377 protein-coding genes and 6 pseudogenes are annotated in these 461373 nt (G+C 61.7%); 284 read left to right on the top strand and 99 right to left on the bottom strand.

The genetic code is table 11. The annotated features are described in order from the left end of the window. Positions 1-152: 152 nt before the first annotated feature. The 10 genes and pseudogenes from JQ617_RS25155 to JQ617_RS40470 form a co-directional block, all read left to right on the top strand. Positions 153-1412, top strand: coding sequence for an extracellular solute-binding protein (locus tag JQ617_RS25155; RefSeq protein WP_212028626.1), 1260 nt, complete (start codon positions 153-155; stop codon positions 1410-1412). A gap of 2 nt (positions 1413-1414) precedes the next feature. Continuing rightward, complete coding sequence (locus JQ617_RS25150) at positions 1415-2356, top strand: carbohydrate ABC transporter permease (RefSeq protein WP_212028625.1); 942 nt, start codon at positions 1415-1417, stop codon at positions 2354-2356. Beyond that, entirely contained in the window at positions 2349-3197 is an 849-nt protein-coding gene (locus tag JQ617_RS25145) for a carbohydrate ABC transporter permease (protein ID WP_212028624.1), read from the top strand. The genes JQ617_RS25150 and JQ617_RS25145 overlap by 8 nt, the downstream gene beginning before the upstream one ends. A gap of 22 nt (positions 3198-3219) precedes the next feature. After that, positions 3220-4317 carry a Gfo/Idh/MocA family protein gene (locus JQ617_RS25140; RefSeq protein ID WP_212028623.1) on the top strand — a complete coding sequence of 366 codons (1098 nt, stop codon included), beginning with the start codon at positions 3220-3222 and terminating at the stop codon, positions 4315-4317. A gap of 10 nt (positions 4318-4327) precedes the next feature. After that, entirely contained in the window at positions 4328-4972 is a 645-nt protein-coding gene (locus JQ617_RS25135; RefSeq protein ID WP_145662537.1) for a ThuA domain-containing protein, read from the top strand. Continuing rightward, a complete protein-coding gene (locus tag JQ617_RS25130) occupies positions 4969-6018 on the top strand; it encodes a LacI family DNA-binding transcriptional regulator (protein WP_212028622.1) in 1050 nt (349 codons plus the stop codon). Before JQ617_RS25135 ends, JQ617_RS25130 begins: the two co-directional genes overlap by 4 nt. 793 nt (positions 6019-6811) lie before the next feature. Further along, the gene (locus tag JQ617_RS25125; protein WP_212028621.1) at positions 6812-8938 is read left to right on the top strand and encodes a type I secretion system permease/ATPase; all 2127 of its coding nucleotides are present in this window, start codon (positions 6812-6814) and stop codon (positions 8936-8938) included. Beyond that, entirely contained in the window at positions 8925-10364 is a 1440-nt protein-coding gene (locus JQ617_RS25120; RefSeq protein ID WP_212028620.1) for an HlyD family type I secretion periplasmic adaptor subunit, read from the top strand. Before JQ617_RS25125 ends, JQ617_RS25120 begins: the two co-directional genes overlap by 14 nt. A gap of 49 nt (positions 10365-10413) precedes the next feature. Further along, positions 10414-11127, top strand: a complete 714-nt coding sequence (locus JQ617_RS25115) for a hypothetical protein (RefSeq protein ID WP_212028619.1) — start codon at positions 10414-10416, stop codon at positions 11125-11127. Continuing rightward, positions 11127-11726 (top strand): annotated as a pseudogene (locus tag JQ617_RS40470) (Tle-like phospholipase domain-containing protein); the annotation flags it as partial. The gene JQ617_RS25115 and the pseudogene JQ617_RS40470, both read left to right, overlap by 1 nt. Before the next feature lie 690 nt (positions 11727-12416). Here the strand turns inward: JQ617_RS40470 and JQ617_RS40265 are convergent. Beyond that, positions 12417-12539 (bottom strand): hypothetical protein, encoded by a 123-nt coding sequence (locus JQ617_RS40265; RefSeq protein WP_283842083.1) that lies wholly within the window; start codon positions 12537-12539, stop codon positions 12417-12419. A gap of 30 nt (positions 12540-12569) precedes the next feature. Here JQ617_RS40265 and JQ617_RS25110 point away from each other — a divergent pair, with 30 nt between their 5' ends. Then, the gene (locus JQ617_RS25110) at positions 12570-22280 is read left to right on the top strand and encodes a calcium-binding protein (protein WP_249157470.1); all 9711 of its coding nucleotides are present in this window, start codon (positions 12570-12572) and stop codon (positions 22278-22280) included. Positions 22281-22432: 152 nt separating this feature from the next. Here JQ617_RS25110 and JQ617_RS25105 read toward each other — a convergent pair whose 3' ends face one another. The 3 genes from JQ617_RS25105 to JQ617_RS25095 form a co-directional block, all read right to left on the bottom strand. Continuing rightward, positions 22433-22786, bottom strand: coding sequence for a hypothetical protein (locus JQ617_RS25105; protein WP_212028617.1), 354 nt, complete (start codon positions 22784-22786; stop codon positions 22433-22435). 218 nt (positions 22787-23004) lie between these two features. Next, positions 23005-23934 (bottom strand): response regulator transcription factor, encoded by a 930-nt coding sequence (locus JQ617_RS25100; RefSeq protein WP_212028616.1) that lies wholly within the window; start codon positions 23932-23934, stop codon positions 23005-23007. Next, a complete protein-coding gene (locus JQ617_RS25095) occupies positions 23924-27292 on the bottom strand; it encodes a hybrid sensor histidine kinase/response regulator (RefSeq protein WP_212028615.1) in 3369 nt (1122 codons plus the stop codon). The genes JQ617_RS25100 and JQ617_RS25095 overlap by 11 nt, the downstream gene beginning before the upstream one ends. Positions 27293-27463: 171 nt before the next feature. Here JQ617_RS25095 and urtA point away from each other — a divergent pair, with 171 nt between their 5' ends. The 8 genes from urtA (at position 27464) to JQ617_RS25055 (ending at position 35208) form a co-directional block, all read left to right on the top strand. Further along, complete coding sequence (urtA, locus tag JQ617_RS25090) at positions 27464-28723, top strand: urea ABC transporter substrate-binding protein (protein ID WP_212028614.1); 1260 nt, start codon at positions 27464-27466, stop codon at positions 28721-28723. Positions 28724-28888: 165 nt separating this feature from the next. Further along, positions 28889-29815: an urea ABC transporter permease subunit UrtB gene (urtB, locus tag JQ617_RS25085; protein ID WP_027557089.1), complete on the top strand. Its 927-nt coding sequence runs from the start codon at positions 28889-28891 to the stop codon at positions 29813-29815. 23 nt (positions 29816-29838) lie between these two features. Further along, positions 29839-30978, top strand: a complete 1140-nt coding sequence (gene urtC, locus JQ617_RS25080; RefSeq protein ID WP_212028613.1) for an urea ABC transporter permease subunit UrtC — start codon at positions 29839-29841, stop codon at positions 30976-30978. Between the two features lie 10 nt (positions 30979-30988). Continuing rightward, complete coding sequence (gene urtD, locus JQ617_RS25075; RefSeq protein WP_063694890.1) at positions 30989-31744, top strand: urea ABC transporter ATP-binding protein UrtD; 756 nt, start codon at positions 30989-30991, stop codon at positions 31742-31744. Between the two features lie 12 nt (positions 31745-31756). Further along, positions 31757-32446 (top strand): urea ABC transporter ATP-binding subunit UrtE, encoded by a 690-nt coding sequence (gene urtE, locus JQ617_RS25070; protein WP_145670025.1) that lies wholly within the window; start codon positions 31757-31759, stop codon positions 32444-32446. A gap of 26 nt (positions 32447-32472) precedes the next feature. Next, positions 32473-33702, top strand: a complete 1230-nt coding sequence (gene fmdA / locus JQ617_RS25065) for a formamidase (RefSeq protein WP_063694888.1) — start codon at positions 32473-32475, stop codon at positions 33700-33702. 67 nt (positions 33703-33769) lie between these two features. After that, complete coding sequence (locus JQ617_RS25060) at positions 33770-34120, top strand: FmdB family zinc ribbon protein (RefSeq protein ID WP_212028612.1); 351 nt, start codon at positions 33770-33772, stop codon at positions 34118-34120. 47 nt (positions 34121-34167) lie between these two features. Continuing rightward, the gene (locus JQ617_RS25055) at positions 34168-35208 is read left to right on the top strand and encodes an aliphatic amidase (RefSeq protein ID WP_063694886.1); all 1041 of its coding nucleotides are present in this window, start codon (positions 34168-34170) and stop codon (positions 35206-35208) included. A 97-nt stretch (positions 35209-35305) separates the two neighbouring features. Here the strand turns inward: JQ617_RS25055 and JQ617_RS25050 are convergent, their stop codons facing one another. Then, a complete protein-coding gene (locus tag JQ617_RS25050; RefSeq protein WP_212028611.1) occupies positions 35306-36820 on the bottom strand; it encodes an ATP-binding cassette domain-containing protein in 1515 nt (504 codons plus the stop codon). Positions 36821-37901: 1081 nt separating this feature from the next. Between JQ617_RS25050 and JQ617_RS25045 the strand changes: the two genes are divergently transcribed. The 15 genes from JQ617_RS25045 to JQ617_RS24975 all read left to right on the top strand — a co-directional run bounded on the left by JQ617_RS25045 (position 37902) and on the right by JQ617_RS24975 (position 64538). Further along, a complete protein-coding gene (locus JQ617_RS25045) occupies positions 37902-39887 on the top strand; it encodes a tetratricopeptide repeat protein (RefSeq protein ID WP_212028610.1) in 1986 nt (661 codons plus the stop codon). A 40-nt stretch (positions 39888-39927) separates the two neighbouring features. After that, on the top strand, positions 39928-49809 hold the full coding sequence (locus tag JQ617_RS25040; RefSeq protein ID WP_212028609.1) for a beta strand repeat-containing protein: 9882 nt from the start codon (positions 39928-39930) through the stop codon (positions 49807-49809). A gap of 17 nt (positions 49810-49826) precedes the next feature. Continuing rightward, on the top strand, positions 49827-51269 hold the full coding sequence (locus JQ617_RS25035; protein WP_212028608.1) for a tetratricopeptide repeat protein: 1443 nt from the start codon (positions 49827-49829) through the stop codon (positions 51267-51269). A 272-nt stretch (positions 51270-51541) separates the two neighbouring features. Continuing rightward, complete coding sequence (gene otnK, locus JQ617_RS25030) at positions 51542-52828, top strand: 3-oxo-tetronate kinase (protein ID WP_249157468.1); 1287 nt, start codon at positions 51542-51544, stop codon at positions 52826-52828. Then, positions 52825-53472, top strand: coding sequence for a class II aldolase/adducin family protein (locus JQ617_RS25025; protein WP_212028607.1), 648 nt, complete (start codon positions 52825-52827; stop codon positions 53470-53472). The genes otnK and JQ617_RS25025 overlap by 4 nt, the downstream gene beginning before the upstream one ends. A gap of 11 nt (positions 53473-53483) precedes the next feature. Further along, positions 53484-54272 (top strand): shikimate dehydrogenase family protein, encoded by a 789-nt coding sequence (locus JQ617_RS25020; protein WP_212028606.1) that lies wholly within the window; start codon positions 53484-53486, stop codon positions 54270-54272. Between the two features lie 110 nt (positions 54273-54382). Beyond that, positions 54383-55486 (top strand): ABC transporter ATP-binding protein, encoded by a 1104-nt coding sequence (locus JQ617_RS25015; RefSeq protein WP_212028732.1) that lies wholly within the window; start codon positions 54383-54385, stop codon positions 55484-55486. Next, positions 55486-56361 (top strand): ABC transporter permease, encoded by an 876-nt coding sequence (locus JQ617_RS25010; RefSeq protein WP_249157536.1) that lies wholly within the window; start codon positions 55486-55488, stop codon positions 56359-56361. The genes JQ617_RS25015 and JQ617_RS25010 overlap by 1 nt, the downstream gene beginning before the upstream one ends. Then, positions 56358-57152: an ABC transporter permease gene (locus JQ617_RS25005; RefSeq protein WP_063694879.1), complete on the top strand. Its 795-nt coding sequence runs from the start codon at positions 56358-56360 to the stop codon at positions 57150-57152. Before JQ617_RS25010 ends, JQ617_RS25005 begins: the two co-directional genes overlap by 4 nt. 29 nt (positions 57153-57181) lie before the next feature. Further along, a complete protein-coding gene (locus JQ617_RS25000; protein ID WP_502754892.1) occupies positions 57182-58249 on the top strand; it encodes an extracellular solute-binding protein in 1068 nt (355 codons plus the stop codon). A 45-nt stretch (positions 58250-58294) separates the two neighbouring features. After that, on the top strand, positions 58295-58639 hold the full coding sequence (locus tag JQ617_RS24995) for a N,N-dimethylformamidase alpha subunit family protein (RefSeq protein ID WP_212028605.1): 345 nt from the start codon (positions 58295-58297) through the stop codon (positions 58637-58639). A gap of 107 nt (positions 58640-58746) precedes the next feature. After that, on the top strand, positions 58747-60897 hold the full coding sequence (locus tag JQ617_RS24990; RefSeq protein WP_349630648.1) for a N,N-dimethylformamidase beta subunit family domain-containing protein: 2151 nt from the start codon (positions 58747-58749) through the stop codon (positions 60895-60897). Positions 60898-61005: 108 nt separating this feature from the next. Further along, positions 61006-62649, top strand: a complete 1644-nt coding sequence (locus JQ617_RS24985) for a N,N-dimethylformamidase beta subunit family domain-containing protein (RefSeq protein WP_212028729.1) — start codon at positions 61006-61008, stop codon at positions 62647-62649. 21 nt (positions 62650-62670) lie between these two features. After that, entirely contained in the window at positions 62671-63543 is an 873-nt protein-coding gene (locus JQ617_RS24980; RefSeq protein ID WP_212028603.1) for a transketolase, read from the top strand. Continuing rightward, the gene (locus JQ617_RS24975; RefSeq protein ID WP_212028602.1) at positions 63540-64538 is read left to right on the top strand and encodes a transketolase family protein; all 999 of its coding nucleotides are present in this window, start codon (positions 63540-63542) and stop codon (positions 64536-64538) included. Before JQ617_RS24980 ends, JQ617_RS24975 begins: the two co-directional genes overlap by 4 nt. Before the next feature lie 11 nt (positions 64539-64549). Here the strand turns inward: JQ617_RS24975 and JQ617_RS24970 are convergent, their stop codons facing one another. Then, positions 64550-65272: a GntR family transcriptional regulator gene (locus JQ617_RS24970; protein ID WP_212028601.1), complete on the bottom strand. Its 723-nt coding sequence runs from the start codon at positions 65270-65272 to the stop codon at positions 64550-64552. Between the two features lie 258 nt (positions 65273-65530). Between JQ617_RS24970 and JQ617_RS24965 the strand changes: the two genes are divergently transcribed. Then, positions 65531-66790, top strand: coding sequence for an aminotransferase class III-fold pyridoxal phosphate-dependent enzyme (locus JQ617_RS24965; protein ID WP_212028600.1), 1260 nt, complete (start codon positions 65531-65533; stop codon positions 66788-66790). Between the two features lie 47 nt (positions 66791-66837). Here JQ617_RS24965 and JQ617_RS40040 read toward each other — a convergent pair. The 3 genes and pseudogenes from JQ617_RS40040 to cysD all read right to left on the bottom strand — a co-directional run. Next, positions 66838-66995 (bottom strand): annotated as a pseudogene (locus JQ617_RS40040) (L-serine ammonia-lyase, iron-sulfur-dependent, subunit alpha); the annotation flags it as partial. A gap of 198 nt (positions 66996-67193) precedes the next feature. After that, on the bottom strand, positions 67194-69077 hold the full coding sequence (gene cysN, locus JQ617_RS24960) for a sulfate adenylyltransferase subunit CysN (RefSeq protein WP_212028599.1): 1884 nt from the start codon (positions 69075-69077) through the stop codon (positions 67194-67196). Continuing rightward, positions 69077-70015, bottom strand: coding sequence for a sulfate adenylyltransferase subunit CysD (gene cysD / locus JQ617_RS24955; protein ID WP_212028728.1), 939 nt, complete (start codon positions 70013-70015; stop codon positions 69077-69079). The genes cysN and cysD overlap by 1 nt, the downstream gene beginning before the upstream one ends. Positions 70016-70245: 230 nt before the next feature. Between cysD and JQ617_RS24950 the strand changes: the two genes are divergently transcribed. The 3 genes from JQ617_RS24950 to JQ617_RS24940 all read left to right on the top strand — a co-directional run bounded on the left by JQ617_RS24950 (position 70246) and on the right by JQ617_RS24940 (position 89689). Then, positions 70246-71118 carry a hypothetical protein gene (locus JQ617_RS24950; protein ID WP_212028598.1) on the top strand — a complete coding sequence of 291 codons (873 nt, stop codon included), beginning with the start codon at positions 70246-70248 and terminating at the stop codon, positions 71116-71118. 499 nt (positions 71119-71617) lie between these two features. Further along, positions 71618-88843 (top strand): VCBS domain-containing protein, encoded by a 17226-nt coding sequence (locus tag JQ617_RS24945; protein ID WP_212028597.1) that lies wholly within the window; start codon positions 71618-71620, stop codon positions 88841-88843. 30 nt (positions 88844-88873) lie between these two features. Further along, entirely contained in the window at positions 88874-89689 is an 816-nt protein-coding gene (locus JQ617_RS24940; RefSeq protein ID WP_212028596.1) for a sulfotransferase family protein, read from the top strand. Between the two features lie 734 nt (positions 89690-90423). On the opposite strand, the gene JQ617_RS24935 is transcribed toward JQ617_RS24940, so the two are convergent. The 3 genes from JQ617_RS24935 to JQ617_RS24925 all read right to left on the bottom strand — a co-directional run bounded on the left by JQ617_RS24935 (position 90424) and on the right by JQ617_RS24925 (position 93694). Continuing rightward, positions 90424-91248, bottom strand: coding sequence for an HNH endonuclease signature motif containing protein (locus JQ617_RS24935; RefSeq protein WP_212028595.1), 825 nt, complete (start codon positions 91246-91248; stop codon positions 90424-90426). A gap of 386 nt (positions 91249-91634) precedes the next feature. Beyond that, positions 91635-92606, bottom strand: a complete 972-nt coding sequence (locus tag JQ617_RS24930; RefSeq protein WP_212028594.1) for a Bug family tripartite tricarboxylate transporter substrate binding protein — start codon at positions 92604-92606, stop codon at positions 91635-91637. A gap of 80 nt (positions 92607-92686) precedes the next feature. Beyond that, on the bottom strand, positions 92687-93694 hold the full coding sequence (locus JQ617_RS24925) for an ABC transporter substrate-binding protein (protein WP_212028593.1): 1008 nt from the start codon (positions 93692-93694) through the stop codon (positions 92687-92689). Between the two features lie 206 nt (positions 93695-93900). Here JQ617_RS24925 and JQ617_RS24920 point away from each other — a divergent pair, with 206 nt between their 5' ends. The 29 genes and pseudogenes from JQ617_RS24920 to JQ617_RS24780 all read left to right on the top strand — a co-directional run bounded on the left by JQ617_RS24920 (position 93901) and on the right by JQ617_RS24780 (position 123044). Beyond that, positions 93901-94698 carry an ABC transporter ATP-binding protein gene (locus JQ617_RS24920; protein WP_212028592.1) on the top strand — a complete coding sequence of 266 codons (798 nt, stop codon included), beginning with the start codon at positions 93901-93903 and terminating at the stop codon, positions 94696-94698. Further along, positions 94695-95465, top strand: coding sequence for an ABC transporter permease (locus tag JQ617_RS24915; RefSeq protein ID WP_212028591.1), 771 nt, complete (start codon positions 94695-94697; stop codon positions 95463-95465). The genes JQ617_RS24920 and JQ617_RS24915 overlap by 4 nt, the downstream gene beginning before the upstream one ends. A gap of 10 nt (positions 95466-95475) precedes the next feature. Then, the gene (locus JQ617_RS24910; RefSeq protein ID WP_212028590.1) at positions 95476-96252 is read left to right on the top strand and encodes a GntR family transcriptional regulator; all 777 of its coding nucleotides are present in this window, start codon (positions 95476-95478) and stop codon (positions 96250-96252) included. A 24-nt stretch (positions 96253-96276) separates the two neighbouring features. Then, entirely contained in the window at positions 96277-96678 is a 402-nt protein-coding gene (locus tag JQ617_RS24905; protein ID WP_249157525.1) for a cupin domain-containing protein, read from the top strand. Beyond that, on the top strand, positions 96678-97760 hold the full coding sequence (locus tag JQ617_RS24900) for an Ldh family oxidoreductase (protein ID WP_212028589.1): 1083 nt from the start codon (positions 96678-96680) through the stop codon (positions 97758-97760). Before JQ617_RS24905 ends, JQ617_RS24900 begins: the two co-directional genes overlap by 1 nt. A 4-nt stretch (positions 97761-97764) precedes the next feature. Beyond that, positions 97765-98163: a RidA family protein gene (locus JQ617_RS24895; protein WP_212028588.1), complete on the top strand. Its 399-nt coding sequence runs from the start codon at positions 97765-97767 to the stop codon at positions 98161-98163. Positions 98164-98221: 58 nt separating this feature from the next. After that, positions 98222-99091 (top strand): fumarylacetoacetate hydrolase family protein, encoded by an 870-nt coding sequence (locus JQ617_RS24890; protein ID WP_349630647.1) that lies wholly within the window; start codon positions 98222-98224, stop codon positions 99089-99091. Next, positions 99091-99828, top strand: a complete 738-nt coding sequence (locus JQ617_RS24885) for an SDR family NAD(P)-dependent oxidoreductase (protein WP_212028586.1) — start codon at positions 99091-99093, stop codon at positions 99826-99828. Before JQ617_RS24890 ends, JQ617_RS24885 begins: the two co-directional genes overlap by 1 nt. 14 nt (positions 99829-99842) lie before the next feature. Next, on the top strand, positions 99843-101420 hold the full coding sequence (locus tag JQ617_RS24880) for an FAD-dependent monooxygenase (protein WP_212028585.1): 1578 nt from the start codon (positions 99843-99845) through the stop codon (positions 101418-101420). Next, a complete protein-coding gene (locus tag JQ617_RS24875) occupies positions 101417-102391 on the top strand; it encodes an amidohydrolase family protein (protein ID WP_212028584.1) in 975 nt (324 codons plus the stop codon). The genes JQ617_RS24880 and JQ617_RS24875 overlap by 4 nt, the downstream gene beginning before the upstream one ends. Before the next feature lies 1 nt (position 102392). Next, complete coding sequence (locus JQ617_RS24870; protein ID WP_212028583.1) at positions 102393-102740, top strand: AraC family ligand binding domain-containing protein; 348 nt, start codon at positions 102393-102395, stop codon at positions 102738-102740. Positions 102741-102994: 254 nt separating this feature from the next. Next, positions 102995-103261 (top strand): annotated as a pseudogene (locus JQ617_RS24865) (bifunctional methylenetetrahydrofolate dehydrogenase/methenyltetrahydrofolate cyclohydrolase); the annotation flags it as partial. A 317-nt stretch (positions 103262-103578) separates the two neighbouring features. Beyond that, positions 103579-104538, top strand: coding sequence for a helix-turn-helix domain-containing protein (locus tag JQ617_RS24860; RefSeq protein WP_212028582.1), 960 nt, complete (start codon positions 103579-103581; stop codon positions 104536-104538). A gap of 205 nt (positions 104539-104743) precedes the next feature. Continuing rightward, a complete protein-coding gene (locus JQ617_RS24855; RefSeq protein WP_212028581.1) occupies positions 104744-105739 on the top strand; it encodes a SphA family protein in 996 nt (331 codons plus the stop codon). A gap of 205 nt (positions 105740-105944) precedes the next feature. Continuing rightward, positions 105945-107624, top strand: coding sequence for an amidohydrolase (locus tag JQ617_RS24850; protein ID WP_212028580.1), 1680 nt, complete (start codon positions 105945-105947; stop codon positions 107622-107624). Continuing rightward, positions 107621-108727 (top strand): CobW family GTP-binding protein, encoded by a 1107-nt coding sequence (locus JQ617_RS24845; protein ID WP_212028579.1) that lies wholly within the window; start codon positions 107621-107623, stop codon positions 108725-108727. Before JQ617_RS24850 ends, JQ617_RS24845 begins: the two co-directional genes overlap by 4 nt. 34 nt (positions 108728-108761) lie before the next feature. Continuing rightward, the gene (locus tag JQ617_RS24840; protein WP_249157464.1) at positions 108762-110081 is read left to right on the top strand and encodes an ABC transporter substrate-binding protein; all 1320 of its coding nucleotides are present in this window, start codon (positions 108762-108764) and stop codon (positions 110079-110081) included. Positions 110082-110114: 33 nt separating this feature from the next. Next, complete coding sequence (locus JQ617_RS24835) at positions 110115-110843, top strand: ABC transporter ATP-binding protein (protein ID WP_212028578.1); 729 nt, start codon at positions 110115-110117, stop codon at positions 110841-110843. After that, positions 110830-111528, top strand: a complete 699-nt coding sequence (locus JQ617_RS24830) for an ABC transporter ATP-binding protein (protein WP_212028577.1) — start codon at positions 110830-110832, stop codon at positions 111526-111528. Before JQ617_RS24835 ends, JQ617_RS24830 begins: the two co-directional genes overlap by 14 nt. Before the next feature lie 17 nt (positions 111529-111545). Next, positions 111546-112412: a branched-chain amino acid ABC transporter permease gene (locus JQ617_RS24825; protein WP_212028576.1), complete on the top strand. Its 867-nt coding sequence runs from the start codon at positions 111546-111548 to the stop codon at positions 112410-112412. Positions 112413-112417: 5 nt separating this feature from the next. Continuing rightward, entirely contained in the window at positions 112418-113434 is a 1017-nt protein-coding gene (locus JQ617_RS24820) for a branched-chain amino acid ABC transporter permease (RefSeq protein WP_212028575.1), read from the top strand. Next, positions 113427-114902, top strand: coding sequence for an amidase (locus JQ617_RS24815; RefSeq protein WP_212028574.1), 1476 nt, complete (start codon positions 113427-113429; stop codon positions 114900-114902). The genes JQ617_RS24820 and JQ617_RS24815 overlap by 8 nt, the downstream gene beginning before the upstream one ends. Positions 114903-115110: 208 nt before the next feature. Further along, positions 115111-115782, top strand: coding sequence for a helix-turn-helix transcriptional regulator (locus tag JQ617_RS24810; RefSeq protein ID WP_212028573.1), 672 nt, complete (start codon positions 115111-115113; stop codon positions 115780-115782). 273 nt (positions 115783-116055) lie between these two features. After that, positions 116056-117012, top strand: a complete 957-nt coding sequence (locus JQ617_RS24805; protein WP_249157523.1) for an ABC transporter ATP-binding protein — start codon at positions 116056-116058, stop codon at positions 117010-117012. After that, a complete protein-coding gene (locus JQ617_RS24800; RefSeq protein ID WP_212028572.1) occupies positions 117009-118085 on the top strand; it encodes an ABC transporter ATP-binding protein in 1077 nt (358 codons plus the stop codon). The genes JQ617_RS24805 and JQ617_RS24800 overlap by 4 nt, the downstream gene beginning before the upstream one ends. A 4-nt stretch (positions 118086-118089) precedes the next feature. After that, the gene (locus tag JQ617_RS24795) at positions 118090-119589 is read left to right on the top strand and encodes an ABC transporter substrate-binding protein (RefSeq protein ID WP_212028571.1); all 1500 of its coding nucleotides are present in this window, start codon (positions 118090-118092) and stop codon (positions 119587-119589) included. A 12-nt stretch (positions 119590-119601) separates the two neighbouring features. Continuing rightward, complete coding sequence (locus tag JQ617_RS24790; protein ID WP_212028570.1) at positions 119602-120549, top strand: ABC transporter permease; 948 nt, start codon at positions 119602-119604, stop codon at positions 120547-120549. Then, a complete protein-coding gene (locus tag JQ617_RS24785) occupies positions 120546-121445 on the top strand; it encodes an ABC transporter permease (RefSeq protein WP_212028569.1) in 900 nt (299 codons plus the stop codon). The genes JQ617_RS24790 and JQ617_RS24785 overlap by 4 nt, the downstream gene beginning before the upstream one ends. 21 nt (positions 121446-121466) lie before the next feature. Continuing rightward, complete coding sequence (locus JQ617_RS24780; protein WP_212028568.1) at positions 121467-123044, top strand: gamma-glutamyltransferase family protein; 1578 nt, start codon at positions 121467-121469, stop codon at positions 123042-123044. 25 nt (positions 123045-123069) lie between these two features. Here the strand turns inward: JQ617_RS24780 and JQ617_RS24775 are convergent, their stop codons facing one another. From JQ617_RS24775 to JQ617_RS24765, 3 genes are read right to left on the bottom strand one after another with little or no spacing between them, the layout of a single operon-like run. After that, the gene (locus JQ617_RS24775; RefSeq protein ID WP_212028567.1) at positions 123070-124422 is read right to left on the bottom strand and encodes an aminotransferase class III-fold pyridoxal phosphate-dependent enzyme; all 1353 of its coding nucleotides are present in this window, start codon (positions 124420-124422) and stop codon (positions 123070-123072) included. Between the two features lie 18 nt (positions 124423-124440). Next, on the bottom strand, positions 124441-125106 hold the full coding sequence (locus JQ617_RS24770) for an HAD-IA family hydrolase (RefSeq protein WP_349630646.1): 666 nt from the start codon (positions 125104-125106) through the stop codon (positions 124441-124443). Next, on the bottom strand, positions 125103-126365 hold the full coding sequence (locus tag JQ617_RS24765) for a Tm-1-like ATP-binding domain-containing protein (RefSeq protein ID WP_212028565.1): 1263 nt from the start codon (positions 126363-126365) through the stop codon (positions 125103-125105). The genes JQ617_RS24770 and JQ617_RS24765 overlap by 4 nt, the downstream gene beginning before the upstream one ends. 260 nt (positions 126366-126625) lie before the next feature. On the opposite strand from JQ617_RS24765, the gene JQ617_RS24760 reads away from it, so the two are divergent. The 4 genes from JQ617_RS24760 to JQ617_RS24745 are packed head-to-tail and all read left to right on the top strand — an operon-like array spanning position 126626 to position 131089. Then, positions 126626-128110, top strand: coding sequence for an aldehyde dehydrogenase (locus tag JQ617_RS24760; RefSeq protein WP_212028564.1), 1485 nt, complete (start codon positions 126626-126628; stop codon positions 128108-128110). A 15-nt stretch (positions 128111-128125) separates the two neighbouring features. Continuing rightward, a complete protein-coding gene (locus JQ617_RS24755) occupies positions 128126-129496 on the top strand; it encodes a transaminase (protein ID WP_212028563.1) in 1371 nt (456 codons plus the stop codon). A gap of 22 nt (positions 129497-129518) precedes the next feature. Then, positions 129519-130319, top strand: a complete 801-nt coding sequence (locus tag JQ617_RS24750) for an SDR family oxidoreductase (protein WP_212028562.1) — start codon at positions 129519-129521, stop codon at positions 130317-130319. Further along, positions 130316-131089 carry an SDR family NAD(P)-dependent oxidoreductase gene (locus JQ617_RS24745; protein ID WP_212028561.1) on the top strand — a complete coding sequence of 258 codons (774 nt, stop codon included), beginning with the start codon at positions 130316-130318 and terminating at the stop codon, positions 131087-131089. Before JQ617_RS24750 ends, JQ617_RS24745 begins: the two co-directional genes overlap by 4 nt. Positions 131090-131124: 35 nt before the next feature. On the opposite strand, the gene JQ617_RS24740 is transcribed toward JQ617_RS24745, so the two are convergent. Continuing rightward, positions 131125-131607, bottom strand: a complete 483-nt coding sequence (locus tag JQ617_RS24740; protein ID WP_212028560.1) for an SgcJ/EcaC family oxidoreductase — start codon at positions 131605-131607, stop codon at positions 131125-131127. Positions 131608-132245: 638 nt separating this feature from the next. Here JQ617_RS24740 and JQ617_RS24735 point away from each other — a divergent pair. After that, positions 132246-133250, top strand: coding sequence for a helix-turn-helix domain-containing protein (locus tag JQ617_RS24735; RefSeq protein WP_212028559.1), 1005 nt, complete (start codon positions 132246-132248; stop codon positions 133248-133250). 157 nt (positions 133251-133407) lie between these two features. Here JQ617_RS24735 and JQ617_RS24730 read toward each other — a convergent pair whose 3' ends face one another. Beyond that, positions 133408-134409 carry a helix-turn-helix domain-containing protein gene (locus tag JQ617_RS24730; protein ID WP_212028558.1) on the bottom strand — a complete coding sequence of 334 codons (1002 nt, stop codon included), beginning with the start codon at positions 134407-134409 and terminating at the stop codon, positions 133408-133410. 225 nt (positions 134410-134634) lie between these two features. On the opposite strand from JQ617_RS24730, the gene JQ617_RS24725 reads away from it, so the two are divergent. Further along, positions 134635-135297, top strand: a complete 663-nt coding sequence (locus JQ617_RS24725) for a cysteine hydrolase family protein (RefSeq protein WP_212028557.1) — start codon at positions 134635-134637, stop codon at positions 135295-135297. Between the two features lie 25 nt (positions 135298-135322). Here the strand turns inward: JQ617_RS24725 and JQ617_RS24720 are convergent, their stop codons facing one another. The 5 genes from JQ617_RS24720 to JQ617_RS24700 form a co-directional block, all read right to left on the bottom strand. After that, on the bottom strand, positions 135323-136027 hold the full coding sequence (locus JQ617_RS24720) for a fumarylacetoacetate hydrolase family protein (protein ID WP_212028556.1): 705 nt from the start codon (positions 136025-136027) through the stop codon (positions 135323-135325). Next, on the bottom strand, positions 136020-137096 hold the full coding sequence (gene gtdA / locus JQ617_RS24715; protein ID WP_212028555.1) for a gentisate 1,2-dioxygenase: 1077 nt from the start codon (positions 137094-137096) through the stop codon (positions 136020-136022). The genes JQ617_RS24720 and gtdA overlap by 8 nt, the downstream gene beginning before the upstream one ends. Positions 137097-137126: 30 nt before the next feature. Continuing rightward, a complete protein-coding gene (locus JQ617_RS24710; RefSeq protein WP_212028554.1) occupies positions 137127-138482 on the bottom strand; it encodes an MFS transporter in 1356 nt (451 codons plus the stop codon). A 91-nt stretch (positions 138483-138573) separates the two neighbouring features. Beyond that, positions 138574-138975, bottom strand: a complete 402-nt coding sequence (locus JQ617_RS24705) for a DoxX family protein (RefSeq protein ID WP_212028553.1) — start codon at positions 138973-138975, stop codon at positions 138574-138576. 34 nt (positions 138976-139009) lie between these two features. Then, positions 139010-139624, bottom strand: a complete 615-nt coding sequence (locus tag JQ617_RS24700; RefSeq protein WP_212028552.1) for an FMN-dependent NADH-azoreductase — start codon at positions 139622-139624, stop codon at positions 139010-139012. Positions 139625-139775: 151 nt separating this feature from the next. Here JQ617_RS24700 and JQ617_RS24695 point away from each other — a divergent pair, with 151 nt between their 5' ends. From JQ617_RS24695 to JQ617_RS24645, 11 genes are all read left to right on the top strand, one after another. Then, positions 139776-140705, top strand: coding sequence for a LysR family transcriptional regulator (locus JQ617_RS24695; RefSeq protein WP_212028551.1), 930 nt, complete (start codon positions 139776-139778; stop codon positions 140703-140705). Between the two features lie 85 nt (positions 140706-140790). After that, positions 140791-141681, top strand: a complete 891-nt coding sequence (locus tag JQ617_RS24690; protein ID WP_212028550.1) for a LysR family transcriptional regulator — start codon at positions 140791-140793, stop codon at positions 141679-141681. 306 nt (positions 141682-141987) lie between these two features. Beyond that, on the top strand, positions 141988-142209 hold the full coding sequence (locus JQ617_RS24685) for a hypothetical protein (protein WP_212028549.1): 222 nt from the start codon (positions 141988-141990) through the stop codon (positions 142207-142209). Then, positions 142209-143876 carry an amidohydrolase gene (locus JQ617_RS24680; protein WP_212028548.1) on the top strand — a complete coding sequence of 556 codons (1668 nt, stop codon included), beginning with the start codon at positions 142209-142211 and terminating at the stop codon, positions 143874-143876. The genes JQ617_RS24685 and JQ617_RS24680 overlap by 1 nt, the downstream gene beginning before the upstream one ends. Beyond that, positions 143863-144972: a CobW family GTP-binding protein gene (locus JQ617_RS24675; protein ID WP_212028547.1), complete on the top strand. Its 1110-nt coding sequence runs from the start codon at positions 143863-143865 to the stop codon at positions 144970-144972. The genes JQ617_RS24680 and JQ617_RS24675 overlap by 14 nt, the downstream gene beginning before the upstream one ends. Before the next feature lie 27 nt (positions 144973-144999). Beyond that, positions 145000-146175 (top strand): ABC transporter substrate-binding protein, encoded by a 1176-nt coding sequence (locus tag JQ617_RS24670; protein ID WP_212028546.1) that lies wholly within the window; start codon positions 145000-145002, stop codon positions 146173-146175. Positions 146176-146233: 58 nt separating this feature from the next. Further along, positions 146234-147103: a branched-chain amino acid ABC transporter permease gene (locus tag JQ617_RS24665; protein WP_212028545.1), complete on the top strand. Its 870-nt coding sequence runs from the start codon at positions 146234-146236 to the stop codon at positions 147101-147103. Then, positions 147090-148802 carry an ABC transporter permease subunit gene (locus JQ617_RS24660; protein ID WP_212028723.1) on the top strand — a complete coding sequence of 571 codons (1713 nt, stop codon included), beginning with the start codon at positions 147090-147092 and terminating at the stop codon, positions 148800-148802. Before JQ617_RS24665 ends, JQ617_RS24660 begins: the two co-directional genes overlap by 14 nt. Further along, a complete protein-coding gene (locus JQ617_RS24655) occupies positions 148799-149500 on the top strand; it encodes an ABC transporter ATP-binding protein (protein ID WP_212028544.1) in 702 nt (233 codons plus the stop codon). The genes JQ617_RS24660 and JQ617_RS24655 overlap by 4 nt, the downstream gene beginning before the upstream one ends. 253 nt (positions 149501-149753) lie before the next feature. After that, entirely contained in the window at positions 149754-151466 is a 1713-nt protein-coding gene (locus tag JQ617_RS24650) for an amidohydrolase (RefSeq protein ID WP_212028543.1), read from the top strand. A 55-nt stretch (positions 151467-151521) separates the two neighbouring features. Then, the gene (locus JQ617_RS24645; protein WP_212028542.1) at positions 151522-153534 is read left to right on the top strand and encodes a copper amine oxidase; all 2013 of its coding nucleotides are present in this window, start codon (positions 151522-151524) and stop codon (positions 153532-153534) included. Positions 153535-154077: 543 nt separating this feature from the next. Here JQ617_RS24645 and JQ617_RS24640 read toward each other — a convergent pair. Further along, complete coding sequence (locus tag JQ617_RS24640; RefSeq protein WP_212028722.1) at positions 154078-155082, bottom strand: LysR family transcriptional regulator; 1005 nt, start codon at positions 155080-155082, stop codon at positions 154078-154080. A gap of 227 nt (positions 155083-155309) precedes the next feature. On the opposite strand from JQ617_RS24640, the gene purU reads away from it, so the two are divergent. The 5 genes from purU to JQ617_RS24615 all read left to right on the top strand — a co-directional run bounded on the left by purU (position 155310) and on the right by JQ617_RS24615 (position 161796). Continuing rightward, entirely contained in the window at positions 155310-156182 is an 873-nt protein-coding gene (gene purU / locus JQ617_RS24635) for a formyltetrahydrofolate deformylase (protein ID WP_212028721.1), read from the top strand. 18 nt (positions 156183-156200) lie between these two features. After that, complete coding sequence (locus JQ617_RS24630) at positions 156201-157481, top strand: glycine cleavage T C-terminal barrel domain-containing protein (RefSeq protein WP_249157462.1); 1281 nt, start codon at positions 156201-156203, stop codon at positions 157479-157481. A gap of 8 nt (positions 157482-157489) precedes the next feature. Then, positions 157490-158467 carry a bifunctional methylenetetrahydrofolate dehydrogenase/methenyltetrahydrofolate cyclohydrolase FolD gene (gene folD, locus JQ617_RS24625; protein ID WP_212028541.1) on the top strand — a complete coding sequence of 326 codons (978 nt, stop codon included), beginning with the start codon at positions 157490-157492 and terminating at the stop codon, positions 158465-158467. Positions 158468-158480: 13 nt separating this feature from the next. After that, the gene (locus JQ617_RS24620) at positions 158481-159836 is read left to right on the top strand and encodes an MFS transporter (protein WP_212028540.1); all 1356 of its coding nucleotides are present in this window, start codon (positions 158481-158483) and stop codon (positions 159834-159836) included. Between the two features lie 538 nt (positions 159837-160374). Next, positions 160375-161796: an amidohydrolase family protein gene (locus JQ617_RS24615; protein ID WP_212028539.1), complete on the top strand. Its 1422-nt coding sequence runs from the start codon at positions 160375-160377 to the stop codon at positions 161794-161796. Between the two features lie 206 nt (positions 161797-162002). On the opposite strand, the gene JQ617_RS24610 is transcribed toward JQ617_RS24615, so the two are convergent. Beyond that, a complete protein-coding gene (locus tag JQ617_RS24610; RefSeq protein WP_212028740.1) occupies positions 162003-162209 on the bottom strand; it encodes a hypothetical protein in 207 nt (68 codons plus the stop codon). A 427-nt stretch (positions 162210-162636) separates the two neighbouring features. Between JQ617_RS24610 and JQ617_RS24605 the strand changes: the two genes are divergently transcribed. The 9 genes from JQ617_RS24605 (at position 162637) to JQ617_RS24565 (ending at position 174809) form a co-directional block, all read left to right on the top strand. Continuing rightward, on the top strand, positions 162637-164229 hold the full coding sequence (locus JQ617_RS24605) for an ABC transporter substrate-binding protein (protein ID WP_212028538.1): 1593 nt from the start codon (positions 162637-162639) through the stop codon (positions 164227-164229). A 153-nt stretch (positions 164230-164382) separates the two neighbouring features. Then, on the top strand, positions 164383-165324 hold the full coding sequence (locus tag JQ617_RS24600) for an ABC transporter permease (protein ID WP_212028537.1): 942 nt from the start codon (positions 164383-164385) through the stop codon (positions 165322-165324). 2 nt (positions 165325-165326) lie between these two features. Further along, positions 165327-166178: an ABC transporter permease gene (locus tag JQ617_RS24595; RefSeq protein WP_212028536.1), complete on the top strand. Its 852-nt coding sequence runs from the start codon at positions 165327-165329 to the stop codon at positions 166176-166178. Then, positions 166175-167815 carry a dipeptide ABC transporter ATP-binding protein gene (locus JQ617_RS24590; protein WP_249157460.1) on the top strand — a complete coding sequence of 547 codons (1641 nt, stop codon included), beginning with the start codon at positions 166175-166177 and terminating at the stop codon, positions 167813-167815. Before JQ617_RS24595 ends, JQ617_RS24590 begins: the two co-directional genes overlap by 4 nt. An 18-nt stretch (positions 167816-167833) precedes the next feature. Further along, positions 167834-169255 (top strand): amidase, encoded by a 1422-nt coding sequence (locus JQ617_RS24585; protein WP_212028535.1) that lies wholly within the window; start codon positions 167834-167836, stop codon positions 169253-169255. Between the two features lie 60 nt (positions 169256-169315). Further along, positions 169316-170596 (top strand): 4-aminobutyrate--2-oxoglutarate transaminase, encoded by a 1281-nt coding sequence (gene gabT / locus JQ617_RS24580; protein ID WP_212028534.1) that lies wholly within the window; start codon positions 169316-169318, stop codon positions 170594-170596. 40 nt (positions 170597-170636) lie between these two features. Then, positions 170637-172070: an NAD-dependent succinate-semialdehyde dehydrogenase gene (locus JQ617_RS24575; protein WP_212028533.1), complete on the top strand. Its 1434-nt coding sequence runs from the start codon at positions 170637-170639 to the stop codon at positions 172068-172070. Between the two features lie 454 nt (positions 172071-172524). Beyond that, entirely contained in the window at positions 172525-173388 is an 864-nt protein-coding gene (locus tag JQ617_RS24570; protein ID WP_212028532.1) for a PAS domain-containing protein, read from the top strand. After that, positions 173388-174809: a sigma 54-interacting transcriptional regulator gene (locus tag JQ617_RS24565; protein WP_212028531.1), complete on the top strand. Its 1422-nt coding sequence runs from the start codon at positions 173388-173390 to the stop codon at positions 174807-174809. Before JQ617_RS24570 ends, JQ617_RS24565 begins: the two co-directional genes overlap by 1 nt. A gap of 54 nt (positions 174810-174863) precedes the next feature. Here the strand turns inward: JQ617_RS24565 and JQ617_RS24560 are convergent, their stop codons facing one another. Then, positions 174864-175811 (bottom strand): LysR family transcriptional regulator, encoded by a 948-nt coding sequence (locus JQ617_RS24560; protein ID WP_249157458.1) that lies wholly within the window; start codon positions 175809-175811, stop codon positions 174864-174866. A gap of 126 nt (positions 175812-175937) precedes the next feature. On the opposite strand from JQ617_RS24560, the gene ggt reads away from it, so the two are divergent. The 5 genes from ggt to JQ617_RS24535 all read left to right on the top strand — a co-directional run bounded on the left by ggt (position 175938) and on the right by JQ617_RS24535 (position 183066). Further along, positions 175938-177551, top strand: a complete 1614-nt coding sequence (gene ggt, locus JQ617_RS24555) for a gamma-glutamyltransferase (RefSeq protein WP_212028530.1) — start codon at positions 175938-175940, stop codon at positions 177549-177551. 36 nt (positions 177552-177587) lie between these two features. Beyond that, positions 177588-178802 (top strand): ABC transporter substrate-binding protein, encoded by a 1215-nt coding sequence (locus tag JQ617_RS24550; RefSeq protein ID WP_212028529.1) that lies wholly within the window; start codon positions 177588-177590, stop codon positions 178800-178802. A 164-nt stretch (positions 178803-178966) separates the two neighbouring features. Next, a complete protein-coding gene (locus tag JQ617_RS24545; RefSeq protein WP_212028528.1) occupies positions 178967-179668 on the top strand; it encodes a TetR/AcrR family transcriptional regulator in 702 nt (233 codons plus the stop codon). Next, positions 179583-180959, top strand: a complete 1377-nt coding sequence (locus JQ617_RS24540) for an amidohydrolase family protein (RefSeq protein ID WP_212028527.1) — start codon at positions 179583-179585, stop codon at positions 180957-180959. Before JQ617_RS24545 ends, JQ617_RS24540 begins: the two co-directional genes overlap by 86 nt. Positions 180960-181287: 328 nt before the next feature. Continuing rightward, positions 181288-183066 (top strand): AMP-binding protein, encoded by a 1779-nt coding sequence (locus tag JQ617_RS24535; protein WP_212028526.1) that lies wholly within the window; start codon positions 181288-181290, stop codon positions 183064-183066. A gap of 23 nt (positions 183067-183089) precedes the next feature. Here the strand turns inward: JQ617_RS24535 and JQ617_RS24530 are convergent, their stop codons facing one another. Then, positions 183090-184346: a methyl-accepting chemotaxis protein gene (locus JQ617_RS24530; protein ID WP_212028525.1), complete on the bottom strand. Its 1257-nt coding sequence runs from the start codon at positions 184344-184346 to the stop codon at positions 183090-183092. An 88-nt stretch (positions 184347-184434) separates the two neighbouring features. Beyond that, positions 184435-185034, bottom strand: coding sequence for a TetR/AcrR family transcriptional regulator (locus JQ617_RS24525; protein ID WP_212028524.1), 600 nt, complete (start codon positions 185032-185034; stop codon positions 184435-184437). Positions 185035-185258: 224 nt separating this feature from the next. Here JQ617_RS24525 and JQ617_RS24520 point away from each other — a divergent pair, with 224 nt between their 5' ends. The 9 genes from JQ617_RS24520 to JQ617_RS24480 all read left to right on the top strand — a co-directional run bounded on the left by JQ617_RS24520 (position 185259) and on the right by JQ617_RS24480 (position 198037). After that, positions 185259-186407, top strand: coding sequence for an ABC transporter substrate-binding protein (locus JQ617_RS24520; protein WP_212028523.1), 1149 nt, complete (start codon positions 185259-185261; stop codon positions 186405-186407). Positions 186408-186439: 32 nt separating this feature from the next. After that, positions 186440-187774 (top strand): aminomethyl transferase family protein, encoded by a 1335-nt coding sequence (locus JQ617_RS24515; protein WP_249157454.1) that lies wholly within the window; start codon positions 186440-186442, stop codon positions 187772-187774. Between the two features lie 78 nt (positions 187775-187852). Then, positions 187853-189415, top strand: coding sequence for an acyl-CoA synthetase (locus JQ617_RS24510; protein WP_249157452.1), 1563 nt, complete (start codon positions 187853-187855; stop codon positions 189413-189415). Between the two features lie 294 nt (positions 189416-189709). Next, entirely contained in the window at positions 189710-190861 is a 1152-nt protein-coding gene (locus tag JQ617_RS24505) for a serine hydrolase domain-containing protein (protein ID WP_212028522.1), read from the top strand. A 167-nt stretch (positions 190862-191028) separates the two neighbouring features. Then, entirely contained in the window at positions 191029-192237 is a 1209-nt protein-coding gene (locus JQ617_RS24500) for a serine hydrolase domain-containing protein (RefSeq protein WP_249157451.1), read from the top strand. Between the two features lie 56 nt (positions 192238-192293). Then, on the top strand, positions 192294-192992 hold the full coding sequence (locus JQ617_RS24495; protein ID WP_212028521.1) for a sulfite exporter TauE/SafE family protein: 699 nt from the start codon (positions 192294-192296) through the stop codon (positions 192990-192992). A 251-nt stretch (positions 192993-193243) separates the two neighbouring features. Next, positions 193244-195196: a primary-amine oxidase gene (locus JQ617_RS24490; protein WP_212028520.1), complete on the top strand. Its 1953-nt coding sequence runs from the start codon at positions 193244-193246 to the stop codon at positions 195194-195196. Between the two features lie 309 nt (positions 195197-195505). Continuing rightward, positions 195506-196615, top strand: coding sequence for an AraC family transcriptional regulator (locus tag JQ617_RS24485; protein ID WP_212028519.1), 1110 nt, complete (start codon positions 195506-195508; stop codon positions 196613-196615). A 222-nt stretch (positions 196616-196837) separates the two neighbouring features. After that, positions 196838-198037, top strand: coding sequence for an ABC transporter substrate-binding protein (locus JQ617_RS24480; protein ID WP_212028714.1), 1200 nt, complete (start codon positions 196838-196840; stop codon positions 198035-198037). Positions 198038-198157: 120 nt separating this feature from the next. Here JQ617_RS24480 and JQ617_RS24475 read toward each other — a convergent pair whose 3' ends face one another. Next, positions 198158-199585 carry a gamma-aminobutyraldehyde dehydrogenase gene (locus JQ617_RS24475; RefSeq protein ID WP_212028518.1) on the bottom strand — a complete coding sequence of 476 codons (1428 nt, stop codon included), beginning with the start codon at positions 199583-199585 and terminating at the stop codon, positions 198158-198160. An 88-nt stretch (positions 199586-199673) separates the two neighbouring features. After that, complete coding sequence (locus tag JQ617_RS24470) at positions 199674-201137, bottom strand: APC family permease (RefSeq protein WP_212028517.1); 1464 nt, start codon at positions 201135-201137, stop codon at positions 199674-199676. A 786-nt stretch (positions 201138-201923) separates the two neighbouring features. On the opposite strand from JQ617_RS24470, the gene JQ617_RS24465 reads away from it, so the two are divergent. From JQ617_RS24465 to rlxS, 16 genes and pseudogenes are all read left to right on the top strand, one after another. Next, on the top strand, positions 201924-204128 hold the full coding sequence (locus tag JQ617_RS24465) for an oxidoreductase (RefSeq protein WP_212028516.1): 2205 nt from the start codon (positions 201924-201926) through the stop codon (positions 204126-204128). A 150-nt stretch (positions 204129-204278) separates the two neighbouring features. Continuing rightward, complete coding sequence (locus tag JQ617_RS24460) at positions 204279-207359, top strand: heterodisulfide reductase-related iron-sulfur binding cluster (RefSeq protein WP_212028515.1); 3081 nt, start codon at positions 204279-204281, stop codon at positions 207357-207359. Position 207360: 1 nt separating this feature from the next. Continuing rightward, positions 207361-208332: an electron transfer flavoprotein subunit alpha/FixB family protein gene (locus JQ617_RS24455; protein WP_212028514.1), complete on the top strand. Its 972-nt coding sequence runs from the start codon at positions 207361-207363 to the stop codon at positions 208330-208332. A gap of 113 nt (positions 208333-208445) precedes the next feature. Beyond that, positions 208446-209174: an autoinducer binding domain-containing protein gene (locus JQ617_RS24450; RefSeq protein WP_212028513.1), complete on the top strand. Its 729-nt coding sequence runs from the start codon at positions 208446-208448 to the stop codon at positions 209172-209174. Between the two features lie 181 nt (positions 209175-209355). Then, complete coding sequence (locus tag JQ617_RS24445; protein ID WP_212028512.1) at positions 209356-209994, top strand: acyl-homoserine-lactone synthase; 639 nt, start codon at positions 209356-209358, stop codon at positions 209992-209994. Between the two features lie 132 nt (positions 209995-210126). Continuing rightward, positions 210127-210561 carry a cysteine hydrolase family protein gene (locus tag JQ617_RS24440; RefSeq protein ID WP_212028511.1) on the top strand — a complete coding sequence of 145 codons (435 nt, stop codon included), beginning with the start codon at positions 210127-210129 and terminating at the stop codon, positions 210559-210561. Between the two features lie 468 nt (positions 210562-211029). Further along, positions 211030-211989 (top strand): ArdC family protein, encoded by a 960-nt coding sequence (locus tag JQ617_RS24435; RefSeq protein WP_212028510.1) that lies wholly within the window; start codon positions 211030-211032, stop codon positions 211987-211989. A gap of 140 nt (positions 211990-212129) precedes the next feature. Next, entirely contained in the window at positions 212130-213863 is a 1734-nt protein-coding gene (locus tag JQ617_RS24430; protein ID WP_212028509.1) for a ParB/RepB/Spo0J family partition protein, read from the top strand. Positions 213864-214029: 166 nt separating this feature from the next. Then, positions 214030-214176 (top strand): hypothetical protein, encoded by a 147-nt coding sequence (locus tag JQ617_RS24425; protein WP_212028508.1) that lies wholly within the window; start codon positions 214030-214032, stop codon positions 214174-214176. Positions 214177-215380: 1204 nt separating this feature from the next. Continuing rightward, complete coding sequence (locus JQ617_RS24420) at positions 215381-215704, top strand: DUF736 domain-containing protein (protein WP_212028507.1); 324 nt, start codon at positions 215381-215383, stop codon at positions 215702-215704. A gap of 88 nt (positions 215705-215792) precedes the next feature. Beyond that, positions 215793-216617: a DUF2285 domain-containing protein gene (locus JQ617_RS24415; protein ID WP_349630650.1), complete on the top strand. Its 825-nt coding sequence runs from the start codon at positions 215793-215795 to the stop codon at positions 216615-216617. 155 nt (positions 216618-216772) lie between these two features. Beyond that, the gene (locus tag JQ617_RS24410; RefSeq protein WP_212028505.1) at positions 216773-216991 is read left to right on the top strand and encodes a helix-turn-helix domain-containing protein; all 219 of its coding nucleotides are present in this window, start codon (positions 216773-216775) and stop codon (positions 216989-216991) included. Then, on the top strand, positions 216981-217520 hold the full coding sequence (locus JQ617_RS24405; protein WP_212028504.1) for a S26 family signal peptidase: 540 nt from the start codon (positions 216981-216983) through the stop codon (positions 217518-217520). Before JQ617_RS24410 ends, JQ617_RS24405 begins: the two co-directional genes overlap by 11 nt. A gap of 125 nt (positions 217521-217645) precedes the next feature. After that, positions 217646-218827 (top strand): pentapeptide repeat-containing protein, encoded by a 1182-nt coding sequence (locus JQ617_RS24400; RefSeq protein WP_212028503.1) that lies wholly within the window; start codon positions 217646-217648, stop codon positions 218825-218827. A 458-nt stretch (positions 218828-219285) separates the two neighbouring features. After that, a pseudogene (locus tag JQ617_RS24395) lies at positions 219286-220133 on the top strand (IS110 family transposase). A gap of 586 nt (positions 220134-220719) precedes the next feature. After that, entirely contained in the window at positions 220720-222687 is a 1968-nt protein-coding gene (gene rlxS / locus JQ617_RS24390; protein WP_212028502.1) for a relaxase/mobilization nuclease RlxS, read from the top strand. 8 nt (positions 222688-222695) lie between these two features. On the opposite strand, the gene JQ617_RS24385 is transcribed toward rlxS, so the two are convergent. Continuing rightward, complete coding sequence (locus JQ617_RS24385) at positions 222696-224291, bottom strand: GSU2403 family nucleotidyltransferase fold protein (RefSeq protein WP_212028501.1); 1596 nt, start codon at positions 224289-224291, stop codon at positions 222696-222698. A gap of 179 nt (positions 224292-224470) precedes the next feature. On the opposite strand from JQ617_RS24385, the gene JQ617_RS24380 reads away from it, so the two are divergent. The 13 genes from JQ617_RS24380 (at position 224471) to JQ617_RS24320 (ending at position 237246) form a co-directional block, all read left to right on the top strand. Further along, a complete protein-coding gene (locus tag JQ617_RS24380) occupies positions 224471-226498 on the top strand; it encodes a conjugal transfer protein TraG (RefSeq protein ID WP_212028500.1) in 2028 nt (675 codons plus the stop codon). 11 nt (positions 226499-226509) lie between these two features. Next, a complete protein-coding gene (locus tag JQ617_RS24375) occupies positions 226510-227061 on the top strand; it encodes a CopG family transcriptional regulator (protein WP_212028499.1) in 552 nt (183 codons plus the stop codon). Further along, on the top strand, positions 227054-228037 hold the full coding sequence (trbB, locus tag JQ617_RS24370) for a P-type conjugative transfer ATPase TrbB (RefSeq protein WP_249157450.1): 984 nt from the start codon (positions 227054-227056) through the stop codon (positions 228035-228037). The genes JQ617_RS24375 and trbB (JQ617_RS24370) overlap by 8 nt, the downstream gene beginning before the upstream one ends. A gap of 18 nt (positions 228038-228055) precedes the next feature. Then, positions 228056-228424: a TrbC/VirB2 family type IV secretion system protein gene (locus tag JQ617_RS24365; protein ID WP_249157449.1), complete on the top strand. Its 369-nt coding sequence runs from the start codon at positions 228056-228058 to the stop codon at positions 228422-228424. After that, the gene (locus JQ617_RS24360; protein WP_171711385.1) at positions 228424-228681 is read left to right on the top strand and encodes a VirB3 family type IV secretion system protein; all 258 of its coding nucleotides are present in this window, start codon (positions 228424-228426) and stop codon (positions 228679-228681) included. The genes JQ617_RS24365 and JQ617_RS24360 overlap by 1 nt, the downstream gene beginning before the upstream one ends. Next, positions 228675-231245 carry a conjugal transfer protein TrbE gene (gene trbE / locus JQ617_RS24355; RefSeq protein WP_212028498.1) on the top strand — a complete coding sequence of 857 codons (2571 nt, stop codon included), beginning with the start codon at positions 228675-228677 and terminating at the stop codon, positions 231243-231245. The genes JQ617_RS24360 and trbE (JQ617_RS24355) overlap by 7 nt, the downstream gene beginning before the upstream one ends. 30 nt (positions 231246-231275) lie before the next feature. Next, a complete protein-coding gene (trbJ, locus tag JQ617_RS24350; RefSeq protein WP_249157448.1) occupies positions 231276-232028 on the top strand; it encodes a P-type conjugative transfer protein TrbJ in 753 nt (250 codons plus the stop codon). Between the two features lie 11 nt (positions 232029-232039). Continuing rightward, positions 232040-233203, top strand: a complete 1164-nt coding sequence (trbL, locus tag JQ617_RS24345) for a P-type conjugative transfer protein TrbL (RefSeq protein WP_212028497.1) — start codon at positions 232040-232042, stop codon at positions 233201-233203. Between the two features lie 3 nt (positions 233204-233206). Then, a complete protein-coding gene (gene trbF / locus JQ617_RS24340; protein ID WP_212028496.1) occupies positions 233207-233911 on the top strand; it encodes a conjugal transfer protein TrbF in 705 nt (234 codons plus the stop codon). After that, complete coding sequence (trbG, locus tag JQ617_RS24335; RefSeq protein WP_212028495.1) at positions 233908-234933, top strand: P-type conjugative transfer protein TrbG; 1026 nt, start codon at positions 233908-233910, stop codon at positions 234931-234933. The genes trbF (JQ617_RS24340) and trbG (JQ617_RS24335) overlap by 4 nt, the downstream gene beginning before the upstream one ends. Then, a complete protein-coding gene (locus JQ617_RS40035; protein ID WP_249157447.1) occupies positions 234930-236207 on the top strand; it encodes a TraB/TrbI/VirB10 family type IV secretion system protein in 1278 nt (425 codons plus the stop codon). The genes trbG (JQ617_RS24335) and JQ617_RS40035 overlap by 4 nt, the downstream gene beginning before the upstream one ends. Positions 236208-236210: 3 nt before the next feature. Further along, positions 236211-236465: a DUF2274 domain-containing protein gene (locus tag JQ617_RS24325; protein WP_176530551.1), complete on the top strand. Its 255-nt coding sequence runs from the start codon at positions 236211-236213 to the stop codon at positions 236463-236465. Between the two features lie 601 nt (positions 236466-237066). Next, positions 237067-237246: a helix-turn-helix domain-containing protein gene (locus JQ617_RS24320; protein WP_210284462.1), complete on the top strand. Its 180-nt coding sequence runs from the start codon at positions 237067-237069 to the stop codon at positions 237244-237246. A gap of 287 nt (positions 237247-237533) precedes the next feature. On the opposite strand, the gene JQ617_RS24315 is transcribed toward JQ617_RS24320, so the two are convergent. The 6 genes from JQ617_RS24315 to JQ617_RS24290 all read right to left on the bottom strand — a co-directional run bounded on the left by JQ617_RS24315 (position 237534) and on the right by JQ617_RS24290 (position 245881). After that, positions 237534-238736 (bottom strand): patatin-like phospholipase family protein, encoded by a 1203-nt coding sequence (locus JQ617_RS24315; RefSeq protein WP_212028494.1) that lies wholly within the window; start codon positions 238734-238736, stop codon positions 237534-237536. After that, on the bottom strand, positions 238711-240954 hold the full coding sequence (gene cap2-3, locus JQ617_RS24310) for an anti-phage 6A-MBL system cap2_3 protein (protein WP_212028493.1): 2244 nt from the start codon (positions 240952-240954) through the stop codon (positions 238711-238713). The genes JQ617_RS24315 and cap2-3 overlap by 26 nt, the downstream gene beginning before the upstream one ends. After that, a complete protein-coding gene (mblB, locus tag JQ617_RS24305) occupies positions 240951-242111 on the bottom strand; it encodes an anti-phage 6A-MBL system MBL-fold protein (RefSeq protein ID WP_212028492.1) in 1161 nt (386 codons plus the stop codon). The genes cap2-3 and mblB overlap by 4 nt, the downstream gene beginning before the upstream one ends. Positions 242112-242478: 367 nt before the next feature. After that, entirely contained in the window at positions 242479-243549 is a 1071-nt protein-coding gene (locus JQ617_RS24300; RefSeq protein WP_212028491.1) for a ComEC/Rec2 family competence protein, read from the bottom strand. Further along, the gene (locus JQ617_RS24295) at positions 243549-245033 is read right to left on the bottom strand and encodes a hypothetical protein (RefSeq protein ID WP_212028490.1); all 1485 of its coding nucleotides are present in this window, start codon (positions 245031-245033) and stop codon (positions 243549-243551) included. The genes JQ617_RS24300 and JQ617_RS24295 overlap by 1 nt, the downstream gene beginning before the upstream one ends. Continuing rightward, positions 245033-245881, bottom strand: coding sequence for a caspase family protein (locus JQ617_RS24290; protein WP_248882576.1), 849 nt, complete (start codon positions 245879-245881; stop codon positions 245033-245035). Before JQ617_RS24290 ends, JQ617_RS24295 begins: the two co-directional genes overlap by 1 nt. A gap of 1188 nt (positions 245882-247069) precedes the next feature. Between JQ617_RS24290 and JQ617_RS24285 the strand changes: the two genes are divergently transcribed. From JQ617_RS24285 to JQ617_RS24265, 5 genes are read left to right on the top strand one after another with little or no spacing between them, the layout of a single operon-like run. Next, on the top strand, positions 247070-248281 hold the full coding sequence (locus JQ617_RS24285) for a patatin-like phospholipase family protein (protein WP_212028488.1): 1212 nt from the start codon (positions 247070-247072) through the stop codon (positions 248279-248281). Further along, on the top strand, positions 248263-249231 hold the full coding sequence (locus tag JQ617_RS24280) for a ComEC/Rec2 family competence protein (protein WP_212028487.1): 969 nt from the start codon (positions 248263-248265) through the stop codon (positions 249229-249231). The genes JQ617_RS24285 and JQ617_RS24280 overlap by 19 nt, the downstream gene beginning before the upstream one ends. 20 nt (positions 249232-249251) lie before the next feature. Further along, on the top strand, positions 249252-250388 hold the full coding sequence (locus JQ617_RS24275) for a T6SS phospholipase effector Tle1-like catalytic domain-containing protein (protein ID WP_212028486.1): 1137 nt from the start codon (positions 249252-249254) through the stop codon (positions 250386-250388). Positions 250389-250423: 35 nt separating this feature from the next. Further along, entirely contained in the window at positions 250424-251317 is an 894-nt protein-coding gene (locus JQ617_RS24270) for an AbiTii domain-containing protein (RefSeq protein WP_212028485.1), read from the top strand. 36 nt (positions 251318-251353) lie between these two features. Next, positions 251354-251956, top strand: a complete 603-nt coding sequence (locus JQ617_RS24265) for a hypothetical protein (protein WP_212028484.1) — start codon at positions 251354-251356, stop codon at positions 251954-251956. Between the two features lie 350 nt (positions 251957-252306). Here the strand turns inward: JQ617_RS24265 and JQ617_RS24260 are convergent, their stop codons facing one another. Beyond that, a complete protein-coding gene (locus JQ617_RS24260; protein ID WP_212028483.1) occupies positions 252307-253401 on the bottom strand; it encodes a site-specific integrase in 1095 nt (364 codons plus the stop codon). A 578-nt stretch (positions 253402-253979) separates the two neighbouring features. On the opposite strand from JQ617_RS24260, the gene JQ617_RS24255 reads away from it, so the two are divergent. The 5 genes from JQ617_RS24255 to JQ617_RS24235 all read left to right on the top strand — a co-directional run bounded on the left by JQ617_RS24255 (position 253980) and on the right by JQ617_RS24235 (position 258957). Next, positions 253980-254243, top strand: coding sequence for a hypothetical protein (locus tag JQ617_RS24255; RefSeq protein ID WP_212028482.1), 264 nt, complete (start codon positions 253980-253982; stop codon positions 254241-254243). After that, complete coding sequence (locus tag JQ617_RS24250; RefSeq protein ID WP_212028481.1) at positions 254243-254926, top strand: helix-turn-helix domain-containing protein; 684 nt, start codon at positions 254243-254245, stop codon at positions 254924-254926. The genes JQ617_RS24255 and JQ617_RS24250 overlap by 1 nt, the downstream gene beginning before the upstream one ends. A 100-nt stretch (positions 254927-255026) precedes the next feature. Continuing rightward, the gene (locus tag JQ617_RS24245; RefSeq protein WP_212028480.1) at positions 255027-256133 is read left to right on the top strand and encodes a DUF3800 domain-containing protein; all 1107 of its coding nucleotides are present in this window, start codon (positions 255027-255029) and stop codon (positions 256131-256133) included. A gap of 156 nt (positions 256134-256289) precedes the next feature. Continuing rightward, entirely contained in the window at positions 256290-257882 is a 1593-nt protein-coding gene (locus JQ617_RS24240) for an ATP-dependent nuclease (protein ID WP_212028479.1), read from the top strand. Beyond that, positions 257869-258957, top strand: coding sequence for a UvrD-helicase domain-containing protein (locus JQ617_RS24235; RefSeq protein ID WP_212028478.1), 1089 nt, complete (start codon positions 257869-257871; stop codon positions 258955-258957). Before JQ617_RS24240 ends, JQ617_RS24235 begins: the two co-directional genes overlap by 14 nt. A gap of 121 nt (positions 258958-259078) precedes the next feature. Here the strand turns inward: JQ617_RS24235 and JQ617_RS24230 are convergent, their stop codons facing one another. From JQ617_RS24230 to JQ617_RS24220, 3 genes are all read right to left on the bottom strand, one after another. Then, positions 259079-260512, bottom strand: coding sequence for a hypothetical protein (locus tag JQ617_RS24230; RefSeq protein WP_212028477.1), 1434 nt, complete (start codon positions 260510-260512; stop codon positions 259079-259081). Beyond that, a complete protein-coding gene (locus JQ617_RS24225; RefSeq protein ID WP_212028476.1) occupies positions 260509-265206 on the bottom strand; it encodes an AAA domain-containing protein in 4698 nt (1565 codons plus the stop codon). Before JQ617_RS24225 ends, JQ617_RS24230 begins: the two co-directional genes overlap by 4 nt. A 183-nt stretch (positions 265207-265389) precedes the next feature. Further along, positions 265390-265650, bottom strand: coding sequence for a pyocin activator PrtN family protein (locus JQ617_RS24220; RefSeq protein ID WP_212028475.1), 261 nt, complete (start codon positions 265648-265650; stop codon positions 265390-265392). Between the two features lie 269 nt (positions 265651-265919). Here JQ617_RS24220 and JQ617_RS40030 point away from each other — a divergent pair, with 269 nt between their 5' ends. Beyond that, positions 265920-266363 (top strand): DUF2384 domain-containing protein, encoded by a 444-nt coding sequence (locus tag JQ617_RS40030; RefSeq protein WP_249157445.1) that lies wholly within the window; start codon positions 265920-265922, stop codon positions 266361-266363. After that, a complete protein-coding gene (locus JQ617_RS24210; RefSeq protein ID WP_212028474.1) occupies positions 266364-267056 on the top strand; it encodes an RES family NAD+ phosphorylase in 693 nt (230 codons plus the stop codon). It begins immediately after the preceding gene. 55 nt (positions 267057-267111) lie between these two features. Here JQ617_RS24210 and JQ617_RS24205 read toward each other — a convergent pair whose 3' ends face one another. The 3 genes from JQ617_RS24205 to JQ617_RS24195 all read right to left on the bottom strand — a co-directional run bounded on the left by JQ617_RS24205 (position 267112) and on the right by JQ617_RS24195 (position 269397). Further along, positions 267112-267774 (bottom strand): SOS response-associated peptidase, encoded by a 663-nt coding sequence (locus tag JQ617_RS24205; RefSeq protein ID WP_212028473.1) that lies wholly within the window; start codon positions 267772-267774, stop codon positions 267112-267114. 56 nt (positions 267775-267830) lie between these two features. Next, positions 267831-268724, bottom strand: a complete 894-nt coding sequence (locus JQ617_RS24200; protein WP_212028472.1) for a 3'-5' exonuclease — start codon at positions 268722-268724, stop codon at positions 267831-267833. A gap of 97 nt (positions 268725-268821) precedes the next feature. Beyond that, a complete protein-coding gene (locus JQ617_RS24195) occupies positions 268822-269397 on the bottom strand; it encodes a hypothetical protein (protein ID WP_249157443.1) in 576 nt (191 codons plus the stop codon). Positions 269398-269717: 320 nt separating this feature from the next. Between JQ617_RS24195 and JQ617_RS24190 the strand changes: the two genes are divergently transcribed. Beyond that, the gene (locus tag JQ617_RS24190) at positions 269718-269966 is read left to right on the top strand and encodes a hypothetical protein (RefSeq protein ID WP_212028471.1); all 249 of its coding nucleotides are present in this window, start codon (positions 269718-269720) and stop codon (positions 269964-269966) included. 36 nt (positions 269967-270002) lie between these two features. On the opposite strand, the gene JQ617_RS24185 is transcribed toward JQ617_RS24190, so the two are convergent. Further along, on the bottom strand, positions 270003-271715 hold the full coding sequence (locus tag JQ617_RS24185; protein ID WP_212028470.1) for a helix-turn-helix domain-containing protein: 1713 nt from the start codon (positions 271713-271715) through the stop codon (positions 270003-270005). Between the two features lie 606 nt (positions 271716-272321). Between JQ617_RS24185 and JQ617_RS24180 the strand changes: the two genes are divergently transcribed. The 6 genes from JQ617_RS24180 to JQ617_RS24155 all read left to right on the top strand — a co-directional run bounded on the left by JQ617_RS24180 (position 272322) and on the right by JQ617_RS24155 (position 282944). Next, on the top strand, positions 272322-273275 hold the full coding sequence (locus tag JQ617_RS24180; RefSeq protein ID WP_212028469.1) for an ArdC family protein: 954 nt from the start codon (positions 272322-272324) through the stop codon (positions 273273-273275). A 107-nt stretch (positions 273276-273382) separates the two neighbouring features. Then, complete coding sequence (locus tag JQ617_RS24175; protein WP_212028468.1) at positions 273383-275497, top strand: ParB/RepB/Spo0J family partition protein; 2115 nt, start codon at positions 273383-273385, stop codon at positions 275495-275497. Positions 275498-275681: 184 nt separating this feature from the next. Further along, positions 275682-280004: a bifunctional class I SAM-dependent methyltransferase/DEAD/DEAH box helicase gene (locus tag JQ617_RS24170; RefSeq protein ID WP_212028467.1), complete on the top strand. Its 4323-nt coding sequence runs from the start codon at positions 275682-275684 to the stop codon at positions 280002-280004. Beyond that, positions 280004-281065, top strand: coding sequence for a DUF7146 domain-containing protein (locus JQ617_RS24165; RefSeq protein ID WP_212028466.1), 1062 nt, complete (start codon positions 280004-280006; stop codon positions 281063-281065). The genes JQ617_RS24170 and JQ617_RS24165 overlap by 1 nt, the downstream gene beginning before the upstream one ends. Before the next feature lie 333 nt (positions 281066-281398). Next, positions 281399-282322, top strand: a complete 924-nt coding sequence (locus JQ617_RS24160) for a DUF2493 domain-containing protein (protein ID WP_212028465.1) — start codon at positions 281399-281401, stop codon at positions 282320-282322. Between the two features lie 139 nt (positions 282323-282461). Then, positions 282462-282944, top strand: a complete 483-nt coding sequence (locus JQ617_RS24155; protein WP_212028464.1) for a hypothetical protein — start codon at positions 282462-282464, stop codon at positions 282942-282944. On the opposite strand, the pseudogene JQ617_RS40020 reads toward JQ617_RS24155, so the two are convergent. After that, a pseudogene (locus tag JQ617_RS40020) lies at positions 282912-283078 on the bottom strand (DUF736 family protein); the annotation flags it as partial. The gene JQ617_RS24155 and the pseudogene JQ617_RS40020 overlap by 33 nt on opposite strands. Positions 283079-283492: 414 nt before the next feature. On the opposite strand from JQ617_RS40020, the gene JQ617_RS24150 reads away from it, so the two are divergent. Then, positions 283493-283813 carry a DUF736 domain-containing protein gene (locus JQ617_RS24150; RefSeq protein WP_027562526.1) on the top strand — a complete coding sequence of 107 codons (321 nt, stop codon included), beginning with the start codon at positions 283493-283495 and terminating at the stop codon, positions 283811-283813. Positions 283814-283907: 94 nt separating this feature from the next. Here the strand turns inward: JQ617_RS24150 and JQ617_RS24145 are convergent, their stop codons facing one another. Further along, on the bottom strand, positions 283908-284159 hold the full coding sequence (locus JQ617_RS24145; RefSeq protein WP_212028463.1) for a helix-turn-helix domain-containing protein: 252 nt from the start codon (positions 284157-284159) through the stop codon (positions 283908-283910). Between the two features lie 147 nt (positions 284160-284306). Here JQ617_RS24145 and JQ617_RS24140 point away from each other — a divergent pair, with 147 nt between their 5' ends. From JQ617_RS24140 to JQ617_RS24030, 23 genes are all read left to right on the top strand, one after another. Beyond that, positions 284307-284573 (top strand): DUF2285 domain-containing protein, encoded by a 267-nt coding sequence (locus JQ617_RS24140; protein WP_212028462.1) that lies wholly within the window; start codon positions 284307-284309, stop codon positions 284571-284573. Between the two features lie 171 nt (positions 284574-284744). Then, positions 284745-284939, top strand: coding sequence for a transcriptional regulator domain-containing protein (locus JQ617_RS24135; protein ID WP_212028461.1), 195 nt, complete (start codon positions 284745-284747; stop codon positions 284937-284939). Between the two features lie 67 nt (positions 284940-285006). Beyond that, positions 285007-285516 (top strand): DUF2285 domain-containing protein, encoded by a 510-nt coding sequence (locus JQ617_RS24130; protein WP_349630644.1) that lies wholly within the window; start codon positions 285007-285009, stop codon positions 285514-285516. A 133-nt stretch (positions 285517-285649) separates the two neighbouring features. Continuing rightward, positions 285650-285931 carry a helix-turn-helix transcriptional regulator gene (locus JQ617_RS24125; protein WP_212028460.1) on the top strand — a complete coding sequence of 94 codons (282 nt, stop codon included), beginning with the start codon at positions 285650-285652 and terminating at the stop codon, positions 285929-285931. A gap of 22 nt (positions 285932-285953) precedes the next feature. Then, the gene (locus JQ617_RS24120) at positions 285954-286835 is read left to right on the top strand and encodes a replication initiator protein A (RefSeq protein WP_212028459.1); all 882 of its coding nucleotides are present in this window, start codon (positions 285954-285956) and stop codon (positions 286833-286835) included. Positions 286836-287123: 288 nt separating this feature from the next. Beyond that, positions 287124-287588, top strand: a complete 465-nt coding sequence (locus JQ617_RS24115; RefSeq protein WP_212028458.1) for a DUF2840 domain-containing protein — start codon at positions 287124-287126, stop codon at positions 287586-287588. Then, positions 287585-288097, top strand: coding sequence for a S26 family signal peptidase (locus tag JQ617_RS24110; RefSeq protein WP_212028457.1), 513 nt, complete (start codon positions 287585-287587; stop codon positions 288095-288097). Before JQ617_RS24115 ends, JQ617_RS24110 begins: the two co-directional genes overlap by 4 nt. Continuing rightward, the gene (locus tag JQ617_RS24105) at positions 288094-288930 is read left to right on the top strand and encodes a lytic transglycosylase domain-containing protein (RefSeq protein ID WP_502754891.1); all 837 of its coding nucleotides are present in this window, start codon (positions 288094-288096) and stop codon (positions 288928-288930) included. Before JQ617_RS24110 ends, JQ617_RS24105 begins: the two co-directional genes overlap by 4 nt. A gap of 508 nt (positions 288931-289438) precedes the next feature. Continuing rightward, positions 289439-291202 carry a relaxase/mobilization nuclease domain-containing protein gene (locus JQ617_RS24100; RefSeq protein WP_212028456.1) on the top strand — a complete coding sequence of 588 codons (1764 nt, stop codon included), beginning with the start codon at positions 289439-289441 and terminating at the stop codon, positions 291200-291202. Between the two features lie 36 nt (positions 291203-291238). After that, complete coding sequence (locus JQ617_RS24095) at positions 291239-293227, top strand: conjugal transfer protein TraG (RefSeq protein WP_212028455.1); 1989 nt, start codon at positions 291239-291241, stop codon at positions 293225-293227. Between the two features lie 6 nt (positions 293228-293233). Further along, on the top strand, positions 293234-293659 hold the full coding sequence (locus tag JQ617_RS24090; RefSeq protein ID WP_212028454.1) for a CopG family transcriptional regulator: 426 nt from the start codon (positions 293234-293236) through the stop codon (positions 293657-293659). A 134-nt stretch (positions 293660-293793) separates the two neighbouring features. Next, positions 293794-295122, top strand: a complete 1329-nt coding sequence (locus JQ617_RS24085) for an MFS transporter (protein WP_212028453.1) — start codon at positions 293794-293796, stop codon at positions 295120-295122. 228 nt (positions 295123-295350) lie between these two features. Then, positions 295351-296265 carry a P-type conjugative transfer ATPase TrbB gene (gene trbB, locus JQ617_RS24080; RefSeq protein ID WP_212028452.1) on the top strand — a complete coding sequence of 305 codons (915 nt, stop codon included), beginning with the start codon at positions 295351-295353 and terminating at the stop codon, positions 296263-296265. Between the two features lies 1 nt (position 296266). After that, complete coding sequence (locus JQ617_RS24075; RefSeq protein ID WP_212028451.1) at positions 296267-296593, top strand: TrbC/VirB2 family type IV secretion system protein; 327 nt, start codon at positions 296267-296269, stop codon at positions 296591-296593. Further along, positions 296593-296856: a VirB3 family type IV secretion system protein gene (locus tag JQ617_RS24070; protein WP_172789584.1), complete on the top strand. Its 264-nt coding sequence runs from the start codon at positions 296593-296595 to the stop codon at positions 296854-296856. The genes JQ617_RS24075 and JQ617_RS24070 overlap by 1 nt, the downstream gene beginning before the upstream one ends. Positions 296857-296866: 10 nt before the next feature. Then, positions 296867-299308: a conjugal transfer protein TrbE gene (gene trbE, locus JQ617_RS24065; RefSeq protein WP_212028450.1), complete on the top strand. Its 2442-nt coding sequence runs from the start codon at positions 296867-296869 to the stop codon at positions 299306-299308. Then, positions 299305-300036 (top strand): P-type conjugative transfer protein TrbJ, encoded by a 732-nt coding sequence (gene trbJ / locus JQ617_RS24060; protein WP_212028449.1) that lies wholly within the window; start codon positions 299305-299307, stop codon positions 300034-300036. Before trbE (JQ617_RS24065) ends, trbJ (JQ617_RS24060) begins: the two co-directional genes overlap by 4 nt. Further along, positions 300036-300407, top strand: a complete 372-nt coding sequence (gene trbK-alt, locus JQ617_RS24055) for a putative entry exclusion protein TrbK-alt (protein WP_212028448.1) — start codon at positions 300036-300038, stop codon at positions 300405-300407. The genes trbJ (JQ617_RS24060) and trbK-alt overlap by 1 nt, the downstream gene beginning before the upstream one ends. Further along, positions 300404-301633 carry a P-type conjugative transfer protein TrbL gene (gene trbL / locus JQ617_RS24050; RefSeq protein WP_212028447.1) on the top strand — a complete coding sequence of 410 codons (1230 nt, stop codon included), beginning with the start codon at positions 300404-300406 and terminating at the stop codon, positions 301631-301633. Before trbK-alt ends, trbL (JQ617_RS24050) begins: the two co-directional genes overlap by 4 nt. Before the next feature lie 101 nt (positions 301634-301734). Further along, entirely contained in the window at positions 301735-302418 is a 684-nt protein-coding gene (trbF, locus tag JQ617_RS24045; protein WP_212028446.1) for a conjugal transfer protein TrbF, read from the top strand. Beyond that, positions 302415-303449, top strand: a complete 1035-nt coding sequence (trbG, locus tag JQ617_RS24040) for a P-type conjugative transfer protein TrbG (RefSeq protein WP_212028445.1) — start codon at positions 302415-302417, stop codon at positions 303447-303449. The genes trbF (JQ617_RS24045) and trbG (JQ617_RS24040) overlap by 4 nt, the downstream gene beginning before the upstream one ends. Next, on the top strand, positions 303446-304657 hold the full coding sequence (locus tag JQ617_RS24035) for a TraB/TrbI/VirB10 family type IV secretion system protein (protein ID WP_212028444.1): 1212 nt from the start codon (positions 303446-303448) through the stop codon (positions 304655-304657). The genes trbG (JQ617_RS24040) and JQ617_RS24035 overlap by 4 nt, the downstream gene beginning before the upstream one ends. Positions 304658-304661: 4 nt before the next feature. Then, positions 304662-304901, top strand: a complete 240-nt coding sequence (locus JQ617_RS24030) for a DUF2274 domain-containing protein (RefSeq protein WP_212028443.1) — start codon at positions 304662-304664, stop codon at positions 304899-304901. On the opposite strand, the gene JQ617_RS24025 is transcribed toward JQ617_RS24030, so the two are convergent. From JQ617_RS24025 to JQ617_RS24010, 4 genes are all read right to left on the bottom strand, one after another. Beyond that, the gene (locus JQ617_RS24025; RefSeq protein WP_249157432.1) at positions 304874-305833 is read right to left on the bottom strand and encodes a LysR family transcriptional regulator; all 960 of its coding nucleotides are present in this window, start codon (positions 305831-305833) and stop codon (positions 304874-304876) included. The two genes, JQ617_RS24030 and JQ617_RS24025, sit on opposite strands and share 28 nt — an antisense overlap. A gap of 58 nt (positions 305834-305891) precedes the next feature. Further along, positions 305892-306524, bottom strand: coding sequence for an acyl-homoserine-lactone synthase (locus JQ617_RS24020; RefSeq protein WP_212028442.1), 633 nt, complete (start codon positions 306522-306524; stop codon positions 305892-305894). Positions 306525-306611: 87 nt separating this feature from the next. Continuing rightward, positions 306612-307340, bottom strand: a complete 729-nt coding sequence (locus tag JQ617_RS24015) for a LuxR family transcriptional regulator (RefSeq protein WP_212028441.1) — start codon at positions 307338-307340, stop codon at positions 306612-306614. Positions 307341-307988: 648 nt separating this feature from the next. Next, the gene (locus tag JQ617_RS24010) at positions 307989-308651 is read right to left on the bottom strand and encodes a TetR/AcrR family transcriptional regulator (RefSeq protein WP_212028440.1); all 663 of its coding nucleotides are present in this window, start codon (positions 308649-308651) and stop codon (positions 307989-307991) included. A gap of 243 nt (positions 308652-308894) precedes the next feature. On the opposite strand from JQ617_RS24010, the pseudogene JQ617_RS40015 reads away from it, so the two are divergent. From JQ617_RS40015 to JQ617_RS24000, 3 genes and pseudogenes are all read left to right on the top strand, one after another. Further along, a pseudogene (locus JQ617_RS40015) lies at positions 308895-309180 on the top strand (OsmC family protein); the annotation flags it as partial. Between the two features lie 50 nt (positions 309181-309230). Continuing rightward, entirely contained in the window at positions 309231-309725 is a 495-nt protein-coding gene (locus JQ617_RS24005; protein ID WP_212028439.1) for an OsmC family protein, read from the top strand. A 98-nt stretch (positions 309726-309823) separates the two neighbouring features. Continuing rightward, positions 309824-310177 carry a cupin domain-containing protein gene (locus JQ617_RS24000; protein WP_212028438.1) on the top strand — a complete coding sequence of 118 codons (354 nt, stop codon included), beginning with the start codon at positions 309824-309826 and terminating at the stop codon, positions 310175-310177. Positions 310178-310424: 247 nt separating this feature from the next. Here JQ617_RS24000 and JQ617_RS23995 read toward each other — a convergent pair whose 3' ends face one another. Further along, entirely contained in the window at positions 310425-311384 is a 960-nt protein-coding gene (locus JQ617_RS23995) for an AraC-like ligand-binding domain-containing protein (protein ID WP_212028437.1), read from the bottom strand. Between the two features lie 297 nt (positions 311385-311681). Between JQ617_RS23995 and JQ617_RS23990 the strand changes: the two genes are divergently transcribed. The 26 genes from JQ617_RS23990 to JQ617_RS23865 all read left to right on the top strand — a co-directional run bounded on the left by JQ617_RS23990 (position 311682) and on the right by JQ617_RS23865 (position 339110). Continuing rightward, entirely contained in the window at positions 311682-312452 is a 771-nt protein-coding gene (locus JQ617_RS23990) for an MBL fold metallo-hydrolase (protein WP_212028436.1), read from the top strand. Between the two features lie 149 nt (positions 312453-312601). Further along, complete coding sequence (locus JQ617_RS23985) at positions 312602-313006, top strand: ester cyclase (RefSeq protein WP_212028435.1); 405 nt, start codon at positions 312602-312604, stop codon at positions 313004-313006. A 190-nt stretch (positions 313007-313196) separates the two neighbouring features. Then, the gene (locus JQ617_RS23980) at positions 313197-314321 is read left to right on the top strand and encodes an amine dehydrogenase large subunit (protein ID WP_212028434.1); all 1125 of its coding nucleotides are present in this window, start codon (positions 313197-313199) and stop codon (positions 314319-314321) included. Between the two features lies 1 nt (position 314322). Continuing rightward, entirely contained in the window at positions 314323-314850 is a 528-nt protein-coding gene (locus JQ617_RS23975; protein WP_212028433.1) for a MauE/DoxX family redox-associated membrane protein, read from the top strand. Beyond that, positions 314847-315449 (top strand): redoxin domain-containing protein, encoded by a 603-nt coding sequence (locus JQ617_RS23970; protein ID WP_212028432.1) that lies wholly within the window; start codon positions 314847-314849, stop codon positions 315447-315449. The genes JQ617_RS23975 and JQ617_RS23970 overlap by 4 nt, the downstream gene beginning before the upstream one ends. Positions 315450-315466: 17 nt before the next feature. Then, positions 315467-316009 carry a methylamine dehydrogenase light chain gene (locus JQ617_RS23965; protein WP_212028431.1) on the top strand — a complete coding sequence of 181 codons (543 nt, stop codon included), beginning with the start codon at positions 315467-315469 and terminating at the stop codon, positions 316007-316009. Then, positions 316006-316488, top strand: a complete 483-nt coding sequence (locus JQ617_RS23960) for a c-type cytochrome (protein WP_212028430.1) — start codon at positions 316006-316008, stop codon at positions 316486-316488. The genes JQ617_RS23965 and JQ617_RS23960 overlap by 4 nt, the downstream gene beginning before the upstream one ends. A gap of 35 nt (positions 316489-316523) precedes the next feature. Beyond that, positions 316524-316931 (top strand): c-type cytochrome, encoded by a 408-nt coding sequence (locus JQ617_RS23955; protein ID WP_212028429.1) that lies wholly within the window; start codon positions 316524-316526, stop codon positions 316929-316931. Positions 316932-316986: 55 nt separating this feature from the next. Next, entirely contained in the window at positions 316987-318240 is a 1254-nt protein-coding gene (locus JQ617_RS23950; protein WP_212028428.1) for an amidohydrolase family protein, read from the top strand. 350 nt (positions 318241-318590) lie between these two features. Continuing rightward, positions 318591-320279, top strand: coding sequence for a 2,3-epoxybenzoyl-CoA dihydrolase (gene boxC / locus JQ617_RS23945; RefSeq protein ID WP_212028427.1), 1689 nt, complete (start codon positions 318591-318593; stop codon positions 320277-320279). A 42-nt stretch (positions 320280-320321) separates the two neighbouring features. After that, complete coding sequence (gene boxB / locus JQ617_RS23940) at positions 320322-321767, top strand: benzoyl-CoA 2,3-epoxidase subunit BoxB (RefSeq protein WP_212028426.1); 1446 nt, start codon at positions 320322-320324, stop codon at positions 321765-321767. Between the two features lie 59 nt (positions 321768-321826). Continuing rightward, positions 321827-323008 (top strand): benzoyl-CoA 2,3-epoxidase subunit BoxA, encoded by a 1182-nt coding sequence (gene boxA / locus JQ617_RS23935; protein WP_212028425.1) that lies wholly within the window; start codon positions 321827-321829, stop codon positions 323006-323008. A 74-nt stretch (positions 323009-323082) separates the two neighbouring features. Then, complete coding sequence (locus JQ617_RS23930; RefSeq protein ID WP_212028424.1) at positions 323083-324633, top strand: 3,4-dehydroadipyl-CoA semialdehyde dehydrogenase; 1551 nt, start codon at positions 323083-323085, stop codon at positions 324631-324633. A 31-nt stretch (positions 324634-324664) separates the two neighbouring features. Then, positions 324665-326272 (top strand): benzoate-CoA ligase family protein, encoded by a 1608-nt coding sequence (locus tag JQ617_RS23925; protein ID WP_212028705.1) that lies wholly within the window; start codon positions 324665-324667, stop codon positions 326270-326272. Positions 326273-326416: 144 nt separating this feature from the next. Further along, positions 326417-327349 (top strand): helix-turn-helix domain-containing protein, encoded by a 933-nt coding sequence (locus tag JQ617_RS23920; protein ID WP_249157430.1) that lies wholly within the window; start codon positions 326417-326419, stop codon positions 327347-327349. A 73-nt stretch (positions 327350-327422) separates the two neighbouring features. Then, entirely contained in the window at positions 327423-328919 is a 1497-nt protein-coding gene (locus tag JQ617_RS23915) for an aldehyde dehydrogenase family protein (RefSeq protein ID WP_212028423.1), read from the top strand. Between the two features lie 337 nt (positions 328920-329256). After that, positions 329257-330984 carry a GMC family oxidoreductase gene (locus tag JQ617_RS23910; RefSeq protein ID WP_212028422.1) on the top strand — a complete coding sequence of 576 codons (1728 nt, stop codon included), beginning with the start codon at positions 329257-329259 and terminating at the stop codon, positions 330982-330984. A gap of 818 nt (positions 330985-331802) precedes the next feature. Beyond that, the gene (locus tag JQ617_RS23905) at positions 331803-332549 is read left to right on the top strand and encodes an alpha/beta fold hydrolase (RefSeq protein WP_212028421.1); all 747 of its coding nucleotides are present in this window, start codon (positions 331803-331805) and stop codon (positions 332547-332549) included. Between the two features lie 59 nt (positions 332550-332608). Continuing rightward, positions 332609-332986, top strand: a complete 378-nt coding sequence (locus tag JQ617_RS23900; protein WP_349630642.1) for a Rieske (2Fe-2S) protein — start codon at positions 332609-332611, stop codon at positions 332984-332986. Further along, positions 332973-333332 carry a hypothetical protein gene (locus tag JQ617_RS23895; protein WP_212028420.1) on the top strand — a complete coding sequence of 120 codons (360 nt, stop codon included), beginning with the start codon at positions 332973-332975 and terminating at the stop codon, positions 333330-333332. Before JQ617_RS23900 ends, JQ617_RS23895 begins: the two co-directional genes overlap by 14 nt. Beyond that, positions 333329-334564, top strand: a complete 1236-nt coding sequence (locus tag JQ617_RS23890; RefSeq protein WP_212028419.1) for an amidohydrolase family protein — start codon at positions 333329-333331, stop codon at positions 334562-334564. Before JQ617_RS23895 ends, JQ617_RS23890 begins: the two co-directional genes overlap by 4 nt. Before the next feature lie 86 nt (positions 334565-334650). After that, on the top strand, positions 334651-334857 hold the full coding sequence (locus JQ617_RS23885; protein ID WP_212028418.1) for a hypothetical protein: 207 nt from the start codon (positions 334651-334653) through the stop codon (positions 334855-334857). A 216-nt stretch (positions 334858-335073) separates the two neighbouring features. After that, positions 335074-335892, top strand: a complete 819-nt coding sequence (locus JQ617_RS23880; RefSeq protein WP_249157496.1) for an aspartate dehydrogenase — start codon at positions 335074-335076, stop codon at positions 335890-335892. Positions 335893-335901: 9 nt separating this feature from the next. Next, a complete protein-coding gene (locus tag JQ617_RS23875) occupies positions 335902-336882 on the top strand; it encodes a cupin domain-containing protein (protein ID WP_212028416.1) in 981 nt (326 codons plus the stop codon). 28 nt (positions 336883-336910) lie between these two features. Next, on the top strand, positions 336911-338287 hold the full coding sequence (locus tag JQ617_RS23870; RefSeq protein ID WP_212028415.1) for an FAD-dependent oxidoreductase: 1377 nt from the start codon (positions 336911-336913) through the stop codon (positions 338285-338287). 10 nt (positions 338288-338297) lie between these two features. Further along, positions 338298-339110 (top strand): alpha/beta fold hydrolase, encoded by an 813-nt coding sequence (locus tag JQ617_RS23865; RefSeq protein WP_212028414.1) that lies wholly within the window; start codon positions 338298-338300, stop codon positions 339108-339110. Between the two features lie 17 nt (positions 339111-339127). Here the strand turns inward: JQ617_RS23865 and JQ617_RS23860 are convergent, their stop codons facing one another. Then, entirely contained in the window at positions 339128-340018 is an 891-nt protein-coding gene (locus JQ617_RS23860) for a LysR family transcriptional regulator (protein ID WP_212028413.1), read from the bottom strand. A gap of 140 nt (positions 340019-340158) precedes the next feature. On the opposite strand from JQ617_RS23860, the gene JQ617_RS23855 reads away from it, so the two are divergent. From JQ617_RS23855 to JQ617_RS23830, 6 genes are all read left to right on the top strand, one after another. Next, on the top strand, positions 340159-340941 hold the full coding sequence (locus JQ617_RS23855; RefSeq protein ID WP_212028412.1) for a crotonase/enoyl-CoA hydratase family protein: 783 nt from the start codon (positions 340159-340161) through the stop codon (positions 340939-340941). A gap of 50 nt (positions 340942-340991) precedes the next feature. Then, complete coding sequence (locus tag JQ617_RS23850) at positions 340992-342185, top strand: ABC transporter substrate-binding protein (RefSeq protein WP_212028411.1); 1194 nt, start codon at positions 340992-340994, stop codon at positions 342183-342185. Between the two features lie 70 nt (positions 342186-342255). Continuing rightward, a complete protein-coding gene (locus JQ617_RS23845; protein WP_212028410.1) occupies positions 342256-343128 on the top strand; it encodes a branched-chain amino acid ABC transporter permease in 873 nt (290 codons plus the stop codon). Positions 343129-343130: 2 nt separating this feature from the next. After that, positions 343131-344078: a branched-chain amino acid ABC transporter permease gene (locus tag JQ617_RS23840; RefSeq protein WP_212028409.1), complete on the top strand. Its 948-nt coding sequence runs from the start codon at positions 343131-343133 to the stop codon at positions 344076-344078. Next, positions 344075-344836, top strand: coding sequence for an ABC transporter ATP-binding protein (locus tag JQ617_RS23835; protein WP_212028702.1), 762 nt, complete (start codon positions 344075-344077; stop codon positions 344834-344836). Before JQ617_RS23840 ends, JQ617_RS23835 begins: the two co-directional genes overlap by 4 nt. Positions 344837-344838: 2 nt before the next feature. Continuing rightward, positions 344839-345543, top strand: a complete 705-nt coding sequence (locus tag JQ617_RS23830; RefSeq protein WP_212028408.1) for an ABC transporter ATP-binding protein — start codon at positions 344839-344841, stop codon at positions 345541-345543. A gap of 73 nt (positions 345544-345616) precedes the next feature. Here JQ617_RS23830 and JQ617_RS23825 read toward each other — a convergent pair whose 3' ends face one another. Genes JQ617_RS23825 through JQ617_RS23815 form a run of 3 tightly spaced genes read right to left on the bottom strand, consistent with a single transcriptional unit; the run spans position 345617 to position 348840 of the window. Then, positions 345617-346792 (bottom strand): acetyl-CoA acetyltransferase, encoded by a 1176-nt coding sequence (locus tag JQ617_RS23825; RefSeq protein WP_212028407.1) that lies wholly within the window; start codon positions 346790-346792, stop codon positions 345617-345619. 6 nt (positions 346793-346798) lie between these two features. Then, positions 346799-347179, bottom strand: a complete 381-nt coding sequence (locus JQ617_RS23820; RefSeq protein WP_212028406.1) for a Zn-ribbon domain-containing OB-fold protein — start codon at positions 347177-347179, stop codon at positions 346799-346801. Beyond that, positions 347176-348840 carry a long-chain-fatty-acid--CoA ligase gene (locus JQ617_RS23815; RefSeq protein WP_212028405.1) on the bottom strand — a complete coding sequence of 555 codons (1665 nt, stop codon included), beginning with the start codon at positions 348838-348840 and terminating at the stop codon, positions 347176-347178. Before JQ617_RS23815 ends, JQ617_RS23820 begins: the two co-directional genes overlap by 4 nt. Before the next feature lie 187 nt (positions 348841-349027). Between JQ617_RS23815 and JQ617_RS23810 the strand changes: the two genes are divergently transcribed. The 7 genes from JQ617_RS23810 to JQ617_RS23785 all read left to right on the top strand — a co-directional run bounded on the left by JQ617_RS23810 (position 349028) and on the right by JQ617_RS23785 (position 356360). Further along, positions 349028-350236, top strand: coding sequence for an FAD-dependent oxidoreductase (locus JQ617_RS23810; RefSeq protein ID WP_212028404.1), 1209 nt, complete (start codon positions 349028-349030; stop codon positions 350234-350236). Continuing rightward, on the top strand, positions 350233-350961 hold the full coding sequence (locus JQ617_RS23805) for a DUF2848 domain-containing protein (RefSeq protein ID WP_212028403.1): 729 nt from the start codon (positions 350233-350235) through the stop codon (positions 350959-350961). The genes JQ617_RS23810 and JQ617_RS23805 overlap by 4 nt, the downstream gene beginning before the upstream one ends. Positions 350962-350992: 31 nt before the next feature. Further along, positions 350993-351373 carry a cupin domain-containing protein gene (locus JQ617_RS23800; RefSeq protein WP_212028402.1) on the top strand — a complete coding sequence of 127 codons (381 nt, stop codon included), beginning with the start codon at positions 350993-350995 and terminating at the stop codon, positions 351371-351373. A 152-nt stretch (positions 351374-351525) separates the two neighbouring features. Further along, entirely contained in the window at positions 351526-351774 is a 249-nt protein-coding gene (locus tag JQ617_RS40370) for a helix-turn-helix domain-containing protein (protein ID WP_349630641.1), read from the top strand. A gap of 87 nt (positions 351775-351861) precedes the next feature. After that, positions 351862-353847, top strand: a complete 1986-nt coding sequence (locus tag JQ617_RS23795; RefSeq protein WP_212028401.1) for a flavin-containing monooxygenase — start codon at positions 351862-351864, stop codon at positions 353845-353847. A gap of 613 nt (positions 353848-354460) precedes the next feature. Then, positions 354461-355426, top strand: coding sequence for a SphA family protein (locus JQ617_RS23790; RefSeq protein ID WP_212028400.1), 966 nt, complete (start codon positions 354461-354463; stop codon positions 355424-355426). Between the two features lie 115 nt (positions 355427-355541). Beyond that, positions 355542-356360, top strand: coding sequence for an alpha/beta hydrolase (locus tag JQ617_RS23785; RefSeq protein ID WP_212028399.1), 819 nt, complete (start codon positions 355542-355544; stop codon positions 356358-356360). A gap of 93 nt (positions 356361-356453) precedes the next feature. Here the strand turns inward: JQ617_RS23785 and JQ617_RS23780 are convergent, their stop codons facing one another. Beyond that, on the bottom strand, positions 356454-357215 hold the full coding sequence (locus tag JQ617_RS23780) for an SDR family NAD(P)-dependent oxidoreductase (RefSeq protein WP_212028398.1): 762 nt from the start codon (positions 357213-357215) through the stop codon (positions 356454-356456). A 281-nt stretch (positions 357216-357496) separates the two neighbouring features. Between JQ617_RS23780 and JQ617_RS23775 the strand changes: the two genes are divergently transcribed. Further along, positions 357497-358822 carry an amidase gene (locus tag JQ617_RS23775; RefSeq protein ID WP_212028397.1) on the top strand — a complete coding sequence of 442 codons (1326 nt, stop codon included), beginning with the start codon at positions 357497-357499 and terminating at the stop codon, positions 358820-358822. A 459-nt stretch (positions 358823-359281) separates the two neighbouring features. Continuing rightward, positions 359282-360283, top strand: coding sequence for a Bug family tripartite tricarboxylate transporter substrate binding protein (locus tag JQ617_RS23770; RefSeq protein ID WP_349630640.1), 1002 nt, complete (start codon positions 359282-359284; stop codon positions 360281-360283). A 158-nt stretch (positions 360284-360441) separates the two neighbouring features. Here JQ617_RS23770 and JQ617_RS23765 read toward each other — a convergent pair whose 3' ends face one another. After that, the gene (locus JQ617_RS23765) at positions 360442-360846 is read right to left on the bottom strand and encodes a MerR family transcriptional regulator (protein ID WP_212028395.1); all 405 of its coding nucleotides are present in this window, start codon (positions 360844-360846) and stop codon (positions 360442-360444) included. A gap of 77 nt (positions 360847-360923) precedes the next feature. On the opposite strand from JQ617_RS23765, the gene JQ617_RS23760 reads away from it, so the two are divergent. Further along, complete coding sequence (locus tag JQ617_RS23760) at positions 360924-361694, top strand: MauE/DoxX family redox-associated membrane protein (RefSeq protein ID WP_212028701.1); 771 nt, start codon at positions 360924-360926, stop codon at positions 361692-361694. A gap of 40 nt (positions 361695-361734) precedes the next feature. Beyond that, positions 361735-363231, top strand: coding sequence for an MFS transporter (locus JQ617_RS23755; protein WP_212028394.1), 1497 nt, complete (start codon positions 361735-361737; stop codon positions 363229-363231). A 36-nt stretch (positions 363232-363267) separates the two neighbouring features. Here the strand turns inward: JQ617_RS23755 and JQ617_RS23750 are convergent, their stop codons facing one another. Further along, complete coding sequence (locus JQ617_RS23750; RefSeq protein ID WP_212028393.1) at positions 363268-364260, bottom strand: AraC-like ligand-binding domain-containing protein; 993 nt, start codon at positions 364258-364260, stop codon at positions 363268-363270. 219 nt (positions 364261-364479) lie between these two features. Between JQ617_RS23750 and JQ617_RS23745 the strand changes: the two genes are divergently transcribed. The 4 genes from JQ617_RS23745 to JQ617_RS23730 all read left to right on the top strand — a co-directional run bounded on the left by JQ617_RS23745 (position 364480) and on the right by JQ617_RS23730 (position 366737). Beyond that, positions 364480-365544, top strand: coding sequence for a carbon-nitrogen hydrolase family protein (locus JQ617_RS23745; protein WP_212028392.1), 1065 nt, complete (start codon positions 364480-364482; stop codon positions 365542-365544). Between the two features lie 59 nt (positions 365545-365603). Beyond that, positions 365604-366005: a cupin domain-containing protein gene (locus JQ617_RS23740; protein ID WP_212028391.1), complete on the top strand. Its 402-nt coding sequence runs from the start codon at positions 365604-365606 to the stop codon at positions 366003-366005. A 1-nt stretch (position 366006) separates the two neighbouring features. After that, on the top strand, positions 366007-366270 hold the full coding sequence (locus JQ617_RS23735) for a hypothetical protein (protein ID WP_212028390.1): 264 nt from the start codon (positions 366007-366009) through the stop codon (positions 366268-366270). 326 nt (positions 366271-366596) lie between these two features. After that, positions 366597-366737, top strand: coding sequence for a hypothetical protein (locus JQ617_RS23730; RefSeq protein ID WP_212028389.1), 141 nt, complete (start codon positions 366597-366599; stop codon positions 366735-366737). A gap of 483 nt (positions 366738-367220) precedes the next feature. On the opposite strand, the gene JQ617_RS23725 is transcribed toward JQ617_RS23730, so the two are convergent. From JQ617_RS23725 to JQ617_RS23700, 6 genes are all read right to left on the bottom strand, one after another. After that, a complete protein-coding gene (locus tag JQ617_RS23725) occupies positions 367221-368351 on the bottom strand; it encodes a DUF4238 domain-containing protein (protein WP_212028388.1) in 1131 nt (376 codons plus the stop codon). A 7-nt stretch (positions 368352-368358) separates the two neighbouring features. Next, positions 368359-371880 (bottom strand): DEAD/DEAH box helicase, encoded by a 3522-nt coding sequence (locus JQ617_RS23720; RefSeq protein WP_212028387.1) that lies wholly within the window; start codon positions 371878-371880, stop codon positions 368359-368361. Continuing rightward, complete coding sequence (locus tag JQ617_RS23715; RefSeq protein WP_212028386.1) at positions 371864-372643, bottom strand: Hachiman antiphage defense system protein HamA; 780 nt, start codon at positions 372641-372643, stop codon at positions 371864-371866. Before JQ617_RS23715 ends, JQ617_RS23720 begins: the two co-directional genes overlap by 17 nt. Positions 372644-372654: 11 nt before the next feature. After that, the gene (locus JQ617_RS23710) at positions 372655-373455 is read right to left on the bottom strand and encodes a restriction endonuclease (protein ID WP_212028385.1); all 801 of its coding nucleotides are present in this window, start codon (positions 373453-373455) and stop codon (positions 372655-372657) included. A 121-nt stretch (positions 373456-373576) separates the two neighbouring features. Next, the gene (locus tag JQ617_RS23705; protein WP_212028384.1) at positions 373577-373993 is read right to left on the bottom strand and encodes a hypothetical protein; all 417 of its coding nucleotides are present in this window, start codon (positions 373991-373993) and stop codon (positions 373577-373579) included. 49 nt (positions 373994-374042) lie between these two features. Further along, positions 374043-375140 (bottom strand): tyrosine-type recombinase/integrase, encoded by a 1098-nt coding sequence (locus tag JQ617_RS23700; RefSeq protein WP_212028383.1) that lies wholly within the window; start codon positions 375138-375140, stop codon positions 374043-374045. A gap of 145 nt (positions 375141-375285) precedes the next feature. On the opposite strand from JQ617_RS23700, the gene dusA reads away from it, so the two are divergent. Beyond that, positions 375286-376305: a tRNA dihydrouridine(20/20a) synthase DusA gene (gene dusA / locus JQ617_RS23695; protein WP_212028382.1), complete on the top strand. Its 1020-nt coding sequence runs from the start codon at positions 375286-375288 to the stop codon at positions 376303-376305. Positions 376306-376359: 54 nt separating this feature from the next. Here the strand turns inward: dusA and JQ617_RS23690 are convergent, their stop codons facing one another. From JQ617_RS23690 to JQ617_RS23665, 6 genes are all read right to left on the bottom strand, one after another. Continuing rightward, positions 376360-377028: an outer membrane protein gene (locus JQ617_RS23690; RefSeq protein WP_212028381.1), complete on the bottom strand. Its 669-nt coding sequence runs from the start codon at positions 377026-377028 to the stop codon at positions 376360-376362. Between the two features lie 168 nt (positions 377029-377196). After that, positions 377197-377751, bottom strand: a complete 555-nt coding sequence (locus JQ617_RS23685) for a TIGR02281 family clan AA aspartic protease (protein WP_212028380.1) — start codon at positions 377749-377751, stop codon at positions 377197-377199. A gap of 28 nt (positions 377752-377779) precedes the next feature. Further along, positions 377780-377983 (bottom strand): DUF1289 domain-containing protein, encoded by a 204-nt coding sequence (locus JQ617_RS23680; protein ID WP_063684657.1) that lies wholly within the window; start codon positions 377981-377983, stop codon positions 377780-377782. 44 nt (positions 377984-378027) lie between these two features. Next, the gene (locus JQ617_RS23675) at positions 378028-379623 is read right to left on the bottom strand and encodes a sensor histidine kinase (RefSeq protein WP_063684656.1); all 1596 of its coding nucleotides are present in this window, start codon (positions 379621-379623) and stop codon (positions 378028-378030) included. Positions 379624-379760: 137 nt separating this feature from the next. Continuing rightward, entirely contained in the window at positions 379761-381038 is a 1278-nt protein-coding gene (gene nhaD, locus JQ617_RS23670) for a sodium:proton antiporter NhaD (RefSeq protein WP_212028379.1), read from the bottom strand. 22 nt (positions 381039-381060) lie between these two features. Beyond that, positions 381061-381933 (bottom strand): NAD(P)-dependent oxidoreductase, encoded by an 873-nt coding sequence (locus JQ617_RS23665; protein WP_212028378.1) that lies wholly within the window; start codon positions 381931-381933, stop codon positions 381061-381063. 197 nt (positions 381934-382130) lie between these two features. Between JQ617_RS23665 and JQ617_RS23660 the strand changes: the two genes are divergently transcribed. The 5 genes from JQ617_RS23660 to JQ617_RS23640 all read left to right on the top strand — a co-directional run bounded on the left by JQ617_RS23660 (position 382131) and on the right by JQ617_RS23640 (position 386538). Beyond that, on the top strand, positions 382131-382568 hold the full coding sequence (locus JQ617_RS23660; RefSeq protein WP_212028377.1) for a VOC family protein: 438 nt from the start codon (positions 382131-382133) through the stop codon (positions 382566-382568). A 108-nt stretch (positions 382569-382676) separates the two neighbouring features. After that, positions 382677-383819 carry an Mrp/NBP35 family ATP-binding protein gene (locus JQ617_RS23655; protein WP_212028376.1) on the top strand — a complete coding sequence of 381 codons (1143 nt, stop codon included), beginning with the start codon at positions 382677-382679 and terminating at the stop codon, positions 383817-383819. Positions 383820-384022: 203 nt separating this feature from the next. Continuing rightward, on the top strand, positions 384023-385114 hold the full coding sequence (locus JQ617_RS23650) for a TRAP transporter substrate-binding protein (RefSeq protein WP_063684651.1): 1092 nt from the start codon (positions 384023-384025) through the stop codon (positions 385112-385114). A gap of 511 nt (positions 385115-385625) precedes the next feature. After that, positions 385626-385976: a YunG family protein gene (locus JQ617_RS23645; protein WP_212028375.1), complete on the top strand. Its 351-nt coding sequence runs from the start codon at positions 385626-385628 to the stop codon at positions 385974-385976. Between the two features lie 100 nt (positions 385977-386076). Then, complete coding sequence (locus tag JQ617_RS23640; protein WP_212028374.1) at positions 386077-386538, top strand: hypothetical protein; 462 nt, start codon at positions 386077-386079, stop codon at positions 386536-386538. A gap of 151 nt (positions 386539-386689) precedes the next feature. On the opposite strand, the gene JQ617_RS23635 is transcribed toward JQ617_RS23640, so the two are convergent. The 3 genes from JQ617_RS23635 to JQ617_RS23625 all read right to left on the bottom strand — a co-directional run bounded on the left by JQ617_RS23635 (position 386690) and on the right by JQ617_RS23625 (position 390128). After that, complete coding sequence (locus tag JQ617_RS23635) at positions 386690-387850, bottom strand: acyl-CoA dehydrogenase family protein (protein ID WP_212028373.1); 1161 nt, start codon at positions 387848-387850, stop codon at positions 386690-386692. Between the two features lie 179 nt (positions 387851-388029). Beyond that, on the bottom strand, positions 388030-389007 hold the full coding sequence (locus JQ617_RS23630) for an ABC transporter substrate-binding protein (RefSeq protein ID WP_212028372.1): 978 nt from the start codon (positions 389005-389007) through the stop codon (positions 388030-388032). Positions 389008-389165: 158 nt separating this feature from the next. Continuing rightward, the gene (locus JQ617_RS23625) at positions 389166-390128 is read right to left on the bottom strand and encodes an AraC family transcriptional regulator (protein WP_212028371.1); all 963 of its coding nucleotides are present in this window, start codon (positions 390126-390128) and stop codon (positions 389166-389168) included. Positions 390129-390344: 216 nt separating this feature from the next. On the opposite strand from JQ617_RS23625, the gene JQ617_RS23620 reads away from it, so the two are divergent. The 5 genes from JQ617_RS23620 to JQ617_RS23600 all read left to right on the top strand — a co-directional run bounded on the left by JQ617_RS23620 (position 390345) and on the right by JQ617_RS23600 (position 395515). Then, positions 390345-391115 (top strand): alpha/beta hydrolase, encoded by a 771-nt coding sequence (locus JQ617_RS23620; RefSeq protein WP_212028370.1) that lies wholly within the window; start codon positions 390345-390347, stop codon positions 391113-391115. A 510-nt stretch (positions 391116-391625) separates the two neighbouring features. Then, complete coding sequence (locus JQ617_RS23615; RefSeq protein WP_212028369.1) at positions 391626-392384, top strand: sulfite exporter TauE/SafE family protein; 759 nt, start codon at positions 391626-391628, stop codon at positions 392382-392384. A gap of 149 nt (positions 392385-392533) precedes the next feature. Next, a complete protein-coding gene (locus JQ617_RS23610; RefSeq protein ID WP_212028368.1) occupies positions 392534-393307 on the top strand; it encodes an SDR family NAD(P)-dependent oxidoreductase in 774 nt (257 codons plus the stop codon). Between the two features lie 143 nt (positions 393308-393450). Beyond that, on the top strand, positions 393451-394125 hold the full coding sequence (locus JQ617_RS23605) for a response regulator transcription factor (RefSeq protein ID WP_212028367.1): 675 nt from the start codon (positions 393451-393453) through the stop codon (positions 394123-394125). Between the two features lies 1 nt (position 394126). After that, on the top strand, positions 394127-395515 hold the full coding sequence (locus JQ617_RS23600) for a sensor histidine kinase (protein WP_212028366.1): 1389 nt from the start codon (positions 394127-394129) through the stop codon (positions 395513-395515). Between the two features lie 199 nt (positions 395516-395714). On the opposite strand, the gene JQ617_RS23595 is transcribed toward JQ617_RS23600, so the two are convergent. The 3 genes from JQ617_RS23595 to JQ617_RS23585 form a co-directional block, all read right to left on the bottom strand. Further along, the gene (locus tag JQ617_RS23595; protein WP_063684641.1) at positions 395715-397316 is read right to left on the bottom strand and encodes a TRAP transporter large permease; all 1602 of its coding nucleotides are present in this window, start codon (positions 397314-397316) and stop codon (positions 395715-395717) included. Next, a complete protein-coding gene (locus JQ617_RS23590) occupies positions 397313-397852 on the bottom strand; it encodes a TRAP transporter small permease subunit (protein ID WP_063684640.1) in 540 nt (179 codons plus the stop codon). The genes JQ617_RS23595 and JQ617_RS23590 overlap by 4 nt, the downstream gene beginning before the upstream one ends. Positions 397853-398125: 273 nt before the next feature. Next, positions 398126-399049, bottom strand: coding sequence for a LysR family transcriptional regulator (locus JQ617_RS23585; protein WP_212028365.1), 924 nt, complete (start codon positions 399047-399049; stop codon positions 398126-398128). Positions 399050-399154: 105 nt separating this feature from the next. On the opposite strand from JQ617_RS23585, the gene JQ617_RS23580 reads away from it, so the two are divergent. The 3 genes from JQ617_RS23580 (at position 399155) to JQ617_RS23570 (ending at position 402969) form a co-directional block, all read left to right on the top strand. Further along, entirely contained in the window at positions 399155-400027 is an 873-nt protein-coding gene (locus JQ617_RS23580) for an NAD(P)-dependent oxidoreductase (RefSeq protein WP_212028364.1), read from the top strand. 8 nt (positions 400028-400035) lie between these two features. Further along, a complete protein-coding gene (locus JQ617_RS23575) occupies positions 400036-401565 on the top strand; it encodes an aldehyde dehydrogenase family protein (RefSeq protein WP_212028363.1) in 1530 nt (509 codons plus the stop codon). Positions 401566-401655: 90 nt separating this feature from the next. Next, complete coding sequence (locus tag JQ617_RS23570; protein ID WP_502754895.1) at positions 401656-402969, top strand: DUF3100 domain-containing protein; 1314 nt, start codon at positions 401656-401658, stop codon at positions 402967-402969. 14 nt (positions 402970-402983) lie between these two features. On the opposite strand, the gene moaA is transcribed toward JQ617_RS23570, so the two are convergent. The 3 genes from moaA to JQ617_RS23555 form a co-directional block, all read right to left on the bottom strand. Next, positions 402984-404018 carry a GTP 3',8-cyclase MoaA gene (gene moaA, locus JQ617_RS23565; RefSeq protein WP_212028361.1) on the bottom strand — a complete coding sequence of 345 codons (1035 nt, stop codon included), beginning with the start codon at positions 404016-404018 and terminating at the stop codon, positions 402984-402986. A gap of 120 nt (positions 404019-404138) precedes the next feature. Further along, positions 404139-404618 (bottom strand): hypothetical protein, encoded by a 480-nt coding sequence (locus JQ617_RS23560; protein ID WP_212028360.1) that lies wholly within the window; start codon positions 404616-404618, stop codon positions 404139-404141. 152 nt (positions 404619-404770) lie between these two features. After that, complete coding sequence (locus JQ617_RS23555; protein ID WP_212028359.1) at positions 404771-405445, bottom strand: HAD-IA family hydrolase; 675 nt, start codon at positions 405443-405445, stop codon at positions 404771-404773. Between the two features lie 164 nt (positions 405446-405609). Between JQ617_RS23555 and rpiA the strand changes: the two genes are divergently transcribed. The 3 genes from rpiA (at position 405610) to gor (ending at position 408412) form a co-directional block, all read left to right on the top strand. Then, positions 405610-406323, top strand: a complete 714-nt coding sequence (gene rpiA / locus JQ617_RS23550) for a ribose-5-phosphate isomerase RpiA (protein ID WP_212028358.1) — start codon at positions 405610-405612, stop codon at positions 406321-406323. A gap of 2 nt (positions 406324-406325) precedes the next feature. Further along, entirely contained in the window at positions 406326-406874 is a 549-nt protein-coding gene (locus JQ617_RS23545) for a DUF2059 domain-containing protein (RefSeq protein ID WP_212028357.1), read from the top strand. A gap of 149 nt (positions 406875-407023) precedes the next feature. Further along, entirely contained in the window at positions 407024-408412 is a 1389-nt protein-coding gene (gene gor, locus JQ617_RS23540; protein ID WP_212028356.1) for a glutathione-disulfide reductase, read from the top strand. A 3-nt stretch (positions 408413-408415) separates the two neighbouring features. On the opposite strand, the gene JQ617_RS23535 is transcribed toward gor, so the two are convergent. From JQ617_RS23535 to JQ617_RS23495, 9 genes are all read right to left on the bottom strand, one after another. Then, positions 408416-409555, bottom strand: a complete 1140-nt coding sequence (locus JQ617_RS23535) for a hypothetical protein (RefSeq protein ID WP_212028355.1) — start codon at positions 409553-409555, stop codon at positions 408416-408418. Positions 409556-409903: 348 nt separating this feature from the next. Then, positions 409904-410089 (bottom strand): hypothetical protein, encoded by a 186-nt coding sequence (locus JQ617_RS23530; RefSeq protein ID WP_212028354.1) that lies wholly within the window; start codon positions 410087-410089, stop codon positions 409904-409906. A 62-nt stretch (positions 410090-410151) separates the two neighbouring features. Then, positions 410152-411381: a carboxylate-amine ligase gene (locus tag JQ617_RS23525; RefSeq protein ID WP_212028353.1), complete on the bottom strand. Its 1230-nt coding sequence runs from the start codon at positions 411379-411381 to the stop codon at positions 410152-410154. 19 nt (positions 411382-411400) lie between these two features. Further along, positions 411401-412228 carry a class II glutamine amidotransferase gene (locus JQ617_RS23520; protein ID WP_212028352.1) on the bottom strand — a complete coding sequence of 276 codons (828 nt, stop codon included), beginning with the start codon at positions 412226-412228 and terminating at the stop codon, positions 411401-411403. Positions 412229-412299: 71 nt separating this feature from the next. Beyond that, positions 412300-412746: a DMT family transporter gene (locus tag JQ617_RS23515; RefSeq protein WP_212028351.1), complete on the bottom strand. Its 447-nt coding sequence runs from the start codon at positions 412744-412746 to the stop codon at positions 412300-412302. Between the two features lie 49 nt (positions 412747-412795). Then, complete coding sequence (locus JQ617_RS23510) at positions 412796-413425, bottom strand: FMN-binding negative transcriptional regulator (RefSeq protein ID WP_212028350.1); 630 nt, start codon at positions 413423-413425, stop codon at positions 412796-412798. Between the two features lie 74 nt (positions 413426-413499). Beyond that, on the bottom strand, positions 413500-414963 hold the full coding sequence (pdxR, locus tag JQ617_RS23505; RefSeq protein WP_212028349.1) for a MocR-like pyridoxine biosynthesis transcription factor PdxR: 1464 nt from the start codon (positions 414961-414963) through the stop codon (positions 413500-413502). Positions 414964-415012: 49 nt separating this feature from the next. After that, complete coding sequence (locus JQ617_RS23500) at positions 415013-415609, bottom strand: redoxin domain-containing protein (protein WP_212028348.1); 597 nt, start codon at positions 415607-415609, stop codon at positions 415013-415015. 23 nt (positions 415610-415632) lie between these two features. Then, on the bottom strand, positions 415633-417390 hold the full coding sequence (locus JQ617_RS23495; protein ID WP_212028347.1) for an MOSC and FAD-binding oxidoreductase domain-containing protein: 1758 nt from the start codon (positions 417388-417390) through the stop codon (positions 415633-415635). A gap of 187 nt (positions 417391-417577) precedes the next feature. On the opposite strand from JQ617_RS23495, the gene JQ617_RS23490 reads away from it, so the two are divergent. From JQ617_RS23490 to JQ617_RS23470, 5 genes are all read left to right on the top strand, one after another. Further along, on the top strand, positions 417578-417943 hold the full coding sequence (locus tag JQ617_RS23490) for a nuclear transport factor 2 family protein (protein ID WP_212028346.1): 366 nt from the start codon (positions 417578-417580) through the stop codon (positions 417941-417943). A gap of 399 nt (positions 417944-418342) precedes the next feature. Continuing rightward, entirely contained in the window at positions 418343-418798 is a 456-nt protein-coding gene (locus JQ617_RS23485; protein ID WP_063684622.1) for a tellurite resistance TerB family protein, read from the top strand. A 2-nt stretch (positions 418799-418800) separates the two neighbouring features. Continuing rightward, positions 418801-419163 (top strand): hypothetical protein, encoded by a 363-nt coding sequence (locus tag JQ617_RS23480; protein ID WP_212028345.1) that lies wholly within the window; start codon positions 418801-418803, stop codon positions 419161-419163. Then, entirely contained in the window at positions 419160-419795 is a 636-nt protein-coding gene (locus JQ617_RS23475) for a TerC family protein (protein ID WP_212028344.1), read from the top strand. The genes JQ617_RS23480 and JQ617_RS23475 overlap by 4 nt, the downstream gene beginning before the upstream one ends. A 34-nt stretch (positions 419796-419829) precedes the next feature. Beyond that, the gene (locus tag JQ617_RS23470; RefSeq protein ID WP_212028343.1) at positions 419830-420411 is read left to right on the top strand and encodes a TIGR00645 family protein; all 582 of its coding nucleotides are present in this window, start codon (positions 419830-419832) and stop codon (positions 420409-420411) included. 8 nt (positions 420412-420419) lie between these two features. Here JQ617_RS23470 and JQ617_RS23465 read toward each other — a convergent pair whose 3' ends face one another. After that, positions 420420-421358 carry a LysR family transcriptional regulator gene (locus JQ617_RS23465; protein ID WP_212028342.1) on the bottom strand — a complete coding sequence of 313 codons (939 nt, stop codon included), beginning with the start codon at positions 421356-421358 and terminating at the stop codon, positions 420420-420422. Between the two features lie 160 nt (positions 421359-421518). On the opposite strand from JQ617_RS23465, the gene JQ617_RS23460 reads away from it, so the two are divergent. After that, on the top strand, positions 421519-422100 hold the full coding sequence (locus JQ617_RS23460; protein WP_212028341.1) for a hypothetical protein: 582 nt from the start codon (positions 421519-421521) through the stop codon (positions 422098-422100). Between the two features lie 4 nt (positions 422101-422104). On the opposite strand, the gene JQ617_RS23455 is transcribed toward JQ617_RS23460, so the two are convergent. Together JQ617_RS23455 and JQ617_RS23450 are read right to left on the bottom strand one after the other, a co-directional pair. Further along, a complete protein-coding gene (locus JQ617_RS23455) occupies positions 422105-422665 on the bottom strand; it encodes a DUF2478 domain-containing protein (protein WP_212028340.1) in 561 nt (186 codons plus the stop codon). Positions 422666-422733: 68 nt separating this feature from the next. Then, the gene (locus JQ617_RS23450) at positions 422734-424143 is read right to left on the bottom strand and encodes an aldehyde dehydrogenase family protein (protein WP_212028339.1); all 1410 of its coding nucleotides are present in this window, start codon (positions 424141-424143) and stop codon (positions 422734-422736) included. A gap of 182 nt (positions 424144-424325) precedes the next feature. On the opposite strand from JQ617_RS23450, the gene JQ617_RS23445 reads away from it, so the two are divergent. Next, positions 424326-424703, top strand: a complete 378-nt coding sequence (locus JQ617_RS23445) for a hypothetical protein (protein ID WP_212028338.1) — start codon at positions 424326-424328, stop codon at positions 424701-424703. Positions 424704-424707: 4 nt separating this feature from the next. Here JQ617_RS23445 and JQ617_RS23440 read toward each other — a convergent pair whose 3' ends face one another. From JQ617_RS23440 to JQ617_RS23430, 3 genes are all read right to left on the bottom strand, one after another. Beyond that, complete coding sequence (locus JQ617_RS23440) at positions 424708-425154, bottom strand: hypothetical protein (RefSeq protein WP_212028337.1); 447 nt, start codon at positions 425152-425154, stop codon at positions 424708-424710. A 12-nt stretch (positions 425155-425166) separates the two neighbouring features. Next, complete coding sequence (locus tag JQ617_RS23435; RefSeq protein ID WP_212028336.1) at positions 425167-425541, bottom strand: winged helix-turn-helix domain-containing protein; 375 nt, start codon at positions 425539-425541, stop codon at positions 425167-425169. 77 nt (positions 425542-425618) lie between these two features. Then, positions 425619-426701 carry a substrate-binding domain-containing protein gene (locus JQ617_RS23430; RefSeq protein ID WP_212028335.1) on the bottom strand — a complete coding sequence of 361 codons (1083 nt, stop codon included), beginning with the start codon at positions 426699-426701 and terminating at the stop codon, positions 425619-425621. A 113-nt stretch (positions 426702-426814) separates the two neighbouring features. Between JQ617_RS23430 and JQ617_RS23425 the strand changes: the two genes are divergently transcribed. Both JQ617_RS23425 and JQ617_RS23420 read left to right on the top strand, forming a co-directional pair. After that, entirely contained in the window at positions 426815-428299 is a 1485-nt protein-coding gene (locus JQ617_RS23425; RefSeq protein ID WP_212028700.1) for an aldehyde dehydrogenase family protein, read from the top strand. 188 nt (positions 428300-428487) lie between these two features. Beyond that, entirely contained in the window at positions 428488-428751 is a 264-nt protein-coding gene (locus tag JQ617_RS23420) for a hypothetical protein (RefSeq protein ID WP_212028334.1), read from the top strand. 7 nt (positions 428752-428758) lie between these two features. On the opposite strand, the gene JQ617_RS23415 is transcribed toward JQ617_RS23420, so the two are convergent. Beyond that, a complete protein-coding gene (locus JQ617_RS23415; RefSeq protein ID WP_212028333.1) occupies positions 428759-429655 on the bottom strand; it encodes an alpha/beta hydrolase family protein in 897 nt (298 codons plus the stop codon). A 180-nt stretch (positions 429656-429835) separates the two neighbouring features. On the opposite strand from JQ617_RS23415, the gene JQ617_RS23410 reads away from it, so the two are divergent. The 4 genes from JQ617_RS23410 (at position 429836) to JQ617_RS23395 (ending at position 433996) form a co-directional block, all read left to right on the top strand. Further along, a complete protein-coding gene (locus JQ617_RS23410; RefSeq protein WP_212028332.1) occupies positions 429836-431224 on the top strand; it encodes a class II 3-deoxy-7-phosphoheptulonate synthase in 1389 nt (462 codons plus the stop codon). A 4-nt stretch (positions 431225-431228) separates the two neighbouring features. Further along, positions 431229-431582 carry a diacylglycerol kinase gene (locus JQ617_RS23405; RefSeq protein ID WP_063684612.1) on the top strand — a complete coding sequence of 118 codons (354 nt, stop codon included), beginning with the start codon at positions 431229-431231 and terminating at the stop codon, positions 431580-431582. A gap of 26 nt (positions 431583-431608) precedes the next feature. Then, positions 431609-433366: an NAD+ synthase gene (locus tag JQ617_RS23400; RefSeq protein ID WP_212028331.1), complete on the top strand. Its 1758-nt coding sequence runs from the start codon at positions 431609-431611 to the stop codon at positions 433364-433366. 96 nt (positions 433367-433462) lie between these two features. Further along, the gene (locus JQ617_RS23395; protein ID WP_212028330.1) at positions 433463-433996 is read left to right on the top strand and encodes a putative immunity protein; all 534 of its coding nucleotides are present in this window, start codon (positions 433463-433465) and stop codon (positions 433994-433996) included. Between the two features lie 150 nt (positions 433997-434146). On the opposite strand, the gene JQ617_RS23390 is transcribed toward JQ617_RS23395, so the two are convergent. Then, positions 434147-435340, bottom strand: a complete 1194-nt coding sequence (locus tag JQ617_RS23390; RefSeq protein WP_212028329.1) for a DUF2865 domain-containing protein — start codon at positions 435338-435340, stop codon at positions 434147-434149. Between the two features lie 142 nt (positions 435341-435482). Beyond that, entirely contained in the window at positions 435483-435788 is a 306-nt protein-coding gene (locus JQ617_RS23385) for a hypothetical protein (protein WP_212028328.1), read from the bottom strand. A 447-nt stretch (positions 435789-436235) separates the two neighbouring features. Here JQ617_RS23385 and cysS point away from each other — a divergent pair, with 447 nt between their 5' ends. The 4 genes from cysS (at position 436236) to JQ617_RS23365 (ending at position 440333) form a co-directional block, all read left to right on the top strand. After that, positions 436236-437615: a cysteine--tRNA ligase gene (cysS, locus tag JQ617_RS23380; protein WP_212028327.1), complete on the top strand. Its 1380-nt coding sequence runs from the start codon at positions 436236-436238 to the stop codon at positions 437613-437615. 115 nt (positions 437616-437730) lie between these two features. Then, positions 437731-438222: a GNAT family N-acetyltransferase gene (locus JQ617_RS23375; RefSeq protein WP_212028326.1), complete on the top strand. Its 492-nt coding sequence runs from the start codon at positions 437731-437733 to the stop codon at positions 438220-438222. Beyond that, a complete protein-coding gene (gene cimA, locus JQ617_RS23370) occupies positions 438219-439817 on the top strand; it encodes a citramalate synthase (RefSeq protein ID WP_212028325.1) in 1599 nt (532 codons plus the stop codon). Before JQ617_RS23375 ends, cimA begins: the two co-directional genes overlap by 4 nt. Before the next feature lie 138 nt (positions 439818-439955). Then, the gene (locus JQ617_RS23365) at positions 439956-440333 is read left to right on the top strand and encodes a VOC family protein (protein ID WP_212028324.1); all 378 of its coding nucleotides are present in this window, start codon (positions 439956-439958) and stop codon (positions 440331-440333) included. Between the two features lie 61 nt (positions 440334-440394). On the opposite strand, the gene JQ617_RS23360 is transcribed toward JQ617_RS23365, so the two are convergent. Beyond that, positions 440395-441000, bottom strand: coding sequence for an LOG family protein (locus JQ617_RS23360; RefSeq protein ID WP_063684604.1), 606 nt, complete (start codon positions 440998-441000; stop codon positions 440395-440397). Positions 441001-441202: 202 nt separating this feature from the next. Here JQ617_RS23360 and JQ617_RS23355 point away from each other — a divergent pair, with 202 nt between their 5' ends. The 4 genes from JQ617_RS23355 to JQ617_RS23340 all read left to right on the top strand — a co-directional run bounded on the left by JQ617_RS23355 (position 441203) and on the right by JQ617_RS23340 (position 445755). Next, positions 441203-443161 (top strand): ABCB family ABC transporter ATP-binding protein/permease, encoded by a 1959-nt coding sequence (locus tag JQ617_RS23355; protein WP_212028323.1) that lies wholly within the window; start codon positions 441203-441205, stop codon positions 443159-443161. Positions 443162-443242: 81 nt separating this feature from the next. Beyond that, entirely contained in the window at positions 443243-443947 is a 705-nt protein-coding gene (locus JQ617_RS23350) for a phosphatidylserine decarboxylase (protein WP_283806145.1), read from the top strand. Positions 443948-444032: 85 nt separating this feature from the next. Next, positions 444033-444914, top strand: a complete 882-nt coding sequence (locus JQ617_RS23345) for a CDP-alcohol phosphatidyltransferase family protein (RefSeq protein ID WP_063684601.1) — start codon at positions 444033-444035, stop codon at positions 444912-444914. Between the two features lie 121 nt (positions 444915-445035). Then, entirely contained in the window at positions 445036-445755 is a 720-nt protein-coding gene (locus tag JQ617_RS23340; RefSeq protein WP_212028322.1) for an RraA family protein, read from the top strand. Positions 445756-445771: 16 nt separating this feature from the next. Here the strand turns inward: JQ617_RS23340 and JQ617_RS23335 are convergent, their stop codons facing one another. After that, complete coding sequence (locus JQ617_RS23335; RefSeq protein ID WP_145658518.1) at positions 445772-446065, bottom strand: hypothetical protein; 294 nt, start codon at positions 446063-446065, stop codon at positions 445772-445774. Between the two features lie 419 nt (positions 446066-446484). Between JQ617_RS23335 and JQ617_RS23330 the strand changes: the two genes are divergently transcribed. The 12 genes from JQ617_RS23330 to JQ617_RS23275 all read left to right on the top strand — a co-directional run bounded on the left by JQ617_RS23330 (position 446485) and on the right by JQ617_RS23275 (position 461096). Beyond that, positions 446485-447393, top strand: coding sequence for a C1 family peptidase (locus JQ617_RS23330; RefSeq protein ID WP_212028321.1), 909 nt, complete (start codon positions 446485-446487; stop codon positions 447391-447393). Next, on the top strand, positions 447390-448469 hold the full coding sequence (locus tag JQ617_RS23325) for a hypothetical protein (RefSeq protein WP_212028320.1): 1080 nt from the start codon (positions 447390-447392) through the stop codon (positions 448467-448469). The genes JQ617_RS23330 and JQ617_RS23325 overlap by 4 nt, the downstream gene beginning before the upstream one ends. 134 nt (positions 448470-448603) lie before the next feature. Next, positions 448604-449788: a phosphotransferase gene (locus tag JQ617_RS23320; protein WP_212028319.1), complete on the top strand. Its 1185-nt coding sequence runs from the start codon at positions 448604-448606 to the stop codon at positions 449786-449788. Then, a complete protein-coding gene (locus JQ617_RS23315; protein WP_212028318.1) occupies positions 449781-450734 on the top strand; it encodes a T3SS effector HopA1 family protein in 954 nt (317 codons plus the stop codon). Before JQ617_RS23320 ends, JQ617_RS23315 begins: the two co-directional genes overlap by 8 nt. Beyond that, on the top strand, positions 450731-452104 hold the full coding sequence (locus JQ617_RS23310; RefSeq protein WP_212028317.1) for a lanthionine synthetase LanC family protein: 1374 nt from the start codon (positions 450731-450733) through the stop codon (positions 452102-452104). The genes JQ617_RS23315 and JQ617_RS23310 overlap by 4 nt, the downstream gene beginning before the upstream one ends. 193 nt (positions 452105-452297) lie before the next feature. Further along, positions 452298-453071: a motility protein A gene (locus JQ617_RS23305; protein WP_014496127.1), complete on the top strand. Its 774-nt coding sequence runs from the start codon at positions 452298-452300 to the stop codon at positions 453069-453071. A gap of 24 nt (positions 453072-453095) precedes the next feature. Continuing rightward, positions 453096-453926, top strand: a complete 831-nt coding sequence (locus tag JQ617_RS23300) for an OmpA/MotB family protein (RefSeq protein WP_212028316.1) — start codon at positions 453096-453098, stop codon at positions 453924-453926. A gap of 213 nt (positions 453927-454139) precedes the next feature. Next, positions 454140-456044 carry a potassium transporter Kup gene (locus tag JQ617_RS23295; RefSeq protein ID WP_212028315.1) on the top strand — a complete coding sequence of 635 codons (1905 nt, stop codon included), beginning with the start codon at positions 454140-454142 and terminating at the stop codon, positions 456042-456044. 143 nt (positions 456045-456187) lie between these two features. Continuing rightward, the gene (locus JQ617_RS23290; protein ID WP_212028314.1) at positions 456188-458116 is read left to right on the top strand and encodes a potassium transporter Kup; all 1929 of its coding nucleotides are present in this window, start codon (positions 456188-456190) and stop codon (positions 458114-458116) included. A 325-nt stretch (positions 458117-458441) separates the two neighbouring features. Beyond that, the gene (locus JQ617_RS23285) at positions 458442-458768 is read left to right on the top strand and encodes a rhodanese-like domain-containing protein (RefSeq protein ID WP_212028313.1); all 327 of its coding nucleotides are present in this window, start codon (positions 458442-458444) and stop codon (positions 458766-458768) included. A 21-nt stretch (positions 458769-458789) separates the two neighbouring features. Beyond that, the gene (locus JQ617_RS23280; protein ID WP_063684590.1) at positions 458790-459968 is read left to right on the top strand and encodes an aminotransferase; all 1179 of its coding nucleotides are present in this window, start codon (positions 458790-458792) and stop codon (positions 459966-459968) included. A gap of 6 nt (positions 459969-459974) precedes the next feature. Then, positions 459975-461096, top strand: coding sequence for a polyamine ABC transporter substrate-binding protein (locus tag JQ617_RS23275; protein WP_212028312.1), 1122 nt, complete (start codon positions 459975-459977; stop codon positions 461094-461096). Positions 461097-461373 lie beyond the last annotated feature (277 nt).

The following is a 461373-nucleotide window of genomic DNA, read 5'->3' as shown; positions in this document are numbered from 1 at the left end:
GCTTGCGGACGGCGTGGGGTGCCGCCTGTTTCCTCTGCAAACCTTAGTCATTTCCATGGTGAGGTTCATAGGTCAGAATTTTAGTTGCGCACCTCAAAAATTGAAGGCAGGATTGCAGCCAAAGAATAGAAGAACCGGTTGGGAGGAATGTGATGAGGCTGCTCGGGAAGCTGGGACTCGCCGCTGCCGCATGCCTGCTTGGGGCCAATTGGGCCGCAGCCGACACAACGGTGAAATGGCTTCACATCGAGGCCAATCCGGCCCAGGTGAAGATCTGGGAGGAGGTCGCGCGCAGCTACGAGGCGTCGCATCCCGGCACCAAGGTCGAGATGCAGTTCCTCGAGAACGAGGCCTACAAGGCCAAGCTGCCGACCATCCTGCAATCCAAGGACCGGCCGAACATCATCTATAGCTGGGCCGGCGGCGTCCTGAAGACGCAGATCGAGGCCGGCGTCCTCGACGACATCACCGACCAGGTCAAGGGTTACAGCGACAGCCTCACGCCGGCCGCGCTCGCCGCCTTCAGCAGCAACGGGCGCATCTATGGATTGCCGACCGCGCTGTCGCAGGTCGGTTTTCTCTGCAACAAGGAGCTGATGGCCAAGGCCAAGGTCGATCCTGCCAGCATCAAGAGCTGGGACGATCTGCTCACTGCTGTGAAGACGTTGAAGGCCGCCGGCGTGACGCCGATCGTGGTCGGCGGCGCCGACAAATGGCCGCTGCACTTCTATTGGACGCATCTTGCCGTGCGCATCGGCGGCAAGCCGGCGTTCGATGCTGCACTCCGCGGCGAGAATGGCGGTTTCGCAGGCGAGACCTTCCAGAAGTCGGGCGAGTTGTTCAAGCAGCTCGTCGATCTCCAGCCGTTCCAGAACGGCTTCCTCGGTTTCAAGAATCCGCAGGCCGTCGGCTATTTCGGCGACGGCAAGGCGGCGATGACGCTCGCGATCTCGACGGTCTATCACCTGCAGCGTGCGCTCGCCGCGGACAAGGCCGGCCTCTCCGAGGACAAGATCTGCTGGTTCGATTTCCCGGTGGTGGCAGGCGGCAAGGGCGCGGCGACGGATACGCTCGGCGGCATCACCGGCTGGCTGGTCACCAAGGGTTCGCCGAAAGAGGCAGTCGATTTCCTGAAATACTTCGTCTCGAAGGACGTGCAGACGAAGCTTGCGGCGGGCAACTTCATCATCCCTGTGGTGCAGGGCGCCGACGCCGGACTCAACAATTCCTTCATGAAGCTGATCGCGGCCAATCTGGCGAAGTCGAACTATCACCAGAACTTCTATGACCAGAGCCTCGGTCCCTCCGTCGGCCGCGTCGTGAACGACGTCACCGCCGAGATCGCCGGCGGCAGCATGAGCCCGCAGGACGCTGCCAAGGCGATCGAGGCAGCCTGGAAGCAGGGCAACTGACGGTGGCGCGGCGGATCGCGTTCGCATCGGCGATGGACGTTGCGACCGAGACGGCTCCGCAGGCCGCGGTCCGCGGCCCGCGCTGGGACGGCCGCTTCACGGTTCTGATCCTGTTCCTGCCGCCGGCCTTGCTGCTGTTCACGCTGTTCGTGGTGGTGCCGATCGGCGAAGCCGCGTGGTACTCGGCCTTCAACTGGAACGGCTTCGGCAGGCCGACTAATTGGATCGGCTTCGACAACTACCGTTTCGTGCTGGAAACGCGCGCGTTCTGGCTCGCGTTGCGCAATAACGGCCTGATCATCGCGGTCTCGCTCGCGATCCAGCTGCCGCTTGCGCTTGCTCTCGCCCTGATGCTCGCCGAGCGCTTTCGTGGCGCGGTGGCGCTGCGCATGCTGTTCTTCATGCCCTATATCCTGGCCGAGATCGCGACCGGGCTGATCTTCAGCTTCGTCTACGACGGCGATTACGGCCTCGTCGCCTCGATCTGGCGCACCTTCGGGGCCGAGCCGCCGCATCTGCTCGCCTCGACCGACACGGCGATGCTGGCGGTGCTGATCGTGATCGTGTGGAAGTATTTCGGCTTCCACATGATGCTGTTCATCGCGGCGCTGCAGGGCCTCGACAAGAGCCTCGTCGAGGCCGCGCGCATCGATGGTGCGACGCGGATGCAGACCCTGCGCCACGTCGTCGTCCCCTTGCTCTATCCGACCATCCGCCTCTCGGTGTTCTTCGCCATCATCGGCTCGCTGCAGCTGTTCGATCTCGTCATGCCGCTGACGCGCGGAGGCCCTGCGGACTCTTCCAACACGATGGTGAGCTTCCTCTACAACAACGGCATCTCGCGCATGCGGGTCGGCTATGGCAGCGCCATCGGCGTCATCCTGTTCGTGATCTGCGTGACCTTTGCCTTCACCTACAAGCGATGGTTCATGCGCGATGAGTAGCACCGAGACCTCCCGCGCCCCGTTCGATCCCGCTGCGCTGTTCAAGGCGCTGTTCCTCGCCGCCATCGCCATCTTCGTGCTGGTGCCGCTGCTCGCCACCGTGCTCGGCGGCTTCAAATCGCTCGGCGAGCTCCGGGTCAATCCGTTCGGCCTGCCGCAGCACTGGGAGTGGCAGAACTATGCCGACATCCTGTTCTCCGCGCGCTACTGGCAACTCCTGCGCAACTCGCTGATCATCTCGGCGCTCGCGGTTACGCTGACGCTGATCGTGGCTTCGATGGCGGCGTTCGCCTTCGCCCATGTCAGGTTCTACGGCAGCTCGATGCTGCTGAGCTATCTCACGCTCGGTCTGCTGTTTCCCGCCGCGACCGCGGTGCTGCCGCTGTTCATCAAGGTGCGCGATCTCGGGCTGCTCGACACCTATTTCGGTGTCGCGCTGCCGCAGGTGGCCTTCAGCCTCGCCATGAGCGTGCTGTTGCTGCGCCGTTTCTTCAAGGACATCCCCTACGAGCTGCTGGAGGCCGCGCTGGTCGACGGCTGCAGCTACATCAAGTTCTTCCGCTACGTGACCTTGCCGCTGTCGCGGCCGATCCTGGCGACCGTTGGCACCATCACCTTCGTCAACAGCTGGAACGCCTATCTGCTGCCGCTGGTGATGCTCAACACCGACGCGCTGTATCCCTGGCCGCTCGGCATCATGGTCTATCAGGGCGAATATTCCTCGGAGTGGCACCTGATCCTGGCCTTCATCACGCTGACCATCCTGCCCACGGTCATTCTCTTCCTTCTGGCGCAGAAACACATCGTCGCCGGCCTGACCGCGGGCGCGGTCAAGGGATGAGCGGCATCTCACGGAGATCGTAATGAGAAAAATAGGCATCGGAATCATCGGCTGCGGCAATATCAGTACGGCGTACCTCAAGGCGGCCCAGCGCTTCCCCGTCCTTGAGATCAAGGCGCTCGCCGACATGCGCAGCGAGGCTGCCGAGCGGCAGGGCGCAGCCTTCGGCCTGCCGGCGATGCGGGTCGATCAATTGCTGAAGCGGGACGACGTCGAGATCGTCGTCAATCTCACGGTGCCGCTCGCCCACACCGACGTCAGCCTCGCGGTGCTGAACGCCGGCAAGCACGTTCATTCCGAGAAGCCGCTCGGCATCAACGTCACCGAAGCGCGCAAGGTGATGGAGCTTGCCGCGCAGAAGAACCTTCTCGTCGGCTCCGCGCCGGACACGTTCCTCGGCGGCGGGCACCAGACCGCGCGCAAGCTGATCGATGACGGCGCGATCGGCACGCCCGTTGCGGGCAGCGCCTTCTTCGGCTGCCCCGGTCACGAGCGCTGGCACCCGGCACCGGGCTTCTATTATCTGCGCGGTGGCGGGCCGATGCTCGACATGGGGCCGTACTACATCACCGATCTCGTGCAGTTGCTGGGTCCCGTCGCGAGCGTGATGGGATCGACCGCACGCCCGAGGTCCGAGCGGCTGGTCACCAGCCAACCCATGAACGGCGCGATGATCCCGGTCGAAGTGTCGACCCACGTCGCGGGCACGCTTGAATTCGAGAGCGGGGCAGTCGTCTCGATCGCGATGAGCTTCGATGTCCCGAAGCACCGGCATGCGCCGATCGAAATCTATGGCGACAAGGGCAGCATGCTGGTGCCGGATCCGAACCGCTTCGGCGGCGAGGTGCAGATCGCAAAGACCGGCGGCGAGTGGGAGGCCGCACCGCTCACGCACGGCCACGTCGAGGGCGAGTTCCGCTCCATCGGTGTCGCCGATATGGCCACCGCGATCCTGGGCAACCGGCCGCACCGGGCCAGCGGCGCGCTCGCCTTCCATGTGCTGGAGGTGATGGAGGCGTTCCAGACCTCCGCCGACGAGGGGCGGCGCGTCAGGATCGAGAGCCGCGTCGAGCGGCCGGCGATGCTGCCGGCCGGACGCGAAACCGGGCAGATCGATTGAGGATTGAGACATGCGCAAGGCAATGATTGTTTGGGGCGGCTGGCCGGGACACGATCCCGATCTCTGTGCGTCGATGATCCGCGGCTGGCTCAAGGCCGAGGGCTTCGAGGTGCGGGTCGAGACCACGACGGCGGCGTTCGCCGATCCTGGGATCCACGATCTGTCGCTGATCATCCCTATCTATACGATGTCGAAGATCGAGAAGGCGGAAGCGCTCAATCTCTGCGCGGCCGTGCGCAGCGGGGTCGGGCTCGCCGGCCATCATGGCGGGATGTGCGATGCGTTCCGCGATTCGGTCGACTACCAGTTCCTGTGCGGCGGGCAGTGGGTTGCCCATCCCGGCAACATCATCGACTACAAGGTCGACTTGACGAAGCCGGAAGACCCCATCATGAAGGGTCTCAGCAGTTTCGAGCATCGTTCCGAGCAGTACTACATGCATGTCGACCCCGCCAACGAGGTGTTGGCGACGACGACCTTCACCGGAGAGCACGCGCCCTGGATCGAGGGCGTGGTGATGCCCGTGGTGTGGAAGAAGCGCTACGGCGCGGGCAGGGTGTTCTATTCCTCGCTCGGCCACCGCGCCTATGAGCTCGACGTGCCCGAGATCCGGACGCTGATGACCCGCGGCATGCTGTGGGCCGCGCGCGAATGACGGCCGGCGCGGCCCAGCCGCTCGTTCGCGCCACGCTCGAGGACGTCGCACGTGCGGCCGGCGTTTCGCTCGCCACGGTGGACCGCGTCGTCAACCGGCGCGAAGGCGTACGCGCCAAGACGGTCGCGCGTGTCGAGGCTGCGGTAGCGAAGCTCGGCTATCGCGCCGACGTCGCGGCGGCGCGGCTCGCGCGCGGGCAGAGCTTTCGCTTTGCCTTCGTGCTGCCGACCGGCAGCAACAGCTTCATGACCAATTTGACCGAGCAGGTCCAGCGCACCGCGGAGTGGCTTGCCGGTCAGCGCGGCTTCATCGATATCCTCCATGTCGACGTGTTCGATCCCGACGTGCTCGCCGGCGCCCTGGAGAATCTGTCGCCGGCCTATCAGGGAGTGGCCGTCATCGCGCTCGACCATCCCAGGGTGCGCGCCGCGATCGACGAACTCGCATCGCGCGGGGTGGCCGTCGTGACCCTCGTGTCGGACGCGCCGAGCGCGCGACGCCTGCATTATGTCGGCATCGACAATCCGGCGGCGGGACGGACCGCGGCAACGCTGATGGGCCGTTTCCTCGCCGGCAAGGAGGGCACGGTTGCCGTGATCGCGGGCTCGTTGTCGCTGCGCGACCACACCGAGCGGCAGTTCGGCTTCCACCAGATCCTGTCGAGCGAGTATCCGAACCTGCGCGCGCTGCCTGTCATCGAAGGCCGCGACGACAGCGACCGCACGCGCAAGCTCACGGCCGCGCTGCTCGCGCGCCATGCCGACCTCCGCGGCATCTATTGCTGCGGCGCCGGGAACCGTGGCATCGCCGATGCACTCGAAGCCTCGGGTCGCGCGCGCGAGGTGGTCTGGATCACCCATGAGCTGACCCAGCACACGCGGCGCTTCCTGGTCCGCGGCACGCTGGATGCGATCATCAACCAGGATCCCGGCCACGAGGCGCGCTCGGCGGCGCGCGTCCTGCTCGCGCATTGTTCGGGTGAGCCGATCAGCCCCGACCAGGAGCGTATCCGCATCGACATTTTCCTGCGGGACAATTTGCCGTAACAGCTGCAAGCTATCGCGCGTCAGGTGACGACGTCTTGACGGAATTTGTCCGCGAACAAACATATTGCAGATTTGTTCCCGAACCAGATGCGTCTCCCCAAAATTATTTCCGATCGCGTCTTGCTCTTTTCCGACGGTTGCGACATTATGTCTATGCACATAAGGGTAGTGCAGGGGAATAGAGGGAAGTTGGCTGGCGAATGTGAATGACGTCCCTCTATCATCTCGCGCTCGTCACGAACTTGGCTGAGTAGCAGCTACTCGCCGCAGTTCGCGCAGCGGTCCGCCCAGACAGTCCATAGATATTCATCACAAGAAGTTCGGCTGGATGGCCTCGCGTCGTCGGTGGCAGCTGTCTGCGTTCGAGCCTCTGTGAGGTAGTCCGGAAATCCTAGCGGGGCGTGATCGACGATAGCGCGTGAAGCGCGAAGACGGCTCTCCATGAGCCGGTCGACGACTGAGCTACATGTCGTTGTCTTTGTTGAGTCCAGCGTGATCTGAACGATCGGCTGTCGATTGCAGAGGAGACGCGCGTGGCCAATTCGACAAACGTCAGCACGATCCAATTCTGCCGCCAGGTTCCGCGTTGCTCAGCGGAGCGGGCGTCCAATGCAGAGCGTGGAATCGAACCCGTTGCGATCTCGGCGGCAGAATAGTGCAGCGTGCGAAACTGAGTTCGATAAGACTTTAGGAAAGTTCCATCTCCACAGGTTGCGCATCGATCTTTGACGACCTGAGGAAACGTGCAATAGTCGGTAACGCGATCTAAGGTAGTGGGTTGGCTGGGGTGGGTGTGGAAGCCGTAAAACAGGATACGGGGCTGCAGTGCCTTGCGCTGCTGTTGCGATTTCATCAGGTGTCGGTGGATCCGGCGCAGATCGCTCACCAGTTTTCCGGCGGCGCTGTCGGCGTGCTGGAGATGCTCCGCTGCGCCAAGCAGCTCAAGCTGAAGGCGAGGGTGGTTCGCGAAAGCTGGACGGGCCTTGCCAAGCTTTCCTTGCCCGGCATCATCGAGCGGCGCGACGGATCGTTTGCCATTCTCGGCAAGGTCGGCACGGACGACGCGCTCCTTCACGATCCCGCCGTCAATCGTCCGCAGGTGGTCAAGCGTGCCGAGTTCGAGGAAAGCTGGACCGGCCGCATCGTGCTGATGACGCGGCGGGCGTCGCTGTCCGACCTCGCACGCCGCTTCGACGTCACCTGGTTCCTCCAGGCCATGCACAAATATCGCCGGCTGCTCGGCGAGGTGCTGATCGCCTCGTTCTTCCTGCAGCTGTTTGCACTGGTGACGCCGTTGTTCTTCCAGGTCGTCACCGACAAGGTGCTGGCGCATCGTGGCTACACCACGCTCGACGTTCTGGTGTTCGGTTTGATCACGGTCTCGATCTTCGAGACCGTGCTCGGGGCCTTGCGAACCTATGTCTTCTCCCACACCACCAACCGGATCGACGTCGAGCTCGGCGCGCGCCTGTTCCGCCATTTGATCGCGCTGCCGATCGCCTATTTCGAGGCGCGGCGGGCCGGCGATTCCGTCGCGCGGGTCCGCGAACTCGAGAACATCCGTAATTTCCTCACCAGCTCGGCGCTGACGCTGGTGATCGATCTCGGCTTCACCTTCGTCTTCCTGGCGGTGATGTTCTACTACTCGCCGTTCCTGACCTGGATCGTGGTCGGCTCGTTCCCGTTCTATGTCGCGATATCGGCCGGCGTGACGCCGATCTTCCGCGAACGTCTCGACAAGAAGTTCGACCGCGGCGCGGAGAACCAGGCTTTCCTGGTCGAGAGCGTCAGCGCGATCCAGACGCTGAAGGCGATGGCGATCGAGCCGCAGATGCAGCGGCGCTGGGAGGAGCAGCTCGCAGGCTATGTCAGCGCCAGCTTCGATGTGCTCTCGCTCGGCAATTGGGCGAGCCAGTCGGTACAGTTCATCAGCAAGCTGGTCACCGCGCTGACACTCTATTTCGGCGCGCACCTCGTCATCGAGGGCGGTCTCTCGGTCGGCGAGCTCATCGCCTTCAACATGCTGGCCGGAAGGGTGGCGCAGCCGGTGCTGCGGCTGGCCCAGCTCTGGCAGGATTTCCACCAGGCGCGGGTCTCGATCGCCCGGCTCGGCGACATCCTGAACGCCGCGCCCGAGCCGATGTTCGATCCCTCGCGCGCGACGCTGCCGCCGATCAAGGGCGAGGTGACCTTCGATCATGTCAACTTCCGCTACCGGCCCGACACCTCGCTGGCGCTGCAGGATATCTCGCTGAAGGTGACGCCCGGACAGGTGATCGGCATCGTCGGTCCCTCCGGCTCCGGCAAATCGACGCTGACCAAGCTGATCCAGCGGCTCTACGTGCCGGAGGCCGGCCGCATCCTGATCGACGGCATTGACCTCACGGTCGCCGACGTCGCCTGGCTCAGGCGCCAGATCGGCACGGTGCTGCAGGAGAACGTGCTGTTCAATCGCACCATCCGCGACAACATTGCGCTGGCCGACCCAGGCATGGCGATGGAGCGGGTGATCGCCGCGGCGGAGCTTGCCGGCGCCCACGAATTCATCCTGGCGCTGCCGGACGGCTACAACACCGTGGTCGGCGAGCGCGGTGCCAGTCTGTCGGGCGGCCAGCGCCAGCGCATCGCGATCGCGCGGGCGCTCGTGACCAACCCGCGCGTCCTGATCTTCGACGAAGCCACCAGCGCGCTGGACTACGAGAGCGAGAACATCATCCAGCGCAACATGCGCAAGATCTGCGCTGGGCGGACCGTCTTCATCATCGCACATCGGCTCTCGGCGGTGCGTCACGCCGATCGCATCCTCACGATCGAGGCCGGCCGTCTGGTCGAGGACGGCAGCCATGACGAGCTGATCAAGAAGGCGGGGCGCTACGCGATGTTGCACCAGATCCAGGCGGGTCTCCATGTCGTCGGCTGATGTGATCGAGCGCAAGAGCCGCACGTTCTGGCGCCGCCAGCGCGACGCGCGCGAGTTCCTGCCCGCGGCGCTGGAGATCCTGGAAACACCGGCTTCGCCGGTCGGGCGGGCGGTGGGCCTCACCATCATCCTGTTCTTCGCGCTGGCGATCGGGTGGGCGACCTTCGGCCATGTCGACATCATCGCCACCGCTACCGGCAAGGTGGTGCCGACCGGCCGCACCAAGACGATCCAGCCGCTGGAGACCGGCATCGTCTCGGCGATCCATGTGCACGACGGCGACAAGGTGACGGCCGGTCAGGTGCTGGTCGAGCTCGACCGCACGGTGACCCAGGCCGAGCGCAAGCGAGTGGGGCAGGACCTCGTCGCGAGCATGCTCGACGTCGCGCGCCTGTCGGCGCTGCGCCGCAGCTTTGGCGACCTTGCCGCACCCCATGACCTCGAGGAGCCATCGGGCGCATCCGAGGTCGAGATCGCCCGGGCCCGCTCCGCCATGCTGGCGCAGGCTGCGGAGCAGCAAGCAAAGCTCGCCTCCGTGGTGCAGCAGATCGACCAGAAGCGCGCGGAGGCGCAGTCGGTCACGGCGGCGATCGCCAAGATCGATGCGACGCTACCGCTGCTCGAGGAGACGCTGACCATCCGCAAGAAGGCGATGGATATCCAGTACGGCAACCGCATTGCCTGGATCGACGCCCAGACCCGCCTGATCGACCAGCAGAACGAGCGCATCGTGCAGGAGCGCAAGCTTGTCGAGATCGAGGCGGCGCGCCGCGCGCTGGAGCAGCAGCTCGCCCAGACCAGGTCCGGCTTCGAGCGACAGGTCCTGAGCGACCTCTCCGATGCCCAGAAGAAGGCCGACGAGTTCCGTCAGGACGCCATCAAGGCCCAGCAGAAGACCGACGAGCAGCTCTTGCGCGCGCCGATCGACGGCACGGTGCAGCAGCTCGCGATCCACACCGTCGGCGGCGTGGTCTCGCCGGCGCAGCAGCTGATGATGATCGTGCCGCGCGGCTCCAGCATCGAGGTCGAGGCGATGATCTCCAACCGCGACATCGGCTTCGTCGAGCATGGCCAGGACGCCGAGATCAAGATCGACACCTTCAACTTCACCCGCTACGGCCTGCTGCACGGCAAGGTCATCAGCGTCTCGGGCGACGCCATCGTCAAGGACAAGCCGCCGGAGCGAAATGGCGCTGCGAAGCAGGGCGGCGCACTCGCCGAATCGAGCGAGCCCGCCGGCCAGGAGCTGCTCTACGCCGCGCGCGTGTCGCTCGAAGGCACGCAGATGCAGGTCGAGGACAAGATGGTCAACCTCGCACCCGGCATGGCGGTGACGGTGGAGATCAAGACGGGACGGCGAAGGATCATCGAATACGTGATGTCGCCGTTGTTGCGGTATCGGCAGGAGAGCTTGAGGGAGCGATGATGGGATATCGTTTTGTGGACTTCGATGCGCCGACGGAGACTAGCTAATCGTGGCTGTCACTCGTTGTCCTCGAAGGCAAATCATCGTCGGCATTCTTGCTGCTCTCGCGGGAAGTTATGTCGCCCCTTCGCATGCGGCATTCCTAAGCGAAACCGTCAGGTATCGATTGACGTTCGAGGTTGATCTTGACGGCAGCTCCGTGAGCGCCTCTGGCGTCATTCAGGTCAAGCAATCGGACACAAGGCCGGTGCTGAGAAGCATGGGTGGGTTCGGAAACGAGGTGACAGGTGAGGCAGTCGTGGTGGACTTGGGTCCTAGAGGGACCTTCTTCTCCTTGCTGCGTGGACCGAAGGTTGGTTTTGGAAGCCTCGGGGCTCCCGCATGGCTACTGTTCCATGCCTTTGCCGACCTATTGAAATCAGAGACTGATCCGCTCCCGAAGGTGCGACTTCTAAAGGAGCTGCGGCCGCGGCGCACGCTGCATGCTGATGAAATTCCGATGTTGGTCCGCTTTCGTGATCTCAATGATCCAAAGTCCGTCGAACAGGTCGATCCCGCAAACCTGGTCAGGACGTTTGGTTCCGGAATCGTGCTTCGCGAGGTTGTCATCGAGGTGACGAACGATCCCATCACGGTCGGCATCGACACGAAGTTACCGTGGCTAAAGACGATAAAGACGCAGCTGGACGGCGATCGGTTGTACTCCGGCGCCACGCTAGCCAACGAATTGAATGCGCAAGACTTCGATCGAAGGAGCAGATAATGTTTGATCAGACGCTGTTGAATGCGATCCTTTCGTTAGATGCCTACAATCGAGGTTACGGCGAGGGAGTGTATGGCCTCGCCAGCGCGGCTGGTACGCAGATCGGTTCGCTATCGATACTGAGGGCTTCGGCTGACCCGGCTAGCGGCTTCTATGCGATCGCGTATAAGGCGGCTGACGGCCAGACAATCATATCTTACCGAGGCACGAACGCCGACACTGCGGGCGAATTTTGGAAAGACGCAAGCAATGGCTATCTCATCGGTGCTGGCCTTCCGCTCGGCTCGCAAGGCGAGGAAGCTATCAGGTTTTATCAGGATGTACTGGCCTTAGGTGTCGATCCGCAAAAGCTTTCGCTTACGGGGCACTCGCTGGGTGGAGGCTTGGCAGGATACGTAGCGGGACTCTACGGAAAGAGTGGTGTCCTTTTTGACAATATGACTTTCAACAACGGGGTCGTTAACGCATACCAAGCCGCGATTGCGAGCTACTTGCCGCCGATCAATCTAGTGGCGGAGTCGACGCGCAGATTGATCTATGGTGACCAGACACCGTGGGCGTACGATTTCTCGAAGCTTTCTGCCTACGCTGTCACGGGCGAGCTCCTGGCGGAAGTGCTGCCGCTCAGATTTTCTCAGACTCCGGGCGTAAACTACATCGACTCTTTCGGAGGAGCGCGAAGCATCCTCGATCTGCATAGCCAAGCGTTGCTCACGATTCTCTTGTGGGCAAATACAAGCCCCAATGGGCTAGGAAATTCCGCGGGCACTTGGCACAGCATCGGAGCGCCGTTGCTCGATTCGCTTTACGATGACCGGCTTGGAGATGCTCTCGGCCTGTCATCGTCTACCGGCACCGCGGGCCCCGCCGATCAGATGATGCGCATGATTGCTTACTCGGCGCTCTACAATCCGGGGGTGCAGAATTGGGGTCTCGTGTTCGGGGACGCTGCGATCCGTGCACTGTTCGATGATGCGGACATGTTGGGTGTTCTCAACGACAAGCCTGGTATTGCATCGTATTTGAAGGACAGTGGAGTTCAAAAGGCTCTTGCCGAAATTGCTGTGGAATATGCGGGCTTACTCGCAGCCAATAAGATCACGCACGATCAGGACACGACCGGCGATACCGGATATCAGAAGGGTGCGCTTCACTACGACGGCGACAAAAATCAGCTCGTAGGAGACTTTAGCCGAGCGCTTTGGACGAAGGGCGGCGCGCAAGTCGATGTACTGGGAAAGAAGGATCTGACGACGGCGGCCGCGCAGTTTGGCGGAATAGACGCAGCGTCAACCGAGTTGGCCCTTTCGACGATCTGGAACGGGAATACCGATCAAATCGTCAAACTCATCGCGGCGACGACGGATGGTGGCGCGGATATCAAAGCAGTCGAGGATGGAAAAATCGGCCAAGGAGAGGGCGCTCTTCCAGCCGACGGAGCTATGTTGGTCGGCGGAGGTGGCAGTAATCATCTCTATGGTGCTTCGGGCAACGATCTTCTTGTCGGCGGCAAAGGCAACGACACGCTTGACGGCAAGGGTGGTAGTGATCTGCTGTTCGGCGGTGCCGACGACGACACGTTCTTGCTCGGCTATGGTGGCACTGATTGGGTGGATGGCGGTTCAGGTAAGGACACGGCGCGTTTCGAGCAGTCCGAGCACAGCCATACGGTGATGGTCTCATCAGCCAATGGCAAGACCCCGAACGGAGACAATATTTTCGTCGTTCTGGATGATTCGACAGAAGGCGTCGACTACCTGACCTCTGTCGAGCACATCAATCTGACCGGACCGAACAACACGCTGATCGTCAAGCAGTTTGATACGCGCGGCATTCCGGTGGCGGTGACCGTGGACCTCGGTTCGGCCGCAAACGATACGGCGGACTTCTCGCAGTATGGCGGACCGGTCTATCTGAATTCGGGTAGCGAAGGCAGTCTCGCTCTTTACTCGGATCCAAATTTCGGGGTGCGTACAGGACTTCAGGTTAAGGGTGCCAGCACGATCCTGCTGACGAACAGCAGTGATAAGGTCAAGGGAACAGGCCCAGGGACGGTTGTTCACACCGGTGGAGGTCAGGACCAGATTGAAGCATCTCACAATGGTCAACTCCTGATCGAAGATGCGAGCACGGACGATCGTATTACCTTCTATGGAATGACCCTGACCGGCGGCGTGCAATGGGGCACGGAAAGCAAGTACGCCGTTGGCAGCTTCGGTGAGAGGTACGGCCGCAATGCGCAAGGCGATCTTGTTGTCGTCGATGCTGAGGGCAACGAAACCTTCATCCCAAAATTCAACTTCACGACCGACGCTTCAAGTGGCCTCACCGCGGGATTGTTCGTCATCCAGGTGACATACCTGATCGAGCGCAGCAACGGCTGGACCGCCGGGTTCGAGACGGCGGCCTCGGCCCTCAAGGCCATGAAGAAGATCGGCCAGGCGCTGACTGGTAAAATGCGGAACTGGACCGATCCGCTGGTGCTCGACCTCGACGGTGGTGGGGTGAATCTGTCATCCATGGCCGGCAACAACGCCTCGTTCGACGTCGACAAGGATGGCTTCGCCGAGCGGGTCGGCTGGGTGCGCGGCGGCGACGGCATGCTGGTGCGCGATCTCAACGGCAACGGCAAGATCGACGACATCGGCGAGATGTTCGGCAACGATCAGACGCCGGGCTTCACGCAGCTCGCGAGCCTCGACGGCAATCACGACGGCAAGATCAGCGCGCTGGACGACGGCCTTGCCGATTTCAACGGCGACGGCGTCGTCGATGCGGCCGACACCTTCGCCACCCTGAAGGTCTGGGTCGACGCCAACGAGGACGGCAAGACCGATGCCGGCGAATTGAAGTCGTTGGCCTCGCTCGACATCGTCTCGATCTCGACCGGATCGACCGTGACCAACACCACCGACAGCGGCAATATCATTGCCGCCACCGGCACTTTCGTGCGAGGTGACGGCACCACCGGCACGATCGGCGAGGTGCAGTTCGACACCGACAACACCCACACGACCTGGCAGGGTGACAGCTCCGTCAGCCCCGACGCCGCAAGCCGGCCCGACCTCAAGGGGTTTGGCACGCTGACCGACCTGCATGTGGCGATGACGCTCGATGCGGATCTGGTGCAGACGGTCGACGCGGCGCTGCCGTCGCTGAACACGCTGTCGCTCGCAAGCTTGCGCGAGGCCGCCCGGACTATCCTCTATGCCTGGACGGGCGCCGTGCCGGTGCCGGCAGGCACACCGGGCACCGAGGCGACGCAGGATTTCTGGTTCGTCGGCGACGTCACCAGGACCGGCGGCATCGCCTACGACTTCCTGGTCAAGAAGGGCGAGTACGGGGCTCCGAGTGGGGAGAACCTGCCTTACTACGGCTATGCGAGCGGGCAGCCCGTCTACAATGCCGACAAGACCCTCGTCTATGGTCATCCGACTATCGACATGGTCCTGGCAAGTCCCCCGGCGCAGGGTAGTTGGAACAAGCTGACGGCGCAGGACATCGCCTTCCTCGAGCGCTACACAGGCCTCGATCTCGGCTTCGTCATGAGCGAGAATCCGAGTTCCGACGCGGTTCACGTGGTTGCGGACGGTCTCACGGCTTCGTGGAACACCCTGAACAAGCTCGCCGTCCGCCTTGCGGCGCAAGGTCCTCTGGCGCCGTTCTTCGCCGGGATCACCTACGATGTTGCGAGCGACACGTTCCGCCCGAGCACGGACCATCAACTGGTGCCGATGCTGGAGGCGATCTTCCACGCCGCCCCCGCGACGGCCAGCGGCGCGCAGGATTTCCTTGCGCAGTGGCACGACATCATCAACGTCGTGCTGCCCGACTTTCAGCGCGACAACGAGGGCCATCAGCTTACCGACGCGTTCCTGTTCCAGAACCTGGTCGGTGCCTATGAGGACGTGCCGCTTGCGATTTCGCTGCAGCAGGCGGCCGCGATCTTCGATATCCCGGCCTCCGAGATCAAGACCGGCAGCGGGACGATCGCCGGCAACGACACCAAGACCGACCTGTTCTACCTCGACTCCACTAACCAGTTGGCGCAAGGGCAGGGTGGCTCTGATGCCTATATCGTCGGGTACAATTTCGGCCACGACGTCATCCAGGACGTCTGGCAGGGATTGGGGCAGAACCAGGAAGACAGCATCTGGTTCTCCCACCTCAACGTCTCGGACCTGACCTTCACCCGCGACGGCTTCGATCTCCTGATCACCCAGAACGGCACCAACAACCAGATCCGTGTGGTCGACGAATTCGCCGGCCGCAGGCCTGGCCTCGTCACCGCGTTCCAGGATTTCGACAAGCAGATCGAGATCATCAAATTCGCCGATGGCACTACCTGGGACCAGCTCGACATCGCCAAGGCGATCGGCATGCCGTCCTATGCGACCGACGACAATCTGATCGGAACGCCCGACGTCGATTTCCTCAATGGTGGCGCCGGGACCGACTTCATGTCCGGTGGCGATTCCGGTGACCACTACTTCTTCGGCCTCGGCTATGGCCACGACTCCATCGAGGACAGGGAAGTCTGGGTCTGGCAGGCCTCGAACGACTATGTGCATTTCGGCGCCGGCATCAGCGAGGACGACGTGACGTTCCAGCGCGTGGGCGTCAGCGACGATCTCCAGGTCTCGATCAACGGCACCAGCGACGTTCTGACCGTCACGGGCCAGTTCAGCGTTGCCTACGGCCTGCTCAACACGCAGCAGGATCGTATCGAGATCTTCACCTTTGATGACGGCAGCTACATCGGCTGGGAAGACATCATCAAGGCGCTGGATGCCGCCGCCGGCACCGACGGCAACGACACCATCACCGGATTTAATTACGACGATCTGCTCGATGGCGGCGCCGGCAACGATTTCATGACCGGCGGAAACGGCAACGACACCTATGTGTTCGGCCGGGGCTATGGCTCGGACACGATCGAGGACCGTGTCAACTACATCCTGAGTGGCACCGACGATACCGTAAAGTTCAAGGAAGGCATCTCCCGGAGCGACCTGACCTTCCACCACGACGGCAACACCAGCGATATCAGGATCACGATCAACGGCACCGACGACAGCCTGACCGTCCGCGGCGAGTTCTCCATCATCTATGGCCTGATCGCGACGATGGACGACCGGATCGAGAACTTTACTTTCGCCGACGGCACCGTGCTCGGATGGCACGACATCTTGCTGCAGGTCGATGACGAGGCCGGAACCAGCGGCAACGACACGATCTACGGCTTCGGCTACAATGACACGCTGCAGGGCCGGGCAGGGGACGATTATCTCTACGGCGGCCAGGGTGACGATACCTACGTCTATTCCCGCGGCGACGGGCACGATACGATCTACGACCTCGCCGATGCGCAAGGGCCGGAGTTCGACACGCTGGTGCTGCACGGCATCAACCCGGCCGACGTCTCGTTCACCCGCGTCAACTACAGCGACGTCGCGCTGGTCTTCGCCGAAAGCGCGCCGGGCGCCGGCGATAGTGGTTCCGTGGTGCTGCAGGGCGAGCTCGACAATTGGTTCGCCCAGGGCGTCGAGCAGGTCGTGTTCGACGACGGCACCGTCTGGACCCAGAGCGATCTGCGCGTGAAGGTGCTGGCGCAGGCCTCGACGCCGGGCAACGACACCATCGTCGCCTTCAACACCAACGATGTTATCGAGGGCGGCAAGGGCGATGATACCATCAGCGGCGGCGCCGGAGACGACACCTATATCTACACGCGCGGCGACGGAAACGATTCCATCGCCGAGGTTGGAAACGGCAACTACAGCAGCTTCGATACGCTAAGGCTCCACAACATCGCCCCTGGCGCGGTCAGCCTGGCCCGGAACGGTAATGATTTGACACTGGTGATTGCCGAGAGCGCGCCGGGCGCGGGCGATGGTGGGTCCGTGCTGCTCTATGATGACCTCAAGGGCTGGACTGCCTCGGGCGTCGAGCAGATCGTCTTCGATGACGGGACGATCTGGGGACAGGACTATCTGCGTGCGCGTGTTCTGGTGGAGCTTACGACAGACGGCAACGACACGATTTACGGATTTAATACCAATGACACGCTACGCGGCGGCAAGGGTGACGACATCCTGTACGGCGGGACGGGCGACGACACCTACGTCTATTCGCGCGGTGACGGTAACGACACCATCTACGAGGTCTGGCTCGGTAACTACAGCAGCTTCGATACCCTGAGGCTGCAGAACATCGCGCCATCGGCCGTTCACCTGACGCGGAACGGGGCCGACATGACGCTCGTCATTGCCGAAAGCGCACCCGGCGCCGGCGACGGCGGCTCGATCCTGCTCACGGACGAGGAGACCGGAAACCAGACCTCGGGCGTCGAGCAGATCGTGTTCGACGACGGCACGGTGTGGACCCAGGCCGATCTGCGCGCGATGTGGCTGGTGCAGGAGACCGCGTCGACGGATACGTCGATCACCGGCTTCAGGACCGACGATACCATCGTCGCCGGCACGGTGGACCGCTCCCTGCATGGTGCGGGCGGACGGGATACCTATGTTTACAGTGCCTCCGGCGGCAATGTGGTGATCGACGATCCCGGTCATCTTCAGTCCGAGCTCGATTTCACCGACATCGCCTCGACGGATGTCAGCCTGCTGCGGCCGGTGGCTAATAGCGGCGCCAATCTGGTGATCACGGTCAACAGCACCGGCAAGACGATCACCGTCCTGAACGAGTTCACGGCGAACGGAGGCTTGCGCGCGATCTCGTTCTCGGACGGGGTGATCTGGAACCCGGACCAGGTCAAGGCCGTTCTCGCGGGCGGCAGCGGGGAGATTTATGTGTTCAACCGCGGCGACGGTGCGGTGACCATGGACCAGACGGTCACCAGCGTCCGTCTCGGCAGCGGCATCTCGCCCGATGACATCATCCTTCAGGCCAACGGCCGTGATCTCGTCGTCAAGCTGCGGGGAAGCACCGACAGCCTCACGGTCTTCGGCGCACTGACCGCCAATGCATGGGGCATCTCGAGCACGCTGTCCACGCTGAAGTTCAGCGACGGCACGTCGCTGGCCCTCGGACAGCCCAGCGCCGGCCATGGCCTGCCGCTGACGTTCACTTGGGTGCTCAACACCGCCAATTTCGACATGGTCGGTTCGGTCTACGGCACCAACGTGTATGAGGTGACGGCGCCCGGCAAACTGAACTTCGCCAATGTCAGCGCGATCGGCGGCACCAACATCGTCAAGTTCGACAAGGGCGCTCAGAACCTTATCGTCGACACCCACAATCTCCCCGGCAGCCTTGTACTCGGCCCGCAGATCGCGGCGCAGGACGTGTACTGGCAGACCGACTCCTGGGGCAATTTGTTCCTGAAGCTTCGGGGGGACGCCGCCGACAGCATTGCCATTTGGGGCGACCTGCAGCTCGCGAACGGCGTCGTGACCAGCGCGATCAAGTCCGTGACATTCAGCGACGGGACAGTTCTGGACACGAGCCACGGTCCGGCCGCCTTCACCTGGCTCGGGAACACGGCAAACTTCAACATCACCGGCACGAATCTCGGTACCAACATCTATGAGGTGACGATCGCCGGAAAGATCAACTTTGCCGATGCGGCTGCGGCGGGCGGCACGAATATCGTGAAGTTCGACAGGGGCGGGCAGGCGCTCAACGTCGTGGCCAACAATTTCGGCGGCGAGCTCGATCTCGGCCCGAACATCTCGGTGCAGGACGTGTATTGGCAGAGTAACGGCTACGGCGACCTCATCATGAGGCTCCGTGGTGATGATGCCGATAGCATCAACGTTTGGGGCGACCTGCGCATCCTCAATGGCAGTCTCACCGGCGCGATCAAGACCGTCAAATTCGGGGACGGTACTGTTCTCGACATGAGCCACGGTCCGTCCAATTTCACCTGGCTCGGCAATACCGCTGGCTTCAACATCACTGGCACGACGTTCGGGACCAACGTCTACGAAGTCATCGCGGCGAACGGCAAGATCAACTTTGCCGATGGTGGTTCGGTCGGCGGCATCAATATCGTCAAGTACGACAAGGGCGGGCAGGCGCTCAACGTCGTGGCCAACAATTTCGGCGGCGAGCTCGATCTCGGCCCGAACATCTCGGCACAGGACGTGTATTGGCAGAGCAACGGCTATGGCGACCTCATCATGAGGCTCCGCGGCGATGATGCCGACAGCATCAACGTGTGGGGCGACATGCATGTCACGAACGGCGTCGTCACGAGCGCGATCAAGACAGTGAAGTTCAGCAACGGAACCGTTCTCGACATGAGCCACGGTCCCTCGAATTTCACCTGGCTCGGAAACACCGCGAACTTCAACATCACCGGCACGACGTTCGGGACCAACATCTACGAGGTCACGGCGGCGAACGGGAAGATCAACTTTGCCGACGGCGGCGCGGTCGGCGGCATCAATATCGTCAAGTACGACAAGGGCGGTCTTGCGCTGAACGTGCAGGCCAACAATTTCAGCGGCGAGCTGGACCTTGGTCCGACCATCTCGGCGCAGGACGTGTATTGGCAGAGCAACGGCTACGGCGATCTCATCATGAGGCTCCGTGGCGACGATGCCGACAGCGTCAATTTCTGGGGCGACCTGCATGTCGTCAATGGAGTCCGCACCAGCGCGGTCAAGACCGTCAAGTTCAGCGACGGAACCGTGCTGGACATGAGCCATGGTCCTTCGAATTTCAATTGGCTCGGCAATACCGCGAACTTCAACATCACCGGCACGACGTTCGGGACCAACATCTACGAGGTCACGGCGGTGAACGGGAAGATCAACTTCGCCGATGCCGGCGCGGTCGGCGGCATCAATATCGTCAAGTTCGACAAGGGCGGCCAGGCGCTGAACGTTCAGGCTAACAATTTCACCGGTGAGCTGAATCTCGGTCCGACCATCTCGGCGCAGGACGTCTATTGGCAGACCAATGGCTACGGCGACCTGATCCTCAAGCTGCGCGGCGATGATGCCGACAGCATCAATGTCTGGGGCGACCTGCATTTTACCAACGGCGTCGTCACCAGCGCGATCAAGAACGTGAAGTTCAGTGACGGCACCGTTCTGGACATGAGCCAGGGACCGTCCGCGTTCACCTGGATCGGGACCGCCAACAACTACAATCTCGTCGGCAGCAACATGCGCTCGAACGTATTCGAGATCACGCAGGGGAACGGCGCGATCAAGTTCGGGAATGCCAGCGCGGGCGGGGATGGCAACAACACGATCAAGTACGACAAGGGCGACGGGCTGGCCGACGTTCAACTCAATGGCGGCAAGGGAATAGTGGCGCTCGGCAGCAACGTTTCGGCGCAGGACGTCATCCTGGGCTCGAACAGTGCCGGCGACCTGATCGTCAAGTTCCGCAACGACACCACCGACGCGATCACGATCCACAACGACCTCGTCTTCGGCAACGTCAATTCCTACGGAATCAGCGCCATCAAGTTCGCCGACGGGACGACGTGGGACTACACGTTCATCGCGTCGAACGCCTGGATCAGGGGGACGGCGGGCAACGACTCGATCAGCCTACCGGTGAACGCTGCCACGGTCGACGCCGGTGCCGGCGATGACACATTCAGTGTCTCGGGCAACGGCTCCGACCGCATCGTGTTCGGGGTCGGCAACGGTCACGACGTGCTGGACAACCCCGGCAACGGCTACCAACGTACCGACGTCCTGGATCTCGCGGGACTTCTGCCGTCGGATGTCGTGCTGTCGAGGTCGGGAAACCAGCTGATCGCGAAGATCACCGCGACCGGTGAGACGTTCACGGCGCTCTGGCAGTTCTATGCCGATGGCCTGACTTACGGCATTGGCTCTATCAAGTTTGCAGACGGGACTGTCTGGGATCGGACGGCGATTGCCGCGAACGCCTGGGTTCGAGGAACGTCAGGCAACGATTCCATAGGTTTGCCCTCGACGGGTATCGTCGTCGACGGTGGGGCGGGCGATGACACGCTCAGTGTCAGCGGTACCGGCGCAGATCAGATCATTTTCGCCAAGGGCCGCGGCCACGATACGTTGGACAATCCGAACTCGGGCTACCAGCGCAACGACACTCTCGTGCTGACAGATATTCTTCCGTCGGAGGTCCAGCTGACCCGTTCGGGCAACCAGCTGATCGTCAAGGTGCCTTCGACCGGGGATACCTTCACGGCCTTGTGGCAGTTCCTGGATGGAGGCACGTCCATCTACGGCCTCAACTACATCAGATTTGCTGACGGTACTGTTTGGGATCGTACGGGTATCGCCGCGAAGGCCTGGGTCCGCGGCACGTCGGGTAATGATTCCATCACCCTGCCGGCGACCAACGTCACGGCCGACGCGGGCGCGGGCGACGATACGATCACCGTCTCCGGCAACGGCTCCGACCGCATCGTCTTCGCCAAGGGATACGGTCACGACACGCTGACCAATCCCGGCTCGGGCTACAGCCGCGACGACACGCTGGTGCTGAGCGACATCAACCCGTGGGAGGTGCAGTTCAGCCGCAGTGGCGATGCCATGACGCTGAGCGTGCCGATGACGGGGGATTCCTTCCGCGTGAACTTCCAGTACTGGGGCGACGGCAGCCAGATCCAGGGGCTCACGCACATTCAGTTCGCAAACGGCAGCAACTGGAGCAGGTCGAACCTCGTGGATGCCACGTCGACCTTCACCTGGACGGGAAGCGCGGCGAACGCCACGCTCACCGGAAACGACTACGGCGCGAACGTCTTCCAGTTCGGCTCGGGGGCGGAGACGGCCTATGGCGGCGCCAGAAGCAATGTGTACCAGGTCACCACGAGCACCGGGCAGGCGCAGATCAATCTGTCGGCCGCGACCGGTTCCAAGAACGAGATCGACTTCCTCAGCGGCATAACCGATCAGAACCTGTGGTTCGAGCAGGCCGGCAATGATCTCAAGATCGATCTGCTTGGCTCCAATACAAGCACGACGATCAGCAACTGGTTCTCGGGCAGCGCAGGTTCGATGCAGGCGATCACGGCTGGCGGTCTCAAGATCGACAGCCAGATATCGCAGCTGGTGCAGGCGATGGCGACCTATTCGGCGAATAACGCCGGATTTGATCCAACCAGCGCGAGCATTCATACGTTGCCGAACGATACGGCCCTTCAGGGCGCGGTCACTGCGGCCTGGCACGCATGATAGGACGAAGGCACCGCGCCCCTTGGGTGTGGTGCCTTCCAGCACCTTGTGAGTGCTGCTGCAGCGGCGAATGCGTGGCGCGATGCACAGGTCGCGGTCGGTTGGCGTCAACAGGCCGGAGCTATATGGTGACCGGCTGACAGTTCGACAGTTTACACTGCGTCTGCCGGCACAAAACAGCTGATGATGATGTTGCCGCGGTGATGCACGTACCACACGACGGCCTGACCGACCGGATTGCCGCGATCGCGAATGATGGCCCGCTCGGGTACGGCCATCCATTCTCCTTCAATCGGCACCCAATAGGTACCGTCACGATAATCATATTCGGTACGGTGACCATCCGAGATGTCGCAGCATGGTACGCCGTTCGGCGCGGTCACGGACTTGAACCATGCGCGGATGTCAGGCGGGACGTTGTCGTATTGTCCGCGGTCGAACGCGAGCGCCGTGCCATTTAGCGTAGAGACGAACACCCAGAGAGCGACCTGCACGAGCTGTCGCATCCGATCCTCCACTCCTGTCGTATGTCTTGCCCACCTCTTGGTGAGCACGACTCGACGTTGGCGTGATTAAGCCTGAGCTCAGCCGCCGTTGCATGCTCAAAAAGTGAGCGTTCCAAGGGGCCGGGGGATGGTGCGGCGCAAAACTGGCGCTTGGTTGCGCTTCGCAGTCAGGCAGTGCGCCCGACGACCTCTCAGATCAGGTTCGACGAGATGCGCTTCTACGAATTGCGCCGGTTTGCGTTGACCGCGATCGCCGCCGCCGCTGTGCGGTTCTCGACGCCGAGCTTGGCATAGATCTGCTCGAGATGCTTGTCGACGGTGCGTGGCGAGAGGCCAAGGATCTGCGCGATGTCGCGATTGGTTTTGCCTTTCGCCAGCCAGGACAGCACCTCGCTCTCACGTGTCGTCAACCCGAGCTCACGAGGGAATTCCGCCGGCGAGTCTGTGCCTGTATCCTTTGCCAGCCGCAGCAGCAATTCGTTCGGGCCGAGCTTGCCTACATATTGCAGCCGAAGCTGCTCGCTGCCGGTAGACGATGCCATCGCGGCAGTCTTCGAGGCGGCTTTGCCTTTCTGGATCTGATCGATCCATTGCGGTATCGGGTCGGGCAGCACCAAGTTATCGTCGGCATCGACTGCGAGGGCATCCGCCAGCAGCTTCTGCGCCTGCGGCGTGGCCCACTTGATCTTGCCGGCGTCGTTCACCGCGAGCAGATAGCGGCCGGAGACGTCGTGCGCTGCGCGCGCACTCTGGGTCAGCCGCGCGTTGGCAAGATGGACGCGAATGCGTGCCAGTATCTCCTCAATCGCGATCGGCTTGGTGACATAGTCGACGCCGCCGGCTTCGAGCCCGCGCACGATGTGCTCGGTCTCGGCAAGGCCCGTCATGAAGATGATCGGCACACCGTCGAGGCCGGCATCGCGCTTCAGCCGTTTGCAGGTCTCGAACCCGTCCATGCCTGGCATCACCGCATCGAGCAGCACGATGTCTGGCGTGATCTGGTCGACGATCCGCATCGCGGACAAGCCATCGAGTGCGACCATCACGGTCATGCCTGCGCCATCGAGCGCGTCGGTCAGGAGACGGAGCGTCTCGGGAGAATCGTCGACGACGAGGGCGACGTCGCGCTTTTTGGGGTCAGTGATCATAGCTGTGCAGGGTTTTCAGCGTCGCCATGTATTGATCGAGATCGAAACGGTCGAGCAGTGCGCGCATATGGGTGACGAAGTCGGCGTGCTCCGGCAGCTCGGTGCCGATTTCGTCGAGCTTGAGCTGGATCGCCCGGACGTAGCCGAGACGGCCAAGATCGATCAGCTCCTCGACATATTTCCCCGGGGGTCGCGAGCCGCTCTCCGGTTTCCACAGCGGCGCGGGGGCCTGTTCGGCGTCGTATTGCCAGTCGAGCTTGAGCAATTGGCGGATGGTTTCCAGCAGCCGCGGGATGTCGATCGGCTTCATCAGATAGCCGTCGTGGAACGGCTGCGCCAGCGGCGCGCCATGCGCTTCGAGCGCGCTTGCCGACACCATCAGGATGCGCGCGGTGTGATGGCCGTTGGCGCGCAAGGTCTCTGCCACCGTCCAGCCGTCCATGCCGGCCATGGAGATATCGAGCAGGAACAGGTCGGGCCGGCAGTGCTGCGCCAGCGCGAGGCAGCCGGGACCATCGGGGGCGCTGAGCAGGATGAAGCCGAGCGGCGCCAGCACCTCGCGCAGGAGATCGCGATGCGTCGGGTCATCGTCGGTGATCAGGATCGTCTTGCGCGGGCCGAGATAGCCGTAGATCGGCGCCTCCACCGGTGCATCGCGCCGGGGATTGGTGACCTCGGAGAGCAGGAGCTTCACGCGGAAGGTCGCGCCGGTCCCGACCGTGCTCGTCACCTTGATGTCGCCGCCCATCACGCCTGCGAGCAGGCGGCTGATCGTGAGACCCAGGCCGGTCCCGGTCTGCGGCTGCGCCACGCCGAGCGCGCCGCGCTCGAATGGGGCGAAGATGCGTTCGAGATCGTCCTGCCGGATGCCGGGGCCGGTATCGACGACCTCGAATTCGGCGACGGGGCTGCGATAATGCACGACGAACTTGACGCTGCCGGTCTGCGTGAACTTGATCGCGTTCGACAGCAGATTGATCAGGATCTGCCGCAACCGCTTTTCATCCGCATAGACCACGACCGGCAGAATCGCCGGCCGCTTGAACATGAAGTCGATGCCCTTGGCGGCAGCTTGCAGGCGGAACATGCCGACGAGCTGATCGAGGAAGTCGTTGAGGCGAACCTCGTCGCGGGAGAGGTAGAGCCGTCCGGCTTCGATCTTGGAGATGTCGAGGATGCCGTCGATCAACCCCGACAGATGATCGGCGCTGCGGCGGACTACCCGCACCTGATCCCGGGGCCGCGCCTGCAGACTGTTGTCCTGCTCGAGCAATTGCGCATAGCCGGAGATCGCGTTCAGCGGGGAGCGCAGCTCGTGGCTCAGTCCGACCACATAACGGCTCTTGGCGAGGTTGGCGGACTCCGCGACCTCCTTGGCGCGCTGCAATTCGGCGTCGGTGCGCTTGTGCGCGTCGATCTCCTGGATCAGGAGCGTGGTCTGCCGCCGGGTTTCCTCCTCCGCTGCGCGACGGCTCTGCTGCGCCAGCACGAACAGCCAGGCAACGACGCCGATGATGATGATCAGCGAGAAGAACACTTTCCATAGCACGTCAGCCAGCAGCGCGTCGGCATGCACGGTTGCCGAGGTCTGCAGGTAGACCAGTCCGAGCACGAGCCCTACGAGCCCGGCCGAGACAGCGAATACGCCGATATACTGACCGAACTGCGAGTTGAGCCGGGTATGGATCGTCTCGGGCAGCATCTTGCCGAGCGCTTCCGACACCTGTGCACCGGCCCGTGCGTGCGGCTTGCAGAGGTCATGACAGCGGGCGTCGAGCGAGCAACACAGCGAGCAGATTGGTCCGGCATAGGCGGGGCATGATGCCATGTCCTCCGGCTCGAACGAATGCTCGCAGATACAGCATTGGATGGCCTCGACGTTCTGCCAGCCCCGCTTCGGCTTCCGGGCGATGTAGTACTTGCCGCCGGTGGCCCACGCGATCAGCGGCGCCGAGACGAAGGCGGCTGCGAGAGCGACGAAGGCCGACAGGGCCTTGGCTGTCGGGCCAAACACGCCATAGAACGCGCTGATCGAGGCAATGGTCGCGATCGTCATGGCGCCGACGCCGACCGGGTTGATGTCGTAGAGATGGGCGCGCTTGAACTCGATCTGCGGTGGACGCAGGCCAAGCGGCTTGTTGATGACGAGATCGGCGACCAGAGCGCCGACCCATGCGATCGCGACGTTGGAGTAGAGCGCCAGCGTCTGCTCCAGCGCCTTGTAGACACCGATTTCCATCAGGAGCAGCGCCACCACGACGTTGAACACCAGCCAGACCACGCGACCGGGATGGCTGTGCGTCAATCGCGAGAAGAAGTTCGACCAGGCGATCGAGCCGGCATAGGCGTTGGTGACGTTGATCTTGACTTGCGACAGGATCACGAAAGTGCCGGTCAGCGCCAGCGCGAGGTCCGGCTGCGACAGCACATAGCGAAAAGCTTCGAGATACATGTTGGCCGGCTCGGCAGCCTGCTCGAGCCCGACGCCATGGCTCAGCGCGAAATAGGCCAGGAAGGAGCCGACCAGCAATTTGAGCGCGCCGAAAATGATCCAGCCGGGGCCGGCGCTGAGCAGGGCGATCCACCAGGAGGTTCGAGAGGTACGGCGGTCGCGCGGCAGGAAACGCAGGAAGTCGACCTGTTCGCCGATCTGCGCCACCAGCGAGAACACCACCGACGCGGCGGTGCCGAACAGCAGGAGATCGAGATGCCCGTTGGGATCGCCATGCTCGCCGGCGAACGTCCGCCACTCCGTGAACGAATGGGGATTGGCCCAGGCGATCGCCAGGAAGGGGAGCACGTGCAGGACGATCCAGATCGGCTGTGTCCACAGCTGGAAGCGGCTGATCAGGGTAATCCCGTGGGTCACGAGGGGGATGATGACGATGGCGCTGACGAGATAGCCGAGCGGGCGGGGGATTCCGAAGCACAGCTCCAGCGCCGCGGCCAGAATGACCGCCTCAAACGCGAAGAAGATGAACGTGAAGGACGCGTAGATCAGCGAGGTGATGGTCGAGCCGATATAACCGAAACCGGCGCCTCTGGTCAGCAGGTCGATATCGGTGCCGCATTTTGCGGCATAGTAGGCAATCGGCAGGCCACAGAGGAAGATGATGACGCTGACCACCAGAATGGCGGCGATCGCGTTGGAGGCGCCGTAGTTCAGCGTGATGGTGCCGCCGATCGCTTCCAGCGCCAGAAATGAGATCGCACCAAGCGCGGTGTTGGCGACACGGGCGGCGGACCAGCGCCGTGCGCTCTTGGCGGTGAAGCGCAGCGCGTAGTCTTCCAGCGTCTGGTTGGCGACCCATTGGTTGTACTGGCGCCTGACGCGGTCTATTCGCTGCCGCCCTGCCACTCGAACCCCACTTCCGAAACTGTCGCCGGATCCCTCGCAAATCCCGTACCAAAAGCCTACGTCGGTATTTTGCGGTGCAGTATACGCGATCTTGCGTATGCTTGCGCTGCACAAATTCGAGCCATCCTCACGGCACCAATCGCGTGTCCTCGAACAAAAAGTGGGGTGCTCATGTCAGACGAAGCCAACAAGGGCCTGTTCTCGCCGCTCCGGCGCAAATTATTGATGGGAATGGCGGCCGTGCCGGCCATCACCATGCTGCCGCGGGCGTCCTTCGCCCAGGCCCCGGCGACCTCGGCGGTCAACACCACGGGTCTTGCGGTCACCGACACCGAAGTGACGGTCGGTATCCTGCATTCGGCGACCGGTACCATGGCGATCTCCGAGACCGGGTCGATCGAGGCCGAAAAGCTCGCCATCGAGCAGATCAACGCCGCCGGCGGCGTGCTCGGGCGCAAGATCAAGTTCATCCAGGAAGACGGCGCCTCCGATTGGCCGACCTTTGCGGAAAAGGCCAAGAAGCTCCTCGTCAACGACAAGGTCGCGGCGATTATGGGTTGCTGGACCTCGGCCTCGCGCAAGGCGGTGCTGCCCGTGATGGAGCAGTACAACGGCATGCTCTACTACCCGACCTTCTATGAAGGTCTCGAGCAGTCCAAGAACGTGATCTACACCGGCCAGGAAGCCACCCAGCAGATCCTCGCCGGCCTGAACTGGATCGCCAAGGAGAAGGGCGCCAAATCGTTCTTCTTCATCGGCTCCGACTACATCTGGCCGCGCACCTCGAACAAGATCGCGCGCAAGCATGTCGAGAACGTGCTGAAAGGCAAGGTCGTCGGCGAGGAGTATTACGCGCTCGGCTCGACACAGTTCAACTCGGTCATCAACAAGATCAAGCTGACCAAGCCTGACGTGATCTTCACCGACGTTGTCGGCGGCTCCAACGTCGCCTTCTACAAGCAGCTGAAGGCTGCCGGCATCGACCTCTCCAAACAGCCGCTGCTGACGATCTCGGTGACCGAGGACGAGATCGACGGTATCGGCGGCGAGAACATTGCGGGCGCCTATGCCTGCATGAAGTACTTCCAGTCGCTCGACAATCCCAACAACAAGGCGTTCGTGCCGGCCTTCAAGAAGGCGTGGGGCGAAAAGACCGTGATCGGAGACGTCACCCAGGCTGCCTATCTCGGCCCTTGGCTGTGGAAGCTGACGGTCGAGAAGGCCGGCTCGTTCGACGTCGACAAGATCGCGGCGGCCTCGCCCGGCGTCGAGTTCAAGGGCGCGCCGGAAGGCTATGTGCGCATCCACGAGAACCATCATCTCTGGTCGAAGACCCGTGTCGGTCGCGCCAAGCTCGATGGTCAGTTCGAGCTGATCTACGAGACCGCAGATCTGGTCGAGCCGGATCCGTTCCCGAAGGGTTACCAGTAAGCGCGCGGATTTCCCCGCAAGCTTCCCCACCAAGAGCTCCCTGGCGTGGATTGCAAGTCCATGCCCACGACCCCCGCGTCGCGATGTCAATCGCGACGCGGGACCCTCGGACGCGGGACGCTGTTCCCCGGACGCGGGACGCTGTCCCCTCGACGGAGAAATCAGATGTTCGGCGACTATTCGATTGGCGACCTCGGCTCGATCTTCGTCATGCAGGGCTTTGCCGGCCTGATCCTGTTTTCCGTCTACGTGCTCATGGCGCTCGGGCTCGCGATCATCTTCGGCCAGATGGGCGTCATCAACATGGCCCATGGCGAGTTCATGATCCTGGGCGCCTACGTCACCTGGATGACGTCGAACTTCTTCCAGTCCTATCTGCCCAGCCTGTTCAGCGGCTACTTCTTCCTCGCCATGATATTGGCCTTCCTGGCCTCCGGCGCGCTCGGAATGCTGGTCGAATGGGTGCTGATCCGGCACCTCTACAAGCGACCGCTCGACACGCTGCTTGCGACCTGGGGCCTCAGCCTCATGTTGCAGCAGGCCTATCGCTCGATCTTCGGTGCGCGCGAGGTCGGCGTCGAGCTGCCGCAATGGATGCTCGGCTCGCTGCACGTCACCGACTCGATCGAGGTACCGATCAACGGCGTCTTCGTGATGGGCCTGACGGTGCTGATCACGATCGGCGTCGCCTACATCATGTTCCGTTCGCGCTGGGGCCGCCAGGTCCGCGCCGTCGTGCAGAACCGCATCATGGCAGGCGCCGTCGGCATCAACACGGCCAAGGTCGACCGCTACACCTTTGCACTCGGCTGCGGCATCGCCGGCGTCGCAGGCAGCGCCTTCACCATGATCGGCTCGACCGGACCGACGTCGGGCCAACTCTATATCGTCGATACCTTCCTTGTCGTCGTGTTCGGCGGCGCCGCCAGCCTGCTCGGCACCATCGCCTCCGCCTTCTCGATCTCGCAGACCCAGTCGACGCTCGAGTTCTTCATGTCGGGCTCGATGGCGAAGGTGCTGACGCTGCTCGCAGTGGTCGGAATTCTGATGCTGCGGCCGCAGGGGCTGTTTGCCCTCAAGGTCCGCAAATAACGGAAGTGCAGGGGGCTAGACTCATGAACGACAGTCGTTTTGCCACGCGATCTGAGTTGATCGGCATCCTGGTGCTCGCGGTCTTTCTGGTCGTGATCCTGCCGCTCTGTCTCGACGTCTTTCGCCTCAACCTGGTCGCCAAATATCTGACCTACGCCTTCGTGGCGCTGGGGTTGGTGATCTGCTGGGGCTACGGCGGCATCCTGAGCCTGGGGCAGGGGGTATTCTTCGGCCTCGGCGGCTACTGCATGGCGATGTTCCTCAAGCTTGAGGCGTCGAGCGTCGAAAACACCAAGATCCAGTCGACGCCGGGCATCCCCGATTTCATGGACTGGAATCAGATCACCGCGCTGCCATTCTTCTGGAAGCCGTTCCACAGCCTGACCTTCACCATCCTGGCCGTCATCCTGGTGCCCGGCATCTTCGCCCTGATCATCGGTGCTGCCATGTTCAAGCGCCGTGTGGGCGGCACCTACTTTGCGATCATCACGCAGGCGGTCGCGGCGATCCTGACCATCCTGATCGTGGGACAGCAGGGCTACACCGGCGGCATCAACGGCATGACCGATCTACGCACGCTGAAGGGTTGGGATATCCGTCCCGACCACGCCAAGGTCGTGCTCTATTTCTTCGAAGTCGGCCTGCTGTTTGCCTGCATCTGCATCGCCCAGCTGGTGCGCCACTCCAAGCTCGGACGCATCCTGGTGGCGATGCGCGACCAGGAGGACCGGGTCCGGTTCTCCGGCTACAGCGTCGCCAATTTCAAGATCTTCGCCTTTTGCATCGCCGCGATCTTCGCCGCGATCGGAGGTGCGATGTTCGCGCTCAATGTCGGCTTCATGTCCCCGTCCTTCGTCGGCATCGTGCCGTCGATCGAGATGGTGATCTATACGGCGGTCGGCGGCCGGCTCTCGATCCTCGGCGCCGTCTATGGAACGCTCCTCGTCAATTTTGCCAAGACCAGCCTCTCGGAGTCCTTCCCCGAACTCTGGCTGTTCGGCCTGGGCGGCCTGTTCATCGCCGTGGTGCTCGCCTTCCCGAACGGCCTTGCCGGGATCTGGGGAGATTACGTCCAGCCGCGCATCAGCAAGCTGATCGGCGCACGCAAGCCAAAGTCAGGCTGGACCGACAATTCGGTCGCCGACGGCGCACCGGCAGAGTGAGGAGGATTTCATGCTCGTCGGACATCAGCCCAAGCCCTTCCTGCTCTCGGTCGAAGGTCTCACCGTCTCCTTCGACGGCTTCAAGGCGGTCAACGATCTCTCCTTCTATGTCGAGGAGAACGAGATCCGCGTCATCATCGGCCCCAACGGGGCCGGCAAGACCACCGTGCTCGACCTGATCTGCGGAAAGACCAAGGCGACGTCGGGTTCGATCGAATTCCGCGGTAAGGACCTGACCAAGCTGAAGGAGAACCAGATCGTCAAGGCCGGCGTCGGCCGCAAGTTCCAGACACCCTCGATCTACGACGACCTCACGGTGTTCGAGAATTTGGAGATATCCTATCCGCGCGGCCGCACCGTGTTCGGCGCGCTGACCTTCACGCGCGATGCCGCCGTGCGCGACCGCGTCCATGAAGTGGCGGAAATGATCTTCCTGAAGGACCGCCTCAACATGAGCGCGGCGCTGCTCAGCCACGGTCAGAAGCAGTGGCTCGAGATCGGCATGCTGCTGATCCAGGACCCTGACCTGCTGATGCTGGATGAGCCCGTTGCCGGCATGAGCGTCTCCGAACGCGCCAAAACCGCCGAGCTGCTCAATCGCATCATCAAAGACCGCTCGGTGCTCGTCATCGAGCACGACATGAAGTTCGTGGAGGACATCGCCCACAAGGTCACCGTGCTGCACCAGGGCCAGATCCTCTCCGAGGGCACCATGGAGAAGGTGAAGAACGATCCGAAGGTCATTGAAGTGTACCTCGGTCACTGAGGAGCGACATCCATGCTGACAATCAATGATCTCCACGTCGCCTACGGCCAGAGCGAGGTGCTGCACGGCCTCAATGTGCAGGTCGCGCCCAACGAGATCGTCGCGATCATGGGCCGCAACGGCATGGGCAAGACCACGCTGATGAAGTCGCTGATGGGCATCGTGCCGACGAAGAGCGGCAAGGTGACCATGGACGGCACCGAGCTCGGCTCGCTGCCGAGCTACGACCGGGTGGCAAAGGGCCTCGCCTATGTGCCGCAGGGCCGCATGATCTTCTCGACCATGACGGTGAAGGAGAACATCGAGACGGGCCTCGTCGTCTCCGGCGGCTCGGAAGTGCCCGCTGACATCTACGAGCTGTTTCCGGTACTGCTGGAGATGAAGGGCCGCCGCGGCGGCAATCTCTCAGGTGGGCAACAGCAGCAGCTCGCCATCGCTCGGGCACTCGCCACCAAGCCGAAGGTGCTGCTGCTGGACGAGCCGACCGAAGGCATCCAGCCGTCGATCATCAAGGAGATGGCGCGCACGCTGAAGCGCATCCGCGACGAGCGGGGGCTCTCGATCGTCGTCTCGGAGCAGGTCCTGAGCTTCGCGCTCGACATCGCCGACCGCGTGCTCGTGATCGAGAACGGCGAGATCGTGCGTGACGATCCGCGCGACAGCGTCGATGCCGCGCAGATCTCGAAATTCCTGTCTGTCTAACCAGTAAAACGAAGGGGAGCATCTCGATGCCAGATACACTGATCAAGGTCGATCTCACCAAGTCGGCCTATGAAAACGACAAGATCCACAACCGCTGGCATCCGGAGGTTCCGATCGTCGAGTGGGTCAGCCCCGGCGACGACTTCATCATCGAAACCGTCGACTGGACCGGCGGCTTCATCAAGAACAACGACTCGGCCGACGACGTGCGCGATATCGACCTGTCGATCGTGCACTTCCTGTCCGGCCCGATCGGCGTCAAGGGTGCCGAGCCCGGCGACTTGCTTGTGGTCGACCTGCTCGACGTTGGACCGCTGAAGGAGAGCCTGTGGGGCTTCAACGGCTTCTTCTCCAAGCAGAACGGCGGCGGCTTCCTGACTGATCACTTCCCGCTGGCGCAGAAGTCGATCTGGGACATCAAGGGCCTTTACACGTCGTCGCGCCACGTGCCCGGCGTCAACTTCGCCGGCCTGATCCATCCCGGTCTGATCGGCTGCCTGCCGGATGCCAAGATGCTCGCGGCCTGGAACGCACGCGAAGCCGAGTTGATCGCGACCAACCCGACCCGGGTCCCGGGCCTTGCCAATCCGCCGTTCGCGCCGACCGCTCACGCCGGCCAGGCCAAGGGTGACGTCAAGGCCAAGATCGGTCTCGAAGGCGCCCGTACGGTGCCGCCGCGCGAGCATGGCGGCAATTGCGACATCAAGGATCTGTCGCGCGGCTCGAAGATCTACTTCCCGGTCTATGTGCCCGGCGGCGGCCTCTCGATGGGCGATCTGCACTTCAGCCAGGGCGACGGCGAGATCACCTTCTGCGGCGCCATCGAAATGGCCGGCTGGCTGCACATCAAGGTCGACGTCATCAAGGACGGCGTCGCGAAATACGGCATCAAGAATCCCGTGTTCAAGCCGTCGCCGATCACGCCGAACTACAAGGACTATCTGATCTTCGAGGGTATCTCGGTCGACGAGGCCGGCAAGCAGCATTACCTCGACGTCCACATTGCCTACCGCCAGGCCTGCCTCAACGCGATCGAGTATCTGAAGAAGTTCGGCTACTCCGGCGCCCAGGCCTATTCGATCCTCGGCACCGCACCGTGCCAGGGCCACATCTCCGGTGTGGTCGACGTGCCGAACGCCTGCGCGACGCTGTGGTTGCCGACGGAGATCTTCGACTTCGATGTGATGCCGTCGTCGGCCGGACCGATCAAGCACATCACCGGTGACATCCAGATGCCGATCTCGCCTGACAAGTGATGCCTGCGCAAAATGGATGCGGGGCGATGCGCCCCGCATCCGACTGGCAACAGCGAAGGGAGCGACGATGCCTGTCTATGAATATCTCTGCAATGATTGCGGCCCGTTCACCGACATGCGGCCGATGGCCGAATGCGACGACCCGCAGGACTGTCCACGCTGTGAGACGGAATCACAGCGCGTAATCCTGACCGCGCCGGCGTTCTTCTGCATGCCCAGTGACAAGCGCAAGGCGCACGCGACCAACGAGCGCAGCAGCCACGCGCCGAAGACGCTCGATCAATACAAGGCCGCGCATGGTCCGGGCTGCGGCTGCTGCGGGACCGGCACGAAGAAGAAACCGGGACGGCTCGTGACCAAGAGCAAAAGCGGCGCCGTCGGCTTTCCGACCGCGCGGCCCTGGATGATCAGCCACTGACGCAGCCGACTGAAAGACGAAAAACCAGAAATAGAAGGGCGTTCCAGATGCTTCACGGTGACATCTCCTCCAGCAACGACGTGGTCGGAGTCGCGGTCGTCAATTACAAGATGCCGCGGCTGCATACCAAGGCCGAGGTGCTCGACAACGCCCGTAAGATTGCCGACATGGTCGTCGGCATGAAGCTCGGTCTGCCCGGTATGGATCTCGTGATCTTCCCGGAATATTCCACCCATGGCATCATGTACGACTCCAAGGAGATGTACGAGACCGCCTCGCAGGTGCCGGGCGAGGAGACAGCGATCTTCGCCGAAGCCTGCCGCAAGGCCAAGGTGTGGGGCGTGTTCTCGCTGACCGGCGAGCGTCACGAAGAACATCCGCACAAGGCGCCCTACAACACGCTGATCCTGATGAACGACAAGGGTGAGATCGTGCAGAAATATCGCAAGATCATGCCCTGGGTGCCGATCGAGGGCTGGTATCCCGGAAAATGCACTTACGTCTCCGACGGCCCCAAGGGGCTGAAAGTCAGCCTGATCATCTGCGACGACGGCAATTATCCGGAGATCTGGCGCGATTGCGCGATGAAGGGGGCGGAGCTGATCGTGCGCTGCCAGGGCTACATGTATCCGGCCAAGGAGCAGCAGGTGATGATCTCCAAGGCGATGGCCTGGGCGAACAACGTCTATGTCGCGGTGGCCAATGCCGCCGGCTTCGACGGCGTCTACTCCTATTTCGGCCACTCCGCGATCGTCGGCTTCGACGGACGTACCCTGGGCGAGACCGGCGAGGAGGAATACGGCATCCAGTACGCCGGCCTGTCGAAGAGCCTGATCCGTGATGCCCGCCGCAACAATCAGTCGCAGAACCATCTCTTCAAGCTGCTGCACCGCGGCTACACCGGCATGATCAATTCCGGCGAGGGCGCAAAGGGCCTCGCGGCCTGTCCCTATGACTTCTACACCAAGTGGATCGCCGATCCCGAAGGGACGCGCGACATGGTCGAGGCGCTGACGCGCCCGATGGTCGGCACCGAGGAATGCCCAATCGACGGCATTCCGAACGAGAAGTCCGGGACGAACTATTAGATCGTCCTGCGGGGCCTCGGCTAAGCGGCGACCGGGGGGCGCCGCTTAGCCGCTTTCGCTGTGTCGCATGCCAGCCATTGGGCCGGCGACGCGGGCTTCAATTGGACATCAGCTTCTCGAAGACCGGCGCCGGGTCATCGACCTCGACAAGCCGCTTGCCCGTGATGACCCAAATTCGTGTCGCCACGGCCTGGACAAAGGCCCGGTCGTGGCTGACCAGAAGGCAGGCCGCACCGTGTTCGATCAGCTCGCTCTCCAGCACGTCCTGGCCCTCGATATCGAGATGATTGGTTGGCTCGTCCAGCAGATAGAAATTCGGCTGCGCCAGCCGTAGAAGCAGCATTGCAAGCCGCGCTCGCTGGCCCCCCGAGAGACGCGTGAGGGGGGCGGTTTGGGCGTCGATGCCGACCCCGGCGCCGGCGAGCTGGGAACGTGCCAGATGATCCGGAAGATTGCTCAGACGCTTGACCGCCTCCCAAGGCGTCGCAAACGCGTCGAGCTGGGACAGCGCCTGATCGGAGTATCCGAGCTTGAGGCTTGTCGCCCCTCGCATGTCCGGATCCGATCCCGTGAGAGCTGCCCGTAGCCTCTCGATCAGCCTCGTCTTGCCGGTGCCGTTGGCCCCGAGCAGAACCACCCGGTCCCCGTTCTCGATCCAGCTCGGTCCGATACGGAGCAAGAGTCTCCCGTCCGGCGTGGTGATCGCCGTATCGCTGACCGTTACGAGCGCCTTGGCGTGGCTGCCACTGTTGGTCAGGCGGATCGTGCCTGCGGAGCGCTCCAGATGAGCTGGTCGGGCGCGCTCTTCGAGCTTGTCAGCCCGCTCGGAGAGCTGCTTGGTCTTCACCACCAGCAGGTCGGACCCGGAATTGATTCCGATGTTCTTGAGCTTCGCCGCTTGCTGCCGGAGCGCCTTGACCTTGCGCTTATCGTTCTCGAACCGCCTTTCTCGCGCAGCGTCGCGTTCTTCCAATGCCTGCACGGCGCGAGAATAGGGCAGGGCGAAATCGGCGCTTTCCTGCGGGCGCAGGAAAAGCGTGCGGTTGGTCACGTCATCGAGAAAAGCCCGGTCATGGCTCGCCGTGACCACGGCGCAGTCGCGCGGCAAGGCGGCGAGAAACGTCTCGAGCACACCGATCCGACCGATGTCGAGATGGTTTGTCGGCTCATCCAGCAGGAGCAGATCTGGCTCGATCACGGCGGCTCGCGCCAGGAGCATTGTCCGCTGCCAGCCGCCGGACAGGCCGCGAACGGCGCGGCCCCTTGTGGACTCCTCCACCGCGAGATCATCGAGCAGGACATCGACGCGCCAGCTCTCAGTCTCGGCAATTTCGGGGGCGAGCGCGTCGCGCACGGCGTCATAGAAGCTGAGGGATAGGAGCCGTTCGGGTGGATCTTGCGGGGCGACCGCGACGACCAGCCCGCGCAAGCGGGTGACGGTTCCGGTCGTTGCATCGTCCTCGCCCGCCAGAATACGAAGCAGGGAAGACTTGCCGCGTCCATTGGCGGCGACAAGGCCAAGGCGATCGCCTTTGGCGATCGAAAAACTCAGTTCGGCGAAGAGCAGCTCGGTCCGAGTCAGGGAAGCGTCTTTGATGGCGATCAGGGTCATTGCGGTCTCATGAAGTCAGTGAGCGCGAGGAAACGCGCAGAAGCGGCTGACAACGAGACGGCGATGCGCTCCCTGGTCAGCCCCGCGAGATCAGACGCGGGGCGGAGACAGGTCCGCGGGTTGGATTCTGAAAGGTGAAACGGGTCACTGGTTCTTGCGCGCCTTCAACCCCAGGATATGAAATATTAACGACTCAATCGCGGCGACGCAAGGCGAACGTCCTTGCAGCCGATGATGTTCGCTTCGTCATGTCGACGTCAGGCCGTTCGATGCAGCCAACCCTGGCCCTCCAGCGGCCAGGCTTCGGCGCTGCTGCGATTGAAGGGCCGCAGGGTAGCGGTGCTCTCCCGAAAGCAAGGCACCACGCCAAACGGCGAGCTGCAGGCGAACTCAGCGTGGACGTTGAGCTGGAGACAGAAGCATCTGTCGCTCGCCGTGGCGCGTGAGGTGGTTGGCTGCATATGCCTGCGAGGATTACCCCCACATCGCTCGGGCCGAGTTGACGTTCAACGCCTCGCAAGAGATCCAGATCGAGTTTCTTAGTGCACGGAAAAATCCAAACGCGGGAATGCGCGCACGATGGCGGATTTTGTTTTGTTGCTAAATCAGTTTCTTATCGCGAGCGAATTAATTGCCGCCGATCTTGCGCCGAAGGAGGTCATCGATCGCAAGGAGTCTCCGCGTCCATCGCCGACACTCTCCGCGTGTGAGAATCTTTCTGAAAATTTCCGAATGCATCTTGCTCTCTTTCCGCGGTTGCGACATTCTGACTTCGCACACGCAGGTAGAGGTAGTGAGGGAAGTTGATCGGCTTGGAATGAATGTTTCTCTCTCCCTCTCTCTCGCACATGTAGCGGCCGCGATCGGATAGCGATACTCGCCCGGCCGCTCCTGCGGGCTTCTAAACAATCAAAAGCAGAAATCTCGAGTCAGCTGCTGCTGACGCGCGGACGCTTGAGCTGCGTCCAGGTTCGCTCAAGGTTGTCGCGGAATGATCGGGCGCGGGGCGTGAGCGAAATGCGATAGCTGGTCAGCGTTCAGGCGCCCCTACGTCATCTCATCGACGATGGGTCACATCGTAATGTATGTTGAAGGACCGTCAGGTTTTGTGTCGTTCGAGGCCGGTCTTGCGCACCATCGCGCAGGCCGCCTTGCGCAGGCCGAGACGATCTATCGGCGCATCCTGGCATCCGAACCGAATCATGCGGATAGCATTCACCTCCTGGGGGTCGCGTCGTTCCAGGCTGGTGACGCCGCGAGGGCGCTTGAGCTCATCATCCGTGCCGTCAAGCTCCAGCCGGGCAACAGCGTCTATCACGGCAACATGGCGGCCGTTCTGCGCGCGCTCGGACGGCTGGACGAGGCCGTCGCGAGCTACCGGGACGCGTTGTTCTACAAGCCCGACAATCCGGATGCGCAGAACCAGCTTGCCATCCTGCTCGGTGAACGCGGCGACCTCGCGGGGGAAGAAGCGCATTACCGCTTCGTGTTGCGTTATGCCCCTGATCATGTCGATGCCCGCTTCAATCTCGCCAACCTGCTGGTGAAGCGGAAGCATTTCGACGAGGCGATCAGCGTGTTTCGGCAGTTGCTGCTGCAGAAGCCGGACCATGCGGCGGCTCATAGCAATCTCGGCGCCGTGCTGTTCGATCTCCGCGCCTTCGAGGAGAGCGAGCGCTGCTATCGGGAGGCCTTGCGCCTCAATCCCGCATTCGCGCAGGCCTACAACAATCTCGGCATTCTCCTCGCCGCCTTGGGGCGCCTCGAAGAGGCGGAGCTGAGCCTTCGCGAGGCCTGCAAGCTCAACCCGGGCTTCCTTGAGGCCTTGAACAATCTCGGCGATCTGCTGCGAGTCCGCGGGCGGCCGGATGAGGCGGAAGCATGCTGCCGCGAGGCGTTGCGTCTGAAGCCGGACTATGTTTCCGCGCAGCTCAACCTGGGCAACGCGCTTCGCGAGTCCGGCCGTTTTCAGGAAGCGGAGCCGTGCTATCGCGCGGCGCTCGATCACGATCCGGCCTGGCCGGAGGCGCTGAACAATCTCGGCAGCCTGCTGTTCGATCTTGGACGGCCTGACGAAGCCGCCCGTTGCATCCGGACCGCGCTGGCGCAAAAGCCGGATTATCCCGACGCACATACCAACCTGGCGATCACGCTGCTGCTCGACGGCCGGTTCGACGAAGGTTGGCGGGAATATGAGTGGCGTTGGAAGCAGGAGAAGAACAAGCCGTATCTGCGCGGCTTCAATCAACCGCTATGGGACGGCGGGGAGGTCGGCGACCGGGTCCTGTTGCTGCATGCCGAGCAGGGTCTCGGCGACACGCTCCAGTTCTGCCGCTTCGTGCCGGACATCGCCGCAGGACGGCGGGTCGTTCTCGAGGTGCAGCGGCCGCTGGTGCCACTGCTGGCGGGGCTGCCGGGAATCGAGCGCATCGTCGCCCATGGTGATCCGCTGCCGGTATTCGACCTGCATTGCCCGCTGCTCAGCCTGCCGCTTGCGCTCGGCACCACCCTCGAAACCATACCGCGGAAGACGTCCTATCTCCGGGCCGATCCGCAGCGCGCGGCTGCCTGGCGCCAGCGGCTCGGACAACTCGACGGCCTGCGCGTCGGTCTCGTCTGGGCCGGCAATCAGGCGATGGGCGCCGATCGGCGCCGGTCTATCCCGCTCGAGCGATTTTCAGCGCTGGCGGACCTGCCGGGCGTGAGCTTCGTCTCGTTGCAGAAGGGGCCGGCGGCCGGCGAGCCGCCGCCGCCCGGTCTGTCCTTGCACGACTGGACCGAGGATCTCCACGACTTCGGCGAGACCGCCGCGCTGGTCGAGGCGCTCGATCTCGTCGTCAGCGTCGATACCGCGGTGGTGCACCTTGCCGGCGCGCTCGGACGCCCGGTGTGGCTGCTCAACCGCTTCGACCGCTGCTGGCGCTGGTTGCTGAACCGCGACGACAGCCCCTGGTATCCGACGCTGCGGCAATTCCGGCAGGCCGAGCCAGGCGATTGGGGCGGCGCGCTCCAGCATGTGCGCGCCGAGCTCCAGAAACTCAGTTTGACCCGATCCACCGTCCAGTGACCGCCACGCACCCAGATTCTGCAATTCAGGAAATGAAGTCATGACAACGACAGTGACGAGCACCGTTTCGAACACGAGCCTCACGGTTTCCGCCAATGACCAGAGCCTCATTCTGATCGGAAACAGCGATGTGGTGACCGTCACCGGCATGAGTGACAGTGTCACCATCACCGGCGTTGCCGATACGGTCATCGCCAGCTCGACGCAGGTGACGCTGACGGGCACGGCCTCCAGCGCCACCGTGATCGGTGCCGGCAATATCGTGACCGTCACCGGAACAAACGACTCGGTGACGCTGTCGGGCACGCTGGAGACCCTGGTGGCCAGCTCGTCGGCGGTGACGCTGACGGGGACGAGTACCTCGGTGGTGGTGACGGGCGACGCCAATGCGATCGTTGTTGCCGGCGCTAACGATACGCTGACCGCGGGCGGCGGCACGATCGCGATCAACGCCGCGGGCGCCGTGTTGACGACCACGGCCGACACGAAGCTGACGCTGGGGAACGGCGCCAGTGCGACCGTGAATGCGGTCGGATTCGTGGACCAGGTGACGCTGGGGGCGTCGAATACGTTCATCCTCGCCAACAACGGCGATGGCGTCCACATCCTGGCCACCGGAGCGACCGGCACTGGCGACGTGATCACGGCCAGCAACGTGTCGGTGAACTTTACCGGCGTGAACACGGGAACGACGCTGATCAACAACTCGATCACGGGCGTCCATGATCAGGTGACCGTGAGCGGCAGCAAGCAGGCCGTGACCGTCAACGGCGTTCCCTTCGGGCAAATATTGGTCAGTGGCTCCAATGACAGCCTGACCGTCAATGCCGGCGGAGCAGCCGGCAGCGTGCTGGTCAGCGGCACGAATGACACAGTGAACGTGACCAACACCGCGGTGACACTGACGGGCACGTCGTCCGCCTTGACCATAACTGGCGCCAACAACACGGTTCAGGTGACGGGACCGAGCGAGACGGTCAATCTGGCGGGTACGAGCAGCTCGGCGGTGGTGACCGGCAGCCCGGTCGCGATCTACGTTTCAGGCACGAATGACACGCTGACCGCGGGAGGCGATGCGATCACGCTCACGGCCAGCGCCTCGGCGACGGTGGACGCCGCTGGACTGGCCGATCAGATAACCCTGACCGGCAACAACCGCTTGACGCTGACCAACAACGCCGCCGGCAGCAGCATCACGGCCAGCGGCTATGACACGATCACCGCCAGCAATGCGGCCGTGACGTTCCTTGGATTGGCCGGCGCGCCTTCGGCTGCCACGCTGACCGGCTCGAATGATCAGGTGACGGTCACGGCGAACAGTCTGGCGGTCTTGGTCAATGGGGCTCCGAGCGGTCTCGTGGTGGTCAGCGGGAACGACGACAGCGTGACGATCAATGCCGGCGGCGTGAGCGGCAACGTGCTGGTCACCGGCCTGCGCGACGGCGTCGCTGCGTCCAACACGGCGGTGACGCTGGCGGGGACGTCATCCAGCCTGTCAGTGAGCGGCGTCAACAACACGGTTCAGGTGACCGGAGCGAGCGAGCAGGTGACGCTGACGGGCACAAGCAGCTCGGCGGCGGTGACCGGCTCGCCGATTGCGATTTACGTGACGGGCACGGCCGACACGTTGACGGCGGGAGGCGACTGGATCGCGCTGACGAGCAGTGCTTCGGCGACGGTGGATGCCCAGGGAATGGTCGATCAGTTCGCCCTATACGGCAGCAACAGCCTGACTCTGATCAATAACGCTGTTGGCACCACCATATCGGCCGGCGGCAATCAATGGATCAGCGCAAGCAACGTCTCCGTGAATTTCACAGGAGCGGTCACCCCGTCAGGCGCCACGCTGACAGGCTCGAACGATCAGGTGACCCTGAGCGGGAGCAGCGAGGCGGTCACCATCAACGGTGCCACGAGCAGCGTGCTGGTCGGTGGATCCAAGAATGGCGTCACACTCAACACCGGTGGGGCGAGCGCCAGCGTCGCGATCACCGGTACCGACGACCAGGTGACGATCAATGCTGGTGGCGCGAGCAGCAACGCAGTGGTCAGCGGCGTGCGCGGTACCGTCCTTGCGAGCAACACGGCGGTCACACTCACGGGGACGGGTTCCAGCGTCTCGGTGGGCGGCACCAGCAACACGATCGCGGTCACGGGGACGAACGAGAGCGCCGCGGTGTCGGGCTCGTCGAACACGGTGATCGCCAGTTCGTCGGCGCTGACGATGTCGGGCGCGAGCACTTCCGCGGTCGTGACGGGGACAGGAAATGCAATCACCATTGCGCAGGATGCAAGCGTCGCACTGACAGGAAGCGGTAACACGATCTCGCTGGCGATCGGCTCCACGGCGACGATCGATGCCGCAGGAATGACCGACCAGATATGGCTCAGCTTTTCCGACAGGCTGACGCTGATCAATAATGCGGCGGGCTCGACCATCACGGTTTCCGCCAACTATGGCTACAGCTATTACGATATCATCAACGCCAGCAATGCGTCGGTGGTGTTCGCCGCTGTCGGCCATAGCGGCTATGCGGCTTATATGACCCTGACCGGCGACAGCGATCAGGTGACCGTGAGCGGGACTTATCAGAGTGTCACGATCAACGGCGTTCCTGCCGGCCCGGTGATCGTCACCGGCTCCAATAACTGGGTCCAGGTCAACGCGGGCGGCGTAAGCGGCACCATGGTTGTCAGCGGCGTAAACGATGCGCTGTACGTGAACAATACGACGGTGACGCTGTCGGGCACCGGATCCAGCGTGTCGCTGAACGGCACCAACAACACGGTTCAGGTGACTGGATCGAACGAGGGGGTCGTGCTGGCAAGCTCGAGCAGCTCGGTAGTGGTCACGGGGATGTCTGCTTCGATTGTCGTTGCCGGCACGAGCGAGATGGTGACGGCGGGAGGTGACGCGATCACGCTGACGTTTGGTTCTTCGGCGCTCATCGACGCCGCGGGATTGGCGGATCAGATTACCTTGTACGGCAGCAACTGGCTGCAGTTGACCAATAATGCTGCAGGCTCGAGCATATGGTCCGGCGGCAATGACGTCATCCTCGCAAACAACGCGTCCGTCGTGTTCGGCGCAAGTGGCGCACACGCCACGCTGACCGGCTCGAATGATCAGGTGACGGTGAACGGAACGAACTCCGCGGTGACGGTCAATGGGGCTCCGGTTGGTCCCGCGCTGATCGGCGGGTCGGGCAACAGCGTGTTGATCAATACCGGCGGCGCAAGCGGCAACGCGGTCGTCAGCGGAGGCAGCGACGTCGTGGTGATCAACACCGGCGGCGCGGCCAGCAATGTGACGATCAGTGGATCCTACGACCAGGTGACGGTCAATGCCGGGGGCGCGAGCGGCACTGCGCTGGTCACCGGCACGAACGAAACACTGGTTATGGCCAACACGGCGATAGCACTGGCGGGGGCGGCGTCCGGCGCGACGCTCTACGGCGCCAACAACACGGTTCAGGCGTTGGGAACCAGCAACTGGCTGGTCTTGGGGGGAACGAGCAGCTCGGCCGTGGTGACGGGCACGATGACGGCCGGGATTGCCGTTACAGGAGCAAACGATACGCTGACCGCCGGCGGCAGCATGATTGCGCTCAATGGATCGGGCGCTGTATTGACGACGACCGCGGCGACGACCGTAACTCTGGCGAACAGTGTCCTTGCAACGGTGGACGCCGGCGGGTTTGCCGATCAGGTGACCATCGGAGCCGGTGACAGGCTGACGCTGACCAACAACGGGGCAGGCACGACCGTCACGGCCACGGGCGGCGGCGATACGATCGCGGTCAGCAACGCTACCGTGACGTTCGGCGGCAACGGCGCGGGTGTCGCCAGCACGCTGAACGGGTCGAACGACCAGGTCACTTTGAGCGGCACGAGCCAGGTGGTGACCGTCAATGGTACGCCCAATGGCCCGGTCGTGGTCAGCGGCACCAAGGACAGCTTGACGATCAACGCCGGCGGGGCGAGCGGGAACGTCGTGGTCAGCGGCGTGAACGACACGATCAATGTGACCAATACGGCGGTGACCCTGGTATCGGGATCGTCCGGGACCGTGATCACCGGAACCGGCAACTCGATCTCGACGAGCGGCATCGGGGTCAGCGTCACGTTGACCGGTGCAAACCAGAGCCTGAACGCCACCAGCAGCTTTGTGACCCTGACGGGAACGAGCAGCTCGGCCGTGTTGACGGGCGCGGGCAATACGATCCTCGTGACGGGGGCGAACGACACGCTGACCACCACCGGCGGCGCGGTCACGCTCAACGCGACGGGCGCCGTGGTGACGTCCACCGCGGCGGCGACCGTAACCCTGGCGAGCAGTGTCGCGGCAACGGTGGATGCCGGCGGCTTTGCCGATCAGGTCACGCTTGCAGCGAACGACGCGCTGACGCTGACCAATGCCGCTGGCGCGACGATCACGGCCACCGGCACCGGCGATTCGATCGCCGCCAGCAACGTCACGGTGTCGTTGTCGGCAAGCTCGGCGACCCTCGCGGTGACCGGAAGCAACGATACGGTGGTCGTGACCGGGACGAAGGATACGCTGACGCTCTCTGGCGTGTCGGAGAAAGTGACGGCGAGTTCGACCACGTTGACCCTGACGGGAACGAGCAGCTCGGCCGTGGTGACGGGAACGGGCAACACCATCGTCGTCGCGGGCACGAACGATACGCTGACCGCCGGGGGCGGCACCATTGCCCTCAACGCGACGGGTGCTGCGGTGACGACGACTGCGGCGACGGCACTCACCTTTGCCAGCGGTTTGGCCGCGTCGGTGAATGGCGGCGGCTTTGCCGATCAGGTAACGCTCGGCGCGAGCGACACGATCACGCTGAGCAACGCTGCGGGCTCGGTGATCACGGCCACCGGGACTGGTGATGCGATCAGCGTGAACAACGCCGCAGTGACGCTGACGGCCAGCTCGGCAACCCTTGCCGTTGCCGGAGCGAGCGATTCGGTAGTCGTAACAGGGACGAAGGACATTGTGACGGTGTCCGGGGCGTCGAATACCGTGACCGCCACCTCGACGACGGTCACGCTGAGCGGGACCGGCAGCTCGGCCGTGGTGTCGGGTGCAGGGAATACGATTGTCATTGCGGGTGCGAACGACACGTTGACCGCCGGCGGCGGCTCGATCGCGATCAATGCGACCGGTGCCGTCGTGACGACCACCGCAGCGACGGCAGTGACTCTCGCAAACGGTGTCGCCGCTACGGTGAATGCAAGCGGCTTTGCCGAGCAGTTCACCCTCGGGGTGAACGGCGCGCTCACGCTGACCAATGCCGCGGGCTCGACGGTGACCGCCACCGGGACCGGCAACGGGGTCGCCGCCAGCAACGTCGCGGTCACGCTGTCCGCGAGCTCGGCAGCCCTCTGGGTGACGGGATCGAGTGATGCGGTGGTCGTGGCCGGAACGAACGATACGGTGACGGTGTCGGGAACGTCGGACACGGTGGTGGCCAGCTCGACGGTGGTGACGCTGACCGGAACCAGCAGTTCGGCCGTGGTGTCCGGGACGGGAAATGCGATCGCCGTTACGGGGGCAAACGACACGTTGACCGCGGGGGGCGGCACGATCGCAGTCTATGCAACGGGCGCCGTGCTGACGACCACCGCGGCCACGACCATTGGCCTGGCGGATGGTGTGGTTGCGACGGTGAACGCCGGCGGCTTTGCTGATCCAGTAACGATAGGAAAGAACGATACTCTGACGCTCAACAACAATGCGGCGGGCACCGCCATCACGGTCGCCGGCGGCGGCGATACGATCGCCGCCAGTAACGCCGTGGTGACGTTCAGCGGTGACGGCAAGGGTCTCGCCAGCACGCTGACCGGGTCGAGTGACCAGATCACGCTGAGCGGGGCAAATCAGGTCTTGACCGTCAACGGGGCACCCAATGGTCCGGTCGTGGTCAGCGGAGCCGGCGATGTGCTGACGATCAATGCCGGCGGCGCGAGCGGAACGGTGCTGGTCAGCGGCACGTCGGACGTCCTGAATGTCACCAATACGGCGGTGACGTTGTCCGGGAACGGGTCCAGCGCGACGGTGAACGGATCCGGCAATTCGGTGGTGGTGACGGGAACGAACGACGCCCTCGCGGTGTCCGGATCCTACGTGCCGGTGACGGCAAGCTCGACGGTCATCACGCTGATGGGCAACAGCACCTCGGCCGTGGTGTCGGGGACGGCAAACGCGATCTACGTTACGGGCACGAACGACACACTGACGGCGGGCGGCGGCGCGATTGCGCTCAACGCGACGGGCGCGGTGCTGACGACCACTGCGGCCACGGCCGTGACGCTGGCAAGCAATATGACAGCGACGGTGGATGCCGGCGGCTTTGCCGATCAGGTCACGATTGGGTCCAACGACGCGCTGACGCTGGTCAACTATGCCGCCGGCACCGGACTCACGGTCAACGGCGGCGGCAATACGATCGGCCTCAGCAATGTCGCGGTGAACTTCAGCGGCAATGGCGCCGGAGTTGCCAATACGCTGACGGGATCGAACGATCAGGTCACCCTGAGCGGCACGAGCCAGGTCGTCACTCTCAACGGGGTTGCGAATGGGCCGGTGCTGGTCAGCGGCACGGGCGATACGCTGACGGTCAATTCCCCTGGCTCCGGCGGAACCTTCTTGGTCAGCGGCGTGAGCGACACGTTGACGATCAATGCCGGCGGAGCGAGCGCGACGGTTCTGGTCAGCGGCAGGCAGGACGTCCTCAATGTAACCAATACGGCGGTGACGCTGTCCGGAACCTCGTCCAGTGCGACGGTGAAAGGCGAAGGAAATACGGTTGTGGTCACCGGAACGAGCGACTCGGTCACGGTGTCCGGATCGTTCGTGCCGGTGACGGCCAGCTCGACGGCAATCACACTGACCGGCACGAGCAGCTCGGCCGTGGTGACGGGTGGCGGCGACACGATCGTCGTCACGGGGGTGAACGATACGTTGACCGCGGGAGACGCCACCGTGGCGCTCAACGCCACCGGCGCGGTGCTGACGACGACTGCGGCCACATCGGTGGCGTTGGCGAGCAACGTCGCCGCCGCCATTCATGCGGGCGGCTTCCTGAACCGGGTGACGCTGGCCAGCAACGATACGGTGGTGATCGACGATCCCGCCAATTTGTCGTTCGTGACCGCCACGGGCGGCGGAGATACGATCAACGTCGACAATGCGAACGTCATCTTCAGCGGCAATGGCGGGGGCGTCACCAACGTTCTGAACGGCGAGAACAACGTCATCGTCGTGAGCGGCAACAACGAGCTCGTCGTCGCCAACGGCGTGCCGTTCGGGTCGGTCCTCGTCAGCGGGTCCGACGACGTCGTGACGATCAACGCCGGCGGCGTGAGCGGAACGCTCCAGATCACCGGCACGCGCGACCTGGTCAATGTCGACAACACGGATGTGACATTGATCGCGACCACCTCCACCGCGACCGTGAACGGGTCCGGCGACCATGTCACGGTCCTCGGAACGGGCAACGCGCTGACTGTCTCGGGCACATCGAATGGGGTGACGGCAAGCGGGACGGCGGTGACGTTGACCGGCACCGGCAGCTCCGCCGTGGTGACGGGGGGCGGGGACGCCATCGTCATCGCGGGCGTGAACGACACGTTGACCGCGGGGGGCGGCACGATCGCCGTCAACGCCACGGGCGCCTCGGTGACGACCACCGCGGCGACGGCGATAACGCTGGCAAGCAATATCGCAGTGACCCTGGATGCCGGCGGCTTTGCCGATCAGGTGACGCTCGGCGCGAACGATACGCTGACGCTGCTCAATGGCGCCAACACGGTCCTCAAGGCGACCGGCGGCGGCACGATCGCCGCCAGCGGTGCCGTGGTGACGTTGTCTGCAAGCTCGGCGACGCTCGCCGTGACCGGGTCCAGTGACACGGTGGTGGTGACCGGGACGGGCGATGCGGTGATCATATCGGGGGTATCGGACACCGTTTCGGCGAACTCGACCGCGGTGACTCTTACCGGAACCGGCAGCTCCGCGGTGGTCACCGGAACGGGGAACGCGATCGTCGTTGCGGGTACCAACGACACGTTGACTGCGGGAAGCGGCACGATCGCCGTCAACGGCACGGGTGCGGTGGTGACGACCACCGCAGCGACGGCGATAACCCTGGCAAGCAACATCGCCGCGACTGTGGATGCCGGTGGCTTCGCCGATCAGGTGACGCTCGGCTCGAACGACACGCTGACGCTGCTCAATGCCGTCGCCGGCACGCACGTCAAGGTGACCGGTACTGGCGATGCAATCACGGCCAGCAATGCCGGCGTGACACTCACGGGAACCAGCAGTTCTGCCGTCGTGACGGGAACGGGCAATGCGATCGTCGTTACTGGCGTCAACGACACGCTGACCGCGGGCGGCGGCACGATCGCGCTCAATGCGACCGGCGCCGTGCTGACGACCACCGCGGCCACGAGCGTAACCCTGGCGAGCAACGTTGCCGCGACCGTGGATGCCGGAGGCTTTGCCGATCAGGTCACGCTCGGGGCGAACGACACGCTGACACTGCTCAATGCCGGCGCCGGCACGAACATCAAGGCGACCGGCAGCGGCGATGCGATCACGGTCAGCAATGCCGGCGTGACGCTGTCGGGAACGGGTAGCTCCGCCGTGGTGACGGGAACGGCGAACGCGATCGTCGTCGCAGGCACCAACGACACGCTGACCGCTGGAAGCGGCACGATCGCCGTCAACGGCACAGGTGCCGTGGTGACCACGACCGCGGCGACGGCCGTAAACCTGGCGAACAATGTCGCGGCGACGCTGAATGCCGGTGGCTTTGCCGACCAGGTGACGCTCGGGGCGAACGATACGCTGACACTGCTCAATGGTGCCAACACGGTGGTGACAGCCACCGGCACCGGAGACACGGTCGCGGCGAGCAATGCCGTGGTGACGCTGTCGGCAAGCTCGGCGACGCTCGCCGTGACCGGCTCCAGCGACACCGTCGTGGTGACGGGGACGGGCGATGCGGTGACCGTATCGGGCGTCTCGGAGAGCGTGACAGCGAACGCGACGGCGCTGACACTCACCGGCACCGGCAGCTCTGCCGTAGTGACCGGGACGGGGAACGCGATCGTCGTCGCTGGCGCCAACGACACGCTGACGGCCGGAGGCGGCACAATCGCGCTCAATGCGACAGGTGCCGTGGTGACGACCTCCGCGGCCACGGCCGTAAACCTGGCGGACAATCTTGCCGCATCGGTGGATGCCGGCGGCTTTGCCGATCAGATCACGCTCGGCGCGAACGACACGCTGACGCTGATCAACAACGGTGCCGGCACGAACATCAATGCGACCGGCAGCGGTGATGCGATCACGGTCAGCAATGCCGGCGTGACCCTGTCGGGAAGTGCGTCCAGCGCGACGGTGGTCGGGTCCGGCAACACGGTGGCGGTCACGGGCACGAACGATACGCTGACGGCCATCGGTGACGGCAACACGCTGGTCGCCAGCGCCGGCGTCACCACGCTGATCGGCAACGGCGATCAAACCATCTATCTCGCCGGAAACGGCGATACGACCATCGACAACAGCGCGTCATCGAGCTCGCCCAGCGGCGAGCTCGAGCTCCAGGGCGGCGTGAACCACGACAGTCTCTGGTTCGTGCAGTCCGGCAACGACCTCGTGATCGACGTCATGGGGACGACCCGGCATATCACCGTGGCAAACTGGTTCAGCGACCAGAGCAACCAGCTCGAGGATATTCTGGCCGCGGACGGAATGAAGATCGACAGCGGTGTCTCGCAGCTCGTCCAGGCCATGGCGACGTTCGGACAGAACAACCCCGCGTTCGATCCGACTGCCGTGACCAACAGCCAAATTCCAAACGATCCCACCCTGCAGACGGCGATGGCCGCCGCCTGGCATTCATAAGCGAGTCTGAGAATCCGATGACTGTGCGTGTCGATCAGTTCCCGGAGGTTCAGGGCGTCGTATCCGAACCTCCGGTCCAGGCCCGGAATCTCTCCGTGGGGGAGGTTCTCGGGCAGGTGACCGAATTGGTCCAGGCCAAGAAGTATGACGAGGTCCAGGCACTGCTCCAGAACGCCATGGGTCAGCATCCGAACAACGGCGATCTGATTAACGCCAATGGCTATGTGCTGACGGCGATGAAGCGACAGTCCGATGCGCTGAGATGGTATCGGGACGCCCTTGAGTTCAGTCCGATGGGCTCCGGCATTTGGAATAATCTGGGTACCGCGTTCAAGCATCTAAAGTTCTACAATGTCGCGATCGCCTGCCACCAGCGGGCGATCGCGCTTTCGAGCAATGAGGCTTTTCTTCATCACAATCTCGGCCTGTGCTACGCGGAAGTCGGACAGCACGGAGAGGCCATCATGGCCTTCGACCGGGCGCTGGCGCTGCAGCCGGATTTTCACCTCGCCCGATGGGACAGGGCCCGCAGCTATCTTCATCTGGGAAATTATCGGAAGGGGTGGGCGGATTATGAGGTCCGCCTCGTTTCCGGTCAGATCCCCGCAAGGTCGGTGTCCGGTCGCCAATGGACAGGAACCCCATACGCCGGCAGCCGGCTGCTCGTGCTCGCCGAGCAGGGGTTCGGCGACACCCTGTGGGCGCTGCGATACCTGCCGCGGGTAAAGGGATTGGGCGGCGAGCTGATCGTTGAATGCCAGCCGGCGCTCTGCTCCCTGGTCGCCTCTCTTGGCGTTGCCGACCGGGTCGTTGCAAAAGGTGAGCCGTTGCCGGAGGCCGACTACTACTGCTCCTTCTGCAGCCTTCCCGGGCTTTTCACACCGGATCTGTCCCTGCTTCCAGCCCAACCTTATCTTTCAAAACCGGCGGAACGAGAGGCAAAGTTCGAACCCTATCTTCGCAAAGGAGCAGGTTGCCTGAAGGTTGGTATCGTCTGGTCGGGCAGCGTGACATTCGAACGGAATGCCGAGCGCGCCATTTCCCTCGAGCGCCTTCTGCAGAGCGTCGATTTTCCGGGCGTGCAGCTCTACAGCTTGCAGAAGGGATCGCCCGAGCAGGAGCTGCAAGGCGTCGAGCTGCGCCGGCCGATCATCGATCTCGCACCCGAGTTGAAGGATTTTGCAGATACGGCGGCCGTCGTCGCAAACCTTGACCTGGTCATCATGACGGACAGCGCTGTTGCCCACCTTGCGGGCGGGCTCGGCGTCCCTGTCTGGATCTTGCTGGGCCATTCGGCGCATTGGCTGTGGCTTCTCGATCGTGCCGACAGTCCCTGGTACCCATCGGCTCGGTTGTTCCGCCCCCGTATCGAGGGCGACTGGGATCATGTTCTCGACAACCTCGCCATCGCGTTGATGAAGTTGGCGACCGTCAAGGTGCCGTTGTCCAGCGTCGGATAGCCGTGACGAGCTTGCCGCTGCTCCCCGTTGAATGATCGACCGGAGATGTCGTCGAGCGATTTGTCGGCGCCAGCCAGAAGGTCGGTTGGTACGCGTCGGCAGATCCCGGCGGGATTTCCGTGGCTGATGACTGCGGCGTAGGTTCTTAAGCTGACGCTCGGCCTCCTCGAAATCGAACCCGGCAGGCTCGCCCGCCTCCGAAGAACTTGTCTTGCAATATTTGATATATCATGTATCAGACCTCCGCGGGTTCTGGGAGGGCTTTCGGACGAATGACCAAGCCGATCTTTGGGGTGATAGCGGACGATCTGACCGGCGGCATGGAAACGGCCGCCATGCTGATTGCTGCCGGCATCGATTGCGGCTTTGTGACTGACCCCGACCTGGTTGCCAGCCTCGGAGATTCTCCCGCCATTGTGGTTGCACAGAAGACGCGCGTCATTCCCGCGGACCAAGCCGTCGCCAAGACCGAGAGCGCGGCGAGGGCGCTGCTTGCGCGAGGCGCGAGGCAGATTTTCTTCAAGTATTGCGCAACGTTCGATTCCACCGACCGGGGCAATATCGGTCCGGTGTCGGACCTGCTGATGCGACTGTCAGGTGCGGAATACACCGCATTCTGTCCGGCTTCTCCGGCGCTCCGACGGACCGTCTACAACGGCCATCTGTTTCTCGGCACCGAGTTGATCTCGGAGTCGCCCAAACGCAACGATCCACTGACGCCAATGACCGATCCGGATCTGGTCCGGGTTCTGCAGCGGCAGACCCCAACCAAGGTCGGCCTTTTGGCTCACCCACTCTTGGATGCGGGGCTCGATCACCTGAAACGCGCGATCGCGGAGGAGGCGGCGCGAGGTGTCCGCTACTTCATTGCGGACACAATCTACGATCGCGACCTCGCGATGCTTGCCGCGCTCACCAGTGATTGGAAGCTGATGACCGGTAATGCGACAATCGTCCAGCACTATCCGGAGATATGGAGGGCGCAGGGGCTCATCCCGACGGCGGAGACGCGATCGAGTCTGCCTGCGGTCGGTGGAGCCGGCGTCGTTCTTGCCGGGAGTTGCGCCGAGCGGACATTGGAGCAGCTCGCCGAGTTCGAGAAATACCATCCTGTGCTTCGCATCGATCTTCTCGAGGCGGGTGGCGTCGAGTCGGTGGTTGCTGCCGCGCTCGACTGGGCACGGCCGCGGCTGGAAAACGGTCCAGTTGGCATCGCTACGTCGGAGTCTTACGCCGCCGTCAATTTGGCCCAGCAGCGATATGGCCGCGAAGGCGCGGCGCAACTCGCTGAAAGCATCCTTGGTCGACTAGCCGTCTCGCTTCGCCGCGCTGGCGTGCGGCGCTTCGTCGTGGCCGGCGGCGAGACGTCTGGCTCTATCGTCGATCACCTCGGCATCCGGCGCCTGCGGGTCGGTTCCTATGGCGGGCCCGGCATCGGCACGGCCGTGACTGAAGAAGACGATCCGGTCGCTCTCTGTCTCAAATCGGGCAAGCTGGGCCCGGTCGACCTGTTCACGAGAACACTCGAATCCATGCTGCATCCGGAGGACGCCAATTGACCGAACGTGAGCTCAGGCACTCCGTGCTGGATGTCGTTGCGCGCCTGGAAACCATGGGTTTCAATCACGGCAGCAGCGGAAATGTCAGCTGCCGCATGGGCGAAGACATTCTCATCACGCCGACCGGTGGCAATAGCGGCAATACGACGCCCGACAGGCTGGTTCGTTTGAAGCGCGACGGGACGGTGGTCGGAGACGGCTTGCCGTCCAGCGAATGGCACATGCATCTGGCCATTCTGAATGCCTATCCGCATGTGAACGCGATCGTGCACACCCACGCCGATTGCTGCGTCGCGTTGTCCTGTCTTGCAAAACCAATTCCGGCTTTCCACTACATGATCGCCAGTTTTGGCGGAAACGATGTGCCCTGCGCGCCCTATGCGACGTTCGGCACCCGCGCCCTCGCCGACGGCGCCGTCGCTGCGCTGGAAAAGCGCAAGGCATGTCTGTTGGCGAACCACGGAATGATTGCCGCAGGCAAAGGGCTGCAGGCAGCCCTCGACCTCACGGTGAAGCTTGAAACCCTCGCGCGGCAATATCTGCTGGCCTGCCAGGCCGGCGCGCCTGCGATCCTTCCCGACGATGAGATGGCGCGGGTGCTCGAACGCTATGGCAGCTACGGCCGCGCTGCCTTGCCGGCCTGAGGAGAGCAATCATGGAGATCACCGGCAAATCCAAGATCATGTTCGTGTTGGCCGACCCGATCGACCATGTTCGGGCAAGTGCGGTGATGAATGCCTATTTCCAGTCGATCGATGATGACGTCGCGGTGTCGCCGCTCCACGTCCTGCCCGGCGATCTCGGAGCGGTCGTCGCGAGCATCAGGTTGATGCGCAACGTCTTTGGTTTCGGCGTGACGATTCCGCACAAGACGCAGGTGATCGAGCATCTGGATGAGATCACGCCCGCAGCGCGGATGATCGGTGCCGTCAACTTCGTCAAGCGAACGGCCGAGGGCCGGCTCGTCGGCGACAATCTCGATGCGAGGGGATTCATCGCGAGCCTCGCCCAACACGAGATCATGGTGCGCGGCCGGAAGGTGCTCCAGGTCGGGGCGGGTGGAGCGGGGCGCGCGACCGCCTTCGGCTTGGCGGAAGCCGGCGCGCGCGAGCTTACGATCATGAACCGCGACGAGGAGAAAGCTCGCGCACTCGCGGCGGCCGTGGCCGAGCACTATCCAGCCACGAAAGTCAGCGCCGATCATGCAGAGGCGCGGTCATTCGATCTGATCGTCAACACGACGTCGCTCGGCATGAAAGCGGATGATCCGCTGCCTCTGGATATCGACGGTATCGGTCCGGGCGCTGTGGTCAGCGACATCATTGTGAATCCGGCCCTCACACGACTTCTTGCCAAGGCTGCCGGGCAGGGCGCGAGGACGATCGGCGGAAAGCCCATGCTCGATGCGCAAATGGCCCTTGTCGCACGGTTCATTGCACGCTAGCCTGATATATCAAATATTATATCGAGGAAGTTCCAGGCAAATACGAAGGTTGGCCCGAGGGCGCGACGCTTCTCGACGGTAACGGAAGAAGGAGATGGGTCTCCGTGAATATTGCATCGGCCAGACAAGCGGTATCGGGCGCATCGATCCGCATCAGTCGCCTGGAGAAACGCTTCGGCGCGGTGTCTGCCGTCGATGGTGTCGATATCGATATCGCGGCCGGTGAGTTCATCGCCCTGCTCGGGCCGAGCGGCTCCGGGAAGACCACGATCCTGATGAGCGTCGCCGGATTCGAATTTCCGACCAGCGGAAGCATTCACGTCGATTCCGAAGACCTGACCTACGTTCCTTCGAACAAGCGCAATCTGGGAATGGTTTTCCAGAACTATACGCTGTTCCCCCACATGTCGATTCTCGACAACGTCGCCTTTCCCCTGAAGATGCGTGGCCTCGAGAAGACCGAGCGTCATGCGCGTGCGGAAGCCGCGCTCGAAACGGTGCGTCTCGGCGGCTATGGCAAGCGCCGTCCGAACGAGCTTTCGGGCGGCCAGCAGCAGCGTGTGGCTCTCGCCCGCGCGATCGTCTATCGCCCGCGCGTCCTGCTGATGGACGAGCCGCTCAGTGCGCTCGACAAAAATCTGCGCGAGGACATGCAACTCGAAATCAAGCGGTTGCATGCCGAGCTTGGCATCACAGTGATCTTCGTGACCCATGATCAGAGCGAAGCCCTGACCATGGCGGACCGGATCGCCGTTCTGAAGGATGGCAGGATCCAGCAAATCGGGCCGGCACGCGAGCTCTATGAGCGTCCCGCCAATCTCTTCACCGCGGGCTTTATCGGCGAGATGAACTTCGTCGACGTTACCGTCGAACGTGCGAGCGACGCCGTCGCGGTGAGGCTGCCGTGGGGCGAGACGTGGAGCCTTCCGGCAAATGCTGTCGTCGAGCCGGTGAGGGCGGGCGAGTCGGCAGTCCTGGCGGTGCGGCCGGAGCGCCTGCAATTTGGTGCCGGCACAGCGCCCGTCATCAAGGTCACGCTTAGCGATATCGTCTATGCCGGATCGGCGCTGCTCCTGATCGGGCGCCTTGCCGATGGCACCGAGATGCGTGCACGCATCGCCGGTGCCTCCGATGTCGGTCACCTGGCCCCGGGTGATATCGCGTCCTTCTCCGTGCCCATGGAGGCGCTTCTGCTCTATCGAGGGCGTGAGTGATGAAGCTGGTGCGTTCTGACTTTTGGCATTCCGACGGCCGCCGGCTGAGCGGCCTTTCGACGCTGTTTCTGCTCGCGCCGTTCTTCGCCGTCATCGCCTTCGTCTTCATCTATCCGATCGTGCAGCTCCTGGTGATCAGCGTCACTGAGCCGCATCCGACCCTCGACAATTACGCCCGCGTCGTCGGCAATCCGGTTTACGCACGCGTTTTGGCCCGCACGCTCTGGACTGCGACGCTGGTGACGGCGCTGTCGGTTATCCTCGGATTTCCGGTGGCCTACTATATGAGCCGGGCAAGGGGCGCGGTCGCCGCCCTCGTTGCGGTGTGTGTCATCCTGCCGCTGTGGTCCAGTGTGCTTGTCCGCACGGCAGCCTGGTCCATTCTGTTCCAGCGCAACGGGTTGATCAATTCGGCGCTGATGGGGCTCGGCCTGACTTCGCAGCCCTTCAAGCTGCTCTATACCCAGAGCGCGGTGGTCATCGCCATGACCCACGTGCTGCTGCCGTTCATGATATTGCCGATCTACGGTGCCTTGCGCAGCATTCCGAACGATTACACGCGCGCCGCCGCCGTGCTGGGCGCGACGCGCTGGCGCACCTTCCTCGAAGTCATCCTGCCGCTCAGCCTGCCGGGCGTCGTCAGTGGCTCACTTCTGGTGTTTCTCACGGCGCTTGGCTTCTTTATCACGCCGGCGCTTTTGGGCTCGCCGCAGGAGATGATGGTCTCGACGCTGGTTTCGCAGCAGATCCGTGAGGTGCTCGACTGGCCCTTTGCGGCGGCCCTCGTGGGCGTGCTCACCCTGTTCGTGACATTGCTGGCCGTCATCTTCAGCAAGACCCTGCGTTTTGACCGGTTGATGGGGGCAGCGTCGTGAAGCCGCCCGCCGACAAGGGATCGCTCGCGCTCGGCGCCTGTGTTTACGCCGTGCTGGCCTTCATCATCGTGCCGCTGGTCATCGTTATTCCGATGTCGTTTGGGCAGAACGATTATCTGGCGTTTCCGCCGTCCGGCTTCACCCTGAAATGGTACGCCGAATATTTCGACAGCCGGCAGTGGCGCGCGGCGACCTGGCTCAGCCTGCAGGTGGCCTTCCTGACCGCGATCTGCGCCTCGGTGATCGGTACCGCGGCGACCTATGCCATGGTGCGCGGCCGCAGTCGGCTCGTGACCCTGTTCCAGGTCCTGCTGATCGGGCCGATCATCGTGCCGCATATCGCGATCGCGGTCGGTCTTTATCTCTTCTTCCAGACTATTGGGCTCTCCGGCACCATCCCCGGTTTCGTGCTGGCACATACAGTGCTTACGCTGCCCTTCGTCGTCTTCACGATGGCTGCCGCATTGGGAAAGGTGGATGCCAATCTCGAGGCCGCGGCCATGAGCTGTGGCGCGACGCGCTTTGCCGCCTTCCGCTACGTCACGCTGCCGCTGATCCTGCCGAGCCTGGCGAGCGGTGCGCTGTTTGCCTTCATCATCTCGTTTGACGAGCCGGTCGTGTCATTCTTCCTTTCGGGTGTGCGTCAGAAGACCCTGCCGCGCCGGATGTTCGAGGACATCGAGCAGAACCTGACACCCATCATTCCCGCGATCGCCACGTTGCTAATCGTCCTGTCCATCGCAATTCTGCTCGGGGCTCATGCCCTCAGATCCCGCAGCAAGACCCCATAGTCCGTGCAAGCCAACAGAGGAGTACGCCGATGTCGAAGAACATGTGGAAGTTGACGGCAGCCGCTTGCGCAATGACCGTCGTCTTTTCCGCGACGTTGCCGGCCGCTGCTCAAAAGCTCGAGGATCAGGTGGTGATTGCCACGACCGGCGGCCTGATGGGCAACACGCTCGCCAAGCATTTCTACGAACCTTTCAGCAAGGCAAAGAATGTGGAAGTCGTTCCCGTTGCGATCGAGGTTCCCGATCAATGGGCACGCGCCAAGGCGATGCAGCGAACCGGCAAGATCGAGTTCGACATCGTCACCGCAACGGGACCCGACCTCGTCGGGCGCGCTGACATGCTGGAGAAGATCGATTGTGCCAAGCTGCCGAACGTCCAGAAGTTCGGCGTCTCCGACGCATGCCAGCCTTATGGCGTCGCGCGCACGACCGGCGGTATGCTGATCACCTACAACACGGAGGCTTTCAAGGAGAAGGCGCCGAAGAATTGGGCCGACTTCTGGGACGTGAAACAGTTTCCGGGCCCGCGCGGCTTGCCGGATACGGGCGATAGCGACTGGTGGGTGCCGGCGGCGGCGCTGCTTGCCGATGGCGTCAAGGCGGACCAACTCTTCCCGTTGGATCTCAACCGCGCCTACAAGAAGCTTGATCAGATCAGGCCCAATGTCTCCGTCTGGTGGAAGACCGGCGACCAAGTGCAACAGATCATGCGCAGTCGCGAGGTGGTCATGGCAATGAGTTACTCCGGGCGCGCGCTGGCCGTCGTGAAGGAGGGTGTGCCGGCGGCGTTGTCCTGGGATCAGGCGATCCGGGACACCGGCTATATGGCCATCCTGAAAGGCGCGCCCGACGTCAATGCGGCCATGGCCTATCTCGACTTCTTCTATGCAAACTCGGAGGCGCATGTGCCGTTCATGCGCGCCGTCAATTATGCCACCGCCAGCAAGTCGGCCATCGAATTGATGAAGCCGGAAGAGCGCAATCTCTATGCGACGTCACCGGAAAACTACGAAAAGCTCGTGAAGCCGGACTTCGCCTGGATCGGCGAGAACCGCAACGCGCTGCGCGAGCGCTGGATGGCTTGGCTGACCCGCTGATGCCGACGCGGCAGCCGTATTGCGCGCGCAAGACAGGAGCCGACGATGGATCACACCAGTGACCCGAACGCGATGCGCTACGTCATCGATCCCAAGAGGCTCGATCTCGTGGAGGAATTCCGCGCAAGCCCGCTCGGGGTCCACAGTCCGGACCTGCGCAAGCTTCTGGCGCGGATGCGGTGGGGGCGGCCGGAAGGCCGGTTGGTCCTCATCGTGCTCGAGCCCGGAAAGGCGTGGCGGCTATCGCGAATCCCCAGGCGTCGCGGCGATCCCATGCCCTTTGTCGACGATCGCGTCTTCACCTCGCTCGCAGAGGCTGAATGGCATGTTTTCAAGCTGCGCTGGCAGGAGATGACCAGCGTGGCGCTACCGGCGGAGATGCTGGGGTGATCTACAAGACCAACGAGTATCTCGGCTATCCCGATCGCATCAGCGTGCCGGCGGGAGAGCAGGTGAAATTCCAGCTCAGCAGCAAGCGGCCGAAGGTCAAGGTCGAGGTGCTGCGGCTGCGCTGCGGCGACGTCGACGCCAACGGCCCCGGCTTCAAGTACGAGATCATGTCAAGCAACATCGACGGCGAGCATGCTTGCCTCGATCAGCCCATCCGGCCCGGCTCCAACGCCATCATCGAGCATGATGGTGTGCTGGTGCCCGCCGCTGCGCACTGGTCCTTCGGCGCTTATGTTTATCCCACGCGCATTGCCGACAATCCCAGGGCCGTAATGGGGAATTGGTGCCAGGGTTCGGGACGGGGTTATGCGCTCGAGCTCGACGAGGATGGACATCCGGTGCTGGTCCTGGGCCGAGCAGACGGCGGGCCTGTTCGTTTCGTCCTCGACGTCAAGCTGCGTGAACGCGTCTGGGCTTTCATAGCGTGCGCGCTCGATTTCAGGGAAGCGTCGGCCACGGTTTCGCTGATCGTTCCGGCAGATGGCGTTCGCCCGGCGGCGGCCGACTCGCAATCGTTTGCACTACCGGCGACCCTTGATGTCGACTCCGGACTGCCTTTCCTGATTGCAGCCCATCATTTGAACGGCGATCGGCAATATACCGCTCACTTCGACGGCAAGATCGAGGCTCCGCGAATCCTTTCGCGACAACTCGACGCGGAAGAGTTGCGTGTATTCGATTGTGGTCAGCGGACGGGCACGACCGAGGCCGGGCTCGTTGCGTTCTGGGACTTTTCCGATGGCATCTCGACGCTATCAATCAAGGACATCTCGCCGAACTGCCTGCATGGCCGCCTGCACCAATTGCCTCGCAGAGGCGTCACCGGATTTCACTGGTCCGGCGCCGTACACGACTTCCGGCTTTCGCCGCGCGAATATGCCGCCATCCATTTCCACAGCGACGACATCTATGATTGTCAGTGGCAGGCCACCTGCGTGCTCGATGTGCCCGGCGATTGGCGATCGGGCGTCTATGCGCTGCGGCTGACGCCGTCGAGCGGTGACCCCGACGGGCAGTGCGAGAGCTATGTCACCTTCTTCGTGACGCCGGGCAGGCAGACCAAGCGCGCCGATCTTGTCGTAGTCGCGTCAGTCGGGACCTATCTCGCCTATGCCAACAGTGCGCTACGGCTCTATCAGGTTCATTTCGAAACGCTGATGGAGCACGTGTTGTGGCTGCCGCTGGACGATGTCTTCATGCAGGAGAACCCCGAGATCGGCCAGTCGACCTATGATTGCCACGTCGACGGATCGGGCCGCGCCTACAGCTCCTGGCTGCGCCCCATCCTCAACATGCGGCCGCGCGGTTACTGGTTCAACCTAATCAACGATACCCACATCCTCGACTGGCTCGAGGAGAAAGGCATCGCCTACGACCTGATCACGGATGTCGAGCTCGACCGGGAGGGCGCGCGGGCGCTTGCGCCTTACCGTGCGATGATAACGCCGACCCATCCGGAATATTTCAGCTTCAACATGATGAACGCGATCATGGCGTATCAGAACGCCGGTGGGCGGCACATCTCCATGGGCGGCAATGCGTTCTACTGGCGCTGCGGCTTTCATCCGGCAGCACGGGCCGCCCTCGAAGTGCGTCGCGGCATGGCAGGGACACGGACCTGGGAGTCCGAACCGGGCGAGGTGCATCTTGCCGGCACCGGCGAGCCGGGCTCGCTGTGGCGGCACTCGGGTTTTGCGCCGCAGAAGCTCGTCGGCGTCGGGTTTTCCGCGATGATCAACGACACCTGCGGCTATTACCTGCGCACCGCCGAAAGCGAGGACCGGCGCGTTGCGTTCATCTTCGAGGGGACGGGCCGTTACGAGAAGTTCGGTGATTTCGGCTTTCGCTACAACGGCGCGGTCGGCAGCGAGATCGACCGGTATGATCTCGAACTGGGAACGCCGCGGCATGCGTTGCGGATCGCGACCTCCGAGGGACTGGGAGCCGGCGCGCTGCCGACGCCGGAGGAGTTTCGCACCGTAGTCGATGGACTGGACGGCACACAGAACGCGCTTGTGCGTGCCGACATGGTGTTCTTCGAGACCGGTAATGGCGGTGCAGTCTTCGCGACGGGATCGATCACCTACGGCATGTCGCTGAGTCACAACAATTACGACAACAACATCAGTACGATCACGTTGAACGTGGTCAATCGATTCCTCGATCCAAGGCCCTTCGTCATACCTGCTGGCGCCTAGCAGGCTGGCGACTTCGGCTTACCAGGTCATATCGCCATCCCCAGTTGGGTATGGCACTTCGAACAAGAGGCTGTCATGTCGGACAAGCGCGAGTTTCAATCGCCGGAAATGGGATCCGTCAACGTCGCTCCCCGCAAGACGCGTCCGATGCATGCGGACGAGCACTGGGGCAGCCAGCCATGGTACGAGGCGCCGCGCGGCGATCCTGCCATACCCGAGGTCTACACTTACACTGCCGCGATGTCGTACGATCCCGGCGACGAGGTCGTCTTCCATTCGACGGCAACGGCGAGGGCCTGGCGGCTGCAAATCTATCGCGACGGTCTCGAGCCGGAAATGGTGCACGAGGTGAGCGCGGTTGATGGTGTGTTCGCAACCACGCCGCCCGATGCTTATCGCAACGGCTGCAACTGGCCGGTCTCTCATCGTTGGACGCTACCGTCGGATCTGCGCTCGGGCTTCTATCGTGTGGTGTCGTCCTGCGAGCGGGCGAATGGAGCCCGCTTCGTCCAGCACCATTTCTTCGTCGTGCGGCCGACGGAGAAGACGCGGCGAGCCAGGATCCTGATGATCCTGCCGACCGGAACCTGGACTGCCTATAACGATTTCGGAGGTGCCAATCACTATTTCGGCGTCGAAGGGCCGAACCGCGATGAGCCTTCGCCGGTACTGTCGCTGCAGCGGCCGTGGACGCGTGGTGTGGTTTGGCTGCCCGCAGGCGCGCCGCGCATCTGCGCCGATCCCGCGCCCGAGATGGGCGATGCACCGCGCTATCCGATGAAGGAATGGGCCTTCGCCAACGGCTTTGGCCAATACTACGCCGCTTCGGGCTGGGCTCAGTACGACCGCCATTTCGTGCTCTGGGCGGAGAGCGAGGGCTATCAGCTCGACATGATCACCCAGACTGATCTGCACTATCGGCCGGAGCTGCTCGACGCCTATCCGTGTGTGACCATCATCGGCCATGATGAGTACTGGACCTGGGAAATGCGCGAAGCGATCGAGCGCTACGTCGAAGCCGGTGGCCGGCAGGCGCGCTTCGGCGCCAACTTCCTGTGGCAGATCCGGCTCGAGGATGACGGCCAGCGGCAGGTCTGCCACAAGTTCAAGGCCGTCCACAGGGATCCCGTGGCCGGCACCGACAAGGCGCGGCGGATGACGTCGGCGTGGGAAGACCGCAATGTCCGCTGGCCCGGCGCCTCGACCGTCGGGGTGAACGGCGTGCACGGTCTCTATGCGTCCTGGGGCGGCTTTGCGCCGAACGGCCAGAGAGGTTTCACGGTGTATCGTCCCGAGCATTGGGCCTTTGCCGGCACCGGACTGCACTATGCCGACATCTTCGGCGACAAGCAGCGCATCTTCGCCTACGAGGTCGACGGGCTCGACTATACGTTCCGTCACGGCCTTCCGTTTCCCGTTCCCGTCGAAGGTCAGCCCGAGTCCATCCAGATTCTCGCCATGGCACCGGCGGTGCTGGCGGAGGACGAGCCCCCGGGCGAGGGCTTCCGGTACTACGTGCGCAGCAGCGACCATGAAGGCCTGGTGAAATGTGTCACCGGCGAAGTCACGCCTGAGGGGCTCGCCCGCTACAAGTACGGCTCGGGCATGATGGTGCACATGACGCGCGGCAAGGGCGAGGTGCTGACGGCTGCCACTTGCGAGTGGGTGATGGGACTGAAGCGCGGTGATCCCTTCACGCAGCGCATCACCCGCAACATCCTCGATCGCTTTACCGCGGCGACGCGCGGCTGAAGTCGCGGCAAAGGAGAAGAAATGCACGATCGAGCCAGCGGCGACCGACAGCCCGCGCCGCGAACAACCGATGTCGAGGAGCTGGCGCGCATTGCCAGGAGCCTTCGGCGCGATGTCATCAATCTGGTTGCGCCCACCGGGCAAGGTTATGTGCAGCAGGGATTGGGAGCGGCCGACCTGTTCGCGGTCCTGTATTTTTCCGAGCTGCGTCTCGATCCGTTGGACCCCGAATGGCCGGATCGCGACCGCTTTCTGCTGTCCACCGCGCACAACACGGCCATCTTCTATGCCACGCTTGCGGCGCGCGGTCTGGTCGACCGTGAAGCAGTCCATTCCTATTGCGGCGACGGATCGCCGTTCGAAATCAATGCATCGGAGCGCGTCGGGACCGTCATCGAAGCGACGCTCGGCTCGCTGGGGCAGGGGTTATCTGTCGGTATTGGCATGGCGCTCGCCGCGCGTCGCCGGCGGTCTCCGGCGCGGACCTATGTGCTCCTCGGCGACGGCGAATTGCAGGAAGGGCAGCTCTGGGAGGCGGCGCTGTTTGCAGGGAGCGCGCGTCTTTCCAATCTCTGCCTGATCGTCGACGACAACCAGATGCAGGTCGAAGGGCATATCGATCAGGTCGTCACGGTGGCGCCGATCGACGCGAAGTTCGCCGCGTTCGGCTGGTCCGTCGAGACCGTCGATGGACACGACATCTCCGCACTGCTCGCCGGCCTCGAGCGCGCGCGCGGCAGGGAACGTCCGACATGTCTGGTGGCCCGCACGCTTGCCGGCAAGGGTGTGCCGTCGCTCGAAGGGCTGCTTGCCCACAATCTGAAACTGCCATCGCCGGTCGCGGCGAAGGCGCTGAGCGAACTATCGCAGATTGCCGGGGAGGGACCAAGATGATGGCCGGGAATGATCGGACCTCCCTTGAGGTTCTCGATTTCACGGCGCGCGACGCCGCTGCCGCTCCCGCGGTCAAGCACTACGGAGAAGCCCTCGTCGAGGCCGCTCGGCGCGATCCGCGTATCGTTTGCCTGACGGCTGATCTGACGCTGCCGACCGAGACCGATCTGTTCCGGGATACTTTTCCGGAACGGTTTCATCAGGTGGGCATAGCGGAAGCCAACATGGTGGGGATCGCGGGAGGATTAGCCCGATGCGGCGAAATTCCCTTCGTCCATAGCTTCTGCGTGTTCGCTACCCGGCGCTGTTACGATCAGATTGCCATGCAGGTCGCCTATCCGCGTGCGAACGTGAAGATCGTGGGCGTCATCCCGGGTCTCACGACGCTGCTCGGGGTCTCGCACCAGGCGATCGACGATCTCGCGCTGATGCGTACCTTGCCGAACATGACCGTGATCGAGCCCCGCGGTCAAGGCGCCGTACGCGCCGCCGTCGCTGCGGCCGCTGCGCATGAGGGACCGGTCTATCTGCGGCTCAAGCGTGCGGACGGTTCGGACGAGCCGGCTCCGGCAACGTCGGACTTTCGGATCGGCAAAATGCAGGTGTTGCGTCGCGGCGCGGATGGCTTGCTGGTGGCCTGCGGAATGATGGTGGCGATTGCGCTACGCGCTGCTGAGACCCTCGCTCGCGAGGGCATATCGTTGACGGTGGTCGATATGTCGACGGTAAAGCCGCTCGATCCGGAGCTCGTGGCGCTGGCGCGCACGGTACCGCTGGTGGTCGCGGCCGAGAACCATTCCATCATCGGCGGATTGGGCAGCGCGGTTGCTGAACTGTTGCTGGAAGAGGGCGTGGATGTCGCGTTTCGCCGCGTTGGCGTCGGCGATACTTTCGCCGAAGGCGGCTCGACCGGCTATCTGTTCGAGAAATACGGCCTGTCCGAGCGCGCGATCATCGACGCAATCAAGAGCCTGCGCCAGAGGCGGCGTCGTTGAGGCGCTGCTGCTCAGTCTTCGTCCGGTGGGATATTGGAGGTGCCGCCATGCTTTTCCAGAAGCCGGACGAGATTCTGGCCGCCTTCCATCATGTCGGCCTGGATCGCCTCGCGAACCTTGTCCGGCCGGCGCTGCCGAAGAAATCTGAGCACCGTTAGATGTTGATGTTCGTTCGGATAGGTCGGTGGCGCGTGCGGATAAAGAAAATTCAGCAACGGACCGTTGCGCATCCAGATGTCGTCGAGGATGGCGAGGACCTCCGGAAGTCCCGATCCATCATAGAGGCTGCGGTGAAACTGCCAGTTGACGCGAACCGCATCGGACCATCTGTGCTCCTTTTCGGCACTGATTAGCTCGCGATGGATCGCCTCCATCCTGTCAATGTCGGCCTCGGAAATGCGCGTCGTCGCGTGCTCCGCGGCGAGGCCCTCGAGAAACAGCCTGACGGTTCGGAGCTCGATATATTGCGCGGCTGTCATGTGGGCGACCATGATCGAGCGCCCGGCCTGCATTTCCAGCGCGCGCCCGCGCACGAGCTGCATCAACGCTTCGCGAATGGGCGTCTCCGACACATTCATGGTCGCGGCAAGTTCGCGAATCTTGAAACGGTGACCAGGCGAGAACCGGCCTTCCATCAGCGCCTGGCGCAGATTGTTGTAGACAAGGCTCGTCAAGCTGTCGCGGGCAACTGGTCCTACCCCGCGATCACCCAGTCTCAGGTCAACATCAGCCATTTAGGTCCTCAAACCGGTCTTGGTCTGCCTGCCGATCCGGCCCAGCCCCTTGTCCATTTTATATATAATATAGGGCGGGCTGGTTGTGCACCATGGCGAAAACGTCCGCGCACCCGCAACTCACTGATCTCTCGTTTCAGTTTCGGATGCAATCAGGTCGCGAAACATTGCACGAGCGTGCCACTGGCGCGCCAAAATCGCTTGGCTCGCGGCTTCTTTTTAGATATATGATATATCATAATTGATCAGGAGACCGATATGTCGGGATTGAACAGGACACAGGACGCTGCGTTGCGCGCTCGCGCTGAAAAGGTCGTTCCGAGCGGGATGTGGGGGCATCTTCATGCCGCCAAGTTGCCGGACGCCTACCCGCAGTTCTTTCGCCGCGGCGAGGGCGGAGTGCTCTGGGATGTCGACGGCAACCGGTACGTCGACTTCATGTGCAGTTGGGGACCCAATCTGCTCGGCCACCACCATCCCGAAGTGGATGAGGCTGCCGAGCGCCAGCGGCGCGAAGGCGACTGTCTCAACGGTCCCGCCGAAGTGATGGTCGAACTGGCCGAGTTGGTCGTGGACATGGTTGGGCATGCCGACTGGACGCAGTTCCAGAAGAACGGCACCGACGCGACAACGACTTGCGTCACCATCGCGCGGGCGGCGACGGGGAAGCGGAAGATACTGGTTGCGAAGGGTGCCTATCATGGAGCTGTGCCGTGGTGCTCACCCTCGCTTCTCGGTGTGACCGCGGAAGATCGCGCCCATCTGTCGTATTTCAAGTTCAACGACGTCGAGAGCCTTGAGGGGGCAGTGAAGGCAGCAGGGGATGATCTTGCAGGCATCCTGGTCTCTGCTTATCGCCATGACATGGGCTTCGACCAGGAACTCCCCTCTGCGGAGTTCGCCCAGGCTGCACGGCGTCTGTGCAGTGACAAGGGAGCTGTGCTGATCATCGATGAAGTCCGCGCGGGCTTTCGTCTCGATACCGCCGGGAGCTGGGAAGCGCTGGGCGTCCGTCCGGACATGTCGGCGTGGAGCAAGGCGATCGCAAACGGCTACGCTCTGGCAGCCGTCACCGGGGCCGACTGGCTACGTCGTGCGGCGTCCCAGGTCTTCGTGACGGGTTCGTTCTGGGCGGGGGCGGTCTCCATGGCGGCCGCCGCCGCGACATTGAAGATCGTGCGCCGGGACGATGTTCCGAACCGCCTGGCCTATTTGGGACGATTATTGCGGGAGGGCCTGGAAACACGCTCGCGGCAGTTCGGCTTGTCAATTCGCCAGTCGGGCCCAGCGCAAATGCCGACAGTTCTATTCGACGACGATCCGGATTTCCGGAAAGGCTTCGCCTTCTGCAATGCCATGATCGAGCGTGGCGTTTACTTCCACCCGAAGCACAACATGTTCCTCTGCGCCGCCCATAGCGAGGCCGACATCGCCGCGGCGCTCGATGCAGCCGAGCACAGCTTTTCAGTTGTGGCGGCACTTGGCCCGGGGAGCGAGGGGCGGATGGGGCGATCGTGAACGCCCGCCATCGGGCCATGCATCAAGACGTTGGCGAATAGCAAAGTTCAGCACTCCGGCAAGTTGACCGCCAATCCGCCGAGGCTCGTCTCCTTGAACTTCGCATTCATGGCTCGCCGGTCTGCCGCATTGCCTCGATGCAATTGTCGAGCGGCATGAAATGCGATCCGTCGCCGCGCAGGGCGAGCGAGGCCGCCGCCACCGAGCCCATGATGGGCTGGAGCGAGAGTTTCAGGTTTTCAATCGGTTAGAGAGTGCCGTGTGCGCGACGTGTACGCCGGGAGCTCAAGAGAAAACTAACACCGTCCATTGGCGATACCTGACGCTGAACGAGCGGCAGTGGGGCGGTGGCGTACCAAATCCGAATGATGTCGTGATCTCAATCTGGCGCTTGGACGCCGTATCAATTCTTTGCCTCTACGATTCCGCGCACGGCCAGCTTCTTCAAGATCAGGTCCGCCAATTGCTCGGGCCGATGACCGATCGTTTGCAAGTGTATTTCGGGCGTTACCGGTGGTTCATACGGGGCGTCGATGCCGGTAAAGTTCTTGATCTGACCGGCTTTCGCCTTGGCGTAGAGGCCCTTCGGATCGCGCCGTGCACATTCGTCGATAGGTGTGTCGACGAACACCTCGATGAACTCTCCGTCGGACACCAGACGGCGCACCATATCCCGCTCGGAGCGGTACGGCGAAATGAATGAGCAGAGCACGATCAGGCCTGCATCCACCAGGAGCTTTGCGGCCTCTCCGGCGCGACGGATATTCTCGACGCGGTCCGCCTCCGTAAAGCCGAGGTCGCGGTTGAGCCCATGGCGCAGATTGTCGCCGTCCAGCATCATGGTGTGGTGACCGCCAGTGTGAAGCCGGCGTTCAACGATGTTGGCAATGGTCGATTTGCCGGCACCGGACAGGCCGGTCAGCCATATGATCGCTGGCTTCTGGTGCTTTTGCGCAGCGCGCTCCGACTTTCCGATCAGGGTGGCCTGCCAAGGGACGTTGGAGGCGCGCCGCAATCCAAACGCGATCATTCCCGCGCCGAGCGTGAGATTGGTCGCGCGGTCGATGACGATGAATGATCCGGTCCTGCGGTTCTGCTCGTACGGATCGAACGCGACGGGCGTGTCCGTCGACAGGTTGCAGAATGCGATATCGTTGAGGCCCAGAGTACGCGCGGCAAGATGCTCGCGCGTGTTGACGTCGATCTTGTACTTGATGGCCGTGACCGTAACAGGCGTCGTTCGGGTGCCGATGCGTGCCAGATAGGAGCGGCCTGGCATGAAGTGCTGGTCACTCATCCAGATCATATGTGCGGCAAACTGGTCCGATACTTCGGGCGGAGATTCCGGACTAGCCAGCAGATCGCCGCGGCCGATGTCCAGCTCGTCCGTGAGCGTGATCGTGATCGCGTCTCCGACGTGGGCGGAGGTCTGAGCGCCCTCGGGGGTCAGAAGTTCCTTCACTCTTGAGATTTTGCCGGTATGGGCGACGGCGATGGGATCGCCGGCGTTGATCGTCCCGGAGGCCACCGTGCCGGCGTAGCCTCTGAAATCAAGATGGGGTCTGTTGACCCATTGCACCGGAAAGCGGAACGAACCGTCGATCGCATTGCCGCTCACATCAACGGTTTCGAGATACTCGAGCAGGCTTGGCCCGCGATACCAGGGCGTGTTGTCCGATACCTTCGTAACGTTATCGCCATGTCGGGCGGAGATTGGAATCGATGCTATCGACGAAAAACCGAGCTCTTCGGCAAAGGCTCTGTATTCATTGACGATACGAGCGAAGACGTCGCTTTGATAGGAGACCAGGTCAATCTTGTTCACCGCGAGGACCACATGGCGTACGCCGAGAAGCGAACAAATCAGGGAGTGTCGTCTGGTCTGTGCCAGAGCGCCTTTGCGTGCGTCGATCAGGAGAATGGCGAGGTCTGCCGTCGATGCGCCCGTCGCCATATTCCGCGTGTATTGCTCGTGGCCGGGCGTGTCGGCGACAATGAAGGAACGTCGCGGCGTGGTGAAGAAGCGATACGCAACGTCGATCGTGATACCTTGCTCCCGTTCGGCCTCCAGTCCGTCCACGAGAAGCGCGAGGTCGATGTCGTCTCCCGTCGTGCCGTGGCGCTTCGAAGCCGCCGCCAGCGAGGATAGCTGGTCGTCAAGGATGAGCCTGGAGTCGTGCAGGAGGCGACCGATCAGCGTAGACTTTCCGTCATCCACCGAGCCGCAGGTGAGGAAGCGAAGCAGGTCCTTGGTCGTCGCCTCGCCGGGAGGCTCGCGGGTTTCCATCAAAAGTAGCCTTCGCGCTTCTTGCGCTCCATTGATGAAGGTTCGTCGCTGTCGATCAGGCGGCCCTGCCGCTCCGAAAGTCGCGTCGATCTCATCTCCGCCATGATATCTTCCAGCGTTGCGGCACTGGAGTCGATCGCTCCGGTCAGCGGATAGCAACCCAGCGTTCGAAATCGAACTCGCCGCGATTCTGGCTGCTCGCCCGCAATGAGGGGCAGTCTCTCGTCATCCACCATGATCCAGGAGCCGCCACGCGCAACGACCGGGCGGTGTTTGGCGAAATAGAGCGGCACCACCGGAATATTCTCCAGCTGGATGTAGTGCCAGACATCCAGCTCGGTCCAGTTCGATAGCGGGAAGACGCGAACGGTTTCTCCCGGCCCGATACGGGTGTTGAACAGATTCCACAATTCGGGGCGCTGGTTGCGGGGATCCCAGACGTGTCCGCGCGAGCGAAAGGAGAAGATGCGCTCCTTCGCCCGGCTCTGCTCCTCGTCCCTGCGGGCGCCGCCGAAAGCCGCATCGAAGCCGTAGAGGTCGAGCGCCTGCTTGAGTGCGTGGGTTTTCATCACTTGAGTGTGGATCGACGAACCGGAGGCGACCGGTGAAATGCCGCGGGAAAGACCATCCTGGTTGGTGTAGACGAGCAGATCGAGGCCGAGGCGATGCGCGGTCTCGTCGCGAAACGAGATCATCTCGCGAAACTTCCACGTTGTATCGACGTGCAGCAGCGGAAACGGCAGCCTGGCAGGGTGGAACGCCTTGAGCGCCAGATGCAGCATGACGCTGGAGTCCTTGCCAATCGAATAGAGCATCACCGGCCGTTTGAACTCGGCGATGACTTCGCGCATGATCTCGATCGATTGAGATTCCAGGCTTTTGAGGTGCTTTGGAAGGACGCGCCCGGTTCTGCCGGCGTTCGACGGGACGAAATTCATTGCAAAGTGCCTCGCGCCAGCAATCCCCAGTTCAAGGATCCCTTCGTAGGAGAATTCCCCTGCGAAGGACAGCACACGTTAAGCCACGCGGGCAGTGATCGCGCGGCACGACGTCGCCCTGCCAGCGAAGAGGAGAGCCGAGATGACCTCGTGATCTCGATGCGATAATGGGTGCGCTGGCGCTTGCTGCCTCGAATGTTTGGCGTGCAGTGATGGCCGGAGGACGCCAGATGGCACTGAATGCTGACGACATCTTTCTGAACCCCGCGCTCGAAGCCCGCGTGCGCGGCCAGGCCTGGGCGCTCCTGCTTCTCAACGCTGCCGATCCACGGATGGGATCGTTGTTCGCGACGCAGCAACGATGGCTGATGGCCCATGCGGCGGTGGCGCAGTTCTTCCGGGATGGTGCCGTGGCCGGAGCCGGCGCCGGAGTGCTGACCGCGCGTGTGCTCGATCTTGTCGAGCATCACCAGATCGCAAGCCGGAATACCGCCGCCGCCTTCATCAAGGAGATGCTGAAATACGGCATCGTGCGCCATGTTGCGGGAAGCGAGGGCAAACGTCATCGCCCGGTCGAGCCGGCACCTGCGGCGCTTGAATCGCTGTATCAATGGCATCTCTTGCATCTGGCAACGCTGGATGGCCTCGATGGCGGAAGCCGGTCGGCGACGTTGGCGGCCGAGCCGGAGGTGGTTCGCCTCATGCAGCCGATGATTGCCGACGGTCTGCTCGGGTCTCACATGGTTCGCGAGCCCGAACCGACGTTCAAGCTGTTCACGTGGGTCAACGAGGGCGGCGTGCTGATGGATCGCTTGATCGTCGGTTGTGAGGAAGGGGACGCCTCCGTCGATCGTATTGCGACCGACGTGACGTCGGTTTCCGCACTGGCGCAGCGGCTGAAATTGTCGCGGACGCAACTTGGACGCAAGCTCGCCGAAGCGGAGTCCATGGGAAGCCTCGGCTGGGTCGGAGCGCGCGGCAAGTCCCGGCTGTGGGTATCGAAAGGCTTCCGCCGCGAATATCACAAGGCGCAAGCCGTCAAGCTCGCGATCATCGATGCAGCCTTCGAGGCTTGTTTTACGACTCACCGATGCGATCCATGACGTGGTTGAACGGGTGATGGGCAGCATTAGACGATCTGCTGTCATCTGACCATTTTTGGTGCTCGGCGCTTCCGGGCCGGTCTCGATCTTTACCGCAAATGTTGAGCCCGATGCGGAGGACCCGCAGGGCTTCATGTCGCTGCGCACCTTGATTTCATAGCTGGATTTCGTGCGCGGAACGAGAATGTCGCGATTTACGATGAATGACGTTCTCGGCTTTCCGGCGGAAATCACGATCGATGAAAATAGGCACATATGAACGTTCGTTCGCAGCCTTCAGCAGCCGAATACCGTACCAATGGGCCGCTGAGGAGTCGACGCTTCCGGGCTTCGCGGATGCGAGCGGTGCTGGATGCTTCGGTGATGGTCCTGAGGACATGCATGAAGAGGATTGATCGCATCCGTCGGTAGACGGAGAGCGCAGCGACAGCGTCGATCGGGTGCTTGTTCGGCGGTGACTTTCGACCGTGTTACGCGGTCCATTTTTTTGATGGAATGAATGATGCTGCACGTTGGCAGTGATCGACATTTTTCGCTGTCTATTTCGCAGGAGCTTTCGATCGAGGGCGTGCCGGAGACGTCCGTGGCCGCGGTCCAGGACACGCATCTGCTTCTCAGCGCCGATTTCAAGCGTGCCGGAGATGACCTGCGGCTGATTGGGGTCGATGGAAAGATCCACGTCGTTCCCGGCTATTTCAAATCGGAAAATCTGCACGCGCTACGGTCGCCGGATGGTGCGACGCTGAGCGGCGAAATCGTCGCGGCACTGGCGGGACCTGCCGCTCCCGGAAGGTACGCAGCCAAGGATGCGCCGTCGCCGGCGATGCAGGTGATCGGACATGCGGTACGGGTCGAAGGGCAGGTAACGGTCCTGCGCAACGGCGTCGTCGTGGCGCTCAACAACGGCGATGTTCTGCTCAAGGGAGACGTGGTCCAGACCGACAGCGCTGGCGTCGCCGGACTGGTTTTCAACGACGGCAGTGCGTTCCAGATCGGGCACGGTTCGCGGCTCGTATTGAGCGAATTCAAATTCGACCTGCATGGAAGCGCCAATCTGGAAGTTTTCGATCTCATCCAGGGATCGCTCAGTTTCGCCTCGGGCAAAATTGCCAAGTCGGGCGACATGCGGATCGGGACGCCGATCGGTTCCGCCAAGATCACGGGCTCGGCCGGGGGCGGGGAGATCTCCCCGGACGATGGATCGGTCACGCTATCCATCTTCCAGCAGAATGACGGGCTGCATCAGGCGACGGCCTACGATAAGAACGGCAACGCCATTGCGACGATCAGCAGCGAAGGCGGAAAGCTGGAGCTGAAGCCGACCGGTACAGCTCAAATTGCCGCCAGCGAGCAGGCGAAGACGGACGCCGATAGGGCCGGCGAGCTGGATGCGCTGAACCACCTTCTCCAAATCAAGAACCTTGCGGACCGCAACAGCAGCAACACGCCCGGCGGCGGCGGTCCGCACGGTTCGTCATCGCCGCCTGGCTCGTACAGTGCGGGGTCGAACGAACCGTCGTTTCAGCCGAATGGAGGCTCCGGCGCCAACCCGCCCACGAACACCGGTCTGGATGTCGCCCCTCATCCGCCCGGCGGAGGAAACGGCGGAGCTGGTCCTGGAGGTGCATCGAGCCCGGGATCGCCGGTCAACGATGCGCCGTCGCTGGTTCTCAACGCCGGATCGGCGTTGGTCGCGCCCGAGCAAACGCCGGTCGCGGTTGCTCCGGCGCTGGCCTTGTCTGATCCGGACAGCAGCACGTTGCTGCGGGCGACGATCCAGATCACCGGCAACTATCAGCCGAGCGAAGACGTCCTTTCTTTCGCGAACACCGCGTTGATCGAGGGTCGGTTCGATGCGGCAACGGGAACGCTGACGCTGACGGCCAGGGCCGGCCAGCAGCCGACGGTTGCTGATTTTGCAGCCGCGTTGCGTGCGGTCTTCTATACCGACACCAGCGATAATCCGTCGCCGCTGACCCGGACGCTGACGGTGACGGTGCAGGACCCGGACGGCACGGATCACGGCGGGCACGATACGACCGTCGTCACCCGCGAGCTGACGGTCGTCGCCGTCAACGACGCGCCGGTGATCGGTGCAGCGCAAACGACCGGCGCGGTGCAGGAGGACACGGCACTCGATCCTCATGGGCTGCTGCACGCCAATGGCACGATCGCGTTCACCGACGTCGACCTGGCGGATGCGCATGTCGTCTCGGTCGGTTTCGTCAGTTCGACGCGCGCAGGTGGATTGGCGCTCGGAACCATGAGCGCGCATGTGACCGCCGACACCGTGAACGGCCTCGGCGGACAGGCGGCATGGCAGTATCTCGTCGACAACGCGGACATCCAGTTCCTGCGGGCCGGGCAGACCGTCACGGAAACCTACGCCGTAACCGTCAGCGACGGTCATGGCGGGCTGGCGAGCCGGAATGTCACCATCACGATCACCGGCCAAGAGGATGCCCCCGTGCTGGCCGGTGCATCGGCGACCGCCCCGGAAGCCGGTGACGCCGCCGCGCAGCACATCACGCTGACGGGCACCTTGCCGGTGACCGATGCCGATATCGGCGACACGTTGACGGCTTCGATCATCAATTCGCCGGTCGTGACCCTCGATGGCCACGCCTTCGTCTTGCCGGCAGGGGCGGCATCGCTGACCAGCAACGCATTGTCGTTCCACGCCGGGACGTCGAACGGCGGCGCTGCCGGCATCGGCTGGACCTATGATGCGTCGGCGGCCAATTTGGATTTCCTGCGGGAGGGGCAGAGCCTGGTTCTGACCTACACGGTCGAGGTCAGCGACGGCCTTCTCACCAGCGGCCAACAGACCCTCACAATCACCATCGTCGGCGCCAACGACGTGCCCGTGGTGACCGGCGGCACCGCAACGACCGGTGAGGATGCCGACGCGCATGCGCAGGTCGTCTCGCTGACGGGCTCGATCTCGGTGGTCGATCTCGACGTCGGCGACACGCTGACGGCTTCGACGGTCGGTGGGCCCGTCGTCAAACTGGATGGCCAGGCCTTCAGCCTGCCGGCCGGCGCGCTGGCACTCATCGACAATGCCGCTTTTGCGATCGACACCAGCGGGCACCTGTCCACCGGCGCCGCCACGACGTTCGGCTGGATCTACCAGCCCGCCGCGGCTGATCTCGACTTCCTGAAGCAGGGCCAGACGCTCACGCTGACCTATGCGGTCGTCGTCAACGACGGCACCGCGACCAGCACCACGCAATATGTGACGATCACGATCAACGGCACCAATGACGCGCCGCTGGCGATCGCGCACAGCTACGCGACCGACGAAGACCATGTGCTGGTGGTGCCTGGCACGGGCGTGCTCGCCGGGGCCACCGACCTCGACGGCGATGCGCTGCACGCCATCCTCGTCAACGGTCCGGCCCACGGCACCCTGACGCTGAACGCCGACGGCTCGTTCACCTATGCGCCGGTTGGCGACTACAACGGTTCCGACAGCTTCACCTACAAGGTCAATGACGGCCTCGCCGATTCCAATGTGGCGACCGTCAATATCACCGTGCAGGCAGTCAACGATCCCGCCGTGGTGTCGGGCACCAGCACCGGCGTGGTGACGGAAGCGGGCGGCGTCAACAACGCGGCGGCGGGGACACCGAGCGCGACCGGTACGCTGACGGATACCGACGTCGACAATCCCGCCAACACCTTCACGGCGGTCGGGACCGCAACGGCGAGCGACCACGGTTACGGCACCTTCACCATGACGTCGGGCGGCGTCTGGACCTACAATCTCGACAATAGCAACAGCGCGGTTCAGGCGCTCAATTCCGGCGGGACGCTGACCGACACGTTCACGGTGACGACCGTCGACGGCACTGCGCAGCTGGTCACGATCACCATCAACGGCGCCAACGATGCCGCTGTGCTGTCGGCGGACACTGTCGGCCTGACTGAGACCGATTCAGTGCTGTCGACCGGCGGCACGCTGACCATCCACGACGTCGACAATCCCGAAACCTTCGTGGCGCAGGCGGGCACGGTCGGGCACTACGGCACCTTCACCGTCGCCCAGAACGGCGCGTGGACCTATGTCGCGAGTTCGGCACATGACGAATTCGTCGCCCTGCAGACCTACACCGACACGTTCTCCGTGGTGAGCTTGGACGGCACGGCCTCGTCCGTCACGGTCAATATCCTCGGCAGCAACGACGCGGCTTCGATATCGGGCACCACGACGGGGTCGGTGACCGAAGCAGGTGGCCTCAACAACGCGCTGCCGGGGACGCCCAGCGCGACCGGCACGCTGACCGACATCGACGTCGACAATCCCGCCAACACCTTCACGGCGGTGACGACACAGACGGCCAGCCTTGGCGGTTTCGGCACCTACACCGTCACGTCGTCCGGGGTCTGGACCTACACACTCGACAACAGCAATGCCGCGGTTCAGGGGCTCAATGCCGGCGGCACGCTGACGGATACGTTCACGGTCACGACCGCCGACGGTACGCCGCAGGTCGTCACCATCACGATCAATGGCACCGACGATGCCGCCGTGATATCGGCGGTGACGCGCAATCTGACTGAAACCAATGCGCCGCTGTCGACCGGTGGCACGCTGACGATCCAGGACCCCGACAGTCCGCAATCCTTCGTCGCGCAGGCCGGCACGGCCGGGCAGTACGGCACCTTCACGCTCGCCGCGGATGGCACCTGGAGCTATGTCGCGAGCTCCGCACATGACGAGTTCGTGGGCGGGCAAACCTACACCGACATTTTCTCCGTCTCGAGTTCGGACGGCACCACCTCGTCCGTCACCATCAACATCCTCGGCACCGACGATCCGGCCACGATGAGTGGGACGACGACCGGTTCGGTCGTCGAGGCGGGCGGCGTCGCCAACGCGGTGCCGGGGACGCCGACCGCGACCGGCTCGCTGACGCTGTTCGATCCCGATACGTCCTCCGTCGCCTTCGTGGCCGTCGCCACGCAGACCGCCAGCACCGGTGGCTACGGCACCTATACTGTGTCCTCGGGCGGCGTTTGGAGGTACACGCTCGACAACAGCAATTCCACGGTGCAGGCGCTCGCCGCCGGCGCGACGATGACCGACACCTTCTCCGTGAGGGGAAGCGACGGCAGCACGCAGGTCATCACCATCACGATATCAGGTGCCAACGATGCGCCTGTGTTGTCCGGCGACAATGCGGCGGCGCTGCTGCAAGGCCTGGCGACGACCATCACCACCGCCGACCTCAGCGTCAGCGATGTCGACAACAGTGCGAGCCAGCTCACCTTCAACATCAGCAGCACGCAACGCGGCTACGTGGCGCTGTCGAGTGCGCCCGGCGTTGCGATCACGAGCTTCACCCAGGCGCAGCTTGCCGCGGGGCAGGTGATCTTCGTCAGCGACGGCACGCTGAACCCGGTCGCGAGCTTCACCGTGTCCGCGACCGACGGCAGCGTGACCAGCGTGCCGGTGCTGGTCAATGTCGCCGTCACCAATGATTTCGTGCTGCCGGGCAACATCAGCCTCGGCGCCGTCTCGGAAACAATCAACAGCCTGACCCAGTCCGGCGGCACTCTGTCGGGCACCGGTACGCTGATCGACGCCAACGGGGCGACTTTCACCGGCGGCACCGAAACCGGCAGCGGCACGACCATCGTCAACGGGCTCGCGACCTTCTTCGACGCCAATAACGAGACCTTCACGCTCGACGGCAGGACGCTCGAGCTGCACGGATCCGGCCAGACCGGCGCCTTCTCCGGCGATACGCTGCGACTTAACAACGGCGCGGCCTTCAAGATCGATGCCGGCGTCACCTTCACCGATGCCACGACCGGCGGAAGCGCCTTCAACATCGCGTCGAGCGCCGGCAGCGGAACCCTCAACGTCGCCGGCAACTACGACAAGACCGGCAGCGGCACCACGATCGTCAGCACGGCGGTCAACAACAGCGGCGTCATCGACGCCAAGGCGGGTACGCTCGATCTCGCCGGCAACGTCACCAACACCGGCACGCTGCAGGCGGACAGTGGCGGCAAGCTGCTGGTCGCGGGCAATGTCACCGGCGCCGGGGCGGTCACCGTCGGCAATGGCGGCACGGTCGAATTCGGCGCGAGCGTCGGATCGGGCCAGACCATCACGTTCAACGGCGCGCTCGCCACGCTCAAGATCGACGTGCCGGCGAGCTTTGCCGGCACCATCACCGGCTTCAGCGGCGCGACCGACGCGATCGACCTGGTCGGGATCAACTACGGTTCCGGGCAGTTCTCCCAGTCGTTCAATTCGTCGACCGGCGTTCTGCACGTCACCGACGGCACGCATAGCGCCGATCTGCACTTCAGCGGACCGACCTACGGCTTCGCATTCTCGGCCGACGGCTCCGGCGGCACCGTGATCAAGCCGTCCAACGTCTACACCGTCCACAACGCGGCGGAGCTCAACGCGACGCTGCTCGCCATCAGCGTGGGTGGCGGAGCTGCTGCCGCCAACACCAACTATTCGATCGAGTTCGCGGGCAACATCTCCATTGCCTCGCTCGGCGCCAATCTGACCGCGATCAATCTGGCCAGCGGCAGCCATCTCGTCATCAATGGCGCGGGCTATTCACTCGACGGCGCAAATGCTTATCGTGGCCTGTTCGTGTTCGGCGGCAACGTCTCGATCAACAATCTGAACATTGCGCACACGCTGGCCCAGGGCGGCGCCGGCGGTGCCCAAGGCGGTGGCGGGGGTGCGGGCCTCGGCGGCGGCCTGTTCGTGGCAGCGGGTGCGGCCGTCACGATCGATGCCGTGACGTTCACGGGCGACGCGGCCAGGGGTGGCGCCGGAGGCGATTGGGGAAACAGCTATAGGGCATACCAGGGTGGCGGCGGTGGTGGCATGGGCACCGCCGGCAGCAGCGCCTTCTACAGCAGCAGCCACGGCTCCTTCGTCTTCATCCAGGGAGACCCGGGCGGCACGCTCGGGGTCAACGTCCCGGGCCACGCGGGCTATTCGCAGGCCGCTGCCGGCGGCATATCGCCGAGCGGCAGCAGCCTCACGCCGGGTGCGCCTGGCGGCTTTGGCGGCGGTGGCGGTGGCGGTGCGGGGGGCTACCTGACCACGTCGATGGGCACAAGCTCCAGCGTCGGCGGCGATGGCGGTTTCGGCGGTGGCGGCGGAGCCTCGGGCGCTTTCGGGTCGGGAGCGGGCGGCGGTGCCGGCGGCTTCGGCGGCGGCGGCGGCCGTGGCGGGGGCGCTGGCGGGTTCGGCGGCGGTGCTGGCGGCAATGGCGTCGCTGGCGGCGGTGGCGGCCTCGGCGCCGGCGGCGCTGTGTTCGTGCAGGAAGGTGGTTCGCTGACGATTGCCGGCAGCTTGGTCTCCGGCAACTCCGTCACGGCGGGGCTGAGCAACCACGGTGGAGGCGACGGACAGGCGCTCGGCTCCGGCATTTTCATCCAGGGCAACCAGAACATCACCTTCGCGCCGACTGCCGGCGAGCACGCCGTCATTTCCGATGCGATCGCCGACCAGGGCGGCAACGGCGGTAGCGGTCATGTGGAGATCGCAGGCAGCGGCACGGTGCACTTCGCCGGCGCCAACAGCTATGCCGGCGGCACCACCATCGACAGCGGCAGCACGCTCGAGGTCGAGGCCGGCGGCAGCGCCGGCACCGGCGCCATCATCGACAACGGCACGCTGCGGTTCGAGGCGCCGGGTACGATCGTGAACGCGATCACGGACAACGGCGCGATCACCCTCGACCACGATGGCACGTTCGAATTCCAGGCCGCCGTGACCGGAACGGGCACGTTCAATTTCGCCCAAGGTCACATCATCACCGCCGTGTTCGACACCGGCGTTCCCGCCGTCACCCTCAAGGGCTTCGACGTCGGGGATACCATCGATCTCAGATCGGTTGTCGCGACCTCCTTCACGATCGATGCGAACAACGTCATGACGCTGAAGAATGTCAGCGGCACGGCGGTGGCGACGCTGCATTTCGATCCCGCGCAGCATTTCGATCTCAACCTTGCCCTGGTCGCGGACGGCAATGGCGGCACCAACGTCCGCCTGGCCCAGACCAGCTTCACGGTGAGCACCGCGGCCGAGCTCAACGCGGCGCTGACGGCGATGAGCTCGGGCGGCAACGCCTACGGCGCGAATCTCAACTACGTCATCCATTTCGCCGGCAATATTTCGCTGGCGTCGCTGAGCTCGGATCTTGCCGCCATCAATCTCGCCAGCGGCAGCAAACTGACGGTCGATGGTGCCGGCTTCACGCTCGACGGCGCCAATACCCATCGTGGCTTCTTCGAATATGCCGGCACCGTCACGTTCAAGGACATGACCATCGCGCACACGCTGGCGCAGGGCGGCGATGGCGGCATCGGCGGTGGCGGCGGCGGCGCCGGGCTTGGCGGCGGCCTGTTCGTCGCGGCCGGTGCGTCGGCGACGATCGCCAACGTGAACTTCATTGGCAACGCCGCGCATGGCGGCAACGGTGGTGGCGTGAACCCGGCCGGCCGAATTTTTCAAGGCGGTGCCGGCGGTGGCGGCATGGGCATCGATGGCACCCCTGGCTCCTTGACCGGGGTGTTCCATCCCAATCACTACGGGATCTACTCCGGCTGGGGCTATGCAGGCGGCGCCGGCGGCGGGCTCGGCCTGCCAAATCTTCAGGGCGGAGGCGGCGCAGGAGCGACGTCGTATCGCTCATCGCACCCGGCTTCCGGCGCCTTTGGCGGTGGTGGTGGGGGCGGTAGCGCCTTTAGCGGTGCCCTAAGAGGTGGAAGCACCGGTGCACAGGGCGGCTTCGGCGGCGGCGGCGGTGCCGGTGGCGGCTTCAACACGAACACCAACAGCTACGGCAACGGCGAGAACGCTGCCGGCGGCAATGGCGGCTTCGGCGGCGGCGGTGGCGGCGGCGGGCTCCGCGGTCGCTATGGCCTCGGGGGATTTGGTGCCGGCAATGGCGGCGTCTCCTTCGCCTATCGGGCCGGCGGGTACTATCAGTCGAAGATCGGCAATGTCGGCGGCGGCGGGCTTGGTGCCGGCGGCGGAGTCTTCGTCCAGGAAGGCGGCACGCTGATCCTCGAGAGCGGCTCGCTGTCCGGCGGCTCCGTGGCCGGAGGCGCTGCGGGTGCCATCCAGGCGGCGCATCAATTGTACTCTATGCCCGGCGCCGGGCAGGGGCTCGGCAGCGGCATCTTCTTCCAGGGAAATCAGTCGATCGTTCTCGCGCCGACGTTAGGGAATGCGATCACGATCGCAGACGCGATCGCCGACCAGGGCGGCAACGGCGGCAGCATTTCGATCGAGATCAAGGGGCCGGGCACCGTCGAGTTCGACGGCGCCAATTCCTATGTCGGCGGCACCACGATCGACGCCGGCGCCAAGCTCACGCTCGGCGGCCAGGGGACGCTCGGCAGCGGAGCGGTCATCGACAATGGCGTCCTCGTCATTGCCCATTCCGGCACCTTCGGCAATGCGTTCACGGGAAGCGGCGATCTCGGCTTCGCGGGGCCGGCCATCACGGTCACCTTCACGACCTCGGTCTCGCTCGGTGGCTCACTCGATCTCGGCGATGGCGACACTGTCGCCAACTTCAACGGCGGACTGTCTGGCATTCAATCGATCAATTTCGCCACGGGGATGCAGACCCTGTCCGTGACAGGCGCGATGCCGAGCGCGGTCGTGCATGGCTTCGGCGTCGGCGACACCATCGACTTTGCGACGATCAACGCCACCGGCATCGGCAGCTTCGTCAACAACGTGCTGACGCTGACCGGCCCCGGCGGCGTGCCGGTTGCGACCGTCCACTTCGATCCGGCCGAGCAGAACATCGCGCCGCATGGATTCCTGCTGGTGTCCGATGGGACCGGCGGCACCGAACTGAAGCTCAACGAGGTGCCGGTCTACCATGTGTCGTCCACCGCGCAGCTCGTTCGCGCGATCAACGAAATCAGCGTCGGCGGCGTGTTCTCATCCGCGAACCAGAATTACGAGATCGATATCGTCGGCAGCTTCACGCTCGACGGCGCGCTGCCCGACATCAATCTGGCGCTGGGCGACACGCTGACGATCCACGGTCTTGGCCATGAGATCAGCGGGGCTTCCACCTATTCTGGCTTCGTCCTGCAATCCGGCGACGTGACGATCGATCACCTGACCGTCGCCGACTTTGTCCGGCACGGCGGTGACGGGTCATCCGCAGGCAGTACGTCGTCCGGCGGTGGTGGTGGTGGCCTGGGCGCGGGTGGCGCACTATTCGTAGGCGCCGGCAGCTCGGCGACCCTGACCGACGTCGCTTTCACCGACAACCATGTCTTCGGCGGAAATGGTGGCGTTGGCGGCACCGCAATCACTTACGGGGGGCCCAGGGCGGGCGGGACATCCGGCCCGGGTCAACTGGGGTTCGGTTATGGCGGGGCGGGTGGGTCTAGCCTTCACGGCGGAAGCGTCGGCAGTTTCGGCGGCGGCGGGGGCGGAGGCGGCTTTCGCGCCGGCGGGAACACCGGTCCCGGCGGAGGCGCCAGCGGCGGCTATGGCGGCGGGACCGGCGGGGCTGGAGGCTTTTCCGTTGCCGCGGCAGGCGGGGGCGGCGGTGGTGCGGGCCTTGGCGGCGCTGTCTTCGTCGCGCCGGGTGGCGAGCTTGATATCAACGACTGGACCTTCTCCAACAATGGTGCAACGGGCGGTGCCGGTGGCGGCAGTATCAGCTTTGGCGGCGCCGCCAATGGTGCGGCGGGCCAGGGCATCGGCAACGATCTCTTCAACTACGGCGGCACGGTCGGCCTGACGTCCAACGCCGGACAAACTCTCACGATCGATCAGTTCGTGGGCGGCACCCAAAGCACGTTCAATATTCAGGGCGCCGGCGCGGTCGTGCTGGCGCAGGGCATCGGAACGAATGTCCTCAACATAACCGGCGCCGGCGACGTCACCGTCCTCACCAGGATCACGGCCAGTGCCATCAACGTCTCTGGCTCCGGCGATGTGCTGTTGCGGGGCGCATTCTACGGCAGCGAGGTCTTCACCCACACCGGTAGCGGCACGCTGACAGTCGAGCCGATCTACAACGTCTCGACGACGGACGACCTGGTCGCCACGATCCAGACCGTCAACTCCAATCCTGTCTCGAACCTGTCCGTCGAATACGTGATCAATCTCGACGGAGACATTCCGCTGGTGGCGGGACTGGCGAAGCTTACCCTCGTCGCCGGGGATACGATCACGGTGAATACCGCGGGCCATACCCTGGACGGCGCCGTCAACGGCGCCGGCGGCGGATTCAGTTTTGTGGCAGGTGTGTCCGGCGGAAACGCCCTGCTGGTCGGAAATGCGATCCCCACGTTCGACGTTGCAAGCGTTGCGGAGCTGACGACAGCCTTCAATGCCATCAATGTCGGAGGTTTCTTCTCCTCGCCGAACATCAACTACGTCATCAATCTCGAGGGAGACACCGCGCTCGGCAGCCTGTCGGCGGGCATGCTGAATTTTGCCGCCGGCGATACGCTCACCATCAATACCAACGGACACACGCTGAACGGCGCCGTCAACGGCAACGGGTCGAGCTTCACCTTCGCGACCGGCGCGTCGATGGGACCGCCGGCCTTCACCGGCCATCCCATTGCGAGCTTCACTGTCGGGTCGATTGCGGAATTCAATGCGGCGCTCGCGGCCATCAATCCCGGCGGCTTCTATTACGGCACCAACATCGACTACCAGATCGAGCTGACGGCCGACCTGAAGCTGAACGGCAACATGGCAGCGCTTTTTCTTGCCGCCGGCGATACGCTCACCATCAAGGGCGGCGGTCACGTCATCGACGGTTCGGTCAATGGCACGGCGACCTATTCCGGCTTCGATCTTGAATCCGGCAATCTGGTGCTCAGCCAGCTGACGATCGAAGGCACCCTCGCACATGGTCACGACGGCGGGTCCGTTGCCCAGGCCTATGCCGGCGCCGGCGGCGGCGGTCTCGGTGCGGGCGGTGGCCTCTTCATTGGTGCAGGTGCGTCCGCGACGCTCGACGGCGTGGCGTTCACCGGCAACTCTGCGATCGGTGGCTCCGGTGGCAATGGCGGCGCCGCCGGAGGCTACAATGGCTACGTCGGCGGCGGCGGGCCGGGGAGCCCTGTGAGTGGATTCGGCATCGGCGGCGCGGGCGGTTGGGGGCGCCAGCCGGCCTTCTACGCGCACTCGCGAAGCAACGGTCTGGCCGGCTCATTTGGCGGCGGCGGTGGTGGCGGGGCCAGCGTTTACAGGGTTGTCCCCCGTAGTCCACCTTTCTTCGGTGGCGACCTTTATGCAGGCCTCGGCGGCAGCGGCGGTTATGGCGCGGGCAGCGGCGGCGGCGGCGGGGTAAGGGTCGCGTCGGGTGGTGGCGGTGGCGGCGCCGGTCTTGGCGGCGGCGTTTTCGTTGCGTCCGGCGGATCACTGACGATCCAGAGTGGTTCGATCGGCGGCAATACCGCGGTCGGCGGTCTCGGCGGTGCATCCACAACCGCTGCCGGCGGAGACGGGCAGGGCATCGGTTCGGGCCTCTTCACGATCTCGCAGAACATCACGTTTGCGCCGCAGCTGGGCAACACGCTGACCGTCTCGGATACGATCGCGGGTGCGGGCTTCGGCGTCATCCATGTCGCGGGCGCCGGCAACGTCACCCTGTCGGGCGCCATCACCGGCACGACGATCGACATCTCCAACACCGGCACGGTGTCGCTGACGGCGGGCGATCTCGTCAACGATTCCTTCTCGCTGTCGGGCTCGGCGCACTACACGCTGGCGAACAAGATCACGGGCGGCGGCACCATCAGTGCGTCCGGCACGTCGGTGCTGACGATCACCGGCATGAACCTGCTGACCGGCGGCATGGTGCTGAGTGGCAACAGCACCATCGATCTCACCTCGGTGAATTCGATCGGCAGCGGCATCATCACCTTCGTACCCAATTCGGGCGCGACGTTGATCCTGGAAGCAGGCGTGACGCTGTCCAACCAGATCAACGGCTTCAACCCGGGCGATACAATCAAGCTCGTCGGCTTTGCCGCAAATACGACGGCAACGATGGGCGCGGGCAACGTCCTGACCGTCAGCGATGGCGTTCATTCAGTCGATCTGCATCTCAATCCCGGCGTCGATTTTTCTCAGTTCCAGTTCGACATCACGGCCTACAGCGGCGGCGTGATGCTGACCGATCGGGTCCCGTTCGGAATCACCGGCGTGGTCGGCCAGCCGGTCTACGGCAGCGGCGTAGAGCTGCGCGGCACGGCCGCTCCGGGCACCACGGTCACGATCATCGCCAATGGCGGCACGACCGTGCTCGGCACCGGCATCGTCGACGCCAACGGCAACTTCGATCTCATCACCTCGCCGCTCGCCGACGGCTTCTACACGTTCCAGGCGGTTTCGCAGACCGGGTCGTCGTCGCAGCTCTCAGCCGGATTCGCGGTCACGGTGCTTCCGAGCGCACCTGTCATCACGACGCAGATCGGCCATCCGCTCAACGGCGACACCGTGGAGCTGAAGGGCACGGCGCTGCCCAACCAGATCATCAAGCTGTATCTCGACGGCAGCTCGACCGTGTTTGCGACCGGCGTCGCCGATGCCAACGGCAATTTCGACATCGTCACGCCGGCGCTGACCGACGGCATCCATACCATCCGGGCAACCGAGACCGACAGCCTGGGCCTGGTAAGTCCGCTGTCGGCCGGCTTCACCGTTAACGTCAATCCGACGGCACCCACGATCACCGCGCTGGTCAACAACCCCTTCAATGGCGGGCCGATCGAGGTGAAGGGCACGGGCGAGCCCAACCATATCATCCAGATCTTTGCCGACGGTGGTACGACGCTGATCGGCACCGGCACCACCAATGCCAGCGGCCAGTTCGACATCGTGACCTCGGCGGGCCTGAGCAATGGGACTCACACGCTGACGGCGGTCGCCGTGACGTCGAACCTGCCAAGCACGGCATCGAACAGTCTCTCCATCACTGTCGTTCCGTCGGCGCCGATCATCACCACGCTGGTCGGCCAGCCCGACAATGACGGCACCATCGAGGTCAAGGGCACGGGGCAGCCGAACCAGACTGTCACACTCTATGCCGATGGCGGCACGACGCCGGTCGGCACCGGTGTCATCGACGCCACCGGACACTTCGACATCACGACGACGGTGATATTCGCCGACGGCGTGCACCGCCTGACCGCGACGGCAACCGATGCCGCGAACCTCGTCAGTCCGGTGTCGTCGCAATTCACCGTGAACGTGATCCCGGATACGCCGGTCATCTCGGCGGTGCTTCCCGTTTCCGGCACCTCGCAGCGCATCGAGGTGCAGGGCACCGGCGAGGTCGGCGAGACCATCAAGCTGTTCGCCGACGGCAGCACGACCGTGCTGGCCACCGGCGTGGTCGACGCGACAGGTCATTTCGACATCTTCGCCAACATTCTCGGCGGCGCGCATATCATCCGTGCCACAGAAACCAACGCCGCCAACCTCGTCAGCCTGATCTCCTCGGGCGTGTCGGTCAACGTCACGCCGAATGCGCCGGCGATCACCGCGCTGGTGGGCCAGCCCATCAACGGCACCACCGTGACCGTGAAGGGCACGGCCCAGCACGTCGGCGGCACCATCACGCTTTACGCCGACGGCGGCACGACGGCGGTCGGAACCGGCACGGTTGCCGCCAACGGCACGTTCTCGATCACGACCACCGTGACGTTTGCAGACGCCATTCACACTTTTACCGCGACGGAGACCGACGACGGCATGGCGAGCGGCCTGTCGCCGGCATTCACCGTCAACGTCAACCCGATCGCGCCGTCGATCACGGCGCAGATCGGAACAACGGTGGAGGGCGGTGCGCTCGAGTTCGTCGGCACGGGCGAAGTCGGCAACATCGTGACGATCACCCTCGGCGGCGTCACCATCGGTTCGGGAATCGTCGACGCCACCGGGCATTTCGACATCACGACCATCTCCGGCCTGAACCCCGGCGTCCAGGCCGTGTCGGTGACAGAGACCAATGCGGATCATCTCACCAGCACGGCATCGGGTTTCGTGGCAACGGTCGCGCCGGTCGCGCCGGTGATCACATCGGTGGTTTCGGTCGACGATCCCGGCGGACGCGTCGAGGCTTTCGGCACCGGCAAGGCCGGTGACATCATCACGCTGTACGCGGATGGCGGCACGACCGCGATCGGCTCGGGCACCGTGGACCAGACCGGCCACTTCGCGATCTATTCGACCAACGGCCTTGCTCTCGGCGCCGGCGCTCACACGATCACGGCGACACAAACGCTGGTGAACGGGGCGGGCTCGGCGACCAGCGCCGCGTCGGCGACCTCCAATGTGAACGTTGCGACGACCGCCACCAGCTTTACGATCACGACGGCCGCGGAACTCGCCGCTGACATCGCAGCGATCGATCTGACCGGCGCATATTCACACGTCAACACGCACTACACGTTCAACATCGTCGACGACCTCGTCTTGAGCACACAACTCGCGGCGTTCAATCTCGCCGCTGGCGATACGCTGACCATCCATGGCAATGGGCATACCCTGGACGCCCACGGGCTTCCCGGCCTGTTCGTCTATTCCGGCACGGTCGATATCGACAATCTCAGCATCATCAATGCGGTTGCCAAAGGTGGCGACTCCACCAGCGGCGGCGGTGGCGGCGCGGGACTTGGCGGCGGCCTGTTCATCGCCTCGGGCGGAGCGGTTACCCTCGACACTGTCAGCTTTGCACATGATCGGGCGGTCGGCGGCAATGGAAGCTATTTCAACGGCTATTCCGGCAGCGGCGGCGGCGGCATGGGCGGCGCCGGCAATATCAATGGCGGCGGCGGCATCGGCCTCGCGGCGTCGGGCGGGACCTATTTTGGCTACGTGCCCGGTCGCGGCATCGTTATCGGCGCGGCAGCCGGTGGCGGTGGGGGTGGTACCGATGGTGGCGGCGGCGTCACTGGCACCAGTCCGTGGGGCTCCGGTCGCTACGGCTATGTCGGCGGCGCTGGTGGCGGCATCGGTGGTGGCGCGGGGTCCGCCACGTCGGGCGGCGCCGGTGGTTTTGGCGGTGGTGGCGGTGGCGGCGTCGTCAACCCTGCGGATCTCACGGGCGGCGCCGGGGGTGCCGGCGGTTTCGGCGGTGGTGGCGGCGCTGGGGTGCGGGGCGCGGGCGGCGCCGGCGGGTTCGGTGGTGGCGGTGGTGCCGGCTACTGGGGCTACGCGAATGGCGCCGGCGGTTTCGGCGGCGGGCAAGGCAACTATCAATCGGGCGGCGGCGGCCTCGGCGCCGGCGGCGCGATCTTCGTCCAGGAAGGCGGCTCGCTGACCTTCGGCGGCAGCGGCGGTGCCCATGACAACAGCGTCGCGGGTGGTTCGGGCTCGAATGCCGGCCACAATTCCGGATCCGGCCTCGGCAGCGGCATCTTCCTCCAGGGCAACCAGACCATCACCTTCGCTCCGGATGCGGGGCACATCATCACGATCAGCGACGTGATCGCCGACATGACCGGCTCGCATGATGCCAGCGGCCAGACCGGCGCGGGACATCTGCTGCTCGATGGCGAGGGAACGCTGGTGCTGGGAACGGCGAACACGTTCACAGGCGGCATCACCATAGAGAACGGCACGCTCGACCTCACCGCGAGCGGCGCGGCCGGCTCCGGCGCGATCGACTTCTCTGCGGCGGGCCATGCCGCACTGGAATTCAGCGCGGCGAACGCGCCGGTCAACGCGATCGCGCATTTCGGCACGCGCGATCAGATCGTCGTCGACGGCTTCCACGCCACGAGTGAAACGTTCATCAATGGCGTTCTGGTTCTGAGCGGCGCGAGCGGATCGGTCAGCCTCACGGTGAGCGGCGATGATATCGCCTCGCTGTCGGACTTCCATTTCGCCTACGATTCTGCGGCCAACACCACGACCATCACCGCGGGGCCGGATCGATCGGGCAACGACGTGATCCATTACGGTGTCGGCGCGCATAGTCTCACCGGCGGGACGGGGGACGACGTGTTCTTCTTCCGCGGCAGCGATCTTGCCGCAGGCGTAACCGACAAGATCACCGACTTCTCCTGGGCAACCGGCAGCAACGAGCACGACCGCATTCATCTCGAAGGCGTCGATCCCAATGCGGTGTCGGTCTCGACCGTCAACGGCGGCCACGACACCGACATCGCGATCTCCGTCGCCGGCGGCACGGCGCACATTCTGGTGCAGGGCGTCGGTTCGGGGCCGCTGCAGATCGAATTCCAGAACGCGACACCGACGGATGATGCGCATTTGAACACGCTGCTGACGCCGTCGACGGCGAATGAGACGGTCGCCAGTTTCTATTTCGGCGCCAATCCGCCTTACGCCAAGTCTCTGGTCAGCTATGGCGCCGATGGCGCTGTCATCGCTCAGGATGTCACCAACAATGACGGATCGCATCTGGTGACCGTGCAGGGAGACGGCGCCGCTCTGACGGCGTCAGCGGCGAGCGATACGTTCGTGTTCCAGTTCAATGCGCCGGCGGCAGCCACGGCGACCATCGGAAATTTCGACGTGGCGCACGACGTCCTGCAGCTCAGCCACTCTGTTTATGCGGACGCTGCGGCCGTACTGGCTGCGATCGCCGCCGACCCCCACAACGCCGGTAACCCGGCCGACACCACCATTGCGCTGGACGCCCTTCACTCGATCACGCTGACCGCAGTGAGCCCGAATCTGCTTCAGCAGCGGGATTTTCTGGTAGTCTAGCCACGAATCCACGGTCAGGTTTGCAGGATCATGCAGGGCGATATCCATTTCATTTCCGGACTTCCGCGTGCCGGCTCCACGTTGCTGTCGGCTATCCTGCGGCAGAACCCGCGCTTTCGTGCAGGCATGACCGGGCCGGTCGGCTCGCTGGTCGACGGCATGCTGCGCAGCATGAGCATGAGCAACGAGACCGCGATCTTCATCAGCGACGAGCAGCGCCGCGAACTCATCAAGGCGATCTTCTCGACCTATTACGCCGACCTGCCGAAAGGGCATGTGGTTTTCGACACCAACCGCAATTGGTGTGCGCGGTTGCCGCTGGTCACCGAGCTGTTTCCGCGCGCCAAGGTGATCTGCTGCGTCCGCCACATCCCCTGGATCCTAGATTCGGTCGAGCGGCTCATTCGCAGGAACAAGTATCAGCCGTCGGGGATCTTCAACTTCGACCCCAGCGGCACGGTGTATTCGCGCGTCGATGGGATGGCCGGCCCCAACGGCATGGTTGGCTTTGCCTGGAATGCGCTACGCGAAGCGTTTTGCGGCGAGCAGTCCGCGTGCCTGCTGGCACTGACCTACGAGACGCTGACCACCCAGCCGGAACGGGCGATCGCCGCGGTCTACGAGTTCATCGGCGAGAAGCCTTTCGCGCATGATTTCCAGAACATCGAGTTCGACGCCGAGGAGTTCGACCGCAGGATCGGCACACCAGGTCTGCACAAGGTCGGCAGGCGCGTGGAATCCCCGGGGCGCAAGACCGTGCTGCCTGGCGACCTCTGGCGCAAATACGAGAATGATGCGTTCTGGGGCGACCCCGCCCGCAATCCGAACCAGGTGAGGGTGGTCTAGGGCAGGGGTGCGAATCCTCGGATACGGCTTGTGTCTCAAGACTCTCCTGCTAACCGCCGATGGCTCGCTCTAGAAGAGCGCGGTGAACCCGCAACGACACCAGCGCCTGCTTTTGATCCGGCTTCGCCGGGCACCGGCTCGCGCAGCCCATTGCAAGCGTTGTCCAATGTGAGCGGGTTGCTCACTCTCTGCTGATGTGTTGGACGATCCGTGCCGCGCGAGATCAAGCTTGTTCTGATTGCGGCATTTGTGATCGGTGTTGCTCTCTCTTGATAGCCGCGATTCTCAAACCGATTGCCCGGAAGCGCGATCTTGAGGATGACGTTGCGAACGGCTAGATGGTGCGGGTAACAGCTCAAGATGCAGATCACTCGATTTAGGTAAGTCATTGAAACCGCAAGACTATCGCTTTTCTGTGGCCCCGATGATGGATTGGACGGAGAGTTTAAGGTTTTCAAGGCGTTAGAAGGTGGCGTGTGCACGACGTGTGCACCGGGAGATCAAAGAAAAATCTCATTACGGCCAACGTGAGGCGGCACCCTGAAGTGGCGGAAGAGCTGTGAAGGTGCGGAGCAATTGGCGATGGCCGTCGCAATCGCTTATTGTTACGGCTGAGCGTATTCGCGGACACTTCGACTATCACCGTGTCGTCAAAGAAGCTCAGCAATGTGGGCTCAATCAAGCGGCAGATTTAGCGCCCACAAGTACGGAGCTGCGGGCTTGCGCTGGCGGTCCTAGGAGCAGCTTGCCGGGTTGACCTCATCGTCCTCACTTCGTTCAGCGGCGTCCCAGTCACTGCGCCAAGCCTTGAGGTCAAAGTCATCAAGAGAAAACCCTATGTACAATCCCTCTACGGTCTCCGCGATTGCCGCAGCAACGTCGTTGAGGACGGCACCGCCCGATGTAACATTGACAAGGGTACCCGACGTCCCCGGACCGCGTGGCTCGCAAATCTCGCGATGCCATTCGAAACGCCCTGCAACAAATTCAATGAAGAAATGGCTTGCCGCCCGTCCGCCGAAATGGTCCGGTGGATAGAAGCGTGCCAGCCTCAGCCAAGCACTCTCGAGAATATCGATGGCACTATAGGAGCCTTGGCACATTTCCGACGTGATACCAGTGTCCCAAAGTGGTCGGGCCGCGGTCATTGCAGCCCTTCGGATGCTGGGGAGCGCGTTGAGCAAGCCCATCACGTGGGCCGTCGAAGGCTCTGTCCATTCTTGTTCCGACCACGTGGCCGCGATCCTGGCCATCTGCTGAATGACAAGCCCGTCGGCCTTATCGCGACGCGCCTGGACGCGACGAATCCAATCGTCGCGGTTTCGTACGACGTCAGCGGCCTTCAAACGCCGCGAGAACCCGCCTCGTACTTGAGTTTCATCGTGGTGCTGCAGGCAGAGAACCGCGAGATTGTTCATTTCGTGATGTGTCGGATCCTCGTCTATGTGGTGAATCTGAACCGCCAATCCAGGCGTGTTGCACACACAACAGGTTCGGTCATGCTGGAACATGACTTCAGCCGAAATCTCGTCAGGGATTGGCGTTCGGACCTTGCTCATTTGGGTCATCGCTAATGGAGTTTCTGAGTTGCGTCTGCGGCGTCGTTCGCAGAAAGAAACAAGCCAACATAGCCAAAAACGGACCAAGCGAGAACTGAGGAACTGGCAGCCTGTGACCTTGATAGAGCGCCAAGGCTGAGCAATCAACGGTGACAGCCGTCAACGTCCCGCCAACCGTGCATAATGCGAGGATCGCTATCGGAGAGAAGTACGCTCGTCCTATGCCAGCGATCTGAGATCCCTGTGACGATAGGCATTTCAGTAGCGAAGTCGCCACCATGCTGGTGAAGGCTTGAGACTTGCCAGCCGTTCGAAAGGCAGGCCGCCTTGCGCAAAGTCGATGTGTCGGTCACTGGCGTAACGGCGAGTTCACCCGCAGAATCATATCACTGGTCAACCTTGATCTTGGCTGCCTCGACCACGTCTTTCCACACGATAGTGTCTTGCGTGATCTTGGCTGCGAGCGCAGCAGCGCCGTCGCCAACGATATCGACGCCGGCGGCCGAAAGCCTGTGCTGAACGTCGGCGTCCGCCAACGCGGAAACGACGGCTTTTTCAAGTGCCGCTCGCAGCGCTTCCGGTGTGTCTCTCGCCGCGAGGAACGCGAACCATGCGCTGGTATCGAAGCCAGGCACGCCGGATTCCGCGATCGTCGGCACGTCCGGCAAGAGCGGGCTGCGCCGGGACGATGTCACGGCAAGCGCGCGCAAACTGCCGGCCCTGATCTGCTCCAGCACCGAGGGAAGGTTGTCGAACATGAGCTGGACCTGGCCGCCGATCAAATCGGTCACGGCCGGCGCGCTTCCCTTGTACGGCACGTGAAGCAGATCAACGCCCGTGCGCAGCTTGAACAGCTCGCCGTTCAGATGTCCGTTGGAGCCGACGCCTTGCGAGGCATAGCTCAACGTTCCTGGCCGTGCCTTCGCGACGGCAATCAGCTCGCTGACAGTCCGGGCCGGCACTGACGGATGCACGACCAGCACATTCGTGACCTGGCCGGTGCGGGTGATCGGTGCGAGGTCGCGACCCACGTCATAACCCAGATTGGCAAACACCGTCGGATTGACCGTCAGCGCGCTTGAGGCAACCGCCAGCAGCGTGTGCCCATCGGCCGGCGCGCGGGTGACCGCACGTATGCCTATCGTTCCGTTCGCGCCCGGCCGGTTTTCGACGATCACCGGCTGTGACCAGATCTGGGCGAGCTTCTGGGCGATTGCACGGGCGATGATGTCGCTGGTCCCACCCGCCTGATAGGGCGAGATAATGGTGACCTGGTGGGTGGGGAAGGATTGGGCCAAGGCCGGCAGAGCGCTGCCAAGCAGGAAGCAGAGAAGGATCAAGGTGCGGGCGGCAGTCACGGTCGAATGCTCACTCGTGCGAAAGGATTGTCCGCGCTGCGAGGTGCGGCGCGGAAGAGACTAGCAGGCCGGGATGCACTCTACTGCGGCAAGACGGGTGTGTCGGGGAGGAAGCCGGGGCGATAGATCTGCTCGGCCGTCAGTTTCTCGCCGGCGATGTCGACGTTCTTGTTGATGAAGTCGACGGTCTTTTTCATCTTCTCCAAAGATACGGTGCCAAAGCCGCTCTTCTCGACGTCGGGCGTGATCGCCACCCGCTTCAAAATGTTCAGCTCCTCGACGATGATCTCCGGGTTCAACGCCTTCACATACTGGATTTCGATCTGCGCGGCCTCTTCGGGATGCGCGAGCGCGTATTGCCAGCCGCGCATGGCGGCGCGGACGAACTTCTTCACGACGTCGGGATTCTTGCCGAGATATTCTTCGGTGGTGCCGATCGAATTCGAATAGATGTCGAGACCATAGTCGCCGAGGAACAGGCAGCGCGGCTTCGCATCGGTCACGGCGCGGCGGATGGCCGGCTCGCTCATGACGAACTGGTCGATTGCGGCGACCTTGTGCGCGGCCAGCATCGGCACGCGCGATGCGGCATCGATGTTCACGATCTTGAGCGTCTTGCTGTCGACGCCGTTCATTTCCATGAAGGCCTGAACGATGCGCGGCAGGAATGACGCGGTGCTCGAGCCGAATTCGAGGTTCGCGAGCTGCTTCGGCTCGGTGATGTTGGCGCCGGGATCGAGGCTGAAGACGCAGTAAGGCGGCTTCTGATAGTTGACGGCGACGATCTTGATTGCGCCTCCCGCGGCGCCGGAAGCAACAAGGCTCGGAATGTCGATGAAGCCAATGTCGGCGATGCCGGACACCACGGAGCGGATCGCGTCGGCGGTGCCCTTGGACGGCAGGATGGTGACGTTGAGGCCTTCCTCCTTGAAGTAGCCCTTGCCGAGGGCGACGTACCAGGGCGCATGCCGTCCGAGGCTGATGAAGTCGAGGATGAACTTGACGTCGCGCTCCTGCGCCGTAGCTGCCGAACTAAGCGTGAGAGTTGCGCCGACCACCAGCGCGGCGAGCGTCTTGAATACCGACATGTTCACTCACTCCTGAGATATCGGACGCTCCACGCGAACGACGATTTCGCAGCGAAATTCGCGGTCGAACGCCACTTGACCAATAAAATATCATAAGATATTTCAGTTGATATTGAAAGCCGGTACGGTGCGCAATCGTTGAGCGTCGAATGCGGCGAGGTGGCGCATCCAGATGCGGTGCCCGGTGTGCTGAGCGAGCGGAGCTGATGGCATTCGGAACGATCAATTGCGTCCGCAAGGTGTTCCCGGTCGAAGAACTGGGATCGCGGGCGACCGAGCCAGTGGTGGCGCTCGACGATGCGAGCTTTACCTTCGAGCGCGGCGAGCTTGTCGCGCTGCTCGGGCCGTCGGGCTGCGGCAAGACGACGTTGCTGCGCATCGTTGCGGGGCTGATCGAGAAGACCGCGGGCTCCGTGACCATCGACGGCCGCGAGGTCGACGGCCCGCTCGGCGATTACGGCTTCGTATTTCAGGCGCCGAGCCTGATGCCGTGGCGCTCGGTCATCGACAACGTATTGTTTCCGATGGAGATATTGAAGCGCAGCGATCGCGCGGCGCGGGCGCGTGCAGCCGAGTTTCTCGAGCTCGTCGGCCTGTCGAAGTTTCACAATTCGCGACCGCATCAGCTCTCGGGCGGCATGCAGCAGCGCGTGGCCTTGTGCCGCGCACTCATTCACCGGCCGAACCTGCTGTTGATGGACGAGCCGTTCGGCGCGCTGGACGAGCTGACGCGCCTGGAAATGAACGACCTGCTGCTGCGCATCCGCAAGGAGACCGGTGCGTCGGTGCTGTTCGTGACCCATTCGATTTCCGAGGCGGTCTATCTGGCCGATCAGGTCATCGTGTTCAGCCGCCGGCCGGCACGGGTGTCGCAGCAGATCCGGATTTCGCTGCCTTATCCGCGTAGTCAGGCGGTGCGCTTTACGCCGGCCTTCACGCAGGCCGAGCGCGCCGCCAGCGAGGCGCTCGGCATCGTGCCCCATCTCGAGGCGGTGGCATCATGACGACGCGCTCGCTGACCCGCATCATCTATCCGCTGTCCGGGCTGGTGCTTCTCGTCATTGTCTGGGCGCTGATTTGCCGGCTCGGGCGATTATCCGTCGTCGTCTTGCCGCCGCCGGACAAGGTGCTCTTCGCCTTCATTGCCAATTTCCGTCTTCTGCTCGAAGAAAGTTTGGTGACGCTGAAGGAGACGGTCTACGGCTTTGCGCTAGCGGTTGGGCTCGGCGTGCCGATGGCGGTCGCGGTGGCAAAATCGCGCACGCTTAATCTGATGTTCTATCCGTTGCTGGTGGCGTTGCAGTCGGTGCCCAAGGTCGCGCTGGCGCCGATCATTCTGGTCTGGCTCGGCCCCGATCTGCAGTCCAAGCTCGCCATCGCATGGCTGGTTGCCTTTTTTCCGATCGTCGTCGACACCGCGGCGGGTCTGCGCGCCACGCCGAAGGAGTTGCTGGAGCTGGCGCACAGCCTCAAGGCCTCGCGCAGTCAGGTGCTGTTCAAGGTCCAGTTTCCCGCAGCACTTCCCTTCGTCATGACCGGCGCCAAGGTCGCGATTACTCTTGCCGTCATTGGAGCGGTGATCGGCGAGTTCGTGGGCTCGAGCGAAGGTCTCGGCTTCCTGCTGCTCACCGCCACCTCGCAACTCGACACGCCCTTGGCCTTCGCGGCCCTGTTCGCCCTATCGATTCTCGGCCTTCTCGTCTATCTCGCTGTCGAGGGCGTCGAATTGCTGATCGCGCCCTGGCTGCCGCCTGCAGCCGAACGACACTAGGGAGCGAGATGTGGGTAAGAAGGTCAAAAAAACCGTACGGAAGGGGAGCGGGCCGAAGGGCAAGACCCGTGCGACGTCACGTCCAAAGGCTGCTGCCGCACCGGCGGCGACGCCAAAGACCGGCTCGCTGGTCGATCGGGCCTATGAGGAAATCAAGGAACGAATCATCACGGTGTTCTTCCTGCCCGGCCAATATCTCAACGAAGGTGCGATCTGCGCGCTGCTCGGCCTCGGCCGCACGCCGGTGCACCAGGCGCTGCACCGGCTCGCTGCCGATGGTCTGGTCGAGATCATGCCGCGCAAGGGCGTGATCGTGCTGCCCGACAGCATTGCCGAGATCATCAAGATTCTCGATTCACGCATGACGGTCGAGCCCGAGCTCGCGCGCCATGCGGCCCTGAACGCCACGCCGGAGACCGCAGCCGAGCTCAAGGCGCTCGCCAGGTTCAAGAAGGTCGACGAGAACGTTTCCGAGATCGACGGCTTCACTGTCAGCGACCGGGCGTTCCACCGCAAGATCGGTGAGATCTCGGGCAATCAGGTGATGGCCGAGTTTGCCCGCAACCTGCACGAACGCTCCTGGCGCTACTGGTATCTCCATCTGTGGCAGACCCTCGATATCGGAGCCAGCAATCGCCAGCACATGGCGATCTCCGATGCGGTGGCGGCGGGCGATGCTGAAGGCGCAGCGCAAGCGATGCGCGAGCACATATCAAGCCTCAAGCACCGGCTTTCGCAAATCCAAGATTCGCGAGGGTCGCGCACGCCGCGCGCCCCTAATCCATGAAGGGAGACAGGTAACGTGAGCACAATGCCCCAGATGCCGGCTGACATGCCCAAGCTCGAAGAAGTCCTGATCAAGAGCAACGAACTGACTTGGCGGCCGAAGTCGCTGCAAGGCGTGTACGAGAAGGTGCTTTGGCGGGACGAGGGGACGGGCGCGTCGATCTGCCTGATCAAGTTCGACAAGGGCACCAGCATCCCGCAGCCGCATCTGCATGCGTCGAACCAGTTCATGTTCGTGCTGAAGGGCCACTACGAGTACAAGCACAACGGTCTCGTGCTGCGCGACGGGTCGTTCTACTGGAATCCGAAGGGCAACGTGCACGGCCCGACCATCGCCCATGAGGAGACCATCGTGGTCGAGATCTACGACGGTCCGCACTATCCGCAGCGTCCGAGCTGGTACGACAACGACGAGGACGCGCGCTGATGGCGGCCGCCACGCCGGCAACGGCGGAGATCCGCGCGTCCGATCTCGCGCGGGTGACGGCGGCCTTGTTCACCGCCGCCGGCGTTGCGCCCGCCGACGCCGAGGTGGTGGCCGATGATCTCGTCGCGGCCGACGTCGAGGGCGTGCCGTCGCACGGTGTGATGCTGGTGCCGATGTATCTCGACCGGCTGGCGCAGCGATCGATCTCGACGTCCTCCATCGGCAAGGTGGTGTCGGAACGCGACGGCGCGATCGTGCTGGATGCCGGCAACGCGTTGGGTCAGTTGATCGCGCGCCAGGCGCTGCGGCTCGCGGTCGAGAAGGCGCGGCAGCTTGGCGTCGCCGTCGTCGCCGTGAGGAACGCCTTTCATTTCGGCACCGCCGGGCGCTATGCGCGGATCATGGCCGATCTCGGCTTCGTCGGGATCGTGATGTCGAACACACGCCCCTTGATGCCGGCGCCGGGAGGCGCCGAGGCGCTTGTCGGCAACAATCCGATCGCGATCGCAGTGCCGACGCGCGGCCCGTTTCAGGCGGAGACCGATCTTGCGCTGAGTGCGACTGCAATGGGGAAGGTTCGCCTTGCCGCGGCCGCAGGCCGTGCCATCCCGGAAGGCTGGGCCGCCGATGCGGCGGGAGCTCCGACGACGGATCCGCATGCGGCGATCAAAGGCATGTTGCTGCCGGCGGCCGGTCCCAAGGGGTTCGGGCTCGCCTTCATGGTCGACATGCTGTGCGGAGGGCTCTCCGGCGGCGCGGTCGGCGCCGAGGTCAAGCCGCTCTATGGCGATCCGGGCGTGCCTTACGGCTGCAGCCAGTTCTTTCTTGCGATCGATGTCGGTCATTTCCCTGCCGGCGGCGAGCTCGGCGAGCGTGTTGCCGTACAGGCTGCGCGCGTGTCGGCCTCACGACGCGCGCCTGGACATGAGCGCGTCTACGCGCCGGGCGAGCTTGCCTTTGCCGCGCGTGAGAACAGCGGTGGAGCCTGCCGGCTCGGCCCGGAGACGGTCCGCAGCCTGATCGACGCGGGTCGGAAGCTCGGAATCATCCTCGACGACAACCTCGCGATTCAGAAGGTCTGAAAACATGAAGCAGGAAGTATCCAGCGACAAACTTCGCAAGCCCAACGGGCATTTCTCCCAGGCAACGACGATCGAAGCCAGCGGCAAGCTCGTTTTCGTTTCCGGCATGACGGCGCGACGCCCGGACGGATCGATCGCAGGCATCGGCGACGTCAGCGAGCAGACCCGGCAGGTCTGCGAGAACGTCAAGGCTGCCGTCGAAGCCGCCGGCGGCACCCTTGCCGACGTCGTGCGTGTGGACGTCTACGTTCGCAACATGGAGCATTTCGACGCCATCCATGCGGTGCGCCGCGAATATTTCAAGCCGCCGCTGCCGGCCTCGACCATGGTCGAGATCACCAAGATGACCTCGCCGGACTATCTGATCGAGATCAACGCGATCGCGGTGCTGCCGAACGGTTGAGTGGAAGATCGACATGCGATTTGTGAGCCTTGCATATGACGGGATCGACCGCGTCGGTGTGGTCGAGGGCACGGAAGTCCTGCTGCTGCCCCGGGAGGTCGGCGATCTCGTCGACCTGATCGCGGCCAGCGGAACACAGGCCAGGGCGATCGCCGAAGTGCGGGCAATGGGCGATTTGCAGCGCGTGCCCCTCGAAGGCGCCAGCTTGCGCGCGCCGATCAGGCGTTTTCGCCGCGACGTTCTCTGTACCGGTTGGAACTACTGGGATCATTTCGAGGAGGGGCGCGGCAAGCGCGAGGGGCAGGAGGTCGACAAACCGAAGGCGCCGACCTTCTTCACCAAGAGCCCCGATACGGTGATCGGTCCCAACGACGATATTGCCTTCGACAAGCGGATCTCTTCGAAATGGGACTATGAGGCCGAGCTGGCCCTTGTGATTGGCAAACCGGGTCGCAGCATTCCGGCAAGTCGCGCACTCGATCATGTCTTCGGCTACTGCCTTGCGAACGACGTTTCGCAGCGCGATCTGCAGCGGCGCCACGGCGGACAATGGCTGAAGGGCAAGAGCATCGACGGAACCATGCCGATCGGCCCCTGGCTGGTTACGCCCGACGAGCTTGATATTCCCAACATCCGTCTTGAAAGCGTGCTCAACGGCAAGGTCATGCAGAGCGCCCTGGTCAAGCAGATGGCATTTCCAATCGCCGAGCTCATCGCCGAATTGTCGTTCGGCATGACATTGCACCCCGGCGACGTGATCCTCACCGGCACGCCCGCGGGCGTCGGCAATGCGCGAGAGCCGCAGGTGTTCATGCAGGAGGGCGATGAGATCGTCGTGCGTGGCAGCGGGCTCGGGGAGCTGCGCAATCGGCTCGTTGCCCACGATCTCTATGGTGTGTCGGATGTTCCTGCCATGGATGCCGCCTGATGAGAGCGGTCTTCCACGCCCACGGCGACGTGTTCGTCATCACCGGCGGGGCGAACGGCATCGGGCGTGCCTTGGTGAAGGCCGCCGCCGCAGCGGGTGCGCGCGTGGTCGTGTGCGATGTCGATATTTCGGCGATGCAGACGCTGGCCGCAGAGGATTCCCGGATCGTCGGACGCAGGCTCGATGTCGGCGACCGCGGCGAGGTCTTTGCCACATTTGCCGGCATCGAACGTGAATTCGGTCGCATCGATGGTTTGGTCTGTGGCGCTGCGATCCAGCCGCGCACTGCGGTGCAGGCCATGGATCCGACGGAATGGCAACGGGTCCTCGATATCAATTTGAACGGCGTGGTCTGGTGCTATCAGGCCGTGATCGGAGGGATGGTCGCACGCCGTCATGGCAGCATCGTCGCATTCTCTTCGGGACTCGCCCATCAGGGGTGGCCGCAGGCGTCTGCGTACGCGGCGACCAAGGCGGCCCTGATTGCCTTCGCCAAGAGCGCGGCAAAGGAAGTGGCCGCCCATCGCGTAAGATTCAACTTGATCGCTCCCGGGGTGATCGACACACCGCAATATCGAGCGGCCAACGCGGGGACGGATGACGCGAACTGGCGTGCATCCACTGGCGTTGGTGAGCCGGAAGATGTGGTGGGACCGCTGCTGTTTCTGCTGTCCGACGCCGCCACGATGACGGCATCGTTGGTCAGCCGCGACTTCGCCTATCCCGCGCAGACATAGCGGAGAGCGAGCGCATGAAACCTGTCATTATCGTCGGTGCCGGTCCCGTTGGGCTTACGACCGCGCTGGCGCTTCAATTCTACGGCTTGCCGGTCCTGCTGTTCGAAGAGGATGAAGCGCTCTCGCGGGACACCAAGGCCGGCACCATACTGACGCGCACGCTCGAGGCCTTCCGCCGGTATGGCGTTGCAGACGAGGTGCTCGCCAACGCCTTGCGGGTAGAGGATATCGGCGGCATCGACCTTGCGACCAACCAGCCCACCATGTCGGTGCGAACCGCGTTGTTGTCGGACGACACGCGCTATCCCTTCGTGATTAATCTGCCGCAGCATCATCTCGAACCAATCTTGAGCGAGGCGCTTGGCGCGCGGCAGCCGGACGCGCTGCATCTTAATCACCGCCTCCACGCATTCCAGCAGACGTCTGACGGTGTGATGGCCACGTTCGAGACTCCCGACGGGCTCCGGCAGGTCGAGGGCTCCTATCTGCTCGCCTGCGACGGCGGCCGTAGCACGGTGCGCGGCCAGCTCGACATCCCGGTCGAGGGGGTATCGCTCGATGTGCGCTACATGCTCGTCGATCTCAAGCTCGATCTCGATGTCGCCAACCCGCGTGACTATCCATACCTCGCCTATTTCTCCGACCCCAACGAATGGATGGTTTTGGTGCGCCAGCCGCATTGCTGGCGTTTCCTTTACCCGCTCGCGCCCGGCGCCGAGCCACCGAGCCATGAGGAGTTTGCCGCCAAGGTGCGTCGCTTCATCGGCGAGGTCGATAGTCTGGAGGTGATCAACACGGTCGTCTACCGGGTGCACCATCGGATCGCCTCCGAATGGCGGCGCGGCCGCGTCTTCCTGATGGGGGATGCCGCGCATCTGATTACGCCGATGTGGGCGCTCGGCCTGAACACCGGAATCCTGGATGCGATCAGCCTGCCATGGCGTCTTGCCTGGATCGCGCGCGGCTGGGCAACCGACAATCTGCTCGACGGCTATGCGCGCGAACAGCGGCCGCTCGCCATTCACGGCTCCGGCGAGATGGCCGAAGTTGCGCGCAAGTACATGGGCGGCGAAGGGGACGTCGGCGCCATCATGTCAGGAAGCGGCTGGGGTGTTGCCGCGACCCGGACCCTGCTGGGTGTCAGGCTGGGCACGGACGAGAGCGCGCAATGGTCGATGGTCAAGCATGACCGCGGACGGCTGCTCGTCGGCGATCGCATGCCCGACTTCGCGCTCCATGGCGGCAACGGCCGGCCGTGCCGGTTGCACGATCTGATCGACTATCGCTTCATCGCGCTCTACTTCACCGACGCGCGTCGGCGGCCATCGATCCCGCAGAATCGTCCGGGATTGGCGCATTTCGTAGTGTCGCGCTGGGACGCTCCGCTCGATTCAGGCCTGCGCGACCAATCGCTCCTGGATGTCGGCGATCGGCTGTTGCTGCGGGTCGGCTGCCCTTTGGACACGCTTGTCTTGATCCGTCCCGACGACCACGTCGCAGCCATCATGCCGATGCGGGAAGGGCTCGCGCTGGAGCTGTATCGGGAAATCGTCGGCAAGGACGCGAACGCGACGGCGGAGCAGGGCGCATGAAACCGATCCTTCTCGACATCCACACGCATCAGGTGCCGATCGATGCCGAGGCGCTTGCCGAAATAGAGGGTGTGTCCTGGGATGCGGCTGCGAATGCACTGCTCGTCGACCGTCACAAGATCGGCATCCGCTCGCTGTTTCAGCCGGGAGCGCTGATTGCCTGGTTGGATGCAAACCGGATCGCGCAGGCCTGGATCTCGGCGCCGCCGCCGCTCTATCGGCGGCAGCTCGCAGAGCAGGACGCGGCACGCTGGGTGCAGTATGTCAACCATGGGCTCGCCGCCATTACCCGGCGTCACGCCGGACGATTGACCGCGCTGCCGCATTTGCCGATCGAGCACCCGGACCTCGCGGCCGACATCGCTGCGCGCGGGATCGCCGGTGGTGCCCGGCGCTTCAGCGCGCCGTCGGGCGGCCCGGTAAGCATGCTAAGCGATCCGCGCTATGACGCGCTCTGGCGGGTGCTGAATGGGGTGGGCGCTTTCGTGCTGGTGCATCCCGGTGAGTGCGATGATGCGCGGCTGCGGCCATTCTATCTGTCCAACCTACTCGGCAATCCCTATGAGACCACCGTCGCGATTGCGCATCTCGTCTTCGGCGGCGTGACAGCGCGGTTTCCCGACATCACCTTCTGCTTCGCGCATGGTGGCGGTGCTGCCGCGATGCTCGCCGGACGGTTTGAGCAGGGTTTTCGCACCGATCGGCCTGGAGTCGACACGGCCCTGCCATCGCCGCGGACCGCGCTTCGGAATTTGACGGTCGATTGCATCACCCACGATGTCGACGCATTGCGGCTTGCCCAGACGGTATTCGGCACCGACGGGATCCTGTTCGGGTCAGACTGGCCTTTCCCGATGGGCCTGATGCGGCCGCACGAGCAGCTTGCATCGCTGAGCGAAACCGAACGCGAGCGAATTCTTGGTGCCAACACTGCCAGATTTTCTGGCGACGCGCAGACTGACGGAGCATGACATGACGGAAGCCGCCTTCGACCCCCAGGCCCCGCTTGGACCGATTGGAGACGAAATCCTGTTCGAGAACGAGCATGTCCGGGTCTGGGGCCTCACGCTCGACCCCGGCGAGCGGCAGCCGTGGCACCGTCACGATCTGCCCTATCTTGTCATTCCCCTGACGGAGGGCGACAATGAGATGCATTTCGCCGACGGCCGCCGCAAGCCGACAAAGGAGACGCCTGGAACCGCACTCTGGCGCGAGCCCGGCATTCCGCACGAACTCTACAATCGCAGCAACTGGCGTTATCGCAACGTTCTCGTCGAACTCAAAATTCCGGCTCTTGCCACGGCGCAGGCAGTGTCCTAATCGGCAGAATCTGCGGCCGTTCGTCAATGTGTGATTTCACGATCGCTGCCTTTCGCATCGCGCTCTCCGAGGCGGGGCGGGTGGCAGCATCGATTGTCGTGCCGCAACCGTTCCTAATCGTCGCTTGTCCCTTCGGCCTCAATATGAATTGATGGCTTGATCGTATTGCACCGTGGGAGCGTCGTGCATGAGTTCTATGATCACGGCTTCGGTCCGAGAATGCACCGCATTGTCTTCTCGGTGACAAAGTTCACGCCGATATTCTCGTGGTAGCCGCGGGAAGCCCGGGGCTCGTGCGCGGCGATTGGGTGAAGGCTGGTGCAATCGTGATCGATGTTGGCATCAACCGAGTTGCCGGGCCGGAAGGCCGCCCTGCGATCGTCGGCGATGTTGTAACAGCCGAGATGAGGCACGCGCGCGGCATCACTCCGGTGCCGGGGGGCGTTGGTCCCATGACGATTGCTTGCCTTCTGACTAATACGCTTGCGGCAGCGATGAGCGGATGGGAAGTCGCTCTTTAAGCCGCTGATGTCGAAGGCTATTGAGCTGCTCTCGATAGTGGGCAGGTGTGTCTCGAGGTGAGTAGCTGACGCCGGACCATGGCGTAGCGCTCATCTTTGAGACAGAAGAGAGATGGCAGTAATGTCCAAATCCCAATTGTGGGTGCCGATTGCTCTGACGATGTTCCATGCATTTCGGCCGGAACGGTCATCCCAAAGGTTGATTGCGCGATTACCATCGCTGCATTCTATGAGTTTGGATCCGGAAACCACATAAGGGCCGCCTCCCGAGCCGCCCCACACGACAGGTTCGGTCGATGCCTGATGGGGAGTGCCGTATGCAGGAGAAGGCATTAGCACCCTACGTCGTCGAACTCCGTTCGCGCGACGCCGCGGAGCACGCCGGCGGCTTGGCCGGTTGGAGACTGCAGATTGAGCAGTTCTCAGCAGGCTGCTTCTGCGGACAACTGACAGTACTTCAGCTTGATCATGTGCAGGTTGTTCGCGAGCGAACATCCCAAGCCTTGATAAAGAGGGGTACCGCAGGGGCGGGTGCGCTCGTTTTCGGCTTGCCGATAGCGGCATCGGGGCATAGTCATTTCAATGGCCACGTATTGCCGTTCCCCTTTCCTATGGTCAATGATGGTGCCGATCTGCCGTTGTTAGTGACACCGCGGTATCTCGACGTCGCGTACCTCGTTGTGGACCGACGATGGCTTGCTGATCATTTTGCGGGGATCGGCGATCGTCGATTAGCCGACGCGCTTGGTGCGTTGCAGCACAATTACTTCAAGCTTCCGTCCGAGCGTCTAGCGGCGATGCGGTATGTTTTCGGCGACGTCTTCAATGCGTGCAGCCGAACCAACGTCATCGATTTCGCGCAATCGCGTAATGAATTGCAGAGCACGCTCCTGCAGCTAGTTGCTGAGGTCCTGACGTCAGAACTGAACATATCCATTACTCGTGTAACCCCGCAGAGAACGATCGCTGACCGCGCGCTTGCGTACGCATTGTCCCGCCGAGAAAATCCTCCGAGTGTTGATGACCTATGCAGGCAAATTGGTGTGAGTCGGCGCAATCTCCAGGACTGCTTTCGGGATGCATTCGGCTTCTCTCCGACGCACTTCCTGCGCGTTGCGCGCCTCAACGCCGTACGCCGTGAACTGAAGACCATCGCAGCTACCGGACAGCGGGTGTCGATTGGCGACGTCGCCGCCAGCTGGGGCTTTTGGCACTTGAGCCGCTTTGCCGGCAACTACCGCGAACTGTTCGGCGAATTGCCGTCACAGACGCTTTAGAAACAGTTCCTTCATCGAGTTCAAATGCCTTCACGCGTCGAGGTCTCCGGCATGTGAAAGTGGTGTGACAAAAACAGCACGTTGGCACAGAATGTCGCAGCTTCGAAGTGCGTTGCCGAATTTGGATAACGCCGTCTGGTCCCCCTTCCTACGCTCCTGCTGGATCAACTGAGCATTGCCTCGGCCAACCAAGGGGGACACGACATTGAAGAAAGCATTGATAACGCTGGCAGCCGTTGCTGCTGTGGCCGGAAGCACGCCGGCGGTCGCTTATGAGTTTGGATATGCTGGTTGGGCCCAAAAGCCCGGCATCACGTTGGGGGGAGGCACCGCAGCCGATCCGCCACCCGGGCTCTACTCGTTCAACCAGGTCTTCACTTATCAGGCCAACATTGTAGGCCCCGGCGCTCCCAACGTCGGCGGCGTTGCAACACCGGTTCATGCTGCGGTCGAAGCGTCCGGACTGCTTTGGGTGCCGGGCTGGACCTTCCTCGGCGCTACTTACGATGCAGTGATCGTGCAGCCATGGGTCATGGCTGACGTCGGCAACCCCGTGAACATCAACCCGGCCGGCATGCACAATACCTTTATTGTGCCTGCGGAGTTGAGCTGGCGGCTTGGTGACAGCGGGTTCTTCATCAAGGCCGGGCTTGGCATTTATGTGCCGAATGGCACGATCTCCGGCGTCAACGGTCTTGGAAATATCGGAAATCCGTGGTGGACGTTCCAGCCAAACCTTGTGGTCTCATATCTCAAGGATGGCTGGAATCTGACGGCCAATCTCTATCAAGAAATGAACACCAGAAGTACGGTTACCAACTACAAGACCGGTGACATCCTCCACGCGGAGTTCACAGCAACTAAGACGATCGGAAACTGGACCTTTGGTCCGGTCGGCTACTTCGCCGGCCAGGTCACGAACGACTCCTCGAGCGCGTTCTATGGCAATGCCATAAATACCAATCGTTATGCGCTCTGGGCCGCAGGCGGTCTCGTCGGATACAATTTTGGTCCTGCTGCATTGACCGTGTGGGCAACGCACGAGTTCTCCGCGTCGGCTTCCGGCGGAACGGCGGCTCCTCCCGGCTTCGACTCTGCTTCGATCACCAAGGGTTATTCGGTGTTCGCGAATCTGAGCTTCCGCCTGTGGGCACCGGATGAGCCGGCAGCGCCGCCGAAGCGGCCCTTCGTTCATAAGTGAGAGCTCTTGGAAGTGCCGAACCTCCCGCCGGTCACTCCGATGCCCGGGCGATCTGGTGACTGGGCGGGCCCATGCGGGCCCGCCCATTTTTTTCGAGACGGAAAGATTGCGGCACCTTGGCGTTGCCCGGTGATCCACCAAACGGCTGATTGTGGGCACGAGGCACCTGGCTCAGGTTCAGGTCGACGAGACCAAGGGAACTGAGATGACCGTCGGCAAGGCATTCGCGGATACGCTGTTTCGGGACGGTCGCATTTACACTGTCGACCGCAGCCGGCCTTGGGTGCAATACGCCGCCGTGAAGGGAGGACGTTTCATCGCGCTCGGCAACGAAGCCGATGTCCGTTCGCTGGTCGGGCCTGATACCAAGATCATCGATTTGGCCGGGCGGATGGCGATGCCCGGGATCATCGACATCCACAACCACATTATGGTTGGCGGGCACGCCGGGCTGTTCGAGCTACGCTTTCCATCAAGTTTCTCCATATTGCAGATCGCAGAGGCCGTTCGCAAGGCGGCATCCGAAGCACCGGCGGGCGCATGGATTGTTGGCGGTCAATTCGGCAACGACTTGCTGCAGAAGCTCAACACCGACGAAGCCGCGGCCCTGTTAAATGCCGCGAGCCTTGGTCATCCAGTGCTGCTGCGTGACGACAGTTATCATAATCGCTGGGCGAGCTTGGAGGCCCTCCGCATCGCGGGCATCGGGTCGGACACGACGAATCCGACCAACGGCGAGATTGGCCGCGACCTATCGAGTGGCGCGCTCACCGGCCTAATGATTGAAGCCGCATCCGGCATCGTCGAGCGGGCGCTTGCCGCGGCGGGGCATTTCACACCCGAAATGGATCGTGCCGCCGTGGCACATGCGATCGGCGTGCTCAATTCGTTCGGGGTTACGGCCTTCCTCGACGCCGCAAGCATGCAGCCGATCCTGGCCGCGTTGAAGGGGTTGGATGATCGCGGGGAACTGACCGCGTGGTCTGCGTGCGCGATGCCGATCGTCGAGCCGGCCTTCATGTTCGGTACCGCAGGTGACGAACTGTTCGCGTTGCGTGAGGACTATCGCACCGCTCACGTCAAACCGGATTTCGCGAAGATCTTTCTTGACGGAGTGCCCGGCGCCAGGACGGCAGCCTTCCACGAACCCTACGTCGCCGATCCAGTGCGCGGCTGCTGCTTCCGCGGCTCGACCATGCTCGACGTCCCCGGCCTGATCCGCTGGCTCAGCAAATGCGAGAAGCTTGGCATCGCCGCAAAGATCCACTGCGCGGGCGACGCATCGGTGACGCAGGCGCTCGACGCGATCGACGTGGTGCGGTCGTTCAACGGGCCGACGTCGCTGGTCCATCATATTGCGCATGCGAGCTACATCACGCCGGCCGATATCCCGCGCTTTGCCGAGCTCGGCGTTGCCGCGGATCTCTCGCCGATCATCTGGTATCCCACTGTGTTCCTCGAGGCGCATAAGGCCGCGATGGGCGAGGAACGAGCGCTGCGCTTCTGGCCGAACAAGGATCTCAGGGAGGCTGGCGCGCTGATGGCGGGTGGCTCGGATTGGCCGGTCGTCCCCAATCCCGATCCCTGGCAGGGCATCGAGGGAATGGTGACGCGGCAGAATCCGTCCGGCGATTTCCCTGGCGTGTCATTGTGGGCAGAGCAGGCCCTCGATCTGGCCACCGTGATCGAGATCTACACGATCGAGGGCGCTCGCGCGCTCGGTCTCGCCAAGACCATCGGATCGATCGAGGTCGGGAAATCCGCCGACATGATCGTGCTTGACCAGTCCATCTTTGACGTCAAGCCGGACCGGATCGCCGAGACCCGGGTCGAGATGACCTTCTTCGAGGGCCGCAAAGTCTATGAGCGGGGCGCCGAGCGATGACAGGCCCCGCAGACCGGGCGTTGATTCCCGTCACCGTTCTCACCGGCTTTCTTGGCAGCGGGAAGACCACGGTGATCAATCATTTGCTGCGTCGGCCTGAGCTTCAGGGCGTGGTCGTGATCGTCAACGAATTCGGTGCGGTCGGACTCGATCATCTCCTGATTGAGACCAGTGAGGAACGCTTCGCACTGCTCGAGAATGGTTGCATTTGCTGCTCGGTGCGGGACGATCTAATCGTAACGCTAGGCCATCTGCAAAGGCGCAGGCGGGCCGGGGCACTGCCAGAATTTACGCGCGTGCTCGTGGAAACCACCGGCCTTGCCGACCCGGTCCCGATCCTGCACACATTGATGACATCGCTTGACCTCGCGGGACATTACAGGGTCGACGGCGTGGCGGTGACAGTGGACGCCGTCAACGGTGCGCGGACGCTGCAACGTCAGGACGAGGCGATCAAGCAAATCGCCGTCGCTGACCGGATAATGCTGACCAAATGCGATCTGGTGGATGCGGCGACCGTCGCGGCTTTGCGGCGGATGATCGCCGCCATCAATCCGACGGCGACGTTGCAGCCGATCGAAAACGGATCCGTGGAGCCCGCTTCAATTCTTGACGCCGGGATGTTCGACCCATCAGCGCGGACGCAGGACGTCGCGGCTTGGTTCGACGCGGCGTCTAGCACCGGGCACCACCACGGTATTGGTTATGCTCCTCACGAGAATTGCGGCCCGGACTGTGATCACAAGGATCACCACCATCACGCCCATGATCCCGGCATTTCGAGCTTCAGCCTGACGATCAATGAGCCAGTCCAGTGGGCGGCCTTTTCGCGCTGGCTGGACTATGTGGCTACCCTCAAGGGCGAGGACCTGCTGCGCTTCAAGGGATTGGTCCAGATCGCCGAACGTCCAGACAATCCGGTCGTAGTGCATGGTGTGCAGCACATCTTCCATCCACCGATCGAACTGAAGAGCTGGCCGTCCGCCGATCGTGCGACTCGGCTCGTCTTCATCGTCCGAAACATCCCACGGGACGTGATCGAAAACACGCTGGTTCGCTTCGCCGCGATCCGCCGAGGCGCGATCGAGCGGCCCGCGGCTTGAGATTTCTGGATTTGCATTAGCTGAAGAGGACGTCATGACTGACCAGCATAGGCTCTTGAACACCTCGACCACGCGTATCAACCGTCGAACCCTGCTCAAGGGCGCAGGCGCAGCGGGGGTCGCTTCGGCTGCTAACTTCCCCCTCGTGAACGTCGCGCGTGCAGCCTCAAACACGCTCAAGATCGGCTGGGTCGGCTGCCTCTCCGGTGTGCGCGCGCCATTTGCCGAGCCGGATTCTTGGGTCCACGAGCGTATCAAGGCCTATCTGAAGGACGGGTTGAAGATCGGCGGCAAGAACTACGCGGTCGAGTTCGTTATCAAAGACAACCAGTCCGACCCGAACCGTTCGTCAGTGGTGGCGAGCGAACTGGTACTGCGCGAAAAATGTGATCTGATCCTCATCGAGGATGGTGATGCTGCCATTCCCGTGGGAGAGCTCGCCGATGCGCGCGGCATACCGACCCTCTCGACGATGGTGCCGTGGCAAGGGTGGATGTTCCCGCGCAAGTCGACGCCGGACAAAGGCTTCCCCTATAGTTTCCATTTCTTCTGGGGCGCCGATGACGTAGTCAAGAACTTCGTCGGCATGTGGCAGTCGGTCGAGACCAACAAGAAGGTCGGCACACTTTATATCGATAATCCCCCGGGCACGGCGTTTTCAGATGCCAAGCTGGGCCTTCCCGGAGGTATTAAGCAGGCCGGTTTCCAGGAGCTTTCTGCCGGCCTGTTCCAGATCGCAACCGACGACTTCTCCAACCAGGTGTCAGCCTTCAAGAACGGCGGCGTGGATATCGTCTCCGGTTTCACCTACGGCAATCATTGGGTCACGTTATGGAATCAGGCCGCGCAGGCTGGTTTCAAAACGCAGATCTGTACGGTCGCGGCGGCCTTCCTGTTTCCCAGCGCGCTGAACGCGCTAGGGGATCGCGGCGACGGCATGTCGACGGAAGTGTGGTGGACGCCGGCCTATCCGTTCAAATCGTCCCTTACGGGGCAAACCGCAGCAGAGCTTGCGGCCGAATGGGAAAAGACGACCGGCAAGCAATGGACACAGCCGATCGGCTACGCCCATGCGCTATGGGAGGCGGGAATTGCTGCACTGCGCAACAGCGATCCCAAGGACAAGAACTCGCTGCGCGATGCGATCGCCGGCCTCGATATCGAGACGATCGTAGGCCCCGTGAAGTTCAAGGGCTCTCCGATCAAGAACGTCGCAGTGACGTCTCTGTCGGGCGGCCAGTGGCGCAAGGCTAAGAGCGGCAAATCGAAATATGAGCTCCTGATCGTGCACAACGGCACGGCGCCGTTTATTCCCAAGCAGGCCGAACTCGCGCTGCTCTCGAAGTTGGCGTGACGCGCGTAGTTGCGAAGGGCGGAATCTCGTTGCATGACCAGCCTTCGCGTCACCGGCCTGTGCAAGAGCTTCGGCGCCATCAAGGTCGCCGAAGACCTCTCTTTTGACGTCGGTTCGGGCGAGTGCCTCGGCGTCATCGGCCCGAATGGCGCGGGGAAGAGCACGTTGCTCAACCTCATCGTCGGGCTGGTTCGCTCGGAGGCGGGATCCATCGTGCTCGACGGGCGCGACATCGCGCATCTCGCGCCATATCAGCGCGTGAGGCTGGGGGTCGGTCGGGCGTTCCAGATCCCGCAGCCCTTTCCGCATCTGTCTGTGTTCGAGAATGTGCTAGTCGCCGCGAGCTTTGGCGCAGGCTTGAGCGATCGTGATGCCTCGGCCTGGGCCATGGACGTACTCGGCCGGACTGGGCTTGCGGCCAAGGCTGACTTGCTAGCCGGCGCGCTGCCGCTCATCGATCGCAAGCGACTGGAATTCGCCAAGGCGCTGGCATCGCGGCCGCATCTAATCCTGCTCGACGAAATTGCGGCCGGTCTGACGGAACCGGAGGTGGAGCGGCTCGTCGAGATCATCGCTACGGTCAAGGCCGATCATGCCATGATTTGGATCGAGCATATTCCGCACGCGCTGCGGGCGGTCGCCGATCGCGTCCTCGTGCTGAATTTCGGCAGCAAGGTGCTAGAAGGTCCGCCGGCGGACGTCATGGGGAGCCAAATTGTCCGCGAGATCTACATGGGGTTGACGGCCGATGACGCTGCTTGAGGTGACCGGCCTGAATGCGTTCTATGGCGATCTTCAGGCGATCCAGGGTCTGGATTTCAGTGTTGCGGAAAGGGAGAGTGTGGCCCTGCTTGGAGCCAACGGCGCCGGCAAATCGACCTTTCTCCGTGCGCTTGTCGGCCTGATCGAGACCAAGTCCGGGGCGATCCGTTTTGCGGACCGCGATATCTCGCAAGAAGAGGCTGAGGAGATCGCGGGACTTGGCCTCGGCATGGTGCCTGAAGGGCGAATGTTGTTCGATGCGCTGACGGTCGAAGAGAACTTGCTGATGGGTACGCTTACGCGCCGAGCCGGTTCGTGGACGCTGCGTCGGGTGTTCGATCTTTTTCCGATCCTTGAAGAGCGGCGCAATGCGCGTCCGGCGCAGTTGTCGGGAGGGCAACAACAGATGGTTGCGATCGGCCGCGCGCTCATGGCCAATCCAAGGCTGTTGCTGTGCGACGAGATTTCGCTGGGACTGGCGCCCGTGATCGTCGATCAGATTTATCGCTCCTTCGCTGACATTCGCGCCGAAGGAACGGCGCTCGTCCTCGTCGAGCAGGACGTGAAGCGGGCTTATGCGGCGGCTGATCGTGTCTACTGCCTGTTGAAGGGGCGGGTTTCGCTCAGCGCGGCAGCGCGTGACGTAAGCCTTGCGCAGCTTACGCAGGCCTATTTCGGCATATAGCCCGGTCGGGGGTACGAATGGCTTGGGTTGAAACATTAATCAACGGAGCTCTTCTGGGCGGCCTCTATGGCCTGCTTGGAATCGGCCTTGCCTTGGTGTTCGGCGTCATGCGCGTCGTCAATATCGCTCATGGCGAGTTCATGGTGCTGAGCGCCTTTTTTTCTGTCTTCCTCGTCGGCATGTTTCCCTCAATCCATCCATTGCTCCTGCTCATTCCCGTTGTCGCGACGTCCTTCGTTGTCGGCTGGCTGTATCAGATGCTCATCGTCAATCGCGTCGCGCGCCAGCCGGATCCGCTTGCGCCACTGCTCTTGACGTTCGGTATCTCGATTATCCTGCGCAACTTGATGGTCGAGCTGTTCGGAGCCGATGTGCGAAGCGTGCAGCTAGGCGAACTGTCACGTGCGAGCCTCGAACTGCTTGGTCTCAATATTGGGATCATGCCGCTGCTCACGCTGCTTCTCGCCGTGTTGCTGTTCCTGACGCTTCAGTGGATCCTGAAGCGGACCACGTTCGGACGTGTCATCCGCGCCACCGCTGATCGGCGCGATATTGTGCGCCTGTTCGGCATCAAGCCGGACCGCGTCTACAACTACGTCATGGGCTTGTCGCTGGCGCTCGGTGCCATCGGAGGCGTGCTGCTCGCCGTTCGCTCGAGCTTCACGCCGTTCTCCGGCGCGGAACGCCTCCTTATCGCTTTCGAGGTAGTGGTGCTTGGCGGCATCGGATCGTTCTGGGGCGCACTGGTCGGCGGGATCGCCCTCGGCATGGCGCAACTAGCCGGTCTGAAGTTCGATCCCAACGCCGGGTTGCTGTACGCGCATCTGCTGTTCTTCATTATGCTGTTGATCCGGCCCGCCGGTATCGTCTCCAACCGGACCTGACGCCGATGTCGAGAACCTCAACCCTGGTGTGGACGGCAAGCGCCGGATTGATCGCCGTGGCGCCGGCTCTGCTTGGCGAAGGCGCATTGCGCTTTGCGACCGAATGCTTTCTGATCTTGAGTATGGCGCAGATGTGGAACTTGCTCGCGGGCTACGGCGGGCTCGTGTCGCTCGGCCATCAGGTCTTTGTCGCGCTCGGCGCCTACGGCTTATTTCTCAGTTCGGGGTGGCTTGACGTCTCGCCATACTGGACCCTGCCGGTGGCACCCGTGATCTGCGCCATCGTGGCCGCGATCATCGCCCTGCCGCTGTTCAGGCTGCGGGAGGCCTATTTCTCGATTGCGATGTGGGTGTTTGCAGAAATCATCGCCGCGCTCACGACAAAGTCCGCTTTGATGGGGGGAACCGCCGGCGTGACACTGTCGACAAGCCGGCTGCTCAATTTCGACTGGTTCGAGTCCGTTCTGTTCTGGATTTCCGGTGCGCTCGCGTTGGGCACGCTCGGGGCGCTCTATCTGCTGATGACGTCGAGCTTCGGTCTCGGCCTGATGAGCGTGCGGGACAATGACGTCGCCGCAACCAGCGTCGGCGTGAATGTGCAGCGCAATCGCTTCATTGTCTTCGTCATTTCGGCGGCCGGTTGCGGCCTCGCCGGGGCGTTAAGTTTTCTCGGCAATCTCTATGTAGGGCCGGCGGCCGCATTCGACGTCAACTGGGTCGTGTACATGATGTTCATCGTCCTGATCGGCGGGATCGGCACGCTGGAAGGTCCAATCGTCGGCATGATCATCTTCTTTGGCCTCCGCGAGATTATCACCGATCAACTGGGAATATCGGCGGGCTGGTACCTGGTCATGCTGGGCGTGGTCGCGGTGATTGTGATGCTATGGTCGCCGCGCGGACTTTGGCCGATGCTGCGCGACCGAACGGGCGTGAACCTGTTGAGCATCCGGCGCCTTGCGCCGAAGCGTGGGTCCGCGTGCAGCGGGACATCAGATCGAGGAGTGGGCCGCCATGCCTGAAATCGACATGACCTACTCGACCGCCCGAGCGATGAAGGAGGCGCTTGCAGCGCGCAAGGTCAGTGCGCTGGAGCTGCTCGACCTGCACCTTGCAAGGGTGAAGGCGCTCAATCCGGTCTATAACGCGGTGGTCGCGCTGGACGAGGAGGGCGCGCGCGAACGGGCCCGTGCCGCGGACGAGGCGAGCGCGCGGGGCCATGGCAACGGACCGCTGCACGGCATCCCGATGACGATCAAGGACTCGTTTGCTGCCGTTGGAATGGCGGCGACCTGCGGTATCGAAGAGTTGCGCAATTATCGTCCCGCGCAGGATGCCGTCGCTGTTGGACGAATTCGCGGGGCTGGCGCAGTGATCTTCGGCAAAACAAACCTGCCGGCTGGCGCGGCGGATCATCAATCCTTCAATGCGCTATTCGGTCTCACGCTGAACCCCTGGAATGTAGAGCGCACGGTGGGGGGATCATCGGGCGGATCGGCGGCCGCGCTGGCCGCCGGCCTGACGCCATTGGAGCTCGGCAGCGATATCGGCGGCTCGATCCGCGTGCCTGCGCATTTCTGCGGCGTATATGGACACAAGTCGAGCCACGGTCTGGTCTCGGTCGAGGGCCACATCCCACCACCTCCCGGCCATTTCGCCGAGCCTGAGCTCGGCGTGGCGGGTCCATTGGCGCGAAGCGCGGCTGATCTTGAGCTCCTGCTTGACGTCGTGCTTGGGCCGCCGGCTTTTGGACCGGGTGCTGCAGGCATCCAACTGCCTCCGCCGCGGCATCACGAACTCGGGGCGTTCCGGGTCGCGGTGTGGAACGACGACGAGGCCTATCCGTTGGACTCATCCTATGCCGCGGCGATCGAGGCATTCGTGTCTGATCTGCGCCGGCTCGGCGTTCACGTCGACACGGTTGCTCGGCCAGCGATCGACCCTGCGGAGAGCTATGCAGTGTACCTGCAAACGCTCTTTGCGATCATCGGTGCGGGCCTGCCGCCACCAGCGCGCGAGGCCGTCATCGAAGCGGGGAAAGGAGCGCCGGCGGACAGCTACGCGCGGCGGATATCGGATGCGGTCCAACAGACCCTGCCGCAATATTTCGATCTTGCTGAGCAGCGCCAGAAGCTGTTCCGCGCGTGGCGCAACTTCTTCGTCGGTCATGACGTTCTGCTGTGTCCGATCACGCCAACGGTCGCATTTCCGCACGACACGGCGCGTGCCGATATGGCGGCCCAGTTCGAGCGCCGCATCATCGTCGACGGCGTGCCGATCCCCTATATGGACAATCTCACCTGGCCCGGCCTCGTAACGGTCGCAAATCTTCCGGCGACCGCCGTTCCGACCCGGCGTCTCGTTGGCGGGCTTCCTGCTGGCATACAGATCGTTGGACCCTATCTCGGCGATCGCACCACGCTGAAGTTTGCGCAGTTGCTCGATGAGCGGCTGGGTGGCTTCGTGCCGCCGATTGGCCGAACGGCCTGACAGGTCGACTGCGTGAAGAGCAATCCACCGAAAGGTGGATGCGATCGTTTGCGGTCACGGCGGAGTTCACCAGCTATTTCAGCGACATCACGCAACGGCTGGCCCGCATTTTGCTTGACTGGACAGAATGTCTGCTCCAGCGTGGAGGACACGGACGCGTCTGACGTCCGGTTTCAGGTTTCAGGGAAGTAACCTAGGAGGGTTGGCCATGTTTACGCCCATAGGCCGCTCAGATTCGGCCACCGGTCAGGCTGTTCAGTTCGCGAAGGGCATACTTGAGGGTTCGTCGACGGCCTTTTACGAAGTCGATGACGATCTGAAGCTGACGCGTTTCATGCTGAGCAACGTCTCGGCCGATTTTCATCGTCAGTATGTCGAGTCAATGAATCGTCTCGACCCGCTGCACCCCAAGCATGCGGCCGATAAGCCCTTCGCAAGGTTGAGCGTGGCGACCGAGCAATGCTTCACCGCCGAAACTGCTGCCTATCGGTCCTTCGCCAATCAATGGGGCATTGTCGACATGGTCGACTTCTTCTTTCGTCGCAACGGCAGGATCGTTGCTGGAATGAGTATCCAATGGGGACCGGGTTGCAAGATCCCCGATGGCACGATGGATCTCGCTGCAAAGATTCACGACTATCTGGAATTTAATCTAGTCGGTCGGACGCCATTGGCGGGAGAAGAGGCCTCGCGCTACGGTCTCACGTCACGCGAACTCGATGTAATCGAGCTTGTCTGCTGTGGGCGGACCAACCGCGAGATCAGCGAGTGCCTGGGTATCGGGCACGCAACGGTCAAGACGCATCTCATCCACATCTTCGAGAAGCTCGGTGTTGAAACGCGCTCGGCCGTGGTTGCGATGATGTCGAAACTACATTGAAGGGTTAGGCGCCGCCCTGCTGCCCCGCGTGATCGATCTCCACCATTCGGTTGATTGAGCCGAACCAGCCGGCACATCACGGTACCTTGATTGTTTCTTCAAGGGACTGGCGTAACTCCGGCGATGTCACCGCATGGGCTCGGGCTCGAGAGCATCCACCCGCTTGCCGCAGGACCGCTCCGTTTGAGCGGCGGGCTGCCCTCGTCGCAATTGGCGCAACAAATAGTCCCAGCTTCCGGCAGCAGCCCGACGTCGTCTCATCTCAATGTTCCTTTGCAGCCGTTGCTTGAGGTGCGCGATCTGCGCGTTGTCACCGGCAACGATGGCGTCGCCCTGGTCGATGGGCTCTCTTTCACCCTCAACCGTGGTGAGACCCTCGGGATTGTCGGCGAATCCGGCTGCGGAAAATCGCTGACATCGCTTGCATTGATGGGGCTCCTGCCGCGGGGAATGAAAGCAGGAGGCGAAGTGCGCTTCGAGGGCGCCGACCTCTTGACGCTAAACCCCGCCGCGATGCGCGACCTGCGCGGTGACCGACTTGCGATGATCTTCCAGGATCCGATGACGAGCCTCAATCCGGCACTCACCATCGGCTTTCAGATCGCAGAAGGATTGATCCGGCATCGCGGCTGCGACCGTCGCGAGGCGCGCGATCGTGCGATCGATCTCTTGCGCAAGGTGCGATTGCCGGCCGCAGAGCGCCGCATCGACGAATACCCGCACCAACTTTCGGGTGGCATGCGCCAGCGCGTCATGATCGCGATGGCGCTGATCTGTCAACCCACGCTCCTGATCGCGGACGAGCCGACGACGGCGCTCGATGTGACGGTGCAGGCGCAGATCCTAGATCTCCTGCGCGAGCTGAAAGACGAACTGCGCTCGGCGATGATCTTCATCTCGCACGATCTCGGCGTCGTTGCCGAGAATGCCGACCGCGTGGCGGTGCTCTACGCGGGGCGTATCGTCGAGGAGGGGCCGACGCGTGCCCTGTTCGAACAGCCCGAGCATCCCTATACGATCGGCTTGATGGGATCGATTCCGCGGATCGACGTCGCCCGCGAATGGCTCCCCGCGATTGGAGGGACGCTTCCGCTCGCATCCGATCCGCCGCCGGGGTGCCGGTTCGAGCCGCGGTGTCCGTTTGCAGCGGAAGTCTGCCGTGAGGCCAGCCCGGAGCTGGTCGATCTGGGCGACGGGCACTTTGGCGCCTGCTGGAAAGCGCCGCTATGAGCGAGCCGATCCTCAGGGCGGTTGATCTTGCCAAGCACTACCCGGTTGAAGCCGGGATTCTTCGGCGGGGCCGGAAGCTGCTGCGCGCGGTGGATGGCGTCAGCTTCGACGTCGTAAAAGGAGAGACCTTGTCCCTGGTCGGTGAGTCCGGTTGCGGCAAGTCGACGACGGGGCGAATGCTGGTCCGGCTGATCGAGCCGACTTCAGGTCACGTCGAGTTCGAAGGTGCTCGATATCGCAGCGGGACCTCGCGCGGACGTGCGCCGCGCCGCATTCAGTTTGTGTTCCAGGATCCCTATGCGTCGCTCAATCCGCGAATGACAGCCGGCGATGCGGTCGGCGAACCGCTCCTGCTCCACGACATTGTTCCGAGGCCGCAACGCGCAGCGAGGATTGCCGAGCTGCTGGACATGGTTGGACTGCCGGCATCGTTCGCCGCCCGGTATCCGCATGAGCTGTCGGGCGGCCAGAGGCAGCGCGTCGGCATCGCGCGGTCCTTGGCGCTCGAGCCATCCTTCATCGTTTGCGACGAGGCGGTATCCGCGCTCGATGTCTCCGTGCAGGCGCAGATCCTCAACCTGCTCAAGACGCTCAAGATGCGGCTTGGACTGAGCCTGCTGTTTATTGCTCACGATCTGGCCGTCGTAAAGCACATCTCCGACCGCATCGCGGTCATGTATCTCGGCCGTCTCGTCGAGGTGGCCGCTACGTCAAGCCTGTTCAGCGGACCTCGTCATCCCTATACGCGTGCGCTGCTGGGTGCGATCCCGAAACCATCGTTCGGACACGCCCGTGCAGCCACGATCAGCGGCGATATTCCGAGCCCGATCGATCCGCCCAGCGGATGCCGCTTTCACACGCGCTGTCCGCTGAAGGCGGACATCTGCACACGCGTCGAGCCGCCCATGGAGGCCATCGCGTCGGGGCACACGGTCGCTTGCCACCGCTGGCGCGAGGTCGCGCCGATGCAGGCTGCGGCCCGTGCAGACGACGACTTCCATCAGGAGCGAATCCAGCGGCTCCTCGGCTTTTTCCAGGACAGGCCGGCGTCGGCCGCCATTCAGCAGGGGTAGATTCATGAAACGGCTATTGGTTGCGACATTGGCCTTGCTCACGGTTTCGGTCGGCGCCCAGGCGCAGACCTTGCGTTTCGGGTTCAACGAGGACGTCGACATCCTCGATCCGACGCTGAGCCGGGGATTCACCACGCGCATGATTTTTGGCGCCTTGTGCGACAAGCTGATCGACATCACGCCGGACCTGAAATTCGTGCCGCAACTGGCGACGTCCTGGTCGTGGTCCGATGACAATCTGTCGCTCATCATCAAGCTGCGCCCCAACGTGGTCTTCCACGACGGCGAACCCTTCAATGCGGAAGCGGTGAAGTATTCGATCGAGCGGCATCAATCGATGCAGGGGTCCCAGCGCAAGGCGGAGCTCGGGCCGCTGAAGTCGGTCGAGGTCGTCGACGACCTCACCGTACGGCTCAACCTCGCCTCAGCCTTCACGCCTCTGGTCGGCTATCTCTCGGACCGCGCCGGCATGATGGTGTCGCCGAAGGCCGCCAGGGAGCTCGGAGACAAATTCACGACCGCGCCGGTCTGTGCAGGTCCGTTCAAGTTCAGGGAGAGGGTGGCGCAGGACCGCATCGTCGTCGACAAGTTCGACAAGTACTGGAACAAGGACAACATCCATCTCGATCAGGTCGTGTTCAAGACCTTGCCGGATGCGACCGTTCGGCTGGCAAACCTGCGCTCCGGGCAGCTTGACCTGATCGAGCGGATCGCGCCGATCGACGTCGCCGGCGTGAAGTCGGACAACCGCTTCGCCGTCGAAGAGAGCACCGAGCTCGGCTGGAACGGCATCCTTTACAACATTGGTGCCGGCGACAAGGCGAAGGGACCGATGGGAGTGGATCCGCGGATTCGTGAAGCATTCGAGCTCTCGATCGACCGTGATGGGCTCGTCCAGGCGATGTCGAAGGGCCAGTACACGCCCGGCAATCAGTGGATCGCCCCGAGCAATGCGTTCTATGTCAAGGACATCCCGATTCCGAAGCGCGACGTCACCAGGGCCAAGGCGCTGCTCGCCGAGACAGGTCAGCCTCATCCCGTCGTCACGCTCGTCACCCCGACACAGACTGAGACCGTGCAGTTTGCGCAGATCATCCAGGCGATGACGCGCGACGCCGGCTTTGACGTCAAGATCCAGGCGACCGAGTTTGCGACCGCGCTCGACATGACCCAAAAGGGCGATTTCGAGATGTTCACCTATTTCTGGAGCGGCCGGACCGATCCTGACGGCAATATCTACAACTTCACGGCCTGCAATGCGCCGCTTAACATCGGCAAATATTGCAATCCTGACGTTGATGCTGCGCTCCAGGCGGCGCGCCGCGCTTCCGAACCGCAGGCGCGTCGCGAGGCCTGGGCCAGGGCTGCGTCGATCATCCTGAAGGATCGGCCAATGCTGTTTGCCTTCCATCGCAAATACTTCTGGGGACGGAAGGCGGAGATGAAGAATTTCGTGGCCTATCCCGACGGTTTGGTTCGCTTCGCCAATTTGAGAATGAACTGAGGCGCGACCGTCATGCTCGGTTTCCTGTTGCGGCGAATTTGTCTGATGCTCCCGACGATCTTCTTCGTGTCGGTCATCGTCTTTTCGCTGCAACAACTCCTGCCGGGCGACCCCGCGCTGACGCTGGCGGGCGACGAGGCATCGCCCGCGGTCGTCGCCGAAATTCGCGCCAAATATCATCTCGATGATCCCTTGCTGGTCCGCTACGGCAAGTGGGTGGCGGGAATTGCGCATGGCGATCTCGGCATTTCGCTGCGGACGCAGCAAACCGTCGTCGAGCTCCTGAAACAGAAGATCCCGGTGACGCTGGAGCTCGCGACGCTTGCGATGATCGTTGCGCTGACGTTCGGGATATCGCTCGGCATTCTCGCCGCGATCTCGCGGGGAGGGCCACTGGACTATGCGGCCCGTTGCGTGGCCTTGTTCGGCATCTCGATGCCCGCATTCTGGCTCGGAATCCTCTTCATCCTGCTGTTCGCAGTCAAATGGCGGGTGCTGCCGGCGTCCGGCTATGTCCCGCTCACGGAGGGGCTGCTCGACAACCTCCGCTCGATGATCATGCCCGCCACGGTTCTCGGTCTTGCGGTGAGCGGCGTGATCATGCGTCACACCCGCAGCGCAATGTTGCAGGTGCTGTCGAACGATTACGTGCGGACGGCACGGGCCAAGGGGCTAACCGAAATGACCGTGATCCTCGTCCACGCGCTGCGCAATGCCGCGCTGCCGATCATCACGCTGGGCGCACTGGAGTTCGGGCAGTTGCTGTCCGGGACGGTTCTCACCGAAACCGTGTTCTCGATGCCGGGATTCGGCAAGCTCGTCGTCGACGCCGTGTTCAACCGCGACTATGCGGTCGTCCAGGGCGCCGTTCTCTGCACCGCGCTCGTGTTCCTGCTCCTCAACCTGTTTGCGGACGTCGCCTATGCCGTGGTCAATCCACGGCTGAGGGTTCAGTCATGACGATCGCCCTCAGCATCCGCCAGGTCAGGCCACAGGCTTCGCGGCAGAGTCCGTTGCGTCTGGCGTTGGCAGCCCTGGCGGGGCAGCCGGTCGCGCTCGTGGCAGCGGCAATCGTGGCGACGGTCGTGGTGGTCGCGGTTGGCGCAGACCTCATCGCTCCCTTTGATCCGGCGGCAGCAGACTGGGCCGCCCTTCGCGAACCGCCGAGTCGTGCCCACTTGTTCGGCACCGACGATCTCGGACGGGACATCCTGTCCCGGATGATCTTTGGCGCCCGCGCCTCCCTCATGGCGAGCCTCGTCTCGGTCAGCATCGCCTTTGCGGTCGGGGTGCCCGTGGGGCTGTGTGCCGGCTATCTCGGCGGGCTCGTCGACGGCGTCGTGACCCGGTTCACCGACGCGATGCTGGCGATACCGGCCCTGATCTTCGCGGTATCGCTGGCCGCCTTCCTGGGGCCGAGCCTTATCAATGCCGTGATCGCCATTGGTGTAGCCGCCATTCCCGTCTTCGTCCGGCTCAGTCGCGCCCAGGCGATGGGCGTGAAGTTCGAAGAATATGTCGAGGCCGCCTATGTCGTCGGCAATCCACGCTGGCGCATCGTGCTCAGGCATATCTTCCCGAACATCGTGCCCGCGCTGATCGTGCAGGCGACGCTGACCATGGCCTTTGCGGTGATCGCCGAGGCCAGCCTGTCGTTCCTGGGCGTCGGCCAGCAACCGCCGGGTGCGTCCTGGGGCAACATGCTGACCACGGCCAAGAACTATCTCGAGGAAGCGCCGTGGATGGCGATCTGGCCGGGCGCTGCGATCTTCCTGATGGCGCTGTCCTTCAACCTGCTCGGCGACACCTTGCAGGATGTGCTCGATCCGAGGTCGCGGCCGCGGACGATGGGTTAATCAGAGAATGAGGACGTTGTAATGAGAGACTTCATGGCGATCGCCCGATCCGTCGCGGTCGCTGACAAGGGTATGGCTGCGACGTCACATCCGCAGGCGACCCTCGCGGCCGTCGAGATCCTGAAGGCAGGTGGTAACGCCGTCGATGCCGCGATCGCTGCAGTGGCGGTGCAGGGTGTCGTCGAACCGCAGATGACCGGGATCGGCGGCGATTGCTTTGCGCTCTATTCGCCAAAAGCCGGGTCGCCCATTGCGCTCAATGGTTCCGGGTACACGCCGGCCGGTACGCTCGCGGACAAATACGCCGGCGCGGGCGCTCGCGATATTCCGCCGACGTCGCCGGAATCCGTCACCGTGCCCGGTGCGATCGACGCTTGGTGCACCCTGGTCGCCGATCACGGCAGCAAGTCGCTGGAGGAGATCTTTCGTCCCGCCATCCTTGCCGCTGAACAGGGCTTCCGCGTGACGCCGCGCGTGGCCGCAGACTGGGCGCGGTTCCGGTCGCGCGTAGAGGATCATCCGGCCACCGCGGCTCAATTCCTGCCGGGTGGCCGGCTGCCGGAGGTCGGCGATAGCAGGTCCCAGCCGAAGCTCGGACAGACCCTGCGCCGGGTCGCCCGTGAGGGACGCAAAGGCTTCTATGAGGGAGCTGTCGCAGAAGAGATCGTCGGCGTCTTGCGCGGGCTTGGCGGCGCGCATCGTCTTGAGGATTTCGCCGCGCAGAGATCGAACTACGTCACGCCGATCTCGGCGCGCTATCGGGACCACGACATCTTTGAGTGTCCGCCGAACGGGCAGGGCCTGGCGGCCCTGATGATCCTGCGCACGCTCGCCGGTTTCGATGTCGCTGGTCTCTCGGAAGCCGACCGCGTTCACCTGCTGGCGGAGGCCACCAAGGCAGCCTATCGGGCCCGCGACGCCTATTTCTGCGATCCGGCCACGGAGAAGATCGATGCCGGCTCGTTCCTGTCGGACGACTACATCGGCGCAATCAGCAACAAGATCGACATGACGCGCGCCTCGTCAAGCCAGACATGGGACGACATCGAGCATCGCGACACCGTCTACGTCACCGTCGTCGACCGCGACCTCAGCGCGATTTCGCTCATCAACTCACTGTTCTATCCGTTCGGTAGCGGAATCTATGCGCCGGAGTCGGGCGTGCTGCTCCACAATCGCGGCTGGAGCTTTCGCGCCCGGCCGGGTCACGCGAATTCGCTCGGACCGCGCAAGCGGCCGATGCACACGATCATTCCGGGCATGATGATGCAGAATGGCCGGGCCGTGATGCCGTTCGGCGTGATGGGCGGGCACTATCAGGCGGCCGGCCACGCCAACCTGATCTCGAACATTCTTGACCTCGGCCTCGACATCCAGGCTGCCGCCGAAGCGCCGCGGTCGTTTGCATTTGATGGCGTCTTGTCGCTGGAGACGACAATCCCGTCGGCGATCAGGGACGATCTGCTCGCACGTGGCCACGATGCCCGCTGGTCGGAGGAGCCGATCGGCGGCTGCCAGGCGATCCGGATCGACCATGCACGCGGCGTGCTGCTTGGGGCCTCCGACCACCGCAAGGACGGCCTCGCGCTCGGCTTCTGAGGCCGGCGAAGCCGCTCCTCGAGTGTCAGGCGATCGCCGAAAGGCCGGTGTCGATCCCTTCGGCAATCCTTGCGACATCTGCCGTCGTGAGGATCAGCGGCGGCGACAGGATGATGTTGTTGCCGGAGACGCGAAGCATCACACCGGCCTCATAGGCACGGTCGGCCACGGCCGCCATGGTCTTCTTGTCGATCGCCTTCTTGGTGGCGCGATCGGACACCAGCTCGATTGCGGCCATCAAGCCCTTGTAGCGGACGTCGCCAATTGAGGCGTGGCGCGCCCTGAGCTGCTCGAGCGCCTGTCCCAGCTCCTTGCCACGCGCGGCCGCGTTCTCATCGAGCCGAAGCCGCCTGGTCTCGGCGAGAGCCGCGATGCCGGCTGCGCATCCCACCGGATGCCCCGAATAGGTATAGCCGTGACCGATCGACCCGAAGCTGCCCTGGTCGGCCTCGAACGCTTCGGCAATCCTGTCGTTGATCAGGGTGGCCCCAAGCGGGAAATAGCCCGACGTGATCGCCTTGGCGATCGTCATCATGTCGGGCTTCACGCCGGATAATCGTGCGCCCGACCAGGCGCCGGTCCGGCCAAAACCGGTCACCACCTCGTCAGAGATCATCAGGATGCCATGCCGGTCGCAGATCTCGTGCGCGAGCTTCATGAAGTCATCGGGCGGCACGATCACGCCGCCAGCGCCGAGCACGGGCTCCATGATGAAGGCTGCGATCGTGTCCGCTCCCTGGAATGCGATCTCGTCCTCCATGGCGGCGGCGCAGAGCCTGGCGAGGCGCGCGGGATCGGTCTCGTCGAAGGGATTGCGATAGGTCCAGGGCGCCGGGATATGAAACACACCCGGCAGCAGTGGCTCGTAGTTGCGGCGGAAATTGGCGTTGCCATTGACGGAGGCGCCGCCGAAATGCGTGCCGTGATAGCCTTTCTTCAGCGCCAGGAACTTGGTGCGGTCGCTCTGTCCTTTGATCTTCCAGTACTGCCGCGCAAGCCTGAGGGCCGACTCGACGGAATCGGAGCCGCCCGAAGTGAAGAAGGCCCGTACCATGCCTTCGGCCTTGAACCATTCGGTGAGCTCATAGGCGAGCTCGATCGAAGGTCCGGTCGATGTGCCGCGGAAGCCGGAATAGTAGGGGAGCGCGTCGAGCTGATCCGCGATGGCCTTCTTGATGGGGTCGCAGCTGTAGCCGAGATTAACGTTCCAGAGTCCGCCAACCGCGTCGATCACGGTGCGCCCATTCACGTCGGTGATGTGGACGCCGTCGCCCTTCATTATGATCCGCGGCGGATTGGCGCGCATCTCCGCGGGATGTGCCATGGGATGCCAGATAGATTTGGCATTGTTCTCGATCAGGAAGTTGGTGTCGCGCATGATCTACCTGCCGTCATTCTAGGTGAATTCAAGGCCGAAGGGCCGCAACGCCGCTGCATATCCTGAATAAGGATCGCGAACGTCGAACAGGACCGTCTGGAGCCCGCATGCGATGGCACCGTCGATATTGCGCTTCTGGTCGTCGACGAACAGGCATGAAGCGGCATCCAGCGACAGCGCATCCAGTACCAACGCGTAGGCGCGTGGATCAGGTTTCAATATCTTGGTGTACGTGGCGTCGATGATCGTGTGAAAGCGCGAGAGCAGGGGCAGCCGAGTGCGGAATTCGGCACCATAGAACAGGTCGAGCTCGTTGGACAGGATCGCAAGTTTGAAGCCAGCGTCCGCGACCATCCGGATTGCGCGATCGGCTTCCGGCCGGATCACGGCCATCGGATCGGCTCCGCGCGCGCGTTTGACCAGAGTTTCCATGTCGCGCCAATCTTCACCGACCAGCCGTCCGACCTCTCGGCTCCGGCTAAGCCAGTAGTCGCGCTCCGAGATTTCGCCGCGCTGCATGGAGGCCCAGAGCAGATCCGTCTCAATCGCAAAAGGGCCGCGCCAGCTCAGGGTCCCGGGCGGCAGGCCCAGCGCTATCTCGCTCGACGCATGGGTTTCGAAAAGTGTTTTCGAGATGACGCCGCCGAAGTCCAGCACCAGCGCTTTAGAGTTGGCCGAGCTCACGCCGCGACCGATGTCTGACCGGCAGGAACGATCCCGGTCTTTACCCATTCGTCGAAAATGGCGAGCACAGTGGTGTTGAAGGCCTCACTATTAATGTGATCCTTGATCTCGTGGAATTCGATCGGCGCCCTGATCGCAGCGCGCATCTCGCCAATAAAGGCCGCGAGCCCTTCGGGATCGTGCAGCGCCTCGCCCTCTCGATCCCATTGCTGTATTCCACCCGTCGGTAGCACGAACGCGACCGGAGCCTGTGCTGAAGCAAGCTTGTCGGCGATCGCACGCGCGATCCTGCGTCGATCGTCCGGCCCGGAGGTTGCTGACGCCAGAAGCCGGTTGTGGGCATGGAACGGTCGATCCAGAAGGTGCGAAGGCGTGGGCAGCCACGCAGGGAAATCAACCATATCTATCGCGCCAGGCGCTACGATTTGCGGGATACCGGCCTTGCCTGCATTCTCCAGCCGATCAGCTCCGGAGTTGACCACCGAGCCGGTCAGTTGATTGGCGACCTCCTGAAGGCTGAAGTCGAGGATCGCGACAAAACCTCGCTTGGCGGCGATCGACTCCATGGCACGACCGCCCATGCCTGTCGTGTGAAACACCACGACCTCGTAGCCGCGGCTTTCCAGCGCAGGCTTGAGCTCGACCATGTAGCTGAGGCAGCTCTTGCCGAGCGAGGTCATGGCAACCACCGGACGAACCGTCCGCGGCCGCATCGCACTACGCGCCGCGCCGACCACGGCGCCAGAAGCCTGCGAGAGCACGGCCTTGCAGGTACCATTCAGGCCGTACAGGCCGCCAGCCCACAGGATCATCATGAGATCAGCTGCGATTCGCTCCGGCGGTATCAAATGCGAATATGCGACCGTCGAGATCACGAATTTCGGGACGCCGATCGGCAGAGTTTGAGCAACATCGAGGGCAAGATCCGTGCCCATGGTGCCACCGATCGCAAGCATGGCGTCAAAATCTCCGGCATCAAATAAACGCCGAGCAAGCCGCGCAGCGCCCAGCGCCATCAACGCCATCGCGGAGTTCTCGTCGCCACTTGCTACGATCGCCTCAATCGTGCTCTCGGCAGCGGCGGCAACGGCGTGCTTGTCGTGTTGCGGTGAATAGGAGGGGTCACCGAGCACGCTAACATCCATCATGACGGCTTCACCACCTGCTCCCGCGATGCAATTGCTAATGAAGAGCAACTCGTCTGCCTTGGTATCTCCTGTACCGATAACGAGAATCCGGGGGTGCGCGATGAGGGGCATGGTTGCTAGCTGCTCCGCGGTGTCGCCCCCACGGAAGCCGCGGCGGCTCTTAGGTTTAAAGACGGCTTGGCGCTGTCGCGGCAAAGAACGGGTAGGTGGAAAAGCTATGCCGTTCAAGTTTGTTGGACGCTTTGCGGCCGTTTTGGCATCAACCTATCGGTGGATTGCGATGTGGGAGGGTAAGAGCGCCTATTCTCCTCAGTCTGATATCGGAAAGGCGTGGGGATGCGTGTGGCGCATGCTCACGATGTGCGCGAGACATGCAGCAGGAGCAAATTGACCGGCTAAGGGATGTTCCTGTAGGACCGAAGGAGCTGTTCATCGCCGGCAGGAGTGTGGGATCTGCGCGCGGCGAACGACTGGATGTCGTATCGCCGATTGACGGCAGAACATTCACAAGCATCGCCGACGGTAGCACCGACGATATCGACCATGCCGTCAAGGCAGCGCGACGGATCTATGAGCAAGGATCGTGGTCGCGCGCCGCCCCTTCTCACCGCAAGATGATCCTGTTGCGGTTGGCCGAACTGATCGAGAGCAATGCGCTGAATCTCGCCGTATTGGGCGTCCGTGACAACGGCACCGAAATCAACATGGCCTACAAGGCCGAACCCTTGTCCGCCGCAGGGACATTCCGCTTCTATGCGGAAGCGGTCGACAAGGTTTATGGCGAGATCGCGCCGACCGGGCCGAACGTCCTCGGTCTGATCCATCGCGAGCCGCTGGGTGTCATCGGCGTCATCGTCCCCTGGAATTTCCCGATGATGATCGGGGCTTGGAAGATCGCGCCGGCGCTCGCGGCGGGCAACTCCGTGGTAGTCAAGCCGCCAGAACTGGCTTCGCTGACATTGTTGCGGCTCGCGGAACTCGCCAGCGAAGCGGGATTGCCGGATGGCGTGCTTAATGTCGTTACCGGTCGGGGGACGACGGCGGGCGAAGCGCTTGCCATGCATGGCGACGTCGACGCGATCGCATTCACCGGTTCGGGGGCCGTCGGCCGGAGGCTTCTCGAATATTCGGCGCGCTCGAATCTCAAGCGCGTCTATCTCGAGCTCGGAGGCAAATCTCCGAACATCGTCTTTGCAGATGCGCCCGATCTTAAACGCGCGGCGAAAGTATCGGTCAACGGTATCTTCCGCAACTCGGGGCAGGTGTGCGTCGCCGGCTCGCGACTGCTCGTGCAGTCCGCCATCTATGATCGCTTCATGGGCGATATGCTGAGCATCACGGCGATGCTCAGGGTAGGTGACCCTCTCCAACTGACGTCCGATATCGGGGCGATCGTGAACCAGGCTCAGCTGCAACGTAATCTCGCGGCAGTTGCGTTGGCCGAACGCGAAGGCGCCCGGCGCCTGACCGGGGGCGAACAAATCTTACGCGACAGCGGTGGCACGTTCATGTCGCCAGCGATTTTCGCCGACGTCAGGTCGGATATGGCGTTGTCGCGCGAAGAAGTCTTTGGTCCAGTTCTCGCGGTGACACGCTTCGATACCGAGGAGGAGGCGGTCGCGCTCGCCAACTCCACTAGCTACGGCCTTTCATCGGCGGTGTGGACTGGGAATTTATCGACTGCTCATCGCATGGTGCGCGCCATCAATGCCGGTGTCGTGCACGTCAACACCTATGGTGGCGCCGACATCACAGTGCCGCTTGGTGGTTTCAAGCAGTCGGGTTTCGGGCGCGACAAGTCGCTTCATGCACTCGACGAGTATTGCGATCTTAAGACCGCATGGATCGAGCTTTGATATGGCGGAGAATCTATGCTTGCCGTGAATCTGGTTGATCTGATCAAGCGCGAACAGGAACGCTTCTTGACGCAACATCCGCGTTCCGCGATGGCTTGGAAAGAAGGCAGGCAGCACTTTCTCTATGGTGGTCCTTCGCATTGGATGCGGCGCTGGGCCGGCGGTTTCCCGATCTACGTCGATCGAGCTCGTGGCGCACACATCCGCGATATCGACGGGCACGACTATGTCGACTTCTGCCTCGGCGACACCGGCGGCATGTGTGGTCACGCACCGGAATTCGTCACGGAGGCAGCGCTGCGGCAACTCACGCGCGGCACGACGACCATGCTGCCGACCGAGGACAGCATTTGGGTTGGCGAAGAACTGTCGCGTCGCTTTGGTTCGCGCTATTGGACGCTGACGACCTCCGCGACGGATGCCAATCGTGGCGCGATTCGCATCGCTCGCATGGTTACCGGACGTCCTAAGGTTCTCGTATTCTCCGGGTGCTACCATGGTGGCATCGAGGAGGCGCATATTGAGATCCGGGATGGCCAGATCGGCATGCGTAACCAGATCCATCCCAATGCGGTGGACCACGCAGCCGTCAGTCGGATCGTAGAGTTCAATGATATTGCCGCGCTGGAGGCGGAGCTCTCGCATGGCGATGTCGCTTGCGTGCTCGCCGAACCGTTGATGACGAATTTCGGGATGATCCCCGTCGCGCCCGGGTTTCACGATGCTTTGCGCGACATCACGCGCCGCACTGGAACCGTGCTGATCCTCGACGAGACCCATACGCTATCCTGTGGACCCGGTGGATATACGCAGCTCCACGGCCTGGAGCCCGATATTCTCGTCGCGGGCAAGGCGATTGCCGGGGGCATCCCGGCCGGCATTTTCGGTCTAAGCCGGGAAATCGCTGAGCGAATGTGGGAACTCGTTCCGTTCGCTAATCCGCGGCAGCGCCAGTCGGCTCATCTCGGCATTGGCGGCACGCTCGCCGGCAACGCGCTCACGGTGGCAACGATGCGCGCCGTGCTGGAGAACGTGCTGACGCCTCAGAACTACGAGGGCATGATTGCAAATGCGACCCGGCTTGCCGACCAGGCGCGGCGCCTCATCACCGTCCATGGTCTGCCTTGGCATGTGACCCAGATCGGTGCGCGTGCCGAGGTCATGTTCATGCCGCAACCGCCCCGCAATGGCGCCGACGTGATTGCTGCGCGAAACGGAGACCTCGAGACCTTGCTTCATGCCTTCTACATGAACGAGGGCATTCTGGTGACGCCGTTCCATACCATGCTGCTTATGTGCCCGGCGACGACGGCCGAGGATGTCGAAAGGCACACGCTGGTCCTTGAGCGATTCATCCTCCTTCTGCGCAGATCCGGTCTGGCTTGATTGGTTTGGTGAGGCGCGTCCGATGCCCAATCGTCCATTTGACTTTTCGGATAGAGTGGCACTCGTGACTGGAGGAGCGCGAGGGATCGGCGCGGCGATTGTCACGCGCCTGGCCGAGGCCGGTGCCACCGTAGTTGTTGCCAATCGGACGCTCGACCTAGCGGAGCAGTTAGCCGGCCAACTCGTGGGGCGCGGCCTCCGCGCCCACGCAATTCCATTCGGTGGGTTGGACCGAACTGGCCTCCACACACTTGTCGATCAGGTCGCCGGACTGCACGACCGGCTTGATGTCTTGGTCCACAATGCCGGGGGGTGCCTATGGTCTTCGCTCGAGGAACTGGATGAGGAAAAGCTCGACACAACGCTTGGGCTGAATCTTAATGCCTGTTTCTGGCTCACGCAGGCGGCCATCCCGTACATGCGAGCGCGGCGCTACGGTCGAATTCTCGTCACATCGTCGGTCTCGGCACGCACCGCCATGGGTGGAGGCGTCCATTACTCGGCGGCAAAGGCTGGTGTTAATGCGTTTATTCGCGGTGCGGCATTCGAACATGCCCGAGACGGAGTGACGGTCAACGGCGTCGAGGCGGGCTTCATCGCCAAACCGGGGCGCGGCACAATGAGCACGCCGGATAACATGGCGCGGATCGGACGGTTCATTCCGGTCGGTCATATGGGCGAAGCTGACGACATCGCATTCGCGATGCTCTATCTCGCCTCCGAACAGGCCAAATACGTAACGGGCCAAACGATCGTCGTTGACGGCGGCTCGACGCTGCCGGAGACCGGCTTTGCCGTCGAGCGGCAATGGGGCGCCGAATGACAGGCCGCCTCGCCGGAAGAACGGCCCTTATCACCGGCGCGGCCACGGGCATTGGACACGCGGCAGCCGAATTGTTCGCGCGCCATGGAGCGCGCACGGTGCTGTTCGGCCTGGGCGCTAGCGCGCTGGACGATGCGGCTCGCAGTCTCGGTGCGACGGCGGTCCACGGCGACGTCACCAACGAGGCCGATGTCACGCGCGCCGTGGAGTCGTGTGGAGGCCGACTCGACATCGTGCTCAACGCCGCCGGGCTGATTGTACCAGACGAGCCCCTCACCATCACGGACGACGTGTGGGCCAGCACGCTCGATGTCAATGTCACGGGAACGATGAGGGTCTGCCGCGCCGCACTGCCGCTACTCAGGCGAGGTGGGGGTGCGATCATTAACATCGCCTCCGTTGCTGCGTTCAACTCTAGCCCGGACAACGTTAGCTACGCGGCGAGCAAGGCGGCGGTGGTTTCCTACACGCGCTCGATCGCTTTTGCTCACGGCGCCGATGGCGTCCGTGCCAACGCGGTGGCTCCAGGTTGGGTGAAGACTCCGATGAGTGACCATGAGATGGAGCTCCTTGCCGCTCGACGGCATAGCACGCCCGAAGCCGAGTACAATGCACTCACGGAACGCATTGCATTGCGTCGAATAGCGCAACCCTCCGAGATCGCTTCCTGTTGCTTATTCCTTGCGTCCGAGGAAGCGTCGTTCGTAACGGGAGCCGTGTTGGTTGTCGATGGCGGAGGTCGCTCGCCAACGCAGAGCAGGGCGGTGTGAGTTCGCGGGCGCCGCGTTCTATTGGTGCGTGCCTGTCACTTCGGATCGGTCGTTTCCGGCATGACTGATGAATGTAGATGGTCGATCTTCCAAGTACCGCGATCAAAGCGATAGATGAAGGTGTAGCGCGCCTTGATATCCTGGCTGGTGCCAGAATCGTCTTTGAGCGTGACGGTCCAGGTCCCGGCACGAGACGCGGTGTTGCAGTCCAGCCTGATCGTGCCGGTATCAATGCGTGCTGACGGACTTTTCTTGAGGAAGGACACGAAGTAGTCACGTACTCCCTCAGACGTCGTGCGTGCCTGATTTGATACGGTCGGAAGCAGGACAGCATCGCGAGTAAACAGCACGGCAACCTTATCGGGATCCTTTGTCGCCCAAGCTGCATTGAAGGTAGCAAACAGGCGTTCGATTTCGCCGTTCGAGGAAGCGTGGCAGCTCACCGGTGCTTTCGCTAGCACCGGCCCGGTCAATGAGAGCACAGAAATGAGCGCGACGGCTAGGCTGGCGAACTTCATCGATACGTCCCTTTGATCGTTTTGGTCGCCAGAAAATCCAAGGATAGGGCCCCCGAAGGCTTGGCGACGTTGTCTTGGCGTCGGTCTTACTACACGTGACGACGATTTCGGATAAGGTATTCGCGGTCAACCTAATGGTTGATTGCGTGCTAACACCGGACGAGGGCGATCGCTTGCGGATGGCGCTTGATCAGAGGCGGCCGAACGCGCCAAGTCCAATTCGAACTCCCAAGATCGTTTACTCACCTGGCTTTGGCGACGTCGGGTCTTGGTCGCTCTAGCTGCCAATTGCTGCCGCTCCCGTTCTCCTCAAGCATGGCACCGATTGGCCGCTACCTGCAGCGGCGTGGACTAACCGCGATGCATTTGGCGTCTACTGTCAAGGCGCCATCCACGGCCTGTGCTATCGGCCGAAGATTAAACGACGGCTTTCCCAGGGCAGGAATGGCCGCAGGCTGTAGGCGAGACATCCAAGGACACTTGGTGTCAAGTCATTCTTACGACGTTTCGTGCAATTCGGCGGGCGTTTTGCCCCTCAGGCTTGATCGCGAATTCACGTCCGCAGCCGACATGACTTAGCTACGGAGATCAGATCACATGGCGGCCCCTGATGCCGCTGTATGCGACAGGTTCACGCGATGCCTGATGACAAGGTCCGTACGCAAGAGGAGGGGCGGGACCCACGCGTTGTAGAACTCCATTCGCGGGACGCAGAAGAACACGCCGGGCGATTGTCCGGCTGGACGCTACGGGTTGAGCAGTTTTCGGCCGGACGGTTCAGCGGACAGCTGACCGTGCTGCAGCTTGATCATGTGCAAATTATTCGCGAGCGGGTGTCGCAGGCATTAACGATACGAGGAATGGGAAGGTCGGGTACGCTCCTGTTCAGCTTGCCTATTGCAGCATCCGGGGACTGTCACTTCAACGGCCGTTTGCTGCCGTACCCATGCTCGTTGTTTCGCGATGGCGCTGATCTGCCTTTGGTCATGACCCCGCGATATATGGATGTCGCGCACATCGTGATGGACCGGCAATGGCTTGCTGAACATTTTGCCGGGATCGGCGAACAGCGGTTAGCCTGCGATATCGCTGCGATGCAACATACGTGCGTCCAGCTTTCGGCCGCTCGTCTTGCGGTGATGCAGCAGGTTTTCGTTGATGTCTTCAACGCCTGCAGCCGAACGAGCGCCCTCGATTTTGCTCGGTCGCGTAGCGAGTTGCAGAGCGCGCTCCTGCAACTCGTCGCTGATGCCCTGGTTTCGAAGCCTGCCATCTCCGTGACAGGTGCTACCTCCCAGAAGCAGGTTGCCGATCGCGCTCTCGCCTATACGCTGTCCCGTCGCCAAGATCCGCCGAGCGTTGACGATATCTGCCGGCACATTGGTGTGAGCCGACGCAATCTCCAAGACTGCTTTCGGAATGCGTTTGGCATCTCACCCAAGCAATTCTTGCAGGTTGGGCGTCTGAACGCCGTGCGCCGTGAACTGAAGTTGCTGGCCGCGGCTGGACAGCGAATTCCCATCGGCGACGTCGCGGCAAGCTGGGGTTTCTGGCACTGGAGCCGTTTTGCCGGCAACTATCGTGAACTCTTCGGTGAACTTCCGTCGCAGACGCTCCAGGACGATCCATGCATCGTGCTCTAAAGTCATCCGCACGTATCGGAACGGGACCCTGTCGGCTTGCGTTGCGGTAGGCGCGGGAGATCGATTCTTCGACTTGCGGCAGTGCGCGAAAACAATGCCGTGAACCGGTCGTGGGCGAGAGACGGTTCGAGGTCGTTGTGGAGCGAGGTCTCCGGAGCTATCTGCCGTTCGCAGCATCAGGAGCGACATTCGGCTTACGGGACGAACTCCGTCGACGCGGCATTACGTCTTGCGGCGTCTTGCCGAAAGCCGCCCTGAACGAACGGCTAAAGTGTGAAAAGTCGCTAAATCCAAAGGTGAGAGCGGCCTCAGTAACCTGACGAATGTGTCCATCGGAAAGCGCAGTATGGCTGGCGAGAAGTCGCTGCTGCCAGAGCCATCGTATCGGGGTAGTCCCTTCACGCGCGAACAGGCGATTGAGCGTCCTGGGCGAAACACTGACCGCCTTAGCGATCGCATCGAGGGTCATGCCGTTGTCGGGAAGGTTTGACATGATGTAGCTCTTAGCCTCCTCCAGTCGCTCCAGGGTCGGGTTGCGCTCGATATGGTCGGTCAGCTCCGCCTCGAGCATGGCGGCGAATACGTCAATGGCCGACACGCTCAACGTTCGAACCACATCGTCCCTCACTGCGCCTTCAAGTTGGACTAAATGGCTTGCAAAGGACCCAGCGAGCGCACCCAAGTTTGACCGTCCCGACACCCGAAAGGCCGTCAAGTTTGGTGCCGTCGGCATGCGAGACAAGAGCAGGGGGCGCGGAATTGATATCATCATCGCGCGTGCCGTTCGACCAAAGTCGAGCACGAAGGGCTGGGACTGGTCGTGTAGAACAAGGTCTCCGGGACGGAGACGCGCAATGCGGTCGGCCTGCTGAAATGACACCTCACCCGATCGGGCGAGCCACAGCATGAAATAGTCCCTTGGATCCTTCCTGATTTCCGACGGTCCGCGGATGACCCGGATGCGGTCAGCCGCTTTAGTGGATGACCAGATGCTGTTTATCATCAGCGGTCCGAACTTCCGAATCGAAACCCGGGCCCGGAAATCGCGATAGGCGCTACGTTCGCTTTCGGTAACCGAGAACTGTCGACATGTGACGTGGTGCCAATGCTCAAAGCAGTCGTTTAGGCCAACGACTACGGTATCTTGCATCGTAGTCATGCGAAATGTCCTCCAACTCCACGCAGATGAACGCCATTGTCGGTCTGCGATCTGAGCCAACTCGGACGGAGCCCTTTGCTCCGGCGGGTGACGGCATTATGCCGCGATCAGAGGGGCTTACAATCCTGATGGCAAGCCGAGACCATAGATTGGCAGTATGAGCAAAGCGGAGGGGCCGAATGGCATGCTAATCGTCGACTTTCTGCCAAACACTAGGAGGTCGTCATGCCGCTTCACGTTGATCTCATCGAGCCGTCAAGGACGGTCATGATTGTGGTCGATATGCAGAACGATTTCGTGGGCGATAACGCGAAGCTGCGGTCAGCTCAAGCCGCCGCGATGGCGCCTCAACTTGCGGAGACTCTCAAGACTTGCCGCGACAAGGGCATCCGCATCATCTACACCGCTCACGTGCACAGGCGGGATGGTAGCGACACTGGTCGCTATGGCGATCTGTATCCGCCGATCGCCGACCGCTCGGCACTGGTCGACGACACTCCTGGTGTCGACATCTTCGAACCACTGAAGCCGCGGCCGGGTGAACACGTCATCAAGAAGCACCGCTACAGCGCATTCTTTGCGACCGACCTCGATCTGATCTTGCGTGAATGGGGCACCACCACTGTCGTGATCTCAGGCACGACGACGGAAAACTGCTGTCACGCGACAGCACGCGACGCGATGTTCAACAACTACAGAGTCGTATTTCTTTCGGATCTGACAGGCACGTTTGACTATCCTGACGTTGGCCAAGGGGCGATGAAGGCTGCCGACGTTCATCGTGCAACCTTGACGATCCTGGCGTTTTCTACTGCTCATGTTATGACCGGCGCGGACTTCATTTCGCGAATTTCGCCTACGAGAATGAATTCGCGCAATGCAGTATAGGGGGCCGAGCCTTGCCGCTCCCCCTTCAGCTCACCGACACCCTGATCGAGCCAAGACGATCGATCCCGCCGCGGATCACGTCGCCTCGCACCACGGGGCCAACGCCGGCCGGAGTACCCGTGTAGATCAGGTCGCCAGGCTTCAGGTGCATTGAACGCGATGCAATCGAGATGATCTCCGGAACGGACCATATCAGTTCGGATATGTCGGCTTCCTGCTTAGTTTGTCCATTCACCTCCAGCCAAATGCGCCCCTGCGTGAGATGGCCCACTTGCTCAACAGTGTGAAGAGGGGCGCACGGCGCTGACAAGTCAAAACTCTTTCCCCAGTCCCAGGGGCGCCCCTGGGCTCTGGCCTGCAATTGCAGGTCGCGCCGTGTGAGATCAATACCTACCGCATAGCCAAACACATGGTGCTGGGCTTGCTCCGGCAGGATCTCGAATCCACCCTTGCCAATGGCTACGACAAGCTCGATCTCGTATTGGAAGTCCGTTGTTTCCGGCGGGTACGGTACAACGGCATCGTTGTCCACAACCGTGTCGGAAGGCTTGAAGAAGAAGAACGGCGGTTCCCGATCGGGATCGCGTCCCATCTCGCGCGCGTGCGCCGCATAGTTGCGTCCCACGCAAAAGATGCGGCGCACCGGAAAGCGCGAGCACCTGCCGAAAACGGCGACTGAAGACGACGGCGGCGGCGGAAAGACGAAGGCGGGGTCGCGATTGTCAGACATTGCCGCGGTCCTCTCGAAAGACATGCAGCGCTTCTTGGATCGGTCGGTCGGAGTAGGAGAAGAGAACAGCATCCATAGCGGTCGTTTCATGCCGGATCCAATGCCAGGACGGAACCACAAAGATGTCCCGCTTGCTCCAGTCGACGACAAATTCGTCTCCCGAATGTGATGCAATGTAACTTCGTCCCCTACCTTCGATCGGAACAAATACTGTCGCATCGGTTGAGCGGTAGCCCGAACCTGCGAATCCCTTCGGCAACAGCTGTATGAATGTTCCAATCGTGGCCATGGCATGGTTACCCGTGATCGGATTGGTGTAGCGCATCTTCAGGCCGTGGCAGGGATCCCATCGATCGGATCGCCGCAGCCGCTCCAGCGCTTCTCTGGTTCGCGCGTATGGATAGTTGAATACGGACCCAGATCCGCGTGCACTCTCATGGTCGACCGGTAGGAGGTTATATCCATAGCGTGCGTCACTGTCTCCGACAGGCCGGGTGATGGGCTGCTGGTCCACGTGAAGATGTTCCGCGAACGAAGCGTCTAGCATCTGGATCACGGGGATATCGAGACCGTCAAGCCAGAAGATTGGATCCGCACTCGGATTGCCGTGGTCGTGCCAGGCCCACGGCGGCGTGATGATGAAGTCGCCCTCGTGCATGAGTGTCCTTTCGCCGTTCACCGCCGTATAGCCGCCTTCGCCTTCGAGGATAAACCTGAGAGCCGACTGAGTGTGACGATGAGCGGGTGCGACCTCGCCGGGCATCACGAGCTGCACGCCAGCATAGAGATCGGTGGTGATCTTGGACTGCCCGCGAAGGCCAGGATTCTCCAGCACGAGCACACGCCGCTCAGCCTCCTTGGCGGTAATCAGTTCGCCGGCTTCAAGCATCAACGAACGAATATCCCCGAAGCCCCACAATGCGGGTCTGCAATTGCTTCTTGGTTCAGTGGTCACCAACTCGGCAAGGGAAAGCCAAAGCGCGGTGAGGTTCTTCTCGTCTATCTTCTGATAAAACGCTCGTCGCTCCGGCGTTTCCGTGACAGGCGAAACGATTGATCCTTCCTGCATTGTCGTCTCTCTCTTGCGTAAACTGAGGTGCTAGTGCTGAAGCGTGGCCGTGGACGTCAGGAATGGGCGATCGGGCCGACGATTGCGGAGCGCGAATACCGAGAGGGAGGCCAGCAAGGCAGGGACGGTCGCCGCCAACACGACTGATTGCGCAGTCCAGCCCGCGCCGAGCAAAAGGCCGCCAACAACCGGGCCGATGATTGACCCGATACGGCCGACGCCCAGGGCCCAACCGACCCCAGTTGAACGGACGGCCGTGGGGTACAGGCCTGCAGCTAGCGCATTCATGCCGATCTGCGCGCCCACGATGCCGAAGCCGGCGAGAAATGTGGCCGTCATCAGAACCCACAGCGTGTCGGCTCCCGCTGCAATCACGACGATGAACATGGCCGATGTGGCGTAAGCCCCACCCAGCACCAGGCAAGGATCGAGGCGGTCCGCCATTCGTCCCAGCGTGAGGGCTCCAAGCACGCCGCCGAGGTTCAGGATGGCGGTCGAGAGGATGGCTATGTTGATCGGTAAACCGCTTGCCTTCAACAGCGAGGGCAGCCAGTTGACGAGAAAGTACATGACAAGGAGATTCATGAAGAATGCCGCCCAGAGTAGCGCTGTCATTGCTGCGCGCCCCTCCAGGAAGAGATGCGTCACGGGAAAGCCGGTTGCTGGCGGATCTGCAACGACAAAGCTGCTGGTCTTGCTGACACCAGCAGCCGGATTCAATCGTAAAAGGAGACTCGCGGCTGCCTTGTCTTCGCCACCGCGGGCAACCAGAAAGCGGATCGATTCCGGCAGCCATATCGCCAGAACGATGATGGTCCCGAGCGGCAGGAGGCCACCGAGCAGGAACACGGATTGCCAGCCAAACGAACTCATCAACGGAGCGCTTACGAAGCCGCCCAGAGTGGAGCCGAGCGGGAAGCCACAAAACATGATGGCAATGAGCATTGCACGCAGGCGGGCAGGGGCATATTCGCTGGTCAAGGCGATGATGTTTGGCATCGCTCCCCCAAGGCCCAGTCCGGTGAGGAGGCGGCAGACGAGCAACTCGTTCAATGAGCTCGCCCACGTCGTCGCCAGCGCGCAGGCACCGAACAGGAGCACGGACAAAAGGATGACACGTCTTCGGCCGAACCGATCGGCAACTGGGCTGAAAACGAACGCGCCGATCGCAAGTCCGATCAATCCTGCGCCGAAGATCGGCCCAAAGGCCGAGACGCTCAGGTTCCACTGTTCGGCGACCACCGGCGCGACATAGGCGATCGCCTGTGTATCAAAGCCGTCAAGCAACGCGATCCAGGCGCAGAGTGCTATAATGAGGACCTGGAAGCGCCCAAAGGGCGCTTCCTCGATGGTGGTCGTGACGTCGATGGCATTCCCGGACAACATGGGGGTCTCCTCTGCCGATCGCAGCCAAGCGGAAGCACTCTTGACCGGGCTGGTGACGTCCGACTTTCTGTGTGCGTAGGTCAGGCCGGCGTCAGGCCGGCTGGACTCCGAGTCGGCGATCGAGACTGAACGAGGTCGCGCCGAACGCGACGATCTGGAGAAGTCCTCCGATGATCATGATGTTCTTGAGAAAATGGATCATCGTGGGCTGATCTGCAAAGTTGTTGTGAAAGAACACCGCAGTAGCCAAGGTGAAAACCGCCAGGAGTGCCGCGACCGAGCGGGTTTGATATCCGATCAGGAGGAGGAGGCCGCCCCCAATCTCTACCGCGAGCGCGATCAAATAGCCGAGAAATGGCAGCGGGAGCCCAACTGAGGCGATGTAGCCCTGGATGGCGCTCGGGGCACCGAGCTTGCCGAGGCCGCTCATGACAAAGACAAGAGCAATGAGGACGCGGCCGGCGGCCGCGACCAAGGGACCAGAGTTTTGCATTGGGAATACCTTTGAGGTGAGATGTCGGTAGGAGTCAGGCAGCGATTTGCGCGATTTCGCTGCGTGCTTTGGAGATGGCCGCATTCTTTGCGTCCGGGCCGAAAGCCAATCCCTCGGCTCGGACGATCGTCACGTCCTTCAGTCCAAGAAACGCGAAGACGCTCTTCAAATAGCTCTCGTGGTGTTCGAGAGCGGCCTGCGGCGTACCGGCCTGATAGGCGTTGCCACGTGTCGAGGCGATGATGATCTTTTTGGAGGCCGGCAACAGCGTTTCGAGGACGCCGGTCTCGCTGTACTTGAAAGTGCGACCGGAGATGACGACACGGTCAATCCACGCCTTGAGTTGCGAAGGAATGGAGAAATTGTACATCGGTGCGCCGATGACGATGATGTCGGCATCGAACAGCTCGGCGAGATAGTCGGTGCCATTCTTGAGATCGTTGGCCAGTGCTTCGTCCTGGACGGGAGCTCCTTGCCAAGCGGCCATGTGAGCGCCGGACAGGTGCAGTGCGGGATCGGCGGTGAGATCCCGATAGGTGACCTGGATGCCGGGGTGCAGTGCAACTTGGCGGGCGACGATTTCCGAGGAGAGCACTCGGCTGACGGAATTGTCACCGAGAATGCTTGAGTCGAGATGCAGTAGCTTCATGGCGAAGTGGCTCCGACGATGCATTGTGAGCTGTTCAGTTGCGGAAGCCCTTGCCTCCGATACGGTCGTGATGTTTCATCGTTGCGCCTCCCGGAAAAGACGCTAAATTCCGATCCTATCCATCGCTGGGACCGATAGATCGCGTGTTTTGATGCTCGACGGCGTATCCCTTGATCAACTGCGAACGTTCGTCGTTGCTGCCGAAGCGGGCAGTTTCTCTGCTGCGGCCAGGAAGCTCAGTCGGGCCCAATCAATGGTGAGTGAGCTTGTCTCGAATCTGGAAGGCCAGCTCGGCGTGGCCTTGTTCGACCGATCGGGGCGCTATCCAAAGCTCACGGCCGAGGGGGGCATCCTGCTGGCAGATGCGCGCAACATCCTCGCCGGCGTCGAGGACCTCAAGACCAGGGCAAGCGGAATGTCGTCGGGCCTTGAGCCTGAGCTGTCCGTCGTGGTCGATGTCTTCTTTCCCATCGAAGCCATTACCGAGACCGCCAGAGAGTTCGAGAAGAAGTTTCCAACAGTGCCCCTCCGTCTTTATGTCGAGGCACTCGGCAGCGCTTATCAACCGGTTATGGACGGGCGTGCGACCGTAGGCGTCGTGGGCTCCTTACCCCTACTGCCGCCCGGACTCATGATCGAGAGGTTGCTTGGCGTCGCGTTCGTGATGGTGGCTGCGAGGGATCATCCGCTTGCTTCCGTCCCGGAGCCCATTCCAAAACGCGAGCTTGGGCGGCACACCCAACTCGTGCTGACTGACCGTTCCGAACTGTCCGCGGGCCGCGAGTTTGGGGTGATGTCTGGTTCGACCTGGCGCTTAGCAGACCTTTCCGCCAAGCATGCGTTTCTGCTGAACGGGCTCGGATGGGGCGGAATGCCAGCGCATACGGTTGCGGGGGATATGGCGGAAGGACGACTTGTAGAATTGACGATTGAGGATGGCCCGCCAGGTGGCTTTATCCTTCAGATGTCGGCGATCTACCCAATTGCGAGAGCTCCCGGTCCGGCAGGTCGCTGGTTCATCGAACATCTGCGGACGTATCACGCCGGATACCCTGCAACTTCTCGTAAGCCGGTCCCCTGATAGATGCGAGAATCCGCTAAGTTACCTGGCGAGTTCAGATGGGCGCTGCACAAGCACGCGGGACCTTCCGGAGGAAGAGGCAACCGTGGATGATCTGAACGATATGCAGCTCTTTGTCGGAGTGGTGGAGCATAAAGGCTTCAGCACGGCAGCGCGCGCGCTCAACATCCCGAAATCACGCTTGAGCCGACGTATTGCTCAGCTGGAGCAGCGTCTGGGGACGCGCTTGCTGCAGCGCAGTTCTCGCAGTGTGATGCTGACGGCCCACGGCCAGGACTTTTACGAGAAGTGTCAGGAGATCGTGCATCTTGCGGGGGCGGCCTACCGGACCATCAGGAAGGTGGCGCCGGTGGCGCAAGGTACCCTGCGGGTGAGCTGTCCGATCACGCTGGCCCAATTGTGGCTAACTCCCTTGTTGCCGTCGTTCTTGAAGGAGCATCCGCTCGTCCGCATTGAATTGAAGTTGACGAACAGGCGGGTTAATCCGCAGGAGGAGCCCATCGATCTTGCTATCCGGGTTCGACAGCCGCCCGTCGAGGATTCGAGTCTCGTTGCACGCAACCTCGGTACAGCGTCAGACATTCTCGTCGCGAGCCCGCAGTATCTCGCCAGGGCAGACGCCATAAAAGCGCCCGACGACATCTCTCGACATCCAACATTATCGATCCCGCACTCCAACAGTCGTTACGAGTGGACGTTGCATCGTGGCGGCGAGCGCAGGACGGTACCTCTTCGTCCCCGGTTGATCGTCGAAGACTTGCTCTCGCTCAAGCAGGCGGCATTGGATGCGGTCGGGATCGCGGCGTTGCCGCGCCTGATTTGCGTCGATGAAGTAAACAGCGGAGAACTCGAACACCTGCTGCCACAGTGGGAATTTCAACCAGGTTACATTCAGGCCATGTTCGCCAGCCGCAGCGGCATGCCGACAGCATTGCGGGTGTTCCTTGATTATCTAGGCCGGCACCCACCGGGATGAGTCGAAAGGACATGCCCGGTCTTCGTTCCACTGTTAGAACGGCGCGTTCCGGCCTGTCGGATTGATTGCAGATTTTCGGCGCCGCAGATTTGCAGGCGAGCGCCCCTTTCTGCAGAGGTCCAGCGATGAAGTTCATTTTGGCTCTAGCCATAATTGTGGCCGGTGCGCCCGTAAGCTTGGCAGAGCCGATGGATCTGGTGCTCCGGAAGGGTGCCATGCGGCGGATCCGGGCCGGATGGCCAATGCTGGTAATCGAACCGTCCTTCAGCGCCGACGCACGCGATCGCTCACAGCGATGGACGCACCATGCAGCTTGGTACTGACTTTGTCGAGGTCAGCACGTCGCTCGATCCAATCCTGTCCGACGAGACCAGACGCCTGTTCGACCAGCTCTTCGACGCACAAGGTGGCGGACCGCTTCTACGGACGATGACTAGCCTATGCGCGCGGATGAACAGCCAGACGCTGCAGTGCCCCTTCGTAGTCACCAACAGCCATCTCAACGGCGTTCCAAAGGAAACTACCTAATGAGTGCTTCGCAGCCTGCAGACCTTATCCTCCGCAATGGTCGCATCTATACTGTCGATTCCACACGTTCCTGGGCAAGTGCGGTAGCAATCCGCAATGGCTCCTTCATCGCCGTCGGCGACGACCGGGCGGTTAACGGCTGTAACGGCCCGGATACCCGGGTCATCGATCTCAAGGGCAGCATGGCGATGCCGGGGATTGTCGATATCCATGTCCACATGCTCGTTGGCGGTCAGGCAGAACTGTTCGACCTCAATTTCACGTCCGCCCTCGATGTCGATCAGATCTGCGATGCCGTTAGTGGATGGGTTCGGAAGTCAAAGCCGGGCGCGTGGATTGTTGGGGCGCAGTGGGGATCTGACAAGCTTCCCACACTTAACACAAGCGCGGCTCTCGCCAAGCTCGACGCGGCTGCACAGGGGCGCCCCGTGCTGTTGCGCGATGAAACCTATCACAATCGGTGGTGCAGCTCGGAGGCGCTGCGTCTTGCTGGCATAACCAAGAGCACACCCAACCCGCCCCAAGGAGAGATCGGACGAGATCCGCAGACCGGTGAGCTTACCGGCATGCTGATTGAATCAGCCATTACCGAAGTCGAACGCGCGCTCGATCAGTCCGGTCACTACACGTCCGAGATGAATCAAGCGGCAGTCGCCAAATCGGTGCAGATGCTCAATTCCTTCGGTGTGACTGCCTTTCAAGAAGCCCTCTCGGTCAGGCCGGTGGCCGAAGCACTCAAGGCGTTGGACGATCGTGGCGTTCTGACCGCTTGGGCGGGCTGCTCGTTGCCCGCAGTGCAACCCGCCTTCATGTTTGGTCCATTTGGCGATGAGCTGTTCGAGCTTCGCGAAAAACTCCGAGGACGGCATGTGAAGCCCGACTTCGTGAAGTTCCTGCTCGACGGCGTGCCAGGTTTCAAGACCGCGGCCTTTCACGAGCCGTACACGGCCGACCCTATTCGTGGCTGCTGTTTCCGCGGCGATATGATGATGAGCGTACCCGATCTGATCCGCTGGCTGGGCAAGTGCGAAAAGCTGGGAATGAGCGTGAAAATCCACTGCACTGGCGATGCCGCCGTCACCCAGGCGCTCGATGCAATCGAAGTGGTCCGTGGTTTCAACGGGCCGACCAAACTCACTCATCAGATCGCTCACGCAAGCTACATCACGCCAGCCGACATCAAGCGCTTCGCCGAACTTGGCGCAATCGCTGATCTCTCTCCTATCATCTGGTATCCGACTTTCTTCCTCGAAGGCCATAGGGCCGCGATGGGCAAGGAGCGCGCCGAACGCTTTTGGCCGAACAAGGATCTTCTCGAATCGGGGGCGCTGATGGCTGGTGGAACCGACTGGCCGGCAGTCCCCAATCCCGACCCTTGGACAGGAATCGAAGGTATGGTGACGCGGCGCAATCCCACCGGCGAATTCGGCGACGAGGCACTGTGGCCCGAGCAGGCCATTGATCTGGCCTCGACGCTGCAGATCTACACCATCAATTCCGCGCGGGCGATGCAGATGGGCAGCGTCACTGGATCCATCGAAGTGGGCAAGTCGGCCGATCTTCTCGTGCTCGACAGGAACCTGTTCGAAACTCCGGTCGACGAACTCGCCGACACCAAGGTGCAGACAACTTACTTTGAAGGACGGCCGGTCTATGAGCGCCGTTGATGACGCCAAACTTCGTCCAGTCACTGTGCTGACGGGATTTCTTGGTAGTGGCAAGACCACGACACTTTCCCGTCTCCTGAAGGCTCTCGAGTTCGCCGGGACCGTAGCCATCATCAACGAGTTCGGCGAGATTGGCCTTGATCACCTCCTGATCGAGACGACCGAGGAGCGCTTTGCGCTGCTGGACAATGGTTGCATCTGTTGCACTGTCCGCAACGACTTGGTGGACACGCTTCTCGGTCTTGTGGCCAGGTCCGAGGCCGGCCTGTTGCCCGATTTTCGGAGAGTCGTCATCGAGACCACCGGTCTTGCCGATCCAGCGCCGATCCTGCACTCGCTACTTGCGGAGCCGCGACTCGCGCAGGCCTATCGGATCGATGGCGTGCTGGCGACAGTCGATGCCGTGAATGGCCTTGCAACCCTGAATGCGCACCGCGAGGCCGTCAAGCAGGTGGCCGTTGCCGATAGGCTGCTGATCACCAAGACAGATCTCATCGAAGAAACCGCATTGGCGCCGCTACTGGCCAGGCTGACCGCGTTAAATCCAACCGCGACGATGATCCGCTCCCGCGACGGCGACGCGCCTCCCGATGCCTTGGTAGGAGTCGGCCTGGATCGTCCGCGCGCCGCGCCGGGGGAGGTCGTCAACTGGTTCAAGTGGGCAACGGGCGCCACGGAACGATCGGGCTTTCGTGCCGAAGCTCATGATGTAGCTTGCGAAGATCCGGGCTGCGCCCATCCCAGCCATGGCCTACGTCATGGCGACGGCATCACGACTTTTTCAATAGTGATCGACCGCCCGATAGCCTGGGGACCGTTCAAGCAATGGCTCGAATACCTCGCGATGCTGAAGGGTGAGGATCTGCTGCGGTTCAAGGGCCTGATCCACATTGCGGAGCGGCCGGACACGCCCATCGTCGTCCATGGCGTGCAGCACGTGTTCCATCCTCCCAGCGAACTCAGTTCGTGGCCCAGCAAAGAACGGAGCACGCGGTTGGTTTTCATTACGCGAGGTATCCAGCGCGCTCTTATCGAGAGCACGTTGTCGAAATTCGCAGCCGTAGATGCCGCGTGGATGCGTAGGCCTGCGGCGTGATCGGGATTCTGCTCGGAGGGAGCGACGATGTCGTTGGGAAAGCTGTTTTTGCTCGGGGGTATTTTCGTGGGCGCCCTGTGGTCCGGTTCGGTGCATGCAGCCGGCCCGACGTGTCCCGAAGGAGCGATCAAGCTTGGCGCGATTTCGACAGTTACAGGACCTGCTGATTTCAGCGAGGTACCCAAGGCGGCGAAAGCGATGTATGATGCGGTCAATGCAGCCGGCGGCATCAATGGATGCAAGATCGACTACGAGATCGCCGACGACAAGGCTGATCCCCAGGTCGCCGCGCAAGCCGCCCGCAATTTCATCGACAACAAGAAAGTTGTGGCGATGAGCGGCAGCGCCAGCGTGCTGGAGTGTGCCGTGAACGCGCCGACCTACAAACGCGCGAATGTGCTCTCCGTCCATGGACTTGGCGTCGATCCAGTTTGCTTTAATTCTCCGAACATCGCGCCTGTCAATGTCGGGCCTTATACTCTGTCGACCGCCATGGCGCTCTTTGCCAGCAGCGCGCTCAAGGCGAAAGCCGTCTGCGCCATGTTCGTCATCATTGGTGGAACACAGGAGGCCTATAAGGCGGCCATCGCGCGTTGGGAGCAGGTGTCGGGGGAGAAGGCAAAGCTGGTCGACCTGACGGTTCCGCTCTCGGGCGACTTTACGCCGTTCGTCGTCAAGGCGCGGGACGCAGGCTGCGATGCGGTGGTGGTCAACGAGATCGAGCCGGCCGTGGTCGCCTGGATGAAGATCGCCGACGCGCAGAAGATTTCAGGGATCAATTGGCTGTTTCTAGCGCCAGGCTACACGGCGGAAGTAGCCAAGGCGTTGGCTGATTCCAAGCAGTCGATATATGTCGGCACCGAGTGGGAGCCGTACACGGAGCAGAATCTGCCGGCTAACAAGGAGTGGCTCGCGACGATGACGGCGGCCAAGCAACCGCTGACGGCCTTCTCGCAAGGCGGCTTTCTCTCTGCGCAAGTGATGCTCGACGTCATCAAGAGCATCGATGGCCCGGTCACGCGGGAGAGCATCAACAAGGCCTTGCTCGCAATGATGCCGCAGTCCTATCCACTCGCCGGCTCGCCATTCGTGTTCGGCCCCGGCGCCACCCATGCGCCGATGCAGGCCGTGAAAGTTATGAAGCTCCAGAACGGCGGCTGGACCGTCGAGACCAAGGACTGGATGGTTGTGCCCGCAAAGTGAGCCGGATACGGGATGCCGGATGTGTCGACGACCATCCGGCCAGTTACTGGGGAGTGGGATGAACGGCTATTTTACCGCGGCGGTGGCCGGACTTGTGGCCGGAGGCACCTACGCCCTGTTGGGCGTCTGCGCGGTCTTCACGTATCGCCTCGTGGCTGTCGTCGATTTCGTCGGCGCGGCCATCGGTACGGCAGGGGCGTTTGCTTTCGCGATGTCGGCCGAGCTCGGGTTGCCTCTGTGGTCCTGTACGCTCGCAGGCATCGTTGTTGGCGGCGTTGTTGGCGGCGCCGTCGGGTGGATCATGACACACTGGTTCGCGGACGCGGCGGCTTCGACCAAGGCGGCTGTCGCAGTTGCCTTGCTCGTAGGTCTTGCGGCGATCGGTCTTCGGATTACAGGCGGCCAACATCCCCACGCCTTTCCCGTGCTGTTTGAAGGCTCGGCGTTCCGGCTCGCGGGGGTCGAAATCACGAATGCGTCTCTCGCGACGTTGATCCTCGCACTTCTTTTTACGCTTGGTGCCGATCTGTTCCTAAGCCGTTCGCACGTTGGTTTGCAGCTCAGAGCGCTATCCGAGCGTCCGATGGCTGCCGAGCTGATTGGAATTCCGGTACGAAATCTGTCGTTATGTGTGTGGGTTGTCGGCGGGGCTGCGACTGCGTTCGCGCTCATCTTGATCGCGCCGCAGCGTGCTCCCAATTTTCTCGCGTTGAGCCTGCTTGTCGTGCCGGCTCTTGCTGCGGCATTGATTGGCTTCTTTCGTGATTTCTGGGCAACTTTGGCCGGCGGAATCGCGATGGGCGTGATGGAGGGCATCACGGCGGCGACACCCGGACTGGGTGAATACCGGGCCGCTGTGCCGTTCCTCGTAATTCTTTGCGTGTTGTTGTGGTCGCAGAGAGGGGTGCGCTTTGATGATGCGCGCTAGTCTTCGTTCTGCAGGTATTGTTGCGGCGTCCGCAATCGTGATGGGAAGTGTCATAGCAGGCTCGCTACCGGGCTATTGGGTCTACCTTGCAACCGCTGTGCTGATCACGGCGATCAACCTGCTCAGTCTGGGGATCGTCGAGGGGCGTACCGGCATGATCTCGTTATGCCAACTTTCCTTCGCTGGTGTCGGTGCATGGACGGTTGGCTATCTCAATGTTGCCGGTGCACCTGGCGGACTGCCTTTGTGGATACTGATTGGTGGCTTTGCGGCCATGCCGTTCGGCATCGCGATCGGCGTGCCAGCGCTGCGCCTGCGAGGCATCAATCTGGCTATCGTCACGCTGGGCTTTGCAGGGGCATTCGACGCGATATTGGCCGCAAATACGTTTCCGGGCCAGACGAGTTTCCTCCAGGTGCCACGTCCGGAGATTTTTGAGACCGACCAAGGATACTTCGTCTTCGTAATGATCGTCTTCGCTTTGATGGCCGGCGGCCTCGAACTGGTGGCTGGCTCACGGCTGGGCTCGTCATGGTTGTCCATCCGCCATTCGGAACGGGCCGCCGCTGCCCACGGCGTCGGTATTCCCTCCGCCAAGCTGGGCGCCTTCGCGCTGAGTGCGTTCGTCGCCGGCGTTGCGGGCGGATTGCTCGCCGGCTATCTCGGAACTCTGGTTGCCGACAATTTTGCGCTGTTCGGGTCGCTGGCGCTGTTCGCTGTCGCAACGATGACCGGCGCGCAGTATGCCGAGGGAGCGATCCTGGGCGGCCTGCTCGTGACATTATTTCCCGAACTGCTGCGACGGCTCGATCTGCCGCAAGACATTGGTAATGTCTTGTTCGCGGTGGGCGCTGTACAGGCACTCTCTTCTGGGGAGAGCATGAGCGAGGGCCTCAGGAGATGGTACGGCCGTCTTCGAACGCGGCGTTTCGTCGAAGCCGTTTCACTCAACCGGTCCGACCTACCGCCGAGTCGCGACCATGGCGACAAGCCGGCATTGGTTGTGCGTGGTTTGACGGTGCGCTATGGCGCCGTGATTGCGCTGGACAACATTAATCTTGACGTGCCGGCGCGGTGTGTGACCGGCCTGATCGGCCCGAACGGCGCCGGCAAATCGACCTTTATCGATGCCGTTGCCGGATTCCTTGCGCACTACGAGGGACGGATCGAGCTACAGGAACGCCCACTCGAGGGGCTGCTCGCGCATGCACGGGCGCGGCTGGGTGTCCGGCGCACCTGGCAGACGAACCGAATTTCGCCTGATCTCTCGCTGGGAGCGTATCTGACGCTGGCGGCCGGTGATCTAACCGCCGGGCAACTGCGTGCAGCCCTGGCCTGGATCGGGTGTTCGGACCCGGACCTGAAGGTGGCAAAGCTTGATGTGGGCACGCGGCGCCTGCTTGACGTCGCCGCCGTCGTGGCGGCCCGTCCGGTGCTGGCCCTTCTCGATGAACCGGCGGCGGGCCAATCATATGACGAAGCTCTTCTGCTGGCCAAGCGCATCGCCGAAATTCCCCGCGTGTTCGGATCCGCCGTTCTTTTGGTCGACCACGACATGGACCTGGTGCGCGCCGCGTGCGAATCCGTCGCGGTTCTCGACTTCGGTACAGTGATCGCGTTGGGGAAGACCTCCGCCGTTCTCGACCTGCCGATCGTGAGGAGGGCCTATCTCGGTATTGGCGAGACGGAGGCGGCATGAGCGCACTTAAGACCTCGGACATTGTCGTCAATCGCGCCGGTCTTCCGGTCGTACGCGGCGCCAGCATTATGGTCGAACGTGGCAGCGTGAGCGTGCTGCTGGGGGCCAATGGGGCCGGCAAGACGACCTTCCTGGAAGGACTGTCGGGCATTGCGGCGACCATCGGCGGCGCGATCGAGCTGAATGGAGAAGCCGTCCATGGCTTGCGCCCCGGCGCACGGGCGCGCAGGGGGCTTGCTCACGTCGAGCAGGGGCGCACCGTCTTTCGGACGCTCACCACGGAGGAGAATTTACGGGCGGTCTCGAAACACGTGGACGTAGGCCAGGCCTATGTATTCTTCCCGGAGCTCGAAAAGCGGAAGAATGTGCTTGCAGGGCTGCTCTCTGGAGGGGAGCAGCAAATGCTGGTCATTGCCCGTGCATTGCTGATGCAGCCGAAAGTGATCATGATTGACGAGATGTCCGCCGGGCTTGCTCCGATCGTCGTCGCTAGGCTGATGGCGGCTACGAGCGAACTCGCCAGACAAGGCCTCGCTGTGTTGCTTGTTGAGCAGTTCGCGGCGCTTGCGCTATCGATCGGGGATCGCGCCTACGTCATGCGACGCGGGCGGATCGTATACGATGGTCCCTGTGCAGCACTTGCGCAGTCTCCCGAGTTGCTGCACCAGCTTTATCTTGGCGATGCTGCGGGTATGTAGGGGCGACCGAAGCGGTCCGTCGGCTTCCACGAAGTAAGCCAATTCTGAACGCGAGCTCCAGTCCCATGTGAGAACAATGCACGGGAGTTGCGGGTGTCCAGATCGTCTTGGAAAGCGTTCCTCAGGGTCGACCGAGAAGCCAGACCCGATCGTTCTACTAGTAGAATGGATCGTTCCAGCCGGTCAGATTGATCGCGCATTTCGGGCACCACAGATTTGCGGGCGTACGCCCAACTCTGGAGAGGTTGCTCCGATGAAGTCCATTCTAGCTGTGGCCCTCCTCGTGGCCAGCGCGACCGCAAGCCTGGCAGAACCAGCGGATCTGGTCCTTAAGAATGCCGCCGTGTATACGTTGCGCGCGAATAAGCCCTGGGCGACGGCCGTTGCCGTGACCAGAGGTGTCATCGTCGAAGTCGGCGATGACAAGGACGTAGCCGCCCTTGTCGGGCCCTCGACCCAGGTCGTCGATCTCAACGGACGCATGGTCGTGCCTGGTATCAACGATGTCCATGTGCACGCGCTAGATGCAGCATACGACGCGCGTTACACCTGCGCATTGCCGTACACTGATCAACTCGACCCCGTGATTCAGGCTGTGCAGGCCTGCGTGCAACAGGCACAGCCCGGGGAGTGGGTCCTTGGCGGTCCCTGGGCCAGCGCCTTGCTTCCCCAATTGGGTAAGATTGAGACGTTGAAGCGTCTAGACGCCGTCAGCGCAGGGCATCCGGTCGTGCTGCGAGACGACACCTACCACAACCGCTGGGTCAACAGCGCCGTGCTCACCGAGGTAGGGATCGGGCAGGGGGCAGTGTCACCAGCCGGCGGCAATATCGCGATGGATGATGGCCAGCCGACAGGGCTGCTTCAAGACTTCCCGGCCTGGGTGAAGGTCAAACAGGCAACGCCGCCTCGTCAGCCGGACCGGCTGCGTCGGGCGGTCCGGGAGGCGGCCGATATCCTGAGCGGCTTTGGGATCACCGGCATTCAGGATGCGATGGTCCCTCGAGAGGCATTGAAAGCGTATTCCGAGGTCGATCGTTCCGCCAGCGGATTGAAATTGCGAGTGGTGGCGTCGCTGGATTTGCTCGGCGTCCTCGGAAGTCCGGACCCCAGCCTGTTGGACGATGCCAAGGATTGGAGGACCGAGCGGGTTCGCCCGGACTTCGTCAAGTTCCTGATCGATGGCGTGCCGATGGTCTACACTTCGCTGATGCTCGAGCCATATCTGCCATCTCACGAGCATGGTGATCACTATTATGGTGCACCCAATTTCACTCTGCCGGAATTGATCGAGCGGTTAACCGAACTCGACAAGCGGGGCGTGCCGGTGAAAATGCACGCGGTTGGCGACGGCGCGGTCAGGTTGGTCCTGGATGCCGTGCAGGAGGTGCGCCGCCGGAACGGCCCAAACGGCCCACGGCACCAGATCGCTCATCTGAGCTTCGTTTCGCCGGCTGACTACAAGCGCTTCGCCGAACTGAATGTCGCCGCCGACGTCTCGCCAATGCTCTGGTTTCCGCACCCGTTCACACCGGCGATCGAGAGAACCGTGGGCCATGAGCGCGCTTGGGCCATGTTGCCCATCGCCAGTCTCTTGAAGGCAGGGGCGCTGGTTGCGGGCGGGTCCGACTGGCCGGCCGCTCAACCTCACGCCAATCCATGGGTTGGCATCGAAGGACTCGTGACCCGGCGCAACCCGGAGGGAGCCGTTTCCGGCGTGCTTGGGCCTAATGAAGGTGTCTCACTCGATCAGGCATTGCGAATTTACACGCTCAATAGCGCAGCGGCGATGGGCCTAGGTACGGTCACAGGCAGTATCGAAGTGAACAAGTCGGCGGACATGGTGGTACTCGATCGAGATCTGTTCAAGATTTCTCCGAACGAGATTCACAAGACGCAGGTCGTGACCACCTACTTTCAGGGGAAGAAGGTGTACGAAGCTTCGCCGACTTGCTGCGCCCGCTAGTTGCGGACACTATGCTGAGCAGGCAGTGCTTTCGGCGCACGATTGGAGTGTAGAGATGCAACCCGCGAAAACGTCTCCGTTTGGTGTTGTTGGGCGCGCGATTGCCATCGTCGCGGCATTGTACGGCGGCCACGCCGCGGCCGAGCAGCGATTTGCGGCCTCGCTTCAAGCAAATCATCCAATGGACGCGCTGACCTCCGCTGAAATTCGCACTGCGGCTGAACTGCTGCGCAGGGCCGGAAAACTTGGCCGGTCAGACAAACTCGTCTCCCTCACGCTCGATGAGGTCGCGAAGAGTGAAGTCCGCGGCTGGACACCAGGCAAGCCCTATGAACGGCGAGCGATCGCCGTCCTCATTGCCGACGCAAAGCTCTACGAAGCTCATCTCGATTTGAAGGCAAGCGTACTCACGAGCATTGCTCAGGTCGATCGTCGGCAAGCCGCGCTCACACTTGACGAATTCCTTGCTGCTCCAGACGTCGTCAAGGCCGATCCGCGCTGGCGCGCCGCAATGGCGAAACGCAACATTAGCGATTTCGCGAATGTCGTCTGTTTTCCGCTGACGGTGGGTCCGGTCCTCGATCCGGCCCTTGCAGAAAGACGGCTGCTGAATGTCCCGTGTGTTGACAGGTCGGGGGCGGAGAACAATCTGTGGGGCAAACCGATCGAAAACGTAATGGCGACCGTCGACCTAACCAACAAGGAGGTGACGTCAGTCATCGATCTTGGCGTCGTGCCGGCACCTCCCGAGACGCCGAGCCATGCATGGAAGAAGTCTGAGCATGGTCGAGCGGTTCCCAAGCCCGTCGAGATCGCAGCGCCCCAAGGTACGAATGTTACGATCGATGGCGGGCAGGTGCACTGGGACAATTGGTCGTTTCACGTGCGGCTCGATCCGCGGCTGGGTGCCGTATTGTCATTGATCCGCTATCGGGATCGCGGTGTTTTCCGCGATATTGCCTATCAGATATCTACCAGCGAAATGTTCGTGCCATACATGGATCCCGCTCCGACTTGGGCGTTTCGTGGTTACATGGACATCGGCGAATATGGATTTGGACTGCTATCAACACAGTTGCGCCCCGGGGAGGACTGCCCCGCGAGTGCAGCCTTTCTGGACGTCACGATTGCCGATGCGAAGGGCGAGCCAATCGGCTTGAAGGGGGCGGTCTGCATCTTTGAACGTCCCACCGGTGATCCTCTCTGGAGGCATGATGAGGCGGTAAATGGGACCTACGAGATGCGGCCCACCACTGAACTCGTGGTTAGAATGGCTCCGGTCGTCGGCAACTACGACTATTTGGTCGATTATGTGTTCGGGCAGGCCGGCGACATCGACGTCAAGCTCGGGGCCTATGGGATCGATGCAACAAAGGGCGCGGCGGTCATGACCCTGGCCGATCCCGGCGCTGAAGCCGAGACAGCGAATGGTACGCTTGTCGCCAAGCGCCTGATTGCCGTCAATCACGATCACTACATGTCTTTTCGTATCGACATGGACGTGGACGGAACGGATAACCGCTTCGTCGAGGATCGATTCGTACCGAGGCGGATATCTGTGGACGGCTCTCGTCGATCTCTTTGGCAGGTCGAACGCAGTCCCGTGCTGACCGAAGGTCCGATCGCTCTTCCCCTGAGTGCCGCCCAGTTTCGCGTGGAAAGCGCGTCCCGACGAAATGCCCAGGGATATCCAACCGGATATCAGCTTCTTCCGGGGCATACGGCGGCATCTATTCTTGCTCCAGACGATCCGTTGCAGGTGCGCGCCGGTTTCGCAGCTTACCCGTTATGGGCCACCGCATATGCCGCCGATCAGCGATTTGCCTCTGGTCCCTATCCGAACGAGAACCCGGACGCAGACGGCTTGCCAAAATGGGTTCAGGCACAACGATCGATTGACGGCCGCGACCTCGTGCTCTGGTACACGATTGGCTTTCGACATGTGCCGCGTGCAGAGGACTGGCCAGTTATGCCAGGCCTGTGGCACAGCTTTCGACTGCGACCGTTCAATTTTTTTGATCAGAGCCCGGCCTTGGACGTTCCGCCGGCTACGGGGCGGACGCAGTGAGGCCAAGCTTGTTTGCGATTTTTCTTCTCCTCCCACGTGTTGTCGCGGCGGCAGAGAATGGCTCAGATGAGGGGCCTGGCTCGCTCCTCTATTTGACTGGAGCACAATGGAGCAAGGCAAGCGAGCCACGAAAGCTCGATCTCGCAACCGACTTCATGCGCATCTACTGCGGCAATCCCGCAATGCCTCCTCAAGAGCTCGTTCAATGTATTGGCGATCGTCCGGACAATCTATTTACGACCGCGTTGATCTGTACTTCTCGACTGCCGTCGAAATAACACATCAAATCGAAGTCGCCCGAGGCAAGACAGGCTCGAAGATCCATCCGTTGTTCATGTATCTCAGTAGATGGCGCCAGCTTGTCGTTGCGTCGATGAGAGGATGAGGAAACCAATATCCGCAGACTGCGGCAATCGACCGTCGTCCCTCCGAGCACAATCCAAATCGGTCGCGGAGCGCAGAACCGACGATGCGGCTGACAAGACGAGGAAGCAACCGGACTGGGGACCCTTCCGGAGGTTGCTGATCGTCACAAACCGAGGCCTATGCAGGTCGTTCCTTGAACGCAGGTCGTCCGGCAATAGCAGGTTGTGCTGCTTTGGCGCGTGACTTGGCGTAATCGGCAGACATCGCCAGGGCTGGGTCTCTCTCGCGCAACTCCTCGGCCACAATCGATTGAAGCCAACGGACGGCGGGCTCATTGTCCATTCGACGATGCCAGTGCTGCCTGAGTTCGATTAGAGGTATGGAGACCGGCGGCGGCAAGAGTTTCAAGCCCGCATCCGCGTACCAGGCACCAAGCGAGAATGGCACGATGGAAATCATGTCGCTTGTCGCAACCAACTGCGGCACGCTCATGAAATGCGGCAGGTGCAGCACGACGCGGCGCTGCAGCTTGAGCTCCCTGACTCGCCTTTCGAAGATCTCCTGGCTGCGTCCCTGCTGATTGACGACGATATGGTCCGCTGCGAGGAACTGCTCGAGAGACAGAGTATCGCCAATTGTCGGATGGTCCTTTCGGACGATGCAGGTGAAGGGGTGATCAAACAGGTCTTCGGTAATGATGTTCGGACCGACGAGGTCTGGAAAGTAGCCGATCGCAAGATCGATTTCGCCATCTTCGAGCGCGTCTTCGAGCTGCTCATGGGACGTCGGCACGCATCGCAGACTGGCTGCGGGCGCCATCGTTCGAATCCGTTGCAGGATCGGCGGGATGAAGATCAAAACGCCGATGTCGGACGTCGTGACCGTGAAGACGCGAGTACTCTCCTCCGGGACGAAGCGGGGTTTGCGCAGGATCTGTTGGTCGACCGTCGAAAGCACGGTCTGCACCGCTTCTGCGATCGATTCCGCGAACGGCGTAGGCCGCATGCCGCGCCCGGTCGATAGGAATAGCGGATCGTCAAAGAAGTCCCGAAGCTTTCGCAAACCTGCGCTGGCCATGGGTTGGCTCATGCCAAGCTGACGCGAAACTGCCGACAGATTCTGGCTCCGGAACAGTCCATCGAGCAGCAGAAGAAGGTTTAGATCCAGTCGTCTGATATCCATAATGCTGATAGCTTGTATTGAATAATCCGGGATTTTCAATGGCGACATTATACGCGATGGTGCCCCAGCAACGTCCTGCAGAGACGACCTAGGGAGGGAAATCAGAGGCGTAATCCTAGGGATACCTCGCTCGCCTTCCTCGGCCGACCTCTCAGTCTTTGTAACATCCGCTCGCCACATCGGTGCTGCCGGAACGGTCGTTCGTGGCCGCGAGGAACCATCAATCTATGCTCTCTGAGACTGTATCGAAGTCTACCTACATCCTTACGCTGTCATGCCGCGACGTGCCAGGCATCGTGGCCGACGTCTCGCGCTGCCTGTTTGAAAACGGTGGCAACATCGTCGAGGCAGCGCAGGTCGACGAGATCATGAGCGAACGTTTCTTCATGAGGGTCGCGGTCGCCCTCTCGGAAGAGGGATCCAAGGCGGCGCGGAGCGGGATCGAGGCGATCGCCCGGAAGTTCGGGATGGAGTGGAAGCTTCGGTCCCAGGCCGAACGCAAGCGTGTGCTGCTTTTCGTCTCGAAAGTCGACCATTGTCTCGGCGATCTTCTTTACCGCCACCGGCTCGGCGAGCTCCATATGGATATCGTCGGGATCGTCTCCAACCATCCGCGCTCGTCGCTTACGGTCAGCCTGGTGGGCGACATTCCCTTCCATCACCTTCCGGTCACGAAGGAAACAAAGATGGAGCAGGAGGGGCAGATCAAGGCGCTTGTTGCCGAGACGCGCGCCGATCTCGTCGTCCTCGCGCGTTACATGCAGATCCTGTCGGACGATCTCTCGCGCTTTCTGGCGGGGCGCTGCATCAACATCCACCACAGCTTTTTGCCGGGGTTCAAGGGTGCCAAACCTTACCATCAGGCGCATGCGCGCGGAGTGAAGCTGATCGGCGCGACCGCACATTTCGCAACGAGCGATCTCGACGAAGGTCCGATCATCGAACAGGACGTCGAACGCGTCAGCCACCGCGACACGCCGGAAGACCTGATCCGGAAGGGGCGCGATATCGAGCGACGGGTGCTTTCGCGCGCAGTCCACCTCTTCCTCGAGGATCGCATCATCATCAACGGCGAACGGACGATCGTGTTCGCCGACTGAACAAACGGAGACGATATCATGTTGACACCCAAGGGCATGCGCAGGACGCCCGAAGGCTACTTCACCTCACGCTGGGGCCTTCCGGAATATACCGACTGGATCGACGAGAGCATGTCTTGGAAGGAGACCTGCGCGATCGGCGACTGGTCGTTCCTCTGGGAACGGCGCTTCAAGGGACCCGATTGTCTGAAGTTGTTCTCGGACACATCCGTTAATAGCTTCACTAAGTTCGACGTCCGGCAGTCGAAGCATGTGATCCACACCAACAAGCAGGGCAAGGTCATTGCGGAAGGCATTCTCACGCGCCTCTCGGACGACGAATTCATGCTGTTCGGACGTGGAACCTTCTGGGTCGACTACATCCGGCGCCATGGCAACTACAACGTGACGTCGGCGGCCGACGACTGGTTCAATTTCCAGGTCCAGGGCCCGACATCGCTCGCGCTCCTTGAGAAGGTCTCGAAGCAGTCGCTGCGCGACGTGAAGTTCATGCATTCGGGTGAGATCGAGATCGCTGGGTGCAAGATGCTCGCGCTGCGGCAGGGCATGTCGGGTGAGATCGGCTTCGAACTGCAGGGACCCATGACGCAAGCCGCCGCGGTCTACGACGCCATTGTCGCCGCCGGCCAGGAATTTGGCCTCCGCCGGGTCGGTGGCCGCGCGATCTTCATCAACCATCTCGAAGCCTGCTTCCCGACGATCGTCACCGACTACATGCCCGCGATCTTCGATGAGGACATGAAGGAGTACCAGGACGAATTCCGCGCCGCGATGCCGGGCTTTGCGTCGACGTTCAACATCGCCGGCAGTTTCCAGTCGGACGACATCCGCGATTGGTACCGTAGCCCGGTCGAACTCGGGTGGGCCAAGAACGTCAAGTTCGACCATGAATTCATCGGGCGTGCGGCTATCGAGGAGGAAGTCGCCAATCCGCGACGCGCGATCCGTACGCTGGTCTGGAACGGAGACGACGTGGCAGATGTCCACGCCTCGCTCTTCCGGAAGGAGCAGGAGCCCTACCAGTACATGGAAATGCCACGCGACCAGCGCGGCTTCATGTACGCCGATCGCGTGCTGAGCGGCGGAAAGGACGTCGGGGTGACCACGTCGCGGGGATACAGCTACTTCTTTCGCGAGATGCTGTCGCTGTGCACCATCGACGTCGATCATTCCGAGATCGGCACCGAAGTCGTGGTGGTCTGGGGCGAACCCGGACGCCGACAAAAGCACATCCGCGCCAAGGTCGCTCCGGCGCCCTACAAGAAGGACAACCGGCGCGCAGACCTTTCCAAGGTCTGAACCCTGCCATGACCGCGCGCATCATCGACGGAAAGGCGCTCGCCGCCGAGGTTCGAAAGGAAGTGGCCGAAGGCGTCGCCGCGCTCGTCCGCGACGGGACAGCCGTCCCGGAACTGGCGGTCGTGTTGATCGGCGACGATCCTGCCAGCCACATCTACGTTTCGAACAAGGTGCGGCAGACTGAAGCCGTCGGCATGCGGTCGCGCCGGTTCGTGCTCGATGCGGCCACAACGCAGCGCCAACTTCTGGATCTGATCGAGCAGTTGAACCATGATCCGGCGGTGAGCGGCATATTGGTCCAGTTTCCACTGCCGCCCCACATCGATACGGCACGCGTCGTAACGGCAATCCGTCCCGACAAGGACGTCGACGGGTTTAATCCGGTGAATGTCGGACGGATCGCGGCCGGCATGGAAGGCGCTTTGGTTCCCTGCACGCCGCTCGGCGTGATGCGCTTGATCAAGTCGGTGCACGAGGACATTGCGGGGCTCGGAGCACTGGTCGTGGGCGCCTCGAACGTCGTTGGCCGACCGATGGCGCGGCTTTTGCTGCAGGAGCTGTGCACGGTCTCCATTGCGCATGTCCGTACGACCGACCTCGAGCGACGATGCAAGGACGCCGACATCCTCGTCGTCGCGACCGGTGTCCCCGGTCTGATTCGCGGCAAGTTCATCAAGCCGGGCGCGACGGTGATTGACGTCGGTATCACGCGGATCAAGTCCGGCGCAGGCACCGAAAAGCTTGTCGGCGACGTCGCTTTCGAGGAGGCGATCGACGTTGCCGGAGCGATCACGCCCGTACCCGGCGGGGTCGGGCCAATGACCATCGCATGTCTGCTTGCCAACACGTTGAGCGCCGCTCGAATGGAGGCTGCACGATCGAAGGCCGCGGAGGCTGACGTGACGGACGCGGCGGAGTCCACCGAGGGCCTTGGGAGGCCCGCGTCGCGCAATTTGCAAAGGAACGATTTCAACAATCCGCACTAAAGGGGGGAACCAAATGACGACACAAGTTCTAGAAACGACGACGCAGCCGGTCATCGACATCGGAGTTCTAGCGGAAGAGGGGGTATGGAGTACCTCGCGGAAGCAGGTTTTGCTCCTGTGTGCGCTGGCCATCATTCTCGATGGTCTGGACAATCAGATTCTCGGATTCGCCATTCCTTCGTTGATTAAGGAATGGAACGTCACGCGCGGTGACTTTGCTCCGGCGCTGGCGCTTGGATTCGTCGGCATGACGATCGGCACGCCGATCGGGGGACTCGTCGGAGATTGGCTGGGGCGCAAGGTCGCTCTGATCGCGTCGGTGTTTCTGTTCGGGGCGGCAACCCTGGCGATCGCTGGCGCACATGGCGTCAACGAGGTCAGCTTGTGCCGATTTCTGGCGGGCCTGGGCCTAGGCGGCGCGCTCCCAGGAGCAACCGCCTTGATTGCAGAATTCACGCCGAAGCGAAACCGCAGCCTTTCCGTCATGCTCGGGATCGTTTGCATCCCAATCGGCGGCATGATTGGCGGCGTGCTCGCGGCACAGCTGCTGCCGGAATACGGCTGGCGGATCTTGTTCGCGATCAGCGGTGCATTGCCGATGATCGTTGCGGTGCTTCTTGCGATCAAACTGCCGGAATCCCCGCAGTATTTGTTGGCTCGCGGTGCTGACACGAAGAAGGTGGCCAGGTCCGTCCGAATCCTCGACCATACGGCTGCAGAATCCAGTGTCTTCGTGGACCGCAGGGCTGTCGGCGTGGAGCGCGCGTCGGTCGGAGCACTTTTCATTGCGAGCCTCCGTCGCACAACGGTAGCGCTTTGGATCGCATTCTTCTTCTGCTTGCTGCCGGTCTACGTTCTCTACGCCTGGGCTCCCACACTGTTGACGAGCAAAGGCTTCGATTTGCAGACCGCGAGCTTCGGTCTTGCATTGTTCAACTTCGGCGGCGTCGCCGGTTGCGTTGTCACCGGTTGGACGATCGGCCGTTACGGTACGCGGATCGCGATCCTGGCCGTCGCCGGTGCGGCGGCTGTCGGCGCTGCGATCCTAGCAGGGATGCCACTGTCAACTGAGACCAAACCGTTGCTGATGGCGCTTCTGTGTATCGAAGGATTCTGCCTGCTCGGCGCGCAGGGGTCGTTATACGCGCTGGCTGCCCACGTTTACCCAACAAACGTCCGCTCGACTGGTGTAGGCGCGGCGGCTGGCTTCGGCAGAGCAGGGGCCATCGTCAGTGCTTACGTCGGCACTTTCGCCCTCAACTACGGGACCACGGCCTTCTTCACCGTCATCGCCGCCTGCGTTGTCGTTACCTTCATCGCAGTGGCGATCGTTGATCTGCATCAGCCCCCAGTGCGGGCCGAGCCGTAACATTCGCGCAATTAAAACGTTGCTGTCGATCGCTGGCAGGCTGAGGTCGTACGGCGGGGCGCCGAATGTGGCGCTCCGCAGGCGGCTTTGGAGGCGCAGGATCCAGTTCGGCGGTTCAATTGCCGGCGGCACCGATTGCTCGAGGCAGGTAGCATGTACAGCTTCGGGAGGCCTCGGCGGCGCGTCGCGCCAAATACGAGCTCAATTCGCGCGATGCAAAAATCCAACGACCGCTGCAAAAATGCCGTGGTTCTGAGATGTTCGCTTAAAAAATCTTGCACCTACAAACGTCTCTGTGCTGGCACGGCAATTGCTGGTGTTGATGATCGCGCGGCGCGTGCAGCCATGCAATTCGACCGTCGTACACGACGACGGCCTGCAAGACCGCTGACCGGTCCAGACTCGAACTGGGGTGTTGGCCTGGAGGGGCGGCGATCATTGTGTGAGTTCACACCAATGCCCGCAGCAGCCGCGACTCGTTGCAGAAAGACAAAGCAAAAAAATCGAGCGGCCTAAACTCGAGATTTTGGAGATCAAGTTGACCACAGCCTCGCTGATCATCACAGGGTGCAATCTCATCGACGGAACGGGCGCTTTCGCAGATCGTCCCATGACGATTTGGATAGACAAGGGGCGCTTCGGCGGGATCTGGCCGGACGGGCAGCGAGAAGTTCCGGTCAAAGACATTCGCGCGATCGACGGTCGGGGAAAACACGTGATTCCCGGCTTGATCAATTCGAACGTACATCTCCTCGACGGCATCATGATGATGGGGCATGGAGGTGTAGAATATCTGGCGCGGTTCGAGGGCCGCTATCATGAGGTCATAGAAGAGGCCGCTCAGATTGCTCTGAAGGCAGGGATGACAACGGTTTTCGACACCTGGAACGCTCTTGAGCCCGTCAAGCTCGCCAGGAAACGCATCAACGAAGGCCGCGTTGCCGGTGCGCGGATTTTTTGTGCCGGCAACATTGTTGGAATGGGCGGTCCCTTTAGCGGCGACTTTTGTCTCGAATGCCGACCTACAATGAGCAAGACCTTCGCAGATCGATCCGACAAGCTGTTTGAAGCGGGCGTCGGCCGGCGTCTCAGTGCACTTCCGCCGGAAGAAGTACGGGCGATAGTTCGGGATTATCTTACGAAGGAGATTGATTTCCTAAAGTTCGCCATAAGCGATCACATTGTAATCGGGCCGTCCTATCAGTCCCTCGGTCCAATCGGACCTTATCTAACGTTCTCGGAGCGCGTGCAAAGAATCATTGTGGAAGAGACGCGTCGCGCAGGGCTTCCCGTGGTTACTCACACGACATCGGTAGAGAGCTTGCAGTCGGCTATCGATCTTGAGGTCGACGCCATGATGCATTGCACGATCACCGGACAAGTGCCGATTCCCCAGTCGACGCTCGAAGACATGGTTCGCAAATGCGTTTGGGGCGAGATTCAACCATCGACTGAGAAATACCAGAAAGCGCTGGACAAAAAAGGGGGGCGATGGGCTAAGAGCGCAGGCGGTGTGCATCGGGAGAACGCCATAAGGCTGATTCAGGCCGATGGACCGATTCTGATGGGGACAGATGCAGGCTGCACAGATCCAGACATTCTTGCCGAGCTATCCGAGGAAGAGTTGGATGAGCGGTCCTTCACGCTGGGTAAGGATCACCTCAACTGGTTTGTTGCTATGTCGCAAATGGGTATGAAGCCGATGGCGATGCTGCTTGCGGCGACTCGCGATGTCGCCAAGGCCTACGGAAAGCTTGATGACCTAGGCACCATTGAGGTTGGCAAGATTGCCGATTTGCTGATCCTGAATGGCAACCCTCTGCAGGACCTCAAAGCCTACGCCAACATCGACACCATCGTTAAGGACGGCTTGATCGTTGATCACCAGGCGCTTCCGACGAAGCAAGTGGTAACGAAGTCACGGTTCTGGTGTGATGATCCATCGTTGGTCGAGTCTTGAGCCGGCTACCAGTGGCCGCCGAGAAATCTCGAGCCCCCGGCGGCCGACGCTCATAAGACGATGCTGGCGCGTGCAACGCGGTACGTTTGGCGGGGAAGACCTCGAGCGGGCTATGAAACAGGCGTTTATTGAGGGCAAGCCAGACATATCGCCCAATTGAAGCGATAACACGCCTCCGAGGCCGGCTTGGCTTTCGTGAGAGCCGGTCATTTCTTGGTTGGGTCAGCCAAGCATACGAGATCTTTATTGAGAATAGCTTTGCCACTGGCAATAAGGCGTTCGATCACTGCGTCATTGATGACCTTTGTTCCGAACCGCCAGCCGCCACGAGCGCGACGTTGAAACGGACCGAGCTCGAGCAAGCGCAGATAGTAGTAGTCTTGAGGTGGCGCAAATATCCTGTTGCTCTTCATCACTCGGCGTCCATCCCACGTATCGCCAGCTTCGATCCGTGCACGAAAGCGCATCGCATGCGCCGAAGTGGCGGCGGGCCGGTCTGAGATCGCCGCGCCTCGTCGCTCGTGCGGCGGTTGGGCGTGCAAGTCGTGTGCCGAATAGAGCCAATGTGGGGCGTGCCCTAGACGTTGGCGAAACGACTACGATCGCGGAGGTTTTGCGTGCACGGCGCCGTTTGACGCTTGGGCAGGGCAGACGATCGGCCTGACACCGAGGATGGTGATGCGAATAGTGATGCGCTGCTGCATCAGCCGGAGCGCGCCTCACGCTTAAACGTCTGAGAAACAAACACTAAAATGGATGGCATGGTTCTTGATGAGAGAACAGTGCTCCTGCGATCGGGGGCGTCGGAGCAAGAGATACATTCAAAGCAGGGATGGGGAGATGAAATTATTTCGAGCGTTCGGTTTCGGTTTAATTGCAGCGGCGATTGCAAGTATGAGCTGTCCCCCTGCGGCGAATGCGCAGCAGAAGACGACGTTGCGCGTCGTCATGCATGCCGGCCTTCGGATCACCGATCCGATCCTGAGCACGGCCTATATTGCGCGCGATCATGGTTACATGATCTATGACACTCTCTTCTCGACCGACGAAGCGCTCAAGGTGCAGCCGCAGATGGTCGAGAAATACGAGATCAGCCCGGACAAGCTGACTTGGACGTTCACATTGCGCAGCGGTCTGAAGTTTCACGATGGCGCGCCCGTGACGTCTGCCGATGTCGTTGCGTCCTTGAATCGCTGGAGCAAGGTCGATGGTATGGGGCAGACGCTGTTCACGTTCATCGACGAACTCAAGGAGGTTGACGACGGCACTTTCAGGATGAAACTGAAGGAGCCGTATGGCCTGGTGCTGGAATCCCTCGGCAAGCAAAGTTCGAACGTTCCGTTCATCATGCCGAAGAGGATCGCGGATACGCCCGCGAACCAGGCGATTACAGAGTACATTGGCTCGGGGCCGTTTCGGCTTGTGACGGAAGAGTGGCGACCGGGAGTCAAGGCCGTCTATGAGAAGTTCGCAGACTATAAGCCCAGATCAGAACCCGCCAGTGGACTGGCGGGCGGCAAGGTTGCGAAGGTCGACCGCATCGAGTGGGTCGTCATCGGCGACGCGCAGACGACAATGAACGCGCTGCTGCGTGGCGAGATCGATGTCTGGGAAATGCCGCCGCATGATCTGTTGCCGGCGCTGAAGGCCGACAAGAGCATCGTCGTCAAAGATCGCAACCCGCTCGCACACGTATCCATACTGCGGTTCAATTCTGCGCAGCCGCCGTTCGACAATCCGAAGATGAGACAGGTCGTCTTGAATGCGATTTACCAGGAAGACTATCTCCTCGCGCAGGTCGGCGACCCGGAATACTACAAGGCATGTGGCGCGATCTTCGGCTGTGGGACGCCATTCGAGTCCTCCAAGGGTGCGGTTCTGCTCAACAAGCCTGATATCGGCAAAGCGAAGCAGATGCTGAAGGACGCCGGCTACAAAGGCGAAAAGATAGTTATCCTTCAGCCGACCGACGTGGCGATTGTCGCGCCACTCGGTCCCGTGACAGCGCAGGCGCTGCGCAACATCGGCATGAACGTCGATCTGCAGTCGATGGATTGGCAAACGATGGTGTTGCGCCGCGCCAACTCCGGTCCGATCGACCAGGGCGGCTGGAATATCTTTCACACAGCGCAGGCAGTTGCCGAGCTGATGAACCCGATTTCGAACAATTATGTTCGCGGAAAAGGGGTAAAGGACGGCGGCTTCTTCGGCTGGCCCGCTGACCCTGACATGGAAAGGTTGCGTGCGGCATTTGCACGAGAGTCCGACCCCGTCAAGCAGAAGGAACTGGCGCAGGCGGTCCATGATCGCGCCTATGAGACGCTGCCCTACATCCCCCTTGGCCTCTACATCCAACCGCCGGCCTATCGAAAGAACATCTCCGGCTGGGTGCAGGCACCCGCGATGGTCTTCTGGAACGTCGAGAAGAAGTAGGCAGAAGCTCCGTACGATCAGTCAACTCGTCCGGCAGTCGGCTCAGGTGGCCGACTGCCGGATCACGGCATCGCGTTTGAGGCGCTCCATGTGCGGCAAATGGAATGAATTAAGTCGAGGCCCTGAAGGCCAAGCAATCGGACCAGAGAGAGTATGATAAGGCTAGTTGTATATAGAGTTCTGGTGACACTGCCTGTCGTAGCGATATCTGCGATCCTGGTCTTTTGCCTTTTGCGCATGACACCTGGAAACCCGGCGATCATTCTGGCGGGGGATTATGCGACGCCCGAGACGATTGCGGCCATCACGCGAGAACTGGGGCTCGATAGATCGATCCCAGAGCAGCTTTACATTTGGGGGCTCCAGCTCCTGCACGGAAATCTCGGAAAATCCATTGTATCGGGGTTGCCAGTCACGACGATGATCGCGGACCGGATTGGCCCGACGGCATCGCTGGCCGCGACGACGTTGCTCCTGTCGGTGATCGCCGGTGTACCACTTGGTGTCGCCGCGGCCGCCAACAAGGGTAAATGGCTCGATCGTACGATCATGGGAGCATCCGTCGTCGGATTCTCCGCGCCGGTATTTGTACTCGGATACATTTTGATCCTGATATTTTCCGTTGAGCTGCAATGGCTGCCAGTTCAGGGGTATACGCCGATCAGTGAAGGCATATTGCCGTTTCTACGTGACATCGCGCTGCCGACGCTGACGCTAAGCTTCATTTATGTCGCACTGTTCTCGCGCATCACACGAACGGCGATGCTCGAAATTCTAACGGCGGACTTCATTCGAACGGCTTACGCGAAAGGCCTGCCTCGTATTGTCGTCTTGACGCGACATGCGCTCCGCAATGCTGCCATTCCCATCGTCTCCGTCATCGGCGTCGCATTTGCACTGATGATCGGCGGCGTTGTCGTGACAGAAACGGTCTTTAACGTGCCGGGCCTTGGTCGACTGATCGTCGATGCAGTCCTCGGTCGGGATTACGCTGTTATCCAAGGCGTGATCCTTGCGCTGTCGCTCGCTTATGTTGCCGTCAATCTCGTCATCGATCTCCTTTATATGATCCTTGATCCTCGGATCAAATACTGACCATGAAAGCTATCTCCGATAAAATGAAAGACGCGGGCATGGGGAGCGTGCCCGTTATCGCTGGTTGTCTCGTGCTCGTCGCGGTGATCGTCCTCGCTGTGGCCGCTCCTCTACTGACGAAATTTGATCCCATCCAGCTGGCGCCGCAGTTTCGGCTCCGTGCGCCAACGACGGAATTCTGGATGGGGACGGACATGCTCGGCCGCGACGTGTGGACGCGCGTCATTTATGGTGGGAGGGTCGCGCTTCTCATTGGTGCCAGCGTAGTCGTGGTCTCCCTTGCGGTCGGCATCGGCATCGGGCTCCTGTCCGGCTATTTTCCCGCACTCGACAAGATCTTGATGCGGATCATGGATGGTGTCATGGCCATCCCCGGCATTCTGCTGGCGATCGCGCTCGTGTCCTTATCCGGCACCGGGGTGCTTACCGTAATTGTCGCGATCGCGGTTCCCGAAGTGCCGCGAGTGGCAAGGCTCGTGCGAGGTGTCGCGCTGTCAATCCGGGAAGAGCCCTTTGTAGAGGCGGCAATTGGCGTCGGGACACCCACCGTGAAGGTGCTTTGGCGGCACATTCTCCCCAACACGCTGGCGCCGATCATCGTGCAGGGAACGTACATCTTCGCTGCGGCGATGCTAACCGAAGCGACGTTGAGCTTCATTGGCGCCGGGCCGCCTGCCGAGGTGCCTACATGGGGGAACGTAATCGCGGATGGACGCGCCGTCTTCCAGCGCGCGCCATGGATCATCCTCTATCCGGGTTTCTTCCTGGCTGCCACGATTTTGTCTGTCAACGTTCTAGGTGACCATTTGAGGGATACGCTTGACCCGCGTAACCGCGGAAAGATCGCGCTATGAGTCAATCGGACATGGTCGCGGGCAATCGAGTGCCGGTCCTGGAGATCTCGGGTCTGTCGGTTCGCCTGCCGGGTAAGGGCGATCGCGGCTACGCGGTCCGAGAGTTATCGCTGACGATTGACGCGGGGCAGACCGTTTGCATCGTAGGTGAGTCCGGATCCGGAAAGTCCGTTACGGCAGCTTCGGTCATGCGTCTCCACGAGCTTCCCTTGGAAGCGGGGCAGATCCTTCTGCAGGGAGAAGATGTGCTTGCGGCGAGCGATCGACGCTTGCGACAGCTCCGGGGAGGTCGCATGGGGATGATCTTCCAAGAGCCTATGACGGCACTTAATCCCGTTCACAGGATCGGCTTTCAGATTGAGGAGGCGCTCAAGACCCATGGGTGGGGTAGCTTGCGCAAACGCAAGGGTCGCGTCATTGAGCTCCTGTCCGACGTGCATCTGCCTGAGCCGCGACTGATCGCGAAGGCATATCCGCATCAACTGTCAGGCGGGCAGCGCCAACGCGTCATGATCGCGATGGCGCTGGCGATGGAACCGTCATTGCTCATTGCGGACGAGCCGACGACCGCACTCGACGTCACCACTCAGGCGCAGATCCTGAAGCTCCTGAAGGAGCTACAACAGAAGCGCAACACGGCGGTTCTATTCATCACGCATGATTTTGGTGTCGTGGCCGATATCGCCGACCAGGTCATCGTGATGAAGAGCGGAACGATTGTAGAGCAAGGCGACACGAAGTCCGTTCTTTACTCACCTCGGCACGACTACACGAAGGCGCTTATTGCGGCCGTTCCACGGTTGCGGCCGCGAAGCGTGGAGATCGGCTCCGGAAACGTTGCGCTTCGCGCCGTCAATCTGACCAAGTGCTTCGGCGAAAGAGGGATCTTTGGGAGGGGCCGGGTTGTAAAGGCCGTGGACTCGCTGAGTTTCGAAGTGCGTCGGGGGACAACGCTCGGGATTGTCGGAGAGTCCGGGTCGGGAAAATCGACGGCCGCGCGGTGCGTTGCCCGCTACATGGCGCCCGACTCCGGCGAGGTGAGGATTGACGACGTCGACATCGCGCCACTCAACGGCGCCGCGCTGTGGAAATATCGACAGAAGATCCAGGTCGTGCATCAGGATCCGTTTCGCTCCTTGAGCCCGAGGAGGACGATTGGGCAGACCCTTGTCGAAGGACCGACCAACTATGGTGTTGCAGATGCGCAAGCTCGCGAAAGGGCGCGATCGATGCTGCGAACCGTCGGTCTGGATGCCAGCGCGTTCGATCGTTACCCTCATCAGTTCTCCGGAGGTCAGCGCCAGCGTATCGCGATTGCTCGTGCCCTCGTCATGGAGCCGGAGATTCTCATCGCTGATGAGGCTGTGTCCGCGCTTGACGTCTCTATTCAGGCGCAGATCCTGGAGCTCTTCGAGCTGGTGCGCGACAAGTTTCATGTCGCAATGCTGTTTATTACCCATGATCTCCGGGTCGCGGCACGCCTATGCGACGAGATTATCGTAATGAAGCAAGGTGGCGTTGCGGAGCGGGGTCGAACTCAGAATGTGTTCTCCGCTCCAACCCACGCGTACACCCGGCAACTCATCGCGGCGATCCCAGGCCAAGCGTTCCTGGGTGCATCGACATCATCTGATTGAACTGGGGAGGTTGCGAAGATGACAAAATCCGACGAGCTAACTCGTTTGTCCGCGCGGCAAGCTGTTGCAGCGCTGAAGAAAAAGGAACTGAAGCCTCTCGAGCTCATGGATGCTGTCATCGAACGGATCGAGAAGATCGATGGCGCGGTCAATGCACTCCCAGTGCGCTTTTTTGACCAGGCCCGCGCCGCGGCGCGGGCTTTCTCGGCGACAGACATGGAACGATCGCCTGGCTGGCTTGCTGGACTGCCGTTCGTTGCAAAGGAATACAACGATGTCGAGGGACAACTGACCACCTACGGGTCACCGTTGTTCAAGGATAGTCGAGCGGCCAAGACAGATGTCTCCGTCGGGGTTCTGTCGAATGCCGGCGGGATTGTGATGGCCAAATCCAACGTGCCCGAGTTCGCCGGTGCCAATACGTTTAATTCAGTATACGGTGCGACGCGAAATCCCTGGGATCTTCGGATGTCTGCGGGCGGGTCATCCGGTGGCGCTGCCGCCGCACTCGCAAGCGGCACGGCTTGGCTCGCCATGGGCAGCGACGTTGGCGGGAGTCTGCGAATCCCTGCAAGCTATTGCGGCATTGTCGGGATGCGTCCCACCCCAGGGCGGGTTGCGCGAGGACATGGTCTCCTACCTTTCGATCCGATTTGGGTTGAGGGGCCAATGGCAAGAACGGTCGACGATCTGGCCCTGATGCTGGATGCTCAGTCGGCTCAGGTGCTCGATGATCCGCTGTCACAGCCAGCTCCCGCGGTGTCCTTCAGCGAGCAACTGAAGGAGCCGCAAAAGGGCGCAAGGGTCGCGTACTCAAGCAATCTTGGTCTTGCTGAGGTCGACAAGGAAGTTGCCGACATCACCTTGGCGGCGTCCAAGCGGTTGACTGAGGCGGGCGCGGAGGTATCGGAAGATTGTCCGGAGTTGGTGGGAGCGATCGATACGTTCCAGACGCAACGTGCACTTCTGTTCGCCACGCTGCGAGGCGAGTTGGTCCGCAAGGAGCGTGACCGGATCCCGGCAAGCATCGTCTGGAATGTTGAAAAGGGCCTCAGTTTGACGGCTGACGAGGTGCTGCGTGCTGAGAGAGAACGCGCGAGGCTCGTCCAGAACATGCGGCTCTTTTTCGGCCGATATGATTTTCTCGTATGCCCAACGGTCTCTGTGCCGCCATTCCCCGTGGAGAAGGCCTATCCGACCGAGATCAATGGGCAAGCGATGACGACCTATATCGATTGGATGTCGATGACCTTTGTGATCACCGTCACCGGCAACCCGGCAATTTCCGTTCCGTGCGGTTTCACGCGCAACGGGCTTCCTGTGGGCTTGCAGATTGTAGGGCGACATCATTCTGAAGGTCGCTTGCTCGCAATCGCTGCTCAACTGGAGCAAATCTTGGGGATCTCGCCCCGATTGCCGGTCCTGCCCATAGCAGCCTGACGAAGCTCAACATCTGCGGCGGCACGTGCCCCGCATAACTGCGAATCAATGGAGTAACCAATGGGGACAAATGAGAGCCTGCTTGCGCGACGTAGGGACGCCGTGCCGCTTGGCATTGGGCATGCGTGTCCGGTGTTCGCCGACAAGGCACAGAACGCCGAGATCTGGGATGTGGAAGGGCGCCGATACATCGATTTCGCCGCCGGCATTGCCGTGCTGAATGTGGGGCACCGCCATCCTAAGGTCATGGCGGCCGTCTCGAAGCAGTTGGAGCGCTTTACGCACACTTCATTCCAAGTGGCTCCATACGAGCCCTATATCGAACTGTGTGAGCGCCTGAACGAGATCGCACCGTTTTCGGGAAAGGCGAAGACTTTGCTGGTAAATTCGGGCGCCGAAGCAGTCGAGAACGCCGTCAAGCTGGCCCGTGCAGCCACTGGCCGCTCGGCCGTTGTGGCATTCTCCGGCGGATTTCACGGCCGCACGATCGCAACGTTAGCTCTGACCGGAAAAGTCGCCCCATACAAGCAGGGGTTTGGGCCGACCTTCCCGGATGTTTTTCATGCGCCATTTCCTGTGCCTTCTGAGAAAGTTTCGGTCGAGGACTCGATCAAGCACCTCCGCAGCATCTTCAAGTATCAGGTCGATGCAAGTCGCGTCGCCGCAATCATCATTGAGCCCGTCCAGGGTGAAGGCGGCTTCTACCAAGCGCCGACTGAACTTCTGAAGGAGATCAGGCGGATCTGCGATGAATACGGAATCCTGTTGATCGCAGACGAGGTGCAGACCGGGTTCGCACGGACAGGCAGAATGTTCGGAATTCAGCACAGCGGCGTCGAGCCGGACCTTGTCACGGTCGCCAAAGCCGTCGCCGGCGGTTTTCCTTTGGCGGGTGTTATTGGTCGACACCAAATCATGGACAAGCTCGGCGTCGGCGGGCTTGGCAGCACCTATGGTGGGCACCCCATTTCCTGTGCTGCGGCTTTGGCGACGTTGGACGTCATCGACGACGAGAAGCTCGTTGAGCGGGCAAACGTGATCGGCGCAAGAGCGGTTGATCGGATCATCGAGATCAGCAAACGGAATGATTCACTCCCGATCGAGAATATCCGGGGTGTGGGCGCAATGATCGCGTTTGACATCGTCGAAGACGTCGACCGAGCTCGGCCGGACAAGGAGACAACCCAGCGTGTTGTTTCCACTGCACTGAGTAACGGCCTTTTTCTGCTCACCTGCGGCCTCCACGGTAATAGCATTCGTCTTCTGATGCCGATCACGATTCAGGACTCAATACTTGACGAGGGCCTGAACATCCTCGCGTCCTCGCTCACCCGCACATAGACGCAACCCGACAACGCCACAACGCGCAATTGGACTGAAAATGTACCCGGATACCCTACTGCTAATCGATGGCCAATGGACGAGCGGCAGCTCTGGCAACGATCAATCGGTGTTGAATCCTGCAAATGGCGAGGTGATAGGTAAGGTCGCGCACGCAGATCGCCGCGATTTGGACCGGGCGCTCGAGGCCGCGGACCGAGGTTATCGGAAATGGAAGGTCACGTCTCCGATGCAGCGGTCCGCCGCGCTTCGCAAGGCCGCCGAGCTGCTGCGCACGCGCGTCGAAGAGATCTCGTTGACCCTGACCTTGGAGCAAGGAAAGCCGCTTTCGGAGGCGCGGATCGAAACGCTGCATTCTGCAGACGTCATGGACTGGTTCGCGGAGGAGGCACGGCGAACTTATGGGAGGATCATTCCTGCGCGCTCAGAGGGGGTGATGCAATTGGTCGTCAAGGAGCCAGTCGGTCCCGTAGCGGCATTTACGCCTTGGAATTTTCCTCTCAACCAGGTCGTACGGAAATGTTCAGCCGCCATCGCGGCTGGCTGCTCAATCATCGTAAAAGGCCCGGAAGAAACGCCGGCAAGCTGTGCAGCGTTGATTCGAGCGCTTCTCGACGGTGGAGTGCCAAAGGACGTCGTCCAACTCGTTTTCGGAGTGCCGGCGGAGATCTCGGAATACCTGATCCCTCATCCCGTAATTCGAAAGATCACCTTCACGGGGTCGACGCCGGTGGGCAAGCAACTTGCCGCGCTAGCCGGTCAGCATATGAAACGCATCACCATGGAGCTAGGAGGACATGCGCCGGCGATCGTGTTTGCCGACGCGGATATTGATGCCGCCGCAAGTTTGCTCGCCGCTGCCAAGTTCCGCAATGCCGGGCAGGTCTGCATCTCGCCGACGCGCTTTCTCGTCCAGGACACGGTGTTCGATCAGTTTGTGGAAAGGTTTACGGCCGCAACCGATAGCATAGCCGTCGGAGATGGCCGCCTCGCCACGACACAGATGGGTCCATTGGCGAACGAGCGGCGTCTGCAGGCTATGGAGATGTTCGTGTCTGATGCGGTTCAAAAAGGCGCGAAAGTAAGGACCGGGGGTACCCGCGTTGGTAACAGGGGCAACTTCTTCAAGCCGACGGTTTTGGTCGACGTCAATCATGAGATGCGGATTATGCATGAAGAGCCGTTTGGCCCCCTTGCGCCGATTATGCCGTTCCAGGACTTCGACGCAGTGGTCAAAGAGGCCAATCGTTTGCCGTTTGGCCTTGCCGCCTACGCGTATACAAGATCTTCCAAGATCGCGACTGCTATCGGATCTGCCTTCGAAAGCGGAATGGTGTCAATCAACCATCATGGTCTCGGGCTTCCCGAGGTTCCGTTTGGTGGCGTAAAGGACTCCGGTTACGGTTCGGAAGGAGGAAGCGAGGCGATCGATGCGTATCTGAACACCAAGTTCATCTCGCAACTGGGGCACTAGAAAGCATGGGGCTGTTGCGACGTATGAGGCGCTGGGCATCGTCGCTTCGGCCGGTTGGCGTCTACGAAGAGCGTGACTACGTTGTAGTGTTCTGCGGCGATTTCAGCATGATCTTGCCGGCGAAGAGACCGGGACTGGAAGCAGGGAAGGACGCCGAGGAAAAATCGCGACCAGATTCGGAGCTTTCAAAGCAGCCCCCGAAGGATACGTTTCGGTGATGCGCTTCCGCCTCTGGGCTCCGGGGTCTTCAGCAGAGGCCAGAGAGGATGGACCAAACGCCGAAAAGTGGAATGCTTGCGAAGCTGGGTCATTTAACTCGCAGATCGGGGAGTGTGCCTCCGCACCGATCTCCCGGCTGAGCTCAGAAGCGCGCTTGCGATATTAGGGGCTGCCGCCGTAGATTGCAGCAGACCCAGCAACATGACGAACAGGCGGATGGGAGACGGAAGCCAACATGTCTGAAATGGGCAATTCTGAGTTGTCTTTTGATGGTGATCGTTTCGCCCTTGCGCAATGCGATTCAGACTTCCTGGTCGATATTGTGGATGAGGATGGCATCGTCAGGTGGATGAGTGCGTCACAGTCCGAGCTGCTCGGTATTGCAGATACGGATATGCGCCAGGTTTCCATCGAGACTGTGTATGATGGAACGTCGGTCGAGAAAATACGTGCGATGCTTGGCCGAAATGCTGGGATCGGCTTTGCTGCCACACTCGAACTCCGGATGTTCGGAAGGGCGGGCCGGGCAATCCGAACCGTTGCACGCGCGACCATCGTCGCGGACGGTGGTGAGCGGGCCTTGCGCCTTTCAAAAATCGAGTTTGGCCAGGTGGGATCGCATTACGATCAGCTCACCGCCGATTTCATGCTTCTGTCGAACATCATTAGGCATGCAAAAGAGGCGCACTGGGCAATCGTCTTTCTGGAGCCGGTCGATACCACGCAGGGCCGGGACGAGATTATTCGGCAAGTATTCGAGAACCAATCGGTGTGGCGAATGTGCAATCCGGCCCTGTCGCGATTGTATGGGCTACCGGAAGACATGGATCTAAGCACTCAAAGCGTCCGTCTGTACTGGCCGAGAAGCCCCGAGAATGAAGCGTTCGTCGGACATATCATCGATGGCAGTTATTCCGTGGATGATGCCGTTAGCGTGGATCGCAAACATGACGGTACAAGCCTATACGTATCCAATGACGTTCGCGCAGACATAGTCGATGGCTTTCTTATTCGCCTTTGGGGCAACATTCGCAACGTGACCGAGCTCTCTGAAGCGAAACAAAAGCTCTACGATGGGGAAGGCGGAGGCCAGTTGTAATGGCAGGAGCAACCGAACTGCCTCCCTTTAGTGTTGGCTTGCGAGGTGGCCCGAATGTAGGTGCGGAGGAGTTCGAGGCAGTTCTTCTTTCAGCCCAATTCCGTTTGTTCATTGATGCGATTGCGGAACCGGTAATCGTAACCGACGCAGCAGATACAGTTGTGGTCGTCAATCAAGCCGGGGATCGGCGAGAAAGCGGTGCGGAGTCCTTCAGGCATTTGCCCCTTACGGCCTATGCGCGGCAATGCGATCTCGATATGGATGATTTCCTGGCGGCAATCGGCCGAGGGCATTCGCAGGGCGTCGTAAGGGTAAAAACGACCGGGAAGGTGTTCTTTGCAGTCCGACGCGTTGTGCTGACAGGTCCGGGCGTTAGCGGATACTCTCTCTATATGCTGCGAAGCCCCGATGTTGCGGACCAAGGAAAAAGATCTGCACCGTCACGAGCTGGCACTCGAAATGCATCTGACCTACCCGACGATCTGCTTTTCCCACCGGGACTTTCGAGATGGATCGAACGGGCAAAGATCGCGTATCTGCGGAGCATTCGTGTCCTGCTGTTGGGGGAGTCCGGCGTCGGCAAGACAGCGATAGCGAAGCATCTGCATAACATCGCCGGGGAGAAGGTGAGGCCATTTGTTCACGTGAACTGTGGCAGTATTCCGGAATCTCTCTTTGAATCCGAGATGTTCGGTTATGAGCGTGGTGCATTTACCGGCGCCTTGCAGAGCGGAAAGCGAGGTTACATTGAGAGCGCTGCGGGTGGGACGTTGTTCTTGGACGAAATTGGCGAGATTCCGATCGCAAGCCAAGCCAAGTTGCTCAAGTTTCTGGAAGATGGGAGCATTCAACCGGTCGGATCCGCTGTCAGCAAGAAGATCGAGGCGAGAGTGATCGGGGCCACCAATCGGGACCTGCACCAGATGATGGCAATGGGAACATTTCGGAAGGACCTCTATTTTCGTATCGCGACATTCCCGTTGAGCATTCCGCCGTTGCGTGAACGCGACGACCGGGAAGCAATCCTGCAACAACTTCTTCAGAAGGTCGCGAGCGCAAGGGGAGCACAACTCAAACTATCAGCGGAATGCAGAAGTGCAATCCTTGCCCATAGCTTTCCGGGCAACTTGCGCGAGATGCGTAGCCTGGTTGAGTATTTGAGCATTGTGGCCGGAGAAATTGCGGAGATCGACGATCTGCCAGAGCCGTTTTTGTCGGTGCGTGCTGACCCTGTCACGGCCGGGCCACCCGTTTCCGATCTCATCAAGTCTGAAGGCACATTGAAGGATCTCACGAAAGCGTTCGAAGACATAATAATTCAGCAAAGCATTCAGAAATACGGTTCAAAGCGAGAGGCGGCTCGGCGCCTCGGCGTCGATATTGCGACGCTGGTTCGAAAGACGACCCGCGATCGCGGTTAGGCAATCGAGCGTCGGGCAGGGGGGCCTCATTCGAGGCGCTGACTGATGCGGCGACTAACGCTTATAGCGCTGTTTTGCGATCGAGTCTTTTGCAAGCTGGATAAAGCGCTCGGCTAGCGGTGAAAGATTGTCGGCTCGCCACGCCAGAGCGATATCGAGCGTCGCCCTGACATCGCTGATCTCAAGCGATTTGATACCCGGCGGCAGGGTTGGGATGAAAGACGCGTCAAGAACCGTGCAGCCGAACCCGGATCGCACCAGTTGCAGCAGCACCGGGACATCGTCGGCCTCTTCGACGATGTTAAAGGTCAGCCCGCGCTTTGCCGCGATGTCATCGATAAGTGACCGAAAGCCGCGCCAACGGCTGGTCGTCCCGACGACGATCGGCGCCGTACTCAGCCGTTCGAGCGTGATCGACCGCCTTTTGGCCCAGACGTGGTCGCTCGGTACGAGGGCGATGAGGCGCTCTTTGGAAATCGGGTGAGTATGCAAGGATGCCGTCGAAACGCTTGACATCATGAAGCCCACATCGAGCGCACCCTCATCAAATGCCGTGAGCTGTTCAGACGATGCGAGAAGGCGTAGCGATACGTTCGCACCGGGGTATTGCTTTCGAAACTCGATGATGATGCTCGACATCGGCCCCACAGCCGCAAACGTGGAATAGCCGACAACAAGCGTCCCGCTGAGACCTTGGGCCACCTGGTGAGCCCGTGTACACGCCAGAGAGAGGCGTCGTACGGCATCGACGCTGTCGCGATAGAGCGCTTCTCCGGCTGGGGTCAGCGCTACATGCCGGGTCGAGCGCTGAAACAAAGAAAATCCCAGCTGTTGCTCGAGCTGGCGGATGCTCCGGCTCAGCGCCGGCTGGGCAATATGAAGCGTTTGCGCGGCCCTTCGAAAGCTCAGCGAGTTTCCAACCGCAAGGAAGTAGTGAATTTTGGCGAGAATTGAGGAGGGGATCATCGATGTTCGCTTGGCTGATTGATAGCGCGACGGCATCAATTCGCGCTTAATTGGTATTGGACGCGCATAAATGATCCTTGTCAAATGCAATTGGGATCAGCGCCGGGAGCGCCGAATGATCGACGGCCGACATGCTCGGTCGATCTGGAGGTGAGTGAAAGAATGTCCAAGTCAGAAGCCATGATTGTTGCCGCTCAGGCCGAAGCGGCCGAAGCTGGAGCCTTGATTTTGCAGGCCGGCGGAAACGCCGTTGATGCCGCGGTCGCATGTGCGCTGGTGCAAGGAGTCGTTGATCCGCTGATGACTGGCATTGCCGGATTTGGCAGCGCCAGCATCTATCTGCCCTCGAGAAAGGTTCACAAGTATCTTGATTTTCATGCTCCGGCGCCCGCGGCGGCCCGGCCGGAGATGTGGCAGCACCTGATCGAAGGGGAAGCTCGGGACGGGTATGGTTTCATCCTGAAGGGAAAGGTCAACGATATCGGCTATCAGTCGATTTGTGTCCCCGCTTCGCTGAAAGCCTATTTCGAGGCGCATTCCAAGTTTGGCGTGCTGCCGTGGCGCGACGTAGTGTCTCCTGCGATCGACTGGGCGGAGCGCGGCTGGATGGTTCGGCCGCACGTTGAATTGTTCTGGTCGGATCCCGGCACAATGGGACGAGCCTCAGTCGTCGAACGGCTCTCGTACACGCCATCGGGCCGCAAGCTCTACTGCCGAGAGAACGGTACACCGAAGCGCGTCGGAGATCTGGTGCGAAATCCGGAATATGCCAGGACGTTGCGCTTGATTGCGGAGGGGGGCGCGGACGTCTTCTACAAGGGCGAGCTTGGCCAACGCATCGCGAGTGACATGCGCAAGCACGGCGGTCTCATTACCGCTGAGGACCTTGCGTCCTATGAGCCGCAATGGCTCGATCCGCTTCGCGGGTCATATCGCGGTTTCGATATCACGACCAACAATCCGCCCGGCGGAGGATTGATGCTGGTCGAGATGCTGAACATTCTCGAGCACTTCGATCTTGCTGGTATTGGACATAATAGCGCAGAATATATTCGTATCGTTTGCGAGGCGATGAAGTGCGCGACCGTTGACAAAGATCAATCGATCGGGGATCCCGCTTTTGTCGACGTTCCTATCGAGAAGCTGGCTTCCAAGGAGTATGCCGCCGAAGTTGCGAAGCGTATCGTATCGCGTCGCAAAATAGACGTGCCGCGGTTCAACTCCGGCTTTCCGTCCAAGGATACGACCCATGTCTCCGTCGTCGACCGCGACGGCAATTGCGTGAGCATGACGCACTCGCTTGGTATGCCGTCGGGTGTGATCACCGACGGGCTTGGCTTCTTCTACAACGGCTGCATGGCGGTGTTCGATCCGCGGCCGGGGCGTGCCGGCAGTATTGCGCCTGGAAAGTCGCGCTTCACGTCAGTATGCCCATCGATTATTTTCCGTGACCGCAAACCTTATCTGGTCATAGGCGCTCCGGGCGCAACGCAGATCGCTATGGGCGTATTGCAGGCGATTTTGAACGTGCTTGATTTCGGCATGACCATGACTGAAGCGGTCAGCGCGGCGCGGTTCTCGGCAACGAGTAACGCGATCGACGTTACGAATCGGATTGTCCACGGGACGACCCGGCAGCTCGAAGCCGAAGGGTATGAGGTCATTCGTAGTCCGTACACCTTTGGATTCGCCGCGGTTCACGGCATACGAATTGACGGTACCAGGCTCGATGGCGGAGCGGACCCGGGCCACGACGGCATCGCGCTGGCGATTTAGCCTTGGCTGTCTAGCTGCTCTATAGGGAGAATGATCTTGAACTCAAAAATGCTAGGGCTCGTAGCGGCGGCAATGCTCTTCTCAAACGTGGCCGTGCATGCCCAGATCTCGGACGACGTCGTGAAGATTGGGGTTTTGACGGATCACTCCGGGGGATTCTCCTATCTCGTCGGAAAGCACTCTGTTGAAGCAACACAGATGGCAATCGACGACTTTGGCGGAAAGGTGCTCGGTAAGCCGATCGTTGTCGTTACAGCAGATCATCAGAACAAGGCCGACATCGCCGCGGCGCTGAGCCGAAAATGGTTCGAAACCGAAGGTGTCGACGCGATCACGGACCTGGCCGGTTCTGCGGTGGCACTCGCTACTCAAGAGATCGCTCGTTCACGCAACAAGATATTGCTCGTTACGGGTGCCGCTACCACTGAGCTTACGGGAAAAGCCTGCTCGGATACGACAACACAGTGGGGTTACGATACGTACGCCCTCGCCAAGGGCACAGCCAGCCAGGTTACTAAGCAGGGTGGAGATTCTTGGTTCTTTCTCACCACGGACTACGCCTTCGGCCATTCGCTTCAAAACGAAGCAAGTCGCTTTGTGACAGAAAATGGCGGCAAGGTGGTTGGTAGCGTGCGGTTTCCATTCGGATCCCCGGATTTCTCTTCCTTCCTGCTGCAGGCACAGGCTTCGAAGTCGAAGGTTGTCGGACTGGCGATGTCTGGCGCGGATCTCTTGGCCGCCATCAAACAGGCGAGCGAGTTCGGCATTGTGCAATCCGGTCAGCGTTTGGCGAGTCTGACGATTTACATCAACGATGTCGAAACCCTGGGATTGACCGTTGCGCAAGGATTGACACTGACGACGTCATTCTACTGGGACATGAACGAAGAGACGCGGACCTGGGCGAAGAGATTCATGGAGCGCTCCGGTGGCTTCATCCCGAACCTGGTGACCGCTGGGACCTATGCGTCCGTATTGCACTATCTGAAGGCAGTGCAAGCCGCAGGGACCGACGACGGCAGGGCTGTAGCGGCCAAGATGCGGGAGATCCCGGTGAATGACTTCTATAACAAGAACGTCGAAATTCGTGCTGACGGCCGGGTCATGCACAAGACGTATCTGATGAAGGTGAAGTCCCCCTCTGACTCAAAGTACCGCGGCGACTTCTACCGCGTGCTCGCGGAAATGTCCGGCGAAGAGTCCTTCCGGCCGCTGTCCGAGAGCCAATGCCCGTTGGTGAATAAGAAGTAGCGTTTGAGCGGCCGGCCATCTGGCGATGATCGGCCGCTCTACCGTCGCCAGAGGACGAAAAAGATAGGTTCCGACGTCCAGCCGCCAATCTTGTCAGTCTTGACAAGAAACTCGGGCTCGATAACTGTCAATTGTGACAGTTTTGTTGGCGGATTAGGTGCCGAATGGCGAGACCCCGAACGCCCGAACGGAAGGACGAGATCCTCGCAGCTTTCGAGGCCTGCGTGGTTAGGAATGGTCTTGCGAATACCACGCTGGAAGACATCGCCCGCGAGGCCGGGCAGCCGCGCTCACTGGTTCGTTATTTTGCCGGCAATCGCGATGAGCTGACATCATTGCTGATCGATCGACTGGTCTCGAATACGGAGACCAGACTGAAGGACATGCGTGTCCGATGCAAAGGATCGGTCGCGGCATTTGTCACGATACTCTTTGAGGAATTCTATTCAGACGAGAGTGCTAACCGGATTGTCGTCGAGCTCTGGCACCTTGCAATGCGCTCGGATGCACTCAAGACGCGCCTGCTCAAGCTGTACGACGGGATCTTGCGCGATATCGCAAACCAAGTTTCCAGTGGCGAAACGAAGTTGGAAGGGCAGGCAGCGTTCGATGCTACCTACGCCGTGTTTTCACTTGGTCTCGGCGGCGCGATTCTCAAGGGGATTGGTCTTTTACCGAGCGACCCGCTTCAACTGCCTCGGATCGGCCAGGGCCTCGCGCTGGCTGCGGCAGCCTTGTTTGAATCTGCAAGTCAACCCAAAGTGCCAAGGAGGAAATCAAGTGACACAAATAGCAATCGTCGGCGCGACACTGATCGACGGAAACGGCGGACCGCCCGTCCCAAACGCGATGATCCTGATCGATAAGGGGCGTATCAAGGCGGTCGGTGCTCGCAATGGTTCCGCTCCGCCTGAAGGAGCCAAGGTAATCGAAGCGAGCGGCCGATATGTAATTCCCGGACTTATCAACGCCAACGTCCATCTTCTCGATGCCTGGACGATGATGATCGGCGTGGGGACTCTGGAGTATCTTGCACGCTTCGAAGGACGTCTCCACGAGGTTATCGAGGAGGCGGCGCAGGTCGCGTTGGCGGGCGGCATGACGACCGTGTTTGACACCTACAATGCGCTCCAGCCCGTCCTCTATGCTCGCGACCGCATCGCCAGCGGCAAGGCCGTTGGCGCACGGATCTTTGCAGCGGGTAACATCGTCGGGATGGGGGGGCCATTCTCTGCGGATTTCAGCAAGGCATCGCGCAATGTCGCGACCAGAGCCTTCTGCGACCGGATGGATGCGATGTTCGAAGCCGGGGTCGGACGTCGGTTGGCCGCGCTCCCGCCGGAGGAGGTCCGCAGTATCATCCGCGGATACCTTGCCACCGGCGTCGATCTTTTGAAGTTTGCAATCAGCGACCATATTTTGGCGGAAGCTATCAATCCTCACCTTACGTTCTCTGCGCGTGTCCAGCGCGTTATCGCAGAGGAGACGCGTGCAGCCGGTAAGCCGCTCTTGAGCCACACCACGTCGCTCGAAAGCCTCAACGATGCCATCACGCTAGGGGTGGACGCCATGATGCACTGTACGCTCACTGCACAAGTGCCAATCCCGGATGATTTGATCGAAGAGATGATCAAGAAGACCGTGTGGGGCGAAATCCAGCCTGTTACGCATGATTATCAGTGCCACCTGGAACGCACCGGCCAATTTATGGCGGGTTATGCAGGCGGCTTTCACAAGGAAAACACGATTCGCTTGATTAAGGCCGGTGCGCCCATCCTGATGGGCACGGATGCTGGATGCACCGACCCCGACGTTCTCGCGGATCTTCCAGAAGGAGACAGGCACGAGCGCCCCTGGGATCTTGGCAAGGACCATGTTCTTTGGTTCAAGGCGATGGGCGAGTTGGGGATGAAGCCCATGGATATGCTTCTCGCCGCGACGCGAAATGTCGCTCGCGCCTATCACAAGGACGAAGTCATCGGAACGGTCGAAGCCGGCAAATTCGCGGACCTTGTTGTTCTCGACGCCGATCCCCTGGTCGACACCGCAAACTATCGTCGCATCCATATGGTCTTCAAGGACGGCATCGCGATTGATCATCAAGCGCTGCCGGTGAAGAAGGTCGTCACCGCTTACCCGCGATGCGAGCCCGCCTAGCCCGGGTGAGTATACGAACTTGATCTACCGCTGGCAGGCCGGTCTCCGTCTGCTTACCTCCCGTGACTGGGGCCACTGCCCACGGGCAGTGGCCCCAATTTGCGGCCATATTCGCAGCCGCGCAGTGCAGCTCGGCGCTCTGAGTGGGACCTTTTGCGGGTTGTTGCGACGATTCCGGCAGATCAAGCGTTCCGACCGGATGGCAAAGGCAACTAACCTCTGATCAAGAAGTAAGAGTTCGCCAAAGCGTGAACGGAATCGAATTGGCGCTCGATCGTAATGGCATGGGATGGAGATAGGGCCAGTGAGGAACGAGGCGAACGCCAGCGTGAGCGGTCAATATGGCGAGCTGGAGTTCAGTCATGTCGATGTAGATTGTGACCGTCAAGCTGACGGGACGATCCTGCTGCGGACGCGGGCGCACCTTGAGTGTAGCGCGACGTTGATTCACGACTACCTGGCCCGCGCGGCAGCGTCCGTCCCCGACAAGGTCTTCCTGGCCCAGCGCGCGCAGGAGGGAGGACCTTGGCAGACGATCAGTTATGCCACGGCGCACGATCACGCACAGAGGATCGCCGCTTTTCTCTTGAGACGACTTCAGGGGCGCGCGCGACCAGTGCTTATCCTGTCAGGTAACAGTATCGCACATCAACTGATGGCGCTCGCGTCGATGATGGCGGGGATTCCATACACACCGGTGTCGGTTGCCTATTCCACGCTGAGCAGCGATTTAGGCCGCTTGCGCCACATCATTGAGGTCCTCGATCCGGGGTTGGTCTTTGCGGAAGATGCTGCGCTGTTCAGCCGTGCCCTAACAATTCCCGAAATGAGAGGACGGATCATCGTTGTCGGGAAGAAGAATGATGTCGACGGATTTTTGATGCTCGACCAGCTTATCGCATCGCCGACGCTGGAAAGCCAACCGGACCTCGCTCCCGAGACGGTCGCAAAGATCCTCTTTACGTCCGGCTCGACCGGCACGCCTAAAGGCGTGCCGACGACACACCGCATGATGTGCGCGTCGCTCGACCAGATTGAACTTCTTTGGCCATTTATGGCCAACCATTCACCCGTCATTCTTGACTGGCTGCCATGGAGCCACGTTTTTGGCGGCTCGTACGCTGTAAATACGGTGCTACGATATGCGGGAACCTTGTTCATAGACGACGGCAAGCCCACGCCGGCAGAGATTGCCAAAACCGTGCGCAACATCGCTGAGGTCAAGCCGACACTCTATTGGAATGTTCCGAAAGGTTACGAGTTGCTCCTGCCGGCGCTTCAGTCTGACATGGCCACTGCGGGCAGCTTCTTCAGCCGGCTCTCTTTGATGTTCTACGCCGGCGCGAGCCTGTCTCCGCGCGTTTGGCGTGAGCTGGTCTCGCTGGGGCAAGACATCGCCGGACGGTCAATTCCGATGACCACGAGTTGGGGACTTACCGAGACTGCACCCTCAATCACCATGGTCAACAGTGACGGGCTTGCTCCAGGCAACATAGGCGTTCCGATGCCGGGACTCGAGCTCAAAATGGTGCCTTGTCAGGGAAAGTACGAGGCGCGCGTTCGTGGACCAACCGTAATGGAGGGCTATTTCCGTGCGCCCGAAGCGACCTTAATGGCGTTCGATTCTGAAGGGTTCTTCAGGACCGGCGACGCGATCCGTCTCGCGGTTGCCGATGATGCAGCACAGGGCGTGATGTTTGACGGACGCGTCGGAGAAGACTTCAAACTCACGACAGGCACGTGGGTCGATGCAGCTGCTATTCGGCTCCGGGCGCTACAGGCCTTGGCGGGGCGAGCGGCGGATGTAGTGGTGACAGGCGAGGATCGCGAAGACATTGGGCTTTTGATCGTGCCTGGACCCGGCCGTCTGCCGGATGCTCAATACAGAAACGAGTTAAGGGAGGCTCTAAGCGAAATCAACAAGCATATATCAGGAGCGTCTCAAGTCATCGGCCGTGCGATCGTTCTTAATGAGCCTCCGACATTCGATAGCGGCGAGATCACTGAGAAGGGATCCCTAAACTCCCGCCTGATTCGACAGCGGCGCGCCGAAATTGTCGACCGACTTCATAGCCAGGGTTGCGACGAGGTGTTGCTGCTCACCTGACAGACCCTAAGGCTGTGGGTCGCTCAAGCCGCACTAATTGCAGCGATGAATCCGGTGACTCTATGCTCGAGGGCGTCGGATTGTTTGACGAGGCTTCCCGCTGCATCAAACATCTCACCTGCCGCGTGCCTGGTTTGATCGGCAGTTTCCGTGACACCATGGATATTGCCGGCCACGGTCAAGGTGCCGTTCGCGGCGCCGCTAATGCTACGAGCGATCTCGCGCGTTGCGGTGCTCTGTTGCTCGATGGATTCAGAAATCGAGGACGAGATTGCGTTTACCTGCGAGATGGTTTGGCTGATCGCCTCGATGGCGGTGATGGTCTCGTTCGTAACAGATTGCATTTCGCTAATATGGGAGCCTATCTCGTCGGTGGCTTTTGCTGTCTGGGTAGACAGGCTCTTGACCTCCGCTGCAACCACGGCGAACCCGCGTCCGGCTTCTCCTGCGCGGGCGGCCTCAATAGTCGCGTTCAAGGCGAGAAGGTTGGTTTGATTGGCGATTTCGTTGATCATGCTGGTTACCGAACCTATCTTGCGCGCGGCGTCAGCGAGCCCCTTGACGAGCTTGTTTGTTTGCTCCGACACTCTCGCCGCTTCCACGGCTATCGTCGAAGATTGCTTCACTTGACGGCTAATCTCGGTGACCGAACTCGTCAGTTGCTCAATTGCGCTTGCGACGGACTGAACGTTGGTCGATGCCTCATCCGATGCCCGGGAAATTTCAGCTATTCGTCCGGTCGTCCGAGCCGCCGCATCAGAAAGAGATCCGGCCGTGGCCTCGACAGCCTTGGCTGCATTGGAGACGTTGCTCGCGATGGAGGTGATGTCCCGCTCAAACTCGCCGGCCATCTTGGTGAGGGCGCGAGATTTCATCTCTCGGGCCTCGACGATGTCCGAAATGTCCCGTCGAAAGCTAATGACGACACGCTGCCCGTCAATTTCAGCGGAGACCAAGGCGACTTGAACGTTCAGCAGCGAGCCATCGACCGTCTTGCAGACCCATTCAAATCTTGTGAAGCCCTCCCTCAAGGCGAGTTCGGCCTTCTCCCTGGAAACGTCCGCCGATCGCCGTCCGTCAGGTTGAAACTCGGGCGCCATCTCGGCTGGCGAACGAGATACCAGATCGGCCCTGCTTCGGTAGCCACCGAAACGAACCGCAGCTTCGTTACAGGCAACAATCTTTGTGTTGACCAGCACCAGAATGGAATCTGGGCAGTTTTCAAAGACTGCTTGCCATACTGCCGTATCCGAATTCGTGCGACGCGATAGTAAGTTCATGACGGGCCTTTTCGGGTTTGGAGTGGGAAGCTACGTTTGCAAGTGTTGCGGATAGCTAACGGCTCGGAGATATGCTGAACTGTCTAAATCATCGCTTCGTTCGGGAGTTGTCAGGCAGCTCATGGCTACTCACTCCCGCAAGGAAGATCCTGGCATATTCATCAATGATGCTGTTGATGTCCGCCGAACGTGGCCAGACCCGTGCGCTGATCACTGAATTGCACAGTCCAAGCAGAGCAAAGGCCGCGTATTCGACGTTCAGCGTCGATCGAAACTCACCGCTCGCGACGCCTTCAGCAAAAATATCGTGAACGAGCTTCTGATATTGTTTGGACAGCGCAACGATGTGCCGACGCTCCTTATCAGGCAGCTCGTGACGATGGCGAAGAAACACGCGTATGTAGTCGGCGTAGGGTGTCTCTGCCAAAGGCGATAACTGTACGTGGATTGCCGCATGAACCTTCTCCGCGGCACTGCCGTTTTCGGATGCGGCGCGCGTCAGGTTTGCGATGAACGTGGTGACGCCCGTTTCGCAAACCGCGGCCAACGCGGCCTCCTTCGAAGTCCAATAGTAATAGAGGCTCGCACTCCGAACACCGAGATGATCCGCGATGTCCCGAATGCTTGAGCCCGCATAGCCCTTCTCCGCGAAGGCAGTCGCCGCTGCATCCAGGACCTTTTGATACATCGCCGTCCACCGCGGGGTGGCGTCCGGATTTGGGGGAAGATGTTTGACAGGCATAGGGCTCCTGTGGTTTTCTATCGATCATTCGATAGAATGGTAAAATATCAATTAATTCAAGGGGGCGACTGAGTTCGTCGAAGAGGCTGGACGTCTTTCTCTGGTTGTGTGGGGCGGGAACGGTCAGACGAAGCCGCGGCGAGAAAGCACGAAAAAGGGGAGGGATTGCGATGAAGGGCGTTGAGGCGGGGCTTTGTGGGCTCGCACTGATCATTTTATCGGCGATGCCGGCGCAAGCTGACATCAAGGTTGGGATTGTCATTTCGGCAACGGGCCCGGGATCTGCGCTCGGGCAGCCGCAGTCCAGGGCCGTTGCCGCTCTGCCAAAGGAAATCGGCGACGAGAAAATCACCTACATCACGCTGGATGATGAGTCAGACTCCACCAAGGGCGTACAGAACGCCCGCCGTCTCGTAATCCAAGACAAGGTCGACGTTCTGGTCGGATCATCGCTGACGCCGGTGACGCTCCCGCTGCTGGATATCGCTCTGGAGTCGAAAACGCCATTGTTGTCGCTCGCCGCCGCGAGCGCCATCGTTCAACCGATGGACGAAAAGCGGGCGTGGGCGTTCAAGGTAGTTCCGAACGATGACTTGATGGCAAGCGCAATCCTGAAACACATATCCAGATCAGGCGTTAAGACACTGGGCTATATCGGTGTGTCCGACGGTTATGGAGAGGGCTATTACAAGGAAGTCAGCCGCCTGGCTCCTACTCTCGGGCTGATCTTGACCACTCACGAGGTATACGCGCGAGCTGATACCAGCGTTACGGGGCAAGCGCTCAAGGTAATGTCGACAAATCCCGATGCGGTGTTCATCGCATCCGCAGGAACGCCGGCCGTCTTGCCGCAGCAGGCGCTCCGCGAACGGGGATACCAGGGCAAGATTTTCCAGACCCACGGTATTGCTACTGAGGAGTTCATCAAGCTTGGGGGAGAAAACGTCGAAGGCGCGATATTCGCCGGCGAGGCTTTCACGATCGCCGCCGACCTTCCCCCGCAAAATCCGTTTCGGCTGGCCACGGAAGAATTCGCCAAGGCCTATGAAGCGGTGAATGGGCAGAAGCCAAACCTCTTCGCTGCGCATCTTTGGGATGTCGTCGCCTTGATCAGAAGAGCCGCGCCAGCAGCGCTGAAGACGGCCAAGCCTGGAACGTCAGAATTTCGGGCAGCTCTGCGGGATGAGCTTGAACAGGGGCAGAACGTCTATCTCAACAACGGACTGTCGAACATGAGCAAGGTTGATCACAACGGCTATGACGAGCGGTCAGCATTCCTCATCAAGGTCGAGGGCGGGAAGTTCCGGCTGATTCAGTAGCAAACGGGCGGAACGTCACTAGGAGAGAACGGATGAGTTTGACGATTGAACGGCTGCGCTCCGGTACTCAGATGGTTGCCGGCTGGGGAAAGCCCGAATACACCGACTGGATCGACGAGAGCGAGTCCTGGAAGAGAGGATGCTATCTCGGCGAATGGTCCTTTCTGGACGAACTTCACGTGTCGGGTCCGCAAGCCTTGCAACTCTTCTCCGACTTTGCGGTCAACAGCTTCGCAAAATTTGCGATTGGGCAGGCAAAACACATCATTTGTTGCAACCAGGATGGCAAGATCATCGGTGAAGGAATCTTGATGCGTCTTGGTGTCGAAGCGTTTGAGTTTCAGGCGCTTGGACCGGTCACGCCTTGGCTCGAATATCAACTGCGCAAAGGGAGGTACGACGCTGAGTGGCAGTACCGCGTCAGCAAGTTCAAGTTCCAGGTCCAGGGTCCGTCCTCGGTCGAAGTGCTAGAGAAGCTTGTCGGCCCGCGCCTGCGTGACGTCAGGTTTATGCATCAACACACCTTCCAAGTCGCTGGGCATGCCACTCTCTTCTTACGCCAGGGGATGGCGGGCGAGATTGGCTTTGAGCTACAGGGGCCGCTTGTTCACGCGCGCGACGTGCGCAAGGCAATTCTCGCCGCCGGCAGTGAGGTAGGGATCAGGCGACTCGGATCTCGCACGGCCATGATCAATCATCTCGAAGCGTGTTTTCCAACCGTGACGCACGATTATCTTCCCGCGGTGTGTGAGCCGAATGAACGTGAGTTCTACGAAGACTTGCTCCAGCGCGAGCGAGTCGGCATTCTTGATTTTAGGAAATGGACGCTTGACGGTTGTCTGAAGGTGACCGGAAGCTTTGAGGCGGATCAAGTGTCTGCCTGGTATCGGAGTCCCGTCGAATTCGGGTGGTCGAAGAACGTGAAATTTGATCACGACTTTTACGGTCGCGCGGCACTGGAACGCGAGATCGCGAATCCTCGACGCAAGATCATGACGTTGATCTGGAATGCCGACGATTGTCGGGAAGTTCAGGGCTCCCTATTTCGGGCCGGTAGCGAACCCTACGATTTCATGGACATGCCAAGGCAGCAGCGCTTTTCGATGGATGCGAATTCAGTCCTGGCGGGGGAAAAAGAGGTGGGCGTCGCGACCTCGCGCAGCTTTAGCTACACCTTTCGGCAGATGATGTCTCATTGCGTGATCGACCTCGACATGAGCGCGGTCGGCACGGAGGTCGAGGTCGTATGGGGAAATCCAGGCAGGCGCCAAAAGCGCATTCGCGCAACAGTCGCGCCGTCCCCATACAAGACGGACAATCGGCGCTCCGAGCTGAAGCAGCCTGTAATGGCGGTTCCGGTGCCATAAGCACAAAAGGCCAGCTCGATCCATTGTTGCTGGAGCGGACGGCGACTTGGATCCACTCTCCCTGTTGAGAAGCTACGCATGTCGATCATGTATCTGACCCAGTTGCTCCGGCGAGCGTGCCAAATTGCCCCAGCGCGTCGATCAACAGTTGACGCGACACGGATACGGACATGGTCGGAAACAGTCGACAGGGTCGCTCGGTTTGCCGGTTTTCTGCTTGCAAGCGGTCTCGAGCCGGGGGACCGGGTAGCGATCCTGTCACTGAACAATGACCGATACTTCGAGGCGCTATTCGCTATTCCTTGGGCGGGCGGAGTGGTCGTGCCAATTAACACGCGACTGTCGCCAGCCGAAGTCGATGGTTTGCTCAAGGATTCAGGTACGCGTACGTTGATTGTCGACCACAATTTCGTGGAAATGATCGGAAGCCTCGCCTCGGCGAGAGATATGCGCACCATTCTTCAATTCGACGGTGCCCATGCGCGAGTAGCGCTTCCGTTCGATCAAGTCATTGCGGCAACGGAACCTGCGGCGGACAGGCTGCGCGGAGGAGACGAACTGGCCGGTATCTATTACACCGGCGGCACAACGGGGCGTCCCAAGGGGGTGATGCTCTCGCACGCCAATCTCGTCACCAATGCCCTGAACATGTCACTGGGCATGGGATTTGAGAGCGACGCCGTCTACCTGCATGCCGCACCCATGTTTCACCTCTCCGATAGCTGCTCAACATACGGCCTAACGATGTTCGGTGGCACGCACGTGTTTATGCCGAGGTTTGATCCTCTCGCATTTTTCGGCATCGTGCAGGACGCGCGGATCACCAACGTGACGCTGGTGCCGACGATGATAAGTATGATCCTCAATCATGAGAGAGTCGATGAGTTTGATCTGAGCAGTCTGAAACGTGTCTGTTTCGGCGCTGCTCCAATGTCGAATGGACTTCTTCAACGAGTCCTGGACAAGTTAGGCCACGTGCGATTTCAGCAAGCGTGGGGCATGACCGAGCTCTCCCCGATTGCGACTTTGATGGAGGCGCGGTTTACAACGGCCGAGCATCTCCAGTCGGGGCGACTGCGATCTTGCGGTCAGGCAGTCGCAACGGCCGAGGTTGCGATCGTCGACGAGGCTGGCGCTGAGCTTCCTCGTGGCACGACAGGCGAGGTGGTCGTTCGCGGGCCAATCGTCATGAAAGGGTATTGGCAACAGCCGGAAACGACCGCAGCCGTATTGCGCGGCGGTTGGATGCACTCGGGAGACGCCGGCTACATGGATGAAGATGGATTCGTTTATATCGTCGACCGGCTCAAGGACATGATCGTAACAGGTGGGGAGAATGTCTATTCGGCAGAGGTGGAGAACACGATATCGCTGATGCCGGAGATCGCGGAAGTCGCCGTCATTGGCGTACCTGACGACACGTGGGGTGAGGCAGTGTTCGCTTGTGTGGTGCCGAGAGAGTCTGCCGATCTTTCCCCTGAGCAGGTCATCGCATTTTGTCGGGAGCATCTCGCGGCGTTCAAATGCCCACGCGGTGTGCAGATCCTGGATCGACCTCTCCCGACGTCGGCGGCGGGTAAGGTCCTCAAGACTGAGCTAAGAAGGCCGTTTTGGTCGGGCAGGGAACGCGGCGTCAACTAGCCGGTCCGTCAGGATCCGTTACCAGATCAGTCGTCTGCTCTCGCTTGTGGCTGGATCTTGCCCTGGCGGTTAGCCCGAACATCTCCTTCGCTTCATGTAGCCACAGTTACCTTCCTAAATCGAGCGTCGAAGCTGGCGGAATGATGCGTTGCGAAGTGTCGTTGATGGCAAATCGGGTTGTTGGTGGCATTTGCAATGGAAGCGGCCTCTACAAGGAGTTTGGCGTACTTTGTCAATTCGGCGTTTCGAACGCGAGCTAGCTTGCGCAACAACACGCCGAAGGGGGACGCGAGCATGCCGAGCAATCCGACAAGCATGATTGAGCTTGGTCTTTTCACAGGGCAACCTCAATACGAGAATTTCGCGCGGCTGAAGGATTGGTTTCCGGCTAGCGAGATGAAGCCGTCGACGCGCGCCAAGAGCTTTCCGCAAGGTGCGCCGATCGAACTGCCGAAGTCGTACCTCGTTGATGGCCAGGCAAGGGACTTGGCAGCCCTCTTGGACGGCACGCACACATCGGCGCTTCTCGTTCTCAAGGATGGTCAGATTCGCTTTGAAAAGTATTGGCTCACCGGCGGTCGCGACGTCCACTGGATTTCGATGTCGGTTGCCAAAAGCTTTGTCTCCGCGCTTGTTGGAATCGCGCTTGGGGAAGGGCTTATCGGTAGCATCGATGATGCAATCGATCGGTACGTGCCATCGTTTGGTGGATCGGCATATGCCGGCGTGAGCATCAAAAACGTGCTGCAGATGTCGTCCGGCGCGCGCTGGAATGAAGATTACAGCGATCCCAATTCTGAAATCTTTCGTTTGGGAATGGCGTCCATGCCTGGCGGTTCGCTTGATGCCTTCGTGCCGACGTTGGTCAACGAAGCGAAGCCGGGGACGATCTGCCGGTACAATTCGGCAGAAACCCAAGCTCTGGGTATGCTATTGGTCGCAGCAACCGGCCGATCAATCTCGGACTACATGCAGGAGAAGCTCTGCGAACCTCTCGGAATGGAATCGTCGAGCTTTTGGTTGGTTGACGGTCAGGGCAGGGAGATGGTGTACGCCTGCCTCAACATGACCGCGCGTGACTTTGCGAAGTTGGGTGAACTCTATCGGAATAAGGGGTTGTGGGGTGATCGCAGGATTGTCTCCGCCGACTGGGTGGCTGCTTCGACGAAGGTAGCCGCTCCGCACCTTCAGGCGGGAAGAACAATAGTCGGAGACCATGCCTTTCCGCTCGGCTACGGATATCAATGGTGGCTTCCTCCGGGTGATCGCGGTGAGTTTAGCGCGATCGGCGTGTACAATCAGTACGTCTATGTTGATCCTTCGAGAGGGGTAGTGGCTGTCAAGCTGTCCGCGAACCCTGCGTACGGAACGTCGACCCGCGAAGAAGACAACAAGGACTATGAAAACATCGAGGCGCTTCGGGCGATTGCCCGACGGTTTGACTGATGGAGACTGCTGCGCAGGGCGATTCGCCGACCGAAGGCCGCCGTGGCCGGCTGGATCGACAATGGAGCGGCCTGTCAAGACCGCACGGGGAGCGACCGCAATCTCGCCGTGGCGAGCTTTCTGGAACGATGCTCAGATAACCTCTTCAGCTTGGCAAGTTACCTGAAATGGATCGACGAATGGGCCGAAAGGCAATGATGCGGGCGTTTCCCGCGCCGGAGGAATCTCAGGTTACCTTGCTCAATTGGCTGACCAAGCCAGCCAATGAATGGGCGTTTCGAAACGTTCGTCAAATTCTGCCGACCGCCAATATCAGAAGACCCCCATACGCGTCCCCGCTCAGTCGTGCAGGGCGGGACTTGGAGGAGGTTCGCTTCGACGGATTCGATGGACGACCGACGACATTGCTTCCCGTTATCAAGCAACTTGAAATCGACGGCCTTTTGGTCATGCACCGCGGCACCGTCGTTTGGGAGTACTATGACCACGGCTTTGCTCCATCGATGCAACACATCGTCTTCTCGGTCACGAAATCGATTACGGGCGTTCTCGCCGGTATCCTGGCCGAAGCCGGCAAGATAGATCCTGATGACGCAATCCTGAAATATCTTCCGGAAGCGAAAGGCACCGCCTACGAGGCAGCGCGGATCCGTCATCTGCTGGACATGGCGGTTGGACTGCACTGGGAGGAGGATTACGTCGATCCGGACGGGGATGTGGCTCGCTATCGTCGCGCGTGCGGATGGAAGGTCAATCCAGAAGGAGGGTTACCATCGCCTCATTTGCGGGAGTTCCTGCTGAGTATGAGGCCCAACGGCGGCGCGCATGGGGATAAGTTCCACTATGCGTCGCCAAATACGGACCTGCTCGGCTGGATTCTTGAGCGCGCTTGCGGAGCGGCGTTTGCGGAACTCGTCGGCCAATACATATGGGCACCTCTCGGCGCGGAAGACGATGCTTACGTTACCTTGGATGCTTATGGCGCGGCACGAGCGGCGGCTGGGTTCTGTGCAACGCTGAGAGACCTTGGGCGATTCGGCGAGATGATGCGGAACAATGGGGTCAGCGCAGGAAGGCAGGTCGTCCCACGATGGTGGATTGATGATATTCAGAACGGAGGCGATGCCGCTGCCTGGGCGAAAGGCGAGTTCACCAAGCTGTTTCCTGAGGGAAACTATCGCAACAAGTGGTACACGCCCCAGCGTGGGCGTCGCGCATTCTGCGCGATCGGCGTACACGGACAGTATGTCTACGTTGACCCGGAAGATGAGACTGTGATTGTTCGCGTCTCGTCTCAACCTGTCGCTTTCGAGGTGGTAAACGACCGCGTGTGGATCCGGGCGTGCCGTGCCATCGGCGAGCGGCTCCGCTTTTGATATCCAAAGGATGGGGCCACGCGTCGCACTCAACACGAAACGTCGAGCTCGGATGAATGCTGGTTGAGCTGGCGATCGTCAGCGGCGCGATTGTTGGCGTTGCGAGTGGTCTTCACTGCGTGGGCAATTGCGGCGCGATTGCTTCCTCATTGGCAATTGTCCGTCCCGATCAAGCCCGGTCTTCGCTTACTATCGCGCAGAGTTTTCTCGCACCACACATTGGACGCGTCGGTGTTTACGCGGCGCTTGGCGCGACGGTGGGCGCCACCCTGAGTTCACTCGGCGCGATTGCCCGCTTCGCCGACTTTCGGACACCCCTCTTGGCCGTTGCGTCGGCTGTTTTGATATGGACTGGAGCCTCCATAGCTGGCTGGGTTCCGCCGGTCGTGGGTCCGGACCGGCTGTTTGCAGGTCTGGCCGCGCGGATGCGCAGGCATTCCCCTATTCAGTCGTCACGGATAGCCGCCGGAGTCGCCTGGGGCTGTGCGCCCTGCGCCATGGTCTATTCGGCGCTCTTGAACGCCGCGCTCACGGGATCGGCATTAGGAGGAGGTCTCTTCATGCTCGGTTTCGGACTAGCGACCACCCCTCCTTTGGTACTTGTAGGGGTGGGACAACTGGCTGTTCATCGGCGGCTCAGGCGCCCTCAGACCCGTCGAGTTTTGCGAATGGTCATCGGCGCAATCTTGATCGCTGTTGCGGTTGCAAATCTGATGCGGTCGCCCGCGGCCATGGGTTTTTGCCTTGCGAACTGAATGGCTCGCTTGGTCGCAGGCCCTCTCGATCGGACATGTTCGCTCTGGAAGCCCGACCGTTTGGCGCGAATTGTCAAGGTGCTCTCCAGCAACCGAGCTACCTTTTCGCAATGCGGTGAAGGGGGCGGGATGCACGACCTCGCTTCCGGTCAGGATTTAGCAGTGGCGCGATCAAGGTCGTCCACGTCGTCGGATTCGCTTGTTGAGCTCTGGGTGCATCAGCTGGCGTCAATCTTCAAGGGAGATGAAAAATGACTGATTTCGTCGAGGAGCGTTGTTGCTCGAGCTCGAGAAGCGAACCCGAGAAAATCACGCATCCGCTGCAACCGTTGACTGTCGAGGAGATCCGTGCAGTCACGGCCATTGTCAGGCGAAATGCTCCCTATGGAGACGACACAAGGTTCGAGACGATCGAACTGCTCGAACCGCCGAAGGCTGAGATACGGTCGTTCAGGACGGGCGATCAGATAAAGCGCTCGGCCAGGGTAAACGTCTTCAGTGCTACGAAGATCGGTGTTTTCGCACTGGAAGTATCGCTTGATCGCGGCGCAATCGTTTCCCGGGAGGAATTTCCAGACAAGCGTCCGATGATCCAGCTTGAGCAATTCACGGCGATCGAAGTGTTCGTAAGGAAGAACCCGGCTTTCATTGCGGCTTGTGCCAAGCGCGGCATTACGGACATGAGCAAGGTTTGCATCGATCCATGGTCGGCCGGCACGTTCGGAATCGAGGGCGAGGGCGGGCGGCATCTCTGCCATGTCTTCGCCTGGCTGCGCTTGCGCGACAATGAAAATTTCTACGCTCACCCCATCGAGGGATTGAATGCCGTAATCGACCTCAAGTCGTGGGAAGTAATTCGCGTCGACGACTACGGCGTTGTTCCGATCCCGATGCAGGAAGCAAATTACGAAAGTGAGTTCATCACACCGCGGACACCGTTGAAGCCAATCGACGTCGTGCAGCCACAAGGCGTCAATTTTCGCCTCTCGGGCCGCACCTTGACGTGGGACAAATGGACATTCCTGGTGGGATTCAACAGCCGTGAGGCGCTGACATTCCACGACGTCCAATACGATGGCCGGCCCGTGGTTTACAGGGCCTCCATTGTTGAGATGGTAGTGCCGTATGGCAGCCCGGAGAATGGGCATTTCCGGAAGAACGTATTCGACATCGGCGAGTATGGTATTGGCAAGCTTGCGAACTCGCTGAAGCTCGGGTGCGATTGTCTCGGGTCCATCGAATACCTCGACGTTCACCTCAATACGATGGAAGGCGAACCGCTTACGATCGAGAAGGCAATTTGCATTCACGAGGAGGATGTCGGATTGCTCTGGAAGCACTGGGACTTTCGCACTGATCGGGCGGAAACCCGTCGCGCGCGAAGGCTCGTGGTTTCGACGATCTGCACCGTCGGCAACTACGAGTACGCTCTCTATTGGTACTTCTTGCTCGATGGCACAATCGAATTCGAGATGAAGGCGACCGGCATCATCAATACCGTTGGTTGCATCGCCGGGAAGCCCGGAAAGTTCGGAAGAGAAGTTCTCCCTGGAGTTGTCGGCCAGATACATCAGCACATTTTCTGCGCCCGCCTCGATATGGCTGTCGATGGCGATCGCAACAGTGTCGTCGAATGCAATACGTATCTTGAGCCGGAGGGCGAATCCAATCCATATGGAAACGCCTTCTATGAGGAAGAAACCATCTTCAAACGAGAAACGCAGGCAGCGCGGCGGGCGAACGCCGCTACCCAGCGCTACTGGAAGGTGATCAACCCTACGAAGTTCAATTATGCGGGCTCGCCGGTTGCCTACAAACTCGAAGCGCCGAACTGCATCACCCCGTTCATGCGGCCAAACTCGCCCTCTGGGAAAAGAGCCGGCTTTGTCCAAAATCATGTTTGGGTAACTGCTTACGATCAAAACGAGCGCTTCCCGGCAGGTCAGTTCATGAACCATTCGAGCGGAGAGGGAGGGCTGCCAGACTTTATCGCCAAGGACAGACCAATCGAGAACTCCGACGTCGTCTTGTGGCATGTTTTCGGACTACACCATCCCGTCCGGGTCGAGGATTTTCCGGTGCAGCCCTGCGTCACGACCGGCTTCAAACTTATGCCGGCCGGCTTCTTCAACGGAAATCCGACGATCGATTTGCCGCCGGAGCTAAACCAGGCGAGTTGTCCAGCCAATTCAAGGGTTGAATGACACTAGGTAGTCGGGAAAGCTCCCGCCGATGCTGCGGTGCGAGAGCGTGGCTGCGATCTCGCAAAGGCCCGAACAGCGTCCCGCTCCTGCCCCTTGAGCCTTAAAAACGACAGGCCGGACCAAAACTCCTCGAGTCGAGGCGCGACGTCCGGCTTGGCGGCATGCCGGGGCAGGGGGGGGCGGGCAGACAGAGCGCGCGAACTGCGGTTTTAGCCGCCTTCTGCCTTCGACAGACGGCAGGTCGCATTCGAGGAAGCGGCCAGGAGCTTGGCGTCCCCACAACCCGTCGCTTGTCCATCTAAGTCGCCCGTGCGACAACTCATCTCGGCCCGGTTCTTGCTTAACCTGGGTTATCTCGATGAGGGCCTGATGCGAGAAGCAAGCATAATAACTGGATTAATTGCGGATGCGCTTCTAGCGACGATTGCTGCGAGGGGGGGCGATGTGGAGACGTTGGCCGCCAAGTTTGGAGGGCCCAGCGTCGCCGGTGGCGCCGACATTTGGCCGCTCGCCAAGTTCACCGCAATGCTCGAGGCCGCTGCGGTCGAGAAAGGGGACCCGCTGTTCGGCCTCACGCTCGGAAAGGCCTTTCAACTGAGCGGGCTGGGTCCAATCGCGCCGCTCATGATGGCGTCTCAGACCGGCGCTGACGCGTTTTCAAAGTTCACACGATACTTTCCGGCTTTCCAAAATAACACACACTATGGATTTGCTCTCAACGGTGACGTTGCAAGATTGAGCTATCTCATCACGGATCCAACGGTGAAGTTACGAAAGCAGGATGCTCTGTTCACAATCGCCCTTGAACATTCAATTCTTACGACACTGCTTGGAATGGAGGTGTCGCCGCTTTGGATCGACTTTCAGCACGCTCCCAGCTCGGACACCATTGTTGCCGAATATCGCACCTTTTTTCGCTGTGAGGTCCGCTTCGGGCGAAACGAGAACGCCATCTATTTTCCGGCGGCAAATCTCGGTGAATCAGCAAAATACTCGGATCCAAACTCGAGCGCCAAACTGGAAGCCGAGTTGGTTGATTCGATTCGCGCGCGAGAGCAGCATTTGGGATTTTCCGCCTCAATCGAAGCTTGGATGACGTCGGCTCTTTCCGCCGGCATGAATATCGATGTCGAGAATGCCGCGAGCGATTTCGGGATGAGTCTTCGTTCGTTTCAGCGAAAGCTTTATGAAAGCGACATCAACTATCTCGACCTTCGCAACAAGGTGCGTCTCCACATTGCAAAGTCTCTGCTAAAAATGACGTCCATACCGATTACGTCGATCGCATTCTATCTTGGATATAGTGAAACGAGCGCGTTTTGCCGTCACTTCAAAAAGATGTCTCACGTGACCCCATTGCAATTCCGGCACGGTGTCGCCTCCGCCGACTTGCCCATGGATTTCTCTAAGCCCAATTAAATGGGCAATCTACGCAGTTCTCGCGGTGCTGAGTCGTGTCGGCTTCCCTTCGGAACAGCAAGCTACCGAAAAAACTCTAGCTTCGGTTTTGCTTCAGCTTAGAGTCGGAGTTGGCGCAAACTGTCAAGTTTGGTTCGGTCATACCAATAAAGATACTTCCTTTTGTGGCACCGCTAAAGACGTGCCTCACTAGGAGGAAGCGCTGTGAGAAGAATTTTCTCGATGATTTGCGTCATGGTATTGGCGCTTTTTTCCGCGCGGGCTAACGCGACAGCCGAATGGCCCGGTGTAACGCATTCAGAGATCAAAATCGGCGCGACGTTCCCCTTCAGCGGGCCTGCATCCGCTTATGCGACGACAGGAAAGGGGCTTATTGCCTACATTGAGTATCTCAACGGAAAGGGGGGTGTAAATGGTCGCAAGATTAACTTCATCGCATACGATGATGCTTACAGCCCGCCAAAAGCCGTAGAGCAGACGCGACGGCTAGTCGAGAATGACGGCGTGGCCTTCATCTTTGGGTCGCTCGGCACGCCGACTAACGCAGCAACAATCAAATACTTGAACGCGAAAAAGGTGCCTGACCTCTTCATCATCTCAGGTGGGTCGAAATTCACCGACTTTTCCGAATTCCCTTACACGACGACCGGGATTCCGAGCTACGAAACAGAAGGCCGAATCTACGCGAAGTACATCTCGGAGACCTTACCCAAAGCGAAGATAGCTCTGCTCTATCAGAATGACGATCTCGGTCGTGATTTCTTGAATGCCCTCAAGTTCCAGTTCAAGGACGATTTCGCAGATCGGGTCGCGACTGCGTCCTACGAGGTCACCGAGCCGACCATTGATAGCCAGATTGTAAGGCTGAAGAGTTCGGGGGCCGACGTCCTGGTCATCGGCGCTACACCCAAATTCGCGGCGCAGGCTCTCCGCAAAGCAAACGAGCTCAACTGGAGGCCGCTGCGAATCCTCAATGTTGTGTCCAGCTCGATTGCCGCGACGCTGAAGCCAGCAGGACTCGAAGCGTCGACAGGCGTTGTTTCGGCAACGTATCTCAAGGATGCGGTTGATCCAAAGTACGCCGGGGACTCGGGAATCAAGTTGTTTCGGGAGATCATGGCTCAGCATGTACCCGGAGCCGACCTGTCAGACCTGAATTACGCAGGCGGCATGGTCAATGGGATGATTCTTGAGCAAGTTCTGAAGCAATGTGGAGACGACTTATCGCGTGAGAATGTCCTCAAGCAGTCGCGCAGCCTCAAGAATCTGAAATTGCCGTTGGTTCATGCGGGCATCCTGGTGAATACCAGTGGAGGCAACAGTCAAGCGTTCACCCAGCTGTTGCTTCAGCGATTCAACGGTACGAGTTGGGAGTCCATGGGGAACATTATCGGCGTTCCAATTGAGCAGGACGGACGGTGACCCTGCGAAAGTGAAGCTCAATCCTTGCGACAGGCTGGCCAAGCTTGACGGTGAGTTGGCGCGGGGGGCTTCCGCGCCAACGGCTTTCCGGGGGCATGCGACTGAACGCCCCTCTTTCAATTATCCACCGTGGGCGACCATGACGTGACGCACGACCGTGTAATCTTCAAGGGCGTAGAGAGACATATCCTTGCCGTAACCCGACCGCTTGAGGCCGCCATGCGGCATCTCGTTAACAAGCATGAAATGGGTGTTGATCCACGTACAGCCATAGCGGAGCCGAGCGGCGCAAGCCATCGCTCGGCTAACGTCCTTTGTCCATATCGAAGAGGCGAGGCCGTAGTCGCTGTCATTGGCCCAGGTTATGGCCTCCTCGGCATCCGAGAAGCGCGTCACAGAGACAACCGGTCCAAACACCTCTCGGCGCACGATCTCGTCGGTCTGTCGAGCGCCGGCCACAACGGTGGGTTGGTAGTAGAAGCCATTCTTGCCAACCGATCCGCCGGTGGTGATTTCAACGTGCTTCAATTCTGCGGCGGTCTTGACGAAAGATGCCACCCGTTCCTGCTGACGTCGTGAGATCAACGGGCCGATTTCGTTCTCTGCGTCGTCGGAATGGCCGTATTTGATGGTCGAAACGGCGGCGCTCAAGTCGGCAACCAGCTTGTCATAGACCTTGGGTCCCGCGTAGACGCGGCATGCCGCTGTGCAGTCCTGACCGGCGTTGTAGTAGCCGAAAGCACGCAGGCCGGACACGACGGCCTCAAGATCCGCATCGTCGAAAACAACTACTGGGGCTTTCCCGCCGAGCTCAAGGTGGGTGCGCTTAACCGAACCGGCCGCCGCCTCGATGACTTTCTTGCCGGTTCCAACGTCGCCAGTGATCGAGATCATATCGATACCTGGGTGATTGATTAGCAGGCGGCCGACGCTCGCGCCGCGGCCGAGCACGACATTGACGACGCCTTCAGGCAATATCTCTGCAAGAGCGGTAGCGAGCTTGAGCGCGGTCAATGGCGTCTGCTCAGACGGCTTGAATACAACGGTGTTGCCCCCAGCGATGGCAGGAGCGAGCTTCCAGGCCATCATCATCAACGGGTAGTTCCAGGGGGCTATCGAGGCAACGACACCGATTGGGTCGCGCCGTATCATGGACGTGTGGCCGGCTAGATACTCCCCGGCGGCGATGCCTGGCATCCCGCGTACCGCCCCGGCGAAGAAACGGAAGCAGTCGACGATGGCGGGAATCTCGTCATTTAGGACCGCCTTGATCGGCTTGCCGCAGTTTAACGCTTCAAGCTTTGCAAAATCCGCCGCGTCATCCTCAATCCGGGCCGCGATTTTGAGGAGGTAACCCGAACGCTCGGCCGGAGTGGTTCGCGACCAGCTCGCAAACGACCGTTGCGCTGCTCCAACAGCCTCATCGATTTGGCTTTGCGAGGCTTCTGCGATCCGCAGAATTGCTTCGCCGGTTCGAGGGTTGAATATTGTCTCCTCGGCGTCCGTTCCGGCTACCAATTTTGAGCCGATCAGCATCTTCGTCTGCATGGTGAGGTCTTTCCAGTCTCTGCGTAATGATTGCGGGTGTCTGCGCGATATTCGGTAGATAGCGGTAAGCTTTGGGAGGCTCGGGAGGCTAGCCAGCCTTGTCCGCGGCCGCCGTGAGGCGCGCGATTCCAGATTTCATAAAGGGCAGAACGATCAACCCGGCGACCAGGACCACCACACTGGTGAGGATCACGCCATAGTTCTCGTACCAGCTTGTTTCAGGCCTTCGAGGCCAGGCGAGATTGACAATCGCGGCAACGCCGTAGATCTGAGCAAGCACTGTGACTGGCATGCCCCAAGCTCCAAGGTTGAACTGGCCTGATGGGCTCCAGCCGTTTAACCGGGCCGACAATGCGCCGACCACGACCATCTGGAAGGCAAGGTAAATGCCGACCGCGGCAAAGCTGACGACCACCGCGATCGCGTCGGAAAGGAAATAGCCGCACAGAGCGATGCCCGCGGGAACGAGTCCACACAGAATGAGCGCCTTGCTTGGGACGTGGGTCGAAGACAGCTGTGCCAGCGCCTTTGATCCCGGCAACATGCCGTCGCGCGCAAATGAGAAGATGAGACGGCTGGCGGCGGCCTGAAGGCTAAGTACGCAGGACAGAAAAGAAACGAGCACGACGAGGAGCACGGCACGCGCCCCGAACTCGCCGAAATTCGCGGTCAGCACCGTCCACACGGGGTCGGCATCCTTGCCGGAAATCACGGCGCCGAGATCCTTGACCGCCAAGATGAGCGCAACGCACACGAACATGGCGGCAGCGCCGCCGATATAGATGGTCAGGCGCATCGCGCGAGGGATGGTCTTGCCCGGGTGTGGTACCTCTTCGGCGACATCGCCGCAGGCCTCGAAACCGTAATACTGAAAAATTCCAGCCAGGCTTGCGGCGAGAAAGGCAGGCAAATAGCTCGCTTCGCCACTCACAGAGCTAGTATCGAACAGGACCGAGAAGGACTGCTGACGACCGAATAAAAGCAACCACGCACCGACGACCAGCGCGCCACATAGTTCGCAGATGAACCCAGTCATCGCAACGCGAGCGAGGATCTTCGTTCCACCAAGGTTGAGCAGCGTAGATGCAAAGATGATCAACATTGCCGTGACGGCGTTGACCAAAGGCGAGGGGGTAAAGCCGGCGAGAAGCGCCAAATATGGACCGGCTCCCATAGCAACTGCCGCAACGGTCGTTGCTAGGGCCCACAAATAGACCCAACCGGTCATCCAACCCCAGCGTTCGCCGACAAGTCGACGAGCCCAAGGATAAACGCCGCCGGCGATCGGGTACTGTGCAACGATTTCAGAGAAAACCAAACAGACCAGAAATTGCCCGGCCCCGACGAGCAGATAACTCCAAAACATGGGAGCTCCACCCGTCGACAGAGCAAATTGAAAGAGCGTGTATACGCCCACCACGGGCGACAAATAGGTGAAGCCAAGGGAGAAGTTCTCCCAGAGGCTCATGGATCGATCGAACGAGGTTGCGTAGCCGAGTTGTCGGAGCTGGGTATCATCCGATACATCGTTCGCGTCCGCAGGGTTCGTCATATCGTCTCCATGCCAGTTATCCATTCAGGGAAGAACGACGTAACTGTCGACTTCTACAAATCATGACGGTCTGCCGGGTGGGCGAGTCTTGACGAATGGCGCCATTGAAGTGGCTGCAGCGCGCTGCGTGCCATCCGTCGCGAACTGGTCCGATGATCGTTGTTGCCGAGACGTCCCTGCCGCATCTTCAGTTTCGGAGCGCGTAGCACAACGCGTGCCAACGGCAACACGATTGAAAATCAAGCACTTGGCGTAGTCTCTGGAAATCCGGGAGGCGGCGCTGTTGCGTGTTTGCAAATGTGCCGCTGCAATTGCGCAGCACCAGGAGCGCCGCCAGCACCGCTCGCAACTCGTGCGGGTCGCGCAAGGGAAGCAGCTAGTCTCGGCTGCGAAGCGGCGTGCTCTGTGCAGCCAGTACAGTCTCGCGGCGGGAGGTGCGTCTTCCTCGTGAGGAATATTGCGCTCTTGCGAGCTGAGGGTAACCGTGGCTCTTCGTGGGAAGTGATGTCGGCAACGCGCACATTTGCCGATCAATCGGCGGCGGTCGTAGTCCGGCAGTAGCAGCCGCGCGCCCGGGGGCTAGAGCCACATCAGCGCCAGCGCTTAGTGCGAATTGCTGCTGCTCAATCTCAGCGGCGCTGCAGAATTGCAGCAAAAGAGCGTTGCGCGCTGCCTTGATAAATAGCTTCCGCGCGAGCAATCCGTTGAAGGACCATGACTAATTTCTTTGGCGCGGACCTTGCTACGGCAGCTTCGAAGTCTTCCAATTCCAAGGAGCAGTCGGTAATGGCACGTGATCCCAAGTACGATATTCTTTTTGACAAGGTGAAGATCGGCCCAAAGGTCTCGCCTAACCGATTTTTTCAAACGTCTCATTGCGCCGGCGTAGGATCCGAGCGGCCAGGCATGCAGGCGAAGTTCCGCGGCATGAAAGCCGAGGGTGGCTGGGGCGTTGTGTTCACTGAGTTTTGCTCGATCCATCCCGAGTCCGATGAGTTTCCTTATACGTCGGCGCGGCTGTGGGACGAGGGTGACGTCCGCAATCTGCGACCGATGTGCGACGAGATTCACCAGCATGGTTGCCTCTCCGGAGTCCAACTCTGGTACGGCGGCATTCATTCGCCGCGGCTTGAATCGCGCGAAGTGCCACGGTCGGCGTCGTGCCTTCCGTCCAATCTCTTGCCGGCGCGCACGGTGTACGCCGCCGAGTGCGACGAAGACGACATCAAGGCCGTCATCAATATGTATGTACTGGCTGCCAAGAGGGCGCAGGACGCCGGCTTCGATCTGCTCGAAGTCACGGCTGGCGACAGCACGTTCCCGGTGCAGTTTCTCGAGCGGCGCTACAACAAGCGTACCGACAAATACGGTGGCTCACTGGAAAACCGTGCTCGCGTCTATATCGAGGTCATGAGCGCGCTCAAGAAGGCCTGCGGCGACACCAGCGCTATCACGACGCGTTACGAAATTGACACCCTGCAGGGACCGCATGGCCTTCAGGCCAAGGACGAAGGCATCAAGTTCGTCGAATTGATGCATAAGGAAGGTGTTTGCGATCTCTGGGCGGTCAAGATCGGCGATTACGAGGAGTGGGGCGAGGACGCTGGCACATCGCGCTTCCGGAAATCCGGCTGGATGCTGCCTTTCGTCAGGGAAGCCAAGAGCGTTGTGGGCAATGTGCCGGTGGTGGTCAACGGCCGCTATACAAGCCCGGACGACATGGTGGCGGTCATTCGTGGTGGCATTGCCGACATTATCGGTGCAGCGCGCCCTTCGATCGCCGATCCCTTCCTGCCCAAGAAGATCGAGCACGGCAGACCTGAGGATATTCGCGAATGCATTGGCTGCAATCAGTGTGTGTCGAAGTTCAACCAGGCCGGGCTTCTGAACTGTACCCAAAACGCAACCTCCATGGAGGAGTACCGTCGCAACTGGCATCCGGAGCGTTTCTCCAAGACTTCTGACCCATGCTCGGTCTTGGTCGTTGGCGGCGGTCCCGCTGGTATGGAATGCGCGAGAGTTCTCGGCGAGCGGGGCTATGACGTTCATCTGCGGGAAGCAGAGGCCGAACTCGGTGGCCACTTGCGCAATGTCATTCGCTATCCTCGGATGAACGAGTGGGGGCGCGTGACCACCTATCGCCAGCTTCAGCTCGCAAAGATGAAGAATGTCGAGGTGCACCTGGGCGTCGGCAAGATGTCGGCGGATGACGTGATTTCCTACGGTGCCGATAAGGTCGTCATCGCGACTGGATCGCACTGGGCCACCGACGGGCTCGGTGCCGAAGGCCATAGCGCGCTACCCGGCTGCGATGCTCGGCTCCCGAATTGCTTGACTCCCGAGCAGATCATGGCGGGCAAGCCGATTCCAGGAAACCACGTTGTGGTTCTTGATGGCGACGGCCACTTCACCGGCGTTAGCATGGCAGAACTCGCCGCGGATCGTGGCAAGAAGGTTACGTTCCTTACGAACATGTCGGATCCGGCGGAATACAGCCAATTCACGATGGAAGTTCAGAACAACAAGCGTCTGATGTATGAGAAGGGCATCACGCTAGTTCGCAACCACTGGGTTGATTCCTACGAGAACGGCAAACTGACGATGTTTTATCTTTATCGGCACGGCTGGGCACTGACCGATCCGGAGAATGGAAAACTGCCGCGTCGGGAAAGCACAGATACGGTTGTGCTCGACGTGGACGCCATCATCCTCGTGACATCCCGCGTGCCCAATCAGGACCTGTATCAGCAGGTGAAGCAACGGCGTGGCGAGTGGGACAAGCACGGACTGCAGGCAGTCTACCGGGTAGGAGACTGCTATGCGCCGCGACAAATCTCTGACGCGATCTTCGACGGGCATCGTCTTGCGCGCGAGTTTGACAGCCCGCATCCCCAATATCCGCTCCCCTGGATTCGAGAGCGGCAGCTATGGGGCGCCGAGACGGTCCCTGTGCTGGGCGACAGCCGTCCCGCAGTCGAAGCCTTATCCTGAGCTCGCGGGACGCGGCGTCCCGGCAGAAATGCCGGGCGCCGTGCTATCCGGGTCAGGCCCCAAGATCTTCAAGACAGCTCCGGATACGAGCGACGTATCGGCCGCCGTTGCTTCGTGCCGGCGATGTTTGCCATTTAGGATTTCAGCGCGATGCAAACTCGCGAAATATTCTCGCAATTCACGTCGTTCTCGATCGGCGTGTTCTATCTGATCGCGGTGACGGCAATCGCCGCGTTCCTGGTCGGGCTAGTCCGTCATATCCTGCGCTATCGCCGTGGCCGACCGGCGGGTATTCCCGTCGATTGGCGCGGCGGCCTGCTTCGGATGTTTGACGACATTGTCACGCATCGAACGCTCAGCAGACGCGATCCCTATGCCGGCGCCGCGCACAGGATGATCTTCTTTGGTTTTGCGACGCTGTTCATCGGTACCTCAATCATTACCCTCGAACACGACATCGTAAAGCCGATGAGCGGCCTGACGTTCTGGAAGGGCTGGTTTTATCTGATCTTCAGCCTCGCGATGGACGTGGCGGGCGCCTTCCTTATCGTCGGCCTAGTGATGATGATCGGCAGGCGGGCGTGGTTCAAGTTGGCAAAGCTTGATTACGTCCGCCGTTATCGTGGCGACACCAAGCCTCTCCCGCGAGCCGTAGCCTGGCGCATTGAGGACTGGGTTTTCCTGATTCTTCTACTGCTGATCGCGATATCGGGCTTTGTCCAGGAAGCCGCACGCCTGATCATCGACAAGCCGGCGCTGTCGGATTTGTCGCCGATCGGAGCAGCTTTGGGGCAGGCGCTGACCGCGTTCGGGCTCACTGATGGGGGAGCAGGCATTGTTCGCCGTGTCAATTGGTGGATCCACGGTGCGCTGGCGCTCGCTTTCATCGCCGGGGTCGCCTGGACCAAGGGTAAACACATCGTTGCGGCCTTTGGGTCGCTCGCCGTGCGGGACCGTTTGAGCGTTGCCAGGCTTCCAGCAGTTCCGGACGAAGGCCCCGTCGGCGTCACAAAAGTCAATGACTTCTCCTGGCGTGACATGCTGCACTTCGATGCATGTACGAAATGCGGCCGCTGCCACGACGTATGCCCGGCACGCAACAGTGGTTTTCCCCTTAGTCCGAGAGATCTCATCCTGGACCTGCGGCTCCTCGCACAGAAAGGCGACGGAGATGCCAACCCCCATGAGGTAATCGCGCCCGAGACCCTCTGGGCCTGTTTGTCCTGTGGCGCATGTGCAGAGATCTGCCCCGTTGGCATCGAACAACCGGTCAAGATCGTCAAGATGCGCCGCGCACTCGTCGATAAGGGCGAGATGGACCCGACTCTGCGCGGAGTTCTCGAATCGGTAGCAAATGTCGGCAACAGCTTTGGTGAGTCCGCCCGCAAACGTGGTGCGTGGACCCGCGAATTGGAGTTTCCAGTCAAGGATGCACGGAATGAGCCGGTCGAAGCCTTATGGTTCGTCGGCGACTTTGCCTCTTTTGACCCGCGCTCGCAGGCGGTATCGCGTCTCGTTGCTCGGCTGTTTCGGGCTGGTGGCCTCGACTTCGGCATCATGTTCGAGGGGGAGCGGACAGCGGGCAACGACGTGCGGCGTGTCGGCGAAGAAGGGTTGTTCGAGTCGCTGTCGGCTCACAACGCCGGACAGATGGACCGATGTCGTTTTGACTGGCTGGTGACGACGGATCCGCATTCGCTCAACTCACTGCGTAATGAATATGGCGCTGCAGTGAAGGGGCGCAAAGTGCTCCACTATACCAACGTGCTCGCCGATTGGCTGGAAAGCGGACGGCTGAAAGTGACCCGGCCGATTGGCAAGCGCGTGACCTACCACGATCCCTGCCATCTTGGTCGCCTGAACAAGGAGTACGACGCGCCGCGTCGGGTGCTCAAGGCAATCGGCTGCGAACTCATCGAGATGCCCCGGTCGCGGGACAACTCATTCTGTTGCGGAGCAGGCGGTGGCCGTATTTGGACGCCCGATCCGCCTGGGGTCGAAAAGCCGTCTCATAACCGAATGCACGAGGCGGCATCTCTGGGCGACATCGACGTCTTCGTAACCACATGCCCAAAGGATCTTGCCATGTTTGAGGATGCGCGAAAGGCGAGCGGCCACGAAAAGGACTTCGTGGTAGCGGACCTCGCCGAGCTGGTGGCCGAAGCGATTGAATTGAAGGCAATTCCCGCCGGCTATCTTCCGGATCTCGCCAATAGGATTGCCGAGAGCCTCGCCGACAAAGTGGCCGGGCGCGTTGTGCCCAAGTTGATTGAGGCGCTTTCGGGTGCCGGCGGTTCCTTGCAAATCGCCGCGCCGGCAGCCTCCGCTGGTGTCGCGGTAACGTCGGTCCGTGAGCATGCCCTGGCGCCGAGCCAGGAACAGGCCGGCACCAACGGTGCTTGGGCCATAACGCCGATCCGGGCCGCCGTGGTGGCCGACTATGATCGGCCTGCGCGGCAGGGGCTCAGGATCCTCGTGGCGGTCAAACACATCGGAAAGCTCGGAGATGAATTCGGCTTTCTCGCTGACGGCACTGACGTTCGGCCCGACGATCTAGAATTCCAACTTAACGAATTTGACGAGACGGCCCTGGAGGCTGGATTGAAGCTCGTCGAACAGGCAGGACAGGGAGAAGTGGTCGCAGTGACCATCGGTACCGAGGATGCCGAACCCTCCTTGCGTAAAGCGCTCGCCAAGGGCGCACATCGCGGGGTGAGGATCTGGCGTGCCGAGGCGTCACCCTCTGACCCCATCGCCGTGGCCTCGCTGCTCTCGGGCGTAGCAACGCTGGAAAAGCCGGATCTCATCCTGACGGGGGTGCAGTCCAGTGATTTCGCGAACGGCGCGACGGCTGCCGCCATCGGCGGAATTCTTGGCTTGCCGCATGCGGCGGTCGTCGTCGGGTTGCAATGGGATGGCAAGGGACGGCTGAACATCGAGCGCGAGCTCGAGGGCGGAGTGCGCCACCGCCAGGAGATACCATGGCCTGCCGTGCTCTCGATCCAGGCGGGGGCCAATGTGCCTCGTTACGCGACCATGCGGATGATCAAGGACGCGAGGAACAAAACGGTGAGCGGGCCGCAGATCTCCAGCGTCGACCCCCACGCGTTCAGTCGTCTCGTCGCCGGGATGGAACGGCCGCCAGTCGGCCAGGCGACCATGATCGACGGCTCCGCCAATGACGTTGCCACCAGGGTAGCCGCCATCATTCGCGAGAAGAGAGGGGTTTGAGATGAACGACATTCTCGTGATTGCGGAGCATCTGCGCGGTACACTCAGCCCCCAAACGGCCGAGGTGATTGGTTTTGCCCTTCATGCCAAGAGCCAGCTCGGCGGGCGCTTGCGCGTCGCGATCGTCACCGCCGACCCGATCCCGTTTCAGTCCGGACTGAGCCTTGACGGTGTCGATGAGGTGCTGGCGGTCCCCGCCGCGAGCGATCATTTCGACCCGGCGATCTATGAGGAAGCGGCCCTTTGTTTGGCGCTTGAGCTCAAGCCGCGGCTCATCATGATGGGCCACAGCGTCAATGGCATGGGCTTCGGCCCAGCTTTGGCCGTGCGCCTGGGCGGCGGTTTTGCGAGCGACGTCTTCAACCTCGACATCGACAATGGCAATATCTCCGCTACAAGGGGTGGTTACGCCAACAAGGTGCAGACGCGACTGGATGTCTCGGCCAACTGCGTGACGACGGTCCTTGTGCGAGGCGGAAGCGCGAAGCCGCCCTCGGCCGTAGAGAAGATGCTGCCTGTGCGTACGGTGAAGGTCGACTTCAGCCCGATAGCTTCCGTTCTCGCGTCCCATGGCGAGTACATCGATCCGCCTCCAGCAGACGTGGATATTACGAAGGCGGAGTTCATTCTCGCAGTTGGGCGAGGCATTCAGGACGAGAAGAACATCGAACGTTTCCGCGCGCTAGCGGAGAGGTTGGGTGCGACGTTTGGTTGCTCACGCCCGATCGCCGATTCCGGCTGGTTACCTAAGGCCCATCAGGTTGGCCTGTCAGGAAAAGTCGCACAAAACTGCAAGCTCTACATCGCACTGGGCATCTCTGGTGCGGTCCAGCATCTCCACGGCATGAAGCACGTCGACACGATCGTCGCGATTAACACCGATCGAAATGCGCCGATCTACAACGTCGCTTCATTTGGAGCAACGGTCGATCTCTTCGAGTTCGCCGACGCTCTGGAAAAAGGTTTCAACTGATGTGGTCGGTCGCCATTGGCGTGGTCTCTCTGATGGTGGCTTGGACAGTTCGGAAGGAACATTATTGAAACTGTCAGCCGACTGGTTGCGGCACCGCGCAAAGCACGCCCCGCATGAAGTGGACAGAAAATCTCTTTCAAGAGTTCGTCGATGCCCTCAATACAGCAAGGGACGACGATGAGTTCGAGCGTGTCGCAACGCGCACCGCGAACGGTCTCGGGTTTCGCTGGTTTGCCTATCTGCGCTTGGCGGACGGCCTTCCGCGTCTCATCTCTTCTTATCCGAAATCCTGGACCAGCCGATACCTAGGCCTGAGATATCAGGAACTGGATCCCGTTGTCCGTCGTGCGCATGCTGAGAACGCAGCATTCAGCTGGGGAACGGGTGGGGCAATCCGTCCTAAGTCGAAGGCTGAGAGCAGGTTCTTCGATGAGGCAACTACCTTCGGAATTAAGTCTGGACTCACCGTGCCGATTCGGGGCGGCTTTGGACGAATGGCGGCGTTCACGCTGGCAACCGACGATCCTCAGATGCAGACGGAACGCCTCCTGGACGGCTCTCGAAACGCGCTACACCTGATCGGGCTCTACTTTCACACGCATCTCGCCGAGCGCTTGCGCAATGGGTCTGAAACGATTGAGAGCGCTCCAGATTTGAGCCAGCGGGAGCGGCAATGCCTTGCCTGGGCCGCCCGAGGCAAGACCATAGCCGAAACTGCCGTGCTCGTTGGAGTAACGCCGCGGACCGTGGCTTTTCATTTGGAAAACGCCCGTCGCAAGCTCGACGCCGTCTCGATCGCTCACTGCGTCGCCCAAGCGATGCGCCGCGGCCTTCTGTCCTAGAAGCGTCATTCATCCAATCGCAGGATTTGCCTATCTTCCGAGTTTCTGTCTTGGAAGTGTCAACGGCTGTTTGCTAAGAATTGCTCAAACTTCCCCACGCTTCTATGCGACCTGTTAAAAGCAACAGGCGCGGAACGCTGCGCATTTTGCTCTGGTGTGCTCCCTTCAAATGGAGTTCGCCATGTACGCCATTGCTTTCGACAATCGCCAGGCGGGTCAGAATCTCGATCTTCTGGCGAAGATGTTTCGCCTGCGCCGCAGCGTCTTCAAGGATCGACTAGATTGGACTGTGTCGGTCTCTGGCGATTTCGAGCTCGACATTTACGACGCCCTCAACCCGACCTACCTTCTTATCATATCGGCTCAGGAAGACGTCGTCGGCTGCGTCCGGCTTTTGCCAACCTCCGGACCAAACATGCTGGCCGACACGTTTTCGGCGCTTCTTGGAGGCGCTTCGGCGCCTAAAAGCGAGCGCATACTGGAAAGCTCCAGATTTTGCGTCGACACGGCGCGAGCCGTTGAGCTTGGTCGCAACGGTCTCAATCGGGCAACGTTCATGCTCTTCGCCGCGATGATTGAATTCATGCGTGTGAAGAACGCTCAGTCGATCGTCACCGTGACTGATACAAGGATGGAGCGGATCTTACGGCGAGCAGGTTGGCCGCTGCAGCGCATCACCGAGCCGCAGGCGCTCGGTACGACTATGGCTCTCGCCGGTTTCCTGCACGCTTCGGACCAATCACTCGACGCAATGTATCGTCAGGCTGGCGTGGAAGGACCCATACTCGGCATGACCGACGCGAAACCAATGGCTGCCTAAGAGCTGCCCTAGTCCAAGGACGCTTGAGCCGTGCTTGCCGATCCCCGTCGCAGCTGCGTTGTCCTCGTCAATTTGACGCGTGCCTTCCCAGTTGGTGTCGCTGACGCTTTCGCTTCTCGACACTCCGCGAGCATGGCTCAGCTTTCCGTCGGCAGCGAATATCTGGCTGTTCCTCGGGTTGTGATTGGCGAATACGAAGAGACATTATTGCCAGGCCGGTTCAGCGGGGCAGCGAAGCGTCTCGACATCGAGACGCTTGCGCTGTGGCGAGACACTCAATTCATCGATCTGTTGGCGCAGGCCAATATCACGGATGTCTTTTTGGGCGGCGCGTTTCTTGAAGAGGAGATCCTGGTTACTGCCCTGGAAGGCGCAAGACGTGGTTACGATATCCGAATCTTGTCAGATCTGTCAGTCGCGCGGTTCGAAACGGACCGCTGTCTCGTGTTCGAACGTGTCGCTCATCATGGTATCGTTGCTACGACCGTCGGGCAGGCCTTGCTGGAATGGTCAGTGTCTCTGGATGATCCAGTGATAATCCGGAGGATCCGTCAATTGCTGTCCTAGGAGGCGCCCCCCGCAAGCGATCCCGCTCGCGAGGCGGGCTCTCGTGAACCGAGCCTGCTGCGCAGTCTCGGCCTCCGGCTTCGATCCCTGGCGCAATCTGCGTTCTCGGGGCGAATGTGAAGCCTGGATCATCTTCGAGTAGTTGCCGTTGAGACTGTCCGATTCGCCCGAGCTTTGAAGGATTATCTGCCAACGATCGTTATGGAGCCGGCCGCATGCGGCCGGCGCTTTTATAGGTGCCCCCAAAAGGCGGGGTGGGCGGCGCTCCCGCATAGCCCCGAACCGGCAGGCTGCAACCGCGCCTCTTCAAAGACGTCCATGATCGACTGTGCCGATGACGCGGTCCTGCGCTCCGCTTCGGCCGTACCGGTGCAGCCAGCCTCTCGCGTTCGGGGCTTTCCGGTCGCTCTTCGCCGCCCACCCCGCCTTCCGGGGGCAGGGCGCGGAAGAGGAGCGAAGGGGATCGTCATGCACCGAAAATCAGAACGCCATTCGTCGACGAAGCAGAAAGCCAGCCTTTACGAGGAAATCACGTCTCAGCTGATCGCTGAGCTTGAGGCTGGCATCTTCCCATGGGCGCGACCCTGGGGCACGTGTGGAGGGAGCGATCATTTCGCCCTGCCAAAGAATGCCGCTACCAGCAAAACCTATTCCGGCATCAATGTCCTGATCCTGTGGGGGAGGCTCTTCGAGTGCGGATTTGCTTCGCAGCGCTGGCTCACCTTCCGGCAGGCCTCAAGCCTTGGTGGTGCTGTGCGCAAAGGCGAGCACGGTGTTACCGTGTGCTACGCGGACCGCTTCATCCCGAAACGCGAACCTGGCCGCGACGGCAGCGGAACTACCTCGGTTGAAAAGGAGGAAGCGGCCGTTCCGTTCCTCCGCCGCTATACTGTGTTCAACATCGATCAATGCGACGGCCTGCCTGACCAACTGCTGACGACCGCACCACCCTTGCCCGAGCGGGAGATTGTGCCACAGGCGGAGGCATTGGCCGCTGCGACCCATGCCGACATCCGGATCGGCGGTGCCGAGGCCTTCTATCTTCCTTCGCGCGATACGGTTCACATTCCGCCTCAGCCGGCCTTCTTCGAGCAGATCAACTACTATCGCACCCTGTTTCACGAACTCGGACATTGGACCGGCCACCCCAGCCGGTTGAACCGCGATCAGTCCGGCAGGTTCGGCTCCAAGCCTTATGCCTACGAGGAACTGGTGGCCGAACTGACCGCTGCTTTCGTCTGCGCGGCGCTCTCGATCAGGCCGACCGTGCGCCATGCAGACTATCTCGGCTCATGGCTCAAGACCCTGCGCGAAGACAACCGCGTCATCTTCCGCGCCGCCAGCAAAGCTTCGAAAGCTGCCGACTTGCTGCTCGCGTGCGCGCCACAGCGAGGGGAGTCATCAACCCCGGCCGAGACAGATCTCTGACGTCTCGGCTCCGGCAGCACCCGGCGCATCCCGCCGCGCCGCTACCGCCCACCCTACAAAGCCTCTCGATCCCAGGGCCTTCGATGAGGCTCCGCGTCGCCAAATTTGAGCCTTCCCCCAACTGGAAAGAACCATGAGCCATGGAACTGCGCAATATCGCTCTCAGCGACCTCACCATCGCAACCGTAAATGTCCGTCACGCCCGCAAGGCCCCCGATGTCTCGGACATCCTGCCGTCGATCCGCTCGCGCGGCGTGCTCCAGCCTTTGCTGGTCAGGCCTCAAGGCAAGCTGTTCGAGATCATTGCCGGACGGCGACGCTATTTTGCAGCCATCAAGGTAGCGGAAGAGCAAGGCATACCGATCGTCGAGGTGCTGTTGCCCTGCGCAGTCGCCGCAGACGGTAGCGATGTGGATGCCATGGAAGCATCGCTCATTGAAAATGTCGCGCGCGCCCCAATGGATGAACTTGAGGAATACGAAGCTTTCGCAAAGCTCATCAAACAAGGGCGAAGCGTCGCCGAGATTGCCAAGACATTCGGGCTGACCGACCGCTACGTCAAACAGCGGCTTGCGCTCGCCAATCTACAAGGCGCGATCAAGGACGCCTATCGGGCGGGTCGGATCGAAGCTGAGGACTTGCAACTGCTCGCCACCGCCACGCGGCGCCAGCAGAAGGAATGGGTCACGGCCTTTCAGGTGGAAAATGATCTGGACAATGACGGCGAAAGCGCTCCGCGCGGCCATCAATTGAAGCAGTGGCTGTTTGGGGCCGAGCAGATCGCAACGTCGGCCGCGCTGTTCCCGCTCGGTGACTATAAAGGCGATCTCATCGCTGACCTTTTTGGAGACGTCAGCTATTTCGCCGATCTCGATCAGTTCTGGGCCTTGCAGAACGCCGCCATTGCCCGGCTCAAGGATGAACTGGTGGCGAAGGGGTGGAAAGTGACGGTGCTCGAAAAGGGCACGCGCTTCCAGGCATGGCGATATGACGAAGCAGACCTTGATGACGGGGGCGAAGTCTTCATCGAGGTGCGCGGCGATGGCGTCTCGGAGACCCATCAAGGCTACCGCGCAGAACAGGATATTCGCCCGTCCCGCGACGGGAAGGACGTCCAGAAGGAAGCCCCAAGGCCGGAACTGACCAAGGCGGCCGAGAACTATCTGGCGCTGCACCGGCACGCCATCGTCCGGGCCGAACTACTTGCCAAGCCCGGCGTCGCGCTGCGGCTCGCCGTGGCTCATATGATCGTGGGCTCGCCGCTTTGGAGCGTGAAGCCGGAGCCGCAGCGGGCCGACAAGGAAGCGATCGCCGAGACGGTGTCGGCAAGCCCCGCGCAGGCCGCATTCGAGGCCGAGCAGCTCGCTGTGCTGCAATTGCTGCACCTCGAAAAAAGCTATTACGGCTCGGTCACGCGCGGCAATGGCGATGCCTTCGCGGCGGCCACGATCTTCGCACAATTGCTGACCCTGAACGACGAGGCGGTGCTGCGGGTTATCGCGCTCGTGATGGCCGAGAGCCTTGCGGCGGGATCGCCGCTGGTCGAAGCCGCCGGCTTGGTCGTCAAGCCCGACGTTGCACAGTGGTGGAAGATGGACGACACCTTCCTAGACCTTCTCAAGGACCGGACGGCGATCAATGCACTGCTCGCCGAGCTTGCGGGCAAAGCCGTGGCCGATGCGAACGTTTCGGAGCCCGGCAAGGTGCAGAAGCGGATTATCCGCGATTGCCTGAACGGCGAGGGAAGGGAGCGGGTGGAAGGGGCCTTCGTGCCGCGTTACATGGCCTTCCCGATCGGGCATTACGACGGCGAAAAATCGCTCTCTCTGGCCAGCGCCTGCGAGATCGTTAACCCTTTGTTTACCGGCCCTTGAGGCCTTCGATTCGGGCGCAAAGGAGCAATTTGCGCCCGAGTTTCTCGGCGTCCGAGTCGCCTTGGAGTCAATCCGACGAACTGCAAATTTAGCCGAAAGCGATTGCGACGACTCAGCCTATTGGTCGGTCCAGGCGCAGCGCGTGCAGCGCATCATGGAGCCGGCCATGGTTGATCCGTTCAAGGCATTTCCCGAACCGCATGCGGTCAAGCTCAGGCGCATCTGCCTCGCCCAGGTCGTCGTGAGCGTGTCAGCGCTCACGTCCACCGCCGCCCTGTTGTCTTGCCTCGTGATCGTTGCCAATAAGCTCTGAACCACATTCCGTCGAGGCGCCGTTCTATACGTATCGAGCAAAACCCTAAGGTCAAAAACGCGAAAGCCGGACCGTATCGCGCCCGGCGCGTCTACGATCCGGCTTAAACGACACCTTTCATTCCAGCCATCGCCGCGAGGTCAATCTGGCGACAAGTCCACCAAGTGGTAAGTCCACTCGGAGATGCCCCGGAGGGCGCTTTTGGCAGAAACGAAGGCGGCTCTTCGCGCGAAGACCTACTTCTTTTTCTTGGCTGCCTTCTTCGCCTTCTTCGCAACGGTCTTCTTTGCCTTCTTCGCTTTCTTAGCCATAAGCCCTCCGTCAATCCTCAGTCGATGCAAACCGGGAATCGGTATGCACAGAAAAAAGTGTAACACCGTTTTGAAGGATTGACAGTGAGGCGACCTAATCGCGCGCCTCCGAGTCGTTCGGCTCCGATCGAGACGACAACGCCCAGACCGACGAGGGCGCTTCAACGTCGCCCGGTCGCTGCAACGGCAATTCCTGGAAGCGCCAATCCCAAGTGAAGGGTTTAACTGATCGCTCCAATCAACGGAGCCTCGGAGAAAGCACCGTGAGACGGTTTCGCAAGCGCCTTTTGCGAGTGCCGGTTGGAATCAGTCAGCGCGGGCCAAATCTAGACCAACACTCAGCCGTCGTTCTGGATGGCGGGCACGGCCGAAGTTGGCGTAGAGCTTGCGGGGACCGAATGCGAACGCTTTCGGCAGAGGCTCACATAGTCCTTCCGGCTGTTCTCGCCGCGGCGGGTTTGGCCCGCCCCAATCGCGATGACCCGCGACATGACGCGGAAGAGCAGGTCTCCGCGGTCTTGTCGCGGTTGGGGACAATGTCGATGTCGGCGCGGATGGAGACGGTCTGGAGCTGGCCTCAGTGCCATCGTCCCGGCGCATACCGACAATCGGGTCGACTGTTATCCTTCAGTGCTAGCGGGCCCGATCTCCCTGCGCATGGCGTAGAGACCTATGGGAAGCGCTCCGCCTGCCAAAACCCTCGCCGATGACTTTTTTCCCCGCCGGACAAGTCCGGCTCCTCGCGGCCGCTTCGCTCCAAAAAAGCCATCGGCTCAGGTGCTCCGCATGCGCTACGCCCCGCGAGAGCGCGGGTTCGTGGGCGTTTCGCTTCCCATCACGGTCTCGCCATCGCGAGGGGATCGGCTCCTCGCGAACACAGAAGGATAAAGACCATGACCGCGATCGGATACGTCACCAAGAACGATAACGGCAGCTACAAGGGCCAGCTCCGCACCGTCTCCATCCGAGCCGACATCGACATCGTCCCCAACCGCGACAAGACCGCCGACACCCACCCGGACTTCCGCGTCCTGACCCAGGGCGTCGAGATCGGGGCAGGCTGGATCCGCCGCGGCGAGAATAGCCGGAAGGACTATGTGAGCCTGTCGCTCGCAGCGCCTGAATTCGGTCCCCGCAAGCTCTACGCCAACCTCGGCCGTGCCGCCGGCCAGGACGACGACAGCGTCTTCGCCCTGATCTGGAACCCGGCGGACTGACCCTGGCCGGCCCCCGCGAGCAGCGCTCGCGGGGGCCGTTCTCTTGCCCCAATTTGCCGAAACGATCTAAGGTTGAAAGCGCTCAGAACTGGGGGAACGCCTGAACAATTGTCTCAACACGCCGCGTCACCGCGGGCGCGATGACGCGCTATCACTCGATCCAGCGGGCTATGATGCATGCGACTGGGCGTGGGAGTTCTTGCGCCGGAATCCCGACTACGTCGCGGAGTGGCGAAGCTCAGTCCCTCGGCACTTGCCCTATGTGACGTTGAGCGACGGAACGCGGCTGTTGCGGCTTCGCCGGCGTTTTCCTCGCGCGGAGAAATGGGGGCTTCATGCCTTTGCCGATCCCGCTCTGTGCGCGCAACGGGCGCCGGCGTTCTGGCATGCGGATGCCCTGAAGAGGGTGATCCAGCTCTCCGCGAGGAATCGCGAGGACGACCTTGATGAGGCCTCTCTGTCGCTCGCGGACTTCAAGGTCGAGCGAAAGGCGGTGATCGATGCCGAGGGAGTGCCGCTGGTGATGATCAAGGGGCGGGGTACATACGTCGCCGTCAAAATTCAGGGGCTTTCCGTGCTGACCGCACGGTTCACCCCGGTCTTCGAGTTACACAATCTCTCTGATCTTGAAACGCAGTCCGAGCTCTTAAGACGTCTTGAGCGCTTTACCAAGCCGGACCTTAGAGGGATTCAAAAATCGGCCACAGACCAGCGTCTCCATCACGCGCTGATCGCGCTCGACGAGAGCCTGATCGGGAAAACCTATCGTCAGATCGCGATAACGATCTTCGGAGAGAAAAAAGTTGCTGAGGAATGGCAGGTTTCTAGTCAATTTTTGAAGGACCGCACCCGCCGCTTGGTCGCCAAGGGAACCGAATTGATGAAAGGCGGCTATCGCGATCTCCTCGGCTGAAACGGCTTTCTCTTCGCTCGCTTGACGAGCTTGGCTTGTGCCGGATGGCGAAACAAGGCCGAATATCTTCGCCACTACCAAAACGCCTCGTAATCTGACGACGCTTCTTTTGGCACCTCCTGGTTGTGCGAGGTGCTCCGAAGGAGCGTTCGACTATGACGAAAACGACTGACGATGGGCCGGAAAAGCCGTTCCTCAACACGGTTGAGGCCGCCACCTGGCTCAGGCTCACCAAGAACACACTGGAGAAGATGCGGGTGCATGGACGAGGCCCCGTTTATCGCAAGCACGGACGCTATGTCCGGTATCACATCGAAGACCTCGTCGAGTGGTCGCAGGCGAACAAGCGGAGGTCGACCTCCGATGCGGTTTGATCGTTCAAGGCTGGGCCGTCAGGTTGCCATCCTGTCCACCATGTGCGCCAGCACCATCGCGACTCTGATGTCGTCGGCGGCTGGAATTCCTCTGGTGATCTACAATGCCTCAGGCAGCGCGCCGCTCGGCTTCTACTATCTCGAGCAGCGGCTGCCCGGGCGTGGCGAGCTTGCGGTATATAGCCCGTCGCCCGCGATCGAGCTTCTGATCGCGGCGCATCGCGTGCTGCCGGTGCCGGTGCCGCTCTTGAAGCAGGTTGCAGCCGCCGGCGGCGACGAAATCTGCCGCGCCAAGGCGCCAATCGACGCGATTTCGATCAACGGAAAGGTCGTTGCGGAGGTGCTCGACAAGGATCGGGATGGACGGCCGCTCCCGTCCTGGGAGGGCTGCATGAGGCTGATCGATGGGGAATTCTTCCTGCTCCAGCCGCACCCGCATTCGTTCGACTCCCGCTATTTCGGGCCGGTTCTCAGGTGCGATCTCCTGGGCGTCGCGAGGCCAATCTGGACGTGGAATCCCGACCTCTGAGAACGGGAGTTGCGCAAAAAAACGGAAAGGTGACCGGCCGGGGGCAAGCTCGCTGTTTGATTGAACTTGCCGGTCACCGCACTTACCCTTGCCTGCGAGGAATTTTCTTCAGGGGGAGGGGACGCATGATTACCTTTAGCCTTCGAGGCTTGGCCAACATAGTGGTCGCTCTCATATTGTTGGGGCTAACGGCACCGCAGAGCAGTGCGCAACAAAATAAAATTTCCATTCGTGACGTCTACGGCCACGAGCTCTATAGCTCCTCCAGTGCAACGTCGATCAAGCAGGCACTGGAAGAAGCTGTGGCCGCAAAGGTCAATTTGTCCAATGCCAAGCTTGACGGACAGGACCTGGAGGAAGCAAATTTGCGCTTTGCCTCTCTCAGCGGGGCCGACCTCGCTTTCGCAAATTTGCACGGTGCAAATCTGGATAGCGCCGACTTGCGTGCGACGAGGCTGGAACACACAAATCTTCAACTTACCCTGCTGCTTCAGGCCAATCTCAGCCAGGCCATATGCTATCAGTGCAACCTCACTGACGCCAATCTGGGGAGGACCAACCTCGACCAGTTCGTGTTCGAGCCGGCTCAATTGCCCCCTTCCGAGCAGATCGCCAGAGTGGTCTATCTCGACCGTGTTCGGTTCGTCGGCAATCCTTCGGCGCTCTTCAAACTGAAGAGCGATCTGCGCTCAAACGGGTTTATTACGGCCGGGAAATCGATCATTGCAGCGATCAACCGTAGCATCGACGGGGCCGCGATACGGGAGCATCCATCCCTTGATGGTGTGCGTATCGCGACTTCCATTAGGCGATTTTTCTTCGATCTCACGTCCGGGTACGGGTCGAATCTCGGACGCCCCTTTTCGATCCTCGGAGCGATCCTGATCGCGTCGTCGATCTACTATTGGTTGGTACTCAGATTTGCTTCGCGTTTGAGCGCAAATGCGATCTTCATCAATCGATCGCGCCCCCCGAAAAGGGCACTGGCCAAATACGATCCGTGGGCGATTTCCTCGGTCGCTCGGCTTCCAATCCAATACCCGCGCACGGCATCCGTGTCGCTCAGCCGGCTTCGGTCTGAGCTGCGGCTTGCTTATCTGGCGCTGCTCTTCAGCTTTTTCTCAGCGGTTCGGATAGGGTTCAGGGAGATCAATCTCGGCACCTGGATCGGCTATCTGCAGCGTCGCGAGTTTGCGTTTTATGCGACTGGATGGCCACGAATGGTCGCTGGATTTCAGTCGCTATCGAGCATCTATCTGATCGCAATAGCCGTGCTGAGCTTCTTTACCAAGCCGTTCGACGTCTAGGTTTGCTTGGGATCCGGCTGACGGCATACGGGCGATGCCTTCGGCCCGCGCTCTACTCGTCGCTTCGCTCCTCACCGAGCCACCCTACGGGTGTCTCGGCCCTTCGGGTAACGATCGCTATCGCAAACGCTCGCAAACATTGGGGCTTCACAAGTCAACTGCCAAGTCGCGGCGGCTCTGTGGCAATGAATCGGCCACTAGCCGACGTGCTCGGCTAGGCGCTATTGAAGGACCTACCGCAATGACCCGAACTGCAATTTGTCGCAAATCGCCGCAAGCACCGATAGGCTGTTGGCTTGGAAGTTGGGCCCTGGGAATCAGCGACCGGGAGACCACGAGCGGAAGCAGGCGGGAGGGCCGCCCGTAATCGGCCTGCGCCCGGATTTGCGGCTGCTGACGTGGCTGGCCGGCTGAATAACCCGCACACTGCGCCGCCTCAGCAACGCGGGAGGCGTGCGATGGAATGGTTCTGTGGACTGGATGTCGGCATGGACGAGAGCGCGATTTGCGTCGTCGACGACAAGGGCGAGGTGGTGCTTCAGACCACCGCGGTCACCGATCCGAACGCGATCAAGGCGGCGCTCAAACCCTATCTTGGCCGCTTGCGGCGGGTCGGCCATGAGGCCGGATCGTTGTCGCCATGGCTGCATCCGGAGCTGCTCAAACTGGGCCTGCCGGCGGTGTGCCTGGAGACCCTTCATGTCCGCGCGGCGTTGAAGGCGCAGCGCAACAAGACCGACAAAACCGATGCGCTCGGCATCGCGCATTTGATGCGCACCGGCTGGTTCCGCAAGGCGCATATCAAGAGCGAACCGTGCTACCGGCTGCGGTTGTTGTTGACGCATCGGCGCAATCTGAAGCGCAAGTTTCTGGACCTGGAGAACGCGGTCCGGCACTCGCTGAAGGCGTTTGGCATCCGCCTGAACCGGGTCGGGCGGGGCGGTTTTGCGCAAGCTGTGCGCGACGCGGTGGCTCACGATGCGCTGGTCTCTGAGCTGATCGACGCCATGCTCAATGCGCGCGCGGCGCTCTGGAAGCCGATGTGCGGCGCGCCTTGTACGAGGCGGCGAGCGCGCTTCTGACCCGCTACAAGAAGAAGGACAAGGTCAAAAGCTGGGGGCTGGCGCTGGCCAAACGTGCCTCCCATCGCAAGGCAACGGTGGCGGTGGCGCGCAAACTCGCCGTGATCATGCATGCGATGTGGGTCGATGGCACGTTCTACTGCGGCGATCCGGACGCGCCCCAGGCCGACGTCAACGCGCGTGCGGCCGCCAAGGAACGCAAGCTGCTCGGGGCTCACGCATGAGGTCCCAAGGTGCATTTTGAGAGGTCGATCGAGGTGATGAACACAACGGTTTGAACACGGAGCTCCGCGATCAGCGGATGAGACCTGGTGCAGATCCACGACGACGGAACGCACGTTATCTTGCCTGTGGCTACGCCCCTCACGGCGCGATTGGACCACGCGGGATTGCCTGTGATGTGGCTCCGTCACACCGATGGAAAGATGCGCCGCGACGGCGTCCGCGCTGCCTCGCTGCAGCGATTCTGTGCCGTCGATGAGCGCGCAAGAGTGCACGGCGCACCCGGACTCTCGCTCGTCGTGACGCTGCGTGGCGTCGATGCAAGGACCTTGTCGCAGCAGAGAGAGGAAGCCAGAATGCGCGAGATGAAGCAGATCAGACGACCGATTAAGAGGGCAAGATAAAAGCACTGGCGCTACGGAGCGCCTAAGCCGTTGTCTGCACATCCAAGATTTGGCGCTGCCTGGGTCCTTGCTGTCACCAGGTTCGACCTAATGCAATGGTGATCTTGCGCAATCACGTCTGCGTCTTGGCGAGCGCTCGTAGGCCACACATATCGCTCGCTCATTCAGATGCCGGATGCGTGCCATGCGAGAGATCGACGACGAATTCGAAGCCAAGCTCGGACGGATCGGCAACCGCAGAGCCGGTAGGGCGAGCAGCTATCTTCGACGCGTCCGTCAGGAAGCGGCCAAGGCCGGCGCCAGTGCGGGGGCAGGTTCGTCGTTTACCGGCGGCCGTATCGGCCGCGGCCGGGCGCAAGGTGCGGTGCTGGCAGGTCGCGGACGAAGCCGGGGGCAACGCCGTGTTGTCATCAAGGCCCGGATCGTCAGGATCAAGTCGGGCGATCTAGGTGCCGTGCGAGCCCACCTTCGGTATGTCCAGCGCGACGGCGTCACACGGGAAGGCGAGCCAGGAGAGCTATACGACGCCAGCAATGACCGCGCCGACGGCAAGGACTTCACGGAACGAAGTGCCGGCGATCGCCACCAGTTCCGATTTATCGTGGCGCCTGAGGACAGCGTTGAGCTCGCAGACCTGAAGCCGTTCGTCCGCGACCTCATGCAGCAGATGGAGCAGGATCTCGGCACCAGGCTCGACTGGGTCGCTGCCGATCATTTCAACACCGGCCATCCCCATACCCACATCGTCTTGCGAGGTCAGGATGACCAGGGAAAAGACCTCGTCATCGCGCGTGACTACATCGCGCATGGGTTTCGGTCGCGGGCGGCGGAACTGATGACGCGAGAACTCGGCCCGGAAACAGAGATCGAGGTTGCGCGCAAGCTTCAGCAAGAGATCACTGCCGAGCGGTTGACGCGGCTCGACCGAAATATCCTGCGGGATGCACCGGGCGGAGTTCTTGAACTGGGGGCGCTGTCTGGACGGGAGCCTGCCTGGCAAACGGCACGGATCGGACGGCTGCGAACCTTGGAGCGCATGGGATTGGCAGAAGGGACTGAACCGGGGCGTTGGAGGATCGATCCTGAGTTCGAGCCAAAGCTCCGACGCATGGGGGAACGTGGCGACATCATCAAGACCATGCACCGCGAGATGGCCGCGGCGGGAATTACGCGGGCGGCCGGCGACTACACGATCTTCGATCCGCAGGGAGGCGCTCGCCGTCTGGTCGGGCGGGTCGTTGGCGAGGGGTTTGCCGACGAACTGACGGAGCGCCGCTATGTCGTGATCGATGGGGTGGACGGGCGGACGCACTATGCCGAGATTGGTGCGCTTGGCGCCAATGGTGAGTCTCCCACCCGGAACACGATCGTGGAGCTCAGGTCGCGCGCCCCTGAGCCGCGCGCGATCGATCGCACGATCGCAGAGATCGCCGCCCGCCATGGCGGCGTCTACAGCGACCGTCTGCATCGGGAATTCGATCCGCAAGCGTCGGGCGAATTTGTCGGAGCCCACGTCCGCCGTCTGGAAGCGATGCGACGCGAAGGGATGGCAAGCCGTCTTGCCGATGGCAGTTGGAATGTCGGGCGGGACTATCTGGACCACGCGCTTCGATACGAGGAGCTTCAGCAATCGCGCAGTCCGGTCCGGGTCGCGGTGCTGTCGTGGCAAAGGCTTGAAGATCTGCCGCAGGCGCTGGGCGCAACCTGGCTTGATCGCAAGCTTGTTGGGAGGGAGGCAGCTGGATTCGCGTCGGCCGGCTTCGGCGGGGAGGTCGAGACTGCGTTGCGAGCAAGACGGCAATGGCTGATCGAGCAGGGGCTGGCGCGGGAAGAAGGTGGCCAGGTGCGTTTTGCGCGAAACATGCTTGAGACTCTCCAGGCACGAGAGCTGGCGCGGACCGCGGCTGATATATCGGCGCGCACCGGCCTCGAATCTTTCGACGTCAAGGCCGGCGACAAGATCGACGGCGTCTATCGGCGCATGCTGACGCTGAACAGCGGACGGTTCGCCTTGATCGAGCGGTCCCATGAGTTCGCCCTGGTGCCCTGGCGGCCCGTGCTGGAGCGCGCGCGCGGGCAATTGGTCACCGGTCAGGTTGGGGGCGAGGGCATATCCTGGTCGATTGGCATCAAGCGTGGGATTGGACTTTGACCAGAGATTTACTTCCGTTTGGGCGTACGCGGAGCCGGGAAATTCCCGACGTCGGATGTCTTGACCAGGACGGCGCCGGGCTCGTCGACCGGTGAGGCGAGATATTTGGCGCGAGCGATCTCCTCGATCCTTGACCTGTTCTTGAGGAACGCTTGAAGCCGTCCCTCTTGCCCAAGGCCGTCGGCGCCAAAATGGTCATCCAGCGCCTCGCGGCTGACTGCACAGTTGACGGTGCCGCCGAGCTCCTTTCCCTGGAACGTCACCACGTCGCGGCTGAAGTCATAGCGGGCCGGTGGATTGTCGAAGGAAAGATCGAGGCCCGGTATGATCGAGCGAGGCGCGCCAATGGTCTTGAGCACCGCGTCCCGAACGGCGGGCGAAAGCAACGCAAGCGCTTCGATCATCAATTGACGCCATTTGGGACCACGGCCGTGAGCTTCCTCCCAGGCTGATTTCAGCTCATGAGGGCGCTTTTCTGCCAGGACCGCGAGCAATGCCTCGGACTGCTGCAGGTCCTTGTCGCGCTTTGCAAACCCCTCCGGACGCCTGCGGGAGATGATCAGCTTGTGGACGGCATAGCGCGCCGGCGCCGGCACATGCACGTAGATGCCGGCGCCATGCAGGATGACCGCGGGCTCGGGATCGCGGATCAGGAAGTCCAGGAAGCGCAACGGCTGGGCGTCTGTGTTCAGGGCGGGCAGCTTCTGAGGGCGGGCAGTCTCCTTGCCCTCGTGGGGCGTGAGAAAGTCGACGCGCAAGCCGCCCTTGGCGGCATAGCTCGTCACGCGCCGGCCATCGGATACGTGAGGCACGGCCCGAAAGGAACTGTCGACTTCCTTCAGCACGTCCAGAACGGGCGGGGTGGAATCCTCGACCGCGACCGAGACATTCTTGAACTGCGCGATGTCCACGTCGCCGGTCTGCAGCGAGCCGGCGGAGAGGCGAACGCCAAGCATCGCGGCATAGGTCTGGTAGGCGATCGTTCCGACGAGCACGCCACGAAGGCGGAACACGCCTGCCTTGGCAAGCGCCGCGATGACGTCGCCGCTCTCCGGAATGGGACGAGGGAAGCTGAATGAACGGACCAGCGTGGAGACAAGCGCCCGGCGCTCGCGCTCGTCTTCGCGCGCCTCCTTGTGGTGGGCAATGCGCTCCAGAAGCTCCGGCGTCTCGGGCCCGACATAGCGTTGGGACCGTTCGGCGCCAGTGCCGGTCTGGAAGTACCAATATTTGCGGCCGTTGATGCTCTTGGCCGTGAACGAGCCGTTGTCCGCGAAGGCATCCTGGAAAGCGGCGCTCGCGGTGCGCTCCAGAAGTTCGGCATAGGTCGTCTGGGCAACCAGGGAAGGGGGCGGCATGGTCGTGTTCCAGATTATACTCAGTTTGCAGATTGAGTATAAGGGGTGTGGAACCCGCCGTCCAGCGCGTTTATACTCAATCCGCGGAGTGAGTATAAAAGCAATTAACCCTGATTTCGAAGGCGAATCGGCCTGCCAGCCGCGCCCGTAGCGAAGTTTGTCCGGCTCCGCCCCTCCGTTCCACGCACCGCCTGTATCGCGCTCCAGTCCGCATGAAGAGTCGTCCAGCTTGAGCCAGCCGCTCACCTTTTGTTGAGCTGCTTGATCATGCTCGCCGTGGCTGGACGGAGATCGTTCTCGCCTTCGCACGCCAGCTCGACGTTGCTCTTGCTTCCCGCGCGCGATTTTTATTTCGATTGAACGCAGGGCGCATTGGCCCCTTTCATCGCGCCGCTCACGTGGGGTGAGTGAGTGGGGCGAGGCAGATGTTTCCAGCAAAAATCTACGTCGGCCAGATTGCCGTCGTGCTCGGCATCGTCGTTGTGTCGACCTGGGGCGCAACGCAATGGACCGCCGCAGCTCTGGGTTATCAGCAGCGTCTGGGTGAACCCTGGTTCCTGATAGTGGGCCATCCCGTCTATCTGCCTTGGCGGCTGTTCGAATGGTGGTTCGCCTATGAGGCCTATGCGCCCGAGATCTTCGAGGAGGGTGGCGCCATTGCCGCTGCCGGCGGCATTGCAGGCGCTATGTTTGCGATCGTCAATTCGGTGTGGCGCGCGCGTCAAAGCCAGTTGGTGACAACCTACGGTTCGGCACGATGGGCGACGCTGACGGAGATCAAGACAGCCGGCCTGTTCGCGTCCAAGGGAGTGTTTCTAGGTCGCCTTGAAAACAACTATCTGCGCCACGACGGACCCGAGCATGTGATGTGCTTTGCGCCGACCCGGTCGGGCAAGGGTGTGGGGCTGGTGTTGCCTACGTTGCTGTCGTGGACCTCGTCCGCGGTGGTGCACGACATCAAGGGCGAAAACTGGGAACTGACCTCCGGCTGGCGATCGACGTTCTCGCACTGCCTTTTGTTCAATCCAACCGATTCCAGAAGCGCGCGCTACAATCCGCTGCTCGAGGTGCGCAAGGGCGCAGCCGAAGTTCGCGACGTCCAGAACATCGCCGATATCCTGGTCGACCCCGAAGGGGCGCTCGAGCGCCGAACCCATTGGGAAAAGACCAGTCATTCGCTTCTGGTCGGCGTCATCCTTCACGTCCTTTACGCCGAAGAAAAGAAGACGCTGACCCGCGTCACGGAGATCCTGGCCGATCCAGCTCAATCCTTTGAGAAGACGCTCAGGATCATGTTGGCAACCAATCACCTCGGGACCGAGGCTGAGCCGAAGGTACACCCCGTCGTCGCCGCGACGGCACGAGAACTGCTCAACAAGTCCGAAAACGAACGCTCCGGCGTTCTGTCGACCGCCGTAAGCTTTCTTGGGCTCTACCGCGATCCCGTCGTCAGCCGAAACACCGAATCCTGCGATTGGCGCATCGCCGACCTCGTGAGTGCCGATAAGCCGGTCACGCTCTACCTCGTCGTTCCGCCGTCGGACATCAGCCGGACCAAGCCGCTGATCAGGCTGATCCTCAACCAGATCGGCCGCCGGCTGACCGAGACGCTGAATACCAAGGCAGGCGACCGCAGGCACCGTCAGCTCCTGATGATGCTGGACGAGTTTCCTGCGCTCGGCCGGCTCGACTTTTTCGAGAGCGCGCTCGCCTTCATGGCCGGCTACGGCATCCGCGCCTATCTGATCGCTCAGTCGCTCAACCAGATCGCAAAGGCGTATGGCGAGAACAATGCGATCCTGGACAATTGTCACGTCCGCATTGCTTTTGCCGCCAATGACGAGCGCACCGCGAAACGGATCTCGGACGCGCTCGGCACCGCAACCGAACTACGTGCACAGCGCAACTATGCGGGCCATCGGCTGGCTCCCTGGCTTGGCCACGTGATGGTCAGCCGTCAGGAGACGGCGCGTCCTTTGCTGACGCCAGGCGAAGTGATGCAACTGCCGCCCGATCAGGCCATCGTGCTGGTCTCGGGCCTTGCGCCGGTCCGGGCGACGAAGCTGCGGCACTACGAGGACGCAAACTTCGTCAGTCGTCTGCGCAGTCCTCCATCCTTGGTGGGCGGCGACTATGCCGATCGGCCGCCAGCCCGCCTTGACGATTGGCGTGGCGAGTTGCGCACCACCGACCTTCGGCTTGCGACCCTGCCATATCGCGAACTGATGCAGACGGGCGGCGAGGAGGGTGGTCTCAAGCAGCAATTGCCGTTGTTCGACGAGGCCGCACCAGTTGCGACCGACGTCCGTGCCATCGAGGAGCGATTGCTCGATGACGAGTCCGACGTCGCCGCCGATCGCAGCCAGATGCAGCAAGCGGCAAACGCGTCCGGCGCCGTGCGTCGAGCCCACGCCGTCACCCGCGACGACGACGATCTTCTCCCCTCGTTCTGAAGAGCATCCCGATGAAACCGAAACTGTCGGCCTACGTCTCCGAAAGCGTGGCGCAGCGGCTCGAGCTCGCCGCCAAGCGCCCCGGCGCCAATAAGTCAGCCATCGTCGATGCTGCGCTGGATCGCTTTCTCAATCCCGAGCGAGACGCCAGCGGCGATGCGGCGCTGATCCGAAGGCTTGACCGGATGAGCCGGCAGCTGGAACGCACCGACCGCGACCTTGGCGTGCTCGCTGAGACGATAGCGCTGTTCATCCGGTACTACCTGACCATCACCCCGCCACTGCCGTCGCAAGACCAGGACGCGGCGCGCGCGCTTGGTCGCGAGCGGTTTGAGATGTTTGTCGCCCAGGTCGGCAAGCGCGTCGCCTCCGGTGGCCGGCTTGTCGCTGATGTCATGGATCGCGTCAGCGCCTCGAAGCCGGATCTCTTTATGCGGAATCTCGAGGAGGGCGCCCCTCTGGGCGCTGTGCAATCCAGCGATACTGGATCCCGCGCGCAAAGCGCGACGGGTGAGCCGCCGGAGCATTCTCCGGCAGGGCGAGAGGAGGCCGGGAATGTCTGATCTCCTCTCGCCAGAAACCCGCGAACGTCGCCGGGGTATGCTGCGGACCGCGATGGGGCCGGCGATCGCTCTGGCGCTGGAAGAGCCTGATGTCGTCGAGGTCATGGTCAATCCCGATGGGAGGCTTTGGCTTGATCGGCACGGGACGGGCCGCGCAGATACTGGCGTTGTCCTGACGCCGCAGGAGTCGGAGCGGATCATCCGGCTGGTCGCCAGCCATGTGCGGGCAGAGGCGAGCGGTTCGTCTCCGATCGTCTCTGCAGAGCTGCCCGAAACCGGTGAACGCTTTGAGGGCGTCTTGCCGCCGGTCTCGCTTGCGCCTTGCTTTGCCATCCGCAAGCCCGCAACGACAACATTCCGGCTGTCCGACTACGTGAGGGCACAGATCGCCTCGCCGCTCATGGCGAAGGTGCTGACGGCGGCAGTGACGGAGGCGCGCAGCGTCCTGATCGCAGGCGGCACCGGGTCGGGCAAGACGACGCTTGCCAATGCGCTTCTTGCTGAAATCGCCGGCCTCGAAGAGCGTGTGGTCATCATCGAAGACACCCGCGAGCTGCGCTGCGATGCAAAGGATGCCGTGACGCTCCGGACCAAGCCGGGCGTGGCGAGCCTTGCCGATCTTGTCCGATCCACGCTGCGCTTGCGGCCCGATCGCATCATCGTCGGTGAGGTCAGAGGCGCCGAGGCCCTCGACATGTTGAAGGCCTGGAATACCGGCCATCCCGGCGGAATCGCCACGGTCCATGCCAACTCGGCGCGCGCCGCGCTCTACCGTATCGAGCAACTGATCCAAGAAGCGGTCGCTACAGTCCCGCGTCGGCTGATTGCCGAGGCGATCGACGTGATCGTCTTCATCAAGGGGCGGGGTCCCGCAAGGCGCATTGAGACCGTCGCCGAGCTCAAGGGCCTCGATCCGGCAGGCGACTATCTGCTCGAGACCCCGCCCGGACTTCCAAACACATCCCATCGGCCCTGACCACAAGGAGACTGCAATATGCCCATTCGTCTGCGTCTAAACGTGCGTTCCCGCCTTCGCGGATTCTGTTCGATCAACGCTCTGCCTCTGGTCGAGCTCGGCGTGGCCTCGGCTTGCGTGCTCCTCAGCGTCACGGCGGCACACGCCGCAGGTTCAGGCATGCCGTGGGAAGCGCCGCTCGAGCGCGTCCTGGAATCTGTGCAGGGGCCGGTCGCCAAGATCGTCGCCGTCATCATCATCACGGTGACCGGCATATCGCTGGCCTTTGGCGACACATCCGGTGGATTCCGCAAGATGGTCCAGGTCGTCTTCGGCCTCTCGATCGCCTTCGCCGCAAGTTCCTTCTTCCTCTCGTTCTTCTCGTTCGGTGGCGGAGCACTGATCTGATGCGCCCCGATGGTTTTGAACTCGTGCTCCACCGCTCGTTGACGGAGCCAATCCTGATCGGCGGCGCCCCGCGTGCCGCCGCCATCCTGATTGGGACCCTCTCGGCGGTGCTGGCGCTCGGCCTGCGCCTTTGGCTCGCAGGCCTCGTCCTCTGGGTCATCGGCCACAGCGCGGCCGTTTGGCTCGCCAAGCGCGACCCGGCCTTCGTCGAAGTCGCCATCCGTCACACCAAGCATAAGGGCCGGCTCGCATGCTGAACTTGAGAGAATTCCGCGGTAACGCCTTTCGGCTGGCGGATTGGCTGCCCTGGGCATGCCTTGTCGCTCCGGGCGTCATCCTCAACAAGGATGGCAGCTTCCAACGGACGATCCGATACCGCGGACCGGACCTCGATAGCGCGACCGAAGCCGAGTTGATGAGCGTCGTGTCCCGCGTCAATAACGTTCTGAAGCGGTTTGGCTCAGGTTGGGCTCTCTTCTTCGATGCCACGCGCATCCCGGCCTCCGAGTATCCGCGGTCGGAATTCCCGGATCCGGTCTCCTGGCTGGTGGACGAGGAGCGGCGTGCCGCCTTCGAAGGGCCCGCCGGTGTCGCCTGGGAGGATCCGTCGCGTCCCGGCGGCCAGCATTTCGAAAGCGTTCTGCATCTGACGTTGATGTACCTGCCGCCGGCGGAAACGGTCTCGCGCCTCGAGGGTCTATTCCTCGAGCGCCCCAAGGCGAAGGATCGCGTGACCGGAAAAAAACAACGCACTCGGTCCGGGCAATCGATCAATACTTCTGCGCAAGGTGACACCAACGACGGCGAGATCGACACCCAACAGAGATATGATAGCGACGAGAAAGGCTATCGCGAACATCTCCAGAGGTTCATCCAGGAAACCGATCGGACGATCGATCTCCTCTCGTCGGTCTTGCCCGAGATCTGGCCCCTTAACGATGCGGAGACGCTCACCTATCTTCATAGCTGCGTCTCGACCAAGCGACATCCGGTCGTCGTTCCCAAGATTCCAGCCTATCTTGATTGCTTCCTGAGCGATGAGCCTCTGACCGGGGGATTGTCCCCGGCGATTGGGCGGAGCCACCTGCGCGCGTTGACCGTTCTCGGGTTTCCGCACGTCACCTTTCCCGGCCTGCTGGACGAGTTGAACCGGCTTGGCGTCGCCTATCGCTGGGCCACCCGGTTCATTCCGCTTGATCGCACGCAGGCCAACGCGACGCTGTCGCGCTACCGGCGGCAGTGGTTTGCCAAGCGGAAGTCGCTTGCGGCGATCCTGAAGGAGGTCATGTTCAACGAGCAGGCGGCGCTGCTCGATACTGACGCCAGCAACAAGGCTCTCGACGCCGACGCGGCGCTCTCCGAGCTTGGCGACGATCTGGTTGCGTTCGGCTACATCACAACGACCGTCACCGTAAGCGACGAGGATTCCCATCAAGCGGACGAGAAGATCCGCGCGGTCGAGCGGGTGATCAACAGCCGGGGCTTCACGGCGATCCGCGAAAGCGTCAACGCGGTCGAAGCCTGGCTTGGCGGTCTGCCGGGCCAGGCCTATGCCAACATCCGCCAGCCGATCGTTCACACGCTGAACCTTGCCCATATGTGCCCATTGTCGGCGGTATGGGCCGGACCGGAGCGGTGCGAGCACCTTGATGGACCGCCGCTTCTGATAGCCAAGACCAAGGGGGCCACCCCGTTTCGCTTGTCGCTTCACGCCGGCGACGTCGGGCATACCATCATTGTCGGTCCAACGGGGGCGGGCAAGTCGGTCCTGCTCTCGATGCTCGCCCTTCAATTCCGACGCTATCCGAATGCCCAGTTGATCACCTTTGACAAGGGGCGGTCGGCACGGGTCACCACGCTCGCATTGTCGGGGGCCTGGTACGAACTGGGCGCCAAGGGCGGCATCGCGTTTCAGCCGCTCAAGGATGTCGCGGAGGAGGGCGCGAGACTCTGGGCGCTCGATTGGCTGTGCGGCGTGCTCGCCCATGAGCAAGTGACCGTAACGCCTGAAGTCAAGGAGACGCTCTGGTCGGCGCTGAAGAGCCTCGGCTCTGCGCCCGTCTCGCAGCGGACGATGACCGGGCTCGTGGCACTGCTTGCCCGAGACGCGCTCCGGCAGGCGCTACAGCCCTACACGCTGGAGGGGCCGTACGGCCGCTTTCTGGACGCGGACGCCGACCGCCTTTCCGGCGCAGACGTGCTGACCTTCGAAATGGAAGAGTTGATGGCGTTGCCGGGCCTCGTGGCGCCGGTTCTGACCTATCTCTTCCACACCCTCGAAGACCGCTTTGACGGCAGGCCGACGCTGCTGGTGCTGGATGAGGCCTGGGTGTTTCTGGACGACCCGTTGTTCGCAAGCCGCATTCGCGAATGGCTGAAGACGCTGCGCAAGAAGAACGTAGCCGTCATCTTCGCAACCCAGTCGCTCGCCGATATCGCTGACAGCCAGATTGCTCCCGCAATCATCGAATCCTGCCCGAGCAGGATATTCTTGCCTAACCCGCGTGCGCTGGAGCCGACCCAGACCGAGACTTATCGGCGGTTCGGCCTGAACGACACGCAGGTGCGCCTGATCGCGGAAGCATTCCCCAAGCGCGACTATTATCTGCAATCCCGCGCCGGCAATCGCCTGTTTGAGCTCGGCCTGGGACCAGTGGCGCTCGCGCTCGTCGCGGCGTCCTCGCCCGAAGATCAACGGACCGTCGACGCGGTCGTGTCTCGCTCCGGCCCCCATCACTTTGCCAAGCGCTATCTCGCCGAACGAGACCTGCACTGGGCAGCGAACCTGATCAGCACCTTCGAACAGGCCCAGAAAGCCTGACCCCAATCCTAACTTTCACGGAGTTATCCCATGCTGAAGATCTTCGGCACGCCTGTCGCATGTCGTACGCTAAAAGCCGCCCCAATCGTAGCGCTGTCCTTCGTCATCGCGCTGAACGGATCCCAACGGCTTGGGGCACAGGTCGTCGTGTTCGATCCATCGAACTACAGCCAGAACCTCTTAACGGCGGCTCGTACGCTCGAGCAGATCAACAATCAGGTCAGGAGTCTTCAAAACCAGACGCAGTCGTTGCTCAATCAGGCCAAGAATCTCACTAGCTTGCCCACAAGCGTTGTCGGTCAGCTTTCTTCGAACATCAATGAGATGAACGGCTTGATCAGTCAGGCGAAGAACGTCTCGTTCGACGTGCAGAAGGCGCAACAGGATTTTGAACGCCTTTATCCTCGCCAATACGCTGCAGCCATCTCCTCCGACAAGATGGTGCAGGATGCGACGTCGCGTTGGGACAATAGTTACGACGGACTGAAGCAGTCGCTCACTGTTCAGTCTGCCATTGTCAGCGGGTTGGACCAGGACGGTCAGACGCTTCGAACGCTGATGGCAAACTCGTCCGCTGCGGTCGGTTCGTTGCAGGCCCAACAGTCCGGCAACGAATTGCTGGCGTTGCAGATCAAGCAGTCCTTGCAGACACAGGCATTGATGGCAACACAGGCGCGCGCGGACACGCTGCGCGCCGCCGAGCAGCAGGCATCGTCGGCAGCCGCGAAGGAGCGATTTACTCGCTTCATCGGCGACGGCCATGCCTACACCAGCGGCAAGTAGGTGAGGGCATCATGGCTGATCTTTCCGTCATTGACCGCTTTACCGAAACTTTCTCGCGCTACATCGACTCCGGGTTTGGCCTTCTATCGGGCGATGTCTCCTTCTTGAGTTCAACGCTTATCGGCATCGACCTGACGTTGGCCGGACTTGCCTGGGCTATGCGGGCCGACGATCACATCATGGTCACGCTCGCCAAGAAGGTGCTCTACGTCGGCGCCTTCGCGTTCATCATCGGCAACTTCAAGAGCCTCGCCGATATCGTCTTCGCGTCGTTCTCCAGCATCGGGCTGAAGGCATCAGGCGGAAGCCTGAGCGCCGCCGACCTGGCGCGGCCGGGTTTCGTCGCATCCGCCGGCTTTACTGCGGCACATCCTCTTCTCGAGGAGACCGGCCAGTTCTCTGGCTTCGACGTTCTAACCAATCTGCCAACGATCCTGATCCTGCTGTTCTGCTGGATCCTGATCGTGCTTGCCTTCTTCGTCCTCTCGGTTCAGCTCTTCGTCACGCTGATCGAATTCAAGCTGACGACGCTCGCAAGCTTCATTCTCGTGCCGTTCGCTCTTTGGGGAAAGACCTCGTTCCTGGCGGAAAAAACGCTCGGCAATGTCGTCGCTTCCGGAGTGAAAGTGATGGTTCTCGCGATCATCATTGGGATTGGCTCGACGATTTTTAGCCAGCTTGCAAGCACGTTGACGCGGCCGGTCGATATCGTGTCGGCCATGAGCCTGTTGCTTGCGGCTCTTTCTCTGTTCGGCCTTGGCATCTTTGGGCCGGGCATCGCGGCAGGACTGGTCTCGGGAGCCCCCCAACTGGGAGCAGGCGCTGCAGCAGGGACAGCGGCGGGCGCGGCTGCGGTCGTGATCGGCGGCGGAGCTGCGGCCGCAGGAGGCTTGCGTCTCGCGGCAGGCGGTTCAATGGCTGCCGTCCGCTCCGCAGCATCGCTCACCGGCGCGTCTTCGGCCGCGGGCACGTCGGCGCGGGCCGCAACGGTGGGTCAGCTCTCTAGCACGAGTGCCGGCGGTGCATCGAACGGCGCGGCTGCTTCGGGCACGGGGCGCCCGGCGGCATCGTCTGGCCGGGGACACGCAAGGGAAGCAGCGCAGGTTGCCGCTCACACCCTGAAAGAGGGTGACAAGGGCGGGCATTCCTCAGGTCCGAAGCTCGGGGAGGAGTAGGACATGGCAAGTCATCCCTTTCAACGCGTATCTGTTCGATACGGCGAAACACCCGAGCCGGTCACGCCTTATCAGAAGGCGGCACAAGTCTGGGACGAGCGGCTGGGGTCCGCCCGCGTTCAGGCGAGCAATTGGCGATTGGCAGCGCTGGCGGCCATCGGCCTGTCGGGTGTGCTCGGACTGACGATCTTTGCGCAGATCGCTCGCTCGGGTGTCGTTCCCTACGTGGTTGAGGTTGATCGGCTCGGCGAAGTCCGGGCAGTCGGACCAGCACTCGAAGCCTACCAACCATCGGATGCACAGATCGCGCATTTTCTCGCACGCTTCATCGAGAACGTTCGTTCGCTGTCGATTGATCCGGTCATCGTTCGGGCCAACTGGCTGCGTGCTTACGACTTTGTCACCGATCGCGGGGCGCAGGCGTTGAACGACTATGCGCGCGATGCCGATCCGTTCACGAAGATCGGCTCCAAAACAGTGACAGCTGAAGTCACGTCCGTGGTGCGTGCGTCCGGCGACAGCTTCGAAATCCGCTGGAAGGAGAACACCTACGAGAACGGCGCGATCGCAAAAACCGAGCGCTTCACAGGTCTCGTCACCACCGTTCTCAGGCCGCCCTCGGATGCCGAAACGCTGCGGAAAAATCCACTCGGCCTCTACGTCCATTCCCTCAACTGGTCGCGCGACCTCATTGGAGACGCCAAATGAATTCCACAGTCCTCGCCAAGCTCGCGTCGGCCAGCGTCCTTGCCTTGTCTCTTGGGCTTGGCGGATGCGCCACCAAGCTCAATCTCGAAGCGCCCTATGATGACATGGTCTTCGAGAAGGGCTTTCCGGAGGCCGATCCCCCAGCACCGGTACAAGTCGTCGAAACGCCCAAGGTCCTTCCGTTGCCGGGTCAGTTGAAGCCCTTGCCGACAAAGGGCAGCAAGGAGGAGAAGCTGCCGCCGGAGCAGGCGATCGCCAAGGCAAACAAGGCAGCGAGGATGGAGCCGACGCGAGCTGGATACATCAACGCCATCCAGGTCTACCCATGGACGGAAGGCGCGCTCTACCGTCTCTATGCGAGTCCCGAGAAGGTGTCGACCATCGCGCTTCAGCCTGGCGAGGAGCTGATCGACGTCTCCACCGGCGATACTGTTCGCTGGGTGGTCGGTGATACCTCGAGCGGGCAGGGGACTGCCCGGCGGGTGCACATCCTGATTAAGCCAACGCTTCCGGACATTCAGACCAATCTCGTGGTCCTGACCGACCGGCGGGCCTATCACCTCGAGCTCGTCTCGACCAAGCAAACCTATATGGCGTCCATCTCGTGGACGTATCCGACCGATACGCTCGTGGCTCTTCACAAGCAGAACCTCGCGGCCCAGGAAAACGAAGAACGCATCGTCGATCGTGGTGTGCGGCTCGACAGCTTGAACTTCCGCTATCGAATCGAAGGAGACGATCCGCCCTGGCGGCCGCTGAGGGCCTTCGACGACGGCCGGAAGGTCTATATCCAGATGCCATCCGGCCTGTCGCAAGGGGAGGCGCCGCCCTTGTTCGTCGCCGGAGTCGATGGGCGGCCGAACCTCGTCAACTACCGGGTCCGCGGCACCTACTACATCGTCGATCGGATGTTCGGCGCCGCCGAGCTCCGCCTTGGCGAAAATCCCCAGCGCATCGTCCGGATCATCCGGATCGACGCGCGGCCCGTGTCGCAAGCCTTCAGCAACGGGAGCGCCTCATGACGGGCTTGGATCAGGATCCGGAGCCGCTGGAACTGCGGGCGCGACCGCGGCCTGTTCGGCGCCTCAACCGGCGGGCCCTCATCATCGGCTGCGCTGTCGCGGCGCTGTTTGTTGGCGGCGCAATACTCATTGCACTCCGGCCACACTCCTTCAAGCAGACGGAGCGAACAGAGCTTTACAATACCGATCGCAAGCAGACCGCCGAAGGCTTGAGCAAGCTGCCGAAGTCCTATGAGGAGTTGCCGCCGTCGACGCCGCGGCTTGGCCCTCCGTCCCCTGGGGACATCGGTAGGGCCTTTGCGGAAAACGAGAAGAAGGCCGGCGTGGCATCGGACACGAGCTTCCGCACCAATCCGGAGGAAGACGCCGAGCGGGCTGAGCGGATCCGCCAGACACGGGTCGCGCAACAGGCAAAGGAGTCGGGCTTGTTCGTCCGCCTGTCGGAGAAGCAGGAGAAGCGCAAGCAGACGAGTCCGACCGAACCAACAGTTGCTGCGGCCCCATCGGCATTCCGGCCTTCGACGCTCGACACAGGGCCATCTGCCGCGGAACTCGCAAAGACGGCGCAGGCGATGATCGACCGCTCTAGCGAGATCATTCCATCGTCACAGGCGCGCAAGCTGGCCTTCGTGGGGGCTAAAGCCGACACGGAAACGACCAATCCTCATGCGCTCAAGCTAGCGCCATCGACCTATGCCGTCATGGCGGGGTCGATCATCCCTGCAAGTCTCGTCACGGGGCTGAATTCCGACTTGCCCGGCACCACCATCGGCCAAGTCACTGAGAACGTCTATGACACGGTGACTGGCGAGCATCTCCTGATCCCGCAAGGGACTCGGATCATCGGAAAATACGACAGCGTCGTCGCTTTCGGCCAGAAGCGGGCGCTGGTCGTTTGGACGAGGCTCATCTTGCCGAATGGCAATTCAATCGTGATTGAGAACCTTCCGGCCACTGACGTCGCTGGCTACGCCGGTCTCGAGGACGAGGTGGACTTCCATACCTGGCAATTGCTCAAGGGCGTAGCGCTGGCAACTTTGATCGGAGTGGGTACCCAGCTATCGATCGGCAATGACGAAAGCGATCTTGTAAAGGCGCTGCGGGAGAGCACGCAGCAAACAACCAATCGTGCGGGGCAGCGCCTGGTGGAGCGCGAGCTCGACGTGCAGCCGACAATCACGGTACGGCCTGGGTGGCCGCTGCGGGTGATTGTTTCGAAGGATCTGGTGCTGAAGCCGTACCAGGACGTTCAGGCAATGGCGAAGGGCAGGTAAGGGATGAAGCTTGCGAAGCTGCCTGATCGGACGCCGGTCAAAGTGAACGTTGTGTTTACGCCAGGCCTGGCGCAGAGACTGCGCGAGTATGCTGCGTTCTATGCAGAGACCTACGGTAACAAGGAGGAAGTGGCTGAGCTGATACCGTTCATGCTCGAGGCATTTATTGACGGCGATGTCGCTTTTAGGAGAGCAAAGCAGAGATCAAGCAATCGCGACCAAATGTTTACGGATGGGGATGACTCTACTTCGAGCTAGTGTCCGTTTTCCGATGATTGAAATGATCGCTCGACGGGATGTCACTAATCGACCTAGCGAAACATCTGAAGGCACACGGCGACTAGGTGCAGCGAACGTCCGAGTCGATCGTGCAACTGCTCCAGTTCATGCTTCGTGGCACCTTCAAGCCGAAGGCTATCTCGGGCAAGCGCACGCCTCACTAGAGCATCGATCGGCTCAGACGTAAGAACCTGGGCCGGAGACTTGGTCCTTACGAATTCGAACGAGGATTCGACTTGGCCGCTCGGAGTTACGACAGCGGATGTGATCACGCTGCCCATGACAACAGCTTCCACTAGCTCAGTGGGCAGATTAATCGCGCATATGACAGCTCCAGTTTCTCTACACCTGTAGCCGGCTAGATAGCCTATCGCTCCCAAGCTTCCGGGAGAATGGCCGCAGGATTCCAGGAACGGCTCCAAGATGATTGCCTCGTAGTTACCCATGACGGTAGCTCCAATTCTTCGGTCTCCCTCTTTATGTAACTTAAAAGCGGTCGCCTTAAAGGCGTCAATACGCAGGATGTGTGTTGGTGAAGCTGACACACAAAGGACCGCTGCGAGACGTTTTGGCAAAGAACATGCGACGCCTGCGGGCCGCGCGTGGGCTTAGCCAGGAGGCGCTTGCCTATGAATGCGGCATTAACCGAACCTACCTCAGCGGAGTCGAGCGTTCAGAGCGGAACGTGTCCATCGATAATATCGCCCGAATTGCGGTAGGGCTTGGAGTTGAGCCATGGCGGCTTCTGAAGGACGATTGAGGCACACACCTTGCCGTCTTGGTGTTCGGTTCAGCTAGGCGAGTGGCCTTATTCAGTTGGACCACGTTGGATCACGTTTCCCCTACGGAAGACAGCCGATCCCGAAAACGTCCACGGGCAGGATCCAAAGTTTGTCGAATATATATGGACCAACCCTTTGACCGGTGCGGGTTGGTGCACTGGAAGATAAAGCAGCGAGGCTGATTGAGCGATCGGATCGACTGAAAGCGCACTTGTCCGTAGGGTAAGGCCTTTGCTTTCATCCACTGAGCATCCAGAATTCAGGACTACAACTGCGGTAGATATCGATCGATGATAATGTGCGTGAGCTGTTCACCTCGGCTGGTCAACAGCGTAAGGTCTTTTGCGGAGATGGGCGCGAAATCTGTTGGATAGTCGCGAACTTTGTCGCGCGTTACAAGGTCGGGGGGATGGCACGGAAGCTGGTGATCCTGTTGGCCGAGGTAGACCATTCCGAAGCCGTCCAAGTCGCCTGCTTCTACATGACGGTGTAGTCTGGAGTAGACGTGGTCTTGCGATTTGCGGTGCACCGCTTCGAATGCCTTTGCGACGCGGCTGATCCACCAGAAGGGATGATCGCCACCGTTGAGCTGGCCTGGTCCGGCGTTGAGACTGATAATATGCGTCACAGGGTATGTGTCGGTGATATCGCCGTCTCTTCCGGGCTCCAGGACGGACACTCCCAGATTGTCGAACACGCCGCCGTCGGTCAAGACGACTGTCTGGGTTCGAGTGCTGCCGCCTTTGCTGAACTGGAAAGTTTCGATAAGCGGCGGCAGGATGATGGGGAAGGCGGCCGATGCCGCCACGGCCTTCGCAACGGTTGGGGCCGGTCCAACGATTTTCCCGTAACGCCAACCTCCCGATCGTTGCGAGCCAAAACGGAATGCGGTTCCGGTCTTCAGGTCACAGGCGTTTATGACCACTTGCAAATCCGGACGCGCGACATCACAGACAGTCTTCGATCGAAAGAGGCTGGTCAGGGCCTGCTCGAACGCTGTCGTGAGGCTAGCCCAAACCAGCAGCGACTGTCGAAACACCGCAAGCGCGCGCTCGATGCGTCGTGTCGGGAGGCCGGTGAGGAGTCGACAGGCAGCGAGGATTGACGAAAGGCACCAAAGGACAGCTGTGGGCAGTCCACTTAAGATCAGTGTGAGAAGGATCTTCACCCATTGTGTGCTGGTCAGCAGCTCTTTCAAGATCATCCGCTGGATGCCATTCCGGAGCAGCTCGACGAGTTTTCGGTCGAAAGTCGCGAAATCATCCGGGCTGTAAGCATAGCAGGCGCCGATAACGCTGCCTCCCGAAACGGTGGAAAGGACCTTCACCTTTTCCAGCAGGCCTCTGTCGTGGAGCGCCCGCAAACAACCTAGGTGGAACGCCATCGCTCTCGCGCCCCCGCCAGACAGCGCGAGCCCGATGAACGGCCGCTTCGGGGGCGGACTATTGTTGGTAATCGGCTCGCTCAAAGACCGTCCCCGAAATAAGAGGCCGCGATGAGTCGGCCCCGATAATAACCATCAAGAAGCGCTTGGCCTGGAATTCCTCGCTCGTGAGGAGATTTGCCATCGCGCTGTAGTCGGTGTCACTTGGGAGCGGAATTCCTCCAGGGTGGGTGTGCCACATACCGACAAAGGCAACGGATTTCCTCGTTCTCTTGGACTTTTCGCCGTTCATTTCCGAAACGCCCGCGGTACCGCAGACGAATGCCGTCGGAGATTGAAGGCTGTCGGGCGGTGGACCGCTGATCTCATCGACCCAAAGGATTTTCAGGAACTCATCCGCGTGACCAAACAGGATACCACCCGTCTCGACGCGTCGGCCGTTGACCCGCTCGGACCTGCGCATCCACGCCCGCATTCCCGCAAGAGCGGCCTGCGTCACACGGATCTGGTAACCGTTCCGGCCATCGACGAGAACAATATCGGTGGGCCACTCGAACTCGAACTCGTTGAGGGCACCTGTGCGCTGTCCGGTCAGATCAAACGAGCGGCCGCACGCAGCAACAAGCGAGGGACTTGCCAACCATTTGCTCGCGACGTTCGTCATCAATGCCGTGAGCGCCATCACGTCGGCAGCAGAGCCCCGGAATGTCGGGCTGGAACAGCCGGGCTCCGGCTGAAATAGCCGCTTCCTGTCGGGGCTTACCGGCCAGAACTCGTCGAGGACGTGCTTTCCCTTTGCAAGATTCGACAGCGCTATCTTGGCGCGACGGTCGAGGTCCAGCGTGATGCCAGGAACGGCTTGCACAGCCATCGTCATCAAACCCTGATCCGCCTTGTGCCCCAGGGCCATTGAGATGATAGGCGGATGGGCCTTTGGCCAGGTCCTGAATTGCTTCTCCAGCGAAGTCGCGACCATTGTCGAAGCGGTCGCGTTGATGATCACGTCAGCGGCGAGAATGTCCGCACGGCGCTCCGGGACCTCCAGCAATCTCACGATATCTGCGGGCGACGAGAGCGCTTCGACCCCATAATTGGCATATCGGATGTTCTCGGCGGTCGCCTTCGCCTTGTTGGCACCAATCTGATACCGGTCGAAGAGCTGCCTGACCAGGACACCCGGCTTGACCACGTCCTTGTCGTAGAGCTGCAGCTTGGCCACGCCCGCGCGGGCAAGCAGCATGGCTACCGCGCTGCCGATAGCTCCACAACCGAGGATGACCACATGACGGCCCGCCCACCAGGCTGAAGCACTCTCGGCATCCCGTCTGGTGACGATTTCCGGTCGATCCTCAAGGACACCGCACCATTCGATGGTGGCCTTCGCCGCCCATTCATAGAATTCGGTGACGTCACTGGGATCGTCGTTGGTAGATGCCCTGATGGCTGCGCGCATTTCATCGACGCGCTGCGCATCAATGCGCCAGGCAGCCAAGTGTTGAAGGCGCGGGCCCCCGGCAATCCCGCGCATGGCGGCGCCCAGCATGAAGATTAGCGGCTGACCGCTTTCACCTCTGAGCACCCCCAACTGGATCATCAGCCGAATGACCTTGATCGGGATAGCTCGGGCCGTCAACTCATCGAGAAGTTCCGAGACTGACTTGGGATACTCGTGCGGCATCCCGGTCGGAAGGAGCACAACGGCGGCCACGCGGCCATCGGGGATGGTATCCTGGCTTTCAATCCATTCGCCGAGTTCGATACGGTTCTCGTTCTCGCGTGTGATTTTCGCGTATCCTGCCCAGAACGGCGGTTCGACGGTCGGCGTATTCTGCGTTGGGACAATTTTCAAGCTGCTGACCGCGTAGGTGACGGGCGGGTGCAGCGGCATTCCCGCCGGATCGAGTTCATCTGCGGCAGCGGCCCGAAGCCAGTCGTCGATGCGCTGCATGTAGCCGAAGAGGCCGTCTTCCGGCTGCCATTCGCTGTCGGTCGCCTGATAAAGGCAGATGTAGCTGCCCCATTGCACGTGCGAGAAGTCACCGTAGCGCTTGTGCGCGAAGTCCAGGCGCGGCACCTCTAGAGGGAAATTAGCCGGAATCTTGAGAAGCAGCCGCTCCCGTGCCCTGAAAGGAATCCCGCCTGGCTTGCGCGGGTATCCGGAGCAGTCCACCGAAATAGAAACGAGTACGGCTTCGCCATCTTCGGTCGGCTCGACGGTGTCGATAACCTCGAGCGAACCGGAGGAAGCTTGGACGATTTCGGCAAGTTGTGCGAGCGCCCAGGCCTGCCCCTCGGACTTCATTCGCGGCCGAAACCAACTTTGGCGGTTGGAGGTGCCGCACGTCCGCGGGCTGCCTCGACTGCGGCGGCCAACGTCTTGCGCGCGCCTTCGGAGACCTCGTAGTCGTCATCGTCGAGGAAGACGCCGTCTTCGTTGACGCTGAAGATGATTGGCCGGAGGTTCTCGGGCGTGCTGTATTCGCCGGTGCAGAGGAATGCCGTGTTGACGATTTCCTCATAACGGTTCCTCGCCTTGACGTGGGGCGGATTGTCGCCAGACGAATTCGATGCCGGGAATTCGGGCGAGCTCGCGACGATATAACCGATATCGAGCTGCGGCGCCTGGAGCTCGTCCATGGCGTCCTGCTGAAGAACATTGTCCTCATACATGACCTTCTTCGAGCAGTGATGCGGCGCAAGAAGCACGTTCCAGTTCAGCATGGCGTCATTGTTGTGGGCGTGCGTCTGCTCGAAGATCTGCATCAGGGTCGGGTAGGAGACATCGCCGAGGAAGAGTCCGCACATCGGATGATCTTGGTTGCCGATGATCACCCGCATGGCCACGCTGGTCTCGTTGCGGGCGTCAGCTTCACCTTCCTTGAAAGGCCCGTGGATGAAGGCATGAAAGCGGTCGCTGACGTCTGCACCGTCGAGAATGGTGATCTCCGCACCCGGGCGGGTGCGGAACTCCTCGGGAAGGTTATGATAGCGTTCGCCGGGTTGAAACAGCGAGCTGTAGCCGATAACCCGCACGCGATTGCCGGCGCCGGGATCACCTCCGGCCTTGATGGTCTTCGTTGCCCGGCGACGCGCCTCCTCGCGAAACACCTCGGCATCCTTGCACAGGACCTTTTCGTCCTCGTACTCCCGGAAGATATGCGGGCTGTGCCACAGCTCGCCGATCACAACTCGCTTGAGAAGATCCTCGAAGCCGCGGCAATGATCCTGGTCAGGATGCGTCAGGACAAAGCAGGACAGGTAGGGCTTGCCGTCGCGCTGCGGCAGCCTGGCCACGAGTTCATCAACCAGCGGAATGTGCTCGTTATCGTCCTCCTCAGCCATCACTTTGTCGTTCAGATCAATCTGCATGACTTCAGTTTCGCCGACGACGATGGTCGTGCTATCGCCGCAGCCGACAGGCCAGAAAATAAAAGACGGTCCCTTTACATCTGCGAACATCGCGCCTCCTCGGCCGGTCAGGCCTTACACCATGCCTTTAAGTAAAACGGCCGCGCAAAAGGGCATTTCCTGAATGACCATGCTGCAAGCTAGCCGGACATAGTATGTTGATTCGGGTCTGCAAGCCAAGCGAGTGGTGCCGGAAGCGCCAGAATCTAGGGTTGAACTTGAAGATTCAGTGGGTTTCCAGCTTCGGGCCCTCGATCGCCAGCGGTGGCCTGACGGCGGTGCATGTTCCGACGGACAGATAATCGAGATGCCTTTACCCGAGGTCGGTTGTTACGGATGCCCGCCACCGAATGCGCAAGCGACTACATCGCTAATGATGGCCCGCTTTCTAGCCAATGTCGGTCTGTTGCGGCTTACGTTATCGAGCTGAAATTGCAACGGCAGGGGCGGTCTCGGGAATATCGATCGCGAGATAGCCGCCGTCGCCGTAGGACGACGTAAAGGCATAGGCTCCGACGTTGGGTCTACGCCACCATGCGGTGAACGGGGTGTCATAGTTGAAGAACAGTTTCACTGTGTCGGGTGCGCCGGCGATGATCCGGGCGATGGCTTCGCGATCAGGATGCTTGTACTGAGCTCCGTTTGTAGAGATCGCCCAGCAACTGCATTGGGCCGCTGCCACCAGTTCGTTCGAGATATTGCCGCGGCTTCCGTGGTGCGAGGCCTTCACCAAGGCGAACCCCTCGTGTTCGGGATGCATTTCCTTGTAGAGCGCGAGCGATGCCAGCAGCCGGCCAACGTGAGCATCGCCGGTCAGCAAGATCGTACGCTTCTTGTAGGCGGCGACCACCGCAATACTCGAGCCGTTGGGCTTCGCCTTGTCGCTTTTGAATGGCCGACTAGCGAGGAAGGCGACGTCGATTGGCTCGGTCTCGCCGTACTCTTCCCAGCCCGGCGGAGCCTCTCGCAGAGTGTCCTCCCACGGCTTAGCGAGATCGGCCAATTGCTGCTGATCGGGCGACAAGACGGTCAGGGTCAGGCCGCCCGGAAGTTCGACAACAGGCAGCTCCTCTTGCCGCACTGCGACCGGCGCTGGCCTGAAATCGAGATTATTGGCGATCTGGTGCTCGGCGATGAGTGCGGCTAGACGTTCTCCGTCGAGCGCGCCGTACGTCTCGAAGCCCGGTTCCGGCGGAGCGTAATCAAGGTCGCCGCGGTCATTAAACCAGATCTGCTTGACGAGGGGCCGGAAGCGCTCCGACCTCAGGAGGGCTACCGCGCCTTCGATATGGTCGCGATCGATATGGGTCACGATGAATAGCTCGAACATGTCCTTCGCGCCCCCATGTTCTTCGACGTATGCAAGCACCGCCTCGGAGGTCGACTCGCGTCCGGCGTCTATGAGCAGACGATAAGGGCTATCGGCTTCACCCCAGCTGAGGATCAGACAGTCCCCCTCCCGCGCGGGTAGCATTTCTAGCCTGAACATCAGCTTTGCGTCAGGGTCAAATATTGGAGTTGCGGCAGACTAGATTGTTGCGTTTGGCTTTGCTCCAACCGCCCCAATGCTCCTTGAGCCCCCGGTTCCACGAGATTGCCGGCTGGAGCGTCGAGTTCGGGTTTCGTTTCCTCGACATCGCGAGTCAGCGGTTTGGCGATAGAGAAGGATGTGAAGGCCTGGCTCAGATCCATGGATCTGGCCACGCCTCGCACCTTGCGTAGGAGTTCGGTGCAAGTCGGGCAGCCGATCGATGTCTGCTCCAGACCCTCGATCAACCAGACAACGCCGGTGGTAAAGAAGGGAAGACCTCGCATGACCGAATCGTAAAGAAGCTCATGAGCTTCGTAGAGATGCTCTTCGACATTCTGGGACAATAGCCACTTCGCCCGAAGAATCGGCCCATCGGGGAGCCGTGGGAATCGGCGCGCAAGATTGTCCAGCCACTGCGGCCAATCATTCGCGTGATCGCCCTCTTGCAGAGACGAAAGGAGGACGTACCCGCCGATCGCTGCGGCAAGCGGGTTCTCGAATTTCTCGAATAGGGCGTCTTGGGCACTTTTCAAAATTTCGTAGGCGAGGTCGACGCGCCCCCTGTTCAGATAGGCAACGAGCCCCGCCCATCGCTCGTCTCTTAGGACCGGGTCGCAACGCAGCTGTCGGTCATCCTCGAACGCCAGCATCTCAAATGGTGTGGAGTAGTAGCTGTCACCCCACGGCAGGGGCAGGGCAAACAATTGGGTGCCGGCCTTGCCGGCGATGGCGGCGTAGGTGCGTCGCGCGCCGATCTCGGTAGTGTGGAAGTCGAAACTCGCAGAAGCCTGCCGCGTGAACATGATCCGGAGCGGCGTTCCATTGTACCCGCCCTCGGTCGTCACGCTTAGCCCGTCATCGCTCCCTGCAAGTTGAATGTCTGGTGCGTGCTCGGGGCCGCGGCGATACCGTTCCTCAAGGTAATGGAACCAGCCGCTCCAGCTCGATGGGTCAAATCCGTCAAAGTCGCTCGACCCGGCAATGCTGCCGATCGTTACGCTGAACGATGTGGTGGGGTAAGAGGGACCTCGCAGCAGTTCGCCAGATTGCTGGTGTGCCGACGCGAGCGTTGCGCCGGAAAAATGCGCCCAGCTGCGCCATTCGTTCGGTGAAGCCTCGCCCCGAAGGATAACCGGCATGCCGGCGTCGCCATATTCTTCAGCCTCTGGCCCGACCAAGAGCTCCTTGAGCAGCGGCTCTCCTGATGGCAGTACCGCCTCGACATCATACGCGCCGAAGGCGAGAGAAACACGAACGCCGTCAGATTCGTAAGATGACACGGGCGCGATCGTGGTCACCAACTTGCGAGAGCGGTCGGAGCGGCGAGTGTGCTTGTTAGCATCGTCGATGACGGGACGAAAGCGGACCGGCACCCCAAAGCGAACCTGATCACCATCGATGTACTTGTCGACACGAACCAATATGGCGGCTTTCTGCACCATTATTCAAGCCTCGCCTTCTTGAAGGTGGGGGCGGACCGTTGCTGAGCGTGCGCAAGGTTGGTGGCGCCGTTCTTGAGAGTAAACGTGTAGCCGCCATAGGGGAGGCTAAGCTCAATTTCGTACTCGTCGTTGCCGCAGGGGCGGGCCATCGCTCGGCCGCCTACTTCGTAATGGAGTTCCCCGGGGCCGCACGCCTGGCCGCTACGATCGAGATAAATCGGCGATATGGGGTCCGCCGCCAAATAATGAAAGTCAAAAGCGCGCGTCTGGCCGCCCTGCGGCTGTTGTGGCTCCGGAAAATGCTGCTGGGTAAGGCGGAGCGAAACGTGCGACATGGCTTCGAGGAGCGAGTAATTATTGATGCGCCAATCCCCGTTATCATCACGTGCGGCCATGCCGCGTACAGACTTCATAAAGGCGTCAGTGAAGACGCTCGCGCCGTCGCTGCGGCCACGTGCTGGCTTGTCATCGCCGGTCGAGAAGATCAGCGGCGCATTGCGATTGGTGGAGAAGTCCTTGCGCGGTGTTGACTTAGCATGGACCGGCGAGCGTCCGATCGCAGCACCCGGCGGAAGGAGATCTCCATGTGGTCGCCGGCATGCGTCGATGAAGAAGATCTGCTCGGCTGCCGCGCAATTCTCCATGCCGGCCACGAACTTGCCGAGGTCGAGTGCATTGTCCCAGGCATCTTGCTTACGGAAGTCGAAGTCGGACATTAGCAACGACGTCAGTACGCCGTATCCAAAGCCATGACCACAAAACAGGAATACTAGCCGGTTCGCTTCATCGCTGTTGCCACGGCTATACCAAGCCTGGGCTGCACGTGCGAAAACGTCGTAGTTCGACATTGGTGGAAGCCAACTACCGGACCTCGTGTCGAACGGTACATCCGTTGGCTCGGCGGATAATATTGCTAGGCTGCCCAAAGGTGCCGGCGGATACCGATACTCCTCAAGAAACCATCGTGCCAATAAGCGCGCCGAGACGGTCGACGAGGTCAGTTGACCAAGTGGAGCGCTCTCATGGCATCCGGGGCCGCCGTTGCGGAAACATGGATAGTGTCCCACCCCGACGATCAGAACATGAGTCTTTGGGCCGGGCTGGCCATCCTCGAAAACTACTCCGTCGACAGCGTGTGGTATTTTTGTATTCTGGGCTGCGTTCGACGTGCTCGCGCTTCCATTTTGCTCCGGACTGTTTGCCAATCCGACGTCTCCCGTTTCCACGTGCATTGCATCTCCGATGCAACGGCCCCTGTAGAGTGAGAGCAAATGAAGTATAACCGCGCCGGCAAACGCCGACAATCGATGCAGTATTTACCCCACCCAATTTACCGGCGGATTGTGCTCAATCTTAAGTTACAGTGCAAGCCTTGATACAAGTAGATTGTCGCGGTTTGCGATCGATCCGTTGCAACGTCAGGCGAGTTTCCCGGCGGACACTCAGCGCATGTGTCTCCGATCGAGTCTAGGTCCTTGGCAATCACGACGGCCGCGGGCATCCGGAGAAACTCCGGCCGGCGGATCCTGACGCGCTACTTCGAATGCACGCTCGCGACGATGGTCTGCCCGAAAGGGACCAATAGGCGCGAAATCCAGTTTAAGCCTTGAAAGATCCCGGCAGCCCTTAGAAATGGAGATCGCGTCGCAACGCGCCGGCGCACATTTCTCCCAACGCTAGAAGCATCGTTCGGCCGAGACTGCTGACGTGCTGTCAGAGGTTCCGTTCGCGCGCCGGCCGCCGAAGTCGGCAACCAGCATTGGTGCGCGAACTGCCGGCAGAGGGGCACAGCTCCAGATAGCTAAGGTTTTAGCCATTTCGCATATCTAGTGGATGGAACATTTCTTGGCGGTACATCTTGCGTGCTCAATTTGCCATCATATGTGACAAGGTAGATTCATTGGCACGCAGCGGTTGCTGTTCCAGACGAGGAGATTGTCTTTAGTTTTCAGTTGGTTGGAAGTGTTTGTTAAAAATAAAGATTTCGTTGAGGTAAGCCGCGGATGCCGCCGCAGCCTCGCTGCGGAGTTTCATCGATGGACGGGGCGCCTGATAAAGACGAAATGTCGCTTGGAACCGCCGGCAAGTCGCTGCCTCCACGCATCGGCTTGGCGCTCTCCGGCGGTGGCGTGCGTGCCGCGGTCTTCCATCTCGGCGTGCTGCGGCGTCTCGCTTGCGAAAGCTTGCTGGAAGGCGTGTCTTCCATCTCGACCGTCTCCGGGGGCAGTCTTGTAACCGCGGCCATCTTCTCCCAAGCCGGGATGAAATGGCCTACGTCGGTGGACTACCTCCAATTGGTCTACCCCGAATTGCGCCGCCGGATCATCGCCGCCGACCTCTTTACGCTGCGGTCGATCGGATGGAACGGCTTGGCCGAATTTAATCTCCGGCTGATCCGGGGACGGGCGCTTGTTCTCGCTGCGATGCTCGAGCGGGTCTGGGGCGTTTTCGGCCGGCTCGCCGATCTCCCTGACGCGCCGCAGTGGTTCATCAACACCACCTGCATCGACACTGGCAAGAACTGGCGGTTCTCGAAGCGCGAGATGGGCGATTGGACCTTCGGGCGGCACTATGCCCCGGACGTGCCCGTTGCCGTCGCGGCTGCAGCGTCTGCGGCGGTACCCTATGTCATCGGCGCGATGCCATTGTCGCTGCCGGTTACTGGATGGTGGGAGACCGACCCAGCGACAAGCAAGCAGACGCGCATGAAGCCGCCGCCGAAGATCCAGGTGCGGCTCTGGGACGGGGGCGCCTACGACAACATGGGGCTTGAGGTGCTTACCAAGCCCGGACGCGGCCTGCGCTCCTGCGACTTCCTGATCTGCAGCGACGCTTCGGGCGCACTGCCGCAGTCGGGAAATAGGCCACTTGCGGCCCTCTTAAGCGGCCGGCTATCGGGCCCGCGGTTGTTCGACGTCGCCGGCGACCAGATACGCGCGCTCCGTAGCAGGATGCTGATCGCTGATATTTCGGCGGGAACCGTCGACGGAGTGCTGTTGCGCATGGGCAACTCGGTGCGCGCCGTCGACGTGAAGTCCGGCACAACCAGGCCCGCGAGCTTCTACGACGGCTTCCAGAGCGACGAGCAAGCCCAGTTAGCGCTGCGGCATCCGACGGATCTCAAGGCGCCGTCGGAAAGCCAGTTCGACGTGCTGGCCCGCCACGGTTTCGAGATCGCCGACGCTACCTTGACGACTTACGTGCCGGCCCGTTTCCCCAAGTCGTCGTCTTGGAGCGACCTTACATGAGAAGCATCCGGACACGCTTCCGTGCCTATCACCTCGGCTGTTCCGGTTCGTCGTTCAGCTATTTCGCGGACGGCCACTTCACGATGATCGAAGGCCGGCTCACCGACGACAGTCGGCGGCAGGTCGAAGCCGAGTTGGAGATCTGCGGCGTCGAGGAAGCATCCGGTCTCCACATCACCAGCTGGGACGCCGACCACTGCAATAAGCACGAGCTCGAGGAACTGCTGAATATGATCCGGCCGCGCCGGATCGAATGTCCCGGCTACAATCCGATCAAGGACTATGGTCACGGCGAAGACTGCCTGGCGATGATCGCCGAGTATCGTTCCAGGCGCCGCAACACCGGCTTCATACCCGAGATCCGGCACATCACCCCGGCATACATCGGGGGCCTGGAGCACGCGTCTGCGCTGGCGTTCAATGACATGTTCTACAATCCGTATCACATCGTGGAGAACGCTAACGATAACTCGACAGTGAAGCTTTTCCGCGGGGGATGCTTCAACGTTCTCAGCCTGGGCGACGTCGAGGACTCACTGATCGGGGCTAGGCTCCGCCGGTGCCGGATCCTTACCAGGGAGACCGACGTCATGATTTTGGCCCATCACGGCGCGGACAACGGCTTCACGACCAAGAAATTCCTTCAGCATATCGATCCGACAGTGGCGATCTGCTCGTCGAATTACGACAACCAGTACGACCACCCGCGTCAGGAGATCCGTGACCTGCTGCACGAACAGGGCATCCGGCTCATGACCACCAAGACAGGCGACGTGATCGTCCGGTCGGTCGACAATCACACCGGCGTCTTCGAGGTGGTCAATCTGATCGCAAAATCCACGGAAGTTTCTTCGACCGCGAAGTTCGTCTCGAAGAAGGTCCACATCCTCGACGCCAACGGCGACGCACTGCGCCAGAGGTACGCGCCACGGCGGCGCTATCCCCGCTAGATTGGCAACGGAAAGCACACATGAAACGGCTCGCGATCTTTCTCGATGGCACGTGGAATACGCTGAACAACAACACCAACGTATGGAGGCTCAAGTCCCTGACGGCCGAGACCGTCGACCAGCGCGTCTACTACTCGCAAGGTGTCGGAACAAAACGCGGCGAGTCAACGCGCGGAGGCGTCACCGGCTGGGGCATCGACGACGAAATCATCGAGGCTTATACTTGGCTCATCCAGAATTTCGATGACGGCGACGAGATTTTCATCTTTGGCTTCAGTCGCGGCGCCTACACGGCCCGCAGCCTTTCGGGCCTGATCTGTAAGTGTGGCGTCCTCAAGCTGGGCGCGCCGCTGTCAATTGAGCAGCTGTATGCGCGATTCCGCATCTACGATGCGACGACGATCAGGACGCTGATCGCGAACGGCTTGCCCCAGACCGCGTCGGTCGAAGAGCAGTGGTTGGTGAAATACTCTCGTCCGACGAAGATCAAATTTGTCGGCGTCTGGGATACCGTCGGCTCCCTCGGCAATCCTCTTGGAAGCCTTGCCGGCAGGGTCCGCAAGTATCGGTTTCTTGATACGCACCTTCGGCTCGACAATGAGTACGCTTTCCACGCGCTGGCGCTGGACGAGCACCGAAAGAACTTCGAGCCGACGTTCTGGACCAGAACTGATAGGATCGGCCACGAAGGCGCCGCCGAGCGGCAAATCGACAAGGTTGAGCAGCGCTGGTTTGTTGGCGCGCATGCGAACGTCGGCGGCGGATACGCAAGCGACCCATTGGCGCAGCGGCCGTTGAAGTGGCTCATGGACAAGGCTGCCGGCTTGGGCCTCGTCTTCCGCGACCAAGTGTCGATCGATGTTTCTCAGGTTGTGCCCCCTGTGGCGGATTCCTATCGGGAGTTCGGGTGGGGGCTGTACCGCTTCGTCAGCCGGCCCTTCTATCGTCCGGTCGATTTGCCGCCGCAGCGGGGATCGACCGCTACCACCCGACGGATCAACGAGACCATCGACGGTTCGGTTTTCGATCGCTGGCGCGCGGATGCGGCCTACCGCCCGCCGAATATCATCGCGTGGGCCAAGGAGAAGGGCGTCGACCCCGCTGGGATGCAGGGGGCCGTCGTGTCGAGTAATCCAAAAGTCGCAGTACAGACTTGAAATTTCGCATTCCGGGCTCTGGGACGGCAGAACTAATGGCAGGGTTGATCGAGGAGATCCAAAGCGACGCTTTCGACCAAAATATTCCGGTCTCTGTATTGCTCCGGAAAGTGAGGGCTGCCGCATCGAAGCTCAATCTTCCTCCGACCGAGAAGTGGGTGGAGCTTGAGCTCAGCGGATACGAAAACGGGAATCTGCCAGACTATCGTATCCTGTTCGGAAAACCGAAGGCGTTGAATCCTTATCATGGTTGGATTCCGATTCTGTTCGACGACAACGGTCTGAACGAGACGCTCGCCAGGTGCAGTATCGCCCAATCCATCGCGTCTTTGGAGGCTTTGCTGAAGAATAACGACACCGACCATCTTCAATTCCCGATTCCGCCCGCGATCATCGTTCAAATCAATCGGATGATGGGAGTTCAATTCGGGACGATGTACGTCCACGTGTCACACAGCCAGGTGCACGGTTTGCTAGATGCCGTGAGAAATCTGGTTCTCGACTGGGCGTTGAAACTGGAAAGGGCAGGCATTCATGGGTCCGGAATGAGCTTCAACAACCAGGAGAAGCAATTGGCGAAAGACTCTTCGACAACCATCAACATCGGATCGATCAACTCGATGGTAGGTAACCTTGGCTCGCACAATACTTCGGGCGACATCTCCGCGTCTGACATATCCGAACGGCAAGTAAAAGATCTACTGGCGCAGCTGCAGCCCCACTTGAGCGAGATCAAGCAGGCCGGCGCTGACGGCGCAAGGCTCGATAAGGCGTTTGCCGAGCTTTCGGCGCATTCGGCCGCGACGCAACCGAAACAAGCTGCGATCCGTGGGGCGCTCACCGACATGCGGAATGCTCTATCGGGAGCCGCTGGAAGTCTGATTGCGTCGGGCGCGACCGCGATCATCTCGAAGATGTTGGGTCTCTGATCCGAAGCGCCGAAATCGGACGGCTAGGAGCCGAGCATGCCGATAAGCAACGACGAAGAATTGGTCCGCGCGGTTGCTCAGGTCGATGACCTGATTAGGGCCATTCAAGACTACTGCGGTCGCGAGAACCGAGCGGATGCGAAGATTAAATTCCCGCGCGGTGTAATGCGCACTGCTGAGAGCTACCGGGTACGGTTGCCGGACTATTTGGATCGGGAGAAGAGGAGCAATTGCGCCTACAGTTTCATGTTCCTGGACGTCCTGTGGTGGCTAAGCGTGCGAACCGATATCTCCAGTGTCGGAAAGCAAATGGTGCTGAAATCGGCGATTGTTACGCTCGGAACGGTCTTGGAGGCTTGCCTCTATGTGCCAGGTCTCCCTAAGACAAAGTACTTGTCCAACTTGGGAAATGCAGGCGCCAAGGACCGGATCGAAAATACTCATACGCGAGGTTGGATTTCGGAGACCGAGCGCGACTGCCTAAAGCAGCTGTGGGACCATCGCACCAATGTCCACCAAAAAAAGATCCAGGCGGATAGCGAACTGGATCTTTACTCGGTCGATCATGTCAATGCCCCTTATGCGGCGCTCTTGAACCTGCTGACAAAGCTGAAGGAGTGGAACGGCAAAGATGGATAGCTGCGCGGCCCGCATACCTATTGGCCGCGCGATCCTCCCGTTCCATTCCTATTATTAGGTCTTATCTGTCGGCATTTTCTTCGACCTTTCAAGACGGGGAGCTAATTTACCGAGCGGCAGTGTAGGAGCCGGCCACCAGGTCGTGGCGGAGGCCCGCCTTGAGCTCGATTCGGCATTTCTCGTTCCGAGTAGGGGCGGGCTCCGGAAGGTCGGAACTATTGAAGTGCAGTTCAGTAGAAGTGTCCCTACCAGCTCTCTTCCAAATTAGTGCGCCCTCCGAGCGCGCCCATAAGATCGGGACGCGCGGCCTTGGATCGCTAGATTTAACGCGGGACGGCTGCCGTCGCAGGCTAATTTGTCGCGAGCGCTTGCATGAACTCTTCCAAAGACGGTTGTGGCGCCGTTTGCAGCTTGTGGAGTTCTTCCGGCTTCAACTTGGTGTAACGCCGCAGAGTGCGCCAATCCTTGTGACCGGTCACGAGCGCGACCTTCTCGATTGTGAGACCTGCTTCAAAAAGACGGCTAGTCCCCTCGTGTCGCAAGTCATGAAAATGCAGATCATCGATCTTCAACTCGTCGCAGGCCCGCGTGAATGCCGCGCTCACCGACTTGTGGTTGTACGGAAATACGCGGCCCCAACCCCTCGTGATAATGCGCTGTTGGAGTAAGATTTCCCACGCATCGAAGCCCGTTAGGTTGAGAAGCGGCACCTTCTGATCGTTACCATCCTTTGCTCGCGGGTCCTTGCGGTCGCGAATGACAAGTACTCTTGTTTTCATATCTACGTCGGGCCAATCCGGACGGCAGATTTCCTCCTGCCTCATCGTTGTCGCGACCGCATATCGAACGATCCGACCCATCGGAATGAGTTGTCGGGGATTGGTTTCAAAGTACTCGATGAGTTCGCCGAGCTCATCTTCGGTTGGGCGTCGGTCTCGCTCTTCCGACTTCCCCACAAGACCCAGATGCTTCATCGCGTATCGCGCTAACCGAACCTCTTCAGCCGAAACTTCAATGCCGTGAACGGCGGATGCGTGCGTAGCGACGGTTCTGATGAAGGAGAAGTCGATTGCCAACGTGGCTGGGCCGGCACCTTCCTTCGCGCGCTGGCGACCAAATTCGATGAGCCGCTCGCGATTGAGCTTGGGCAACTTTACTGTCCCCAAGGCTTCCTTTAGCGACTCTAACACAGCGGCCTTGGAGCGGCGGGGAGGGCGGCCGACCTCGTGCATATCCTCGATGTGCAGATCGATGATATCGCCGAAGGTTTTAGCTTGGACGGCGGCGCGAGGCTTTGGTGATCCACTGCGGTCGATGTTGCGCTCCATGTCGAGCGCCCAGTCTTCGCCGTCCTTGCGCCGGCGGAAGGTCTCTGACACGTAGCGGTTCTTGCGGCGGACCTGGACGCGCCAGTTCCCGGAAGACAATTGAGTGAAGCTGGCCACGGCCGTGTGCACTCCCCAATTCGTGTGCGCTACGTGTGCACTGAGAGGTCAAAACAGGTACAAACGTGTGCAATTTCGACTAGTTTGGAGTGCACATGTTCGGGGTTCATCCCATTGAGAACGTAGGGTAAATATTTGAAATCGCAAGACTATCGATTTTCTGTGGCTCCGATGATGGATTGGACCGAGGCATTTCAAAAAGCGAAGCGCAATCAGCACTTAAGCGCGGTCGCCTGAAGCCATGTCGTACCAAATGTAGTACTGCCATCCTTGATGGAAGCTCCCTAGCGAATGTCTGGCGGCTGCGTGTCGCATTCGGCGGCCGGAGCGCGATATAGCGGACGCATCGCTCGGACTGCAGTTAGCTCGTGCTATGCAGTTAACTGCACGCACCACCCGCCGAGATTAATGCCCGGAGACCGTTGATCAGCCGATCCCGCAAGGCTGCGGTGGCCAAGTGCAGCACGGCGAATCAGCGCCATGCCGCGGGGGAGCTGCCGCTCAGATTCGAGGTCATTCAGTTCACAGCCATGCGTTCATGAACTGAAACGGGAAATACTAAAGACCGTCCAAATGCCGTGACTGACGGCAAAAAACCGGCATTTTCTGCATCGCTCACTGGCAAACTGAGATTACTGTTTCTAGATGTATTTTGCCGCCTCCTTCAAAAAAGCCAAACCCCGGACGGTTTGGAGGCTTTGATGAAGGACCTTGGAAATTGGTTAGACGTGTTTGGCGGCATGTCGGGCGGTGCTTTGGCGGCGGTCGTGATGCTTGGCGCTTTCGCGCTCGCAGGCTTTGCGATCTATGCCGTGCTCGTCGTAGCAAGGGAGAAACACTGATGCGCTTGCGCGATTGGGTCCCGTTGCCAACTCAATGGATCGAGGACGGCGGCCTGCAAGCCCTGCAGTGGACCAAGGCCGACGCGCCTGGCGCCGACAACACCGCGGCGTTGATGCTGCTGTCACCGATCGCCCACCTCGCTGATGACCAGGGCCTCGCTACTTGCACCTATGACGGGCTGTCGCTCGCCACAGGGCTCAGCAGAGCAAAGATCGCCAACGGGCTCGGCGTGTTGAGCGAACTTGGTGTGATCGAACGCAAGCCGAGTGGCCGCAGCACCATCCAATTGACCGATTTCAATCGCGCCGGTGGCTGGTCAAAGCTCCCAGCCAAGCGCCTCTACGCCGGCGGTCGCATTATCGCTTTCGAAAACTTCACCCTGCGAACTATGACCGAGCTCCACGCGCTCAAGCTCTATTATCTTTTTGCCCGCCGACGCTCCAACGCCACCAACATGGCCCACCTCAGCTACGATAAGATCGAAGAATGTGCCGGCGTCGATCGGGCCCGCATCAAGCGCGCTATCAGTTTCCTCGCAGCTCTCGGCTTGGTTCATGTCGAGCACACGCCGAGCCGCTTAAATGAACGCGGTACAGCCAACGCTTACCGCCTCGCGTTTCTGAATCCTTATGTACATTTCGGGACGCGCGGCCGCGATCCGGATTTTGCGATGGCAGAATGATCCCGATCAGCCCCGCCGAACTGCGACTCTATGTTCGAACGGCCTACGCTGACGTCTGTGACATGGCCAAGGGTCGTGTCGGCAATGACGATGTGAAGCCATGATTGACGTGAACCAGATCAGGGATCCGGACATCGCTCTTCATGGGCTCACCCGCGCCGATGAGTGCTACACCATTTACTACGACGAGACGAACAACATCCGTCGCCTCCATGTTCGCGCGGATGGTCTGAACGTCGCCGAACCGAAATGCTTCGTGATCGCCGGCATCGCCCACCACGGCCCCGTGCGCGACCTGAAGATTGCGGAGCTGCGACAAGCTCTCCGAATTCAGAAGACCGCCAAGGAGATCAAGCTTGAGCACGTCGCCAAGGGGAATTGTCTGAGCCTTCTGAACGCCCCGAAGCTTGAGACCTTCCTGCAATGGCTGCTCGATCAGGACCTGTTTGTACATTATTCGGCGCTCGACCCGCTCTACTGGTCTATCGTCGACATTATCGACTCGATCCTCACCGAATACGGGGCTAGCGCTCTCTATCCGGCAAATTGGCAATTGAAAAACGCGCTGTATGCGATCCTGCGCCACGACCGGCAGGACACGGTGAACCTGTTTCGGCGCTACACTTATCCGGACGTCGGACGTGAGCGCCGTCGTGCGTTTGTTGCCGAGCTGCGCGACCGGCTGAACGCCCGCTTTCATCTGCTCAAAAACTTCGACGCCATGATGCTCAAGGGCGTTCTTCAGATTGCGGAAAAAATCGACGTCTTGCCATATCTGGAAGGCGAGACACCCAATGTGCTGATCGACGGATTTGGCATCTTCTTTGTCGGTAGGATCTGCCTGTTCAAAAACTCATTCCATATCCTCGACGTCGAAAGGGTTGTCGAAGAGTATATCGGCCAACAGACCTTCATCGACGGCGAACGGACATTGGACACTTATCGCTTCGCGACCTCCCACGACGAGCCAGGCGTGCAAATCTCCGACGTGATAGCTGGCCTACTAGGAAAGTTCTTTTCGATGCTTCGGGACTGCGATCCTGAGCAGCTTGCAGACATGCGCCGCGCCCTCAATCCGCAGCAGGCACGCAGTGTCGCGTTGCTTCGGCACTTGCTCGATAGGTCCCTGGCCGAAAACCCCGCGTTCGCCCACTACATCCTCAGCGCTGAGGACCAGGGCCGCGCTGCGCTCTTTCTGGCGGATTAATCGATCCGGAAAGTGGAATAGGCGCGGCCGTCCTGATCCGGACCGTTGGCGTAGTTGGCGTCGAAAACCGCGGTATGCATTGAGCGTTAGCTGGGATGAAGCTTGAAACCTATCATTACGAACGCCACTGTGGGTTGCACCAGGGAGGGACGATTCGTGTCGATCGACCGGGTTATCGTTCGAAACTACCGGGCTTTGCGCAATGTGGATGTCACGTTCGGGCCCGGCACCAACATCATCGTCGGCAACAACGAGACCGGAAAGTCGACATTGTTGGAGGCAATCAACTTGGCCCTCAAGTGCCAGTTGGGCCGCCGGCCAGCCGCCTACGAGTTGCATCCATTTCTTTTTAATGTCGAAGCCGTGGCCGAGTTCGTTGCGAGCCACCGGGCCAAGAAACCCCAACCCCCACCGGAGATCCTGGTCGAACTCTATTTGAAGGAGCACGACGGTCTTGTCGACTTACAAGGCTCAATCAACAGCCTGATGGTGGACCAACCAGGAATAAGCCTCGCCATCCGGCTCGACGAGAATTTCAAGGAAGAGTATCGCGAATACATCGCCGATCCCGATGCTATCAACGGCGTCCCGGTCGAATACTACGAAATCGTCTGGCAGAGTTTTGCCGGCCATCCGCTCCAGGCGCGCGCGATCCCACTCAAGTCAGTGTTAATCGATCCCAGCTCCATTTCGAACACGAATGCCGCCAATCGGTACATCCTTGAAATCGTCAGGGACTATCTCGATAAAGCGCAGGCCGTCGATCTTGCGTTATCCTACCGCAAGATGCGTGACGATTTCGTCAGCGACGAGCGAATTACTGCCATCAATAACGATCTGGCGTCCAAGACCGGAATCGTCTCCGACAAGACGCTTTCTGTTGCGATGGATATGACATCAAGGGCGGGCTGGGAATCCGGTGTTCTTCCTCACCTCGATAGCATCCCACTGACGCTGGTGGGGAAGGGGGAGCAGAACGCCGTCAAGGTGAAGCTGGCAATGGAGGCATCCGAAAAGTGCGACATCTTTCTGATGGAAGAGCCGGAGAACCACCTAACCCACACAAATCTCAACCGCCTCATCAATAAGATCATCGAGAAGTCGAGTGGGCGGCAAATTATCATCACCACCCACTCCAGCTTTGTGCTTAACAAGCTCGGCATCGATAACACATTGATGTTCAACGGGAAGAATTCCTTCCGCTTGAACGACCTGCCGAAGACCACGGAAGCATATTTCCGGAAACTGCCCGGATATGACACGCTGCGCATGATCCTGGCGGACAAGACGCTGCTCGTCGAGGGCCCCTCCGATGAACTCATTGTCCAAAAGGCATTTCTTCAGACCCACGGACGGCTACCGATCGAAGCCGGCGTTGAGGTAATCTCGGTCAATTCGCTAGCATTCAAGCGGTTTCTGGACATTGCCAAGCTGCTGAAGCTCGAGGTCCGCGTCATCGGCGACAATGACGGAAAATCCGAGAAGAAGCTGGCGTCTTATGCCTCGTATGCGAACGAGAGAACCATCCGGATCCATATCGGTCAGGACGACTCCCTGAAAACGTTGGAGCCGCAACTCGCCAGGGCGAACGGTTTGGAGAAGCTCAACCGCATCCTCGGACAAGAATTCGAGAATGAAAGTGAGTTGATCGACTACATGACGGCGCACAAGGCCGATACCGCCCTGAAGCTCTTCGACAGCACGGAAGCGATCGACATTCCCGGATACATCATAGATGCCATCGCCTAATCGCGTCGTGCTGGCTTGCGCGGGATCAGGGAAAACCACGAGCATTGCTCGCGATGCCTGCGGCGACGCTGGGCGGCGCTCGGCGTTGATCACCTACACAATCAACGGAGCCGGAGAACTAACTAAGGCGGCATACGCGGCCCATGCCGGGTCGGTTCCGTCACACATCACCATTAGCACTTGGTACGCCTTCCTGTTGCGGCACTTCGTGCGGCCGTACCAAAATCACCTCTACGCGCCTCGCATAGCAAGGATTAACTTTATTCGAGGCCAGTCCGCGCGATTTATCAAAGCTAGCGATATCCGCCGGCATTATTTTTCCCGCGAGGGCGTTATCTATCTCGACAAGGTCTCGAAGTTTGCCTGCGAGGCGATCAAGCGCACAAAGGGGCTTCCGATCAGACGCTTCGAACGGATCTTTGATCGTCTCTACATTGATGAAAGCCAGGACTTACAGGGCTTTGACCTTGATCTGGTCGAGCTCCTCCTTCAATGCGGCACGGAAATCGTGCTTGTCGGAGACCACCGGCAAGCGACCTATTCAACCAATGACTCGCGTAAAAACAAGAAATTCGCTCGGGCAAACATCGTCGACAAATTCACCGAATGGGCAAAGCGCGGGCTTTGCAAGATCGAGTATCAGACGGAGAGCCGGCGCTGCGTTCAAGCGATTTGCGACCTCGCCGATCAGTTCTATCCGTCATTCCCAAAGACCACTTCGCGCAACCACGACGTTACTGGTCACGACGGCGTATTCGCAGTCGAGCAAAGCCACGTCGACACATATTTCGCCCGCTTTGCGCCGCAGACGCTGCGATACAACCGAACCCACACTGGAATTCCTGGGATGCCGATCAATTTTGGCAATGCCAAGGGGATGACGTTCTACCGGACGCTCATCTTCCCGCACGGGCCGCTGAGCAAATTCCTGAAGAGCGGAGATATCGTCGACGCTGGGGCGGAGATACCGAAGCTTTACGTTGCCATTACACGCGCCCGCCAAAGCGTTGCGTTCGTAGTCCCCGACGGTTTCCCGGTGAAGGCAATTCCACTTTATCGCCCTAACACGGCCTGACCAACTGAGGGCGATTGACGGCTCAGATCATTTTTTAGCCAACTGGAAGAGAAGACCAGGATATCCGACTGTTCACTCCTTCATGATTTGAACAGAAGGGAAGGCGGTCGTCTTGAGCCAATCATTCGTCTTGGTCGTCGTCTTCAGGCTCCAGTTCGGTTGGCTCTTCATCATCTCGTCTCTCAGTTCGCCACAGTTCGCTCAGCCTTGAGTGCAACGCGGACAGCTTGCTAACTATCCGATCGCGCTCTTGCTGCCTTGTCGATGCAAAACCGACGGGTATTTGAACGGTTGATGATAAGTCGACGTTGACTAACAGCAGGGTAGCGACGTCTGGGACATGGATAGCCTCGACGGCGGGACTGAGGAAGCCGGGTGGCGCTAGATAACCGGTGTCGAAGAGGCCTTCGAACCGTCGTGGAGATTCTCGACCTCGCGACCCGTCGGGTGAAACGAGGGTGGAGCGGATGGAAGTTCGACCGAATTTGCGTCGGATGGCCGCCCTAATCGACCTGATGGCATCGCGAAGTTCAGGTGAGCATCCCCAAGCCGTTCCTCCAGGACGATACCATACGATCTCCTTCGTCGGCGCGACCTCGACAGAAGTCGCGGGCTTCGGAAGATTGTCAATTAGCGCGGTCAAGACGTCTATATTGCGCCGCAGATACGAAGCCCCCAAGATAGGACGACGATCGTTGGCTTCAATATCTGGATTCAGGGAGATCCAGCGGGGCAGATCGAAGGTAGCTGTTCCTCCATACGCGTCAGTCACACTTGGATCGCCGGAGAGCGAAGCGAATTCGGCGAGGGCAGCGCGCGACGTATCTGCGTAGATGAGCCCACGGTACGTGTCGAGAACGGCATCCGCCAGCTTTCGTAGCCTCGGCATGTCGTCCGCATGGATAGCGAGCAAGTTCGGCTCCAGCCGCGGATCGGGATCAAACACGAGGTTCTGATCGACAGGAAATACCAATGATCCGAACCGTTCAGCCATCGCTTCCGGAACGGAATAGAGTGCGAAACGATCGGGATTAGGAATCCGTCGGACCCTCCGAAGATAGTCCGCAAAATTGTCCTCGAACGCTGTCCTCGCGTAGGACACGGGAAGGTCCCTGGCGAGGCTCGCGGGATGTACGTCGATCAAATTCCGGGCTGATCGAGTGCCGGGCGGAGCCATGTTCTTGCTCACCAGGTCGAACCATACCCTGATAGGCCAACTCTCCACTTCGACAATATGGGGAACGCCGTCGCTGGCTCCTCGAAAATGCTCGTGGGCGGAGGCGTGCAACCGCACACTATCACCGTGGACCACCACCAGCCCGCTGCCGATGAGGTCCGAAATCACCTTCTCCATCTCAGAAGGCGTAAAACCGAAAAATGAAGCGATCCTCCGAACCGGCAGCTCCTCGCACACCTTCAATGCGCGGAGCACAAACTCGTCGACCACCGGAAGCCGCTTGTCGCGTGTCACATTCGCCCGGATCAAGAACCGCCTGCACGGTATGTTAAATCCAAAGGTCCGGATCGTGGTCGGTCCGCTCAGTGAGATTGTCATGCCAGCGTTCCTGCCTTGACTAACGCCATGCTCGGACCCGCAGCGACGATCTCGTCGAAGACCATACGCATCGGAAATCGTTTGCTAACACGACCCCACATGCCTCTGTCACCAACAATGAAGAGGCGTTCTTTAGCACGCGAGAGCGCGACGTTGCAGCGGTTAGGGATCCTGACATGCCCTTGGTCGCGATTGTCGTTGCTCCGCACAAGAGAGACGATGACGATCGTGTTCTCCTTGCCTTGATAGGAGTCGACTGTATCGATGCGGACCATGTTCCGGAACTTCGCTCCCCAAGGCCGGCGACTGAAAGCTTCCTCAATCTGTGATTTTTGAGCGCTATACATGCAAATGATCCCGATGGGCGTCTCTCGATTTCCGCGGGACATCGCGTCAACGAGTTGCCTCTCCTCCGCGATACGCTCGAGGAGCCTCATCACGGCATCGGTTTCCGCCCTATTGCTGTACGTCGTTTCATCCCAAGCGGCCGCCGTCTCCTTGCGCCATCGCTCTTCGGATGTGTCGATCCAGGTAATAGCTGTTGAAAGTGGCGCTCGTAGCTCCGCCGCGAATGCAAGATCAGCTTTTCGATCGGGAGACGTAACCAGCTTGGTGCCGTGCGGTTCGTAGAAGATCTTTGAGATCAGGTCGCAAATGACTGGTGTCATGCGATACTGTTCGGTCAGCGTCCGGCCATTTTTTAGGCCGTAACTGGATAGATAAGCCCGCTCGAAGTCGCTGCGCTCGAATTCCAAACGCGGCGTCTCTGGCATTTCGGAGCGTAAGCCGTTGAGCACAACCCGCTCCGTCATCGGGAGTAATTGGCGGTGGTCTCCGACCAGAAGAACGCGTCGGCCCAGTTGAATCGGGACTGCGAGCTCGCCTGGCGTGCAGCGGGCCGCCTCGTCCACGATAACCCAGTCGAACGTGTTCTTCTCGACTTTAATCTTGGTCTGCCCGACACCAACGCATGTGGCCGTGACGATCGTCCGTGTCTTTGCCAAGAACTCCTCGAAGTTGCGATATGGCGTTGCCAGCGACGTGGACCATTCGCGCGACAACGCAATGATTTGGCGGGCCATGCTCACGTCCGAAGGCGAAATGTCTGGGTGGCGGGAAAGAAGCGTCTCGTAAGCTGCATCGACTTCGGCCGTGAGACGCGTCACATCGGCCGGGCGGCCTAGCACGCGCTCGGCAGCAGCCACGAACGCAGAAGCTGCCGCTTTAAGCGTAATATCGCGGCGTCCTCGCTCCGTGCGGGACGACCGCGATGGGCCGCTCTCGGCTTGGGCAAGTAGCTCTAGTCGCCTCGCCCTCTCGCCAACTGTTCTGTCGATTTCGATAGCGTCCGCCACGAGCGCGCGCTTGAGGCCGACTCCACTCGCAAGCCCAGCGACGCGATGAGTGAACGCCCCCTCGAAACGAGATTGGAAACGCTGCTGCAACGACGCCGTGTGGTATGGTCGTATTTTTTCCGTGATCCCTTTCGAGCCGATTCGCAAAAGGCTAGGTCGGTTGCTTCCGAGCTCTTTGTGCAGGTCAAGCATCGCTTCAATCGCGTTGTTGACAGCTTCATGTGACTGGCTGGCGATAAGGATGCGCCTCGCGCCCTTTACGGTTGTCAGCCAGTGGACAATGGAAGCGATGAAATGAGTCTTACCCGTCCCCGGTGGTCCCTGCAGCAAACCCACAGGGCCGTAACGGACAACATGTCGGAACGCGGTCCTTTGCCCCTTGTTGAGCCGATATCTGTCAAGCGCCGCGTCGGGCACTTCCTCACCGTAATCGATAGCGTCCATCGAGAGGTGGGGTTGGAAGTAATCGACGAGGCCGTCGATCGCAGCCTCGTCCTCAAGTATTCGCTCAACAGCCTTGGTGCGTCGATCGAACGACGTGCGGGATCTGCGATCGACCAGGTTAACGCGCTCTCCAGGGACGAGCCTGCGATCGGAGAAATTGACGGTAAGTCGTTGACCGTCTGTTTGCTCGAGATCAAGCTCACCCAGTTTCTTCCGATTGGGTAGCTTCACGTCGACGGTGGAGCCAGCGTCGAAATCGAAGTCCCGATTGATCCTCTCATAGGTATAGATCGCGGTCGGCCCCCTTTGGGGACCAATCTCTCTAATAATTTCGACTTCGGGCAGCAGGGCGGCTTCAAGGTCGAGAAGCTTGCGCCAGTATCTGGGAACATCAAGTTGCCGTCCCGCGGGCGCCCCGACGGCCTCCGTTTCGGGCAGGGGCGGCTCGACAAGCGGCGTAATTTTCGTCAGTAACTCGTCTAGTCCTGCCTCCTCGCCGTCGAACAGCTCGATGCCAAGCTCGATCGGAACGCCATGCTGCGACGCGTGGGCGAGGCTGGGAAAAGACGCCACCTCAAAGCGGACATCGACGAGTTTCCTGTCGCGCAGAACGAGCGTGAGTTCGCGCTCGGTTCCAGCAACGCTGTATTCTACTACAGAAGGCTCCGTTCTCTCTGCGCGGATATAGTAGCGACCACCGTCCGATACGAACGGTCCCCTGGCTCCGCTGAACGCGATGCGGAACGTGGGCGCCTTCGTTTCATCAAGTTTTTTGAGTGCTTCGCGTAGAACAATAGCGACCGGTTCGAGAGTCTCGATCCGCGGCCGACCGAGTTCGCGATCGAGCTCAGCCAAAGCTTGTTCTGCTCGGCTGTCGTTCGTCGCGACGAGCATTTCGCGAATGATCTTTGTCGTCGCAAAACGGTCGAGCTGTTCAGTGGTGAGGCTCTCCCACGCTTCCGGACACAATGCGGGGGTACGGACGCGCCCATCACCGACTTCAGAAATGTCGAATAGGTCCAGCAGGCGAAGGTCGTTATCCTCCTGACGAACCAGAATGTTCTTTGGCGCGACGTCTCCGTGGGAGTGTCCCATGTCGTGGATTGCGGTGACGCACTGCAAAAGCTGCGTTGAAACTTTGAGCGCGGCCTCGAAATCGCGATGCTCGGATTCATCTAGCGGCAGTCCCGGTTCGAAGCGGTACGCGACAAACGGCCCCGTCGGAGATAGGCCGGCCCGCAGATACCGCGGCAGGCCTGGTAGTGGTGTGCTGATCAGCCTTCCTGCTCCGTCGAACAGACGAGTCATCGCGATGTCGCCTGCGGTGGTCATGCCGCGTCGCAAGCTAGGCCAGGTTTTGACAACAATCTCGCTACCGTCGTCTTTTTTGCTTACGTAGACGTTTGTTCCTTTCAGTGTGCGGCTCACGGGCCAGATCACATAGGGAATGTCGGGCGTCTCGTACTGATCGAGAAGGACTTGATTGACGTCACTGGCAGACGATCGCTCCACGAGTCCCGCGAAATCATCCGCCATGGCTCGCGCGTTTGGATGCCGCGTCTTTGCGTCGGTAGCGGTCGCGCGCGTCAACCACGCAGCGACGTCCGGCACCGTCGACGGAAGGCGGGCTAGGGCGGAACTGATATCGGACGGCAGCGCTTCACCTGTCAGTATCTGAAACGCAAGCCGACCGAGCGCGTAGACGTCGCGTTGCTTTCCGCTCCCCGACAGCTGCCTGTCTCCGTCCTCTGGGAGCGGTTCCGTGTGACCACGGAGGATAGCTGACCAGTCACCGAGAGACTCCTCGTCCGGCAGCTCGCAGGTCATCAAGCCGCCGAGTGCAAGCCGCGTCGGAGATACAGCCCAGATCGATCGAGGGCCGAGATCGCGGTGAGCGATGTCAAGCGTATGCAGCTCAGCGAGGATCTCAAGAAGCGCGCCGACCATCGTTAGACGGTCTTCAATTCCGAGGTCCTCGCCTGATTTGTTCAAGTAACGATCAAGGGTTGTTTGCCCGGAAATGAGCCGCCGCAGCTCAAAGTGCTGCGTCAATATCTCATCCTTGTCCTCGCCGATCGGCGTTAGGATGGCACTCCGCTCAACAAGCGGGCTGCCGAGCTCGTACAGCCGACCAATTGCTCGCCGCTCCCGGTTCGCGATCAGTTGTCGTCGATCGGGGCTGTTCAACCCAGGCGGAAGCTTGTCGAACGACCAGATGCGAAGCAACGCCTTGTAGCGCTGGTCGCTCATCTGTTCTGCCCGGTGCTCGCGCCAAATTCGGTCGGGGTGAACGACAAAGTCCTCTTCGACGACGCGATGGCCGTCCCATTCGGCTTCGAGCGGGCCAAACATCATTGCGTTTTGAGTGATCCGCTCGAAATCTGGTTCGAATGCGAACGTTTTCTTCTGCCGCAAAGTAGTCGCCATCAGCAACCTCTTGCCAGTTGGCGTCGCGATGGATTCAGCCTCTTGGAGTGTCAGCACGTAGTCTCGGTCGGGCTGCGTCAGTCCGGCTTTGCCTGCGTTGCCGGTCACCACGACACGGAAGTCGACATAATGATTGAAGCCAGGAATGCCGCTCTGAAGGAAGCTCTTGAGCTTCCGGGCTTTCATGCTCAATCCCTGAACTGGTGAACGAAAACGTCTTCCGTTATGGTTCCAGAGGTCGCCGGTTTGGGTGAGCCTGCCGTTGAAATCTTTGAGTTCGAGGATGAGGACACGATCGTCCATCACCACCATCGCATCCATTTCGATCGGCGGCTCGCCGCGCGGAAAGCATTGCAACGATGCGTACAGGAGCCATTGCGGGGGGTAGGCCCGCTCAAGCGCGGTAATGCCTGGAATCTCTCGGCGGTGAATTCCGGCGCTGCTTAGATATCTGACCCGACAAACCATCCCCAACCTATCCGAGAATCGGCACCGTCTTGCATCTTTGCATATGTCTTTAGGTGCCGGGAATTAGTCGAAGGTGAGGGGGGCAATCCACCGAGGTGGGCAGTTCGTCCACGCCGACGAACCCGCAGGGCCTTCGGGACGAAATGGGGCCAAGGGCAATATGTTTCGCCGAGCGCAGGTTGCCTACCTGATGAGACCGGTCATCTCTTTTCGCGCCGCTTCCGTTCGGACATCGAGGTATTTCGCAAGGTCTACAAGATGTACGCCCTTGGCGCACTTCTGGCTTGCCTCCATGCGCACAAGCGGAATTGCTATCTCGCCGGCGCTGATCTTCTGCACGAGCTTCGTCGGGTTGAGGTGCGAAAAATAATCCCGACAGACCTCATCGATCGGAATGATCGCCTTTCCTCCGTATTGGGCCATCAAAAGGAAAGCGGTGTTCATTTGCGATCTTTCCCCACGAGGTAAGGGAAGCGGTTGCGGGACAACTGGTTCGCTCCTCCGGCGTCCCCTCGGCTTAAATACCAAACTCGGAAACCTTGCTGCTTGCGAGATCAATTCCAGCTGGGGCGGGTTTTGGCCTCGCTGGCGCATAAAAAGGACGGTCTTCGGGCTGAGATTGGAAATTGTACCATGATTTCAACTCGTTATATGACCACTTGAAGAACTGCCAATTGGCAGTATATTAGCTGCCAGTTGGCGGAGGTGCGTCGATGAACCAAGCAGCTGTCAGACCAGCAATAGACCCGGGAATGGGGCCGTCGGCACCAAACCTCTCTGATGCTTCTACGCGTGAACGACTGACGCCGTCCGCGGTCGACGGCATGGTTCGGCTTGCCGAGATCTGGCGTCTGACCGGGTCCGAAGTTTGTGCGCTGCTCGGTGACGTGTCCGAACGAACATGGTTTCGAATGAAGAAGGGTGAGTGGTCTGGCACGCTATCTCAGGACACGCTGACCAGGATCAGCGCACTGATCGGGATCTTCAAGGGGCTTCGCTTATTGTTTTCCGAGCCGCTATCGGACGAGTGGGTGCGGCTACTCAACAAGGGACCGCTCTATGGCGGCCGACGTCCACTCGATACGATGATAGAAGGTGGCATCCCGAAGATGCTGGAAGTGCGCCGGCATATCGACGCGCTGCGCGGTGGTTTGTGAATGTCCTTGCCACCAACGTTCAGCCTCAGCCAGCGCGATACGGTCCGGCTGATCTCAACCGGTCGTCTCAAAGACCCAGTGTTGCTTCCACTTGCCGCCAATCATGGCGCGCTGGAAGATCTAGCCGCGCTTGAGAGCGCTACAAACGGCCGGCTGGTCGCGCAAGAGAGCGGGCTTCCGCAGCTCGATCCTCGCGAGCTCGTATTCGGACGGGCGGGCTTCACATTCATCAACGCTGCGTTTGCGCATACGCGGCCGGGCGGCAATCGCTTCAATGACGACGATCGTGGTGCCTGGTATTGCGCCTTCGATCCGGAAGCCGCGGTTGGTGAGGTTTCCTACCACCTGACACGCGAGCTTGAAGCCGTCGGGCGCTTCGAAAATATCACCGACTACGCTGAACTCATTGCTGACTTCTTTGGCCCGTTTCACGATTTACGTGAAGTCCAGGTTGATGACCCAGTCCTGCATAGAGACCCCGCAATTGCCTATCCGGCAGGCCAGAGTCTGGCCCGGCAATTGCGGGTAGATCACGCGAGCAACGGAATTATCTATCCCTCAATACGGCACGCTGGAGGCACCTGTCTCGTCTGCTTTCGTCCCGACCTAGTCCAGAATCTGCGACAAGGTGGCATTTGGCGTCTTGAATGGCAGGGGACGCCAAAACCGACTGTGACGCGCCTAGGTCAATAGGCTAACCTGCACCGAACGCGCTAACGACAAGTGCGAAGCCCTCATCATGGATACTTCAAGCGGCGGCCTTATCTTCCTTGTCGGCGCCTCGGGCAACGATCTTGACAGTTGCGTCGGGGAGCGGTCGCTGCAATTCCTTTGCTTCATCCCAAGGCGCGCGCATCCAGACGTCGCGCTCCTCCTCGGTGGTCAAGATCACTGGCATGGCCTTCGGGTGGATCGGCTCGACGATTGCATTCGCCTCGGTTGTCAGGAATCCGTAGACGAGGTGGGGGCCTGGAATTGGCTTTGATTTGGTGCCGCGGTCGCCTTTGAACTCCGTCCAGATGCCGGCGAACGCAAACGGTGGGCGGTCTTCGTTCAGGGCGAACCACACGACGTCCTTCTTCTTGGTCTCGGGATTGGGCTCGGGCGCGTATTCGGCGAAGCTATTCGCCGGGACTAGGCAGCGATTCTCGGGCTTCAACCAGGCGCGCCAGTGCGGCGACGCTGTATTGCGAATGTTGGTCACCGGGAAATTTCCGGCTCGCGGCGGTGGCGGCATGCCCCAGCGCATTATGGCTAGCTCGCGACCCGTGTCTGCGTTTCGGACGACGGGAGCTGGATAGTCTGGAAAGACGCCGGGCATCGGCGGCAGGTTGCCTACATAGCGATTGATCACGCGAAACAGTGCGATGATGGCCGCTTGGTTGGTCGTGATCGAATAGAGATTGCACATTATGCGCAGCCTACAGTCTCATTGTGTTCCGGGTCGAGAACGCGACGCCGTCCCTTTCAAACCCTCACGGAAAACCGGTCGAAAGCGGTCAGGCTCTGCATGCGCGGCTCCAGTTCTCGTTGATAGATCGTCATCTTCAGGAATTCGATTTCCGCGTCTCGATTGGTTTCGTCGGTGTCAATGTACCAGGATTTCGGCCGTCCATCCGTGCCGTCGCTCCAGCGATATCCACGCCGCTTGAGCTCATCTTTCAACTCGAACGGCGAGTGTTCGGCCCAGATCCTTATGGTCTTGCGCCGCGCGCGTTCCAGCAGAACGGACAGGACGGTCCGATTGAGGTGGGGAAGCTGCAGGGCAAGGATCTCGAGGAGCGCGAGGCAGTCATCGACGGCGCGATGCGCCTCATGAAAGAGGCCGGCCTTCATCAGCAGATACGGCAATCGTGATCCTTCGAAGCCATGATTGCGCCATTCAATCTCACTGACCGAACAGGCCCACGCTTGATGTTCAAATGAGGGGCAGTAGCGCTCCATGAACTTGCGATCGAAGGCAGCATTGTGAGCAATGACAACAACGGCATCTGCCGCGAAAGCGGCGACGCGATCAGGGTCAAGGCTGTGGCCCTCGACCATCTCGTCGGTAATCCCGGTGAGTGCCGTAACCTCCGCGGGGATGGGCACCGACGGCTGATTGAAGCAACTGAAGGTATCGATGACCCGGGTGATCCGGCCGTCCGGCAAGTAGGCGAACTTGACCATTCCGAGCTCAATAATCTGATCGCGGGCTGGATCCAGGCCGGTGGTCTCGACATCCAGTAGAAGAGCAGTCTTGGCTGCTTCACCGTTGCCTGCGGCGAATTCTGGCCGAGGGACGAGCCGGCGCAGGACGCGATACTCCGGCGACTGCTCCAGCGCGGCGGCCATTTCGGCCAGGGTCGGGTGGTCGGTCATTTTATGATCAACGGATGAGTCGTGTCCGTGGAGGGCTGACCGCAGTCTATCGAACGGGATGGGGCGGGGCGAGCTAGCCCGCGGAACCGGTAACAACTTAGCGCGCATATTTTGGATCAAAGGGCGACCCGCCAGGTTCTTTGAGCTTTGGCAGATCCTTCGGGCGTTCGGGATAGATGAATTCGTCGCCGACCAGCCAACGGCCTTCAAACCGTGCCCAGAACAGGATCGCGTCGAGCTGCCACTTAAACTCGTGCACACACCAGAGGCCGCCTCTCTGAATCTTCTCGCCCGTCGGGTCGAATGGGATGTTGTTCAGCTTGCAAACTGCTTCGATGGTCGGCCAGTGGGCGCGGATGTAACTGTCTTCCAAGGCGACATGGTACGGGCGGCTTTTCCTCCAGCGGGGGTGTCCGCCTTCGCGCGAATAGAAGCCGTGACGTGACATCAGGAACTCAGGCAGTCGCGCGATGCCTTTCGCGATCCGCCTCGCTTCGTCCGAACTCAGGTATCGGTGACCGAACGACCATCGCTGCAGGTCGTCGCGGAAATAAACGACGGCGAGCACAACGCCGTTGGCATCCGTCACACGGTAGCAGTCTTCGCCCAACTCGATGGGCCAGGGCGGGGGAAAGCGGCGTTTGGTTTCGCTCGGTTTCATGAGGGCAAACAACCATCTCCTTCGCGCCGTGGAGTGCCCACGGCACGCTATGAACCTGCGCGATTGACATGAGAACAAAATAAGAACATCATGGAGCCCGGTCAACACGGGAACCTAGGCGATGTCTGCTGATCCACTGGCGGCACCCGCCGCAATCGACCCGCTGGACGCAGCCGCCGATCAAGTCGTTGCTCTTTGTGACGGCGATTTGCGTGCGGCCCTGCGGACGCTGATTGTTGCCAACGGCATGCTGGAAACCGAGCTTCGCGAGGCACGCGCTTCAAGTTCGAAAGGGTACGCGCGCGGCCGGTCCGGGAGTCGGGAGTAAACCGATGGCTGACGTGACCTACTACGTGGCGCTGCCGTTTGTGATGAGCGACGACGGTCCGGCGCCTCGCGAGGCGGTGGAATGCACGAGTGCGAACGCGGCAATCATGCGCGCCGAGAGCCTGTCGCGAAAGGAGGGCCACATTGGCGCCGTTGCATTCAGCCGCACCGGTGACCCTGCGCTCGGTGAGTTTGCTGATGCCGTTCTGCTTCGTGCCTTCGGCAACGTCCCTACGGATTTGAGCGGACTTTAGATCGCCGAAGGACTGTACCCAGTCGCGATCCGACCGCTAGTCAGCGTCACGTTTCGCGGGGGCCTCTTCGCGGCATCTCGCCAGTTGCTCTTGAATTTCGCTCCACTGATGCGGATGTTCATGCGGAGATATTCTTGCGGCCGCCCCCTGCAAGACCTTCGACGCTCGTTGAATGTATTTGCTGGCATCCGTTACCGTCATGTAACTCGACATTTTCAAGAGGGCCTCGCCCAACGTCCGGCAGGATGCGACCCAGTATTGAAGACTGTCGTCAGGATTTCTGACTTCGAACGATCGTTCGGCGTGATGGATCGCATTTTCGATATCGGCTACAGACTTGGCCTCCTCGGTTCGGACACCTGAAAGCGCGAGATAAGCGCAGCCAAGATTGTGCTGCACTATGCCCCACGCTCTTGGATCTCTTGTTTTGGAAAAGCAGCGCAGCGCCGACAACTGCAGGCTCAAAGCGAATTGTAGATTAACTTCGTAGTCTGCATCGGATTTCGCCAATCGGCGGTCGGAGTATACATTCGCCAAATCAAGTCCGGCCGTCGCGAACGCGTTGGGCAGGAACTCTTCCGAACAGCAGGCGCGTACGTCCTCGTAGTGGTCCTTTGCGCTGGTCAAGTGCGACATCGCGTTTTCTGGAAGATCAAACTGAGATAATCGCCAGCTCACTCCGCCGAGGGCGTTCTTCGTTTGGCACCATTTTTCTTTGTGTGCATCTTGCTTCCAGATGCCTAGGTTCCGCTGGAGGGCTTCTTGCGCCTCAAAAAGTGCTGCGGGACTCTTGTAGCGGTATCCATAGTAGCGGAGCAAGTTGGCGCATTCGTGCCGATTGTCGGCTTCCATTTCAGGGAGCACGCCCGAAAAATAATGCGATGATCGTTCGAAATGGCCTGCCGCCACAGCGACGTCGCCGCCGACAAGCGCGGCATTGCCTCGTTCGATCCGGAGCTCCGCCTGCTTCTTCAAAGCCACGATGGTGCTCGACTGAAGCTGAACCTCCTCGGCTTCCTTTAGCAGGCCATCTGCCAGATCGAAGTCGCCTTCTCCGAGCGCCGCATTGGCGGCCCTTATAAGCTCAGATATCCGGCCTTCGGTCTCGGCCAATTTCTCCAGCCGGGCCTGCATCTCCCGAAATTCCTCGGCCTTCGCCATAAGGAACGCTTCCAGTTCCTCCTCCGTGGCATCGGGCATATCACGGCCGAAATGCAACGCGAGTTTCTCCAGCAAGCGCGAGGGAAGATCTGATGCTCGAGCGGAGTGGCAACCCGCGCGCTCTTCACGCGAGATGTTCAGCGCGACGCAGAGTGCATCAACCGTTTTTGCCTGCGGGTTCGCGATCTTGCCAGTTTCGATGTCTGAAATGCGCGCTTTGGTTAGGCCAGATTTTTGGGCAAGATCATCCTGTGACATCCCCTCGATTCCGCGCTTCTCGCGAACGAGCCTCCCGAATGCCACTCCGAAGCGATCCATTCCGGCAACTTTCGATAACTTTCGGTAACGTTTCGAGAACGCGCATCGGGCGGGAATGCAGCATATTTTGAGCGTGCACAGCAGACCATAGTGATCCGGCCGGGTCCAATCAAAAGGACCCAAAACATGAAGACAACGCTCGAACAATTGTTGAATCTGGCTGCCGCGGCCGTGGCCCTCGCGGTAGCAGCCGGGTGCGACCCAGCGGGGGCTATGCTGTTGCAGGCCGCAATCAGTGTGGGTTTGGCTGTGGCTGCCGATATTGCGCATTGAGCGTAGGACCGGAGGGCGGGCGTCATGTCCGGTTCAAGTGACTTATCATCCTGCCGCGCCGGGTCGTACATCTGTGACTCAAGCTCCCAAACAAAGACCGCGCGTTCGGCGCTGCCGAACCGGGCTCTCGTGAACCGAGCCGCTTTGCGTCTCGGCCATCCGGCTTCGATCCCTCGCGCAACACTCCGGCGCTCCTCACCGGGGGCACTCGGGAAAGGGGCTCGCCTTCGGCGATCGCTATCACTGCCCCTGTCCCGGGTGCCGCTGTTAACCGGTCTCGTCGCTGCACTCGGACCCGCGTGCCCCTTCGGGTCGCTATGCTCACGCTCTCCGGGTGCCATTTCAGTGGGGCGATGCGCCATTGGCGCACGCCTGATCAAGGCCTGCGGCCCTAGGCAGTCAAAGCCACTTCCCATGAAGAAATGAGACGTAGAGTGGGTCGCTCCGCAGATGGTCGCATTTTCTCGCTTGCGCGCGAGCGGCGGGGTGTCACGCGTCGTCGCTTCCGCGCAACAGGCTGAGAGTAAGAGGGCTGAATGGGGATTGCCGTGACGGGTCACAGGCTGCGAGAGAGGCTCGCGGCGCCCGTCGCGGAGACGCGCGATGTCCAAACACTATCCTCGGGCACGCACCGGTGAGGACCGGGCAAACCTTTACGACGACATCACCAACAAGATCATCGGTGAACTTGAGGCCGGCCGAGTGCCATGGGTGCAGCCTTGGGGCGCCACCGCGAAGGCGTCTTTGGCCATGCCGAAAAGCGCCGCGACCGGCCGTCAATACAGCGGCATCAACGTTCTGATCCTCTGGGGGGCTGCGACCGAACGCGCATTCACAGGTCAGAGCTGGCTTACCTTCCGCCAGGCTCTGTCGCTCGGTGGTCACGTCCGCAAGGGTGAGCGCGGGACGACCGTGGTCTATGCCGATCGGTTCGTGCCGGTCGACGAAAAGCGCCGCGCGAGCGAAACGGGCGACGAAGCGCAGGCGATCCCGTTCCTCAAGCGCTTCACCGTCTTTAATACTGATCAATGCGACGACCTGCCTTCGGAGATCGCGACGACGGCGCCGCCTCCGCCGCCAGGCCTGATCGAGCCGCGGGTCGAAAAGCTTATCAAGGCGACCGGCATCAACTTCCGGATCGGCGGCAACCGCGCATTCTATGCGCCGGCAGAAGATTATGTGCAGGTGCCTCCGCCGCAAGCCTATTTTGAACCGATCAACTGGCATCAAACCGCCTTGCATGAGCTGGCGCATGCCAGCGGCCATCAGTCACGTCTCAACCGCGACTTGTCAGGCGGTCACGGTACCAAGAAGTATGCTTTTGAAGAGTTGATCGCGGAGATATCGGCTGCGTTCAGTTGCGCGTCGCTCGGTATCGTACCGACGGTGCGACATGCCGACTATATCGGCTCCTGGCTCGAGGTGCTGCGCGAGGACAATCGCGCGCTCGTGCGAGCCGCCTCACAAGCCAGCAAGGTTGCGGATTATCTGCTTGGCTTTCTGCCGGAGCCCGTTGATGACGTGACGACCGAGAGAGCGGAGCAGGAGGCCGCGTGAAGGTCGCGCCAGTCGCCTCGAACAAGAGAGTTAGAGGGAGGTGCGGTTCTCGCGACGGGTTGGAAGCCGAGAGAGAGGCTCCCGGCCGCCCGTCGTGGAGATCAGACATGACGAAGGCTGTCCAAAAGATCACCCTGTCGCCCTCGCGGGACATTCCGTTCAACAAGCTGGTGCTCAGCCAGTCGAACGTGCGGCGGGTGAAGGCAGGCGTTTCGATCGAGCAACTCGCCGAAAGTATCGTGCAGCGTACGCTTCTGCAAAGTCTCAATGTGCGGGCGGTTGTGGACGCGGAAGGCAATGAAACCGGCATGTTCGAAGTGCCGGCGGGCGGCCGGCGGTATCGCGCACTGGAACTTCTCGTCAAGCAAAAGCGCATGGCGAAGACGCAAGCCGTTCCTTGTGTCGTGCGCGAGGGCGGCATCCCAGAAGACGATTCGCTTGCGGAGAACGACGAGCGGGTAGGCCTTCATCCGCTTGATCAGTTCCGGGCTTTCCAGACCTTGAGTGGCTCAGGCATGTCCGAGGAGGAGATCGCGGCTCGACACTTCGTGGCACCGGCCATCGTGAAGCAACGCCTCCGGCTGGCGTCCGTGTCGCCAAAGCTGCACGACGTCTATGCCGAAGACGGCATGACGCTCGAGCAGCTCATGGCATTCTCGGTCACAGCGGATCGGACGCGGCAGGAACAGGTCTGGGAGAATGTCAGCCGCTCGGGCCACGATGAGCCCTATCAAATCCGGCGGATGCTGACCGAGAATACCGTGCGGGCATCCGATCGCCGCGTGCAGTTCATTGGGCTCGATGTTTACCAGCGGGCAGGTGGCGGCGTTTTGCGCGACCTGTTTGAGCACGATGACGGCGGCTGGCTTCAAGACGTGGCTTTGCTCGACCGCCTCGTGACGGAAAAACTCAAGGCCGAAGCCGAGACGATCTCGTCCGAGGGATGGAAATGGATCTCACTGGCCGTCGACTTCTCATATGGCCACACCAACGGCTTGCGCAAACACGACGGCAAGCCGGCCGACCTCACAGCCGACGAGCAAGCTACCGTCGACGCTCTCAACGCCGAGCAGGCCAAGCTTGAATCCGACTACCAGGATGCGGATGAACTCCCTGAAGAGGTGGACCAGCGTCTCGGCGAGATCGAGGCGGCGCTGCTGGCACTCGAAGACCGGCCGAAAACTTACGATCCGGCCGAAATCGCCCGGGCTGGCGTCTTCGTCAGCATCGATTCCGAAGGACGGCTTTGCGTCGATCGGGGCTATGTCCGATCCGAGGATGAGGCGCCTGCGGCCGATTTCGAGGTCGAGCGAGGCTCCGATGCGCCGTCGACTGAAGGGCAGGAGGTTGGTGCTTCCGCAACGCGCACGGCGATCTCGGTCGCTGGAGCATCGACTGAACCGGAGGAGGATGAAGACCCGGCGAGGCCATTGCCGGATCGGCTCGTCATTGAACTGACGGCGCACCGCACACTGGCATTACGCGATGCGCTGGCCGAAAATCCTGCGATCGCGTTCCAGGCGGTGCTGCACAACTTCGTGCTGACGGCCTTTTACAGGTTCTCGTCATCGGGGAGCTGCCTTGAGATCGGACTGCGCACGCCAACCTTTCCCGCTCAAGCTCCGGGGCTGAGGGAAAGCGTCTCGGCCAAGGCTGTCGAGGTGCGGCATGAGGCCTGGAAGGCACGGTTGCCGAAGAGCGAGATCGATCTCTGGGATGCGCTGACGGCTCTCGATAGTGGTGCGCAGGCATCGCTGTTCGCCCACTGTGCGTCCTTTGCGGTCAACGCCGTCTATGAGCCAGCCAATCGTTACAATCAGGGTCGTGTCTCAGCCCACGGCGTCCGCACACGTCTTGACCAAGCCAACGTGCTGGCGCGCGCTGCCGGACTCGACATGGTGCAGGCTGGCTGGAGACCGACCGTTGACAACTATCTCGGCCGAGTCACCAAGCCCCGCATCTTGGAGGCTGTGCGGGAAGCCAAGGGCGAGTCGTCGGCGCAACTGATCGACCACCTGAAGAAGGTCGAAATGGCCAAGGAGGCCGAGCGTCTCCTGGATGGCTCGGGCTGGTTGCCTGAGCCGCTGCGTCTCATCGATTCCAATCCGTCTTCCGCGGAGCCGCAAGGTGAAGCGGGCCCACTGCCAGAATTCCTTGCCGACGAGGAGGGTCCGGAGAACGGCAGCGACGAGGATCCGCAACAGCTCGATGCGGCTGAGTAGCATCGCCGACCGGGTTGCTCCAGCCGTCCGGCACTTGCTTGGGGACCGGTGTGCAGCGCCGGTCCCCACTTTTTATTGGGAGACGGCTGAGAGGGAGAGTGGGGCCGGGAAGGGTTTGAATCGCCGCGGTCTTGAGGAGAGCGCCGGGCGGTTCGACCCGTTCCTGCTCTCCGAAAGAAATGCCATGACCGAATCTCTTGCCGGCGGCGTTGCCGCCGCGCCGCTCTCGATGCGTGCCGCCGCAGGTGTCACCTCCACCGTCGTTAGGGCTGCGCAACAACTCTTGACCGATCTCGAACGTGGCCGTCGCATCGATGCGGCAGTCCTGCGTGGCGCCATGGAGGCAGCCTTTGGTGCCTCCGATGCGGCCGGTGCCTGGAATTGGAAGACCGCCTATGACACCTGCGAGGCGGCCACCGTTTTATTCCTTCGCGAGTTCGGTCCGGCCATCCGGACCAAGGCTGGCTCAACGGCCGCGATGCTGCCGATGCTCGCGAGAGTCGCCAGTCTCCTGCCGACCCACACCCGGCGTTCCGAAGACAGCCAGGCGCTTCAACAATTCTCGACGCCGATCCCGCTGGGGCTGGCCGCATGTACCGCGGCCGCGATTACACCCGCCGACCGCGTTTTGGAGCCTTCCGCCGGGACAGGCTTGCTCGCCATCTTCGCCGAACTCGCTGGTGGCAGCCTGATATTGAACGAGTTGGCCGAACCCCGTGCGGAGTTGCTTGACCATCTGTTCGCCGGCGTTGAGGTCAGCCGGTTCGACGCCGTCCAGATCGATGATCACCTCGAAGCGGGTTTCGTACCTAGCGTCGTCTTGATGAACCCGCCGTTCTCGGCGCTGGCGAATGTTGATCGACGAATGGCGGACGCGGCGCTTCGGCACATCGCATCTGCCTTGGCGCGTCTCTGCGACGGTGGGCGTCTGGTCGCCATCACCGGCGCAAGCTTCGCGCCGGACAATCCGGCATGGCGAGGTGCCTTCGTTCGCCTTCAGGAACGCGGGCGCGTTGTTTTCTCTGCCGCGCTCGACGGTGCCGTTTACGCGAAACACGGAACACAAACCGACACAAGGCTGCTTGTGATCGACAAGCAGCCGGCGGCGGAGCCGAACGTCCTGCCGGCCTCGCTCGGCATGGCGGGCGATGTCGCTACCTTGCTCGGCTGGGTCAGCCAGCATGTGCCTCCGAGGTTGCCTGTTGCCGCTCCCGTCGTGATCGACGTCGCTAGGCGCCCTGCGATGTCACGATCCTTTGGCGCCTCTGCACCATGCCCGACCTCTGCTTCGGGCGAGGCCGCGCCAGAAGGTGTCGAACTTTCATACGAGACGGTCGAGTGGTCGCCGCCGGAAGGCGTCCGGCTCACCGATGCGCTCTATGAGGAATATGGATTGCAGTCGATCCGTATTGCCGGCGCGTACGCGCATCCGACCAAGCTCGTGCAGTCGGCTGCAATGGCATCCGTAGCGCCGCCAAGGCCTTCCTATCGGCCCCACCTGCCGGCCAATCTCGTAGCGGATGGGATCCTGTCGGACGCCCAGCTTGAGAGCGTCATCTACGCTGGCGAAGCGAACTCCGAGTTTCTCGCGGGCTCTTGGACGGTTGATGCGACCTTTGACGCCGTGGCGGCCGCGCGCGACGATGCGGAAAATGCTGTCCGCTTTCGCCGCGGCTGGTTTTTGGGCGATGGCACCGGCGCGGGCAAGGGGCGGCAGGTCGCCGGGATCCTGATCGACAACTGGCTCAAGGGCCGCCGGCGGGCAGTCTGGATCAGTAAATCCGACAAGCTGATCGAGGACGCGCAGCGCGATTGGTCGTCGCTGGGCATGGAGCGGCTACTTGTGACGCCGCTTTCTCGTTTCCGGCAGGGCACGCCGATCAGGTTGGCGGAAGGCATCCTATTTACCACCTACGCTACGCTGCGTACCGATGAGCGCGGCGAGAAGCTTTCGCGTGTGCGCCAGATCGTCGAATGGTTGGGCTCCGATTTCGACGGAGTGATCGTCTTCGACGAAAGCCACGCCATGCAGAACGCGGTCGGAGGCAAAGGCGAGCGCGGCGACCAGGCGGCCTCTCAGCAGGGGCGCGCGGGCTTGAGGCTCCAGCACGCCTTGCCGAATGCGCGTGTGGTCTATGTGTCGGCAACCGGCGCCACGACAGTGCACAATCTCGCCTACGCCCAACGCCTCGGCCTGTGGGGCGGCGCCGACTTCCCGTTCGTCACCCCGGCCGAGTTCGTCGAGGCGATCGAGGAGGGCGGGGTAGCGGCGATGGAGGTGCTGGCGCGCGACCTCAAGGCGCTCGGTCTCTACGCCGCGCGCTCGCTCTCCTACGAAGGCGTCGCGTACGAGCTCGTCGAGCGCCAGCTTACGCCGGAGCAGGTTCGCATCTACGACGCCTATGCCGATGCGTTCAGCATCATCCACAACAACCTCGACGCCGCAATGCGGGCCGCCAACATCACCGGCGAGACCGGCACGCTGAACGGGCAGGCCAGATCCGCGGCACGATCCGCCTTCGAAAGCGCGAAACAGCGCTTCTTCGGGCACTTGCTGACCTCGATGAAGACGCCGTCGCTGATCCGCTCGATCGAGCGCGATCTCGACGCTGGCCACGCTGCCGTTATCCAGATCGTTTCGACCGGCGAGGCACTGATGGAGCGCCGGCTCGCCGAGATCCCGACCGAGGAGTGGGGCGACGTCCGGGTCGACATCACACCGCGCGAGTATGTGCTCGATTATCTCGCCCATTCGTTCCCGGTTCAGCTCTACGAGCCCTTCACCGACCAGGAGGGCAACCTCTGCTCCCGGCCTGTCTATCGTGACGGACAGCCGGTCGAAAGCCGGGAGGCGGTCGCCCGTCGCGACCGCTTGATCGAGAAGCTCGCGTCGCTCCCTCCGGTACCTGGCGCGCTGGACCAGGTCATTCAGCGCTTCGGTACCGACATGGTCGCGGAAGTGACCGGCCGCTCGCGCCGCATCGTTCGCAAGGGCGACCGGCTGGTGGTCGAAAACAGGGCCGGTTCGGCCAATCTCGCGGAGACCTCGGCCTTCATGGACGACGTCAAACGCATCCTCGTGTTCTCCGACGCAGGCGGCACGGGAAGGAGCTATCATGCCGAACTGTCGGCTCGGAATCGTCGCTTGCGGGTCCATTATCTGCTCGAGCCCGGCTGGAAGGCGGACGCCGCGATCCAGGGTCTTGGCCGCACGAACCGGACCAACCAGGCTCAGCCGCCGCTGTTTCGTCCCATCGCGACCGACGTGAAGGCCGAAAAGCGTTTCTTGAGCACGATCGCCCGCCGGCTCGATACGTTGGGAGCCATCACGCGCGGTCAGCGCCAGACCGGAGGGCAGGGCCTGTTCCGGCCCGAGGACAATCTCGAAAGCCAGTACGGCCGTGATGCGTTGCGTCAACTCTACACGCTGCTGGCGCGCGGCAAGGTCGACGGCTGCTCGCTCGCGAGATTCGAGGATTCGACCGGCCTGAAGCTGACCGATGCCAACGGGCTCAGGGACGAATTGCCGCCGATCACGACCTTCCTGAACAGGTTATTGGCGCTCACCATCGAGCTACAGAACATCCTGTTCACGGCGTTCGAGCAGCTATTGACCGCTCGGATCGAAGGCGCCGTCGCATCGGGCACCTATGACGTCGGACTGGAAACGCTCCGTGCCGAGAGCTTTGTCGTCACCGACCGGCGGACGGTTTATGCGCATCCGGGCACTGGCGCCGAGACCCGGCTTCTCACGATTACCCAACGCCTGCGCAACCGTCCTGTGGGTTTGGACGACGCTCTCTCTCGTCTTTCCGATCGTCATGCCGTCCTGTTGATCAATGGGCGCTCGGGACGAGCCGCCGTGCAGGTGTCAGCCCCGAGTCTCATGCTCGACGACGGCGAGATCGAGCGGCGCGTCCGCCTGATCCGGCCAATGGAGCAGCACAGCGTCTCCCTCAACATGATGGCGGAAAGCCATTGGGTCGAAGTGGACCGTGAACGCTTTGCCGCAGCTTGGCTGGCGGAGTTAGCCGAGGTGCCCGAGTTCACGGAAAGCACGATCCACGTCGTTGCGGGCCTGCTGCTGCCAATCTGGAAGCGGCTGCCGAACGAATCCACCCGCGTCTATCGGCTCCAGACTGACACAAGCGAGCGGATCATCGGTCGCAAGGTCTCGGCTACCTGGGTCGCAAATGTCCTTGCGGCGGACGCGCCGGTGTTGACCCCAGATGCCGCCTATGTCGCGCTGGTGGAGGGACGGACAGTCCTCGACCTTGCCGAGGGTCTCCAGCTTCGCCGTGTTCGGGTGATGGGCGCATACCGCATCGAACTGTCTGGGTTCAACGACATGATGCGCGATCGACTACGGGCTTACGGTCTCTTTGGAGAGATTATCTCCTGGAAGCTGCGCATGTTCGTGCCGACGGACGGAAACGGCGTCGAGATCCTGTCGAAGGTGCTCGAGTGCTATCCGGTCGCGCGCATCAGTGAGCGGGAGGCCGCGTGATGTCTCGCGATGCCTCCGAGCTGGCCCGCGGCCTCGCGCGCGAGGCCGAGGCGGTGTGCCGATACTATCTTTCCAATGGTAAGCGGGCGGGTCGATATTGGGTGGTCGGCGACGTCCACAATACCCCGGGCCGCTCGATGTTTGTGCGGCTCCAAGAATCACCGAAAGGGCCTGCCGGCAAGTGGACGGACGCTGCGACCGGCGAGCACGGCGATCTCCTCGACATCATCCGCGAAAGCCTAGGCTTGCGAGAATTCCGCCAAGTTGCCGAGGAGGCGAGACGCTTTCTCAAGCTACCTCGCACCGAGTCGGATTCCGCGTCGAAACCCGAACGATTAGCGGTACCAACCGGATCGCAACAAGCTGCCCAACGACTCTTTGCTGTATCTGGTCCGATCGAGGGGACCATCGTTGAAGCGTATCTGCAGCGTAGGGGAATCGCCCGCATCCATCATGGTGGTAGCCTACGCTTCCATCCACGCTGCTACTATCGGCCGGGCGATAATCTGCCGACTGAATCTTGGCCGGCGATGATAGCCCCAGTCACCGACCTCGATGGACGGATCACCGGCGTACACCGCACCTGGCTCGATCCGGACGGCTTTGATCGCGTACGGCTCGGCAAGGCTCCAATCGACACACCACGACGCGCCATGGGCGAACTGCTCGGCAACGCCGTTCGGTTCGGCGTGGTCGACGACGTGCTCGCTGCCGGCGAGGGGATCGAAACCATGCTTTCGCTGCGCTGCGTGCTGCCGACCATGCCAATGGCCGCGGCGCTTTCAGCCAACCACCTCTCGGCCATGTTGCTCTCATCTGGCCTGCGCCGCCTCTACATCGCCCGCGATGCCGATGCAGCCGGGGATGCGGTTCAGGCCGTTCTGACTCAGCGTGCAACAGACGCCGGCATTGAGGCTATCGCGCTGTCGCCTCGGCTGGGCGACTTTAACGAGGATCTGCACATATTCGGTTTCGATGCCCTCCGAGCAGCGTTGCGGTTTCAACTCGTGCCAGAGGACGTCGTTCGCTTCCTGCATTCGTCGATGGCGGTCGCGGAATAGCTCCCGGTGTTCGATCGACGTTGATAGGTCGGTCTTAGGCGAGGCCAATGCCGGAAGAGGACGCGACCACGGCCTTCTAGAGGGCGATCGGACGGCAAGCGGCCCGGGCCGGCAATGGCTGCGTCCGGCTATTTTCCGCCGCGCGCCAGCGATGGGAAGACACATCATACCTTCTGGCGAGCGCGCTTTGCATCGCGAAGCAAAATAGCCGTCCTTCGCCATCCTCCGCTGCCGCTTCGGCCCTTTCGGGTTCTGGCCCGTTCCGCCCGCCGTCTGAGTGATCGCCACGAAGGCCGCGATGGGCGCGGCCGATCCGGCAAAGGGCCTCCTCCCATGAGCGACCATGACGACATCGAACCGCTGCACGCCTCATCGCCAACTGATCACGTCCTCACCGAATTGCAGCTCTTCGGCTACCGTCCCTTCGACGACCAGCCCGACCCAAGACCGCTCCCGGAAGGCAAGATGATCACCGCCGCGGTCGCCGATATCTTCGACGCCCTGGTTGCGACCTTGAACGACACGCGCCTTGAGCCGGATCTCAACGAGCTCCTGTGGTCGACAGTCAACCTGTTCCATCGTGCCGTCGACCGCATCGAACGCCAGCTCGACGAGAATGAACAGGCGCAGCAGAAGAGCCAGCGCGAGCAGGACGGCTCCGAGGTGCGATCGGTCGAGCTCGAGCGCCTGACGGCCGAGGGCATCACACTCATCGAGCGCCGCAATTGCTTGGAACTCTTCCGCGACCGGGCCATCGAGCGCTTTGAGACACACACCGGCTCGTTCTGGCGCCCCCGATCGGGATCACTGGTGAATCATCGTACGCTGACCGCAGCGATGATCGACTCCCGCGACTTTATCGCCGCCAAGCGTCGTGCCGAGACCGAGGTCATGTTGCCGCCAGGGCCAAAGATCGCGCTCACTGGTGGACTCGACTTCAACGACTACCATCTCATCTGGGATCGCCTCGATAAGGTTCATGCCAAGCATTCCGACATGGTCCTGCTCCATGGCGGCTCGCCGAAAGGCGCTGAACTGATCGCCTCCAAATGGGCGGCCAGCCGCAAAGTGCCACAGATCGCATTCAAGCCCGATTGGACCAAGCACGCCAAGGCGGCACCGTTCAAGCGTAATGACGCTATGCTCGAACTCCTGCCGATCGGCGTCATGCACTTCCCGGGCACTGGAATCCAGGACAACCTCGCCGACAAGGCGAAGCGCCTCGGGATTCCCGTTTGGAAGTTCGGCGCCGCATGAGCGCCGTCTTGCTCAACTAAGACCGTCAAGATGGAGTTGCACGCCGCAACTCCGCCTCGTTTTGATCATACCTTCAAAGTCGCGCCGCGGTGGTGGTGGAAGGCGCGACCGTTACATCTATGCACATGGAGCCACCACCATGCTTGCCCTTGGGCTTGTCCTCAACACCGTCGGTATCGGTTTGTTCTGCTGGCTGATCTTTGCGCTGGCGGTCTATGCCCTGCCGTTCTTCATCGCAGTGAGTATCGGGATGATGGCGTTTCACGGTGGCTCCGGCATTGTCGGCGCGCTGCTCGTCGGCATGGCCTCTGGCGCACTAACGCTCGCGATTGGTCAGGTTTCCGTCGCCGTTAGTCGATCCTTGGCCTTGCGCATCGCGATTGCGACCGCATTCGCTGTTCCCGCGGCAGTCGCAGGCTATCATGTGGTGTTCGCGCTTTCGCAGATCGGGGTGCCGTCGCTGGCTTGGCGCGAGGCCTTCGCTTGCCTGGGCGCGGTTTGCATTGGCGGTACGGCGTGGACGCGCTTGACCGTTTTCGCGGAGACCCGTCCGTTGGAGCCGGCGGGGTCGGGGGACAACATACCTCGATCCGTCCTCACGACCGCGACGCGCGAGGGATGATCCTTCGTCGCCTTCCTCGTCAAACAGGTTCGCCTAAATCGGCGCGTTGAGGGATCGCCGCGCTTGAGCGAGAGGTAATTGCGGCCCTCGTCGGAGCGCTTCGACCAAGCGGCGCCCGTTTCAGTCCAGCCCACTGAGCTGCAGGGTACGGCGAGCCCTCTTGGTCGCTCTTTAGGGGGACGGCACCGCCCTTTGCGGCAAATTGTTTCTCTTTCCACGCCAAACCGCTTCCACCTCTTGTGCAGTTCAACCGAGATTCGCCAGGTCTTCTCCCGAGATTGCGGTTCAGCACGCGGACGCACGTGGCCTCTTTGATGGCTTGATCTGGCCGAAGACCGGCTTCGCCTCGATCGTCTGAGCCGCAACGCCGTTGATGCGACTTTCTTCCCCTGGGCTTACGCCCATTCCTCGCGACGCAAGAAAGTCGCAACAACAGCGTCCTCCGCTGCGCTCCGGCCCGAGCGGGTGCGTCGCCGATCGTCCTCGGCCTGTCCATCGCCATCGAGGCCACGGTGGTCGCGGGCTCGAAACACAACAGGAGAAGTGACATGGCTAACATCGGTTCTTTCAAGAAGGTGGGCAACGACTTCCAGGGCGAGATCGTCACCCTGAGCCTGCAAGCCAAGGGCGTACGCATCGTCGCCGAGACCAACCGCTCCAACGACAACGCTCCCAGCCACCGCATCTATGTGGGCCGGGCAGAGATCGGCGCAGCCTGGTCGAAGCGCTCCGAAGAGGGGCGTGATTACCTCTCGCTCAAGCTCGACGACCCCTCGTTCAACGCACCGATCTACGCGAACCTGTTCGACGACGAAGGCGGCGAGGGTTACACTCTGCTCTGGTCGCGGCCGCGCAAGAGCGGCGAGTAAGATCGCCCTGCCAAGCCCCGTCCGGTTCGCCAGACGGGGCTTCTCATTCTTCGGTACAGCGAGGCCGCCCACTGGATCGAGTGGCTTGCATGAACTATTCAGCCTGCCCTCGAGTCTTTCGCTTGGGGCTTGTTGTCGGCGGCCGAGTGAGAAGGTCGGCTGCCTCAACACCCAGACTACGCGCCAGCCGATCGACAACATCGATACCCGCCGCATAGACACTTCGCTCGAGTGCGCTGATATAAGTGCGGTCAATTTCTGCTCGGTGAGCTAATTCCTCCTGCGACAAGCCGCGCGCTTGCCGGAGCTTCCGCAAATTGATTGCAAGTATCTCGCGTATGTCCATACGCGAGAGGGCATGTCCTTGAAGAGTATTTCACCACGGAGTATTCTCGACAAAATCACGATCGGCGGGCCCCGTGGCTAAATTTTGAGGCTTCTGCCCCTTCCGGCCCGCGTGTTAGAAAATGTCTAATCTAAGGCGTGGAGTTTTATGAGGAAGCCGCCACTCGATCCCGACGTCGCCGACGCCGCGCCCACGGACCAGATTCTGACGGTCTATGATGAGCAGCATGTGGTGACCTATATGCGCCTTCTGCAGGCTGAGAGCGAAGGGGCTGACTGGATGGAAGTCGCTCGGATCGTGCTGCGTATTGATCCGGAGCGAGAGCCGGACCGTGCGCGGAGCGCATATCAGAGTCATCTTGCGCGCGCCAAATGGGTGACTGAGCAGGGGCGCCTCCTACGCGGCTCCGGCTGAAACTAGAAGAAAGTAGCTGATCGGCGACCTGCAGGCAGAACTATTTTCTTTCGCTAACGGGTGGTCATTCCGGTGCACCACGTGGTGCTAAACTAGGGGCTTCCTACAACCGCCTCGTTCATACCTATTGCGCCGCAATCCTTGTTAGCTGCGTGCAATGGGGCGGAAGCAATGCCTGAGTTCGACTGGCGGTCGCCGGATTCCTACAAGAGCCTACAAGACGCTGAAACAACCGACATCGCTTGGGAATGTCTTCGTCGTAACGCGGACTATCGACGCGAGTACGAGGCGATGATCGCGAGCAGCCCGGACGGCGCCGTGACGGAGGAATTCAGGAGGAAATGGGGCATCTGCTTTCGCCCATGACCCGCTGAGGTCCTTCGACGAGCAGACGATCTTTTGGGCGCCCGAGGTTCTAGCGGCGGTCGTTCCGGTGACGGTTACCTCGACCACCGAACCCGGTTCGACGTCTCAGCCACTGCTTGACCTTACATCTAGCCAGGCGCGCCGCGCCGCCGATGGCTGGCACGCCGTGCTGCGTATCGGTGCGATGGACCACCGTGTCTGGTCCAAGGAGCCGCCGATGCTTGGCGCGACATACGCAGCCGAATTGCCGTTTGATAGCGATTTCGACGCGCGCGCCTATGCTGCCCGGCAGCTGTGGCGCGCGATGAACGGACGCGCGCCAGGGCCTGCCTTTCATCAGTTGTCGAAGCAGCGGCGCGAACGCTTGAGCGCCGCGATCCGCGCGCTCGATGCCCACAGCGCAGGCGGTACCTATCGTGTCATCGCCGAGGCGCTGTTCGGCAAGAAACGCATCCCCGATCGCGCCTGGAAGACGCACGACCTGCGCAATCGAACAGTCCGCCTGGTGCAAGGCGGCCTCGCGTTGGTGCGCGGAGGCTATCGCAAACTTCTGCGGCCCGGGCGCGGGGACGAATAGCCCCTCCGCTTAGGGGTATCGAAAATCGCCCCCTCGATATTCGGCATCCCTCTCCGAGGGCGTGCTTCTCCATGATGACCGCACACACGCCGACGCCGCCATTTGCGGCGCGCGGTCATCCTGGAGTTCTCAAATGCCCGATCCGATGGCCGGTCTACCCCCGCGCTTTCTGCGTACACCGGAGGCTGCGCGTTATCTTGGCCTTTCCGGTCGCACGCTAGAGAAGCACCGGACATACGGCACCGGGCCGACATATCGGAAGATCGGCGGACGTGTCGTCTACGCCGTAGATGACCTGAAAGCGTGGGCTGATCTCGGCGCCAAGACGTCGACATCCGATCCCGGCAAAGGCACCGTGTTGCCCGCCAAGAAGCAGCCCGTCCTGCGCCCGTATGCGGGCCAGGAACGTCGCTGATCGCCGCACGAGTGCAGACACCATGCGGCGCAAACAGCATTCCGAGCGCGACCAGCTTGAGCTCTTTCGGGCGCTGCCCGGCGATCTCGCGCCGCGCGACGCGCAGGATCTGATGGCCTATCCGTTCTTTTCGCTGGCGAAAACCAAGCGGGTTGTGCCGATCGATTTCCGTGCGGGTGCGATCGCAATTCGCGTCGAAGCCGTGCCGGAACACGGCATGGCGACCATCTGGGATGCAGATGTTCTGATCTGGGCCGCATCTCAGATCGTCGAAGCCCGTGACGCCGGCCTCAAGACGTCGCGCCTGATGGCTGCAACGCCCTATGAGATTCTGACGTTTGTCGGCCGCGGCACCAGCGCGCGTGACTATGATCGGCTGAAGGCTGGTCTCGACAGACTTCAATCAACGACCGTGCTGACGTCGATTCGTCAGCCGGCGGAACGGCGGCGGCATCGTTTCTCCTGGATCAACGAGTGGAAGGAAACGGCCGATGCAAATGGTCGTCCATTTGGGCTCGAGCTGATTCTGCCGGATTGGTTCTACGCGGGTGTCATCGATGACGCGCTCGTGCTCACGATAGACCGCACCTATTTCGATCTGACGGGCGGACTTGAGCGGTGGCTTTACCGTCTCGTGCGCAAGCACGGCGGCCGCCAGGATGGCGGCTGGAGCTTTGACCTTGTGCACCTCCATGCCAAGTCCGGCATCCTCTCGCCGCTCAAGCACTTCGCTTACGACGTCCGCCAGATCGTCCAGCGCCAGACATTGCCCGGCTATCAGCTCGTGCTCACGCGCGACCCAAACGGTACCGAGCGGCTGAACTTCGCGCCTACGCTCGTCGATCCCTTAACGGCACGCCTGCGACGGCGCGGTCTCATTCCAAATTCGGAGGACAGCCTGTGAATCAACTCGTGCTATCAGGGACCGCAACCCTCGTGCTATCGAGGACCCAATCCTCGTGCTATCGGGGACCGGAATCGAGCTTAAGAGCTTGTTTCTCCGCGCTTTCCGGCCGCTCTAACTTTACTAACCAGAAATCCTTCGGATTTCTTCTAACGGACCGAGCCGGAAACCGTATCGCAGGCGACTGGCAACCGCGGGCCGTCAACCCTCCTTGTCGGCAGAAGCCGGACAGGTGCTTCACCGCCCCTATGCTTACGGCTCCCCATTCCAGTCTCCGGGAGGGGCGGCATGAGCGATCTCACTGAAGTGGAAGTGCTGTGGCTCGAGAAGCGGATCGAAAACCGCATTCGCTTCGGCCGCATCGTCAAGGAACGGAAGCTTGATCGCCATCGGCGCGTGCTGTCATTTGCACCCGGCAACATCTTTGCCTTCGTCCGATGGACCTCCAACGACTTTGGCACGATCATTTCGCGGATCGATATCCTGCGCGCGGTCGGGCCTGGACAGCGCTGCTCCACCGTCCCTTATGTGACACCTGGCGGAGAGATTCTGCTGCGCTTGTCAGGCTGGCCGAGGGTCGAGCGCGTGCTGCAAATGATCGATGCCGTTGAGGCACTCGGCATCGATCCCGCTGATGTCGCGCCTGATCATTGGCATCACGTTCATAACCGCCTGTCTGTCAACGAAAACCCGCGTCCATATACGAAAGCGCGGCACCAGGCCTGGCTTCACCGTCAGAGGGTAATGCGATGACGGGCCGCCTGAAGACGCTGGCCGCGACGTTTGGGACCGCTGCTGCGCTCGTCGCGACAATCGTCCTGGACCCACTTCCGCTCTACATCTGGAATGCATCCGCGAGCGTGCCGATCGGCCTCTATCGCCTGGGACCGGCAGAACACTTCCATGTCACCGAATTGGTCGCCGCACAGCCGCCGGAGCCGCTTGCAACCTTCCTCGATTTGAACGGCTATTTGCCAGTCGGCGTCCCTATGCTTAAGCGCGTGCTGGCGCTGCCCGGGCAGACGGTTTGCAGAAGCAGGCTCGCGATTTCGGTCGATGCCATCGCGGTGGGCGAGGCGCGGGATCGCGATGGACGCGGCCGCCCGCTGCCGAAATGGCAGGGCTGCCGCGTCGTTGGGGACGGCGAGCTGTTTCTGATGAACTGGCAGTCGGACGACTCTCTTGATGGCCGGTATTTTGGATTTCTTCCCGCATCTAGCGTGATCGGCCGTGCGATCCCGGTGTGGACCTGGGAGGAGTGAACGTGCGTATTCTATGTGTTCTCCTCGCCATTCCCTTGTTCGATCGATTGCGGAATCATTCCTTCGTCTCGATCGATCTCTGCGAGGCTGGCGCGGGCCCGACCGCGTGCTTGGGTCGGTTGGGCACCCACGTTTGTGCTGTCGTGCCCCTGATGCTTCTTCTGACCGCGTTCGACTGTGCTGCTTTGGCCCAGAGCGGATCAGCGGCCCAGCCGCCGATCAATGAGACCGCTCACTCATTTGCCGGCTTCATCAATGAAGCCTCACGACGCTTTGCGGTTGCGCCGAACTGGATCCGATCAGTCCAAAGCATCGAGAGTGCTGGTGTCGTGCACGCCAGATCGCCAAAGGGGGCAATGGGCCTGATGCAAATCATGCCGGCAACCTGGGCGGAACTTCGCGAGCGCTACAATCTCGGGAACGATCCCTACGACCCGCACGACAACATCCTGGCCGGCACGGCTTATCTGCGCGAACTGCTCGATAGGTACGGCTCGCCTGGCGCGTTTGCCGCGTACAACGCGGGACCATCTCGCTATGAAAAGCACCTCAAAGGGAGCTCTTTGCCAGACGAGACACGAGCTTACGTCGCAAAGCTTGCAAATCTGCTTGCCATCGAACTGTCGCCGACGTGGACTTCTAGCGGACAGTCATCGGCAGCTGCGGCGCTATTCGTGACGCGATCCGATTCCATGAAGACACGCGATCGGTTGCCGGCAATCAGGCCGTCGAGCGGTGCCTCGACCGCAATCTCGGCGCTCGATGTTTCGCCCATGGTTCCTCGGCCTATTGGCGTGTTCGTTTCTCGATCGGATTCGGGAGTATCGCAATGACCAGGTGTGCGGGTTCGCAGACCATGGCGTACTTCAGCAAGCAATTGGCCGGAAGCGAGAGGGCAGCGGGCAAACGCAACGTAGGCGTCAGGCGGTTGCGCATCGGGCAGTTCGCGACATCAGTCGTCAGTTGCCAGGTTCGCGGGCGCACCGGCACGAACATGCGGTTTGCATTCGAAACGCTGCGGCACGACCATGGCGTATGGGCGATGCCTTCGGCCCGCGCTCTACTCGTCGCTTTGCTCCTCACCGAGCCACCCTGCGGGCGTCTCGGCCCTTCGGGTAACGATCGCTATCGCAAAGTCGGGCCTTGGGAACCAGCAACTGGGAACACGACGACAGGACGGCGAGATAAAAGGGGCTCGCCGCTCGAACCGCAAGCCATTGGCATGGCTTGGGTTTCGGCGTGCCGGTCGGTCGGGGCGCGTGCCGCGCCCAAGATTTTCGCCAGAAGATTCAAGGATGTTTTCGGCACCGTAGGCGCGGTTGCGTTTTTCGAGGGCCGGCCATGACCGTCGGCGACAGCGATCTGCGTATTCGGCCCGGGCGCATCCGCGGCACCCGTACGCCGAAGCCCAAGAGCTTCATCAACGAAGTGCTGCGTGCCGCGAAGAAGTCAGGACACACCTCGAGTCAGGCGGCGGCTGGCCGGCGTTCTGTGGCCTATGGGCACTCCACATTCGGCCGCGGCCGGCTGGCCTTTAGTCACACCCGGTTGTTTAGCCCGACACGGCGCGTCGTGGTGAAGGCGCGTGTTGTTCGTCACAAGGGGCGCGCCTTCCGCTCGGCACCATTGACCGCTCATCTCACATACCTGAAGCGTGATGGTGTCACCCGAAGCGGCGAGAGGGCCGAGATGTTCGATGCCGGCAGCGACCGTGCTGACGGCACAGCTTTCGCAGAACGCTGCAAGGACGATCGCCATCATTTCCGGTTTATCGTCTCGCCCGAGGACGCCGGCGAGATGACCGACCTTAGGGCTTTCACCCGAGACCTCGCCAAGCAGATGGAGACTGATCTCAGCACACGACTCGACTGGGTGGCCGTCGATCACTGGAATACGGACAACCCTCATGTCCATCTTCTCGTCCGGGGCGTCAATGAGAACGGAGCCGATCTCGTGATCTCGCGCGACTACATCAGCCGAGGCCTGCGCTCACGCGCCGAGGAACTGGTCGCCATCGAACTAGGTCCAAGGCCCGAGCATGAGATCCGCAATTCCCTGGAGAGGGAAGTCACGGCAGAGCGATGGACGCGGCTCGATCAGCAGATACGGCTGGCAGCTGATGAAACCGGCTATATCGATCTTCGCCCCGAGAATCCCGGCCGGTCCGATCCCGAGATCCGGCGCTTGATGATCGGTCGCCTTCAGCACCTGGGGAGCATGGGCCTTGCTGCATCCGCCGCGCCAGGGGAATGGATGGTCGGGCTCGAGGCCGAACGTAGCTTGCGTGACCTCGGCATGCGCGTCGACATCATCAAGAACATGCACCGCGCCTTCACCGAGCGTGGGGAAGTGCGCCGTGTCGCCGACTACGTCATCGAAGGTGGGGCGCCGACGTCCCAGATCATCGGACGGTTGGTCGATCGTGGATTGCATGACGAACTGACTGGCGAGGCCTATGCCTTGATCGACGGAACAGATGGGCGCGCGCACCACGTTCGCTTCCGCGGAATCGAGGCCTTCGAACATGCTCCACGGACTGGTGGAATTGTCGAAGTGCGGCGCTTCGGTCAAGCCGGCGATCCGCGGCCGACCGTGGTGCTCGCGATCCGTTCCGATCTCGATCTTGGTGAGCAAGTCACTGCAAGAGGGGCGACCTGGCTCGACCACAGGCTGGTCGAACGCGACCCCATGCCACTCGCCATGGGCGGCTTCGGCCGCGAGACCCGCGACGCCATGGACGCTCGCGCCGAGCATCTGGTTCAGGAAGGTTTGGCAGGGCGGCAGGGCCAGCGCATCACCCTGCAGCGCGACCTCCTGAACACGTTGCGCCGGCGGGAGCTGGACGAGGTGGTAGCAAAAGTCTCGGCCGAGACCGGACTGCCTCAGATGAACGCCGCCTCCGGGGAGCACGTGGCCGGCATTTATCGCCAGCGTTTGACGCTCGCCTCGGGCCGTTTCGCAATGATCGACAACGGGCTCGGCTTCCAGCTCGTGCCCTGGTCGCGCGAACTCGAACAGAGGCTGGGCCAGCACGTCACCGGCGTCGTGAAGGATGGTGGCGGCATCGAATGGGGCTTTGGCCGCAAGCGCGACCTCGGCCTCTAGCTATCTCACCAATTCAGTTGCGGAAGAGCGTTCGAAATGTCTGGAACTAAAATCCTCTGGGGACAGGTGATCGTCGTCGGCCTGATCGTTTTGCTTGCCATCTGGGGAGCAACTGAGTGGACGGCTTGGCGGCTGGCCTACCAGCCCGAACTCGGGCGGCCCTGGTTCGAACTGTCGAGCTTCAAGGTCTATTACCCGCCAGTCTTCTTCTGGTGGTGGTTTGTCTACGATGCCTATGCGCCTCAGGTCTTTGTCGAAGGTGCTTTCATCGCGGCATCAGGCACTTTCGTTTCGATCGCGGCAGCAATCGGCATGTCGGTCTGGCGGGCGCGTGAGGCCAAGAATGTCGAGACCTACGGCTCGGCGCGCTGGGCAGATGTGGAAGAGGTTCGAGCGGCCGGGCTTCTCGGTCTGGATGGTGTGGTGCTGGGCAAGCTCGATCGCGACTACCTCCGCCATGACGGACCGGAGCATGTGTTGTGTTTTGCACCCACCCGGTCCGGCAAGGGTGTCGGTCTTGTCGTACCCTCGCTGTTAGCCTGGCCCGGCTCGGCCATTGTTCACGACATCAAGGGTGAGAACTGGCAACTGACCGCCGGCTTTCGCTCGCAGCATGGCCGCGTCTTGTTGTTCGACCCGACCAACCCAAGGTCCTCAGCCTACAATCCGCTCCTCGAGGTCCGGCGCGGCGAGTGGGAGGTCCGCGACGTTCAGAACGTCGCCGACGTCCTGGTCGACCCCGAAGGCTCGCTCGACAAGCGGAACCACTGGGAGAAGACCAGTCATTCGCTCCTGGTCGGCGCCATCCTTCACGTCCTCTATGCCGAGGCGGACAAATCTTTGGCTGGAGTGGCTGCCTTTCTGTCCGACCCGAAACGGCCAATCGAAGCCACGTTGAAGGCGATGATGACCACGCCGCACCTTGGTGAACAAGGCGCTCATCCCGTGGTCGCCTCGACCGCGCGCGAGCTCCTCAACAAGTCGGAGAATGAACGATCCGGCGTCCTTTCTACCGCGATGTCGTTCCTGGGTCTTTACCGCGATCCCGTCGTGGCCGAGGTGACGTGCCGCTGCGACTGGCGGATCGCAGATCTGATCGCCAATGCCAACCCCACGACGCTTTACCTGGTGGTGCCGCCCTCCGATATCTCACGGACCAAACCGTTGATCCGCCTGGTGCTGAACCAGATCGGCCGGCGCTTGACCGAGGACTTGCACGCCCGCGACCGCCGGCATCGGGTCCTGATGATGCTCGACGAGTTCCCGGCGCTCGGGCGGCTTGATTTCTTCGAGTCCGCGCTCGCGTTCATGGCGGGGTATGGCATCAAGAGTTTCTTGATCGCGCAATCCCTCAATCAGATCGAGAAGGCTTATGGGCCCAACAACGCTATCCTCGACAACTGCCACGTTCGCGTCAGCTTCGCCACCAATGACGAGCGGACAGCAAAGCGCGTATCCGACGCGTTGGGTACAGCGACGGAGATGCGGGCGATGAAGAACTACGCCGGGCACAGATTGAACCCCTGGCTGGGGCACCTCATGGTCTCGCGCCAAGAGACGGCGAGACCGCTTTTGACCCCTGGCGAGGTTATGCAGCTTCCGCCGACGGACGAGGTTGTGATGGTGGCAGGCACGCCGCCGATCCGGGCGAAAAAGGTGCGCTATTACGAGGATAACCGGTTTATGGAACGGGTCTTGTCGCCGCCCGATCCCGCGGCCTCCGGTCGATCATCTCGAGCGGACGGGTGGTCAAAGCTTGGAACCCTGAAGCCAGAGACCCGCCCAACCGACAAAACGGACCATGCAGAGGAAGACACCGCAAACAGCGGCCTCCGTCGCGAACCTGAGCTTCCCGATCACGTCGCGATCGCTAAGGAGACGACCGAGCCGACGCCGGCAGAGGAATTTGCCATCGTTCTTGACGACGACGAGGATGCTGTCCGGCAGTCTAGGCTCTTGCGCCAACAAATGCGCGGTGTCGCCCGTCAGGTCGCCATGGACCCGAATGACGGCATGGACCTGTGAGGCAACATGCGCGATCGGATGAACGTTTATTTCCCGCCAGAGCTTTTGAAGCAGATCTCGGATTTGGCCGATCTCAGGAAGCTTTCTCGGTCGGCGATCGTGGAAGCGGCTGTCGCTTCCTTTCTGTCACCAGACGGAGCAGACAGGCGGGAGGCGGCGTTTACCCGTCGCCTCGATCGGCTGTCGCGTCAGATGCAGAGGCTGGAGCGTGACGTTGGTCTAACGGCCGAGACCTTGGCCCTCTTCATCCGTTTCTGGCTGACGATCACGCCACCCTTGCCCAACGACGCGCAGGCGGCCGCGCAGGCAAAGGGCAGGGAGCGCTTTGAAGGATTTGTCGAGGCGCTTGGGCGCCGTTTGCAAAAGGGGCAAAGCTTTTTGCGCGAGATTCCAGAAGATATCCGCCGTCAGGAACCGGCCGACGAAACCTGACGGGGTGCTCCGGATACGCTAGCGAGCCGGCCCCTTCTTTTTCTTCGCCAGCCTACGACCGCAGCAATTTAGCCGAACTGACAAAAGCTGGTCGCGCTATCGGCTCGAACGAGCTGAGAGCAAAAGGGGCCAGCATGCAAACTTCAACCGCATGGCGTCGAATTGCGCGCGTTTTTCTCCCGTTTGCCGCTGGGTACTATCTTTCGTATCTGTTTCGAACGATCAACGCCTTGATCGCCGGCCATCTCAGCTCGGATACCGGGCTTGGGACTGCCGACCTCGGGTTGCTTACGTCAGTTTATTTCCTTGTTTTCGCGGCGGCTCAGATCCCCGTCGGCATATTGCTGGACCGCTTTGGTCCGCGTCGCGTCCAAAGTGCTCTGCTCCTGATCGCAGCCGCGGGCGCCGAATTATTTGCGGTGTCCACGGGATTGGCATCGCTTTTTCTTGCACGAGCAATGATCGGGCTCGGGGTGGCGGCGGCGCTGACGGCAGGCCTGAAGTCCATCATCCTTTGGTTCCCCAAGGAACGAGTTGCCTTGCTTAACGGCTACATGATCATGCTGGGGTCGCTAGGAGCGGTGACCGCTACGGCTCCCGCCGAATACCTGCTCGCTTTGATGGGCTGGCGACAGCTCTTTGAGATCCTGGCGGCTGCGACCGGCGCCACGGCGATGCTCATCTATGTCTTGGTTCCCGAGCGAATTGTCCTTTCAACAACATCAAATCCCGCCACGCTTAGCTCCGTCTTTGGGGATAGGCGGTTCTGGCGAATTGCCCCGTTATCAGCTACCTGCGTTGGATCGTCCTGGTCTCTGCTGGGATTGTGGGCGTCGCCGTGGCTGATGGACGTAGAGGGTCTCGATCGTGCGAGTCTCGTCGCACACCTGTTCATGATGTCGATCGTACTTAGTGGCGGCGCTTGGGTGTTTGGAACGACGGTCCATTGCATCAGGCGACGCGGAATCGGGGCCGAGCCGGTATTGGCGATAGTCGCGCTGCTGTTTATCATAGCTCAGCTTGCCTTGATCCTGCGCGTACCTTTGCCGTCCGTTTTGCCGTGGTCCGCTGTAGCAATTGTCGGAACGGCAACCGTGGTCAGCTTCGCGGTGATAGCTGATTACTATCCGCCAGAACTTGCCGGTCGTGCCAACGGTGCCTTGAACGTCCTGCACTTCGGTTGGGCATTCCTGGCCCAGTACGCGACAGGCCTGATCCTGGAGCAATGGTCCACGAATAACGGCCATAGATCCGTCATGGCCTATCAAGTCGCGTTCGGTCTCAGCGTCGCACTGCAGATCGCGGCGTTGGCTTGGTTCGCGCTACCTTGGCGCCGATCCGTCGCTTCATGGCTGAGTGCAATTTCCTTCATGGCGGCCAACGTTTCCAACGTGGTCGAGTCGGTCGGTGCCTACGAGAACTCGGTCGTGTTAATGCCCGCGGAAGGCGACGTGGAGTGGTGAGCAGTAGCTCGCGGCAAACTGATGCGATTGAGTAGGCCTCAATTGCCAGTTCTCAGTCTTTCTTTTTCTACGCCGGCCTACGATCACCGAAAGCACTCGTTGCTCCCGATCGTTTAGTGCCCTTTCTAATCATCCCATCTGAGGGCGCCCTTTGGACGTTCTCATTCGGTGGGGGCGGCGGTGGCAATCCATTCCAGTCAATCGGAGGCGAATTCGCGCGGAGCGCGAATGCTGCGTAGCGCGCTTGGCCCAGCGATTGCTGGCTACCTCGAAAATGAATCGATCATCGAGGTCATGCTCAATCCTGACGGGCGGCTGTGGATCGATAGGCTGTCGAATGGCTTGATCGACACAGGCGAAACTCTGTCCGCGGCAGATGGCGAGCGCATTGTTCGCCTGGTCGCGCATCACGTGGGCGCCGAGGTGCATGCCGGTGCGCCACGCGTTTCAGCCGAACTGCCTGGGACCGGCGAGCGCTTCGAAGGTCTCTTGCCTCCGGTAGTTGCTGCTCCTGCCTTTGCTATCCGCAAGCCCGCTGTCGCCGTGTTTACGCTCGATGACTACGTCGCCCAGGGGATCATGACCTCGGAGCAGGCCAAGATCCTGAAGGGTGCGGTCTCTGCTCGTAAGAACATCCTCGTCGCCGGTGGGACATCGACCGGCAAGACCACTTTGACGAATGCGCTCTTGGCTGAGGTGGCAAAGACCTCCGATCGGGTCGTGCTGATCGAGGATACACGCGAACTTCAGTGCGAGGCACCCAATCTTGTAGCACTGCGGACCAAAGATGGCGTGGCCACGCTATCGGACCTCGTTCGCTCCTCGCTGCGACTGCGACCGGATCGCATCCCGATCGGAGAGGTTCGCGGCGCCGAAGCGCTCGACCTGCTTAAGGCTTGGGGCACCGGTCACCCCGGCGGTATCGGGACCATCCATGCGGGCAGCGGGCTCGGCGCGCTGCGGCGGCTCGAGCAACTGATCCAGGAAGCTGTCATCACGGTTCCGCGTGCCCTGATAGCCGAGACCATCAACCTAGTTGCTGTGCTTGCGGGACGCGGCGCTGACCGCCGCCTCGCTGAGCTCGCCCTCGTCATGGGGCTCGGGGCCGCTGGCGACTACAGCCTTTCATCAGCAGGAGACTGACATGCGTTTGGAATTTCGCGTTCTTCGGCAGGCCGTATCGCTGGCCCCGTCCGGCGTGGTGCTTTTGGCGACGGCGCCGGCCTGGGCGGCTGGCTCGAACATGCCGTGGGAGCAGCCCCTCAATCAGATCCTGCAGTCTGTGGAGGGGCCAGTCGCCAAGATCATCGCCGTCATCATTATCGTCGTGACGGGGCTCACGCTCGCGTTCGGAGACTCGTCAGGTGGTTTCCGCAGACTGATCCAGATCGTGTTCGGTCTGTCGATCGCGTTCGCGGCCTCGAGCTTCTTCCTGTCGTTCTTCTCCTTCGGCGGCGGCGTGGTGATCTGATGGATGAGCCGGTCGCAGGATTTGTCGTGCCCGTTCACCGCGCGCTCACTGAGCCGATCTTGATGGGCGGTGCGCCGCGGTCGGTCGCGATCGTCAACGGCACGCTTGCCGCGGCCCTTGGACTTGGATTGCGGCTGTGGATCGCGGGTCTCGTCCTCTGGTTCATCGGCCACATGGCCGCCGTCTGGGCCGCCAAGCGCGATCCCGCCTTCGTCGATGTGGTGCGCCGACATCTGCGCATTCCCGGCCATCTCAACGCCTGAGCAGTCAGTCATGATGAATCTCGCCGAATACCGCCATTCGAACGCGCGTCTCGCCGACTTCGTGCCATGGGCAGCCCTGGTCGACGAGGGGGTCATCCTGAACAAGGACGGTTCGTTTCAACGGACGGCCAAATTCCGGGGCCCCGACCTCGACAGCGCAGTGCCGGCCGAGCTTGTTGCCGTCGCGGGTCGTTTGAACAACGCCTTGCGCCGGTTGGGATCAGGCTGGGCCGTATTCGTTGAGGCGCAGCGTCATTTTGCGGGCGCTTACCCGGCGAACACCTTTCCGGATGTCGCGTCTGCGCTGGTCGACGCTGAACGCAAAGCTCAATTTGAGGAGGAGGGCGCCCACTATGAGTCCAGCTTTTTCCTGACCTTCCTCTATTTGCCTCCGGAGGAGGGGGCGGCCAGGGCAGAGCGCCTGCTTTATGAGGGCCGCGATCGTACGGCTGGTGCAGATGCTCACGAGGTACTCCGTGGGTTCATCGATCAAACCAATCGCGTCCTTCAGCTTGTTGAAGGGTTCATGCCCGAATGCGCCTGGCTCGATGATCAGGACACGCTGACCTACCTGCACTCGACGATCTCGACCAAGCGTCATCGCGTTCGGGTGCCCGAAATTCCCATGTACATCGATGCGCTGTTGGCCGACCAGCCGCTCACGGGCGGACTAGAGCCGATGCTGGGCTCAGCCAATGTCCGGGTTCTGACGATTGTCGGCTTTCCCGGCGCGACAACGCCGGGAATTCTGGACGACCTGAATCGCCTGCCATTTTCGTATCGCTGGTCGACCCGGGCGATCATGCTCGACAAGACCGATGCCACCAAGCTGCTGACCAAGATTCGCCGGCAATGGTTCGCCAAGAGAAAATCCATCGGCGCCATTCTCAAGGAGGTCATGACCAACGAGGCATCGACGCTGCTCGATACTGACGCCCACAACAAGGCGATCGACGCCGATGCTGCCCTACAGGAACTCGGTTCGGATCAGATCGGACAAGCCTTTGTTACGGCGACCGTCACCGTGTGGGACGGCGATCCGGGTGCAGCCGATGAAAAGCTTCGGCTGGTCGAGAAGGTCATTCAGGGCCGCGATTTCACCTGCATGATCGAGACGGTGAACGCCGTTGAAGCCTGGCTCGGCAGTCTGCCCGGGCACGTCTATGCCAACGTACGGCAGCCGCCGGTCTCAACCCTCAACCTCGCCCATATGATTCCAATGTCGGCCGTATGGGCGGGCGAGGCGAGGGATCTGCACTTCAAGGGGCCGCCTCTTCTGTTCGGCAAGACCGAGGGCTCGACCCCGTTCCGATTTTCGCTCCACGTTGGCGATGTCGGCCATACTCTAGTGGTGGGACCGACGGGAGCTGGCAAGTCCGTGTTGCTGGCACTGATGGCGCTGCAGTTTCGTCGCTACCCGAATGCTCAGGTCTTTGCGTTCGATTTTGGCGGTTCGATCCGAGCGGCTTCACTCGCCATGGGCGGTGACTGGCACGATCTGGGTGGCGCATTGTCTGACGGAGGCGACCAACCCGTTACGTTGCAGCCGCTGGCCTGGATCGACGATCCTTCCGAGCGCGGATGGGCCACGGAATGGATCGGCGCAATCCTTGCACGTGAGAAGATCGAGATCACCCCGGAGGTCAAGGATCATCTGTGGTCGGCGCTGACGTCTCTCGCCTCGGCGCCGATGCAGGAGCGTACCTTGACGGGTCTCTCGGTCCTGCTGCAGTCGAACTCCCTGAAACGGGCCCTCCAGCCCTATTGCCTGGGCGGTCCCTCCGGGCATCTGCTCGATGCCGAATTCGAACGCCTTGGCGAAGCCTCGGTCCAGGCGTTTGAGACTGAAGGGTTGATCGGGACGAGCGCAGCGCCGGCCGTGCTGGCGTACCTGTTCCATCGTATTGGGGATCGTCTCGACGGCCGGCCGACGCTCCTGATTGTCGATGAGGGTTGGCTTGCCCTCGACGATGAGGATTTTGCCGGCCAGCTGCGAGAATGGCTGAAGACGCTTCGGAAGAAGAACGCGTCGGTCATCTTCGCCACCCAATCGCTATCGGACATCGATGGTTCCGCGATCGCACCCGCGATCATCGAGAGCTGCCCAACGCGCCTGTTGCTGCCGAACGAACGGGCGATCGAGCCGCAGATCACTGCGATCTACCGTCGGTTCGGCCTGAATGACCGCCAGATCGAGCTTTTGAGCCGGGCAACGCCGAAGCGCGACTACTACTGCCAGTCCCGTCGCGGCAACCGGATGTTCGAGCTCGGGCTTGGTGAGGTGGCACTCGCCTTCACCGCAGCCTCTTCGAAGACAGACCAGGCGTCCATCACGCAGCTACTGGCCGAGCATGGACCTGACGGCTTCGTGTCGGCCTGGCTCCTGCACCGTGGCGTCGCCTGGGCCACCGACCTGATCCCCAATCTCGTCAATCTGGAGAAATCGCTATGAGGCGCCTCAGCTTATTGGCGGCCGTTGGCACCATCGCTCTCACGCTCGGCGTCACGGCTCCCGCGCGGGCGCAGTGGATCGTCTTCGATCCCAACAACTACGTCCAGAATGTCCTGACCGCGGCGCGGGAGCTCCAGCAGATCAGCAACCAGATCACCTCGTTGCAGAACGAGGCGCAGATGCTGATTAACCAGGCAAAGAATCTGGCAAACCTGCCGTACTCGTCATTGCAGCAACTGCAATCATCGATCCAGCGGACCCAGCAATTGCTGGCCCAGGCCCAGCGGATCGCCTACGATGTCCAGCAGATCGATCGCGCGTTCTCGACCAGCTATGCGCCGGTGACCGGCAGCCAGTCCAGCCAGGCGCTGATCACCAACGCCCAATCACGTTGGCAGAACTCTGTCGCTGCCTTGCAGGATGCACTTCGTGTCCAGGCCGGCGTTGTCGGCAACCTCGACACCAACCGCATCCAGACGTCCGCGCTCGTAACATCGAGCCAGGGCGCCAGCGGCGCTCTGCAGGCAACCCAGGCCGGCAATCAGATACTCGCGCTTCAAGCGCAACAACTCGCCGATCTCACGGCTGCCGTGGCTGCGCAGGGCCGAGCACAGAGCCTTGAAGCAGCTCAGCGCGCCTCGGCCCAAGATCAGGGGCGAGAGCAGCTCAGGCGGTTCCTGACACCGGGACTGGGCTATCAATCCCAAGACGTGCGGATGTTCCACTAATGATCGACGTAGGGGCATTCAAGGCGTTGTCGTTGCTTACGACAATCGGGGTATTGGTCGTTTCAGCCTGCACGATTCAGCTTCGTGGTCGAGACGAGTCTCCGCCGCTGAAAAAGGCGGACCAGACAACAGGTGCAACCAGCTCTGACCTCGCACGCTGCCGCAGCGTCACCTCGGAGGAAACAGCGGGCTATCCGCATTGCAAGCAGGTCTGGGACGAAAACCGGCGTCGCTTCTTTGGCAAGAAGGACGGCGCCGCCGCTCTCGGCCACGATGATTCAGCCGCCGGCATAATGCCTGCTCCAAAGGATCAGAGCCGGGTCCCGCCAGGATATCCATCTGTTGCGACACCTGAGGCAAGCAAGCCATGACTGGTACGGGGATCATCGACCAGTTCCTGGAAACGTTCACCCGTTATATCGATAACGGGTTCGGGTTGCTGGGTAGCGATGTCGGATATCTCGCAACGACCCTTGCGGCGATCGACATCACGCTCGCCGCGTTGTTCTGGAGTTGGGGGACGGACGAGGACATCATCGCGCGCCTCGTCAAGAAGACGCTCTTCGTGGGCGTCTTTTCCTACCTCATCGGTAACTGGAACAGCCTGGCGCGCATCGTCTTCGAGAGCTTTGCCGGTCTTGGGCTGAAGGCGTCTGGCGCAAGCCTGTCTGCATCGGATTTCCTGCGACCGGGAAAGATCGCTCAGGTCGGGCTCGATGCGGGCCGGCCGTTGCTCGATTCGATCTCGAATCTGATGGGCTATATCAGCTTCTTCGAGAATTTCGTCCAGATCGTCGTTCTCTTGTTCGCGTGGGTCGTGGTGCTGCTCGCCTTCTTTATTCTGGCGATCCAGCTCTTCGTCACTCTGATCGAGTTTAAGCTCACGACGCTGGCCGGCTTCGTGCTCATTCCCTTCGGCTTGTTTGGCAAGACGGCCTTCGCGGCTGAGCGGGTGCTGGGCAACGTCATATCTTCCGGGATCAAGGTCTTGGTCCTGGCGGTCATCGTGGGCATCGGCTCGACCCTGTTCTCGCAGTTCACGTCTGGCTTTGCTGGTGGTCAGCCGACCATTGAAGACGCCATGACGCTGGTGCTCGCGGCCCTGTCATTGCTGGGCCTCGGTATCTTCGGTCCGGGTATCGCAAACGGTCTGGTGTCAGGCGGACCGCAGCTCGGCGCTGGCGCCGCGATTGGAACGGGCCTGGCCGCAGGCGGGGTTGTTGCTGCCGGCGCAGGTCTTGCCGCCGGTGGTGCTGGTCTCGCTGGCGGAGCGATGGCAGGCGCCGCGCGTGGTGGCGGTGCCGTCTTGAGCGGCGCATCCGCCGCCTATCGAAGCGGCGGCCTCTCCGGCGCCGCGGAGGCTGGAGGTTCGGCTGCCATGAGCCCGTTGCGCCGCGCGGCGGCCGCATCCAGCGGAGGTGGACAAGCGAGCGTGCAGGCCGCGAGCACTTCGGCCGAAGGGCAGCCCGATTGGGCGCGGCGCATGAAGCGTGGCCAGACTATTCGACATGGAGCGTCGGCAGCCGGCCACGCGGTCCGCTCAGGCGATCACGGTGGCAGCGGCTCCTCCGTCGATTTGTCTGAAGGAGAGCGGTGACACGTAGCCAGTGCGCTTTCGCCACACGCCGCGCGGCAGCTCCTCTAACCCGGACGCTACACGACTTGAAACCGATCACTTGATCCTAGGGGCAATCATCAATGTTCAAACGACCTTCCGTTCATTACGGGCGCATGCCCGAACCAGTCACTCCATATCAAAAGGCAGCGCAGGTTTGGGACCAACGCATTGGTTCGGCGCGCGTGCAAGCCAAGAACTGGCGCCTGATGGCGTTCGGCTGCCTGATGTTATCGGCCAGCCTCGCGTGTGGGCTTGTTTGGCAATCGAGCCAAGGATCGATCACGCCCTGGGTGGTCGAGGTCGATCATCTCGGCCAGGCCCAAAGGGTTGCGCCAGCCAACTTCGACTATCAACCCACTGACGCGCAGATCGCCTATCACCTGGCTCGCTTCGTCGAGGATGTGAGAGGGCTGCCGGCTGACGGCATCGTTCTGCGCCAAAATTGGCTCCGGGCCTATGATTTTACAACCGATCGTGGTGCCGCCGCGCTCAACGACTATGCGCGCAACAATGACCCCTTTGCCAAGCTGGGCAAGGCACAAATCTCCGTGGACGTCTCGAGCGTCATTCGCGCGTCCTCAGAAAGCTTTCGGGTCGCGTGGACCCAGCGCACCTACGACAACGGATCGTTGAACTCGACTGAGCGTTGGACTGCGATTCTCACGATCGTAATCGAGACGCCGCGCGATGCCGAGCGCCTGCGCAAGAATCCACTTGGCGTCTATGTCCGCGCCATCAACTGGTCAAAGGAGTTGGGTCAGTGACCAAAACGCCATCTGTCGTTCATTTGAAGGACTTTATCCCGTACCGCGTGCTCAATTCGACCTGGTCCGAGTTCGTGACCGCGAAGCGAGCATTTCTGTCCGCCCTTCTACTTTGTTCGTCGGCGCTCGGTGGGTGCGCGACCTACATTCCGCCGGAGATCAGATATGACGCGGAGGTCCCTCCGCAGCCGGCGGCTCCAGCGCCTTTGGACGATAGATCGCGGCCGCTTCACGTTCCGCCGCTCTGGAAGCCGGCTCTTGGCGGCAAGTCGGGAGGAAAGGAAGACGCTGAACCCGTGAGCCGGGTTGAGACGGCAAACAGTGCGGCCCGCGTCGAACCGCGCAAGCGGGGGTACTTCAACGCCGCGCAAATTTACGCGTACAGCCCTGGAGCACTCTATCAGATCTACGCTGCGCCAGGGCAGATCACCGATATCGCGCTCGAGGAAGGAGAGCAGTTGACGGGATCAGGACCCATCGCCGCAGGAGATACCGTGCGCTGGGTCGTGGGGGATACCGAAAGCGGGAGCGGCGACACGCGACGGGTCCATATCCTGGTCAAGCCGACCCGGGCATCGATTGAGACCAATCTTGTCGTCAATACCGATCGGCGTACTTACCTGATTGAGCTCCGCTCCCGCGAGCGGCCATACATGCCATCGGTAGCTTGGTACTATCCGGAAACCGTGCGCGAACGATCACGTTCAATCGCTCTCCGACCCGTTCTTCCGGACCCGGCCCAGCGGATCTCTCGCTATGCGATCGAAGGGGATAGCCCGCCCTGGCGGCCGCTCGCTGCATACGACGATGGCCGCAAGGTCTATATCGAATTCCCGCAGGGCATCGTCCAAGGTGAGATGCCTCCGCTCTTTGTCGTCGGACCAGACGGCAAGACCGAACTCGTCAACTATCGCGCCTACGGCAACGTGTTGATCGTCGATCGACTGTTTGCTGCCGCCGAACTTAGACTCGGCGGTGAGCACCAGCAGACGGTGAGGATTGTAAGGAGCGATGGGAGGCCGTCGTCATGAACCCACCGGATGGAAACGATCACGAGCAGGCGAATCCAGCGCAGACACAAGTCGAGGAGTCCAAGGGCTTCCGCTTGAGAGCAGAGCATCCGCGCGTGACGCGATTGTCGCGGAAGGTTCTGGCCGGCGGGAGCGCGGTTGCCCTGCTCGTCATAGGCGTAGCGGTGTTGTGGTCGCTGCAGAACAATCGTTCCCGAAGCCAGGCGGCGGACGAGCTTTACAGCACCGACCATCACAACGTTGCCGATGGCATCACGGCGTTGCCGAAGGACTATAATAGCAGTCCACGCTCGGCGATTCCGCAGCTTGGTCCGCCGCTGCCTGGGGACCTCGGTCGACCCATCCTAGCTGCGCAGGGCCAGTCACCGACGATCGACGCTGACCCGGAACAGCAGCGTCGGGACCAGGAGACCGAAGCAGCCCGTATCAGCCGTTTGTTCGCTTCGACCAATGGAAGAGACGTGCGTCCGTCCGCCGTTGCAACTGTTGGAAGCGATCGCGGCGTGTCAACGAACGCATCGAGCACTAGCGACGACGGACCTGCGCAGAACGGTCAGGACCGGAAGCTTGCCTTCGCAAACGCTTCTGTAGACCGTCGCACGGTCAGCCCTGACCGTGTCGTTAGGCCGGCTTCACCATATATCGTGCAGGCTGGGACAGTCATTCCGGGAGCCCTGATCACCGGGATCCGATCGGACCTTCCAGGCCAGGTTACAGCGCAAGTAACCGAAAACGTGTTTGACACCCCGACCGGACGTTTTCTGCTTGTGCCCCAGGGAGCACGCTTGATCGGTATCTACGACAGCCAGGTCACCTTCGGGCAGTCGCGCGTGCTGCTCGTCTGGACCCGGCTGATCATGCCCAATGGTCGCTCGATCATTCTCGAACGGCAGCTTGGCGCTGACTCCGCCGGCTATGCGGGCCTCGAAGATCAGGTCGACAATCATTGGGGTGAGCTATTTAAGGCCGCCGCGCTATCGACGTTCTTGGCCGTCGGGACGGAACTAGGCGCAGGCTCCGACACCAATAGCAACGACAGCGCCATCATCCAGGCACTGCGACACGGCGCTTCCGATTCACTAAACCAAACCGGACAGCAGGTGGTTCGGCGCAGTCTCAACATCCAGCCTACTTTGACCGTACGACCCGGTTTTCCGGTTCGTGTTCTCGTCAATCGTGACCTCATACTTGCGCCATACGGAGAGTAACGGCATGTCCAAGCTTAGAATAGGAGCACTGCCCGACGACAAGCCGGTCAAGCTCACCACTGAGCTTCCAGCATCAGTGCATCGGGATCTTGTTGCCTATGCAGAGGTCTTGGCCCGTGAAGCTGGCCAGCGGATCGATCCGCTAAAGCTAATTGCGCCAATGTTGGCGCGGTTTATGGCGACGGATAGAGGTTTTGCAAAGCTGCGCCGAGCTTCTTACTCCAAAGGTATCAGCGAGGGGTAGCGTGCTATCAACAGTTTGAGAAATCCGCCTAAGGCCGGATTTTCGTTGTCCGGACGCCAGTGAGCACAAAAATCTATGCAGCTCGATCCTGTGCCGTCTCTCACATCACGATATGCGAGGCCGCCGAAATTCACTCCCACGTCGGATTCTAAGACGAGACCAATTCCGAGCCCCATGCTGATGAGGCTTTTGACGATACCTCGACTCACATCATGCCGATCTATTTTGGGCCGCTCATGCGGAGATGCGAGCTTTGACAGCATAAGATCCTCAAGGTCATGGCTAGGATCATATTGGCTGAGTATGACTGTCTCACCTCGTAGATCGGTCCAATAGACAACATCACGTGCTAGAAGTGGGTGATGCTCAGGAAAGCAGGCGAGGATCCGCTCGCTCCAGAGCTTTAGAGACTTGCTGCCAAGCGAACGAACGTCGCTGGTAACGACGAGCACGTCAAGTGTGCCATTCTTGAGCGCGTTTATAAGATAAGTTCGGGGCCGCTCGACGGCGGCTAGCTCGATTTGCGGATACTGCTTCTTGAAGTCTAGTAAGGTGGTTCGCAGATTGCCAGCCGAGATTGATGTGCAAAATCCGACAGAAAGTCGACCGGCTTCGCCCCGGCCATTAGCTCTGCCGGTTGTTGAAAGCGTGTCGATCTGTTCCAAGATGATTCGGGCAATCCGTAGCACGCTCCTGCCGGCAAGCGTAGCCTTCACTCCTCCACTCGATCGCTCTAGTAGAACGGCCCCGATCTGACGCTCCAATTGTGCAATAGAGCGGCTGATCACGGAGTGCCCAACAGAGTGAAGGTCGGCTGCTCGCCGAAGGCTCCCCGAATCGCTGGCTGCTACGAGGAATTTGAGTTGTTGCAGATCGATCGCGAACGGCCGCGCCTGCGGCAGCGAGTGGCCTCTATTGGCGGTACGCACCATGCTCGGTTCCATCATTGAACGTGTCCACGTGTTCACCTGGCCGCAGGCTGAGTGAACTCTAAGCCGCAGCCGAAATAACGGGTGTCCAGAGGATTGGACCCGGGAGGCCACCCGCCATGCGCACCTGTGCGAGGGCAGTGGTTGATATCTCGAGGTAGCCGGCAACTGCCGTCGTATTTCCGAGTTTCTGAGGCTCGGCGATACGGCGTAAGCACCATCCAGCGCGGCGCAGGATACGCTCCATTCGCGCATCTGTTACGGTAACGATATCCGTCAAACTGCGCGACAGGCCGAATTCAATCATCCCGGCAAAGAGTTCGTACGTGGCAAGAGCAATACCGTGTGGACCCTTCGGTGTGTCCGTTGCTATGTCGACGGCAAATCTGCTGCTCTCCCAGATCGAGGGACTTGATGGTGCACTTTGACCGGCCAGTAGGATCGGGAAAATATGTCCAAGCATGGTGGGACCGGTCGAGGGCAGCAGGCGAACCGACCCCTGAACTGATCCGTCTCTTGCGATCATGACAAGATAGGCAGGATGTAGGGAGTCAAATTCATCTGCCTCCAAATCGCCGCTCACCTGGACATCCCACCCAAGCCGCTGCCTGAAAACCCGGTATCGGAGTTGATGCATCCGAACGAGTGTTTCGGAAAACTCGCCGTAATTCGCCGCCGTAATCAGCTGGATCATGTTGGTCTCCTTTGCTGCTATCTCAACCGCAAGGAAGCCGATGCACGGTCTAGAGCGCATCTCCCGCAACTAAGGGAGGCACCCGTCTCAATTTTGCTGTTCTCCTTTTGCAGCCGCCAATCGAGTGGCTGCCTGGACCACGGTACGAACGCCCAATTTCTCCTTCGCGCTTTCTAGATGAGAGGAGACTGTGTGGCGCGAGATGCCAAGAATGCGTCCGATCTCCCACGCGGATTTGCCCCGACCGGCCCATTCAAGACATTCAAGTTCGCGAGGAGAAAGCAGTACCGCGCCCACCCTGCGATTGTTGGTCAGCTTTCGTCGGACATGGGCATGAAAATACAGTGTCATCAACTGCAACACCCGTGAATGCTCGGCTATACATGTCTCGAATGGGTTTCTCGGTTGATCGGCCGCGAAGGTTAGTGCAGCAAGAGGTCCGCAGTCATCATGAATGGGAATGGTAAAGCCCAATCGAATTCCAAACTGCGCGGCTTCGTCGAGTAACCGTTGCTGCGCGGCCGAACTCGTCTTCGATTGGATATCCAGTCCCCATCGGAATGGTTCTGGAGTCTGCAAAGCTCGCTCAATGACGGGATCAATTCGCTGATATTCGCTCCGCAGGTAATGAGAAGACCATTTTGCGGGATATGTTGAGATTAAGCGAGGCTTATCGGCCGGCAGGCGCGGCAGAGCCAAGTACGCGAAGAAAGACAAATCGAGAGCCGCAGCGGTAGTTGCCATCGCCCTTGCGAAGTCCTCTGTGTCCTCAGCGCTCGAAAGCAAATCGATAAAAGTCTGGAAAATGCGATGCATGGAAGGGTAGCCGCTACTGCTCCTGAGGCGGTTGCTCTCATGAATAACCTGGGCCAAGGCACCCAATAGTAGATCAGACATCCACGACAATTGCGGCGACGGCTTCTCCAAGGATGAAAAGGAGCAATTCAAGTTGTCTCCTTGAAATGAAAGAAGAATCAATAGGAGGCGGGTCTCGCCGCGTGCCGCGGAGACTGGCGGTTCCTCGCGGGGCCACTTATTTGATTTGGGTTAAACTCAAGTCGTGGCTGACGGCATGGCGATGCTTCAATGGCCTGAAATCACACGTAGGACCAAAACCGGGCGATGAGTCTGGCCGGACCATTTCGAGAAAGGCTTCGGGTATCACCTCGAAATAGTCTCCGCGCCGACCAGCGCATGTGATCGATCGCGTGAGCTTGGCGGGATAGGCGCCATACATGGTCACTGAGCAAAGGTGCGTCGTTGTTGCTTAGCTGGATATCTTGCGAGTGGGGAGCGCAAGTCCCGGAATTCTTGCCACCCTTTCAAACGACTTTACCGCCCGGACCTGACCGAAAGGTGCGTTCGGAGAGGAGGCGCGCTGGACGCTCGTTCTCGCGCATCGCCTTCGGATCGAGATACAGCATCTGCGAGATCGAGTGTCTCAGATAGTTCGCCGTGAACGACTTAGAACGCGATCAGCTGCCCGGTCGTGCTGTCACGCCGTTTGGGCCTCCTTGTTTTCGCCGGTCTCAGCAGGCTGCCGGCAGCAAGTGCGGCGGTATCGGCAACGCCGGGGTCGCAGGACACCATGGCGGCGACGATGGCGCCGTCGATCAGGAGCGCCAGCTGATGGGCGAGCACCACAGGCTCGGCGGCGCCCATTTCGCCGGCAAGCTGTTCGATATGCGCCAGCACCACCTTCTTGTGCTTCAGCGCGATATTGCGGAACTGCTTGGCATCCTTGTCGTGCTCGGCGACCGCATTGATGAAGGGGCAGCCGTAGAAGCGTTCCTCGGCGAACCAGATCTTCAGGGCAGGGAAAATCCGCGAAAGCTTGGTCTGCGCGTCGCCACCGCCGGCCTCGATGGCGCCGATGAACCATTCGCGCCACTGCTTACCTTCGCTCTCAAGCACGGCTTGGACGAGGTTGGTCTTCGAGCCGAACAATTTGTAGAGCGTGGTCTTCGCGGTTCCTGCCTCGTCGATGATCGCATCGATGCCGGTGGCGTTGATGCCGTTCTTGCAGAACAGATGCGTCGCCGCGTTCAGCAGCCGCCCGCGCGCGGATTCGTCATCGCCGGCAGCGAATGAAGCGATGGATTGTCTCTTCGTAAGCGATTTGGCCATGCGCGGAAGTAGATCGGACCGCGGCGCAATCATCAAGCCGCATCTTCATGCGCTCGGAATAATCGCAGCGCGGCGGCAACTGCATCGGCTTTGAGCAGGATCGCGCTGATCAATCCGCAGGCACGGGAAGCTAAGCGCCTGCGGCGCTTCGCCTTTTGATTTGGCCCGGGACTGGCACGCTTCATGCAGAAAACAGAACGTTCTGTATCCTGCCGATTTCCTCGGCTGCCGGCGAGAAAACTGATGACTGCTGTCGCTCAAGAGACGCTGCTGACGGGCTGCCTCGCGCCCATCGACAAGGGTGGGCTGGGACAGCTCATTGCCAACGGCAACGACAAGCCGAAGGTCATCAAGATCTTGAAGTGCAAGACGGTGGCCGAGGGCAAATTCCGCCCACTACATCCGCAACCTCGCGCCCTACATCGTCGACGAGCCGCCGGGCCTGCTCGGCGACGACACTGCGCCGTCTCCGTCGGAGACCTCGCTCGCCGCGCTCGGCTCCTGCCTTGCGGTCGGCCTGCATGCCAATAAACAAAGCGATATCTTCAAATCCAACGCGACGACTAGAGGAGCTGCAATATGACGGCAAGTACTGTTATTCCATTTGCGCTGACGGGAACCGGTCAAGGTGTACAGCAGGACATTACGATCAATGGAAGTCCATTGACGTTTGTGGCCGAAGGACATCGCGCTTTCGGCGGCACGGATTCTGCGCCTAGTCCCCTCGACTACGTGCTCGGCGCCTTGATCTCATGCACGCAGGTGACGTCTCAGATCATCGCCAGTCAGGACCGAGCGATCAAGCTTGGAAAATGGGAGATCGGATTGAAGGCGCATCTCGACAATGCTGTGCTGGTGCACGGTGCCAAGGGCATATCGAATTTCCGTGATGTCAATCTAACGATCGCAATTGAAACGAACTTAACCGGAGGGGACTTCCAAGAGTTTGCGGATGAGGTGGAGCGGCGTTGTCCTCTCACTCAGCTCTTCCGTGGCAGCGGGGTTGAGTTTTCCAGCCATTGGACGGCCAAATCGCTAAGCGCGACCACCAAAGCAGAACAGCCGCCTGCTTGATAATACTAGTTTGGACCGCGCGGCTGTCAGAAGCGCGTCTTTAGGTAATGTCAGTAACTTGAGCAATCAGAGGAGTGTCTATGTGTTACGATTCCAAAATGCAGAAGGGAAATCTAGATGTGGCAAAGGTCGACGTCCACGGGCTAGTCAAGAAGGAAACCGTTGAGCTCAATGGCGTGTCGGTTACGCGGGTCACGTTTGACGCTGGAGCAAAGTGGTCAAAGGATCTGAAGGAATATGCTGGAACGCATAGTTGTCAGTTGCCGCATGTCGCTCTCGTAGTTGGTGGTACATTGCGCGTTGTGATGGACGATGGTTCCGTCGAGGAGTTCTCGAAGAATGACGTCATGATGCTCCCGCCGGGCCACGATGCTTGGACTGTAGGCGATGAGGCCTGCGTTTTCATAGAGTTCTCTCGAGGCAATGACTACTACGGCGTTCACTCACACTAGTTGACCCTCGATCTCGCGGCTACTGCCGCGAGATCGATCCGCGCGTCGCCCGCATCAGCTTCACTGGATCGATGGCGATGGGGTGGGAGGTTGCCAAAGCCTGCGCGGCTCAGCTCAAGCGCATCATTGTACTACCAGCTAATGCCCATATAGGCGAGGAAACGCCTTGGCGTTGATCGTAGTCTGCAGGAGTTGTGGACTGCGCTAATGCAGATCCGAGAGCTGAATCAATCGTCTTCGCGGCCAGCTACCGACTTCCGGATCGGTATTCCCGCGGTGCCAAGCCGTACCGTTTCTTAAAGCGACGGCTAAAGTGAGCGAAGTCGACAAATCCGGCTTCAAAAGCAATTTCAGTGAGGCTCTGATTTCTGAATCGATCCTCGGATAGCAGCGATCGTGCATGCTCAAGTCGCATATCCCATATCTCTTCCGAGATTGATGATCCTTGTTCGTGGAAAAGTGTTTGCAGTCGCCTGAGGGAAACTCCCGTGCGAGCAGCCAATTTATCGGGATCGAGGCTCCGGTTGCTGGCGTGCTTACTAATTAGATCGCGTGCTCGCCAGACGATGGCATTCGGCCCAACTTGCGCAAGGTCAGGTACTTCATCGTGGTCCGATCCAAGCGTGCTCGCGGCAAGCGACATCAATTCAATAGCGATTGTTTCGAGACCGCCTGTGGTCTGGGACACCGCAGAATTGGCCACGGAAACCAACTGACCGGACAGGGCTACGAGAGCTCGCGCATATGGATTTGAAGCATCTATTCGCTGCGCGGTGCGGTCTACCGCGCCAAGTGCGTTTCGCTCGAACACGTCCGTCGGCACGTGCAGAACAATTTGATCGAAGTCGCTGGGCAAGGACAATGTAAACGGCCGACTTGTCTCATAGAATCCTACGCAGCCGGGCGTCAGCAGTGCTTCGGATCGTGCCTGGCGAATGAGCGTTCGGCCTCTGAGTTGAATGCTCATCAGCATAAACGACTCGGTCGCCTGGGCTGCAGTTTCTCGCGTCCGTTCGACGAGCTGAGGCGAGCTCGTAACTCTGGCTACGTGCAAGCCACCAAGCAGGCCGGATTCCAGGCGGCCATGCAGGCCAGCGCTGCCGTCACTGCGGCACTCAACACGCACGAAGGAGTCGCAGACCGCATCGCGCCAAATCCCATCTCTTCGCACTTGCGGAATTCGGTTGATGTCAATCAGCCTATGCATCGCGCAACTCCAATGCCCGACGACGGCACGGTATTCGAGGATGTCGACCCCAGCAAGGCTAGAATCGCGATTGGACAAGTTTTCCGGCGCTCCCAGACATGCGCCACAAGTCCTGGACCACTAGAGTTGCCGACCTGATCTTCAGAGAGTTAGGCCGAGGAGTTGATGGAGCTCTGAAGGTGGTGCCGGACAACTCGGAGACATCTGAACCGAATGCGGCGTGTCGCCGAAGCGGTATTTAGCTCCAACTAGACGAGCGGTCGCGCAGTATCTTTCGGCCGACAAGGAGATGGCAAGGTGAAATTCACTCAAGTGCGAAACGCGACAGTAATCGTCGAGTACGGTGAGAAGCGATTTCTGGTCGATCCCATGCTGTCGAAGCAGGGAGCGTTTCCAGGGTTTGAAGGCACCCTGAATAGTCACAGGGCAAATCCCACCGTCGAATTGCCCATGCCGATGGACAGAATTCTCGATGTTGACGCGGTCATTGTCACCCACCTCCACCCGGATCACTGGGATGAAGCCGCTAGGGACATCGTACCCAAGACGATGCCCATGATTGTCCAGAACGAGAAGGATGCAGGGCAGTTCAAGGCGCAAGGCTTCGTCGACGTCCGGATCTTGGGTGAGAAGACGGATTTTGGGGGCATCTCCTTGACCAAGACTCCGGGCCAGCATGGCACCGACGAGGCCTACAAAGCGATCGGGGAGATCTTGGGAGACGTCTGTGGTGTTGTGTTCAGGCACCCCAAGGAAAAGACACTGTACATTGCCGGTGACACCATTTGGAACAAGTACGTCGAGCAGAGCCTGAAGAAGCATGTGCCGGATGTCGTCGTACTGAACTGTGGCGACGCCCAGGTCATCGGGCTCGGCTCTATCATCATGGGCTCGGCAGACGTTTACGAAGTCTGTCAGGCAGCTCCGCGCGCGACCATCATCGCGAGCCATATGGAGGCCGTCAATCACGTTGCTCTGTCGCGGGCCGAGCTGCGGGCCTTTCTCGACGCCAAGGGGATGAGCCAGCGCGTTCTCGTGCCCGAGGATGGCGCGTCGCTCGCGCTCTAGCGCGAATTGCAACTTGGCGGGGCTAAGAATTGATAGCCGCGCCGATCAAAGTCGATGTGCTGTTTGTGCGCCCTTGCCGTTTTGTGTTCTGTCCGTCTCGCTGGCGGGTGCTGGTTATTGGGGATCACAAGGCGTGTTGGAGGAAAGTCATGTCGATAGAAGCCAATAAGACGCTCGTAAAACGCTTTTACGATGCGATTCAGAAGCAAGACTTCGATGAAGTTCGCAAGTTGTGTCACAAGGACTTCGTCTTCTATCCGCAGGTCGATAGGCCTCTTGTGGGCGTGCAAGCTTTCATCGATGCCGAAAAGAAGCACTTTGATGCCTTTGAAGGCTTCAAGATGCCTCTCGTCACCATGGTTGCGGAAGGCGATCGAGTAGCCGCCTACCTGATCTTCGAAGGCAAGCAAACCGGCGAGTTCTACGGCATTGCGCCAAAGAGGCAGGCTCTGAGAATGTCGCTGCTGATGCTGCTTCGGATCGCCGACGACAAGATTATCGAGAAGAGAGCGCACTACGATATGCACGACATTCTTCGGCAGCTTGGCGCTTAGTGCGAACTCCTGGGTGGTTGTGAAGTGCGCGGTGAGAGCGCTTGAGCCAAGTGCGCTCGACGGCAACATTTGCTTGGCATAGAGCACTGACAAGAACGAGGTTTCCATGGGCTTTTTGACTGGTAGGAGCGCACTTGGCCTCGCCCTCGCTTTAGCGTGGTCCACCGTGGTCGGACCGGGGACGGTCGTCATGGCGGCAGACCCGGCCGGATCGACCTTTCCCGAGCCTCTGCCGCTTGAGCCGACGCCGGCCAGCGCGGTCTTGCCAAAGCTCTATCCACAGACCTGGCTGTTTGTGTCTGACTTCAATGCTCCATCAATCATCGACGGACGAATCGCCATTGTCGATCTTGCCTCGGACACTCGTAATCTTAGAGGACAGATTCGTGCCGCGCAGTGGGCCGAGATGGCCATGTCCAAATCGCGCAACGAAATTTACGTTGCTGAGACATTCTACTCTCGACTTACGCGTGGCGACCGTACCGACGCGATTGCTATATACGACCCCGAGACGCTGCGTCAGACTGGGGAGATCGTGTTGCCCGGGGGCAAGCGCTACCAGGTAATGCTCCAACCCAACGCCTTTCAGCTTACCGGGGACGAGCGGCGAGCTTTGGTGTTTAATTTTACACCCGCTGCTTCGGTCACCGTTGTCGACATGGTCGGGCGCAAGGTGCTGAACGAGATTGGCGTGCCTGGTTGCTCATTGGTCTATCCAATGGGCGAGGGCGGCTTCTTCACCCTGTGTGCCGACGGTGGACTGAGCGCATTCACCCTAGACGAGAAGGCGGGCATCGCTCGTCGCCAGGATGTGGCCTCGTTCAACGACATCGATCGCGATCCGATGTTCATGATTCCCGCGCGGGTAGCCGGTACTTGGTACTTTGCGACCTTCCAGGGCGAGATCCGCCCGATTATCGCGTCGGGAGACGAAGTAAAAGTCGAGCCCGCGTTCTCGGTGCTCAACGACGCCGATAGTAAGGAAGGCTGGAAGCCATCCGGCTGGCAAATCATTGCCGCCGACGATCACGGTCGTCTCTATCTGTTGATGCGCAAGGACTCGCACGAAGGCAATCACAAAGACGGAGGAACCCGCGTGTTGGTCATCGACAGCAAGACTCATGCGCGCCTAGCCGATTATCCCTTGCGTGTGCAATCCATTTCAATCTCGGCCACTCATGGGGAATCGCCCCTGCTGGCCGCGACCGCGGCGACCGGCGGGATCGATGTCTACGACGCCGTCACAGGCAGGCATCTTCGCTCGCTCGGGGCCAACATCGTCAACACCCCCGTCATCATGGCTGGAGCGCGCTGAAATGGATGTCGCCCCTTCCGTCCTGCTGCACGCCCTTAGGCTGGCGCTAGGCCTCGTTGCCCTGACGGCTGCTCTGCACAAGATGGTCAATGGTGAGCGAACGCGCCGCGCGGCCCGTGCGCTGATCGGCCTCGATGGCCTCTGCGCCGATGTCGCTTGGGTCGCAGCCTTCGCCGTCGAAGTCATCGGCGCGCTCCTTCTCCTCGCGAGCGCAGCCCCGAAGGCCGGAGCCTTGTTGCTGGCTGTGTTGTGGGCGGTGTACGGTCTGGCTCTCTTCAGGGCACATCGCCGCGGCGAGATCAAAGACTGCGGCTGCAGCTTCGGTCCGCGCAGCCCTGCGCCGATCTATGCGCTCTCGCGCAACTTTGCGCTTTGCCTTGCGGCTGTCGTGGCTGCTCCTTTCGAGCCAACAGCGGATACGTTCGCAATTGTCTTTGCTGTACCTGCCGCTCTCGCATTCGTCGTCCTCTATTTCGCAGCCGACGAAGTCGGCGCGAGTCCTCTGCTGTTCGCAAGGAGCCGTCGATGAGTCTTCTCGTCGCTTCCCAGTTTCTGAGCTGGATCGCCATTGGGATGCTGGGCGCGCTCTGCCTCGCTCTGGCCAGACAGGTGGGCATCCTCCACGAGCGTATCGCTCCTGCTGGTGCCCTTTCCATCAAATCCGGAGTAACCTCCGGCGAGGCCGCGCCCGAATTGAGCGTGCAGACAATCGCCGGCCAACTGGTGACGATTGGCGGCAAGCGAACGGGACGGAGCCAACTTCTGTTCTTCATCTCGCCGGACTGCCCGGTGTGCAAAGCGCTGCTGCCCGCCCTGAAGGCAGCGGCCAAGAGCGAGACCAGTTGGCTCGACGTGATACTGGTTTCCGACGGTCCGGGTGAGGCTCATGAAAAGTTTGTCCGCGCCCAAGGGTTGTATGACTACCCATACATCGTCTCGGAAATGGTTGGACGCAGCTTTGGAGTCTCAAAGCTTCCATTTGGTACCCTGATCGACGACGCCGGGACTGTTCGCGCCAGTGGGCTAATCAATACCCGCGAGCATTTGGACAGCCTTTTCGAGGCCAAGGAGCGCAAAGTTGCGTCCATCCAGGAGTTTCTCGATCAACGCCAGCACGCGTCTGCTTGAGGGGGAGGGAGATCTTGATGTTCGACTTGGACAAGGGCTTGGAGCGCTTCACCCGTCGCCTCGCGCAGACCGGCTCGCGCCGCAGCGCTTTGCGCGCTCTTGGCGGGCTGATGTTGGGAGCGGCGGCACTTCCGCTGTTGCCGGTTGCGCGTGGGAACGCAACAATCGCCGGCGGCGGCAGCGGTGTTCCTCCCGAGACGTCCGGGAATCCGCAAGATCCTGGCGACCGAAATGCCTGTGATTACTGGCGGTACTGTGCGATCGACGGCTTCCTGTGCTCCTGCTGCGGTGGAAGCCCGAGTCAGTGTCCTCCGGGCTCGGATATGGCGGTGCTCACCTGGATCGGCACGTGCCAAAACCCGGTGGACAATCGGCACTACATCATCTCCTACAACGACTGCTGCGGCATCTCGAGCTGCGGGCGCTGCATGTGCAACCGCAATGACCGCGACCGTCCGGTGGTGCGACCCCAATCCAACAACGATACCAACTGGTGCGTGGGCAGTTCCTCTAGCGTCTATGTTTGCTCGACCGCCGTAATCATCGGGTTAGCTACATGATGCAGGCACGGGCTTTTGTTATCGCTTTCACCATTGCGGCCGCGGCTGGTGGCGCCGCTCTTGCCGACGACGGCGCAGCGGCCTTCAGGCGCTGCGCAGTGTGCCATTTGCCCGACGGCAAGGGTGTACCTGGTGCCTTTCCACCATTGGTGGGACGAGTAGCTAAGATCGCCGCGACGCCGGCAGGCCGTACGTACCTGGTCAGTGTGCCGAGTGCGGGACTTAGCGGCAAGATCGTTGTCGGTGGCGTGCCTTACGGCGGCTTCATGCCGAGACAGGAAGGAGTGTCTTCCTCGGAGCTCGCTGCCGCTCTGAACTACATGGCGACAGAGCTCGCTGGGGATTCTCCGCCGAAGGAGTTCAAGTTCTTTACTACTGACGAAGTTGAACAGTTGCAGAGGGCAGCGCAAACGCTCAAGCCTGCGGATGTGTTGAAGCTCCGCGGCGAAGTCGCTGGGCTCGGTGAGGCTCCAAAGTGAGTGGTGGATCCCTTCCTTTTGGACTCGCGGCGCTGATGGCAGTGGTGGCCATCGGAAAAGTGAGTGTCGCGCCGTCGTTCGCGGCGGACGTCGATTGGAATCGCTGGGCCATCGGCTGTCAGGGTTGCCACAGGCCCGATGCGTCAGGTTCAACCGGCGGGGCCCCCGACATGAAGGACTTTGTCTCACGATTTGTCACGGTGCCCGGCGGGCGAGAATACCTCGTCCGAGTTCCAGGCGTCGCGACCGCCGCGTTCTCCGACAAGGACCTCGCCGCGCTTCTCACTTTCGTGCTGCGCCGCTTTGACCCGCAGCACCTTCCTGCGGATTTCGAACCGTATACCGCCGAGGAAATAGCTGCCGGACGGAAGCATCCGCTCCGCACTGAGGCGGCCGAGGTAAGGCAAAGACTGCTTTCGCAAATGTCGGCCACCTCGCACTAAGGATCTGGGTCTGCCGCGATCTACTAAGAAAGAATCAGGCCGCTTTTGGATATCTATGAGCACCGGCCAGATGATTTGTTCGCTGGCGCGGGCGGCATTGAGAGTGTCGTGCAAGAGACTGATAGGGGCGGATCAGCGTCACGAGACGCTTGAAGTCTATTTTGACTTCCAAGAATCAAATCGGGAGGAAGGCATGCTGAACGCGGCGGAGCAAATGACCCAGCTCAGAGCAGGCTCGAGAAATCATAGCACTCAGCAAATCGGGACGGGCTACATGAAGATCCTATATCGCACTTTGTTGCTCGCGGCTTTTGCTGTCACCCCGGCTACGGCCGCCGAGAGTGATCCCGGACCAATTATCGATGTGCATGTGCATGCATTTGGACCGGATCGCTTCGGCCCGCCCGGTCAGACAATGTGCGCTCCATCTGAATATTGGCCCGCGCGAGATCCCGCTGAGCCGATGAGCAAGTACCTCGATGCGTATAGTGGGCATCCGGATTGCGCGCATAAGTTCAAAGCGCCTTTGGCGGCTGATGAAATCCGTAAACGTACCATGGCCGAGCTGAAGCGGAATCACGTTGTCCTCGCTGTTACAAGCGGAGACGCTGATGAGGTTGAACACTGGCGCCAACAGGAGCCAGATCTCATCCTGCCAGGATTGCATCTTGGACGAACTGGCACACTTCCTGACATCGCAGAGCTACGGCGGTTACATGCCGCCGGACAGCTCAAGGTGCTTGGCGAGATCGCGGCACAAAATGGTGGCATGGCACCGAATGATCCCAAGCTCGAGCCCCTCTACGCACTGGCCGAGGAACTAGACATTCCGGTCGCCTTTCATACAGGGCTGCACGCCCCTGGGACTGCTTATTTTGGCTCTCGCGGGTACCGTGCGATCAACGGAGACCCGCTGCTGTTCGAGGAAGTATTGGTGCGTCACCCACGCATGCGCATCTATTTGTGTCACTCGGCTTGGCCCCTTGAAGAGAACCTGATTGCTCTCTTGTACGCACATCCGCAGGTCTATGTGGATACGTCCGCAATAGATTGGTTTCTCCCGCGCGCAGAATTCCATCGGTACTTGCAACGGCTAGTCGAGGCTGGATTTGCAAAGCGGATTATGTACGGCACGGACCAGATGCTTTGGCCGGAGTCGATCCCGATCGCGATCAAAAACATTGAAACCGCAAAGTTTCTAACGTCTGAGCAAAAGCGCGACATTTTCTACAACAATGCGGCGCGTTTCTTTCGAATAACAGACAAGACGCCATCAGCCCTTAGGGTCGGCGTGTCAGCGAACAAGTAATGCTGTCCGCTGCACCTAGACCGGACATGAGACGCCGCTAGCGCTTGTGCCACTAGGTAAACAAGCGCGGTGTTGGGAGGGATGCAGCCGGCAGGACGACGAGGATTTGAGTGGCGATCGCACGATCTCATCGGCGAGGGATGAGAACGTAAATTGTTCAGACGTCTCACCGTTCGCAAACTTGTCGACTCGTCTGTAATCCTGGACGTACATGCATTATAATGCATATTAACGGCAGAACCTCGGCCAACCGATCTCGAATTATGAACTTTAGTGCTTGATAATGCCGCACGTCTGCATTATAATGCATTAAAATCTAACGACCATGACGTTGAAGGGAGGATCCATTGATGGCCGTGGCCAAGCGTAAACTCGCCAATGGTAAGGATTTCATCGACTTCCAGACTGATCCGTCGCGCTATCGGCACTGGAAGCTGTCCATCGACGGCGAAGTCGCGACGCTCGCGATGGACGTCGATGAGAACGCCGGCCTCTACGAGGGCTATCAGCTCAAGCTGAATTCCTACGACCTCGGCGTCGACATCGAGCTCGCTGATGCATTGATGCGGCTGCGCTTCGAGCATCCCGGCGTCAAGGTGGTGCTGCTACGCTCGGCCAAGAACCGTGTGTTCTGCGCGGGCGCGAACATCCGGATGCTCGCCGGCTCCGAACATCCGCACAAGGTCAATTTCTGCAAGTTCACCAACGAGACGCGCAACTCGATGGAGGATGCAAGCGAGCATTCCGGACAGCGCTTCATCACGGTGGTCAATGGTACGGCCGCGGGTGGCGGCTACGAGCTGGCGCTCGCAACCGACCGCATCATCATGATCGACGACGGCTCGACCGCAGTGTCGCTGCCGGAAGTGCCGTTGCTTGCGGTGCTGCCCGGCACTGGCGGTCTCACGCGGGTGGTCGACAAGCGCATGGTGCGCCGCGACCATGCCGACGTGTTCTGCACCATCGAAGAGGGTATCAAGGGCCGTCGCGCGGTGCAGTGGCGCCTGATCGACGAGCTCGTCGCGCCCTCGAAGTTGGAAGATCGCGTCACGGCGGCGGCATCCGAGCTGGCCGGACAATCGACCCGCCGGGGTCCCTCGGACGGCGTCAAGCTGTCGCCGCTCGACCGGAAATTCCGCGCCGACGGCGTCGATTACGGCTATGTGAAGCTCGACATCGACACCGCCCAGCGCATTGCGACGATCACGATCCGCGCCGCAGAAGCGGCGCCGCCGGCCACGGTTGTCGAGCTCGTGAAGCAGGGAGCGCGGTCGTGGCCGCTGCAAAGCGCCCGTGAGCTCGACGATGCCATTCTCCATCTGCGCAACAACGCCTATGAGACCGGCACCATCATTTTCAAGACCGAAGGCGATCCGGCAAGCGTTCACGCTTATGACGATTTCCTCGAGGCTCACCGCGACCACTGGCTCGTGCACGAGATCCGCCACTACTGGAAGCGCGTGCTCAAGCGTGTGGACGTTACCTCGCGGACCCTTGTGGCGATGGTCGAGCCCGGCTCTTGCTTCGTCGGCACGCTGGCCGAGCTCGTGTTCGCGGCCGACCGGTCCTACATGCTGCTTGGCCAGATGCAGGGCGACAATCGCCCGCCAGCCAAGCTCGAGCTCTCGCGCGCGAATTTCGGCGCCTATCCGATGTCGCACGGCCTGACGCGGCTGCAGTCGCGCTTCCTGGCCGAGCCCGAAACGGCCAAGGCACTGGAGAAGGAAATCGGCCGCGAGCTCGAAGCCGATGAAGCCGAGGCGCTCGGGCTCGTGACCTTTGCGCTCGACGACATCGACTGGGCCGACGAGGTGCGCGTGTTCATGGAGGAGCGCACCAGCTTCTCGCCGGACTCGCTGACTGGCCTTGAGGCCAATTTGCGCTTCGCGGGTCCGGAGACGATGGAATCGAAAATATTCGCCCGTCTCACCGCCTGGCAGAACTGGATATTCCAGCGGCCCAACGCTGTCGGCGAGGAAGGCGCGTTGGCGCGCTACGGCACCGGGCAGCGCCCGGCCTACGACATGCGGCGCGTCTGACGCGCCGACCAGCTTTCATTTGATCAAGAGGAGACGCGCGTCATGGACCTCGTCAACGTCGACTATTCAACCCGTATTCCGAACAATGTGGGCCTCGCTGAAGATCGCACCGTGCTGCGGGCGCTGGAAGGCTGGCATCCCGGCTATATCGACTGGTGGAAGGACATGGGACCGGTCGGCTTCCAGGAGTCGCTCGTCTACCTGCGCACGGCGATCTCGGTCGATCCCAAGGGCTGGGCCAAGTTTGACTACGTCAAGATGCCGGAATACCGCTGGGGCGTCCTGCTCGCGCCGCAGGAGGAGGGCCGCAAGGTCAATTTCGGCAAGCATAAGGGCGAATTGGCGTGGCAGGAAGTGCCGGGTGAATACCGTGCCATGCTGCGCCGCCTGATCGTCATCCAAGGCGACACCGAGCCGGCCTCGGTCGAGCAGCAGCGCCATCTCGGGGCAACCGCGCCCTCGCTCTACGACATGCGCAACCTGTTCCAGGTCAACGTCGAGGAAGGCCGCCATCTCTGGGCGATGGTCTATCTGCTGCAGAAATATTTCGGCCGCGACGGCCGCGAGGAAGCAGATGAATTGCTGCGCCGCCGCTCGGGCGACGAGGACAGCCCGCGCATGCTCGGGGCCTTCAACGAGGCCACGCCGGACTGGCTCTCGTTCTTCATGTTCACCTTCTTCACCGACCGCGACGGCAAGATGCAGCTCGAGAGCCTGGCGCAATCCGGCTTCGATCCGCTGTCGCGCACCTGCCGTTTCATGCTGACCGAGGAAGCGCATCACATGTTCGTCGGCGAAACCGGCGTCGGCCGCACCATTCAGCGCACCTGCGAGGCGATGAAGGCTGCCGGCATCGATGATCCCAACGCGACCGACAAGATCCGGGCGCTCGGCGTGATCGACCTGCCGACCATCCAGAAGAAGCTCAACTTGCACTACTCGCTGACGCTGGACCTGTTCGGTGCGGAGATCTCGACCAACTCGGCGAATTTCTTCAACGCGGGTCTCAAGGGCCGCTTCCAGGAAATCAAGATCGACGACGACCACCAGCTCACCAATGCCATGTATCCGGTGCTCAAACTGGTGAACGGGCAGATCGCGAAGGTCGACGAGCCGGCGCTGACCGCGCTCAACATGCGCCTTCGCGACGACTACACCGAGGATTGCGCGCGCGGGGTCGAACGCTGGAACAAGATCATCGAGAAGGAAGGCATCAAGTTCCGTCTCGAGTTGCCGCATGTCGCCTTCAACCGCGCCATCGGCGAGTTCCGCGACGTCAATGTCTCGCCGAAGGGCATCATCCTGTCCGACGCCGATTGGGCGAAGGTGCGCGACGGATATCTGCCGTCGCTGTCCGACGGCGCGTTCGTCGTATCGCTGATGCAGCCGGTGTTCGAGCCCGGAAAGTTCGCGGGGTGGATTGCGGCGCCGAAGGTCGGCATCGACAACAAGCCCGGCGAGTTCGAATACGTTCAAATCGCCGCCTGACCGGAGCCAACGCGGCCGTCCTGCCCCGTGCAGGACGGCTTCTTACGGAGCGCGAAGCCATGAATGCGCCCTTCAAACAGCATCTGATCGATCCGGAAATCTGCATTCGCTGCAACACATGCGAAGAGACCTGCCCGGTCGATGCGATCACGCATGACAACAACAACTACGTTGTCGATTCCACGAAATGCAATTTCTGTATGGACTGCATCCAGCCCTGTCCGACCGGATCGATCGACAACTGGCGGATCGTGACGTCAGGCTATTCGCTGGACGATCAGCTCTCCTGGAACGAACTGCCGAAGCAGGAGGAACTCGCGGCCGGCAATGATGGCGAGGCAATCGACGCGGAGGTGCTGGCGCTGCTCGAGACCGCGCATACGGGCGCCGGTGGCAAGTCGGTTGCGCCTGCCACGGCCGCAAAGCCGGCCGTTAACCTCTACAACAGGGACAAGGCCGCGGTTGCAACCGTCACCGGCAATTACCGTCTGACCCACGAAGAATCCGACGTCGACGTTCATCACATCATTCTCGATTTCGGCGATGTGGCCTTTCCGGTCCTCGAAGGACAGTCGATCGGAATCGTGTCGCCGGGGGTCGATGCGGAGGGCAAGCCGCACCGGGTGCGGCTCTATTCGATCGCAAGCCCCCGCCACGGCGAGAAGCCCAATACCAGCAATCTTGCCCTGACCGTGAAGCGCGAGCCGAAGGGTGTCTGCTCGAATTTCGTCTGCGACCTGAAGAAGGGCGACAAGGTCGAGGTTACCGGTCCGTTCGGCGCCACCTTCCTGATGCCGAACGATCCGGCCGCCAACATCATCATGATCTGCACCGGAACCGGTTCGGCGCCATTCCGCGCCTTCACGGAATGGCGGCGCCGCTCGATGCCAAACGCAGCGGGACGCATGCTGCTGTTCTTCGGCGCGCGGCGGCCGCAGGACCTGCCTTATTTCGGTCCATTGCAGAAGGTGCCCGACAGCCTGCTTGGCAAGCACTTCGCTTATTCCCGCGTCCCCGGCGAGAAGAAGGTCTATGTGCAGGACCTGATGCGGCGGGAGGAAACGACGGTCGCTAACCTGCTGCGTTCGCCAGCAACCCACATCTATGTCTGCGGCCTGAAGGGCATGGAGCAGGGCGTCGACGCGGCACTCGATGACATCTGCCGCTCCTCCGAGCAGCGCTGGCACGAACTGCGCGACGCGATGCGTTCCGAAGGTCGCTACCACGTCGAGACGTATTGACCTCGTCTTCGAACCGACATGCTGCCCTTCATGCAACACGCTCTTCGCTGAGCTAACCAAACGGCGAGTAAGAAATGACGGACATTCTCCAAAATTATCTTGGCGGCCGCTGGATCGCCGGTGTGAACGGCGGCGTGTCCTTGCGCGATCCGATTCGCGGCACCGATTTGGTCCGGGTCGATGCGACTGGGCTGGATCTGAAGGCAGGTTTTGCCTTCTCACGCAGGGAAGGCGGCGGCGCGCTGCGCAGCCTGACCTATCGCCAGCGCGGCGAGATGCTCGGCGCCATTGCCAAACTCCTGCAAGGGCGCCGCGACGCTTATTACGAGATCGCGTTGGCCAACAGCGGGACGGTGAAGAACGACTCCGCCGTCGACATCGACGGGGCAATCTACACGATCTCAACCTACGCGAAGCTGGCGCAGACACTGGATGACCGACGCTTCCTGTTCGACGGCGACGCTGCGGCCCTCGCAAAGGAAGCCGCATTCCAGAGCCGCCATGTGCTGGTGCCGACCCGCGGACTTGCGCTGTTCATCAACGCGTTCAACTTCCCGTCCTGGGGCCTGTGGGAGAAGGCGGCACCAGCCTTGCTGTCCGGCGTACCCGTCGTGGTCAAGCCCGCCACCTCGACGGCTTGGCTCGCGCAGGTCATGGTCAGGGACGTGGTCGAGGCCCGAATTCTTCCCGCGGGCGCGCTATCCATTGTCTGCGGAAGTTCGGCCGGTCTTCTGGATGCGCTGGAGCCGTTTGACGTGGTTTCGTTCACCGGCTCGGCGGAAACGGCGGGCGTCATCCGCTCTCATCCGGCGATCGCACAGCGATCCGTTCGTGCCAATGTCGAAGCCGACAGCGTCAATTCGGCGATCCTCGCCGAGGGCGAGGCCCCCGGTGAGGGCGCGTTCGACCTACTCGTGAAAGAAGTCGTGCGCGAGATGACGGTGAAGTCCGGGCAGAAGTGCACGGCGATCCGGCGCATCCTGGTTCCCTGCAAGCACTACGACGCGGTCGCCGAAGCCATCTGCGCTCGCTTGGGCAAGGTCACCGTCGGCGATCCCCGCAATACCACCGTGCGCATGGGTGCGCTGGTGAACCGCGCGCAATATGCTTCCGTGCGTGAGGGGCTGGCCCGGTTGCGTGAGGAGGCCAAGGTGCTGCACGACGGCGCGAGCCATGCGCTGGTCGATGCCGACCCAGCGGTTGCCTGCTGCCTCGGTCCGACTTTGCTGGGGATACCCGATCCGGATCGCAGCGCGCTGGTGCATGACATCGAGGTGTTCGGGCCGGTAGCGACCCTGATGCCGTATCGCGACGCGGCACACGCGCTGGATCTGGCGCGCCGGGGCCAGGGCTCGCTGGTTGCGTCCCTCTTCGGATCTGACGCCGCGATGCTGTCGCGCTTGTCACTTGAACTGGCTGACAGCCACGGTCGTGTCCACGTCGTTAGCCCCGACGTGGCGGACGTTCAGACCGGCCATGGCAATGTGATGCCGCAATCGCTGCATGGCGGCCCCGGCCGCGCCGGCGGCGGGGAGGAACTTGGTGGTGCGCGCGCTCTCAACTTCTATCACCGGCGCGCAGCGATCCAGGCGTCCAAAGCGGTTGTCGAGGTACTCGGTAATTAGAAAAAAATCAGAAGGAACCCCGGGAGGAACGATGGATCAAATGTCAGAACCCGCATCGGCAGACGTCCAATCGCCGCCCGAGGCTTTCAACTTCGCGGCGCATCTGCTCTCGGAGAACGCCGGTCGTGCGGCGAAGGCCGCGTTTATCGATGATGTCGGCTCGCTCAGCTACGGCGAGCTCGAGACCCGCGTTCGTCTCCTCGCGTCGGGCCTGCGCGATCTCGGCGTCAAGCGCGAGGAGCGTGTCCTACTGGCGATGCAGGACCTCAATGACTGGCCCGTCGCCTTTCTCGGCGCGATCTACGCAGGGATCGTCCCGGTCGCGGTGAATACGCTTCTGACCGCCGACGACTATGCCTACATGCTGGAGCACTCGCGAGCGCAGGCGGTGCTGGTCAGCGGGCAGGTGTTGCCGGCATTAAAGGCGGCCCTGACGCGGGCCGATCATGAGGTGCGTCGGGTGATCGTGTCGCGTGCGATCGCGCCGCTCGATTTCGGCGAAGTTGCGCTCGATGCATTTCTTGATACGCACGCGCCGATGGCCAAGCCAGCCCGCACCCATGCCGATGACCCCGCGTTCTGGCTGTATTCATCCGGGTCGACCGGTCGCCCCAAGGGCACGGTGCATTCGCACGCTAATCCCTATTGGACCGCTGAGCTCTACGGCAAGGCGACGCTGGGCCTGACCGAACGTGACGTGTGCTTTTCAGCGGCCAAATTGTTCTTCGCCTATGGGCTCGGCAATGCGCTGACATTTCCGATGTCAGTCGGCGCGACCGTGCTGTTAATGCCCGACCGGCCAACGCCTGAGGAAGTGTTCAAGCGACTGACCGGCGCGTTTGGCGGCGTGAAGCCAACCACCTTCTACGGCGCGCCGACCGGGTTTGCCGGCATGCTTGCCTCACCAGCGCTGCCGTCGCGCCACGAGGTGGCGTTGCGCCTGGTGTCCTCGGCGGGCGAGGCGCTGCCGGCGGAGATCGGCAAGCGCTTCAGAGAGCATTTTGGCGTCGACATCATCGACGGCATCGGCTCGACCGAGATGCTGCACATCTTCATCTCGAACCGCCCCGATGCCGTGCGCTACGGCACGACGGGCTGGCCCGTGCCCGGTTACGAGATCGAACTACGCGACGACGAGGGCAGGGCACCGCCGGACGGCGAGCCGGGCGATCTCTATATTCGCGGGCCCTCAGCGGCGATGATGTATTGGGGCAACCGCACCAAGACGCGCGAGACGTTTCAGGGCGGCTGGACCAAGAGCGGAGACAAATACGTTCGCAACCAGGACGGCACCTTCACCTATTCCGGCCGCAGCGACGACATGCTCAAAGTCAGCGGCATCTATGTCAGTCCGTTCGAGGTGGAGGCCACGCTGGTCCAGCATCCCGCGGTGCTCGAAGCGGCTGTGATCGGCGTGCCCGACGCCGAGGGGTTGACCAAGACCAAGGCCTTCGTAGTGCTGAAAGACGGCGCGCAGGCAACCGATGCGGAGCTCAAGGCTTTTGTCAAGGATCGCCTCGCGCCCTACAAGTACCCACGAAGCATTGAGTACGTTCACGACCTGCCGAAGACCGCGACTGGCAAGATCCAGCGCTTCAAATTGAGGGCGCTCGAGCAAGGCCACGACGCCGGCGCTTGAGGGCCCTCGACACCGGGGTGCTTGGCGGCCCTGACGGAGGACGTCGCGATCGCCGCGGTGCCCGCAAGCGCGATCACGCCGACCGGCCAATTCCTTTGCCTTTCAAGGGATTCGCCGGTCCTCGTTTGACGAGAATGTATTATTATGCATGATATCGTCATGGGCAGTGAAGTCGAGAAGCTAACGGAGTACCGAACTGCGCATTATAGTGCAGTATCCGAGGCGTCCACCTATCTGACCAATCAGCGCGCCAACGTTAGCTTCCGGTTTGCCAACCCCATCGTCTGCCGCATGATCACCGGCTACAAGATCATGCAGGTCGATCAGTCCGATCCATTTCCCTTCCTGCCCGGCGAGTCGATCCTCGTCCCCTCGCTCAAACATCTCGCGATCGAATTTCCGTTTGCCGATATCGATCAGCCGACGTCCTGCATGTGCATCGAGATCGACCGCGACAAGGTCGACGACATCATCGGACGCATCAACGAATCTCGCCGCAGGTCCGGTCTGCGCCGGGACGTTGCGCTCAACTGGAATGAGTTCGCGCTTTATCGCGGCGAGGCCACCATCGATGCGCAGCTCGATCGGCTGATGAATCTGTACGTCAACGAACATTCGGAATTCCGCGACGTGTTGATCGACGCGAATCTGGGCGAGCTCGTTGTCTACCTGCTGCAGTCGCAGGCCAAGCGCCTGCTGATTGAAACCCGGGCGAATGTTCCCGACACCGCACTCGATGTCGTCGCGCATTCGCTGGCGCAGAAGCCTGAAGGTCGTCCCGACCCGGAAGTGCTGGCGCGGGCTGCGGGCATGAGCACGGCGACGTTCTTCCGACATTTCCGCGCGAAATTCGGCACCACGCCGGCAAAATTCGTCAATCAGGCGCGCGTCCAGCGGGCCCGGGCCTTGCTGGTCGCGAATGGAGCCAGCGTCACGGAAGTCGCCTTCGAAGTCGGCTTTCAGAGCGTCGGCCATTTTGTTCGTGTATTCAAACTTGCGACGGGAGAAACCCCCGGCGACTATGTGCGCCGCAACACGCGGATTGGCATCAGAAAAAATGAGAATCCCGTGCAATAGAATGACAGGGCCATGTCAGTCTGAGACGCCGCCCTGACCTAGTTTCCTCCAAAATCATCTGGGAGGAAAAAGTATGCAGAGCACTGCGAAAGATAAACGCGCTGTCACGATGGAGCGCGAACGAGGCCTATACATCGGAGGGGAGTGGCGGTCTGCGTCGACCGGCGCGACGTTTGAAGATAACGACCCGACGACCCGTCAGACGATAGCGCGCATCCCCAATGGAACGGTCGCCGATATGGAAAGCGCCATTGCGGCCGCGCATCTGGCGCAGCCCGCGTGGGCGCAAATGCTTCCTGCAGCGCGCGCCGAGTGTTTTTACCGGGCCATTGATGTCTTCGTTCGGCGACAGCAGGAATTCTGCGACGCGCTGATCAGGGAGACCGGCTCAGGCTTCGGCAAGGCGATGTTCGAATGCAGCCTCGTGCCGCTCGCGTTGCGCGAGGCCGCCGCGCTCACGAGTCAAGCTGTCGGTGAGATTCTCCCTTCCAACGTCCCTGGCAAGGTCAACACGGTTCAGCGCAAGGCGGCTGGCGTCGTCGGCGTGATCTCGCCCTGGAATTTCCCGCTGTATCTGTCGCTGCGTGGCTTTATCTATGCGCTCGCGCTCGGCAACACCGCCGTCATCAAACCCTCTGAGGATTCACCACTGACTGGTGGTCTAATGATTGCGGATTGGTTCGCCGAGGCCGGCTTCCCCGCCGGGACCATCAATGTGGTGACCTGCGATCGACAGCGTGCGGCCGAAGTCGGCGGCAAACTTATCAACGATCCACGCATCGCGCGCATCAGCTTTACCGGATCGACCGCTGTTGGGCGGGAAGTTGCCAAGGCCTGCGCGGCTCAGCTCAAGCGCGTCATTCTGGAAATGGGTGGCAAGAATCCGATCCTCGTGCTGGATGATGCCGACGTCGACTACGCGGTCAACGTTGCCTTTTTCGGGGCTTTCTTGCATCAAGGTCAGATCTGCATGTCAGCCGACAAGATCATCGTCGCTGGCGCGCTTTACGATGCGTTCCTGAAAAAATTCGTCGCCAAGGTCGCCAATTTTCGACCGCTCGAGCCCGACAGCCAGATGTGCGTCATCGGGCCGATCATCAACGATCGTCAGCTCGATCGCATCGATCGACTCGTGTCACAGGCGGCCGAACAGGGCGCGACTGTCCATATCGGCGGGAAGAAGCAGGGACCATTCTACCAACCGACCGTCGTCACCGACGTCACATCGGACATGGCAATCTACAGCGAGGAAATCTTCGGCCCCGTGGCGTTGGTGATCCGCGCGGAGAGCGAGGAGGAGGCGGTCCGCATTGCTAACGACACCCAGTATGGGTTGTCGGCGGCCATCGTGACGGGCGACGCGATCCGCGGCCAGGTGCTCGCGCCGCGCATTCAGGCAGGAATGGTGCATGTCAACGATTCTCCGGTACATGATGAGCCGCATTGTCCCTTCGGTGGCATGAAGGCTTCCGGTTGGGTCGGCAAATGGGGTGGCGCCGGGGCGATAGAGGCCTTCACTGATCAGCAATGGATCTCGACACAGATCCCACCACGCCAGTACCCGTTCTGATCAAAAGCCGTCACGGGCAAGAAGGACTTCGCGGGCCGGTAACGGCCCGCCGAGAAGAGGTCGCGGCGCAAGCCACGATGCCTTCGACGCCGCCGGCGTTAGAATTTGCAAGGCACTCGGCCGCTTTCTGACCAATCGCGATGTGCAGATGCTGGGCCGGTGGCTGCGGTATTGCTGGCTCGACTGTTACAGGACGCGTGGTCAAGTAGCGTCGATCGAATACAAGCCGGTTCAATGCGATCGCTCCGAGTGTCCCGACAGTGTGGCGAGGTTACGTCGGGTTGATGGCCTGATCCAAGAACTCAACTCATAAAGAGACACTTCCGGAGGAAATGGAATGTACGGTGCTTCTGATGACTTGAAGAAGGGTGATGTGATCAATCGGCTAGAGGACGCGCTCTATCGCGGCCGGGTCGGGCGTCGTGCGTTCATCAAGATGGCGCTGGCGGTAGGATTGACGCCCTACGCGGCGGAAGTCATGGCCCAAGCTGGCGTCGAGGCCGCCGGCAACCAGCTCTATAACAACAAAACCCTGAAAAAATCCTACGACTTCATAGTCATCGGCTGCGGCAGTGGAGGCAGCGTAGTGGCCGGGCGGCTCGCAGCGGAGACTAGCGCCGAAATCCTGGTGATCGAGGCCGGCGGCTCCGACAATGTCGACAACGTCCAGGTCCCCGCGATGTGGCCGACCAACATCCGATCCGAACGCGATTGGGGCCACAGTGCCGATCCGAGCGCGAGCGTGAATGGACGGGCGCTGATCCTGCCGATGGGCAAGGTGGTTGGCGGCGGCTCCTCGATCAATGCTACCGTCTGGGCGCGGGGCCACAAGAACGATTTCGATTTCTGGGCAGCAGAAGCCGGCGACGACGGCTGGAATTACCAGAACGTGCTCAAGATCTACCGCCGCATCGAGGATTGGCAGGGAGCTGCCGACCCGGCGCGTCGCGGCAAGGGCGGGCGGCTGTGGGTTGCGCCGGCACAAAATCCCAATCCGATCGCGCCTGCGATGGTCAAGGCCGCGGCCTCGATTGGTATTCCCGCCTTCGAGGACCAGAACGCGGCGATGATGGAAGGCGCCGGCGGCGTTGCCATCGCCAATCTTCGCATCAAGGACGGACGGCGGCGAAATCTGCCGTCGGACTATCTCTATGGCGTGCTCGCCAAACCCAACATCACGCTGATGACGGGTGCGGAGGTGACGAGCCTGGTGCTCAACGGCTCGAAGGTGATCGGGGTCAATTTCAACAGGGATGGCGTTGCGCAGACGGTCGCGGCGGCCAAGCAGGTGATCCTGTGCGCCGGCGCCATCAACACGCCGAAAATCCTGATGTTGTCGGGTATCGGCGATCCGCAGGAACTCAGCAAGCATGGTATCAAGACCGCCGTGGGGCTTCCCGGGGTCGGACGAAACTTTCAGGACCACGTGCTCGTCGCCGGCTGCATCTGGGAATACAATACGCCACTGCCGCCAGCGAATAACCTCGCTGAAGCGACCTTCTTCTGGAAGAGCGACAGCGCCCTAGACACGCCCGACCTGCAACCGTTCCAGATCGAGGTCCCCTATGCCTCGGAGGTGACCGGCAAGCAGTTCGACCTAGTTCCCGGCGCGTGGTCGATCGCGCCCGGCCTGGTGCGGCCGAAGAGCCGGGGCCGCGTGACGCTGGCGTCCGCCAATCCCGCCGACAAAGCAAAGGTCGACGGCGCCTTCCTGAGCCATCCCGACGACGTCAAGGCGCTGTTGCGCGGCATCGAGCTTTGCCGCGAGATCGGCGCTGCGCCTGCCATGAAGGAATTCGTCAAGCGCGAGATCATGCCCGGCAAGCTCGACGCCGCGGCGATGACCGATTTCCTGCGCAACGCCGCCGGGACTTATTTCCACGAGAGCTGCACCTGCAAGATGGGGCGTGACGACATGTCCGTCGTCGACGGCAAGCTCAAAGTACACGGAGTGCAGGGGCTATCGATCGCGGATGCTTCGATAATGCCGAGAGTATCAACCGGAAACACGATGGCACCGACGGTTGTCATCGGTGAGCGGATGGCGGACATCTTGGTTTCTTGAGGCGCTCGCCGACAGACCAGTGTTGGAGGAGAGAAGAAGACATGGCCGCGATCTGCGATCGGGTTTTGCGGCATCCCCGAAGGGGGGCCCGTGCCCCAGAGTAACTCATTGAGCAAACCTTTGACGATCGACGATCGCAAGTGAGTGGAGCAATGCGGTTGTTGTAAGGGCTGCTCCTGTTACGACATCACGAGCGCCGGTTAGCAGGTTACCTGACTCCTTGACCCTGAGCTCTTTGCTATCGCAGCGGTCGTGAGCCTGGCTCCAAGAGACGAACGATTGGAGCATGGTCGCTGCCCCAGGGGATCGTCGTACTCCCAACTTTGAAAAGAAGCGGTTCAATTTGTGCTGCTGCTGGAAACAGCAATTGCGACTACATTTGCGGGATCGCGGCGGCGACGCAGGTCAGCTCAATGACTAGGTCGATCTCTTGAACCCAGTTCCAGCCCCTCCCGGCTGGACCACGAGGCCCTGCTCGCGGGAGCCTCTATACTCGAGCCCGGCATACAAAAGTATGCCGGGCCTTTTTCGAGAAAGGCCTAGCTCGAGCGCGTGGCTACTGTCCTCTGAGCGCCCAATCTTCTCCTGATGCCACAGGAGAAGGGGTAGGGCCCGTGATAAGTCTTGCTGTGCTCCGGTCCTGCTGGGCGCGTGTCAAAAGTGAAAAGCAACGATCCAAATTCGTCGGCTCGTCTGCGTACCAAACATGATTAAGCTGGGCGAGTGTGCTGAGCGCAGCCAACATCAGTTAGGGCCGCAATTGGGAGACGGTAGTGGATAGCGCGAACCGACGTCACATTTTAATGGGAGCGAGCACCATGGCCGCCGCCGCGATGATTGGTGCCCCAAAGGCGCAGGCAAGCGCCGCCAAAACGTTCGTACTCGTCCACGGCGCTTGGCACGGTACATGGTGTTGGCGTCGCGTCATCGATTTACTTGAAGCAAAGGGCCACAAAGTATTCGCTCTCACGCTGACTGGCCTATGCGAACGGTCGCATCTTCTCAACGACAACATCAATTTGACCACGCATATAATGGATGTGGTCAACCTCATGAAGTGGGAGGATCTGCAGGATGTTGTCCTCTGTGGCCATTCCTATGGAGGATACGTGATCAGCGGTGCAGTCGAGCATATCGGTTCAAGAGTTTCGTCGATTGTGTATTTGGATGCCTTTCTCCCCGAGAACGGCGATGCTTTGGTCGCCTCGAGCGAGCGTGTAGCCGCTATAATCAAGAACCTACAGGACGGAGGCAAAACCAGCCTGCCTCCGATTCCTGCGGCCGTGTTTCAGGTCAACGAGCGCGACCGCGCCTGGGTCGACAAGCAATGCACGCCACAGCCACTCAAGACATTCACGGATCAGATCGTTCTGTCTGGTGCGCGTGAGAGGATTGGCAAGAAGACCTACATCCGCGCTCGTGGCTACGCCAGCCCGCCATTCGATTCGGTCGTCAACAAGCTCAGAGACAACCCGGGATGGGTTAAGCACGAATTGCCGTGCGGCCACGACGCCATGCTCGACATGCCAGAGCAGGTGGCTGATCTGTTTATCGCAAGCGCTTAGGCGTCTGCAAAGAGATAACTCGGGGACACTTATGGCCCTTGGATCCAGGTACGAGAGTTATGAAGCCTGAAATGCGTGAATATGCTGCCGGACCAGTTGCAGAGTATGCGGACGGCGACCGCAGAGTTTTCGTGTGCGGAGAGCACGAGGTTGGTATCTTCCGAGTCGAAGGTCAGTTCTACGCCTGGCACAACCGATGCGCACATAGGTCTGGCCCGGTCTGCCAAGGAAGAATCTTGAACCGTGTGATTGAACCTGTCGATGAAGGCAGAATGGTTCGCTCGCTTGAGTATGACGAGACCGAGCCGCAGATCGTCTGTCCCTGGCATGGCTACGAATTCAGTATCAAGACAGGTTACCACCAAGGGAATTCCCGGATCCGGTTACTGAAGGTCGAAACGTTGATCAGAGACGGGGAGCTCTATGTACGGCTCTGATGTCAATGGTCGGAACGACGAGTATGGCTGGATCGACGATATGGCATCGGCGCTTCTCGAGACCTCGCGCCATTTGGTTGTGCATGGTCAGGCCAGCCGCGTCTCGGATCAGGCCGTCGCCAGCATCCTGACCGCCGCCATTAGGCTGTACGTCGCCAAGTCGGACGGCGAGGAGAGGACGTTTCGGCCGATAGCCGGAACGGGTGACGAGGAAATGACGCCTACCGAGCTACTCTCGGCTGTCTCGGAAATGCTTCGCTCTCTTCATCTTGGTCCAATGGAATTAGCGCTCTGGTACCGACGACGGCCAGACCCGGATCCATCGCAACTTGGAGTGAAGTCGTGACCGTTCAGGACACTGGTAGGGCAGAACGTGCGGCTGTCCAGCAGATTGACATCTATACAGATACCAGGAATGTCCTGGCAAATGCGCGTCGCAGTGCGTTGAGGCGAAATCTTCAGGATTGGTTCGTCGTGGATGTCGACGCGCATCATGTCGAGAGCGTCTCATGGAAGGAAATCGTCACGTACATCGAGGATCCGGTCATCAGAGACAACGCGATCCGTTATCAAGCCGACCGGATTGGTGCACCGCCCTTCGGGCTTAACGGTGATCTGGGCTTGCGATACCAGTCGGTGGGAGGGCGCATCCCGCACCAAGATGATCTTCGGGAGGCTGTCGAACAGACAGACGTTCACCGCGACGTCACGTTGACGCGTCGCGCTATGGACTCGCTGGGCGTCGACAACATGGTTGTGTTTCCAACGCCGATGCTGTTCCTGGGAATGCATCCGCAGACCGACATGGAAGTGTGGCTAGGTCGCGCCTACAACCGCTGGATGGCCGATAAGCTTCTCTCGGCCGACGACCGTATCAAGACGTTCGTATTCCTCCCATTCAACACGCCGAAGGAAGCTGAAAAGGTCGTGGAGGAATTTGGCCGGAACAAGGGGGTTATCGGCTATTGCGTGACAAGCACGCGATACAAACCCGTTCACCACAACGAATACATGCGGCTCTACTCGATGATCGAGGAGCAGGGGAAGCCCTTGGCGTTTCATGCCGGTTATCACTGGCAGGATCCTTCATTGGCAACCATCAATCGGTTTCTCGGTATGCATGCGCTCGGCTTCGTCTGGTGCAACATGGTGCATATGACGAACTGGATCCTAAACGGAATGCCGGAGCGCTTTCCTCGTCTGAAGACCATCTGGGTCGAGAGCGGTCTCGCGTGGCTGCCATTCCTGATGCAGCGACTGGACGATCAATACTTGATGCGGCCGTCTGAAGCTCCGCAGCTCAAACGGATGCCCAGCGAGTACATGAACACGAACTGCTTCTATACAACGCAGCCAATGGAGGCGACCCATCCAAAAGCGCTTCAGTGTACCCTTGAGATGATAAAAGCTGAAACGCAGTTGATGTTCTCCTCCGATTGGCCGCATTTCGATTTCGACCTTCCGCAGGAAATCGTCGACTTGCCGTTTCTTAGTGAGCAGGCGAAGCGAAATATCCTTGGGTTGAATGCCGCGCGGCTCTTCAATCTGGATCCGACGCCAGTCAAGAAGCTGGTCTAGGAATAGTTGGCCCGGGCGACCTGCCGGGAGGTCGGCGGTAGCCTTTCGACATTCGCAAATGTCATTCCACCTTGTGGGAACGCGAGATGGTGTTCAATTTCCGCGCGATCATCCGTTTGTTATACGATCGGGATTGGGAGCATCTTCCGCAGACGACTGTTCCAGAGCCCTTTGATCCCGTGACTCTTTGCCAACTGACCGCATTGTCATTCGGCATTTATCCGCTGCCGGGGGCGATGTCAGTGCGAAGCGTTGAGGAAGACGTCAGGAATGGTCGGGATCTGTTGCCGTGAATGCCTCAGAGGACCGGCGCTCGTTCGAATCTCTGACATAGATCAGGTGGGAATCTCCACAAATTTGGACGGCTTCGTTTCAGTCTTGGATGTTGCGAAAGGAATGATGACGGGCATCAATGACGTCCGGCCCGTGTTGCTGATGCCGTGCGGCAGTCTGCAACGCGCAAAGTCAAACGGCCGCGGCCTCGCTTGATTGGATCCTGTTTGCGCAACATGAGCTTCTCCCGCCAGCGACCACTGAAGTATGCTTTGATTGGCTTTGGAGCCATCGGTCGCCGAGTCGTAGAGACATTGAACGGTAGGCCCGGTAGGCCGGCCATACTTGAAGGCATTCTGGTGCGCGATCTCAAGCGGGTCGCATCGACCGAACTGCCTGCAAAAGTGATGGTCAATATTGTCGATCTGCTGGTGGCCCGACATCCCGATATAATCGTGGAGTGTGCCGGACAGGAGGCCGTTTCAAAGTATGGGCCGAGAATCCTGCGTGCTGGCATTGATCTGATGGTTGTTTCGGCGGGCGCGCTCACGCGCCGCAGCACGTTTGAAGAGCTTATGACGGCGGCTTCGGATGGGGGCGGCAGAATCGTGGTTCCGTCTGGAGCTATTGGCGGGCTTGACTGGCTCGCAGCTGCGAAGCTCGCGGGACTGACGGATGTGGTCTATCGCGCACGGAAGCCTGCCCGGATATGGGCGTGTTCTAGGGCCGAAAACGCTCACCTGTCTGATTTACGCGAAGAACGAATGTTTTATCGCGGCACGGTCCGGGAAGCCGCGGCGGCGTACCCGAAGAATGTGAACGTCGCTGCCGCCGTCGCGTTGGCGACGTTAGGCTTCGATCGGACCCGCGTTGAGCTCATCGCTACGCCCGAAGAAGGTGACAATTGTCACGAAGTGGAAGCGGTTGGCGACGCCGGATCCATGCGCATTAAAATCCGTGGGAAACCAGATCCCTCCAATCCGAATACTTCGGTGATCACGGGCCATAGCGTGGCGCAATGCCTGCTCAAGCAATCGGCAACCATTGTTTTATAGCGAGGACACATGAGCCATAGGGTGGCGGAGAAGATATCGAGGATCGTGCCTCCGGGTGAAGGTATTCGCTATCGTCTGCAACAAGCGGGTGTCCACGCGACTATCAAGCTGTCTCCAGACGACTCACCGTTTACTCATCTTGCGCTTGTCGAATACGAAATTGCGCAATCGGCAACGGCGGACCTGCACGCATATAAGGCGATTGATCGCGCCTATTATTGCCTTGAGGGTACCGGTACCGTCGTTGTAGGTGGCAAAGAATACAATATCGAGGCGGGAAGCCTCGTCTTTTGTGGTCGTGGCTGGACGGTTGAGTTCCGTAATCGCTTCAAAGGAACGATGCGCTTGATGGCTGGCAGCTTTCCGCCTGGCCCAGAAGCACGCCACGATAATATCGCAGTTGATGAAGGGACGGGTTGGGTCCAACGTCCACTGACCGCGGAGGTCCGTCGTTTGCTCGGGATCATGGTGGCACCCGAAGCCGCCGATTTTCCGGTCGGTCTTAGGGGTGAGACCTTTGTAATGGCTCCGGACGAGGGGGAGTCATACTGGCAGGCATCTCCGACCGATGGATACGTTACGGCCAAGGTCACCCCGTTCAACTCCTCGATCTATCATTACAGTATGGGGACGCAGCTTCTGGAGCCAGGAGCGAGGGTCCGAGAACACGGTCATAAGCAGCTTGACGAGGTGCTCATCGCGGTGAAGGGCACCGGTACCATTCGTGTGGATGGTGTTGAACAGCCGTTTCCACTGGGAACGGTTGCGGTGGTCGGTCGCTACGTACTGCACTGCTTCGCGAACGCGGGCAGCGACGATTTTGTGGTCGCCGGAATCGCGAACCCAATTGGCATCGAGGGGGCGCTTCGCGAAACCGGTGTACCTCGTGTTCCTGGAGAGGCGCGACCAAAGAATATTCCCAGAAACGCCGAGACGGGGCGCCTCTTGATAGAGAAGTACGGCTTCATCATCCCCGGTGGGGGCGGTTGACCAACGTTGCATGGATGGATGGGATCTGATGATGAGCCTTGAATCGAATTCGAACGAGATCCGGCCGCACGTCCTGGGCGATCGGGTCGTCGTGTTGGGAGCTGGCATCGGCGGATGCTTCGCTGCTGCCGCACTCTCCAAGTATTTCCAGAGTGTCCTTGTCCTCGATAAGGACGAGTTGCCGGATGGGCCGCTGAGCAGAAGGGGGGTCGGACAAGGCCTGCATATTCACGGTCTGCTCAGGCGGCCCTTCGATATTGCCTGCAAATTGTTACCGGGCTTCGAGGATGACCTGAGAAGGGCCGGCGGTATCAAGCTTCAATTGGGGGAGCAGTCGTTCTTTCACGATGCAGGAGCGTGGCACCCCAAACGGGACCTCGGAGTGGCGGTCTACGCGCAAAGCCGGCCATTGTTGGAGCACGTACTGCGGTCGCGAGTCGCTGGGCTTGCCAACGTCACGTTCCAGGACCGGACGAGAGTAGAAGACTACATCATCCACGATGGCCGCATCGTGGCTGTCGGGCTCCAAAGCGATAAGCAAAATGAAGTTGTCGATGCCGACCTCGTCATTGACTCGACGGGACGAGCAGGCGCTATCGTAGATCGATTGGCGCGACTCGGCTATTCCGATCTGGAATCCGTCGAGCTTGGCGTTCAAATCAGCTACACGTCCGCCTACTTCACTAGGCCGGCAGTGCCGGGCAAACTCCCAAGCGGTTACGTTGTACGCTCGAACCCGCCTAAGACGCGCAGCGGCGTGCTCTGGCCGATCGAAGGCGACAAATGGGTTATCAGCCTTTCGGGGCGTTTTTCCGACTTTCCGCCAGCCGACGATGAAGGTTTTCGCGAATTCGCTCGCTCGCTTGAAGATCCGATTGTCCATGAGGCGATAGAGCGAGAATCCCGAGTTACACCGTTCGTTCGATTCAATATTCCGCGGATCTATTGGCGCAGGTTCGATCGCATGTCGCGTTTTCCGGACCGCCTCATTCCGTTGGGCGACACTGTCGCCGGCTTCAATCCAGTCTACGGGCAAGGCATGGCCGTCGCGTCGCTTCAAGTTGAAGAGTTGCAGGCCACTCTCGCGGCGCACGCGGCTGTCGGGCGACCGCTGGATGGCATCAGCAGTGAAGTTCTTCCGCGTATCGCCGCCGCGACCGAAGCGGCGTGGTCCATGACTGAGCCGGTCGATCTTGTATTCGAGAAAACGACTGGCGCACGGCCACAAGGCTTTGCCGAACGGATTGCCTTTGCCGGAGCGGTTCGAAGAGCAATCGTGGCCGATGACGAACTTCACCGCGCCTGGGCTCGTGTCGCAAATCTTATCGAGGATCCGTCGGCACTCGTAGAAATCCTCGGTCGAAGTGAAAGTGCCAAGATGTCGGCCGCCGCGGATGGCCGTTAGGGAGACATGAATGCCGCTTACCACGATCGAAGATGGTGAACTTTACTACGAGGTGCATGGCACCAAGGGTCCATGGCTTGTTTTCGTCTCCGGCCTGGGTGGACACGGCGACTTCTGGAAAGCGCAGGTCGCGCATTTCTCGGAACGCTATCGGGTTGTGATCCACGACCATAGGGGTTATGGGCGCAGCACCACGGTGTCGCCTCGCGGCAGCATCGAACAGCTAACCGCGGACGTCGTCAGGATGCTGGACGTCCTGTCCGCCGACAACATTGTCCTGGCCGGGCATTCCATGGGCGGAATGATCGCCCAGAATTTCGCACTTGAACACCGAGATCGCCTCAAATCGTTGGTGATCAGCGGAAGCGCGCCGAAAGCCAATGAGTTTGGTAAACTGGTATTGGGTTTCCGGCGGCGAATTCTCGAAGCTTTGGGACCTGAAGATTATTGCCGCCTGCAGACGATTATTTCCGTCGGCACCGCGGGCGCAAGCATGCCTTTTGCAGAAATCATGGCAAGCGAGCGGCGCTCGCTCGACGGCTTGCCGCAAGCTGAGTTGGTCGTCTCTCGGCTGAACTCGATCGCCAAGTTCGACAGGCTTGGTGTCCTGCCGAAGTTATCGATTCCGACGCTTATCATGGCAGCTCAAGACGACAATCAGGCGCCAGTTGGGGCATCGCAGCTCCTGGCGGATGCAATCCCAGGCGCTAAACTCCGTGTGCTTGAGGGCGGGGGGCATTTCTTTCCACGCACCTTGCCGGCGCGCTACAATGCTGCTCTCGACGAGTTTTTGGCGGGGCTACACATTGGTTCTGACGCGTAGTGGCTTTGGAAGCGTCGCTATCGTAGACGCTGAACCATGAAGTCGAGAAACAAGCGGTTCCGCTTCGGAATGAGAGTGCGTTTCAACATGACCGCTGAAGTATAGAGAGGAGGGCTTTCCCAATCAGGGAGTACGCGAACCAATCGACCGGCCTTGATGTCGTTCGTTGCAAGGACATCATTCAAGATGCCAATTCCAACACCGCTGAGAACGAGCTCGCGAACGAGGCTAATGTTGGCCACCGTGGTGTGAGCGGCAACCTCGACCCGTTTACGCTGCGCGCGCTTCAAGAAAGTCCAGACACCGTCCTTCTGCTGAACTTCGGTGACGATGCACCGATGATGTGGCAGTTCGTCGATTATCTTTGGGAGCCCGTGTTTCTCCACATATTTCGGTGAAGCATATGCGGCCCGTCTGAGAGACGTGAGTTTACGGTAAATCAGTCGGGAATCTGGCAGCTTTCCCAAGATGATGGCGATGTCGAATTGCTCGCGGACCAGATCGACTACGCCATTGTTCGTGGAGATAAACAAAGAGATCTCAGGGTACTCAACTGCAAAATCTGCGACTGCCCGGCCAAGCCACGCATTCCCGAATTCCATCGGAATGCTCACGCGCAGCGTGCCTCCTGTGCCGGATTGCAGCTCGTCAATCTCGATCCTGGCGTCCTTTACCTCTGCGTCGATCCGCTGAGCATACTCAAGTAGACGCGTCCCGATCGGGGTCGGTGCGAGGCTTCGAGAATTCCGCTTTAAAAGAAGTGCGCCAACTTGTTCCTCAAGCGAGGCAAGTCGCCGGCTGATCGTGGCCTTTGACAGGCCCGTCGCATCGCTCGCGCGTGTCAAGTTGCCCGACCGCACCACCTCAGAAAACAGCAGCAATGCGTCAACTTCGAATGCCCTCGCCATCTATGTCCCCAGAATCTGAACCGCTTCTTTTCATATTTGAGTATAGCGAACGTTTCAGCCCCTAACTACGGTCAGAATACCTCGAAGCTGACCGATTGGTGCGCGCTCACGTCATAGAGCGCGCTGTCTGGAAGATCATCATGTCGTCTGAACTCGTTAGTTACGAGCTCGAAGGAAATATCGCAGTGTTGGGTCTGAACCGGCCGGACAAGCGAAACGCGCTCAATGACGACGTGCTCAAGGCACTCAGTGAGGCGGTAATGCGGGCGGGCGAGGAGGCCGATGCTGGCGTCATATTCGGGCACGGGCCGAATTTCTCGGCGGGGCTCGATCTCGCACAACTGGCAGAGAGGCTGCGGCCGGATGCGCCAAGGGACAGAAAGCGTAAGCGGTACATCTGGCACACGACTTTCGATCTGATTGCCCGCGGGACAATCCCGTTCGTTGCGGCGCTGCATGGGGCGACGATAGGAGGCGGCCTGGAACTGGCGGCAGCCGCGCACATTCGCGTGGCCGACGAAACCACAACGATCGGATTGCCGGAGGGCCAGCGCGGGATTTTCGTCGGCGGCGGCGGGTCGGTTCGCATTCAAAGAATCATCGGTTACGCAACGATGGCTGACCTGATGCTGACAGGGCGAATGCTTTCGGCAGAACAGGCTCACGAGGTCCGCCTCGTGCAATATGTCGTAGGATCGGGATATGCCCTCGATAAGGCCAAGCAGTTGGCGTCGAAGATTGCGCAGAATACGGCGCAGACAAACTGGCAGATAACGAACGTCCTGCCGCGCATGAACGACCTTTCTCACGACGACGGGCTCTTCATGGAATACCTCAACACGGCAATGGTGAGGCCTCCCGAGACAGTCGAGCGACTGAAGCAGTTTCTGGAGAAAAAGGCCAAGCCGCTAGCGATGGGATGAGTGCTTTAAAAAGGGACGCGCGTAGCTTTGGACAAAGGGGGAGAGTGAATATGTTTTTAAACGGATTGCTCAGGAGTGTAATCGCGGTCGCGCTTTGGGGCGCGCTTGGTCTGTCATGTCGGGCAGACAGCACGGGCGTGACGCCGACGTCGATCAAGATTGGGTTCGTTGGTAGTCTCACCGGACCTGGAGCGATCTGGGGATCCGGAAATCTATCGGGCGCTACCCTGGCGTTTGAGGAGCTCAATGCCGCCGGTGGCATCTACGGCCGGAAGATCGAGCTTGTCATCGTCGACGACGAGTCGTCTGCACCGAAGGGCATCGCGGGCTTCAACAAGCTCACCCAAGCCGATCAGGTGTTCGCAATCTTTGGGCCAAGCATCAGCGCGGTTGGCGTTCCCATGCGAGGCGTCATGGCAGCCTCGGGAGTGCCGGTTTTCATTCCGAGTTTCTCTTCGCCGGACATGACCGAGCCGCTGATCAAAAACGTATTTCGTACTGGAACGCTTAACGATCGAATGCAGGGACGGGCGATTGCTAACTATCTTACACAGGAGCTGAAGTTCGAGCGCATCGCAATCATGAGGCAGTCGGATCAGTACGGTGCCACGGGCGCGGGTGCAATCGCCGACCGCCTCAAGGAGCTCGGTAAGAGCGCCGTTGCGGTGGAGACCTTCAACGCGGCGGACACGGACATGACATCGCAAGTGCTAAGACTGCGCAGCGCCGATCCGCAAGCAATCGTTGTTTACGGCTATCCAGCGCCGAGTGCGATCGCAATGCGACAAATCCGGGAACTTGGGATTACGGCCGAGCTTCTTGGGTCGTCTGCGACCTCGAACCAGAACTTTCCGGAAATGGTCGGCAAGCTGGCGGTCGGCATCAAGTTCGTGTTCGCCGGGCTTGACTTTCCCGAAACGAAAGTAGGTCCGATCGCGAAATTCAGAGAGTCATTTCAGAAGCGCTTTCCGGATCTCGCGCGACAGGGGCGGCCGGCGATCGGCGATGCCGCGGGCTATGGCGGTGCTATCAACTTCATCGAAGGTCTTCGCAAGGCCGGCAAGGACGTAAGTCGTGAGAGCTTTATGGCCGCGCTAGAAACGTTCCACGAGTTTGATTCGGGAATAACGTTACCGACCACGTTTTCGGCTACGCGTCACGAAGGAAATACGATGATGAAGATCGCGATTATCAAGCCGGATCTGTCACGGGAGCTACTGCCGGGCATGATCGACGCGCAATGATGCGACACGGGCAACAGGTGGTTGAAGTGTCGGGCGCGCCCGTTTCCAATCGTTCGTCGAGGCAAAGAAATTGACAGACATTTTGCAGATTCTTGCCAACGGCATTCCGGCTGGAATGATGTACGCGTTGGTTGCCCTCGGGATCGTGCTGATTCATAACGGAACAAACGTTGTTCACTTCGGCTACGGCGAGCAGGTTACGTTAGCTGCCTACGTCGCTCTAGTGCTTCAGCTCATTCTCCATTTCCCGTTTTGGGTCGCATGCGTGGCCTCGATTGTATTGTCGGCGTTGTTTGGATTGTTGATCTACGTGGGAGTGCTGGCGCCATTGAGAAGGACCCCTCTGATCGTCCAGGTGATCGCGACCTTGGCGATCGGGCTTGGCGTACGCGAAGGATTGCGGGCCTATATGGGGCCGGATCCCTGGAATTTTCCGTCGCTGGTGCCAAATAGCGTCTACGCAATCGGCGGCGTCTATATCACTGCCGCAAATCTGGCGGTCGTTACGATTTCCCTTCTTCTAGCGGGGGCCCTTTTCGGGTTCTTTCGTTGGTCGCGGTATGGCCATGCAATTCTTGCTGCCTGCGAAAGTCCCCGGGGAGCGTCAATCGTGGGCGTGTCCGTGCGACAAGTCTCTGCCTCGATCTGGGTGCTCGCATCGGTCCTGGCAGCGGTAGCCGCCTTTCTGATGGCGCCAATACTCACGCTCTCGCCCGAGATGGGGCTGATCGCCATAAAAGGATTCTGCGCCGCAGTGCTCGGCGGTTTCGTCAGCTTGCCGGGGGCTATCGTTGGCGGGGTTCTGTTGGGACTGATCGAAACGACTGCAGGATTCTATGTGTCTACCGCAATGAAGGACGTGGTTTCTTACGCAGTTCTGATTGCCGTTGTTATGTTTATGCCGCAAGGCCTTCTTGGCAAACGGCAGGTCAAGAAGGTCTGATCATGGATCGCAAATTTACGACGCCGGCACTCTTTGCTCTAGTCGCGGTCTTGGGCATCGGGCCTCAGGTAATGTCGGTTCACACCATCGTGCTGGTGACGCTGGTTGCGACGACTGCGATCATCACGTCCGGGCTCACTGTTGTTACGGGCCTTGCTGGCCAGATTACGTTGGCTCAAGCTGCCTTTTGCGCCTTCGGCGCATATGGGGCCACACTGGTGTCTGCCCACATGGGTATGCCAATGTGGGCTACGATTCCCGTCGCGGCCGTCATGTCCGCGTTGATCGGATACACGCTGGGGGTGATGTCCCTTCGGGTCGAGGGCCACTACCTTGCTCTCGTGACGTTGGCTTTCAGCGGGATTGTGAACCTCGCACTCGTCAATTTACCCGGTGTAACGGGGGGAGCGGTAGGCCATGTCGTCCCTCCATTGAAGGTCTACGACCACACACTGACATCTCCGACGCAGATCTACTATGTTTCTGTTGTCAGCGCGCTGATCGTCTTCACCGGATTGCACAACCTGATCCGCTCGCGTTGGGGAAGGGCGTTCAATGCGCTTCGGCAAAGTGAGGTGGCAGCCAGGAGCCTTGGGATCGACGTCCGCCGGGCGAGGGCCATCGCATTCGCCATCAGTGCTGGCCTCGCGGCTCTCGGGGGGGCGCTGCAGTCGCTGCAAACCACCTATCTTGACCCGCAGCAATTCACAATCCTGACGAGCGTCTCCTACCTATCGGTGATGGTCATTGGGGGGCTGCGCCGCCTATCCGGAGCAGTCTTTGGTGCGGCCATCTTCGTCTTGATGCCAGAACTGCTCGGTGCCTTCAAAACCTATATGGGATTGATCTTCGCCTTGATCCTTTTGGCCATCATCCTGATTGCTCCTTCCGGACTTGGTGATCTGTTTGGTCGTGTGCGGCGACTCCGGCCCGCGGAGGTGAAACCGTGAGCGGACTCCTTTCACTCTGTGATGTGACAGTTCGGTTTGGCGGGCTCGTCGCAGTCAACAAAGTCACGATCGACGTCCATGAGGGCACAATTCACAGCCTCATCGGACCGAATGGCGCCGGCAAAACCACCATCATCAATACCGTCACGGGTGTCTATTCCCCGACCGAAGGATCTGTTTTCTTTGGAGGCCTGCCGCTGGCCGGCGTGAACCCAGACCGCATCTGCCGAAGGGGCTTGACGCGAACCTTCCAGAACACCGAGCTGTTCGGAGAAATGTCGGTTGCTGACAATATTCGAGTCGGGCTGCATGGCGTGGAGGAATATGGTCTTCCTGCCGCAAGCGTTAGATCATGGAGTTGTCGGGCCGCTGAGCGCCGGATCGATGGTCGGGTGGAGGAACTCCTGGAGGCCGTGAAGCTCTCGGACCAGCGGCATATCGAGGCGCGCGCATTGCCACTCGCGAAGATGCGGAAGCTGGAATTGGCTAGGGCGCTCGCATCAAAGCCGAAAATGCTGTTGCTAGACGAGCCTGCAGCCGGGCTCCGGGCGTCTGAGATCGACGACATGAATCTCATGCTGCGGATGTTGAGGGATCAACTTAGGATTTCGATTCTGCTGGTCGATCATGTGATGCCGGTCGTAATGGGCGTTTCCGACAAGATTACCGTGATGAACTTCGGCCAGAAGATCGCTGAGGGGACGCCAAAGGAAGTCCAGGCGAACCCCGAGGTGATCGCGGCCTATCTGGGAGCATAACCGTGCTGAGCGTAACGAACCTATGTGCCGGCTACGGCCTCGTGCAGGTCCTGAGCAATGTTACGCTATTCGTCCCGAAGGGGGCGGTCGTCGCGCTTCTTGGGGCGAATGGCGCGGGAAAGACGACGGCGCTCAATACGATCGCCGGCCTAATGCGGCCAACCGCCGGCGAAGTGGAATTCCAGGGGAAGCGCTGTTCCGCCTTGCCCGCCCACGAAATCGTCAGGCAAGGCGTGTCATTGGTCCCGGAGCAACGTGAGTTGTTTCTGAGCATGACGGTCGAGGAGAACCTCAAGCTTGGAGCCTACACGCGCAATGATCCGGCGGAGATCAGGCAGAGCCACGACTTCGTCTTCGACATGTTCCCAAGGCTCGCGGAACGCCGGAATCAGGTAGCCCGGACCTTGTCGGGAGGCGAGCAGCAGATGCTCGCGATCGGACGGGGGTTGATGGCGCGGCCGGAATTGCTGCTGCTGGACGAACCTTCCTTGGGCATAGCGCCGCTGCTCGTTCGAGAAATCTTCGAGCAGATCCGCAAGATCAACCAACTCGGTGTATCGTTGCTCGTCGTGGAACAGAACGCCAAGATCGCGCTCGATGTCGCCAGCATCGGTTACGTCATGGAGAATGGTCGCATCACGCTACAGGGGTCGGCTGAGATGCTCAAGAGCGATCCGAAAATCCAGGAAGCTTATCTCGGCGTTTAAGAGCCTGCTGTTCCTCCGAACGTGGGAGGCGAGCCAGCACCAACGCGGCTCGCGTAGAAGCGACGCTCACCCCTCATAGGGTGGCGGCGCTTCCTAGAATGGCGGTAGACTGGCTCGAGGCGGCGTTGCCGCCGTTACCATTGACCAGAACGGTATTTGTTCCAGCAACCTGGCGATCGCCGCACGTTCCGCGCAACTGCTGTACCGCTTCGATGACAGCAAACGCGCCATACATGTTGGGTTGCACGCAGGACAGACCGCCTCCGTTGGTGTTGATCGGCAGCTTTCCGCCCGGACGTGAGACGCCGCTGGAAAGGAAGGGGCCGCCTTCACCTTTCTTACAGAATCCGAGATCCTCGACGAAGAGGATCGGATTGATTGTAAAGGCGTCATAGAGCTGCAGCATGTCGATCGCGCTAGGCTGGAGACCGGCCATTTCGTATGCCCGTTGTCCAGATTCCTGCGCGGGTGTGACGGTCAGATCGGCCATGCTCGAGACCGTCCGATGCCAGGCAGCGTTTCCGACTCCCAAAACATAGGCAGGTTTTTGCGGACGGTCCTTCGCTGCATCGGCACGCATCAGGACGAACGCGCCGGCACCATCAGTGACCAAGCAACAGTCGTAAACGGAAAAAGGGTCGGAGACCATTCTGGCGCCTAGCACGTCTTCAACGCTGAGAGGGCCACGACTAAAGGCCTGCGGATTTAGCTGCGCCCACGCCCTGGCGGACACAGCAACTTCCGCAAGATGTCGACGAGTGGTCCCGAACTCGTGCATGTGACGGGCTGCGATCAGGGCATATCCGGACGGTGGATTGAACGGATGATAGGGCGTATCGAATGGCGCGGGATCAAGCAGATTGCGTGCTGCCGTCCTCTCCTTCCGCCCAAAGGTGGCGGTTCTCTGGGTGCTGCCGTAACATACTAGAACCGCCTTGCAGAGACCCGCAGCAAGGGCGAGCATCGCGGGTTGCAAGTGGGCAACGAACGCGGAGCCGCCGATATTAGTGCCTTCGATGAAGCTTGGGCGAATGCCGAGATATTCGGCCACGTTCAGCGGCCACATCGCAATGTTGAGATTGGCTGTGCATAGCCCATCGATGTCTTGCAGCGTAAGGCCGGCATCTTTGACGGCCGCATGGGCCGCTTCGGCAAGGATTTCGATTTCGCTGAAGCTGGGAGCTTCTCCGCAACCCGCGGTGCCTACCCCAACGATAGCGGTCGAGCCGCGCAGAGTTTTGTCAAGCATGGACGCCTACTTTGCCTCGAAGATAACCAGGCCTTTACCATTGTCTTCCACGACCCTGGCTCGGACCTTCATGCCGATGGTAATTTTGTCTGCAGTTGTCCCGCGAACGGCGCTCATCAGCCGAACACCCTCGGCGAGCTCGATAATGCAAACGTTGTAGTCGCCGCCTTGTTCGGCCTTTCGACGGACAGTCGTGGTCGAATAGACGTGGCCATCGCCGGATGGCGTGAACCAGGTCAGCTTAATGTCGCCGCAATGGGGACAGACCGAGCGGGGGTAGAAGACCGACTTGTTACAGCTCGTGCAACGCTGGATCACGAACTTGCCCGCGTTGAGCGCGTTCCGAAACGCTTCCTCCGGGCCTGAAAGGGCTAACATCTCGTTCATGGTAGCCCCAATTCCTTTGCGTTCTCGAGATCCTGCAGTTCACGCCAGAGGATCTTGCCGGCTGGCGACTTGGGCAGCATTTCCACGAACTCGACGATCCTTGGATACTTATACGCCGCCATTTTCTGGCGCGACCATTCGATGATCTGACTTTCCGTCACGGAGCCACGCGCGCCGTCGCGCAACCGGATCAGGGCTTTCACCGTTTCGCCGCGATAACCGTCCTTCACCGCGATCACGCAAGCTTCAAGGACGTCCTTGTGCTCGTAGAGGACATTTTCGACTTCCGCCGGCCAGACCTTGAGGCCGGATGCATTAATCATCCGCTTAGCGCGATCGGTCATGTAGAAGAATCCGTCCGCGTCCTGGTAGCCAATATCGCCCGTGCGGTAATAGGCTTTGCCATCGATCTCGATGAAGGCTTCGCGCGTCGCGTCTGGGCGGTTCCAATACCCCTTGAAAAGCTGGGGTCCCCGAACAACAATTTCGCCGATCTCGCCGGCGGCCAACTCCCGTCCCTTTTCGGAATCAACAATAAGAGCGGATGTATTGAAGAAGGGAATTCCGAGACACTTCGGCCTGGGCGCTTCGACCGGATTCAAATGCGTCGTGGCGGCCGTTTCGGTCATTCCGTAGGCTTCGACGAAGGCAAGCCCCAACTGATCGCGCAATCGGCGCCAGACCTCTTCCGGCATAGCCGCACCACCCGACGTAATGCGCCTGAGCCGCGAGAGGCCGGACTTGCTGAGTCGGGAACTGGCTAGGAGATCGATAACTGCGGTAGGAGCGAGTGAGGCATGTGTGACGCCATGGTCGGCCATGAGCCGGACTGCAAGATCACGATCCCACCGCGGCACGATCACGACCTTGGCGCCGGCATAGATGGGGCTTGTCACTGCGTGATTGAAGCCGGACACGTGATACATCGGAGCCGCGCCAAGAGCGACATCTCCGGGACGCAACCCGTGCCAGAAGGCGAGCCCCATGGCGTTGTGTCCAAGGCTAGCATGCGTATGCATGCACGCCTTTGGCTTGCCGGTGGATCCTGACGTATACGGCAAGGCACAGATATCGCTCGCGCTTGCGAGGGGAGCGTCTGGCAACACATTCGCGCCCATTATGTCGGACCAGCTCATGCAGCCATCAACCCGTTTGCGCGGTATGGTGAGCCACTCGGGAGGGGTGTACTCGGAATCCTTGGGAAGGTAATCGGAGTACGTCGCCACGATCATCGTGCCAACATCCGAGCCCTTGGCTGCGGCGATCGCGATGTCCGCCAGATCCTGAGCAACGAACATAGCGCGGGCACCGCTATCGCGAAGATAGTGCTCGACTTCCGCCTCGCGATTCATCGGACTAATGGGGACCACGACTAAATCTGCGCGGAAGATCGCATAACAAGCAATCAGCCACTGTGGGGAATTCTGCATAAAGAGCGCGACGCGATCGCCGCGCTTCAGATTGTCCCGCTTTTGCAACCAGCCAGCGAGCCGCTCAACTTGTAAGTAGAACTCTCTGTAGGAGATCGACCGTCCGAGAAATGCGATGGCGGCTAGTTCAGGGAAGCGCGTCGTGGTGATGCGAAGATTGTCGGCCAAGGTCGAGTGCGGAAGCGCAAATGTCTTGAGCTGATTCCTTGGATCATGACCTGCCGCGACCATTCTATTAAACCCTTCTCTCGGACTGAACCCGACGAGATAACTATTTCAGCCCCATGGAGGCCGGAAGCACGCAAAGATGAAAACATGCGGTGCAGATTTGGAAGTTGGCAAGGCTAACGGTCCCGGGTGAAGTGCGTGGGGCGGCGCGTTCTCAGGGCGCCAAAGCACCGGGGTCAACGAGGTTGTGGTGGTAGCGAACAATTACAAGCGAGTTCTCATCGCAGGAGCCGGGCCGGTCGGGCTCGTCGCGGCCGCAAGCCTGGCGACCGCGGGAATCCCCGTCACAGTATTCGAAGCTGCATCCGGTCTGAGCACGGAATCTCGCGCCTCGACGTTTCATCCCCCGACGCTCGATATGCTGGGCAAACTTGGCGTTGTGGGCGACTTGATCGATCAGGGGCTAGTTGCGCCGACTGTGCAATACCGGACAAAGGCGGATGGAGCCATCGCGAACTTCGATTTTGGCGATATCGCCGATCTGACTCAGCATCCCTACAGGCTGCAGTGCGAGCAGTACAAGTTGACGCGCATTATCGCGCGACGGTTTGCGTCTGATCCGAACCTTACAATCGAATTTGACGCTCAAGTACAAGAAGTTCAGCAAGATAGCGCTGGGGTTTCCGTTCGCATTGCTCGGCCCGATGGGTCCACGGAACGGCGGGCGGGCCTCTGGTTGATTGGTGCGGACGGCGCAAAAAGCGCGGTACGAAAATCGATCGATATGGCCTTTGAAGGATTCACATGGCCCGAAAGATTCTTGGTTGTTTCAACCTCATTCGATTTTCTGCGCTTGTTCCCAGACCTCGCTTCCGTTAGCTACGTGGCCGATCCGATCCAGTGGCATTTCCTGCTTAAAGTGCCCGACATGTGGCGCGTCATGTTCCCGATCGCCCCGGAAGTGGCGGATGAGGACGCTTCGACGCGCGAGTATGCAGCCGAAACGTTGAGTCGTCAGTTTCCGGCCGCGGCAGGGTCTCCGATCAACCACGTGACGCTCTATCGCGTGCACCAGAGAGTTGCGTCGTTGTTCAGGAAGGGGCGTGTCTTCTTGGTGGGGGACGCCGCTCATATCAACAATCCACTGGGCGGGATGGGAATGAACGGCGGTATCCACGACGCGATCAATCTCTGTAGTCGGCTGGCGAAGGTTTGGCGAGATGAAGCCGATGCCTCCGAGCTTGATCGCTATGACCTTCAACGCCGGTTGGTAACCCTTGAGCACGTCCAGAAGCAGACGATCGAGAATAAGCGCAATCTCGAGGCGCGGGATACCAAGGACCAGGTGCGATTCCGCGATGAGATGCGCCAGACTGCGGCAAGTCGAGAACTCGCGCGAAAGTTTCTGATGAAGATTTCGATGCTAGCGAGCCTAGAGCGTGCGGAGCAATTAGGATGAGCGAAGTTGCGAGGGGATTGGTGCGGCAGAATTTCGCGCTTTGGCTTACCGGTAGTGATAGCCGGGAAAAACACGAAGTCGAAGTTAGAAGCTGCGTAATTGCTGGGTGGACTGGCAGAGATCGTGACGCGCTCGAAGCGCATATTAGAGAGCTTGAGAAACTTGGTGTAAAGCGACCAGCCTCCGTTCCAATCTTCTATCGGGTATCGGTCTCGCGTCTGTCGATTGCCGAGGTCGTCGAGGTCGTCGGCAATTCGTCAAGCGGTGAAGTCGAATATGTGCTGCTGCAATGGGGTGGGAGGCTATGGGTCGGGCTCGGTTCGGATCACACCGATCGCGAGGCTGAAACGATCGATGTCACGCTCTCAAAGCAACTGTGCGACAAGCCGATCGCAACAGAACTGTGGGCCTATGATGAGCTCCGGGAATATTGGGATGAGCTGATCCTGCGCTCTTTCATCATCAGTGATGGTGAACGAGTGTTGTATCAGGAGGGGACCGTCGCGGCGATGCGTCGACCTTCCGAGCTGATCGAGCTTTACGCCGGAACTGGTGTGCTCCCGGAAGGTACATTGATGTTTTGCGGAACACTAGCGGTTCACGGAGAGATTCGGCCGTCGGGATCTTTCGAGATGGAGCTAGCCGATCCGCGGCGGGGGCGATCAATCCGGAAGACATACCACGTCGAGCCACTGCGCGCGCAGGGTTGGCGAATGAAGGTGTGAGCACCGAACCGGTGGCAAAAAGGAGTGTGTGGTGGCTGTTCAGAAGACGCATGATGAGTTTTATACCTTGGATATGCAGTCTGGGTGGGAGACGCCTGGGGGATATCCGTCGGGTATCAAGCAAAAGATACTGTCGGGTACGCTCGATGAGGTAAATCGTCGGGGAAGCCGAACCAGGCTGTTGAAATTTGACCCAGGCACCTTCACGACGGCTCCATTCGTCCATGAATATTGGGAAGAGGTCTTCTTGGTGTCGGGCGATCTGACGGTTGGAAATGACGATAAAGGAAACGGTGGGCAGCCGTTTTCTCCGTTTACATATGCTTGTCGGCCACCGGGCGCATTTCACGGTCCCTTCAAGTCGGAGGATGGCTGCTTGTTGTTGGAGATCCACTATTTCGATCCCGCGTAACTGGCTGATACACGGGAATAGCCGGTACGGCGTTGCAAGCGTGTTCGACGTTCGGCGCGCGGAGGATGATGTTGGCCATAGAGGCATTGTGCGGTCCTCCAGTTGTACCAAAAGACGGTCCTTGGCGAAGCGCAGTGAAATTGGTTCGTTAGATGCTCGTGTGGGCACGCCAGATCAAAGCAGGGCGCTCTCTGATCGGCTGGGAGCAGTATCAACTCGCAGTCAAGGCGGGCGTGGGGATTGCGACCATCCGTCGACTTGAGCGAATGAGTGGACCGATCAACGCGCAGTTCGAGACCATCGAGAAGATCCGACGAGCGCTCGAAAGTGCGGGTATCGAGTTCATTGGCGAGCCAAAGCCAGGTGTATGCGTTCGGCTGGAGAGCGTACGCGGACCTTAAGGCCGGAGTCGGAGCCACCTTTCTACGGAATGGTTGAGGGGATCGGCGGTACGTCGGCTGTCGCGGACAATGCAAGCAGGAGACAAGGTGACCATTTCGAGAGCGCAAGCTGCATCGCTAGGGTCGTTAGGGGAGCAGGAATACGTATCAGCAATGTGCCGCAAGGCGATTGCGAACGAAAAAATGCTAGTAGTGTCGCTCAGGGATGCGGAGATTGTTCCGCAGCTACTCGTGTACTCGCAACTCTCCGGTGATGAAAGCCTACTCCACAAGGCTCTGCCATTCATCGAGGGTGGCTGGAATCACATGCAGACAATACCGGTCGATCTGCGTGGCGAGATAAATAGCGCGCTGCACACGGTGCTCAAGAATTCGATGAGTGGTGATTCCGGTAGGGCGCCGCTTACACCCCAGACGATTGGGCGCCTGCTTGGGCTCGGGGTCAATCACCTCGTTCCGGATGACTATGCACAAATGTTCGCAGAAGAAGCGGCCCCTTCGCTGGGGCGACCGCGCACCGCCAGCTGGCGGCGTTCGCCGGCTGCGAAAGACGTGGCGGCGTTTCGCGTTATCATCATCGGTGCCGGAGTATCCGGTCTATGCATGGCCGTCATGCTCGAAGAAGCCGGGATCCCGTTCGAGATCATCGAGAAGAACGACGAGGTAGGCGGCACATGGTATGAAAATCACTATCCGGGCGCCGGTGTCGACGTCCCGAACCACGTCTATTCCTATTCGTTCGAGCCCAATCCCAATTGGGGGCGCGTGTTCGGCCTGCGGGACGAACTACTGTCTTATCTGAAGCGTGTCGCCGATCGGCGCAATCTTCGACGGCATATTCGCTTCAGGTCCGAAGTCGTCGAGGCGACCTTCGATCAAGGTGGCGCACTCTGGAAAATCCTCGTGCGCGACAGTGCTGGGCGGGTCGAGACGCTCTCGGCGAATGCCCTGATCCCCGCGGTTGGCGCTCTAAATCGTCCATCAATCCCTGAGCTTCCAGGCTTACGCAGCTTCAGCGGCCCGATGTTTCACACTGCGCAGTGGAACCATGCGGTGGATCTGAAGGACAAACGAGTCGCGCTTGTCGGTACGGGAGCGAGCTCCGTACAGGTCGGCCCCGCGATCGTCGACCAGGTTTCCAAGTTGCTCGTATTTCAGCGTTCGCCGGGATGGGTTGGACTCAACGGAAGCTACCACACGCACTACTCCTCCGGGACCAAGTGGGCCGCCGAGCACGTCCCGTACTTTAACATGTGGCAACGCTTTCTTCTGTTCTGGGCAACTGGCGACATCACCTTTCCCTTCGTCCAGCGCGACGATAGCTGGTCACATCTCGACGTTTCGATGAACGCCAAAAGTCACATCGTTCGGGAAAACCTAGTCCGCCACATTGAGTCTGAGCTCGAGGGACGTCCCGATTTGGTCGCCAAAGTAACCCCGAAATATCCTCCCTGGGGCAAGCGAATGCTGCGCGACAACGGCTGGTACAGGATGCTGCAGCGGCAGAATGTTGAGCTGATCAATCACAGCGTAAAAGCGCTCACCAACAATGCGTTGGTCGACAGTGACGGAAACGAATACGTCGCCGACGCTATCGTGTGGGCGACAGGTTTCAAACCGACCGAAATACTGGCGCCCATCAAGATCACCGGTCGGACCGGACGGCCAATTCGCGACGTATGGGAAGCAGAAGGCCCACGCGCCTATATGGGAATGACGGTGCCGGAGTTTCCGAACATGTTTATTCTTGGGGGCCCAAATACAGGGATGTCGCACGGCGGTGGAGTATTCTTCTACGTCGAACTGCAAGTCCGCTACATCATGCAATGTCTGCGTGAAGTGATAGAGCGAGGCAATGCGACCATGGAGGTCCGTTCTGCCGTTCATGACGACTATAATCGCCGCGTCGATGAAGCGCATGCAAGGTTGGTATGGACCCATCCTGGCGTCAGTAGTTGGTACAAGAACGCGAAAGGCCGTGTCGTCGCACTCGCGCCATGGCGGCTCGTTGATTTCTGGAAGCTAACTCTGTCGTTGAACGCGGACGAGTTTATCTTTTCTGATCGCTTATAGAGGCGAAGAGGCGAGACAGACTCTGTTGAGCAGAGCGGCGCGAAAGCGGAGATAGCAAGATCATGGCGTTCGAAAGCGCGTGGCGAAGATCGGCTGGCGTGGGTCAGGCAACTTCTCAAGAGCTGGCGAACAGCCAGCAATATCGCTGCAGTACGTCCATTGCTTGAAGCTGGGACGGTCGGAGCCGGTGTGTGAAGTGTCCCGGTTCGTCGCATCAAACGAATGACCGATACGGCAAATTCGTAGCGTGAGATGATCGACAAGATCGAGCGGCGCGTTTGAAAGCGCAGGCGTTGAGTTCTTCGGTAGACAAATATCAGATGGCATGTGTTCGCATCGAGAGACGCGGCGCCTCTCGGGCGATATTTCAGAGCGCATATAGCTAGAGATCGAGATCAATACTGATCTCTTAGAGATCGAAGCCGATATCCATGTATCGTTCACATCACGACTGACAAAATATTCAAACGGTTTGTGACTGACACATTGTCGCATGGCTCCATTTGAATTCTGATGTGACGCGCGAAGTGCCGGTCAGTATCCGCTGCGGCATCACGCGTATCAGGATCAAAATGGGGGGCAGATGATTTCGAGATCGGCATTGATAGTTGGTGTGGCACTTGTTGTTGCGGTGTCCACGAATGCAGGCGCGTATGAGTTCGGCGCTGCGCCGGCATCGCAGAAGGCGGGCATCACGATCGGCGGCTCCGCAGGAGATCCTCCGCCCGGAATATACATGTTCAATCAGGTCTTCACTTACCAGGCCAACCTGACGGGGCCAGGGAATGCGCTTCTTAACCCGACCGGCAACAAGACCGGCGTGCAGGCGGCTGTCGCGACAAACGGCTTCTTGTTCGTTCCGGGCTGGAGTTTCCTCGGCGCGACCTACACAGCGGTACTGGTCCAACCATATGTGATGGACAGCGTTGGCAGCCCAGTGAATGCGCAGATGTCGGGCCTTCACAACACCTACGTTGTGCCAGCCGAGCTTAGCTGGAAGTTGGGCGATAGCGGTTTCTTTGTGAAGGCCGGCCTTGGGATGTATGTGCCGGACGGAACGAAAACCGGGTTCAACGGGCTTGGCAACGTCGGCAATCCCTGGTGGACCTTTCAGCCAGAGTTCATCGTCTCCTACTTGAAGGATGGCTGGAACCTTACCGCCAATTTCTATGAGGAACTCAACACGAAGAATACCATCACCGGCTACAAGAGCGGTGATGTGCTGCATGCCGAATTCACCGCGGCCAAGACTATCGGCAACTGGACATTTGGTCCGGTCGGCTACTACGTGGGCCAGGTCAGCGACGATACCTCCAGTGCCTTCTACGGTGGTGCCATCAACGTCAACCGGTACAACGTCTGGGCCGCCGGCGGTCTGGTGGGGTACAACTTCGGACCGGCGGCTTTGAACGTGTGGGCATTTGACGAAGTCTCTGCCCGCGCGTCGGGCGGTACGCCGATAACCGGCCTAGATTCAGCAACGATCACCAAAGGCTTTAGCGTTTTCGCGAATTTAAGTTTTCGGTTGTGGGGGCCGGACGCGCCGTCATCTCCCACACTTCCGAAATTTCACAAGTGACCTTTCGAAGAGAGCGGTGCGAGTTCTAAGAGCAAATCATCCGATCACAGCGCACTTAGCCTGCCGTTGATTCAGAGTAGGCAGCGTTGTCAGATGTTCAACCAGAGAGGAAGTAATGAGTGTACCAAGCCGGCGTTCAGTATTGGCAGGCGTCGCAGCCGTTGCCGCGGTCAGTGTGATTGGAGTTCAAGAGGTAAGGGCGGCTCCATCGCGGCCGTTCGTTCTGGTTCATGGCGCTTGGCATACGGGCCGGGAGCTTGAGGAGACCGCATCGTTCCTTAGAGCCGCTGGCCACTCTGTTCATACGCCAACGCTAAAGGGCAATCAGTCGGGAGACTCGAAGCGAACGGGGCTGCAAGAAGCCATTCAGTCGATCGTCGAATATTTGGCGAAGAATGATCTAAAGGACGTCATTCTTGTCGGCCACAGTTATGGCGGCATGATCATCACCGGTGTAGCCGACGAGGTCCCGGAGAGGCTGCATCGCCTCGTCTACTGGAACGCGTTCGTTCCAAACAATGGCGAATCCCTGTTGGACATGTTGCCGCCGGAGAGTGTCGCTTTCTTCGAAAGTATTGCGACACAGCGAAGCGACGGTGGGATCGTGCTACCGTTTCCAGTCTGGCGTGAGCTCTTTATCAACGATGCAGATCTCGCGACTGCCGAAAAGTCATTCAACTTGTTGAACCCGCAGCCGTACGCAACCTTCAAGGACAAAATCAAGCTCAAGAAGAATCCGGCCGAGATGCAGATCGGAAAATCCTATATCAACGCCACCGAGGATACGGCGCTTCCGCATCAAATGCCCTGGCATCCGCGGCTATCGCAGAAGCTGGGACTGTTCCGCCTGGTCCAGGTGCGCGGTAGTCACGAACTCTGCTTTTCCAACCCGAAACTCCTCGCACAAGCCATCCTGGCTGCAGGCAGGGATTGAGCGAGATGGGTGTGTGGCCCAGCCGGAAAGCAGAGAGGTCAGTCCGGCTGTGGCGCGCAAGTGCGAATGGCGCCGGCGGCGAGGTCAGAAACCTCACTTCGGCGCCATCCGGATCGCTCCATCGAGACGAATTGTTTCGCCATTGAGCATGGCGTTTTCAACGATGTGAACGGCCAGCGCCGCATATTCATTGGGGCTGCCGAGCCGAGCAGGATGGGGTACCTGCTCGGCGAGGCTTGCTCGCACCTGTTCACTAAGTCCCATCAGCATTGGTGTCAGGAATAGACCCGGAGCGATCGTGTTTACCCGAATCTTGATTTGGGAGAGATCACGGGCCACAGGCAGGGTCAGACCGGCAATGCCGGCCTTGGATGCGGCATAGCCCGCCTGTCCGATCTGACCATCAAAAGCCGCGACACTGGCGGTGTTAATGAAGACCCCGCGCTCTTCTCCCAATGGGGGAAGTCCAGCAAGTCGTTCCGCCGCAAGCCGGATCACATTGAATGTGCCGATCAAGTTGACGTTGATGACCCGTGCAAACTGGTCGAGCGGATAGGGCCCGGCCTTTCCAAGCGTTCGTTTGCCTCCACCACCAATTCCAGCGCAGTTCACCAAGACGCGCGCCACGCCGTGTGCTGTTTCGCCCTTGTCGAGCGCGGAATTAACCTGATCTTCGACGGAAACATCGGCGACAGCGCCAATGCCATGAAGTTCTGACGCCACTCCTTCGGCATTGTCGCGATTGACGTCGATGACGGTGACCTTCGCGCCTTTTGCCGCCATGGCTCGTGCGGTTGCCGCCCCGAGACCCGAACCGCCGCCGGTAATGATGACTGCTACACCTTCCAAATTCATTGCTTGCTTCCTCCTGAACGCTTCATCAATCGCTGGTCACGACTTTTGCTCAATTGAAATTCAGTACGTCGAAACCGCCGCGCTCGTGAGCGCCAAATCTGAACACCTTCATTACGGTTTTGAGCTTGTTGAATGTGGTCAACCCTGATCCACAGGGACATCTTCGGGATCACGCGACGGCTCGGCGGTGGCCGCCGAGATAGACACGGAGGGATGGTCGCCTTCAGCCACAGACGAGCGCCGCCCACGGCATCACGATCGAGCTAATTGGGAGTCAATTGATGACAAGAACACCTGATACGCCGCGGCGTTCCTCGCTTGAGCGTCTTGAGCAGGCATTGGCACGCATCCGAACCCCGGATCCATTCCGGAACAGCGCCTTTACGGAAGTGTTTGAAGAACACGCTCGGCACGAAGCGAAGCAATCCGATGAGCGGATGGCGGCCGGAATGGGGCGCGGGTCCCTGGACGGTCGCATCGTCTCGGTAAAGGCGCTGCTGGATGTTGCGGGCACAGTCACGACCTCCGGTTCAGCCGTACTGCGCGCGCAATTACCTGCGGTCGAGGATGCTCTCGTGGTGAGGCATTTGCGAGCGGCAGGTGCGGTGATTATCGGCAAGACGCAAATGACCGAGTTCGCGTTTTCGGCTCTGGGGACCAATCCCCATGATGGGACGCCGGGCAATCCCCGTGATCGCGATCGGGCGCCAGGCGGCTCGTCGTCGGGGGCGGTAGCATCGGTCATCGACGATATGGCCGATATTGCCATAGGCAGCGATACGGGCGGCTCGCTCCGAATTCCAGCCGCTCTGTCCGGCGCGGTTGGCTTCAAGCCAACCGGCGGCCGCGTCTCCACGGTTGGAGCTTTCTCTTTGTCTTCCAGCCTTGACACGATCGGTCCGACTGCCTTGAGCGTGTTGGACTGCGCCAGGGCCGACCAAGTGCTGTCTGGGTGTACGGCGGAATCTGGGCTAAGGACTGCCGCTTCTGGTACGTTTCGCTTGGTCGTAGCCCGCGGTCGGCTTTTCGATTCGTGCGAGCCGGACGTGCTTGCTGCGTTCGAGGACGCGTTGCGCTTACTGGGCTCATGCGGCGTCCAGATCGAGAACGGGTCGATCGATGCCGCACTCGACAATATAGCAGCGATCGACAGGATCGGAACGTTTCCATCGATCGAAGTTGGCGCGACCTTGCGCAGTCTTGGACTCCTGAGCCTAGAGGGCGTGGATCCGAAGACCCGGGTCCGTATCGAAGCAGGCGGCGGCGTGAACGCGGTCGATTATGTGCATATGACGAGATTGCGTGAGCTCGCCATACGGTCCTTTGAGAGTTCGTTCTCGAACGACGATGTCTTCATTCTTCCGACATCCCCGATACGCGCGCCGCTGCTCTCAGCGATAGAAGAAGATGCTCAGTTCCACAAACTCAATGGACTCGTGTTGCGAAACCCGCGCGTTGCGAACCTGCTGGATTGTCCGTCGATTTCATTGCCGCTACCTGTTGCTGGCCTTCCGATCGGCATGATGCTGATCGGCCGTAGGAACGCCGATCGGCGTCTGCTGGAGATTGCCTCGCTTCTTGAGGCGGCGCTGAAAGGCATTTCTTAGGTCTGGCTGAGTGCGTCCATGTATTCGGTGACAACCTGAGTTGCAAAAACTCGCGTCAAGCGACCCTCAAGCCTGAAGGACATTGTGCTCGCCCAACAATGTCCATCACCACCATAACAACGAGACGCAAGGACTATAAGTCAATGCCACACGGTGAAGTCAACTGTGAGCGATCGGAGAAATTCGACTCGATTCTCGACCAGTAGCGATCAATCCGAACTTAAAATTGAAGTGGCGTCCATCCGCTTCATCGCCGCGGTGCGAACCAAATATGAAACGCAGCTTCTTTGATTGTGCCGTATGTTTCCTTTGAGCATCAATCTAGCGTGGATGACGACGATCTAGGACCGTTATTCACTGCCGCTCACCTGCGGGCGATGGGCGAACGAGCGCTGCTCAAAATGATGAGTGGCGGCGCTTTGGCGGAATGCGCCTGATCAAAGTGAGAGTTCGCTAACGATGAGGGGGCGCAAAATGTCGTTGAGAGTCCTGACCCGGCGCGATGCGCTAGCGCTAACGGCATCCGCGACTGTCGGACTTGGAACCGCTTGGGCGCAGGGAAAGTTTCCGGAGCGTCCCCTTCGGATGATCGTCCCTTATGCTCCCGGAGCGTCGACTGACGCAGTCGCGCGACTGATCGCACGCCATATGGGTGACTATCTCAAGCAATCGGTTGTGGTAGAGAACAAGTCTGGTGCTGGCGGCACGATCGGTACGGGTGAGGTCGCGAGGTCGGCGGCAGATGGCTACACGCTCTTGCTAGGCAATGTCAGTACGCTCGTGCTCAACAGCTTTCTGTTTCAAAAGTTAAACTACGCGGTGGATAGAGATCTGAGTCCTGTTGCCCACATTGCCTACGTTCCGAACATACTCGTCGTGAATCGTGACGTTCCGGTCACGAATCTGAGTGATCTAATTGCTTATCTTAAGGCGAGTCCGGGTCGTTACAGTTTTGGGAGTGCAGGAAAAGGCACGATCATGCACATATCGGCGGAGCTCTTTCAGAAGCTTGCCAAGGTTGAAATGGTTCATGTGCCCTATCGCGGTTCACAACCAGCGCTGCAAGATCTTATTGCTGGGCAGATCGCAATGATGTTCGACAATGTGCCGGGCTCAATCGGTCTCGTACAGTCGGAGACGATTCGTCCCGTAGGGGTTACCAGCGATGCGAGGGTGCCGGCCTTACCGAACATCCCAACATTCGCAGAAGCAGGTCTTCCGGAATTCGTGAATATGAGCTGGTTTGCCGTCTATGTTCGCGCTGGAGTGCCGGCGGCAGTAAGGACCGAACTCGAGGCTGCAGCTCTATATGCCGTGAATCATCCGGAGACGAGGACGCGGCTCGTTGATCTCGGAGCAATACCCGCTCCTATGAACGCATCCGAGACCGAAGAATTCTTGAAAAGCGAGACTGCATATTGGGGCCCGTTTGTGAAGTCCCTGAACATTAGTCTGGACTGATGCCGATCGAAAGACGCTCATCCATAATGTGTGGGAACACGTGTCCCGGCAATAGGAAGAACAGCCTTGACTATCTTCACTGCATTTTGGGCTGGTAACGTGATCGATGGAATCGTCCTAAGGCAACGTGCAAGCCGCGCGTCGGATAATCAGTTTCCTCAGACCTTGAACGAGGCCAGGATAGGGCATGGCCCGGAGCTTCCTTCGCCGCACACTCTCGCTAACCGCTGAAGCGCATCGCGCGCCCGTTGAAGGTCAGCAATCTTGGCATTGAGAGCCTTGATGCGGGTCTTGGCAAGTTCGCGAGCTCGTTTGCGATCTTGACCGGCATCGAGCTCCAGGAGCTCCTTGATCTCCTGAAGCGTGAACCCTGCTGCCTGCGCCTGCTTGATGAACTGCAGGCGGCGCACGTCTTCCTTTTCGTATCGTCGGATTCCGCTGTCGCGCGTGGGTGTCTTGAGTAGACCCTTGCGCTGATAGAACCTGATTGTTTCGACGCCCACCCCTCCGGCGTCAGCAAACTTGCCGATGGTCAGCATTTTGGCCACTTGACTCTGTACCATGGTACGGAAGCTATATCAGCGCCGACCAGTTCACAAGATCAAGGAGACGTACAGTGTCGGCCCTGTCTATCGATGCAATGAAGTCCAAAAAAGCGAGCATCTACCGCATGGTAACGCCTGACCATGCTTGCCCGTATGGCCTTAAGGCCAAGGACTTGCTGAAGCGCTGGGGCTATCAAGTCGAGGATCACCACCTCACGACCCGCGGACATACCGATACTTTCAAAGCGCAACATGGTGTTGCAACCACCCCCCAGATTTTCATCGCCGGCCAGCGAGTTGGCGGCCACGATGATCTACGCAAATTCCTTGGCAAATCAGTCGCGGACCCGACGGCGACGAGCTATCGGCCCGTCGTTGCTCTGTTCGCGATGATGGCATTGACGGCCTTGGCTGCCAGCTACGCCGCGACAGGAAGCGCGCTTACCGTTCGGGCGGCGGAGTGGTTCATAAGTTTCTCGATGGTTGTGCTCGCGTTGCTCAAGCTTCAGAACATCGAGACCTTCTCAACCATGTTCCTGAACTACGATCTGCTGGGCAGGCGTTGGGTGCCATACAGCTACATCTATCCGTTCGCTGAAGGACTTGCTGGTCTGTTGATGGTAGCCGGTGCTTTAACCTGGCTATCTGTTCCGATCGCCCTGTTCATCGGCACGGTGGGTGCCGTCTCGGTGTTCAAAGCCGTCTACATCGACAAGCGCGAGCTCAAGTGCGCTTGCGTGGGCGGGTCGAGCAACGTGCCTCTTGGATTCATCTCCTTGACCGAGAACCTGATGATGATGGCCATGGCTGTCTGGATGGCGCTGGCTGCCGTTGGTCTCCGGGCGGGCGTGATCCACGCGATGTAGATCGACGCTTCGCATTTCCCAATTTATCAGGAGTTCATCAATGTCAACGGTAGTCTCCCCCCAGGCAAGCAAGACTGGCTTTGGGCTGTCCCTGATCGTCGTCGCGGCCGCGCAACTTATGCTCGTGCTGGACGACACGATTGCGAATATTGCGTTGCCGAGCATCCAGCGCGAGTTGGCTGTCTCGGCGGCGACGCTGCCCTGGATCATTAATGCGTATGTCCTGGCCTTTGGTTCTCTCCTGCTGTTCGGCGGGCGGATCGGTGATCTCTTCGGGCGGCGGAGGGTCTTGCGGTTCGGAATTCTGATCTTCACGCTTGCCTCATTGCTGGGTGCTGTTGGCCCGAATGCGGAGCTGTTGGTTGCCGCCCGTGGCCTCCAGGGCGTCGGAGGGGCGCTGATTGCACCGAACGTGTTGGCTTTGATCACCACGAACTTTCCGCAGGGAAAGTCTCGCAACAGTGCGATGGCCGTTTATGCTGCCATGTCAGCGGTGGGTATGACGGTGGGGATCCTGCTTGGCGGAATCCTCACCGGGTTGCTGAGCTGGCGGTGGGTTTTCCTTATCAACGTCCCGATCGGTCTGTCCGTGCTTGCCGGAACGGGAATCCTGGTCGACGGGCCGCGCAACATCGGACGGCTCGACCTTCCCGGAGCTGTCAGCGGAACCGGCGCCATGGTCGCACTCACCTACGGCGTCAGCCGCGCTGGAGAGCAGGGCTGGAGTGATGCACTAACCGTCGGCGCCTTCATCTTTTCCGGTGTCTTGGGAAGCCTGTTCTTGCTGGTGCAGAGCCGTAGCAAAAACCCGCTCCTCCCGTTGAGCCTGCTGCGTGACCGGAACCGTTCGGGGTCCTATGCGGCCGTGCTGTTCATCGGCGGTGGGCTGTTGGCCACGTACTATCTGCTGACGCTCTACATGCAGCAAGTCTTGCAGTTCAACCCTGTGATGGCCGGTTTGGCCTCATTGCCTGTCAGCGTCGGTATCGTTCTATCAGCGGGCATCAGTTCCAAGTTGGTCGAAAGCTTTTCGCCGCGTGCCGTGACGGTCCCGGGCTTGCTGATCGCCGCTATGGGCACGTACTGGCTCTCAACGCTCACGGTGGGTTCGTCGTATGCTGCGCACGTCCTGCCAACGCTCTTTGTCACTTACTTCGGCTTGGGGATGGGCTTCATGCCGATGACGCTCACTGCGGTTCGGGCCGTCGCCGACGGGCAAGCTGGGATCGCTTCAGCCTTGCTCAACTCCGCGCAACAGATCGGCGCAGCGCTCGGGGTTGCTGTGCTGGCCACCATCTCAACAGCGGCCGCCAATAGCCGAGTGCCCGAAGCAGCCGAGGTTCTCCAGGAAGCGTTGAAGCACGGCAATGCGGGTGTTGTGGCGACAGCAAGCGAAGCGTTGACCTACGGTTACACGACGGCATTCGTGGCCGGAACCGGAATGCTGCTGATCGCCGCGGTTGTTGTTATCGCCGCAGTTAATACCGGGCTAACTCAAGGTTCGGGACTTGGCGACGGGTGGCACCGTACCCGATGAGACTGGCACGAGGCAAAACCTTCTGAAACCAGCGCGCTAGATAGTTTTGGGGCTGGGTACGGGGGCCTTGTCGGCAGCGGCGCATATAGTGCGCATCTCGCGAGCCGAACAGCCGAAACGCGACCGAAACGCTCGGCTGAAATGCGCGGCGTCGTTAAAGCCCCAGGAAAAGGCAATCTCACTGACAGTGCGCTTGTCCAGCGACGGATTGCAGAGGTCTCGCTTTGCTCCCTCCAGTCGTTGAGCCCAGATCCAGCTACTCAGCGATTGCGGTTCGCCCTCGAAGACGCGGTGTACCGTACTGGGTGACAACCGCAGCGCAGCCGATATCTTGGCGACCGAAAGGCGTGGATCTCGCAAGCGGTCCTGGGCATAGACCTTGATCTGATCGCGATGAAATGCCGTTGCACAGGATGCTTCCGGAGTGGATGCACCCGGAAGTGAGCAGAGGCCGGCGACAAGTATGTTTTCCACGCTTTCGGCAATCGCTGCGAATGAGCTCCGCTCCAGCGTATCCATGTCGGCTGCCAGTGCGTTGATCATCGAGATCATCAGATGTCCAGCGCCACGCGCGCCACACACGGCCTGCGCGGTCAAGCTATGGGCGTTGCGCAGCCGGGCGCGCAGCACCTGCCCCGGCAGGCGCAGCACATACTGTTGAAAATTGCCCTCAAAGATCAAATCGTAGGGTCTTGTCGAGTCGTAGAGTGCGAAATCGCCCGGGCCGAGCTCGGCAGCTCGACCATCTTGAACAACAGTGCCGCGCCCGGCCGTCTGGATGCTGACCAGGAAGTAATCCTCCGTGGCGCGCGCAATCTTCTCCGGTGTACGCCGCACGACCTGGGCCGCAGCCGTGACTCGTGAAAGCCCAAGGGTGGCAAGCGTCTCTAGCTCAATCGTGCCATGGAAAGGCGCTTCGCGATCAGGCGCGTCGCAATCCAGCTGGACGTAAGTGTCGCAGACGGCCTCTACCCAGTAGGCCAGCCTCTCATGCTCCGCCAACGTATCGGTGGACCAGCACTTCTGCATGGATCGAGCGTAGCACGGGCCGCCTGCTTGTCTATCGAAAACTGCTCATTTGGGATGGAGGATCAAGACTGGCGAGACGTGGAAGCAAGCGCGTAGTCGAGGTGACTGTATGATGTCCATGGAAACCGGTTGAGTTGGGAATGATGCGCAGAGCCGACTGCGCAACCTGGCGAACGCCATCGAACTCGGCTGCCATCTTGCTGAACGGGAGAAACTGCCATGGCGATCATGCACCCAAATTTCCGAGCCGCCGCCATTCAGGCTGCGCCCGTTTTCCTCGATCTCGACGGTACCGTCGACAAGGCCATCAGCCTGATCGAGGAGGCTGCCCGCCACGGGGCGTCGCTCATCGCATTTCCAGAGACCTTCATTCCCGGCTATCCGTGGCATATCTGGCTGGATTCCCCAGCGTGGGGAATGCAGTTTGTCCAACGCTATTTCGACAACTCGCTTGCCTACGGTTCTCCCGCGGCAGAACGGCTCGCGAAGGCCGCCAAGGACAACAAGATGATGGTTGTCATGGGCCACAGCGAGAGGGACGGTGGCAGCCTTTATATGGGCCAGTGGATCATCGGAGCGGACGGTGAGACCATAGCCTTTCGCCGCAAGCTCAAGCCGACCCATGTCGAGCGCACCGTGTATGGCGAAGGCGACGGCAGAGATCTTTCGGTCTTTGATACACCACTCGGTCGCGTCGGCGCGCTGTGCTGCTGGGAGCATCTCCAGCCGCTTTCGAAATATGCGATGTACGCGCAGAACGAGCAGGTGCACATTGCTTCATGGCCCAGTTTCTCAATCTATCGTGGCGCTGCCCACGCGCTCGGCCCTGAGGTCAATACCGCGGCGAGCCAGATTTATGCCGTTGAGGGCGGCTGCTTTGTGATCGCACCGACAGCCACGGTTTCGAAGGAGATGGTGGAGATACTTTGCACGGACGAGACCAAGAAGGTGCTACTGCGCGAGGGCGGCGGCTTCGCGCGAATCTATGCGCCTGATGGTCAACTGTTGCATGAACCCTTGCCGGAAAACACGGAGGGCATCGTCTACGCTGATATCGATCTCGGAATGATCGCCTTGGCAAAGACCGCCGCAGATCCCGCCGGGCACTACTCAAGGCCCGACGTGACGCGCCTCGTGCTGGACAAGACGCCGGGAGATCGGGTGATAGCGGGGCGGCGGGCTCAGAAGGAAGTCGAGCGGCAGGGGGAGGATGCGCCGGTCGTTTCTGCTTCAAGGGCCGAAGTGCTGGCGCAGAAGCGTGCGCAACATGATGAAGCAGCCTGATTGGCTGCGTATCGTCGAAAAGCAATTCAGTCGATCAACACAGCGGGAAGAAGGGTCCAATGCCGAATTTTCCTGGTGCTCTTTTGCTTTCAATACTGTCCGTGGCGCTACTCGGGGTTACTCCTGCCGCACAAGCCGAAGACAAGCTTCCAGCGTCCGCGAAGCTTCACGCAAATGAGGCGTCGCCGGACATTTACAAGCTGTTGGCAGAGAACGAGCATTTTCGGGTGATGCTGGCGACCTGGAAGGCTGGTCAGAGCGACGATTGGCATACCCATCAGGGTGACCTCGTCAACTACAACCTGACCGACTGCGAGCTCAAGGGGGAGCTACCAGGCGGCAAAATGGGCCAACTTGTTCGCAAGAAGGGAGAAGCGGGCTTCAACACCGCGAACAGTACCCACAAGGTCACAAACATCGGGAAGGACGAATGCGTTCTTCTGATCGTTGAGCGCAAGTAGCATGTCTACCTATCTGACGGGAGTCGCCGACGCGATGATGGCCCTGTTGGACGAACTGCTCCCGCCGGACGGCACGGCGGCAAGGCTGTTCGATAGGACCATGGTCGCGAGTTACGTCGCGGCCAAGCTGGCTGGTCCGCCGCAGGACACGAGGGGGTGCGCGACTCTTAAGGGGCCAAAAACACCGAAAATGTCAGAGCGGCCCTTGAAAACACTACAAGATTTCTCGCCTTCCGAGCTGAACACCGTCGTCCACCAACGTTGAGCGGATGCTCAAGCCGCTGCTTCGAACAGCAATTTGAGCTGTTTGCAGATCCCCGATTTGAACCTACCACTCGATAGAATCCGGAGGTTTTGAGCGGCCACCCGGAGCTCTTCCTAACCTGCTCGAATGGGAAACCATCAATTTTTTGGTTGTCGCCCGTTCGGATATCCGATTCGGGCGGGGCAGTCCGGCGCTCGACGTTGACCGTCCCTGAGTCGTAAACGAGTCCCTAATTTGCTGGGAAATAAGCTTGGGGCGGCGCGGTTGCGACTCGGCTTATAGCTTTGGGGATGATCCACAGACTTAACAAGAGACGGAGAGGGGCGATGCCGAATTCATTCGATGTCATCGTTGACGGCAAGGCGGTTGCGAAGCGTTGTTTCGTGCTGTTCGTTGTCGGAGCCTCGGCATTCTCGGGAACTGTGGTTCTGTTGATCCAGGCCTGCCGGGCGGTTGGCTATCCCTGATCAAAGCTATTCTTGCGATATCGCCGGTTCCTGAGTTCGTAACGCAAAAAGCGTCTAATAAAACGTCCAACAAGACGTCCAACATGAAAACCGGACGACTTGCATATGTTGTTGTTTTTGCTGGGAAAGTGAGGTTGAAGATTCTGAATCGGAGCGCTTCACCCGCTCCAAATATCGATTCGTAGCGAATGTTGGTATCGGTGTCCGCGAATGCCGGTGCGTCGACGCAGATCGCTAGCCATACGTCGCCGTAGCTCATCTCGAAGCGGCAGACACGGTCGCAAAAATGCAGGGTCTACTTATCGAAAATCTGCCCGGCGAAGATCGTGGGAAGGTTTCGTCTTCGGAAAGGTCCAGCCGGGCGGACAGCCGGAATGCTGGGTATCCGTTTAACAAGGACGTCGATTATCGCGGGTGCTGAACGCCGGCGGGTCCGCCGCAAATGGCAGGTGCGGGATTGCCGCGGGGGGACGCCAACATCGCTCAGCCGGACGGCGGGTCTGTCTGGGGTAAAGCAGTCGCCATTTTGGCCTCGAGCCGCGCCGCCTTTTCTGGCGTATCGATATATTGCGACAACACCGGCCGAGGGCCGAAGACGTTGCGACATATGATCTGCACCTCCTTTTCACGCCGGCGCACTTCCGTGGTGATGGTCGGCACAAGTGCGGCGTGGGCGCGTATCAGGTCGTCGCTCGACCGATCCTGACTAATCGTCATGCGATAGGAAAACTGCGCGATCGTCCGATTGAGTTGCCGCACTTTGCGAGCGTCCGAGAGATTGCGGTGACGCGAGATCATGTTCGTTGGGCCGCGCTTGCTAGTTCCCCGCACGAGCATTCGCGCGGTTATTGGGAAAACCAACTCGACCTCACCAGAATGGTCATACGGCATGCGCTCATGGAGCGAATGGCTCGGATTGTAGGTGCAGACAGGATTGTCAGATGTGAGAAATGGCGTGTCGGTTTTATTGTGGAGCACCTCGAAGCCGAGCCGAAAGCAGAGATCGCCGAATTCCTTGAACTCGCCGATCATCGCCAACAGCGTTTCGTGCGGGTTGATTCCGATGGGCACTGTATCGAACTGGCCGGCGTAGCGCACAAGTTCCGGAGGAAGTGCGCCGATCTCTTCAGCGATCTTGTGCTCGCTGCGGAGCTTAGCCTCAATCATTAGGGCATGTCGGTCTCGGGTCGCAGGAACGCGAGCGCGCATGATCGTTTGCATGCCCAAGACGTTGAAAGAAATGGCGGGGGACAGCCGGCGGGCTGCGAGCGCTTTAATCGTCTCCGGCCATACAGTCTCGATGGTGTTCCACAAATCCTCGAAGCGATGGTTCTCCTGACCTCCTTCGGGCAGCTTCTGGGAATAATAGTCTCGCTCGAATCCGATCGCCCGCGGGTTCATCGGATGCGGGTCTTCGGGCGCCTCGCATCGGTAGACCTGTACTCGGCCGCGTTCATCCGCGAAGCCGTCCATATAGACGGCCGAGATAAAGTGATGCCGGCGGTTATTGCGGTTGGCATTACCTCCTTCGGGATTAAGGATGCTGAACGGTCGCACATCATCATCGACGGGCACGTTGCCCCAGGCACCGAAATATGCGGGCGGCTTCGTCATATGCAACCTAGACCGCCCACAAATCGTCGGGGCCGAGATAGCTCAGGTCGAGTTGAACAACATTCTGGGCGACACTTACTCGCACGAGACCGCGCCGATTTGGGTTGAGCGGGTGCTGCAATTGCCCAATCGCATGCCCGTCGGGCGCTAGCACGAGCGGCTGTCCATTCCAGTGATAGAGGCCGACGGGCGTGCCTGGCGGCGCGGGGGCGGCGAACCACTGTACGTTTCCAAGATAGTCACGCCGCGCCCAGGTCCGGTTGTCGGCCGGGGCGAACTCCTGGATGAATTCGAGCCACATCGCGCGGGTCTCGGCGGTAGGCCAATTCGGTTGGGCCGACCAGGCCGCGAGGCCAGGCGAGCGCAACCAAACACGTAGTTCCGCGCCCCTCGTGAAGGTGGCTCCGGTGTCGGTAACGACCTTGATCGCCGCCAGCCGCGAGTTAAAGCCAGCTTGGATCAGGATCGAAGCGGAACGGTTCATGGTGCCCGTTTCGACAGCGGGCACGGCTAACCCCAGCTCATGATCTTCCAGTGCCAGGCTGAACACGCCGACGACATCACCATTGGCGGCGGCGCGGACGCGCAACGCCTCCATGGCCCAAGGTAGGCGATAGACCAGTCCGCCCTCGATGAATTGCAATGCCTCGGCTTCCTGACCGGCGACCATCGCGGCGAGTGGCTGCCCGAGCAACCAGTAGCGCAGGATATCCCGCCAGTTGGCCGGGAATGGGTCGGGCTCGAACGGATAGAAGGCGAAGACCCGCTCGGCGATCCCGATGATGGCCGCGATCGCCGCTTCATGGTCTGCCACCATCAACGCTGCATTGGCTTGGATGAGGAGCTCGTTGGCCTCGGGCGCGATGGCATCGAGAGCGTGACCGGCTTCGAGGCCAAGCCCGGCCAGGAAGTAGCCCCGTCGCGTCGCGGCCGTCGAATTTGCCCAGATGTACCGGCTTCGCGTGAGGAGCGTGGCGCGATAGGCGACGCGCGACGCATCGTCCACGTGAAGCAGGCGACGCTGCCAGAGCGAAGATTGAAGAATATTGTCGAGCGCGGTCTCGATCTGGTCATCCGGCACGTCGGCCTCGCCGATAAGGCTGAGAATGGCGGTATCGAGCGTCGCCATATGGCGTTCCCACTCGTTCAATGCCCGCTCGCGCTTATCGGCCTTTTCGCCGGCGACTTCCGGAAAGGTCCATGCCGCTGCGTTGTTGACGACATACTCGATGAGCTGGTCGAGATTCCCACCAAGGCGCGCGTGCATCCGCCTGAGCAGCGAGAGGATGAGCTGGATAAGGCCGCTCTCCATCTCGCGGGCGCCGAGATCCTCGATCAGTGCGACCCACTCGTTGTGCTTCTTGTTCTTTGCGTCCGCAAAAATGGGATAGAGAACAAGGCCTTCGACATCGACGTAGGCGCGACCGGCGCGGCCGATGACGTTCTTGAACTCGGAGACCTTGATCTTCTCGCCGTGCCGATAGAGCGAATGCATGATGACAGCAGTCGCCGACAAGTTCAGCCCTTGGGCCAGGGTCGGTGATGAGATCGTGACCTTGAGCACGCCTTCGCGCAGGAGACGTTCGACTTCCTTGCGGTACGCAGTCGGCAAGGCCCCATGGTGAAGCGCTACGCCGAGGCGCAGACATTTAAGGATGTCGCTGTCCGGGCCGAGCCATTCCTCGCCGAGGGCGATCGCGGTCTGTAGCATGGCGGGATCGACGGTGAGCAAAGATCCGAGCGCGCCGCGCGAGTGCAAATCGATGATGACCTTGGCGAACGGCTCGACGCTCCGGCGCTCTGGGCAATAGATCAGCACTGTCTGGCCATCGCCGACGAGCCGCCAAGCGGTGGCAAGGCTCAGCTCCTGCTGGTTGTCCGGGAAGAGCCGAGTCCGAAGCTTCTTTGGCGGAACGAACAGCGGTGGCGCCACACCAGTGAGGAATCGAGGCACGAAGGGCCTTTCCTCACCGACGCGAAGATTAAGGCGCGCCGTCGCCGAGCTCCAGGTCACTTCGCCGAAGCGCAGACGCGTTGGGCGCCAGTCGTGCTTGATGGAGCCGCCAGGCTGATCGCGGCGCAGCCACGCAGAGAAGTCCTCGAGCTGGTTTCCGTCAGGAAGAATCGCCGAGAGGCAGACGATGCGGCGTTGATCGGCATCCTGGCGACGCAGCAGGCGCTGAATCTGCACCTCGTATCGAACCTCGCGCTCGCCAGGCCCGATCATATGCCCTTCGTCGAATACGAGAAGTCCGACGTCATCGAGTAGCGATGGATCGTTCCTCAACGCGAAGTCAAGTTTCTCGGGGGTCGCGACGACGACGTCACGCTCGCGGATGGCGTCCTCATCGAAGCCGGACACACCGATGCTGCCGTAGAGTGCGGAGATGGTTTTGCCGAGCGGACCGAAGGTGCGCTGGAGCGTGGTTTCGGTCTGAGCAGAGAGGGCGCGAAGCGGCGTCACGAACATGACCCGTCGTCCGCCGGCCAAACATCTCAGAATGGACAGTTCGGCGATCCGGGTCTTGCCGGCGCTGGTCGGCAACGAGACGACGAGATTGTCGGTCTGATCGACAGCGCGCACGGCCGCCTCGGTTTGCGAAGGCCACAAGTCGACCTCGGCCCTGGAGCGGCGAGCGAGCAGGGCGATGAACAGCTCGCGTAGGCTGGGCCATGAAGCGGCGGCGCCACCGGCGGGAAACAGCGGGACCTTCTCGTGGAAGGTGTTCGACCAGAGATCGGAGAGCAGGTGGATGGCGACTCGATGCACCCACCATTGCGGTAGAAGGTTCAATTCCGCGCAGATGTCGAGACTTTCTCGGAGCTGTGCAATTGCACGATCGACAAGGGCTCGCTCGCCTCGATCAAGCGCAAGCAAGAAAATCGCGAAGGCACCGAAGAAGGCATCGGTCAGTGCAAGGTCAAGGCCCTCGAAGAGGAAGTCATGCCCGTCACGTTCCGGCGCGCCGTCGGCGGCGGGCTCGGCAAGGCGCTGTTGGAAGAGCGCCGCGATGGTCGTGTCTGATCCTCGGCCATTCAGGCGGAAGGCATACACGCGCGCCCGCAGCTCGGTGATGTCTCGACGCATCAACAGGGCGAGCGCCTGTTCGATTGGAGAGAAATTCTCCTCGGCCGCCACGATCGCGAGGAGCGAATAGGCACGAGCAGACAGGTGCGCGAGATGATAGCTCGCGGCCGCCATGATGAAGTGGAAGTTGCGATCTGGCTCGGCGCGATTGCCCTTGGCCATCACGGCCTCAAGCGCGGTCGCCGCCTGCTCGAATGCGATCCGCGCCTGATTCGAGTCGCCGTCGAGTTCGAGGAGGCGCAGCCCTAAGCCAAGCAAGCCATATGCGTAGCTGTGAAGATGGAAACTGAGCTGCGGCGAGAAGCCGGGTGCACCAGGGGGAAGAACGCCATCACGCCAGATCATGGCGCGCGCCTGACCCTGTGCGATAAGTCTGCCGCGAAAACCCGTCGATGCCGCGTCGGCGATGGCGGCTATGATCGCTTCAGGGCTGGTTGGCATCGGCGATAACCTGAGCGTAGACGGCCCCGACGAAAGCGGCATGGCCGTCGACGTGCAGACCAACTCCCCATTGTCCGATCGGACCAGGGTAGGCCTGTAGCGCCTGCGTCAGCAGCGCCTGCGGCGAGTTTCCGGAGAAGGTGAAGAGGAGATGTTTGACGCTCTCGGGCGGGATGCCGTGCCGATAGAGCGCTTCGTCGATCGCATCGACGAGTGGCGCGTCGGTGCCGAGTTCCATCAGCCGGGCTGATATGAAGGACAGCGCATGCGCCGACGGCAGGCCGCTATCCTTGTCGAGGCCGGCTCGCGCCTCCTGTAGCGTCTGGGCGCGCAGGTCGATGCGGCTCTTCGCTTCCGTCTTCAGGAAGCGGAGACGTTGTGTCGCCGGATCGAGGATCATGCCGATGACGTCATCGCCGCGCATCGCCATGTTGCGGTGATCCTTCCAGCGCAACCGCTTGATGGGCGCGCGATAACCGCTGTGCGCGTCGATCCATTCCGTCGCGTAGATCTCGCCGAGGTCGCCCGAACGGATCTGCGGCGTTTGCGGGAGAAGATCGGTGATCATCTTGGCCGCAGCGGGCTTACCCAGCCTCGCGAGCGCGCTGGCGATACGCTCCTCGGCGGCGTAGTGGGCCGGCACCGCGGTCGCAGTAACTTGTACGCCGGTCGCTGAGTCCGCTGGTCGCCCCGTCATGACTCGAAGGTAGTGATTGCCTACGGGCGTGTCGGCGGAGTCGCACCAATCATTGAATTGGACCATGAGCCTCCTCCTTAGCTCGGGAAGAGGTCGCGAACGCGGAGAAAGGGCATGCCTGTTTCGGCTGCCCTGCGCACCTTCCGTTCAAGAACCTGGCTGAGCGGTATCTCGCGGTCGAGCAGCTCATAGAGATCTAGACCGTCCATGCAGATGACGCGCTTGCCTCGACCAAAGGCGACGAGTCCGTCTTCAGAGAAGCCGCTGTTGCTCACAAACAGACCCCTTGTCCAAGCAGCCTTCTGCTCAATCTTGCCGTGGAACGTGTGCAGATCAGCAACCCCGATTGGCTGAGCGTGCCACTTGGCTTCCAGCAGATAGGTCTCGCTGCCGAGCTGGAAGCTGCCGTCGATCTGCTCACCGCGGAGGCGGAACGGTTCTTGTGCGGCCAGACCGAACGCGTCAAACAGGCCTTTGAGGAACGCCTCAAAGGCAAAGCCGCGTGCCTGTGCACTTAGCGCGGAGACTTGCAGCAGCTCGGCTTTTATGGCGGCGATCCTCTGGCGATCGACTACGGGCGCGGATTGGGTTGCTGGCTTTGGAGTCGCGCCGCCGGAGAGACGATCGATCAAGCCTTGATAGCGCGACTGGGCATCGATGACTGGGTCCTTGCCGCCGCTGCGGGCGAGATATTCGGAGCGGTGCTCCCAGAGCGCAGCGAGCAGGCGGACGGCAGTGGCGTCGTCGCAGTTCTGTAGAAAATAGCGTAGCCGTTTCCCCTTGGAGCCACCGTTCGCCGCGTATTTGGGATCGTCGATGTTGACCTTCAGCTCGGACGCGAAAAAGTCCGCGAAGCTCGTGTCGGAAAAGTCCAGCACGAATCCGGGGCCTCGGACGAAGTCAACGAGGTCATCTACAAGGCGGAGGTCGATGGACCGTATCGAGCTAATAGATTGCCTCCCCAACGGACTGCATTGATCTAGTCGTCCTTACAGACGTCTAGAAATGACGCAACTGCGGAAGCGTCGATCGCAACGTCTTATCTTTCATCTTTTCCCAGGAAAGCTGCCCACGGTCGGGAATAACCTTGTTCTGATATTCGGTGAAGCCCCCGATCGGCAGCCACCTAGTTTCGCGTTCTTCGATGTTCCGCTTAAAATCCTCGGCAGGAAACGTCCAGGCCAAACGCCATTGGCAGCAACCGTCGGGGATGCCGGTCACAGGTCCAGCTATTTGAGGGAAGTCCGTCAAACAGTCGGACCAATACGTCATATCCCGGGGCAATTCCTCGAAGCGAGCCTTGGTGTAGTGATAAAGATAGATGAAGCGGTCCTCAAAGCCCGTGAAATCGGAGTCCGGTTGAACGAGCTGGGGATCGCTCTTTGAGATAACGTACCGCCTTGGATTGTAGTCCATCGGGTTTAACACCAAGCCTCGCCGCCCGCTTCAGGTCCGTGCCAGACCCTCACTGAACGCACCTCGCCGGTGTCGATTCCGTTACAGTCGCGAGCCATTTCCAACTAGCATACTTATCTCCTGTCTGACGAAGATGTGTATAGCGCTTGAGGCTTGACCATGAGCGATGACCGGATACAGCCGCGACTTGTGGGATATTTCTGCCGATTTCAAATAGCCTTGAAACGCCCTCATGTCGCAGATCGTGAAAGTGCAAATCTTTAATTCCAAGGAATTGGCATGCGCGCGTAAATCCCGCTCCGATCGCGTCGGTCGTAAACGGAAAGATTTCTTCAGCATTCGATGGCATCGAATTGATAATTCGAAGAGCTACCGACGGAAGATCGCACCAGACATCATTTCCGATTTTTTCGCCTGGATTCTTCATGTCGCGGACTAGAATCCTGCTACCCTCGTTGTCCAAATCCGGTCGGCGAAGGCGCGTGATTTCCTCCTGGCGGCGCGTCGAAAAAATCGCGAATGCAATAACTTTCTGCATTGGCACTGAAGACGGTCGTCTCCTTTGTCGTTCTCCAAAATGAGCCATCAGGAGATCTAGTTCATCTAGTGTGGGGCGTCGATCACGCATGCGGCTCTTGCCGGTCACGCCGAGCCGTTTCGCGACAACGAATGCGTCTTTCATCGCGGCCTGATCAAGCGGATAGCTCCACGCCGGGCGCGCAATTGCGAAGATAGCCGCGAGATGCGAGAGATAGTTGCTGACGGTCTGAGGCTTAACCTTCGCTGCGAGCTGGTTGGCGAAAGCGACAAGGTCGGCGCTGGAAATCGTCGAGCATCGTCGGTTCGCAATCTCGTAGCGCTTTATTGCGTTGAGCACCTGTGTTTTGGTTCGCCCGATCTTCTTCTTTGATTCAGCGACGTAGCGGTCGATAACGTCGGCGAGGGGAGGGTCTCCAAGTTGCTGCCGTTCAAGCGCTCCCGGCGCGGCTAGCTCCCTTTCCCTTTTTTCTAGCCAAGCTGCAGCTGCTTGTTTTCGATCGAACGTCTGAGCTTCGCGGTGCACGATGGCGCCGGCGCGCTTTATAAGAAGCTGAGCCAGATGCGCGGTGGTGCCGTCTTTGCGCTTGCGGGCGATAATGGTTCCCATTACGTGCCTCGTTGAACTAGCAAGAGCGGTACAACATCGCGCTTTTCGGTACAACATTGTTGTACCGACGGGCGAAAAATAGGTGAGAATGGGCGAAAATCGGTGCAAATCGGCGAGGTTTCGGCCCATGCAGAGTAGTAACTAAATGACTGAAATTAAAGAAAAAGGCGTAAATTCAGCTGCTTGGCGGTTTTCCGTGGCCCCCATGATGGATTGGACTGACCGGCATTGCCGGGTGTTCCACCGTCATCTGACGGGCCGGGCGCTGCTCTATACGGAGATGGTGACGACCGGTGCCGTCATTCATGGCGATCGGCAGCGGCTGCTTGGCTTCGACGCGAGCGAGCATCCTGTCGCGCTTCAGCTCGGCGGGTCGGATCCGCGCGACCTCGCTGAGGCTGCGCGGATCGGCGAGGGCTTCGGCTATGACGAGATCAACCTCAACGTCGGCTGCCCGTCAGATCGCGTGCAGAACGGCCGCTTCGGCGCCTGCCTCATGGCGGAGCCGGCGCTGGTGGCGCGATGCGTCGCTGCGATGAAGGCCGCAGTTGCGGTGCCCGTCACCGTGAAGTGCCGCATCGGTATCGACGAGCAGGATCCGGAAGTCGCCCTCAACGCGCTTGCGCGCGCGGTGGTCGCCGCGGGCTGCGACGCGCTGATCGTGCACGCGCGGAAGGCCTGGCTCAACGGTCTGTCGCCGAAGGAGAACCGTGATATTCCGCCGCTCGACTATGATCGCGTCTATCGCCTCAAGCGCGCCATGCCTGACGTGCCCATCATCATCAATGGCGGCGTTCCAGGCATAGACGCGGCGAAAGCGCATCTTCAGCACGTCGATGGCGTGATGCTCGGGCGCGCTGCTTATCAAGACCCGTGGCGGCTGCTGTCTGTCGATTCCGAGATCTTCGGTGAAGCCGCGCCGCATGCGACCATGCAGGACGCGTTCGAGGCGATGACGCCCTATATCGAGGCACAGCTCGCGCGCGGCACGCGGCTGCACGCCATCACGCGGCATTTCGTCGGCGCATTCCACGCCGTTCCCGGCGCGCGCGCCTTCCGCCGCCATCTTGCCGAGCAAGGCGTGAAGCCGGGCGCTGGACTCGACGTGCTGCGCGATGCGATCGCGCATGTCGGTGCACGCGCGCCGGCAGAGGCAGCGGCCTAGCCGCCAACATCTTGAAGAGCCGGATCGCAGCATCCGGCTCTTCGTCAATCGTTCTCAGCGGAACAGGTCGAAGTGATAGTTCACGCCGACGCGGAAGGTGTGGAATTTCGCGGCATTCCAGTCCGGCAAATCGTCGTGCTTGAACTCGGTGTAGAGATATTCGGCCTTGGCCGACCATTTCGGCAGGAATGCCCACTCGACGCCGCCGCCCGCGGTCCAGCCCATCTTCATCTTGTTGATCGGGCCGTCCTTCAGTTCGCCGGCGGCAAGGCCGGCGGTGCCAAAGAACAGCAGCCGTGAATCCATCGTCGCGATACCGGCGCGGGCGCGGCCGGTCATGTACCAGGGAACGCTCACCGCAGCACTGTTGAGGGCGTCGTGGTTCTTGATGTCGCCGCCTTCGAAGTCGTTCTCGATGCCGACCACGAACATCGGCGAGAGCTGATAATTGTAGCCGATCTGCACGCCGCCGACGGCGCCCTTGACCTTGCCGCCGCTGACGCCGACCAGATTGTTGAAGGCATCGTCGCCGCTTTCGGCATAGCCGGCATTGAAGCCCGCGTAGAGACCGGTCCACGAATAGACCGGCTGCGGCGCCGTGTAGGCGGAGGCGGGTGCCGCATAGCGCGGCGACAGGTCCGCAGCGCTGGCGGTGCCTGCGGCGAAGGCCGCGGCAAGGGGCAGGGCGCGCATCGCGCAGCGTAGGGCAGCTCTGGCAGTCATGATCTCAATCTCCCACTTGGCCGCGTTCCCCCTGGGAATGCGGCACTCGTCAAACCCCGATCCGGGAATGGCGTCCGTTATAAACCGACTAGACGGTTTGTAAATAGCCCGGAAGCCACACTCCTGTGCATTCGATGGATCGCCCGGGTCGTGGCGGGAGTGGAAGGATTAGTCGATCGCCGTGCGCTGGCGGCGCGAGCTGCCCTGGAGCTCGGGATAGCCGGTGAGCATCAGCTTGTCGGCGCGAACGCCCCAGCTTTCCAGGCGGTCGAGGAAGCTCATGCCGAGCAGATTGGTCTTCATCTGTCCGCGCTGCACGACGAGCGCCGGCACCGATTTCTCGACGAGATGGCCGACCGCGAGGCGGTCGATCGTGAGCCGCGCCGCCTTTGTGTGGCCGCCCGCGGTCTCCAGGTCGACATTGTATTCGAGCATCTCGAGCGGCAGCCCGATCGCCTTGGCGGTTTCCCAGGTCAGCACCACGGAGGTCGCGCCGGTGTCGATCACCATCGGCGCGGCGACGCCGTTGATCTTGGCGCGCAGTGCGAATTCGCCGCCCTGGCCGCGTGGGATCTGCACGGCCGGCGCCGGGGAGGCGGTCTGTCCGCGGAAGATGTGCGACACCTTGTGGCTCGCGCGTGCGATCCGGTCGGGATCGCCATAGGCGACGACGGCGCCAGCCGTGCCGGCGAGCATGACGAGGACGAGGAGGAAGCGGATCATCGCGCGCCCCCACGAGCGCGCGAGCCCGTCAGCCGCGTTTCGGCGATCCGCCGATCGGCGTCAATCCGGCGTCGGCCATCCGCGCGGGCAGCAGCGCCATGACCGAGAGTCGTTCCGCGCTGTCCATGGCGTGCCAGCGCGCGATCTCCGGCAAGGTGCGGCCGCAGCCGAAGCACAGCTTGGTCTTGGGATCGATCATGCAGACGGCGACGCACGGCGTTTCTTTGCTCATTCGGACATAGTGGAGGATTGTCGGGCATGTCGGCAAGCATCTGGTTAAGAGCCCGTGCCTGCGCTCATGATCGGCTTGTGGCGCGGCCGGCGCTTCTCGTCGGGCACCATGGAACCTTCGGGCTGGAGCGGCGGAGAATCGTCCGAGAGCGGCGCCAGCGCGCTCATCACCCGCTCCGGCGGGAAGGTGACGATCACCTCGGTGCCGATCCGCAGCTTCGATTTCAGCGTGAACGTTCCGCCATGCAGGTCGATCAGGTTCTTGGCGATCGGCAGGCCCAGGCCCGCACCCTGTTCGGCCGACTTGATCGAGTTGGAGCCCTGGCCGAACGAGGCGAGCACCACCGGGATCTCATCCTCGGGGATTCCGGAACCGGAATCCCGCACCGAGAGGTATTGTCCGCCCGAGGCGGTCCAGCCGGCCTTGAGCCAGATCTCGCCGCCTTGCGGGGTGAACTTGATCGAGTTCGAGAGCAGATTAAGCACGACCTGGCGGATCGCGCGCTCGTCGGCCCAGAGCCGCGGCATGGCCTGCTCGAACACCTCATGGATGGTAATGCCGCGGCTGGACGCGCGCAGCTTCATCAGATGATGGCAGTCGGCGACGATGCCGACCAGCGACACCGCTTCCTCGTTGAGCTCGTAGCGGCCGGCCTCGATCCGCGACAGGTCGAGGATTTCATTGATGAGGTTGAGCAGGTGCACACCGGAATTATGGATGTCCGCCGAGTACTCCTTGTAGACCGGCACTGCATGCGCGCCAAAGATCTCGCTCTTCATCACCTCGGAGAAGCCGAGGATGGCATTGAGCGGCGTGCGCAGCTCGTGGCTCATCTGCGCGAGGAAGCGCGACTTGGCGACGTTGGCGGACTCGGCGCGGTGGCGCGCCTCGTCCGAGATCGCCTTGGCCTGTTCCAGCTCGCCGATCAGTGCGTCCTTCTCGGCGCGGGCCTCGAGGGTGGCGAAGGTCGAGGAGTGCAGCCGATGCGCCAGCAGCACGAAATAGCCTTCGGCCGCGATCGCCAGCGCGGCCAGGATGTAATTGTCCAGCGAGCCGGTCATCACGAAGCTCAGCGCCATCGCGACCGCGACCGGGGCGGTGGCGGCCAGCGCTGCGATCGGCAGGTTCGCTGCCAGCATGCTCGACACTGCGATCACCAGCAGCATCAGGAACATCATCAGCGTTTCCGTGACCATGTCGAGCACGGGATGGATGAGGATCGCCATCCAGCACAGGCCATAGAGCAGGTCGAGCACGACGAAGCGGGTGCGCCAGGCGCGCGTTGCCGCGGGCGAGGTGGGCTCGGCCAGGAAGCGATGGCAGCTGCGGATCAGCGCGGCATGAATGCAAAGCATGCCGGCGGTCCAGGCCGCGGCCGGGATCGGCTGCATCCACAGCCCGAACAGCACGCCGGTTGCGACCACCAGCAGCATCACGACGTAGGAGGCCGACAGCCGTGTCTGGGCATATTGGCGCAGCATCTCGGCGTCGAAGGCCGGCCGGGTTCCGCTGGTCGACGTTAACTTATCGCGCGCCTCGCGCACCCGTTGCGACGCAGCCCTTCGGCTGCTCGCCGATGGAGCGCTTACCGGCTCGGCCGGAAGCTGGACAACTTCAGGCTTTTCAGCGGGGTTACTCATCGAACAACAACGATTCCTGCCCGCGCCGGGCGCGGGCCTTCTGCATTGTCTATCTCTGGCAAGAAATCCTTAAGAGGTGACTTAAGGAGCTAAAGAATTACGTTAACCCGGCGTTAATTTCCTGCCGGTCCGCGGCCTCAGTGCAGCGCGCCGTGCTGGGCGATGTACACCACTGCGCCGGCCAGATAGCCCGCCAGCGCGGGGCCGGCGATGCGGCGGGCGTACCAGAGGAACTCGATCCGCTCGAGGCCCATGGCGGCAACGCCCGCGGCCGAGCCGATGATCAGGATCGAGCCGCCCGTGCCGGCACAATAGGCGATGAACTCCCAGATGAAGCTGTCCGCAGGATAATGCGCGAGGTCGTACATGCCCATGGTCGCGGCGACCAGCGGCACGTTGTCGATGATGGCGCTGAGCAGGCCGAGCACGATCACGATGATGTCCTGGCGGCCGATCGTCGCGTCGAGCCATTTGGCCACCATCGACAGCAGGCCGGCATGGTCCAGGCAGGCGACGGCGAGCAGGATGCCGACGAAGAACACGATCGAGCTCATGTCGATCCGCGTCAACGCGTGAACCAGCCTGAGCGGCTGGCGGACATGCTCGTCCTTGTGACGGTGCACGATCTCGCCGACCAGCCAGAGCACGCCGAGTCCGAACAGGATGCCCATGAACGGCGCCAGATGCGTGATCGCCTTGAACACGGGCACCGCGATCAGCGTGCCGAGCCCGAGATAGAACATCAAATTGCGCTCGAACCTGTCGACAGCCAGGACTCCATCGTCCTTCGGCGGCGGTGCGATGGTCTTGCCCCTGAGCGAGAAGCTGATGAAGACGAGCGGCACCAGCAGATTGAGCAGTGAGGGCAGGAACACCGCGCCCATGATCTTCACCGGCGTGATCTGTCCGCCGATCCACAGCATGGTCGTGGTGACGTCGCCGATCACGGTCCATGCGCCGCCGGCATTGGCGGCGATGACGATGAGGGAGGCGAACAGCAGGCGGTCGTCGCGACGGGCGATCAGCTTCTGGATCAGCGAGATCATGACGATGGTGGTCGTCAGATTGTCCAGGATCGCGCTGAGGAAGAACGTGACGAAGCCGATCAGCCAGATCAGCGTGACCTGGCTCGTGGTGCGGATCAGCGAGGTGATGACCTCGAAGCCATCGTGGGCGTCGATCACCTCGACGATGGTCATCGCGCCGATCAGAAAGAAGACGATCTGCGCGGTGGAGCCGACGGATTCGTCGAGCTGCCGGCCGACCAGCGCATGGTCGCCCGTCGCGACCGCGTAGATGGTCCATAGCAGCCCCGCACCGAGCAGTGCGGAGGCGCTCTTGTTGACGCCAAGCGGGTGCTCGAGCGCGATCGCCGCATAGGCAAGGACGAAGATGGCGGCGATCGCGATCAGCAAGGCGGGAGCAGTTCTTCAGGTCTCAGCGATTGAGGCGCGCGAGCAGGCTCGACGTATCCCAGCGCTTGCCGCCCATCTTCTCGACTTCGGCGTAGAACTGGTCGACCAGCGCGGTGACGGGCAGGTTGGCGCCGTTGCGGCGGGCTTCCGCGATCGCGATCGAGAGGTCCTTGCGCATCCATTCGACTGCGAAGCCGAAATCGTACTTGTCATCGTTCATGGTCTTGTAGCGGTTCTCCATCTGCCAGGACTGCGCTGCGCCCTTGGAGATGGTCTCGATCACATCGGCGACGTCGAGGCCGCTCTTCTTGGCGAAGTGGATGCCCTCGGAGAGGCCCTGCACCAGACCGGCGATGCAGATCTGATTGACCATCTTGGTCAGCTGGCCGCTGCCGGCGGGCCCGAGCAGCTTGCACATGCGCGCATAGGCGGCCGTGATGATCGGCTCGGCGCCGGCATAGGCATCCTGTGCGCCGCCGCACATCACGGTGAGCACGCCGTTCTCGGCGCCGGCCTGGCCGCCGGAAACGGGAGCGTCGATGAACTTGAAGCCGGCCTTGGTCGCGGCCGCATCGAGCTCGCGCGCGACTTCGGCGGAGGCGGTGGTGTGGTCGACGAAGGTCGCGCCCTTCTTCATGCCGGCGAACGCGCCGTCAGCGCCGATCGTCACCGAGCGCAAATCGTTGTCGTTGCCGACGCAGCACATCACGAAATCCTGGCCCTCCGCGGCGGCCTTCGGGGTGGCCGCGGTCTTGCCGCCGAACTTGTCCGCCCATTCCTTCGCCTTGGCCGCGGTACGGTTGTAGACGGTGACCTCATGGCCCCCTTTTTTCACGAGGTGTCCGGCCATGGGGAAGCCCATCACGCCGAGACCGAGGAAAGCGACTTTAGCCATTGTGGTACCTTGTCCGTAGTTTGAGTTTTACGGTTATAGCCGGGCGAGGGACGCCCAGGCGGCAATTTGAGGTTCCGCCGAGGAAGCGGACCGGGGGCACCATAAACCCTATGGGCCGGAGGGCAACGGCTTCGTTTGGCGGCCTCCTGTGCTAGGATGGCGGACCTCAAGGACTTCAAAACAAGGGAGCGAAAAGCATGGGCGGCGTGAGCGTTGGTGTCCTCGATCACTTCAACATCCGGACCCGGAATCTGGCCGAGACGGTTCGCTTCTACGAGGACGTGCTGGGCCTGGAGAAAGGCGCCCGGCCGAATTTCGCCTTCCCGGGGGCCTGGATGTACAGCGAGGGCAAGGCGGTGGTGCACCTCGTCGATATTTCGCCGACCCAGGAGCCACAAAAGCCGGATTCCGGCGTTGTCCACCACGTCGCCTTTGTCAGCCGCGGGTTTGACGGCATGAAGCAGCGGCTGGCGTCCAAGGGGATGACATTCGACTCCCGCCAGGTGCCCGGCGGCGACCTCTGGCAGATCTTCGTCCACGACCCCAACGGGGTCATGATCGAGCTGAATTACGAGGCCGCCCTGGAGCAGGGGACCGCGCCTGCCGAGATGGCAGACGATATCGGCAGGCAGTAGCCTTTTGGGCGTTTCCGCTCTAATGGGGCATCCTAAAGTCCTGAGCATGATCCGGCCGGAACACCGCTTCGCACGTTTCCGGATCATGCTCTCTGCAGGAGATGCGCTTTGAGCGTGACGCAGCAACAGGTTCTCGACAGCCTCGCCCGGATCAAGTCGCCGCGCGGGGTCGCGCTCACCAATGCCAATGTGCTGAGCCCGATCAGCGCCTCCGACGGCAAGGTGTTCTTCTCGATCAATGTCGATGCCGCCGAGGCGCGGGCCTGGGAGTCCATCCGGGGCGAAGCCGAGGCCGCGGTGCGCGCCATTCCCGGCGTCACCACCGTGATGGTGGCGCTGACCGCCGAGCGCAAGGCGGGCTCCGCACCGCCGCCGCCCCCGCAGCCGAGCCGCGGCGCGCCCGGCGTGCAGCCGGTCCACGCCCACAAGCCGCCGCCGCAGGGCGGCGCCCAATCGCCGATGGCGCGGCAGTCCGAAATTCCGGGCGTCGCCGCCGTGATCGCGGTCGCCTCGGGCAAGGGCGGCGTCGGCAAGTCGACCACCGCGCTCAACCTGGCGCTCGGCCTGCGCGACCTCGGCCTCAAGGTCGGGCTGCTCGATGCCGACATCTACGGCCCCTCGGTGCCGCGCCTGACCGGCCTGCACGAGAAGCCGGAGCTGGACGGCGAGCGCAAGATGATTCCGCTTCGCCGCTTCGGCCTTGCCATCATGTCGATCGGCTTCCTCGTCGAGGAAGAGACCGCGATGATCTGGCGCGGTCCGATGGTGATGTCGGCGGTGACGCAGATGCTGCGCGACGTCGCCTGGGGCCAGCTCGACGTGCTCGTCGTCGACATGCCGCCGGGCACCGGCGACGCCCAGCTCACGCTGGCGCAGAACGTGCCGCTGAAGGGCGCCGTGATCGTCTCGACCCCGCAGGACCTGTCGCTGATCGATGCCCGCCGGGGCCTTGCGATGTTCAAGAAAGTCAACGTGCCCGTGCTCGGCATCGTCGAGAACATGAGCTATTTCCAGTGCCCGCATTGCGGCACGAAATCCGACATCTTCGGCCATGGCGGGGCGCGGCACGAGGCCGAGAAGCTCGGCGTCCCGTTCCTTGGCGAGATCCCCTTGCACATGGCGATTCGCGCCACTTCGGACGCCGGCAACCCCGTGGTCGACAGCGAGCCGGACGGGCCCCATGCGGCGATCTACCGCGCCATTGCGGGACAGGTCCGGGACCAGCTCAAGGGCGTCATCGCCACGGCCTGAGGCTTTCAGGCCAATCCATTGGGGGCATGCGACTTTCGTAGACCCCCGTCATGCCATTGTCGCGTTCCGAAACCGGGCCGTCCGTGTTAAAGGCCACGGCAGTCAAGCCCCTTCGGTGCGACGCGGCCCATAACGCGTCGCCGGCATGAGCGGCGGCAAAGAGGAAGTCTAGGGGAAACGCCCCAGCAAGGAGAGACCTGAAGATGAAGCGTCGTGATTTTCTGAAAGTGTCGGCAGCAGGCGCGGCGGCGACCGCCGCGGTGGCCTCGCCGGCGATCGCGCAGTCCTCGCCCGAGATCAAGTGGCGCCTGACGTCGAGCTTCCCGAAGTCGCTCGACACCATCTATGGCGGCGGCGAGCAGCTGGCGAAGTACGTCGCCGAGATGACCGACAACAAATTCCAGATCCAGGTGTTCGCCGCCGGCGAAGTCGTCCCGGGTCTCCAGGCGCTCGATGCGACCTCGAACGGCACGGTCGAGATGTGCCACACCGTCTCCTACTACTATGTCGGCAAGGACCCGACCTGGGCGATCTACGCCTCGGTGCCGTTCGGCCTCAATGCGCGCCAGCAGAACTCCTGGTGGTACCAGGGCGGCGGCGAGCAGCTCGGCAACGAGTTCTTCAAGAAGTCGAACGTGATCGGCTTCCCCTGCGGCAACACTGGCACCCAGATGGGCGGCTGGTTCCGCAAGGAGATCAAGACCGTTGCGGACCTCTCGGGCCTCAAGATGCGCATCGGCGGCATCGCCGGTCAGGTGCTGCAGAAGGTCGGCGTCGTGCCGCAGCAGCTCGCCGGCGGCGACATCTATCCGGCGCTGGAAAAGGGCACCATCGACGCGGCCGAGTGGGTCGGCCCCTACGATGACGAGAAGCTCGGCTTCGCCAAGGTCGCCAAGTACTACTACTATCCGGGCTTCTGGGAAGGCGGTCCGACCGTCCACGCCTTCACCAACCTCGACAAGTGGAATTCGCTGCCGAAGAACTACCAGGCAATCCTCACCAACGCGGCCGCCAATGCCAACAGCTGGATGGCCGCGCGCTACGACATGCAGAACCCGGCGGCGCTGAAGCGTCTGGTTGCCGGCGGCACCCAGCTTCGTCCGTTCACCAACGAGGTGCTCGAAGCCTGCCTCAAGTCGACCAACGAGCTCTGGGCCGAGATCTCGGCCAAGAACGCCGACTTCAAGAAGTCGATCGACGCGATGCAGGCCTACCGCTCCGACGAATATCTGTGGTGGCAGGTCGCCGAGTACACCTACGACACCTTCATGATCCGCGCGCGCACCCGCGGCTGATCTCTCAGGCAAGTCGCAAACACCGGAAAAGCCCCGCCTCGAGGAGAGGCCGGGCTTTTTCTTTGCCGCCGCGCATCGAGGTCCAAAACAAAACGTCGAAAACAACCCCATGCACAGTAGAGAGGCGGCGAGGGCGCATTGCCCAGTGGATGCTGCCAACAGTCTGGCGTGCTGGAGGAATTTGTCGGAAGCGGCAATCGTCGTGCAATTGAGGCCGAAATTGGACTGCTGGGCTGAGCGGGAGATTCCGTTTGGCTTGATCGGCCTCACAGGACAGCCCGAACGACCTCGTCGTTTGACGCGCCCGCTGCTTCCACATCGTCATTGCGAGCGCAGCGAAGCAATCCAGAATCTTTCCGCGGAGGGACTATGGATTGCTTCGCTGCGCTCGCAATGACGGGCGGATGGAATTGAAATCAACGCGGCCATTTGACTCGTCGGGCAAAACAGTGGCATAAAGCAATTATCGAAAAATCCGAAATGGCGGCGTGCGGTCTAAGTGAGGATGTCGATGCACTTCGATCCAGATGGGGTTCAACGCGCGCTGCGCAAGGCGTGGTCGTTGTCGACATCCAGCCAGTGGACCGCGGACAACCCGGCGGCGGGGCAATGCAACGTCACCGCGCTGCTGATCCACGAGCTCTTCGGCGGCGATTTGCTGAAGACGCCGCTGCCGGCCGGAGATCATTTCTACAATCGGATCGAAGGCCGGCGCTACGATTTCACGGCGAGCCAGTTCGATCAGCCGATCGCTTACATGGACTTGCCGACGGACCCGGCCGATGCGGAGCAGGGCGCAACGAGCAGCCAATTGGCCGCACTCAGAACAGAGTTTCAGACGCATCGCACGGAATCGCGCTAGGTTGAAAAGCCGTCGTCCTGCTTGATTCCGGCACGGGTTCATCGTTAGTGCGGAGCCGACTGGGCGCGAGACTGGAGCCGATCAGGTGTGGCGACTTGTGTTGTTCTTTGCCATGACGTGCGCTGCGCATGCCGAGGACCTGGTTGGAAAGCGAGTGCCGCCCTTTCCGGATGGACTGCAACAAGGGGGTGGGTCGTGTATCTCCGCCGGCACCCAGGATCCGTGCCGACGGCGTGTCAGCGTCCTCATCAACGCGGCGGGCAAGCAGATCGGAGTCTACGCATCCATCTCTGACGGCCATGACGAGAAGGGCAGGCCATATGGGATTGTCACGGACCTCGTTCCGTATCCGAAGATTCGCAAAGGGTATCATCTGGATTGGGGCAGCTGCCGATACGACAGAGTCGAAGACGGCGCCGTCGTGGCCGTTGTCCGAGACTCGAAGCGCCGCTGGTTACCAGCCGTTGAGTGGGCTTATCGGGTGGACAGCGCCTCTGGCAAGCTCGTCAATCTCGATCCAGCGCGCGTCGATTGCTTCAACACGGCGCTGGAGGCCGACTAGCCCCCGGGAACGTTGCAGGATGGGTAGAGCGAAGCCAAACCCATCATCGCGGCAGCGGATGACCCACTGCGCTTCTATTGCTTGAGCAGGCAGCGATGGGTTTCGCTTCGCTCTACCCATCCTACGTGCTGCGTGCTCCACCGCGCGCCGGTCAGTGTTGCGCTGCTTTCCAGTCGCGCTTGATCTTCTTGGCCAGCGACCATTTGTGAACTTCGGTCGGGCCGTCGTAGATCCGGAATGCGCGGATTTCGCGGAAGGCCTGCTCGACGATCGTCTCGGTCGAGACGCCGGTGCCGCCCATTACCTGGACGCAGCGATCGGCGACGCGCATCAGCGCTTCCGACACGGCAACCTTCGCCATGGAGCTTTCGCTCGTCCCGAGCGAGCCGGTGTCGAGCACGCTCGCGCACCAGTCGATCATCAGCTCCGATTGCTTGAGATCGATCAAATTCTCCGCCAGCATGAAGCCGACGCCCTCGTGATCGACCAGCGGTTTGCCGAACGCCTGGCGGCGGCAGGCGTAGTCGGTGGCGATTTCGTTGGCGCGGATCGCCAGGCCCAGCCAGCGCATGCAGTGCGACAAGCGGGCAGGGCTCAGGCGGATCTGGGCATATTTGAAACCATCGCCGGACGCGCCGAGCATCTGGTCGGCAGGCACACGAAGATTTTCGATGTCGATCTCGGCATGTCCGCCGGGCATCGAGCTGTCGATCGTATCCAGCACGCGCACCGTGCGGATCGCGGGATTGGGCAGGTCGACGAGGAACATGCAGGCGCCGTCGTTCGACTTCGCCATGACGATACCGACTTTTGCGCCCTCGGCGCCGGTGATGAACTTCTTTCGTCCGTTGATGATCCAGTGATTGCCGTCCAGACGGCACGTCGTCTGCATCATCGACGGATCGGATCCGGCGCCGCCCGCATCCGCAGGCTCGGTCATGAAGAACGCCGAGCGCGCCTTGCCCGACACGAGCGGCTCGAGGAACCGCGATTTCTGCTCGCTGCTTCCGACCTTGCCCAGCAGATACATATTGCCTTCGTCGGGCGCCATGGTGTTGCACGCCAGCGGTCCGAGCGGCGAAAGGCCGGTCTTGATCAGGGCCTTTGCGGTCTCGCGTTGCGTGAGATGAGATCCGTCCGGCAGAATATGCGGCGTCAGGACGCCGGCCTTGTGCGCCTTGTCGCGCAGCTCCTGCACGAGCTCATCGCTCGGGCCGTGAGGACCTGTCCGTGGATCCTTCTCGTAGGGAATGACCTCGGCGCGGATGAACGCTTCGATCTTCGCGGCAAGGCTGTCGTCTTGATGGGACATTACTAACTCCGGTCGACACCCGCCCCGGCGGAGCGCTGGCTCTCGATCACTCGTGCTCGACCGCGGCGTTCGCAGGGGATTGAGGCCATCGGTCACGGTGACGCGAGCTCGTTATATAGACGGGCCGGATTTGAGCAACACCGCCCGTTTTGCCGCCGCGCGGAAGGCGCGGTGCAGGCTCATTCAATCACTTCGTCGGCGCTGGCCAGCAATGTCGGAGGCAGCGAAAGGCCGAGGGCTCTGGCCGTCTTCAAATTGACGACGGTCTCGAACTTCGTCGGCTGCTGGATCGGCAGATCGGAAGGCTTGGCGCCCTTTGCGATGCGGTCCACATAGGCCGCGAGGCGCCGGTATTGCTCGGACTGCAGCGGCCCGTATGTGCAGATGGCACCGCTTCTCGCGAAAAGGGACCATGCGGCGGTCGCCGGGATGTGCTGATCCGAGGCGAAGTCGAGGATCAGTTTTCGATTCTGGACCGCAAAGCCGTCCGAGAAGATCGAGACGGCTTGGACCGGTTTGGTCTTGATGCCGGCAAAGGCGTCTTCCAGTTCCCTCAGCGAGGCAGTTGGATAGTAATCGATATCGACGCCGAGGCGCTGCCCGGCTTGCTCGGAATTGGCCTTCTCGAGATTGACGCCGTGATGCTCAGGGTTCGCGATGATGGCCACGCGCCGGAGTCCCGGAACGATGTCGCGCAGGATCTCCAGCCTCTTGCCGTTGAGCTCGGCGGCCATCAGCGTGACGCCCGTCATGTTGCCACGCGGGCGCGCGAGAGTGTCGGCGAAGCCTGCCGCCACGGGATCGCCGCTGAAGATGTAGACCAAGGGAACGGGCAAAGAGAGCTTTGAGAGTTCGGATACGGCAGCCCCTTGAGCGACGATGAGCTTGACACCGGACCTCACCAGCTCTGCCGCAAGTGCGGGCACGTCACTGACCTGGTCGTTGCCGAACCGATAGTCGATGAAAAGGTTCTGTCCCTCGGCATAGCCGAGGTCGCTGAAGCCCTGGCGCAGGGCCGCAAGGTACGGCGTGAGGCTCGCTTCGCGCTGTGCTGTCAGCCATCCGATCTTGAGCGCTTTCGGGTTGCTCTGCGCAGCAACAGTCCGGGAGCAGCTTGCCATCGATGCGGCCAAGACCAAAAACGAGCGCCGGTCCATCTTCTCACCGTTCCGTCTCATTCAGGCCGGGGCCCGGCCGCAAATTCTTCCGCGAGGCTGATCGAGCAGGGGACGGGCTCGTTATACAGACGGGGGCCGAGTTTGAGCAACAGCCGCGCGGGCAATCGCCTATTCCGACGCCCGCGTCGGAGCCGGGGTCAGTCGGCGATTTCTGGTTCCTGAGCGTCCGCTTGTCTTTTGCCGGTGTCGGAGCGTCGTGCTGCCCGGTACCGGCCGGGCGATTGGCCGTGATGCCGATGGAACAGTTTCGAAAACGCCGCCGCCGTCTCGTAGCCGACCCGGCTCGCAATCCGTGCGATGGGCTCGTCGCTGGTTTCCAGCAGGAACGCCGCTTCCGCCATCCGGCGTTCGATCACGTAGCGATGCATGGACTGACCAACGAGCTTGGTAAAACGCGCCGAAAACACCGAGCGACCGAGCCCCACGCGCTGACCGAGGTCGCTCAGCGTCCACGTCTGCTCCGGGTTTTCGTGGATCAGCTTCAGCGCCGGTCCGATGTGCGGATCGGATATGGCCCCGAGCCAACCGCCTTGTCCGGGACTGAGAGAAGCGATCCAGCTTCGGAGCACTTCGACAAAGAGCACTTCCGTCAATCGCGACAGCGCGACGCCTTGGCCGGGGCGCTCGGTCGCGGACTCGCTGACCATGCGGCGCAGGATCGCTTCGAGCCAGCCGCCATCCGCCGTCGGCTTCAGAAGGAGCACGGGCGGCAGCAGCTCTAGCACATTGCCGAACAGTGGCCGTGACACCGTGAAGTTGCCGCAGATCATGGTCGCGTGCGGCTTCGTACGGCTGCCGTGTCGAACGACGCCAAGACGCGGGGACATCCGATCAATATCGATGATCCGCAGCGGCTTGGCCCGGCGATCCGAATAAAACACATGGGGCTCGCCACGTGTGATGACGACAAAATCGCCAGCGGTCATCTGCATTTCCTCACCCTGTCCAAGCGCGAGGGTCGCTGAGCCATGGCTGAGGTAGTGAAACAAGGCGTAGGGGCGCGTCGGCAACTCAAGGTGCCAGGGATGGCCGAGCTCGAAGTGAAAGAGCAGCGTCCCACCGAGACGAACGCGATCCAGCACCTGGGCGAGGATGTCCATGCCGTGCAAGTTAGTCCGATGGACGATCGGACACAACATCCGGACGATTGATCGCTGTTGGCCGAAGCTCTGCGGACTACCTCATCCCGCGGCGGGCCGACGCCAGGTGGGGCAACCATTTCGCCAACGGCGGATGGAAAACCGCGATCTTACTGGAAACGCCTGTCCATTCCCTCCCCGGACTTCATTCGTCCGACATTCCAACAGGATCATTCAATGCGAAACATCCTTCTTTCAGCTGCCACCGTACTCCTGGCCGGGTCAACGTTGACGGGCTTTGCCCGTTCAGCCGAGTTGCCCAAGGGCGCAGCCCACAACATCGTGCTCGTGCACGGCGCCTTCGTGGATCAGACGAGCTGGCAGCCTGTTGCCGATATTCTCACGAAGAAAGGCTACAACGTCACGCTCGTCGAAAATCCGCTCACCTCCCTGCAGGCCGATGTCGATGCGACCAAGCAGGCGCTCGCAAAGCAGGCGGGCAAGACCGTTCTGGTCGGCCACTCCTGGGGCGGCTTTGTGATCACGCAAGCCGGCGACGATCCCAAGGTTTCGGCGCTGGTCTATGTGTCCGCCTTCGCGCCGGAGGTGGGTGAATCCCTTGCGGCGCTGTCAAAGGCCGGCCCGCCGACCGAAGGCGGCAGCGCGATCCATCCCGACGCGAAGGGCAATCTGTACATCGATCCCAAGGTGTTTCCGTCGGCTGTCGCGGCCGACCTTCCCCCGGAGATCGGCGAGCATCTGGCTCACTCGCAGCTTCCGTTGAGTGTCGCCGCGTTCGAGGCCCCCGTCACCATTGCGGCCTGGCACGACAAGCCGACGTTCGACGTCATCACGACGAAGGACAGGGTCATCGCGCCCGAGGCCCAGAAGTCGTTCGCGGCCAGGATGAAGGCCCAGACGACGGAAGTCGCCGGCAGCCACGCCTCGCTCGTCGTGCACGCGAAAGAAGTCGCCGAGGTCATCGAAAAGGCGGCGCTTGTGAAGTGAACGGACTACTCCCGGCGCGAAAGCGCCGGGAGATCTCGCGGGCCAGCGCAGCCGGGCGCCTGGCATCATCCACCGATCAACCTGTCGAATGCGAGCAGCAATCCGAACGTGATGCCGGTCACGGCAAGGAACGCGGTGAAATAGAGCAGGCGGTACATGATCGAACGATCCAGGGGTTGTGCAATCCAGACAACGGACACGCCCCTTGATGGTTCTCCCGGAAATTCAGGAGGAGGGCCGCCGAGGCCGAGGGATGGCGCCCAAATTGCACCGAGATCAATGTTATTATTGTACTGAGGTGTAGATCGGATCATATTCCGGGCAATCAAAGCATTGCACCGGGCTCGTTCCCGGACGGAGCCACGAAATGACCGTCAGTTATCTCGACCTGTTTCTCGCATTCATCGGATTGGTGTTCGGCGTCCCCTCGGCGCTGCCCGGCCTGTTTTTCCGGACCGAGGACACCTCGCGCCCGGCTTCGTAGCGCTGAGCAGGGCCGGGGATGCCGCTATGGATCTGACGGCCACCACCATCCTCATCGCCTTCGCCGGTGTGTTCCTGATCTGCTTCATGAAAGGCGCGTTCGGCGGCGGATTCTCCATCGTCGGCATTCCGCTGCTGTCCGTCGTGATGGACCCGGTGACGGCCGGCGGCCTGCTCGCGCCGCTGTTCATCGCGATGGACCTGTTCGCGCTGCGCTACTGGAAGCCCTCGACCTGGTCGAAGCCGGACCTCGTCTTGCTGTTGCCCGGGCTCCTGATCGGCATCGCCCTCGGCTATCTCCTGTTTCGCGTGCTGGACCACCGCGCCGTCGCGATCGTGATGGCGGTCGTCACGCTCGTCTTTGTCGGCCTGTGGTTCTCTAGCAATCCGAAGGTGATCATTCGTCCGCGCTCGAGGCCGAAGGCGGTTGCTGCCGGTCTCGCCTCGGGCGTCACGACAATGGTCGCGCATTCCGGCGGACCGCCGCTTGCGATGTATCTGCTGCCGCTCGGCCTCAGCAAGGAGGTCTATGCGGGAACGACGAGCCTGTTCTTCACCGTCGGCAATGCGACCAAGGCGGTGCCGTGGCTGCTGCTGGTGCGCCCGAGCGGCAACGAATGGATCGTGATGGCGATCTGCCTCCTCGCCATTCCCGCCGGCGTGTGGCTCGGCTGGCGCCTGCACGGGCGGCTCGACCAGCAGCAGATCTTTCGCGCCTGCTACGGATTGCTGGTGGTCACGGCGTTGAAGCTGCTGTGGGACGGCGTGTCCGGCTATCTCGCCTGAAGCACGCGCCGCGACGCGATGGATCGCGTCGGCGGCAAAGGCGTTGACTGGATGAATGAGGTCGGCGACGAACAATGCCGCAGGCCATCGCGGGCGCGCAGAGCCGTGACATCGGGCCTGGCGTGCCGCGACAGACCAGGGAGCAGCGCATGGCGATCGTTTTCATCACCGGCAGCACGGACGGTCTCGGCCGGGCGGCGGCGCAATCGCTGCTCGATCAGGGGCACCGCGTGGTGCTGCATGCGCGGTCGGCCGATCGCGCCGCGGCGGTCGCGGACTTCACTTCGCGTGCCGCGGGAGTTGCGGTTGGCGACCTCAGGAGCGCGGCCGAGACCAAGGGCATCGCCGATCAGGTCAACGCGATCGGACGCATGGATGCGATCATCCACAATGCCGGTGTCTACACCCAGGACAGCCGCGCTGCGACTGCGGAGGGGCATGCCGGCACGCTGGCGATCAACACGCTGGCGCCGTACCTGCTGACGGCGCTGATCGAACGGCCGAAGCGGCTGGTCTATCTCAGCAGCGGCCTGCATCGCGGCGGCGAGGGGTCGCTGCGCGATCTCGACTGGACGGGGCGTAACTGGGATGCGGCCAAGGCTTATGCGGAGAGCAAGCTGCATGTGGTCGCGCTGGCTTTTGCGCTGGCGCGGCGCTGGCCGCAGGTTCTGAGCAATGCGGTCGATCCCGGCTGGGTGCGCACCCGAATGGGCGGTGCGGGCGCCCCCGTGGATCTCGACACCGGACAGCGGACACAGTCCTGGCTCGCCGTCAGCGAGGAGCCGGCCGCGATGGTCAGCGGCCGCTACTGGCATCACCTGCGGCAGGAGCAGCCGGCCGATGAGGCCACCGACCCGGGCTTCCAGGACGCGCTCATCGAGAGGCTGAGCGAGCTGACGGGCGTGACGCTTCCCCCGGCCTAGCCTTGGCTGACGTGAACCTGACAGGGGCTCGAAAAGCCGGGCGAGGCCCGCCTTTTTGCTGGCCGAAACGGCGTGGATGGTGGAAGAGAGCGAAGAATGCGGCGCGAGCCGTGAGCTGACATGAATACTTTTCCGGACACGCGATGCGCCTTCTGATCGTCGAGGACAATGCCGAGCTGGCGCGGCTCGTGGCCGCGGGGCTGTCGGCCGCGGGCTACGAGAGCGACATCGTGGGCAGTGCCGCCGAGGCGCGCGAGGCGGTCAGCAGCGTCAGCTACGCCGCGATGATCCTCGACCTCGGGCTTCCCGACGGCGACGGCCTGTCGGTGCTGCGCGAGCTGCGCCGGCAGATGGAGCCGCTGCCCGTGCTGGTGCTGACCGCGCGCGGCGGCCTGCAGGATCGCGTCAGCGGCCTGCGCAGCGGCGCCGACGACTATCTGGCAAAGCCGTTCGCGATGGAGGAGCTGGTGGCGCGGCTGGAGGCGATCCTGCGCCGCCCCGGCCAGCTGCTCGGCCGCTCGCTGCGCCTCGCCAATCTTGTCTACGACACCGAGAGCCGCCAGATCTTCGTCGACGACCAGCCGCGGATCATCTCCGCGCGCGAGACCTCGGTGCTGGAGATCCTGCTGCGCCGGCAGGGCCGGGTGGTGCCGAAGAAGAACGTCGAGGACCACATCTTCGGGCTCGAAGGCGAGGTCGCCTCCAACGCGGTCGAGGTCTACGTCTCGCGGCTGCGCAAGCAGCTCACTGAACACGGCGCCAAGGTCGTGATCCACACCATCCGCGGCGTCGGCTATCTGATGGCGGAGGAGAAATAGCGTGTCCGCCGCCCGGTCATCCGCCAGGCCGACGTTCAAATCGCTGATCTGGCGCATCGTGTTCCTGCACATCGTCGCGGTCGCGGTGGTCGCGATCTTCCTGCCGCTGGTGCTGTTCTGGCTGCTCAACTCCGAGGTCGACCAGCTGCATCGCGACGCCATGCGCGCCCAGGCCGAGGTGCTCGCCGAGCGCATCGTCCCGCAGGCGGACGGCACGCTGACGTTCAATCTGCCCGACAGTCTGAGGGGCCTCTATTCGGAAGCCTATGGCCGCTACCTCTACGACATCCGCGACGAGGACGGCCGCGTGCTGTTCTCCTCGCGGCGAAGGTCCGGCGATGCTGCGCCGCCGCGACTGTCCGACACAATTTCCGGTGCCGGCGTCAGCCGCGTGATCGAGGGCAGGACGGTGCGCATCCGCGTCGCCGAGGACCTTGCCCATCGCGACGTCATCATCGACGACATCATCTCGAACTTCTTCCGGCGCGTGGGATGGATCACCATCCCGATCCTGCTGGTGCTGCTCGCCACCGACATCATCATCTTCCGCCGCGCCGTCGCGCCGCTGTGGAAGGCCTCGGAGGAGGCGAGCAATATCGGCCCGGCGCGCACCGACATCCGCCTGCCGACCGAGCAGATCCCGCGCGAGATCATGCCGCTCGTCACCGCCGTCAACCAGGCGCTCGACCGCCTCGAGGACGGTTTTCGCGTGCAGCGCCAGTTCACGGCCGATGCCGCGCATCAATTGCGCACGCCGCTCGCCATCCTGCGCACGCGGATCGAGACGCTCCATGACGGGGCGGCGAGGGAGGCGCTGCATGCCGACATCGAGGGCATGAGCCGCATCGTCGCCCAGCTGCTGGAGATCGCCGAGCTCGACACGCTGGTGCTCGATCCCGGCGAGACCGCCGATCTGCGCGCCGTCTGCACCGAGGTGGTGGGGTCGATCGCGCCGTTCGCGCTGGCCCAGCACAAGGACATTGCGCTCCGGGGCACTGACGCGCCGGTGCTGATCCACGGCAATGCGGAGATGCTCCAGCGCGCGATCTTCAATCTCGCCGAGAACGCCATCAAGTTCACGGCGAAGGACACCTCGGTCGATGTCGAGGTCGGCGAGGACGGCTCGGTGCGGGTGCGCGATTGCGGCCCGGGCATTGCCGAGGGCGAGCGCGACCTGATCTTCCAGCGCTTCTGGCGCCGCGACCGCCAGCGCAGCGACGGCGCCGGCCTTGGCCTGTCGATCGTGCGCGGCGTCGCCGACGATCACGCCGCGACGGTCGCGGTGGAGAATCTCGAAGGCGGCGGCGCGGAGTTCACGCTGCGGTTTCGATTGGCTGATGCAGCTTCTTTACCCTCTCCCCTTGCGGGAGAGGGTGGCTCGCTGCACTAGCGGCGAGACGGGTGAGGGGTCTCTCTCCGCGAATTCCACACGCAGTCGAGCGCTCGGAGACAACCCCTCATCCGGCGCCATAGCCGAAGCTTCGCTTCGGCGTTCTCTCGAGAACGGCGGCTAAAGGCCGCCTATGCCACCTTCTCCCGCAAGGGGAGAAGGAAGAGGGCAGCTACACCCGCGTCGGTCAGTCCGCCCGCTATTTCTGCGGCGGGCCGAGATCCAGCGGGGGCAGCTCGATCTGCGGGACCTCGATCTTGACCTTGTCGAGGTCGACGTTGAGCGGCTTGTCCAGGAGGCCGGTCACGACCGACGGGAAGATGATCACCAGCAGCACCATGATCATCTGCAGGCCGATCCAGGGCATCGCGCCCCAATAGATGTCGGAGCTCTTCACTTCCTTCGGTGCGACGCCGCGCAGGTAGAACAGCGCGAAGCCGAACGGCGGATGCAGGAACGAGGTCTGCATGTTGACGCACAGCATCACGCCGAACCAGATCAGCGCCGCGTCCGCGCCGACCACGGGGGCGAGGATCTTCTGCGCGATCGGCGCGATCATCGGCAGGATGATGAAGGCGATCTCGAAGAAGTCGAGGAAGAACGCCAGGAAGAAGATGAAGAGGTTGATGAAGATCAGGAAGCCCCAGACGCCGCCCGGCAGCGAGGTCAGGAGATGCTCGAGCCAGACGCCGCCGGAGACGCCGAGGAACACCACCGAGAAGCAGGTCGATCCGATCAGGATGAAGGTGACCATGCAGGTGAGGCGCATGGTGGATTCGTAGCCCTGCTTGATGAGGTCGCGCAGGTCGGGGATGCGCGCGGCCTGGAAGCAGATCCACGCCACCGCGAGATAGGTCACGGCGAAGGCGAGCTTGAAGATCAGATTCTCGCTGAACAGCATCGCGATGATGGTGCCGATGCCCGCGGCGATGACGCCGATGACCAGCACCTTGCGGTCGTTCGATGTGAAGTCCTTATGGTGGATCGCGGCGAGCACGATGGCGCCGACCGCGCCCATCGCGCCGGCTTCCGTCGGCGTCGCAAGGCCCATCATCATCGTGCCGAGCACGACGAAGATCAGCACGGCCGAGGGGATGATGCCCATCAGGCACTTCTTCCACAGAGCCCAGCCGGTCAGCGTGCGCGCTTCCATCGGCACCGGCGGCACGTGGTCCGGCTTGATCAGGCCGAGGATGAAGGTGTAGCCGGCGAACAGCATGATCTGGAACACCGAGGGGCCCCAGGCGCCGAGATACATGTCGCCGACCGACTTGCCGAGCTGGTCGGCGAGCACGATCAGCACCAGCGAGGGCGGCACCAGCTGTGTGATGGTGCCGGAGGCCGCCAGCACGCCGGTGATGTAGCGCATGTTGTAGCCGTAGCGGATCATCACCGGCATCGAGATCAGCGCCATGGCGATCACCTGCGCCGCCACCGTGCCGGTGATGGCGCCGAGGATGAAGCCGACGATGATCACGGAATAGCCGAGGCCGCCGCGCACCGGGCCGAACAGCTGGCCCATCGAATCCAGCATGTCCTCGGCGAGGCCGCATCTCTCCAATATCGCGCCCATGAAGGTGAAGAACGGGATCGCGAGCAGCAGCTCGTTGGAGAGCACGCTGCCGAACACGCGGCCCGGGATCGCCTGCAGGAAGTTGAGGTCGAAGAACCCGAGATGGATGGCGAGGAAGCCGAAGGACAGTCCGACCGCGGCGAGCGTGAACGCCACCGGGAAGCCGATCAGCATCGCCAGAACCAGGCCGCCGAACATCAGCGGCGGCATCATCTCCAGCGTAATCATTGGGTCGGCCTCTCGTACTTGGCGTCGATCGTCACATAGCCCTGGAGAGCCGCGATACGCTTGATGACTTCGGAAACACCCTGGAGCGCCAGCAGCACGAAGCCGGCGGGAATCACGAACTTGATCGGCCAGCGGATCAGGCCGCCGGCATTGCCGGACATCTCGCCGACGTCATAGGCCTGCATGAAGAACGGCCAGGACAGATAGGCGAGCAGGAGGCAGGCGGGGATCAGGAAGAACAGCGTGCCGATCAAATCGAGCAGGAGCTGGCCGCGCTCGGACAGCAGGAGATAGAGGATCTCGACCCGGACGTGCTCGTTGCGCTTGAAGGTGTAGGAGGCGCCGAACATCACCAGGATCGCGAACATGTACCATTGCAGCTCCAGCCAGCCGTTCGAGGAGTAGCTGAAGGCGTAGCGGATCATGGCGTTGGCCGCGCTGACCAGGCACGCGAGAAGCACGAGGAGGTTACAGACGTAGCCGATCTTCTCGTTGAGAAGGTCGATGGCGTTGCTCACCGCCAGCAATGGACGCATCTTAATTATTCTCCGTCGCGGCCCAAGTTCACGGGAGCAGCATCAGCACGCATCGTTCGGCCCGCATGCAAAAAGCACCGGACCGCACGGCTCGTATTCCTGAGCGATTGCGGCGTCAGTCCTCCCCTCGTGCCCCGCCGTCTTGACCGCGACCGCCAACGGGGCGGGCCGGCTTATTGCTGCCGGGCAAGCAGAGGCGCTGGCACCAAACCAGCGGGTTCACGTGCCGTCAATCGGAAAATGGACAAATTGACGCCGGGTCAAAAGCTTAGATTAGCGGCGGCCGGGTCGAAACGCCTTCATCCGACCGATCAAGAACCTCAGCAACTGGCTCGCCGCGTTCGGCAGCTCACGGCCGAGCCGGGTGATGATCTGGGCTTCTGCCGATGCAAGCAGCACGTTGTCGACCGGGGCGGCAACCAGTGATCCATCATCGAGGTCGGCTGCAACCGAGAAGGCCGGAAGCAAGGTCACGCCGAGACCGGAACGAACGAAATGCCGGAGGATGCTGATCGAGGTCGTGGTCAGCTTCGGCGAGAGGCCGACCTTCTCGGATGTTTCGGCCATCGCCAGCAATTGGCGCGTGCCGTAGCCCGCATGCATGATCCCGAGCTCGTGCCTGGCGATCTCCCGCAGCTTGACCGGGCGGCGGAGCTTCGCAAGCGGATGGTCGGGGCGCGCGATCAGGCGAATCGGCTGACGGATCGCGGCGCAGGAGCGGATCCGCGGATCCTGCGGCGGATGATAGACGAGCCCGATATGGCAGCGGTCGTCCGCGATGGCGCGGATGACCTCGCTCGTCCCTGCAAGCTCCAGCGAAATGGTCAAGCGCGGATGGCGACGCCAGAATTCGCCGAGCGAGCCTCCCATGAGATCCGCGACAAAACCCTCGCCCAGCACGAGGTCGATGTGGCCGCGGTGCAGTCCCTGCAACTCGCGCAATCTTGCCAGCGTATCGTCGCGGTCCACGGTGTGGCGGCGATAATGCTCGATCAGGAGCTCGCCGGCTTCGGTCGGCCGCACCCCGCGGCTGTGCCGGTCGAGGAGGGCCGCGTCGAGCTCCTGCTCCAGAAGCGCGATCTGGCGGCTCACCACGGACGGATTGACGCCGAGCGCGTCGGCGGCCGCGCGCACGGCGCCGTAGCGCGCCGCCTCGAACAGGTAACGAAGCCGGTTCTCGTCGATCGCATTACTCATGCCCAAGTGTTGCCCATGAGGCAACATTAGGCAACCGCGCCGCTGATGCCCAGGCCGGGCTCCGCTCCCTATGGTCTCCAGACAGATCAGGGTGAGGGACGGGATATGGCGGTCATCGGCGTCGTTGGGCTCGGCAATATGGGGCGCGGCATGGCGCTCTCGCTGGCGCGAGCCGGTCATGACGTGCTTGGCACCGACCCGTCGGACGCGGCGCGCGGGGCACTCGCCGCCGCCGGCGTTGCGGTTTTCGAAACTGTCGCGCCGCTCTGCGCCCGCGTCGAAATCCTCATCCTCTCCCTGCCGACCGCAGAGATCGTCGAAGCCGTCGTCACCGGCACGGACGGCATCATCGCCCATGCAAGGCCGGGCCTGCGCGTGGTCGACACCTCGACCTCCAATCCCGAGACGACCCGGCGCCTTGCCGCGGCTCTCGCCGCGAGCGGCATGGCGATGATCGACGCGCCGGTCAGCGGCGGGCCGAAGGGCGCCATCACCGCCACCATGACCATGGTGATCGGCGGCGCGGATGACGATGTGGCCGCGGTCGAGCCCGTTCTCAGCGACATGAGCGCGAAGCGGGTCCATGTCGGCCCGGTAGGCGCCGGGCATGTCTGCAAGCTCGTCAACAATCTGCTCTGCGCGGCGCATCTGCTGACCGCCTCCGAGGCGATCCGCATCGCGCGCGACGCCGATGTCGATCCGGTGCGGCTGCTCGAAGGCCTCAATGCGGGCTCGGGCCGCTCCGGCGTCACGCAGGTCAACCTGCCGACCTGGGTGCTGAACGGCGCCTTCGATTCCGGCTTCACGATGGCGCTGATGCGCAAGGACGTCCGCCTTGCCGCTCAGCTCATCGCCGGGCTGTCGCTCGACCTTCCGATCGCCAAGGAAACCGCACGGATCTGGTCCGAGAGCGCCGGCGCGATCGACGGCGGCGAAGACTTCAACAGGATCGTCGAGCTCCAGCTCGGCAGGATGTGAGCGGCACCATGACCCCCTTTATCGACACGCGGCTTCGCGACGCACTCGCTCCCTTCTGGCCGGACTGCGCGACGATCGGCTCGCATGTGGCGGGCCGCATGGTTCGTGGTCGCGGTGAGCTCGTCGCGATCGACGATCCCGCGACAGGCGCGCCGCTCTACGCCTATCATGATGCCGGCGAGGCCGTGGTCGCCGAGGCGGCCGCGGCGGCGGTCGCGGCGCAAGCTGGCTGGACACGGCTGACCGGTGCGGCGCGCGGCCGCGTCATGCAGGCGATCGCGCGTGCGCTCCAAGGCAAGGCGGAAGAGCTGGCGCGTCTGGAATCGCTCTCGGCCGGCAAGCCGATCCGCGACACGCGGGTCGAGGTCGCCAAGGTCGCCGAGATGTTCGAGTACTATGCCGGCTGGGCCGACAAATTCCACGGCGACGTGATTCCTGTGCCGTCGAGCCATCTCAATTACACGCGGCGTGAAGCTGTCGGCGTTGTGCTTCAGATCACGCCCTGGAACGCGCCGGTCTTCACCTGCGGCTGGCAGGTCGCCCCCGCCATCGCGATGGGCAACGGCGTGCTGCTGAAGCCTTCGGAGCTGACGCCGCTCACCTCCATGGCCGTGGCGCTTCTTGCCGAGCAGGCCGGATTGCCGGCCGGTCTCGTCAACGTGCTCGCGGGCTACGGCCACACGACGGGGCAGGCTGCGCTCGGCCAGCCGGCGGTGAAGAAGGTCGTGTTCGTGGGTTCGGTGCCGACGGGCAGATTGATCGCGGAAGCCGCGGCCAGGCGCTTGCTGCCCTGCGTGCTCGAGCTCGGTGGAAAATCCGCCAATATCGTGTTCGCCGACGCCGACCTTGCGCGCGCTGCCATCGGTGCCCAGTCGGCCATCTTTGCCGGCGCCGGCCAGAGCTGCGTCGCAGGCTCGCGGCTGCTGGTCGAGCGCTCGGTCTACGACCGCTTCGTCAAGATGGTCGCCGACGGTGCTGCGAAGTTGAAGGTCGGCGCGCCGGGTGCGGCCGACACGGAGGTCGGGCCGATCAACAATGCGCGGCAGTACACTCGCGTGCTTGCGATGCTGAAGCAGGGCCTCGCCGAGGGTGCAAAGCTTGCAACCGGCAGCGACGGCAGCGCGGCGCAAAGCGGCTTCTTCGTCACGCCGACCGTGCTGCGCGATGTCAGCAACAGCATGGCGGTGGCGCGCGAGGAGATCTTCGGACCTGTCGTCGCCGCGATCCCGTTCGATTCCGAGGAGGAAGCGATCGCTCTCGCCAATGACAGCGAGTTCGGTCTTGCCGGCGCGGTCTGGACGCGCGACGTCGGGCGCGCGCACCGGGTCGCTGCGCAGGTCAGGGCCGGGACGTTCTGGATCAACTCCTACAAGACGATCAACGTCGCATCGCCGTTCGGCGGTTACGGCATGAGCGGCTACGGCCGCTCGAGCGGGGTCGAAACGCTGTTCGAATACACTGAGGTCAAGAGCGTCTGGGTGGAGACCGCGGCCGAGCCGGCCGTGGGCTTCGGCTACGCACCGGATATCCGCGAGTAGCGTCTCGCGCACATCAATCTCATCGTGGAACGGGGGCTTCGCATGAGCAATGTCACATCCGCAACTCCAGCCGGAATCGATGCAGACCGGATGGGCCTGCCCAGGGTCTTTGCCGGGGTCGCCGTCACCGTCCTGCTCGCCGAACTGATCGGCGCGGTCACGGTGCCGCTCGGCGGGACCTACAAGGTCGTGCTGCTGCCGCTACTCTGGGCGCTCTTGATCGGTGCGGCCTGGGGACTTGCGAGCCCGCGTCTTCCAGCTTTGATGCGCTTCGAGGCTCGCACCCAGGCGCTCGCGGCTGCCGCGCTTCAGCCGGCCCTGCTTCTGCTCGTCGCCAAGCTCGGACTGCTGGTCGGCGGGTCGCTGCCGAAGATCCTGACCGCGGGCTGGGCGCTGGTGTTCCAGGAGTTCGGACATTTCTTCGGCACGATGGTGTTCGGCCTGCCGGTTGCCCTGTTGCTCGGCATCAAGCGCGAAGCGATCGGCGCGACCTTTTCCGTCGGACGCGAGCCGAGTCTGGCCATCATCGGCGAGAAGTACGGGATGAACAGCGCCGAGGGGCGCGGCGTACTCGCCGAGTACATGACCGGCACGATCTTCGGTGCTGTCTTCATTGCCATCTTCGCGGGCGTCATCACCGGTCTTGGCATCTTCGATCCGCTCGCCCTCGCCATGGGCGCCGGTGTCGGCTCGGGCAGCCTGATGGCGGCCGCCTCCGGCGCGATTGCGGCTCAGCAAACCGCTGATGTCGCCAAGGATGTCGCGGCCTTCGCCGCAGCGAGCAATTTGATCACGACGACCATCGGCACCTACTTCACGCTGTTCCTGTCGCTGCCCTTCACGGTCTGGGCGTACGGCGTGCTCGAGCCGATCCTGGGGCGCGGCCGCGCGACGATCTCGGAAGAGCTCGCGTCACCCGCGGCGGCAGGCGCAGAGCTTGTGCATCCGCAGACGGCGGATGTATCGGCGATCGAGCGCCTGTCGATCTGGATCTCCAGCGCGCTCATCGCGCTGATCGGTAATTACATCGCCTACAAGACAGTGCCGGACGCTTCGGTTCTCGCCGGCACCGCAATCATCGTGGCAGCCGTCATGGTCGGCCACCTGATCTACCTGCTCACGAAGGGCTGGGTGCCTGCCGTGGTCTGGGTGTCTCTTGTCGCGATGGCATTGACCTATCCTGCCACGCCCTTTGCGGCCGATATCGCGGCCGCGACCGGCAAGATCAACTTTCTCGCGCTTGCGACGCCGCTGCTGGCGTTTGCGGGCCTGTCCATCGCCAAGGACATGCCTGCATTCCGATCGCTGGGCTGGCGGATCGTCGTGGTCTCGCTGATGGCGAATGCGGGAACGTTTCTGGGCGCGACGATCATCGCTCAGTTCTTCATGCACAAGCCGGTCTGAGTGCCAACGCTGGCCTAGCCGCCGGTGACGCTCATGTGCCTGGAGACGCTGGGACGGTCGTGGCGTCGGTCGATGATGAAATCGTGGCCCTTGGGCTTGAGCCCGATGGCGCGGTCGATCGCATCCGCAAGCAGGACGTCGTCGTCCGATGCACGCAGGGGCTTGCGCAGGTCCGAGGCGTCCTCGTGGCCGAGGCAGGTGTGCAGCGTGCCCGTGCAGGTGATGCGCACCCGGTTGCAGGATTCGCAGAAATTATGGGTCATCGGCGTGATGAAGCCGAGCTTGCCGCCGGTCTCGGCGACGCTGACATAGCGCGCCGGCCCGCCGGTGCTCTCGGCCAGATCCGTTAGCGTGAATTGCTGGGCGAGACGTGCGCGCACCAGCGACAGCGGCAGATACTGGTCGATGCGGCCCGCGCCGATCTCGCCCATCGGCATGACCTCGATCAGCGTCAGGCCCATGCCCTTGCCGTGGGCCCAGCGCATCAGCTCAGGGAGTTCGTCCTCGTTGAGGTTCTTCAGGGCAACCGCGTTGATCTTGATGGCGAGGCCGGCGGCGCGCGCGGCCTCGATGCCTTCCAGCACCTTGTCGATCTCGCCCCAGCGGGTGATCTCGCGGAATTTCTTGGGATCGAGCGTGTCGAGCGAGACGTTGATGCGGCGGACGCCGCAATCGGCGAGCTCGCGGGCGTGCTTTGCCAGCTGCGTGCCGTTGGTGGTCAGCGTCAGCTCGTTCAGGGCGCCGCTCTGAAGATGCCGCGACAGCGAGCGCACCAGCGTCATCACGTTGCGCCGGACCAGCGGCTCGCCGCCGGTGAGTCGCAGCTTCCTCACGCCCTTGGCGATGAAGGCGGTGCAGAGCCGGTCGAGTTCCTCAAGCGTCAGCAGGTCGGCCTTGGGCAGGAACGTCATGTCTTCCGACATGCAGTAGAAGCAGCGCAAATCGCAGCGGTCGGTGACCGAGACGCGCAGATAGGAGATGGTCCGCCCGAACGGATCGGTCATCGCGCTCGACAGCGCGGTGCGGGGATTCGCAGAAGATCCGTTCATACCAATTGCCCTGTCACTTACGGCGACGGTGCACCTTTGCTTCGGCGGTGCTCTGGAAGCAATCTAAGCATCGGACGCGGCTAGGACAATCGGGTGGTATACGTAAGCCCGCCGCCCGGATCAGCGCTTGCCTGCGTTCGGATCGGGGAACGGCGACGCCCCGGCCGGTGCGGCCTCGGCCGGCGCGGCGGCGGCCGCGGCCGCGGCCGGTTTCGGCTTCTTCGGCCGGTGCGGCTTGCGGACCGGCTTCGGCGGGTCGGCCGGCTGCAGTTCCGCGAATACCGGGTTCGGATCGGTCGTGACCGACGCCGATGTGGTGAAATCGCCGGGATTCTTGATGACGTTCACCGGCACGGTCGCGGGCTGATACTTGGGCAGCGCGAAGGCGACCGAGAACGGCAGATCCGGCGCGGGAACCGAGACCGAGCAGGGGGTCTTGCAGCCCGGGCCGAGCGAGGTGGTGGCGTCGGCGCCCGGCGGATTGGACTCGAGCCGGACCTGGAGCGGCGGCGGGGCCGATTTGAACATGTCCCAGGACATCGAGGAGGAGCAGCCACCCAGGCTCGCCCCCGCCAGCACAATCGCGATCACACGACGCATGAACCACCCACTTTGACTGCGACGAACCGCCACATCCCGGGCGGACCATATGAGTGTCGGTCAGGGCAGGCAACCGTCGCGCCGCGCATGGTTAATAGTTGATTAACGCGGGCTATCGTGTGGATTGTTATGAAATTTCAGTCGGTTGGGTGCTAGGCCATCATCAGGCTGCCGGCCGCCGAGGGCAGGTCGCGCATGTGATGGATCAGCCGGTCGGGCTTCAGATCGGCGATCGGCACGTCCGTATAGCCGAAGCTGACCCCGATCACGGGCACCCCGGCGCGGCGGGCCACGCCGACGTCGGTTCCGGCGTCGCCGACCATGATGCTGGCCTTCACCTCGCCGCCGGCCCGCGCCACCGTTTCCCGGAAGATGGTCGGATCCGGCTTCTGGACCCCAAAAGTGTCCGCGCCGCAGATCGCCGCGAAGCGGCGGCTGAGGTCGAGCTGGTCCAAAAGGCGCCTGGACAGCCATTCCAGCTTATTGGTGCAGACCGCGAGGCGATGGCCCTGGCCTGCAAAATGGTCGAGCGCGGCCTCGAGCCCCTCGAAGGGCCGGGATTCCACGGCGATATGGTCGGCGTAATAGGCGATGAAATCCGCCGTCATCCGGTCCATGTCGGCGGGCGTAACGCTACGGCCCTCGGCCTCCAGGCCTCGCTCGATCAGCTTGCGGGCGCCGGCGCCGATCATGTTGCGGGCCGAGGCCATCGGCACCGGCGGCAGGCCTTCGCGGTCGAGCACGTAATTGAGCGCGGTGATCAGGTCGGGCGCCGTATCCACAAGCGTGCCGTCGAGATCGAAGACGAGGGTGTAAGGGGAGGTCATGGTCCAAGCGCTATCGGGCCGGCCGGATCGGCGCAAGGGCCGTCGCCATAAGTTCACCTTATAAGATCGGCCCAGAGGCCTGTTCCGGCGGGAAAAACGAGGCTACATAGGCCGCCGCAAGCGGCTATACCGACGGCACTCTCAATCCAGGGGCGGGCGCAAACGTGAACATGGACCAGTTGAAGCGGCAGGCTGCGGCGCGGGCCCTCGAGGAGGTGCGTGACGGCATGCAGCTGGGGCTTGGTACGGGCTCGACCGCAAAGCATTTCGTCGAGCTGCTCGGCGAGCGCGTCGCGGCCGGCCTCAAGGTGATCGGTGTGCCGACCTCGGAGCAAACCCGTGCGGACGCGGAGCGCTGCGGCGTGCCGCTCACCACGCTCGACGAGATCGACCATCTCGACCTGACCGTCGACGGCGCCGACGAGATCGATCCCGACTTCAACCTGATCAAGGGCGGCGGCGGCGCGCTGCTGCGCGAGAAGATCGTGGCGGCCGCCTCGGATCGCATGATCGTGATTGCCGACGACAGCAAATGGGTGCCGACGCTCGGCAAGTTTCCGCTGCCGATCGAGGTGATCCCGTTCGGCCTTGGCGCGACGCGCCGGGCGATCGAGAAGGCATTTGCGGCGTGCGGCGTTTCCGGGCAAATGGCGATCCGCAAAGCCAAGGACGGCCACGTTTTCGTCACCGACGGCGGCCACTGGATCGTCGATGCGCAGCTCGGGCGTATTGTGGATCCGGCCAGCCTCGCCAAGGCGTTGAGCGCGATCCCCGGCGTGGTCGAGCACGGATTGTTCATCGGCTTGGCCAGCTCCGCTGTTCTGGCGGGCGGCGAGGGAATTCGCGTGATTGAACGGCGAAAGCCGAAAGGAGACTAGGAATGAAGAGCGTTTTGAAATTCTTGCCGGCCGCGACGCTTGCTGCTGGCCTGGCCGTCTCGGCGGTCCCGGCGATCGCGCAGCAGGCGCCGGCGCAGCCCAAGGCGGCGGCCGCGCCGGCCCAGCCGAAAGCCTCGCCGGCGGCGATTGCCGCGGCCAGGGAGATCCTGCAGATCAAGAACGCCAATGCGATGTACACCGGCGCCGTGCCCGGCCTCGTCGAGAAGACCAAGATCGCGCTGATCCAGCAGAACCTGAATTACCAGAAGGACCTCACCGAGGTCGCCCAGATCGTGGCCCAGCAGCTCAACGGCCGCCAGAACGAGATCGGCGAGGGCATGGCGCAGATCTATGCCAGCGAGTTCACCGAGCAGGAGCTGAAGGACCTCGTCACCTTCTACAGGTCGCCGCTGGGCAAGAAGCTGATCGACGCCGAGCCGCGCGCCATCGGCCTCAGCATGGCCTTCATGAACTCCTGGGCCCAGAACTTCTCGGAAACCGTGATGGGTGCCTTCCGCGCCGAGATGCGCAAGCGTGGCAAGGAAATCTGACAGTACCTATCTGATCAGAAATCCCTAAAGCGCGTCACCGCGCTTTAGGTTGCGATTTGAGCATGGTCTTTTCGGGAAACCGCTCCACACTTTGCGCTGGCGCGGCCCTTTGGGTCCGGATCATGCTCTGAAAGAGGTCGGAGTGGACAATGGCTGAATTCGACGTCGACCTCTTTGTCATCGGTGGCGGTTCGGGCGGCGTGCGTGCCGCCCGCATCGCGGCCGGCTACGGTGCCCGCGTGATGATCGCGGAAGAGTACCGCATGGGCGGCACCTGCGTGATCCGCGGCTGCGTGCCGAAGAAGCTGTTCGTGATCGGCTCGCATTTTCGTCACGAGCTCGAGGACGCCGCCGGTTTCGGCTGGACCGTTCCGCCTGCGACGTTCGACTGGCCGACGCTGATCGCCAACAAGGACAAGGAGATCGCCCGGCTCGAGGCGGCCTACACGACCAATGTCGAGAAGTCGGGCGCGCAAATCGTCAAGAGCCGGGCGGTGATCGAGGACAAGCACACCGTCCGCCTGCTCGAGAACGACAGGAAGATCACCGCAAAATACATCCTGATCGCCACCGGCGGTGCGCCCAACCATGGCGCCTCCATTCCCGGCATCGAGCACGTGATCTCGTCCAACGAGGCATTTCATCTCGAGAAGCTGCCGAGGCGGATCGTGATCCAGGGTGGCGGCTACATCGCGCTGGAATTCGCCGGCATCTTCGCCGGCTTCGGCTCGGACGTCACGGTGATCTATCGCGGCGACAACATCCTGCGCGGTTTCGACGAGGACGTGCGCAGCCACGTCCGCAGCGAGATGGAAAAGCAGGGCATCACCATCCTCACCGGCTGCACGGTGGCGAAGGTCGATCGTCACGGTGAGGAGTTCACCACGCATCTGTCGAACGGCTCGAGCCTCGCCTCCGACCAGGTGATGTTCGCGATCGGCCGCCATCCGGCGGTCGCCAATCTCGGCCTGGAGAAGGCCGGCGTCGCGATCAATCCGAAGAACGGCGGCATTGCCGTGGACCATTTCTCGAAGAGCTCGGTCGACAGCATCTATGCCATCGGCGACGTCACCCACCGCTTCAACCTGACGCCGGTCGCGATCCGCGAAGGCCATGCCTTCGCCGATACCGTGTTCGGCAATCGTACGGTGCAGGTGGATCACGCCAACATCCCGACCGCGGTGTTCTCGCAGCCGGAAGTGGGGACGGTCGGGCTGACTGAAACCGAGGCGCGTGCGCAGTTCAGCCACGTCGACATCTACAAGACGACGTTCCGTCCCATCAAGGCGACGATGTCGGGCCGCGATACCCGCGTGCTGATGAAGCTCGTCGTCGACGGTTCGACCGACCGCGTGCTCGGCTGCCACATCGTCGGCGATGCCGCCGCCGAGGTGACCCAGGTGGTGGCGATCGCGGTGAAGATGAAGGCGACCAAGGCCGATTTCGACGCGACCATCGCGCTGCATCCGACCGCGGCCGAAGAGCTCGTGACGATGCGTACCCCGACCGCGCGCCACGTGCGGCAGGCGGCGGAGTAGCGTTCAGCCGTAGAGATACCCGACCGGCTTGCCTTCGGTGCGCAGGGGGCGGATGTCCTTGTGCGTGATGATCTGGCCGGCGAGGCCGTCGATCTCGTCGCGCTGCGTCGGCGTCCAGCCGCGAAGGTCGTTCATGCCCTTGAGCAGGCCGAGGCGCAGGACCTGGGTGTTCTCACCGACGCCAACGAGGCTGATGGACGCCTTGCCTGCGGTGACCACGTCGCCGGCGGAGAGTTCGAAGCTCTCGCCGGACTTCTTCTTGAACTCGGCCGTGCCGCGAATGACGCGGTAGATCACGACCTCGCCCTTGGCGAAGCAGGCCGGGTCCGCGGCGATCGACGTGCTCTTCGGCAGCAGCGACTGACCGCTGGGGTCGGTCGCGATGATGTGGCCGGTGACGAGATGGCCGCTCGGCACCTCGATGCCGATGTCGCGCACGTAAACCGGCATCGCCGATTTGACCGAGCCGTCGGTGAGCGGCTTGAACAGTGCATCCAGTGCCAGGGGATCCTGCAGCCAGAAGCCGGCATCGGCCGGCCGGTTGTGCAGCGGATGGCTCCAGGCCACGCGCGGCGTCTCGGCTTCGTTGATCTGGTCCGGACCGACGATGGTCGGATTCGGAAAGGTGGTGGGATCGGTGATGAAGGCTTCGAGGAATTTGCCGGAATAGCCCATCGAGATCGGATCGGGCACCACGGTCTGCGGCGTCTTCAAATTCTCTTCCGTCGACAGGCCCGACCAGGTGTAGAACAGCTGGCGGTGCACGATCGCGCTTTGCAGCATCACGGCGCCCGGACCGACATTGTAGAAGCGCCCGTCATAGTCGAAGGTGAACGCGCCCGAGGTGACCAGCACGAGCTGGAAGCCACCCGGCGGCAGATGCAGATGGAAATCGGTGGGGCCGGTGTCCGGCCGGTAGATCGGCAGGTTCGTCGCGACCTCGTGCAGGAGGAAGGTCTCGTTGTTGGCGTGAAAGCCCTCGTTGGCGCGGTTGTAGAGGGCCTGCGGCCGGTAGGTCGCCTCGAACGTCGCATTCCTGTCGCGGTCGATCGCGACGAAATCCTGATCGTTGAGGCGAAGGGGTGAGCCGTCCGGGCGGGTGAGGCCGGTGAATTTGAGATCGCCCGCGGCATGCACGTTCATGGCATTCTCCGATCCTGGGCCATCGATCCCGAAGCTCGCGCACGCATCCTGCTGCTCCCGCGTGACCGGGGCAGGGAATCAGGCCTGATGCTGTCTTGCGAATTCCGGGCCAGTCGGCGCACGGCATTGCGCGCGGGCGCTCCGGCGCCACGAAGCGCGAAGGAAAGTCGAGGCCGCGCCAGAGGTTAGATGCGGCGTTTCACCGGCTTGCCTTGCCCTGTTCACGCGACCTCGGGATCGCGTGCCGAGACGTCTCTTGTCTAATTTGTCGGCATGTCCTGCAAAGGGCATGCAACCGCAAGGGTCGGCGGGATCATCGGGCGCCGCCGGCATGGCGACGAAAACGGCTCATTCGAACGGCTGGTGAGCGGACCGCTCGGGCTTGCCGGTGGGGCTGTCCGCCCACTTCGCCATCTCCACCGCGCGCGCGTCGATGCCTTCGCACCAGAGGCAGCTCAGCTCTGCGCGGCCCTTGGCCGTCAGCATCGGGACAAGTGCATGACCGCAGCCGGTGCACGATGTGATGCCAGTCATGTTCTTCTCCACGATCATCGAATGCGAGGGCGGCACCTTGGCCGTCGAAGCTTGCGCGGGCGCTATGACGGCGCCGGCGCGCCGGGACGCATCGGAGCGCTCGTGCCTGACAGCGTGGATGTAGCAATCCAACGTGACACGGCTGCGATGTCCTCGCCATTGTCGCGATAGGCGCGAAGCTGGAACTCCGCCGAGCTGCCGCGCGCCACGATGGTGCGGCAGTGCTCGATCTCGGCGGCGCAGTCGAGTGCCGCGGCGTCGTCCGCGGTATCCTCGATCACCCGGGACAGCAGCTCCGCGATCGTGACGGGGCCGTCCTTGGAGGCAAAGATGCAATCGGTGCCGTAGCGCTGCGCGCGCCATTTGTTCTCGACCGCAATCGCGCGCTCGACCACGGTGACCTCCCTGGACAGATGCGGGCGCAGATAGAGGTGCCGCGTCAGGCAGCGATAGAGCGAGGCGATGGCGACGGCGTCGTCGACGAAGGTGCAGGTGTCGGGCGCGCGCAGCTCGAGGGTCGGGTGCTTCATGGACGGACGCATCGCCCACCAGATGTGGCTCTCGTCGGGAATCACGCCGGAGCGCTGCAGCGCGCCGACATATTCGTCGTAATCGTGCCGCGTCTCGAACAGTTCGGGGAGGCCGGTGCGGGGCAGCTCGGAATAGGCGGCCAGGCGATAGCCCTTCAGGCCGGTCTTGTGCGAATTCCAGAACGGGGAGGAGGCCGACAGCGCGATGAACAGCGGCAGGTGCGGCAGCATCGCCCGCATCACCGCCATGCGCTTCTCGGGATCGGGCAACTGGACGTGCACATGCATGCCGCACATCATGTTGCGGTGGCCGATGCTGCGCAGGTCCTCGATCATCTCCTCATAGCGCGGCTTCGGGCTTGGCTGCGACATCCGCCAGACCGCGGTCGGATGCGTGCCGCAGGCCATGATCGCAAAACCGTATTGCGCGGCGACGTTGGCGACCTCGCGGCGCAGGAAGCGCAGCTCCTCGCGCGCGTCGTTGACGTCGACGTGGACGTTGGTGGCGACCTCGAGCTGGGATTGCAGCATCTCCCGCATCGCCTGGCCGCCGGTGGACCAGTTCGCCGATTCGAACAGCGCGTTGGGCGTTTCGATCGCGACCTCGAACGTGCGGCGATCGGCGAGGAAATATTCCTCCTCGATGCCGAAGGAATATTCCGCCGCCTTGCCGCCGCCGCCCGCGGAGCGGATGACGAGATGCTGCCTGTCATCGGAGGAATCGACGCGCAGCAGTTTCAGGACGTCTGATGCAATTGTCATTGGCCACCCGGCGTGGTCACTACCTGCGGGCGATAATCCGTCTGACAGGAACCGGTTCCGCGCCGGACTCACCGGAAATGGCAGGATCGAACGGAACAATTTTGACGGTTTCGGACGCGCGCGCGATCAGCGCGTGATTCGGCGGCACTTCCGTCCAGTCCGATTCCTTGTCGAACGGTTCCGACACGACGATGACCTGGCCGCCGTCCTCGCGGAAGTAGAGCGTGTTCGCGGCATCGTTGACGGAGACGCGAAACGCATAGAGGTCGCGGCCATTGGCGATCGCGCTGGTGAAGCGCAGCCGCTCGCGAAGGTCACCTTCATTGACGAGGCCGACGAGGGCTTGCAGCACGGCTTCTGTCGCCCGAAGCGGATCGTTCTCCAGGCCCGCGCCCATCATGGCGAGGAAAACGGCCTCAGAGTCGGTCGTGCCCAGCCGCGAGGGATAATAGGCGTCCGGGATCAGCGCCTCGACCTTGCGGCGCAGCCGATTCCAGCTGCCGACGAAGCCGTTGTGCATGAACATCCATTGGCCGCAGGCGAACGGATGGCAGTTCTGCCGCGTCACCGCCGTGCCGGTGGCGGCGCGCACGTGAGCGAAGAAGAGGTGCGAGCGCAGATGGCGGCAGAGATAGCGCAGGTTCTCGTCAGACCAGGCCGGGCGCGTCTCGCGGTAAAGGCCCGGCTCCGGATGCTCGCCATACCAGCCGAGCCCGAAGCCGTCGCCGTTCGAGCCCGCCGTCGACTGCAGCGAGCGGATGCTCTGCGCGATCAGCGAATGCTCGGGCTCGGTGACGTAAGGCTCGAACGAGGTGGTCTCGCCCCGATAAGCGATCCAGCGGCACATGGCTGTTCCCGTCGCGGATATGTCCTGAGGTCCACCAACAGGCCTGGCGGCGGGATGGTTCCCGAGAGAACCTACATGCGGATCAGGACGACGCCGGCGACCAAGAGCGCGGCCCCGGCGATCCGGACCGCGCTCACGGGCTGAACGGGAACGCCAAGCACGCCAAAATGGTCGAACGCGATCGATCCGAGCATCTGGCCGGCGATCAGCAGCGCAAAGAACGTGGCGGCGCCGAGCCGCGGAACGAGGAAGATGCCGAGGCCGATGAAGATGGCGCCGAACAGCCCGCCGCTCCATGCGAACCAGGGAATGCGGGACGCGGTCGCCATCGAGGGGACGGGATCGCGCATCACGAGCGCCAGCGCGGCCATGCAGAGCACGCCGAGCAAGTAGCTCATGAAGCCCGACCACGCTGCCGAATTGAGCGCGGTGCGCAGGTTGGCGTTGAGGGCCTGTTGCACGACGAGGCTGACGCCCGCGGCTACTGCGAAGAGCATCGGAAGTGCCAATCTCAACATCGCGCCTTCGCCTCCTTGTTCGGCCCGCGCTCGCGCGCCGGGCTTCGTCTCACGCCGGCTGCGGGATCAGGGGCGCGACCTCGCGGTCGTGCACGTCATTGCTCGCGGCAAGACCTTGCGCGACGCCGATGCGGTCGGCCTCGGGACGGTTCTGGCTCATCTTGCGCTTGCCTTCGAACCGCACGACGGGAATGCGCACGCCGACGATCCCGCGCAATTGCGCGGCGACGAAATCAGCGGGGGCATCGCTCACCGCCCACGGCTTTGCGCGCGCGCCTTCGTGCCGGTTCGTCAGGCGCGTCACCGCTTCGAGCAGGCGCTCAGGTTCTTGAAAGAATTCGACCGTGCCGTAGGCGTGCACGGCGATGTAGTTCCAGGTCGGCACGACCTTTCCGGTCTCCTGCTTGGTCGCGTACCAGGACGGCGTCACATAGGCGTCGGGCCCATTGAAGATCGCGAGCGCGTGGCCGATCGGGGCAAGCTGCCATTGCGGATTGGCCTTCGCGACGTGCCCATACAGCACACCGTGCTCGCCCTCGCTCTCGTCGAGGAACAGCGGCAGCGGGGTTGCGACCGGACCCTCGGCGGTGGCCGTCACGAGGTTTGCAAGGCGCGCGCCGCGGATGGTCGCGCGGATGCTCTCGATGTCGTCGTCGCGGAAGGCGGGGGGAATGTACATGGCGTGTCTCCGTTCTGGTCACGGAGATAGCGGGAATCTGGCCTGTCGGAAACGGCCAGTTTGCGACAATTTCGTCAGTCCAGTTCGGCGGCCGCCTGCGCCAGCAGCTTGCAGCCGCGTTCGATCTGCGCGACCTCCAGCCCCGAATAGCCCATGACGAGGCCGACGGTCCTGGTCCGGCGCGGACCGACGCGCAGCGCGGAAACGGGGTAGATACCGACGCCCTTGGCGCGCGCCGCCGCGATCAGCGCATCCTCGCGCTTGTGCGGCAGATGATCGAACCATGCCACCACATGCAGGCCGGCGGCTGTGCCCTCGATGCGGACGCGATCGCCGAACCGGCGCCGCAGCGCGCCGAGCAGGGCCTGCTGGCGCTCGGCATTGCGCCGGCGCACGCGCCTGACATGGCTGTCATAGGCGCCGCTCTCCAGCATTGCGGCCAGCGCCTCCTGCTCGACGAGCGGCGTGTGCCGGTCCATGACCTGCTTGGCGGCGGCAAACAGCGGCCGCAAGCCTGCGGGCACCACGAGGTAGCCGATCCGCAAGGTCGGGGAGAGCGTCTTGGAAACGGTGCCGAGATAGATCACGTTGCCGCTGCCTTCGAGCGCATGCAGCGGCGGGATCGGCCGCGTGTCGTAGCGGTACTCGCTGTCGTAGTCGTCCTCGATCACGTAAGCGTCGTTCTTGCGCGCCCAGGCGAGCAATTGGTGCCTGCGCCCGATCGGCATGACGCCGCCAAGCGGATATTGATGCGAGGGCGTCACATAGGCGAGGCGGGCCTCGACGCCGCCGAGCCGCTCCGTCTCAAGGCCGTCCGCGTCGACCGGGACCGGCACCGTCTCCGCGCCCGTCGCCGCAAAGGTATGCCGCGCCATCTGGTAGCCGGGATCCTCCATCACGAAGCGGTCGCCGGAATCGAGCAGCAGGCGCGCGCAGATGTCGAGGCCCTGCTGCGAGCCGTTGACGACCACGATCTGGTCCACCTCGCAGCGGACGCTGCGCGATCGCCACAAATAGCCTTGAAGAGCAGTCCGCAGCCGCAGCGAGCCGCAGGGGTCGTCATAGGCGAGCCGCTCGGGCCTGTGCGCCATCGCTGCGGTCACGGCCTTCTTCCAGGCCAGCAGCGGGAAGTCCGACGGCGAGAGCTCGCCATAGCGGAAGTTCGCGACGAGGCCGCGCGGCGGCTCGGTCCAGCGCGGCGGGTCCTGCCGCAGCCGCTCGCCGAAGCGCGACAGGCGCACCTTGCGCACCGGCGCATGCGTAGCGACGCGGGTACGTTCGCGCTCGACCACGGCGCGCGCGACACGTGGCCGGGCGCCGTGGCGCGTCTCGATGAAGCCTTCGGCCGCAAGCTGCTCGTAGGCGACGGTGACGGTTGAGCGCGCCACGCCCATCTCGCCGGCCAGCGCCCGCGAGGATGGCAGCTGGCCGTCGGTGCCGTACACCCGCGCCATGATCTGGTCGCGCAGCGCCTCGTAGATCTGGCGTGCGCCGACGTGGCCGGCGCCGGGCCGGGGCTTGACCTTCATACGTGGCATCCACACTCCGCGCCGTCCCCGCGGGAATCGCGGGTGCTGGAATGTGTTTCTAATCCTGTCCGCCGGCGGTTTCGACGTGAGGTTTGCCGTAAGGGAAGAAATGGTCCTTGTGGCCCTGCTGCCAGAGCGTCTTGAGGCCCGGTGCCGTGATGTCCCAGTCCGGGCGGCAAATCCTGCTGACGTCCCTGAGATCGTGGCGGAGCTCTTCGACCGTCGGCCGTCCGAAGAACCAGTAGCCGTTGTAGATCTTGTAAACGACGAGGCCGGGCTTGAGCACGATGACATGCGGGATCATCGGATTGTGGACGGGATCGGTATATTCGGCGATGTCGAGATCCTTCTGCACGACGCGCCTGGGGTCGGAGAGGAAGGGCCAGTGCGCGCCGACGCCGCTGCGATACTCGATGGTTTCGGCGATCGTGTCGGTCGTGATCGTCACCATCCGGCAATATCCCACTTCCATTTCCCGATGCAGTTGCAGCAATCCTTCGGCCTGCCGGCGGTCCTTCGGGCAGAAGCCGCCGCGGCCGAGCACCAGCACCATCGGGTCGTTGCCTTGCAGCTCTGAGAGTTTCCGATGCTTGCCGGTATGGTCGCTGAGCTCATAGTCGGGGAATACGGTTCCCTGCATGATGTCGGGTCTCATTCGAATTTCCTTTCCTGGAGCGATCAGAGATCGAGCACGATGTCCTGTTGGGGCCGCGCGCAGCAGATCAGGACATTGCCGTCGGCGGGCGCGTCGAGCGGATCCGGCGCGTAGCTGACTGCGCCCGCGACGAGCCCACTCTCGCAATTGTGGCAGACGCCGGTCCGGCACGACCAGCGCACGGGGACGTCGCACGCTTCGGCGAGCTCGAGCAGGCTGCCGTAGGATGATGCCCAGGGCACATTGAGACCGCTGCGGGCGAAGGACACCATCGGGCCCGGCCCCGGTGGTCCGGCCGGTATGTGGACGGGCTTCTGCGGCAAAGCCGCGATGCCGGGCGTCAGGGATGGCTTTGAGCCGAACAATTCGGTGTGGATGCGATCCCGCGCGACACCGAGCGTGGCAAGGCCGGCGGTCAGGTCGCGCATGAAGGAGGACGGTCCGCAGAGATAGAAATCACCGTCGTGCGGCACGTTCAGCCGCGCAAGCAAGGACGCATTGAGGTGTCCCTGGATATCGAAATCGCGTTCGGGACGATCGTCCGGATCGGGGGAGCTGTAGCAGATCCGGCTGTGACCGTTGGGGAGTTCGGCCAACAGCTCGCGTGCCTCAGTGGCAAACACATGGTCGCGGCCGTTGCGCGTGCCATGCAGCCACCACACATCTCGCGTCGATCTTTCCGCGGCGAGCGCCTGCAGCATCGCAAGCACCGGCGTGACGCCGATCCCTGCACTCAGCAGGATGACGGGCCGCGTGTCCTGCCGGAGCGTGAAGCTCCCGCGCGGTGCGCCGAGCTCGACGGTGTCGCCGGCCTGCAGCCTGTCGGCGACATAGGCGCTGGCGGCACCGTTTGCCTCGCGCTTGATGCTGATGCGATACGGCGCGCCGGCGCGGCCCGACAGCGAATAGCTGCGCGTCATCGCCGGTCCCCCGGAAGGACCGAGCCGGATGATGACGAACTGGCCGGGCAGGGCGGTGGCGAGGGGATGTCCATCCGCGGGCTCGAGGATCAGTGATGTCACGCTGCCGCTTTCGGCGATCTTCTGCGAGACCCGAAACGGCCGGAAGCCGCGCCACGCCGGAGGCGGGCTCGCCTCCGGCCCGAGCCCGGCGTTTCCCGACGCCCCGGTCTCCGCGCGCTGCTGCTCGAGCATCGCCGCGAAGGAATGACGCCAGCCGCCGCTCAGAGCCGGAATCGTCAGCGCAAGCGCGAGGCGATCGCGCGGGTGCGGCGGCAAATAGAGCAACGCGTTGATCTCCGATACGCTCATGCGCTCGGGTCCGCTTGCGACCTGCGTGATCTCGTCACCGGCCTCGACGTCGCCTTCCTCGATGACGCGAAAATAGAATCCGGGCCGGCCGTGCCTGACGAGCAGCGCGGCCATGTCTGGCTCATCCATGCGAATGCCGAGCCGGTAACAGGTGACGCGCGGCTGCGTGACCTCGAACAGGGCAGAGCCGATCCTGTAGCGGTCGCCGATACAGACCTCCGCATCGGCGAGGCCCTCGACGGTGAAGTTCTCGCCGAATTGTCCGGGGACGAGGTTCGCCCGGCCCAGCTCGTTCTGCCAATAGCAATAGGACTCCTGCTGGTAGACGTAGACGGCGCGCTGCTCGCCGCCGTGGCCGGCCGTATCGCCCTGGCCGTCGCCGTCGATGTTGAGCCGCCGTACCCGGCGCGCGCCCGAGACCGGCGTCTTCCAGATGCCGGTGTGAACCGTCCTGCCTTGCCAGTCGATGTCGCGCGGCATTCCGACATTGAGGGAGAGAAGACGTGCCATCGTGATGTTCCTGGCCCAGCGTGCAGGCCCCGATGCGGTGGGCCGCCCCAAGGGTAATCTGCATCCAATCCGGAGTGTTGGCGCGTTAGCCGTTGTTAGACGTTGCGAGGGGAGCCTTTCCGCAGCGGTTCCGCGTCATCAGCTCAAGGGACGAAGAGGCGATTTTCAACCGCGATCGGAGGTCGAGATGGATGATCAAGCCGCGTTGGCGGCGCTTCGGCGCCATTGGGAGGCTTCGGACGCAAACGATTTCGAGGCCGAGCACGACATCTACCGGGAGGACGCCGTGCTCGACTATCCGCAGTCGGGTGAGCGCATCCGTGGCCGCAGGAATATGGTGCAGCCGAACAGAAAGCGGTTCACGGTTCGGCGCATCATCGGCGGCGGTGATCTCTGGGTGAGCGAGTTCGTGCTCAGCTACGATGGCATACCGTCCTACGTCGTCAGCATCATGGAATTTCGCGACGGACGGGTGGCCCACGAGACGCAATATTTCGGCGACCGGTTCGAGCCGGGGCCGTCGCGTGCGCATCTCGTGGAGCGGATGGAATGAGTTGAGCGAGCGTCGTGCGTCGGGATCTCCTGTAGCCCGCATGAGCGAAGCGACATGCGGGACCGCTTTCCCGGATAGCGCTGCGCTCATCCGGGCTACAAAGCCGCCGGCACACGCACACCGTTGCTTAACCAATCGCGGCGCCACGGAACCCGGTGCGGCTGCTGGTCGCAGTTCATCGCCTTGATTCCGTCGGACCGATCTTTATCTCTGAGGCGAACAAGAATCCGGGCCCCTCTGGCGAGGACACCGACAGATGTCGGCAAACCTCGCGATGTCGGATGACCTGTCCCGCGCGAATGCGATGGATCGGCCGATCGTCGGGCCTACTCGAGTTCCTTCCGGCTCATCGTCCCCCATCGCAGCTCCGCGCGGCCATTTCGCAAACGAGGAGCAACGATGTCTGACGCCAAATTCTCAAATCCGATCGAGATCACCGAACCGTCCAGCCTGAACGAGCAGGCGGCCGCGGCGCTGATCATTGCCGGCGCGCTGGTCGCGGTCGCCGACCGCTCCGTCTCGCCGGTCGAGCGCGACGAGGTGATCCGCTTCATCAGGGATCGCGGATTGGCCCCGCACGTCGCCGACGAGCGCTTGTTCTCGATGTTCGACGAGCTGGCGGAACGATTGGAGGAGCCGGACTTTGCCAATGTGGTGATCGACACCTTGCGGCCGGTTTCGAACATGCCGCTGTCATCGCACCTGATGGAGCTGTCGGAGCGCGTCGCGGCGGCGGACGAGGACGTCCATCCCCATGAGGTGCAGGCGATCAAGCTGCTCCGGCTGCTGACGCTGGTACTGCCGCGCGCAAAGCAGGTCGGGCCTGGTGTGACGAGCACCGCCCCCAAGGAGTGAGCATGAGCACAGCATCGGACGAGCAGATGACCGGGACTGCGGGTAGCGCCAGCCAGATGGCCGGAGGCGACCCACGGCTCGACAAGCTCGTCCGCCGGCTGCCGCCGCGCATGAGCGACACCGTCACCCATCTGCTGAAGCCGTCCAGCCGCTGGGTGCGGATTCCATCCGGCGCGCTGCTCGTCGTCGGTGGCGTGTTCTCGTTCCTGCCGGTGCTCGGCATCTGGATGCTGCCGCTTGGACTTGCGCTACTCGCCGAGGACGTGCCCGCGCTGCGCGCCTCGCGTTCCAAGGTTCTCGACTGGGTCGAGCGGAAGAAGCCGGGATGGCTCGATCCGTCTGCATCGAAAAATGATCAATCATGACTGAATTCATCACTGCCGAGGCGTTGACCGCGCTGTTCCAGGTCATCCTGATCGACCTCGTGCTTGCCGGCGACAACGCCGTCGTCATCGGCCTTGCCGCCGCCGGCCTGCCGGCCGAGCAGCGCAGGCGCGCCATCGTCGTCGGCATTGCCGCGGCGACCGTGCTCCGTATCGCCTTTGCCGGCGTCGCGACACAGCTCCTGCAGGTGATCGGCCTCCTGCTTGCGGGCGGCGTGCTGCTGCTCTGGGTGTGCTGGAAGATGTGGCGCGAGCTGCGGGAACAGACGCATGCGAGCGAGCTGGCGTTCAGCCATGGCGGCGGCGCCGGTGCTGCGCCGGCGCAGCGCAAGACCTTCAGCCAGGCCGCGGTGCAGATCGTCGCAGCCGACGTCTCGATGTCGCTGGACAACGTGCTGGCGGTCGCGGGCGCGGCGCGCGAGCATCCCTACATCCTGGCCTTCGGCCTCCTGCTGTCGGTCGCGCTGATGGGCGTTGCCGCCGACCTGCTCGGACGGGTGCTGCAGAAGCAGCGCTGGATCGCCTATGTGGGTCTCGCCATCATCGTCTACGTCGCCTTCGAGATGATCTATCGCGGCTCTCTCGAGCTTGCGCCCGTGATCGCAAGTCTCTAAGTGGACGCGTCCTGACTGCACTTCGGAGTGATTGATGACGTCTGAACCCAAAGCACATTCGGCGGCGCCGTCGCCCCGGCCGCAGATCGGCCCGTTCGCCCAGCTGATCTTCGGCTCGCGCTGGCTGCAGGTGCCGCTTTACGTCGGCCTCATCATTGCGCAGGGCGTCTATGTGCTGCTGTTCCTGAAGGAGCTCTGGCACCTGGTCGTGCATTCCTTCGACGCCAGCGAGCAGCAGATCATGCTGGTCGTGCTCGGGCTGATCGACGTCGTCATGATCTCGAACCTGCTGGTGATGGTGATCGTCGGCGGCTACGAGACCTTCGTCTCCCGGCTGAACCTGAACGGCCATCCCGACGAGCCGGAATGGCTGAGCCACGTCAATGCGAGCGTGCTCAAGATCAAGCTGGCGATGGCGATCATCGGCATCTCCTCGATCTCGCTGCTCCGGACCTTCATCGAGGCCGGCAATCTCGGCACCACGCGCAGCAATTTCACCGAGAGCGGCGTGATGTGGCAGGTCCTGATCCACCTGACCTTCATCATCTCCGCGATCGGCATCGCCTGGGTCGACCGCCTCAGCGAGAACGGTCACCGCAAGCAGGCCGGTCACTGAGCTCCGGCTCAGGCGGTCGGCGGATAGGCCGTGTTCTCGCGCCGCTCGCGATCGCCAAGCTCCCGCACCAGCTCCTGGAGAAACGACTCGGTATAGGCGGGCAGGGTGCGCTCGGCGCGGACATAGATGCCGAGATCGGACCAGACCGGGCTGCCGGCATTGTCGAGCGGCAGGAAGACGAGCCGGCTGTCGCGCGACAGCCTGCTGATGCCGAGCTGGGTCTGGAAGGCGACGCCGACGCCGCGCGCGGCGAGCTCGCGCATCAGGTCGATCGAATTGGCCTGGATCGCCGGCTCCGGCGTCTCCGGGAGCTGCGCGATCAGCGGCTGCAGCAGATGAAAGATCGACAGCTCCGGTAGCGCATTGATGACGGGGAAGGCGAGGCATTGCTCCAGCGTCACCGTCTTGCGGCGCGCCAGCGGATGCTCGCGCGCGACCACCGCGCCGAGGCGAAAGCGCTTCAGGGCGACCTGCCGCAGATCCGGCGGATGGCGGAGCGCCATGGCGATGCCGATATCGGCCTCGCCGCGGCTGAGCGCCTCCAGCACGTCCGACGATCCCTTCACCTCGGTGGTGAAGCTGACGCGGCGGGCCCGCCCGCGATGGGACGCGATCAGGTCCGGCAGGACGGATTCCGTCAGCGACTCGATGCAGGCGATGCTGACGGTGCCGCTCCAGGCGCCGGAGAGGGAGGCAACGTCCGAGCGGAAGCGGTCGAGGTCCTGGAGCACGTTCATGACATGCCGGGCCAGCATCTCGCCGACCGTCGTCAGCGTCAGGCCACGCGCATTGCGCTCAAATAAGGGCGACCCAACCTCTTGCTCAAGCTTGAGAATTTGACGGCTGACGGCCGAGGACGCGACGTTCAGGACGCGCGCCGCGGCACGGATCGAGCCGGTCCGGCGGACGGCATGGAAATACTGGATGGACGGCGAGTGAAAGCGCATGGGACCCCCGTCCCAACTATAGCTGTTGCCGAAACGGCATCAACCTGTGCGAAATTCTCTGCTTTTCGAGAGCGCTGCTCATCCCTAGGTTCGCCGCCGGCTCGATCAGGTCCCAGGGGACGGCCGGGCCGTGCGCAACGATGCGCGGGGGGATTTCGGGGTGAACGAGAACATCGCTTGCGAGCTGGAGCACGGGCCGGACACCACCCGTTTGGTGGACCGCCGCCGCGCCGCGGCCTATGTCGGCGTGACCGCCGGCCGTTTCGAGCAATTGGTGCGCGACAACGTCGTGCCGCCGCCGGTGATGGTGGACAACAAGCGGCGCTGGTCGATCGCATTGCTCGATGTCGCCAGGGAAGCGGTCGTCAGCAGCATGCCGTGCCTGCCGCCTGCCATCGCCGACATCACGCCGGAGGCGCGCCCCTGCGAGCGCGACGCGGCGCCAGCCGCGCATGAACTGCCCGATCAGGTCTGGTTCGACCAGCGCGCGCGGTTCGTGCAGCGCGTGCGCCGTTCGCTGCTCTCGGGCAACGAGATCCGCCTGCTGCGCGAGTTCAAGCTGCTCAAGCAGAACCAGATCAGCATGTTCGGCTATTACGGCAGCTTCGAAGCGCTGATGGTGCGCGGCTACATCGTCGAGATCGATCGCAAGCCGCCGTCGAGCCGTCCGCTGGTGACCTATCGCCTGACCGAACGCGGCGAGCAGGTGGTCTCGGCGCTCAAGGACGAGCCGCTGGTCTGAACGTCTATTTGAGCAGCTCGCACACCGTCGGATGCGATCCGGCGGCCGGCTGCGCGTGCCCGGCCGAGATGCCGCTCCACCAGGCATCCAGCGCATCGCGTTCGCAGCCGAGCTTGACGCTCATGCCACCGGCGAATCTGACCCAGTCGGCGAAATGGTCCTTGCCGACCGCGATCACCACGGGGATGTCGGCATCGAGCGCGCGCTCGATCAGATGGGACAGGCCCTTGCCGTCGCGCTCGCGCTTGCCGAAACGGTTGATGATGAGGAGATCGGCGCCATGGGCGAGGGCGCCAGCGATCCGTTCTCCGGCATTCTGCAAGCGCGCGAGATCGAGCCGGCATCCTTGCGCCGCCGGGTCGAAATCCTGCGCGAGCAGCAGCTTCTCGCCGTTGTGAAGCAGCACCGCCGACAGGCTGGAATCCGCGCATCGACCTGCTTGAACCATGCCGACGACACGACAGCCGCGCGCATTCACGTCGGCTGCGAAGCCGCGCAGGACGGCGTCCGGGTCCTGCTGCCGCTCGTAGACCAGGGCGGCGAGGTCGCATTGGGCGTCGAACATGCTTGGTCTCCGCTTCGAAGCGAATAGATCGGGGCCGCGGCGGGGTCGCCGCGGCCCCGGTGTTCGGATCAGGCCGCCGGCGGGCCGTTGATGATCTGGAGCTGGGTGAATTCGGCGAGGCCTTCCTCGGCGAATTCAGTGCCGATGCCCGACTGCTTGGCACCGCCGAACGGGATGTGCGGGGCCATGTCGAGATGCTTGTTGATCCAGACCGTTCCGGACTCGAGTTGGGTTGCGACCTCGTGCGCGCGCTTGATGTCGGACGACCAGACCGAGGCGCCGAGGCCGTAGGTGGTGGCATTGGCGCGGCGGATCACGTCGTCCTTGTCGGAATATTTGATCAGTGGCAACACGGGGCCGAACTGCTCCTCGTCGACCAGCTTCGAACCCTCCTGGATGTCGCGCACGATGGTCGGCTCGATGAAATAGCCGGGCCGGTCCATCGCCGCGCCGCCGGCGACCACCTTGCCGTTCTTGTGCGCGTCCTCGAGGAACGCCTTCACCTTTTCGTACTGCATCTTGTTCTGCAGCGGCCCGAGCTTGGTGCCCTGCTTGGAGCCATCGTCCACGACGGTATTCTTCGCGATCGCGACCAGCTCGTTGCAGAGCTCGTCATAGACGGACTCGTGCACATAGAGCCGCTTGATGGCGAGGCAGACCTGGCCGGAGTTCTGGAATGCGCCCTCGAAGATGCCGGGCGCGACCTTCTTCGGATCGACGTCGTCGAGCACGATGCCGGCATCGTTGCCGCCGAGCTCGAGCGTGATGCGCTTGAGCGTCTGCGCCGCGCTGGCCATCACCTTCTGTCCCGTCGCCGTCGAGCCGGTGAAGGAAATCTTGCGGATATCGGGGTGCTTGGTCATCTCGCCGCCGAGATCGTTGGCGTCGGTGATGAAGTTGAGAACGCCCTTCGGCACCACGTCCTTGATCAGCTCGGCAAAGCGAAGCGTCGCCAGCGGCGTGGTCGGGGCGGGCTTGACCACCAGCGTGTTGCCGGCGAGCAGCGCGGACGGCAGCTTGAAGGCGAGGATCAGCAGCGGATAGTTCCAGGGAATGATGGCGCCGACGACGCCGAGCGGGCGGCGATAGGCCTCGACCTTGCGGTCGCCGGAGTTCTCGATCACCTTCATCGGGAGTTCGAGCGAGCCGAGATAGCGGAAGAAGGCGGCCATGCCGAGCACTTCGCCGGTGGCATCCGCCAGCGGCTTGCCCTGTTCGGACGTGAGCAGGCGGGCGAGCTCGCCCGAATTGGCCTCGATGACGTCGGCCATCCCGATCACGATTTTGCGGCGCTCCTCCATCGGCGTTGCGGCCCAGGCCGGGTAGGCAGCCTTCGCCGCGGCAACGGCCGTATCGAGCTGGGACTTCGAGGCGCGCGGGCACTGGGCCAGCACTTCCTCGGTTGCCGGATTGAGAACCGGCATGGTCAGGTCGCCCGGCACCATCTTGCCGTCGATGAGAAGATTGAAGTCACTCATTGGCTTTGCGCTCCCTTGCAGAAACGGGCCGTTCGGGGCCTCGTTATATCGAACTATATATCACGCATCGGCCGGACCGGCCATGGCGGCGGGCTGGATCAATTCCACAAAAGCAGGCTGGACGCGGGTGGACTTATCGATATATCGTGACGGATATAGCGAATTGCGTTCCGGGACTTTCGATGGAAATCAAGGTGAGGCAGCTCACGACCTGCGAGGTGGCCGCCGATGGCGGCGCGATCTCGCTGGGATTCGAGGATGTGGCGGGCAATCCTGCCGCGGTCAGCGTCTCGCTCAACCAGGTCGGCGCGCTGATCATGACGCTGCCCGGTCTGCTGGAGACCGCGCTGAAGGCCCGCTATGGCGACCAGAGCCTGCGCTATGCCTATCCGCTCGCGTCCTGGGTGCTGGAGCAATCGACCGACACGACCCAGCGCATCATCACGCTCCAGACCGAGGACGGCTTCAAGGTGCGGTTCTCGATTCCGAAGTCGGAGCAGAGCTTGCTCGGCGAAGCGCTGACGCAGCCGATGCCGGAAGTGATGGGGCGGCCGAACTGACAGCTTAATCGGCCTTCGAGCGTCCAATTTCGTTCAGGTAGATGGCCCACTCGAATTCAAAGGGGCCAAGGTCGTGCTTGGAGGCCGGATCAGATCCATTTTCATAGGCGAAATCCGACCACTCCACGCCGCGTTCGGTTCGCGAAACACGAACGGTAATGGCGCCACAAGCGAAGTCGCCACACTCCGGGCAAACAAACAGAGCCACACGATGCCCGCCGACGGGGACATCCGAAGTCAACATAGCCGCTGTTCCGCTATTGACCCGTCGAGCGATCTCTCGTTCGAGCTGAGGGTCCGAGAGAGCGCCGCACATGTCGCATTCGGCAGCCGAGGTGGCTGCAAAGAGAGATACTCCATTGACGACGAAGTCAAATGAGTGCCGCTCCGGCTTCTGTGGATTTTCGCTGCCGATCCGGCGGAGGGCCACAAGTTTTATCTGATCCGTCAACGTAGCGCCCGCTCACGATTTCCTGGAACGGCTGATGTCGCTCCTGAGCGCTTCCAGCTCCTTGTGCACGGCGCGCGCGGCGTCGCGCTCGATCTTGCGGTAGCGTGCGACAAGTTTCTCGCCGAACGGGGTCAGCATCGCGCCGCCGCCGTTCTTGCCGCCGGCCTGCGGCTCGACCACGGCATGCCCGCAGATGCGCTTGATCTCGTCGACCAGGTCCCAGGCCCGCTTGTAGGACATGTCCATGGCCCGGCCGGCCGCGGAGATCGAGCCGTGCTCGCGGATCTGTTCCAGAAGCTCGATCTTGCCCGGCCCGATCCGATTCTCGTCGTCGAGGTCGATGCGAAGGCTGAGCTGGGGAAGCGATTTGGCGCTTGCGCGCGACATGACGGGCATCTCTTGGACTTTGCCTGACGACATTGCCACTCTTGCCCGCCGCGGACAAGCGAGCGCGCCGTCATTGCTCACCGCACGGCGTGCATCTCCAGAAACGCCTTCACGCCGGTCACCTCGCCCGTGTCCGATGCGGTGTAGCCGGGCAGGGTGGCGATCGCTGCGCGGAAATCGTGGCTGCGGATGATTTCGAGGATGCGCTGCATCGGCGCGGTGTCGAGGAAGGCGCGCTTGCAGACGAAGAAATAATCCTCGGTGAGGATGCGGATGAAATCGAGCCCGAACTGGCGCGCGGCGGCCTCGACGCCGAAGCACGCATCCGCCATGCCGCTGGCGACATAGGCCGCAACGGCGGCGTGGGTGAACTCGATCTGCTGCGCGCCGTTGATCCTGCTCTCGTCGATGCCGTTCGCGGCCAGCAACTGGTCGAACAAGAGGCGCGTGCCGGAATCATGGTCGCGGTTGACGAAGCGGACGGCGGGCTTGGTGAGGTCATCGAGCGAGGCGATCCGCAGCGGATTGCCGCGCGCGACCATCAGGCCCATCTCGCGGGTGACGAAGTTGATGATGCGGTCCTCGCGCGGGTCGAGCCATTCGCGCGCAGCCTTGATCCCTTGCGCGCGCAGCGCGCCGTGCGGCAGATGCAGGCCGGAGAGGTCGCAGGCCCCCTGCGCCAGCGACACCAGCGAATGCTGGTTGCTGACATAGCGTAGGTCGACGCCGATGCCGGGCTCGCGGTCGAGGAATTCGCGAAGCTTTGCCACGGCAAAGCCGTGGCTCGCATGAACGCGGATCACGGAGGGGCGCTGTTCGAGGAACGGCTTGATCTCGCTGGCGAGCTCCTGGGCGAGGTTTTCGAGCTGCGGCCCGAGCCGGGCCTGCATGCGCTCGCCGGCCCACACCAGCCGCTCGCCGAACGGCGTGAGCTTTGAACCTTTGCCGCGCTGGGTTTCCACCAGGGGCGTTCCGAAGAACTCCGACCATTGCTCGATCAGATTCCAGACGTGGCGATAGGACAGGTGCGCATCGCTGGCGGCGCTGGTGATCTTTCCGGTCTTCCGGATTTCGTTGAGCACGCCCAGCATGACGGCGACGGTGCGCGGGCTGCCCTCGCGGCGGAATCGCCAGACGGCCTCGATCTCGATCTGAAGCATCCGATATCCTTATGAACTGCGCTTCATATATGGGGCGTCCATTTGCAGAACATATCATATTTACTCCGGCCAATAGGCGCCTAGTCTGGTATACCAGAACAGGAGGAAATATGATGTCTGTTGCATATGACTTTGCGCATTCGCCGGCGACCGAGTTCATGGCCCGGCCACAGCATCTGCTCATCGACGGGCGCCGCGTGCCCGCCAGTTCCGGCCGCACGTTCAAATCCCTCAATCCTGCAACGGGGCAGGTCATCGCCACCGTCGCCGAGGGCGGCGAGGCCGATGTCGAGATCGCCGTGGCCGCTGCGCGCCGGGCGTTCGAAGGCCCCTGGCGCACCATGCGCGCCTCCGAGCGCGGCCAGATCCTGCTGCGCTGGGCCGACCTGCTCAAGCGGCACTCGGAAGAGATCATCGAGCTCGAGTCGATCGATGCGGGCAAGCCGATCTCGGCGACGATGCGCCAGGACTTCCCCGCCGCCGTCGACACGCTGATCTATTACGCCGGCTGGGCCGACAAGATCAGCGGCGACGTCGTGCCCGTGCGCGACGATGCCCTGACGTACACGATGCGCGAGCCGGTCGGCGTGGTCGCGGCGATCGTGCCGTGGAATTTCCCGCTGATGATCGGCATGTGGAAGCTCGCCCCCGCACTGGCCTGCGGCTGCACCATTGTGATGAAGCCGGCCGAGCTGACCTCGCTGTCGGCGCTACGCATCGCCGAGCTCGCGCTCGAAGCGGGTCTTCCGGCGGGCGTCTTCAACGTCGTGACGGGGCCGGGCCGCGTCGTCGGCGACGCGCTGGTCAATCACCCGGACGTGGACAAGGTCACCTTCACGGGCTCGCCGGGCGTCGGCCGCGGAATCATGAAGGGCGCGGCCAGCAACTTCAAGCGCGTCTCGCTCGAGCTCGGCGGCAAGTCGGCCAACGTGATTTTCGACGATGCCGATCTCGAAGCAGCAAGCAAGGCTGCGGCCTCCGGCATCTTCTTCAATGCCGGCCAGGTGTGCTCGGCCGGCTCCCGCGTGCTGGTGCAGGAGAAGGCCTATGACGAGGTCGTCGAGCGGCTTGCCGCGCGCGCGAAGTCGCTGAGGATCGGCGATCCGCTCGACCGCAAGACGGCGCTTGGGCCGGTCATTTCCGAGAAGCAGATGAAATCGGTCCTCGACTATGTCGAGATCGGACAGAAGGAGGGCGCGCGCCTCGTCACCGGCGGGACGCGTATCGGCGAGCGCGGCTATTTCATCAGCCCGACGGTGTTCGCCGACGTCGAGCACGAAATGCGGGTCTCGCAGGAGGAGATCTTCGGGCCCGTCGTCAGCGTCATCAAGTTCAAGGACGAGGCCGATGCGCTCAGGATCGCCAACGGCACGGCCTACAGCCTCGCCGCCGGCGTCTGGAGCCGCGACGTCGGCAAGCTTCAGCGCTTCGCCAAGCGGGCCCGCGCCGGCACGGTCTGGATGAACACCTACGGCTATACCGACGTGCGCCTGCCCTGGGGCGGCGAGCGCGACTCCGGCCTCGGCCGCGAGCACGGCACCGCCGCGCTCGACAATTTCACCGAGCCCAAGGCGGTGTGGATGAATCTGGCCGTCTGATACCCTCCCGATCGGCCAATCCTGGGCCCGCCTGATCGTCCGGTCAGGCGGGCTCTTTTTTTCGAGATCGGTAAAATTGTCTGCATTCGGCTCAGCCGGTGCAAACCCTCTCGACAAGTAGCACGGCGCCTTAAACCAGAGCTTTGGAACCGGCCTGCATCCTGTCCGCAACAGGGCAGGGCTTCATCATGTCTATCTTCAGGGAGATCGTCGTGGCGGTTGCGGGCGTGTACACGCTCTTGTTCGCCTGCGACGCAGTGTTCGGGGTCGGCGAAGCACGCTTCGACGATTCCTATTACAGCGCCAGCTTCTACGCGCCGAAGCCGAAGGAATTCCGCTTCGCAAGCGACACGCCGCCGGCCGTGCGCGTCAGCGAAGCGTTCGCGCAGTTTGCGCCGAGCGAGGCAAAGCCGAACAGGCGCTACTCGTCGCTCACGACGATCATTCGCTGACGCCGTCTCACTCGCCCTGGATCCATTCCGCAAGGCCGCGCCACAGCGTGTCGCGGTGATCGGGGCGGAAGAAGCCGAAATGGCCGATGGCCTTGGTGCCGACGTCGGACGGCTTCACCGTCAAGACCTCCGGCTTGATCGCGGTGAAGCCGCCGGTCAGCAGCTCGACCGCGGGGCGCGTTGCCCAGGGATCGTCGGAGAAGCACAGCGCGCGCAGCTCGCCCTTGAACTTTGCGAAATTGTCGAGCGCCGGCAGTTTTGAATCGAAGAGATAGCGTGGGCTCGAGACCCAGTCGGCCCATTGCAGGAAGACGCCCTTGGGCAGGTCCTCGCCGATGCCGGCCCAGCCCGGCGCGTAGCCGAGAGCGTGGACCAGCGGGACGCCAACGAAATTCATGAAGGCGTAGACTCTGTACTTCTCCGGCGAGGTCATCAGCCGCCAGGTCGCGGCCTGCGAGGCCACGAGGGCGGCCCGCGAGATCTCGCTGTTGTTCTCGATCAGCCCGAGCGCCTGGCCGCCGTAGGAATGGCCGACATAGGCGAGCGGCAGCGTGTTGTAACGCTCGCGCATCCAGCGCACCGCGGCGGTGACGTCGAGCGCGGCCCAGTCCGACATCGAGGCCTTGAAGCCGACCAGGGATTTCGGCTGGTTGTAGCCGACCATCGCCGGCAGCCTGCTGTCGCCGATGCCGCGATAGTCGTAGGTGAGGACCGCGCAGCCGCGATGGGCGAGATAGGAGGCAAAGCCGCGATAGATCTTGCGCGGGACGGCGGTGGCCGAATTGATCAGGACGGCGTGGCGCTTGGTGCCGCGCGGCAGGAACAGGGTGCCGGTCAGCGCATACCCGTCGGCCGCCGGAAAGCTGATCTCGTCGATGAAAACGTCGTCCAATGCCGCGTCCATGGGCGGAAAGTATCTTGCCGGTTTCCTCGCTGCCCCCAGCAAATGCGAATTCAGCTTTGCCCGCAAGGGTTTGCAATGCAAAACGGATTTACAACTGGCGGTGTCGCTTTAGCCTGTGTATAAGGCGGCCCTCGCAACCCACAGATCAGGTTGCGCTTTTTGCTTCACGGAGAGATTGCGATGTCCGAGCGATGGACGCCCGAGTCCTGGCGCAGCAAGCCGGTGCTACAGGTGCCCGAATATCCCGACGCCAAGGCTTTGGCCGACGTCGAGGCGCAGCTTGCGACCTTTCCGCCGCTGGTGTTCGCGGGCGAGGCGCGCAATCTGAAGAAGGCGCTGGCCCGCGTTGCGGCCGGCGAGGCCTTCCTGCTCCAGGGCGGCGACTGCGCCGAGAGCTTTGCCGAGCACGGCGCCAACAACATCCGCGACTTCTTCCGCGTGCTGCTGCAGATGGCGGTGGTGCTGACCTATGCCGGCGCCGTGCCGGTGGTGAAGGTCGGCCGCATCGCCGGCCAGTTCGCCAAGCCGCGCTCGTCGCCGACCGAGAAGCTGAACGGCGTCGAGCTGCCGAGCTATCGCGGCGACATCGTCAACGACATCGCCTTCACCAAGGAAGCGCGCATTCCCGATCCGCAGCGCCAGCTGATGGCCTATCGCCAGTCGGCCGCGACGCTGAACCTGCTCCGCGCCTTCGCCACCGGCGGCTACGCCAATCTCGGCAGCGTGCATGAATGGATGCTCGGCTTCCTCAAGGACAGCCCGCAGTCCCGCCGCTACAAGGAGCTGGCCGACCGCATCTCTGATGCGCTCAACTTCATGCGCGCCTGCGGCCTCGACCTGGAGAGCCATCCCGAGCTGCGCGCCACCGATTTCTACACCAGCCATGAAGCCTTGCTGCTCGGCTACGAGCAGGCCATGACCCGCGTCGATTCCACCACCGGCGACTGGTACGCGACCTCGGGCCACATGATCTGGATCGGCGACCGCACCCGCCAGCTCGACCACGGCCACATCGAATATTTCCGTGGCATCAAGAACCCGATCGGCCTGAAGTGCGGCCCGTCGCTCAAGCCCGACGAGCTGCTGAAGCTGATCGACGTGCTCAACCCCGACAACGAGCCGGGCCGGCTGACGCTGATCGGCCGCTTCGGCTCCGACAAGGTCGGCGAGCACCTGCCGAACATGATCCGCACGGTGAAGCGCGAGGGCAAGGTCGTGGTCTGGTCGTGCGATCCCATGCACGGCAACACCATCACCTCGACGTCAGGCTACAAGACGCGGCCCTTCGACCGCGTCCTGTCCGAGGTGAAGTCGTTCTTCGCGATCCACGCCGCGGAAGGCACCCATGCCGGCGGCGTGCATCTGGAGATGACCGGCCAGGACGTCACCGAATGTCTCGGCGGCGCCCGCGCGATCACCGACGAGGACCTCAACGACCGCTATCACACGGTCTGCGATCCCCGTCTCAACGCCGAGCAGTCCATCGACATGGCTTTCCTGGTCGCCGAGTTGCTCAAGCAGGAACGCGCCGGCAAGGTCAAGCCGATGCCGGCCGCAGCGGGGCTCTAAGACCTTGCTGCGGATTTGGAAGGCCACGATCAATTCCCGTAACGGTCTGGCCTTTGCGTTCCGGTCGGAGCAGGCGGTCCGTGAGGAGATTTTTGCGCTCATCCTCTCGGTGCCGGCCGCCTGGCTGATCGCCGCGACCGCGATGCGCGCGGTCGAGCTGGTCTGCGCGGTCGCGTTCGTGCTGACGGTCGAGCTGCTCAACACCGCGATCGAGAAGCTCGCCGACCGCCTGACCATGGACCACGACAAGCAGATCGGCCGCGTCAAGGACATGGGCTCGGCCGCCGTCGGCGTCGCGCTGCTGATGGCGGGCGCATTCTGGATCTTTGCCATCGTCGAGCGGTTGGGTTTCGTCTAGCCATTGGAAGCGGATAAGGGGCGGCCATGACCGAACGTCTCAACGCATTCGCGGTCACGCTCGCCCAGCTCAATCCGACCATGGGCGACATCGAGGGCAATGCCGCGAAGGTGCGGGCCGCACGCGCGCGGGCCGCTGCCGACGGCGCCGATCTCGTGCTGTTTCCGGAATTGTTCATCGCGGGCTATCCGCCGGAAGATCTGGTGCAGAAGCCGGCCTTCCAGGCCGCCTGCCGCGCGGCCATCGAAGGTCTCGCGCGCGAGACCGCCGGTGGCGGGCCGGCGATGCTGGTCGGCACGCCCTGGGTCGAGGAGGGCAGGCTGTATAATGCCTGCGCGCTGCTCGATGGCGGCCGCATCGCGGCGTTGCGGTTCAAGTGCAATCTGCCGAACTACGGCGTGTTCGACGAGAAGCGGTTGTTTGCGCGCGGCCCCGCCGCGGGCCCCGTCACCGTGCGCGGCGTGCGGATCGGCGTGCCGATCTGCGAGGACATCTGGCTGGAAGAGTCCGAGGACTACGAGAACGTGGTCGAGACGCTGGCCGAGACCGGCGCCGAGATCATCCTGGTGCCGAACGGCTCGCCCTATGCCCGCGACAAGAGCGACGTGCGCCTGTCGGTCGCGGTCGCGCGCGTGACCGAGAGCGGCTTGCCGCTGGTCTATCTCAATCAGGTCTGCGGCCAGGACGAGCTGGTGTTCGACGGCGCATCGTTCGCGCTCAACGGCGATTTGTCGCTCGCGGCGCAATTGCCGGCGTTCGAGGAAAGCATCACCACGTTGCGCTTCACCAGGAATGGCGACGACTGGCGCTGCGCGGGGCCGATCGCGGAGCAGCTGGAGGGCGACAAGGCCGACTACGCCGCCTGCGTGTTGGGCCTGCGCGACTATGTCGGCAAGAACGGCTTTCCCGGCGTGCTGCTCGGCATCTCCGGCGGCATCGATTCCGCGCTCTGCGCCGCGATCGCCGTGGACGCGCTCGGCGCCGACCAGGTGCACGGCGTGATGCTGCCCTATCGCTACACGGCCGCGCACTCGATCGCCGATGCGGGCGAGCTCGCAGGCCATCTCGGCATCCGCTATGAAGTGCTGCCGATCGCGGAAGCCGTGAACGGCTTCGAGACCATCCTCTCGGGGCTCTTCAAGAACCTGCCGCCTGATATCACCGAGGAGAACCTCCAGGCCCGCACCCGCGGCACGCTGCTGATGGCGATCTCCAACAAGACCGGCCTGATGGTGGTGACCACAGGCAACAAGTCGGAGATGTCGGTCGGCTATGCCACGCTGTACGGCGACATGAACGGCGGCTTCAACCCGATCAAGGATATCTACAAGACGCAGGTGTTTCGCCTGTCGACTCTGCGCAACGGCTGGAAGCCGGATGGCGCGCTCGGCCCCGCGGGCGAGGTGATCCCGCCCGATATCATCACGCGCCCGCCGACGGCGGAGCTGCGCGAGAACCAGACCGATCAGGATTCGCTGCCGCCTTACGACCTGCTCGACGCCATCCTCGAACGGCTGATCGAACGCGAGGAGCCGCTCGAGGCGATCATCGCCGCCGGCTTCGAGCGCGATACCGTCACCCGCATCGACCATCTGCTCAACGTCGCCGAATACAAGCGCCGCCAGGCCGCGCCCGGCGTGAAGGTGACGGCCAGGAATTTCGGCCGCGACCGCCGCTATCCCATCACCAACCGCTTTCGCGACAAGGGCGAGAAGCTGCCGGTGGCAGACGAGACGCTGGTGTCGCGCGGCAGCCGGGCCTCGATCGACGCATTCGAAGGGTGAGTTGATCGGCCGCCACGGCGCATGCTTTCGGCGACCGAATTCAGCCATAGAGCATTCATAGGGCGTAGTCGGCTGTTGGTGTCGGGCGGGCGGAGCATGGCAGACGAGATCGCGCTGGACATGGAGGACATCCGTGTGGTCGCGGCGTACGCGGCGGAAAATGCCGCGGAGGTGCTGGAGATCTTCGAACGATCCTATCCTGCGGATTTTCGTCCGCGCGACGCAGTCGAAGCCGCGCGAACCTTCGCGTGCGGAGGCAAGCGGGGAAAGGCCCTGCGCGATGCAGCCTGGGCTGCGCTGAAGGCGGCAAAGGAAGCCGAAGATGCCGCGGCAAGCCAGGTCGCGCGGGCGGCGATGAGTGCCTCGTCTGCGGCCTATCTTCATCCTTTGGCGCATTCGACGCAGGTCAGGCATATTCTTGGCGCACCCGCCCACGCTGCGCGGGCCGTCGAACTTGCAGCGGGTGATGTCCCCGGTGTCGGTGCCGACTATCTTGAGCGCGCGCTCCAGCGTGCAACCCCTGGGCTCGTTGAGGTCCTGCGCCGCTACCCGCTCGCACCGTCCGGTGGCGGCCGGGTTGGCGAACTCATGCGTACAATCGACCGGAGGCTTCGCGGCGAGCTGTCGTAAGCGGAGTGGACGAGCGGTCTTGCCGCCTACGACGCTGTCAACATCCGCGAAAGCGGATGATCCAGTACGCCGCGGCGGATGTTTTCGAAAACCAATTCCCGCCGCGGAGTACTGGATGCCCCGGTCAAGCCGGGGCATGACAAGCAAGTCTTACTTCTGCTGCTGCGGCAGGAACGTCGGGCCGACGGAGCGGATCGGCTTGTTCTCCGACGAGGTCGTGGGGGCTGGATCCGCCGGCGGGGTCGCAGCGGGTGCCGTGGCCGTCGTCGGCGCCGCGCCCTTCTTGGCGCTGGCAGGCTGCGGCGCGCCCTTGTTGAGGCGCTGCTGCTGCATCTTCCTGGCGCTCTCCTCGGTGACGATGATGTCACCCTGCTGCTCGACTGCAGCCTTGTCGTCGGCCGATTTCAGCGCATCGGCCCAGGTCTGTCCGGCCGCCTTGCAGGAGCATGACGGGTTGAACTCGCTGCGGAATTTGAACGCCGTCGGCAGCGCCGTGTAGGGCTGGCCGCCGACCGAGACCGCCGAGTTCATGTCCTCGCCGGGATTGCGATGGGTGTAGAGCACGGCCTCGGCGGCCGGGCACAGCGCCTTGCAGGTCTTCTCGTCGTCGGGGAAGCGCGCCGGCACGGTCGCGAACGAGATCGGGAAATAGGCGCCGTCGCAGGTGCGCACGCACACGGTGCGGAAGGTGCCGGATTGCGGACCGAGGTCGGAGGGCGGCACGCCTTGCGGATTGTTCGGGTTGTTCGGATTGTTGCCGCCGAACAGGTTGCTCAGGAAGTTGCCGCCGCCCTGCGACTGCGCCGCATTGGCGTATTGCGGGCCGCAACCGTTCTGCGCGAGTGCCATCAGCACCGAGCGGCGCTGGTTGTCGCGCTCCGGGCTGGCGCCGCCTGCGCTGCGCAGGCGCTCGAGATTGCCGGTGATCTGATCCAGGTTGGCGCGCATCTGCTGGATCTGGGTGTTGACCGGGCCGCACTGCGCCGACTGGCCGTTGAACAGCGAGAAGAAGCCGGAGGAATCGCAGCCCATGCGCTTGGCCTGCATGGTGACGCGGTCGAGCTCGGCCTGCTGCTTGGCCTGGGAATCCTGATAACGGCGGATCTGCTCTTCGCGCGCGGGGTCGCCACCGCCGCCGCCGCGATCGAGCGCGGCGAGCTGGCCTTCCAGCCGCACGCACATCGGATTGGGGCCAAGCCCGTTCTGGCCCGGCTGAGGCGGTGGGCCGGGCGGTCCGGCCTGCGCGAAAGCGCCATTGGCGAGCACGACGGTGCCGAGGAGCACGGTGCAGGCAAGGAAGGAGCGGGCACGGGAGAGGGACAAAAATTCAGGCATATCCGCCATTCTAGCGAGGTCACGGCCCCAAGTGACTTTCAATGCGATTTGGGGGCCGAAGCGCGCCCTCCCAATAGCCGCTTCCAGCGGCATCGTCACGTCGTTTCAGGGGCCGAAGACTGGTCCTAAGGTCCGCCAGCTCCGAGGGAATTCAGCGCTGACAGGTGATTGCGACATATTCGTTGCAATGGCCATGGGAGCAGTTTGCGCCGGTTTTGGGGACAGAGCCGGTAATTTCGTCGGGATCGACCCGGCGATAGGCCGAAGCCTGGGCAAAATCCCGTGACTGGCAGTAGGTCCGCGCGACCTGCGCCCCGCATTTGTCCCCTTTGGCCAGGCACTGGTCGACACCGTAGCCATCCGCCTGGTTGGCGATGATGAAGACGCGCGTCTCGGCAAAGGCGCTGGAGGCCGCGGCAATGGAAGCACAGAAAATGAGCGCGAATATCGATCGCATGAAAATACCAGGGAGGCTGGAGACCGCCCGCACCTTAATAATCTCAAAAGGTTAAGGAGAATGGAACCGAGGGGCGGGACACTGCCCAATGCGGGCGGAAGACGGCATTTTCGCGGCTCCCTTGACGGAAGGCGGCCTCATAGCCCATATGTTCCCGCATGAACGGTCTCCTCGCCATTTGCATCATTTGCGAGATTACGAGCTAGCGATTCGCTGGCTGGAGCCGTCTTTTCTCAAACACATTGAGAGCACTGGACGCCCGGCCGCGCAACGGCCCGGTTCTCGCATTCGCATGTCGTCGCGGCAAATAGGGTTGCGAATGCGAGAACCGGACCGCTGCGAAGAAATGAAGTTTTTGTGCCGCTTGCGATTTGAAGTTCCTGGTCGAGTTTGCTGCTATCGCTGCAGGAACTTCAAATCGCATTCGGCACTACGACGGGTATCCATATGGAATTACGCCTCTACGATACGCTGAGCCGGGACAAGCGCACTTTCGTGCCGCTCGATGCGAACAACGTCCGCATGTATGTCTGCGGACCGACCGTCTACGACTTCGCCCATATCGGCAATGCGCGGCCGGTGATCGTGTTCGACGTGCTGTTTCGGCTGCTGCGCCATCTCTATGGTGAGGCTCACGTCAAATACGTCCGCAACATCACCGACGTCGACGACAAGATCAACGACCGCGCCGCGCGCGACTTTCCCGGCCTGCCGCTGAACGAGGCGATCCGGAAAGTGACCGAGCAGACCGGAAAACAGTTTCACGCCGACGTCGATGCGCTCGGCGCGTTGCGTCCTAGCGTCGAGCCGCGTGCGACCGAGCACATCGTCGAGATGCGCGAGATCATCGAGCGGCTGATCAAGGGCGGCTTTGCCTATGCCGCCGAGGACCACGTGCTGTTCTCGCCGCAGGCGATGAACGCGGCCAATGACGGGCTGCCGCGCTATGGCGCGCTGTCCAACCGTTCGCTGGACGAGATGGTCGCCGGTGCCCGCGTCGACGTCGCGCCCTACAAGAAAGGCAACACCGACTTCGTGCTGTGGAAGCCGTCCAAGCCGGGCGAGCCGTCATGGCCGTCGCCGGCCGGCATCAAGGCCGAGGGCCGTCCGGGCTGGCACATCGAGTGCTCGGCCATGGCCTGGAAGCATCTCGGCGAACATTTCGACATCCATGGCGGCGGTATCGATCTCGTGTTTCCGCATCACGAGAACGAGGTCGCGCAGACCTGCTGCGCCTTCCACAGGGAGCGCATGGCGAACTACTGGATGCACAACGGCTTCCTGCAGGTCGAGAGCGAGAAGATGTCGAAGTCGCTCGGCAACTTCATCACCATCCACGAGTTGCTCAAGGACTGGCCGGGCGAGGTGCTGCGTCTCAACATGCTGAAGACGCATTACCGCTCACCGATCGACTGGACCATGAAGTCGCTGGAGGAGAGCGCCAAGACGCTCGACGACTGGTATCGCATCGCGGCCGACGTCGCGCCGGCCGGGCCCGCTGCGTCGGTGGTCGAGCCGCTGCTCGACGATCTCAACACGCCGCTGGCGATCGCGGCGCTGCACGGCTTGCGCGGCGGTGCCGCTGCATTGTCCGGATCGTTGCGGCTGCTCGGCTTCCTGTCGGAGACCGCGGCGCAGTGGGAAGGGCGCAAGCAGCAGGCGAGCGGGGTCGATGCCGGAGAGGTCGAGCGCCTGCTGGCGGAGCGGACAGCTGCGCGCGCGCGGAAAGACTTCAAGGAGTCCGACCGCATCCGCGATCTGCTCGCGGGGATGGGCGTTGCGATCAAGGACTCCAAGGACGGGACGACCTGGGAGGTTTCGCGATGAAGCGGCCCGACACGCCGTTCCCGCGGCACTGGCTCTATTACATCGCGCTGAAGATCGTGCTGCTCGGCGTCGCGGTGGCGATCGCGCTCAAACTCTATGGGATGTGGTGAAGACGATGGGACAGACTTTGCCAAAGCCCGGCTTGCGGCCCTTCCTGCCCGATGACGTGCCGGTGCTCGCGGCGATCTTCGCCGCCAGCATCGAGCAGCTGACCGGCGACGACTACAGCGAGGCGCAGCAGCAGGCCTGGATGGAGAGGGCGGAGGACGAGGAGTTCGGCAAGCAGCTCGCCTCCGACCTGACGCTGATCGCGACGCTCGAGGGCTCGCCCGTCGGCTTCGCCTCGCTGCGCGGCGCCGATCACATCCACATGCTCTATGTGCATCCGGCCGTCAGCGGGCAGGGCATCGCGACCATGCTGGTCGACGCGTTGGAGAAGCTCGCCGGCGGCCGCGGCGCAAAGAGCCTGACGGTCGATGCCAGCGATACCGCCGAAGGCTTCTTCGCCAAGCGCGGCTACACCGCCCAGCAGCGCAACAGCATCACCATCAACGACGAATGGCTCGCCAACACCACCATGAAGAAGACGCTCGGAGCCGCGGCATGAGCAAGGAGCGCCTTTATCTGTTCGACACCACGCTGCGCGACGGCGCGCAGACCAACGGCGTCGACTTCACGCTTGAAGACAAGCGGGTCATCGCCGCGATGCTGGATGAACTCGGCATCGACTATGTCGAGGGCGGCTATCCCGGCGCCAATCCGGCCGATACCGAATTTTTCGGTGCGAAGCCGAAGTTCAAGCACGCGCGCTTCACCGCCTTCGGTATGACGCGGCGGGCCGGGCGCTCGGTCTCGAACGACCCCGGTGTCGCCGGTCTTCTGGAAGCCAAGGCGGATGCGATCTGCTTCGTGGCGAAGTCGTCGGCCTATCAGGTGCGCGTCGCGCTGGAGACGACGAAAGAGGAAAACCTCGCCTCGATCCGCGACAGCGTCACTGCGGCGAAGGCGGCCGGGCGCGAGGTCATGCTCGACTGCGAGCACTTCTTCGACGGCTACAAGGAAGATGCCGATTTCGCACTCGCCTGTGCCAAGGCCGCCTTTGAGGCCGGCGCGCGCTGGGTGGTGCTGTGCGACACCAATGGCGGCACCATGCCGAACGAGGTCGAGGCCATCGTCACCGAGGTGACCAAGCACATCCCCGGCGACCATGTCGGCATTCACGCCCATAACGACACCGAGCAGGCTGTGGCCAATTCGCTCGCGGCGGTGCGCGCCGGCGTGCGGCAGATCCAGGGCACGCTGAACGGACTTGGCGAACGCTGCGGCAACGCCAATCTCTGCTCGCTGATCCCGACCTTGAAACTGAAGACAGAGTTTGCGGACGCCTTCGAGATCGGCGTCACCGCGGAGAAGCTGGCGACGCTGGTGAAAGTGTCGCGCACGCTCGACGACATGCTCAACCGCGTGCCGAACCGGCATGCTCCTTACGTCGGCGAGAGCGCCTTCGTCACCAAGACCGGCATCCACGCCTCCGCCGTGCTGAAGGATCCGCAGACCTACGAGCACGTGCTGCCGGAGCTGGTCGGCAATCACCGCAAGGTGCTGGTGTCCGACCAGGCCGGCCGTTCCAACGTCATCGCCGAGCTCGACCGCGCCGGGATCGCCTACGAGAAGAGCGATCCGAAGCTGACGCGCCTCGTCGAGGAGCTGAAGGAGCGCGAGGCGCAGGGCTATGCCTATGAATCCGCCAACGCCTCGTTCGATCTCTTGGCGCGCCGCACGCTCGGCAAGGTGCCGCATTATTTCGAGGTCGAGCAGTTCGACGTCAATGTCGAGCAGCGCTACAATTCGCATGGCGAGCGCGTCACGGTGGCGCTGGCGGTGGTGAAGGTGGACGTCGCCGGCGAGCATCTGATCTCGGCCGCCGAAGGCAATGGCCCCGTCAACGCGCTCGACGTGGCCTTGCGCAAGGATCTCGGCAAGTACCAGAAATATATCGAGGGGCTGACGCTGATCGACTACCGCGTCCGTATCCTCAACGGCGGCACCGGCGCGGTCACGCGCGTGCTGATCGAGAGCGAGGACGAGAACGGCGATCGCTGGACCACGGTCGGCGTGTCCCCGAACATCATCGACGCCTCGTTCCAGGCGCTGATGGATTCGGTGATCTACAAGCTCGTGAAATCGGGCGCGCCGGCGTAGGCCCCACGACGGCTGTCATACCCCGCGAAAGCGGGGTATCCAGTACGCCGCGGCCTCTCGGTCGCTCTCTGGCGTCTCGGAATACTGGATCGCCCGGTCAAGCCGGGCGATGACAGCGGGGAAGGAAAGGGCGGGCCAATGATCGACCACATCTCCGTCGGCGTCAGCGATCTCGATCGCTCGGCAAGATTCTACGGGGCGGCGCTCGCCGCGCTCGGCCTCACGCGTCTCGTGACGCGACCGCGCACGGTCGGCTTCGGCAAGGCCTATCCGGAATTCTGGATCAATCTGCGCGATGGCATGCCGCGGGTCGGACCGGAAAGCGGCGTGCACATCTGCCTGCGGGCGAAGACGACGGCCGAGGTCGATGCGTTTCACGCCGCCGCGCTCGCGACCGGCGGCGCCTCGGACGGCGCGCCGGGCATTCGCCCGCATGACCGCGTGCGCTATTACGCGGCCTTCGTCTTCGATCCCGATGGCAATCGGATCGAGGCGGTGACGTTTCCGAGCGAGTAGCGCATGATCCGGAAAAGTGTGCAGCGGTTTTCCGGATAGATCATGCGCAAACAAAAAGCTCTCAGAGCTTGCGCGCGACTTCCGGGGCGAGCTGCTTTTCCGCTTCGGCGATCTGTGCCGCCGCCGCCTTCAGCTTCGGCAGGATCTCCTCGACGCGATCGGCCTTGAGGATGTCGACCGAGAGGCCGGCGCGGATGAATTCGGTCTGGCGCATGTGCGACAGCAGCGAGAACAGCGGCTCCCAGAAATTGTCGATATTGGCGAGCAGCACGGGCTTGGCGTGACGGCCGAGCTGCTTCCAGGTCAGCTGCTCGACCAGCTCCTCCAGCGTGCCGACGCCGCCCGGCAGCGCCACGAAGGCGTCGGAGCGCTCGAACATCAGCCGCTTGCGCTCGTGCATGTCGGGGGTGACGATCATCTCCTGCACGCGGGTCAGCGCGTTCTCGCGCTTGCGGAGGAATTCGGGGATGATGCCGGTGACGGTACCGCCGTGATCCAGCACGGAGGTCGCGACCGAGCCCATCAGGCCGAGCGAGCCGCCGCCGTAGACGAGGCGGATGTTGTTATCGGCGAGGGCTTTGCCGAACGCCTTGGCGCCTTCGGTGAAGCGGGGATTGGTTCCGGGGCCGGAGCCGCAATAGACACAGACGGTTTTGATGGTGCTCATTGGTGTCATGATGCATTGCAGCGAAGAGGCGTCAAGCCCATTCGGTGATTCGGACTACCCGGAAATCTACCGGTAAATGGCGACAAACAATCGAAGATTCGCCATCTGGCGGGGTGCGCGCGCATCGGGAAGGCTCTATATGACAGGCGAAAATCGTTAATCGCAGCGACGCTCCGCATCCGGCGGGCTTTCAGGCTTTTTGATGGACCAACCCCAATCCTTCGACGGCGCCGACGTTCCTGATCCTCCCGCCGGCGGATCGCCGGAACGGGCCACGCTGATGGGCACGCTGGCGCATCTGTGGCCCTATATCTGGCCGGGCGACCGTTTCGACCTCAAGATGCGCGTGGTCTGGTCGCTGGTGCTGCTGCTCGCCGCCAAGCTGATCACGCTCGCGGTGCCGTTCAGCTTCAAATGGGCCACCGACGCGCTGACCGGCGCCGACACCGCGCCCGTCGCGGCCGACAATTGGCACCTCTGGGTGATCGCTTCGCCCCTGCTGCTGACGGCGAGCTACGGCGCGATGCGCATCATGATGGCGGTGCTGACGCAATGGCGCGACGGCATCTTCGCGCGCGTCGCCATGCATGCGGTGCGCAAGCTTGCCACCATCACCTTCATTCACATGCACGAGCTGTCGCTGCGCTTCCACCTGGAGCGCAAGACCGGCGGCCTGACGCGCGTGCTCGAGCGCGGGCGCGAGGGCATCGAGGTCATCGTGCGCATGGTGATCCTGCAGCTGATCCCGACCATCGTCGAGGTCTCGCTCCTGATGGCCGTGCTGCTCTGGCAGTTCGACTGGCGCTACGTGGTGGCGACGCTGATCACCGTCACGGTCTACATGTACTACACCTACATCGCGACCGAGTGGCGGATCGGCATCCGCCGCAAGATGAACGATTCCGACACCGAGGCGAACACCAAGGCGATCGACTCGCTGCTCAACTACGAGACCGTGAAGTATTTCAGCGCCGAAGCGCGCGAGGCGCAGCGCTACGACAGATCGGTCGCGCGCTACGAGGAGGCGAGCGTCCACACCTACACCTCGCTGGCCGTGCTCAACACGGGACAGGCGGTGATCTTCACGCTGGGCCTGACCGCGACCATGCTAATGTGCGCGATCGGTGTGCGCAACGGCACCAACACGGTCGGCGATTTCGTGCTGGTCAATGCCATGATGATCCAGCTCTACCAGCCGCTGAATTTCATGGGCATGGTCTATCGCGAGATCAAGCAGGCGATCATCGACATCGAAAAGATGTTCGGCGTGCTCCACCGCGAGGCCGAGATCAAGGACGCGCCCGACGCGAGGCCGCTCGTCGTCTCCGCCGGCACCGTTCGTTTCGAGGACGTGCGCTTTGCCTACGAGCCGACGCGCCCGATCCTGAAGGGCATCAGCTTCGAGGTGCCCGCCGGCAAGACGGTTGCGATCGTCGGCCCCTCCGGTGCGGGCAAGTCGACCATCTCGCGCCTGCTGTTCCGCCTCTACGACGTCTCCGGCGGCAAGATATTGATCGACGGCCAGGACATCCGCGCGGTGACGCAGGACTCGCTGCGTGCCTCGATCGGCATGGTGCCGCAGGACACCGTGCTGTTCAACGACACCATCCGCTACAACATCCGCTACGGCCGCTGGGACGCCAGCGATGCCGAGGTGGAGGAGGCCGCGCGCCTCGCCCAGATCGATCATTTCATCCGTATGGCGCCGATGGGCTACGAGACCCAGGTCGGCGAGCGCGGCCTGAAGCTGTCCGGCGGCGAGAAGCAGCGCGTCGCGATCGCGCGCACCGTGCTCAAGGCCCCGCCGATCCTGGTGCTGGACGAGGCGACCTCGGCGCTGGACACCCACACCGAGCACGAGATCCAGGGCGCGCTCGACCGCGTCGCCCGGAACCGCACCTCGCTGGTGATCGCGCACCGGCTCTCCACCATCGTCGGCGCCGACGAGATCATCGTGCTGGACCAGGGCCGCATCGCCGAGCGCGGCACCCACGCCAACCTGCTGGCGCAGGGCGGCCTCTACGCCAGCATGTGGAACAGGCAGCGCGAGGCCGAGGCGGCGCGCGAAAAACTGGCCCAGATGGCCGACAGCAGCGAGGCCCCCAACCGGGAGCCGCCGCCGGTCGACGACGCCCTGACGGCGCCGGCGGCCGCGGAGTGACCTTGTCTCGGGTCCCAACTCTGGCCTAAACAGGCCCACCGCACCGGGAGATGCCCGCGTGCAATCAACCCTGAGCGGCAGATAGCGATGTCCATTCTCGATTCGATCCAGCGTCAGATCCCGCCGATCCACAAGGAGGGCTATCCCTTCATCGGCGGCTTTGCGCTGGCAAGCCTGATCCTGTTCTGGCTGTGGTCGCCGCTGGGCTGGATCGGCACCATCCTCACCGTGTGGTGCGCGCTGTTCTTCCGCGACCCCGTCCGGGTGACGCCGGTGCGCGAGGGGCTCGTGGTGTCGCCGGCCGACGGCCGCGTCTCGATGATCACCATGGCGCTGCCGCCGGCCGAGCTCGGCCTCGGCGACCGGCCGCTGCCGCGCATCTCGGTGTTCATGAGCGTGTTCAACTGCCACGTGAACCGCGCCCCCTTAGCGGGCAGGGTGGACCGCATCGCCTATCGGCCCGGCCTGTTCATCAATGCCGAGCTCGACAAGGCGAGCGAGGACAATGAGCGCAACTCGCTGGTCATCTCGACGCCCAATGCGCGGATCGGCGTGGTCCAGATCGCAGGGCTCGTCGCCAAGCGCATCGTCTGTTTCGTCAGGGAAGGGCAGGCGATCGGCGCCGGCGAGCGTTTTGGCCTGATCCGCTTCGGCTCGCGGCTTGATGTCTACCTGCCCGTCGGCACCAAGGCGCTGGTCTCGGAAGGGCAGACCGCGATCGCCGGCGAGACCATTCTGGCCGACCTTGCCGGCGAGGACCCCAGCCGCGCCTTCCGCGCCAATTAACCAAAGTCGGTCCTTGCGAGCCTTCCGCCGCAATGGCGGAGGGGGACGGGGCTTGCTATATCTCGCCCTAGGATAAGGACGAGCCATGACGCCCTACGAGTACAAGGATCCCGACGTCCGCCGCCGGCGGTTCCGCCCGATTCCGGTGCGGATGCTGGTGCCCAACGTCATTACGCTGCTGGCGATCTGCGCCGGCCTGACCTCGATCCGCCTGTCGATCGAGGGGCGGATGTCGCTCGCGGTCTACGCCATCGTGTTCGCGGCTGCGCTGGACGGCATCGACGGCCGCGTCGCGCGCATTCTCAAGGGCCAGTCCAAGTTCGGTGCCGAGCTCGACAGCCTCGCCGACTTCGTCAATTTCGGCGTCGCGCCCGGCCTGATGCTGTATTTCTGGCAGCTGCACGAGCTCGGCAATGCCGGCTGGATCGCCGCCATGGTGTTCGCGATCTCCGGGGGCTTAAGGCTCGCGCGTTTCAACGCCACCATGGACGATCCGAACAAGCCGGCGTTCGCCGCCAATTTCTTTACCGGCGTGCCGGCCCCCGCCGGCGCGATCACGGTGCTGTTGCCGATCTATGTCGCGTTCCTGGATCTCGGCCGGCTGCCCGCGTCGGTGACGGCGGCCTACACGCTGCTGATCGCCTTCCTGATGGTGTCGCGCCTGCCGGTGTTCTCCGGCAAGACCAAGCGCATGCGGGTACCGCCCGAACTGGTGCTGCCGGCCTTCGTCGCGGTGATCGTCTTCATCGCGCTGCTGATCGCTTATCCCTGGCACGTGCTCTCGATCGGCACGGTGCTCTATCTGCTCGCCCTGCCGCTCGGCTACAAATCCTATCGCGACCAGGCGCGTGCGATGGAAGCGGCCGGGCCGTCAGGCGGGGAAGTCCCGTCGCCGCCCTCGGCGCCGACGCTGGCGAATTTGTCGGAGCCGCCGCACGACGACGACCGGCCCGGCCGGCTGCACTGAGCGGCCACGCGCGGATATCTGCCATGAGGCCGGCCTTGGTTGGGTTGAAGCCCGATCTCGGCTATATCGCCCTGTGCCGGCGGCATTGCGTCAATCAGCCGCCAATCTGGGAGATAACGCCGTGACTGATACCGTGACCGGGCCGCTGCCTGCTTCCGTTCTCGAAGCGCTGGGCCGCTATGACACGCCGACGATCTGCAATGCCATGGAGATCGTGGCGCCCGAGCGCCGTCTGATCGGCTACACCACCAAGCAACTGGTCTGCCCGTTCCCCGACCTTCCGCCGATCGTCGGCTATGCCCGCACGGTCGCGATCCGCTCGGTGCTGAAATCCTCGCTGCCGGCTGAGGAGCAGTCGAAGCGCCGCATCGAATATTATGAATATGTCGGCACCGGCCACGGTCCGCGCATCTCGGTGATCCAGGACATCGACGGTCCCGATGTCGGCTACGGCGCGTTCTGGGGCGAGGTGCAGAGCAACGTGCACAAGGCGCTCGGCTGCCTCGGCGTCATTACGGACGGCTCGATCCGCGACATCCCGCAATGGGCTCCGGGCTTCCAGGCGCTCGCGGGCTCGATCGGCCCGTCGCATGCCTGGGTGCATGCCGAGAGCTTCGGTGGTGAGGTGCGCGTCGCCGGCATGACCGTGAAGTCCGACGACCTGATCCATGCCGACCAGCACGGCGCCATCGTGATCCCGCACGACATCGCGGCAAAGCTACCCGAGGCCGCTGAGCTCTGCGGCCGCCGCGAGACGCCGATCCTCGAGATCGCGCGCAGCCCCGACTTCTCGCTGGAGAAGCTGAAGGCCGCGCTGAAGCGCTCGGCGGAGATCCACTGAGTTGTGACGGGGTGGCCTACGGCCGCGATTGCGGCCGCGGGCCGCCTTGTTCCGTCAGAAACAGGGCGGCCTGATCGGGCTCGCCGAACACAGCGGCGGCACATCCGATCAGGGTGAAGCCGCCGGCAAGATCCCACAGGGTAATGTCGTCTGCGCTGTCGGGGCTGTGAAGCAGCCGCGCTGCGATCACGGCGAAGCCGGCCTCGACAAACAGCAGCGCGCTGAAGGCCGGCAGCACGAGTTCCGGCTCGAGCAGATGAAGCGCCAGCACCGCAGGCAGTGCGGTGAGAAGACTGAACAGCGTCAACATTGCAAATCGGCTCCCGTGATGGAGCGTACCGCACGGGCGTAGAATATCGCATCGCCGCTCGCGGCGGGTGCGGCGCAGGGACGCGGTGCCGCCCGCGGATCGTCACCGTTGCCTCGCCCGGGCAGTCCGCTCGATTTCGACGATGTCATGCGCGCGAGGGCCGAGCGCTGCGTTGCAATGATGCGACGATACTCATCTTCCGTGAACGGTCGTTCGCAAAGAGCCTGCGGACATTCACTTCCTCGTGCGGTGAGGCGACACGCCGCAGAGGTTGTATATGATTTCATGGCAACTACACGGGAATGTCACTCGCGTTTGGTAGCAATATATGAAATACATAATCTTAGATTGTAGACGATTTAAGATTGTATTTCTTTTGGATCGCGCGCGGTCCGGTTCCACCACGGCGGGGGTGAGCCATGATTGTCACGACGGGCACGGGGTGGATTCCTGATCCGCCATCTGAACTCGACCCGGGCCCGACTGCGCCCGCGATCGAGGCGCATCTGCGAAAGGTGTTCGGCGAGGGGGCGGTCGCGCTGGCCGTGCCATCGGCCGTGAACCTGCAGCAATATTTCCCTGAAGTGTTCGATCAGGGGCAGACCAACTCCTGCACCGCAAACGCGATTGGCGGCCTGATCCAGTATTTCGAGATCAGGACGAAATCGATCGCGGTCACGCCGTCGCGGATGTTCATCTACAAGACCACCCGCAACATGCTGGGCACGAGCCAGGACGCCGGTGCGTATTTGCGGACGGCGATGGAGTCGCTGGTCCTGTTCGGCGCGCCGCCGGAGCTGTTCTGGCCGGCCGGTCCGGAGACGCTGACGCTGGAGCCGCCCGCGTTCATGTACGCCTTCGCATCGAACTACCGCGCGGTGCAGTATTATCGTTACGACCCGCAAGGGACCGCTCCGGAGGATGTGCTCAAGCGCATCAAGGCCCATCTGGCGGCCGGGCTGCCCGCAGCTTTCGGGTTCTACCTTTTCAAGTCGATCGCTTCGGCCGGCAGCACCGGCAACATTCCTTTTCCCGCCGAGAACGAGCAGGGCATCGGCGGACATGCCGCCGTCGCGGTCGGATATGACGACGCGCACGTCATTGAGAATCCGGCCGGAGGCGCAGCCACGACGGGCGCGCTCCGGATTCGAAATTCATGGGGCCCAGACTGGGGCAATAATGGCTACGGCTGGCTTCCCTATGAATATGTCCTGCGTGGCCTTGCGATCGACTGGTGGTCACTTCTCAAGGCGGACTGGTTCGACATCGACGACCCCATCTTCAAGATCCCGAACAACGATAACCAGACTTCAGGAGACGCCCAATGAGCAATCATCCCGCGGCTCAATATCTTCGCGGACAGCTTCAACAGAAATTCGCCGAAGGCGGTGCCTTCGGCGACGATTGCAAGAACGTGTTGTGGACCGCGGGCTGTACGTTCGCCTCGCCGCAGGCCGGCCATGCCGGCTGTGGCGTCGTGCTCGGCACGCTCGCCTGCACGCTCGCAGCCCACGGCCAGCAGGCCGCGCAAGGTGCTGTCGGCGCGGACTGCAAGAACGTGATGTGGACGGCCGGCTGCACCTTCGCGGGCCAGCAGCAGGGCGGACACGGCGGTGGCGGCTTTGGCTGCATCCAGATCACCGCGACGACGTTCTGCACGGTCGGCACCCAGGCCGTCGCCCAGGCTGCCGCGCAGGGACAGTCCGGAGGGGCGGTCGGTTGCGTCAATCTGTATGGCACGCTTGCATGCACGCTGCAGCAGGGGCCGCAGGCCGCGCAAGGCGGCGTCGGCGAGGGCTGCAAGAACGTGATGTGGACCGCGGGCTGCACCTTTGCGGGTCAGCAGGGCGGTCAGGGCAGCGGTGACTGTTCGCCGGTCACCATGACAGCGTTTTGCACGATGCCCCAGGCTCAGCAGGGCGCGCACGGTGCTGTCGGCGCGGACTGCAAGAACGTGATGTGGACGGCCGGCTGCACCTTCGCGGGCCAGCAGCAGGGCGGGCACGGCGGCGGCGGCTTTGGCTGCATCCAGATCACCGCAACGACGTTCTGCACGGTCGGCACGCAAATGGTGGCGCAGGCCGCCGCCGGCGGTCAGGGCGGCGCGCAAGGTGCCGTGGGCGGCGGAGCCGACTGCAAGAACGTGATGTGGACGGCCGGTTGCACCTTCGCGGGCCAGCAGGGCGCGCAGGGGAGCGTCGGCGAGGGCTGCAAGAACGTGATGTGGACCGCAGGCTGCACCTTCGCCGCGCAGCAGGGCGGTGCGGTCGGTGCCGATTGCGGCAACGTGCTCGGCACGCTCGCATGCACGCTCAGCGCCCAGCAGGTGGATCAGCTCCGTCAGGCACAGCAAGGCGGCGTCGGCTGCGGCAGCGGCGCCTGGACGCTGGTTTGCACCGTCTAGCGTTGCACGAATCCGGGTGAGCGCGGCGACGCGCGCACCCGGGAGACAAGCAGACATCACAGGCATGGCGATCGCCGGTCACAGCGACCGGCGGTCGTCTTGCGCGGGTAGGGCATTGCAGGAGCGGAGCCGGCATGGAGATCGTCACGCGAAACATCGTTCGTTTCCTGGTGCAGAAGAAGCTGCTCGATCAGGATGCGGTGGTTGCCGGAGGACTTGCGGTTTCGATGAGCAGAAGCCGCAACCGCTTCGTGCGCGTGACGCAGCGTGGTGGTCCCGGGTTCTTCATCAAGCAGGCCATCGCCACCGAGCCGATGAGCATCGAGACCGTCAAGCGCGAGGCGGAAATCTATCGCGGCGCATTCGGCGACGAGCGTCTGGTGCCGCTCCGCGAGCTGCTGCCCGCCTTTCACGATTTCGACGAAAGCCAGAACATCCTCGTGGTCCAGCTCGTCGACGATGCCGAGAACGTCGCCGAGCATCACCGGCGCCTGCGCCGGTGTCCGCCCGACCTGGCGCGCCGCCTCGGACAGGCGATCGCCGGCTATCACCGTATCCGCTTCGAGCCCGGCAAGCCGCAGGCCGCGCTGTTTCCGCAGAAGCCGCCGTGGATCTGCGACCTTCACGTCGAGTCCGATGTCTCGCGCCTGCGTCGCAGCCGAGCGGCCTCGTCGCTGACCGATCTGCTGCTGGAGGCGCCCGGTCTTGCCGCCCATCTCGCCGCAATCCGCGAGGACTGGCAGCGCGATACGCTGATCCACACCGACATGAAGTGGGAGAACTGCCTGCTGGCGCCGCGCAAGGCCGCGCCCGAGCAGCAGAGGTTGCTGGTCATCGACTGGGAGCTTGCCGATATCGGCGATGCGGCCTGGGATGCCGCCGGCATCATGCAGGCCTATGTCAATTTCTGGATCGGCTCGATGTCCGCGAATGGCGGCACCAGCCCGGACGCGCTGCTGGCCAATGCAGCCTTGCCGATCGACGACGTGCAGTCGGCGATCTCTTCTTTCTGGGACGGCTATGTCCAGGGCAGCGCCGCTTATCGTCCTGTCACCGACGCGTTCCTCGATCGCTGCGTGCGGATGATGGCCGCGCGCATGCTGATCTCCGCCTATGAGATGAGCGCGCATGTCGAGGTCGGCGATCCGCGCCTGCTGCTGGTGCTGCAGATCGCTTTCAACGTGTTCGAAAATCCCCGGCAGGCCGCGGGCGAGTTGCTCGGCATCCGGCGGCATCAGGTGCCGGATGCGATGCTGTCCGCGCCATCGTCACAAGCCGCGCTCGAACAATCCCTGACCCATGAGGCGCAGCATGTGTGAGCCGACGGGACGGTTGCAACGCTTCGTCGAGGCGCTGAGCCTGGATGGCAAGGGGACGATCCGGCTATTGGAGCGCCCGATCGGTCAGGCCGGGGCCGACCTTTCGGCTTCGCTCAGTGCCGCCGTCTACCAGCACGTCTATATGCAGCCATACCCGCCGCCGGACGTGGCCAAGCCGGATGCCGACATGACGGCCGAGCTCGAGCAGGCCAACGCGACGCGGCCGCGGGTCGAGAGCGGCTGGTCGCTGCTGGAGCACGCACCCGATGGCGGAGTGGTCGCCATCAGGCATGGCCGGTCGCGCCGCTTGATGGCCGGCCAGTTCATGGTCGCCGACGGCGTCCTGCCGGCACGCAGCGGCGCCTCGCTCACGGTGCAATTACCCGCGGGATCGCGCAGCCAGCAACCGGGTTTCCTGTACTGCTTCGGCGAGAATTTCGTCGATGCCAACGACCTCAGTCCGCTGGTGCGGCTCTATTTCAATGTCGGCGCGAACGATGCGGCGGCATTCGTGAAGGCGCTGACGGGCGCGCTGAACCGGTATCAAATTCCATTCCAGTTCAAGATCACGGTGCGCGGTGCCGATTTCATCCGAACCGACAACGCGGTGCTCTATCTGGCGCAGGACCATTTTCGCGCGGCGGTGCTGGCGATCCGCGCAGGGATCGCGGAGATCGATGGCTTGCTTGCGGATGACGTGCCGCTGTTCGCCAAGCGGCTCAGCGGCGGCATCGGTCTTGCGGAGGATCCCGGCCACGGCGACAGTTTTGGCACGTCGAGGAGCCGGCTCGTCGCGGCCGCGCTGATGTCGGCGCGCGAGGACGAGCGGTTCGTCTGGAACGTCTTCGAGCGCGCGTTTGCCGACATCGTCGCTGCGGCGAAGCTCGACCTTGCGGCGCTCCACCTCAATCCCGGCTCGCCCGACATCTACGAGGTCTGGTCATGAACGGTATCATGGAGGCTGCTGCCGATCTCCGGTCGAAGTCCGGCGATGGTGATTCATATCTCGACGCCGCGTTCGGGATCGGCGCCCGGCTGCTGCGAAGTGCGGTCTGGCACGGCAACATCTGCAACTGGTTCGGTCCGGTGTTCGAGGAGCATGCGGGATCGCACCAGCTGGCCTGCGGCACGCTCGGTCCCGGCCTCTATGACGGCACGGCCGGCATCGCGCTGTTCCTCGGACATCTCGGCCGCGAGCTGGCGGACCCGGCCTTCAGGCGCGTCGCGCACGCGGCGATCGGGCACGCACTGGCGCGTGCGACGGATATTCCGGTGGGGATCAAGTACGGCTTCTATACCGGCGAGGTCGGGATCGGCTACGCGGCGATCGAGGTCGGCAGATGCCTTGAAGACCCCACGCTCGTGACGCGCGGCTTCGAGCTGGTCCGCACTGCGGCCGAAGCCGATCTCGACGGCAATGCCGTCATCGACGTGATGTCGGGAAGTGCCGGCGTCATCCCTGTGCTGCTTCGTCTGTTCGGGGAGAGCGGGGAGGGCTGGCTGATGGACGCTGCGCGCAGGCGCGGCGACATGCTGCTCGCCCGGGCAAGCCGCGACGAACGAGGTCTTTCATGGGATGTGCTCGGCGAACTCGCCGGCACCATGGATCTGTCCCGGGTGTCGGAGCGTCTGGCCGACGTCAAGGCCGGCGACAGGTCGCGCCCGAACCTGATCGGATTTTCACACGGCGCCGGCGGCATCGCCTGGGCTTTGCTCGAGCTCGGTGCCGCGAGTGGCGATGCTGGGATGCAGGATGCGGCACGCGACGCCTTCGCCTACGAGGACAGCTGGTTCGATGCGGCGAACGATCGTTGGCCGGATCTCCGTCTGCACGACGCCGGCAACGATGGCACGTCACCGGGTCCCATCGCCTGGTGCCACGGTGCGGTCGGCATCGGGCTTGCGCGCATGCGCGCCTGGCGGATCACGGCAGACGAGCGCTACCGCGGCGACGCGGTCGCAGCGCTCAGGATGACGGCGCGTTCGCTGCTGAGCGGCAATCCGGCCTCGGCAAATTACTCGCTGTGCCACGGCCATGCCGGCGATGCCGAGCTGTTCCTGACCTGGGCGGAGCTGACCGGTGATTCCGAAGCGCGAGCCCTGGTCGACACGGTTGCGGCGCGCGGCATCCAGGACTTCGCGCGCGAGCATCGTCCCTGGCCGTCGGGAATCGACGGCGCACCGGAGTCGCCCGGCTTGATGCTCGGTCTCGCCGGCACCGGCTATTTCTATCTGCGCGCCGCCCGTCCGGCGCGGATGCCGTCGGTCCTGCTGGTCGGCCCCGAGAGCAAGCCGCGCGGGACCGCTTATGGTTAGCAAAGTGTTGAGATCCGTGTCGGCGGCCGGCAAAGCGGGCGCCGGTTCAGCGCGCTGCCCCGGTCCGGCGCATCGGCTCAACTTAACCTTTACGCGGCTTTAAGGGCGGCACTCTAGGGTTTCCGATGCGGTTCGGGGTTGGGCCGCGCCAGCGGCCAGGACGGCCGTTGTTGCGTTCGCGTTGGAGTCTCCCATGGATATCATGACGAGCGTCGGGCTCATTGCGGGCATCATCGTCATCACGGCGATGATCTTCATGGGCGGCGACCTCCACATGTTCATCTCCGAACATGCCATGATCATCATCTTCGGCGGCTCGATCTCCGCCACCATGATCCGTTTTCCGCTCAGCGCGCTGCTGCACGGCCTTCCGCTCGGCGCCAAATTCGCCTTCACGATGAGCCGCCTGTCGGCCCACGACCTCGTTGACGAGCTCGCCCGCATCGCCGAGATCGCCCGCAAGCAGGGCCCCGTGGGTCTCGAAAAGGTCGAGACCGACGAGCCGTTCCTGGCCAAGGGCATCCGCTACGTCGCCGACGGCTACGACCTCGACTTCATCCGCGACAATCTCGAGCGCGACCGCGACAACTTCCTCATGCACCTCGACGAGGGCAGCAAGATCTACCGCGCCATCGGCGACTGCGCCCCGGCCTTCGGCATGATCGGCACGCTGATCGGCATGGTGCAGATGTTCGCGAACATGACCGACCCGTCCAAGCTCGGCCCGTTCATGGCGACCGCGCTGCTCGCCACGCTGTACGGCGCGCTCGTCGCCAACCTGTTCTGTCTGCCGATCGCCGACAAGCTGCACGGCAAGCTGCTCGATGAGGAAACCAACCGCACCCTGATCATCGACGGCATCCTGATGATCCGCGACTCCAAGAGCCCCACGCTTGTGCGCGAAATGCTGCTGGCCTATCTGCCGGAGAAGCATCGTCACGCCGAGGGCGAGCCGGTGCCGGCCTAACGCCGCCCGTCGGGATTTCGCGAGATGGCCAAGAAGAAACGCGGCGATGCTCACGGTGGTGGTCACGGCTGGTTCGTGACCTTCGCCGACCTGATGGGCCTGATGATGAGCTTCTTCGTGATGCTCGTCGCGTTCTCGACGCAGGACGCCAACAAGCTGAAGATCGTGGCCGGCTCGATGCGCGACGCCTTCGGCGTGCAGAGCGAGGCGCGCTATGCCGGCATCGTCGAGTCCGACGGCCTGCCGACGCGCCCGCGGCTGAAGAACGTCGACCACATCCAGCCCGAGGACGCCTCCAACACGCCGACACCGGACCAGGAGGACCGCGACAAGACGTCGGGCGCGAAGATCAAGGTCGACCGCAATTTCGCGCTCGCCGCGGCCTCGCTGCGCCAGGCCTTGCAGGACATGCCGGAACTGACCGAGATGTCCAAGCACATCATGTTCGAGGAGACCAAGCAGGGGCTCAACCTCGAGATCATCGACCAGGACGGGCGCTCGATGTTCGCCGACGGCTCCAAGGTGCCTTACGACCGCACGCGCCGGTTGATCGAGAAGCTCGCGATCCCGCTCAAGGCGACGCCGCTCCGCGTTTCCATCGCCGGTCACACCGCGGCCGGATTCGTGCCCACCCGCAGCGAATACGGCGCCTTCGACCTGTCGGCCGACCGCGCCAACGCCGTGCGCCAGATCCTGGAGCGCGAGGGCCTGCCGCCCTCCCACATCTTCGCCGTTTCCGGCAAGGCGGACACCCAGCCGCTGTTTCCGGACGATCCCTCGCTCGCCGCCAACCGGCGCGTGACCATCACGCTCATGCGCGAAGATCCGCCGCTGCCGCCGAATCTGAAGCCATAGAGCGGTTTCGAGCGAACTCGACGCACGGTTCGCGCTTCCGGCCCTTGCGCTACCATTTTACCTGAGGCATGTCGTCGCGCTGGCGGCGACCGTTGCTGCGTCGTCACAGCATCCGGCTCGCCGCCTGCTATGGTGGTGTGCCGATTGACAGGCGCGCCGGAACCGTCAAAAGGCGCCGGATCAATTCTCGGGAAGAAGCGTTTCCAGTTTCACATGACGGCGAGCATCACATCGAGCGACGCCCAAGAAGGGCAAGCTCCGGCCACCTCGGGTTTCTGGGGTCTGACGCTCGGAAGCATCGGCGTTGTCTTCGGCGACATCGGCACGTCGCCGCTTTACGCATTCCACGAGGCGGTCCGCGGCGCGGCCCATGGCGAGGCGGTGACACGGAGCATGGTGCTCGGCGTGCTCTCGCTGATCCTGTGGGCGCTGCTGATCGTGGTCACCGCCAAATACGTCCTGCTGCTGCTGCGCGCCGACAATAACGGGGAGGGCGGCACGCTCTCGCTGATGGCGCTGGGCCAGCGTGCGCTGGGGCGGCGGAGCTGGTTCCTGCTTGCGCTCGGCGTCGTCGGCGCCTCCATGTTCATCGGCGATTCCATGATCACGCCGGCGATCTCGGTGCTGTCGGCGGTCGAAGGTCTCAAGCTCGCGACGCCTGCGTTCGAGCACTATGTCGTGCCGCTCACCGTCCTCATCCTGGCGCTGCTGTTCGCCGTGCAGAGCAAGGGCACGGCGCTGGTGGCGTCCGCGTTCGGCCCGGTGATGGTGGTCTGGTTCACCGTCCTGGCGGTGATGGGCGCCGTCCACATCGCCGACGATCCCACGGTGCTTGCGGCGATCAATCCCTATTACGCGCTGCAATTCCTGCTGTCGCACGGCACGATTGGCCTCGTGACGCTGGGCGCCGTGTTCCTGGCGGTCACCGGGGGCGAGGCGCTCTACGCCGATCTCGGTCATTTCGGCCGCAAGCCGATCCAGTCCGCGTGGATGTTCTTCGTGCTGCCCGCGCTGCTGATCAACTATTTCGGGCAGGGCGCGCTGGTGCTGTCCGATCCGAGCGCGATCGAGCATTCGTTCTATCGCATGGTGCCCGAAGCTCTGGTGCTGCCGCTGGTCGGACTTGCGACCGCGGCGACCGTGATCGCGAGCCAGGCGGTGATCACCGGCGCCTATTCGCTGGTCTATCAGGCCGTGCAGCTCGGCCTCCTGCCGCGCTTCGAAGTGCGCTACACCTCCGAAACCCATGCCGGGCAGATCTATCTGCCGCGCGTGAACCGGCTGTTGCTGATCGGCGTGATGCTGCTGGTTCTGCTGTTCCATACCCCCAGCAATCTCGCGTCGGCCTACGGCATCGCGGTCTCCACCACCATGGTTGCCGACGGCATCATGGGCTTCGTCGTGATCTGGAAATTGTGGAACTGGCGCGCTGCCACGGCTGCGGCCGTCATCGTTCCCTTCGTTGTCGTCGACCTCAGCTTCTTCAGCGCGAACCTGCTCAAGCTGCTGGAGGGCGCCTGGGTGCCGCTGCTGTTCGGTGCGGCCATGGCGGGCACGATCTGGACCTGGCGGAAGGGCTCCGGAATCCTGATCCAGAAGACGCGGCGCATCGAGGTGCCGCTGGACGATCTGATCCGGAGCCTTGAGAAGCGGCCGCCGCACATCGTCAAGGGCACCGCGGTGTTCCTGACCAGCGATCCCGCCTTCGTGCCGACCGCGCTGCTGCACAATCTCAAGCACAACAAGGTGCTGCACGAGCACAACGTGATCCTGACCATCGAGACCGCGCACACGCCGCGGGTCGATCTCTCCGAGCGATTCCGCATGGAGAAGATCAGCGACAAGTTCTCGAAGGTCCGCCTGCGCTTCGGCTACATGGAGCAACCGAACGTGCCGAAGGCGCTGGCGATCGCGCGCAAGCAGGGCTGGCAGTTCGACATCATGTCGACGTCGTTCTTCGTGTCGCGGCGGTCGCTGAAGGCCTCGGCGCAGTCGGGCATGCCGCTCTGGCAGGACCACCTGTTCATCGCGCTCAGCCGCTCCGCCAACGACGCCACCGATTATTTCCAGATCCCGACCGGGCGGGTGGTTGAAGTCGGAACTCAAGTGACTATTTGAAAACGCAACTGCCGAACCCATGCGAAAAGCGCATGGCGAGGGCCCAAAATCGGGCTAGGCTATGCCGGTAGCGCAGGACTATAAGCCGCGCGCTCTTCCGCCGTTGTGCAGTGAAGCATTTTTAGAGGCCATCAGGCTCTCCCATGACTAGCGACGTAGCAGTTCCCGCCCCGGCAACGGCGGCGGCCAATGGGCATGGCGAAGCCCACACCACCGCCGGTTTCGGCGCGCTGACGCTTGGCAGCATCGGCGTCGTCTACGGCGACATCGGCACCAGCCCGCTCTACGCCTTCCGGGAGGCGGTGATGGTGGCTGCGGGCGCCGAGGGGTCGCCGACGACCGCGGCCGTGCTCGGCGTGGTCTCGCTGATCCTGTGGGCGCTGATCGTCGTGGTCACGCTCAAATACGTTGTGATCCTGCTGCGCGCCGACAACAACGGCGAGGGCGGCACGCTCGCCTTGATGGCGCTGGCCCAGCGCGCGGTCGGCACCCGTGGGGCCACCATCGTCCTGCTCGGCATCATTTCCGGCGCCCTGTTCTACGGCGATGCCGTCATCACCCCGGCGGTCTCGGTGCTGTCGGCGATCGAAGGCATGAAGGACGTCACCCTGACCTTCGAGCCCTACATCGTTCCGCTGACCGTGGTGATCCTGGTCTGCCTGTTCGCCGTGCAATCGCGCGGCACCGCCCGGGTCGCGGCGTTCTTCGGCCCGGTGATGTGCGTCTGGTTCGCCGTGATCGCGGTCGCCGCGATCGGCCCGATCATCCGCCAGCCGCAGATCCTGTTCGCGCTGAACCCGCTCTACGCGGTGTCCTTCATGCTTCATCACGGCGTGATCGGCTTCGTCACGCTGGGCGCGGTGTTCCTGGCTGTGACCGGCGCCGAGGCGCTCTATGCCGACCTCGGTCATTTCGGCAAGCGGCCGATCCAGACCGCCTGGCTGTTCATCGTGGTGCCGTCGCTGGCGCTGAACTATCTGGGGCAGGGGGCGCTCGTGCTCGACGACCCCGGCGCGATCGTGAGCCCGTTCTTCCAGCTGTTTCCGCAGGGCTGGCTCCGCGGCAGCATGGTCGTGCTGGCCACCATGGCGACCGTGATCGCGAGCCAGGCCGTCATCACCGGCGCCTATTCGCTGACGCGCCAGGCGATCCAGCTCGGGCTGCTGCCGCGATTTGAAATTCGCCATACGTCGGAAGCCCATTCCGGGCAGATCTTCATCCCGCGCATCAACCAGCTGCTGCTGGTCGCGGTGATCCTGATGGTGCTGCTGTTCCGCTCCTCCAGCGCGCTGGCGTCGGCCTACGGCATCGCCGTGACCGGAACGATGGTCGTCACGGGGATGATGGGCTTCGTCGTGGTCTGGAAGGCCTGGCGCTGGTCGCCGGTCGCCGCCGCCGCGCTGATCGTGCCCTTCCTGTTCCTCGACCTGACCTTCCTCGCGGCCAACCTGCTCAAGGTGTTCGAGGGCGGTTGGGTGCCGCTGGCGCTCGGCTCGCTGATGATCCTCTTGATGTACACCTGGCGGCGCGGCAGCCGGCTGCTGTTCGAGAAGTCGCGCAAGCTCGAGTTCCCGCTCGCCGACCTCGTTGCCATGCTGGAGAAGCGGCCGCCGCAGCGTGTGCCCGGCACCGCCGTGTTCCTGACCTCGGACCCGCTGAGCGCGCCGACCGCGCTGATGCATAGTCTGAAGCACTACAAGGTGCTGCACGAGAAGAACGTCATTCTCACCATCGAGACCGCGCAGACCCCGCGCATCGACCCGGCCGAGCGGGTGCGGCTGGAGCAGATATCGCCGACCTTCTCCAAGGTGACGCTGAAGTTCGGCTTCATGGAATCGCCCAACGTGCCGAAGGCCCTCGCCATCGCCCGCAAGCTCGGCTGGCAGTTCGACATCATGTCGACCTCGTTCTTCCTGTCGCGCAGGGCGCTCAAGCCCGCCGCCCATTCCGGCATGCCGCGCTGGCAGGACCGGCTGTTCATCTCGCTCAGCCGCTCCGCCAACGACGCGACGGACTATTTCCAGATCCCGTCGGGGCGCGTGGTCGAGGTCGGCACGCAGGTGACGATCTAGGGCCGAGAGGGCGCTTGTCCGCCTTCACCGCTGTCAGCGCCCGGCTTGACCGGGCGATCCAGTACTCCGTGACACCAGTGATTACCGATAGGCCGCGGCGTACTGGATACCCCGCCTTCGCGGGGAATGACACCGAAGGCGTGGTGAGGGGTAAAAGGCTCTTTCAGGCAGCCCTCCGAACGCCGCGCTTCAAGTCGCTGCGATTTAGCTTTAACTTGCGCAAGGCAGCTCAAGCCTTTGTAGCGCTTGATTTTCGTCTGCCGAGAGGCGAGGTTGCCGCCCGCCGGGATCGCCCGGCAGGCGACTTGCGACGTTGGAGGATGATGTGGCGCATCAAGTACAGGATCTGACCCCGGACGAGGTCTCCAAGGGTGTCGCGGAAGGGCGCTATCTGCTCGTCGACGTGCGCGAGCCGAATGAGGTCGAGGCCGAGGCCTATCCCTACGGCGTCGTGGTTCCGCTCTCGACCTTCGATCCCAAGGCGATCCCCGATCCCGGGGGTAAGCAGGTTGTGTTCGCCTGCCGCTCGGGCAAGCGCTCGGTGACGGCCTCGCTCGCGGCGCAGGCGGCGGGCCTGCCTTACGACAAGCATCTGGCCGGCGGCATGCTCGGCTGGAAGGCGGCGGGTCTTCCCAGCAAGGTCGGTGGCTGATCGGCCCCAATGTCTGACAAGATGTCCAAAAGCTCGTCCCTGAACAAGGTCTTCTCCGACCTTCCCGTCACCATCTTCGAGGCGATGTCGCAGGCCGCGCGCGACAATGCCGCCATCAATCTCGGCCAGGGCTTTCCCGACGATCCCGGCCCTGAGGACATCCGCCGCGCCGCGGCCGAGGCCTCGCTGAACGGCTACAACCAGTACCCCTCGATGATGGGCCTGCCGGAGCTGCGCCAGGCGATCGCGACTCATTACGGTCACTGGCACGGCCTCAAGCTCGATCCGATGAGCGAGGTGATGGTCACTTCCGGCGGCACCGAGGCGCTGACCTCGGCGATTCTCGCCGTGGTCCAGCCCGGCGACGAGGTGGTCTGCTTCCAGCCGGTCTATGATTCCTATCTGCCGATCATCCGCCAGGCCGGCGGCATTCCGCGCCTCGTGCGCCTCGAGCCGCCGCACTGGCGCCTGAATGAGGACATGCTGAAAAGCGTCTTCAATTCAAAGACCAAGGCGGTGCTCTTCAACAATCCCCTGAATCCCTCCGCGGTGGTCTATCCGCGCGAGGACCTCGAGCTCTTGGCGCGCTACTGCCAGGAGTTCGACGTCATCGCGATCTGCGACGAGGTCTGGGAGCACGTCACCTTCGACGAGCACAAGCACATCCCGCTGATCACCATCCCCGGCATGCGCGATCGCACCATCAAGGTCGGCTCGGCCGGCAAGATCTTCTCGCTGACGGGGTGGAAGATCGGCTTCGTCTGCGCCGCGCCGCCGCTGCTGCGCGTCGCCGCCAAGGTGCACCAGTTCCTGACCTTCACCACCGCGCCGAACCTGCAGGCCGCCGTCGCCTACGGCCTCGGCAAGTCCGACGACTATTTCCTGTCGATGCGCAAGGATCTGACGCGGAGCAGGGACCGCCTGACCAAGGGCCTCGAAAGCCTCGGCTTCCCCGTGCTGAAGTCGCAAGGCACCTACTTCCTCACCGTCGACCTGTCGCCGCTTGGGCTGAACGAGAGCGACACCGAGTTCTGCTGGCGCATCGTGAAGGACTACAAGGTCGCGGCGATCCCGGTCTCGGCGTTCTACGAGCAGGATCCGGTCACCTCGGTGGTGCGCTTCTGCTTCGCCAAGAAGGACGAGACGCTGGACACCGCGCTGGAGCGGCTGTCGGACGCGGTGCGTGGACGCAAGAGGTAGACAGAGATGACGAACGTCAGCCGCGCGGGGTTGTGTCTTGGTCTCGCCATCGCCGCGCTGACGTTGCTGTCGCCTCCCGCCGGGGCCGAGGAGCGGGTCGTCAACTTCTACAACTGGTCCAACTACATGGCCCCGGATGTGCTCGAGGCCTTCACCAAGGAAACCGGCATCAAGGTGGTCTACGACACCTTCGATGCCAACGAGACGCTGGAGACGCGCCTGATGGCCGGCAAGTCCGGCTATGACGTCGTGGTGCCCACCGCCTATTTCCTGCAGCGCCAGATCAAGGCGAACATCTTCCAGAAGCTCGACAAGGCGAAGCTGCCGAACCTCGCCAACGCCTGGCCCGTGGTGACGCAGCGCCTCGGCATCTACGACCCCGGCAATGTCTACGCCGCCAACTACATGTGGGGCACGACGGGCATCGGCTACAACGTCGCCAAGGTGAAGCAGATCCTCGGCCCCGACGCCAAGATCGACAGCTGGGACATCGTCTTCAAGCCGGAGAACCTGGCAAAATTCAAAGACTGCGGCGTGCACATGCTCGATTCCGCGGACGACATCTTTCCGGCAGCGCTGAGCTGGCTCGGGCTCGATCCGAACTCGACCAAGCAGGCGGACCTCGAGAAGGCCGCCGATGCCGTCGCCAAGGTTCGCCCGTCGGTGCGCAAGTTTCACTCCTCCGAATACCTCAGCGCGCTCGCGACCGGCGAGATCTGCTTCGTGGTCGGCTGGTCCGGCGACATCATGCAGGCCCGCGCCCGTGCTGCGGAGGCCAAGAAGGACAACAGCAGTGGCGTCGAGATCGGCTACACCATTCCGAAGGAGGGCGCGCAGATGTTCTTCGACAATCTCGCGATCCCCGCCGATGCCAAGAATGTCGCGGAAGCCTACGAGCTGATCAACTATCTCTACCGCCCGGACGTTGCCGCCAAGAACTCGGACTTCCTGTCCTACGCCAACGGCAACCTCGCCAGCCAGAAGCTGGTCGACCCGAAGATCCTGGGCGACAAGAACATCTATCCGGACGAGGCGACGCTGGCGAAACTGTTCGTCATCACGGCGCGCGAGCCGGCGACCCAGCGGATCATCAACCGGCTCTGGACCAAGGTGAAGACCGGGCGGTAGTCGCTCCGCGGATCACCCCACCAACCAAAACCTGTAAAACAACCCCATGCACAGTAGACCTGTGACTCGGCAGCCATTGGCGGTCGTGGGACTTAAGTCGCGGTGTGCGCTGGCCTAATCGCTCTGCCGGCGCGACAAGCTTGAAGCGTTCAGCCTACGGCGAAAACTGCTTCACCGCCTACCACGCGTAACGCACCGTGCCCTTTCCCGTGTAGGTCTGCGTGCTCCGCGAGAACTCGCCCTCGACCGTTCCTGCGAGCGAGAAGCCATTCCGCCA

Source organism: Bradyrhizobium sp. KB893862 SZCCT0404 (genome assembly GCF_018130885.1).
GTDB lineage: Bacteria > Pseudomonadota > Alphaproteobacteria > Rhizobiales > Xanthobacteraceae > Bradyrhizobium > Bradyrhizobium stylosanthis.
Note: the sequence above shows the minus strand (reverse complement) of the source record. Positions and strands in the feature narration are given on the sequence as shown.

Bases quoted from the DNA above. Each gene is read 5' to 3' on its own strand.
- JQ617_RS25155 (WP_212028626.1), top strand. From the start codon at position 153: ATGAGGCTGCTCGGGAAGCTGGGACTCGCCGCTGCCGCATGCCTGCTT.
- JQ617_RS25145 (WP_212028624.1), top strand. From the start codon at position 2,349: ATGAGTAGCACCGAGACCTCCCGCGCCCCGTTCGATCCCGCTGCGCTG.
- JQ617_RS25140 (WP_212028623.1), top strand. From the start codon at position 3,220: ATGAGAAAAATAGGCATCGGAATCATCGGCTGCGGCAATATCAGTACG.
- JQ617_RS25135 (WP_145662537.1), top strand. From the start codon at position 4,328: ATGCGCAAGGCAATGATTGTTTGGGGCGGCTGGCCGGGACACGATCCC.
- JQ617_RS25130 (WP_212028622.1), top strand. From the start codon at position 4,969: ATGACGGCCGGCGCGGCCCAGCCGCTCGTTCGCGCCACGCTCGAGGAC.
- JQ617_RS25120 (WP_212028620.1), top strand. From the start codon at position 8,925: ATGTCGTCGGCTGATGTGATCGAGCGCAAGAGCCGCACGTTCTGGCGC.
- JQ617_RS25110 (WP_249157470.1), top strand. From the start codon at position 12,570: ATGTTGGTCGGCGGAGGTGGCAGTAATCATCTCTATGGTGCTTCGGGC.
- JQ617_RS25105 (WP_212028617.1), bottom strand. From the start codon at position 22,786: ATGCGACAGCTCGTGCAGGTCGCTCTCTGGGTGTTCGTCTCTACGCTA.
- JQ617_RS25100 (WP_212028616.1), bottom strand. From the start codon at position 23,934: ATGATCACTGACCCCAAAAAGCGCGACGTCGCCCTCGTCGTCGACGAT.
- urtA (WP_212028614.1), top strand. From the start codon at position 27,464: ATGTCAGACGAAGCCAACAAGGGCCTGTTCTCGCCGCTCCGGCGCAAA.
- urtB (WP_027557089.1), top strand. From the start codon at position 28,889: ATGTTCGGCGACTATTCGATTGGCGACCTCGGCTCGATCTTCGTCATG.
- urtC (WP_212028613.1), top strand. From the start codon at position 29,839: ATGAACGACAGTCGTTTTGCCACGCGATCTGAGTTGATCGGCATCCTG.
- urtD (WP_063694890.1), top strand. From the start codon at position 30,989: ATGCTCGTCGGACATCAGCCCAAGCCCTTCCTGCTCTCGGTCGAAGGT.
- urtE (WP_145670025.1), top strand. From the start codon at position 31,757: ATGCTGACAATCAATGATCTCCACGTCGCCTACGGCCAGAGCGAGGTG.
- fmdA (WP_063694888.1), top strand. From the start codon at position 32,473: ATGCCAGATACACTGATCAAGGTCGATCTCACCAAGTCGGCCTATGAA.
- JQ617_RS25060 (WP_212028612.1), top strand. From the start codon at position 33,770: ATGCCTGTCTATGAATATCTCTGCAATGATTGCGGCCCGTTCACCGAC.
- JQ617_RS25055 (WP_063694886.1), top strand. From the start codon at position 34,168: ATGCTTCACGGTGACATCTCCTCCAGCAACGACGTGGTCGGAGTCGCG.
- JQ617_RS25050 (WP_212028611.1), bottom strand. From the start codon at position 36,820: ATGACCCTGATCGCCATCAAAGACGCTTCCCTGACTCGGACCGAGCTG.
- JQ617_RS25045 (WP_212028610.1), top strand. From the start codon at position 37,902: ATGTATGTTGAAGGACCGTCAGGTTTTGTGTCGTTCGAGGCCGGTCTT.
- JQ617_RS25040 (WP_212028609.1), top strand. From the start codon at position 39,928: ATGACAACGACAGTGACGAGCACCGTTTCGAACACGAGCCTCACGGTT.
- JQ617_RS25035 (WP_212028608.1), top strand. From the start codon at position 49,827: ATGACTGTGCGTGTCGATCAGTTCCCGGAGGTTCAGGGCGTCGTATCC.
- otnK (WP_249157468.1), top strand. From the start codon at position 51,542: ATGACCAAGCCGATCTTTGGGGTGATAGCGGACGATCTGACCGGCGGC.
- JQ617_RS25020 (WP_212028606.1), top strand. From the start codon at position 53,484: ATGGAGATCACCGGCAAATCCAAGATCATGTTCGTGTTGGCCGACCCG.
- JQ617_RS25010 (WP_249157536.1), top strand. From the start codon at position 55,486: ATGAAGCTGGTGCGTTCTGACTTTTGGCATTCCGACGGCCGCCGGCTG.
- JQ617_RS25000 (WP_502754892.1), top strand. From the start codon at position 57,182: ATGTCGAAGAACATGTGGAAGTTGACGGCAGCCGCTTGCGCAATGACC.
- JQ617_RS24995 (WP_212028605.1), top strand. From the start codon at position 58,295: ATGGATCACACCAGTGACCCGAACGCGATGCGCTACGTCATCGATCCC.
- JQ617_RS24985 (WP_212028729.1), top strand. From the start codon at position 61,006: ATGGGATCCGTCAACGTCGCTCCCCGCAAGACGCGTCCGATGCATGCG.
- JQ617_RS24980 (WP_212028603.1), top strand. From the start codon at position 62,671: ATGCACGATCGAGCCAGCGGCGACCGACAGCCCGCGCCGCGAACAACC.
- JQ617_RS24975 (WP_212028602.1), top strand. From the start codon at position 63,540: ATGATGGCCGGGAATGATCGGACCTCCCTTGAGGTTCTCGATTTCACG.
- JQ617_RS24970 (WP_212028601.1), bottom strand. From the start codon at position 65,272: ATGGCTGATGTTGACCTGAGACTGGGTGATCGCGGGGTAGGACCAGTT.
- JQ617_RS24965 (WP_212028600.1), top strand. From the start codon at position 65,531: ATGTCGGGATTGAACAGGACACAGGACGCTGCGTTGCGCGCTCGCGCT.
- cysN (WP_212028599.1), bottom strand. From the start codon at position 69,077: ATGGAAACCCGCGAGCCTCCCGGCGAGGCGACGACCAAGGACCTGCTT.
- cysD (WP_212028728.1), bottom strand. From the start codon at position 70,015: ATGAATTTCGTCCCGTCGAACGCCGGCAGAACCGGGCGCGTCCTTCCA.
- JQ617_RS24950 (WP_212028598.1), top strand. From the start codon at position 70,246: ATGGCACTGAATGCTGACGACATCTTTCTGAACCCCGCGCTCGAAGCC.
- JQ617_RS24945 (WP_212028597.1), top strand. From the start codon at position 71,618: ATGATGCTGCACGTTGGCAGTGATCGACATTTTTCGCTGTCTATTTCG.
- JQ617_RS24940 (WP_212028596.1), top strand. From the start codon at position 88,874: ATGCAGGGCGATATCCATTTCATTTCCGGACTTCCGCGTGCCGGCTCC.
- JQ617_RS24935 (WP_212028595.1), bottom strand. From the start codon at position 91,248: ATGAGCAAGGTCCGAACGCCAATCCCTGACGAGATTTCGGCTGAAGTC.
- JQ617_RS24925 (WP_212028593.1), bottom strand. From the start codon at position 93,694: ATGTCGGTATTCAAGACGCTCGCCGCGCTGGTGGTCGGCGCAACTCTC.
- JQ617_RS24920 (WP_212028592.1), top strand. From the start codon at position 93,901: ATGGCATTCGGAACGATCAATTGCGTCCGCAAGGTGTTCCCGGTCGAA.
- JQ617_RS24915 (WP_212028591.1), top strand. From the start codon at position 94,695: ATGACGACGCGCTCGCTGACCCGCATCATCTATCCGCTGTCCGGGCTG.
- JQ617_RS24905 (WP_249157525.1), top strand. From the start codon at position 96,277: ATGCCCCAGATGCCGGCTGACATGCCCAAGCTCGAAGAAGTCCTGATC.
- JQ617_RS24900 (WP_212028589.1), top strand. From the start codon at position 96,678: ATGGCGGCCGCCACGCCGGCAACGGCGGAGATCCGCGCGTCCGATCTC.
- JQ617_RS24895 (WP_212028588.1), top strand. From the start codon at position 97,765: ATGAAGCAGGAAGTATCCAGCGACAAACTTCGCAAGCCCAACGGGCAT.
- JQ617_RS24885 (WP_212028586.1), top strand. From the start codon at position 99,091: ATGAGAGCGGTCTTCCACGCCCACGGCGACGTGTTCGTCATCACCGGC.
- JQ617_RS24880 (WP_212028585.1), top strand. From the start codon at position 99,843: ATGAAACCTGTCATTATCGTCGGTGCCGGTCCCGTTGGGCTTACGACC.
- JQ617_RS24875 (WP_212028584.1), top strand. From the start codon at position 101,417: ATGAAACCGATCCTTCTCGACATCCACACGCATCAGGTGCCGATCGAT.
- JQ617_RS24870 (WP_212028583.1), top strand. From the start codon at position 102,393: ATGACGGAAGCCGCCTTCGACCCCCAGGCCCCGCTTGGACCGATTGGA.
- JQ617_RS24860 (WP_212028582.1), top strand. From the start codon at position 103,579: ATGCAGGAGAAGGCATTAGCACCCTACGTCGTCGAACTCCGTTCGCGC.
- JQ617_RS24850 (WP_212028580.1), top strand. From the start codon at position 105,945: ATGACCGTCGGCAAGGCATTCGCGGATACGCTGTTTCGGGACGGTCGC.
- JQ617_RS24845 (WP_212028579.1), top strand. From the start codon at position 107,621: ATGACAGGCCCCGCAGACCGGGCGTTGATTCCCGTCACCGTTCTCACC.
- JQ617_RS24840 (WP_249157464.1), top strand. From the start codon at position 108,762: ATGACTGACCAGCATAGGCTCTTGAACACCTCGACCACGCGTATCAAC.
- JQ617_RS24835 (WP_212028578.1), top strand. From the start codon at position 110,115: ATGACCAGCCTTCGCGTCACCGGCCTGTGCAAGAGCTTCGGCGCCATC.
- JQ617_RS24830 (WP_212028577.1), top strand. From the start codon at position 110,830: ATGACGCTGCTTGAGGTGACCGGCCTGAATGCGTTCTATGGCGATCTT.
- JQ617_RS24825 (WP_212028576.1), top strand. From the start codon at position 111,546: ATGGCTTGGGTTGAAACATTAATCAACGGAGCTCTTCTGGGCGGCCTC.
- JQ617_RS24820 (WP_212028575.1), top strand. From the start codon at position 112,418: ATGTCGAGAACCTCAACCCTGGTGTGGACGGCAAGCGCCGGATTGATC.
- JQ617_RS24815 (WP_212028574.1), top strand. From the start codon at position 113,427: ATGCCTGAAATCGACATGACCTACTCGACCGCCCGAGCGATGAAGGAG.
- JQ617_RS24810 (WP_212028573.1), top strand. From the start codon at position 115,111: ATGTTTACGCCCATAGGCCGCTCAGATTCGGCCACCGGTCAGGCTGTT.
- JQ617_RS24800 (WP_212028572.1), top strand. From the start codon at position 117,009: ATGAGCGAGCCGATCCTCAGGGCGGTTGATCTTGCCAAGCACTACCCG.
- JQ617_RS24795 (WP_212028571.1), top strand. From the start codon at position 118,090: ATGAAACGGCTATTGGTTGCGACATTGGCCTTGCTCACGGTTTCGGTC.
- JQ617_RS24790 (WP_212028570.1), top strand. From the start codon at position 119,602: ATGCTCGGTTTCCTGTTGCGGCGAATTTGTCTGATGCTCCCGACGATC.
- JQ617_RS24785 (WP_212028569.1), top strand. From the start codon at position 120,546: ATGACGATCGCCCTCAGCATCCGCCAGGTCAGGCCACAGGCTTCGCGG.
- JQ617_RS24780 (WP_212028568.1), top strand. From the start codon at position 121,467: ATGAGAGACTTCATGGCGATCGCCCGATCCGTCGCGGTCGCTGACAAG.
- JQ617_RS24775 (WP_212028567.1), bottom strand. From the start codon at position 124,422: ATGCGCGACACCAACTTCCTGATCGAGAACAATGCCAAATCTATCTGG.
- JQ617_RS24765 (WP_212028565.1), bottom strand. From the start codon at position 126,365: ATGCCCCTCATCGCGCACCCCCGGATTCTCGTTATCGGTACAGGAGAT.
- JQ617_RS24760 (WP_212028564.1), top strand. From the start codon at position 126,626: ATGCAGCAGGAGCAAATTGACCGGCTAAGGGATGTTCCTGTAGGACCG.
- JQ617_RS24755 (WP_212028563.1), top strand. From the start codon at position 128,126: ATGCTTGCCGTGAATCTGGTTGATCTGATCAAGCGCGAACAGGAACGC.
- JQ617_RS24750 (WP_212028562.1), top strand. From the start codon at position 129,519: ATGCCCAATCGTCCATTTGACTTTTCGGATAGAGTGGCACTCGTGACT.
- JQ617_RS24745 (WP_212028561.1), top strand. From the start codon at position 130,316: ATGACAGGCCGCCTCGCCGGAAGAACGGCCCTTATCACCGGCGCGGCC.
- JQ617_RS24740 (WP_212028560.1), bottom strand. From the start codon at position 131,607: ATGAAGTTCGCCAGCCTAGCCGTCGCGCTCATTTCTGTGCTCTCATTG.
- JQ617_RS24735 (WP_212028559.1), top strand. From the start codon at position 132,246: ATGCCTGATGACAAGGTCCGTACGCAAGAGGAGGGGCGGGACCCACGC.
- JQ617_RS24730 (WP_212028558.1), bottom strand. From the start codon at position 134,409: ATGACTACGATGCAAGATACCGTAGTCGTTGGCCTAAACGACTGCTTT.
- JQ617_RS24725 (WP_212028557.1), top strand. From the start codon at position 134,635: ATGCCGCTTCACGTTGATCTCATCGAGCCGTCAAGGACGGTCATGATT.
- JQ617_RS24720 (WP_212028556.1), bottom strand. From the start codon at position 136,027: ATGTCTGACAATCGCGACCCCGCCTTCGTCTTTCCGCCGCCGCCGTCG.
- gtdA (WP_212028555.1), bottom strand. From the start codon at position 137,096: ATGCAGGAAGGATCAATCGTTTCGCCTGTCACGGAAACGCCGGAGCGA.
- JQ617_RS24710 (WP_212028554.1), bottom strand. From the start codon at position 138,482: ATGTTGTCCGGGAATGCCATCGACGTCACGACCACCATCGAGGAAGCG.
- JQ617_RS24705 (WP_212028553.1), bottom strand. From the start codon at position 138,975: ATGCAAAACTCTGGTCCCTTGGTCGCGGCCGCCGGCCGCGTCCTCATT.
- JQ617_RS24700 (WP_212028552.1), bottom strand. From the start codon at position 139,624: ATGAAGCTACTGCATCTCGACTCAAGCATTCTCGGTGACAATTCCGTC.
- JQ617_RS24695 (WP_212028551.1), top strand. From the start codon at position 139,776: ATGCTCGACGGCGTATCCCTTGATCAACTGCGAACGTTCGTCGTTGCT.
- JQ617_RS24685 (WP_212028549.1), top strand. From the start codon at position 141,988: ATGCAGCTTGGTACTGACTTTGTCGAGGTCAGCACGTCGCTCGATCCA.
- JQ617_RS24680 (WP_212028548.1), top strand. From the start codon at position 142,209: ATGAGTGCTTCGCAGCCTGCAGACCTTATCCTCCGCAATGGTCGCATC.
- JQ617_RS24675 (WP_212028547.1), top strand. From the start codon at position 143,863: ATGAGCGCCGTTGATGACGCCAAACTTCGTCCAGTCACTGTGCTGACG.
- JQ617_RS24670 (WP_212028546.1), top strand. From the start codon at position 145,000: ATGTCGTTGGGAAAGCTGTTTTTGCTCGGGGGTATTTTCGTGGGCGCC.
- JQ617_RS24665 (WP_212028545.1), top strand. From the start codon at position 146,234: ATGAACGGCTATTTTACCGCGGCGGTGGCCGGACTTGTGGCCGGAGGC.
- JQ617_RS24660 (WP_212028723.1), top strand. From the start codon at position 147,090: ATGATGCGCGCTAGTCTTCGTTCTGCAGGTATTGTTGCGGCGTCCGCA.
- JQ617_RS24655 (WP_212028544.1), top strand. From the start codon at position 148,799: ATGAGCGCACTTAAGACCTCGGACATTGTCGTCAATCGCGCCGGTCTT.
- JQ617_RS24650 (WP_212028543.1), top strand. From the start codon at position 149,754: ATGAAGTCCATTCTAGCTGTGGCCCTCCTCGTGGCCAGCGCGACCGCA.
- JQ617_RS24645 (WP_212028542.1), top strand. From the start codon at position 151,522: ATGCAACCCGCGAAAACGTCTCCGTTTGGTGTTGTTGGGCGCGCGATT.
- JQ617_RS24640 (WP_212028722.1), bottom strand. From the start codon at position 155,082: ATGGATATCAGACGACTGGATCTAAACCTTCTTCTGCTGCTCGATGGA.
- purU (WP_212028721.1), top strand. From the start codon at position 155,310: ATGCTCTCTGAGACTGTATCGAAGTCTACCTACATCCTTACGCTGTCA.
- JQ617_RS24630 (WP_249157462.1), top strand. From the start codon at position 156,201: ATGTTGACACCCAAGGGCATGCGCAGGACGCCCGAAGGCTACTTCACC.
- folD (WP_212028541.1), top strand. From the start codon at position 157,490: ATGACCGCGCGCATCATCGACGGAAAGGCGCTCGCCGCCGAGGTTCGA.
- JQ617_RS24620 (WP_212028540.1), top strand. From the start codon at position 158,481: ATGACGACACAAGTTCTAGAAACGACGACGCAGCCGGTCATCGACATC.
- JQ617_RS24610 (WP_212028740.1), bottom strand. From the start codon at position 162,209: ATGAAGAGCAACAGGATATTTGCGCCACCTCAAGACTACTACTATCTG.
- JQ617_RS24605 (WP_212028538.1), top strand. From the start codon at position 162,637: ATGAAATTATTTCGAGCGTTCGGTTTCGGTTTAATTGCAGCGGCGATT.
- JQ617_RS24600 (WP_212028537.1), top strand. From the start codon at position 164,383: ATGATAAGGCTAGTTGTATATAGAGTTCTGGTGACACTGCCTGTCGTA.
- JQ617_RS24595 (WP_212028536.1), top strand. From the start codon at position 165,327: ATGAAAGCTATCTCCGATAAAATGAAAGACGCGGGCATGGGGAGCGTG.
- JQ617_RS24590 (WP_249157460.1), top strand. From the start codon at position 166,175: ATGAGTCAATCGGACATGGTCGCGGGCAATCGAGTGCCGGTCCTGGAG.
- JQ617_RS24585 (WP_212028535.1), top strand. From the start codon at position 167,834: ATGACAAAATCCGACGAGCTAACTCGTTTGTCCGCGCGGCAAGCTGTT.
- gabT (WP_212028534.1), top strand. From the start codon at position 169,316: ATGGGGACAAATGAGAGCCTGCTTGCGCGACGTAGGGACGCCGTGCCG.
- JQ617_RS24575 (WP_212028533.1), top strand. From the start codon at position 170,637: ATGTACCCGGATACCCTACTGCTAATCGATGGCCAATGGACGAGCGGC.
- JQ617_RS24570 (WP_212028532.1), top strand. From the start codon at position 172,525: ATGTCTGAAATGGGCAATTCTGAGTTGTCTTTTGATGGTGATCGTTTC.
- JQ617_RS24565 (WP_212028531.1), top strand. From the start codon at position 173,388: ATGGCAGGAGCAACCGAACTGCCTCCCTTTAGTGTTGGCTTGCGAGGT.
- JQ617_RS24560 (WP_249157458.1), bottom strand. From the start codon at position 175,811: ATGCCGTCGCGCTATCAATCAGCCAAGCGAACATCGATGATCCCCTCC.
- ggt (WP_212028530.1), top strand. From the start codon at position 175,938: ATGTCCAAGTCAGAAGCCATGATTGTTGCCGCTCAGGCCGAAGCGGCC.
- JQ617_RS24545 (WP_212028528.1), top strand. From the start codon at position 178,967: ATGGCGAGACCCCGAACGCCCGAACGGAAGGACGAGATCCTCGCAGCT.
- JQ617_RS24530 (WP_212028525.1), bottom strand. From the start codon at position 184,346: ATGAACTTACTATCGCGTCGCACGAATTCGGATACGGCAGTATGGCAA.
- JQ617_RS24525 (WP_212028524.1), bottom strand. From the start codon at position 185,034: ATGTATCAAAAGGTCCTGGATGCAGCGGCGACTGCCTTCGCGGAGAAG.
- JQ617_RS24520 (WP_212028523.1), top strand. From the start codon at position 185,259: ATGAAGGGCGTTGAGGCGGGGCTTTGTGGGCTCGCACTGATCATTTTA.
- JQ617_RS24515 (WP_249157454.1), top strand. From the start codon at position 186,440: ATGAGTTTGACGATTGAACGGCTGCGCTCCGGTACTCAGATGGTTGCC.
- JQ617_RS24510 (WP_249157452.1), top strand. From the start codon at position 187,853: ATGTCGATCATGTATCTGACCCAGTTGCTCCGGCGAGCGTGCCAAATT.
- JQ617_RS24505 (WP_212028522.1), top strand. From the start codon at position 189,710: ATGCCGAGCAATCCGACAAGCATGATTGAGCTTGGTCTTTTCACAGGG.
- JQ617_RS24500 (WP_249157451.1), top strand. From the start codon at position 191,029: ATGGATCGACGAATGGGCCGAAAGGCAATGATGCGGGCGTTTCCCGCG.
- JQ617_RS24495 (WP_212028521.1), top strand. From the start codon at position 192,294: ATGCTGGTTGAGCTGGCGATCGTCAGCGGCGCGATTGTTGGCGTTGCG.
- JQ617_RS24490 (WP_212028520.1), top strand. From the start codon at position 193,244: ATGACTGATTTCGTCGAGGAGCGTTGTTGCTCGAGCTCGAGAAGCGAA.
- JQ617_RS24480 (WP_212028714.1), top strand. From the start codon at position 196,838: ATGATTTGCGTCATGGTATTGGCGCTTTTTTCCGCGCGGGCTAACGCG.
- JQ617_RS24475 (WP_212028518.1), bottom strand. From the start codon at position 199,585: ATGCAGACGAAGATGCTGATCGGCTCAAAATTGGTAGCCGGAACGGAC.
- JQ617_RS24470 (WP_212028517.1), bottom strand. From the start codon at position 201,137: ATGACGAACCCTGCGGACGCGAACGATGTATCGGATGATACCCAGCTC.
- JQ617_RS24465 (WP_212028516.1), top strand. From the start codon at position 201,924: ATGGCACGTGATCCCAAGTACGATATTCTTTTTGACAAGGTGAAGATC.
- JQ617_RS24460 (WP_212028515.1), top strand. From the start codon at position 204,279: ATGCAAACTCGCGAAATATTCTCGCAATTCACGTCGTTCTCGATCGGC.
- JQ617_RS24455 (WP_212028514.1), top strand. From the start codon at position 207,361: ATGAACGACATTCTCGTGATTGCGGAGCATCTGCGCGGTACACTCAGC.
- JQ617_RS24450 (WP_212028513.1), top strand. From the start codon at position 208,446: ATGAAGTGGACAGAAAATCTCTTTCAAGAGTTCGTCGATGCCCTCAAT.
- JQ617_RS24445 (WP_212028512.1), top strand. From the start codon at position 209,356: ATGTACGCCATTGCTTTCGACAATCGCCAGGCGGGTCAGAATCTCGAT.
- JQ617_RS24440 (WP_212028511.1), top strand. From the start codon at position 210,127: ATGGCTCAGCTTTCCGTCGGCAGCGAATATCTGGCTGTTCCTCGGGTT.
- JQ617_RS24435 (WP_212028510.1), top strand. From the start codon at position 211,030: ATGCACCGAAAATCAGAACGCCATTCGTCGACGAAGCAGAAAGCCAGC.
- JQ617_RS24430 (WP_212028509.1), top strand. From the start codon at position 212,130: ATGGAACTGCGCAATATCGCTCTCAGCGACCTCACCATCGCAACCGTA.
- JQ617_RS24425 (WP_212028508.1), top strand. From the start codon at position 214,030: ATGGTTGATCCGTTCAAGGCATTTCCCGAACCGCATGCGGTCAAGCTC.
- JQ617_RS24420 (WP_212028507.1), top strand. From the start codon at position 215,381: ATGACCGCGATCGGATACGTCACCAAGAACGATAACGGCAGCTACAAG.
- JQ617_RS24410 (WP_212028505.1), top strand. From the start codon at position 216,773: ATGACGAAAACGACTGACGATGGGCCGGAAAAGCCGTTCCTCAACACG.
- JQ617_RS24405 (WP_212028504.1), top strand. From the start codon at position 216,981: ATGCGGTTTGATCGTTCAAGGCTGGGCCGTCAGGTTGCCATCCTGTCC.
- JQ617_RS24400 (WP_212028503.1), top strand. From the start codon at position 217,646: ATGATTACCTTTAGCCTTCGAGGCTTGGCCAACATAGTGGTCGCTCTC.
- rlxS (WP_212028502.1), top strand. From the start codon at position 220,720: ATGCGAGAGATCGACGACGAATTCGAAGCCAAGCTCGGACGGATCGGC.
- JQ617_RS24380 (WP_212028500.1), top strand. From the start codon at position 224,471: ATGTTTCCAGCAAAAATCTACGTCGGCCAGATTGCCGTCGTGCTCGGC.
- JQ617_RS24375 (WP_212028499.1), top strand. From the start codon at position 226,510: ATGAAACCGAAACTGTCGGCCTACGTCTCCGAAAGCGTGGCGCAGCGG.
- trbB (WP_249157450.1), top strand. From the start codon at position 227,054: ATGTCTGATCTCCTCTCGCCAGAAACCCGCGAACGTCGCCGGGGTATG.
- JQ617_RS24365 (WP_249157449.1), top strand. From the start codon at position 228,056: ATGCCCATTCGTCTGCGTCTAAACGTGCGTTCCCGCCTTCGCGGATTC.
- JQ617_RS24360 (WP_171711385.1), top strand. From the start codon at position 228,424: ATGCGCCCCGATGGTTTTGAACTCGTGCTCCACCGCTCGTTGACGGAG.
- trbE (WP_212028498.1), top strand. From the start codon at position 228,675: ATGCTGAACTTGAGAGAATTCCGCGGTAACGCCTTTCGGCTGGCGGAT.
- trbJ (WP_249157448.1), top strand. From the start codon at position 231,276: ATGCTGAAGATCTTCGGCACGCCTGTCGCATGTCGTACGCTAAAAGCC.
- trbL (WP_212028497.1), top strand. From the start codon at position 232,040: ATGGCTGATCTTTCCGTCATTGACCGCTTTACCGAAACTTTCTCGCGC.
- trbF (WP_212028496.1), top strand. From the start codon at position 233,207: ATGGCAAGTCATCCCTTTCAACGCGTATCTGTTCGATACGGCGAAACA.
- trbG (WP_212028495.1), top strand. From the start codon at position 233,908: ATGAATTCCACAGTCCTCGCCAAGCTCGCGTCGGCCAGCGTCCTTGCC.
- JQ617_RS40035 (WP_249157447.1), top strand. From the start codon at position 234,930: ATGACGGGCTTGGATCAGGATCCGGAGCCGCTGGAACTGCGGGCGCGA.
- JQ617_RS24325 (WP_176530551.1), top strand. From the start codon at position 236,211: ATGAAGCTTGCGAAGCTGCCTGATCGGACGCCGGTCAAAGTGAACGTT.
- JQ617_RS24320 (WP_210284462.1), top strand. From the start codon at position 237,067: ATGCGACGCCTGCGGGCCGCGCGTGGGCTTAGCCAGGAGGCGCTTGCC.
- cap2-3 (WP_212028493.1), bottom strand. From the start codon at position 240,954: ATGAAGTCCGAGGGGCAGGCCTGGGCGCTCGCACAACTTGCCGAAATC.
- mblB (WP_212028492.1), bottom strand. From the start codon at position 242,111: ATGTTCGCAGATGTAAAGGGACCGTCTTTTATTTTCTGGCCTGTCGGC.
- JQ617_RS24300 (WP_212028491.1), bottom strand. From the start codon at position 243,549: ATGTTCAGGCTAGAAATGCTACCCGCGCGGGAGGGGGACTGTCTGATC.
- JQ617_RS24295 (WP_212028490.1), bottom strand. From the start codon at position 245,033: ATGGTGCAGAAAGCCGCCATATTGGTTCGTGTCGACAAGTACATCGAT.
- JQ617_RS24290 (WP_248882576.1), bottom strand. From the start codon at position 245,881: ATGTCGAACTACGACGTTTTCGCACGTGCAGCCCAGGCTTGGTATAGC.
- JQ617_RS24285 (WP_212028488.1), top strand. From the start codon at position 247,070: ATGGACGGGGCGCCTGATAAAGACGAAATGTCGCTTGGAACCGCCGGC.
- JQ617_RS24275 (WP_212028486.1), top strand. From the start codon at position 249,252: ATGAAACGGCTCGCGATCTTTCTCGATGGCACGTGGAATACGCTGAAC.
- JQ617_RS24270 (WP_212028485.1), top strand. From the start codon at position 250,424: ATGGCAGGGTTGATCGAGGAGATCCAAAGCGACGCTTTCGACCAAAAT.
- JQ617_RS24265 (WP_212028484.1), top strand. From the start codon at position 251,354: ATGCCGATAAGCAACGACGAAGAATTGGTCCGCGCGGTTGCTCAGGTC.
- JQ617_RS24250 (WP_212028481.1), top strand. From the start codon at position 254,243: ATGCGCTTGCGCGATTGGGTCCCGTTGCCAACTCAATGGATCGAGGAC.
- JQ617_RS24245 (WP_212028480.1), top strand. From the start codon at position 255,027: ATGATTGACGTGAACCAGATCAGGGATCCGGACATCGCTCTTCATGGG.
- JQ617_RS24235 (WP_212028478.1), top strand. From the start codon at position 257,869: ATGCCATCGCCTAATCGCGTCGTGCTGGCTTGCGCGGGATCAGGGAAA.
- JQ617_RS24230 (WP_212028477.1), bottom strand. From the start codon at position 260,512: ATGACAATCTCACTGAGCGGACCGACCACGATCCGGACCTTTGGATTT.
- JQ617_RS24225 (WP_212028476.1), bottom strand. From the start codon at position 265,206: ATGGTTTGTCGGGTCAGATATCTAAGCAGCGCCGGAATTCACCGCCGA.
- JQ617_RS24220 (WP_212028475.1), bottom strand. From the start codon at position 265,650: ATGAACACCGCTTTCCTTTTGATGGCCCAATACGGAGGAAAGGCGATC.
- JQ617_RS40030 (WP_249157445.1), top strand. From the start codon at position 265,920: ATGAACCAAGCAGCTGTCAGACCAGCAATAGACCCGGGAATGGGGCCG.
- JQ617_RS24210 (WP_212028474.1), top strand. From the start codon at position 266,364: ATGTCCTTGCCACCAACGTTCAGCCTCAGCCAGCGCGATACGGTCCGG.
- JQ617_RS24205 (WP_212028473.1), bottom strand. From the start codon at position 267,774: ATGTGCAATCTCTATTCGATCACGACCAACCAAGCGGCCATCATCGCA.
- JQ617_RS24200 (WP_212028472.1), bottom strand. From the start codon at position 268,724: ATGACCGACCACCCGACCCTGGCCGAAATGGCCGCCGCGCTGGAGCAG.
- JQ617_RS24190 (WP_212028471.1), top strand. From the start codon at position 269,718: ATGGCTGACGTGACCTACTACGTGGCGCTGCCGTTTGTGATGAGCGAC.
- JQ617_RS24185 (WP_212028470.1), bottom strand. From the start codon at position 271,715: ATGCGCAATATCGGCAGCCACAGCCAAACCCACACTGATTGCGGCCTG.
- JQ617_RS24180 (WP_212028469.1), top strand. From the start codon at position 272,322: ATGTCCAAACACTATCCTCGGGCACGCACCGGTGAGGACCGGGCAAAC.
- JQ617_RS24175 (WP_212028468.1), top strand. From the start codon at position 273,383: ATGACGAAGGCTGTCCAAAAGATCACCCTGTCGCCCTCGCGGGACATT.
- JQ617_RS24170 (WP_212028467.1), top strand. From the start codon at position 275,682: ATGACCGAATCTCTTGCCGGCGGCGTTGCCGCCGCGCCGCTCTCGATG.
- JQ617_RS24165 (WP_212028466.1), top strand. From the start codon at position 280,004: ATGTCTCGCGATGCCTCCGAGCTGGCCCGCGGCCTCGCGCGCGAGGCC.
- JQ617_RS24160 (WP_212028465.1), top strand. From the start codon at position 281,399: ATGAGCGACCATGACGACATCGAACCGCTGCACGCCTCATCGCCAACT.
- JQ617_RS24155 (WP_212028464.1), top strand. From the start codon at position 282,462: ATGCTTGCCCTTGGGCTTGTCCTCAACACCGTCGGTATCGGTTTGTTC.
- JQ617_RS24150 (WP_027562526.1), top strand. From the start codon at position 283,493: ATGGCTAACATCGGTTCTTTCAAGAAGGTGGGCAACGACTTCCAGGGC.
- JQ617_RS24145 (WP_212028463.1), bottom strand. From the start codon at position 284,159: ATGGACATACGCGAGATACTTGCAATCAATTTGCGGAAGCTCCGGCAA.
- JQ617_RS24140 (WP_212028462.1), top strand. From the start codon at position 284,307: ATGAGGAAGCCGCCACTCGATCCCGACGTCGCCGACGCCGCGCCCACG.
- JQ617_RS24135 (WP_212028461.1), top strand. From the start codon at position 284,745: ATGCCTGAGTTCGACTGGCGGTCGCCGGATTCCTACAAGAGCCTACAA.
- JQ617_RS24125 (WP_212028460.1), top strand. From the start codon at position 285,650: ATGCCCGATCCGATGGCCGGTCTACCCCCGCGCTTTCTGCGTACACCG.
- JQ617_RS24120 (WP_212028459.1), top strand. From the start codon at position 285,954: ATGCGGCGCAAACAGCATTCCGAGCGCGACCAGCTTGAGCTCTTTCGG.
- JQ617_RS24115 (WP_212028458.1), top strand. From the start codon at position 287,124: ATGAGCGATCTCACTGAAGTGGAAGTGCTGTGGCTCGAGAAGCGGATC.
- JQ617_RS24110 (WP_212028457.1), top strand. From the start codon at position 287,585: ATGACGGGCCGCCTGAAGACGCTGGCCGCGACGTTTGGGACCGCTGCT.
- JQ617_RS24100 (WP_212028456.1), top strand. From the start codon at position 289,439: ATGACCGTCGGCGACAGCGATCTGCGTATTCGGCCCGGGCGCATCCGC.
- JQ617_RS24095 (WP_212028455.1), top strand. From the start codon at position 291,239: ATGTCTGGAACTAAAATCCTCTGGGGACAGGTGATCGTCGTCGGCCTG.
- JQ617_RS24090 (WP_212028454.1), top strand. From the start codon at position 293,234: ATGCGCGATCGGATGAACGTTTATTTCCCGCCAGAGCTTTTGAAGCAG.
- JQ617_RS24085 (WP_212028453.1), top strand. From the start codon at position 293,794: ATGCAAACTTCAACCGCATGGCGTCGAATTGCGCGCGTTTTTCTCCCG.
- trbB (WP_212028452.1), top strand. From the start codon at position 295,351: ATGCTGCGTAGCGCGCTTGGCCCAGCGATTGCTGGCTACCTCGAAAAT.
- JQ617_RS24075 (WP_212028451.1), top strand. From the start codon at position 296,267: ATGCGTTTGGAATTTCGCGTTCTTCGGCAGGCCGTATCGCTGGCCCCG.
- JQ617_RS24070 (WP_172789584.1), top strand. From the start codon at position 296,593: ATGGATGAGCCGGTCGCAGGATTTGTCGTGCCCGTTCACCGCGCGCTC.
- trbE (WP_212028450.1), top strand. From the start codon at position 296,867: ATGATGAATCTCGCCGAATACCGCCATTCGAACGCGCGTCTCGCCGAC.
- trbJ (WP_212028449.1), top strand. From the start codon at position 299,305: ATGAGGCGCCTCAGCTTATTGGCGGCCGTTGGCACCATCGCTCTCACG.
- trbK-alt (WP_212028448.1), top strand. From the start codon at position 300,036: ATGATCGACGTAGGGGCATTCAAGGCGTTGTCGTTGCTTACGACAATC.
- trbL (WP_212028447.1), top strand. From the start codon at position 300,404: ATGACTGGTACGGGGATCATCGACCAGTTCCTGGAAACGTTCACCCGT.
- trbF (WP_212028446.1), top strand. From the start codon at position 301,735: ATGTTCAAACGACCTTCCGTTCATTACGGGCGCATGCCCGAACCAGTC.
- JQ617_RS24035 (WP_212028444.1), top strand. From the start codon at position 303,446: ATGAACCCACCGGATGGAAACGATCACGAGCAGGCGAATCCAGCGCAG.
- JQ617_RS24030 (WP_212028443.1), top strand. From the start codon at position 304,662: ATGTCCAAGCTTAGAATAGGAGCACTGCCCGACGACAAGCCGGTCAAG.
- JQ617_RS24025 (WP_249157432.1), bottom strand. From the start codon at position 305,833: ATGGTGCGTACCGCCAATAGAGGCCACTCGCTGCCGCAGGCGCGGCCG.
- JQ617_RS24020 (WP_212028442.1), bottom strand. From the start codon at position 306,524: ATGATCCAGCTGATTACGGCGGCGAATTACGGCGAGTTTTCCGAAACA.
- JQ617_RS24015 (WP_212028441.1), bottom strand. From the start codon at position 307,340: ATGCATCGCATTTTCCAGACTTTTATCGATTTGCTTTCGAGCGCTGAG.
- JQ617_RS24010 (WP_212028440.1), bottom strand. From the start codon at position 308,651: ATGGCCAAATCGCTTACGAAGAGACAATCCATCGCTTCATTCGCTGCC.
- JQ617_RS24005 (WP_212028439.1), top strand. From the start codon at position 309,231: ATGACGGCAAGTACTGTTATTCCATTTGCGCTGACGGGAACCGGTCAA.
- JQ617_RS24000 (WP_212028438.1), top strand. From the start codon at position 309,824: ATGCAGAAGGGAAATCTAGATGTGGCAAAGGTCGACGTCCACGGGCTA.
- JQ617_RS23995 (WP_212028437.1), bottom strand. From the start codon at position 311,384: ATGCATAGGCTGATTGACATCAACCGAATTCCGCAAGTGCGAAGAGAT.
- JQ617_RS23985 (WP_212028435.1), top strand. From the start codon at position 312,602: ATGTCGATAGAAGCCAATAAGACGCTCGTAAAACGCTTTTACGATGCG.
- JQ617_RS23980 (WP_212028434.1), top strand. From the start codon at position 313,197: ATGGCGGCAGACCCGGCCGGATCGACCTTTCCCGAGCCTCTGCCGCTT.
- JQ617_RS23975 (WP_212028433.1), top strand. From the start codon at position 314,323: ATGGATGTCGCCCCTTCCGTCCTGCTGCACGCCCTTAGGCTGGCGCTA.
- JQ617_RS23970 (WP_212028432.1), top strand. From the start codon at position 314,847: ATGAGTCTTCTCGTCGCTTCCCAGTTTCTGAGCTGGATCGCCATTGGG.
- JQ617_RS23965 (WP_212028431.1), top strand. From the start codon at position 315,467: ATGTTCGACTTGGACAAGGGCTTGGAGCGCTTCACCCGTCGCCTCGCG.
- JQ617_RS23960 (WP_212028430.1), top strand. From the start codon at position 316,006: ATGATGCAGGCACGGGCTTTTGTTATCGCTTTCACCATTGCGGCCGCG.
- JQ617_RS23955 (WP_212028429.1), top strand. From the start codon at position 316,524: ATGGCAGTGGTGGCCATCGGAAAAGTGAGTGTCGCGCCGTCGTTCGCG.
- JQ617_RS23950 (WP_212028428.1), top strand. From the start codon at position 316,987: ATGAGCACCGGCCAGATGATTTGTTCGCTGGCGCGGGCGGCATTGAGA.
- boxC (WP_212028427.1), top strand. From the start codon at position 318,591: ATGGCCGTGGCCAAGCGTAAACTCGCCAATGGTAAGGATTTCATCGAC.
- boxB (WP_212028426.1), top strand. From the start codon at position 320,322: ATGGACCTCGTCAACGTCGACTATTCAACCCGTATTCCGAACAATGTG.
- boxA (WP_212028425.1), top strand. From the start codon at position 321,827: ATGAATGCGCCCTTCAAACAGCATCTGATCGATCCGGAAATCTGCATT.
- JQ617_RS23930 (WP_212028424.1), top strand. From the start codon at position 323,083: ATGACGGACATTCTCCAAAATTATCTTGGCGGCCGCTGGATCGCCGGT.
- JQ617_RS23925 (WP_212028705.1), top strand. From the start codon at position 324,665: ATGGATCAAATGTCAGAACCCGCATCGGCAGACGTCCAATCGCCGCCC.
- JQ617_RS23920 (WP_249157430.1), top strand. From the start codon at position 326,417: ATGCATGATATCGTCATGGGCAGTGAAGTCGAGAAGCTAACGGAGTAC.
- JQ617_RS23915 (WP_212028423.1), top strand. From the start codon at position 327,423: ATGCAGAGCACTGCGAAAGATAAACGCGCTGTCACGATGGAGCGCGAA.
- JQ617_RS23910 (WP_212028422.1), top strand. From the start codon at position 329,257: ATGTACGGTGCTTCTGATGACTTGAAGAAGGGTGATGTGATCAATCGG.
- JQ617_RS23905 (WP_212028421.1), top strand. From the start codon at position 331,803: ATGGCCGCCGCCGCGATGATTGGTGCCCCAAAGGCGCAGGCAAGCGCC.
- JQ617_RS23900 (WP_349630642.1), top strand. From the start codon at position 332,609: ATGAAGCCTGAAATGCGTGAATATGCTGCCGGACCAGTTGCAGAGTAT.
- JQ617_RS23895 (WP_212028420.1), top strand. From the start codon at position 332,973: ATGTACGGCTCTGATGTCAATGGTCGGAACGACGAGTATGGCTGGATC.
- JQ617_RS23885 (WP_212028418.1), top strand. From the start codon at position 334,651: ATGGTGTTCAATTTCCGCGCGATCATCCGTTTGTTATACGATCGGGAT.
- JQ617_RS23880 (WP_249157496.1), top strand. From the start codon at position 335,074: ATGAGCTTCTCCCGCCAGCGACCACTGAAGTATGCTTTGATTGGCTTT.
- JQ617_RS23875 (WP_212028416.1), top strand. From the start codon at position 335,902: ATGAGCCATAGGGTGGCGGAGAAGATATCGAGGATCGTGCCTCCGGGT.
- JQ617_RS23870 (WP_212028415.1), top strand. From the start codon at position 336,911: ATGATGAGCCTTGAATCGAATTCGAACGAGATCCGGCCGCACGTCCTG.
- JQ617_RS23865 (WP_212028414.1), top strand. From the start codon at position 338,298: ATGCCGCTTACCACGATCGAAGATGGTGAACTTTACTACGAGGTGCAT.
- JQ617_RS23860 (WP_212028413.1), bottom strand. From the start codon at position 340,018: ATGGCGAGGGCATTCGAAGTTGACGCATTGCTGCTGTTTTCTGAGGTG.
- JQ617_RS23855 (WP_212028412.1), top strand. From the start codon at position 340,159: ATGTCGTCTGAACTCGTTAGTTACGAGCTCGAAGGAAATATCGCAGTG.
- JQ617_RS23850 (WP_212028411.1), top strand. From the start codon at position 340,992: ATGTTTTTAAACGGATTGCTCAGGAGTGTAATCGCGGTCGCGCTTTGG.
- JQ617_RS23840 (WP_212028409.1), top strand. From the start codon at position 343,131: ATGGATCGCAAATTTACGACGCCGGCACTCTTTGCTCTAGTCGCGGTC.
- JQ617_RS23825 (WP_212028407.1), bottom strand. From the start codon at position 346,792: ATGCTTGACAAAACTCTGCGCGGCTCGACCGCTATCGTTGGGGTAGGC.
- JQ617_RS23820 (WP_212028406.1), bottom strand. From the start codon at position 347,179: ATGAACGAGATGTTAGCCCTTTCAGGCCCGGAGGAAGCGTTTCGGAAC.
- JQ617_RS23815 (WP_212028405.1), bottom strand. From the start codon at position 348,840: ATGGTCGCGGCAGGTCATGATCCAAGGAATCAGCTCAAGACATTTGCG.
- JQ617_RS23805 (WP_212028403.1), top strand. From the start codon at position 350,233: ATGAGCGAAGTTGCGAGGGGATTGGTGCGGCAGAATTTCGCGCTTTGG.
- JQ617_RS40370 (WP_349630641.1), top strand. From the start codon at position 351,526: ATGCTCGTGTGGGCACGCCAGATCAAAGCAGGGCGCTCTCTGATCGGC.
- JQ617_RS23785 (WP_212028399.1), top strand. From the start codon at position 355,542: ATGAGTGTACCAAGCCGGCGTTCAGTATTGGCAGGCGTCGCAGCCGTT.
- JQ617_RS23780 (WP_212028398.1), bottom strand. From the start codon at position 357,215: ATGAATTTGGAAGGTGTAGCAGTCATCATTACCGGCGGCGGTTCGGGT.
- JQ617_RS23775 (WP_212028397.1), top strand. From the start codon at position 357,497: ATGACAAGAACACCTGATACGCCGCGGCGTTCCTCGCTTGAGCGTCTT.
- JQ617_RS23770 (WP_349630640.1), top strand. From the start codon at position 359,282: ATGAGGGGGCGCAAAATGTCGTTGAGAGTCCTGACCCGGCGCGATGCG.
- JQ617_RS23765 (WP_212028395.1), bottom strand. From the start codon at position 360,846: ATGGTACAGAGTCAAGTGGCCAAAATGCTGACCATCGGCAAGTTTGCT.
- JQ617_RS23760 (WP_212028701.1), top strand. From the start codon at position 360,924: ATGAAGTCCAAAAAAGCGAGCATCTACCGCATGGTAACGCCTGACCAT.
- JQ617_RS23755 (WP_212028394.1), top strand. From the start codon at position 361,735: ATGTCAACGGTAGTCTCCCCCCAGGCAAGCAAGACTGGCTTTGGGCTG.
- JQ617_RS23750 (WP_212028393.1), bottom strand. From the start codon at position 364,260: ATGCAGAAGTGCTGGTCCACCGATACGTTGGCGGAGCATGAGAGGCTG.
- JQ617_RS23745 (WP_212028392.1), top strand. From the start codon at position 364,480: ATGGCGATCATGCACCCAAATTTCCGAGCCGCCGCCATTCAGGCTGCG.
- JQ617_RS23740 (WP_212028391.1), top strand. From the start codon at position 365,604: ATGCCGAATTTTCCTGGTGCTCTTTTGCTTTCAATACTGTCCGTGGCG.
- JQ617_RS23735 (WP_212028390.1), top strand. From the start codon at position 366,007: ATGTCTACCTATCTGACGGGAGTCGCCGACGCGATGATGGCCCTGTTG.
- JQ617_RS23730 (WP_212028389.1), top strand. From the start codon at position 366,597: ATGCCGAATTCATTCGATGTCATCGTTGACGGCAAGGCGGTTGCGAAG.
- JQ617_RS23725 (WP_212028388.1), bottom strand. From the start codon at position 368,351: ATGACGAAGCCGCCCGCATATTTCGGTGCCTGGGGCAACGTGCCCGTC.
- JQ617_RS23720 (WP_212028387.1), bottom strand. From the start codon at position 371,880: ATGCCAACCAGCCCTGAAGCGATCATAGCCGCCATCGCCGACGCGGCA.
- JQ617_RS23715 (WP_212028386.1), bottom strand. From the start codon at position 372,643: ATGGTCCAATTCAATGATTGGTGCGACTCCGCCGACACGCCCGTAGGC.
- JQ617_RS23705 (WP_212028384.1), bottom strand. From the start codon at position 373,993: ATGGACTACAATCCAAGGCGGTACGTTATCTCAAAGAGCGATCCCCAG.
- JQ617_RS23700 (WP_212028383.1), bottom strand. From the start codon at position 375,140: ATGGGAACCATTATCGCCCGCAAGCGCAAAGACGGCACCACCGCGCAT.
- dusA (WP_212028382.1), top strand. From the start codon at position 375,286: ATGACTGAAATTAAAGAAAAAGGCGTAAATTCAGCTGCTTGGCGGTTT.
- JQ617_RS23690 (WP_212028381.1), bottom strand. From the start codon at position 377,028: ATGACTGCCAGAGCTGCCCTACGCTGCGCGATGCGCGCCCTGCCCCTT.
- JQ617_RS23685 (WP_212028380.1), bottom strand. From the start codon at position 377,751: ATGATCCGCTTCCTCCTCGTCCTCGTCATGCTCGCCGGCACGGCTGGC.
- JQ617_RS23680 (WP_063684657.1), bottom strand. From the start codon at position 377,983: ATGAGCAAAGAAACGCCGTGCGTCGCCGTCTGCATGATCGATCCCAAG.
- JQ617_RS23675 (WP_063684656.1), bottom strand. From the start codon at position 379,623: ATGAGTAACCCCGCTGAAAAGCCTGAAGTTGTCCAGCTTCCGGCCGAG.
- JQ617_RS23665 (WP_212028378.1), bottom strand. From the start codon at position 381,933: ATGGCTAAAGTCGCTTTCCTCGGTCTCGGCGTGATGGGCTTCCCCATG.
- JQ617_RS23660 (WP_212028377.1), top strand. From the start codon at position 382,131: ATGGGCGGCGTGAGCGTTGGTGTCCTCGATCACTTCAACATCCGGACC.
- JQ617_RS23650 (WP_063684651.1), top strand. From the start codon at position 384,023: ATGAAGCGTCGTGATTTTCTGAAAGTGTCGGCAGCAGGCGCGGCGGCG.
- JQ617_RS23645 (WP_212028375.1), top strand. From the start codon at position 385,626: ATGCACTTCGATCCAGATGGGGTTCAACGCGCGCTGCGCAAGGCGTGG.
- JQ617_RS23635 (WP_212028373.1), bottom strand. From the start codon at position 387,850: ATGTCCCATCAAGACGACAGCCTTGCCGCGAAGATCGAAGCGTTCATC.
- JQ617_RS23630 (WP_212028372.1), bottom strand. From the start codon at position 389,007: ATGGACCGGCGCTCGTTTTTGGTCTTGGCCGCATCGATGGCAAGCTGC.
- JQ617_RS23625 (WP_212028371.1), bottom strand. From the start codon at position 390,128: ATGGACATCCTCGCCCAGGTGCTGGATCGCGTTCGTCTCGGTGGGACG.
- JQ617_RS23620 (WP_212028370.1), top strand. From the start codon at position 390,345: ATGCGAAACATCCTTCTTTCAGCTGCCACCGTACTCCTGGCCGGGTCA.
- JQ617_RS23615 (WP_212028369.1), top strand. From the start codon at position 391,626: ATGGATCTGACGGCCACCACCATCCTCATCGCCTTCGCCGGTGTGTTC.
- JQ617_RS23610 (WP_212028368.1), top strand. From the start codon at position 392,534: ATGGCGATCGTTTTCATCACCGGCAGCACGGACGGTCTCGGCCGGGCG.
- JQ617_RS23605 (WP_212028367.1), top strand. From the start codon at position 393,451: ATGCGCCTTCTGATCGTCGAGGACAATGCCGAGCTGGCGCGGCTCGTG.
- JQ617_RS23595 (WP_063684641.1), bottom strand. From the start codon at position 397,316: ATGATTACGCTGGAGATGATGCCGCCGCTGATGTTCGGCGGCCTGGTT.
- JQ617_RS23590 (WP_063684640.1), bottom strand. From the start codon at position 397,852: ATGCGTCCATTGCTGGCGGTGAGCAACGCCATCGACCTTCTCAACGAG.
- JQ617_RS23585 (WP_212028365.1), bottom strand. From the start codon at position 399,049: ATGAGTAATGCGATCGACGAGAACCGGCTTCGTTACCTGTTCGAGGCG.
- JQ617_RS23580 (WP_212028364.1), top strand. From the start codon at position 399,155: ATGGCGGTCATCGGCGTCGTTGGGCTCGGCAATATGGGGCGCGGCATG.
- JQ617_RS23575 (WP_212028363.1), top strand. From the start codon at position 400,036: ATGACCCCCTTTATCGACACGCGGCTTCGCGACGCACTCGCTCCCTTC.
- JQ617_RS23570 (WP_502754895.1), top strand. From the start codon at position 401,656: ATGGGCCTGCCCAGGGTCTTTGCCGGGGTCGCCGTCACCGTCCTGCTC.
- moaA (WP_212028361.1), bottom strand. From the start codon at position 404,018: ATGAACGGATCTTCTGCGAATCCCCGCACCGCGCTGTCGAGCGCGATG.
- JQ617_RS23560 (WP_212028360.1), bottom strand. From the start codon at position 404,618: ATGCGTCGTGTGATCGCGATTGTGCTGGCGGGGGCGAGCCTGGGTGGC.
- JQ617_RS23555 (WP_212028359.1), bottom strand. From the start codon at position 405,445: ATGACCTCCCCTTACACCCTCGTCTTCGATCTCGACGGCACGCTTGTG.
- JQ617_RS23545 (WP_212028357.1), top strand. From the start codon at position 406,326: ATGAAGAGCGTTTTGAAATTCTTGCCGGCCGCGACGCTTGCTGCTGGC.
- gor (WP_212028356.1), top strand. From the start codon at position 407,024: ATGGCTGAATTCGACGTCGACCTCTTTGTCATCGGTGGCGGTTCGGGC.
- JQ617_RS23535 (WP_212028355.1), bottom strand. From the start codon at position 409,555: ATGAACGTGCATGCCGCGGGCGATCTCAAATTCACCGGCCTCACCCGC.
- JQ617_RS23530 (WP_212028354.1), bottom strand. From the start codon at position 410,089: ATGACTGGCATCACATCGTGCACCGGCTGCGGTCATGCACTTGTCCCG.
- JQ617_RS23525 (WP_212028353.1), bottom strand. From the start codon at position 411,381: ATGACAATTGCATCAGACGTCCTGAAACTGCTGCGCGTCGATTCCTCC.
- JQ617_RS23520 (WP_212028352.1), bottom strand. From the start codon at position 412,228: ATGTGCCGCTGGATCGCTTATCGGGGCGAGACCACCTCGTTCGAGCCT.
- JQ617_RS23515 (WP_212028351.1), bottom strand. From the start codon at position 412,746: ATGTTGAGATTGGCACTTCCGATGCTCTTCGCAGTAGCCGCGGGCGTC.
- JQ617_RS23510 (WP_212028350.1), bottom strand. From the start codon at position 413,425: ATGTACATTCCCCCCGCCTTCCGCGACGACGACATCGAGAGCATCCGC.
- pdxR (WP_212028349.1), bottom strand. From the start codon at position 414,963: ATGCCACGTATGAAGGTCAAGCCCCGGCCCGGCGCCGGCCACGTCGGC.
- JQ617_RS23500 (WP_212028348.1), bottom strand. From the start codon at position 415,609: ATGAGACCCGACATCATGCAGGGAACCGTATTCCCCGACTATGAGCTC.
- JQ617_RS23495 (WP_212028347.1), bottom strand. From the start codon at position 417,390: ATGGCACGTCTTCTCTCCCTCAATGTCGGAATGCCGCGCGACATCGAC.
- JQ617_RS23490 (WP_212028346.1), top strand. From the start codon at position 417,578: ATGGATGATCAAGCCGCGTTGGCGGCGCTTCGGCGCCATTGGGAGGCT.
- JQ617_RS23485 (WP_063684622.1), top strand. From the start codon at position 418,343: ATGTCTGACGCCAAATTCTCAAATCCGATCGAGATCACCGAACCGTCC.
- JQ617_RS23480 (WP_212028345.1), top strand. From the start codon at position 418,801: ATGAGCACAGCATCGGACGAGCAGATGACCGGGACTGCGGGTAGCGCC.
- JQ617_RS23475 (WP_212028344.1), top strand. From the start codon at position 419,160: ATGACTGAATTCATCACTGCCGAGGCGTTGACCGCGCTGTTCCAGGTC.
- JQ617_RS23470 (WP_212028343.1), top strand. From the start codon at position 419,830: ATGACGTCTGAACCCAAAGCACATTCGGCGGCGCCGTCGCCCCGGCCG.
- JQ617_RS23465 (WP_212028342.1), bottom strand. From the start codon at position 421,358: ATGCGCTTTCACTCGCCGTCCATCCAGTATTTCCATGCCGTCCGCCGG.
- JQ617_RS23455 (WP_212028340.1), bottom strand. From the start codon at position 422,665: ATGTTCGACGCCCAATGCGACCTCGCCGCCCTGGTCTACGAGCGGCAG.
- JQ617_RS23450 (WP_212028339.1), bottom strand. From the start codon at position 424,143: ATGAGTGACTTCAATCTTCTCATCGACGGCAAGATGGTGCCGGGCGAC.
- JQ617_RS23445 (WP_212028338.1), top strand. From the start codon at position 424,326: ATGGAAATCAAGGTGAGGCAGCTCACGACCTGCGAGGTGGCCGCCGAT.
- JQ617_RS23435 (WP_212028336.1), bottom strand. From the start codon at position 425,541: ATGTCGCGCGCAAGCGCCAAATCGCTTCCCCAGCTCAGCCTTCGCATC.
- JQ617_RS23430 (WP_212028335.1), bottom strand. From the start codon at position 426,701: ATGCTTCAGATCGAGATCGAGGCCGTCTGGCGATTCCGCCGCGAGGGC.
- JQ617_RS23425 (WP_212028700.1), top strand. From the start codon at position 426,815: ATGTCTGTTGCATATGACTTTGCGCATTCGCCGGCGACCGAGTTCATG.
- JQ617_RS23420 (WP_212028334.1), top strand. From the start codon at position 428,488: ATGTCTATCTTCAGGGAGATCGTCGTGGCGGTTGCGGGCGTGTACACG.
- JQ617_RS23415 (WP_212028333.1), bottom strand. From the start codon at position 429,655: ATGGACGCGGCATTGGACGACGTTTTCATCGACGAGATCAGCTTTCCG.
- JQ617_RS23410 (WP_212028332.1), top strand. From the start codon at position 429,836: ATGTCCGAGCGATGGACGCCCGAGTCCTGGCGCAGCAAGCCGGTGCTA.
- JQ617_RS23400 (WP_212028331.1), top strand. From the start codon at position 431,609: ATGACCGAACGTCTCAACGCATTCGCGGTCACGCTCGCCCAGCTCAAT.
- JQ617_RS23395 (WP_212028330.1), top strand. From the start codon at position 433,463: ATGGCAGACGAGATCGCGCTGGACATGGAGGACATCCGTGTGGTCGCG.
- JQ617_RS23390 (WP_212028329.1), bottom strand. From the start codon at position 435,340: ATGGCGGATATGCCTGAATTTTTGTCCCTCTCCCGTGCCCGCTCCTTC.
- JQ617_RS23385 (WP_212028328.1), bottom strand. From the start codon at position 435,788: ATGCGATCGATATTCGCGCTCATTTTCTGTGCTTCCATTGCCGCGGCC.
- cysS (WP_212028327.1), top strand. From the start codon at position 436,236: ATGGAATTACGCCTCTACGATACGCTGAGCCGGGACAAGCGCACTTTC.
- JQ617_RS23375 (WP_212028326.1), top strand. From the start codon at position 437,731: ATGGGACAGACTTTGCCAAAGCCCGGCTTGCGGCCCTTCCTGCCCGAT.
- cimA (WP_212028325.1), top strand. From the start codon at position 438,219: ATGAGCAAGGAGCGCCTTTATCTGTTCGACACCACGCTGCGCGACGGC.
- JQ617_RS23365 (WP_212028324.1), top strand. From the start codon at position 439,956: ATGATCGACCACATCTCCGTCGGCGTCAGCGATCTCGATCGCTCGGCA.
- JQ617_RS23360 (WP_063684604.1), bottom strand. From the start codon at position 441,000: ATGAGCACCATCAAAACCGTCTGTGTCTATTGCGGCTCCGGCCCCGGA.
- JQ617_RS23355 (WP_212028323.1), top strand. From the start codon at position 441,203: ATGGACCAACCCCAATCCTTCGACGGCGCCGACGTTCCTGATCCTCCC.
- JQ617_RS23345 (WP_063684601.1), top strand. From the start codon at position 444,033: ATGACGCCCTACGAGTACAAGGATCCCGACGTCCGCCGCCGGCGGTTC.
- JQ617_RS23335 (WP_145658518.1), bottom strand. From the start codon at position 446,065: ATGTTGACGCTGTTCAGTCTTCTCACCGCACTGCCTGCGGTGCTGGCG.
- JQ617_RS23330 (WP_212028321.1), top strand. From the start codon at position 446,485: ATGATTGTCACGACGGGCACGGGGTGGATTCCTGATCCGCCATCTGAA.
- JQ617_RS23325 (WP_212028320.1), top strand. From the start codon at position 447,390: ATGAGCAATCATCCCGCGGCTCAATATCTTCGCGGACAGCTTCAACAG.
- JQ617_RS23320 (WP_212028319.1), top strand. From the start codon at position 448,604: ATGGAGATCGTCACGCGAAACATCGTTCGTTTCCTGGTGCAGAAGAAG.
- JQ617_RS23315 (WP_212028318.1), top strand. From the start codon at position 449,781: ATGTGTGAGCCGACGGGACGGTTGCAACGCTTCGTCGAGGCGCTGAGC.
- JQ617_RS23310 (WP_212028317.1), top strand. From the start codon at position 450,731: ATGAACGGTATCATGGAGGCTGCTGCCGATCTCCGGTCGAAGTCCGGC.
- JQ617_RS23305 (WP_014496127.1), top strand. From the start codon at position 452,298: ATGGATATCATGACGAGCGTCGGGCTCATTGCGGGCATCATCGTCATC.
- JQ617_RS23300 (WP_212028316.1), top strand. From the start codon at position 453,096: ATGGCCAAGAAGAAACGCGGCGATGCTCACGGTGGTGGTCACGGCTGG.
- JQ617_RS23295 (WP_212028315.1), top strand. From the start codon at position 454,140: ATGACGGCGAGCATCACATCGAGCGACGCCCAAGAAGGGCAAGCTCCG.
- JQ617_RS23290 (WP_212028314.1), top strand. From the start codon at position 456,188: ATGACTAGCGACGTAGCAGTTCCCGCCCCGGCAACGGCGGCGGCCAAT.
- JQ617_RS23280 (WP_063684590.1), top strand. From the start codon at position 458,790: ATGTCCAAAAGCTCGTCCCTGAACAAGGTCTTCTCCGACCTTCCCGTC.
- JQ617_RS23275 (WP_212028312.1), top strand. From the start codon at position 459,975: ATGACGAACGTCAGCCGCGCGGGGTTGTGTCTTGGTCTCGCCATCGCC.